General features: G+C 65.6%; 428 protein-coding genes, 5 tRNA genes, 3 rRNA genes, 1 other RNA gene and 6 pseudogenes (2 of these 443 only partly in view). 221 read left to right on the top strand and 222 right to left on the bottom strand.

What is annotated here, in order from left to right:
* Positions 1–1254, top strand: the 3' portion of a protein-coding gene (locus tag H8F26_RS06940; protein ID WP_197158511.1) for a nicotinate phosphoribosyltransferase. The gene continues 126 nt to the left of window position 1, outside the view; the window shows 1254 of its 1380 coding nt (coding positions 127–1380); its start codon lies beyond the left edge, outside the window; its stop codon occupies positions 1252–1254.
* Between the two features lie 62 nt (positions 1255–1316).
* Here the strand turns inward: H8F26_RS06940 and H8F26_RS06935 are convergent, their stop codons facing one another.
* A complete protein-coding gene (locus H8F26_RS06935) occupies positions 1317–1514 on the bottom strand; it encodes a hypothetical protein (protein WP_197158509.1) in 198 nt (65 codons plus the stop codon).
* A 185-nt stretch (positions 1515–1699) separates the two neighbouring features.
* Positions 1700–2461 (bottom strand): DUF4336 domain-containing protein, encoded by a 762-nt coding sequence (locus H8F26_RS06930; RefSeq protein ID WP_197158507.1) that lies wholly within the window; start codon positions 2459–2461, stop codon positions 1700–1702.
* A 123-nt stretch (positions 2462–2584) separates the two neighbouring features.
* On the opposite strand from H8F26_RS06930, the gene H8F26_RS06925 reads away from it, so the two are divergent.
* On the top strand, positions 2585–2860 hold the full coding sequence (locus tag H8F26_RS06925) for a hypothetical protein (RefSeq protein ID WP_197158505.1): 276 nt from the start codon (positions 2585–2587) through the stop codon (positions 2858–2860).
* 232 nt (positions 2861–3092) lie between these two features.
* Here the strand turns inward: H8F26_RS06925 and H8F26_RS06920 are convergent, their stop codons facing one another.
* Positions 3093–4391, bottom strand: a complete 1299-nt coding sequence (locus H8F26_RS06920) for an MSMEG_0569 family flavin-dependent oxidoreductase (protein WP_197158504.1) — start codon at positions 4389–4391, stop codon at positions 3093–3095.
* 186 nt (positions 4392–4577) lie between these two features.
* On the opposite strand from H8F26_RS06920, the gene H8F26_RS06915 reads away from it, so the two are divergent.
* The 9 genes from H8F26_RS06915 to H8F26_RS06875 all read left to right on the top strand — a co-directional run bounded on the left by H8F26_RS06915 (position 4578) and on the right by H8F26_RS06875 (position 11523).
* Positions 4578–5060, top strand: coding sequence for an MSMEG_0572/Sll0783 family nitrogen starvation response protein (locus H8F26_RS06915; protein WP_197158502.1), 483 nt, complete (start codon positions 4578–4580; stop codon positions 5058–5060).
* A gap of 32 nt (positions 5061–5092) precedes the next feature.
* Complete coding sequence (locus H8F26_RS06910; protein WP_197159037.1) at positions 5093–6103, top strand: Nit6803 family nitrilase; 1011 nt, start codon at positions 5093–5095, stop codon at positions 6101–6103.
* A complete protein-coding gene (locus H8F26_RS06905) occupies positions 6096–7220 on the top strand; it encodes an MSMEG_0568 family radical SAM protein (RefSeq protein WP_197158500.1) in 1125 nt (374 codons plus the stop codon). Before H8F26_RS06910 ends, H8F26_RS06905 begins: the two co-directional genes overlap by 8 nt.
* 15 nt (positions 7221–7235) lie before the next feature.
* Positions 7236–7868, top strand: coding sequence for an MSMEG_0567/Sll0786 family nitrogen starvation N-acetyltransferase (locus H8F26_RS06900; protein ID WP_197158498.1), 633 nt, complete (start codon positions 7236–7238; stop codon positions 7866–7868).
* Positions 7865–8872: a sll0787 family AIR synthase-like protein gene (locus H8F26_RS06895; RefSeq protein WP_197158496.1), complete on the top strand. Its 1008-nt coding sequence runs from the start codon at positions 7865–7867 to the stop codon at positions 8870–8872. Before H8F26_RS06900 ends, H8F26_RS06895 begins: the two co-directional genes overlap by 4 nt.
* Positions 8873–8936: 64 nt before the next feature.
* Complete coding sequence (locus H8F26_RS06890) at positions 8937–9215, top strand: MSMEG_0570 family nitrogen starvation response protein (RefSeq protein ID WP_197158494.1); 279 nt, start codon at positions 8937–8939, stop codon at positions 9213–9215.
* Between the two features lie 139 nt (positions 9216–9354).
* Entirely contained in the window at positions 9355–9762 is a 408-nt protein-coding gene (locus tag H8F26_RS06885) for a nuclear transport factor 2 family protein (protein WP_231605519.1), read from the top strand.
* Positions 9759–10610, top strand: a complete 852-nt coding sequence (locus tag H8F26_RS06880; RefSeq protein ID WP_197158491.1) for a DUF3050 domain-containing protein — start codon at positions 9759–9761, stop codon at positions 10608–10610. The genes H8F26_RS06885 and H8F26_RS06880 overlap by 4 nt, the downstream gene beginning before the upstream one ends.
* Positions 10611–10620: 10 nt before the next feature.
* Positions 10621–11523: a class I SAM-dependent methyltransferase gene (locus H8F26_RS06875; protein WP_197158489.1), complete on the top strand. Its 903-nt coding sequence runs from the start codon at positions 10621–10623 to the stop codon at positions 11521–11523.
* An 11-nt stretch (positions 11524–11534) separates the two neighbouring features.
* Here the strand turns inward: H8F26_RS06875 and H8F26_RS06870 are convergent, their stop codons facing one another.
* Genes H8F26_RS06870 through H8F26_RS06860 form a run of 3 tightly spaced genes read right to left on the bottom strand, consistent with a single transcriptional unit; the run spans position 11535 to position 13053 of the window.
* A complete protein-coding gene (locus tag H8F26_RS06870) occupies positions 11535–12299 on the bottom strand; it encodes a peptidase (protein WP_197158487.1) in 765 nt (254 codons plus the stop codon).
* Positions 12296–12547 carry a transglutaminase family protein gene (locus H8F26_RS06865; RefSeq protein ID WP_231598063.1) on the bottom strand — a complete coding sequence of 84 codons (252 nt, stop codon included), beginning with the start codon at positions 12545–12547 and terminating at the stop codon, positions 12296–12298. The genes H8F26_RS06870 and H8F26_RS06865 overlap by 4 nt, the downstream gene beginning before the upstream one ends.
* On the bottom strand, positions 12544–13053 hold the full coding sequence (locus tag H8F26_RS06860) for an N-formylglutamate amidohydrolase (protein WP_231598064.1): 510 nt from the start codon (positions 13051–13053) through the stop codon (positions 12544–12546). Before H8F26_RS06860 ends, H8F26_RS06865 begins: the two co-directional genes overlap by 4 nt.
* 117 nt (positions 13054–13170) lie before the next feature.
* Here H8F26_RS06860 and H8F26_RS06855 point away from each other — a divergent pair, with 117 nt between their 5' ends.
* From H8F26_RS06855 to H8F26_RS06845, 3 genes are all read left to right on the top strand, one after another.
* Entirely contained in the window at positions 13171–13326 is a 156-nt protein-coding gene (locus H8F26_RS06855; RefSeq protein ID WP_197159386.1) for a hypothetical protein, read from the top strand.
* A gap of 436 nt (positions 13327–13762) precedes the next feature.
* Positions 13763–14230: a hypothetical protein gene (locus H8F26_RS06850; RefSeq protein ID WP_197158483.1), complete on the top strand. Its 468-nt coding sequence runs from the start codon at positions 13763–13765 to the stop codon at positions 14228–14230.
* Between the two features lie 440 nt (positions 14231–14670).
* Entirely contained in the window at positions 14671–15348 is a 678-nt protein-coding gene (locus tag H8F26_RS06845; RefSeq protein ID WP_231605518.1) for an SIMPL domain-containing protein, read from the top strand.
* Positions 15349–15451: 103 nt separating this feature from the next.
* On the opposite strand, the gene H8F26_RS06840 is transcribed toward H8F26_RS06845, so the two are convergent.
* Entirely contained in the window at positions 15452–17170 is a 1719-nt protein-coding gene (locus H8F26_RS06840) for a ShlB/FhaC/HecB family hemolysin secretion/activation protein (protein WP_197158480.1), read from the bottom strand.
* Positions 17171–17923: 753 nt separating this feature from the next.
* On the opposite strand from H8F26_RS06840, the gene H8F26_RS06835 reads away from it, so the two are divergent.
* Positions 17924–29170, top strand: a complete 11247-nt coding sequence (locus H8F26_RS06835) for a YDG domain-containing protein (protein WP_197158478.1) — start codon at positions 17924–17926, stop codon at positions 29168–29170.
* 310 nt (positions 29171–29480) lie between these two features.
* On the opposite strand, the gene H8F26_RS06830 is transcribed toward H8F26_RS06835, so the two are convergent.
* The gene (locus H8F26_RS06830; protein ID WP_197158476.1) at positions 29481–30974 is read right to left on the bottom strand and encodes a mechanosensitive ion channel family protein; all 1494 of its coding nucleotides are present in this window, start codon (positions 30972–30974) and stop codon (positions 29481–29483) included.
* A gap of 44 nt (positions 30975–31018) precedes the next feature.
* Here H8F26_RS06830 and H8F26_RS06825 point away from each other — a divergent pair, with 44 nt between their 5' ends.
* Together H8F26_RS06825 and H8F26_RS06820 are read left to right on the top strand one after the other, a co-directional pair.
* Positions 31019–31393 carry a DUF3307 domain-containing protein gene (locus H8F26_RS06825; RefSeq protein WP_231605516.1) on the top strand — a complete coding sequence of 125 codons (375 nt, stop codon included), beginning with the start codon at positions 31019–31021 and terminating at the stop codon, positions 31391–31393.
* A 15-nt stretch (positions 31394–31408) separates the two neighbouring features.
* Entirely contained in the window at positions 31409–32092 is a 684-nt protein-coding gene (locus tag H8F26_RS06820; protein WP_197158475.1) for a hypothetical protein, read from the top strand.
* Here the strand turns inward: H8F26_RS06820 and H8F26_RS06815 are convergent.
* Together H8F26_RS06815 and speA are read right to left on the bottom strand one after the other, a co-directional pair.
* Positions 32049–33986 (bottom strand): adenylate/guanylate cyclase domain-containing protein, encoded by a 1938-nt coding sequence (locus tag H8F26_RS06815; protein WP_197158473.1) that lies wholly within the window; start codon positions 33984–33986, stop codon positions 32049–32051. The genes H8F26_RS06820 and H8F26_RS06815 overlap by 44 nt on opposite strands.
* 728 nt (positions 33987–34714) lie before the next feature.
* Positions 34715–36718: a biosynthetic arginine decarboxylase gene (gene speA, locus H8F26_RS06810; RefSeq protein ID WP_197159035.1), complete on the bottom strand. Its 2004-nt coding sequence runs from the start codon at positions 36716–36718 to the stop codon at positions 34715–34717.
* Positions 36719–36906: 188 nt separating this feature from the next.
* Between speA and ndk the strand changes: the two genes are divergently transcribed.
* Positions 36907–37365: a nucleoside-diphosphate kinase gene (ndk, locus tag H8F26_RS06805; RefSeq protein ID WP_197158471.1), complete on the top strand. Its 459-nt coding sequence runs from the start codon at positions 36907–36909 to the stop codon at positions 37363–37365.
* 396 nt (positions 37366–37761) lie between these two features.
* Here the strand turns inward: ndk and H8F26_RS06800 are convergent, their stop codons facing one another.
* Positions 37762–38931 carry an FAD-dependent oxidoreductase gene (locus tag H8F26_RS06800; protein WP_231598217.1) on the bottom strand — a complete coding sequence of 390 codons (1170 nt, stop codon included), beginning with the start codon at positions 38929–38931 and terminating at the stop codon, positions 37762–37764.
* A gap of 225 nt (positions 38932–39156) precedes the next feature.
* On the opposite strand from H8F26_RS06800, the gene gatB reads away from it, so the two are divergent.
* The 3 genes from gatB to H8F26_RS06785 all read left to right on the top strand — a co-directional run bounded on the left by gatB (position 39157) and on the right by H8F26_RS06785 (position 42349).
* Positions 39157–40650 carry an Asp-tRNA(Asn)/Glu-tRNA(Gln) amidotransferase subunit GatB gene (gatB, locus tag H8F26_RS06795; protein ID WP_197158467.1) on the top strand — a complete coding sequence of 498 codons (1494 nt, stop codon included), beginning with the start codon at positions 39157–39159 and terminating at the stop codon, positions 40648–40650.
* A gap of 157 nt (positions 40651–40807) precedes the next feature.
* On the top strand, positions 40808–41074 hold the full coding sequence (locus H8F26_RS06790; RefSeq protein WP_197158465.1) for a hypothetical protein: 267 nt from the start codon (positions 40808–40810) through the stop codon (positions 41072–41074).
* A gap of 288 nt (positions 41075–41362) precedes the next feature.
* Entirely contained in the window at positions 41363–42349 is a 987-nt protein-coding gene (locus H8F26_RS06785; RefSeq protein ID WP_197158463.1) for a 2OG-Fe(II) oxygenase, read from the top strand.
* On the opposite strand, the gene coaE is transcribed toward H8F26_RS06785, so the two are convergent.
* Genes coaE through H8F26_RS06770 form a run of 3 tightly spaced genes read right to left on the bottom strand, consistent with a single transcriptional unit; the run spans position 42300 to position 44838 of the window.
* Positions 42300–42989, bottom strand: coding sequence for a dephospho-CoA kinase (gene coaE, locus H8F26_RS06780; RefSeq protein WP_197158461.1), 690 nt, complete (start codon positions 42987–42989; stop codon positions 42300–42302). The two genes, H8F26_RS06785 and coaE, sit on opposite strands and share 50 nt — an antisense overlap.
* Positions 42990–42991: 2 nt before the next feature.
* A complete protein-coding gene (locus H8F26_RS06775) occupies positions 42992–43681 on the bottom strand; it encodes a zf-TFIIB domain-containing protein (RefSeq protein ID WP_197158460.1) in 690 nt (229 codons plus the stop codon).
* Positions 43678–44838 (bottom strand): SPFH domain-containing protein, encoded by a 1161-nt coding sequence (locus tag H8F26_RS06770; RefSeq protein ID WP_197158458.1) that lies wholly within the window; start codon positions 44836–44838, stop codon positions 43678–43680. The genes H8F26_RS06775 and H8F26_RS06770 overlap by 4 nt, the downstream gene beginning before the upstream one ends.
* 123 nt (positions 44839–44961) lie before the next feature.
* On the opposite strand from H8F26_RS06770, the gene argJ reads away from it, so the two are divergent.
* A complete protein-coding gene (argJ, locus tag H8F26_RS06765; RefSeq protein ID WP_197158456.1) occupies positions 44962–46221 on the top strand; it encodes a bifunctional glutamate N-acetyltransferase/amino-acid acetyltransferase ArgJ in 1260 nt (419 codons plus the stop codon).
* Here the strand turns inward: argJ and H8F26_RS06760 are convergent.
* A complete protein-coding gene (locus tag H8F26_RS06760) occupies positions 46218–46382 on the bottom strand; it encodes a DUF2256 domain-containing protein (RefSeq protein WP_197158454.1) in 165 nt (54 codons plus the stop codon). The two genes, argJ and H8F26_RS06760, sit on opposite strands and share 4 nt — an antisense overlap.
* 295 nt (positions 46383–46677) lie before the next feature.
* Positions 46678–48693 (bottom strand): acyltransferase family protein, encoded by a 2016-nt coding sequence (locus H8F26_RS06755; RefSeq protein ID WP_231605514.1) that lies wholly within the window; start codon positions 48691–48693, stop codon positions 46678–46680.
* A 49-nt stretch (positions 48694–48742) separates the two neighbouring features.
* Here H8F26_RS06755 and H8F26_RS06750 point away from each other — a divergent pair, with 49 nt between their 5' ends.
* From H8F26_RS06750 to H8F26_RS06735, 4 genes are all read left to right on the top strand, one after another.
* The gene (locus H8F26_RS06750) at positions 48743–49282 is read left to right on the top strand and encodes a hypothetical protein (RefSeq protein WP_197158450.1); all 540 of its coding nucleotides are present in this window, start codon (positions 48743–48745) and stop codon (positions 49280–49282) included.
* 62 nt (positions 49283–49344) lie between these two features.
* The gene (locus H8F26_RS06745; RefSeq protein ID WP_197158449.1) at positions 49345–49878 is read left to right on the top strand and encodes a hypothetical protein; all 534 of its coding nucleotides are present in this window, start codon (positions 49345–49347) and stop codon (positions 49876–49878) included.
* Positions 49879–49932: 54 nt separating this feature from the next.
* Complete coding sequence (locus H8F26_RS06740) at positions 49933–50319, top strand: hypothetical protein (RefSeq protein WP_197158447.1); 387 nt, start codon at positions 49933–49935, stop codon at positions 50317–50319.
* A 5-nt stretch (positions 50320–50324) separates the two neighbouring features.
* Positions 50325–52100 (top strand): AarF/ABC1/UbiB kinase family protein, encoded by a 1776-nt coding sequence (locus H8F26_RS06735; protein ID WP_197158445.1) that lies wholly within the window; start codon positions 50325–50327, stop codon positions 52098–52100.
* Here H8F26_RS06735 and eno read toward each other — a convergent pair whose 3' ends face one another.
* On the bottom strand, positions 52101–53396 hold the full coding sequence (gene eno / locus H8F26_RS06730) for a phosphopyruvate hydratase (protein ID WP_197158443.1): 1296 nt from the start codon (positions 53394–53396) through the stop codon (positions 52101–52103).
* A 190-nt stretch (positions 53397–53586) separates the two neighbouring features.
* On the opposite strand from eno, the gene gloA reads away from it, so the two are divergent.
* The 6 genes from gloA to rplA all read left to right on the top strand — a co-directional run bounded on the left by gloA (position 53587) and on the right by rplA (position 59685).
* On the top strand, positions 53587–53991 hold the full coding sequence (gloA, locus tag H8F26_RS06725; protein ID WP_197158441.1) for a lactoylglutathione lyase: 405 nt from the start codon (positions 53587–53589) through the stop codon (positions 53989–53991).
* Positions 53992–54017: 26 nt separating this feature from the next.
* Positions 54018–57032, top strand: coding sequence for an ATP-dependent Clp protease ATP-binding subunit (locus tag H8F26_RS06720; RefSeq protein ID WP_197158439.1), 3015 nt, complete (start codon positions 54018–54020; stop codon positions 57030–57032).
* A 101-nt stretch (positions 57033–57133) separates the two neighbouring features.
* Positions 57134–57421 carry a preprotein translocase subunit SecE gene (gene secE, locus H8F26_RS06715; RefSeq protein WP_197158437.1) on the top strand — a complete coding sequence of 96 codons (288 nt, stop codon included), beginning with the start codon at positions 57134–57136 and terminating at the stop codon, positions 57419–57421.
* A gap of 185 nt (positions 57422–57606) precedes the next feature.
* Positions 57607–58221 (top strand): transcription termination/antitermination protein NusG, encoded by a 615-nt coding sequence (nusG, locus tag H8F26_RS06710; protein WP_231598219.1) that lies wholly within the window; start codon positions 57607–57609, stop codon positions 58219–58221.
* Positions 58222–58387: 166 nt separating this feature from the next.
* Positions 58388–58813: a 50S ribosomal protein L11 gene (gene rplK / locus H8F26_RS06705; protein WP_197158435.1), complete on the top strand. Its 426-nt coding sequence runs from the start codon at positions 58388–58390 to the stop codon at positions 58811–58813.
* A gap of 164 nt (positions 58814–58977) precedes the next feature.
* Complete coding sequence (rplA, locus tag H8F26_RS06700; RefSeq protein ID WP_197158433.1) at positions 58978–59685, top strand: 50S ribosomal protein L1; 708 nt, start codon at positions 58978–58980, stop codon at positions 59683–59685.
* A 112-nt stretch (positions 59686–59797) separates the two neighbouring features.
* On the opposite strand, the gene H8F26_RS06695 is transcribed toward rplA, so the two are convergent.
* Positions 59798–61333 (bottom strand): ABC transporter permease subunit, encoded by a 1536-nt coding sequence (locus H8F26_RS06695; protein ID WP_231605512.1) that lies wholly within the window; start codon positions 61331–61333, stop codon positions 59798–59800.
* Positions 61334–61362: 29 nt separating this feature from the next.
* On the opposite strand from H8F26_RS06695, the gene H8F26_RS06690 reads away from it, so the two are divergent.
* The 3 genes from H8F26_RS06690 to rplL all read left to right on the top strand — a co-directional run bounded on the left by H8F26_RS06690 (position 61363) and on the right by rplL (position 63430).
* Positions 61363–62118, top strand: coding sequence for an amino acid ABC transporter ATP-binding protein (locus tag H8F26_RS06690; protein WP_197158431.1), 756 nt, complete (start codon positions 61363–61365; stop codon positions 62116–62118).
* Between the two features lie 326 nt (positions 62119–62444).
* The gene (gene rplJ, locus H8F26_RS06685) at positions 62445–62978 is read left to right on the top strand and encodes a 50S ribosomal protein L10 (protein WP_197158429.1); all 534 of its coding nucleotides are present in this window, start codon (positions 62445–62447) and stop codon (positions 62976–62978) included.
* A gap of 68 nt (positions 62979–63046) precedes the next feature.
* Positions 63047–63430 carry a 50S ribosomal protein L7/L12 gene (gene rplL / locus H8F26_RS06680; RefSeq protein ID WP_197158427.1) on the top strand — a complete coding sequence of 128 codons (384 nt, stop codon included), beginning with the start codon at positions 63047–63049 and terminating at the stop codon, positions 63428–63430.
* A gap of 327 nt (positions 63431–63757) precedes the next feature.
* Here the strand turns inward: rplL and H8F26_RS06675 are convergent, their stop codons facing one another.
* Positions 63758–64492: a DUF3747 domain-containing protein gene (locus tag H8F26_RS06675; protein WP_197158425.1), complete on the bottom strand. Its 735-nt coding sequence runs from the start codon at positions 64490–64492 to the stop codon at positions 63758–63760.
* A gap of 95 nt (positions 64493–64587) precedes the next feature.
* On the opposite strand from H8F26_RS06675, the gene H8F26_RS06670 reads away from it, so the two are divergent.
* The 6 genes from H8F26_RS06670 to H8F26_RS06645 are packed head-to-tail and all read left to right on the top strand — an operon-like array spanning position 64588 to position 71744.
* The gene (locus H8F26_RS06670; RefSeq protein WP_231605511.1) at positions 64588–65394 is read left to right on the top strand and encodes a ribonuclease H; all 807 of its coding nucleotides are present in this window, start codon (positions 64588–64590) and stop codon (positions 65392–65394) included.
* A complete protein-coding gene (locus H8F26_RS06665; protein ID WP_197158421.1) occupies positions 65394–66578 on the top strand; it encodes a quinone-dependent dihydroorotate dehydrogenase in 1185 nt (394 codons plus the stop codon). Before H8F26_RS06670 ends, H8F26_RS06665 begins: the two co-directional genes overlap by 1 nt.
* 39 nt (positions 66579–66617) lie before the next feature.
* On the top strand, positions 66618–67514 hold the full coding sequence (locus tag H8F26_RS06660; RefSeq protein WP_197158419.1) for a hypothetical protein: 897 nt from the start codon (positions 66618–66620) through the stop codon (positions 67512–67514).
* Positions 67511–68212, top strand: coding sequence for a PilN domain-containing protein (locus H8F26_RS06655; RefSeq protein WP_197158417.1), 702 nt, complete (start codon positions 67511–67513; stop codon positions 68210–68212). The genes H8F26_RS06660 and H8F26_RS06655 overlap by 4 nt, the downstream gene beginning before the upstream one ends.
* On the top strand, positions 68209–68973 hold the full coding sequence (locus tag H8F26_RS06650; RefSeq protein ID WP_197158415.1) for a hypothetical protein: 765 nt from the start codon (positions 68209–68211) through the stop codon (positions 68971–68973). Before H8F26_RS06655 ends, H8F26_RS06650 begins: the two co-directional genes overlap by 4 nt.
* A gap of 53 nt (positions 68974–69026) precedes the next feature.
* Positions 69027–71744 carry a secretin N-terminal domain-containing protein gene (locus H8F26_RS06645; protein WP_231605509.1) on the top strand — a complete coding sequence of 906 codons (2718 nt, stop codon included), beginning with the start codon at positions 69027–69029 and terminating at the stop codon, positions 71742–71744.
* A gap of 13 nt (positions 71745–71757) precedes the next feature.
* Here the strand turns inward: H8F26_RS06645 and H8F26_RS06640 are convergent, their stop codons facing one another.
* The 6 genes from H8F26_RS06640 to H8F26_RS06615 all read right to left on the bottom strand — a co-directional run bounded on the left by H8F26_RS06640 (position 71758) and on the right by H8F26_RS06615 (position 78206).
* Positions 71758–72573, bottom strand: a complete 816-nt coding sequence (locus H8F26_RS06640) for a pentapeptide repeat-containing protein (protein ID WP_197158413.1) — start codon at positions 72571–72573, stop codon at positions 71758–71760.
* Positions 72574–72625: 52 nt separating this feature from the next.
* On the bottom strand, positions 72626–72970 hold the full coding sequence (locus H8F26_RS06635; protein WP_197158411.1) for a hypothetical protein: 345 nt from the start codon (positions 72968–72970) through the stop codon (positions 72626–72628).
* 8 nt (positions 72971–72978) lie between these two features.
* Positions 72979–74187 carry a hypothetical protein gene (locus tag H8F26_RS06630; RefSeq protein ID WP_197158409.1) on the bottom strand — a complete coding sequence of 403 codons (1209 nt, stop codon included), beginning with the start codon at positions 74185–74187 and terminating at the stop codon, positions 72979–72981.
* 232 nt (positions 74188–74419) lie between these two features.
* On the bottom strand, positions 74420–76330 hold the full coding sequence (locus tag H8F26_RS06625) for a DUF3488 and transglutaminase-like domain-containing protein (RefSeq protein ID WP_197158407.1): 1911 nt from the start codon (positions 76328–76330) through the stop codon (positions 74420–74422).
* On the bottom strand, positions 76327–77286 hold the full coding sequence (locus tag H8F26_RS06620) for a hypothetical protein (RefSeq protein WP_231605507.1): 960 nt from the start codon (positions 77284–77286) through the stop codon (positions 76327–76329). The genes H8F26_RS06625 and H8F26_RS06620 overlap by 4 nt, the downstream gene beginning before the upstream one ends.
* Positions 77283–78206, bottom strand: a complete 924-nt coding sequence (locus H8F26_RS06615; protein ID WP_231605506.1) for a MoxR family ATPase — start codon at positions 78204–78206, stop codon at positions 77283–77285. The genes H8F26_RS06620 and H8F26_RS06615 overlap by 4 nt, the downstream gene beginning before the upstream one ends.
* A 100-nt stretch (positions 78207–78306) precedes the next feature.
* Here H8F26_RS06615 and H8F26_RS06610 point away from each other — a divergent pair, with 100 nt between their 5' ends.
* Entirely contained in the window at positions 78307–79473 is a 1167-nt protein-coding gene (locus H8F26_RS06610; protein ID WP_197158404.1) for a histidinol-phosphate transaminase, read from the top strand.
* Between the two features lie 40 nt (positions 79474–79513).
* Here H8F26_RS06610 and murG read toward each other — a convergent pair whose 3' ends face one another.
* The gene (murG, locus tag H8F26_RS06605; protein ID WP_197158402.1) at positions 79514–80623 is read right to left on the bottom strand and encodes an undecaprenyldiphospho-muramoylpentapeptide beta-N-acetylglucosaminyltransferase; all 1110 of its coding nucleotides are present in this window, start codon (positions 80621–80623) and stop codon (positions 79514–79516) included.
* A 143-nt stretch (positions 80624–80766) separates the two neighbouring features.
* On the opposite strand from murG, the gene H8F26_RS06600 reads away from it, so the two are divergent.
* Positions 80767–81498: a hypothetical protein gene (locus H8F26_RS06600; protein WP_370594691.1), complete on the top strand. Its 732-nt coding sequence runs from the start codon at positions 80767–80769 to the stop codon at positions 81496–81498.
* A 21-nt stretch (positions 81499–81519) separates the two neighbouring features.
* Here the strand turns inward: H8F26_RS06600 and H8F26_RS06595 are convergent, their stop codons facing one another.
* The 6 genes from H8F26_RS06595 to H8F26_RS06570 form a co-directional block, all read right to left on the bottom strand.
* On the bottom strand, positions 81520–82515 hold the full coding sequence (locus H8F26_RS06595; RefSeq protein WP_197158400.1) for a hypothetical protein: 996 nt from the start codon (positions 82513–82515) through the stop codon (positions 81520–81522).
* A gap of 97 nt (positions 82516–82612) precedes the next feature.
* Complete coding sequence (locus tag H8F26_RS06590) at positions 82613–83467, bottom strand: NAD(P)-dependent oxidoreductase (protein WP_370594690.1); 855 nt, start codon at positions 83465–83467, stop codon at positions 82613–82615.
* 96 nt (positions 83468–83563) lie between these two features.
* Positions 83564–84667 (bottom strand): type III polyketide synthase, encoded by a 1104-nt coding sequence (locus H8F26_RS06585; protein WP_197158396.1) that lies wholly within the window; start codon positions 84665–84667, stop codon positions 83564–83566.
* Positions 84658–85812 carry an NAD(P)/FAD-dependent oxidoreductase gene (locus H8F26_RS06580; RefSeq protein ID WP_231605504.1) on the bottom strand — a complete coding sequence of 385 codons (1155 nt, stop codon included), beginning with the start codon at positions 85810–85812 and terminating at the stop codon, positions 84658–84660. The genes H8F26_RS06585 and H8F26_RS06580 overlap by 10 nt, the downstream gene beginning before the upstream one ends.
* Positions 85812–86543 carry a methyltransferase domain-containing protein gene (locus H8F26_RS06575; protein WP_197158393.1) on the bottom strand — a complete coding sequence of 244 codons (732 nt, stop codon included), beginning with the start codon at positions 86541–86543 and terminating at the stop codon, positions 85812–85814. Before H8F26_RS06575 ends, H8F26_RS06580 begins: the two co-directional genes overlap by 1 nt.
* A gap of 131 nt (positions 86544–86674) precedes the next feature.
* Positions 86675–87196, bottom strand: a complete 522-nt coding sequence (locus H8F26_RS06570; protein ID WP_197158391.1) for an EF-hand domain-containing protein — start codon at positions 87194–87196, stop codon at positions 86675–86677.
* 177 nt (positions 87197–87373) lie between these two features.
* Between H8F26_RS06570 and H8F26_RS06565 the strand changes: the two genes are divergently transcribed.
* The 4 genes from H8F26_RS06565 to H8F26_RS06550 all read left to right on the top strand — a co-directional run bounded on the left by H8F26_RS06565 (position 87374) and on the right by H8F26_RS06550 (position 90765).
* Positions 87374–88099, top strand: a complete 726-nt coding sequence (locus H8F26_RS06565; protein ID WP_197158389.1) for a response regulator — start codon at positions 87374–87376, stop codon at positions 88097–88099.
* Positions 88077–89486, top strand: a complete 1410-nt coding sequence (locus H8F26_RS06560; RefSeq protein WP_197158387.1) for a HAMP domain-containing sensor histidine kinase — start codon at positions 88077–88079, stop codon at positions 89484–89486. Before H8F26_RS06565 ends, H8F26_RS06560 begins: the two co-directional genes overlap by 23 nt.
* 14 nt (positions 89487–89500) lie before the next feature.
* Positions 89501–90157 carry a hypothetical protein gene (locus H8F26_RS06555; protein WP_197158385.1) on the top strand — a complete coding sequence of 219 codons (657 nt, stop codon included), beginning with the start codon at positions 89501–89503 and terminating at the stop codon, positions 90155–90157.
* A gap of 104 nt (positions 90158–90261) precedes the next feature.
* Positions 90262–90765 (top strand): hypothetical protein, encoded by a 504-nt coding sequence (locus H8F26_RS06550; protein WP_197158383.1) that lies wholly within the window; start codon positions 90262–90264, stop codon positions 90763–90765.
* 21 nt (positions 90766–90786) lie between these two features.
* On the opposite strand, the gene pgk is transcribed toward H8F26_RS06550, so the two are convergent.
* Entirely contained in the window at positions 90787–91992 is a 1206-nt protein-coding gene (pgk, locus tag H8F26_RS06545) for a phosphoglycerate kinase (RefSeq protein ID WP_197158381.1), read from the bottom strand.
* A gap of 168 nt (positions 91993–92160) precedes the next feature.
* Here pgk and H8F26_RS06540 point away from each other — a divergent pair, with 168 nt between their 5' ends.
* The 3 genes from H8F26_RS06540 to H8F26_RS06530 are packed head-to-tail and all read left to right on the top strand — an operon-like array spanning position 92161 to position 94471.
* A complete protein-coding gene (locus tag H8F26_RS06540; RefSeq protein ID WP_197158379.1) occupies positions 92161–92544 on the top strand; it encodes a universal stress protein in 384 nt (127 codons plus the stop codon).
* Entirely contained in the window at positions 92544–93527 is a 984-nt protein-coding gene (gene ylqF, locus H8F26_RS06535) for a ribosome biogenesis GTPase YlqF (protein WP_197158377.1), read from the top strand. Before H8F26_RS06540 ends, ylqF begins: the two co-directional genes overlap by 1 nt.
* A complete protein-coding gene (locus tag H8F26_RS06530) occupies positions 93524–94471 on the top strand; it encodes an RluA family pseudouridine synthase (RefSeq protein WP_197158375.1) in 948 nt (315 codons plus the stop codon). Before ylqF ends, H8F26_RS06530 begins: the two co-directional genes overlap by 4 nt.
* Positions 94472–94477: 6 nt before the next feature.
* On the opposite strand, the gene H8F26_RS06525 is transcribed toward H8F26_RS06530, so the two are convergent.
* The 3 genes from H8F26_RS06525 to H8F26_RS06515 all read right to left on the bottom strand — a co-directional run bounded on the left by H8F26_RS06525 (position 94478) and on the right by H8F26_RS06515 (position 100129).
* On the bottom strand, positions 94478–97609 hold the full coding sequence (locus H8F26_RS06525; protein WP_197158373.1) for a glycoside hydrolase family 9 protein: 3132 nt from the start codon (positions 97607–97609) through the stop codon (positions 94478–94480).
* Positions 97610–97715: 106 nt separating this feature from the next.
* Positions 97716–98456 carry a response regulator transcription factor gene (locus tag H8F26_RS06520; protein WP_197158372.1) on the bottom strand — a complete coding sequence of 247 codons (741 nt, stop codon included), beginning with the start codon at positions 98454–98456 and terminating at the stop codon, positions 97716–97718.
* On the bottom strand, positions 98456–100129 hold the full coding sequence (locus H8F26_RS06515; protein ID WP_197158370.1) for an ABC transporter ATP-binding protein: 1674 nt from the start codon (positions 100127–100129) through the stop codon (positions 98456–98458). Before H8F26_RS06515 ends, H8F26_RS06520 begins: the two co-directional genes overlap by 1 nt.
* Before the next feature lie 92 nt (positions 100130–100221).
* Here H8F26_RS06515 and H8F26_RS06510 point away from each other — a divergent pair, with 92 nt between their 5' ends.
* From H8F26_RS06510 to H8F26_RS06500, 3 genes and pseudogenes are all read left to right on the top strand, one after another.
* Positions 100222–102624: a bifunctional (p)ppGpp synthetase/guanosine-3',5'-bis(diphosphate) 3'-pyrophosphohydrolase gene (locus tag H8F26_RS06510; RefSeq protein WP_231598073.1), complete on the top strand. Its 2403-nt coding sequence runs from the start codon at positions 100222–100224 to the stop codon at positions 102622–102624.
* Between the two features lie 40 nt (positions 102625–102664).
* A pseudogene (locus H8F26_RS06505) lies at positions 102665–103977 on the top strand (protein adenylyltransferase SelO family protein).
* Between the two features lie 132 nt (positions 103978–104109).
* Positions 104110–104298, top strand: a complete 189-nt coding sequence (locus tag H8F26_RS06500) for a hypothetical protein (protein WP_197158369.1) — start codon at positions 104110–104112, stop codon at positions 104296–104298.
* On the opposite strand, the gene H8F26_RS06495 is transcribed toward H8F26_RS06500, so the two are convergent.
* On the bottom strand, positions 104285–104785 hold the full coding sequence (locus H8F26_RS06495) for a DUF2062 domain-containing protein (protein ID WP_197158367.1): 501 nt from the start codon (positions 104783–104785) through the stop codon (positions 104285–104287). The two genes, H8F26_RS06500 and H8F26_RS06495, sit on opposite strands and share 14 nt — an antisense overlap.
* 6 nt (positions 104786–104791) lie before the next feature.
* Here H8F26_RS06495 and mnmE point away from each other — a divergent pair, with 6 nt between their 5' ends.
* From mnmE to grrM, 5 genes are all read left to right on the top strand, one after another.
* Positions 104792–106204 (top strand): tRNA uridine-5-carboxymethylaminomethyl(34) synthesis GTPase MnmE, encoded by a 1413-nt coding sequence (gene mnmE / locus H8F26_RS06490; protein ID WP_197159028.1) that lies wholly within the window; start codon positions 104792–104794, stop codon positions 106202–106204.
* Between the two features lie 71 nt (positions 106205–106275).
* Positions 106276–107160 (top strand): carboxylating nicotinate-nucleotide diphosphorylase, encoded by an 885-nt coding sequence (gene nadC / locus H8F26_RS06485; protein WP_197158366.1) that lies wholly within the window; start codon positions 106276–106278, stop codon positions 107158–107160.
* 136 nt (positions 107161–107296) lie between these two features.
* Positions 107297–108256 carry an extracellular substrate binding-like orphan protein GrrP gene (grrP, locus tag H8F26_RS06480; protein ID WP_231598076.1) on the top strand — a complete coding sequence of 320 codons (960 nt, stop codon included), beginning with the start codon at positions 107297–107299 and terminating at the stop codon, positions 108254–108256.
* Between the two features lie 83 nt (positions 108257–108339).
* The gene (grrA, locus tag H8F26_RS06475) at positions 108340–108768 is read left to right on the top strand and encodes a GrrA/OscA1 family cyclophane-containing rSAM-modified RiPP (protein WP_197158364.1); all 429 of its coding nucleotides are present in this window, start codon (positions 108340–108342) and stop codon (positions 108766–108768) included.
* 8 nt (positions 108769–108776) lie between these two features.
* Positions 108777–109934, top strand: a complete 1158-nt coding sequence (gene grrM, locus H8F26_RS06470; protein ID WP_197158363.1) for a cyclophane-forming radical SAM/SPASM peptide maturase GrrM/OscB — start codon at positions 108777–108779, stop codon at positions 109932–109934.
* Positions 109935–109990: 56 nt separating this feature from the next.
* Here the strand turns inward: grrM and H8F26_RS06465 are convergent, their stop codons facing one another.
* The gene (locus H8F26_RS06465; RefSeq protein WP_197158361.1) at positions 109991–110443 is read right to left on the bottom strand and encodes an Hsp20/alpha crystallin family protein; all 453 of its coding nucleotides are present in this window, start codon (positions 110441–110443) and stop codon (positions 109991–109993) included.
* A gap of 178 nt (positions 110444–110621) precedes the next feature.
* Between H8F26_RS06465 and H8F26_RS06460 the strand changes: the two genes are divergently transcribed.
* Positions 110622–111287: an SDR family oxidoreductase gene (locus H8F26_RS06460; protein ID WP_197158360.1), complete on the top strand. Its 666-nt coding sequence runs from the start codon at positions 110622–110624 to the stop codon at positions 111285–111287.
* Between the two features lie 18 nt (positions 111288–111305).
* Here H8F26_RS06460 and H8F26_RS06455 read toward each other — a convergent pair whose 3' ends face one another.
* A complete protein-coding gene (locus tag H8F26_RS06455; protein WP_197158358.1) occupies positions 111306–112715 on the bottom strand; it encodes an FAD-dependent oxidoreductase in 1410 nt (469 codons plus the stop codon).
* 63 nt (positions 112716–112778) lie between these two features.
* On the opposite strand from H8F26_RS06455, the gene H8F26_RS06450 reads away from it, so the two are divergent.
* Positions 112779–113327 (top strand): hypothetical protein, encoded by a 549-nt coding sequence (locus H8F26_RS06450; RefSeq protein ID WP_197158356.1) that lies wholly within the window; start codon positions 112779–112781, stop codon positions 113325–113327.
* Positions 113328–113847: 520 nt separating this feature from the next.
* Here H8F26_RS06450 and H8F26_RS06445 read toward each other — a convergent pair.
* The 3 genes from H8F26_RS06445 to H8F26_RS06435 all read right to left on the bottom strand — a co-directional run bounded on the left by H8F26_RS06445 (position 113848) and on the right by H8F26_RS06435 (position 116953).
* Complete coding sequence (locus H8F26_RS06445; protein ID WP_197158354.1) at positions 113848–114405, bottom strand: Crp/Fnr family transcriptional regulator; 558 nt, start codon at positions 114403–114405, stop codon at positions 113848–113850.
* Between the two features lie 329 nt (positions 114406–114734).
* Entirely contained in the window at positions 114735–115604 is an 870-nt protein-coding gene (locus H8F26_RS06440) for a DUF6671 family protein (protein WP_197158352.1), read from the bottom strand.
* 8 nt (positions 115605–115612) lie between these two features.
* Positions 115613–116953, bottom strand: a complete 1341-nt coding sequence (locus tag H8F26_RS06435) for a cation:proton antiporter (RefSeq protein ID WP_197158350.1) — start codon at positions 116951–116953, stop codon at positions 115613–115615.
* A 315-nt stretch (positions 116954–117268) separates the two neighbouring features.
* Here H8F26_RS06435 and H8F26_RS06430 point away from each other — a divergent pair, with 315 nt between their 5' ends.
* Entirely contained in the window at positions 117269–117691 is a 423-nt protein-coding gene (locus tag H8F26_RS06430) for a co-chaperone YbbN (RefSeq protein ID WP_197158348.1), read from the top strand.
* On the top strand, positions 117688–118509 hold the full coding sequence (locus H8F26_RS06425; protein ID WP_197158346.1) for a cytochrome c biogenesis protein CcdA: 822 nt from the start codon (positions 117688–117690) through the stop codon (positions 118507–118509). The genes H8F26_RS06430 and H8F26_RS06425 overlap by 4 nt, the downstream gene beginning before the upstream one ends.
* Positions 118510–118627: 118 nt before the next feature.
* Here H8F26_RS06425 and H8F26_RS06420 read toward each other — a convergent pair whose 3' ends face one another.
* The 5 genes from H8F26_RS06420 to H8F26_RS06405 form a co-directional block, all read right to left on the bottom strand.
* Entirely contained in the window at positions 118628–120118 is a 1491-nt protein-coding gene (locus H8F26_RS06420) for an IS66 family transposase (protein WP_197153750.1), read from the bottom strand.
* A 142-nt stretch (positions 120119–120260) separates the two neighbouring features.
* Positions 120261–121352, bottom strand: a complete 1092-nt coding sequence (locus H8F26_RS06415) for an AI-2E family transporter (protein ID WP_197158344.1) — start codon at positions 121350–121352, stop codon at positions 120261–120263.
* Positions 121353–121498: 146 nt separating this feature from the next.
* A complete protein-coding gene (locus tag H8F26_RS20110; RefSeq protein ID WP_370594676.1) occupies positions 121499–121843 on the bottom strand; it encodes a DM13 domain-containing protein in 345 nt (114 codons plus the stop codon).
* A 25-nt stretch (positions 121844–121868) separates the two neighbouring features.
* Positions 121869–122078: a hypothetical protein gene (locus tag H8F26_RS06410; protein WP_197158342.1), complete on the bottom strand. Its 210-nt coding sequence runs from the start codon at positions 122076–122078 to the stop codon at positions 121869–121871.
* A 530-nt stretch (positions 122079–122608) separates the two neighbouring features.
* On the bottom strand, positions 122609–124138 hold the full coding sequence (locus tag H8F26_RS06405) for an FAD-binding domain-containing protein (protein ID WP_197159026.1): 1530 nt from the start codon (positions 124136–124138) through the stop codon (positions 122609–122611).
* A 297-nt stretch (positions 124139–124435) separates the two neighbouring features.
* On the opposite strand from H8F26_RS06405, the gene H8F26_RS06400 reads away from it, so the two are divergent.
* The 3 genes from H8F26_RS06400 to H8F26_RS06390 all read left to right on the top strand — a co-directional run bounded on the left by H8F26_RS06400 (position 124436) and on the right by H8F26_RS06390 (position 125843).
* A complete protein-coding gene (locus H8F26_RS06400) occupies positions 124436–124687 on the top strand; it encodes a hypothetical protein (protein WP_197158340.1) in 252 nt (83 codons plus the stop codon).
* Between the two features lie 5 nt (positions 124688–124692).
* Complete coding sequence (locus tag H8F26_RS06395; protein ID WP_197158338.1) at positions 124693–125253, top strand: DUF924 family protein; 561 nt, start codon at positions 124693–124695, stop codon at positions 125251–125253.
* Between the two features lie 77 nt (positions 125254–125330).
* On the top strand, positions 125331–125843 hold the full coding sequence (locus tag H8F26_RS06390; RefSeq protein WP_197158337.1) for a BCAM0308 family protein: 513 nt from the start codon (positions 125331–125333) through the stop codon (positions 125841–125843).
* A gap of 124 nt (positions 125844–125967) precedes the next feature.
* Here the strand turns inward: H8F26_RS06390 and H8F26_RS06385 are convergent, their stop codons facing one another.
* Both H8F26_RS06385 and alaS read right to left on the bottom strand, forming a co-directional pair.
* Positions 125968–126351 (bottom strand): hypothetical protein, encoded by a 384-nt coding sequence (locus tag H8F26_RS06385; RefSeq protein WP_231605503.1) that lies wholly within the window; start codon positions 126349–126351, stop codon positions 125968–125970.
* 82 nt (positions 126352–126433) lie between these two features.
* Positions 126434–129145: an alanine--tRNA ligase gene (gene alaS, locus H8F26_RS06380; RefSeq protein ID WP_197158334.1), complete on the bottom strand. Its 2712-nt coding sequence runs from the start codon at positions 129143–129145 to the stop codon at positions 126434–126436.
* A gap of 68 nt (positions 129146–129213) precedes the next feature.
* On the opposite strand from alaS, the gene H8F26_RS06375 reads away from it, so the two are divergent.
* Both H8F26_RS06375 and H8F26_RS06370 read left to right on the top strand, forming a co-directional pair.
* Complete coding sequence (locus H8F26_RS06375; RefSeq protein WP_197159025.1) at positions 129214–129645, top strand: hypothetical protein; 432 nt, start codon at positions 129214–129216, stop codon at positions 129643–129645.
* Positions 129646–129672: 27 nt separating this feature from the next.
* Positions 129673–132774: a DEAD/DEAH box helicase gene (locus H8F26_RS06370; RefSeq protein WP_197158332.1), complete on the top strand. Its 3102-nt coding sequence runs from the start codon at positions 129673–129675 to the stop codon at positions 132772–132774.
* 10 nt (positions 132775–132784) lie between these two features.
* On the opposite strand, the gene H8F26_RS06365 is transcribed toward H8F26_RS06370, so the two are convergent.
* Positions 132785–133711, bottom strand: coding sequence for a class I SAM-dependent methyltransferase (locus H8F26_RS06365; RefSeq protein WP_197158331.1), 927 nt, complete (start codon positions 133709–133711; stop codon positions 132785–132787).
* Positions 133712–133865: 154 nt separating this feature from the next.
* On the opposite strand from H8F26_RS06365, the gene H8F26_RS06360 reads away from it, so the two are divergent.
* Positions 133866–134204 (top strand): hypothetical protein, encoded by a 339-nt coding sequence (locus tag H8F26_RS06360; RefSeq protein WP_197158329.1) that lies wholly within the window; start codon positions 133866–133868, stop codon positions 134202–134204.
* 6 nt (positions 134205–134210) lie between these two features.
* Here the strand turns inward: H8F26_RS06360 and H8F26_RS06355 are convergent, their stop codons facing one another.
* The 9 genes from H8F26_RS06355 to cax form a co-directional block, all read right to left on the bottom strand.
* On the bottom strand, positions 134211–134492 hold the full coding sequence (locus H8F26_RS06355) for a hypothetical protein (protein WP_197158327.1): 282 nt from the start codon (positions 134490–134492) through the stop codon (positions 134211–134213).
* Positions 134493–134706: 214 nt separating this feature from the next.
* Positions 134707–134823: ribosomal RNA gene (gene rrf / locus H8F26_RS06350) — 5S ribosomal RNA — on the bottom strand.
* 153 nt (positions 134824–134976) lie between these two features.
* Positions 134977–137858 (bottom strand): 23S ribosomal RNA (locus H8F26_RS06345).
* A 467-nt stretch (positions 137859–138325) separates the two neighbouring features.
* Positions 138326–138398, bottom strand: a tRNA-Ala gene (locus H8F26_RS06340).
* Positions 138399–138407: 9 nt separating this feature from the next.
* Positions 138408–138481: transfer RNA gene (locus tag H8F26_RS06335), tRNA-Ile, on the bottom strand.
* Between the two features lie 262 nt (positions 138482–138743).
* A 16S ribosomal RNA gene (locus H8F26_RS06330) occupies positions 138744–140229 on the bottom strand.
* The 16S, 23S and 5S rRNA genes sit together here with 2 tRNA genes alongside, the layout of an rRNA operon.
* An 810-nt stretch (positions 140230–141039) precedes the next feature.
* The gene (locus H8F26_RS06325) at positions 141040–141822 is read right to left on the bottom strand and encodes a GIDE domain-containing protein (RefSeq protein WP_197158325.1); all 783 of its coding nucleotides are present in this window, start codon (positions 141820–141822) and stop codon (positions 141040–141042) included.
* Positions 141822–143012: a pentapeptide repeat-containing protein gene (locus tag H8F26_RS06320; protein ID WP_197158323.1), complete on the bottom strand. Its 1191-nt coding sequence runs from the start codon at positions 143010–143012 to the stop codon at positions 141822–141824. Before H8F26_RS06320 ends, H8F26_RS06325 begins: the two co-directional genes overlap by 1 nt.
* Positions 143009–144118: a calcium/proton exchanger gene (gene cax / locus H8F26_RS06315; protein WP_197158321.1), complete on the bottom strand. Its 1110-nt coding sequence runs from the start codon at positions 144116–144118 to the stop codon at positions 143009–143011. The genes H8F26_RS06320 and cax overlap by 4 nt, the downstream gene beginning before the upstream one ends.
* Positions 144119–144219: 101 nt before the next feature.
* Here cax and H8F26_RS06310 point away from each other — a divergent pair, with 101 nt between their 5' ends.
* A complete protein-coding gene (locus H8F26_RS06310; RefSeq protein ID WP_197158319.1) occupies positions 144220–145368 on the top strand; it encodes a DUF819 family protein in 1149 nt (382 codons plus the stop codon).
* Positions 145369–145613: 245 nt separating this feature from the next.
* Here the strand turns inward: H8F26_RS06310 and H8F26_RS06305 are convergent, their stop codons facing one another.
* The 6 genes from H8F26_RS06305 to H8F26_RS06280 all read right to left on the bottom strand — a co-directional run bounded on the left by H8F26_RS06305 (position 145614) and on the right by H8F26_RS06280 (position 152272).
* The gene (locus H8F26_RS06305; protein WP_197158317.1) at positions 145614–145835 is read right to left on the bottom strand and encodes a hypothetical protein; all 222 of its coding nucleotides are present in this window, start codon (positions 145833–145835) and stop codon (positions 145614–145616) included.
* A 14-nt stretch (positions 145836–145849) separates the two neighbouring features.
* Positions 145850–148063: a response regulator gene (locus H8F26_RS06300; RefSeq protein WP_370594689.1), complete on the bottom strand. Its 2214-nt coding sequence runs from the start codon at positions 148061–148063 to the stop codon at positions 145850–145852.
* A 44-nt stretch (positions 148064–148107) separates the two neighbouring features.
* Positions 148108–148770, bottom strand: coding sequence for a GAF domain-containing protein (locus tag H8F26_RS06295; protein ID WP_197158313.1), 663 nt, complete (start codon positions 148768–148770; stop codon positions 148108–148110).
* Between the two features lie 113 nt (positions 148771–148883).
* Positions 148884–150377 carry an IS66 family transposase gene (locus tag H8F26_RS06290; RefSeq protein ID WP_197154297.1) on the bottom strand — a complete coding sequence of 498 codons (1494 nt, stop codon included), beginning with the start codon at positions 150375–150377 and terminating at the stop codon, positions 148884–148886.
* A 99-nt stretch (positions 150378–150476) separates the two neighbouring features.
* Entirely contained in the window at positions 150477–151229 is a 753-nt protein-coding gene (locus H8F26_RS06285; protein ID WP_197158311.1) for a hypothetical protein, read from the bottom strand.
* Positions 151226–152272 carry an ABC transporter substrate-binding protein gene (locus H8F26_RS06280; protein WP_231605500.1) on the bottom strand — a complete coding sequence of 349 codons (1047 nt, stop codon included), beginning with the start codon at positions 152270–152272 and terminating at the stop codon, positions 151226–151228. Before H8F26_RS06280 ends, H8F26_RS06285 begins: the two co-directional genes overlap by 4 nt.
* A 76-nt stretch (positions 152273–152348) precedes the next feature.
* Between H8F26_RS06280 and H8F26_RS06275 the strand changes: the two genes are divergently transcribed.
* On the top strand, positions 152349–153842 hold the full coding sequence (locus H8F26_RS06275) for an IS66 family transposase (RefSeq protein WP_197154297.1): 1494 nt from the start codon (positions 152349–152351) through the stop codon (positions 153840–153842).
* A 558-nt stretch (positions 153843–154400) separates the two neighbouring features.
* Here the strand turns inward: H8F26_RS06275 and H8F26_RS06270 are convergent.
* Positions 154401–154625, bottom strand: a complete 225-nt coding sequence (locus H8F26_RS06270) for a transposase (protein WP_231605498.1) — start codon at positions 154623–154625, stop codon at positions 154401–154403.
* Between the two features lie 14 nt (positions 154626–154639).
* Between H8F26_RS06270 and H8F26_RS06265 the strand changes: the two genes are divergently transcribed.
* Positions 154640–155776, top strand: a complete 1137-nt coding sequence (locus H8F26_RS06265) for an IS5 family transposase (RefSeq protein ID WP_197153730.1) — start codon at positions 154640–154642, stop codon at positions 155774–155776.
* Positions 155777–155810: 34 nt separating this feature from the next.
* On the opposite strand, the gene H8F26_RS06260 is transcribed toward H8F26_RS06265, so the two are convergent.
* Positions 155811–156962, bottom strand: coding sequence for an IS256 family transposase (locus H8F26_RS06260; protein ID WP_231605497.1), 1152 nt, complete (start codon positions 156960–156962; stop codon positions 155811–155813).
* Between the two features lie 604 nt (positions 156963–157566).
* Between H8F26_RS06260 and ltrA the strand changes: the two genes are divergently transcribed.
* Positions 157567–158817 carry a group II intron reverse transcriptase/maturase gene (gene ltrA / locus H8F26_RS06255; protein WP_231597922.1) on the top strand — a complete coding sequence of 417 codons (1251 nt, stop codon included), beginning with the start codon at positions 157567–157569 and terminating at the stop codon, positions 158815–158817.
* A 211-nt stretch (positions 158818–159028) separates the two neighbouring features.
* Here ltrA and H8F26_RS06250 read toward each other — a convergent pair whose 3' ends face one another.
* Entirely contained in the window at positions 159029–160189 is a 1161-nt protein-coding gene (locus H8F26_RS06250) for a two-component system response regulator (RefSeq protein WP_197158309.1), read from the bottom strand.
* A gap of 193 nt (positions 160190–160382) precedes the next feature.
* Between H8F26_RS06250 and H8F26_RS06245 the strand changes: the two genes are divergently transcribed.
* Entirely contained in the window at positions 160383–163142 is a 2760-nt protein-coding gene (locus H8F26_RS06245; RefSeq protein ID WP_197158307.1) for a response regulator, read from the top strand.
* Position 163143: 1 nt separating this feature from the next.
* Here the strand turns inward: H8F26_RS06245 and H8F26_RS06240 are convergent, their stop codons facing one another.
* Genes H8F26_RS06240 through H8F26_RS06230 form a run of 3 tightly spaced genes read right to left on the bottom strand, consistent with a single transcriptional unit; the run spans position 163144 to position 167737 of the window.
* Positions 163144–165321, bottom strand: coding sequence for an ATP-binding protein (locus H8F26_RS06240; RefSeq protein WP_197158306.1), 2178 nt, complete (start codon positions 165319–165321; stop codon positions 163144–163146).
* Positions 165318–166946: a GGDEF domain-containing protein gene (locus H8F26_RS06235; protein ID WP_197158304.1), complete on the bottom strand. Its 1629-nt coding sequence runs from the start codon at positions 166944–166946 to the stop codon at positions 165318–165320. The genes H8F26_RS06240 and H8F26_RS06235 overlap by 4 nt, the downstream gene beginning before the upstream one ends.
* 38 nt (positions 166947–166984) lie before the next feature.
* Positions 166985–167737 (bottom strand): phosphoribosyltransferase, encoded by a 753-nt coding sequence (locus H8F26_RS06230; RefSeq protein ID WP_197158302.1) that lies wholly within the window; start codon positions 167735–167737, stop codon positions 166985–166987.
* A gap of 93 nt (positions 167738–167830) precedes the next feature.
* Here H8F26_RS06230 and gap point away from each other — a divergent pair, with 93 nt between their 5' ends.
* A complete protein-coding gene (gene gap / locus H8F26_RS06225) occupies positions 167831–168829 on the top strand; it encodes a type I glyceraldehyde-3-phosphate dehydrogenase (protein ID WP_197158300.1) in 999 nt (332 codons plus the stop codon).
* A gap of 27 nt (positions 168830–168856) precedes the next feature.
* Here the strand turns inward: gap and H8F26_RS06220 are convergent, their stop codons facing one another.
* The gene (locus H8F26_RS06220) at positions 168857–169297 is read right to left on the bottom strand and encodes a hypothetical protein (protein ID WP_197158298.1); all 441 of its coding nucleotides are present in this window, start codon (positions 169295–169297) and stop codon (positions 168857–168859) included.
* A gap of 195 nt (positions 169298–169492) precedes the next feature.
* Between H8F26_RS06220 and H8F26_RS06215 the strand changes: the two genes are divergently transcribed.
* Together H8F26_RS06215 and H8F26_RS06210 are read left to right on the top strand one after the other, a co-directional pair.
* Positions 169493–169987, top strand: a complete 495-nt coding sequence (locus H8F26_RS06215; RefSeq protein ID WP_197158296.1) for a hypothetical protein — start codon at positions 169493–169495, stop codon at positions 169985–169987.
* 70 nt (positions 169988–170057) lie between these two features.
* The gene (locus H8F26_RS06210; protein WP_197158294.1) at positions 170058–171218 is read left to right on the top strand and encodes a glutaredoxin family protein; all 1161 of its coding nucleotides are present in this window, start codon (positions 170058–170060) and stop codon (positions 171216–171218) included.
* 70 nt (positions 171219–171288) lie between these two features.
* On the opposite strand, the gene H8F26_RS06205 is transcribed toward H8F26_RS06210, so the two are convergent.
* The 4 genes from H8F26_RS06205 to H8F26_RS06190 all read right to left on the bottom strand — a co-directional run bounded on the left by H8F26_RS06205 (position 171289) and on the right by H8F26_RS06190 (position 176303).
* Positions 171289–171567 (bottom strand): DUF427 domain-containing protein, encoded by a 279-nt coding sequence (locus H8F26_RS06205; protein ID WP_197158292.1) that lies wholly within the window; start codon positions 171565–171567, stop codon positions 171289–171291.
* A gap of 141 nt (positions 171568–171708) precedes the next feature.
* Positions 171709–173208 (bottom strand): IS66 family transposase, encoded by a 1500-nt coding sequence (locus H8F26_RS06200; RefSeq protein ID WP_197158290.1) that lies wholly within the window; start codon positions 173206–173208, stop codon positions 171709–171711.
* A gap of 121 nt (positions 173209–173329) precedes the next feature.
* On the bottom strand, positions 173330–174880 hold the full coding sequence (locus H8F26_RS06195) for an IS5 family transposase (protein ID WP_197158288.1): 1551 nt from the start codon (positions 174878–174880) through the stop codon (positions 173330–173332).
* 490 nt (positions 174881–175370) lie between these two features.
* Positions 175371–176303, bottom strand: coding sequence for a phytanoyl-CoA dioxygenase family protein (locus H8F26_RS06190; RefSeq protein ID WP_197158286.1), 933 nt, complete (start codon positions 176301–176303; stop codon positions 175371–175373).
* Between the two features lie 625 nt (positions 176304–176928).
* Here H8F26_RS06190 and H8F26_RS06185 point away from each other — a divergent pair.
* Complete coding sequence (locus tag H8F26_RS06185) at positions 176929–177696, top strand: class I SAM-dependent methyltransferase (RefSeq protein WP_197158285.1); 768 nt, start codon at positions 176929–176931, stop codon at positions 177694–177696.
* Between the two features lie 175 nt (positions 177697–177871).
* On the opposite strand, the pseudogene H8F26_RS06180 reads toward H8F26_RS06185, so the two are convergent.
* The 3 genes and pseudogenes from H8F26_RS06180 to H8F26_RS06170 all read right to left on the bottom strand — a co-directional run.
* Positions 177872–179048: pseudogene (locus tag H8F26_RS06180) on the bottom strand (IS5 family transposase); the annotation flags it as partial.
* Positions 179049–179124: 76 nt separating this feature from the next.
* Positions 179125–179379: a group II intron maturase-specific domain-containing protein gene (locus H8F26_RS06175; RefSeq protein WP_231605496.1), complete on the bottom strand. Its 255-nt coding sequence runs from the start codon at positions 179377–179379 to the stop codon at positions 179125–179127.
* Between the two features lie 502 nt (positions 179380–179881).
* Positions 179882–180604, bottom strand: a complete 723-nt coding sequence (locus H8F26_RS06170; protein WP_255518583.1) for a transposase — start codon at positions 180602–180604, stop codon at positions 179882–179884.
* On the opposite strand from H8F26_RS06170, the gene H8F26_RS19285 reads away from it, so the two are divergent.
* Both H8F26_RS19285 and H8F26_RS19280 read left to right on the top strand, forming a co-directional pair.
* Positions 180555–180842 (top strand): transposase, encoded by a 288-nt coding sequence (locus H8F26_RS19285; RefSeq protein ID WP_231597691.1) that lies wholly within the window; start codon positions 180555–180557, stop codon positions 180840–180842. The two genes, H8F26_RS06170 and H8F26_RS19285, sit on opposite strands and share 50 nt — an antisense overlap.
* A gap of 10 nt (positions 180843–180852) precedes the next feature.
* Positions 180853–181596 (top strand): annotated as a pseudogene (locus tag H8F26_RS19280) (IS3 family transposase); the annotation flags it as partial.
* Here the strand turns inward: H8F26_RS19280 and H8F26_RS06160 are convergent.
* Positions 181577–182404, bottom strand: coding sequence for a transposase (locus tag H8F26_RS06160; RefSeq protein ID WP_231605494.1), 828 nt, complete (start codon positions 182402–182404; stop codon positions 181577–181579). The pseudogene H8F26_RS19280 and the gene H8F26_RS06160 overlap by 20 nt on opposite strands.
* A gap of 142 nt (positions 182405–182546) precedes the next feature.
* A pseudogene (locus H8F26_RS06155) lies at positions 182547–182765 on the bottom strand (IS5/IS1182 family transposase); the annotation flags it as partial.
* 485 nt (positions 182766–183250) lie between these two features.
* On the opposite strand from H8F26_RS06155, the gene H8F26_RS06150 reads away from it, so the two are divergent.
* A complete protein-coding gene (locus tag H8F26_RS06150; protein ID WP_197154297.1) occupies positions 183251–184744 on the top strand; it encodes an IS66 family transposase in 1494 nt (497 codons plus the stop codon).
* Positions 184745–184843: 99 nt separating this feature from the next.
* Here the strand turns inward: H8F26_RS06150 and H8F26_RS06145 are convergent.
* The 13 genes and pseudogenes from H8F26_RS06145 to H8F26_RS06090 all read right to left on the bottom strand — a co-directional run.
* Positions 184844–185158 (bottom strand): annotated as a pseudogene (locus H8F26_RS06145) (transposase); the annotation flags it as partial.
* A 101-nt stretch (positions 185159–185259) separates the two neighbouring features.
* Positions 185260–186810, bottom strand: coding sequence for an IS5 family transposase (locus H8F26_RS06140; RefSeq protein WP_197158281.1), 1551 nt, complete (start codon positions 186808–186810; stop codon positions 185260–185262).
* A 750-nt stretch (positions 186811–187560) separates the two neighbouring features.
* Positions 187561–187966: pseudogene (locus tag H8F26_RS20105) on the bottom strand (transposase); the annotation flags it as partial.
* Positions 187967–189121: 1155 nt separating this feature from the next.
* Positions 189122–189781, bottom strand: a complete 660-nt coding sequence (locus H8F26_RS06130) for a GGDEF domain-containing protein (protein WP_197158279.1) — start codon at positions 189779–189781, stop codon at positions 189122–189124.
* Positions 189782–189808: 27 nt separating this feature from the next.
* A complete protein-coding gene (locus H8F26_RS06125; RefSeq protein WP_231598221.1) occupies positions 189809–190642 on the bottom strand; it encodes an IS3 family transposase in 834 nt (277 codons plus the stop codon).
* Between the two features lie 49 nt (positions 190643–190691).
* Entirely contained in the window at positions 190692–190979 is a 288-nt protein-coding gene (locus H8F26_RS19275; RefSeq protein WP_231597691.1) for a transposase, read from the bottom strand.
* A gap of 77 nt (positions 190980–191056) precedes the next feature.
* Entirely contained in the window at positions 191057–192025 is a 969-nt protein-coding gene (locus H8F26_RS06120) for a PAS domain-containing protein (protein WP_197158277.1), read from the bottom strand.
* Between the two features lie 185 nt (positions 192026–192210).
* Complete coding sequence (locus H8F26_RS06115; protein WP_231605493.1) at positions 192211–192393, bottom strand: hypothetical protein; 183 nt, start codon at positions 192391–192393, stop codon at positions 192211–192213.
* 1 nt (position 192394) lies between these two features.
* Positions 192395–193213: a phospholipase D-like domain-containing protein gene (locus tag H8F26_RS06110; protein WP_197158275.1), complete on the bottom strand. Its 819-nt coding sequence runs from the start codon at positions 193211–193213 to the stop codon at positions 192395–192397.
* Positions 193210–193593 carry a HEPN domain-containing protein gene (locus tag H8F26_RS06105; protein WP_197158274.1) on the bottom strand — a complete coding sequence of 128 codons (384 nt, stop codon included), beginning with the start codon at positions 193591–193593 and terminating at the stop codon, positions 193210–193212. The genes H8F26_RS06110 and H8F26_RS06105 overlap by 4 nt, the downstream gene beginning before the upstream one ends.
* The gene (locus H8F26_RS06100; protein WP_197158272.1) at positions 193580–193930 is read right to left on the bottom strand and encodes a nucleotidyltransferase domain-containing protein; all 351 of its coding nucleotides are present in this window, start codon (positions 193928–193930) and stop codon (positions 193580–193582) included. Before H8F26_RS06100 ends, H8F26_RS06105 begins: the two co-directional genes overlap by 14 nt.
* 17 nt (positions 193931–193947) lie before the next feature.
* Complete coding sequence (locus tag H8F26_RS06095) at positions 193948–194133, bottom strand: hypothetical protein (RefSeq protein WP_197158271.1); 186 nt, start codon at positions 194131–194133, stop codon at positions 193948–193950.
* Between the two features lie 1027 nt (positions 194134–195160).
* Positions 195161–195232, bottom strand: a tRNA-Val gene (locus tag H8F26_RS06090).
* A 76-nt stretch (positions 195233–195308) separates the two neighbouring features.
* On the opposite strand from H8F26_RS06090, the gene H8F26_RS06085 reads away from it, so the two are divergent.
* Genes H8F26_RS06085 through mazG form a run of 4 tightly spaced genes read left to right on the top strand, consistent with a single transcriptional unit; the run spans position 195309 to position 198154 of the window.
* Positions 195309–195566 (top strand): hypothetical protein, encoded by a 258-nt coding sequence (locus H8F26_RS06085; RefSeq protein WP_197158269.1) that lies wholly within the window; start codon positions 195309–195311, stop codon positions 195564–195566.
* Positions 195567–195626: 60 nt separating this feature from the next.
* Complete coding sequence (locus H8F26_RS06080; RefSeq protein WP_197158268.1) at positions 195627–196631, top strand: TerB family tellurite resistance protein; 1005 nt, start codon at positions 195627–195629, stop codon at positions 196629–196631.
* Positions 196632–196681: 50 nt separating this feature from the next.
* Positions 196682–197176 carry a metal-binding protein gene (locus H8F26_RS06075; RefSeq protein WP_197158266.1) on the top strand — a complete coding sequence of 165 codons (495 nt, stop codon included), beginning with the start codon at positions 196682–196684 and terminating at the stop codon, positions 197174–197176.
* 33 nt (positions 197177–197209) lie between these two features.
* Positions 197210–198154 (top strand): nucleoside triphosphate pyrophosphohydrolase, encoded by a 945-nt coding sequence (mazG, locus tag H8F26_RS06070; RefSeq protein WP_197159023.1) that lies wholly within the window; start codon positions 197210–197212, stop codon positions 198152–198154.
* 34 nt (positions 198155–198188) lie between these two features.
* On the opposite strand, the gene arfB is transcribed toward mazG, so the two are convergent.
* The gene (arfB, locus tag H8F26_RS06065; protein WP_197158264.1) at positions 198189–198635 is read right to left on the bottom strand and encodes an alternative ribosome rescue aminoacyl-tRNA hydrolase ArfB; all 447 of its coding nucleotides are present in this window, start codon (positions 198633–198635) and stop codon (positions 198189–198191) included.
* A gap of 94 nt (positions 198636–198729) precedes the next feature.
* Here arfB and speE point away from each other — a divergent pair, with 94 nt between their 5' ends.
* A complete protein-coding gene (speE, locus tag H8F26_RS06060; RefSeq protein ID WP_197158262.1) occupies positions 198730–199581 on the top strand; it encodes a polyamine aminopropyltransferase in 852 nt (283 codons plus the stop codon).
* The gene (gene speB / locus H8F26_RS06055; RefSeq protein WP_197158260.1) at positions 199578–200459 is read left to right on the top strand and encodes an agmatinase; all 882 of its coding nucleotides are present in this window, start codon (positions 199578–199580) and stop codon (positions 200457–200459) included. The genes speE and speB overlap by 4 nt, the downstream gene beginning before the upstream one ends.
* Before the next feature lie 16 nt (positions 200460–200475).
* On the opposite strand, the gene H8F26_RS06050 is transcribed toward speB, so the two are convergent.
* The gene (locus H8F26_RS06050; RefSeq protein ID WP_231598082.1) at positions 200476–200883 is read right to left on the bottom strand and encodes a Crp/Fnr family transcriptional regulator; all 408 of its coding nucleotides are present in this window, start codon (positions 200881–200883) and stop codon (positions 200476–200478) included.
* Positions 200884–201010: 127 nt separating this feature from the next.
* Positions 201011–201283 carry a hypothetical protein gene (locus tag H8F26_RS06045; protein WP_197159385.1) on the bottom strand — a complete coding sequence of 91 codons (273 nt, stop codon included), beginning with the start codon at positions 201281–201283 and terminating at the stop codon, positions 201011–201013.
* Positions 201284–201487: 204 nt separating this feature from the next.
* Here H8F26_RS06045 and gcvT point away from each other — a divergent pair, with 204 nt between their 5' ends.
* The 5 genes from gcvT to H8F26_RS06020 are packed head-to-tail and all read left to right on the top strand — an operon-like array spanning position 201488 to position 205940.
* Positions 201488–202636, top strand: a complete 1149-nt coding sequence (gcvT, locus tag H8F26_RS06040; RefSeq protein WP_197158258.1) for a glycine cleavage system aminomethyltransferase GcvT — start codon at positions 201488–201490, stop codon at positions 202634–202636.
* A 2-nt stretch (positions 202637–202638) separates the two neighbouring features.
* Positions 202639–203157 carry a 2-amino-4-hydroxy-6-hydroxymethyldihydropteridine diphosphokinase gene (gene folK / locus H8F26_RS06035; protein ID WP_197158257.1) on the top strand — a complete coding sequence of 173 codons (519 nt, stop codon included), beginning with the start codon at positions 202639–202641 and terminating at the stop codon, positions 203155–203157.
* Positions 203157–204419 (top strand): glycosyl transferase, encoded by a 1263-nt coding sequence (locus tag H8F26_RS06030; protein ID WP_197158255.1) that lies wholly within the window; start codon positions 203157–203159, stop codon positions 204417–204419. Before folK ends, H8F26_RS06030 begins: the two co-directional genes overlap by 1 nt.
* The gene (locus H8F26_RS06025; protein ID WP_197158253.1) at positions 204406–205209 is read left to right on the top strand and encodes a dihydropteroate synthase; all 804 of its coding nucleotides are present in this window, start codon (positions 204406–204408) and stop codon (positions 205207–205209) included. The genes H8F26_RS06030 and H8F26_RS06025 overlap by 14 nt, the downstream gene beginning before the upstream one ends.
* Complete coding sequence (locus H8F26_RS06020; protein WP_197158251.1) at positions 205206–205940, top strand: SDR family oxidoreductase; 735 nt, start codon at positions 205206–205208, stop codon at positions 205938–205940. Before H8F26_RS06025 ends, H8F26_RS06020 begins: the two co-directional genes overlap by 4 nt.
* Here the strand turns inward: H8F26_RS06020 and H8F26_RS06015 are convergent.
* Together H8F26_RS06015 and H8F26_RS06010 are read right to left on the bottom strand one after the other, a co-directional pair.
* Positions 205920–206426, bottom strand: a complete 507-nt coding sequence (locus H8F26_RS06015; protein ID WP_197158249.1) for an NUDIX domain-containing protein — start codon at positions 206424–206426, stop codon at positions 205920–205922. The two genes, H8F26_RS06020 and H8F26_RS06015, sit on opposite strands and share 21 nt — an antisense overlap.
* A gap of 74 nt (positions 206427–206500) precedes the next feature.
* Positions 206501–208078 carry an MFS transporter gene (locus H8F26_RS06010; RefSeq protein ID WP_197158247.1) on the bottom strand — a complete coding sequence of 526 codons (1578 nt, stop codon included), beginning with the start codon at positions 208076–208078 and terminating at the stop codon, positions 206501–206503.
* A 179-nt stretch (positions 208079–208257) separates the two neighbouring features.
* On the opposite strand from H8F26_RS06010, the gene aspS reads away from it, so the two are divergent.
* The 5 genes from aspS (at position 208258) to H8F26_RS05985 (ending at position 213560) form a co-directional block, all read left to right on the top strand.
* The gene (gene aspS / locus H8F26_RS06005) at positions 208258–210081 is read left to right on the top strand and encodes an aspartate--tRNA ligase (protein ID WP_197159021.1); all 1824 of its coding nucleotides are present in this window, start codon (positions 208258–208260) and stop codon (positions 210079–210081) included.
* Positions 210082–210177: 96 nt separating this feature from the next.
* Positions 210178–210393 carry a Nif11-like leader peptide family natural product precursor gene (locus tag H8F26_RS06000; RefSeq protein ID WP_197158245.1) on the top strand — a complete coding sequence of 72 codons (216 nt, stop codon included), beginning with the start codon at positions 210178–210180 and terminating at the stop codon, positions 210391–210393.
* A gap of 148 nt (positions 210394–210541) precedes the next feature.
* The gene (locus H8F26_RS05995; RefSeq protein ID WP_197158243.1) at positions 210542–211033 is read left to right on the top strand and encodes a Dps family protein; all 492 of its coding nucleotides are present in this window, start codon (positions 210542–210544) and stop codon (positions 211031–211033) included.
* Between the two features lie 83 nt (positions 211034–211116).
* The gene (locus tag H8F26_RS05990; protein WP_197158241.1) at positions 211117–212832 is read left to right on the top strand and encodes a CTP synthase; all 1716 of its coding nucleotides are present in this window, start codon (positions 211117–211119) and stop codon (positions 212830–212832) included.
* An 83-nt stretch (positions 212833–212915) separates the two neighbouring features.
* Complete coding sequence (locus tag H8F26_RS05985; RefSeq protein ID WP_197159020.1) at positions 212916–213560, top strand: 7-carboxy-7-deazaguanine synthase QueE; 645 nt, start codon at positions 212916–212918, stop codon at positions 213558–213560.
* Positions 213561–213581: 21 nt separating this feature from the next.
* Here H8F26_RS05985 and H8F26_RS05980 read toward each other — a convergent pair whose 3' ends face one another.
* Positions 213582–214136 carry an ecotin gene (locus H8F26_RS05980; RefSeq protein ID WP_231598086.1) on the bottom strand — a complete coding sequence of 185 codons (555 nt, stop codon included), beginning with the start codon at positions 214134–214136 and terminating at the stop codon, positions 213582–213584.
* A 212-nt stretch (positions 214137–214348) separates the two neighbouring features.
* Here H8F26_RS05980 and queC point away from each other — a divergent pair, with 212 nt between their 5' ends.
* The 4 genes from queC to H8F26_RS05960 all read left to right on the top strand — a co-directional run bounded on the left by queC (position 214349) and on the right by H8F26_RS05960 (position 219867).
* Positions 214349–215017 carry a 7-cyano-7-deazaguanine synthase QueC gene (queC, locus tag H8F26_RS05975; protein ID WP_197159017.1) on the top strand — a complete coding sequence of 223 codons (669 nt, stop codon included), beginning with the start codon at positions 214349–214351 and terminating at the stop codon, positions 215015–215017.
* On the top strand, positions 215014–216462 hold the full coding sequence (locus H8F26_RS05970; RefSeq protein WP_231605492.1) for an anthranilate synthase component I family protein: 1449 nt from the start codon (positions 215014–215016) through the stop codon (positions 216460–216462). The genes queC and H8F26_RS05970 overlap by 4 nt, the downstream gene beginning before the upstream one ends.
* Before the next feature lie 270 nt (positions 216463–216732).
* A complete protein-coding gene (locus tag H8F26_RS05965) occupies positions 216733–218703 on the top strand; it encodes a S9 family peptidase (protein WP_197158239.1) in 1971 nt (656 codons plus the stop codon).
* 315 nt (positions 218704–219018) lie between these two features.
* Complete coding sequence (locus H8F26_RS05960) at positions 219019–219867, top strand: aminotransferase class IV (RefSeq protein ID WP_197158237.1); 849 nt, start codon at positions 219019–219021, stop codon at positions 219865–219867.
* A 26-nt stretch (positions 219868–219893) separates the two neighbouring features.
* Here H8F26_RS05960 and urtE read toward each other — a convergent pair whose 3' ends face one another.
* The 8 genes from urtE to H8F26_RS05920 all read right to left on the bottom strand — a co-directional run bounded on the left by urtE (position 219894) and on the right by H8F26_RS05920 (position 227271).
* On the bottom strand, positions 219894–220649 hold the full coding sequence (gene urtE, locus H8F26_RS05955; protein WP_197158235.1) for an urea ABC transporter ATP-binding subunit UrtE: 756 nt from the start codon (positions 220647–220649) through the stop codon (positions 219894–219896).
* Positions 220650–220725: 76 nt separating this feature from the next.
* Positions 220726–221511 carry an urea ABC transporter ATP-binding protein UrtD gene (gene urtD, locus H8F26_RS05950; RefSeq protein ID WP_197158233.1) on the bottom strand — a complete coding sequence of 262 codons (786 nt, stop codon included), beginning with the start codon at positions 221509–221511 and terminating at the stop codon, positions 220726–220728.
* Complete coding sequence (gene urtC / locus H8F26_RS05945; RefSeq protein WP_197158231.1) at positions 221508–222701, bottom strand: urea ABC transporter permease subunit UrtC; 1194 nt, start codon at positions 222699–222701, stop codon at positions 221508–221510. Before urtC ends, urtD begins: the two co-directional genes overlap by 4 nt.
* A 3-nt stretch (positions 222702–222704) precedes the next feature.
* Positions 222705–223862, bottom strand: a complete 1158-nt coding sequence (locus H8F26_RS05940) for an urea ABC transporter permease subunit UrtB (RefSeq protein ID WP_197158229.1) — start codon at positions 223860–223862, stop codon at positions 222705–222707.
* Positions 223863–223979: 117 nt separating this feature from the next.
* A complete protein-coding gene (gene urtA / locus H8F26_RS05935; RefSeq protein ID WP_197158227.1) occupies positions 223980–225269 on the bottom strand; it encodes an urea ABC transporter substrate-binding protein in 1290 nt (429 codons plus the stop codon).
* A 160-nt stretch (positions 225270–225429) separates the two neighbouring features.
* Positions 225430–226038: an urease accessory protein UreG gene (ureG, locus tag H8F26_RS05930; protein ID WP_197159016.1), complete on the bottom strand. Its 609-nt coding sequence runs from the start codon at positions 226036–226038 to the stop codon at positions 225430–225432.
* A complete protein-coding gene (locus H8F26_RS05925; RefSeq protein WP_231605491.1) occupies positions 226035–226730 on the bottom strand; it encodes an urease accessory protein UreF in 696 nt (231 codons plus the stop codon). Before H8F26_RS05925 ends, ureG begins: the two co-directional genes overlap by 4 nt.
* Positions 226690–227271 (bottom strand): urease accessory protein UreE, encoded by a 582-nt coding sequence (locus tag H8F26_RS05920; RefSeq protein ID WP_197158225.1) that lies wholly within the window; start codon positions 227269–227271, stop codon positions 226690–226692. Before H8F26_RS05920 ends, H8F26_RS05925 begins: the two co-directional genes overlap by 41 nt.
* A gap of 68 nt (positions 227272–227339) precedes the next feature.
* On the opposite strand from H8F26_RS05920, the gene H8F26_RS05915 reads away from it, so the two are divergent.
* From H8F26_RS05915 to ureC, 4 genes are all read left to right on the top strand, one after another.
* A complete protein-coding gene (locus H8F26_RS05915) occupies positions 227340–228215 on the top strand; it encodes an urease accessory protein UreD (protein ID WP_231605490.1) in 876 nt (291 codons plus the stop codon).
* Positions 228216–228288: 73 nt separating this feature from the next.
* Positions 228289–228591 (top strand): urease subunit gamma, encoded by a 303-nt coding sequence (locus tag H8F26_RS05910; protein WP_197158223.1) that lies wholly within the window; start codon positions 228289–228291, stop codon positions 228589–228591.
* A 29-nt stretch (positions 228592–228620) separates the two neighbouring features.
* On the top strand, positions 228621–228938 hold the full coding sequence (locus H8F26_RS05905; protein WP_197158221.1) for an urease subunit beta: 318 nt from the start codon (positions 228621–228623) through the stop codon (positions 228936–228938).
* A 68-nt stretch (positions 228939–229006) separates the two neighbouring features.
* Positions 229007–230734: an urease subunit alpha gene (gene ureC, locus H8F26_RS05900; RefSeq protein ID WP_197158219.1), complete on the top strand. Its 1728-nt coding sequence runs from the start codon at positions 229007–229009 to the stop codon at positions 230732–230734.
* A gap of 50 nt (positions 230735–230784) precedes the next feature.
* Here ureC and H8F26_RS05895 read toward each other — a convergent pair whose 3' ends face one another.
* Positions 230785–231279, bottom strand: coding sequence for a PilZ domain-containing protein (locus H8F26_RS05895; protein WP_197158217.1), 495 nt, complete (start codon positions 231277–231279; stop codon positions 230785–230787).
* A 635-nt stretch (positions 231280–231914) separates the two neighbouring features.
* On the opposite strand from H8F26_RS05895, the gene H8F26_RS05890 reads away from it, so the two are divergent.
* The 5 genes from H8F26_RS05890 to H8F26_RS05870 all read left to right on the top strand — a co-directional run bounded on the left by H8F26_RS05890 (position 231915) and on the right by H8F26_RS05870 (position 240104).
* Positions 231915–233372: a circularly permuted type 2 ATP-grasp protein gene (locus H8F26_RS05890; RefSeq protein ID WP_197158215.1), complete on the top strand. Its 1458-nt coding sequence runs from the start codon at positions 231915–231917 to the stop codon at positions 233370–233372.
* Positions 233366–234346, top strand: a complete 981-nt coding sequence (locus H8F26_RS05885; RefSeq protein ID WP_197158214.1) for an alpha-E domain-containing protein — start codon at positions 233366–233368, stop codon at positions 234344–234346. Before H8F26_RS05890 ends, H8F26_RS05885 begins: the two co-directional genes overlap by 7 nt.
* 31 nt (positions 234347–234377) lie before the next feature.
* Positions 234378–235259, top strand: coding sequence for a transglutaminase family protein (locus tag H8F26_RS05880; protein WP_197158212.1), 882 nt, complete (start codon positions 234378–234380; stop codon positions 235257–235259).
* Positions 235260–235382: 123 nt separating this feature from the next.
* Positions 235383–237821, top strand: a complete 2439-nt coding sequence (locus H8F26_RS05875; RefSeq protein WP_197158210.1) for a glycogen/starch/alpha-glucan phosphorylase — start codon at positions 235383–235385, stop codon at positions 237819–237821.
* Between the two features lie 69 nt (positions 237822–237890).
* On the top strand, positions 237891–240104 hold the full coding sequence (locus H8F26_RS05870) for a transglutaminase family protein (protein ID WP_197158208.1): 2214 nt from the start codon (positions 237891–237893) through the stop codon (positions 240102–240104).
* Positions 240105–240141: 37 nt separating this feature from the next.
* Here H8F26_RS05870 and H8F26_RS05865 read toward each other — a convergent pair whose 3' ends face one another.
* Complete coding sequence (locus H8F26_RS05865) at positions 240142–240366, bottom strand: hypothetical protein (RefSeq protein WP_197158206.1); 225 nt, start codon at positions 240364–240366, stop codon at positions 240142–240144.
* Positions 240367–240462: 96 nt separating this feature from the next.
* Entirely contained in the window at positions 240463–241557 is a 1095-nt protein-coding gene (locus tag H8F26_RS05860; RefSeq protein WP_197158204.1) for an HD-GYP domain-containing protein, read from the bottom strand.
* Positions 241558–241765: 208 nt separating this feature from the next.
* Here H8F26_RS05860 and H8F26_RS05855 point away from each other — a divergent pair, with 208 nt between their 5' ends.
* The gene (locus H8F26_RS05855) at positions 241766–243931 is read left to right on the top strand and encodes a bifunctional diguanylate cyclase/phosphodiesterase (RefSeq protein WP_197158203.1); all 2166 of its coding nucleotides are present in this window, start codon (positions 241766–241768) and stop codon (positions 243929–243931) included.
* A gap of 163 nt (positions 243932–244094) precedes the next feature.
* The gene (locus H8F26_RS05850) at positions 244095–246290 is read left to right on the top strand and encodes a bifunctional diguanylate cyclase/phosphodiesterase (protein ID WP_197158201.1); all 2196 of its coding nucleotides are present in this window, start codon (positions 244095–244097) and stop codon (positions 246288–246290) included.
* Positions 246291–246328: 38 nt separating this feature from the next.
* Here H8F26_RS05850 and H8F26_RS05845 read toward each other — a convergent pair whose 3' ends face one another.
* Complete coding sequence (locus tag H8F26_RS05845) at positions 246329–246805, bottom strand: redox protein (protein ID WP_197159013.1); 477 nt, start codon at positions 246803–246805, stop codon at positions 246329–246331.
* Positions 246806–247163: 358 nt separating this feature from the next.
* Between H8F26_RS05845 and H8F26_RS05840 the strand changes: the two genes are divergently transcribed.
* Positions 247164–248024 (top strand): CsgG/HfaB family protein, encoded by an 861-nt coding sequence (locus tag H8F26_RS05840; protein WP_197158199.1) that lies wholly within the window; start codon positions 247164–247166, stop codon positions 248022–248024.
* Between the two features lie 90 nt (positions 248025–248114).
* Here H8F26_RS05840 and H8F26_RS05835 read toward each other — a convergent pair whose 3' ends face one another.
* The 6 genes from H8F26_RS05835 to H8F26_RS05810 all read right to left on the bottom strand — a co-directional run bounded on the left by H8F26_RS05835 (position 248115) and on the right by H8F26_RS05810 (position 255093).
* Positions 248115–248483: an AbrB family transcriptional regulator gene (locus H8F26_RS05835; RefSeq protein ID WP_197158197.1), complete on the bottom strand. Its 369-nt coding sequence runs from the start codon at positions 248481–248483 to the stop codon at positions 248115–248117.
* An 81-nt stretch (positions 248484–248564) separates the two neighbouring features.
* Positions 248565–251321, bottom strand: coding sequence for an HAD-IC family P-type ATPase (locus H8F26_RS05830; RefSeq protein ID WP_197158195.1), 2757 nt, complete (start codon positions 251319–251321; stop codon positions 248565–248567).
* A 24-nt stretch (positions 251322–251345) separates the two neighbouring features.
* Positions 251346–252605 (bottom strand): mechanosensitive ion channel family protein, encoded by a 1260-nt coding sequence (locus H8F26_RS05825; RefSeq protein ID WP_197158193.1) that lies wholly within the window; start codon positions 252603–252605, stop codon positions 251346–251348.
* Positions 252602–253996: an extracellular solute-binding protein gene (locus H8F26_RS05820; protein WP_197158191.1), complete on the bottom strand. Its 1395-nt coding sequence runs from the start codon at positions 253994–253996 to the stop codon at positions 252602–252604. The genes H8F26_RS05825 and H8F26_RS05820 overlap by 4 nt, the downstream gene beginning before the upstream one ends.
* 3 nt (positions 253997–253999) lie before the next feature.
* Positions 254000–254833, bottom strand: a complete 834-nt coding sequence (locus H8F26_RS05815; RefSeq protein ID WP_197158189.1) for a methyltransferase domain-containing protein — start codon at positions 254831–254833, stop codon at positions 254000–254002.
* 5 nt (positions 254834–254838) lie between these two features.
* Positions 254839–255093 (bottom strand): hypothetical protein, encoded by a 255-nt coding sequence (locus tag H8F26_RS05810; protein ID WP_197158187.1) that lies wholly within the window; start codon positions 255091–255093, stop codon positions 254839–254841.
* Positions 255094–255162: 69 nt separating this feature from the next.
* Between H8F26_RS05810 and H8F26_RS05805 the strand changes: the two genes are divergently transcribed.
* From H8F26_RS05805 to H8F26_RS05795, 3 genes are all read left to right on the top strand, one after another.
* Entirely contained in the window at positions 255163–255681 is a 519-nt protein-coding gene (locus H8F26_RS05805) for a protein phosphatase (protein WP_197158185.1), read from the top strand.
* Positions 255672–256346, top strand: a complete 675-nt coding sequence (locus H8F26_RS05800; RefSeq protein ID WP_197158183.1) for a 2OG-Fe(II) oxygenase — start codon at positions 255672–255674, stop codon at positions 256344–256346. Before H8F26_RS05805 ends, H8F26_RS05800 begins: the two co-directional genes overlap by 10 nt.
* 76 nt (positions 256347–256422) lie before the next feature.
* Complete coding sequence (locus H8F26_RS05795) at positions 256423–259359, top strand: valine--tRNA ligase (RefSeq protein WP_231605488.1); 2937 nt, start codon at positions 256423–256425, stop codon at positions 259357–259359.
* Positions 259360–259396: 37 nt separating this feature from the next.
* Here H8F26_RS05795 and H8F26_RS05790 read toward each other — a convergent pair whose 3' ends face one another.
* The 3 genes from H8F26_RS05790 to H8F26_RS05780 all read right to left on the bottom strand — a co-directional run bounded on the left by H8F26_RS05790 (position 259397) and on the right by H8F26_RS05780 (position 260947).
* A complete protein-coding gene (locus H8F26_RS05790) occupies positions 259397–260008 on the bottom strand; it encodes a GNAT family N-acetyltransferase (RefSeq protein WP_231598093.1) in 612 nt (203 codons plus the stop codon).
* Positions 260009–260045: 37 nt separating this feature from the next.
* A complete protein-coding gene (locus H8F26_RS05785; RefSeq protein ID WP_197158182.1) occupies positions 260046–260585 on the bottom strand; it encodes a hypothetical protein in 540 nt (179 codons plus the stop codon).
* Positions 260586–260767: 182 nt separating this feature from the next.
* Positions 260768–260947: a hypothetical protein gene (locus tag H8F26_RS05780; RefSeq protein ID WP_197158180.1), complete on the bottom strand. Its 180-nt coding sequence runs from the start codon at positions 260945–260947 to the stop codon at positions 260768–260770.
* Positions 260948–261022: 75 nt separating this feature from the next.
* Here H8F26_RS05780 and H8F26_RS05775 point away from each other — a divergent pair, with 75 nt between their 5' ends.
* Complete coding sequence (locus H8F26_RS05775) at positions 261023–261613, top strand: molybdopterin dinucleotide binding domain-containing protein (protein WP_231605487.1); 591 nt, start codon at positions 261023–261025, stop codon at positions 261611–261613.
* Here H8F26_RS05775 and H8F26_RS05770 read toward each other — a convergent pair.
* The 7 genes from H8F26_RS05770 to H8F26_RS05740 all read right to left on the bottom strand — a co-directional run bounded on the left by H8F26_RS05770 (position 261525) and on the right by H8F26_RS05740 (position 266161).
* Complete coding sequence (locus tag H8F26_RS05770) at positions 261525–262001, bottom strand: hypothetical protein (RefSeq protein WP_197158178.1); 477 nt, start codon at positions 261999–262001, stop codon at positions 261525–261527. The two genes, H8F26_RS05775 and H8F26_RS05770, sit on opposite strands and share 89 nt — an antisense overlap.
* 48 nt (positions 262002–262049) lie before the next feature.
* The gene (locus H8F26_RS05765; protein ID WP_197158176.1) at positions 262050–262490 is read right to left on the bottom strand and encodes a hypothetical protein; all 441 of its coding nucleotides are present in this window, start codon (positions 262488–262490) and stop codon (positions 262050–262052) included.
* A 318-nt stretch (positions 262491–262808) separates the two neighbouring features.
* Entirely contained in the window at positions 262809–263075 is a 267-nt protein-coding gene (locus H8F26_RS05760; RefSeq protein ID WP_197158174.1) for a hypothetical protein, read from the bottom strand.
* A 235-nt stretch (positions 263076–263310) separates the two neighbouring features.
* Complete coding sequence (locus tag H8F26_RS05755) at positions 263311–263790, bottom strand: hypothetical protein (protein WP_197158172.1); 480 nt, start codon at positions 263788–263790, stop codon at positions 263311–263313.
* 194 nt (positions 263791–263984) lie between these two features.
* Positions 263985–264365: a large conductance mechanosensitive channel protein MscL gene (gene mscL, locus H8F26_RS05750; protein ID WP_197158170.1), complete on the bottom strand. Its 381-nt coding sequence runs from the start codon at positions 264363–264365 to the stop codon at positions 263985–263987.
* A gap of 423 nt (positions 264366–264788) precedes the next feature.
* Complete coding sequence (locus H8F26_RS20100; protein ID WP_197158168.1) at positions 264789–265043, bottom strand: transposase; 255 nt, start codon at positions 265041–265043, stop codon at positions 264789–264791.
* 467 nt (positions 265044–265510) lie between these two features.
* Entirely contained in the window at positions 265511–266161 is a 651-nt protein-coding gene (locus H8F26_RS05740) for a DoxX family protein (protein WP_231605485.1), read from the bottom strand.
* Positions 266162–266329: 168 nt separating this feature from the next.
* Here H8F26_RS05740 and H8F26_RS05735 point away from each other — a divergent pair, with 168 nt between their 5' ends.
* The 8 genes from H8F26_RS05735 to H8F26_RS05700 all read left to right on the top strand — a co-directional run bounded on the left by H8F26_RS05735 (position 266330) and on the right by H8F26_RS05700 (position 269927).
* On the top strand, positions 266330–266593 hold the full coding sequence (locus H8F26_RS05735) for a hypothetical protein (RefSeq protein ID WP_197158166.1): 264 nt from the start codon (positions 266330–266332) through the stop codon (positions 266591–266593).
* A gap of 89 nt (positions 266594–266682) precedes the next feature.
* Positions 266683–267405 carry a lysophospholipid acyltransferase family protein gene (locus H8F26_RS05730; protein ID WP_197158164.1) on the top strand — a complete coding sequence of 241 codons (723 nt, stop codon included), beginning with the start codon at positions 266683–266685 and terminating at the stop codon, positions 267403–267405.
* 13 nt (positions 267406–267418) lie between these two features.
* Positions 267419–268261, top strand: coding sequence for an alpha/beta fold hydrolase (locus H8F26_RS05725; RefSeq protein ID WP_231605484.1), 843 nt, complete (start codon positions 267419–267421; stop codon positions 268259–268261).
* A 107-nt stretch (positions 268262–268368) separates the two neighbouring features.
* The gene (locus H8F26_RS05720; RefSeq protein WP_197158162.1) at positions 268369–268614 is read left to right on the top strand and encodes a hypothetical protein; all 246 of its coding nucleotides are present in this window, start codon (positions 268369–268371) and stop codon (positions 268612–268614) included.
* 41 nt (positions 268615–268655) lie between these two features.
* Positions 268656–268874: a hypothetical protein gene (locus H8F26_RS05715; RefSeq protein ID WP_197158160.1), complete on the top strand. Its 219-nt coding sequence runs from the start codon at positions 268656–268658 to the stop codon at positions 268872–268874.
* Positions 268875–268987: 113 nt separating this feature from the next.
* Positions 268988–269299, top strand: coding sequence for a hypothetical protein (locus H8F26_RS05710; RefSeq protein WP_197158158.1), 312 nt, complete (start codon positions 268988–268990; stop codon positions 269297–269299).
* A gap of 7 nt (positions 269300–269306) precedes the next feature.
* Positions 269307–269450 carry a chlorophyll a/b-binding protein gene (locus H8F26_RS05705; protein WP_197158156.1) on the top strand — a complete coding sequence of 48 codons (144 nt, stop codon included), beginning with the start codon at positions 269307–269309 and terminating at the stop codon, positions 269448–269450.
* A 240-nt stretch (positions 269451–269690) separates the two neighbouring features.
* Positions 269691–269927: a chlorophyll a/b-binding protein gene (locus H8F26_RS05700; RefSeq protein ID WP_197158154.1), complete on the top strand. Its 237-nt coding sequence runs from the start codon at positions 269691–269693 to the stop codon at positions 269925–269927.
* Positions 269928–270103: 176 nt separating this feature from the next.
* On the opposite strand, the gene H8F26_RS05695 is transcribed toward H8F26_RS05700, so the two are convergent.
* Together H8F26_RS05695 and H8F26_RS05690 are read right to left on the bottom strand one after the other, a co-directional pair.
* Positions 270104–270340 carry a hypothetical protein gene (locus tag H8F26_RS05695; protein WP_197158152.1) on the bottom strand — a complete coding sequence of 79 codons (237 nt, stop codon included), beginning with the start codon at positions 270338–270340 and terminating at the stop codon, positions 270104–270106.
* A gap of 22 nt (positions 270341–270362) precedes the next feature.
* Complete coding sequence (locus tag H8F26_RS05690) at positions 270363–270641, bottom strand: cupin domain-containing protein (RefSeq protein ID WP_197158150.1); 279 nt, start codon at positions 270639–270641, stop codon at positions 270363–270365.
* A 161-nt stretch (positions 270642–270802) separates the two neighbouring features.
* On the opposite strand from H8F26_RS05690, the gene H8F26_RS05685 reads away from it, so the two are divergent.
* Positions 270803–271036, top strand: a complete 234-nt coding sequence (locus H8F26_RS05685; protein ID WP_197158148.1) for a hypothetical protein — start codon at positions 270803–270805, stop codon at positions 271034–271036.
* A 144-nt stretch (positions 271037–271180) separates the two neighbouring features.
* Here the strand turns inward: H8F26_RS05685 and H8F26_RS05680 are convergent, their stop codons facing one another.
* Positions 271181–271567 carry a hypothetical protein gene (locus tag H8F26_RS05680; RefSeq protein WP_197158146.1) on the bottom strand — a complete coding sequence of 129 codons (387 nt, stop codon included), beginning with the start codon at positions 271565–271567 and terminating at the stop codon, positions 271181–271183.
* 412 nt (positions 271568–271979) lie between these two features.
* Positions 271980–272360 carry a large conductance mechanosensitive channel protein MscL gene (gene mscL, locus H8F26_RS05675; protein ID WP_197158144.1) on the bottom strand — a complete coding sequence of 127 codons (381 nt, stop codon included), beginning with the start codon at positions 272358–272360 and terminating at the stop codon, positions 271980–271982.
* A 170-nt stretch (positions 272361–272530) separates the two neighbouring features.
* Between mscL (H8F26_RS05675) and H8F26_RS05670 the strand changes: the two genes are divergently transcribed.
* From H8F26_RS05670 to H8F26_RS05660, 3 genes are all read left to right on the top strand, one after another.
* Entirely contained in the window at positions 272531–273145 is a 615-nt protein-coding gene (locus tag H8F26_RS05670) for a cytochrome b/b6 domain-containing protein (RefSeq protein ID WP_197158142.1), read from the top strand.
* A gap of 42 nt (positions 273146–273187) precedes the next feature.
* Positions 273188–273895, top strand: coding sequence for a molybdopterin-dependent oxidoreductase (locus H8F26_RS05665; protein WP_197158140.1), 708 nt, complete (start codon positions 273188–273190; stop codon positions 273893–273895).
* Between the two features lie 74 nt (positions 273896–273969).
* On the top strand, positions 273970–274584 hold the full coding sequence (locus tag H8F26_RS05660; RefSeq protein ID WP_197171123.1) for a TVP38/TMEM64 family protein: 615 nt from the start codon (positions 273970–273972) through the stop codon (positions 274582–274584).
* 30 nt (positions 274585–274614) lie between these two features.
* Here the strand turns inward: H8F26_RS05660 and H8F26_RS05655 are convergent, their stop codons facing one another.
* Positions 274615–274821, bottom strand: a complete 207-nt coding sequence (locus tag H8F26_RS05655) for a hypothetical protein (RefSeq protein WP_197158137.1) — start codon at positions 274819–274821, stop codon at positions 274615–274617.
* 580 nt (positions 274822–275401) lie between these two features.
* On the opposite strand from H8F26_RS05655, the gene H8F26_RS05650 reads away from it, so the two are divergent.
* Positions 275402–278398, top strand: a complete 2997-nt coding sequence (locus tag H8F26_RS05650; protein ID WP_197158135.1) for a choice-of-anchor I family protein — start codon at positions 275402–275404, stop codon at positions 278396–278398.
* A gap of 51 nt (positions 278399–278449) precedes the next feature.
* Here the strand turns inward: H8F26_RS05650 and ligA are convergent, their stop codons facing one another.
* On the bottom strand, positions 278450–280513 hold the full coding sequence (ligA, locus tag H8F26_RS05645; RefSeq protein ID WP_231605586.1) for an NAD-dependent DNA ligase LigA: 2064 nt from the start codon (positions 280511–280513) through the stop codon (positions 278450–278452).
* A 106-nt stretch (positions 280514–280619) separates the two neighbouring features.
* Complete coding sequence (locus tag H8F26_RS05640) at positions 280620–281042, bottom strand: hypothetical protein (RefSeq protein WP_197158131.1); 423 nt, start codon at positions 281040–281042, stop codon at positions 280620–280622.
* Positions 281043–281120: 78 nt separating this feature from the next.
* On the opposite strand from H8F26_RS05640, the gene H8F26_RS05635 reads away from it, so the two are divergent.
* The 3 genes from H8F26_RS05635 to H8F26_RS05625 all read left to right on the top strand — a co-directional run bounded on the left by H8F26_RS05635 (position 281121) and on the right by H8F26_RS05625 (position 283207).
* Positions 281121–281690 (top strand): SprT family zinc-dependent metalloprotease, encoded by a 570-nt coding sequence (locus H8F26_RS05635; RefSeq protein WP_197158129.1) that lies wholly within the window; start codon positions 281121–281123, stop codon positions 281688–281690.
* A gap of 127 nt (positions 281691–281817) precedes the next feature.
* Positions 281818–282627 (top strand): hypothetical protein, encoded by an 810-nt coding sequence (locus H8F26_RS20095; RefSeq protein WP_197158127.1) that lies wholly within the window; start codon positions 281818–281820, stop codon positions 282625–282627.
* A gap of 58 nt (positions 282628–282685) precedes the next feature.
* Positions 282686–283207, top strand: coding sequence for a DUF1269 domain-containing protein (locus H8F26_RS05625; RefSeq protein WP_197158125.1), 522 nt, complete (start codon positions 282686–282688; stop codon positions 283205–283207).
* Between the two features lie 66 nt (positions 283208–283273).
* Here H8F26_RS05625 and H8F26_RS05620 read toward each other — a convergent pair whose 3' ends face one another.
* The 6 genes from H8F26_RS05620 to H8F26_RS05595 all read right to left on the bottom strand — a co-directional run bounded on the left by H8F26_RS05620 (position 283274) and on the right by H8F26_RS05595 (position 289655).
* Positions 283274–283783 (bottom strand): hypothetical protein, encoded by a 510-nt coding sequence (locus H8F26_RS05620; RefSeq protein ID WP_197158123.1) that lies wholly within the window; start codon positions 283781–283783, stop codon positions 283274–283276.
* A 155-nt stretch (positions 283784–283938) separates the two neighbouring features.
* Positions 283939–284610 carry a chorismate lyase gene (locus H8F26_RS05615; RefSeq protein ID WP_197158121.1) on the bottom strand — a complete coding sequence of 224 codons (672 nt, stop codon included), beginning with the start codon at positions 284608–284610 and terminating at the stop codon, positions 283939–283941.
* A gap of 99 nt (positions 284611–284709) precedes the next feature.
* Positions 284710–285831 carry a hypothetical protein gene (locus tag H8F26_RS05610; protein WP_197158119.1) on the bottom strand — a complete coding sequence of 374 codons (1122 nt, stop codon included), beginning with the start codon at positions 285829–285831 and terminating at the stop codon, positions 284710–284712.
* Positions 285832–285840: 9 nt separating this feature from the next.
* Positions 285841–287862: a tRNA uridine-5-carboxymethylaminomethyl(34) synthesis enzyme MnmG gene (mnmG, locus tag H8F26_RS05605; protein ID WP_197158118.1), complete on the bottom strand. Its 2022-nt coding sequence runs from the start codon at positions 287860–287862 to the stop codon at positions 285841–285843.
* Positions 287863–287940: 78 nt separating this feature from the next.
* Complete coding sequence (gene fghA, locus H8F26_RS05600; RefSeq protein WP_197158116.1) at positions 287941–288807, bottom strand: S-formylglutathione hydrolase; 867 nt, start codon at positions 288805–288807, stop codon at positions 287941–287943.
* Between the two features lie 197 nt (positions 288808–289004).
* Entirely contained in the window at positions 289005–289655 is a 651-nt protein-coding gene (locus tag H8F26_RS05595) for a hypothetical protein (protein WP_197158114.1), read from the bottom strand.
* Between the two features lie 242 nt (positions 289656–289897).
* Between H8F26_RS05595 and H8F26_RS05590 the strand changes: the two genes are divergently transcribed.
* Positions 289898–291412: an IS66 family transposase gene (locus tag H8F26_RS05590; RefSeq protein WP_197154287.1), complete on the top strand. Its 1515-nt coding sequence runs from the start codon at positions 289898–289900 to the stop codon at positions 291410–291412.
* 259 nt (positions 291413–291671) lie between these two features.
* On the opposite strand, the gene H8F26_RS05585 is transcribed toward H8F26_RS05590, so the two are convergent.
* The 9 genes from H8F26_RS05585 to acpP form a co-directional block, all read right to left on the bottom strand.
* Positions 291672–292784, bottom strand: coding sequence for an S-(hydroxymethyl)glutathione dehydrogenase/class III alcohol dehydrogenase (locus tag H8F26_RS05585; RefSeq protein WP_370594675.1), 1113 nt, complete (start codon positions 292782–292784; stop codon positions 291672–291674).
* 158 nt (positions 292785–292942) lie between these two features.
* A complete protein-coding gene (locus tag H8F26_RS05580) occupies positions 292943–294232 on the bottom strand; it encodes a PQQ-dependent sugar dehydrogenase (protein ID WP_197158112.1) in 1290 nt (429 codons plus the stop codon).
* Positions 294233–294575: 343 nt separating this feature from the next.
* A complete protein-coding gene (locus H8F26_RS05575) occupies positions 294576–295439 on the bottom strand; it encodes a TauD/TfdA family dioxygenase (RefSeq protein WP_197158110.1) in 864 nt (287 codons plus the stop codon).
* Positions 295440–295487: 48 nt separating this feature from the next.
* Complete coding sequence (locus H8F26_RS05570) at positions 295488–296624, bottom strand: cytochrome P450 (protein WP_197158108.1); 1137 nt, start codon at positions 296622–296624, stop codon at positions 295488–295490.
* Between the two features lie 98 nt (positions 296625–296722).
* Entirely contained in the window at positions 296723–297217 is a 495-nt protein-coding gene (locus tag H8F26_RS05565) for a hypothetical protein (protein WP_197158106.1), read from the bottom strand.
* Positions 297201–298646, bottom strand: coding sequence for an acetate--CoA ligase family protein (locus tag H8F26_RS05560; RefSeq protein WP_197158104.1), 1446 nt, complete (start codon positions 298644–298646; stop codon positions 297201–297203). Before H8F26_RS05560 ends, H8F26_RS05565 begins: the two co-directional genes overlap by 17 nt.
* A gap of 566 nt (positions 298647–299212) precedes the next feature.
* A complete protein-coding gene (gene tkt / locus H8F26_RS05555; protein WP_197158102.1) occupies positions 299213–301219 on the bottom strand; it encodes a transketolase in 2007 nt (668 codons plus the stop codon).
* Positions 301220–301280: 61 nt separating this feature from the next.
* Entirely contained in the window at positions 301281–302528 is a 1248-nt protein-coding gene (gene fabF, locus H8F26_RS05550) for a beta-ketoacyl-ACP synthase II (protein ID WP_197158100.1), read from the bottom strand.
* Between the two features lie 8 nt (positions 302529–302536).
* Positions 302537–302779, bottom strand: coding sequence for an acyl carrier protein (gene acpP, locus H8F26_RS05545; protein WP_197158099.1), 243 nt, complete (start codon positions 302777–302779; stop codon positions 302537–302539).
* Positions 302780–302943: 164 nt separating this feature from the next.
* Between acpP and psaC the strand changes: the two genes are divergently transcribed.
* From psaC to H8F26_RS05530, 3 genes are all read left to right on the top strand, one after another.
* Positions 302944–303189 (top strand): photosystem I iron-sulfur center protein PsaC, encoded by a 246-nt coding sequence (psaC, locus tag H8F26_RS05540; RefSeq protein ID WP_007099573.1) that lies wholly within the window; start codon positions 302944–302946, stop codon positions 303187–303189.
* A 190-nt stretch (positions 303190–303379) separates the two neighbouring features.
* On the top strand, positions 303380–305395 hold the full coding sequence (glmS, locus tag H8F26_RS05535) for a glutamine--fructose-6-phosphate transaminase (isomerizing) (protein ID WP_197158097.1): 2016 nt from the start codon (positions 303380–303382) through the stop codon (positions 305393–305395).
* Between the two features lie 114 nt (positions 305396–305509).
* Positions 305510–306409, top strand: coding sequence for a hypothetical protein (locus H8F26_RS05530; protein WP_197158095.1), 900 nt, complete (start codon positions 305510–305512; stop codon positions 306407–306409).
* A 63-nt stretch (positions 306410–306472) separates the two neighbouring features.
* Here the strand turns inward: H8F26_RS05530 and H8F26_RS05525 are convergent, their stop codons facing one another.
* Together H8F26_RS05525 and rimM are read right to left on the bottom strand one after the other, a co-directional pair.
* Positions 306473–307951: a mannose-1-phosphate guanylyltransferase/mannose-6-phosphate isomerase gene (locus H8F26_RS05525; RefSeq protein WP_197158093.1), complete on the bottom strand. Its 1479-nt coding sequence runs from the start codon at positions 307949–307951 to the stop codon at positions 306473–306475.
* 103 nt (positions 307952–308054) lie between these two features.
* Positions 308055–308597: a ribosome maturation factor RimM gene (gene rimM, locus H8F26_RS05520; RefSeq protein WP_197158091.1), complete on the bottom strand. Its 543-nt coding sequence runs from the start codon at positions 308595–308597 to the stop codon at positions 308055–308057.
* A gap of 66 nt (positions 308598–308663) precedes the next feature.
* On the opposite strand from rimM, the gene H8F26_RS05515 reads away from it, so the two are divergent.
* Positions 308664–308843 (top strand): NAD(P)H dehydrogenase subunit NdhS, encoded by a 180-nt coding sequence (locus H8F26_RS05515; RefSeq protein WP_197158089.1) that lies wholly within the window; start codon positions 308664–308666, stop codon positions 308841–308843.
* A 72-nt stretch (positions 308844–308915) separates the two neighbouring features.
* On the opposite strand, the gene H8F26_RS05510 is transcribed toward H8F26_RS05515, so the two are convergent.
* Both H8F26_RS05510 and rnpB read right to left on the bottom strand, forming a co-directional pair.
* Positions 308916–309707, bottom strand: coding sequence for a ribonuclease III family protein (locus tag H8F26_RS05510; protein ID WP_197158087.1), 792 nt, complete (start codon positions 309705–309707; stop codon positions 308916–308918).
* Between the two features lie 37 nt (positions 309708–309744).
* Positions 309745–310161: RNase P RNA component class A (gene rnpB / locus H8F26_RS05505), an RNA gene on the bottom strand.
* 68 nt (positions 310162–310229) lie between these two features.
* Between rnpB and H8F26_RS05500 the strand changes: the two genes are divergently transcribed.
* The 3 genes from H8F26_RS05500 to H8F26_RS05490 all read left to right on the top strand — a co-directional run bounded on the left by H8F26_RS05500 (position 310230) and on the right by H8F26_RS05490 (position 312103).
* Positions 310230–310303: transfer RNA gene (locus H8F26_RS05500), tRNA-Arg, on the top strand.
* Between the two features lie 99 nt (positions 310304–310402).
* Positions 310403–311206 carry a prohibitin family protein gene (locus tag H8F26_RS05495; RefSeq protein WP_197158085.1) on the top strand — a complete coding sequence of 268 codons (804 nt, stop codon included), beginning with the start codon at positions 310403–310405 and terminating at the stop codon, positions 311204–311206.
* 204 nt (positions 311207–311410) lie between these two features.
* Positions 311411–312103, top strand: a complete 693-nt coding sequence (locus H8F26_RS05490) for a hypothetical protein (RefSeq protein ID WP_197158084.1) — start codon at positions 311411–311413, stop codon at positions 312101–312103.
* Here H8F26_RS05490 and H8F26_RS05485 read toward each other — a convergent pair.
* Complete coding sequence (locus H8F26_RS05485) at positions 312078–312281, bottom strand: hypothetical protein (RefSeq protein WP_197158083.1); 204 nt, start codon at positions 312279–312281, stop codon at positions 312078–312080. The genes H8F26_RS05490 and H8F26_RS05485 overlap by 26 nt on opposite strands.
* Before the next feature lie 114 nt (positions 312282–312395).
* Between H8F26_RS05485 and H8F26_RS05480 the strand changes: the two genes are divergently transcribed.
* The 3 genes from H8F26_RS05480 to fetB all read left to right on the top strand — a co-directional run bounded on the left by H8F26_RS05480 (position 312396) and on the right by fetB (position 314907).
* Positions 312396–313370 (top strand): hypothetical protein, encoded by a 975-nt coding sequence (locus H8F26_RS05480; protein WP_197158081.1) that lies wholly within the window; start codon positions 312396–312398, stop codon positions 313368–313370.
* 68 nt (positions 313371–313438) lie between these two features.
* A complete protein-coding gene (locus H8F26_RS05475) occupies positions 313439–314092 on the top strand; it encodes an ATP-binding cassette domain-containing protein (protein WP_197158079.1) in 654 nt (217 codons plus the stop codon).
* Positions 314089–314907 carry an iron export ABC transporter permease subunit FetB gene (gene fetB, locus H8F26_RS05470; RefSeq protein WP_197158077.1) on the top strand — a complete coding sequence of 273 codons (819 nt, stop codon included), beginning with the start codon at positions 314089–314091 and terminating at the stop codon, positions 314905–314907. Before H8F26_RS05475 ends, fetB begins: the two co-directional genes overlap by 4 nt.
* Positions 314908–315321: 414 nt before the next feature.
* Here fetB and H8F26_RS05465 read toward each other — a convergent pair whose 3' ends face one another.
* On the bottom strand, positions 315322–315804 hold the full coding sequence (locus H8F26_RS05465) for a hypothetical protein (RefSeq protein ID WP_231605483.1): 483 nt from the start codon (positions 315802–315804) through the stop codon (positions 315322–315324).
* Positions 315805–316048: 244 nt separating this feature from the next.
* Between H8F26_RS05465 and H8F26_RS05460 the strand changes: the two genes are divergently transcribed.
* Positions 316049–316387 (top strand): hypothetical protein, encoded by a 339-nt coding sequence (locus H8F26_RS05460; RefSeq protein WP_197158074.1) that lies wholly within the window; start codon positions 316049–316051, stop codon positions 316385–316387.
* Between the two features lie 76 nt (positions 316388–316463).
* Positions 316464–316928 carry a hypothetical protein gene (locus H8F26_RS05455; protein WP_197158072.1) on the top strand — a complete coding sequence of 155 codons (465 nt, stop codon included), beginning with the start codon at positions 316464–316466 and terminating at the stop codon, positions 316926–316928.
* A gap of 29 nt (positions 316929–316957) precedes the next feature.
* Here the strand turns inward: H8F26_RS05455 and H8F26_RS05450 are convergent, their stop codons facing one another.
* A complete protein-coding gene (locus H8F26_RS05450; RefSeq protein ID WP_197158070.1) occupies positions 316958–319480 on the bottom strand; it encodes a glycogen/starch/alpha-glucan phosphorylase in 2523 nt (840 codons plus the stop codon).
* A gap of 181 nt (positions 319481–319661) precedes the next feature.
* On the opposite strand from H8F26_RS05450, the gene H8F26_RS05445 reads away from it, so the two are divergent.
* Both H8F26_RS05445 and H8F26_RS05440 read left to right on the top strand, forming a co-directional pair.
* Positions 319662–320999: a cation:proton antiporter gene (locus H8F26_RS05445; RefSeq protein ID WP_197158068.1), complete on the top strand. Its 1338-nt coding sequence runs from the start codon at positions 319662–319664 to the stop codon at positions 320997–320999.
* A gap of 33 nt (positions 321000–321032) precedes the next feature.
* Positions 321033–321566, top strand: a complete 534-nt coding sequence (locus H8F26_RS05440) for an isoprenylcysteine carboxylmethyltransferase family protein (RefSeq protein ID WP_197158066.1) — start codon at positions 321033–321035, stop codon at positions 321564–321566.
* A gap of 20 nt (positions 321567–321586) precedes the next feature.
* Here H8F26_RS05440 and H8F26_RS05435 read toward each other — a convergent pair whose 3' ends face one another.
* Positions 321587–321940 (bottom strand): hypothetical protein, encoded by a 354-nt coding sequence (locus tag H8F26_RS05435; RefSeq protein WP_370594674.1) that lies wholly within the window; start codon positions 321938–321940, stop codon positions 321587–321589.
* Positions 321941–322043: 103 nt separating this feature from the next.
* On the opposite strand from H8F26_RS05435, the gene H8F26_RS05430 reads away from it, so the two are divergent.
* Positions 322044–322982, top strand: coding sequence for an alpha/beta fold hydrolase (locus tag H8F26_RS05430; protein ID WP_197159006.1), 939 nt, complete (start codon positions 322044–322046; stop codon positions 322980–322982).
* Complete coding sequence (locus H8F26_RS05425; RefSeq protein WP_197158064.1) at positions 322963–323859, top strand: galactose mutarotase; 897 nt, start codon at positions 322963–322965, stop codon at positions 323857–323859. The genes H8F26_RS05430 and H8F26_RS05425 overlap by 20 nt, the downstream gene beginning before the upstream one ends.
* On the opposite strand, the gene H8F26_RS05420 is transcribed toward H8F26_RS05425, so the two are convergent.
* A complete protein-coding gene (locus H8F26_RS05420) occupies positions 323856–325064 on the bottom strand; it encodes an FAD-binding oxidoreductase (RefSeq protein WP_231605482.1) in 1209 nt (402 codons plus the stop codon). The two genes, H8F26_RS05425 and H8F26_RS05420, sit on opposite strands and share 4 nt — an antisense overlap.
* On the opposite strand from H8F26_RS05420, the gene H8F26_RS05415 reads away from it, so the two are divergent.
* Entirely contained in the window at positions 325052–326530 is a 1479-nt protein-coding gene (locus H8F26_RS05415; RefSeq protein WP_197158062.1) for a four-carbon acid sugar kinase family protein, read from the top strand. The two genes, H8F26_RS05420 and H8F26_RS05415, sit on opposite strands and share 13 nt — an antisense overlap.
* Here H8F26_RS05415 and H8F26_RS05410 read toward each other — a convergent pair.
* The 3 genes from H8F26_RS05410 to H8F26_RS05400 are packed head-to-tail and all read right to left on the bottom strand — an operon-like array spanning position 326436 to position 330218.
* Positions 326436–327434 (bottom strand): glutathione S-transferase family protein, encoded by a 999-nt coding sequence (locus H8F26_RS05410; RefSeq protein WP_197158060.1) that lies wholly within the window; start codon positions 327432–327434, stop codon positions 326436–326438. The genes H8F26_RS05415 and H8F26_RS05410 overlap by 95 nt on opposite strands.
* A gap of 10 nt (positions 327435–327444) precedes the next feature.
* Positions 327445–328791: a (Fe-S)-binding protein gene (locus H8F26_RS05405; RefSeq protein ID WP_197158058.1), complete on the bottom strand. Its 1347-nt coding sequence runs from the start codon at positions 328789–328791 to the stop codon at positions 327445–327447.
* On the bottom strand, positions 328788–330218 hold the full coding sequence (locus H8F26_RS05400; RefSeq protein ID WP_197158056.1) for an NADP-dependent isocitrate dehydrogenase: 1431 nt from the start codon (positions 330216–330218) through the stop codon (positions 328788–328790). Before H8F26_RS05400 ends, H8F26_RS05405 begins: the two co-directional genes overlap by 4 nt.
* A gap of 138 nt (positions 330219–330356) precedes the next feature.
* Here H8F26_RS05400 and H8F26_RS05395 point away from each other — a divergent pair, with 138 nt between their 5' ends.
* The 13 genes from H8F26_RS05395 to H8F26_RS05335 all read left to right on the top strand — a co-directional run bounded on the left by H8F26_RS05395 (position 330357) and on the right by H8F26_RS05335 (position 346599).
* Positions 330357–330866 (top strand): hypothetical protein, encoded by a 510-nt coding sequence (locus tag H8F26_RS05395; protein ID WP_197158054.1) that lies wholly within the window; start codon positions 330357–330359, stop codon positions 330864–330866.
* Between the two features lie 132 nt (positions 330867–330998).
* A complete protein-coding gene (locus H8F26_RS05390; RefSeq protein ID WP_197158052.1) occupies positions 330999–331712 on the top strand; it encodes a heme oxygenase (biliverdin-producing) in 714 nt (237 codons plus the stop codon).
* A 76-nt stretch (positions 331713–331788) separates the two neighbouring features.
* Positions 331789–332883: a glycosyltransferase gene (locus H8F26_RS05385; protein WP_197158050.1), complete on the top strand. Its 1095-nt coding sequence runs from the start codon at positions 331789–331791 to the stop codon at positions 332881–332883.
* A gap of 62 nt (positions 332884–332945) precedes the next feature.
* On the top strand, positions 332946–334811 hold the full coding sequence (locus H8F26_RS05380; RefSeq protein WP_197158048.1) for an ABC transporter ATP-binding protein: 1866 nt from the start codon (positions 332946–332948) through the stop codon (positions 334809–334811).
* A complete protein-coding gene (locus H8F26_RS05375; protein WP_197158046.1) occupies positions 334808–335989 on the top strand; it encodes a glycosyltransferase in 1182 nt (393 codons plus the stop codon). The genes H8F26_RS05380 and H8F26_RS05375 overlap by 4 nt, the downstream gene beginning before the upstream one ends.
* Before the next feature lie 50 nt (positions 335990–336039).
* The gene (locus H8F26_RS05370; RefSeq protein ID WP_197158044.1) at positions 336040–336855 is read left to right on the top strand and encodes a hypothetical protein; all 816 of its coding nucleotides are present in this window, start codon (positions 336040–336042) and stop codon (positions 336853–336855) included.
* A 1-nt stretch (position 336856) separates the two neighbouring features.
* On the top strand, positions 336857–337885 hold the full coding sequence (locus H8F26_RS05365) for a hypothetical protein (protein WP_197158042.1): 1029 nt from the start codon (positions 336857–336859) through the stop codon (positions 337883–337885).
* Between the two features lie 14 nt (positions 337886–337899).
* On the top strand, positions 337900–338832 hold the full coding sequence (locus H8F26_RS05360; RefSeq protein WP_197158040.1) for a sulfotransferase: 933 nt from the start codon (positions 337900–337902) through the stop codon (positions 338830–338832).
* Entirely contained in the window at positions 338832–340004 is a 1173-nt protein-coding gene (locus H8F26_RS05355) for a glycosyltransferase (RefSeq protein WP_197158039.1), read from the top strand. The genes H8F26_RS05360 and H8F26_RS05355 overlap by 1 nt, the downstream gene beginning before the upstream one ends.
* A gap of 14 nt (positions 340005–340018) precedes the next feature.
* Entirely contained in the window at positions 340019–341350 is a 1332-nt protein-coding gene (locus H8F26_RS05350; RefSeq protein ID WP_197158037.1) for a glycosyltransferase, read from the top strand.
* Between the two features lies 1 nt (position 341351).
* Positions 341352–342542: a glycosyltransferase gene (locus H8F26_RS05345; protein ID WP_197158035.1), complete on the top strand. Its 1191-nt coding sequence runs from the start codon at positions 341352–341354 to the stop codon at positions 342540–342542.
* Positions 342539–344938, top strand: a complete 2400-nt coding sequence (locus H8F26_RS05340) for a UvrD-helicase domain-containing protein (protein ID WP_197158034.1) — start codon at positions 342539–342541, stop codon at positions 344936–344938. The genes H8F26_RS05345 and H8F26_RS05340 overlap by 4 nt, the downstream gene beginning before the upstream one ends.
* A gap of 23 nt (positions 344939–344961) precedes the next feature.
* On the top strand, positions 344962–346599 hold the full coding sequence (locus tag H8F26_RS05335; RefSeq protein WP_197158032.1) for a glycosyltransferase family 39 protein: 1638 nt from the start codon (positions 344962–344964) through the stop codon (positions 346597–346599).
* Here H8F26_RS05335 and kdsA read toward each other — a convergent pair.
* Positions 346581–347390 carry a 3-deoxy-8-phosphooctulonate synthase gene (gene kdsA, locus H8F26_RS05330; protein WP_197158030.1) on the bottom strand — a complete coding sequence of 270 codons (810 nt, stop codon included), beginning with the start codon at positions 347388–347390 and terminating at the stop codon, positions 346581–346583. The two genes, H8F26_RS05335 and kdsA, sit on opposite strands and share 19 nt — an antisense overlap.
* Positions 347391–347447: 57 nt before the next feature.
* Between kdsA and H8F26_RS05325 the strand changes: the two genes are divergently transcribed.
* Both H8F26_RS05325 and kdsB read left to right on the top strand, forming a co-directional pair.
* Positions 347448–348158, top strand: a complete 711-nt coding sequence (locus H8F26_RS05325) for a hypothetical protein (RefSeq protein WP_197158029.1) — start codon at positions 347448–347450, stop codon at positions 348156–348158.
* A 5-nt stretch (positions 348159–348163) separates the two neighbouring features.
* A complete protein-coding gene (gene kdsB / locus H8F26_RS05320; RefSeq protein WP_231598100.1) occupies positions 348164–349057 on the top strand; it encodes a 3-deoxy-manno-octulosonate cytidylyltransferase in 894 nt (297 codons plus the stop codon).
* Here kdsB and H8F26_RS05315 read toward each other — a convergent pair.
* Positions 349018–349593: an HAD family hydrolase gene (locus tag H8F26_RS05315; protein WP_231605481.1), complete on the bottom strand. Its 576-nt coding sequence runs from the start codon at positions 349591–349593 to the stop codon at positions 349018–349020. The genes kdsB and H8F26_RS05315 overlap by 40 nt on opposite strands.
* Positions 349590–350618, bottom strand: coding sequence for an SIS domain-containing protein (locus H8F26_RS05310; protein ID WP_231598102.1), 1029 nt, complete (start codon positions 350616–350618; stop codon positions 349590–349592). Before H8F26_RS05310 ends, H8F26_RS05315 begins: the two co-directional genes overlap by 4 nt.
* A gap of 64 nt (positions 350619–350682) precedes the next feature.
* Between H8F26_RS05310 and H8F26_RS05305 the strand changes: the two genes are divergently transcribed.
* Positions 350683–352143, top strand: a complete 1461-nt coding sequence (locus tag H8F26_RS05305) for a CCA tRNA nucleotidyltransferase (protein WP_197158026.1) — start codon at positions 350683–350685, stop codon at positions 352141–352143.
* A 1376-nt stretch (positions 352144–353519) separates the two neighbouring features.
* On the opposite strand, the gene H8F26_RS05300 is transcribed toward H8F26_RS05305, so the two are convergent.
* Positions 353520–355709: an AIR synthase-related protein gene (locus H8F26_RS05300; protein WP_197158024.1), complete on the bottom strand. Its 2190-nt coding sequence runs from the start codon at positions 355707–355709 to the stop codon at positions 353520–353522.
* The gene (gene galE / locus H8F26_RS05295; protein WP_197158022.1) at positions 355699–356799 is read right to left on the bottom strand and encodes a UDP-glucose 4-epimerase GalE; all 1101 of its coding nucleotides are present in this window, start codon (positions 356797–356799) and stop codon (positions 355699–355701) included. Before galE ends, H8F26_RS05300 begins: the two co-directional genes overlap by 11 nt.
* A 95-nt stretch (positions 356800–356894) precedes the next feature.
* On the opposite strand from galE, the gene hisS reads away from it, so the two are divergent.
* The 4 genes from hisS (at position 356895) to H8F26_RS05275 (ending at position 361856) form a co-directional block, all read left to right on the top strand.
* Entirely contained in the window at positions 356895–358208 is a 1314-nt protein-coding gene (hisS, locus tag H8F26_RS05290) for a histidine--tRNA ligase (RefSeq protein WP_197159002.1), read from the top strand.
* A gap of 49 nt (positions 358209–358257) precedes the next feature.
* Complete coding sequence (locus tag H8F26_RS05285; protein ID WP_197158020.1) at positions 358258–359706, top strand: nucleotide sugar dehydrogenase; 1449 nt, start codon at positions 358258–358260, stop codon at positions 359704–359706.
* A gap of 4 nt (positions 359707–359710) precedes the next feature.
* Positions 359711–360673 (top strand): UDP-glucuronic acid decarboxylase family protein, encoded by a 963-nt coding sequence (locus H8F26_RS05280; protein WP_197158018.1) that lies wholly within the window; start codon positions 359711–359713, stop codon positions 360671–360673.
* 154 nt (positions 360674–360827) lie between these two features.
* Complete coding sequence (locus H8F26_RS05275; RefSeq protein WP_197158016.1) at positions 360828–361856, top strand: NAD-dependent epimerase; 1029 nt, start codon at positions 360828–360830, stop codon at positions 361854–361856.
* Between the two features lie 132 nt (positions 361857–361988).
* Here H8F26_RS05275 and H8F26_RS05270 read toward each other — a convergent pair whose 3' ends face one another.
* From H8F26_RS05270 to H8F26_RS05245, 6 genes are all read right to left on the bottom strand, one after another.
* Positions 361989–362189 (bottom strand): photosystem II reaction center protein J, encoded by a 201-nt coding sequence (locus tag H8F26_RS05270; RefSeq protein ID WP_197158014.1) that lies wholly within the window; start codon positions 362187–362189, stop codon positions 361989–361991.
* A gap of 15 nt (positions 362190–362204) precedes the next feature.
* Complete coding sequence (locus tag H8F26_RS05265) at positions 362205–362324, bottom strand: photosystem II reaction center protein L (RefSeq protein WP_197158012.1); 120 nt, start codon at positions 362322–362324, stop codon at positions 362205–362207.
* A gap of 10 nt (positions 362325–362334) precedes the next feature.
* Positions 362335–362472: a cytochrome b559 subunit beta gene (gene psbF, locus H8F26_RS05260; RefSeq protein WP_197158010.1), complete on the bottom strand. Its 138-nt coding sequence runs from the start codon at positions 362470–362472 to the stop codon at positions 362335–362337.
* A gap of 3 nt (positions 362473–362475) precedes the next feature.
* Positions 362476–362724 carry a cytochrome b559 subunit alpha gene (gene psbE / locus H8F26_RS05255; protein ID WP_197158008.1) on the bottom strand — a complete coding sequence of 83 codons (249 nt, stop codon included), beginning with the start codon at positions 362722–362724 and terminating at the stop codon, positions 362476–362478.
* A 118-nt stretch (positions 362725–362842) separates the two neighbouring features.
* On the bottom strand, positions 362843–363856 hold the full coding sequence (locus tag H8F26_RS05250) for a photosynthesis system II assembly factor Ycf48 (protein WP_197158006.1): 1014 nt from the start codon (positions 363854–363856) through the stop codon (positions 362843–362845).
* A 38-nt stretch (positions 363857–363894) separates the two neighbouring features.
* Entirely contained in the window at positions 363895–364308 is a 414-nt protein-coding gene (locus tag H8F26_RS05245) for a rubredoxin (RefSeq protein WP_197158004.1), read from the bottom strand.
* A gap of 117 nt (positions 364309–364425) precedes the next feature.
* Between H8F26_RS05245 and H8F26_RS05240 the strand changes: the two genes are divergently transcribed.
* From H8F26_RS05240 to H8F26_RS05230, 3 genes are read left to right on the top strand one after another with little or no spacing between them, the layout of a single operon-like run.
* Positions 364426–364788 carry an NAD(P)H-quinone oxidoreductase subunit 3 gene (locus tag H8F26_RS05240; RefSeq protein ID WP_197158002.1) on the top strand — a complete coding sequence of 121 codons (363 nt, stop codon included), beginning with the start codon at positions 364426–364428 and terminating at the stop codon, positions 364786–364788.
* Between the two features lie 34 nt (positions 364789–364822).
* Complete coding sequence (gene nuoB, locus H8F26_RS05235; RefSeq protein ID WP_197158000.1) at positions 364823–365593, top strand: NADH-quinone oxidoreductase subunit NuoB; 771 nt, start codon at positions 364823–364825, stop codon at positions 365591–365593.
* 7 nt (positions 365594–365600) lie between these two features.
* Positions 365601–366161, top strand: a complete 561-nt coding sequence (locus H8F26_RS05230; RefSeq protein ID WP_197157998.1) for an NAD(P)H-quinone oxidoreductase subunit J — start codon at positions 365601–365603, stop codon at positions 366159–366161.
* Positions 366162–366289: 128 nt separating this feature from the next.
* Here the strand turns inward: H8F26_RS05230 and yvcK are convergent, their stop codons facing one another.
* The gene (gene yvcK / locus H8F26_RS05225; protein ID WP_197159001.1) at positions 366290–367645 is read right to left on the bottom strand and encodes a gluconeogenesis factor YvcK family protein; all 1356 of its coding nucleotides are present in this window, start codon (positions 367643–367645) and stop codon (positions 366290–366292) included.
* Positions 367646–368072: 427 nt separating this feature from the next.
* On the opposite strand from yvcK, the gene H8F26_RS05220 reads away from it, so the two are divergent.
* Entirely contained in the window at positions 368073–368816 is a 744-nt protein-coding gene (locus H8F26_RS05220; RefSeq protein ID WP_197159000.1) for an ABC transporter ATP-binding protein, read from the top strand.
* Positions 368817–368819: 3 nt separating this feature from the next.
* A complete protein-coding gene (locus H8F26_RS05215; RefSeq protein WP_197157996.1) occupies positions 368820–369860 on the top strand; it encodes an MlaD family protein in 1041 nt (346 codons plus the stop codon).
* A 42-nt stretch (positions 369861–369902) separates the two neighbouring features.
* Here H8F26_RS05215 and H8F26_RS05210 read toward each other — a convergent pair whose 3' ends face one another.
* Positions 369903–372038, bottom strand: a complete 2136-nt coding sequence (locus H8F26_RS05210) for a putative cobaltochelatase (RefSeq protein ID WP_197157994.1) — start codon at positions 372036–372038, stop codon at positions 369903–369905.
* 270 nt (positions 372039–372308) lie between these two features.
* On the opposite strand from H8F26_RS05210, the gene H8F26_RS05205 reads away from it, so the two are divergent.
* The 3 genes from H8F26_RS05205 to H8F26_RS05195 all read left to right on the top strand — a co-directional run bounded on the left by H8F26_RS05205 (position 372309) and on the right by H8F26_RS05195 (position 375623).
* Positions 372309–372869: an NUDIX domain-containing protein gene (locus H8F26_RS05205; protein WP_197157992.1), complete on the top strand. Its 561-nt coding sequence runs from the start codon at positions 372309–372311 to the stop codon at positions 372867–372869.
* Positions 372869–374440: an FAD-binding domain-containing protein gene (locus tag H8F26_RS05200; RefSeq protein ID WP_197157990.1), complete on the top strand. Its 1572-nt coding sequence runs from the start codon at positions 372869–372871 to the stop codon at positions 374438–374440. Before H8F26_RS05205 ends, H8F26_RS05200 begins: the two co-directional genes overlap by 1 nt.
* A 541-nt stretch (positions 374441–374981) precedes the next feature.
* A complete protein-coding gene (locus tag H8F26_RS05195; protein ID WP_197157988.1) occupies positions 374982–375623 on the top strand; it encodes a hypothetical protein in 642 nt (213 codons plus the stop codon).
* A 130-nt stretch (positions 375624–375753) separates the two neighbouring features.
* Here H8F26_RS05195 and H8F26_RS05190 read toward each other — a convergent pair whose 3' ends face one another.
* Positions 375754–376890 carry an IS5 family transposase gene (locus H8F26_RS05190; protein WP_197154839.1) on the bottom strand — a complete coding sequence of 379 codons (1137 nt, stop codon included), beginning with the start codon at positions 376888–376890 and terminating at the stop codon, positions 375754–375756.
* 94 nt (positions 376891–376984) lie between these two features.
* Between H8F26_RS05190 and H8F26_RS05185 the strand changes: the two genes are divergently transcribed.
* From H8F26_RS05185 to H8F26_RS05175, 3 genes are all read left to right on the top strand, one after another.
* Positions 376985–377440: a hypothetical protein gene (locus H8F26_RS05185; RefSeq protein WP_197157986.1), complete on the top strand. Its 456-nt coding sequence runs from the start codon at positions 376985–376987 to the stop codon at positions 377438–377440.
* A gap of 104 nt (positions 377441–377544) precedes the next feature.
* Positions 377545–379095 carry an IS5 family transposase gene (locus tag H8F26_RS05180; RefSeq protein ID WP_197157984.1) on the top strand — a complete coding sequence of 517 codons (1551 nt, stop codon included), beginning with the start codon at positions 377545–377547 and terminating at the stop codon, positions 379093–379095.
* A gap of 184 nt (positions 379096–379279) precedes the next feature.
* A complete protein-coding gene (locus tag H8F26_RS05175; protein ID WP_197157983.1) occupies positions 379280–380689 on the top strand; it encodes a Mur ligase family protein in 1410 nt (469 codons plus the stop codon).
* Positions 380690–380815: 126 nt separating this feature from the next.
* Here the strand turns inward: H8F26_RS05175 and H8F26_RS05170 are convergent, their stop codons facing one another.
* Both H8F26_RS05170 and H8F26_RS05165 read right to left on the bottom strand, forming a co-directional pair.
* A complete protein-coding gene (locus H8F26_RS05170; protein ID WP_197157981.1) occupies positions 380816–382027 on the bottom strand; it encodes a DegT/DnrJ/EryC1/StrS aminotransferase family protein in 1212 nt (403 codons plus the stop codon).
* A gap of 53 nt (positions 382028–382080) precedes the next feature.
* A complete protein-coding gene (locus tag H8F26_RS05165; RefSeq protein ID WP_197158999.1) occupies positions 382081–382680 on the bottom strand; it encodes a thioredoxin family protein in 600 nt (199 codons plus the stop codon).
* 82 nt (positions 382681–382762) lie between these two features.
* Between H8F26_RS05165 and H8F26_RS05160 the strand changes: the two genes are divergently transcribed.
* Positions 382763–383335, top strand: a complete 573-nt coding sequence (locus H8F26_RS05160; protein WP_197157979.1) for a hypothetical protein — start codon at positions 382763–382765, stop codon at positions 383333–383335.
* 41 nt (positions 383336–383376) lie between these two features.
* Here H8F26_RS05160 and H8F26_RS20090 read toward each other — a convergent pair whose 3' ends face one another.
* Entirely contained in the window at positions 383377–384834 is a 1458-nt protein-coding gene (locus H8F26_RS20090; RefSeq protein ID WP_197157977.1) for an FAD-binding domain-containing protein, read from the bottom strand.
* 134 nt (positions 384835–384968) lie between these two features.
* Between H8F26_RS20090 and fabI the strand changes: the two genes are divergently transcribed.
* Entirely contained in the window at positions 384969–385751 is a 783-nt protein-coding gene (gene fabI, locus H8F26_RS05150) for an enoyl-ACP reductase FabI (RefSeq protein ID WP_197157976.1), read from the top strand.
* On the opposite strand, the gene H8F26_RS05145 is transcribed toward fabI, so the two are convergent.
* A complete protein-coding gene (locus tag H8F26_RS05145) occupies positions 385730–386347 on the bottom strand; it encodes a carbonic anhydrase (RefSeq protein WP_197157974.1) in 618 nt (205 codons plus the stop codon). The genes fabI and H8F26_RS05145 overlap by 22 nt on opposite strands.
* Positions 386348–386457: 110 nt before the next feature.
* Here H8F26_RS05145 and hisB point away from each other — a divergent pair, with 110 nt between their 5' ends.
* Positions 386458–387099: an imidazoleglycerol-phosphate dehydratase HisB gene (gene hisB / locus H8F26_RS05140; protein ID WP_197157972.1), complete on the top strand. Its 642-nt coding sequence runs from the start codon at positions 386458–386460 to the stop codon at positions 387097–387099.
* Positions 387100–387142: 43 nt separating this feature from the next.
* On the opposite strand, the gene H8F26_RS05135 is transcribed toward hisB, so the two are convergent.
* Positions 387143–387763, bottom strand: coding sequence for a hypothetical protein (locus H8F26_RS05135; protein ID WP_197157970.1), 621 nt, complete (start codon positions 387761–387763; stop codon positions 387143–387145).
* 125 nt (positions 387764–387888) lie between these two features.
* Here H8F26_RS05135 and H8F26_RS05130 point away from each other — a divergent pair, with 125 nt between their 5' ends.
* Positions 387889–389457 carry a carotenoid oxygenase family protein gene (locus tag H8F26_RS05130; RefSeq protein WP_197157968.1) on the top strand — a complete coding sequence of 523 codons (1569 nt, stop codon included), beginning with the start codon at positions 387889–387891 and terminating at the stop codon, positions 389455–389457.
* 52 nt (positions 389458–389509) lie between these two features.
* Here H8F26_RS05130 and H8F26_RS05125 read toward each other — a convergent pair whose 3' ends face one another.
* The 6 genes from H8F26_RS05125 to H8F26_RS05095 all read right to left on the bottom strand — a co-directional run bounded on the left by H8F26_RS05125 (position 389510) and on the right by H8F26_RS05095 (position 393949).
* The gene (locus H8F26_RS05125) at positions 389510–390118 is read right to left on the bottom strand and encodes a hypothetical protein (protein ID WP_197157966.1); all 609 of its coding nucleotides are present in this window, start codon (positions 390116–390118) and stop codon (positions 389510–389512) included.
* A gap of 58 nt (positions 390119–390176) precedes the next feature.
* Positions 390177–390557, bottom strand: coding sequence for a hypothetical protein (locus tag H8F26_RS05120; RefSeq protein ID WP_197157964.1), 381 nt, complete (start codon positions 390555–390557; stop codon positions 390177–390179).
* A 106-nt stretch (positions 390558–390663) separates the two neighbouring features.
* Entirely contained in the window at positions 390664–391617 is a 954-nt protein-coding gene (locus tag H8F26_RS05115) for an IS1595 family transposase (protein WP_197157962.1), read from the bottom strand.
* 26 nt (positions 391618–391643) lie between these two features.
* Positions 391644–392333 carry a hypothetical protein gene (locus H8F26_RS05110; RefSeq protein ID WP_197157960.1) on the bottom strand — a complete coding sequence of 230 codons (690 nt, stop codon included), beginning with the start codon at positions 392331–392333 and terminating at the stop codon, positions 391644–391646.
* A gap of 303 nt (positions 392334–392636) precedes the next feature.
* The gene (locus H8F26_RS05100) at positions 392637–393368 is read right to left on the bottom strand and encodes an anti-sigma factor (RefSeq protein WP_197157956.1); all 732 of its coding nucleotides are present in this window, start codon (positions 393366–393368) and stop codon (positions 392637–392639) included.
* Positions 393365–393949 (bottom strand): sigma-70 family RNA polymerase sigma factor, encoded by a 585-nt coding sequence (locus H8F26_RS05095; RefSeq protein WP_231598106.1) that lies wholly within the window; start codon positions 393947–393949, stop codon positions 393365–393367. The genes H8F26_RS05100 and H8F26_RS05095 overlap by 4 nt, the downstream gene beginning before the upstream one ends.
* Positions 393950–394153: 204 nt before the next feature.
* On the opposite strand from H8F26_RS05095, the gene H8F26_RS05090 reads away from it, so the two are divergent.
* The gene (locus tag H8F26_RS05090; protein ID WP_231605480.1) at positions 394154–394657 is read left to right on the top strand and encodes a DM13 domain-containing protein; all 504 of its coding nucleotides are present in this window, start codon (positions 394154–394156) and stop codon (positions 394655–394657) included.
* A gap of 23 nt (positions 394658–394680) precedes the next feature.
* Here the strand turns inward: H8F26_RS05090 and rdgB are convergent, their stop codons facing one another.
* Together rdgB and H8F26_RS05080 are read right to left on the bottom strand one after the other, a co-directional pair.
* Entirely contained in the window at positions 394681–395295 is a 615-nt protein-coding gene (gene rdgB, locus H8F26_RS05085) for an RdgB/HAM1 family non-canonical purine NTP pyrophosphatase (protein WP_197157954.1), read from the bottom strand.
* 31 nt (positions 395296–395326) lie between these two features.
* Positions 395327–396793: a phosphoglucomutase/phosphomannomutase family protein gene (locus H8F26_RS05080; RefSeq protein WP_197157953.1), complete on the bottom strand. Its 1467-nt coding sequence runs from the start codon at positions 396791–396793 to the stop codon at positions 395327–395329.
* Between the two features lie 109 nt (positions 396794–396902).
* Here H8F26_RS05080 and H8F26_RS05075 point away from each other — a divergent pair, with 109 nt between their 5' ends.
* Positions 396903–398399 (top strand): TM0106 family RecB-like putative nuclease, encoded by a 1497-nt coding sequence (locus tag H8F26_RS05075; protein WP_197157951.1) that lies wholly within the window; start codon positions 396903–396905, stop codon positions 398397–398399.
* A gap of 66 nt (positions 398400–398465) precedes the next feature.
* On the opposite strand, the gene H8F26_RS05070 is transcribed toward H8F26_RS05075, so the two are convergent.
* On the bottom strand, positions 398466–399467 hold the full coding sequence (locus H8F26_RS05070; protein WP_197157949.1) for a folate-binding protein YgfZ: 1002 nt from the start codon (positions 399465–399467) through the stop codon (positions 398466–398468).
* Positions 399468–399553: 86 nt separating this feature from the next.
* On the bottom strand, positions 399554–400141 hold the full coding sequence (gene pyrE / locus H8F26_RS05065; RefSeq protein WP_197158996.1) for an orotate phosphoribosyltransferase: 588 nt from the start codon (positions 400139–400141) through the stop codon (positions 399554–399556).
* A gap of 233 nt (positions 400142–400374) precedes the next feature.
* On the opposite strand from pyrE, the gene H8F26_RS05060 reads away from it, so the two are divergent.
* The gene (locus tag H8F26_RS05060; RefSeq protein ID WP_197158995.1) at positions 400375–400866 is read left to right on the top strand and encodes an Occludin/ELL family protein; all 492 of its coding nucleotides are present in this window, start codon (positions 400375–400377) and stop codon (positions 400864–400866) included.
* Positions 400867–400955: 89 nt separating this feature from the next.
* A tRNA-Ile gene (locus tag H8F26_RS05055) sits at positions 400956–401028 on the top strand.
* Here the strand turns inward: H8F26_RS05055 and H8F26_RS05050 are convergent.
* Both H8F26_RS05050 and H8F26_RS20085 read right to left on the bottom strand, forming a co-directional pair.
* Entirely contained in the window at positions 401000–401275 is a 276-nt protein-coding gene (locus tag H8F26_RS05050; protein WP_197157947.1) for a hypothetical protein, read from the bottom strand. The two genes, H8F26_RS05055 and H8F26_RS05050, sit on opposite strands and share 29 nt — an antisense overlap.
* A gap of 132 nt (positions 401276–401407) precedes the next feature.
* Positions 401408–401545, bottom strand: a complete 138-nt coding sequence (locus tag H8F26_RS20085; RefSeq protein ID WP_370594688.1) for an SDR family oxidoreductase — start codon at positions 401543–401545, stop codon at positions 401408–401410.
* A gap of 87 nt (positions 401546–401632) precedes the next feature.
* Between H8F26_RS20085 and H8F26_RS19245 the strand changes: the two genes are divergently transcribed.
* The 3 genes from H8F26_RS19245 (at position 401633) to H8F26_RS05035 (ending at position 403875) form a co-directional block, all read left to right on the top strand.
* Positions 401633–401920, top strand: a complete 288-nt coding sequence (locus H8F26_RS19245; protein ID WP_231597691.1) for a transposase — start codon at positions 401633–401635, stop codon at positions 401918–401920.
* Between the two features lie 10 nt (positions 401921–401930).
* Positions 401931–402803: an IS3 family transposase gene (locus tag H8F26_RS05040; protein WP_231598222.1), complete on the top strand. Its 873-nt coding sequence runs from the start codon at positions 401931–401933 to the stop codon at positions 402801–402803.
* Positions 402804–403116: 313 nt separating this feature from the next.
* Complete coding sequence (locus H8F26_RS05035) at positions 403117–403875, top strand: TIGR04283 family arsenosugar biosynthesis glycosyltransferase (RefSeq protein ID WP_197157944.1); 759 nt, start codon at positions 403117–403119, stop codon at positions 403873–403875.
* A gap of 34 nt (positions 403876–403909) precedes the next feature.
* On the opposite strand, the gene H8F26_RS05030 is transcribed toward H8F26_RS05035, so the two are convergent.
* Positions 403910–404983 (bottom strand): methyltransferase domain-containing protein, encoded by a 1074-nt coding sequence (locus H8F26_RS05030; protein ID WP_197157942.1) that lies wholly within the window; start codon positions 404981–404983, stop codon positions 403910–403912.
* 151 nt (positions 404984–405134) lie between these two features.
* On the opposite strand from H8F26_RS05030, the gene H8F26_RS05025 reads away from it, so the two are divergent.
* Positions 405135–405842, top strand: coding sequence for a TIGR04282 family arsenosugar biosynthesis glycosyltransferase (locus H8F26_RS05025; protein WP_197157941.1), 708 nt, complete (start codon positions 405135–405137; stop codon positions 405840–405842).
* Between the two features lie 6 nt (positions 405843–405848).
* Here H8F26_RS05025 and arsS read toward each other — a convergent pair whose 3' ends face one another.
* Positions 405849–406817, bottom strand: a complete 969-nt coding sequence (gene arsS, locus H8F26_RS05020; protein ID WP_231598228.1) for an arsenosugar biosynthesis radical SAM (seleno)protein ArsS — start codon at positions 406815–406817, stop codon at positions 405849–405851.
* A 295-nt stretch (positions 406818–407112) separates the two neighbouring features.
* On the opposite strand from arsS, the gene H8F26_RS05015 reads away from it, so the two are divergent.
* A complete protein-coding gene (locus tag H8F26_RS05015; RefSeq protein WP_231605478.1) occupies positions 407113–407778 on the top strand; it encodes a DUF305 domain-containing protein in 666 nt (221 codons plus the stop codon).
* A gap of 21 nt (positions 407779–407799) precedes the next feature.
* Positions 407800–409323, top strand: a complete 1524-nt coding sequence (locus H8F26_RS05010) for a multicopper oxidase family protein (protein ID WP_197157936.1) — start codon at positions 407800–407802, stop codon at positions 409321–409323.
* Between the two features lie 33 nt (positions 409324–409356).
* On the opposite strand, the gene H8F26_RS05005 is transcribed toward H8F26_RS05010, so the two are convergent.
* On the bottom strand, positions 409357–409815 hold the full coding sequence (locus H8F26_RS05005; protein ID WP_197157934.1) for a cupredoxin domain-containing protein: 459 nt from the start codon (positions 409813–409815) through the stop codon (positions 409357–409359).
* A gap of 17 nt (positions 409816–409832) precedes the next feature.
* On the bottom strand, positions 409833–411866 hold the full coding sequence (locus tag H8F26_RS05000) for a copper-translocating P-type ATPase (RefSeq protein WP_231605585.1): 2034 nt from the start codon (positions 411864–411866) through the stop codon (positions 409833–409835).
* 393 nt (positions 411867–412259) lie between these two features.
* Here H8F26_RS05000 and H8F26_RS04995 point away from each other — a divergent pair, with 393 nt between their 5' ends.
* A complete protein-coding gene (locus H8F26_RS04995; protein ID WP_197157930.1) occupies positions 412260–412679 on the top strand; it encodes a heavy metal-responsive transcriptional regulator in 420 nt (139 codons plus the stop codon).
* 361 nt (positions 412680–413040) lie between these two features.
* The gene (locus H8F26_RS04990; protein WP_231605476.1) at positions 413041–413577 is read left to right on the top strand and encodes a DUF305 domain-containing protein; all 537 of its coding nucleotides are present in this window, start codon (positions 413041–413043) and stop codon (positions 413575–413577) included.
* An 81-nt stretch (positions 413578–413658) separates the two neighbouring features.
* On the opposite strand, the gene H8F26_RS04985 is transcribed toward H8F26_RS04990, so the two are convergent.
* The 4 genes from H8F26_RS04985 to H8F26_RS04970 all read right to left on the bottom strand — a co-directional run bounded on the left by H8F26_RS04985 (position 413659) and on the right by H8F26_RS04970 (position 415208).
* A complete protein-coding gene (locus tag H8F26_RS04985) occupies positions 413659–414177 on the bottom strand; it encodes an NADPH-dependent FMN reductase (protein ID WP_197157926.1) in 519 nt (172 codons plus the stop codon).
* A 58-nt stretch (positions 414178–414235) separates the two neighbouring features.
* Complete coding sequence (locus tag H8F26_RS04980) at positions 414236–414520, bottom strand: HupE/UreJ family protein (protein ID WP_197157925.1); 285 nt, start codon at positions 414518–414520, stop codon at positions 414236–414238.
* Positions 414521–414707: 187 nt separating this feature from the next.
* Positions 414708–414977: a hypothetical protein gene (locus H8F26_RS04975; RefSeq protein WP_197157923.1), complete on the bottom strand. Its 270-nt coding sequence runs from the start codon at positions 414975–414977 to the stop codon at positions 414708–414710.
* Positions 414978–414992: 15 nt separating this feature from the next.
* The gene (locus tag H8F26_RS04970) at positions 414993–415208 is read right to left on the bottom strand and encodes a hypothetical protein (protein WP_197157921.1); all 216 of its coding nucleotides are present in this window, start codon (positions 415206–415208) and stop codon (positions 414993–414995) included.
* 248 nt (positions 415209–415456) lie between these two features.
* Here H8F26_RS04970 and H8F26_RS04965 point away from each other — a divergent pair, with 248 nt between their 5' ends.
* Entirely contained in the window at positions 415457–415756 is a 300-nt protein-coding gene (locus H8F26_RS04965; protein WP_231598112.1) for a hypothetical protein, read from the top strand.
* A gap of 224 nt (positions 415757–415980) precedes the next feature.
* Here the strand turns inward: H8F26_RS04965 and H8F26_RS04960 are convergent, their stop codons facing one another.
* Positions 415981–416175 (bottom strand): hypothetical protein, encoded by a 195-nt coding sequence (locus tag H8F26_RS04960; protein ID WP_197157919.1) that lies wholly within the window; start codon positions 416173–416175, stop codon positions 415981–415983.
* Between the two features lie 26 nt (positions 416176–416201).
* Positions 416202–416435 carry a transposase gene (locus tag H8F26_RS20080; protein ID WP_197157917.1) on the bottom strand — a complete coding sequence of 78 codons (234 nt, stop codon included), beginning with the start codon at positions 416433–416435 and terminating at the stop codon, positions 416202–416204.
* Positions 416436–416521: 86 nt separating this feature from the next.
* On the opposite strand from H8F26_RS20080, the gene H8F26_RS19235 reads away from it, so the two are divergent.
* Both H8F26_RS19235 and H8F26_RS04950 read left to right on the top strand, forming a co-directional pair.
* Positions 416522–416809, top strand: a complete 288-nt coding sequence (locus tag H8F26_RS19235) for a transposase (RefSeq protein ID WP_231597691.1) — start codon at positions 416522–416524, stop codon at positions 416807–416809.
* Positions 416810–416819: 10 nt separating this feature from the next.
* Entirely contained in the window at positions 416820–417692 is an 873-nt protein-coding gene (locus H8F26_RS04950) for an IS3 family transposase (RefSeq protein ID WP_231598222.1), read from the top strand.
* 703 nt (positions 417693–418395) lie between these two features.
* Here the strand turns inward: H8F26_RS04950 and H8F26_RS04945 are convergent.
* Positions 418396–419361 (bottom strand): group II intron reverse transcriptase/maturase, encoded by a 966-nt coding sequence (locus H8F26_RS04945; protein WP_197157915.1) that lies wholly within the window; start codon positions 419359–419361, stop codon positions 418396–418398.
* Between the two features lie 76 nt (positions 419362–419437).
* Here H8F26_RS04945 and H8F26_RS04940 point away from each other — a divergent pair, with 76 nt between their 5' ends.
* Positions 419438–420931 (top strand): IS66 family transposase, encoded by a 1494-nt coding sequence (locus H8F26_RS04940; protein WP_197157913.1) that lies wholly within the window; start codon positions 419438–419440, stop codon positions 420929–420931.
* On the opposite strand, the gene H8F26_RS04935 is transcribed toward H8F26_RS04940, so the two are convergent.
* Positions 420822–421349, bottom strand: a complete 528-nt coding sequence (locus H8F26_RS04935) for a hypothetical protein (protein ID WP_197157911.1) — start codon at positions 421347–421349, stop codon at positions 420822–420824. The genes H8F26_RS04940 and H8F26_RS04935 overlap by 110 nt on opposite strands.
* Positions 421350–421929: 580 nt before the next feature.
* Here H8F26_RS04935 and H8F26_RS04930 point away from each other — a divergent pair.
* Complete coding sequence (locus tag H8F26_RS04930) at positions 421930–423141, top strand: IS256 family transposase (RefSeq protein ID WP_197158993.1); 1212 nt, start codon at positions 421930–421932, stop codon at positions 423139–423141.
* Positions 423142–423385: 244 nt separating this feature from the next.
* On the opposite strand, the gene H8F26_RS04925 is transcribed toward H8F26_RS04930, so the two are convergent.
* Positions 423386–424261, bottom strand: coding sequence for a hypothetical protein (locus tag H8F26_RS04925; protein ID WP_197157909.1), 876 nt, complete (start codon positions 424259–424261; stop codon positions 423386–423388).
* 366 nt (positions 424262–424627) lie between these two features.
* Between H8F26_RS04925 and H8F26_RS04920 the strand changes: the two genes are divergently transcribed.
* The 6 genes from H8F26_RS04920 to H8F26_RS04900 all read left to right on the top strand — a co-directional run bounded on the left by H8F26_RS04920 (position 424628) and on the right by H8F26_RS04900 (position 426455).
* The gene (locus tag H8F26_RS04920; protein WP_197159384.1) at positions 424628–424831 is read left to right on the top strand and encodes a hypothetical protein; all 204 of its coding nucleotides are present in this window, start codon (positions 424628–424630) and stop codon (positions 424829–424831) included.
* Positions 424818–425060, top strand: a complete 243-nt coding sequence (locus tag H8F26_RS04915) for a hypothetical protein (protein WP_197157907.1) — start codon at positions 424818–424820, stop codon at positions 425058–425060. Before H8F26_RS04920 ends, H8F26_RS04915 begins: the two co-directional genes overlap by 14 nt.
* Positions 425057–425185: a hypothetical protein gene (locus H8F26_RS19855; RefSeq protein WP_255518581.1), complete on the top strand. Its 129-nt coding sequence runs from the start codon at positions 425057–425059 to the stop codon at positions 425183–425185. Before H8F26_RS04915 ends, H8F26_RS19855 begins: the two co-directional genes overlap by 4 nt.
* 111 nt (positions 425186–425296) lie before the next feature.
* The gene (locus H8F26_RS04910) at positions 425297–425626 is read left to right on the top strand and encodes an ABC transporter permease (protein ID WP_197157905.1); all 330 of its coding nucleotides are present in this window, start codon (positions 425297–425299) and stop codon (positions 425624–425626) included.
* Positions 425623–425787, top strand: coding sequence for a hypothetical protein (locus H8F26_RS04905; protein ID WP_197157903.1), 165 nt, complete (start codon positions 425623–425625; stop codon positions 425785–425787). The genes H8F26_RS04910 and H8F26_RS04905 overlap by 4 nt, the downstream gene beginning before the upstream one ends.
* 152 nt (positions 425788–425939) lie before the next feature.
* On the top strand, positions 425940–426455 hold the full coding sequence (locus tag H8F26_RS04900; protein ID WP_197157901.1) for a cupin domain-containing protein: 516 nt from the start codon (positions 425940–425942) through the stop codon (positions 426453–426455).
* Positions 426456–426686: 231 nt separating this feature from the next.
* Here H8F26_RS04900 and H8F26_RS04895 read toward each other — a convergent pair whose 3' ends face one another.
* From H8F26_RS04895 to H8F26_RS04885, 3 genes are all read right to left on the bottom strand, one after another.
* Positions 426687–427922: an IS256 family transposase gene (locus H8F26_RS04895; protein WP_197154071.1), complete on the bottom strand. Its 1236-nt coding sequence runs from the start codon at positions 427920–427922 to the stop codon at positions 426687–426689.
* A 791-nt stretch (positions 427923–428713) separates the two neighbouring features.
* A complete protein-coding gene (locus H8F26_RS04890; RefSeq protein WP_197157899.1) occupies positions 428714–428887 on the bottom strand; it encodes a hypothetical protein in 174 nt (57 codons plus the stop codon).
* Between the two features lie 211 nt (positions 428888–429098).
* Entirely contained in the window at positions 429099–429422 is a 324-nt protein-coding gene (locus H8F26_RS04885) for an Hsp20/alpha crystallin family protein (RefSeq protein WP_370594673.1), read from the bottom strand.
* A 24-nt stretch (positions 429423–429446) separates the two neighbouring features.
* Between H8F26_RS04885 and H8F26_RS19230 the strand changes: the two genes are divergently transcribed.
* Complete coding sequence (locus tag H8F26_RS19230; RefSeq protein ID WP_231605697.1) at positions 429447–429785, top strand: hypothetical protein; 339 nt, start codon at positions 429447–429449, stop codon at positions 429783–429785.
* Here H8F26_RS19230 and H8F26_RS04880 read toward each other — a convergent pair.
* The 3 genes from H8F26_RS04880 to H8F26_RS04870 form a co-directional block, all read right to left on the bottom strand.
* The gene (locus H8F26_RS04880) at positions 429769–430026 is read right to left on the bottom strand and encodes a hypothetical protein (RefSeq protein ID WP_231605696.1); all 258 of its coding nucleotides are present in this window, start codon (positions 430024–430026) and stop codon (positions 429769–429771) included. The two genes, H8F26_RS19230 and H8F26_RS04880, sit on opposite strands and share 17 nt — an antisense overlap.
* A gap of 473 nt (positions 430027–430499) precedes the next feature.
* On the bottom strand, positions 430500–430754 hold the full coding sequence (locus H8F26_RS04875; RefSeq protein WP_197159382.1) for a hypothetical protein: 255 nt from the start codon (positions 430752–430754) through the stop codon (positions 430500–430502).
* Positions 430755–430821: 67 nt separating this feature from the next.
* Positions 430822–431082 (bottom strand): hypothetical protein, encoded by a 261-nt coding sequence (locus H8F26_RS04870; protein ID WP_197157895.1) that lies wholly within the window; start codon positions 431080–431082, stop codon positions 430822–430824.
* A gap of 110 nt (positions 431083–431192) precedes the next feature.
* On the opposite strand from H8F26_RS04870, the gene H8F26_RS04865 reads away from it, so the two are divergent.
* From H8F26_RS04865 to H8F26_RS04855, 3 genes are all read left to right on the top strand, one after another.
* Complete coding sequence (locus tag H8F26_RS04865) at positions 431193–431708, top strand: AbrB family transcriptional regulator (protein ID WP_197157893.1); 516 nt, start codon at positions 431193–431195, stop codon at positions 431706–431708.
* 71 nt (positions 431709–431779) lie between these two features.
* The gene (locus H8F26_RS04860) at positions 431780–432190 is read left to right on the top strand and encodes a DUF6554 family protein (RefSeq protein ID WP_231598113.1); all 411 of its coding nucleotides are present in this window, start codon (positions 431780–431782) and stop codon (positions 432188–432190) included.
* Positions 432168–432569, top strand: a complete 402-nt coding sequence (locus H8F26_RS04855; protein ID WP_197157891.1) for a hypothetical protein — start codon at positions 432168–432170, stop codon at positions 432567–432569. Before H8F26_RS04860 ends, H8F26_RS04855 begins: the two co-directional genes overlap by 23 nt.
* Positions 432570–432597: 28 nt before the next feature.
* Here H8F26_RS04855 and H8F26_RS04850 read toward each other — a convergent pair whose 3' ends face one another.
* Positions 432598–434229 carry a DEAD/DEAH box helicase gene (locus H8F26_RS04850; protein ID WP_197158991.1) on the bottom strand — a complete coding sequence of 544 codons (1632 nt, stop codon included), beginning with the start codon at positions 434227–434229 and terminating at the stop codon, positions 432598–432600.
* Between the two features lie 148 nt (positions 434230–434377).
* On the opposite strand from H8F26_RS04850, the gene H8F26_RS04845 reads away from it, so the two are divergent.
* Positions 434378–434812, top strand: coding sequence for an HNH endonuclease (locus tag H8F26_RS04845; RefSeq protein WP_197157889.1), 435 nt, complete (start codon positions 434378–434380; stop codon positions 434810–434812).
* Here the strand turns inward: H8F26_RS04845 and H8F26_RS04840 are convergent.
* On the bottom strand, positions 434758–434919 hold the full coding sequence (locus H8F26_RS04840; protein ID WP_197159381.1) for a hypothetical protein: 162 nt from the start codon (positions 434917–434919) through the stop codon (positions 434758–434760). The genes H8F26_RS04845 and H8F26_RS04840 overlap by 55 nt on opposite strands.
* Before the next feature lie 293 nt (positions 434920–435212).
* Here H8F26_RS04840 and H8F26_RS04835 point away from each other — a divergent pair, with 293 nt between their 5' ends.
* A complete protein-coding gene (locus H8F26_RS04835; protein WP_231605475.1) occupies positions 435213–436139 on the top strand; it encodes an SDR family oxidoreductase in 927 nt (308 codons plus the stop codon).
* Between the two features lie 24 nt (positions 436140–436163).
* Here H8F26_RS04835 and H8F26_RS04830 read toward each other — a convergent pair whose 3' ends face one another.
* Entirely contained in the window at positions 436164–436334 is a 171-nt protein-coding gene (locus H8F26_RS04830) for a hypothetical protein (protein WP_197157887.1), read from the bottom strand.
* On the opposite strand from H8F26_RS04830, the gene pdxA reads away from it, so the two are divergent.
* The gene (gene pdxA, locus H8F26_RS04825) at positions 436333–437361 is read left to right on the top strand and encodes a 4-hydroxythreonine-4-phosphate dehydrogenase PdxA (RefSeq protein WP_197157885.1); all 1029 of its coding nucleotides are present in this window, start codon (positions 436333–436335) and stop codon (positions 437359–437361) included. The two genes, H8F26_RS04830 and pdxA, sit on opposite strands and share 2 nt — an antisense overlap.
* Before the next feature lie 33 nt (positions 437362–437394).
* On the opposite strand, the gene accB is transcribed toward pdxA, so the two are convergent.
* Both accB and efp read right to left on the bottom strand, forming a co-directional pair.
* Positions 437395–437883 carry an acetyl-CoA carboxylase biotin carboxyl carrier protein gene (accB, locus tag H8F26_RS04820; protein ID WP_197157883.1) on the bottom strand — a complete coding sequence of 163 codons (489 nt, stop codon included), beginning with the start codon at positions 437881–437883 and terminating at the stop codon, positions 437395–437397.
* Positions 437884–437888: 5 nt separating this feature from the next.
* Positions 437889–438449 carry an elongation factor P gene (gene efp, locus H8F26_RS04815; RefSeq protein WP_197157881.1) on the bottom strand — a complete coding sequence of 187 codons (561 nt, stop codon included), beginning with the start codon at positions 438447–438449 and terminating at the stop codon, positions 437889–437891.
* A 231-nt stretch (positions 438450–438680) separates the two neighbouring features.
* Between efp and H8F26_RS04810 the strand changes: the two genes are divergently transcribed.
* Both H8F26_RS04810 and thiL read left to right on the top strand, forming a co-directional pair.
* Complete coding sequence (locus H8F26_RS04810; protein WP_197158989.1) at positions 438681–439724, top strand: peptidylprolyl isomerase; 1044 nt, start codon at positions 438681–438683, stop codon at positions 439722–439724.
* On the top strand, positions 439717–440808 hold the full coding sequence (gene thiL, locus H8F26_RS04805; RefSeq protein ID WP_197157879.1) for a thiamine-phosphate kinase: 1092 nt from the start codon (positions 439717–439719) through the stop codon (positions 440806–440808). The genes H8F26_RS04810 and thiL overlap by 8 nt, the downstream gene beginning before the upstream one ends.
* 126 nt (positions 440809–440934) lie before the next feature.
* On the opposite strand, the gene H8F26_RS04800 is transcribed toward thiL, so the two are convergent.
* Complete coding sequence (locus tag H8F26_RS04800; protein ID WP_197157877.1) at positions 440935–441957, bottom strand: type I glyceraldehyde-3-phosphate dehydrogenase; 1023 nt, start codon at positions 441955–441957, stop codon at positions 440935–440937.
* A 165-nt stretch (positions 441958–442122) separates the two neighbouring features.
* Between H8F26_RS04800 and murC the strand changes: the two genes are divergently transcribed.
* The 3 genes from murC to H8F26_RS04785 are packed head-to-tail and all read left to right on the top strand — an operon-like array spanning position 442123 to position 444851.
* A complete protein-coding gene (murC, locus tag H8F26_RS04795) occupies positions 442123–443580 on the top strand; it encodes a UDP-N-acetylmuramate--L-alanine ligase (RefSeq protein ID WP_370594672.1) in 1458 nt (485 codons plus the stop codon).
* A gap of 5 nt (positions 443581–443585) precedes the next feature.
* Positions 443586–444485 carry a UDP-N-acetylmuramate dehydrogenase gene (murB, locus tag H8F26_RS04790; RefSeq protein ID WP_197157875.1) on the top strand — a complete coding sequence of 300 codons (900 nt, stop codon included), beginning with the start codon at positions 443586–443588 and terminating at the stop codon, positions 444483–444485.
* Between the two features lie 24 nt (positions 444486–444509).
* A complete protein-coding gene (locus H8F26_RS04785) occupies positions 444510–444851 on the top strand; it encodes a YbaB/EbfC family nucleoid-associated protein (protein WP_197157873.1) in 342 nt (113 codons plus the stop codon).
* Positions 444852–444885: 34 nt separating this feature from the next.
* On the opposite strand, the gene rsgA is transcribed toward H8F26_RS04785, so the two are convergent.
* Genes rsgA through grpE form a run of 4 tightly spaced genes read right to left on the bottom strand, consistent with a single transcriptional unit; the run spans position 444886 to position 448028 of the window.
* On the bottom strand, positions 444886–445929 hold the full coding sequence (gene rsgA, locus H8F26_RS04780; RefSeq protein ID WP_197157871.1) for a ribosome small subunit-dependent GTPase A: 1044 nt from the start codon (positions 445927–445929) through the stop codon (positions 444886–444888).
* Positions 445919–446206: a sulfurtransferase TusA family protein gene (locus tag H8F26_RS04775; protein WP_370594671.1), complete on the bottom strand. Its 288-nt coding sequence runs from the start codon at positions 446204–446206 to the stop codon at positions 445919–445921. Before H8F26_RS04775 ends, rsgA begins: the two co-directional genes overlap by 11 nt.
* An 8-nt stretch (positions 446207–446214) precedes the next feature.
* Positions 446215–447336 (bottom strand): molecular chaperone DnaJ, encoded by a 1122-nt coding sequence (dnaJ, locus tag H8F26_RS04770; RefSeq protein ID WP_197157867.1) that lies wholly within the window; start codon positions 447334–447336, stop codon positions 446215–446217.
* The gene (gene grpE, locus H8F26_RS04765; RefSeq protein WP_231598115.1) at positions 447336–448028 is read right to left on the bottom strand and encodes a nucleotide exchange factor GrpE; all 693 of its coding nucleotides are present in this window, start codon (positions 448026–448028) and stop codon (positions 447336–447338) included. The genes dnaJ and grpE overlap by 1 nt, the downstream gene beginning before the upstream one ends.
* A 100-nt stretch (positions 448029–448128) precedes the next feature.
* On the opposite strand from grpE, the gene H8F26_RS04760 reads away from it, so the two are divergent.
* Positions 448129–449790, top strand: the 5' portion of a protein-coding gene (locus H8F26_RS04760) for a GspE/PulE family protein (protein WP_197157865.1). It continues 249 nt past the right edge of the window; the window shows 1662 of its 1911 coding nt (coding positions 1–1662); the start codon lies at positions 448129–448131; the stop codon falls past the right edge of the window.

Here is a 449790-nt window from a genome sequence, read left to right as displayed (position 1 = left end):
TTCTTCGGGCTGCAGATGCTGCTGCAGCAGTCCTTCACCACCCCGATCACCCTGGCGGATGTGGAGGAAGCGGAGGAGTTCTGGCAGAGCCACGGCCTCCCCTTCAATCGTCCGGGCTGGGAGCGTGTGGTGCAGGTGCACGGGGGCCGGCTGCCTCTGCTGATCCGCGCCGTACCCGAGGGCAGCCGGGTGCCCACTGGCCAGGTGCTGATGACGGTGGAATCCACCGATCTCCAACTGGCCTGGCTGGTCACCTGGGTGGAGACCCAGCTGCTGCGGATCTGGTACCCCACCACAGTCGCCACCCGCAGCTGGCAGCTGCGCACGATTCTAGCGGCCGCGCTGGAGCGCTCGGCGGATGATCCCGCCGTCGAGCTGGCCTTCCGCCTGCACGACTTCGGCTCGCGCGGGGTCTCCAGCCTCCAGAGCGCCGCGATCGGCGGTCTGGCGCACCTGATCGCCTTCCGCGGCAGTGACACCGGCGCCGCCCTGGTGGCCGGCCGCCGCTACTACGACTGCCCGATGGCCGGCTTCTCGATCCCCGCTGCCGAGCACTCCACGGTCCTGGCCTGGGGGCAGAAGCACGAAGCGCAGGCCTACCGGAACATGCTCGATCACTTCGCCCGCCCGGGAGCCGTCCTGGCGGTGGTGTCCGACTCCTACGACCTCTGGAACGCGGTGGATCACCTCTGGGGAGAGCAGCTGCGGCCGCAGGTGATCGAGGCGGGTGCCACGGTGGTGATCCGCCCAGACTCCGGCGATCCGATGCGGATCGTGTCGGAACTGCTCCGGCGCCTGGAGGCCCGCTTCGGCAGCCGGATGAACGGCAAGGGCTACCGCGTGCTCCAGCACGTGCGGGTGATCCAGGGGGACGGCATCACCGCCCAGACCCTGCCCCTGGTGCTGGAGGCCGTCCTGGCGGCGGGCTTCAGCGCCGAGAACGTGGCCTACGGCATGGGCGGCGGCCTGCTGCAGCAGCTGAACCGAGACACCCAGCGCTTTGTCTACAAGGCGTCCTGGGTGGAGCGTTCGGGCCAGATCCTGCCGGTGCACAAGCGCCCGATCACCGATCCGGCCAAGACCAGCAAGGCCGGCGTGCTCGATCTCATCCACACCGGTGGCACCTACCGCACGATTGTGCGCCCCTTGCCCGGGATCCATCCCGACTCCTGCCTGCAGACCGTGTACGAGAACGGCGAGCTGCTGAACCGCTGCAGCCTGGATCAGGTGCGTGAGCGGGCCGTCCTCGGCTGAGGGCGGCAGCAACAGGTCCATCCAGTTAGCCCTCTTGCCCTGGGGGAGAGACCTTCGCCTGCTCAGGGATCGCCGGCACGCGCGTCCCTCCCCTCGGTGCTGGAGTGCAACAACTCCGGTTGCGGTTCTTGCGCAGCAGAGCTGAACCGGGCATCGCGGCCATGCTGCAACGAGCTGAGCAGATGCGAACGAAGAACAGAAGATTCCGAATACTCTCGGATCGCGCCTGATCCCAGCACTGAACTGCTGTTCTTGCCCATGGGCCCACGCCCACCCCGGCTGGCAAGATGCGATATCTCTTCACCAAGTCCCACAGCCACAGACACCAATCCTGTCCCTGTCGCCGCCAATCGGAACCAACCAATCTGGCAGACGCATGCCATGCAAAAAACCGACGCGGGATTCAACACTCGAATCGCCGGGCCATTCCATCCCCTTGGCAATTTTATTGAAGCCAGCGAAAAGAGCGGCGCAACTGCTCCGCTCCATTTCGATCACACCAACGACCGTGTGCAAAGACGAGCTGTTCTGGATTCCAGTCCAGCAAACGCCTCAAGGAACGCCGGGCATCCTGTTTTCGAGGACAGAAGGCCAATCGCAGATCCAAAGGAGCCTGCCCATCCGGCTCAACACAGCCCCCCACCCGCAGCAGAAAACCGTACTGCCAGCTCACTTTGTTGAGCCTGGAAACCTCAAAATTTTCAATGAGGTCAGTCAGAATCAGAGTGGAACTTTTCCGATGGAAAAACACAACTTCATCCAGATATAGATTGCCAGCAAAAATCATCTGATCCAGATCCTGACCCCACTCAGGAGGAGGAGCATCCCGCAAGTCAGCAGAAAAAGCCACATCCATTTTCTGCTTGATCACCCGCTCACGCACACCTGGGGAGGCCCAGGCAATGGCTCCAGGATAAGTCTTGAGCCAAGCACCAATATGGACATAGTGGATCTTATTCGGAGATATCAAGTGCCGAACAGGCCCCAAAGAATCCACCTGTTCCTTAAGGGCAGGGCTGAACGCCGTTGGCGAATGGCACCACAGATCGCCATTGCCCAGGCGCACAATGGTCATTCGAGTCGGAAAGGGAACCCTCAGCCCGTACAGCAACATCTGCACGACTGGGCCGTCAACAATCCAAATATCCTCACCAATCTGCTTAAGAGTGTCGACGGGCTCGTACAAAAAGCTGGCAGCGCTTTGCATGGCAGACAACCCTGGTCACAGAGATTCCTGGAACCTTGGTAGCAATCCGCCTCCTGCCCCGCCAGGGATTGTGAAACCGCTTCATCCAAGCCCAACTTGTCTGTTGATGTGGGGGTTCGAACCATGCTTGTCCGACCGTTTCAACATGATCTCCACGGAAGTCGGGCAGGATTCGACGGGGGCGTCCCGCCGAGTGGTGTCAATCCTGAGGACCAGGCCAAGCCTTTCTACGATTCAGCCACCGGTGAGCTGGCGCCGCTGCCTGGCAGCGGCACCGCCGGTGAACGCATTCCTGCTCTGGTGCGCCAGGGTCTGCAGAAGGTCGATGGTGAATGGCACCTGATCGCTGCCACACACACCCTGTTCAAGTTGTTGCGCTTCAGGCGATCCCGGCAGTAGACGCTGGCAGGAGCGACGGGATGCAGGGCAACGGCCTTGGCAAGAGTGGCCAGGGGCTCGCTGCTCGATTGGCAACCAACTGCTAGGCAAGCAACGGCACCAAGGAGCGCGGAGCTTGCCACCAAATCCAGAGCATCCATCCAGATGGACCTGTGGAGCATGGCGTCCACGCCTTCAGCGCTCCCGGAGCCCCACTTGAGCCCATGCAAGGCTTCCAGGATTGACTGCAGGACTATGACCCCAGCAGAGCCGTGCACTCCTGACGCTCGTGGCGGGCATCCGTGAGCTGCATGCGCAGACGGATGGTCTCCGCGAGATGCTCGGCGTCGTCCGCAACGCCGCTGAAGCGGGCCGAACCCCAGGTCTGCAGCCAGGGAAGGCCGATGAAATACAACCCCGGACTGTGAGTCACTCCGCGATCATGGGCCGGATAGCCAGCGCCATTGAAGACCGGCAGATCGATCCAGCGAAAATCGGCCGCATATCCCGTGCACCAGATCACCGCAGCGAGGGGCTCCTGGTGGAGAGCCACGCTGTCTGCGCCTGCTGCTGGCGGGTGCCAGCAGGGCTGGTAGGGCGCTTCCTCAGGAGCCTCAATCCCTTCCCGTTGAATGTAGGCATCGATGCTGTCACGGATACGGCAATACACCGCATCAGCCTGATCCAGATTCGCAGCCAGATCGCTGGAAAAGTCGATCTGTCCGTCAGCGAAACCGAGCAGTCGACCATGCAGCACCATGCCATTGCGGGCATGACGTCGCAGGTCAATGTCCCGTCCCCCGTCTCGGCCAGTGAGGTAGTGATTGGTCTTGTGGCGCACCAGCCTGGGCTCGGGGTGCTGATCAATCGGCATGGCGTAATAGCCCATGCGATCCAGCCAGTCGACCACGTCCTTGCCGCGATAGCGGCGCGGTGAGCGCGGTGCTGAGCCCACACTCAGATGCACTCGGCGGCCGGCAAGAAACAGATCCTCAGCGATCTGACAGCCAGACTGGCCGCTGCCGACCACCAGCACGGGTCCGGCCGGCAGTTGGTCAGGATTGCGATAATCGCGAGCATCCAGCTGGACGACGGAGCTGGGCAGCCGCTCCGCCTGGGGATGGCGCTTTGGCTTGTGGTAGCCACCGGTGGCGACAATCACGTGCTCCACTTCGATCTCACCGGCATTGGTGGTGAGCGTGTAGGTGCCGTCACGCCAGCAGAGGCGCTGCACACTCACTCCCTCACGCACATCTGCAGCAATGGCTGCGGCAAATCGGCGCACGTAGGCCACGATGTCGTCACGCACCATGAAGCCTTCCGGATCCTTCCCGTCGTAGGGAAAGTCCGGCAGCCGGCACTGCCAGTTCGGGGTGACCAGGCAGAAGGAATCCCAACGCTGCCGTTCCCAGGCGTGGCCGACCTGGTGCTGTTCCAGCACCAGGGGCCGGATACCACGCCGCTGGAGGCAGGCTGCTGCCGACAGGCCGGACTGGCCGCCCCCGACCACCACGACGGGATGCCTGGGCGGCAGAGGAGCCGAGGGCTGCAAGGGTGACTAATCAAGAGGAGATCCCAGTTTCCCTGCTGGCGACCCAGGGGCCGGTAGCCATTGCAACCTCTGGACGGGCTCAGCCGGGTTGCGACCTCCAGGGATTCGGTCGCATCGGCCACATAAAACAAAACGAAACACGTGGCAGGGTTCGCCCTGGATTCCGCCACCAGACAACCTCACCCCATGCCCGAAGTCACCCGTCCCGCCAACCAGCCGGGCGATTTTCTCGTTGATTACGAAGAGAAAGTCTTTCCTGATGTCCAAGCGGAGCCCGGGGAAAAAGCCCTGGTGACCTTTCACACCGTCGCCTTCGAAGGTTCGATCGGCCTGGTCAATCTTCTTCAGGCCAGCCGGTTGATCACCAAGGGCTTCGAAACCTCGATTCTTCTGTATGGCCCGGGAGTCACGCTGGGGGTTCAACGGGGATTCCCCAAGCTGGGTGATGCGGCCTTTGATGGCCATCTCAACTTCAATGCCCGGATCCAGAAGTTCATGGGCCAGGGTGGCAAAGTCTACGCCTGCCGCTTTGCCCTCCAGGCTCTGTACGGCCACGGCGAAGGGGCGCTGATCCCAGGCATCACCCCCATCAACCCCCTTGATGTGCTTGACATTGTCTTGATGCACCGCAAGGAGGGGGCCTTCATCCTCGACACCTGGACCCTCTGAGATCTCTGTTTCAGACCTTTCGGATGTCTCCCATGGTCAGCACGATCACCGTTGCGGCGGCGCAGATTCGTCCGGTTCTGTTCAACCTTGAGGGGTCCGTGGCCCGGGTGCTCGCGGCCATGGAGCAGGCGGCTGCGGCAGGGGTTGAGTTGATCGTCTTTCCGGAGACATTTCTTCCCTATTACCCCTATTTCTCCTTCGTGGAGCCGGCCGTGCTGATGGGTGCTTCCCATCTGCGCCTTTATGAGCAGGCCGTGGTGATTCCCGGACCGGAGATCAGCCAGATCTGCTCAGCCGCCAGCCAGCACAACCTGCATGTGCTCCTGGGGGTGAACGAACGGGATGGCGGCAGCCTCTACAACACCCAACTGCTGATTGATGCCTCTGGCACGATTGTGCTGAAGCGCCGCAAGATCACCCCCACCTACCACGAACGCATGGTCTGGGGGCAGGGGGATGGCGCCGGGTTGCAGGTGGTGCCGACCGCCCTGGGCCGCATCGGTGCCCTGGCCTGCTGGGAGCACTACAACCCCCTGGCCCGCTTCGCCCTGATGACCCAGGGGGAGGAAATCCACTGCGCCCAGTTTCCCGGATCGCTCGTGGGTCCGATCTTCTCCGAGCAGACCGCCGTGACCCTGCGGCATCACGCCCTGGAGGCTGGTTGCTTCGTGGTGTCGTCCACCGCCTGGCTGGATCCGGCCGACCATGCCGTGATCACTCCCGATCCTTCCCTGCATCGTGCCTTCCAGGGGGGCTGCCACACCGCGGTGATCAGCCCGGAAGGCCGCTATCTGGCCGGCCCACTGCCGGAGGGTGAAGGGCTGGCGATCGCCACGCTCGACACCGCCCTGATCACCAAACGCAAACGCATGATGGACAGTGTGGGGCACTACAGCCGTCCCGATCTGCTGGGGCTGCGGATCAACGCAACGCCGGCCACCCAGGTGGACCCGATGCTGATCCCAGGAGCAGCTCAGGACAGCCACGCTCCGTCAGGCGCCACGGTGCAGGTCGCTTCCGCTGAGGCCCAGACCCATGGCTGATGCCTCCAAGCCGGCTCTGGCCAGCCAGAGCCTCGGGCGTTTCGTGACGGAGCTGCAGGTGCAGGGGCTGGTCGACCCCGCCGTGGCCGGCAACCAGGGGCGCCGCGGTGGAGCCGGTCCATCGGACCATCGCGCCCTGACGATCGCGGGCACCACCGTGATGGTTCCCGTCTACAACGCGGTGTCCCAGGACTCTCCGTTCCGGCTGGAGCAGGCTGCCGATGGAGCGGTTGCCGTGACCGACCGGCCCGGCACAAACCTGGCCGCCGTGGAGCCTCCGCCACAACCACGCTTCTACGGCCTCTCCACCACCGACGGCACCTCCTACAGCGCCATCGCCCTGCTGCATGGCCGCGATGTGCTGGCCACCACCCTGCTCCAGACCTGCATCCGCTTTCGGGATCGCAGTCAGTCGTGCCAGTTCTGTGCCATCGAGCAGTCGCTCGAGGACGGACGCACCCTGGTGCGCAAGACCCCTGAGCAGGTGGCGGAGGTGGCCGAGGCGGCGGTGCGGCTCGATGGTGTGCGCCAGCTGGTGATGACCACCGGCACTCCGAACAGTGACGATCGGGGGGCCCGGCTGATGGCGGAAACGGCGGCGGCGGTGAAGGCGCGGGTGGACCTGCCGATCCAGGGCCAATGCGAGCCCCCGGATGATCCGATCTGGTATCTCCGCATGAAGCAGGCGGGGATTGACAGCCTGGGGATGCACCTGGAAGTGGTGGACGAAGCGGTGCGGCGTCGTGTACTCCCGGGCAAATCGGAGCTCAGCCTGGAGCGCTATGTCGAGGCCTTCGAGCAGGCTGTGGCCGTGTTCGGCCGCGGGCAGGTGAGCACCTATCTGTTGGCGGGCCTGGGCGACAGTGCCCGCGCCCTGATCTCCTGCAGCGAACGGCTGATTGCGATCGGTGTCTATCCCTTCGTGGTGCCCTTCGTACCCATTTCCGGTACACCTCTGCAGCACCACCCGGCCCCGAGTGCCGACTTCATGGTCGAGATCTACGAAGCCGTGGGCAAGTTGCTGGCCGAGTCCGACATCCGTTCGGACCGCATGGCCGCCGGCTGCGCCAAATGCGGCGCCTGTTCGGCCCTCTCCCTGTTTGAAAACGCATCCTGAGCCATCCCCGGTTCCATGTTGTTCATTGATCCCAGCAGCCACGACATCGGCCGCAGCACCACCTCCGCTCCGGCCGCCTTCACCCCCTCGGTGCGCTGGGGCATGGCACTCGATGCCGAGGATTTCCAGCTCTCGCCGACGGCCAGCTCCGAGGTGTTTTCCTTCCACATGCTCGGATCGGGCTCCAGGATGCTGCCGAGCTACTGGGATCTGCGCAGCAGGATCTTCTGCGAGGAGCAGCACCTCTTCGAAGACTCGGATCGCGATGAGCTCGATGCCAGCGCCTACCCGATTGTGGCTGTGTCCCATAGCCATGCCCGCGCCGGTGAGGCCGTTGGTGTGGTGCGGATCGTGGAACTCAGCCCGCGGCTGTGGCAGGGCGGCCGGCTCGGGGTCGATGCCGATTTCCGCCGCCACAATCAGATCGGCAAGGGGTTGATCTGGAAGGCTGTCACCACCGCCCATGGCTGGGGTTGTGATCGCTTTCTCGCCACCGTGCAGCGTCAGAACGTTCCCTTCTTCCGGCGGCTGCACTGGCGCTCGCTCGAGCAACTCGACATCCGCGGCATCTCCCATCACCTGATGGAGGCCGATCTCTCCTATTACCGGCCCTCGCTGGAGCGGCGACCGATCGCCCAGGCGGCATGACCCCCGCCGACCTGCAGGCGCTGACGCTGCGGCTGCGTCAGCACCCAGGCCTGCTGGGAAAGGAGGAGATCCAGGCTCCGGCGCGCACCTTCCCGCCCCTACCCTTTCCCGAACTCGGACCAGCGGCGGCCCTCGGTGATGACGCCGCCCTGATCCCCGGCGTGAGCGGTCCCCTGCTGCTCGCCTCCGAAGGAATGGACCCCCAGCTGGTCGACGACGACCCCTGGTTCGCCGGATGGAGTGGAGTGCTGGTCAATCTCAGCGATATCGCGGCCATGGGCGGCAGCCCGCTCGCTGTGGTGAACAGCCTTTGGGCGACCGGTGAGCAGCATGCCGAGCGACTGCTGGCGGGGATGCGCTTCGCCTCCGACACATTCGCCGTTCCGATGGTGGGCGGTCACACCAATCTGCACAGCCCCTACAACGCGCTCTCGGTGGCTGTGCTCGGAACCACGCCAGGCCCGGTGCTCTCCGCTCGGGCCGCCCGCCCGGGGGATCGCTGCCATCTGCTGGTCAATATCAAGGGGCACTTTCATCGCCATTACCCCTTCTGGGATGCCGCGACTGAGGCGGAACCCGCCCGGCTGCGCCGCCATCTCGCTCTGCTGGTGGAGCTGGCCGGTGCCCGCATCGTGCACGGGGCCAAGGACATCAGCATGGGCGGCCTGGTGGGCACGGCTGTGATGTTCGCCGAGGCGGCACATTGCCGCCTGGAGCTGGATCTTGAGGCGCTTCAGCCGCCAGGCGGTGTGGAGCTCGAAGCCTGGCTCACCTGCTTCCCCAGCTATGGCTATCTCCTGGCAGTGGATCCGTCCCAGTCGGCAGCGCTGCGGCATGCCACCGGGATCGATCCCGATCTCCAGTGCGTGGAAATCGGCAGGTTTCAGAGCGGTGATGCCGAGCTGGTGCTGAGTGCCGCAGGGGCGTGCCAGCGGGTGTGGCACCAGCAGGACCCACTCACCGGTTTTGGCGCCCTGAACGATCTTGGCCAGGAGCATCTGTGACCATGGGCACGGCGATGCTCCTGGGGGGCTGGGAGCATGGCCGGAGCCCTTGCCCGATCGCCTGGTGCCAGAAGTTCACCTCACTCTGCAGTGGCCCGATGGCCTGAGCTCCCAGCTCTATTCACCCTCCACCGTGATCCTGGAGCACCTTCCCCCCGGCGAACAATTGTCCGTCGGCGACTTGCAGACCCGGGGGCTGGAGGGTCTGAAGCAGGCCTCTGAACGGGTGAGGGCACGCTATGGATTCGCCTGCACGCGCACCGATGAGGAGGCCCTGAAACTGCAACAGACCCTGGCGGACTACAGCGCCGACCAGATGGTGACGATCCAGTCGGGCGACTGAAGGGCCCACGACTCCCTTCACCACCCCCACTTTCACTGAACGACCTCGCTCTGATCTGCTCGCTGAGACTCCCCTCGTTGTGACATCGAAGCCACCCCTGCCCCCGTTTGACCGTGACAGCGCGACCCAGAAGGCCCGCATGGCCGAAAATGCCTGGAATTCCCGCGATCCCGCCAAGATCGCCCTGGCCTACAGCGAAGACAGCGTCTGGCGTAATCGATCGGAGTTCATCCAGGGGCGCCAGGAGATCGAGGCGTTTCTGAAACGCAAATGGGCCCGCGAACTCGACTATCGCCTGATCAAGGAAGTCTGGGCCTGGCACGACAACCGCATAGCCGTGCGTTTTCAGTACGAATTTCACGACGACTCCGGCAACTGGTTTCGAGCCCATGGCAATGAGAACTGGGAGTTCGATGACCAGGGCCTGATGCGTCGTCGTGAGGCCAGCATCAACGACGTTCCCATCCGCGAATCCGATCGCCTGTTCCTCTGGCCCCAGGGCCCACGCCCGGATGATCATCCCGGCCTGACCGACCTGGGACTGTGAACCCGGCGGATTCCGACCTGCAGGATCACCCCCTGGCCGGTGCCATCACGGATCTGCCGGCGCTACGGCTGTTCATGGAACACCATGTGTTCGCCGTGTGGGACTTCCTCCTGCTGGCGAAGGCGCTGCAGCGGCAGCTTGCCTTCAGGTCTCGCTTCGCTCCGTTGCCCGGCTCCGGCCCATCGCCCCGTTCAGATGCGGCGGTGGCGGTGATCGATCGGATCGTGGCGGAGGAGGAGTGTGATCAGGCGCCTGCCAATCCTTTAGGTGCCAGCCATCTCAGCCATCTGGAGATCTACCTGCTGGCGATGCGGGAGGTGGGGGCCTGTACGGCACCGATCGAGCAGTTGCTGAGCCGATTGCGGGGGGTTGAGGCCTGGACCTTGAGCCCTGCCGAGCTCGCTGCTGCCCTGGAGGGTCTACCGATCCCCCAGCCTTCACGGCGCTTCATGGCTTTCACCTTTGAGGTGATCGGCTGCGGTGAGGTGCTGCCGATGGCGGCGGCTTTCACCTATGGCCGTGAGCTGCTGGTGCCGTCGTTGTTCCAGGCCCTGTTGGAGCGGGCTCTGATTGCGCCGCAACGGGCTCCCTCCCTGCACTGGTATCTGATGCGGCACGTTGCCATGGATGGTGACGACCATGGCCCTACCGCCCTGGCGATGCTGAGTGAGCTCTGCGGCGGCTGCTCCTCCAGGCTTCAAGCCACCCAGGCGATGGCCCGACGTGCCGTGCTGGCCCGCAGGCAGTTCTGGGATGACATCCACCGGGCTCTGGCCCCGGTGCCGCTGCCCCTTGGATCGAGCCTGGCAACAGCACGACCAGCCATCCGTCGCGCCAATGCTGCCTGAGCGGCATGGCATGAAGCCAGAGGAACGGATCCATCAGGATTCCATGGCTTCAGGATTGGATCGTCATGGACGCGATTGTCGGTTCTTGAAATCTGCGTTGACCCATCACGCCTATGCTGGAATCCGGTTGGAGATGAAGATCACTGTGACCGAAGACCAAGCCCCGCTGGATTACGACCAGGATCAGGTTGCCCAGCAGTACCAGGAAGCCAAACAGCAGCTCTGGCGTTCACGAATCGAGGAGCCGTCACTGATGCGGCTGATCGGAGACTTACGGGGAAAGCGGGTGATCGATGCGGCCTGTGGCGAGGGGTATTTCACCCGTAGGTTGCGGCAGGCCGGAGCGGCAGAGGTGGTGGGCTTCGATATCTCCGAACGCATGATCGAACTGGCCCGCTCCCAGGAGGCCCATGACCCGCTTGGGATTGCTTACCGGGTGGAGGATGCACGCACCGTGGTGCCGCAGCAGTCCTTTGATCTCGTGGTTTCGGCCTGGCTGCTGGTCCATGCCCAGACGCGCGAGGAACTTCAGGAGTTTTGCGACGGAATTGCCTCTCGCTTGCGGCCGGGAGGGCGCTTCGTGACGCTCACAACCAACCCCGATGTTTATTTCTTCAGGCCCAGGCCGGATTACCGGAAGTATGGATTCGAGATGACCCTGGCAGAGCATGTGAAAGGCGGAGCCCCGATTCGCTTCACCATGCACCTCGAGAAGGCCGATCTGGAGATTGTGAATTACTACTTGCCGCTAACGGAGTATCAAGAAGCCTTCCGCAGGGCGGGGTTTCGTGATTTTCAGCTGCATCCACTGCACTTGGCGCCTGACCCCGCTGGTCGTGATGACAGGGCGGATTGGGAGGACTTCTTGAAGAACCCGATCATGATTCTCTTTGATTGTGTCAAGGCGGAGTGACCAGGAATCATTCACTCGGGTGCTGCAAAAGCCGAATGATTTTCCTCCTGCCAATTCACATCCTGCAAGTCGCGGAACACCTGGCGCACGCCCACACCCCAGGCGCTGCTCAGTTCCGCGAACTCGGCATCGCCATCGCCGAAGCGGCGGCGGTGGGTGATAGCCAGGCTGTCACGCTCATAGGCGATCAGATCGATCGGCATCCCCACCGAAAGATTGCTGCGCATGGTGGAATCGAACGACACCAGCACACATTTGGCCGCATCCGCCAGCGAGGTGTCGGCATGAATCACGCGGTCGATGATCGGCTTGCCGTATTTCGCCTCGCCGGTCTGGAGAAACGGCGTATCTGCGCTGGCTTCGATGAAATTTCCCTCGGCATACATCCGAAACAGCCGTGGCGCTTCGCCCTTGATCTGGCCGCCCACCAGAAACGACGCATTGAACCCACTACCTGAGGCTTCCAGGTAGGCGGCATCACGCTGCTGGACCTTGCGCACCACATCCGACACCAACAGCATCACATCAAACATCGTGCGCGCCGTCCACAGGGTGTCGCCCCCATTGCTGTCGTCGGCCCGCTGGCGCAACAGGCTGATCACCGCCTGGGTGCCGGCCAGACTGCCGGAGCTGAGCAGCACCAGCACCCGATCGCCGCTGCGCTCGAACACGGTCATCTTGCAGAAGGTGGCGAAATTATCCAGACCCGCATTGGTGCGTGAATCCGAGCCGAACACCATGCCGGCCTGCAGGAGAACGGCTACGCAATAGGTCATGTGGCCCACACCTGGAAAGATTCCAGTGTCGAGGAACCGAACGTGGTGGGGAAGGCCCCATCGGCCGCATCTCGGCCGCGGGCGATCAGGATGCGCCCGATTCGCGGAGGATTGCTACGTGGATCGAACACAGACCAGCCATCGTCGAGGTAGGCCTCGAACCAGGCTGAGAAGTCCATGGCCGAGTGGGGCGGCCGCACCGCGATGTCGCTCAGGTAACCGGTGCTGTAGCGAGCCGGAATGGTCATCCAGCGGCAGAAGGCAATGGCCAGCAGGCCTGCTGGCCCTTCGTCGTGGCGATCAGGTCTTGGCGGACCTCCAGTTCCACGTGGGGAATCCGCCGTTGCCCTCCATGCACCGGCGTGAAACTGTGCACGGCCACCAGCACGCCGGGCTGACCCTGCCGGGATCGCCCATCAAGCTCGGCGGCGATGCGGCGGTGGCAGGGCTCGAACAGCGCCTCAGGCCCTCGCCGACGCACGTCCGAAGAGAGGGTGCGATTGGAGGGGATCAGGGCATTTTCGCTGCGCACCACGATCGAATCAGGGGCCCAGGGCGGATGGTTCACGTCGATCACCAGCCGTGAGTAGTTGTGGAGGATCAGGACGGCATCCAGCCGAGCCGAGAGGCGCTCCGCCAGAGCCGCCACACCCAGATCCCAGGCCCCATGGGTCTCGAGCACCTCATCGCTGAGCTGAAGCTTGGCCAGAGAGCGGGGAATGGAGCGGCCGGCGTGGTCGGCGGTGAGCAGCACGGCGGAGCGACCGCCGGAGCCGACGATCCGGAAACGGCATGGCAGGCGGGTGCGGGGGCATGCAGCCAGATCTCGAGAATAAGATCTGGCTGTGGGACAGTGACCATCCATTCCCCCATGCTCGTGCCAAACGACAGCAAGTCCCTCAAGTCGGTGATCGCTGGCCTGCTGGTCCTGGTCGGCGCGATCGGAGGCCTGGCCCTGCTGGTCTGGTTCACGGTCGTGCTGCTCGACCTCAAACACCTGAACACCTCCGGTTTCACCCTGCCCTGAGGAGCGCCCTCACGCGGGCCGCGCAGGGAAACGGCTGCTGAATCCGAGCAGGTCGAAGCCCGTGACCAGAACACCGATGCCCATCAGGAGACCAATCACCGAGAGCAGAGCGGGCCTGCACGATGCCCTGTGATCGAGGGGAGGGGCGGCGCATGATCAGACACCGTCCTGGCTTGCCGAATTAACGTGCGAAAAAGCAAGAATCCTGCGTTGCTGCGGCATCCCTATCTCAGGTCAAAGCACGGGCTTCGCCTGCAGATTCACCTGGGCCCTTGCAGAGGACGCCGCGTGCGAAGGGTCCTTGACCGAGGGCAAGGCTGAAGGGGCCACGGCACAGCAGAGCAGCCTGCAGGTCGTACGGGATGAAGCTGCGACGGCAGGCAGCCGGGACCCATCGGCGCGATCCTGGTTGGAGCACAACGACACCACCTCTGCGATGGGCCTTCCCTCAGATCAGCCACTGAACCCCTCCTCAGGGGAGCCCCAGCGCCGCAGCGGGCGGTACCGCTACCACGGTGGCAAGCCTGCCGATCCCAACGAGGGTGTGCATCCTGAAATGGTCGACGCCGACGCATCCCAGCAACCGACTGCCGGCATCCCGGGCAGCCCCGATGAACTGATCGCCATGCAGGCCAGGTCCGAGCGTCTGGAGAAGCCCGAACAGGAGCCGAGTGCCAAGGTCCAGGAGGTGCTGGATCTGATCGAACAGCTCGATACCAGTGCCTCTGAAGATCAACAGATTGCTCTGACGCTGGTCCGTCAATTGGAGGGGTTCCACGATGAGGTGGTCGAGGAGATGAAGGACGACGCGCAGGCCAAGCACACTCAGATCATTGCCTGGGCAATCGATGCCGACCGGTTGATGCGCAGTCGGATCTTGCTGGAGTCCGTTGACCTGGAGTGAATCGATCCGGAGAAGATCGCGATCCGATCAGCTCCTGCAGCAGCATCCTTGGGAGCACCGGCTGATCCTGCGACCCAACGACCTGAGCAAGGCTTCTTTGATTGTCTGCGGTCAGACGTCGGTTCCGGGACACCGAATCCAGCCAATTCCATCCCTTCTGCCACCATTCAGATCGCTCGAACGCAGATCGAGTGAGCCAATGTCAGTGGATTCATGACAGGCTTGGCATCAGCCCGCCGCGGCGATCAGGGATCCAGGCCAGCGGCACGACCAACCCATTTTCACGCGCCTGGACTGGGCCAGTGGCTGATCGGCTGCTGGTCGAGGATGGATGCGTGCATCCATCCTTCTGGCGTGGGATGCAGCTCCTCATCACATCCTGGTGATCGGTCATGGCATCCGTTACCCGTTTCTGGTCCACCTGGGGGGCGACCCAGCTGATGCTGTCCCCTGCCCTGGTTCTGCTCACCCTGGCGAAACCTGTCCACGCCCAGGTGCAGGTGCTGTGTGAGGGCACCCTGCTGGAGGCTCAGGGCAGTGCTGAACGCAAACGCGCCACCCAGCGGCTGAGCATCTCCCTTGGGCTTGAGGCGGAGGCGGCCTCGGCCGATGCCGCCCTGGCAGAACTGCAGCGCCGTCTTGCCGCTGTGCGCTCAGCACTTCAGGATCTCGATGTCAACGATCTGCGGGTGAGCTCTCCGTCGACATGGCAGCGCTCAGCGGAATCGAATCGACCGGCCCGGATCACAGCACAACTGCAGGTGAGTGGCGATCTGGCACCAGAGCGTTTGCAGCGCTTGGTCCGTGACGTGGGTGCCTTGCCGGGTGTCCAGCTAGCGCCGGTTCGCCCTCAGGCGGATCCGATCGCCGATGTTGCCGTGCGGCGCGAGCTGTTGAGGCTCGCGTATCAGGATGCCTTGCGGCAGGGCCGCGAGCTCGCTGAAGCGATCGGGCTCAGTCATGTGCGGCCGCTGCAGGTTTCGGTGAATGGCGGATTCAGGCCAGTGCCGATGCTGGCCAGGGCCGCCGATGCGGCCGCGCCTCCACCCTTCGATCCGGCCGAACTGCCCAGTCCGATCGACAGGCTGCAGCTGCAGGCCCAGTTCTGCGCGCGCTGAGATTGGCGCCACGGCGATCGATCCGGGCAAGCTCAATCTTGTCGGGGCACGTCGCGGGGCTGTAACACCTTTCTCCCAGGCAGGTGTCCGGACGCCCCCCCGCTCAGAATCGGTACTTCACTTGGGCGTACAGGCCCTTGCCCAGGGCCCAGTCGGTCCATTCGCCCAGGTTGTCGTTGGTTTCGAACTGTTCCACCCAGCCCAGTTCCACCAGCCAGCTGTTGCCGGCCAACCAGCGCGCCAGGATCCCGCCGGAGCCCACCGTGTCGGAGAAGGTGACCCCCGCCAGGGTGGTCGTCACACCACCCATGCCGATGAACGGCACCAGCTGGAGGCTTTGGTTGTTCTTCTGCCAGAAGGTCCAGGCCACCTCGGCGGTGCCGAGCCAGCCGTTGTCGCCACTGAGGAACTGGCCGGGCAGGCCGCGGATGCCGGCATCGGAGCCCACGGTGAACTGCATCGAGTTGGTCAGGGGCTTGAAGGCCACCTGGCCGCCGGCCCGCAGGTTCAGTTGCCAGCTGGGGGCAAAGGCCCAGGCCGCTGAGATCAGGCCGCCGAGGGCGGTGGCTTCGCCGGGATAGAGATCCACCTGAGCCAGCTCCTTACGCTGCTGCTGGGGTGTGGCGGCGGCAATGCCCTGCAGCAGATAGACGTTGCCAGCCCAGCCCAGCGAGCCGCTGAGTCCATTGGCGGCCAGACCGACCCGCAGGTAGCCGTTGCTGGGGGAGCGCACGCTCTCCGGCACCAGGTCCGGCAGGGCCCTGCCGTCAAGGTAGGTAGTGCTGCGGTCGCCGCTGAATCCGGCGAACAGACTCCAGCGCTGGCTGAGGGTGTCCTTGAACACCCACTCGACCTGGCCCAGCCCCTGGAACTGGGTCGTGGAGATGCCGTTCGTGGGGGAGGGAAGCTCGATCAGGTTGCGGCGGCTGTAACCGAAGGCGCCGGTGAAGTTCCATTGATCGGCCAGGGGCACCGTGTAGCTCACCGACGTGATCACAGCCCCGAGTGAGGGCGTGTTGTCTGTGCCGAGCTCGCTGTAGATCAGCAGGGTGTCGCCGCGGGTGGCCAGGTTGGCCTTGGCGATGGTGCCGATGGCGCGTGCCTCACCGGAGCCGTTGGAGCCGTCGTTGCGGAGGGAGAATTCGCCTTGCCAGGGCTGGTCGCTGGGCTGGAAGCTCACCGTGAAGACCGCCTGGGAAGGGTCGCTGCCCAGGCGTGAAAGGTTGCCGCGCACGTTCGCCACACCCGGCAGGCGCTTCAGCAATTGCAGTTGCTGCTCCACGGTGGGCAAGTGCAGCACCGAGCCCTGCAGGGGAGCCAGCAGCCGCGACACCTTGCGGCTGAGGCGGCCGTCGTCGCTGTTGACGCGGAGTTCCACCACTCGCCCTTCGACCACCTCCAGGTAGCCAGGGGCTGGTGTGGCTTTGACATAGACACGGCTGTTGAGATAGCCATCGGCCACCAACCGGGCCGTGAGGACTGCAGCACAGGTCTGGAGCCGTTGGGCCGATGCCTCGCCGGCGCCGCACCCGGCCAGGATTGTTGAGAGATCAGAGGCGTCGTAGACGGTGAGCCCCTCCACCCGGGGCTCTGCACTGCTGCCGAAGTCGCCGGGTACGGCTGGTGGTTCGGTGCCGGGTTGATCCGGGGAATCGGGCGTCTGGGCCGGGGGCTCGCCATCGATCGGTTCCTGAATCTCCACCGGAACCGGTTGCTGCTCTCCCCGGGGGGCCGGACGCTGTTCCCCGGCATCGGGTCCGGGCAGCCGAATCGGACTGTTCTGCAGCGGCGGCGCAACCAGCTGGGCTAACAGGAGGAGCATCTGATGCCCACAGAACGCAATTCCAACCGGGAATTGTCAACGGAAGGATCGAGGGTGGTGAAGGCTGGTGTGCCGCTGTTTCGATCGACTGAACGACTTCAAAGCTGTGCGGCAGGGACTCTGCCCTTCAGGCGGTCGACGGCAATTGGACAGGCAGAGCCCGGCGGGGCATGGGTCATCCGCGATACCAGGGCTTCTGGCGCGGGCATTCCCGACAGCCATGGTAGCGATTGCTACTCAAGGGCAGACAATCGCAGAGCCTGCTGTTAGAAGAAGATGGATAGTTTCGGACGTGCTCAACGCGAGCGTGCTCTAAAATTGAGCTCATAAGTCAAGTTTTTCCATCCTATGCTGAACTCATTGGCGATAGGCCTGACGAGTCGCGGCAACCTCTACGGCCTCAGTGGGGGCTTTGGCGCCTCGCGGCATCAACGACAGCCACCTCCCCCCATGACGGCAAAGCCTCAATTCCGCCTGTGGGCGTTGGGCCTCGGGGCCGGCCTGGGCCTCACGGGGCTGCTCCTGGGCGCTGGTCGTGCGGCGGCGGAGGTGAAGGGAGCGGCAGGAGCGAGGAGCCTGGGCACGGTGGTGAATGGGGTCAGGGACGGCAGCTGTGAAGCCGGCCTGTGCGGCGTGAGTGGCGGAACGGGGGCAGGGCGCAATCTGTTTCATCGCTTCGGTGCGTTCGATACGCGCGGCGGCATCACGGGAGTGCGGATTGAGTCGGGTGGATATAGCAATGTCATGGTAGGGGTGATTAATTCTCTGGGCAGCTTTATTGATAAGCCGGTTTCACTGAGCAGCAAAGGAAATCTGTTCTGGCTGTCTCCTGGCGGGATCACGATCAGTGGCTCCGGCGGATTCCAGAATGTGCAGCATCTCAATCTCAGTACCGCCACGGCTCTGCGGATTGGATCTGGCCTGTTTGATGTGCTGGGAACAACGCCGGCCCAGGCGGCCCTGCTCAGTGGTGAACCGCTGCGGGGCCGCTCTGGCCTGGTGACGGACTCGGCCAGTCTGGCGGCGCTGGGGTTGAGTAGCAATGGCGATCTGAGCCTCGCTGGCGGCACGCTCACGGTGGATCAGAGCCTGCTGATGGATGCCCAGGGCGGCAATGTGATTCTGCAGGCGGCGCGTCTGCTGGTGAGTGGCGGCGAGATCGAGGTGGCCGGCCGTGATGTGAGCATCAGCTCCAGTGAGCTGAACGTGAGCAGCGCCGATGGCGTGGGCGGGCGGATTGCGGTGGAAGGAGAGGTGGTGAGTGTTCGCGATAGCCGCATCGATTCGAGCGGAGCCACCGGTGGCGGAACCGTGGTGCTGGCGGCGGTGGGAGATCTGACGCTGGAGAACACCGATGTGCTCGCCACTGGCGGCGACGGCGACGGCGGTGAAGTGGCGAGCGAGCCAGAGAGCGCTGGCGATGGTGCCGGAAACGATCCGGCCACGATTGTTGCGGCCGCAGAGGAGGAAGAGGCGTCGGCCAGTGAGGCCGGCAGCGATGGATCCGAGACCGGTGGAACAGAGACCGGTGGATCAGAGACCGGTGGATCCGAGGCCGCGGCGGATGGTGCCAGCGAGACAGGTCTCGAGACATCTGATGCGGATAGCACGGACGCCCCGGAAGCAGGACCAGATGTCGCCAGCGAGGGATCGGCAGCCTCAGCCTCGGAACCGTCATCCGAGGCGATGCCTGAGGCCAGCAGCGATGCAGCCTGGCCATCCGGTGCTGTAATCGTGGCTGAAGCCGGATCAGGCGACTCCGGACCAGCTGATGCGGGTTCGAGTGATCCAGCACCGTCCGCCCCGGTGGGTGTAGCCGCCGCCGCCTCGACACCGCCGCCAGCGGTAGCTGATGGGATCCCGGCTAAGGCGGTGCTGGCCGATGGGGGACGGATTGAGCTGAAGGGGCAGCGGGTCTTGATCAGCGGCGGCATGATCAATGCCTCCGGCAGTGGCTCTGCGGAAGGCAGCACCGATGGCGGTAGCGGCACGGTGGTGGAGAACAGCGGCACGAGCGGCAGCTGGAGCTTTGCGCCGCAGACCGGCACCACAGACCTGAACGCAGCGCTGGCGGAACCACCACCGGACGCCGTGACTGTGGTGGAAGCTCCGCTGCTGGAGGCTGCGGTGCTCGAGCCCCTGGCCAGTCAGGTCTCCGCTGAGGACATGTCCACGGTGCAAGCTCCCCTCGTGACGGAGGATGTGATCGCGTCCCTGAGCAATGACGTTTCTGCTCTGGATGTGACAGCCGTTACGGCTGAAGCACCGGCTGCCGCCCTCCTGGCCCCATCGACCCCGTTGGTGTCACCAACAACACCATCGACGACAGCTCAGGTTCCACCGGCCAGTGGCCGGGGGGGGCAGGTCACGATTGCCGGTGGCACGGTGCTTCAAAGTGGCGCCATTCGGGCCAGCGGCAGCAGCGGCGGCAGTGTGGTGCTGACTGCCGCTGAGACGTTGATGAGCTCGGCGGAAGTGCGTGCCACCGGTTCGGCGGGCAACGGTGGTGTGATCCAGCTGGAGGCGGGCGGCAACGTGATCCAGTCGGCTGCGTCCGTCTTGCAGGCCAGCGGCACGGAACTCGGAGGCAGCATCACGGTGTCAGCGGGAAGGAACCTGTTCAGCTCCGGCACCTATGAGGCGATCGGCACGGGCGAGCAGGCCCAGGGCGGCAGCATCGAGATCAGTGGGACCACAATCCAGCTGCAGGGCGCCAGTGCCGATGCCAGCGGTGACGGTGGCGGCGGTTCGATCCAGGTGGGGGGAGGATTCCGGGGAGCGGCGCTGCCGAGCGGAGCCGCGAATGCCCGATCCACCACGGTCACCTTCTCCACAACATTGAACGCAGATGCAACCGGCCAAGGTGATGGCGGAACGGTGATTGTCTGGTCGGATGATACGACGCGTTTCTATGGCTCCGTATCGGCCAAGGGCGGACTACAGGGCGGTGATGGCGGCCTGCTGGAGGTGTCCGGCAAGGAACTGCTGACCTTTGGTGGAACGGCCGATGCGTCAGCGCCAAAGGGTAAGGCAGGCACCCTGCTGCTAGACCCCAAAAATATCATCATTGATGCCTCCGCGACCCCAAAGGAGGGAAGCTATTTGGTCACAGATCTGGTGGATCCGAATCCAGTGGAGTATGGGGGATTTGGACGTGATGTACTGGTGCTGAGCGGTGGAAACATTCTGGCTTTCGACCCTGACGATGATGCAGTCGCTGCCGATGCAGGAGCGGTCTATCTCTTTAATGGCCAAACCGGGGCCTTGCTATCGACGCTGCATGGTTCTAATCCTGATGATCAGGTGGGAAATTATGGCGCCGTTGAGCTGAGCAATGGTAACTTTGTGGTGCTTAGTCCTGACTGGGATGCCCCATCAGATTCTGGACTAATCTCAGCGGCAGGGGCCGTGACCTGGGGGCATGGGACAACAGGCGTCAGTGGGGCGGTGAGTTCGACCAATTCCTTGGTGGGCTCGAATAGATTTGATTATGTCGGCGAGTATGGCGTGACGCCATTGAGCAATGGTAATTACGTGGTAAACAGTCCTTTCTGGGACGCTCCCTCCGATTCGGGTCTGATCTCAAATGCAGGGGCCGTGACCTGGGGGAATGGAGCAACAGGCATCAGTGGGGCGGTGAGTTCGACCAATTCCTTGGTGGGTTCGAATAGATTTGATTATGTCGGCATGTTTGGCGTGACGCCATTGAGCAATGGAAATTACGTGGTCAATAGTCCATACTGGGACGCTCCCTCCGATTCGGGTCTGATCTCAGATGCAGGGGCCGTGACCTGGGGGAATGGCAGTGTCACGGGAACGCGGACGGTGGGTGTGGTGAGCTCAGAAAATTCACTGGTGGGCTCGAATACGTTTGACTATGTAGGGATTGGTGGCGTGACAGCGTTGAGCAATGGCAACTATGTGGTGAACAGTTACTTTTGGGATGCCCCATCCGATTCTGGGCTGATCTCAGATGCGGGGGCCGTGACCTGGGGGAATGGGAGCGGTGGCACGGTGGGTGAGGTGAGTGCAGGGAATTCACTGGTGGGCTCGAATACGTTTGACTCTGTAGGGACTGGTGGCGTGACAGCATTGAGCAATGGCAACTATGTGGTGAGCAGTCCGAACTGGAACGCTCCCTCCCGTTCGGGTCTGATCTTCGATGCAGGGGCCGTGACCTGGGGGAATGGGGCAACAGGCATCAGTGGGGCGGTGAGTTCTACCAATTCCTTGGTGGGCTCGAATGAATTTGATTATGTCGGCGAGTTTGGCGTGACGCCATTGAGCAATGGTAATTACGTGGTAAATAGTCCATCCTGGAACGCTCCCTCCGATTCGGGTCTGATCTCAGATGCAGGGGCCGTGACCTGGGGGAATGGCAGTGTCACGGGAACGCGTACTGCGGGTGTGGTGAGCTCTGAAAATTCACTGGTGGGCTCTCTTGCTGGGGATCGAGTGGGCCTGGGTGGCGTGACAGCATTGAGCAATGGAAACTATGTGGTGGCTAGTCACGAATGGAATTCCCTCACTGCTTCTAATGTCGGGGCTGTGACATGGGGGAATGGAAGTGTCACAGGAACGCGTACAGCGGGTGTGGTGAGCTCAGGGAATTCACTGGTGGGCTCGAATACGTTTGACTATGTAGGGATTGGTGGCGTGACAGCATTGAGCAATGGCAACTATGTGGTGAACAGTTACTTTTGGGATGCCCCATCCGATTCTGGGCTGATCTCAGATGCGGGGGCCGTGACCTGGGGGAATGGGAGTGGTGGCACGGTGGGTGAGGTCAACGATACAAATTCATTGGTAGGCTCTACCACTAATGATCGGATTGGCAGTTTCGGCGTTGTAGAAGTCGGAACCGGTAATTATGTGTTAATAAGCCCAAGCTGGGATGACCCATTTGGTTCTAGCGGGTTGATTACAAATGCTGGTGCTGTGACATGGGGAAGTAGCAGTGGCAGCACGGTGGGCGCGGTGACTGCCGCCAATTCACTGGTGGGCTCTTTTTCATTCGATAGTGTGGGCCAGGGTGGCGTGACAGTCTTGAGCAATGGCAACTTTGTGGTGAGCAGCCCCTTCGTAGATGCCTCATCCACCTCTGGGCTGATCGAAAACGCGGGTGCCGTGACATGGGGGGATGGCAGTGTTGGCTTGTCTGGGCCTGCAACCAGCTTGAACTCGCTCCTCGGTACGCAACCGTACCAAGGCTATGGGACAGTTTGTGGTGAAGGCTGTGAATCACAGATTATTGGGCTTGATGGTGATCGATTTGTTGTTGGCTCACCATCCACAGATTCCGCCACTGCGTTCGGTGTTGGCCTGCTGCAGGTGGCGGAAGGCAACATCCCTTCTGACATGCTCGGCTCTGATCAGATTCTGACCCCAGCGCAGATTGAAGCGATCGCAAACAGCGGAACGGATGTGATCCTGCAAGCAAATAATGACATCACGCTGACTCCAGCATCCGACATCAACATCGACAATCCTGAAGGGATTGGTGGCTCCCTCTCTCTGCAGGCCGGGCGATCCATCGTTCTGAACTCCAGTATTACTACAGACGGCTCAGATGTAAGCTTACTCGCCAACGATCCATTGGCAAATTTTGAATTTCGAGATCCTGGAGAAGCAGAAGTTTGGATGGGCGAAGGCACAACGATCAACGCAGGCACTGGCAATATCGACATCAAACTTTCCCCCTCTAGATATGGAGAAGGTGAATCAGTAGATGCAGATGCGGGCAATGTCACGCTCCAAGCCTTATCCGGCTCAACTGTGCGGATTGACGCTCAAACCGATGCCGGCAACATAATCAGTCTCAACGAACAGATCAGCGCAAGTTTCACCAAGGATGATTATAGTGTCTTTGATTCTATTGTCTTGAACATTGGGGAAGGATCGTTGCTGAATAATGGTGGCGATTATGTTCTGAGCGTTGATGCGGAGTTCGGAGCTCGCTGGCTTGTCTATGCAGCCGAGCCCTCCGAAGAGGTGAATGCTCTTCCACGTGGCTTCAAGCAATACGGCAAGGTCGAAGGCGATAGGACACCGATTGCAGCGGCATCAGGAAATGGAGTGATTTATGGAAATTCACCAATTATCGAAATCAGCCTTGAAGGCTCAGTTTCGAAAACGTATGACGGCACACCTGACTCCACGCTGGAAGGAAGCTCTTATGTTGTGACAGGCATTCTAGATGGTGACAACGTCGACTTCTCGCTCCCTGGTTCGGGTCTGTTCGTGGACTTAGAGGGGCAGGGGGTTAAGAATGTAGGTACAGGGATAAATGTACAAGTCTCTGGACTGGCCATCGTCGACGAAGAGATAAACAAGGTTTTTGGGTATCAGCTCGCGAGTGAAACCATCACTGGTGCCATAGGTGAAATCACGCCAAAGGCTCTCACGGTGACGCTGAGTGCGCAGAGCAAGGAGTATGACGGCACCACAACAGCAGAGCTGGCCAGCGAGGATTACCAGCTGACCGGTTTTGTAGACGGGGAGGGAGGAGACCTGCAGTCCCTGCCGACAGAGGGTCAGTTCAATAGCAAGGATGTGTTGGCGGCAACCCGTGTGTCGGCGGAGTTGACAGCAGAGAACTATCAGGCGTCAGAGGGAACAAGTCTTGATAATTACAGCGTCGATACGAGTGCCGAGGGAGACGGAAGCATCACGCCAAAGGCTCTCACGGTGACGCTGAGTGCGCAGAGCAAGGAGTATGACGGCACCACAACAGCAGAGCTGGCCAGCGAGGATTACCAGCTGACCGGTTTTGTAGACGGGGAGGGAGGAGACCTGCAGTCCCTGCCGACAGAGGGTCAGTTCAATAGCAAGGATGTGTTGGCGGCAACCCGTGTGTCGGCGGAGTTGACAGCAGAGAACTATCAGGCGTCAGAGGGAACAAGTCTTGATAATTACAGCGTCGATACGAGTGCCGAGGGAGACGGAAGCATCACGCCAAAGGCTCTCACGGTGACGCTGAGTGCGCAGAGCAAGGAGTATGACGGCACCACAACAGCAGAGCTGGCCAGCGAGGATTACCAGCTGACCGGTTTTGTAGACGGGGAGGGAGGAGACCTGCAGTTCCTGCCGACAGAGGGTCAGTTCAATAGCAAGGATGTGTTGGCGGCAAGCCGTGTGTCGGCGGAGTTGACAGCAGAGAACTATCAGGCGTCAGAGGGAACAAGTCTTGATAATTACAGCGTCGATACGAGTGCCGATGGAGACGGAAGCATCACGCCAAAGGCTCTCACGGTGACGCTGAGTGCGCAGAGCAAGGAGTATGACGGCACCACAACAGCAGAGCTGGCCAGCGAGGATTACCAGCTGACCGGTTTTGTAGACGGGGAGGGAGGAGACCTGCAGTCCCTGCCGACAGAGGGTCAGTTCAATAGCAAGGATGTGTTGGCGGCAAGCCGTGTGTCGGCGGAGTTGACAGCAGAGAACTATCAGGCGTCAGAGGGAACAAGTCTTGATAATTACAGCGTCGATACCAGTGCCGATGGAGACGGAAGCATCACGCCAAAGGCTCTCACGGTGACGCTGAGTGCGCAGAGCAAGGAGTATGACGGCACCACAACAGCAGAGCTGGCCAGCGAGGATTACCAGCTGACCGGTTTTGTAGACGGGGAGGGAGGAAACCTGCAGTCCCTGCCGACAGAGGGTCAGTTCGATAGCAAGGATGTGTTGGCGGCAACCCGTGTGTCGGCGGAGTTGACAGCAGAGAACTATCAGGCGTCAAGGGGAACAAGTCTTGATAATTACAGCGTCGATACGAGTGCCGATGGAGACGGAAGCATCACGCCAAAGGCTCTCACGGTGACGCTGAGTGCGCAGAGCAAGGAGTATGACGGCACCACAACAGCAGAGCTGGCCAGCGAGGATTACCAGCTGACCGGTTTTGTAGACGGGGAGGGAGGAGATCTGCAGTTCCTGCCGACAGAGGGTCAGTTCAATAGCAAGGATGTGTTGGCGGCAACCCGTGTGTCGGCGGAGTTGACAGCAGAGAACTATCAGGCGTCAAGGGGAACAAGTCTTGATAATTACAGCGTCGATACGAGTGCCGATGGAGACGGAAGCATCACGCCAAAGGCTCTCACGGTGACGCTGAGTGCGCAGAGCAAGGAGTATGACGGCAGCACAACAGCAGAGCTGGCCAGCGAGGATTACCAGCTGACCGGTTTTGTAGACGGGGAGGGAGGAGACCTGCAGTCCCTGCCGACAGAGGGTCAGTTCAATAGCAAGGATGTGTTGGCGGCAAGCCGTGTGTCGGCGGAGTTGACAGCAGAGAACTATCAGGTGTCAAGGGGAACAAGTCTTGATAATTACAGCGTCGATACGAGTGCCGAGGGAGACGGAAGCATCACGCCAAAGGCTCTCACGGTGACGCTGAGTGCGCAGAGCAAGGAGTATGACGGCACCACAACAGCAGAGCTGGCCAGCGAGGATTACCAGCTGACCGGTTTTGTAGACGGGGAGGGAGGAGACCTGCAGTCCCTGCCGACAGAGGGTCAGTTCAATAGCAAGGATGTGTTGGTGGCAAGCCGTGTGTCGGCGGAGTTGACAGCAGGGAACTATCAGGCGTCAGAGGGAACAAGTCTTGATAATTACAGCGTCGATACGAGTGCCGAGGGAGACGGAAGCATCACGCCAAAGGCTCTCACGGTGACGCTGAGTGCGCAGAGCAAGGAGTATGACGGCACCACAACAGCAGAGCTGGCCAGCGAGGATTACCAGCTGACCGGTTTTGTAGACGGGGAGGGAGGAGACCTGCAGTCCCTGCCGACAGAGGGTCAGTTCAATAGCAAGGATGTGTTGGCGGCAACCCGTGTGTCGGCGGAGTTGACAGCAGAGAACTATCAGGCGTCAGAGGGAACAAGTCTTGATAATTACAGCGTCGATACGAGTGCCGAGGGAGACGGAAGCATCACAACTCGCCCACTATCGACTTGGCTTGGCAGCGGAGGTGGCCTTTGGAGTGAATCTACTAATTGGGATGCTCTTCCTACCTTAGGCAACGTAGATTCAGTGCTTATTGGAGAAGGCAGCGGATCGATTGTTTTTGATTCCAGCGCTGGCTTCGTGTCGTTGCAGTCTCTGGATATTGGAGGCGTACTCAGAGTGGAGGGTGGATCACTTGCCGTTTCCGGAGCCACAGAGATATCAGAAAGCGGCTCCTTTAACTTCCTGGGAGGAGCCTTCTCTACCGCTGAATTCCTGAATTCTGGCAGCGTGCGCCTGGCAGCGACTACCCCTGGAGCAATCAGCTTAATTACAAATACCGGGGGAGACATTGTTGCTGATTCTGGTCTTCAGGTTGCAACCTTGAATCTTCTCGGGGGATCAGTGAGTGGCTCTGGCTCCCTAAACGTGACAGATAGCTACTCACAATCAGGAGGTCTGATCAGCGGCTTTGACACTGTTGCCATTAACCAGGCCAGTGGCGAACTAAGCCTGTCCCAGGGTCAGATTCTGTCCCCAGGAGGGTCAATTGCTCTAAATAGCAATTCAGGCTCTTTGCTTTTGGAGAACACTTTACTGGATACCAGTGGCGCCGCCGATGGAGGCCTGACAAGCCTGGATGGCAGGACAATTGATATACTAAACAGCGACATAAATACTTCTGGAGAAAATAACGGAGGAGCGATTGACATTGGCTTACGCTCACTGCCAAGTAATGTGGTAGTTATTGGTTCCAACTTAATCGCTGATCCCCCCGCGATTGGCGGCTCCTTGCGGATCAATGGATCCAGTCTCGACATCAGAGGTGGCAGCCGCGGAACCATCCTCAACGTCGTTGGGCTTTCAGGTGGCCTGGTGCAAATCGGATCCTTGGACACGAACGCTCTCAATATTGATGGCGGCGTCACAATTCAGCTTGGTCCAACGGCTTCCAGCGCCTTCCTGACAGGCCCGCGACCTCCTGCCACCTTGTTCAACGACGCCACCATCCAGATCATCGGTGGCACACCGACTCCGACTCCGGGGCCTGGACCTACGCCAACCCCCATCCCAGCCCCGGGTCCTACGCCAACGCCCATCCCAGCCCCGGGTCCTACGCCGACCCCACTCCCCACGCCAACGCCACTTCCTGGGCCTGGACCTTCGCCAACGCCCATCCCAGCCCCGGGTCCTACGCCGACTCCGCTCCCCACGCCAACACCTGCGTCGAGCCAATCGCCCAACCCCAGTCCAGTGCCGGTCTCGTCGTCACTGCTGGACCAGGTCTTGAGCGTTCAGTCCCTGATTGAGCAGCCGCCCATCACCGATGAGGAGGTGATTCCCTCTCTGGAGGCATCAGCACCGTTGCCGCTGGGGGGAGGGGGTGATGTGACTGTGGAGCAACCGATTCGAATCACCCTGGAGACGAGTTCCTTCCTTTTCACTGACGAACTTGCGGAGATGCCGGGTGTGCTCAGCGATGCCTTGCTGGCAGAGTCGATCCTCGACCTCCGTCCTGACGATGGTCAGGCAAGCGGAGAGCCTGTCACTCAGGAATTGCTCGCGGCACTCCCCTTCGGCACCGTGTTTCAGGTGGATCTGGAGGCAGATCTCACGTCAATCGATCTAGAGGGCGATGACTGGCTGGCCCGGGCGGATCTGGAAACGGATGCGTTCAGCCGTTCGTTACTGGAGGCGCAGGCTCTCCGCTCCGCGGATGTAGTGACCTCCACTCTCGATCTGCTCAATGGACTGGGATCTCCCCTGCAACTGACGGTCTTGCCGATGACGAGTGCCGAGGCAATTCAGGCTTTCCAGATGGGGGAACAGCGCTCCTCCGATGACACTGCCGAGAAGCTCGCCCTAACGGGAGGGCGCCGTGTCACGCCCCTCACAACTGAGGAAGTGCAAAGTGTGCTTCAGCGGGTTCAGCGCGCCTCCAATTACGCGCCATACAAGTTGGGAGCGCTGCGGATGAGTTTCAGCAGCGACGCCGCAGCTGGAAGTCTCAACGGAGAAGGCTTTCTCGACATCACGCTCGTCCCGGCGGAGGGCGAAGTGGTGGGCCGCCGCGTCATGGTGGATACAGGGCAGTTTGGCGAGCGACTGCGGCAGTGGTACGGACAACTGGCCAAACAGAGTCCGATGGACCTAGCCAATCCCTTGGCGCCCGCGCGCCAGCTCTACGACGTTCTGATCCGACCAATGGAACAGGACATCAACTCTCTGGGGCTCACGACGCTTCTGTTATCGGCGGATGCCGGCTTGCAGGCGGTTCCATTTGCGGCCCTGCACGATGGCCAGCAATTTCTGGCGGAACGGATCGGCATTGCGCTGACGCCCTCGATCGGTTTGATGCCACTGGATGTACCGCCGGCGGGGGAGAAGAGTCAACTGCGCACCGGCGCGTCCCGTTTCGACGGGCTGGCACCGCTGCCGCTGGTGCCTCAGGAGCTGGATCAGCTTGCACTCGAGATCCCGGGACGCGCTTTCCTGGATGCAGCTTTCACGCCTGAGCTGTTGCTAGAGAAGGCGGGTGATCCGGCCTTCCAGCAGGTTCATGTGGCGACCCACGCCGAGTTCCTGCCTGGCGGGCCCGCCAAGGCACAGCTTTACTCTGGTGTTGGGCCGATGAGCCTGGCGGAATTCTCCAGCCTGCGCCAGCGGCGCGATGGACAGCCGCTCGACCTGTTCACCCTCAGTGCCTGCCGCACCGCCCTGGGAGACAAGGACAGTGAACTCGGCTTTGCCGGACTGGCCTTGCAGGCGGGCTCCCGCAGTGCGATCGGCACCCTCTGGTACGTGGACGATGTGGCCACATCAGCCCTCTTCGTGCAGTTTTATCGCTACCTCGATGCGGGGATGCCGAAGGCGGAGGCCCTGCAGGCGACCCGCAAGGCGTTCGCCAGCGGCGCGGTGCGACTTCAGGGGGATGCGGTGATCGGCACTGACGGACGGGCTCTGCTCAGCGGGCTGAGCCAAGCGCAACAGCGACGCGTGGAGAATGGCGTGACGCATCCCTACTTCTGGGGTGGAATGCAGTTGCTCGGCACTCCTTGGTGATCAGCCATGGCCCGCCTTTTCCCGTCTTCCCGCCCATGGGGGATCGCCCTGCTGCTGGCCTGCCCCGTCCTCGCACAGCTAGCCCCGGTGGATTCATGCGAGGGCCGAAGTGCGAGTGCTGTGGGAGGGGATCCTGCAGGTGATCGTGCGCTCGGCTCTGCAGGATATCGATGTGAATGATCTGAGGGTCAGTCGGCTGTCGCAGGTGCAACCCCAGATCGAGCCCTTGCAGGTGTGTGTGCAAGGTGGTTGCCGGCCGATGCCGAAGCAGGGCATCGCGGCCAATGACGCCGCACCGCCTGGCTCGCCATCAGCCCCGCAGAACGCCGAACAACTGCCGCATCCGTTGCAGCACACTCACTTCCGTGGGTCGGTTGCACTGCTGCATCAGCTGATCGAGGCCTGCCTGCCGCTCCTGCACCATCCGGGCGATGCGCTCCAGAAGCACCGAATCCTTCTCCAGCAGCGGTTGGAGGTCACGCCGTTCCACCTCCAGCAGCAGGGTTTCACTGGTGGTTCGCACCGAGGCGCTGCGGGGCGCATCGGTGAAGAGGGTCATCTCGCCGAACACATCGCCCGGCCCGAGCGTCGCCACCCGGTGGCAGGTGGTACTCCCATCCGACTTGAGCACCTCCACGGACCCGAAGACGATCTTAAAAAGAGTGTCGCCACGATCGCCTTCGCGCACCACGGTTTCCCCTGGGCCGAAGCGCAGGCAGTGGCTTTCCCGGGCCAGGTGCTCCCGTTGGTCCGCGTCCAGGCTGCTGAAGAGGGTGTGCTCAGTCAGCAGCGCCATCCGTGCTTCCGAATCCAGAGGTTCCGCCGGAGGGGTGCCCCGGTCGGGCCGCTTGGGCCGCAGTTCGCGGACCGGATAGGGAACGCTGTGGCCGGCGCGCTTCAGGGCATACCAGATCTGGGAGAGCAGGTCGCTGCGCACGTCGTACCGGCTGGCGTCGGTGGCGTCGAAGTGCCACACCATCAGGTCGTAAACGATGGCGCTGTCGCCGTATTCGGCCACCCAGATCCGTGGGGGAGGATCGGCCAGCACCCGGGGATGCTCCTGCAGCACCGCCAGCATCAGCTGCTGCGCCTGGGCCGGCGGCAGGCTGTAATCCAGCCCCAGGCTGAAGCCGTTCCCCACCGGATCCTTCTGCCTGTACCGGCGCAGCACGGCCTGCGACACCGTGTCGTTCGGAACGACGACGCAAGCCCGATCCAAACTCATCAGGTGGGTGTTCATCAGCGTGAGTCCCACCACCGTGCCCTTCGCCTCGCCCAGGTCGATCCAGTCGCCTTCGCGGAAGGGAGGATCCAGCTGCAGAGTGATGCCGGCGAACAGGTCCTTGAGGGTTTCCTGCGCCGCCAGCCCCACCACGGCGGTGAGCACGGCAGAGGTGGTGATCAGCCCCACCAGATTGACGCCGGCGTAGTCACGCAGCACCAGTACGGTGACGGCCGCTGCCGCCAGCAGCAGCAGCAGATCCCGCAGGATCTTCGGAACAGGCGGCCACCAGCCAAGGGCCGGCGGAACCTGCAGACAGCCCCAGAGCGCCAGGCGGATCAGGGCATAGAGCACCGCCAGCGCACCGCCCGTGTCCAGCCAGCGCGCCATATCCAGGCCCAGCAGATCGATCCCCTGCAGGGGTCCGCGCAGCAGACTGGCGACGGCCTGGATCCCGAGTGCAACCAGCGGGAGAGCCAGGGGAAGAGGGGGCATGTGTGGCCGCCGCCGCACCATGGCGGCAAGGGCGAAAAGACCCACTGCCAGCCCGATCGTGAGAATGAGGCGGTCGAGGGCGGGCATGGCCATTGGCGCAAACCGCGATCATTCTGGTGCGAATGTTCCCCATGTGCCGAGCGGTCGTGAATGATCCCGCAGTGACCTTCAACCTGTTTCTGATGCTCGCCATGGGGCATTTAGTGGGGGATTTCGCGCTGCAGAGCGATCGCATGGCGGTCGAGAAGTGCCCAGGCTGCGATGTGGTGCTCTCCTGGCGCTGGTGGCTCACCGCCCATGCCGCCATCCACGGCTTCCTGGTGGCCTGGATCACCGGCGTGCCACTGCTGGGTCTGGCGGAATGGGGAATCCACACGTTCATCGACCTGGGCAAGTGCCGCGGCCTGTACCGGCTCAACACCGATCAGTTTCTCCATATTCTCTGCAAAGCCCTGTGGGCGGGGCTGGCCACAATCCCTATGTTTGCTTCAGGGTGGAGGGGATGAGAGAGGCTCGAATCCATGGCAGGTCGCCCTGAAGGCAATCCATCCACCTCCAGGACTTTGATCCGGCAGCGCCACGCCCTTCTAACTGGCCTGCTGTTACTGGTGGCTGCCAGCCAGCTGCCGGAGGTATTGGCCCAGTCATCCCTGCGGTCCACGTTCCCAGGACGACGCGTCGGAGGAGGAACTCGCGGCGAGTGCAGTTCCAGGCTGGTGGCCAACCTGGTGCCCTCCACCAGCGTGTTCGCGCCGGGCTCGTCCCTCCAGATCGGTCTGCTGGAAGGGCCGACCGCCAACCCGCGTCCCGTGCGCCTCTCCTTCCGTCCGCTCAACAGCGATGCCGCCCACTCGTCGGGTGTCGAACGGCTGCTGCCGGCGTCTCCTGCGGGTGTCACCCTGCTCGCTGTGTCGGCACTGAAAGTCCCCACCGTTTGGGAATCGGCCTACAAATGCGAGGAAGGCAGTGCCACCGCAGCCAATAATCCCCTGGCCTTCGTCCAGTCGGAATCTCCGCCAGCGGTGAGCCTGCTGGTGGCTGATAACGACAGCACGCCGGAGGACAAGCCCCTGCAGACTGCCCTGCAGCAACTGCGCAGGTTCTGTGGCTCCACCGTGCCGCGGGCCCAGGTGGCCAAGTCCTTCGGGATGACGGATGTGGTCAATGGGGAGTGGCCGGCGGAGCTGCCGGTGCGCTGTCTCTGAGCGCTGCGCCGCGCAGCTCCCAGATGTCGAGTGGCTCCTGCCGGCCCTTCACCTGCAGCTCGCCCCAGTGCTCCCACTCCAGGGCCCAGTCTTCAGGCAGTAGCGCCCGGGTCGCCGATGACACCAGCACCCGGCAGATGTTGTCCTGGCGGGTTTTGTCGATGCTCTCCAGCCGGGAGGCGCAGTTCACGGTGTCGCCGATCACGGCATATTCCAGGCGTTCACTGCTGCCCATCGAACCGGCCAGCACTTCCCCGGAGTGGATGCCGATGCGCAGGTGCATCGCCGGGGCCCCTTCGCGGGCCAGCTCCTGGTTGATGGTGTCCAGGCCGTTCTGAATGTCCAGGGCGGTTTCGATCGCGGCACGGGCATCGGCCCTGGGGCTGTTGCTCACCGGTGCTCCGAACACGGCCAGGAAGCCGTCGCCGGTGAACTTGTTCACCATGCCGCCCCGTTTGGTGATCGCCGGAACGCAGTAGGCCATCCCCCGGTTCAGCCAGCTGAGCAGTTCAGCTGGCTGGAGCTGCTCGGACACGCTGGTGAAGCTGCAGGTATCGGAGAACAGAATCGTGACCGGCAGCTGGCGGCCCTCGAAGCGTCCGTCGCTCAGCAACTCCTCTCGCTGCTCCCAGAGCTGCTTGGCCACCGCCGGGGAGGTGGTCTGGCCCAGCAGCCGCTGAATCTGCTGGCGTTGCTGCTGGCTGGCGGCGCCGCGGCGCAACCAGCCGGCACCGGCCATCAGAGAGAGGCCGGCCAGGGGGGTGACGGCACCGATCCAGGCGTGCTGAAGCCAAAGCAGTGCCACCAGCCCCCCGGCCAGTCCCAGCCCCACCAGAGCCACCGCCACCACACTGCGCCGCAGGGTCCTGAAGGCCTCCCCGAGGCCGATCCCGAGCACCACGGCCAGCAGTTCCAGGGCCAGGTCCAGCTGGCCTGAAGAGGTCCAGACATGCAGCCGCAGATCGCCATTCTGTCGTTCCAGCAGGGCCGCCACCCGCAGGGCATGGATCTCCACGCCTGGCATCAGCAGCTGCTTGGCACCACTGGTGAAGCGGGTGTGGGGAATCTCGAACAGATCCCGCAGGGATGGCGCCGTGCTGCCGATCAGCACGATGTGACCCTGGATCTGCGTCGCCGGCACCTGGCCCGCCAGCAGGGCCTGCAGATTCCAGGTGGGAAAGCTGCCCGGTTGGCGGAACGGCAGCATCTGCTGGTAGCCCGCTGCATCGAGCCCGCGGTATCCGCCGGACTCGCTCTCCAGCCAGGGGCCAGGCGCCGAGCCCTGATCGAGAGTGCCGCGCAGGGTCTTGCTGCCGCTGGCAACCTCCGCCAGCCGCAGGGCCAGAGACACGGTGGCTTCATCCTGCCCGGCCACGTGGACCAGATCGCGGCGCATCACCCCATCGGCATCCACCACCAGATCGTTGAAGCTCTGCCGTTCGGGGGGAGCTCCGGGGATCGGCTCGATGCCCTCGGCCACATTGAAGATCGTGACCAGACGGGGCTCGCTCTGCACCAGCTGCCGCAGGCAGGCCTGGTTCGGCCCCATGCCTTTGTCGCGGTACAGATCCAGGCCGATCGCCACCGCCCCCTCCTGCCCCAGCCGCTCGATGGCCCGGCAGAGCAGGCCATCCTCGATCGGCCAGCCGTAGGCCTGGATGTCGGACTCATCCAGGCCGATCATGGTGATCGGCAGAGCCTTGCCAGCCGGCGCCGGGCGTTGACTGGTGACCAGGTCGTAGAGGAGGAGATCAAGGGTTTCGGCGATCCGGCTGCGCTGCAGGCCCAGCAGCAGCAGGGCCGCCATGCCGTAGGGGGCCATGCCCTTGAGCAGGGTCAGGATGCGGCTGCGGATCCGATCACGGCTCGGCAGGGCAAAGCTCCAGCGACCCATGCCGTCGATCTTTCAGAGGAGGAATGCCCCGATTCTGGCGCCTATGTCCGATGCTGCCGCCATCGGTAGGACTGGACAGGCTGGGCAATCCAGGAGATCGCCTGCCATTGGACAGTGGTGGAACGGTTCCTGCAGCTCCTGAAGAGCAGCCCATCAATATCCACCCAACCTTCAGCCATCGAACGGCTCGATGCTGTGCTGGCGGGCGGCGACTCCGCGGAGGATCTGTCGGTGCTATCGCGCTTCATGGCAATCGCCGATATCATAAAATCGCTGAAAACGGCTGATCGATCCCGTTGGCCATACCCGTGGCATAGGCCTGGCTCGGCTATTTCTTCCTCACCGGTCTGTCGAGCCTCGACTACCGCCTCACCGATGGCTGGGCTGGATCCCGAGGGGGAAATTGCCACTCACAAGGAGAGCGGACTGGAGCGTCTGTGCGGCTGACATAATCAGTTCGTCTTTCGTCCGTCGGAAGTGATGCCGGAAGTGATGCCGGAAGCCTCGCCTCGGCCAACGCTGTCAGGTGGGCGGATCATCTTCGGCTCACTGAATCATCTCCAGATGTTGAATCCTGCATGGTGGCGGTGTTGCGTCGCCTCTTGCTCCAGTGCAAGAGCTGCACGCTGCTGCGGTACAGACAGGTCACCGATCCCTGCTGGCGCGGCCGATGGGAAAAGCTACGCGGCTTGCGGGCCTGCCTGGGCCGTTGCTAGCGCTGGACACCGTCAGCTCTGCAGGTAGGTGGTCTGGCGCAGGCTGGTTTCGAGGTGATCCATCAGGCGGCGCACTTCGCTGATCCGCAGGTCGCCGCGGCCGATCGCCGCCTCGCTGGCCACCCGTAGCCGCTCCAGCAGCAGCTCCGGGTCGTGTTCCATCGCCTCGAGCACCTCGGCGTTGGTGTTGCCGCGCACCACATGGTCGACCCGGTAGCCGCCGCCGGCCCCGAGGCGGATGTGCACGGCATCGGTGCTGCCGAACAGGTTGTGCAGGTTCCCCATCACCTCCTGGTAGGCCCCCGCCAGGAACAGGCCGATCCAGTAGGGCTCACCGGGATTCAGATCGTGCAGTTCCAACAGGGGCTTCACCTGGCCGCGGTCGATGAAGCGGGCCAGCTTGCCGTCTGAATCACAGGTGAGGTCAGCGAAGCTGCCCAGCCGGTCGGGCCGTTCGTCGAGCCGGTGGATCGGCATCACCGGGAAGAGCTGATCAATCGCCCAGGTGTCGGGAGCGGAGCGGAACACCGAGAGATTGGCGTAGTAGGTGCTGGCCAGGGCCGCCCGCAGAGCGCGCAGATCCTCGGGGATCGGCCCGCTGGCCGGCAGCTGCCCGGCGATGGCCTCGGCGCAGGCCCAGCTGAGCTGTTCGGCCATGGCCCGCTCCGGCAGGCTGAGGTAGCCGAGCCGGAAGGCGGCCAGAGCGTCGTCGCGGAACTTGATCGCGTCGTTCCAGGCCTCCTGCAGCCGCTCCAGCGGGGGAACGTCCCCGGGTTCAGCAGTGGTTGCGGCGGTGGTGTCGAGGCCTGGGGCTTCAGCCTTGGCTTCGCTGTCCCTGCCCTGCACGATCCCCGTGATGCCGTCCAGGGTGTCGCGCAGGTTGCGAACGATCAGCGGTTCGTTCTCCTGCGGCGGCGGCACGGTTCCCGGCACGCCGCTGCGGCCGAGCACATCGAACACCAGCACCGAGAAATGGCTGGCGATGGCGCGGCCGCTCTCGCTCACCAGGGTGGGGAGCGGAATCCCGTGCGGTTCGCAACACTCCCGCACCGTGGCCACCACGTCGTTGGCGTAGTTCTGCAGGGAGTAGTTGGTGGAGGCGGCGGTGGCGGTGCGGCTGCCGTCGTAGTCGATGCCGAGGCCGCCGCCCACATCGAGGAACCCCATTGGTGCCCCCAGTCGGACCAGCTGCAGATAGATCTGCCCGGCTTCCTGCAGGGCGTCCTTGAGGACGGCGATGTCGTTGATCTGGCTGCCGACGTGGAAGTGCAGCAGCTTCAGATCCCCCAGCAGGTCGGCCTTGCGCAAGGCCTCCACCGTGGCCAGCACATCCGGGATCGACAGGCCGAACTTGGCCTTCTCCCCCACCGAACTGCCCCAGCGGCCGGTGCTGCGGGTGGAGAGCTTGGCCCGGATGCCCAGGAAGGGAGCAGCCCCCAGCTCCTGGCTGGCGCGAATGATCCGTTCCACTTCATCGGCCTGCTCGATCACCACCACCGGCTGGCGACCGAGACGCCGGGCCAGGATCGCCGTCTCGATATAGCGCTGGTCCTTGTAGCCGTTGCAGATCAGCAGGGCCTCGGGGTCGTCGAGCAGCGACAGGGCAATCAGCAGTTCGGCCTTGCTGCCGGCCTCCAGGCCGAAGTGCCAGCGCCGTCCGCTCTCCACCAGCTGCTCCACCACATGGCGTTGCTGGTTGCACTTCACCGGGAAGACGCCCTGGTAACGCCCGGCGTAGCCGTACTGGGCGATGGCGCGGGCGAAGGCGGCATGGAGGCGCTCCAGCCGGTCTTCGAGGATGTCGTCGAAGCGGATCAGCAGGGGCAGCGACAGGTTGCGGCCCTGCAGCCCCTGCACCAGCTCGACCAGATCCAGGGATCCGCCCCTCTCCCCCTGGGGCTGCACCAGCACATGGCCGCGGGCATTCACCGAAAAGTAGGGATCGCCCCAGCCGTCGAGGCCGTAAAGGGAGGCGCTGTCGGCGGGGGTCCAGGTGGGAGACCCGGACGCCGCCATGGCCAGCTCGCCGGCGAGGGAGGGTTGGGCGAGCACCATGGAAACGGAGACGGAGCAGCAGGCGAAATCTAGGCAGTGCGGACCTGAAGCCCTGAGCGGCGGCCGCGGGACCGGTTGGCTGAAGCGGTGTGCTTGCCAAGCGGCAGGGCCGGCGCGGACGATGGGCCCGATCCGATGTTTCCGACTTCATGGCTGCCGAACGCACCTTTGTTGCCATCAAGCCCGATGGCGTGCAGCGCGGCCTGGTGGGCGAGATCCTCGGCCGCTTCGAGCGCAAGGGTTTCAAGCTGGTGGGCCTCAAGCAGCTCACCCCCAGCCGTGAGCTGGCAGAGAACCACTACGGCGTGCACCGTGAGCGCCCGTTCTTCGCCGGCCTGGTGGAGTTCATCACCAGCGGCCCTGTGGTGGCGATGGTGTGGGAAGGCGATGGCGTGATCGCCAGCGCCCGCAAGCTGATTGGTGCCACCAAGCCCCTCGAGGCTGAGCCCGGCACCATCCGCGGTGACCTGGCGGTGAACATCGGCCGCAATGTGATCCATGGCTCCGATGCCCCGGAAACCGCTGAGTTTGAGATCGGCCTGTGGTTCCAGCCCTCGGAGCTGAGCGAGTGGACCCCTTCCGACCAGCCGTGGCGTACCGAAGGCTGAGGCTGCCGCCTCGTTACGCAAGGCGGTGAATGGGCCCTCTCCCCGTGCTGAGCACCCAGCACCCAGCACCCCGGACACCTGCAAGTGCAGCTGGCCAGTGGAGGCAGCCTCCGACTCCGTATCGCGGGGGAACTGGGCCTCAAGCCACGTCCATGGGAGAAGGCCCCGTTGGCGGCGGTCCAGCTGTAGGGCACCGGTCCACCACTGGTGAGTGTCAGTCGCGGCCGTCGGGTGGTGCTGTTCAACGGTCTGGTGGGCGTCGTGCCGCTGGGGCGGTCCGATGGTGAAGTGTTGGCCCGAGCCTGTAACGGTGTTCGGATTGCGGGCCTTCGCCATTGAGGGGGCATCGCCCCGCCCACCTGAGCAGGGGGCTGCGCGATGCAGGGATGGAGAGCTTCACCCTGGCGGCTGAACCGGAGCCGCGTTCACCGTGCCTGACTGCCGGGCGCTCTGGGGAGAGGCACCAGGAGGAGAGACCGAAGGCGCCATGAAGCGGTCCCAACGAAACGCCTCCAGCAGGCAGGACCTGATGCCTGCGGGCAGGTCCTGCTCGACTGACTGGCCCTCCGGATCCAGGGCAAAGCCCAGCAGTTCCGCCGTGATCGCTGCCAGCAGCACGCCATTGCGGTGGTGGCCGGTGGCGAGCCAGAGCCCCTCGATCGGACTCGGGCCCAGCAGCGGCGCCTGATCCGGGGTGCAGGGGCGAAACCCCCACCAACGCTCCATGGGGGGCCACTGGCTCGCCTGAGGCAGCAAGGCCGCGATGCCGTCCTGCAACTGGCGTTGCCCGAAGGGCGTCAGCCCGTCGGCGAAGCCCGCCTCCGGCTCGCTGGTGGCTCCCACCACCAGCAGCCCGTCGTGCCGCGGCACCAGGTAGGTGCCCGGGCCGAAGATCACCCGCTGCAGGGCCTGGCGCGGCCCCTGCAGCGACAGCATCTGCCCCTTGACCGGAAACACGGGCAGCTGGGGCAGCAGCCTGGCGCTCCAGGCCCCGCCCGTGAGCACGGCGCGGCGGGCCGGCAACTGGCGCTCGTCTCCTTCGGCCGTCCGCAGGCGCACTCCCGCCAGGGCGCCACGGCCGTTCTGCTGCAGCTCCAGCACCTCGCTGCCCTCCTGGAAGGCCACACCCAGGGCCACGCAGGCCCGCTCCAGGGCGCGCATCAGCCGGCGGCGGTTGTCGATCTGGCCGTCCTGCTCAAACAGCAGACCCGCCTGCCAGCGAGGGCCGATGCCGGGTGCTTCGCGCTCCAGGGCAGCGCGGTCGAGGGGTTGGCCCCAGGCAGCCGTGGGGTAGCGGTCCCGTTCGGCGATGGTGGGGAAGGGAACCACAATGCCGCAGGGCCGCAGGCCGCAGGAGCTGCCGCCGTCCGCTTCGATCTGGGCGACCCAGGCAGGGATCCGCTGCAGCGACTGCTGACCCAGCTCCAGCAGGCTGCCCTGCAATCCTTCGGCGTGGGGCGCCAGCATGCCGGCGGCCACGAAGCCGGCGGCTTCGCTGCGGCGCCGGCTGAGCACCAGCACCGCTGTGCCGCGGCGGGCGAGCTGATGGGCGATGGCCAGGCCCATCAGCCCACCACCCAGGATCAGCACGGGGTCGCGGTCGGCAGCCGCCTGGTCCACGGGAACGTCTGGAATCGGGCCCTCCAGTGTTCCAGCTGGGCCCCGCAGGGCGCGAGTCATGCACGCACCGCTCGGCGCATGCACCGCACAGCGCTGCGATCACGACCCGCCCGGAGGCTCCAGCGGCGCTCCCCATAGGATCAGCCCACGCATGGGATCTGGAGAACGGTGATGGCAGGGGCTGCTGCAAAGGCCACGGCTGAGGCTGCCTGGGAGGCGGTGATCGGCCTCGAGACCCACGTGCAGCTGGGCACCGACAGCAAGATCTTCACCTGCGCTTCCACCGCCTTCGGCGACGACCCCAACACCCATATCGATCCGGTGGTGTGCGGCTTGCCCGGCACCCTGCCGGTACTCAACCAGCGGGTGCTCGAGTATGCGGTGAAGGCCGCCATGGCCCTCAACCTCAGGATCGCCGAGCACAGCAAGTTCGATCGCAAGCAATATTTCTATCCCGATCTGCCGAAGAACTATCAGATATCCCAGTACGACGAACCCATCGCCGAAAATGGCTGGATCGAAGTGGAGGTGGCTGAGAAGGGTAAGGAAACCTACCTGAAAACAATCGGCATCGAGCGGCTTCACATGGAGGAAGATGCCGGCAAGCTCGTGCATGCCGGCAGTGATCGCCTGGCTGGCTCCACCCATTCACTGGTGGATTACAACCGCGCCGGGGTGGCATTGGCGGAAATCGTCAGCAAGCCTGATCTACGCACCGGCCGTGAGGCCGCTGAGTATGCCTCCGAGATTCGCAGGATCATGCGTTATCTGGGCGTCAGCGACGGCAACATGCAGGAGGGTTCCCTGCGCTGCGACGTGAACATCTCCGTGCGCCGCGGAGCCGATGCCCCCTTCGGCACAAAGGTGGAGATCAAGAACATGAACTCTTTCTCTGCCATTCAGAAGGCGATTGAGTATGAGATTCAGCGGCAGATCAAGGCCTATGAGGCCGGCGAGCCGGTGGTGCAGGAAACCCGCCTCTGGGACGAAGCCAAGCAGCTCACCAAGAGCATGCGCAGCAAGGAAGGTGCCAGCGACTACCGCTACTTTCCTGACCCCGATCTTGGACCGATCGAGGTGAGCGCGGAGCAGCGGGAATCCTGGCGCGCCGAGCTTCCCGAACTTCCAGCCGCGAAGCGCCATCGCTACGCCGATCAGCTCGGCCTTTCGATCTACGACGCCCGCGTGCTCACCGATGAGCGCGCCATGGCCGAATATTTTGAAGCCGCCGTGGCTGCCGGGGGAGATCCCAAAGCCGTGACCAACTGGGTGACCGGTGACATTGCCGCGTACGTGAATGCCAACCGACTCCTGATCACCGAACTGCCGTTTCAGGCTGCCCAGCTGGCCGAGATGGTTCAGATGATCGAATCCGGAGTCATCAGCGGCAAGATCGCCAAGGAGATTCTGCCCGAACTGCTCGAGAAAGGCGGCTCACCCAAGGCGATCGTGGCGGAGCGTGGCCTTGGCATGATCAGTGATCCAGCGGCGATCACCGCCATCGTGGAGGAGCTGCTGGCAGCCCATCCCACCGAAGTCGAAGCCTTCCGGGGCGGCAAGAACAAACTCCAGGGCTTTTTCGTGGGCCAGCTGATGAAGAAGACTGGCGGCAAAGCCGATCCAAAGCTGGCCAACCAGATCCTGCTGGAGAAGCTGAAGGGCTGAGGCTTCAGGGAATACCCTTGCTCAACGCCATCTCTGGACGATCATCAAGAGATTGATCGTCGCCCAGCGGTGTTAACGACCCATACGAGCATCAAAGGTGGCGGCTGATAGCGACCACAATGGCTGAAATCCATTCTGATTTCATAGCAACCCCACCATGAGCGAGCACACCGATCAGAAACCGACTTCGCGGGAAATGGTCCGTGCCCATGCAGGCATCGTTCTTCAGCTGATCACAACAGTCAGCGCCGTTGTCATGGCGGCATCCCTGGTGCCCCTTGCCCGGCAGGCGAAAATCTGGGATGCCTGCTATTCCACTTCAGTGCAGTGGCACTCGCAGAGTACGCCGGATGACAACAGGGAAGTGATCAAGGCCTGGGCGACACGCTTCTGCAATGGCGGCTCCCTGAGGCCCAGAGAGTGACGTCCAAATCCCAGTAGGTGGTGAGCCTCTCTGGATGGAGCATTGCGTTGCCATCGAGAGCTGGCCCGCATCCATGCAGACGCGGCGATCGCGTTCTCGGTCGAGCCCGTGGCCTGGTGGGGGTGGTTCATCGTTTCTGCAGCTACGACGTGATCGTGGCTTCCGGGGAGCTGGGCCCCGAGGCCTGCGTGACACGGATGATCTCCGCTCTGACGGAGAGCTGAGCCTGCGGGCGTGCAGACGGCCTGCCAGTCCAGCAACCTGGAACAGTGTCTTGCAGAGTGAGCCGTGGCAACGATTCCTCCAGAGTGGCAGGAGTGGTTCCGGCTCAACCGCGACCGCGGCTGCGACCGCCTCGGACTGATCGAGCGGGGACTGGCCCAGGGCTTCACGGCGGAAGCCATCACCGCCGTCCTGGAGGGAGAGGCTCCATCCAGGACATGCCTTCGCTTGCCAGGGGCGGTACCGGCGGAGCCATCTCCGGGAGCTCCTCAGGCATCCTGGCTTCACTGGTTCCAGGCCCGCCTCACCGATCCACGCCAGCGTCCCCGCGCCTGGCGTCTCGATACCCCGCTGGCACAGGTGTACGAGATCCCTGGGTTCCTCTCGGCGGAGGAGTGTGACGTGATCCGGGTGGCGATCGATGGATCCCTGCAACCATCCACCGTGACCCAGGGGCCGGCGGACTATCGAACCAGCCGCACCTGTCACCTGCGGGATGGTGATCGCGCTCTGGCTGCGGATCTCGATCGACGCCTGGCGGAGCTGCTGGGCGTGGATCCGGCCTTCTCGGAGGGGCTGCAGGGGCAGCGCTACGCAGTGGGGGAGTACTTCCGCGAGCACACCGACTGGTTCACCCCCGGCACCGAGGAATACCGGCACCACACCCGCCCGGGGGGGCAGCGCACCTGGACGGTGATGATCTACCTCAATGCCGTGGAGGCCGGCGGCGAAACCCGCTTCCGCCTGCTGGATCGCTCCTTCACGCCGGTGCCGGGGCTGGCCCTGGCCTGGAACAATCTGATGGCCGATGGATCCCCCAACCCCTACGTGCTCCATGAAGCTCTGCCGGTGCGGCAAGGCTGCAAGTACGTGATCACCAAGTGGTTTCGCGCTGAGCAGGGGCGTCATTGCGGAGGGCCCGACTCAGGGCGCTGGGACCGGGGAGATCCCGTGGTGGCGATCCCGGAACGCAGTCGCCTGCCTGGAACCGCACCATCCCGTTTCACTGACTCTGACCAGCCGCCGCGAGGGCCCGTTCCACCGCTTTGGTGAGCGCATCGCTTGTTCCCCGGTTGTCGATCAGACGGTCTGCCAGGGCACGCTTGCGCTCCAGGGGCCACTGGGCGTGGATGCGACGAAGGGCCTCCGCCTCCGCTAGCCCGTCGCGGTGGAGCAGGCGCTGCCTCTGCTCGGCTGCGTCGCAATCCACCAGCCATATCTCGCTGCAGAGGTTGTCGAGACCTGCTTCAAACAGCAGCGGGATCATCAGCACCACCACCGGTTCAGCCGCCAGCCGCTGCAGCTCCTGATCGAACCGGGTTCTGACCCGCGGATGCACCAGCTGCTCCAGCCAGAGGCGCTCGGCCGCATCAGCAAAGACGATCCTGCCGAGGGCGGCGCGATCGATCGCTGCGGTGCCGTTGCTGCTGGTTTTGGCCCTCACCACCGGGCCATAGCGCGCCAACACGGCCTCCGCCCCGACACTCCCAGCGGCCAGGGCCTCGCGGGCGTAGGTGTCGGCATCCAGCACCGGCAGTCCGAAGCTTTCAGCCAGGATCCGTCCCACCGTGCTCTTGCCGCTGGCGATACCGCCTGTGAGGCCGATCCGCCGCTGCCGGCCCCGCCACCGCTCCCCCCGCGACCGGTTGCCACTGCCACTGCTGCTTCCAGTGCCACGGTTGCTGCCAACCATCCTCAGCCCCCCAACAGGCGCTGCAACCCTCGGGTCAACAGGGTGGCGAGGTCGGCGTCCAGCCAGTCGGTCTGGCGGCCGCCGGACTCCAGGTTCTGCAGCTCCTGTTCGCCGGCACGACGTTCAACCTCGTCCTGCCGCCGGCGCCGCTCCTGGTCCCGTTGCTCCTCCTCCATGCGGGCGGCGTGGTGCAGCAGTCCGCCCGCATGGGCCCATTCCATCAACTGCCGCAGTTCGCCGGCATCGAGCCAGAGCCCGTGGTCGCGGCAGCGGTCCACGATCACGCCACTGCGCTTGCCGTAGAGGCTGCGGTTCATCAGGTCGTCGCAGACGGGGCAGTGGCGGTAGCGCAGCGGTGGGCTGCTGCCGGCTGCCTGCTCCACCAGGCTGTTCAGCCTGGGGCCGTCGATGTCGATCGATGGTCGTACCGCCTGGCTCAGCAGCTGCTCCAGCACGCCGTGGCCCAGGAACAGCCCCAGGCAGGTGTGGCAGCGGCCCACCACCAGCGGCGGATCGCCCCCCAGCCGCAGCTCCTCCAGGGACTGGCGGCAATCCGGGCAGCTGAGATCCTGCATCGGGCCGATCGATTCGGCCTGCACCCAGCTCTGCAGGTCCACGTCCTGGCGGCTGCCGCAGTAGGCGCAGACCACGGCCTGGGGGGGAAGGGGTGCGGCGCAGCAGGCGCACTTCATGGCTCTGGCACCGCTGGAGGAATGGGCGGAGGGGGTGGTGGCGCCTGCAGCAGCACCGCCAGCTCGGGCAGATCGGCGGCCCGTTGCCAGGTCTCCAGGCCCGGATGCCACAAAAGGCTGGCGGCTGTGAGCTGGCCCTGGTCCCGCAGCACCAGCAGCTGCTCGGCGGTGTAGGGCCCGAGCTGCTGCTGGCCTGCCAGCAGGTGGTAGTGGCGGGCAGGTGTGCCGGCCCCCGGCCATGCGCCTGCTCCTGGAGCTGCTGCCGGCGGCCCCGAGGCTGCCGCCGTTCCAGCCAGCCGTTGGGCCATCGCCAGGCCGATACCCATCCCCACCCCGGCCGCCGCCTCGCCGCCGGGATTGGCCGCCGCCTTTTCCATGGCGATGCCGGCCTGATAGGTGGTGAAGGCCTGCAGGTCGCCGCTGAGGGCGATCTGGTTGCGGCGATCGAGGGCCGCCTCCACTTCCGGCGGCAGCGACAGGTTCTCGATCAGCAGGCTGGTGAAGGCCAGTCCGTAGCCCTCCACCTCCTGCGCCAGTCGTTGGCCCAGCTCGCCAGCCAGTTCGTCGTAGTTGGCCGCCAGGTCCAGCACGGGGTGCTCGCTCTCGCCCAGCAGGTCGGCCAGGCGGGTCACGATCAGGTTGCGCAGCTGCTCGCTGATCCCCTCGATGTTGAAGTGCGGTTGGCTGCCGGTCACTTCGCGCATCAGCTGGGCCGGATCCCGCACCTGCAGGGCGTAGGTGCCGAATCCCCGCAGCCGCACCGGCCCCAGCTCCCGGTCGCGCACCAGCACCGGGTGGCGGGTGCCCCATTTGAGGGTGGTGAACTGGCGGGTGGCGACGAACACCACCTCCGCCTTGAACGGGCTCTCGAACCCGTAGGGCAGGGAGAGCAGGCTGGTAAGGAAGGGAAGGTTGCGGGTCTCCAGCACATAGCGGCCCGGCCCGAAACCATCGGCGATGCGCCCCTCGTTCACGAACACGGCCCACTGGCCTGGGCGCACCGTGAGCTGGGCGCCCATCTTGATGGCGTTGCCCTGGCGCGGAAACCGCCACACCAGGGTGGCTCCGGCATCGGCATCGGGGCCCTCAGACTCCCCCTGCTCGGGCCATTCGATGACGTCGATGAACTCGCTGCGCACCTTCTCCCAGATCGCCATCGGCGTCGTGCTGCGGCCTTGAACGCAGGCTAGGGGGGTTGCCAGCGTCCGTCAGGGCAGGATTGGCCCAGGCGTTTCCAAGCCGCGTGGTTGGCCGCCTGCCGTTTCCGCCGCCGCCGTTCCATGTCCGCCGGTTCCCTCTCCGCCCTCTGGCATCCGATCACCGGCGGCGTCACGGCGCCGGCCGGGTTCCTGGCCGCGGCGGTCACGGCCGGCCTGAAGCCCTCGGGCAACCCGGATCTTTGCCTGGTGCTGGCCCCGGAGGGGGCCATCTGCGCCGGCACCTTCACCACCTCGCTGGTGCGCGCCGCCTGCGTTGACCTCTGCGCCGAGCGGCTGGCGGCCAGCGGCGGCCGGGCCCGGGCGGTGCTCACCAACTCCGGCCAGGCCAATGCCTGCACCGGCGATCGCGGCCTGATCGACAGCCTGCGGGCCACCCAGGCGGTGGCCGATCGGCTGGGCCTGGCGGCCGAGGAGGTGCTGATCTGCTCCACCGGTGTGATCGGCGTGCCGATCCCGATGGACACCCTGGTGGCGGGCCTCGATCCGCTGGTGGCCGCGCTCAGCCCCGAGGGCGGCGCCGCTGCCGCCACGGCGATCCTCACCACGGATCTGATCGACAAACAACTGGCCCTGGAGGCGGATCTGGGCGGCCGGCGGGTGCGCCTCGGCGGCATGGCCAAGGGCTCGGGGATGATCCACCCCGACATGGCCACGATGCTGGGCACCCTCACCTGCGATGCCGGTGTGCCTGCCGAGCTGTGGCAGGCGATGGTGCGGCGGGCGGTGGATCGCTCCTTCAATGCGATCACGGTGGACGGCGACACCAGCACCAATGACACCTACCTGGCGTTTGCAGCCGGCGAGCCCTTGAGCCCCGAGCACTTCGACGCGCTGGAGGCCGGCCTGACGGCGGTGTCGCAACACCTGGCCCGCGCCATCGCCCGCGACGGCGAGGGCGCCACCTGCCTGATCGAGGTGCGGGTGGAGGGGGCAGCCGATGAGGCCGGCGCCCGCGCCATGGCCCGCACCATCTGCGGCTCGTCGCTGGTGAAGTGCGCCGTGCACGGCCGCGACCCCAACTGGGGCCGGATCGTGGCAGCGGCGGGCCGCGCCGGCGTGGCTTTCGATCCGGAGGCGGTGGCCCTCTGGCTGGGGGAGCACCAATTGATGGCGGCCGGCCAGCCCCTGGCCTTCGATCGCCCGGCCGCTTCGCAGTATCTGAAGGATCGCGCCGCCGGTAGTTATCTCGGCGGGCCTGGACCCGGCGGCGACACGGTGCTGATCCGCCTGGTGGTGGGCGAGGGTCCCGGCCAGGGCTGCGCCTGGGGCTGCGATCTCTCCGACCAGTACGTGCGCATCAACGCCGATTACACGACCTAGGCAGAGATCCGGGCTTGGTTTCTGCGGTCGTTGCGGGTCCTGCGGCAGCGATCCGAGCAGTAGCGAACCTCCTCCCAGACGTCCTTCCATTTCTTGCGCCACTGAAAGGGCCTGCCGCAGGCCTGGCAGACCTTGGTGGGTCGCTCTGCGTGATGGGGCATCAGGGAAGTGGGCGCCGAGCCACGGTCCGTTACAAAATGCAATATTATGACGTTGGTCATCGAGCGGGTCCTCTGGGTCCGCTTTTTTGTGGGCAGATGACTGGCTGGAATCGGGCGACTGCTCAGACTTTCACGGCGGCAGCTCAGGACGGGCCCAAAGCAGTCCCAGCTCGGATGCCCGCATGAACGAGGACCCGGCGGCCCAATGGCGTGAATGCCATCCTGAAATTCGGAGGAGGAATCGGCGAGGTTGATCGATCCCGTATCTGGCAATCACCAGAGCTCGCGACAAGCGTCATTGCGCCATGAGTGCCTTACGAATCGCATTGGCTGACAGCCGTGCTGCTTCCACCGATGGGTGGGAATGCTCGTCACGATAAAGAACCTCGCCATCTCGACCAAGGTAGGTGCATTCCTTACGCGAGCAGAAGATATCGAAAAGATCCACCACTGTGATCTTCCGAGTCCTTTCTTGCTCTCGTAAAATCATGTCCAACTTGGATCGCCTCACCAGAGATACTTCTTTATTGGGAATCGGGCAGTGATTCCCCGGCGGTCGGAACCACTGAGGGATGGCGTTCACGGGCTTGCAGTTCGCCTCGCGGGCAAACGGAAGGCCGTGAAGCACGGCAAGGTGAACCCCTTTGGAGGAGAGCTCCTGGGAGAGCTCCTCCAATCCTCGCTTAAATTGTTGACGCCGCCTTTGAGCTCTGCCCGTATCTGCTGCTGGCGTGAGATCTGATAAATCGTTGATCAGAAAGACCAAATCTCCTCTGCGCAGATCTTTCATCAATGAGGGCGCGACTTGCTCCCAGTAATACGTGTTTGCTTCTTTATACGCGCTGAAGTTATCCATCCCTTTGACGGGAGACGCCCCCCAGGATGACGTGATCGTAATGGCGTAGCCATCTCTCTTGACCAGCTTACTGAAGGCTTGCACAAATGCTGCAGAGAATGAATTACCCAGCACCAGCACCCGACGCTTTGCCTTGTCTGGGTCGCCCAATGTGCATCCGGCAGAGGTGATGATCTTGCCAGCCTCTGAGTTTTCAGTCAGCACGCATGGCCGCCCTTGCCACGCACGACCTGTTCCTGAAAGGGTAAACTTCTGCAGAAGGGATTCCACTCCCCTGGCGGCAAGTTCAAGCTGCTCTCCGGTATAAAGAGAAATCGGCAGCCTCTGCAGGCCGATCACCAAGCCAGCCGTGCCTGCGGATGCGCTGATCGCAAAGCCGATCGTTTTCCATCGCATTGCGGACCACTCCGCTCGACGCAAAGGTGTCTCGACATATCGATAGGAGAGAATTCCCAAGGCAAGCATCAGCGCCACTTGGACGGGGATCGACCACCAGCGAATCCCAATCGTCCATCGGCTGATCGAGAGAATTCCCCAATGCCAAAGATAGAGAGAGTATGAAATCAGGCCAATGTACGTTATCTTGTCATTAGTCAAAACAGCGTACATCAACGTCCCCTTTCTCAGGCATGCAATCATCACTGCCGTGGCGATAACGACGGCAAGCGTGCCGATGACAGCCAGCTCCAAAGGCAGCCATAGGATCGCCACCAGGCAGGCGGCAACGGCCAGGGGTGGCAGGGATTCTGTCCACCGCAGCAGTTGACTGGGATGCCTCAGGCCCAGAAACAGCAAGCTCCCCGCCCCGATTTCCCAGAACCGAGGCGGCATCAGAAAATAAGCTGCTGGCTGATTCACTTGATAGAGATAAAGGAATCCGATCAGTGATGCGACGGAGAGAAGCCCAGTCACCCAGAGCAGATTGGATTCACCCCTGACCGTGGCGCGGCCGAATCCTGAGAACCAAATCAAAAATGGATAAACAAGATAAAACTGCTCCTCGACCCCCAGAGACCAGGTGTGGGTAAATGGATTCAGCTCGGTTGAAGAGGCAAAATAGTCAGTTGCCGATCCGTAAAGGCTGAGATTGGAGATGCCAAACATCCCTTTCCATGCAAGCCCAAGTTCGTTGTACGGTTCGGGGTTGAAAAAGCAGATCAACAGACTGGTAATGACCGTGAAGAGAGCCAAGGCTGGGATCAGCCTTTTGAGGCGCCTGGCATAGAAGCCGAGGAAGAAGTCCTGGAGCGACTCACTGCGGTGATTGGCCAGAGACGAGGTGATGACAAAGCCAGACATCACGAAAAAGATGTCCACGCCGAGATAGCCACTGGGCATGGCGTTCTTGTTGATGTGATTCACGATAACGGCGATCACCGCCAGCGCCCTTAGACCATCAATCTCGGGCCTGTAGTTGGATTTTCTGACCTCTCCTTCTGCGACAATGCTTTTCAAGGCCTGGCTGTCCTGGTTTCCGAAGATTCTGCAGGGCCGATGGTTTGGCATGAACCCGCTGAGTTGCCACGGATTTCTTCCCCAGCAGAGCCTCGATGCCGCGATCGACTCCTCCATCGCCAGCCCCCCCTCTGCGCCAGGGGTGCCTGGGTTCTACCCGCAGCTTCGGTGGCTGCTCTGGCTGGTGCTCGCCCTGGCGCCCCAAGCGGGCCCTGCGGCTGACGCTGAGCGCTGCGGGGCCCTGCTCGATCGCCGCAATGCGCTGGCGGAGCAGGCCATGGCCGCGGAGATCCACCTGGCCAGCACCGTGCGCGACCGACTGTGCCCGGCGTTGAATCGCCGCGCCGATGGCGCCAATGCCAACCCGGAATCGGCGGGCGCGGCGGACCTGCAACAGGAGCCCTTCGATTTCGGCGGCTATGTGGAGTGCCGCCATCGGGCTGAGGCGGAGTTGGCACGCAGCCGCGCGGTGTTGTATCGCAATCAACTGGGCTTTCCCTTCTATACGCAGGCCGGTGCCGACCTGGGCCGTCAATCGGATCGGCTGGTGCAGGAGCGGATCCGGTCAGGCTGCCCCGGCCAGTCCTGAGAGCCGGGGGCCGTTCTCCTGATCCGGCAGGCAGGATGGCGGCACAGTTGCAAGGTTCTGTGATGGCCGCCGCGGCCCCGCCCACCTCCAGACCGCGGCCGAATCCCTGGCTCGGGCCCCTGCTGGTTGGCGTCTGTTTCGGGGTGGGATATGGCCTCACCCAGCGCCTGCTGACCCTCAACCTGCCAGGCCTGATTCACCTCGGCCAGGGTTTTTCCCTCAAGCCATTCCCCGGTACCGGCCTGGAGGCCCTGAGGCAGCGCTTCGGCCAGGAGGGTCAGCAGATCCGCGGTGATCTCGACCTGCTGGAACTGGAGGCCCAGTCCCGCCAACAGGAGCAGGAGATGCGCAAGCGGCAGGACGCTCTCGATGCCGAAGAGAGGCATCAGGCTGAGGCCCCCGACCCTCTGGCGATGCCGGAGCCTGAGCGACCGCAGGAGGGTGGTGGGGGGGGAGCCCAGGCGACACCCCCCGCTGGACCCTCGGCCTCGACTTCCGCGCGTCAAGCTGCTCCGGAGGCAGTGGCACCCCTGCCGAGCCAGACGACCTCCGACTTGGCCCCGCCGCCGCCACCCAGCCCCGCTCCGCTGCCGTGAGCCTTCACAGTGCCAACCCCCGGCTGCCACAGTGACGGCAGCACCAGTCCCGAGATGAGCGCGCCCCAGTCCCTCTTCCAGGCGGCCGTCAACCGCTTCACGGCCCGGCTGGGCAGTGGCCTGGCCGATGCCGCGGCAGGACTGGCCGCGCTCGCCCAGGAGGCCCCCGAACGGCTGCAGCAGGAATGGGAACTGTTCTGGCAGGAAGTGGAACTGGAAGCTGAACGCTTGGAGAGGAGCGCGGGCACCTCAGCCGGTGCGGCCGGCGCTTCTGTTTCGTCGTCTCCCTTTGAGGGGGATGGCACGCCCGGCGAGGCTTTCGCCCGTGATGCGGGTGCCTCTCGCTTCCCCCGGGAGACCCAGGCCCAGATCGATGCGCTACGGGCCCAGGTGGCCGCCATCGCGCGCCGCCTCGACGAACGGCCCGCGGTGCAGGACTGAACACCATGACGGTCAGCGGCGTCGCGGGCTCGGGTCACGCGGTCACAGCTCAGGCGGTCAGCGGTGTCGCGGCTGGTGCGCCAACCCGTGGCATCGGTTCGTGGCGCCGTGCACGGCTCGATGACGCCACTCGGATCTGGCGGCCGCTGCGGATCTGGGGCCTCACTCTGAAACTGTTGGCCAGCCTCTGGTGGGATGGCCGTCGCTGGAGTTATCCCGGTGGCTTCACGCCGGAGCGACTGGCGGCACGGCAGCGCCGCCGGGCCCGCTGGCTCACCCAACAATTCCTCTCGTTGGGCTCGGCCTTCATCAAGCTCGGCCAGCTGTTGTCAGCCCGTCCTGATGTGCTGCCCGCCGATGTGGTGGAGGAACTCTCCCATCTGCAGGACCGGGTGCCCGCCTTTCCGTTTTCCGTGGTGGAGGGTCTGCTGGAGCAGGAACTGGGCGAGCGTTGCGCCGAGATCCTCGATCTCGAGGAGGTGCCTCTCGGCTCGGCCAGCCTGGCCCAGGTGCACCGCGCCAGCCTGCGCAGCGGCCGCCAGGTGGTGTTCAAGGTGCAGCGCCCCGGCCTGGAGCGCCTTTTCCGCCTCGATCTGGAGGTGCTGCAGCAGGTGGCGGCGGCCGTGCAGCGCCACCCCCGCTGGGGCGAGGGGCGCGACTGGATCGGCATTGCCAAGGAATGCCGCCGCGTGCTGCTGCGGGAGCTTGATTTCCGCCTGGAGGCCGAGCATGCCGCCCGCTTTCGTCAGCAGTTCCTGGAGGATCCGGGCATCCGCATCCCGGCAGTGGTGTGGGAACTGAGCAGCCGCCGCGTGCTCTGCCTGGATTACGTGCCGGGCATCAAGATCACCGACCGGCCAGCCCTGGTGGCCGCGGGGATCGAGCCCGCCGCCGTGGCGGAGAAGGGCGCCGCCAGTTATCTGCAACAGCTGGTGCGCTTCGGCTTCTTCCATGCCGATCCCCACCCCGGCAACCTGGCCGTGGCAACCGATGGTGCCCTCATCTATTACGACTTCGGCATGATGGGGCAGATTTCGGAGCGGCTGCGCAGCCGCCTCGGCCGCATGGTGCGAGCCGCCGCGGCGCGGGATGCCACCACCTTGGTGGAGGAATTGCAGCAGGCCGGTGTGATCGCCGAGGGCGTTGATCTCGGACCGGTCCGGCGTCTGGTGCGGGTGATGCTCACCGAGGCGCTCACACCTCCGTTCAGCTCCAACGTGCTGCAGAAGCTGTCCGGAGATCTCTATGACCTCGTCTATGGCCAGCCATTCCGCCTGCCGCCGGAACTGATCTTCGTGATGCGGGCCCTCTCCACCTTCGAGGGGGTGGGCCGCAGCCTCGATCCCGGCTTTAGCCTGGTTTCCATTGCCCGCCCTTACCTGCTGCCCCTGATGACTGCCAGTGGGTCCGGCCCCAACGATCTGATCAACGAGCTGGGTCGCCAGGCGGCCGAAGTCGGCAGCCGCGCCCTGGGCATCCCCCGTCGCCTCGATGAGAGCCTGGCCCGCATCGAGCAGGGGGATCTGCAGGTGCAGATCCGTGCCGGTGAAACCGACCGGCTGCTGCGGCGCCTGGCCCTGGCGCAGCAGAGTGCCGGTCAGTCCTTCCTGCTGGGCGGCCTGGCCGTTGCAGCCGCTCTGCTGGCAGCCAGCGCCAGGCCTGCCCTGGTGGCGATTCCACTGGTTCTCGGTCTGCCGGTGGCAACGGGATGGCTGAAGCTGCAGTCGCGGCTGCAGCGGGATGGCCGGATCGATCAGCTGCAGGGTGGCGGCAAGGGCTGATCAGCCCTTGCCGCGGGGGCCGCGGTCCACGGCGCCGGCGTAGACGGCCTGGTTCCCCAGTTCGTCTTCGATGCGCAGCAGCTGGTTGTACTTGGCCACCCGCTCGGAGCGGCTCAGGGAGCCGGTCTTGATCTGGCCGGCCCGGGTGGCCACCGCCAGGTCGGCGATGGTCACGTCTTCGGTTTCGCCGCTGCGGTGGCTGATCACGCTGGTGTAGCCGGCCCGGCCGGCCAGGTCGATCGCCTGCAGGGTCTCGGTGAGGGAACCGATCTGGTTCACCTTGATCAGGATCGAGTTGGCCACGCCCCGGTCGATGCCCTGCTGCAGCCGCTCAGTGTTGGTCACGAACAGATCGTCGCCCACCAGCTGCACCGTGCCGCCCAGCTTCTGGGTGAGCAGATCCCAGCCATCCCAGTCGTCTTCCGCCAGGCCATCTTCGATCGACACGATCGGGAAACGGCTCACCAGGGCCGCCAGCTGATCCACCATCTCGGCGCTGGTGTAGTGGCTGCCGCCGAAGGCATAGCGACCGTCCTTGAAGAACTCGGTGCTGGCCACGTCGAGGGCCAGGGAGATCTGATCACCAGCGCGGTAGCCGGCCTTCTCGATCGCCTTGACCAGCAGCTCGCCGGCGGCATCGTTGCTGGCCAGATCCGGCGCGAAACCGCCCTCGTCGCCCACGGCGGTGGAGAGGCCCTGGTCGTGCAGCAGACCCTTGAGGGTGTGGAACACCTCGGCCCCCATGCGCAGGGCTTCGCGGAAGCTGTTGGCGCCGTGGGGCACCAGCATGAACTCCTGAAAATCAAGGTTGTTGGTGGCGTGGGCGCCGCCGTTGATCACGTTCATCAGGGGCACCGGCAGCAGATTCGCCATCGGACCGCCCAGGTAGCGGTAGAGGGGCAGATTGAGCCCCTTGGCGGCGGCCTGGGCCACCGCCAGACTCACGGCCAGGATGGCATTGGCGCCCAGCACGGATTTGTTGTCACTGCCGTCCAGTTCCGCCATGGCGTTGTCCACCGCCACCTGGTCGAGGGCGCTGAGGCCGCAGAGGGCCGGCGCGATCCGCTCTTCGATGTTGGTCACGGCCTGGGTCACGCCTTTGCCGAAGTAGGCCTTGCCGCCGTCGCGCAGTTCATGGGCCTCATGGGCACCGGTACTGGCGCCGCTGGGCACGATCGCCCGGGCGTTGGCGCCACCCTCGAGGTAGACCTCGGCTTCCACGGTGGGGGTGCCGCGGGAGTCGAGCACCTCGCGGGCAACGATGGAATCGATGACGAGGTCGAGGGAATCGATCACGTAGGCCGCTCTGGATTGCGGGAATCCTATGGGTGCCCCCCGCCCCCACTGGTGTGCCCATGCGTACCGCGAAGCGGCCGGACTTGCCCCTCACCATCGAGTCTCACAACGCCGTCTCGCCGCGCTTCCAGAGCCTGCGGCCAGAATGGCGGCAGACCGAACCGGCGCAGGGCGCCGCAGGAGCTCGCCGATGCGATTGCTGCACACCATGCTCCGGGTCGGAGATCTGGAACGCTCGCTCACCTTTTATACGGAGGTGCTGGGGATGCGGTTACTGCGCCGCAAGGACTACCCCTCCGGTCGCTTCACCCTGGCCTTCGTGGGCTATGGCGACGAGAGTGACACCACGGTGCTGGAACTCACCCATAACTGGGACACGGACACGTACACGGTGGGCAGCGGCTACGGCCACATCGCCATCGGTGTGGACGACATCCAGGCCACCTGTGCCGCCATCGGTGCCAAAGGGGGCCGGGTGGTGCGGGAGCCGGGGCCGATGAAGCACGGCAGCACCGTGATCGCTTTCCTGGAGGATCCCGATGGCTACAAGGTGGAGCTGATCCAGCGCTCCGCCCCGGCGGCGGCGTCCGCCTGATTGCCCGCCGCCCTGCCTCCTGCGTCATGGTCTCCTCCGTCTCCACCTCTCCGGCTCCCGGGAGCCTCACCAGCGATCCCGATCGCTTCAGCGAGGAGGCCTGGGAGCTGTTGCTTGCCTCCCAGGACACGGCCCGTCGCTGGCGCCATGGCGCCATGGATGTGGAGCACCTGCTGCAGGCGCTGCTGCAGGATCCCCGCTGGGCCCGGTTCGTGGACCCTCTGCCGCTGGATCTGGATCTGGCCCTCGATCGGATCGAGGCCTTCTGCGCCGAGCAGCCCCCGTCCCGCGGCGGCGAGCTCTACATCGGCGACGCCCTCGAGGATCTGCTGGAGGCAGCCGATCGGTGCCGGGCCGCCTGGGGATCGCAGCTGCTGGACGTCCCCCATCTGCTCCTGGCCCTGCTGGAGGAGCCCCGCCTCGGCGCCGAGCTGCTGGCAGAGCAGGGCCTCAGCGAAGACCTGCTCCGCCGCCAGCTGCGGCCCGGTGCCCCGGCAGTGGAACGCAACGTGGCTGAGGATCCGTGGCAGGTCGAGGCGGGCCGGGCTCCGACAGGGGCCCAGGTTGAGCCCCCAGCTGCCAGCACCGGTGCTGGCAGCTGGGTCGACGCAGAGGACCCCAGCCGGCCGCTCCCCGGCGCCCGGCGGTCTACGTCCCGCAGCTCTGCTTCCAGCCTCTCCTCCTCCAGCCCGGAGCCCTGGCGGCGGCGGCGGCCTTCGCCTGCGTCAGGCACCGCCGCCGCCATTGGATCGGCGGGCCTGTCCACGGGGCCGGCAACGGTGTCAGCCGCCGCCGGCGAGCCGGCCACGGACGATGACGGCCTGAGGCTGGAGCTGGAACCCCCGGCCCTGGACCGCTATGGCCGCGATCTCACGGCCGCCGCCCGCAACGGCGAACTCGATCCCGTGATCGGCCGCGATCTGGAGATCCGTCGCCTCATTCAGGTGCTGTCGCGCCGCAGCAAGAACAATCCGGTGCTGATCGGTGAACCCGGCGTCGGCAAGACGGCGGTGGCCGAACTGCTGGCTCAGCGGATCGAGGCCGGTGAGGTGCCGGAGGCGCTGAGCGGCCTGCGGCTGGTGGCCCTGGATCTCGGTGCCCTGATCGCCGGGGCCAAGTACCGCGGCCAGTTCGAGGAACGGCTGCGCAGTGTGCTCGAGGAGGTGCGCGAGGCCGATGCCGCGGCCGGGAGCGGGGGAGGTGCCGGCGTGGTGCTGTTCATCGATGAGCTCCACACCGTGGTGAGCAGCGACCGCTCCAGCGCCGATGCCGGCAGCATCCTCAAGCCGGCCCTGGCCCGCGGTGATCTGCGCTGCATCGGCGCCACCACCCCGGAGGATTACCGCCGCACGATCGAGAAGGACCCGGCCCTGGATCGGCGCTTCCAGCAGGTGGTGATCAAGGAGCCCGACTCCGAAACCTGCGTGGAGATCCTGCGGGGGCTGAAGGAGCGCTATGAGCTGCACCATGGCGTGGCGATCACCGACCCGGCCCTGGTGGCGGCGGCGCGACTGGCGGATCGCTACATCGCCGATCGCTGCCTGCCCGATTCGGCCATCGACCTGATCGACGAGGCCTCCGCCCAGCTGAAGATGGAGGTGACCTCCAAGCCCGAGCCGGTGGAGCAGGCCGAGGCCGAGCTGCGGCGGGTCGAACTGGCGCTGCTGTCGGCCGAGACCGCGCCCCTGCCGGAGCGGGTGCAGTTGCAGGAGCAGCGCCGCCAGGCCGCCGAACGGCTGCAGGCCCTGCAGCAGCGCTGGCGCCAGGAGCGGGAGCGGCTGGCGGAGCTGCGGGCCCTGCTGCAGGACGACGAAGACCTGCGCCATGCCATCGGTGAAGCCGAGCGCGACGGCGACTACGAGGAGGCGGCTCGCCTGCAGGTGGATCAGCTGCAGGGCGTGCAGCAGCGCCGTCAGGAGCTGGAGGAGGAACTGCAGCGGGAGCTGCTCGACAACCCGCCGCTGCTGCGGGAACAGGTGGAGGCCGATGACATCGCCGATGTGGTGGCCCGCTGGACCGGCATCCCCGTGCAGCGGCTGCTGGCGGGTGAACGCCAGAAGCTGCTGGAGCTCGAGCAGCGGCTGGGGGAGCGGGTGATCGGCCAGCCCGAGGCGGTGGCGGCGGTGGCGGCGGCGATCCGCCGGGCCCGGGCCGGCATGCAGTCGGCGCGGCGGCCGGTGGGTTCGTTCCTGTTCCTCGGGCCCACCGGCGTGGGCAAGACGGAACTGGCCAAGGCCCTGGCGGCGGCCCTGTTCGACGAGGAGGAGGCGCTGGTGCGACTCGACATGAGCGAATACATGGAGCGCAACGCCGTGGCCCGGCTGGTGGGAGCTCCGCCCGGCTACGTGGGCTACGAGGAGGGTGGTCAGCTCACCGAGGCCGTGCGGCGCCGGCCCTATGCGGTGCTGCTGCTCGATGAGGTGGAGAAGGCCCACCCGGAGGTGTTCAACCTGCTGCTGCAGGTGCTCGACGACGGCCGCCTCACCGATTCCCAGGGCCGCACCGTGGACTTCCGCCACACCGTGGTGATCATGACCAGCAACCTGGCCAGCCGGGCGATCCTCGAGCACGCCCGGGCCCGGCGGGCTGCCATGGCCAGTTGCGCCGCTGATCCCGAAACCGCCGCCGCCGAAGCCGAAGCCGCTCTGGAGCGCGCCGTGGATCAGGCTCTGGCCAGTCACTTCCGGCCGGAGTTCCTCAACCGCATTGATGAGGTGATCCGCTTCCGTCCGCTGGAGCCGGCCGATCTGCAGCGGATCGTGCGGCTGCAGCTGGCGGAGCTGGCCGGTCTGCTGCGCGAACAGCAGCTGGAGCTTCAGGTGGACGAGCCTGCGATCGAAGCCCTCGCCATCCAGGGCTACGAACCGGAATACGGCGCCCGGCCGATGCGGCGTCTGCTGCGCCGCCGCATCGAGAACCCCCTGGCCACCGAACTGCTGGAAGACCGCTTCCAGGGGGCCAGCGGCGTGCGGGTGAGCCTGGCCGACGACCCCGGCGCGCCGTTGCGCTTCCTGCGGCTGGTGGAGGGTGCGGAGGACTGAGCATCGCGGGCTGCAGGCCCAGGCCTGAAACAGCTGCTGGAACCCGTCCGGTAGGGTGATCGTTTGCCGGTACGCGCGGACGCACCGGTGCGCGAGCGCCAGTGGACTCCAACTCCGATCCAACCCTTCCCCAGACCCGGCCCACGACCGAAGGCGGCGGCTCCAATGCGGCCGTGGCCGAGGCCCCCGCTGCCACCAGCGAGGTGGCCGAGAGCGAAGGCAACGTTGTGGCTGCCACCATGGCCGAGCTGCGCAAGGTGGTCTGGCCGAGCCGCCAGCAGCTGTTCAGCGAGGCGGTGGCGGTGATCCTGATGGTGAGCCTCTCGGCCGCCGCCATCGCCGCCATCGACCGCCTCTATGGCTGGGCCGCCACCCAGGTGTTCCGCTGAGTTTCCGTCCCCCCGAGAGCCCCGTGTCCGAGATCGATCTGGAAGTGCCCGAACCCGTCAGCCTCGCGCCCGATGCCGAGGAGGCCTCTGAGACTCAGCGCGTCGTTGACGACGCTTCCGAGACCCTGGCCACCACACCGGAAGGCCCGGACGCTGACCCTGCGGCCCTGGCTGTGGCGGGAGTCATGGGTCCCGATGGGGTGCTGGAGCTTCCCGGTGCCGAGACCGTCAAGGCACCGGTGGCCCGCTGGTTTGCGGTGCAGGTGGCCTCCAGCTGCGAGAAGAAGGTGAAGGCCACCCTTGAGCAGCGGGCCGTCACCCTCGGGGTCGACAACCGCATCCTCGAGATCGAGATCCCCCAGACCCCCGGGGTGAAGATCAAGAAGGACGGCTCCCGCCAGTCGATCGAGGAAAAGGTGTTCCCCGGTTATGTGCTGGTGCGGATGGTGCTCGACGAGGACACGATGATGGCGGTGCGCAGCACCCCCAACGTGATCAATTTCGTGGGGCAGGAAGAGCGTCGCGCCACCGGTAAGGCCCGCGGCCACATCAAGCCCCGGCCCCTTAGCCGCACCGAGGTGGATCGGATCTTCAAACGTGCCGCCGAGAAGAAACCTGTTCTGAAGGTGGATCTGGCCGAGGGCGATCAGATCCTGGTCACCGCCGGTCCGTTCAAGGATTTCCAGGGCGAGGTCATCGAGGTCTCGGGCGAGCGCAGCAAGCTCAAGGCCCTGCTCTCGATCTTCGGCCGGGAAACGCCGGTGGAACTCGAGTTCTCCCAGATCAGCAAGCAGAGCTAGCCGATCGCTTTGTTGCGGCCGTCTCCCTGCGGAGGACGGCCCTTGGATGGCCATCGCTTCGGGCGATGGCCATCAGCCAGCCGCTCCCTGGAGCGGCCATCCGCACAGCTCCCTCTGGGAGTCCCGTCCACTCTCCCGTTAGGGAGTCAGATCCCTAGCCCCGCCGATGGCCAAAAAAGTTGTAGCCGTGATCAAGCTGGCCCTCCAGGCCGGCAAAGCCAACCCCGCACCGCCGGTGGGCCCTGCCCTCGGCCAGCACGGGGTCAACATCATGGCGTTCTGCAAGGAGTACAACGCCCGCACCCAGGAAAAAGCCGGGTACGTGATCCCGGTGGAGATCTCGGTCTTTGAAGACCGCAGCTTCACCTTCATCACCAAGACCCCGCCCGCCTCGGTGCTGATCTCCAAGGCGGCCGGCATCGACAAAGGTGCCGCCACCTCCGCCAAGGGATCCGTGGGTGCCATCTCCAGAGCTCAGCTCGAAGAGATCGCCAAGACCAAGCTGCCCGACCTCAACTGCACCAGCGTTGAGTCGGCCATGCGCATCATCGCAGGCACCGCCCGCAACATGGGCGTCGCCGTCAACGACTGAGTCGCTCGCAGTGCCTGCGCCTGCATCGCCTGCGCTTGCAACGCCTGCGCTTGCAACGACTCACTGATTCCGTTCCTGTTCCCTGATTCGGGGGAGACCCAGCCATCCGTCCGGTGCACCGTTGCGTCCGGGCCCTGGCGGTCGCCCGTACCCCAACCCCAGCCATGCCCAAAGTTTCCAAGCGTTTTTCCGCTCTGGCCGCCACGGTCGAAGAGCGCGCCTATGCGCCCCTCGAGGCGATCGATCTGGTGAAGGCCAACGCCAATGCCAAGTTCGACGAGACGATCGAAGCCCACGTGCGCCTCGGCATCGATCCCAAGTACACCGACCAGCAGCTGCGCACCACCGTGGCCCTGCCCCACGGCACCGGCCAGAGCATCCGCATCGCCGTGATCGCCCGCGGTGAGGCCGTGGCCGCCGCCAAGGCCGCCGGTGCCGATCTGGCCGGCGATGAGGAGCTGGTGGATGCGATCGCCGGTGGGGCGATGGACTTCGACCTGCTGATCGCCACCCCGGACATGATGCCCAAGGTGGCCAAGCTCGGTCGTGTGCTGGGCCCCCGCGGCCTGATGCCGAACCCCAAGGCCGGCACCGTGACCACCGATCTGGCCGGCGCGATCAGCGAGTTCAAGGCTGGCAAACTCGAGTTCCGCGCCGACCGCACCGGCATCGTGCACGTGCGCTTCGGCAAGGCCAGCTTCGATGCCGACAAGCTGCTCGACAACCTCAAGGCCCTGCAGGAAACCATCGACCGCCAGAAGCCCAGTGGAGCCAAGGGCCGCTACTGGCGCTCCCTGTTCGTGACCTCCACCATGGGTCCCTCGGTTGAAGTCGACTTCAGCGCCCTGCAGGACATCAAAAAGGACGCCTGATCAGACAGACGGACGCCTGATCAGCTCAGGACCCTGCTCACTGCACCCGGCTTTGCATCCGCAAGGCCGGGTTTTTTGATGCCGCAGCACGCAGCCCCCGAACGCCAGGCCCTCAGGTGGCCATGGCATGGCGCTGGGGATTGAGGCGGTGCTCCAGCCGCTTGAACAGCCAGGAGGTCACCGAGGTCATCACCAGATACACCAGGGCCACCGCCAGATACACCTCAAATGCCCGGTAGGTGGTGGCCACCACCAGCTGCCCCTCGCGGAACAGTTCGTCGAAGCCGATCACCGCCGCCAGGCTGGTGTCCTTGATCAGGGTGATGAATTCATTGGCCAGGGGCGGCAGCACGCGCCGCAGGGCCTGGGGGAGCACCACGAAGCGCATCCGCGCGATCGGGTTCATCGCCAGGGCATCGGCCGCTTCCCACTGGCCGGCATCGATTGATTCGATGCCGGCGCGCAGGGTTTCCGACAGATAGGCCGCCACGTTGAGGCTGAGGGCGATCACCGCGGCCACGAAGCGATCCAGGTTGAAGGGCAGCCCCAGCCCATTGAGCAGGGCCGGCAGCCCGAAATAGATCATGAACAGCTGCACCAGCATCGGGGTGCCGCGGAAGAGGTCGACGTAGACGCGGCACAGACCGCGCAGCACCGGTCCTCCGCCCATCAGCCCATAAGCCACCAGGCCGGCACCGATCAGCCCGAAGCTGAACGACACCAGGGTGAGCGACAGGGTGACGCCGGCGCCGCGCATCAGGTTGCGGAACAACTGGACTGGATTGAGGGCCGCCTCCCGGTGGGCCAGGGCCGGTGCCTGCTCCGGCAGCTCGGGTGGGCTCGTGCCGAACCAGCGCTGGTAGAGGCGGGCGTAGCTGCCGTCGGCCAGCATCCGCGCGATGCCCTGATTCACCGTCTCGCGCAGGGGGGAGTTGCGGGGGAAGGCAATCCCGTAGACCTCGTTGGTGAGGGGCGTGCCGGCGACGCGCAGGCCGCGCAGGCCGGCCGATTGGATGGCATACAGGCTGGCCGGCAGGTCGTTGACGTAGGCCTCGACGTTGCCGTTGATCAGTTCCTGCAGCGCCAAGGGTGCGGCGTCGAAGGTCGTGACCCGGGCTCCGGGGACCTCGGCCATGGCCTTGGCGCCGGTGGTGCCGATCTGCACCGCGATCGTGCGGCCCTCGAGATCCTTGAGGTTGTGGATGGTGGTGTTGCCCTCGCGCACCAGGATCCCCAGGCCGGCGACGAAGTAGGGCCGTGAGAAGTCCACCGCCTGGGCCCGTTCGGCCGTGATCGTCATGGCGCTGATCACCATGTCGACGCTGCCGCCCTGGAGTGCCGGGATCAGGCCGTCGAATGGCAGGGAGACGAAGCGGACCGGGTGGCCGCTGTTCTTCCCGATCGCCTGGATCAGATCAATGTCGAAGCCCTGCAGCTCATCGCGGGCCCCGGCCTTCATCTGGAACGGGGCGTAGGTGGGATCGGTGCCCACGGTCCAGGTCGGCTTGGCGGTCGCCGCGTCTGCTCCTCCATCTGGGCCCGCGGCTGCGGGGTGGAGCCCGACAGCGCCCAGCGCCAGGACCAGGCTGAGCACCACCAGGGCCAGCAGCCGACACCACATCCGGCGCTTCGGTTCAATACTGGTCACGGCCCTGTCCGCGCGCTGGAGTGCACTCCATGATCGCCAGCTCCGCAGATCCGCCTCTGCTGGCCTGTCACCAGCTGCACAAGAGTTACGGCACCCGAACGGTGCTGCGGGGGGTGAGCGCCACGTTCGAGGCCGGCGATGTGGTGTCGGTGATCGGCCCTTCAGGATGCGGCAAGAGCACCTTTCTGCGCTGCCTGAACCGGCTCGAGAGTTTTCAGGCGGGCAGGCTGGAGCTGATGGGTCACGACCTCTCGGCGCCGCGGCTGAGCTGGGATGCACAGACGCGCCTGCGCAGCCGGGTTGGCATGGTGTTCCAGCAGTTCAACCTGTTCCCGCACCTGAGCGTGCTGGACAACCTGATGCTGGCGCCCCGTCGCATCCTGGGGGTGCCGCTGGCCGAGTGCCGCGATCGGGCCCTGCATCACCTCACCACCGTGGGGCTGGCGGAACGGGCCCGGGCCTGGCCTGACCAGCTCTCCGGCGGCCAGAAGCAGCGGGTGGCGATTGCCCGGGCCCTCTGCATGAATCCGGCCCTGATGCTGTTCGACGAGCCCACCAGCGCCCTCGATCCCGAGCTGGTGGGCGAGGTGCTGGCCGTGATGCAGGGGCTCGCCGCCGATGGCATGACGATGGTGGTGGTGACCCACGAGATGCGCTTCGCCCGGGAGGTGTCGAATCGAGTGCTGTTCTTCAACGATGGGCTGATTGAGGAGCAGGGGAGTCCTGAACAGCTGTTCACCCAGCCCCGCAGCGACCGGTTGCAGACGTTTCTGCGCCGCCAGTAAGTCAGGGGCGGCTGCCGGTCTGCGCCATCAGCAGGTCTCTGGCATCAGCAGAGTGTCTTCTGTGAAGGGTTCAATCCCCCCTGTCCTGTAAGGTGTTGAGCTGGCTTCGGCCAGAAGGGCACGCGCCCTACCCAAGACAGCAGGTCGATTCAGGTGTCCGGTTCGCCGGTGATCCTGACCCGTAAATCCTGCCGAGGTGCACGCGACTGGTTTCTGCGCACCCGGATTCGTCCGGATCGTCTGAACAGGCCGCAGCCCTCGAGGTGCCTTTTGTGAGGCCCCTGGGGCTGCGTACCCGGCTTGTTCCCCCGATCCGTTCCTTTCCTATGGGCCGCACGCTGGAGAACAAGCAACAGATCGTCGAAGAGCTCAAGGGGCTCCTCGGTGAAGCCGAAATGGCGCTGGTCCTGGATTACCAGGGTCTGTCCATCAAGGAGATGTCTGATCTGCGGACCCGTCTGCAGGCCAGCAACGGCGTGTGCAAGGTGACCAAAAACACCTTGATGCGTCGGGCCATTGATGGCAACAGCGCCTGGTCGGAACTCGATTCCCTGCTCACCGGCACCAACGCCTTCGTCCTGGTCAAGGGCGATGTCGGTGGTGTGGTGAAGGCCTTGCAGTACTTCCAGAAGGACACGAAGAAGTCGGAGGTGAAGGGCGGCCTGTTCGAAGGCAAGCTCCTCTCCCAGAACGACATCAAGGCCATCGGGGATCTGCCCTCCAAGGAGGTGCTCATGGCCCAGATCGCCGGTGCGATCAATGCCGTGGCCACCAAGGTTGCGGTGGGTATCAACGAAGTTCCCTCCGGTCTCGCCCGGGCGCTCCAGCAGCACGCCGATGGCGAAGGCAACGCCGCCTGAGGCGTTGTTCCGCTGCGGAGCTCACCCGATCCGACTGTCTCCCACAGATCTGTTGCTGATTCCCAACCATGTCTACCGCTACTGACCAGATTCTCGAACAGCTGAAGACCCTCTCCCTGCTGGAAGCCTCTGAGCTTGTCAAGCAGATCGAAGAGGCCTTCGGTGTGTCCGCCGCCGCTTCCGCGGGCGTCGTGATGGCTGCGGCTCCCGCCGCCGCTGCCGAGGCCGTTGAAGAACAGACCGAGTTCGATGTCGTGCTCGAGAGCTTCGACGCCGCCTCCAAGATCAAGGTGCTCAAGGCCGTCCGCGAGGCCACCGGCCTCGGCCTCGGCGAAGCCAAAGCCCTTGTGGAAGCTGCCCCCAAGGCTGTCAAGGAAGGCATTTCCAAAGACGAAGCCGAGGCTCTCAAGAAGGCGATCGAAGAAGTTGGCGGCAAGGTCACCGTCAAGTGATCGCCATGGGGCGGGCTTCGGCTCACCCCGCATCACCTCAGCAGCCGGCTTCCTTCGGGGAGCCGGTTTTTTGTTGAGGGCTGCCTGGAAAGCAAGGCCAAGCCAAAAAGACCAAGCCAAACGACCAAACCAAACGACCAAGCCAAACGACCAAGCCAAAAAAAAGCCCCGCCAAAGGCAGGGCCAAGAGGTGGAACGTTTCCGGGAGTCTGTCCTCGTTTCGACCCTGAAAGTGGGTTCCGCACCCCTCACACGCCGTAACCATAACGACTCTATTCAGGGGTTGCCAGGGGAAGAGGGGCGGTGCGGCAACTGTCTGCGCTCAGCTCACTCCCGGAAAGGAATCACCGGCAGGCTCACGGTCTGGCCGGGGCGCAGTGAAGCCTGCAGAGAGTCATCAGAGTTGGAGGGATCGCTCAGCGCCCCAGGGCGCAGGCTGCCGGTGGCGAGAGCCAGGGAGGTGCCATCGGGTCGGGCCTTGCCTGATCCGGAGGCCTTGGCGATCAGCTCGGGCAACGGGGTGCTGTTGGCGAAATAGATATGGCTGAGGGTCTGCTCGCCGAAAGCGCGACGCTGCAGCTGCCAGCCCGGCTCCAGATCGATCGCCACAAAGGCATCGCGGTCACGCTGGGGCACGCTGGCCCTGCCCACCACCAGGACTGTGGGGTCATCGCCGGACATGGCCTGCAGTTGCAGCTCGCTGCCCTCCTGCTGAAGCCGCAGCCGGTACTGGCTCGCGAGATCCTGGTCGTCAACCCGCAGGGAATAGCCGTTGCTGTCCAGGTAGCGGCTGCAGATGCCGGTGAAGTCGAAGCGGTTCAGGGCGGGATCGATCAGCCCATTGCTCTGCTTCTCCCAGCAGAGAGGCTGGGGTTTGATCTGCTCAAGCACGAGCAGATTCCAGGAGTTGCTGCCGACTGGGCGACCCAGCACCGCGAACCGGGAAGCTTCCAGGGGTTGACTGCTGAACAGGCCAGCGGCTCGCGCCAGAGGGGGGACGACTGCCGGCAACGCCGAGCTCGCCAGGGCCAGCCCCGCCAGGGCCAGGTAGGTTCGCTTCATGGTGCAAACTCCGCTGCCCTGGCATGGCGCCAGGCTTGAACGTGCGTTTTACCGGACAATCGCCCCCGTGAACAGTGGCGGCTGAGACGGTCCGTGTGGTGGCTGCAGCCTGTGATGGGGCCTGCAGCGGCAATCCGGGACCCGGCGGCTGGGGGGCCCTGCTGCGGTTCTCGGATGGTTCGGTGCGGGAGATGGGCGGAGCCGATCGCGCCACCACCAACAACCGCATGGAACTCACGGCGGCCCTGGCCCTGCTTGAGGCCCTGGCGGACCTGCCCCATCAGGAGGGCATGGCGATCCGCACCGACAGCCGCTATCTGATCGACGGCCTCGACAAATGGATGGCCGGCTGGAAGCGCAAGGGCTGGCGCACCGCCGCCGGCAATCCCGTGCTCAACCGTGACCTGTGGGAAGCCCTGGATCGGGCGCGGCTGCCGGGGGTGCGGCTGGCCCATGTGCGCGGCCACAGCGGCGATCCCGACAACGACCGCTGCGATGCCATCGCCGTGGCCTTCTCCAAGGGCCGGACGCCGCCGCTGGCCGAGGGCGAGCAGGTGCAGAACCTCACGATCAGCGCCACGGTTCCTGCGGTCCAAGCCAAGGCTCAAGCCGGGGCAGGGGATGTCGCGGCTCCGGATCCTCTGGTGGATCCCGCCCCACCGGGCCTGCAGCAGCTGCTGAGCCGCCTGGAGCTGGCCGATCGGCTGGCGGCGGGCGGCTACGGCCTCAGCCTGGTGGAGCTGGCCCAGCTGGTGGAGATGCCGCTGTCGACGCTGCAGCGGCGGCAGCAGGCCTGGCAATGGCGCGACTGGCAGGTGCTGCCCCTGGCGGATGGGCGCTGGCGGCTGGAGCGTGGCGCGGCAGGATCGCAGCAGCGGGACGTGACGGTGGGGGAGAGCTGATGGCTGAAACCAATGGGGGCTCCGGCAGCGTGCCGGCAACGGGTGCCCTGTACAGCCGCTTCGTGGGCCCCCTGCTGCAGAGCGATGCGGGCGCCGATGCGGAACAGCTCAGCCGCCTCACCCTGCTGGCTCTGGGGCAGGCCGCTCTGCGGCGCCGCTGGCCACTGGTGAGCGGCAGCCTGGCCGGGCTGGCCGGTGAGCTGCAGCGCCGCGATGCGCGGCTGGAGCAGACCCTGTTCGGCTGCCGCTTCGCCAATCCGGTGGGTCTGGCGGCCGGCTTCGACAAGAACGGCGTGGCAGCGGCGATCTGGGATTGCTTCGGCTTCGGTTTCGTCGAGCTGGGCACCGTGACCTGGCACGGCCAGCCCGGCAATCCACGGCCGCGTCTGTTCCGGCTGGCGGCGGAGCGGGCGGCCCTGAATCGCATGGGCTTCAACAACGATGGCGCCCAGGCCCTGCGCCGCACCCTGGAGCGCCAGCAGCTGCAGCCGCCCGGCCAGCGGCCGGCCGTGCTGGGCATCAATCTCGGCAAGTCGAAGATCACACCCCTGGAACTGGCGCCGGACGACTACGCCTCCTCCCTGGAGCTGCTGGCCCCCCTGGCCGATTACGCGGTGATCAATGTGAGCTCGCCCAACACCCCAGGCCTGCGGGAACTCCAGGACGAGGTGCTCCTCCGCCGCCTGGTGGAGCGCCTGCGGCGTCTGCCCGCCTGCCCGCCGCTGCTGGTGAAGATCGCTCCAGACCTGGAGGACGATGCCATCGATGCCATCGCCCGGCTGGCCTACGAGGAGGGACTGGCCGGTGTGATCGCGGTGAACACCAGCATCGATCGGCTCGGTCTGGCCGGTCGGCTCCTGCCCCAGACCGGCCAGACCCTGGCGCAGGAGACGGGCGGTCTCAGCGGTCGCCCCCTGCGACGGCGAGCCCTGGAGGTGGTGCGCCGGTTGCGGGCCGCCGCCGGCCCTGCCCTGCCGCTGGTGGGCGTGGGGGGCATCGATTCCCCTGAGGCGGCCTGGGAGCGGATCAGCGCCGGAGCGTCGCTGGTGCAGCTCTACACCGGCTGGATCTACGAAGGGCCCCAGCTGGTGCCGGCGATCCTTGAGGGCCTGCTGCAGCAGCTGGACCGCCACGGTCTGCGGACTATCGGCGAAGCGGTGGGCTCAGGGCTGCCCTGGCGCTGAAGATTCGGTACCGTTCCGCCATCCACCACGGCTCGACCTTTGGTACTGGCGGGACTTCAGGAGCGCTGGCGCCCGTTTCAGGCACGTCTCTTCCCCCAGCAGGTCCTGCTGGAGATCACCGATGCCCTGATCCTGGGGCAGGGCATCAAAGGGGGTCGGCCGCTGCCCCTTTCGATCGAGGCCCCGATCCCGGCGGCCACCTGCCGGAAGGGGCGCCCCCTGCAGGTGTCGGCCCTGGGGGATTTCATCGGCGATCTGCTGTTGGAAAATGACTGGATCGATGCGCATGTCCTGGCGGTCCTGCCCCGTATCGCCTGCACATGGCGGGTACTGGAGTGGCCCGATGGCATCTGGCCGGACGATCCGGTGAGCACACTGCGCGGGATGAACCCCGACCTGGGCGTGCGGCTGCCCCTCGATGACTCCTATCTCGATCTGCAGCCGCTGCCAGGTCGCCCGGACCATGCCCTGATGGTGGCGGCACCGAAGGCCGTGGTGGATGGCTGGATCGAGGTGTTTTCGATTGCCGGTGTGGCCCTGGATCGCCTCGAACCCCAGCAGGCCTGCCTGCTGGAGGCCCTCGCCCCCCGGCTGCGTGAGGCCGAGCCTGAGGAGCTGATCGTGCTGCTGCAACCCGAGCCCCATCTGTGCACCCTGCTGCTGCTGCGCAATGGCGAACCGGTCTATGAACGAGACCTCGAGCCGAGGATGCCGGCCCTGCTTGAAACCCTGCAGAAATGCCTGGCTTACTACCGCCATCACGACCCGGCCGTGCGCTCGATTCGCCTGCTGCTCACCGGCCATCTGCCTGGGATCGAGCCTCTGGAGCAGGCGCTGGGGGTGCAGGCCGAGCAGATGCATGGTGGTGAGTTCGGATCCCTGGCTCTGAGCGGCTTGCTGCCGGCGCGGACCCCGCCAGCGAGGACGTTGACATGACCGTGCAGACCAGCCGCCCCCCCGATCTGCTGCGGGAACGCCGGCAGGAGCTCGGCATCCCCGAGCTGCCGGATCGGATCACTTCCATCGATCAGCTCCTGTTGCGCGGCGCCCTGATCGGCGGCGGCCTGGTGCTGCTGGTGGTGGCGACGGCGGGCTTCCTGTTCCTGCGCCAGCAACTGGTGCGCACTGAACTCGATCGTCTCACGGCGGTTCAAGCGGAGGTGGAGGTGCTGGAAGGGCAGGTCAAGGCCCGGCAGGCCGAGGTGGACAAGGTGACAGGCGTGAACCGCGAACTGGCCAAGGGGCTGGTGGGTGTGCGCTCCGGCTCCACCGTGCTGCGGGAACTGCAGCTGCGGACCCCCGATGGTGTTCAGATCAGCCAGATGCAGGTGGAGGGCGACACCCTCAGGCTCAAGGGCCAGGCACGGGATCCCCAGGCTTTTTCCCGCATCAATGTGCTGCAGCTGGAGCTGAAGCGGTCGCCCCTGTTCCAGCCTGAGGGGGTGGCCCTGAGCCGTGCCTTCCGAGAAGAGAAGGATCCCAGGTCAACGCTGCCCTCGGTGGTGAGCTTCGAGATGAGCGCCCCTTTCTCGGAGCTGCCGCCCAGCAGGGAAATGGTGCTGCTGAAGCGACTCGGTGCCGAGGGCATGGCGCGCCGATATCAACTGCTGCAGAAGGAGGGCCTGCTGCCATGACCAACCTTCAGGAGGGGTACCAACCGTTATCGCCGCATCTGCGCGAGCGTCTGTTGATCGGTCTGCCGCTCGCGGTGGGCGGAATCGTGGCCCTGATGCTGTTCCTGGCCCTGGTGCTGCCCCAGTGGCTGCGGTTGCGCGGTGATGAGGAGCGGGTCTCGAGCCTGGCGGGCCTGCAACAGCGCATTCCCCTGCTGCAAGGGCAGTTACGCCAACTCGACCTCAACGACGCCAAGGCCCAGAGACAGCAGCGCCAGGTGCTCAGCCTGATCGCCGGCAGCGGCGAGATCACCACCTTCATGGCCCAGGTGGATCAGGAGGCGGCGCGTCACAAGGTCCAGCTCGATGTGCTGGAGCCCGTGTCGGCCACCCCGGAGGCGACCAAGAGCACGGGCGGCCTGGAGGAAACCAAAGACGGCAAGAAAGCACCTCCGCCGAAGCCGGCGCTGGAATCCTCCGGCCTGGAAGCCACCCGACTGCTGCTCAACGCCAGGGGCCGCTATCCCGATCTGCTGGCCTTCCTGCGCAGCCTTGAGGGCCTGAGCCTGCTGGTGGTGCAGAGCGATCTCAACCTTGCACCGGGAACGCAGAACAAGCCCGCCGGCAACACGCCGACCGAGCTGCTCCTGGCCGCCCTTCAGACCCCCCCCACGGTGATGAAGCTGGCTGTGACCCTCTACAGCGGGGGCTCCAGCGACGGGCCCCGGAAGGCCAAACCAGCCGCGCAGACCGGGGAAGCCACCAGACCCGCCAGTCCCTGAGCGGCCAACCTCGGCCAAGATCCGAACAGGCCCCCCGGCGCTGGTCGCCACAGGTGGGGGCCGATACCATCGCGCCAGTTCCGGTCAGTCTTTTGTCGTTGCGGCGCCTCGGTGCGGTGGGTGGAGCCTGGCTGCTGGGCATGGGCCTCTTGGTCGATCCCGTGCTGATCAGCCGGCCGGCCCTGGCCCAGGCCCAGCTGAGCAGCGATGGGATCCAGCTGAAGATCCGTCGCCTGCCGGATGCGATCGAGCTGGTGCTCCAGGACGCCGGTATGGGCGGCGCGATGGAACAACGCCTGGATGGGGCGATCTGGGTGGGTGAGCTGCGCACCGATCGCACCCGCGGCCTCAAGGCCGGGCCGCAGTCGTTGGCGATGCCGGATGCGGGCATGGAGCGCATCACCTTCGACGGCACGGGGCGCCTGTTCCAGTTGAAGGTGACCCCCTCCCGGGACCAGACGATCAGCCCTCCGATCGTCAGCAGCGACGGCAAGGACCTGATCGTGCGCTTTCCGGCGCCGCAGCTGCCGGTGAGCCAGACCGTGAGCCCGAATCTGAGCCGTCCCACCGCAGTGCCCACACCCGCCTATGTGCCGCCGCTGCGGCCACGGGCCGTGGCCCCGCCCCTGGGCGACATGGCGGTGGGCTCGATGACGATCCGCAACCGCGGCTACGTGACCCTGAGTGGCCCCCCGGTGACCCTCACCACCCGCGGAGCCAACGCCCGCGATGTGCTGATGGTGCTGGCCCAGATGGGGGGGTATGGGTATGCCTACTCCGATCCCGCCACGGGGCCGCAGGGAACCAACGCCTCAGCCGCGCAGACGAACCCGGTGACCGTGGCGTTCCAGAACGAGGCCTACGAACGGGCTTTCAACTTCGTGCTGTTGAGCAGTGGCCTGCAGGCTCGCCGCGAAGGCAACACGATCATGGTGGGGCCGAACGTTCTCAGCAAGACGATCGGCCCCCAGCTCTCGAAGGTCTATCGCCTCAACCAGGTATCCGCCAATTCCGCCGCCGATTACCTCGCCAACCTCGGGGCCAGCGTCACCAAGGTGACCTCGATCACCACGGCCGTGTCCCAGGGCCTGAATCAGAACGAACAGGTGGCTGGTGCCAGTGCCACCAACCAGACCGTTACCTCCACCCAGCAGCAGGTGGAGGCCTTCGGGGCCTCCACCGGCCCCCTGGTGGGCCTGCAGGCCACCACCGACCCACGCCTGAGCACGATCACCCTGGTGGGCGAGGTGGCGCTGGTGGCGATCGCGGAGCAATACCTCAAGCAGCTGGATCTGCGCCAGCGGCAGGTGGCACTCTCGGTGAAGATTCTGGATGTGACCCTCAACAACGACACTGAGATCGACAACAGCTTTGCCTTCCGCTTCGGCAATAATTTCATTGTCAACGATGGCGGCCGCCTGCTGGCGGCCTTCGGGCGCAATCTGCCGGCCAATAGCGATGATTTCAGTGACTTCAACACAACCGAAGGCTTCAGCGAGAATTCGGGCAGCAATTCTTTCTCGAACCGGAATAATTCCCGTTCCCGCGACAGGAATTCCGGATCCGGCTCGAACTCGACCTCAGGCGACTCCTTCACCAACAGCCTCACGCTGAACTTCCAGGACAACACCCAGCTGAATCAGTCTCAAGTAGAAGAGATTAATGCCCAACTGTCTCGCCAGACGGGAACCGAGATTAGAGAATTTACCGTTGAACGCTTCATACCCAACCCAAACTTTGTCGAGGGAGGCGACGAACCCTTAGAAATCACAGTTGAATCCAAACAATTCAGGGTCGTGCCCAACGGCAGCGCCTCCCAATCCCTCAGCTCGGCCCTCACCTCCCGGGTGGAGAACATCATCGGCAACATCACCGGCCGGCAGGTGAACCTGAGCCGCAGCCAGACCGGCTCTAACGCCAATGATTCCACCAACCGCAACAGCCGATCCCGCAATTCCAACCGCTTCAATGATCGCAATCGCAGCAGCGATAGCTCCCAGAACTACTCCGGCACCCGCCGCCGCAACCCCGCCCTCAACTATCCCGATAACCAGTTCTTCGATTTCCTCCAGGCACAGATTGTCTCCAACAACACCAAGGTGCTGGCGGCTCCCACCCTGATTCTCAGTGAGAACCCTGAAGAGATCAGTGGGGGTGCCAATGCCTCTGGTGCAACTCAAAGTTCTACCGGTGGTTTCAACCTGCTGGGTCAGCAGACCATCGGTCGCTCCCGAGCCAATGAGTCATTCGTGACCGTTGGCACCCAGGTGATCACCGCCTTGAACGTGACCACGCAGGAAAACTCCACCAATGTGATCTGCGAGCCCGAGTTCGCCACGGCGGGGCTTGCTTTCGGAGCCAGAGTCTCGAAGATCGATGATAACGGGTTCGTGACTTTCTCGCTCACCCCTACTATTTCCGCGATTGTGGATTTTATTTCGGGTCCCACGGCCTGCTCTTCGGATCTGGCGATTCTGTCCCTGCGACGCCTCGATACCGGCAGTCTTCGCGTCCGTGACGGCCAGACTCTGATCCTCACCGGCGTGATTTCCGATGAAGATCAACAGGAGGTCTCCAAGTGGCCGATCCTTGGGGATTTGCCGATCGTGGGTCAGTTCTTCCGCCGCACGTCCGGCTCAAGGCGCCGCAATGAACTGGTGATCCTGGTGACGCCCCGCATCATCGACGATGAAAAAGGTGGCACTTATGGCTATGGCTACACCCCCGGCACCCAGGATGCACGCCGGCTCATGTACGGCGTCAACAACTAAGCCCGACCCAGACTCAGAAGCCCACAGCAGGGGCGAACATCTTGATCGCCAGGGGCGCCAGCTGCTGGAACACCCCGATCGCTCCCTGCAGCAGTCCGCTGCCGAAGCCGTTGCCGCTCTTGTTGGGATCCTTGGCCAGATCGGCAGCGCCCTTGCGGAGCTGGTCGGCCGTTTCCTTCTGGCCCTGCTGCTCAAAGAGCGTGGCGGCATAGTTGAAGTCCATCGCCGCCAGATCCCGTTTGGACTGCTCGGCGCGGCTGATGCCCCGGGCCAGCCAGGTGAGTGCGGCGTCGGGCTGTTTGAGCAACGCCTTGTTGAACAGGTCTTCCGCCTCCGGATAGCGCCCTTGCAGGGCTGCTTCCACGCCGGCGTTATGCATGGCGGCATAGCTGCTGGCCTCGGCGGTCACCCCTGTGGCCCCGCGCCAATGGCTTTTGGCCAGGGCGTCTGCATCGAGCTGGGCACCACTGAGATCGGCGTCCCGCAGATCGGTGCCTTCCAGCTTGGCGCCGCGTAGATCAGCCCCGCGCAGCGACGCGCCCATCAGGGAGGAGAAGCTCAGGTCGGCCTGGCGCAGGTCGGCCCCATCGAGCTGAGCCCGGCTGAGGTTGGCGCGCTGCAGCCGCGCCTGCTGCAGGTCCGCATCGCGCAGATCGGCATGCACCAGATCGGCATCCTGGAGTCGGCATGCGGGGCAGGTCTTGCGATCGAGCAGTTGCATCAGCTGCTCCTGGTCGGCCGCCCAGCTCGGTGCGGCCGCAGCCGTCAGAAGAAAGGCGCCGATCATCGGAGCAACGATTCGGCCGCTCCGTCGTTGGGTCCGGATCATCGCCGCCGATGGGAGCAGTGCCGATCCGTCATAGCGGAATCCTGTCCATTTCCTAGCGGGATGGGGCCGGATTGGCCGGCGGGCTGGCGCTGCTGCCTGCTTCGCCTGCAGCAGTGGTCCCACTGCGGGGGGGACGTTCCTCCAGGCACCAGATCTTGCCCTTGCGGATCCATTCGTAAGACGCCGGCCAGAGCTGTTGCCGGGCCATGGCGGAGCGCAGCTGATTCAGGCAGGCCTGGCCACTGGAACACTGCTGCACGTTGTTGTTGTTGTAGCGCTCCACCGGTGGTTTGAGACTCTGGAAATAGCGCTCCTCCGGCAGACAGAAGCTGCCGGCGCTGGCGGCCGCAGGCATGCCCAGGGCCACGATCAGACCCAGAACAATCCGGTAACGCATCGGCTGGCTCACAGCACAACCGGCTGGAAGCCGCCACCGGGCGATGACGCGGCAGAACCTTCGCCAAAGATGAAATCCTCAGCCGCAAGCTCGGTGAAATATGGAAGCAGAATCGATGAACTGCCATAGGTGATCAGCGTATCGCGCTCGCTCTCGAACACGAAAAATCTGTTGCCCTGATCGGCCAGGGTGAGGCCGTTCCGAAACACGATGCGATCGCCTTCCGCCGGATTGAAATCAAAGATCACGTCATTCCCTTCTGCAAAGGTGTTGAAAATGAAGCGGTCGGCACCTCCCTGCGGCGCTAACGGGTCGGCACTGCGATCAGGGATGACATAGATGAATTCATCGGGTCCGAACGTGGCAAGCAGAGCGTCGGCCGGTGCGTAGTCTATGTTGTATTGATTCGCCAGCACCTTGAGGCTTTCAAAGCTCACTTTCGTGCCATTGCCTTCGGGCGGCGCACCTCCTGTCGCCTGATCAAAATCTTGCTGCAGAAGCTCAAAGGTCACCGGTTCAAAGCTGAACGGCCTTGGCTGGGAAGGATTCGGAGCAAAGAATCCGAAACTGTCATAGATGTCGAAAACATAGGGGTCATTGGCCAGGTCTGCGCTGAAGGTGAATTCCCAGTCGCCATACATGAAATCGTCGCTCTGCCCGCTGATCAGGTCGTCATTGCCTCCCGTCACCGGCCCGTAAACAGCGGCGGCATCTCCATACATCAAGGTCCGCGTCAAAAACAGGGGCACACCGGTGAGAACGTCGTTGCCGCCGCGGCTGTAGGGCTGCATCGTTGCAGCATCGCCGATCATTTCGGTGTAGTTGCCGTAGGCCTGCAGCAGGTCCTTCCCACCAGTGCCGTAGAGCTCCGTGCTGTCGCCCACCATGCGATCCGTCGAGCCGAAGCCGCCGATCAGTTGATCGTCTCCGCCAAAAGCCCCAACCCCAATGAAGCCGGAGTCGCCGATGAGATTATTCTGATTTTGCTTACCATTACCGGCCGAAAGATAATCGTTACCAAGACCTCCCGACAGCTGATCCGATCCTTTCTGACCAAAGATGCGGTCATCGCCATCGGATCCAGCTCCCGTATCATTACCTCCCCTGAGATAAATCTTATAGCCGAGATTTGAGTTTACAACAACGTTATTCGGCTCGTTATCGAATTTGAATGTCGTTTTCCCCTTGGCATCCGGCCCTTTGATCTTGGTTTTCATGGCCTGAAGCGCCGCATTACGATGCATGGTAAGGGTCCCTGCAACACCCTGGCCGTCATCGGGGCATCAGAGCTTGGACCAGAGATGGCCACTGCAGGCAATGCCATGGAAGCAGTGTTGCCTGGCTGCTTGGTGACTGCTATCTGCGGGTCTGCTACCTGCGAGTCTGCTACCTGCAAGGCAGTGCCGATGGGTGGCCACGCCGCTCAATGTCTGCAGTCTGTGTTGTGTCTCAGCTGGTACGACCTGGAGACGAAGGATGTCCAGGAATCGAGGGCTTGGTGGAAAAACTGGAACAGATTCTGCGGATCTCCTGTCGACACTGTCTCAGGTGCTTCAGTGTCCGCTGCATTTCAGTCGGCGAGAGCCATTGGAAGCGGGCTCGTGTGTAGTGATGGCTGAGTTCCTGCAGGACGTTGGATAGGCGCGGCTCCCGTCTTCCAGCGCGTCTGCAGAACTGCTCCAAGGGCTCCGATCCGTGGGGTTTCAGACCTGCTGACTGCAGGGCCGCCAGGCATCGCTCCAGTTCCCGTCGGTGGCGATCGGTTTGCGGGCCACGGTCGCGTAACCGCTGGGTCCATCGCAGGGCGGCCAGGCTGAGGGTCAGCGCCAGGCCCAGGCCCGCCAGCAGCAGGACCCCAAGCCACTGCCGCTGACGCCCCAGCAAGGTGTCGAGCAGGGCCTCCTGGCCCTCCCGATCAAAGCCCAGCCACCAGCGGCTCCAGGCCAGGTCGATGCCCCACCACTGCCGCTGGCCCCAGCGCCACCACAGCGGTGCCTGCCCCTCCAGCGCCATCGCTGGCGCTGGAGGGGCATTGCGCTCCGGCGTCACCCAGCCGGTCGGATCCAGCCGCTGCCAGCCCTCGCCATCGAGCCACACCTCACTCCAGGCATGGGCTTCCGCCTGGCGGATGTCGAGGTAGGGCTCACCGCCGAAGGGCTGCACCCAGGTGCCGCCCTTGTATCCACTCACCACCCGGGCCGGCACGCCCGCAGCCCGCAGCAGGGCCGTGGCGGCGCTGGCGTAATGGCCGCAGAAGCCCTGCTGCCGCTCGAACAGGAAGGTGTCGAGACCAGCGCGCCGCGGCAGGGTGCCCGGGCTGCGGGTGTAGCGGAAGGGCTGGCTGCGGAACCAGGCCTCGGCGGCGGCCAGGCGCTGGCGGAGTTCCGGCAGTCGGGCCCACTGGTGCCCCAGGGCCTCGAGCCTCGGATTGGCCCCCTTCGGCAGGGCCAGGTCGATCAGGGAAGGGGGTCTCTGCTGCCAGGGGCTGTCCTGCTCCTCGCTGATCAGTTGGTAATGGCGCCGTTCCCGTGGCGGGCGCTTCAGCAGCAGTTCACCATCGAAGCGCAGGCGCAGGTCGTCGCTGCGGGGCTGGGCCCGCCCGTCCCAGGGCACCGCCTCAAACCGGCTCGGTTCCACCAGCCAGAGCTGGCGCGCCCTGGCGTCAGCCGGAGCGGCGCCCTTCTCCACCGGGGCCATCAAGGCTGGGGCCGTGCGCAGCTCACGCCGCTGCCAGCTCTGGCCATCGAACCAGTCATGCACCAGCACCCGCCAGTAACGCTCGCTCTCCGGCGGGACCCGGTTGTCGCTGAAGGCCACCCGTGCCGCCGGCGCCGCACTGCTGGCCAGGGAGGCGATGCCGCCCGGATCCAGCCTGTCGCTCAGGCCGGTCACGGCGGCGGCGCCCCAGCCTTGGGGCAGGGTCCAGAGCGGTCCGATCCGCGGCACCAGCAGGAACAGCACCAGGGCCATCGGCAGGGCCGCCGCCAGCACCTGGGCGCTGCGCCGCAGCAGTTGCCGCCAGCTGAGGCTGAGCTCCAGTTCCAGGCCCAGCAGGCCCGCCAGCGCCAGCAACGCGATCGCCAGCTGCAGGGCGCTGGGGAGCAGATCGGGCTGTTGGGCTCCCAGCAGCCCGGCCCCCACCAGCTGCAGCAGCGCCACCAGCCGTCGTTCAGCACGGCTGCGCGCCTCCCGCAGCTTCAAAGCGGCCATCACCACCAGAACGATCGTGGGCCAGCTCAGCGGCAGGCCCGGATCCAGGCCCGTGAGCCCGATCGCCAGCAGACCGGTCACCACCCATTGCAGGCGCTTGGGGGGCAACACCATCGCCGAGGTCGCTGCAGGGCTCAGGGGCTGGCTCATGGGCTGGTGGCCAGGGCCCGCAGGCAGGCATCCCGGTGGCTGGGGCCGCTGTCGGGCTCCAGGCGAAGGCCGGGCAGATCCAGCCCATAGATCGCCTCCTGATGGCCCAGCTGCCAGATCCGCTCGCTGAGGTGCTCCAGCGCCTGCTCACGGGGCAGGCCGGCCGCCGGCGCGAGGCAGAGGGGCTCGCCGGCCTCGGCCGAGAACTGCTTGGTCAGCTGGCCACGGCCCTGGGCGAAGGGCTTCCAGGCCAGGCGGCTGCTGCCATCCTCGGGGCGATGGGGCCGCAGGTCGCGCCACTGTTCGGTGCCTTCCCGTTCCCAGTGGCTGTGGCTGGTGGAGCCGCTCGCCGAGCGCAACACCGGCAGGCTGGCGACCGGGCCAGGCAGGCGGCGGGGGTAGATCAGCTGGGCCCGTGGTGGTTCCCAGCGGCTCCAGCAGCGGAACAGTCCCAGCGGTGCCGTGCTGACCAGCTTCAGGCGACCGGGCCGCTGCCAGCCGCGCCGGGGCGGGATCCAGGGCAGTGCCAGGGTCTGCTCCCCCGGTCGCAACGTGAGTACGAGGGGGGAAGTGGCCACACCATCGCCGCTGGCTGGTTGCCAGCTGATCTGCACGCCTTCGCGGCGATGGCGACTGCGGGCAATCAGGGGATAGGCCAGGGGAGTTCCGGCAAAGCCCGCCGCCGGTTCACCGCAGCGCAGCTCCAGGCCCTGCAGGTTGAAGTGGGTGAGGTGCAGGGCCAGCAGGATCAGCCCCAGCATCAGATAACTCAGCAGCAGCGGCCCGTTGCGCTGGGTCTGGATCGCCACGATCAGCAGCAGCCCTCCGCCGCTCAGCCACAGCCAGCCGAAGCGGGTCGGCACGATGTAGAGGTTGCGCAGCCCCAGCAGCAGCGGATCCCCCTGCTGGGGTGGCACCAGGCGCGTCACCAGCTCCTCCGGGGAAGGCAGCGTCATCGGATTGCATCCACATCCGCCAGGAGGCGGGCGCTGAAGCCACCACCCGCCGCGCCGCCGCCCCCACTCAGGGGTTGTCCCCCATCCAGCCGGTGTTCGCACACCGGTGCCAGCACGGCCTGCACATCGGAGGGGAGCACGTGGCCGCGCCCCTCCAGCAGCGACCAGGCCCGGGCGGCCGCCACCAGCCCAAGAGCCGCACGGGGGGAAAGGGGGGCTCCGGGGATGTCAGCACGGCGGCTGAGTTCCACCAGATCGAGCACGTAATCCAGCAGGGCCGGGGTGCAGGTCTGATGGGCGCTGCGCTCCTGCAGCTCCTGCAGCCGGGCTGGCGAGAGCACGGCGCCGATCGCCTCCGGCCGCCGCCCCTCGCCGGCCAGCAGGGCGCGCTCCGCCTGCCGCGGCGGGAAGCCGAGGCTGAGCCGCATCAGGAAGCGATCAAGCTGGGATTCGGGCAGGGGCGCGGTGCCCATCTGGTCGAGCCCGTTCTGGGTGGCGATCACAAAGAACGGCTCCGGCAGCGGATGGCTGGTGCCATCCACACTCACCCGCCCGGCCGCCATCGCCTCCAGCAGGGCGCTCTGGGTGCGGGAGCTGGCGCGGTTGATCTCATCGGCCAGCAGCACCTGGGTGAACACCGGGCCGGCCTGGAAACGGAAGCTGGCGGTGGCCGGATCAAACACATTGATGCCGGTGAGATCGGCCGGCAGCAGATCACTGGTGAAGCTCACCCGCTTGAAGGCCAACCCGAAGCAGCGGGCCAGGGTCTCGGCCAGGGTGGTCTTGCCCACGCCGGGCAGATCCTCGATCAGCAGATGGCCGCGGGCCAGCAGGCAGGCGAGAGCCAGGCGCACCTCCTGCTCCTTGCCCAGCAGCACCCGGTTCACGGCCTCGATCACCGGCTGCAGCGGGGCGGACACAAAGCCAGGGCGGAGGCCCCTGAATTGTGCCGTCGCCATCGGGCGCCTGCAGGGACACAGGCGGTTAGCGTCCAAGCCGCTTTCCGGCTGCTGCCGCGCCATGTCTTCGCCGGTGCCGCCTGAGATCCACGGGGGCAACCGGGTGGCCATCGCCGCTCGCCTCGGTTGCCGCCCCGCCGATCTGCTCGATCTCAGCGCCTCGCTGGTGCCCTTCGGGCCGCCCCTGAGATTGCGCCTGGCCGCTCTGGCTGCCATGGCCGGCCCGGCGCTGCGCGACTATCCCGATCGCGGCTACGGCGCCCTGCGCCAAGCGATCGCCGCCCTGCACGGTCTGCCTCCGGAGTGGGTGCTGCCCGGAAACGGCGCCGCCGAGCTGTTCACCTGGGCGGCGCGTGACGCGGCGGCCACCGGCGTCAGCGCGCTGCCGGCACCGGGCTTCGCCGATTACCGGCGGGCCCTGGCCACCTGGGGCGGCGCCAGCAGGCCACTCCCCCTGCGGCTCGACTGGCCGGCCGGCTTCCCCCAGCACTGGGGGGCGGCCTTTGCGGATGACCAGGCCGGCTCCGGCGATGACCAGCTCTCAGGCCATTCGCAGGCGCCGCCGGTGCTGTGGATCACCAATCCCCATAACCCCAGCGGCCAGCTCTGGAGCCGCGACTCCCTGGCGCCGCTGCTGGAGCGCCACCGGCTCGTGATCGTGGACGAGGCCTTCCTGCCCCTGGTTCCAGCCGGAGAAGCCCAATCCCTGGCGCCCCTGCTGCCGCACCATCCCAACCTGGTGGTGATCCGCAGCCTCACCAAGCTGCTGTCGATCGCGGGCCTGCGGCTGGGCTATGCCCTGGCCGCACCGGAACGCCTGCAGCGGTGGAGCTCCTGGCGGGATCCCTGGCCGGTGAATGGCCCGGCGGCGGCGATGGCGGCCGGCTGGCTCGCCGATGGGCCGCGGCGCGACCGCTGGACGGCAAGGGTGCAGCGCTGGGTGGCGGTGGAAGGTCCCTGGTTGGCGGCCCAGCTGGCGGCACTGCCGGGGCTGATGCCGATGCCTTCGGCCGCGAACTTCCTGCTGGTGCGCCACAGCGGCGGAGCGTCGCTGGAGCCGCTGCGGCTGGCCCTGGAGCAGCGCCACCGCATCCTGTTGCGTGGCTGCCGCTCCTTCGAGGGGCTGGGGGAGGGCTGGCTGCGCATCGGCCTCCAGGATCGGCGGCGTCATCGCCGCCTGCTCCAGGCCCTGGCCCTGGAGTGGGGGCGCTGCGGCCTGCAGGGCTGAGAGGGCGTTCTGCTGAGACGGCTTGCCGCTGAAACAGCTCTCAGGCCTGGGGCTGTTGTTCGGCGTCTGCCGCGCCGAGCTCCACCAGCAGCGCCGCCACCTGCCGGTCGGCATCGCGCACGGCCAGGCGCTCCATGCCCCGCCGCAGGCTCAGCAGGGGATCGGCATCGGGCTGGACCGGCTCTCCTTCCAATCGCGGGCCCAGCAGCCGCCAGAGGGTGCGCTCCAGGTCGGGATCGGAGGGGGGCTGTTGCGCCACGATCACCGCCGCTTCCACAGCGGCTGCGGCTGCCGCGTTGGCGTCCTGGTGGTGGTCGGCGGCCTGCGGGAAGGGCACCAGGATCGCCGGGGTGCCACACACCGCCAGTTCACTGAGGCTGCCGGCCCCGGCGCGGCTGATCGCCAGGTCGGCGTGCTGCAGCAGGCCCGCCATGGCCTCGCTGAAGGGCCGTTCCACCAGGCCGCTGAGGCTGGTCTGGCCGGCTTCAGGATCGTTGCTGCCGGTGAGATGCACCACCCGACAGCCGGCCGCCACCAGCTTCGGCAGCAGCGGTCGCACCATCCGGTTCAGGCCCAGGGCCCCCTGGCTGCCGCCCACCACCAGCAGCAGCGGGCCATCACCGGCCGGTACCCATTCCGGCAGGGGGGCCGGTTCCAGCAGTGCCTGGCGCACCGGTGTGCCGGTGACCAGCGGCCGGCAGCGGGGCAGCCGCTCGGCCGCCTGCGGCAACCCCACCGCCACCCGGCTGCAGAGGCGGCCCAGCAGGCGCGTCACCTTGCCGGGGATGGCATTGCTCTCGTGCAGCACCACCGGCACGCCGCACCAGCGGGCCGCCAGGATCGCCGGTGCGGCGATGTAGCCGCCGCTGCTGAACACCACCGTGATCTGCTCCCGCCGGATCAGGCGGCGCACGGCCCGGGTGGCGTTGAGCAGCTTCAGCAGATTCCAGAGCTTGCGCAGACCTCGCCCCTGCAATCCACCGGCCCGCACCGTGTGGAGCGGATAGCGGCTCGGCACCAGCTGGCGCTCCAGTCGATCAGGCACCCCCAGCCATTGCACGCTCCAGGCGGGCGGCAGAGCCTCCGCCACAGCCAGGGCCGGAAACAGATGGCCACCCGTACCACTGGCGGCGATCAGAAGCCTGGGCATGGGCGGGGCGTGCGGCCGCGCCTAACTTAAAAGCCATGCCCGGGCCGCTCCACCGCTTGACCTTCCTGTCGCTGTCCCCTTCTCTCACGTCCTCCTCATCCCGCCGTGCAGTGCGCGCCGGCTTCGGCTGGGTCCGGCGCGGCCTGGCCGCCGCTCTGGTGCTGGGTGGCCTGGCGGCCGGGGTGCCCGCAGCCTGGGCTGCGGCTCCCACGCCAGCCCTGCTGCAGGCCCTCGAGGCGGCACTCAACAGCTCTGGCAGCAGCGATCTGGCGGCCCTGCTCGAGGCTGGTCCAGGCTTCGATCCCAGTGAGCTGGAAGCGCGCTACAGAACCCTGCGCGAGCTGTTCCCCGATGCCCGCTGGCAGATCACACCGGCGGCTCCGCTGCGGGATGGCCGCGCCACCGTCACGGTCACGGTCACCGGCCATCGTCAGGACGGGGCCTACAACTACCAGCTGGAGGCCTCCCAGCAGCTTGCCCTCGAGAGCAGCGGCAGCCGGATCAACGGCCAGACCGTGATCCGCGAGCAGTCGATCCTGCGCAGTGGTGACGTCGACCTGCCCGTGAGCCTGCTGATCCCCGATGCCGTGCTCACCGGCCAGCGCTACGACGTGGACGTGCTGTTCGATGAACCCCTGAAAGGTGCCGTGGTGGCCGGTGGCATCGTGCCCCTGACAGCCGAGCAGTTGTCGGCGGTCGAGAGTCCCGACCTGCAGCTGGGTGCCCTGGGCGGCGGTGGCCTGTTCAAGGTCGTGCAGGCACCCACGACCCCCGGCTCCCAGACCTGGGCGATCCTGCTGGTGCATCCCGAGGGCATCGTGAGCGCCACCAAACGGGTGCGCGTGGTGACGGATCGGCAGGCTCTGCAACCCTGAAGGGCCCAGCCCGAGCACGGCTCAAGCCAGCAGGATGTCCGTTGGAGCCAGGGGCGTGAACGGGTCCAGCTCGGCCAGGAGGCCACCGCCATTGCCGAAGCCGGCGTCCTTGCCGTTGTCGTTGAGGAACAGCTGACCCCTGGGTTCCCAGTACACGAGGGAGGCCTTGGAGGCAAGGCCCTTCTTCAGCGCTTTGCGGTTGCCATCGATCAGTCGGAATCTGGCCGCCTGACCATCCAGGAGACCAGCTGCCACAACCAGTTGATCGATGCCGCTCTCGAAGCCGCTGATCGAGCGGCCCGTCACGCTGTCGATCACGAAGCGGTCGGGGCTTCCCGATGGGACCGTTGGAGCCGAGGGAACTGCTGAGGCGGCCCCCCAGATCTCCACCAGGGCCTGCAGATCAGTGCTCGAGAACCAGGTGGCCGGGGCATCGCCGCCGACCCGATAGGACATGATCGTGTCCAGGTCACTGAAGCTGGGATCATCGGGGTTGCCACCCGGATGATCAAGGCCGAGGGCATGGCCGATCTCGTGCACAAGCGTGCGCTGTTCCGCCGCACTCAGGCCGGGATCATTGTTGAGTTCGGCCTCGATCGTCACGCCCGATACGGCTGGGATCAAGGATCGCTGGCCCGAGGGCGCCACAACGAAACGGAATTCCGTGTAGGTGATCCCGGTGATCGTGTCGGCGAAGCCGCCGTGATCGCGAACCTCCTGCACCGACACCAGCTGCAGTGGACTGGCCAAGCTGTTCTCCTGGCTGGCCTGCAGGCGGATCACTCCGGCCAGGCGGGCAAACGTCTGCTCGATGAAGGCCTGCTCCTCCGGATTGATGGCGATCGCAAGCGGCGGAGTGCCGAGCCCGCCGGCCAGATTGCCGTTATCGAAGCCGACAGCCGTGAGGCCATAGCGCAGCTGATGACTGCCAGTGCTGTCTGCCGCGTAAAGCTGGCGCAGCAGATCAAGCACGGTCAGGTCGGCCTTGATCAGGCTGGTGGGCAGCGCAACGGTCATCAGGCCAGGGATTCCGGGATCCGAGCCGGCCGCCGGGCTGTCATTGGTCCTCCGTGGGGCGTTGCGTCCTGCAACCTAGGCAGGCTCAGTGCAGACGTCAGGCCTGGAACCAGCGCATCAGGCAGGACACGTCGTCGTCGCCATGGCCGGCGGCGATCAGCTCCTCTTCCAGATGGCTCACCCGCTCGCTCAACGGCAGGGACAACCCCACTGCCCTGGCGGCGGCCAGGGCGATCGTCAGATCCTTGCGGTGCAGGGAGAGCTTGAACCCCAGGGGATAGTCGCCCCGCAGCATGGTGGCGGCGCGGTGCTCCAGGGCCCAGGAGCCCGCGGCACCGCCGCAGAGGGCCTGCCTCACCATCTCCATGGGCAACCCCAGCCGCTGGCCCAGGGCCATGGCTTCCGCCACCGCCGCATAACTGCCGGCCACCAGCACCTGATTCACCGCCTTGACCTGCTGGCCTGCGCCGATCGGCCCGAAGTGCGTCACGGTCTTCCCGACGGTCTGCAACAGCGGCATGGCCCGATGGACCGAAGCCTCTGCGCCTCCGACCAGCACCGAGAGCGTTCCAGCCTTGGCACCCTCGGTCCCCCCCGTGACTGGGGCATCGACGAGATCGAGGCCAAGGGGCCTGAGGCGGTCATGGCATGCCTGCGCCTGCGAGGGATCGATCGTGGAGAAGTCGATCACCAATCCGCCCGCAGGAAGAGCAGCGGCGGCACCCTGGGGGCCGAACAGCACGTCTTCCACCGCAGCACCATCGGTGAGACAGAGGCAGAGAATCTCTGCTGTGGCTGCCGCATCCGCTGGTGAGCATGCCCGCGCAGCGCCGGCCGCAGCCAGGGGCTCCTCCGCCTTGCGGGTGCGGTTGTGAACTGTCAGGGGGAAGCCGGCGGCCAGGAGATTTGTCGCCATCGGCGTTCCGAGCTGACCCAGCCCAAGGAAGGCCACCGATGGGAGCGGTGAGTCAGAGCTCTGCACGACCGGCTCGATGCGGATCGCCAGAAGGCTGTCATAACGGCCCGGGCAGCTTTCCCCTGCAGCGCCTCAGGCCAGCAGGGCCACCTCGACACACAGGCCCGGGCCGAAGGCCATGGCCAGGCAGGGGCCGCGAGCGCCGCTGCGCCGCAGACGCTCGAGGATGAACAGCAGGGTCGGCGACGACATATTGCCGCAGTCCCTGAGCACCGATCGGGAGGGCTCGATCAGGAGGGGATCAAGCCCCAGGGCCTCGGTCACCGCTGAGAGGATGCGGGAGCCGCCGGGATGCACGGCCCACGAGCCGATGGCAGCGAGCGTCAGCTGATGGACAGCCAGCCAGCCGGTCAGCCAGGGCCGCAGATGCTCCGCGATCAGGTCTGGGACCCGTGGGGACAGGCCCATGGCGAAGCCGTGATCCTCAATCGCCCACGACATCGCCTCGGTGCTGTCGGGCACCAGCAGGGAGCCGCTGGCGATCAAGCGCCGCAGCCGAGGGGCTGAAGGCGACTCAGCCTCAGGCTCCTTTCCGCAGGCCACGAGGGCGGCGGCGCCGTCGGCGAACAGGGAATTGGCCACGATTCGCTCGGCCTCCCAGCCGTACTGCAGGTGGAGGCTGCAGAGCTCAACCGCGCAGAGCAGGACACAGGCTTCAGGATCAGCCCCGGTGAATCCGGCAGCTACCCGGAGACCGTTCAGGGCTCCATGGCAGCCCATGAACCCCACGTGGGTGCGGGCCACGTCGGTGGGCAGCGGCAGGGCGGTCATCAGGGCGAGATCGACGCCAGGCGCCTGGAAGCCGGTGCAGGAGACCGTGATCAGGTGGGTGATCCGTTCTGGGGGCAACTGCGCCTGGTCCAGGGCAGCGAGAACGGCCCGCAGAGCCAACGTTGGCGCTTCCTGGGCGTAGCGACGCATCCGTTCCGCGGTGCCAGGGCTGGTGGCTCCGAAGAAGGACTGCTGATGGCACGACTCCGTGCCCGTGGGCTCCAGCAGAACGCTGTGGCGTGTGGCCACCCCTGAGCGGCGATGAAGGGTAGCGAGGAGCCGGCGTTGGGACGCAGAGGGAACCTGGTTGGGCAGGGCCACCTCGGCGGCGATGGCGGCAGCGTCGCCCTGGGCGATGCGATGGGGGGGCAGGGCCGTCCCCAGGCCGTGGATTGTCAGGGACATGGCTCTGGGGTCAGACGTTCCAGGGTTGCACCACCCAGCTGCTGGAGGAGTGGCGCGGTCAGTGCCGGCCAGCGCTCGGCCGCCGCCAGCAGGGTGCGGCTCAGGCCGGGGCGCCGCAGGGCGAAGGCCAGGGCATGGCAGAAGCGCTGCCTCGATCCGATCAGACGGGCATGGCGGCGGGACCACTCCCTCTCGAGGCCCCGGCTCCAGCCCTCCTGCCCCTGCAGCACCAGGGGCACCGCCGCCAGAGCCCCGACCAGAGCCCAGCCCATGCCCTCGCCCGTGAAGGGTTCCACGTAGCCAGCGGCATCCCCCAGCAGCAGCAGCCGCTCGGCCGCCGGGGGTGTGCTCTGGCGGGTGAGGGCCGGGGTGGCCCGCCAGGAGGTCTCGCTGCCCTGGGGCACGGGATCGAAGCCGGCCTCGGCCAGCACCGTGGCAGCGCAGACGGCCGGACCTCCGGCAGCGATCAGGTGGGTGCGGTCGAAGGCCGCGGCCAGGTTGAGGCCCCCGTCTTCGTTGCGCACCAGCCCCACATAGCCGTGCTGGCCGATGGCCATGTGGATCGTGCCCTTGCCATAGCCGCTCACCTCGGCGTCCAGCCGGCAGCCGGCGCCGACCCTGGCGTGGGGGTTGATCCGCGTCTGGATCGGGATGTCCGGATCCAGCCCGGAACTGCCCAGCCCCGTGGCCAGCAGCACGACCCGGGCGCTGGTGCTCTGATGCTCGTCGCCGGAGCGCAGCAGCACCTGCCTGCCCCCCGGACAGGCACCGCCCACGCTGGCCTCGGTCTGCAGGCGCAACACGGCTCCGGCAGCCACGGCGGCCTCACTCAGGGCCAGGTCGAAGCGGCTCCTGGAGAGGGATCGGCCCACGGGCAGGGCGAGGTCCACCTGATGGCCTTGCAGGCCGAGGCGGAGCCGGGCGAGGGGAACAGCGCCCTGGTCGTCGACCAGGTGGCCCAGGCCCGCATCCTCCAGGGCCCTGAGGGCGACGCCGTTCAGGCAGCTGCCGCAGACCTTCCAGCGGGGAAAGGCCCGCTTCTCCACCAGCAGCACCCGCAACCGGCGACGGGCCAGTTGGTGGGCGGCGAGGGCGCCGGCGGGCCCGGCCCCGACCACGATCACATCCCAGTCCGGAGCGTTCATCAAGGCTGGGGCGGGCCGCCTGGCCGGCGCCAGCACAGCAGATAGCGCTCGGGCCAGCTGCGCCGGATCTTGGCGCCATCGAGACCCGCCCGGACCGCCAGGGAGCGCACTTCCTCCAGCTGGAAGGCGCCCTGCACCGAGACGGGGCCATCGAAATGGACGATCGGGGAGCGACTCAGCAGGCGGCAGCCCGCCCAGGCCAGCCCGTAGCCCAGGGGACTGCGGATCAGGTCATTGACCAACACCAGCTGGCGGCTGGCGCGACCCATCCGGCTGAGCAGACCCACCGCCGCCGCCTCGTCCAGATGGTGCAGGAAGAGGGTGCAGAGGATGACGTCGTAGTCGTCAGGCAGGGGATCCTTCAGGACGTCGGCCTGGAAGAAGACTCCGTCTAGATCCCGCTCCCTGGAGCTGCGTGAGGCCATGGCCACCGCCTGGGGGCTGAGGTCGCAGCCGTCGACACGCACGGCGAGCCCTTCGCGACGGGCCCGTTCCGCCAGGGCCCTGGTGTTGTCCCCGCCGCCGCAGGCCAGATCGAGAACCCGCAGGGCCTGTCCGTTGTGCTCCCGGGCCAGGGAACGGATCGGAGCGAGCAGGGAACCCACGGCACCACTGAGGGCGTTGATCCTCCGCAGGCCCTCCAGGGCCTCGGTGTGGGCGGCGGGATCGAGGCCAGGCTGGTCCATCCACTCGGGTTGCCGGTGCCGCTGGGCCAGTGGCTGGAAAAGCATCAACAGAGCACGCGGAGGCCTGGGCTGTCGGCGCGGGGGAAAGCTCGAGGCGGTGTTCCTCGCCGACCAACAAGCCCGAAGCCCCGATCTTGACCCAGCTCTGAAGGTTACGGGCTGTAGGCGGACCTGAATCACCAGGACGCGGATCCCGCCCGATGCCGCCGCAGCTCACCCAGTTCCTGCAGGCTGACGCCGCCATCCCCGTTGCGGTCGGCCTGGCTGAAGTTCTCCTGCAGCCATCGCAGGTCCTTGGCTTCGCCGCGCTCGATCCGGCCATTGCGGTTGTGATCGGCCCGCAGGAACATCGCCCGCAACCGTTCGCCCTGCCATGCAGCGCGGTGGGGCACGAAGTCGGCGGGGGTGAGATGGCCTCGGCCACTGCGATCCAACCGTTCGAAGTGCTTTTCGATGTAGGCATGTCCCCGCACTTCGCTCCGCTCGAGGCGTTGGTCGCCGTTGCGGTCCAGCCGCCGGAACAGGTTCTGCAGCCGCTGGCGGTAGGTCTCGAGATCCCGCTGCTGCTGGGCCAGCTGCATGGCGTGCAGCGGAGGGGATGGAGCAACGGCCGCGGCCAGAGCCACGGCCGTGCCGGCCATCAGGGCAGCCAGCCGCCGCTGCCGGCGCCCCGGCCGGAGCCGGAGGGCGGGAGGCAACAGTTGCGGCGGGCCGGAAGTCCCCATGGGCCAAGGTTATGAAGTGCGCTGCCCCTGGCTGTGACCAACCTCAGTGCCAGGTGTGACCAGATCCTTCCGCAGCGGTGGCGGGCCGCTTCGCTCCATACAGTCGGCCCAGGCCGTGCCGGCCGGTTCCCCTCCTCCCCCCCTGGCGCCATGGGCAAGACGCAACGGATCTGGGTGGTGGATGACGATCCCGAGCTGCGCCAGTTGCTCGGCACTTACCTCACCGATCAGGGCTATGACGTGCGCTGCCTGGCCGGTGGCGCCCAGCTGATGGCCCGGCTCGAGAACCAGCGCCCCGATCTGGTGGTGCTGGACGTGATGATGCCCGGTGACGATGGCCTCACCCTGCTGCGGCGGCTGCGCGACCGTGGCGACGATCTGCCGGTGGTGATGCTCACCGCCCGCGGTGATGCGGTGGACCGGATCATCGGACTGGAGCAGGGGGCCGACGATTACCTCGCCAAACCCTTCCTGCCGCGGGAGCTGAGCGCCCGCATCGAGGCCGTGCTGCGGCGACGGGTGGTTCTGCCGGCCGGCACGCCGATGGCGGAAGGGCAGGAGGTGTGTTTCGGTGACAACCAGCTCGATCTGGCCGCCCGCACCCTGCGGCGGGGACAGGAGACGATCGTGATCACCAGCGGGGAGTTCAGCCTGCTCAGCGCCTTCGTGCAGCATCCCCACCGGCCTCTGTCGCGCGAACGCCTGATCGAGCTGGCCCGCGGACCCGATTCCGAGACCGACAGCCGCAGCATGGATGTGCAGGTCTCACGGGTGCGCCGCCTGGTGGAACCGGACCCCTCCCGGCCTCGCTACATCCAGACGGTCTGGGGCTACGGCTACGTCTTCGTACCGGATGGACAACCGCGCAGTCGCTGAGTCACCCGGGGGATTTCGGCGCCACAGCCTGCTGATCCTGCTGCGCTTTCTGCTGGTGGCAGCCGCCGGCTTCGGACTCAGCGTTGTCCTGCTGCAACTGCTGCTGGCACGGCGTCTGGAGCGGGCCCAGATCGCCCAGCTCGGCCAGGAGGTGGCCTTCAATCTGCGTCTTGGGGAACTGGCCCTGGAGCGCCTGCCCCCATCGGCCGTGGCCCAGCTCACCGGCTTGCCCCTGCGGGTGGGTCCACAGCCCCTGCCCACGGGCGATCGGCGCCTCTATCGACAGGCCGGTCGCCTGCGGCTCGAGCTGTGCGAACGCCTCAACAGCTGCCCCACCGTGGTGCCGGCAGGGCTTGAGGCCCGGGGGGTCTGGGTGGAGCTCCTGTCTCCCCTGGAGCCGGTGTGGCTGTTCACGGCCCTGCCGCCGGCCTCGCGCTGGCCCCCCGACCCGCTCGTGCTCAGCCTCGCCCTGGTGTCGGGAGGAGGACTGGCGGGTCTGGCCTTTCTCTGGCTGGAGGTGCAACGCCCCCTGGCCCAGCTGGAGCAGGCGCTCGGCCGGGTGGGCCGCGAGGCCCAGCTGCCGCCCCTGGCGCCGCACGGCACCGGTGCCGTGCGGCGGCTGACCCTGCGCTTCAACGCCATGGTGCAGCGGCTGGAGCTCAGCGAGCGGGAGCGGGCCACCATGCTGGCCGGCATCGCCCACGACCTCAAGAGTCCGATCACGCGCCTGCGCCTGCGGCTCAGCTTCGCACCCCTCTCCGGGCCGGAACGGGACCGCTCCGAGGCCGATCTGGACGCACTCGAGCGCATCACCAGCCAGTTTCTGCTCTTTGCCGGTGGCGCCGATGCCGAAATCCCGGTGCGTCTGCCGCTCGATCAATTGCTGGCCGAGCTTTCCGCCGCCTTCGATCCGGCTGTACTGGAGCTGGACCTCGAACCGATGGAACGGGTGGTGCAGCCCACCGCCCTGTCCCGTGCCGTGGGCAACCTGATCGACAACGCCCTCAGCCACGGTGAACCACCGCTGCGGCTTGTGCTGCGCGCCACAGACCCTGACACAGCAGCCAACGATCCAGAGGAGTTCCGCATCGAGCTCTGGGATCGGGGCGCCGGCATCTCACCGGAACGCTGGGAGCAGGCGTTGATGCCGTTCCAGCGGCTGGATGAGGCCCGCGGCGGCCAGGGCCACTGTGGGCTCGGCCTGGCGATCGCGGCCCGGGTGGCGTCGATGCATGGCGGAGTGCTCTATTGCCGCCGCGGCGATGGACCGCAGGCGGGTGGTTTTGCCGTGGGTCTGCGGGGCCGCTCGATCCATTCCGATCCGGTCACACCTGGCCCCCTGACCGGACACAGTTCCGTCAGACCCTCTGCCGACCATGGGGCCTGACTGCACGGAACCCCATGACCAACCCGTCAACCGTCTCGCCCCGGCCGTTCCCGCACCCTTCGCACCCTGGCCGGAGCGCCACCCTGTTGCTCGGAGCCCTGCTGCTCGCCGGTGGTGCCGCCCAGGCCCAGTCCTGGCGTCCCTCGAGTGGCTCGCAGCAGGTCCAGCCGTCACAGCAGTTCCGGCCGCAGAAACCCCAGAGACCCCAGGCCGCTGAAGGCGAGTGGCAGGCCTGGCAGCGGGCGCAGGCCCAGGCCTTCGATCGCCTCAGCACGGGGCAACGGCGGAACTACTTCCAGGAGCGCCTTGCCCAGGAACGTCGTCAGTCGGGGCGGCGCCTCAGCCAGCTCAGCCAGACCGAGCGCTGCTTCCTGCAGGCTCGTGGCCTTCAGGCGATTGAGGCCTGTCAGCAGCGGGAGCAGCAGGCCCGCATGGATCAGCGCCGCCAGCAGATGAGTGAGCTGGCACAACTCCGCCAGCGCTATGGCCTGCCGGTGCCCGATCAAGGCGGCCGGGGGCGCTGGTCGCCAGGCTCGCGCTATCCCGGCTCGCCCCAGTCTTCCGGCAGGAGCTATCCCTATGGCGCCGCCCTGCCTGACTACGGCTCCCAGGCCTATGGCGCCGCTCCCTCCCGTGCCGACTCCTGGCTGGAACTGCTGTTCGGCCTCTGAGCGCCTGGCATCAGACCAGTTGGCCGGGGTGCCGTCAGGATGGCGGCAGTGCCGCGGCTCCTGGTCGTTTCCTCTGTCTTCCTACCCCTTCCCCGGACCTTTTCATGACCAGCAGAAGTCCTGAGACCTGCAACACCGACCGAACCCTCCCGTTGAACCCGGTCTCGACCCAACGCTCCCGGCTGGTGCTGTTCGGCCGCGCCCTGCCCGTGATCGCCGCCCTGTCGCTGCTGGCGCCGCCCGTGGTCCTGTCCCAGACCCTCGTGGCGGCCGAGACACGGCAGGGAGCCCCCCAGAGGGGAAATCCTGAGGAACGACTCAAGCTCTCCCCAGCCCAGGCCAAGGAACTGTTCACGGCCCGGCAGGCCATGGAGCGCCGTGGCATCCAGGTCCGTCAGGAGATCCTGCAGAAGACCCGGCCCTGCATTGATCAGGCGCAGAATCTGCAGGCTCTGGGAGCCTGTAAACGATCCCAGCGGCAGGCTTATGCCAGCTTGATGGAGAAGGAGCGCCAGGAGATGCGCGACCTGTTGCAGAAGATGGGGATCAGCGTGCCGGAACGACCCGCAGGCCCGGCACGCCGGCATCAGGGCAAGCCAGCGTCCTGATGCCCGCAGGCTGACCGCTGCTCAGGCGTCGTCGAGGGCAGCCACACCGGGCAGCACCTTGCCTTCCAGCAGCTCCAGGCTGGCACCACCGCCGGTGGAGATGTGGCTCATCTGGTCGGCCACGCCCACCTTCTCCACGGCGGCCACGGAATCACCGCCGCCGATGATCGTGCAGCAGCCCTTGGCGCTGAGGTCGGCGAGGGTGTGGGCGATGCCGTTGGTGCCGGCGGCGAACTTGTCGAACTCGAACACGCCCATCGGGCCGTTCCAGATCACGGTCTTGCAGTCCGCCAGGGCGGCCTGGAAGGCCTGGATCGAATCGGGGCCGATGTCGAGGCCCATCCAGCCGTCGGGAATCACATTCACCGACGTGGTCAGGGTCTTGGCGTCAGGGGAGAAGTTGTCGGCCAGCACCACATCGGTGGGGAGCAGCAGCTGCACGCCCTTGGCCTTCGCCTTGGCCTCCAGCTCCTTGGCCAGGCCCAGCTTGTCTTCCTCGACCAGGCTCTTGCCCACCGCCAGGCCACGGGCCTTGTAGAAGGTGAAGATCATGCCGCCGCCGATCAGCACCTTGTCGCACTTGTCGATCAGGGCCTCGAGCACGCCGATCTTGGAACTCACCTTGGAGCCGCCCACGATCGCGGCCAGCGGCCGCTTCGGCTCGTCGATCGCGCCCTGCAGATACTGCAGTTCCTTCTCCATCAGGTGGCCAGCCACGCTGGGGCTGAGGATCTTGGCCACGCCTTCGGTGGAGGCGTGGGCGCGGTGGGCGGCGCCGAAGGCGTCGTTCACGTAGACCTCGGCCAGGGCGGCCAGCTTGGCGGCGAACTCGGGATCGTTCTTCTCCTCCTCGGCGAAGAAGCGCACGTTCTCGAGCAGCACCACATCGCCATCGACCATGGCGGCCACCTTGGCCTCGGCGTCGGGGCCGATGCAGCTGTCGGTCTTCACCACCGGCTTGCCGAGCAGCTCGCTGAGGCGGGCCACCACCGGGGTGAGTCGCATGGCTTCATTCACCTGGCCCTTGGGACGGCCGAAGTGGGCCGCCAGGATCACCCGGGCGCCTTTGCCGGTCAGGTCGTTGATCGTGGGCAGGGCGGCGCGGATGCGGGTGTCGTCAGTGATGGCACCGGCGTCATCAAGCGGTACGTTGAAGTCGACCCGCACCAGGACACGCTTACCGCGGAGTTCGTCGGCGCTGAGGCTGGTGAGGGATCGCTTCGTCATCGAGATTCGCTTCGGTTTCGGCGGCGGCACCTTAGCGGGCCGCCGTTCGGCGATCTCACCAGTGCTCCGGTCGATTGACCGACCCGGCTGGGGCTAGGACAGGTTTCGGCCTCGTCCGACGCCTGTTCTTTCTCTCCCTCCCGTTCGTTCAGCCCTGCGCCCACTGCCATGTTCGACACCGTTCTGTTTCCGATCGATCAGAGCCGCCAGACCATGGAAACGGCCACCGTGGCCCTGCAGCTGGCCCAGCGCCATGGCAGCCGCCTGGTGGTGCTCTCGGTGGTTGAATCCGAGGAGGGTGTGATGCACGATTCGGAGGCGGTGCATGACCTGCTGGCCCAGGCGCGCAGCAGCTTTGAGCAGGCCGGCGTGGCCTGCGAAGTGATCGAGCGTGAAGGCAAGCCCGCCTTCGTGATCGGCGATGTGGCCGATGAAATCAATGCCGATCTGATCGTGATGGGCACCCGTGGCATCTCGCTTGACACCGACCACACCAGCACGGCCGCCCGGGTGATCCAGCTGGCGCCCTGTCCGGTGCTGGTGGTGCCCTGATGCAGGCGACCGACCTGCTCAGTGCTGCCGCCCCGGCGATTCAGTGGTACCCCGGCCATATCGCCAAGGCCGAAAAATCTCTGGCCGCCAGCCTCGAGAAGGTGGATCTGGTGATCGAGGTGCGGGATGCCCGCATCCCCCTGGCCACGGGTCATCCCCGCCTGCAGCGCTGGATCCGGGGTAAGCAGCACCTGCTCGTGCTCAACCGGGTGGACATGATCTCGCCCGAGGCGCGCCAGGCCTGGACCGCCTGGTTCCGCGCCCACGACCTTGTGGTCTGGTGGTGCGACGCCAAGGCCGGCACCGGTGTGAAGCAATTGCAACAGGCGGCGATCCGGGCCGGCGACGCCCTCAATGCCCGCCGTGCCGGTCGCGGCATGAAGCCCCGGCCCGTGCGGGCCCTGATGCTGGGCTTCCCCAATGTGGGCAAGTCGGCCCTGATCAACCGGCTGGTGCGTCAGAAGGTGGTGCAGAGCGCCCGCCGTGCCGGCGTCACCCGCAGCCTGCGCTGGGTGCGCCTCGGCCAGGATCTCGACCTGCTCGATGCGCCGGGGGTGCTGCCGCCCCGCCTCGATGACCAGCTGGCGGCCCTGCGGCTGGCCCTCTGTGACGACATCGGCCAGGCCGCCTACGACGGCGAAGCGGTGGCCCTGGCCTTCGTGACCCTGCTGGCTGGCCTGGAGCCCCAGGCGGCGGCAGGCGTGCCGGTGGGTCTGCTGGAGAAACGTTATGGCGTGCCCGTGCCGGCTCTGCCAACCGCGACCGCGGGGCCAGGCACGGCACCCGATGCCGCCGCCTGGCTGGCCGCCGCCGCCGCCCGTCACACCAGCGGTGATACAGCCCGCATGGCCCAGCGCCTCCTGGATGAGTTCCGCAAGGGTGTGCTGGGGGCCATCGCCCTGGAACTGCCGGTGGCCGGCACCGGTGCCACCAACGCCCGGCCTGCCGTTCCGCCGTCGTCTCCGCCCTTGCCCCATCCATGAGCGCGTTTGGTGAAGGCGAGGGGGAGTTGCTCACGCTCACCTACCCGAAGCCCCTGCCGATGCGGCTGGATCGCTGGCTGGTGGCTCAGCGGCCGGAGCAGAGCCGTGCCCGGATTCAGAAGTTCATCGACGCCGGCTACGTACGGGTCAATGGGGTCACCGGTCGCGCCAAGACCCCCCTGCGGCCCAACGACACGGTGCAGCTGTGGATGCCACCGCCCGAACTGCTGCCCTACCTGGTGGCTCAGGACATCCCGCTGGATGTGCTTTTCGAGGATGCCCACCTGATCGTGCTCAACAAGCCGGCCGGCCTCACCGTCCATCCGGCCCCCGGCAACCGGGACGGCACCCTGGTGAATGGCCTGCTCCATCACTGCCCCGATCTGCCCGGCATCGGCGGTGAGATGCGCCCCGGCATCGTCCATCGGCTCGACAAGGACACCACCGGCTGCATCGTGGTGGCCAAGAGTCAGGAGGCATTGGTGAAGCTGCAGGTGCAGATCCAGCAGCGCATCGCCTCGCGGGAGTATGTGGCGGTTGTGCATGGTGTGCCCCCGGCCGATCACGGCACCGTGATCGGCGCCATTGGTCGCCACCCGGCTGACCGCAAGAAGTACGCGGTGGTGCACGACGGCAGCGGCCGCCATGCCTGCACCCACTGGAGCCTGGTGGAACGGCTGGGCGATTACGCCCTGCTGCGCTTCAAGCTTGATACCGGCCGCACCCACCAGATCCGGGTGCATTGCGCCCACATCGGTCATCCGATCGTTGGCGACCCGGTCTATTCCCGTTGCCGCAAGCTGCCGCTGGACCTGCCCGGGCAGGCCCTGCATGCGGTGCAACTGGGGCTCGATCACCCGATCAGCCGTGAGCGGATGGTGTTTGAGGCGCCGCTGCCGCAGGTGTTCGACAAGCTGCTGGCGGTGCTGCGGCGGCGACGCTGAGACGGCTCAGGCCAGCTCAAGGCTGACGTTCTGGCCGATGGCAAAGGCCAAGGCACCGGTAAGACCGGCATTGTAATCAAGGGCCACTTCGTTGCTGATGTAGTCATCACGGCGGTCGGCATAGGCGAAATCACTCGCCTGGCTGGGCCCGCCCACGAGAGCCCCGACCAGAGTATGGGCATTGGGCTGGTCATTACGAAAATCATCCCAACTCACCCCGGATGCGGCACGGTGGTGTGGCTGCTGTGCATAGGCGTCGCCGTAGCCCACCATGTAGCTGAACTGGCGGGGATTATCGCCAAGAATATAATCAACCGTGTCCGTCGCCAGCTGTCCATAGCGCCCCTCCGGATCGATCACCGCATCGGCGTAAAATCCCGCCATCAGAGCAGTGTTGGCGGCATAGCGCAGGGAACCCCAAGGGCTGATGAAGCGCAGTCCGCCATCGGTGATCGTCACGCCGTTGCGACCATCCACCCAGCTGTCCAGCCAGTCCTCCACATCGCGGCGTACCTCGGCATTGCCGGTATCACCCGCCATCATCACGGCAGTGGCATAGGAAGCATCGTCCCAACTGTGCGTCCATCCATTGGAGAGGCCACCGATGGAGGAGCTATAAATGGCCAATGCCTGATTGCGATAGTCGCTGCCATCTCCGCCGGCCGCTTCCACAGCCCGGGCCAGCCAGGCGGCACTGTAGGCGAGTTCATCGTGGTATCCGCTCCAGGAATTGTAATAGCTGCGCACCTCCGTGATGGAGTCGGAATACTTGCCCTGGAAGCGATTCGCGAACGCATGAAGCGCCATCGCATGGTCGAGCAGTTGCAGTTCATCGGCATAGGCCGTTTCGCCGTTCTCACGAAATAACACCGAGGCCGAAGCCAATGCCGCAGCCGTAGCCCCGGCCACATCGGATCCCGGCTTGTCGGGGGTGATCGCCATGGCTGGCCGGGCAATGGTCTGGCGTTCCGGTGCGCTCCAGAGCGCGTGGTCCGCCTCTACATCGCCCACCTGGACCACCAGGTAGGTGGTCTGACCGGAGGCATCACGGCCATGGGCCTTGAGCAGATAGTCGGTACCCCAGCGCACCGCATCCATGAGCTCGTCAAGCTGGCCGGCAGCGGCGTAGCCCTCCTTGAACTGAATGCCGCTCCAGGCCAGAGTGGAGAGACTGGAGTCCAGTGGCAGGCCGAATTTGCCGTGATCTCCGGCATCGTGGTAGCCACCGCTCAGGTCGAGGCTGAGACCCGCCTGGAAGTTCTCGGGACGCCGATCACCGAACCAGACGCCGTCGCGACCATCGCGCAGACCGGAATCACCGCGCCAGGGCACCCGGTTGCTGGCCTCATCGAGGTCACCGGAGCGGTTGGCTTCATAGAAAAGAAACGAGAGCCCAAGGGCCGTGCCGTAGTCCTGCGCCGCATCGGCGCCGCCCGTCGTTCCGCCATCCACCCCACTGGTTGAGCCGTCCTCCGCAGGACTGCCTGGAGTCCCGTCACCCCCTGGTGTGGGATTGGGGGTTTCGCCGGATCCCGTCGTCGTGCCAGGCAGGATGCTGCCCTCGCTGAACAGGAGCGAGGCATCCAGCGTTCCGGAGTTGCCAATGGGTGTGCCCTGGGTGCCGTTGAATCCCACCGTCACGGATCCACCGGCAGGGATCGCCGCGGCCCAGTCGCGGCCGCTGACGGTGTAACGGGTCAGGCCGCCACCCAGATCAGTGGCTTCAATCTCAGCTCCCCAGGGATCGCCGGAGATCCGATGCACCGTCTCGAAGCTGAAGCTCCAGCTCGGCAGGGCCTGGCCGGAGGTGTTGGCCACGGTCAGCTCGGCCGTGAAGCCATTCCACCAGCGGCTGCCGCCGACGCTGACCGTGAATGGTTGGGTGGTTGTCCCGCTCCCTCCTGTCTGCGGGGGGCTGGGATCCATGGGATCCATCGGGTCCATGGGATCGGCGGGATCGTGGCTGTCGTGGTCGTGCGCCTGACCGTGCCCACCCGCGCTGCCGTTGAAGGCATCACCGCCGATCGGGGTCAGGCCTGTGCCCCTGCGGCTCTGCAGTCCGTCGGTGACCTGGCCGGCCGGCCCCTCCGGGGTCAGCAGCCCGGCGCGGCTCACCAGGCTCACCTGATCCACGCTCACCCCGAAGGCATCCTCCAGCCGGTCTTCCACCACCTGGTCGTTATGGAACTCGAGGTTGGCCGGGATCAGCTGGGCGCGGCGGATGCCGACCAGCAGGAGGCTCTGGCCGGTGGGTTCCACCGCGATCAGCAGACCCTCCGCTGTGTCGGACACCGTGAGCCGTTCCCGGGTGCCGAAATAAAGGAAGCTGAGCTTCATGGTGGCGGGGTCGAAGCCTTCGACCCGTTCCTGCACGCCGGTTTCATGGGAGCGCACGTAAACGGTGTCCGCGTCCCGCTCGCCCACACCCTTCTCCCAGGAGAGGGCTCCGCCGATGTCCTGGCGCAGGTGCTCGTTGGCGACGATGCCGAGATTGGCGGGGCTCAGGTCGGCGAGGCCCACGCCCCGGATCACCTGGTCCTCGGGTGTCCAGGCCCAGGGATTGATGATCGTCGCGTCTCCAGCGGCGGTCTTGCCCACGATCAGGTTGTGCACCGACACGTCACCGAAGTCGAGCCGGTCCCGGGAGGGATCAAAGCCTTCGATATCCGCCCCGGCCGGATCGGCCTGGAACACCCGTCCATCCCGCGGGGCCGGGTCCGGTTGCGTGGGTGAGGGTATGGGGTCTGGGGTGGGCGTGGGATCGGGCGGGCTGGCGCTGCCTGCCGCCAGCAGCAGGGAGCTGTTGAGGGCGCCGCTGTTGCCGATCGGCTGTCCCTGGGTGGCGTTGAATCCCACGCTGACGCTTCCTCCTGCCGGCAGGCGGGTGGCCCAGCCGGCGCCGGTGAGGGTGTAGCGCCAGAGCCCGTTGCCCAGGTCGATCCGTTCCGCCGTGGCTCCCCAGGGCGTGCCGCTCAGTTGGTGGGGGCTGTCGAACACCACGCTCCACGCCTCCAGCGCCACCGCGGAGGTGTTGGTCAGGGTCAGCTGAGCGGTGAGACCGTTCCACCACACGTCGCCGGAGATGGCGACGCTCACACCGGGCGTACTGCTGAGGAAAGGAGTGTCAGGCTGGGCCATGGGAGACACGGGAGATGGCTCCGATGTAGGTCTGGCGCTGGCAACTCCTCAATCCTTCAAATGACGGAAATCTGAGGACGTGGCCCGGCAAGGAGACCGCCGGGCATCACCGCAGATAGCCAAGCCGGAAGGCCTCCACAGCCGCGGCAGCCCGGTTGGTGACGCTCAGGCGCCGCAGGATGTTGCGCACGTGATCGCGGGCCGTGCTGGGGGCGATATGCAGACGGGCGCCGATTTCCTTGTTGCTCAGGCCTTGCGCCACCAGCGCCAGGATCGAGAGTTCGCGGGGTGACAGGGTGCAGCGCCCGCTTCCCGCATCGGGAGCGGGCGCTTCAGGGGACTCCTCGCCTGTCTCAAGACTGGCGCGGATCGCCGGGTCCACGAAGATTTCGCCACGGCAGAGGCGCTCGACGCCGTAGACGAATGCGCCCCCCTGCCCGATGCTGCCTTCCAGCACGATCACATCCGTGCCGGCCTCGATGGCGGCCTCGACCAGCGCCCTGCGGTTGTGGGTCAGGACCAGCAGACAGCGGTGCGCCAGGGTCTGGGCCTTTGCCAGCCGGATCAGATCCAGCCCAGGGCCATCGGCCAGCAGCTCCGTGACCAGGATCAGCTGGGGCCGATCGGCCTCTCGCACCAAGGCGTCGGCTTCTGCCAGGGAGGCGGTGATGCGCAGCCCCGGGGCGGCGGTCTGGGCGCGCAACCCACTTTGGATGGAGAGCATCAGCAGCCGCGGGTACATGCACACCAACACGGGATGGGGGCGCAGCAGCACCCGCAACAGATCTCCGCGGGCCTGAAGCAGCGCCAGGGATCGATCGCCCCCTTCGTGTTCCGGAGTGCCCATCACGCCGCCAGGGCAGGCAACCGGGGGCAGGCGTCCACCAGGATGCGGGTGATCGCCGCCTGGGGATGCCGCAGCAGCTGGGCTCCCGGCCCCTCCTCCACGATCCGTCCTCCGTCCAACACGATCACCCGGTGGCAGAAGCCGCTGGCCACGCTGAGATCGTGGGTCACGAACAGCAGGCCCAGGCCCAGCTCCGCCTGCAGGCGGCGCAGCAGGGCCAGCACGTCGGCCTGCACCTCGGCATCGAGCATGCTGACGCTCTCATCGCAGAGCAACACCTTCGGCTCCAGGATGAGGGCGCGAGCGATCGCCACCCGCTGCTGCTGACCGCCCGAGAGCTGGCGGGGGCGTCGATGCTCGAAGTCTTCGGCGGGCGTCAGCCCCACGGCCTCCATCAACTCCCGGGCCCGCTGGCGGGCTGCACTGCGGCTGGCCAGGCGGTGGATCAGCAGGGGATCCGCAATCGCCTCCCCAACCGGCATCTGGGGGTTAAGGCAGGCCAGCGGATCCTGGAACACCATCTGGATGCGCCGGCGGGCCCGCCGTAGCTCCCTGCCGCCCAGCTGGCGCAGATCCCGCCCCTGCAGGCGCACGGCGCCACCCCGCACCGGGGCCAGCCCCATCAATGCCCGGCAGAGGCTGCTCTTGCCGCAGCCCGAGGCCCCCACCACGCCGATGGTTTCGCCCTCCAGCAGGCGCAGACTCACCCCGTCCACCGCCTTGAGCCAGCGCTGCTGCCAGGGCAGTGACGGCAGGGGATGCCAGCTGCGCAGTTCCTCCAGCTCCAGCAGCAGCGGGGCGTCTACGGGGGCGCTGCTCCGCAGACCTTCGCGGGCGCGGGCCTTGCTCACCAGGCGGCGGGTCAGGGGAGAGGCCGGTGCCGTGAGCAGCTGATGGGAGGGGGCCTCCTCCACCAGCCGCCCCTGATCGAGCACCGCGATGCGATCACACCAGCGGCCCGCCATCGCCAGGTCGTGGCTGATCAGCAGCAGGGCGCTGCCGGCCTCCTGGCAGAGGCTGGTGAGTTCGGCCATCACCTGGGACGCCACCGCCACATCCAGGCTGGTGGTGGGTTCATCAGCCACCACCAGTTTCGGCGCCAGGGCAAGGGCAAGGGCGATGGCCAGGCGCTGTCGCATGCCGCCGCTGAATTCGTGGGGGTAACTGCCGTAGCGCTCCACGCCGATACCCACACGGGTCAGCAGCGCTTCGGCCCGTTGCCGCACGGCCCGGCGCCGCCGGGAGGCGCCCATCGGTGCCCCCGTGAGCCAGTGGGCACGGTGCGCCTCGAGAGTGTCGCTGAGGTGCTCGCCGATGGTGAGCAGGGGGTTCAGCCGGGTCATCGGGTCCTGGAACACCAGGCCGATCGCCTCACCCCGCAGCCGCCGCAGGGCAGGGCGCTTCAGCTGCCGCGGATCCACCCCGGCCACCTCCAGTTGGCCGCTGCAGAGACTGCCCTGGGGCAGCAACTGCTGCACGGCTCGGGCCACAGTGCTCTTGCCGCAGCCGGAGGGGCCCACCAGGGCGAGGCGGTCTCCCGGTGCCAGGCTCAGATCGAGGCCATCCAGGGTGGGGCGGTCGCTGAGGGGATAGCGCACCACCAGGTTCGCGATCCGCAACACCGGTTGGGCTGATGGCCCTGGTGCGGCAGGGGCAGAAGGCTCGTCGACCATGGCCTGTTTGTCCACCAGCTTGCTCGCTGATCCTGTCGGATCCTCTACGACCTGTCGCAGGCTGCATACCATGGAGTGGATTGCGGGGATGCATGCCCAAGGCCGCCTCCGAACCGATGTCTCCTGTAGGGACGGCAGCCCAGGCTGCAGCTGCGGGCACGAAGCGGTCCGGTGGGCCAGCTGCAGCGGAGGTTGGAGGGCTGGCACTGGACAGGACCGAGGCCGTGGAAGCCGCGGCGGCGCGACCGCGAATTCTCAGCCCGGCCGATTACGGCGTTCCCCTGCCCGAGTGGTTGCAACGCTGTATCGAGCACGTCCCCCCTGGTGCGGGCGACGTCTGTCCCAGGGACGCCGAGGCCTTGCTGGCCTCGGCGTTTGACTTTGCCTACCAGCTCCACGATGGCCAGTACCGGGCCAGCGGCGAGCCCTACATCATTCATCCGATCGCCGTCGCGGATCTGCTGCGCGACATCGGTGCCAGCGCCGGGGTGATCGCTGCGGGCTTCCTGCACGACGTGGTGGAGGACACCGACGTCACCCCCGAGGAGATCGAGGCCCACTTCGGCCCCGAGGTGCGGGCCCTGGTGGAGGGCGTCACCAAGCTGGGCGGCATCCACTTCACCAACCACACCCAGGCCCAGGCGGAAAACCTGCGGCGCATGTTTCTGGCCATGGCCAGCGATATCCGCGTGGTGCTGGTGAAACTGGCCGACCGGCTGCACAACATGCGCACCCTCGGGGCGCTCAAGCCCGAGAAACAGCAGCGCATCGCCCGCGAGACCCGCGAGATCTATGCCCCCCTGGCCAACCGCCTCGGCATCGGACGCTTCAAGTGGGAACTGGAGGATCTGGCCTTCAAGATGCTTGAGCCGGAGGCCTTCCGGGATGTGCAGCAGCAGGTGGCCACCAAGCGCAGCGAGCGGGAGCAGCGGCTGGCGGTCACGGTGCAGCTGTTGCGTGATCGTCTTGCCGCCGCCGGTCTGCAGGACTGCGAGGTGAGCGGCAGGCCGAAGCACCTTTACGGCATCTGGAGCAAAATGGAGCGTCAGCAGAAGGCGTTCCACGAGATCTACGACGTGGCAGCCCTGCGGATCCTCTGCCCCAGCCTGGAAGCCTGCTACCGGGCCCTGGCGGTGGTGCATGACACCTTCCGCCCCATCCCTGGACGCTTCAAGGATTACATCGGTCTGCCCAAGCCGAATGGCTATCAGTCTCTGCATACGGCGGTGATCGGTCGGCATCGGCCGATCGAAGTGCAGATTCGCACCAGTGATATGCACCAGGTGGCTGAATATGGAATCGCCGCCCATTGGAAGTACAAGGAAGGGGGGTCACCGGCCTCCACTGGAGGCGACACCGAACGCTTCAACTGGCTGCGCCAGCTGGTGGATTGGCAGAAGGAGGATGGGGGAGAGGACAGCAGCGATTATCTGGCTTCAATCAAGGAAGACCTCTTCGATGAGGAGGTGTTCGTGTTCACGCCCAAGGGTGATGTCGTGGGGTTGCGCAAAGGATCCACGGCGGTGGATTTCGCCTTTCGCATCCACTCGGAGGTGGGCAATCACTGCCAGGGTGTGCGGATCAATGACCGCCTCTGTCCGCTGGCCACGCCGCTGCAGAATGGCGACTTCGTGCAGGTGATCACGGCCAAGAACGCCCACCCCAGCCTCGACTGGCTCAATTTCGTCGCCACCCCCACGGCACGGAATCGCATTCGTCAGTGGTACAAGCGCAGCCACCGGGAAGACAACATCCAGCGCGGCACGGCCATGCTGGAGCGTGAGCTGGGCCGCGAAGGACTGGATGGCCTGCTCAATGGCGAGGCCATGGCCCGGGTGGCGCGGCGCTGCAATCTGGTCGGCACCGAAGACCTGCTGGCGGCCCTTGGCTTTGGTGGGGTCACCCTGCACCAGGTGCTCAACCGGCTGCGGGAGGAGATCCGGCTCGCGACCGAAGCGGCGGCCCCGGTGCTCAGCAATGAGCAGGTCGCTGCCGGGGTCGGGGCGCAGGCAACCGCTGTCCCCCTGGCGCCAGGCAGCGGCGCCGGCAGTCCGATCCTCGGGGTGGAGGGTCTGGAATACCGGCTGGGAGGCTGCTGCAGTCCACTGCCTGGCGAGCCGATCCTGGGCAGTGTGGCCCTGGGCAACCACGGCATCACCATTCACCGGCAGGACTGTTCCAACGTGGCCCAGGTGCCCCTGGAGCGGCGGTTGCCGGTGCGCTGGAACCCAGCTATCGATCAGGGCAAGCGCCGCTATCCCGTGCAGCTGCGTATCGAGGTGCTGGATCGGGTGGGCGTGCTCAAGGACATCCTCACCCGCCTCTCGGATCACCGCATCAACGTCAGCGACGCCCGGGTGCGCACCGCCTACGACAAGCCGGCCCGCATTGATCTGCGGGTTGAACTGATGAGCGCCAGCCAGTTACGCACCACCATGGATCAGATCCGCTCCATGGCCGATGTGCTTGACATCTGCCGCACCGGCATTGGCTGAACGGCCCGATTCAGCTCCGGCCGGCCAGGGCAATCCCCTGCTGAGCCTGCCCTTCGAGCCCTCCATCGAGGGGCTCAGCCCTGAGTACTGGGATGTGGTGGAGGCGGCCCGTTTCCCCCGCACGACACTGCGCTTCCGCAACGATGCCCTGCTCGAGCAGCTGGGCCTTGATCCCAGCGCTGTGGCTGATGCGGATCTTGAGGCGGCCTACGGAGGCTTCGAGGCCCGGCAGCCGTTGCTGGCCCTGCGCTACCACGGCTACCAGTCCGGCACTTACAACCCCTTCCTCGGCGATGGCCGCGGCTTTCTCTACGGCCAGCTGCGCGATCGCCACGGCCAGCTGCAGGACCTCGGCACAAAAGGCAGCGGATGGCGCGCACCCACCTCCGCTTCGGCACCTGCGAGCGATTGCTGCATCGGCGCCGTCCCGATCTGCTGGAGCGGTTGCTGCGCCATGTGGTGGCCGTCTATTACCCCGCCATCGCCGCTGCCCATCCGGTCGATTGCCGGCCCGGTGCCGCTGCGGATGCCGCTGCGAACAACACCGAACCCCAGGTGCTGGCGTTCTATGGCGAGCTGGTGGAACGGATGGCGCGGCTCGCTGCCGAATGGATGGCCGCCGGCTTCACCCACGGCGTGCTCAACACCGACAACATGTCTCTAGCCGGTGAGAGCTTCGACTACGGCCCCTTCGCTTTTCTCGACCGCTGGGATCCCGGCTTCACCGCCGCCTATTTCGACCACAGCGGTCTGTACGCCTTTGGCCAGCAGCCACTGATCTGCCATCACAACCTGCGCCTGCTGCAGGAGCCCCTGGCCATGCTGCTGCCGCGCGCCGAACTCGAGGCCCGGCTGGAGCGCTTTGCCCCCACCTACGACGCCCACTACCGCCACGGCCTGCTGCGCCGGCTCGGCCTGGCGACCGCAAGGGCAGAGCTGCCCGATCCGGTGCTCTCCACCTTGCAGTTGCTGGCGGCCTGGCCAGTGGGCTACGGCAGCTTCTTCGCCGCTCTGGCCGCCCATGTGGGCACCCATGGCTTGCCGGCGGGGCCTGAGGATCTGATTCCCTTCGTGCCGGAGGCTGTCGAGCCGCCGCGGTCTGAATGGCTCGCCTGGCGGGAGGCCTGGTGGAGCTGGAGCCACGGCGCTGACTCTGCCGGCTCGGATGCTGCCAGCGCAGGTGAGGCCGGCATGGGCGATGGCGACACTGTGGCGGCCCGGCTGCAGCGCTGGAACCTGCCGGTAACGCCGATCCGTCCGGTGATCGAGCAGATCTGGGAGGCGATCGATCAACACGACGACTGGCAGCCGTTCCACTCCTGGCTGGACGGCACGCAGTTGTCTCCCGACTGATCTCTGCTGCGTCTTGCTGGTGAGCATCCCCCCACAGCATTGGGGCCGGGTGTCTGCCGCTACAGCTGCATTGGGTTGGTTTCTCTACAAACGCACCACCAACGGGGTATTGGCCCCTCCGCAGTGTGCAACATGACCTCCGAACAGGCTGCCCAGCTGATCGATAACACCCTTGATCTGGTGCATCAGCGCCTCCAGGATCTGCAGGCTCAGTCGTTGCCCCAGGAACAGCGGGCCCTGGCCGCTGAATTCCGGGAATGGCGCCATCCCAATGGCGGCCACATCGATCTGATGGTGTTCCCCGGCCTCACGAACTTGTGAGGTCGTTCAGGTTTGCCGGGGCGTTGCCATGGCGCTGCAGCCAGCGCCAATAGGTCCAGCCGCAGAGACTGGCCGCCACCAGGCCCATCAGCAGCGAGCCCAGCAACATCCGGTTGACGAACGACCAGCCCAGCTGCCAGATGGCTTCGCTTCGCATCACCTCCAGCCCCGGCCATCCCTTGCCGGGTCCAAGCAGAAGTGAGCCGATTCTGTAGTTGATCCAATAGAGCGGCACATAGGTGAAGGGGTTGCTGATCCAGGTGCCGGCTGCGGCCAGCAGGTGGTTGCCGCGCATCACGCTGGCCAGAGCAATCCCCAGCAGGGTCTGCACACCAAAGAACGGGAAGCAGCCGCAGAACACCCCGGCCGCCAGGCCGCGGGCGCGTTGTCCTGGGCTGCCCTCCTGGTGCCAGAGCCAGACGCCGGCACGCTGGATCAGTCGCACCAGGGATCCGTGCGGTCGAAACTGGGAGAAGTGCGGCGCCATGAACAGGTGGACGGCGGGCAGGGGAACGGCAGTCAGGGTCATGGCGACGACACCATCGCGGCGGTGGCGACCGCGATCGCGGCGGGTCAGGGCAGCGTTGCGATCGTAAGAATGTCCGGACCCGAGGCGGAGCCGATCGGCCGGTCGCTGTTCCGGGCGCCTGGCCAGCAGACCTGGGACAGCCATCGGGTGCTCTACGGCCACGTGGTCGACCCGGCCAGTGGGGAGCGCGTCGACGAGGCCCTGCTGCTGCTGATGCGCGCTCCGCGCAGCTTCACCCGCGAAACCGTGGTGGAACTTCATTGCCACGGGGGCCTGATGGCGGTGCAGCGGGTGCTGGAGCTGGTGCTGGCGGCCGGGGCTCGGCGTGCCTTGCCAGGGGAATTCAGCCAGCGGGCCTTCCTCAACGGTCGGCTCGATCTCACCCGCGCCGAGGCTGTGAGCGAGATGATCACCGCCCGCAGTCGCCGGGCCGCCCAGCTGGCCATGGCCGGCCTGGACGGGGGACTGCAGTCCCGCATCGCAGGGCTGCGTGAGCAGCTGCTCGATCAGCTGGCCGAGCTGGAGGCCCGGGTGGACTTCGAGGAGGATCTGCCACCCCTGGATGCCGCCGCCGTGGTCGCCGCCCTGGCGGGGGTGGGCGAGCAGCTGGAGGCCCTGGTGCGGGAGGCGCGCCAGGGGGAGCTGCTGCGGGAGGGCCTGCGGGTGGCGATCGTGGGCTGCCCCAATGTGGGGAAATCCAGCCTGCTCAACCGGCTCAGCCAGCGGGAGCGGGCGATCGTGACCGATCTGCCGGGCACCACCCGCGATCTGCTCGAAAGCGAGCTGGTGCTCGGCGGCGTGCCCCTCACCCTGCTCGATACCGCCGGCATCCGCCCCACCCACGACCGGGTCGAGCAGCTCGGCATCGCCCGCAGCCGCGCCGCCCTGGCCGCGGCGGATGGGGTGCTGCTGCTGTTCGACCTTGAGGCCGGCTGGACCGCCGCTGATCAGGAGTTGCTGGAGCAGGTGCCCGAGGCGGTGCCGCTGCTGGTGGTGGGCAACAAGGCCGATGCGGCCGGCGTGAACGCCGGTGCGATCCCTCCTGGGAATTTGCCCACGACGGCGCCCGCCGATGTGGCGATCAGTGCCCTCAGTGGCGACGGCTGCGAGGCCCTGGCCCAGCTGCTGCTGCAGCGCTGTGGAGCCGGTGAGGCGCAGGGGCTGCAGGTGGCCCTCAATGCCCGCCAGCGGGATCTGGCGGCGGTGGCCGCCGCCAGCCTGGAGCGCAGCCTCGAGGCGGCGGGTCAGCAGCTGCCATGGGATTTCTGGACCATCGATCTGCGGGCGGCGGTGCGGGCCCTCGGTGAGATCACCGGTGAGGAGGTGAGCGAAGCGGTGCTCGATCGGGTGTTTGCGCGCTTCTGCATCGGCAAGTGAGGCGGCGGTGATCGTGCCCTGGGGTGATCGGCTCAGGCAGGCTTTGTCGATGCCGCCTCACCGCCTGCGCCATGCCGCACCTGCCTGTCACGCCGGAGCTCGAGGCCCAGCTGCGCGCCTGGCTGGCGGAGGACATCGGCCGCGGTGATCTCACCGCTCCAGCACTGCGGGGGCGCCAGGGGCATGCCCACTGGATCGCCAAACAGCCTGGGGTGCTCTGCGGAGCCGTGCTGGCGGAGGCCCTGTTCGGCCTGCTCGATCCCCAGATGCGGGTGCGGCGTCTGGTGGAAGAGGGGGAGGCGGTGCAGGCGGGTCAGCAGCTGCTGGAACTGGAGGGGGCGGCTGAAGCCCTGGTGGCCGGGGAGCGCACCGCCTTGAACCTGGCGATGCGACTTTCCGGCATCGCCACCGCCACCGCCGCCCTGGTGGCGACGCTGGCGGGCACAGGCGTGCGCCTGGCCGACACCCGCAAGACCACGCCTGGCCTGCGGCTGCTGGAGAAGTACGCCGTGCGCTGCGGTGGCGGTCTGAACCACCGCCTCGGCCTTGATGATGCCGCCATGCTCAAGGAGAACCATCTCGCCTGGGCCGGTGGTGTGACCCCCGCCGTGGCGGCGGTGCGCGCCCAGGCGCCCTGGCCGGCGGCGGTGATCGTGGAGGCCGAAACCGCCCGCGAAGCCGAAGCCGCCGTGGCCGCCGGTGCCGATGGGGTGCTGCTGGATGAATTCAGCCCCGATCAGCTGCATGAGCTGGTGCCCCGCCTGCGCGAACAGGCCCTGGCCGCCGCCGTCGCGGGGCACGGCAGGGGGCGGGTCGTGCTGGAGGCCTCCGGCATCGCCCCGGAGCAGTTGCGGGCCTATGCCGCCACCGGCATCGATCTGATCTCCACCAGTGCACCGATCACCCGCTCGGCCTGGCTGGACCTGAGCATGCGCTTCGATCCTGTCGTCGCCTGACGGAAAGTCAGCCGAAACGTCCGATCTGCTGCTTGTCTCAGGGGTTTGGTGAAGAATCGCCCCAACAGCCGCTGCCAACGTGGCCAGGTGGGCCATCCCTCTCCACATTGGGAAGCGGCCTCCGCTGCGCCTCCTCTTGCCGCGACCTCACCGTTCAGGCCGCCGCCGCTGGCTGGCCTCCACCGCTCTGACACTGCTCACGCTTGCCTGGACGCCGCTGGCCCGGGCCCAGACCAAGGCCCAGCCTGAGGGGGTCGTCGATCGGGTTGCTCGCACCGGAGAGCTGGTTCTGGTCGGCCCGTCGGATCTGGCGCCCCTGGTCTCCGTCGACGCCCAGGGCCAGCCGATCGGTTACGGCGTCGAGGTGGCGCGTCGCATTCAGGCCGAGCTGGCCTCCGCGGTGGGACGTCCGGTGAAACTGCGCTTCGAGGCGGTGACCAACCCAGGCGACCTGGGTCAACGCCTCGCCGAGGGCAAGGCTGATCTGGCCTGCGGGCTGCCGTTCAGCTGGGAGCGGGACATGTGGATCGATTACTCCCTGCCGATCGGGATTTCCGGCCTGCGGCTGCTGGCCCCCGCCGGGCGCCTGGATGGTTCGCCCGAATCGCTGGCGGGCCGCCGGATCGGCGTGGTGAGCGAATCCCTGGCCGCCACCGAACTGCAGGGCATTCAGCCTGAGGCCAAGGCGGTGGACTTCCCCTCCCTGGCCGCGGCGGTGGCTGCCTTGAAGGCCGGACAGGTGGATGGGGTGATCGGCGACACGGCCCTGCTGGCCAGCCTCGCCGGGGGTCCAGCGTCTCCTCCCCTGGTGCTGACGCCCGAGGTTCCTTACGAAAACTATGCGCTGGCCTGTGTTCTCCCCGAGAACGATTCGGCCTTCCGCAATCTGGTCAACCTGGCGATCGCCCGCTTCCTGCAGGGCTACCTCGATGGCCAGAATGATGCGGTCACGGCCGTCCATCGCTGGGTTGGCCCGGGCAGTGCCCTGAACCGATCCCCGGAGCAGATCCGCACCTACTACGAGTCGGTGTTGCTGGGTGTGGAGGCCATCAGGCCGCTGCCACCGGCCAAGTCGTCGGCACAGCCCACCCCCTGAATCAGCACGCTCCCAACCAGGCCGTCCCCTGAGGTCGGTTGCCTCCGGGCCGTCCCTCCGTTCCTTCGTCAGCCCCTGCTTCGATGGCGTTCCTTTCCCGTTCCCGTCTGTTCGGCCTCCTGCTGATCATGGCGTCGTTGCCCATGGATCCAGGGGCGGCCCTTGCCCTGGGGGCCGGCAGTCGTCAGGAGCCGCTGGACGATCCGCCGCCGCAGGGAAGCGTTGAGGCTCGCCTGCGTCGCATCGCCGCCGCCATGCGGGAACAGCAGGGAGAGGAGGTGATGGACTCCACCACCACGTCCATCCCCGAGGGGGCGATTTCGGCGATCTTCGTCAATGCTCCCGGGATTGGCTGGGCCAATGGCGGCGGCTTCCGCAACGGCGGTTTTTATAACGGCGGCTTCCGCAATGGCGGTTTCCGCAATGGGGGCTTCGGTAATGGCGGTTTCCGCAACGGCGGTTTCCGCAACGGGGGGGGATTCCGTAACGGGGGCTTCCGCAATCACTGGTGACTCAGCCCTTGCATGAGCCGTTGCCTGGGCGATTCGGCCCCGTGCGTCTGCTGGTGGTGCAGCCCACCCCGTTCTGCAACCTCGACTGCGACTACTGCTATCTGCCCAGCCGCAACGACCGCCGCCGGATCTCCCTGGACATCCTGGAGGCAGCGCTGGAGCGGGTGCTTGAGAGCCCCTATGTCGATGGTGGTTTCACCCTGCTCTGGCATGCGGGGGAGCCGCTCACCATGCCGATCGCGTTCTACGACGCGGCCACTGAATGTCTTGAACGTGTGCTGGCGCGCCATGGACTGCCGCCCGACACGATCCACCAATCGTTGCAGACCAACGCCACGGTGATCGACGATGCCTGGTGCGATTGCTTTGAACGCAACGGCATCCATGTGGGCGTGAGCATGGATGGTCCCGCTTTTCTGCACGACGCCCATCGCGTCACCCGCACCGGCAAGCCCACCCATGGCGCTGTGATGCGCGGGATCGCCCATCTGCAGCAGCGCGGCATTCCCTTCCAGGTGATCTGCGTGCTCACGGCCGATGCTCTCGACCACGCCGAGGCCATTTACCGCTTCTTCACCGATCACGGCATCGAGGACGTGGGCTTCAACATGGAGGAAACCGAGGGCGAAAACCTCCAGTCCACCCTGGAGCGCCCCGATGGAGAGCGCCGCTATCGCGTCTTCCTGGAGCATCTCTGGCAGCGGACCCGGGCCGAACCGGAGCGGCTGCGGGTGCGCGAGTTCGACGGTGTCACCAGCCTTGCCTGCGCCGACGCCCGGATGGAACAGACGGATATGAACACGCCCTTTGTGATCGTGAACGTGGATGCCAGGGGTAACTTCTCCACCTTTGATCCGGAGCTGTTGTCGGTCTCCACGGCGGAATACGGCGACTTTTCCTTCGGCAATGTGCTCACCGGCAGCCTCGAAGCGTCGGTCGCCACCGACAAGTTTCAGATGGTCCACCGGGAGATCGCCGCCGGTGTCGCGCGTTGCCGCCGGGACTGTGACTATTTCGGGCTGTGCGGCGGTGGCGCCGGCAGCAACAAGTACTGGGAGCACGGCAGCTTCGACTGCAGTGTCACGCAGGCCTGCCGCTACCGCATCCAGCTGGTGGCCGATGTGGTGCTGGCCGGCATGGAGGAGGAACTGGGCCTGAGTGTCTGAGGTTGGAAGCCCCATCCCGCAGAGCCGAATCGACCGCGCGCGATGGGGCTGATCGCTCACTGAACCGGAATCTGAACCGGTTCCTCACTGGGTGCAGACTCCCTGCGCGGCACGGTCACAGTGAGTTGTCCGTCCTTTGCCGCGGCCTGCATCGCTGTCGCATCGGCATCTTCCGGCAGGTGGAAACTGCGGCTGAAGCTTCCGTAGACACGCTCGACCCGATGCAGACGTTCGGAGTCCTCCTTCTTCTCCTGGTGGCGCTCCCCCTGGATGGTGAGGATCCCATCCTGGAGGGTCACCCGCAGGTCTTCCTTGCAGACTCCGGGGATGTCGGCTCGCACCTCGTAGCCACTGGCGGATTCGGAGATATCCACCCGGGGCTGCCAGTCGCTCAGGGCCATGGTCGAGAGACTGGAGCCACTCCGCCCGAAGGGCCATGGGAGCGACAGGGGGTAGCGATCGAACAGATCCTCAACGTCCTTGAGGGATTCTCGTTTCAAGAGAGCCATGGTGTGACCTCCTGGGATGCATGGGTAGGGGGAATGGGTCCGGAACTGGATCCACTGCGCAGCACAGACGGATTCACCGAAGCTGTAGCGATTGGATCCACAGGGCCCTTCCACTTCTGACTATTCATCCGCCGGCCCTGGGTGAGAAGGTGCGGGTGTCCGTCCAGCAGATCCGGCCATGGCCACCTACCTGATCACCGGCGCCAACCGCGGTATCGGTACCGAATACTGCCGCCAGCTCCAGGCGCGGGGCGACAGCGTGGTCGCGGTCTGCCGCACCCCATCGGAGGAGCTGGAGGCCCTTGGGGTGCGAATCGAAGCGGGGGTGGACATCACCTCCGACACAGCGATGGGCAGCCTGGTGGAGCGGCTCGGCGGCCTGCCGCTCGATGGCCTAATCCACAACGCCGGCATCCTTGAGCGCACCAACCTGCAGGATCTCGATCCGGAGAGCGTGCGGCGCCAGTTCGAGGTGAACGCCCTCGGCCCGCTGCGGCTCACCCGGGCCCTGCTGGACCAGCTGCACGCCGGCTCCAAGCTGATCCTGATGACCAGCCGCATGGGTTCGATCGCCGACAACAGTTCCGGCGGGTCCTATGGCTACCGGATGTCCAAGGTGGCGCTGTGCATGGCAGGCAAGTCGCTGGCGGTTGACCTGGCGCCCCGTGGCATCGCCGTGGCCATCCTTCACCCCGGGCTGGTGCGCACCCGCATGACGGGCTTCACCGAGCAGGGCATCACCACGGAGCAGGCAGTGCGCGGCCTGCTGGAGCGCATCGATGCCCTCACGCTCGAGACCTCCGGCACCTTCTGGCATGCCAATGGCCAGGTACTGCCCTGGTAGAGCCTGCGGCCGGAGGACTCAGCAGCCTGCGTCGAGCCGTTCCAGCACCGCCGCCGCCGCCTCTTCACCACTGCGCACCGCCCCTTCAAAAAAGCCCGGCCAGCGCTCGGCCACCTCGGTGCCGGCCCAGAACACCCGGCCATGGGGCCGGCGCATCGCCTCACCACAGCGGCTCCACAGTCCCGGTGGCATCCAACCGGCGAAGGCACCGCCCACGAAGGGCATGGCCGGCCAGTCCTTCTCCACGTAGGCCACGGGCTCAAGGGCCTGCGGGCCCAGATAGGCGGCCAGATCCGCCAGCACCGCCTGCCGCCGCTCCACCTCGGAAAGGGTTGCCCAGCGGTGATAGCGATGGCCCACCACGAAGGCGGCCAGCACACCCGCACCGCTCTCGGGATCGGAGCTGTCGGCGCAGAGCTCCACCGTGGGCTGATCGCCGATGGCGATCCCCGACAGCCCCTGCTCCCGCCACCAGGGCCTGGCATACACCACCAGCACCTTGGCGCAGGCGCCCATCACCATCTCCTGGTTGAGCTGCTGGCGGTCGGCGGGCAGCTCCGGCGAGAAGCGCAGGCGGGCCACCATCGCCGGCGGCATGGCCACGATCACCGCACGGCAGGGATATGCCGCCCGATCGGTGGACACGGTGAGCGCAACAGGCGAAGCGGCGCCGGGGTCTTCCAGCACCTCCAATGCCGGTTCTCCCAGCACCACCACCCCCTCGCCCAGCTCCGCCGCCAGCAGGGCCGGCAGCTGGCCGGCGCCGCCATGGAGCAGCTCCTGCTCGGGGTGTTCGCCCTGGGAGGCGGTGTGCTGGCCCCAGAGCACATGCAACAGCGACACCTGCTCCGGCTCGGCCGGGCCCAGGAATCCCACCGCCCGGCAGAAGTAGGCGAAATACCAGGCGGCGAAGGGGGTGTGGGTGTGGGCGTCGATCCAGTCCTGGAAGCTGAGGCGATCCAGTTCGGCGGCGGCGGGATGGTGGTGGGGGTGGCCGTCGGGGAACTGAGCCACCAGCGCCTGGAAGCGCTCCAGGGCGGCCATGGCATCGGCCCAGTCGGCGCTGGGCACCGCCGGGGGCTGCCCCTCAGGAAAGCCCTGGAAGAAGCCGGCGAAGGTACAGCGGCTGCCGCCGAACACCAGCACCGTGGCGCCGTCATGGGGGGATTCGAAGCGGCGGATGCCGTGGCGATCGAGCAGGGCGAGGAAGCGGGTCTGGGTGGGGCCGACCCACTGACCCCCCAGGTCGATCCAGGGTTCGCTGGGCAGCGGCAGCCGCTGGCCGGTCATACGGCCGCCCAGCTGCCCGGCCGCCTCGATCAGGCGCACCGAGCGGCCCGCCGCCTGCAGGGCCCGGGCCGCCACCAGGCCGGAGAGGCCGCCACCCACCACCACGACATCGACAGGTTCAACCGATGGAAGAGGCATGGATCCAGTGAAACGGCCGGGCGCGAGAGCAGCATTAGCCTCGCGCAAGCCGCTGCGGGGTCGATGGGCCTGCCCTCCATGCTTGCCATGGGCCTGGGGCTCCTGGCGCTGACTCCTGGCCATGTCACCAGGATGCAGGGACTCTGCTGGCGCACCGCCGAGCCCTTCTCAACGCCGGAACCGGTTGGCCTCGACGCCCTGGCCGTCGGGTTCCCCGCCGGCGTGCCCTTCGAGCGCCAGCGGTTCAGCATCACCGCTGTTCGCTTCGGCCCTGAGGCCAGCAGCACCAAGGCAGGCATGACGCCGGGCGAACTGCGCGCCTACGTGCGCTCCATCTTCCTGGCCGCGGGTCCAGGCGGTGGTCCGATCCGCCGCACGCTGCTGGGCAGCCCAGTGGACGGTGACAGCTTCACCACCTCCATCCCACGGCCACGGCTCGGGGAGATCTACGCACTGCCCCTGGCCAGCGGCGAGACCGTGGTGCTGGGTTTCTCGATGCCCGTCGAGGCTCGTGCCCAGGGCGAGGCGCTGCTGACGGAGGTGGTCACAACCCTGCGGGAAGCAGACAACGGGGACCCCAGCTGCGGCGGCAGCGCCCTCAGGCTCCGATGATGGGAATAGGAGCAATGCGTCTGGACTCAGTGAGGGCGCGTGGCGCTGATGCTGTGTTCAGAACTTGCGGAGCTCCCTGCGCATCTTGAGGGGCTGATGGCCGGATTGATGCTGGGTGTAGAGCAGGACCGGCAAGAACACCAGCACCAGGGCGATCGTGGCCACGACGCCCCAGGACAGTCCTGGCCTGCCTGCTGGTGGGGCATAACGTGGTCTGGTGGCGCTGCGGCGGCTACGCCGTGATGGCCTGTTGAACCTTCCCATCATTGGATGCTGCGGAGCTTTGGATGCTGCGGGTGGATGGTGCGGGCCCGACTTGCCGTTTCAGTCTGTCGGGGCCGGCGGCTGCCACCACTCTCGATTCAGCGATTCCGATCCGCTGATCCCAGGGCCCATCGATGCTGGGATCCTCTCAGGAGGCGGCCATCCTGGAGATACGGCAGAGCTTGCTCCGGAAACTCCAGCCACTTGATGGTGGATCCGGGCATGGTCCTCGTCGCCATGCCCCTGCCGTTCAGCTCTAATCCAGGAATTCAGAACAAGGAAGCCGCAGCAGGAGCGATCCGCCGGCCTGACAGGCAATCACACCAGCCTGGCGGAAGCTGGTGAGCGCCTTGGTCACCGTGACTCTGGTCATGCCGGCGATGTCTGCCAGCTGTTGATGCGTGAGAAGCTTCTCGCCAAACGTGAGCGTCACCCCCTGGCTGGTCATGGTGCCGAAGCGCGTGCCGAACCAATCCAGCAACTGCAGCAGCCGGGCTTCCGCAGGACGCACACGGCTGAGCATCAACAGGATGGCCGCCTGACGCAACTGTTCTTCGAGAAACTCGCGCTCCATCGCGCTGGAGGCCTCCTCCTCTTCGACCACAACCGGCGAGAGCGTGCGCAGTTCGAGGCCGGAAAGGCCGATCAGCGCCGGGATCACCACCTCGCCGGGGCCCCAGACCCCGAGGGTGAGAGGGTCAAGCCCCGCACTCCAGCGGGCCAACCAGACATGACCCTGCTCACTCCGCCAGCAAAGGTTGGCGGGCAACCTCTCCCCGGCCCGCAGGCTCAGGCGAAGACAACGACGTGACATGGAGAAGGCCATCACGGGATACGGCGAGGAGCAGAAGCAGCAAGCCTGAGGCAGTCAGCGCATCAAGAAGCGAAGATCGGCCGACAGAAGACAAAGGAGAGAGGGAGACATCGTTCCCTGAAAACATGTCGACTGCCGAAGATACTCACCATAGACACAGGGGAAATCACGGCTGAATTAGGTCCGCAAACCTTAAGTCTTGCCTTGGCAGATGTGTCGATTTAAACCCGCAGGATTCCAGATTGCATCCATAAGTCAGCGTGATCAACGCCTGGAGATTCCCGCCGCCTGAGGAGCAACCGCAACGGGCCAGCGGACCTGGTTGCGGGTCAGGGGTTACACCAGGGGCAATGCATCGGGTCAGCCTCCCGCCTGCCATCCCGGCGGGGCTTCAGCTCGCTGTGGCAACAGGCCGAACAGCCCCAGCGCTCCTGCGCCATCAGCGGCGTGGCAGTTCCGCAGCAACGGCACGGCAGGCCTGCCACAGCCTCGGTTCGTCCCCAGCCCGGTGATTCACAAGCCGGACACAGCTGACGGATCCGTCGCACCAGTTGGAAGCCCAGTCGGCGGATGCTTGCCATCCGGGTGGGATTGCAATGGGCTCGCATATCGGTTTCGAGCAGCACCTCGCCATTGGAGGACGTTGCAGCGCAGTGGGCCAACGCGACCTCCAGGTCAGCGATGGTGCGGATGGCCTTGATGCAGCGGCCGCTGGGGTCGTGCTGGGCTGGGCGAGCGATCAGGGCATGGCTGGGGAAACGCACCTGCTGCAACCAGGTGCTGAAGCCAGTGCTGTTGAGATCCGACGGCCCCACCGTGCGGCTGGAAAAGGTGGTGCGCATCTCCAGGCGCCGTTCCACCACGGTGAGCTGACGTTCCAGATCAACGAACACCAGCACCTCCTGGCCCACAGGCAGAAAAGGCACGGCGGGATGGGGCCCGAAGCTGCCCTCACTGGCCAAACCCAGTGGCAGCCCGGTGGCGGCCAGCCCGAGGTTGGCCTTGAGGCGACAGGTGCTTACCGGATCGGCCGGACGCTCGATCTCGCCGCTGAAGGTACCGAGCTGATCGGTGTCGCAGCCGCAGACCAGCAGTTCCGCCCCCAGCCCATGAAACACAGGCCTGGCCAGCACCCGCTCCTTGCCATGGAGCGTGGTGAGGCAGACCCTGCGCCCGGCATAGGGAGAGGCCGGCACCATCGTTGGTCTCAGGAAGGCTGGGGGGCAGGCACCGGCTTGGCACCGATCACCAGGCGCAGCAGGATCGGTGCCAGGAAGGTGGTGCCGATCACCATCAGCAGGATCGCAGCCTCCAGGGCTGGGGTGAGGATGCCGGCCTGGGTGCCGAGCCCCAGAAAGATCAGGCCAACTTCGCCACGGGGCATCATGCCGAGCCCCACCACCAGACGGTTGCTGGGTTCTTTGCTGATGTAGCTCCAGCCCGCCGCCACCTTGCCCACCACGGCCACCACCAGCAGAAAGACGGCCACGATCAGCCCTTCACGGTTGGCTGGGTCGAACGGATTCAGCACCGACAGATCCATACCGGTGCCGATCAGCACAAAGAACACGGTGGCAAACAGGGCCACCAGAGGTTTGACGGCCGCGTCGATGTCGTGGGTGTGCTTTGAGGCGCTGAGGATCAGACCCGCAGCAAAGGCTCCGAGGGCGGCTTCCAGGCCGATCGCCTGGGCGGCAAAGCAGCTGAGGGTGAGCACCACGAAGCTGGCCACGGCGACATCACCGGGAGCCTTGAGGCGATCCACGACCCAGTCGAAGACCGGCGCAGCGGTGCGGCTGAGGAAGAGGGCCGCCGCCACGAACACCAGGGCCGCAGCACAGAGCTTGAGAATCGGGCCGATGGTGAAGGCACCACCACCAGCCAGGGCCACCACCACCGCCAGGATCACGATGCCGAGGATGTCGTCCAGCACGGCCGCGCCGATGACGATCTGGCCCTCCTTGCGCTTGAGCCACTGCAACTCACCAAACACACTGGCTGTGATGCCGATCGAGGTGGCCGTCATGGCGGCTCCGGCAAACACCGCCGGGATCAGAGGCACATGGAAGAGGTAGTAGAGGCCCGCGGTACCGAGCGCAAAGGGCAACAGCACACCGGTGAGGGCCACCGTGCCGGCCTGCACCCCCACGGCCACCAGTTCATCGAGTTCGCTTTCAAGCCCCGTGAGAAACAAGAGGGCGTAGAGACCGATCTGAGACACAGCCTGCAGGCTGGGGAACGTCTCGCGATACACCGAGGTCACCGTTTCGGGGGACACATCGGCCAGGGAGCCGACCAGACCGAGCACCGCACCGCTGAGCTGGGCCTGCGTCTCCGGCGGGAGCACCAGATGCAGACCGGAGACACCGATCAACACGCCGGCAACCAGTTCGCCGAGGATGGTGGGGAGCTGCAGGCGCACCATCAGCTCGGCCATGGCGCGTGCCGCCACGAAAATCACGAGAAACCGACCAACCCCGATCAGGGTCTCGGCCACTTCAACCTGGTGGCTACCGACTTCCATCAGCAGCGCGGGCAAGGGATCCATCAAGTGTGGAAGAGGTGCCAGCTGTTTTAGGTGGGAATCGAACCATTCGGGTGGATGCAGTCGATCGGAACCCACAGGAGGCTGTGATCACCGCAATCAGCACAGGTGATCAATCGAGCCGGATCCACCGGTCATCGGTCGCCTGTTGCGATGGTGTAGATCAACAAGCCTCAGAACAGATCTGAGCGGCGTTGCCGGATCGAAGCAATCCAATTGGACGCTTGGCTTGTACTCCAACCATTCGCCCTTCCTGCCGCGATGCAAGTTTCCCTCGCCGCTCTCCTGCTCACGCTCGGGAGTGGGCAGACCATTCCCATGCCTGGATTCCTTCCAGTCGCACCGCCAGCCCAGGGTGCCAGCCCATGGGTCGCCCAGAAAACCGGTGCCGCCCTCGCCCCGTCCCTGCAGGGCAAACCCGTTGTGGTCGACATCTACGCCAGCTGGTGCCCCGCCTGTCGCACGATCGAACCGACCTTGCGTTCCCTGGAAAAGCAGAAGGCCGGCAAGGCCACCTTCGTGCGATTCGATGTGTCTGATGCCGCCAAGTTGAAGGCATCGCGCGAGCGAGCCCGTGCCCTTGGCCTTGGTCCCTTCCTGGAGGCCAACCGCAGCCAGACCTCCTTGGTGGCCGTGATCAACCCAGCCACCGGCGCCACGGTGCAGACCTTCCGAGCCAGCACGGACGCGAGCGCCTACAGCGCAGCGATCAAGAAAACTCAATCGCTGATCAAACCTTGAGCCGCTCGGCCGTGCGAAGAACAGGACTGGCCGTTCTGCTGCTCCTGGGAGTGGCCCCACTGGTGGTGCTGGCGATGGTGCACGGGCTCCCAGGGATCGGCACCCAGCTGGATCTGGCGATCCTGTCAGCGTCACAGACCTACACCGAGCGGTTCGAGGCCAGCCCCGCAGGCCCCACGGTTCTTCTTCCGTTCATCGCTTTTGGGGGTGGGCTGTTGGCGAGCGTGTCGCCCTGTGTGCTGGCGATGCTGCCGATGAACCTCAGTTACATCGGCACCCTCGGACCGCGCAGCCGGCTGCAGGCCATCGTCAGGGTTGGGGGGTTCGTGGCCGGCACCGTCGCGGTGTTGAGCCTGTTCGGACTGATCGCCTCCTTCGCTTCAGCCGTCGTGGTGGACCACCGCGGTCCGGTCCATCTGGGGGTGGGACTGATCATCCTGCTGATGGGCCTGAATCTGGGAGGGTGGCTGCCGCTGACCCTGCCCCGACTGCCCGAACTGCCCCCTGCCGGCGGCCCATTCCTGGTGGGCATGGGCTTTGGCCTGGTCAGTTCCCCCTGCGCCAGTCCAGTGCTGTTTTCAGTGCTCGCCGCGGCGGCGAGCACTGGCTCCACCCTGTTGTCGGTGATCACGATGATGAGCTATGCCCTGGGTTATACCGCTGTGATTGCCGTCACCAGCCTCTGGGTTGGGCTGATGACCGCCTCAAGGCGGCTGCTCAGCCATGGCGGAAGGCTCACCCGATTCAGCGCCTTGATCCTGTTGGCAGCTGGCACTTACTACATCGTCAAGGGTTGGAGCTGGACCTGGCAGAGCTGAGTCCAATCGACGCCGAAAAGGTATGCGTTCAGGGGTCGGGACGCCCCACCGCACGAATGCAAGCCTGATCGCTCACCGCTGAGCGATCAGAGACTCTTCCTTGTCCTTTCTTCTGCCTTCAGGGATCGCTCAGCAGTGACGGCATCACCCCATCGCGGTGATGGGCGATCCAGGCCTGCTCCAGGAACTCCCAGACATCCCGCCCCTGTTGCCTGAGGGTAGTGGTGACCGTGAGCAGGCGGCTCCGGCAGATCGCACCTTGGCGGGATTGGACTCCTTGACTGATCTTGCGCTGAATCACCGATTGGCGCAGGGCACGTTCTGCGGCGTTGTTGGTGGGCTCTATTCCCTCGTTCTCCAGGAAGGTCCACAACCCACCTGTCACCTTCTGGAGCTGCTGGCACGTGCGCACTGTGCTGGCCCAAGGCGTTCGCTCGCCGCGCTGGTAGCCGAGCTCTACTACCCGCTGCAGCGTGGTCTCAAAGGTCTGGCGGATCGGCCGGCAGCTTTGCTGCAAGGCGGGCCAGTCAATCTTTCCCTCCTTGTAGCGGTGCCAGTGGCCAAACAGCTGCTGCTGCAGGCCCAGCAGCTGGGCTCCGAATTCAGCGCTGGCGCCCGGGCGTTCGGCGATGGCCGTCAGGTCGCGGATCAGGTGCGCCCAGCACAGCTGGCGCTGCTTGGTGGGCAGGTGGTTGTAGGCCGAGAAGCGATCGCTCACCACAATCCCGCCAAAGGCGTTCCCCAGCAGCTCGATGGCAGCGGTCGTCGATCGACTCAGCCCTTGCACAAATACCGTCACCACGGCGGTGACCATGACCCACTGCCAGCCCCGCTTTCCAGTGGGATTGTTGCCGTCGGCATTGCCGGTGGGGGCGCCAGTTTCATCTACGTAGGCCACCGGCTGCACGCGGGCAAAAGCAAGGGCCTCCTGCATGGGCTGCTCCAGTGCTGCACTCAAGCGCTGGCGGACCCGTGCAATCGCGCCGCGGCTCATCTCCACTCCTACCAGCTGCTGGAGCAGGGCCTGGGTCTTGCTGAAACTCAACGGAAAGGCACTGCCCAGCAGGCCCACCAGTGCACTGAGCCTTGGGCCGTAGTGACTGGCCTCCACATCCGCCGGCAACGAGGCGCAGGTGCTGGTGGAACAGCAGGGGCAGACCAGGCGATGCAGCCGGTGCTCGATCACCAGCGGGGTAATCGGCGGGATCTCGATCACCTGATGGCGCAGGGGATCGAGATCCTCTCCCTGGAGCAAGGTGCCACAGCGGCGGCAGGCATCAGGGTGGTGATCCACCACCTGATCCACCCGCTCGATCGACAGCAGCTCTGGTCCGGATCCGGGATGGCCCTGCTGGCCGCCCCGCTTGCGGCCACTGCCCTTGCGCCGTTCTGGCGGCTTAAAACCCAGACCATCACTGGAGGGAGGTTTGGATGAGTTGCGAGAGCTGCGTCCGATCCGCTCACGCAGGTTTGCCAACTCGGTGGCCAAGGAGGTGAGTTGGCCGCGCAACAGCTCGATCTCCTGCTGCTGGGCGTTGATCAGCGCTCTGACGCTGGCGGGAGTTTCCAGCCAGTCGGCTTCTGGAATTCCAGCCGGATGTGCGGTCATCACAGGCGGGTCTCTACCTGAGATGCAACCGGAAATCAAGCTGTCGTCAAGGGTTCAGCAGGGCCGATGTTCGCCGCGAGCTGTCACGCCCCCTGAACGGATACCCGAAAAGAGGGGGCAGGTGAGCAATCATCACCTGGCTTCAGACTTCTTCCGTGGTGCAACCACCCGGCAGGGCGGCGGAGGCAGTAGCAGTGGCAGGGAGCGAGCTGGGAGCCAGAAACAAGGCCTTGATCGTGGCCGCGATGGGTACAGCCGTGATCACACCATAGAAATCCGCCAGGGTGGCACCCACCATCACCGAAAAGAGGATCACGATCGGATTGAGGCCGGTGAGCTTTCCCAGCAGCCGGGGCGGAAGGATGTTCTCAATCACCTGATCCAACAGAATCAGCACGGAGAACACTCTCACACCAAGCCAGAAGCTCTTGAACAGAAACAGGACGCTGACCAACAGAATGCCAAGGATGGCGCCAAACGGAATGAATCCCATCAGACCGATGACGCAACCCGAAAGGATGGGGAACGGTGCCTGCAGCACAACCAAAGCTGGCGTCAGCGCACAGACCAGCACCACGGCCAGAACCAGTTGGTTGAAGATATAGCTGTTGAAGTTACGCCGAAGCACGCTGAGAACCTGCAGGCCACGGTCACCCGGCAACCAGGAGACCAGGCAGTTCCGGACCAGCTCACCTCCATAGATCAGGAAGAAAATGGTCAGCACGAGCAGGAAAAACAGGCTGAAGAAGCTGCCAAGCGATCCGGAGACGAAGCCGGGAATTCCAAGCAGCACACTTTCGATCTGATCCTTCACGTTGGCGGCCACGCCTTCAATGATCACGCTGGCATCAAGCGGCAGGCCCGCCTCGTTGGCCCTGCCGCTCAGCAGCACCAACTTGCCGACGCTGGAATCGATCCACTCCGGTAACGCCTGGGTGAACCCGATGAAGCGGAGCAACAGCAAGGGGATCACGGTGGCGCTGGCCAGCACCGCGCCACCGATGAACAGCAGGAACACCGCACCAATCGCCCAGCCCCTCTGCAGGCCCAGGCGCCTTTGCAGCAACCGCACCGGGAGGTTGAGAATCAGGGCGATCACCCCCGCCAGGATGAAGGTGGAGGCAACTCCCTCGAAGGCGCGATACAGCGAGCTGAACACCCAGAGGTTCAGCACGACCACAGGAAAGCCGAGGCCCAGCACCAGCGAGCGAGGCAAGGGAGAAGGCAGGTTCATGGGGCCAGGCAGCTAGGCCAACCCTTGCATGGATGGTCGCGCTGTCCATGGGGCGGCTCTCGGGGTCAACGGATCATGTTGCATCCCTTCCACTTGGATCAGGGCTTCAGCGCAGCAGCGCCAAAGGTTGCATTGAAGCGACGACATCAGATCGCGACAGAGGCATCGCCATGGAGATTGATCGCGCCTGAGATGGCATCACTCTGTGCTCCGCTGTAGTGATTCAAAGGCGCCAGAACCGCGTTGTCTCGATCGTTGATCGGAAAAGCCGGGGGCCGGCTGGAACCAATCACATCCTGGGATCGGTGAAAAACCACGACCAGATCAGGACCCGAGATTGAGGTCGAAAAGACTGGATCCAATTCAAGGAAACGCCGTTGACCACGGCACGCCTGCAGTGCCCTGGGTCCGTCGTGGCGACAAGAGAATCGTTCCTGGAGATTCCGATCACCGGAGGGCCAACCGCAACGGGCTTCTTGATGCGACAGCAAGAGCCCCAGCAGGCCCGCAGGGCTCTCAGCCCCGGAGACGCCTGGCTCCCAGCAGGGTGAAACCGACCAGAGCGGCTGCCGCTCCCCAGAGCAGCAGAACGACGACGAGCGAGATGAGGCAGTCAAGCGGCGTCTTGACGCTGCAGTACAGGAGCGCCCACAACGTGGTGGATCCCAGGATCACAACAGTCGCCAGACCGCCCGCCACTACCACCCCGAAGAGCAGGATGCGCAAGACCCTGCGGCATGCCGCATAGTGATCACAACCCATCAACGCCGTGGAGCCTCCACTGAAGCGGAAACGAGCAGATATCAGCGCGCCGCGCTTACATCACTGCGCTGGCATCAACGACCGGAGCAGCACCCGGATCCAGCTGACCCGGCCCTTCCGTGACCGGGGCTCTCCCTGCTGCCAATCGGTTACTCCCTGCGCCTGCCCAGACTCCACTTCGGCTCTGTGGCATGGGCAGCACTGCTGGGCCCGCTGGCCTGGCCACGCAGCCACCTCGACGCTACAGGCGACGGCGTGGGGTCGTTGGCGATCCTTCCCCTGGTCCTCGCCGCATTCGCGGCGGCGGGCTCAATAGGGTCCTGTGTAGGTTGGCCCGAGCCTCGATTGTGTGCCGCCTGCTGCTGCTGCTGCTGCTCGCCTACCTGGGCGGCGGAATCGGCGTCAGCATTGCGCTGGCTCTGCTCCTGGGCTCCCTGGCTGATCTGGCGCTCACCAGCATCTCTCTGGTCATCGGAGCCATCGCCATCGCCCGATCAGCCGCAGCCTTCAGGATCCAGGTTCAGGCGCAGTTGCTGATCGGTGGATGGCTGGCGCGACGAGCCACCACCCCGCCGCCCGCCGCTGGCTGCCAGGCCGGAGCGGCGGGAGCCATGCCGATGCTGGACCGCATCGGCAAGTTCCGCAAAGCCCTGCTCCTGACGCAGGGCCCAGAGTCTCTCGCGAGCCTCACGGGCGGCGGCGGCGGGTTCAACGATCGGCAGCGGGTAATCCACGCCCAGCACACAGCCGACGCGCAGCTGGGTGGTGGCCGCCATCGTCCACGGCTGATGCCGATGCACCGGCGGCACCCGATCCAGTTCCGGTACCCACTGGCAGATGAAGTCGCCGTTGGGGTCATGGTCCTGACCCTGCTTGATCGGGTTGTAGATCCGGATCGTGTTGATGCCCGTGGTACCCGACTGCATCTGACACTGGCTCCAGTGAATGCCCGGTTCGTAGTCGACGAACAGGCGCGCCAGCCGCATCCCACTCTCGCGCCAGGGCAACCAGAGGTGATAACTGGCCACCGACATCAGCATCGCCCGCATGCGGAAGTTGATCCAGCCGGTGGCGATCAGGGCCCGCATGCAGGCATCCACGAACGGCAAGCCGGTACGACCTTCAGCCCAGGCCTCCAGGCGCTCGGGATCGCTGCTGCGCAGACCGGCGGTGAGCGGATGGAGCTCGCAGAACTCAAGATCCGGCTGGCTTTCCAGCTTCTGGATGAAGTGGCAGTGCCAGTGCAGCCGCTCCTCGAAGCCCCGCCGCCGGCCCGGGTATCGGCGGTTCGCCTGCACCACCTCCCGCAGCGACACAGTGCCCCAGGCCAGATGGGGGGAGAGCCGGGAGCAGCTGCGGAAGGCCGTGCGCGGGCTGGAGAGCTCGCGGTGATAGCAGGCGCCGCGCTCGCTCAGGAAGCTCTCGAGAACGACCAGCCCCTCCTGCCGGCCTCCAAGCTGCCGGCCTGGGCAGGGATCGGGTGCCAGTCCCAGATCGGAGGCCGAGGGAATCGGGCCGGGGTCGAGATCGCCCAGGGGCTGCAGTGCCTCCGGTGCAGGGCTGAGCAAGCAGGCCATGCGCTCCTCCCAGCGGCGCGCCCAGCCGTTGCGGCTGCGCAGGCGACGGATCACCCCGGTCTGGGGACTCTCGGTCCAGGTGATGCCATGGTGGCGCGCCCAGAGGGCCACCCGCCTGTCGCGGTCGTAGGTCCAGCCGTTGCCGGTTTCCTCATGGCTCCAGAGGCCCGCGACGCCGAAGTACCGCCGGGCTCGCTCCAGTACCGCCTCCACCCTGCCGGTCCGCACCACAAGCGGCTGGCCGAGCTCCGCCAGGGCCCGCCGAAGGTTCTCCAGGCTCTCGGAGCAGAAGGCCCACTGCCGAGCCGAAGCATCGGGCTGCTGCCACAGCTCGGGCTCCACCACCACCAGGGGCAGCACGGGCCCAAGCCGACTGGCCTGCAACAGCGGCTGGTGGTCCACCACCCGCAGGTCCCGCTTGAACCAGACGATCTGCACCGGGCCCATGGCCGCGACCCTAGAAGGCACGCGGCAGGGCGCGGCTGGCTCTGGCGCCCCGTAGACCGCCTGGAATCGCGACACATTCCGGCTGCTCTGGCCTGAAGTGATCTCCGCGCCGATCGAGGTACCGCTTCAGACGGATGGAAGGGGCCGGGTGAACGGCTTCGTCAATGACGGCTACGCCTTCCGGTGTGTGGGGTCTGGTTCACCCAGTGGCGCAGGACGGATCCCCGTATCGCCGGGCACCCGCAGAAAACGGTGATCGGTCCAAGGATGGAGTTGGAAAACAGAGATATCCCCGTCATGCGCGAGATCGTGTTTCGCGTGATCAGCGAGCGACCAGGCCACCTGGAGGCCAGGGCCGAACATCAGCCCATCACCATCACCGCCCCCTCCCTCGAAGAACTGCACCATGAGGCCCGCGAGGCCCTGATTGAGCACCTGGGCCCCATCCACGTGGCCTATCGCGCCCGCATCCGCCGCCCCGAGGCCGACCCCCAGGCCGTTCACCACGCCATCCGGGGCCTCGGCCATCGGCCTGTCCCCTGCTGCTGACCCCCTTGCCTGATGCCGCTCCCAAATCCAGCGACGACGTTCTGCACGTCTGGTTTGAGGAGACCGAGCCGCGCCAGTGGTTCAGCAAGGATCCTGCCTTCGATCGGCGGCTGCGGGATCGGTTCATCGTCCTGACCCGCCAGGCCGTCGCCGCTGAGCTGACCTCCTGGGGGGAGGCTCCCTCAAGCGGCCTGGCCCTGGCGCTGCTGCTGGATCAGTTCCCCCGTCAGATCTGGCGCGACACCGCCATGGCCTTCGCGGGGGATGCCCAGGCCCTCGCCCTCAGCCTGGCGGCGATGGAACGTGGCTGGATCGAAGCCGAAGCCGATCAGGCCCGACGCCAGTTCTGGCTGATGCCGCGGATGCACAGCGAAGACCTGGCCATCCAGGACGCGGCGATCCCCCTCTTCGAGCGGTTCACCGATCCCCGCACCACCGCCTTCGCCGCCCGCCACCGCGACGTGATCGCCCGCTTCGGTCGTTTCCCGCACCGCAATGCCATTCTCGGCCGGGTGTGCACCGCTGAGGAACTGGCCTTCCTGCAGACCCCCGGCTCAGGCTTCTGAGCCCTGCAGCCCTGCGGCACCACGTCCTGACAGTGTCGGTGCGTGTGGCTACAGCAGGAACAGTGAGGTCTGGATTCATGCACACGAACACCCCCAATGCACCATCCAGCCATGCGGCCCGCCATGACGGGATGGAGAGCGGGCACACCAGCGATCCCTACCTACAGCGCCACAAGCCGTCCGAACCCAGCACCTGTCCGGATTGCCAGGCCAGCTATCACGACGGTCGCTGGAGCTGGGACGCACCCCAGCCCGGTGCTGCCACCCACCGTTGCCCGGCCTGCGAGCGCATCAGGGATCAGGCGCCAGGAGGTGAACTCAGTCTCTCCGGCGGCTTCCTGGCGGCGCACGCCGAGGAGGTGATGCGGCTGGTCAACAACACCGAGCTGCACATCCGCCAGGAGCATCCGCTGGAGCGCCTGATCGACACCAGCGGCGATCCGGCCAGTGGTGAAGTGCTGCTGCGCTTCACCGGCATCCACGCCACCCATGGGGTGGCGGAGGCCCTGGTGCATGCCTTCTCGGGAGCACTGGACGCGCCCTACCCGGAGGCCGGCGCCCCGATGCGCGCCCGTTGGCAGCGCGATTGAGGGGTGCTCCACACAGCCAAGGCGGTCTGTTCGAGGGGTCACAGTGGTCTGCGGTGGCTCAGCATCCTCCGGATGCCCTTTCTCTGTGAGCCCCCAGGTCTGGAAGCCGTCCTGGCTTGAGGCTTTACAGCCCCTCAAAACGCACGTTGAGATTCAGCTTGCCCGGACCGATCGCGGTGGACTGCAGCACCAGAGCGGCTGCTTTGCCGTCGGGGGTTCCATCAACCTTGGTGCCGCTGGGCGGATCCATCACCAGGTTGAAGCCCCAGGCACCGCTCACGGTGTTGATCGTGCGTTCGGTGTAGCCCTGCTGGGTCAACGCGGCCTTCACTTTGGCCAGCAGCTGCTCAGGCGCCCCACCCAGCTGCGTGTTGAGGCTGGTCTGGCCGATCGCGTTGGCCGCGAACAGGGAAGGAGCTGGCTTGGGAAGCGGCAGCTTCAGTTCCTTGAGCAGGGCCGCTGCCGGTGCAGCCAAGGCGGCTGAGGCACTGATCATGAGCAGCGCCATGGTCGCCACGGGAGTCCAGACGAAACGCATCGGTGGGCACCACAGGGGAATCAGGAGGCTAGGTCCCCCCCTGAGTCAGCACTCACCCCTCCAGGGCACGGCCCAGTTCCTGCCTGGCTGCCGCCAAAGCCTCCTCCAGGGCCGATCCATCCCGACCGCCTGCCTGGGCCAGGTTCGGCCGGCCCCCGCCACCTCCGCCGCAGCGCCTGGCCACGCCACCGATGAACTTGCCGGCCTGCTGCCCCTGGGCGATCACCGCCGGGCCAAAAGCTGCCACCAGAACCACCTTGCCCAAATCGGACGGATCGGGCAGCCCCCCCAGCACAACGGCAGCACCCGGGCCCAGGTGATCCGCAAGCTGTTGGGCAGAGCTCTGCAGACCCCCTCCTTCCACGCCATCCAGGCGCGCCACCAGCAGCTGGAAGGGGTGGCCGTCGCGGGCCACCCCAACCGCCACCGCCTGCCCCGCCAGCGCCGCTGATTTCGCCAGGGCCAGCTCCTGGCGTGCAGCCGCCAGGGCCTTGGTCACGCCCTTCAGCTCCTCCTGCAGGGCACTGACCCGCTCGACGATCTCGCCGGGCTGGGCTTTGAAGCGATCCCCCAGGGCCTTCACCACCGCCTCCCGCTCCTGCAGGTAGGCCAGCACCGCCGGCCCCGCCACCGCCTCGATGCGGCGAATGCCGGCCGCCACCCCGGACTCGGCCACGATCTTGAACAGGCCGATCTCGGCGGTGTTGGCCACATGGGTGCCACCGCACAGCTCCATCGAAACGCCTGGCACATCCACCACCCGCACCACAGCGGCGTATTTCTCCCCGAACATCGCCACGGCACCGGCAGCCTTGGCCCTCTCGATGTCCATCTCCTGCACCTCGAGGGTGTGGGCATCGGCGATCCAGCCGTTGATCAGCGCCTCGATCTGCTCCAGCTCCGCGGAGGTCACCGCCCGCGGGCAGTGAAAATCGAAGCGCAGCCGATCGAAGTCGACCAGGGAACCGGCCTGGGCAATGCCGGGATCGACCACCTGTTTGAGGGCCGCCTGCAGCAGATGGGTGGCGGTGTGGTTCGCCTGGGCTCGGCGGCGGCAGGCGCGATCCACCTGGGCCGTCACCAGATCGCCGATCGCCAGGCTGCCCCGCTCGATGCGGCCCTGATGCACGAACACGCTGCGGTTGCGCGACACCCCATCGATCTGCACGATCAGGCCCGCCCCATCGGCACCGCCGCCCAGGAGCAGGCCGCGGTCGCCCACCTGGCCGCCGCCCTCGCCATAAAACGGCGTGGTGTCGAGCACCAGCTGCACGCTGTCGCCCGCCACGGCCCGCTCGGCCGGCTCGCCGTTCACCACCAGGGCCAGCACGCAGCTGGGGTGCTCCAGGGCCTCATAGCCCTGGAAGGCCGTGGCTTCCAGCTCCGCCGCCATCTGCTCAATGGCACCCTGCAGGGTGAGATCCAGGCTCACCGCCGCGGCCTTGGCCCGCTGGCGCTGCTGCTCCATCGCCGCCTCGAAGCCGGCCAGATCCACCGTGATCCCGTGCTCCTCGGCGATCTCCTCGGTGAGTTCCAGGGGGAAGCCGTAGGTGTCGTAGAGCTCGAAGGCCTGCTCGCCACTGATCTGCTTGGGCCTGGCGGCGAGCACCTCGGCCAGCAGCTTCTCGCCCCGCTCCAGGGTTTCCAGAAAGCGGGCCTCCTCGCGGGCCAGTTCAGCCAGGATCACCTGGCGCCGCTCCTGCAGCTGGGGGTAGGCCGTCTCCATCAGGGCGATCGACGCCTCCCCCATGCGGGCCAGAAACGGCTGATCGATGCCCACCAGCCGGCCATGGCGCACCACGCGGCGCAGCAACCGCCGCAGGATGTAGCCGCGGCCCAGGTTGCTGGCGGTGACGCCATCACCGATCAACTGGGTGATGGCACGGCTGTGGTCGCCGATCACCTTCAGGCTCGTCTGGCCCTTCGGATCGAGGGCGCGGTAATCGACCCCGGCCAGGCCGGCGGCCGTCTCGATCAAGGGATAGATGAGGTCGGTTTCGTAGTTATTGGCAACCCCCTGCAGGATCTGGGCCATGCGTTCCAGGCCCAGGCCGGTGTCGATGTTGCGGTTGGCCAGCGGCGTGAGGCTGCCCTCCGCGTCGCGGTTGTACTGCATGAATACCAGGTTGTAGAACTCGATGAAGCGGCTGTCGTCTTCGAGGTCGATGCCGTCGTCGCCCAGTTCAGGCTTGAAGTCGTAGTAGATCTCCGAGCAGGGGCCGCAGGGGCCGGTGGGGCCGGAGGCCCAGAAGTTGTCGGCCTCATCCATGCGGATGATCCGCTTCGGGTTCACCCCCACCACGTCGCGCCAGATCGCCTCCGCTTCGTCGTCGTCGCGGAAGACGCTCACCACCAGGTTCCGCGGCGAGAGACCGAACACCTGGGTGGAGAGCTCCCAGGCCCACTGGATCGCCTCCGGCTTGAAGTAATCGCCGAAGGAGAAGTTGCCCAGCATCTCGAAGAAGGTGTGGTGCCGCGCCGTGCGGCCCACGTTCTCGATGTCGTTGGTGCGGATGCACTTCTGGCTGCTGGTGGCCCGTGGAGCCGGCCGTTCCACCTGGCCGAGAAACACCGGCTTGAACGGCAGCATGCCGGCGATGGTGAGCAGCACCGTGGGATCGTCTGGAATCAGCGAGGCGCTGGCCGTGCGCTGATGCCCGCGCTGCTCGTAGAAGTCCAGAAAGGCCGCCCGGATCTCTGCGCCGCTGCGGGGCCGTCCGGTGGAGGATCCGCTGGCAGCGGAACGGTCGGAGGCGGCGGCCATAGCCCTGCGATGCGAAGGAACGCTGAACAAGGCATGATCGCCCAGCGCAGGTCATCGCTTCCTTGCCGTTGTCCCTGGCCACCTCTGGCAGTCGTTCACAGCTGCGGCTGCAGTCGCTCAGCTGGGCCCTGCTGGCGGCCGGCTGCGCCGCTGTGCTGGGGCTGCCGCTCGGCCTGGAGCCGGCCCTGCGATCGGCGGGCTGCGGCTTCTTCTATGGCCTGCTCGCCTTCCATCTGCAGCGGGTCGATCCCGACGACTCCCACCTGCAGGCCGGCCTGGTGGGGGCGGTGTGCGGCATCCGCAGCCTGGGCGCCGCCCTGCCGCTGAGCCATTCCCTGCCGGAAGCGATCGCAGCCGCCACTCAGGGGCAACTGGGGGCCGTACTGCCATCGATGATGATGGAGGTGATCCGTGGGTGGTTGCCGCTCTGGCTGCCACTGGTGGGCAGTGCCCTGCTGCTGCGCGGACTCCAACGTCTCCTGCCCGCCCTGCGGCCCTGATCTGCGGCACGGCCGTCTCTCCCTGCCATGAGCCTGCTGCACGCCACCTGGCTGTTTCCCCTGGAGGGATCACCCGTACCCGCGGGAGTTCCGACCCGGGGACGGCTGCTGCTCTGGGCCGATACCTGGCGCGTGGCCAAGGCTGTCCAACCCGCCGCTGAAGCCCCCGAACACCCGCTCACCCTCAACTGGGACGACCTGGCCACCTGGCTGCAGGACAACGACTTCTGGTCTGAGGCGGTCCGTCCGGCCAGCGCCACCCTCACCTTGCCGAGCCGGCGCCAGGCGGCCCGGGGCCGCCGCAAGAGCGAGGAGGAGGGCTGGAGCGGGCTGCCGCTGCAAGCCGGCGAACCGATTCCGAAGCAGGTGGAGTGGTGGCCCTGGCAGGTGGAGGGTCTGGCCCTCGATGCCACCGCCGCCGCCGAGTGGCTCAGTGCCCTGCCGCTGTCGGGCCAGCATCCCGAAATGGCCGATGAACTGCGCTGGTGGAGCCACCTGCAGCGCTGGTCGCTCAGCCTGATCGCCCGTGGCCGCTGGCTGCCCCAGGTGGAGGGCGACATGGCGCGCTGGCTGCCCCTGCTCAACCGCGAGGACGACCGGCGCCGCCTCGAGGAACTGGCCAGCCGTCTGCCGCAGGTGGCCACCTGTGCCATGGCGGACACGGCCCTGGCCTGTCGCCGGCCCGGCAGTGGGCGCCTGCGGGTGGCCAGCCTGCTGGAGGCCCTGCTCGATGGGCAGCTGCGCAGCGGCTTCACCCCCGCCAGCGACGGGCTGGATCCGCTGCTGCTGGCCTGGCAGAAGGCCCTGGGCCCGGGCAGCGGCGCCGTGGACCTCGACGGCGAAGCCATCGAGCGCCTCGAGGTGGCCACCCACCACTGGCGCGAAGCCGTGGCAGGCCAGGTGGCACCGGCCCGGGCCTGCCTGGAACTGTTCACCCCGGCGGAGGGAGAGGAGCTCTGGGAGCTGCGCTTCTCCCTGCAGGCGGAAGTGGACCCAAGCCTCCGCTTGCCGGCCGGCGCGGTCTGGGCCGCTGGCGACCGGCCCCTGCAGCTGGGCGAGATCCCGGTGCCACAACCCGGCGAGCTGCTGCTGGAGGGCCTGGGCCGCGCCCTGCAGGTGTTCGATCCGATCGAACGGGGTCTGGATGAGGCCACCCCCGAAGCGATGCAGCTCACCCCGGCGGAAGCCTTCGTGCTGGTGCGCACCGCCGCCGACCGCCTGCGGGACGTGGGGGTGGGGGTGGTGCTGCCGGCCAGCCTCAGCGGCGGCCTCGCCAGCCGGCTGGGTCTCTCGATCGAGGCGGAGCTGCCCGGCAAATCGCGGGGCTTCACCCTCGGCGAGGGGCTCGACTGGAAGTGGGAGCTGATGATCGGCGGTGTCACGCTCGGCCTGAGGGATCTGGAGCGCCTCACGGCCAAGCGCAGCCCGCTGGTGCAGCACAAGGGCGCCTGGATCGAACTGCGCCCCAGCGACCTCAGGAATGCCGAACGCTTCTGCGCCGCGGATCCGGCCCTCAGCCTCGACGACGCCCTGCGCCTCACCGCCACGGATGGCGACACGCTGATGCGGCTGCCGGTGCACCGCTTCGAGCCGGGCCCACGGCTGAAGGCGGTGCTGGAGCAGTACCACCAGCAGAAGGCGCCGGACCCGCTGCCGGCGCCGGAGGGCTTCGCCGGTCAGCTACGGCCGTACCAGGAACGGGGCCTGGGCTGGCTCGCCTTCCTGCATCGCTTCGATCAGGGCGCCTGCCTGGCGGACGACATGGGTCTGGGCAAGACCATCCAGCTGCTGGCCTTCCTGCAGCACCTCAAGGCGGAACAGGAGCTGAAGCGGCCCGTGCTGCTGGTGGCACCCACCTCGGTGCTGACCAACTGGAAACGGGAGGCCGCCGCCTTCACCCCGGAACTGGAGGTGCGGGAGCACTACGGCCCGCGCCGCCCCTCCAGCCCAGCGGCCCTGAAGAAGGCCCTGCAGGGCGTCGATCTGGTGCTCACCAGCTACGGGCTGCTGCAACGCGACAGCGAGCTGCTGGAGACCCTCGACTGGCAGGGCATGGTGATCGATGAGGCCCAGGCGATCAAGAATCCAAACGCCAAGCAGAGCCAGGCGGCCCGCGATCTGGCCCGTCCGGGCAAGATGGGTCGCTTCCGCATCGCCCTCACCGGCACTCCGGTGGAAAACCGCGTCAGCGAGCTCTGGGCCCTGATGGATTTTCTCAACCCCCTGGTGCTGGGGGAGGAGGCCTTCTTCCGCCAGCGCTACCGGCTGCCGATCGAGCGTTATGGCGACATGGCCTCCCTGCGGGACCTGAAGGCACGCGTGGGGCCATTCATCCTGCGGCGCCTCAAGACCGACAAGTCGATCATTTCGGACCTGCCGGAGAAGGTGGAGCTGAACGAATGGGTGGGGCTGAGCAGCGAGCAGGCGAAGCTTTACCGCAAAACGGTGGACGACAGCCTCGAGGCGATCGCCCGCGCCCCCCTGGGCCAGAAGCACGGCCAGGTGCTTGCCCTGCTCACCCGCTTGAAGCAGATCTGCAACCACCCCGCCCTGGCCCTCAAGGAAGAGGGGGTCGACGGGCAGTTCGCCAGCCGCAGCGGCAAGGTGCAACGGCTGGAGGAGATTCTCGAGGAGGTGATCGAAGCCGGCGACCGCGCTCTGCTGTTCACCCAGTTCGCCGAATGGGGTCATCTGCTGCAGGCCCATCTGGAGCGGAAGTGGCGCCAGGATGTGCCCTTCCTCTATGGCAACACCAGCAAGGCGGAGCGCCAGGCGATGGTGGATCGCTTCCAGGAGGATCCCCGCGGACCGCAGCTGTTCCTACTCTCCCTCAAGGCTGGCGGCGTGGGGCTCAACCTCACCCGCGCCAGCCACGTGTTTCATATTGATCGCTGGTGGAATCCCGCCGTGGAGAACCAGGCCACAGACCGCGCCTACCGCATCGGACAGCAGAATCGGGTGCTGGTGCACAAGTTCATCACCAGCGGCTCGGTGGAGGAAAAGATCGACCGCATGATCCGCGAGAAATCAAAAATGGCCGAGGAGATCGTGGGCTCCGGCGAAGACTGGCTCGGCGGCCTGGAGGTGGGACAGCTGCGCGAACTGGTGGCCCTGAGCGACGACGTCTGAGCCAGTACTCTCAACCGGCCACCCGCGCGATCATGGCCCGGTGGCGCGGCGAGCAGACGGAGCTGACGACCTCATCAAAACCAGCCTCACGCAGTTCCTGCTCCAGGTCGAGCGCGAAATAGGCGTCCATGTAGGGCTCGGTGCTCTTGAGCAAGGTCATCACGAAAGCCGGCATGGTCTGGTAAGCGCCGCTGGCGGGATTCATGTCCATCAGCGCGAAGCTGCCACCGGGCCCCAGCAGCCGGCGTACTTCCCGGAAGATTCGCCGCGTTGTGCCCTGCGGCATCTCGTGGAACAGCAGAAAGGCCGAGACCAGATCGGCGCTGCGATCCGCCAGCCCGGTGGCTTCCGGCAGGGCATGGATCCAGCGGGTCACCTTGGAGCCGCGTCGGGCGGCGTTGTAGGCGGCCAGGCTGAGGTAGTGGGGCGAGAAGTCGAGACCAGTCACCTCTGCCGCCGGAAACGCCTGCTCCAGAGCGAAGCTGCTCAGCCCCACGGTGGCATGCAGATCGAGGATGCGGGCCGGCGGCTGGGGGAGCTGGCTCAGCAGGACGGCGTGATAGCCCTCTCTCAGCGCCCGATCACTGGCGGGCCCGGCCTCTGGATAGAGGCTGGAGTGCACGGCATTGGAGGCCACCTCGAACTCGTAGGCCGCCTCCCAGCAGAGGTGGCCGGCGTCGTAGCCGTGAAACGAGGCGGTGTAGTTGGCGGGGTAGGCGAGATCGTCGCGCTGGATCGACTGCCACAGCGGCTGCCAGTCCTGCTGGCTCAACTCAGCCACGGTTTCCCGCCAGGGGATGCCGAGGCGCTCGGCCCGCTGGATCATCATCCGCCGCGCCTGCCCCTTGGCCAGAGCCCAGAGGGGCTTCACAGCCAGGGCCTGGCCCACCAGACGACTGGTGAGATCCGGCCTGCGGTCTTCGGTGGCGACACGCATGGGCAAGGGGATGGGCACGGATCCAGAACCTACCGCCCGCAATCAACCCTCCCACCAGTGGCCAGGCCAGCCAGCTCAGCGATCAGCAGGCCTGATCAACGCTTGGCAGGTGCGTCTGACCGAGCTAGCCAGTAGCAGGGAGCCAGGGGGAGTGATGGAGGAGAAACCAGTGACGCCCCACGCCGCCCCGATGCTCGACGAGGAGGGCCGTCTCACCTACATCGGCAACGACGGGCGGCGCTACGTGGTGCTCGGCTTTCCGCCCGACATTGACGATGCCACCACCGAACGGGTGATGGAATCCCTCCGGGGCAGCAGCGGCTTGTTCAACCGCATTGAACGACTGTGCCAATCCTGGCTGGCCCAGGTGAGCAGCCAGGATCTGCCAGAGCATGAAGCTCTGGTCCTGCTGCTCACCACGCTGGAAACCAGTCTGGAGGATGCCCTAGACGAGCCAGACGACGATCCTGACGGGTCTGCAAGCCCAGGTTGAGCCTGGTCAAGCCAGCGACAACACAGCAGCGTCCTCCAGGGTCGAACGCCCCCGCCGGCGGCCGAGGGGTTCGATCCAGTCTTCCCGGATGCTGTCGTGGTGCAGCTTGAACTGGGGCAGACGGCAGCCCAACTGAATGGTGCCGTCATCGAGCAGACGACCCAGTCGTAGAGCGGTGGCTTCCTCTACACGAGAGAAGGTGCTCTGCCGCGCGGTGACCCACGACAACTCTGACGGCGTGATCACGCCACTGGCGAGGGCCTCCAGGAACAGCTCCCCGAGAATCATGAGAGGAACGTAACAAGCTGGAAACATTCTGCCGCCTTCAGGGGCGCTCCGTGGCCCATCGTTGCCAGGAGAGAAACCGGAAAAACCAACCGCTGCCCTCGGGCAACCAAGGCAATCAAGCGTCCAGGCGGAGTCCACAACCCAGGCACACGAAAACGCCCCCGATCGCAGCCATCAGGCTGCCATCGGAGGCGTCGTCGTGGAGCAAAGTTTGACCTGGCATCGAGCTATTTTCGCAGGAGGCTACCCTCCAACTATCGTTGCCGCTGCTGCGTTTCACAACCGAGTTCGAGATGGATCGGAGTGGGTCCACAGCGCCATGAACACCAGGAAAGCAAACGGCCTCTTCAGGCCCCTTGCCGGTCTTTGCCCCCAGGTTGAACCCTGAGAACTGCATAGGAGCGGTTGACAAGCAACCGGTCTGGATCCAAAAGCTTTGAGCGCGTGATCCCTGTGTCATCCGGTCAGGATGGCAAGGGATGGAATGGTCAAGCCCTCGGTCTATTAGTACTCCTCCGCTTCACCGGTTACCCGGCTTCCACGTAGAGCCTATCAACGGGTGTTCTTCCCGTGACCTTACTGGCTTATGCCATGGGAACACTCATCTTGAGGTGGGCTTCCCACTTAGATGCTTTCAGCGGTTATCCACTCCGCACATGGCTACCCAGCGTTTACCGTTGGCACAATAACTGGCACACCAGAGGTGCGTTCCTCCCGGTCCTCTCGTACTAGGGAGAAATCCTCTCAATGTTCCTGCGCGTGCACCGGATATGGACCGAACTGTCTCACGACGTTCTGAACCCAGCTCGCGTACCGCTTTAATGGGCGAACAGCCCAACCCTTGGGACCGACTTCAGCCCCAGGTTGCGATGAGCCGACATCGAGGTGCCAAACCTCCCCGTCGATGTGAACTCTTGGGGGAGATCAGCCTGTTATCCCTAGAGTAACTTTTATCCGTTGAGCGACGGCCCTTCCACTCAGAACCGTCGGATCACTAAAGCCGACTTTCGTCCCTGTTCGACTTGTAGGTCTCACAGTCAAGCTTGCTTCTGCTTTTGCACTCGTCGGCTGATTTCCAACCAGCCTGAGCAAACCTTTGCGCGCCTCCGTTACCTTTTAGGAGGCGACCGCCCCAGTCAAACTGCCCACCTGATACTGTCCGGTCCCCGGATGACGGGTGACCGTTAGAACCCTAGCTCTGAAAGAGTGGTATCTCACCGTTGGCTCACCATGACCCGCAAGCCATGGATCAAAGCCTCCCACCTATCCTGCGCATTCAGAGCCCGGGCACAATACCAAGCTACAGTAAAGCTTCATAGGGTCTTTCTGTCCGGGTGCACGTAGTCCGCATCTTCACAGACAATTCTATTTCGCCGAGCCTCTCTCCGAGACAGCGCCCAGATCGTTACGCCTTTCGTGCGGGTCGGAACTTACCCGACAAGGAATTTCGCTACCTTAGGACCGTTATAGTTACGGCCGCCGTTCACCGGGGCTTCAGTCGCCAGCTTCGCTTGCGCTGACCAGCTTCCTTAACCTTCCGGCACTGGGCAGGCGTCAGCCCCCATACATCGTCTTGCGACTTAGCGGAGACCTGTGTTTTTGGTAAACAGTCGCCTGGGCCTCTTCACTGCGACCACCTTGCGGTGGCACCCCTTCTCCCGAAGTTACGGGGCCATTTTGCCGAGTTCCTTAGAGAGAGTTACCTCGCGCCCCTCGGTATTCTCTACCACCCCACCTGTGTCGGTTTCGGGTACAGGCCATCATGCCTTAACGGGTATAGGGCTTTTCTTGGAAGCTTGACGTCACCCACTTCGCGGCCGTAGCCGCTCGCACTCACGCCTCAGCTCAAGCTGTTTTCGCCAGCTCTCAACGCCTCGAACGCTTGGACCAGTAACCAACTTCTGGCTGGGCTAGCCTTCTCCGTCCCCCTTCCCAAAACATGACAGGTACAGGAATGTTGACCTGTTGTCCATCGACTACGCCTTTCGGCCTCGCCTTAGGTCCTGACTAACCCTCCGCGGACGAGCCTGCCGGAGGAACCCTTAGGGTTTCGGGGCATGGGATTCTCACCCATGTTTTCGCTACTCAAGCCGACATTCTCACTTCCATGCAGTCCACGCCCGCTTACGCTAACGCTTCACCCCACATGGAACGCTCCCCTACCATCGGAATCTTACGATTCAAATCCGCAGCTTCGGTACAATGCTTAGCCCCGTTCATTTTCGGCGCAGGATCGCTCGACCAGTGAGCTATTACGCACTCCTTTGAGGATGGCTGCTTCTAGGCAAACCTCCTGGTTGTCTGGGCAATCCCACCTCCTTTATCACTCAGCATTGATTTGGGGACCTTAGCTGGCGGTCTGGGCTGTTTCCCTTTCGACCATGGAGCTTATCCCCCACAGTCTGACTGCCTAGTTACACACAGGGTATTCAGAGTTCGTCTCGATTTGGTACCGCTCTCGCAGCCCGCACCGAAACGGTGGCTTTACCCCCCTGCTGGAGCACTAGACGCTACGCCTCAACGTATTTCGGGGAGAACCAGCTAGCTCCGGGTTCGATTGGCATTTCACCCCTAACCACAGCTCATCCGCTGATTTTTCAACATCAGTCGGTTCGGACCTCCACTTGGTATCACCCAAGCTTCATCCTGGCCATGGTTAGATCACCCGGGTTCGGGTCTATAAACACTGACGATCGCCCTATTCAGACTCGCTTTCGCTATGGCTCCACCATTCCCGGTTTAACCTGCCAGTGCCTATAAGTCGCCGGCTCATTCTTCAACAGGCACACGGTCATCCTATGAGTAGGACTCCCATTGCTTGTAAGCTCACGGTTTCATGTTCTATTTCACTCCCCTCCCGGGGTTCTTTTCACCTTTCCCTCGCGGTACTGTTGCGCTATCGGTCACACAGGAGTACTTAGCCTTACGAGGTGGTCCTCGCGGATTCACACGGAATTTCACGTGCTCCGTGCTACTCGGGATACAGCTAGGCCAGTTTCGCTTTCGAGTACGGGGCTTTCACCCTCTCTGGCGCGCCATTCAAACGCTTCCTCTAACGTCCCTGGTCCACGTTGCTGTCCCACAACCCCGATGGGCGAACCCATCGGTTTAGGCTCTTCCCCGTTCGCTCGCCGCTACTGAGGGAGTCGTTTTTACTTTCCTTTCCTCCAGCTACTAAGATGTTTCAGTTCGCTGGGTTGGCTCGCGCCGCCCTATGGATTCAGGCGGCCGTTCTAGGGGTTGCCCCATTCGGAAATTCCCGGATCAAAGCGTGTTTCCAGCTCCCCGAGACTTATCGCAGGTAACCACGTCCTTCATCGCCTCTGTGTGCCAAGGTATCCACCGTGAGCCCTTTGTAGCTTGACCATAATCACAACTCGCGTTTAGCTTGTTGAAGGCTATTCTTCTAGTGTCTAAGCTCTCAATCAAGAGATCTCAGACAGCCAGAATCAAACTCCTGCTTGGTGGCTTGTGGCCATGCCAGACAGAAGACACGAGCTGTACTCGGCTCTAACTCAAGAATCACTGGCTTTCCTGTTTCTCTCATATTGAGGCTTGCACCTCAATCTTCCCTTCGCTTTCGCTGGGATGCCGCAGCCGAGGCCACGACCAGAGAGAACCGGAAAGTCAGCGTCTATGAGATGCTTTCTTTTCCAGACTTTTCCTATGCAGTTGTCAAGGTTCTTGCTGAATGCCCATCCTTGCGGACAGGGAATCCAGCATGCTTTCAACCACTCAGGGAATGAAAACAGGCTGGAATCGTCACCAAGACGTCAGGATCACACCAAAGAAATCTCTCCTTTGCTTCCGTGAGGGCGCTCGTCAGTGTGGAATGGAGGTTAGCGGACTCGAACCGCTGACATCCTGCTTGCAAAGCAGGCGCTCTACCAACTGAGCTAAACCCCCAAACACGAATGGGCCATCCTGGACTTGAACCAGGGACCTCACCCTTATCAGGGGTGCGCTCTAACCACCTGAGCTAATGGCCCAGGAGTTCGACCTCGCGATCGCGTCAAAGTTGTGTCTCACCTGATTGATGATTCAGTATCGCTACCATTTCATCTCTCAAGTTTCAACACCGCCTCAACAAAAATCGTTGGGGTGTGACCTAGACAAAGTTTAGGAACTGAACCTGCTTGGACGGACATGTTGCCATTCCGCTTCCACAGTTGAGGTACCGATCGACCTAGAGTGACAGGATCATGGCCTGAAAATAAAGTATTCAGACATCACAATCAGTTTGTCTCCCTGTTAGGAGGTGATCCAGCCGCACCTTCCGGTACGGCTACCTTGTTACGACTTCACCCCAGTCATCAGCCCCACCTTCGGCATCCTCCTCCCTTACGGGTTGGAGTAACGACTTCGGGCGTGGCCAACTTCCATGGTGTGACGGGCGGTGTGTACAAGGCCCGGGAACGTATTCACCGCAGTATGCTGACCTGCGATTACTAGCGATTCCTCCTTCACGTAGGCGAGTTGCAGCCTACGATCTGAACTGAGCCACGGTTTATGGGATTTGCTAGCTCTCGCGAGTTTGCTGCCCTTTGTCCGTAGCATTGTAGTACGTGTGTAGCCCAGGATGTAAGGGGCATGATGACTTGACGTCATCCACACCTTCCTCCGGTTTATCACCGGCGGTCTCTCTAGAGTGCCCAACTCAATGCTGGCAACTAAAGACGTGGGTTGCGCTCGTTGCGGGACTTAACCCAACATCTCACGACACGAGCTGACGACAGCCATGCACCACCTGTCACTGCGCTCCCGAAGGCACTCCCTCGTTTCCAAGGGATTCGCAGGATGTCAAACCCTGGTAAGGTTCTTCGCGTTGCATCGAATTAAACCACATACTCCACCGCTTGTGCGGGCCCCCGTCAATTCCTTTGAGTTTCACACTTGCGTGCGTACTCCCCAGGCGGAACACTTAACGCGTTGGCTACGACACCGAGGGGGTCGATTCCCCCGACACCTAGTGTTCATCGTTTACGGCCAGGACTACAGGGGTATCTAATCCCTTTCGCTCCCCTGGCTTTCGTCCATGAGCGTCAGTTATGGCCCAGCAGAGCGCCTTCGCCACTGGTGTTCTTCCCGATATCTACGCATTTCACCGCTACACCGGGAATTCCCTCTGCCCCTACCACACTCTAGCCTTGTAGTTTCCACTGCTGAAATGGAGTTAAGCTCCACGCTTTAACAGCAGACTTTCAAGGCCGCCTGCGGACGCTTTACGCCCAATAATTCCGGATAACGCTTGCCACTCCCGTATTACCGCGGCTGCTGGCACGGAATTAGCCGTGGCTTATTCCTCAAGTACCGTCAGATCTTCTTCCTTGAGAAAAGAGGTTTACAGCCCAGAGGCCTTCATCCCTCACGCGGCGTTGCTCCGTCAGGCTTTCGCCCATTGCGGAAAATTCCCCACTGCTGCCTCCCGTAGGAGTCTGGGCCGTGTCTCAGTCCCAGTGTGGCTGATCATCCTCTCAGACCAGCTACTGATCGAAGCCTTGGTAGGCTCTTACCCCACCAACTAGCTAATCAGACGCGAGCTCATCCTCAGGCGAAATTCATTTCACCTCTCGGCATATGGGGTATTAGCGGCCGTTTCCAGCCGTTATCCCCCTCCTGAGGGCAGATTCTCACGCGTTACTCACCCGTCCGCCACTAACCCGAAGGTTCGTTCGACTTGCATGTGTTAAGCACGCCGCCAGCGTTCATCCTGAGCCAGGATCAAACTCTCCGTAGTAGTCTTCCCCCTTTAAACGTCAGCTCTAAACTTTCGCTTGAGCTTTCATCGCAGAGAAGTTTGTCGCTCACCCAAATCCTGCACTGGCGCACAGTCTTCAGTTGGGACCACCTTTCGACTGACCGAAAGGGTTCGAGAGTGCACACAACTGTTTCGCTTGCCGTCTAGACCTCTCTATCTGGATCTCTCCGAACAGATTCTTCCTGATGGTTCACGTCACAATCCCGTGACTTTCCCAGATCTCAGATCCGGTTCGCTTCAGTCACCCACAGCTGGTTTTCACCCAGTTCTGACCCAAGGCGTGAGACCTCAAGGCAGCACCACATCACTGCAGGTTCCCGTCGCTTAAAATGTTTGACGGGACCTCACACCTCTACCGCTCGTTTCGTCATCCTCGACACCGCATCCAACGGGCTTTGACTCCACACTGGCGCCAGCACAAGGCTGGTCCACTGCGAACTCAGAACCGTTCGATCCGATCAGAATGACGCGGTAGAAGCGTCAGTTCCTAAACTTTTCAATTGTCCAGGTGCTGCCTCCACTCCCTTGGCCTCTCGGCTCCGGGTCGTCTCGGCGCGTCGCCTCTCAGCGACTCAAGAAACCTACAACACCGGTGGCTCGCGCCTCCTTCGTCGTAAGCACGCACCCTTCACCCTTCCAGGCAAACGGCACTCGCCCTCAGTGCCTCGCAGCACCGAAGACTCTGCGTTTCCACCGGTGCTCTCGCTCCCGGTGTGCTGCGCAGTCCAAAACCATACCCCATACACCTTCAATCGGGCAAGCCGCCCACTGATGGAGCCGCGGGCAGCCTCAGCCCGCCAAGCTCAGCACCACCAGCACCACGGCCGTGACGACAAGCACGGCGCTGCCCACGGCCCACATCCGACGCTGACGCGACGTTCGTGACAGCAGCAGCTGCTCACCTTCGCGGCGGATCAGGAACAGGCCCTCCTGCTCCGGCTTGCGCAGGGCCAGGCTGCCGCTGGCATCGCTGACCTCGGCCACCACGAAGATCCGCCCACCTGAGCGGAACACCTCCTCATCGCGGCGCATCCCGAGGCTGCGGATCTGCTGACGCGCCAAAGCCTGACCCTTGCCGGAAGGCGCCGCCTCGTCGTCGGGTTCGAGGACGGAGAGCACCGATTCCCACTCCAGCTCGGCCTGCTCCGGTTCCACCGGCAGCTCCTGCCCGGCCTGCGCCAGGCGAAAGCAGCAGCGCCGCTCCAGCCGACTCACCTCCTGGGAGCGCTGCTCCCAGCGGCTTTTGGTGGTGGTGCGCCCTTCGGAATCGGTGGTCTGCTCCTCAACCCGCTCCTGATACAGGTGCGTGACCGTATCGACGAAGGCGACGCAGGCCTCGCCGCTCCAGGGGGCCTGCAGCGGCTCCTCGCAGACCAGCTCCCCCTCGAGCTTGACCAGTTCCCGGAAGGAGCCCCCGCCGATGCCATCCACCACGGTGGCGTGCAGATCCAGCAATTCGGCCACGCTGCTGCTGCGCGCCGCCCGCAGCAGGCGCAGGCGGCGCCCCTGATGCAGGGAGCTCCAGCCGCAGAACCCGGCGGCCAGGGCCGCGACCAGGGCGATCCAGCCCATCAGGCGCCCTCCTCGGCGCGGAGCGCCAGCCGATCCGGCAGCCCCTTGCAGCCGCCCGGCAGGGTCTGGCGGGAGCGCTTGCCGCTCCAGGCCGCCAGGTAGTGGCGGGCTTCCGGATCCAGCAGCCGCACCCCCGTGAGATTGATGTTCTCCACCAGGGCGCCGGTGCCCCGTCCACTCAGAAAATCAGGGCTGAGACCGATCTGGCGCGGCGTGGCGCTCTCCAGCGGGCCATAGAAGAAGCGGGTGCGCTCCAGCCGTGCCCCCTCCAGGCAGGCCCCGCCCAGATCGGCACCGGCCAGGTTGGCGTCGCTGAGGTCGGTGGCTTCGAGATTGGTGCCGCGCAGGTCGGCGCCATTGAAATCAATGCCGCGCAGATCGGTGCCGGCCAGGTCCTGACCCCGCAGGCTCTGATACAGCTGGATCACGGGCACGCCGGCCACCCGGTCTTCTTCGTAGCTTCCCTGGCCATCGAGGATGGCGCGGCCGAGCCGATGGTCGCGCCGCAGCGGTGTGAGCAGGCGCGCATGGGAGAGAAAGCGCAGGATGCGGGCCTTGCCGTCGGCATCGATGCTGCTGAGCACGGCCGCCAGCCGCCCCTCGGCCAGCATCCGCTCCAGCGGCCAGTCTTCCAGCAGGCCTTCGTCGTCGCTGATCAGCTCGGAGACGCCGTGGATGAAGCTGTCGATCGTCTGGGCCTGGGTGATGCGGTTCTGCTGGGTGGTGAGCCGCTGGTCGACCATCACCTGCCGCCAGGCGATCATCAGCGCCACCGAAGCCACCAGGATCTGCCCGAAGGCGCCGATCACCCCTTCGCCGATGGCGCCGATCGCCTCCCAGTCGGCGCGGCGGTAGATCCCCAGCAGGGGATCCCACCAGCCCAGCTGCAGGGTGATCACCACCAGGGCCAGCACCAGCGCCAGCACGGCCGCGATGCGGGCGGTGGGGGGATCGTCGATCCGCTGGCGCAGCAATTGCCAGAGCGGCGGCAGCAACTGATGCAGCGACAGCCCCACGGTGAGCAGGGCCGCCGCCGCCGCCACCCAGACCAGGCCAGCCAGGGAGGCCGCCAGGGTGAGCGCCACCGCCAGCAGCAACCGCAGCAGGGGCGACTGGCGCAGCAGGGCCCAGAGGGTGATCGGGCGGAAGGGGGCCGGAGCCGTGCGGCGCTCGTCGGACAGCTGACTCATGGCAGGGAACCGCCCTGGAAGTAGAAACCTGCGGCCAGAATCAGGTAGGTCGCCAGCAGCAGCACCCCCTCCAGCCAGTCGGAACGCCCATCGAGGCTGACGAGGTTGCTCACCACCACGGCGGCGATCACGGCGACCAGTTCATAGAGGTTGAAACTCAGATCGAGGGGGTGGCCCAGGGAGGGCCCCAGCAGCACCAGCAGGGGCACCACCAGCAGGGCCACCAGCAGGGTCGAGCCCAGGGCCACCGACACCGACAGATCCATCTTGTCCTTGCGGGCCATGCTCACCGCCGTGAGGTATTCGGCGGCGCCGCCCAGCAGCGGCAGCAACACCACGCCGGTGAACAGGGCCGTGAGCCCGAAGCCCTCGGTGACGCTCTCCACCACGCCGACAAACAGCTCGGATTCATAGGTGAGCGCCAGGGTGGCCAGCAGCAGCACCATCACCCAGGGGAGCACCTTGGGGCGCTCCCCGCCATGGGCGAGCTCCTCGCTGTCGGCTTCGGCCACGGCATAGAGGGTGCGGTGGGTGCGCAGCGAAAACAACAGGGTGAGGCCGTAGACCGCCAGCAGCACCCAGGCCACGAACAGGGAGAAGGATTCGCGGCCGGCCGCTGCCACGCCACCATCGCCGCCACCGGCCAGGTTGCCGCTGGCGAGGCTGCCGACACTGGGCAGCAGGATCGCCAGCACCGCCAGGGTCATGGCCGATCCATTCACCCGGGCCACCACCGGCTGAAAGCGCTGCTCACTGCGCCCGATGCCACCGACCAGCATCGAGAGCCCCAGAGCCAGCAGCAGGTTGGCCATCACCGTGCCGGTGATGCTGGCCTTGACGATCTCCACCAGACCGGCTTTCAGGGCGGTGAGGGCAATGATCAGCTCGGTGGCATTGCCGAACACGGCATTGAGCAGAGCCCCGATCGAGGGGCCGAAGCTGATGGCCAGCTCCTCGGTGGCCGTGCTCAGCCAGATCGTCAGGGGAATGATCGCCAGCGCCGAGGTGGCGAACACCGCCCCATCGCCCCAGTGCAGGGTTTCGGCCAAGGCCGACAGGGGCACCATCACCAGCAGGCCGAACGCGATGGCGTTCCGGGGGGTCATGCGCCGGGATCGGATCGGCGCATTCTGACGGCACCAGCCCGGCTCGGCTGGGGCGGCTGCAGCATGGGCGCCAGGTTCCGGGTGCCGACACGGCGACACAGATGAACGACACCCTGGCGGGCTGGGCGCTGGTGCTGGGCCTGACGGCGATGGGCTTCTGGCTGGGCGAGCGCCCCGGCTGGTTCGGGCGGCTCGGCCCCACGCTCTGGGTGCTGAGCCTCGGCCTGCTCGCCTCCAATGGTCTGGGGCTACGCCTGCCGGAATCGGTGGCGGAGGGCGTGAATGGGCCGCTCACTTCGGTGGCGATCGTGCTGCTGCTGCTGGCGGTGGATGGCCGGCGGGTGTGGGAGGAGGGCCGCAGCCTGATCGCCCCCTTCGCCGCCGCGGTGGTGGTGACCTGTCTGGCAGCCCTGCTCGGCGCCCTGCTGCTGGGCCCCGCGCTCGGGGCAGACACCCCGCCCCTGGCCGGTCTGTTCACGGCCACCTACACCGGCGGCAGCCTCAATTTCGTGTCAGTGGCGCGGGCCCTGGCGGTGCGGCCCGACCTGGTGACCCTGGCCACCGCCGCCGATCAGCTGGTCTTCACAGTGTGGTTTCTGCTCAGCCTGCTGCTGGGGCATCGACGCCAAAACAACCTCAACCTGGAGACGGAGGCCGGAGCGCTCGATCCCGGCGCGCGCTTCATTCCGCTGGTGTGGCGGCACTGGCGCCAGTGGGGTGGCCAGGCCCTGGCCTGCCTGGCGCTGGCCGTGCTCACCATGCTGGCCGCCACGGCGCTCACCGCCTGGCTGGAGCCCCTGCTGCCCCAGGTGCCGGGCCTCGGCATCGTGGTGCTCACCAGCCTGGCGCTGGTGGTGGCCCAGATTCCCGGCCTGCGCTGCAAGGCGCTGGCTTACCCCCTGGGCCTGCTGGCGATCCATCCCTTCTTTGCGGTGATCGGCCTGAGCGCGGCCGTGATGGCGCTGCTGGGGGAAGGGTTGAACGTGCTGATCTATGCCGCCCTGGTGGTGGCGGTGCAGGCGGTGGGGGTGCTGGCCCTGGCCCGCTGGCGCCGCTGGGGCCTGGTGGACACGCTCGTCTCCAGCCAGGCCGCCGTGGGCGGGCCCTCCACAGCTCTGGCCCTGGCCACCTCCTGCGGCCGCCAGGACCTGGCCGTGCCGGGGGTGGCCGTGGGGCTGATCGGTTACATGCTGGGCACCTACCTCGGGCTGCTGATGGCGGCGCTTGTGGCGGCGCCAATACCGACCTGAACCTGGCCGAATGTGAGGGTTCCTGCCGTTCTGCCGTTTTGTGGGTTACGTTGCTCTCATCTGGCAGAAGCCGGCGAGCCGCGTGCTCGCGCATGCCGGAACCAGCACCGAGCCGCCCCTGCGCTTCCTGGGGACGGCCCTTCAGGACCAAAGCCCTGGCGGTGATCCACCGCCACGTCTGTGCTGCCCGTGTGCGAGTCCCATCGGGGACCGTGGCAGCTGGCCGGTGCGTGATCCATATCCAGTCACAACGTCATGTCCATCACCCGCAACCGACCCATCACCAGAACCAACAAAGCTGGCGCCAACCGCAACACCGCCCCGTCGCGCAGCGCTCCATCCCGCAGCGCTGCGTGCAGCAGCGAGGGGCGCGGAACCAGCAGTACCCCGCAGGAGACACCCTCCTGGGAAGAGCTGCTGGGGCGCCGCTGATCACGGCAGCACAGATCAAGGCACGGCTGAACCAAGCGCCGCTGAAGACTCAGGCCGAACCAGCCGGAACGGTGTTCAGGGCGGCGAGTGCCGCATCGAAGTCAAAGCGGCGGGCGCAGTGCAGCGCCCGGCGCACCTGATCTCCCAGAGCGGAGGGACCGAGCTGCTCCGCCAGGTCCTCCAACGCCTCCCGCGCCTGCGCATCGCTGGCGGCCAGCAAGCTGCAGCAATGCTCCAGCCGTTTCTGCTGGAGAGCGAGAGCGGCAGGGTCCTGCTCCACCCGGGCCCTTGAGCGGTCCACGGAACCAGAGCCCTCGCACGACCCCTCGCCAGGTTCCAGGGCCTCCAGGCCCGCCAGCACAGGGCGAAGCTGGGCGAGCAACACCTGCAGTGCATCCTCAACCTGGGCGCTTTCAGCGTCTGCTTGCTCGGATTGCTCCGATTGCTCGGATAGCTCCGACTGCTCCGAACAGACCGCTTCCAGGGTCGCGGCCGCCTGCTGCACGCCGCGGGCGCCGATGGTGCCCGCCGTGCCCTTGAGCGTGTGCGCCAGACGGGTGGCCGTGCTGACATCGCCCCCCTGCCACGCCGCCCGGAACTGGGCCTCGAAGGTCTGCTGCTCGTCGGCAAAACGCCGCAGCAAGCGCCGGTACAGCTGGGCATTGCCCATGGTGCTGGTCATACCGGCACGCTGATCAAGGCCCGGCAGAAGCGGAAACTCCGGCGCCCGGGCGGCATCAGGTGGTGATGCTGCAGGAGGCTGAATCCAGCGCGCCAGGGTGCGGAACATCGCCTCCACATCCAGAGGCTTGACGATGTGATCCACCATGCCCACCGCCAGCACCTTCTCGAGATCCCCCTCCATGGCATTGGCCGTCATCGCGATCACAGGCATCGATGCCAGGGCTGAATCGGCCTTGATCGCGCGTGTGGCGGTGTAGCCATCCATCACCGGCATCTGGCAATCCATCAACACGCCGTCGAAGCGGCGATCGTGCGCCAGCAGATCGAGAGCCTCCTGGCCGTTGCAGGCCGTCTCCACCACCAGGCCGGCCTGGCTCAGCAGCTCGCAGGCCAGTTCCTGGTTCATGGCGTTGTCTTCCACCAGCAACACCCGGGCGCCGGTCAGCGCCGTGATCGGTTCCGCCGATTGCCGTTCCGCCTCAGAACGGGACGCCTGCGACTGGATCTGGAGATGATCCAGGGCTGCGGCGATGGCCTTCAGCAGGGAGTAGGGCGTGGTGGGCTTGGCGATCGCCCCGTGGAACACGAGCCCATCACGCTCGGCGTCCAGCCAGATATCATCGGCCCCGAAAGCCGTCAGCATCAACAGGCGCGGCTGCGCCTGCAAAGGCAGCGCCCTGATCTCCAGACCCGCCTCCACCCCGTTCATCAGCGGCATTCTCCAATCCATCAGCACGAGGGCATAGGGATGGCCTGCAGCATCGGCCTGCCGCACGGCCCGCACCGCCTGCTCACCATCGCTGGCTTTGTCGACCTCCATGCCGAAGCTGCGGGTCATGGCAACGGTGATCTCGCGGGCAGTGGAGTTGTCGTCCACCACCAGCACACGCACACCGCGCAACTCCTCCAAACACAACATCGGATTGGCAGCCCCATAGGGCAGGCCGAAACGAGCACTGAAATGGAACGTGGAGCCCACATTGGGGACACTGTCAACCCAGATCGAGCCGCCCATCATTTCCGCAATATTCCGGGAAATCGCCAGCCCCAATCCCGTGCCGCCATACTTGCGCGTCACCGAGCTGTCGGCCTGGCTGAACGGCTGGAACAAAAGGCCAATCTGTTCTTCTGACAGGCCGATGCCCGTATCCCGCACCAAGAAGTGCAGCATCACGGAATCAACGCCAACGTCCAGTATCTCCACCTTCACAACAACCTCGCCCTGATCAGAAAACTTCACTGCGTTGTCACAGAGATTAATCAACACCTGCGAAAGACGCAGCGGATCACCCAACAGGGAGTCAGGGGAATCAATCGAATGATCGAAGAGCAGTTCCAGGCCCTTTACTCCAGCCCTCATCCCGATCAAATCCCCTACATAACAAAGCACATTGTCGAGGGAGAAGTCGGTCGCTTCCATGATCAAACGGCCGGATTCGATCTTGGAAAAGTCAAGGATGTCGTTGATAATACCAAGCAAGTTTTCCGCAGATGTGCGCACCTTTGCAGCGTAATTGCCCTGCCTGCGATCGAGATCAGTCTGCTGCAGCAGCCGCGTCATCCCGATAATCACATTCATCGGCGTGCGGATCTCATGGCTCATGTTGGCCAGGAATTCATTCTTTAAGCGTGTCGCACGAGCCAATTCAGTGTTTGCCTGTACCATTTTTTGTTTGTCCGCACAAGGCTTGATTGGGCGCGCCTGGTGCGAGACAACTCTTGCTGAATTCGACTAAACAGATTAGACTGCTGCAGAGCGATACTAATTTGACGGGAGACGGAATCGACAGATTCGATATCCTCTTCGCTCCACACCCTCGCTGCCTTGCACTGATGCATGCAAAGAAGTCCCCACAACTGACCTGAATAAGCAAGGGGAAAAACAGCGTTGGAAACAATACCAAACCTCCCAAGAAGCTCGCGATAACAAGTAGATATATTTGCCGTCCGAACATCATCGACAAAATGGAATCCACCCGACAGGTAACGCTCAACAAGCTGGGGAGAAAAGCACTTGTCTTCGGCTTCTAAATGAAGGATTGAAGTCACACCAGGAGCTGCCGATGCGGCAACAAATCGGCCCCGCTTGTGGGCGGATCGAGGAAGAAACTGATAAATTGCAACTCTATCTGCTTTGAGATAATGAAGAATATCGCATGTGGCAGTCTCGAAAATCTGATCAAGCTCAAGGGACTGGTGAATTCGATGATTAATCTCGCGGAGAAGCCTTTCCTTGCTTGCCAGTTTCTCCAACCTGACCGAATTGGCTTGCATCTTGTCTGCCATGCTGTTAAAAGCAGCGTATCCGTTCAGGGGCCGTGACGCAGCCGCGCAGCATTCACCGCCCTTGATCGCTGATCACCAAGCGACCACAGACACCACGATCGATGACGGCCGGCTCAGGGATTCGGCAACAGCGATGGCATCTCACCGCCGCGATGATGGGCGATCAAGGCCTGCTCCAGGAACTGCCAGATATCACGGCCCTGTTGCCGCAGGCTGGTGGTGACCGTGAGCAACCTGCTGCGGCAGATTGCACCCTGGCGGGATTGGACGCCATGGCTGATCTTGCGCTGAATCACCGAATGGCGCAGGGCACGCTCGGCTGCGTTGTTGGTGGGCTCGATCCCTTCAATCTCCAGGAAGGTCCAGAGGCCATCGCTCACTTGCAGCAACTGATGGCAGGTACGCACCGTCTTGGCCCACGGCGTTCGCTCGCCGCGCTGGCAGCCCAGCTCCACAACCCGCTGCAGCGTGCCCACAAACGCCTGGCGGATCGGCCGACAGCCCTGCTGCAACGTGGACCAGTCGATCGTTCCGTCTTTGTAGCGGTGCCACTGGGCAAACAGCTGCTGCTGCAGGCCCAGCAGCTCCGCTCCAATCTCACCGCTGGCGCCCTGACGGTCAGCGATGGCGGTGAGATCGCGGATCACGTGCGCCCAGCACAGCTGGCGCTGCTCCAGCGGGAGATGGTTGTAGGCGGAGAAGCGATCGCTCACCACAATTCCGCCAAAGGCATTCCCGAGCAGGTCGATCGCGGCGGCAGCCGAGCGGCTCAGGCTCTGCAAGAACACTGTCACCCCCATGGCGGTCACCATGACCCACTCCCAGCCGCGCCGGCCATCGGGGTTGCCACCGTCAGCATTACCGGTGGGGGCACCGGTTTCATCGACGTAGACCACCGACTGCTGACGGGCAAACGCAAGGGCCTCCTGCATGGGCTGCTCCAGTGCTGCACTCAAGCGCTGGCGGATAGTGGCCATCGCTCCCCGGCTGATCTGTACCCCCAGCAGCTGATCCAGCAGCGCCTGGGTCTTGCTGAAACTCAACGGGAAGGCACTACCCAGCAGACCCACCAGAGCACTGAGCCGGGGACCGTAATGGCTTACTTCCACCTCCGCCGGTAACGAGGCACAGGTGCTGGTGGAACAGCAGGGGCAGACCAGGCGGTGCAGCCGGTGCTCGATCACCAGAGGCGTGATCGGTGGAATCTCGATCACCTGGTGCCTCAAGGGCTCGGGATCCTGACCCTGTAGCAACGTGCCGCAGCGGCGGCAGGCCTGGGGGTGGTGCTCGACCACCTCATCCACCCGCTCGATCGGCAGCAGCTCCGGCCCAGATCCGGGATGGCCCGGCTGGCCGCCGCGCTTGCGGCCACTGCCCTTGCGTCGTTCGGGCGGCCTAAACCCCTGGCCATCACTGGAGGGAGGCTTGGAAGAATTGCGGGAGCTGCGGCCGATCCGCTCGCGCAGATGGGCCAGTTCGGTCGCCAGGGCGGTGAGCTGGACGCGGAGCTGCACCATCTCCTCCTGTTGAGCCAGGATGAACTCCCTGGCACCAGCTGGCCACGACAACCAGTCCACCTCGGAAATGCCAGCAGGAGGGGCGCCCATCTCAAGCAGTCTCTGCCTGAGATGCAAACGGGAATCAGGACGCCGTCAAGGGTTCAGCAGAGACGATGTTCGCCGCGTGCTGTCCCGACCCCTGAATGCTTACAAAGCAGCAGAGACAGAAGCGAGCTCATCAGACCCTGTCAGAAAGCTGCGGGAATTGAGCCTACCTTCTCCAAAATTATTACTTGCAGCAACTAGCTTCTGGATTCGCTTGCTGAGAGTAGACTCGAAATACAGCCACAATAATAGACAGAAAATGACCAATATTATGCTAGAACCAATAGCCCGCTTGAAAGCATTGGCAAAAGCCTTCTGATTCAGACCGCTAAGATCATACTCAACGAACAGAATTGCTACCCTGGAAGGCTTAATTTCATATTTACCCGACTTTAGCAATACAGGATACAGCGCAATTAGCCGGTCACCATTATCTACTTTCAATATTACGCCAGCCAGCGCCTGTCTAATCTTAAGGAATTCAGATTGATACTTAAAAGCCTGTGTATCTCTCATTGCATTGCCTATTTGCCGGTAGTCATTAGACTGAATAACAGTATTATTCTCGCTGAAAATGATCGCACTTAAGTAGCCCCGGTACGAGCCCAGTCGGCTTACAAGTGCCTCAATCTGACTTTCACTATCACTTGATCGATACAGATATTCGATGACTTGGGATACTTGAGCTGTGACCCTCCTGAGATTTGCCTTGGCAGAATTCTCGGCCAAGCGATAAGTCGCATTAACCTCAAACAAGAATAATGCTAACCCAGCTAGACTGCCAAACAGCACAAGTGCCGCAGGAATCGCATAACGAAGTGGGGGGGGGGGGTATTTTCTCAGAATTCTTTTCATTGACTTGCCTGGGATGACGATGCCCTAACAAATTGATCATCAAGCAAGGCGGAAGGATCAACCCTATTATCAATCAACCTGTTCTTGATCATTAGATCTACAAGTTTATTGATGGATAGCGCCAGATTAGCATTCTTTTGACCGAGAAGAGCTTGATTTTCCTGAAGGGATGGCTGCTTCAGTTTTTGGAATGAGTCAAGCAGCTGTGCAGGCCTCACCTGGGTACGCTTAGCCATAAGCTTGGCAGCCAGCAGAGGGTTTCTCTCGAAGTAGCCAAGTGCTTTGAATCGGCCGTCAACAAGAGCCTGCACAGCTTTGGGATTGCGCGCAATTGCGTCGTCACTAACCACAAGAACGTCAATAATCTCTCCTGGAATCATGCTACTATCAAATATCTGTGTGGCTCCCTCTTCCAGGAGTCTTGAGCGCGCTGGCCCGAATGTGACAACTGCATCTATTTCTCGATTTCTAAACGCTTGCTCGTGATCAGCCAGTTCAAGGGACACGATCTGAACATCCTGAGGATGCAGACCATTCCTCTCCAGTGCTCTGGCAAGTAAAAAGGCTCCAAGAGCTGTTGATTCCACTCCGATGCGACGACCCATAAGTGCTTTAACATTTTTAATCTCAGGCTGCCCGAGAATAACGTCACCACCGCTGGAGAAGTCCATCACAGCAATGATTTTGATGTTTGCTTGGGTAGCGGCAAGGTCGAGAACCTGATCAATAGAGAGCCCTGCGCCATCGATCTCACTGTTTCGATAAGCCTTGACTTGTTCGGTTCCTGATGGATAGTCAAAAAGTCGAATCGGCTTATCTTTGTAATAGCCAAGCTCCCTAGCAAGGTAGAGAGTCTCATAGCCTGGCCAGAGGTTGGCGCCAATGCGAAGGGTCTGCTGAGGCACCACACCGCAACTAACCAGAAAAACCGGCAGGCCTAGAAGAAAGACTTTCAAGAAACATCCGTTCGACCGTTTTGCCAAGAGCGCGGCGCGACACTCGCGGAAAAAAAACTTGTAAGCATTCAGGGGTCGGGACAGCACGCGGCGAACATCGTCTCTGCTGAACCCTTGACGGCGTCCTGATTCCCGTTTGCATCTCAGGCAGAGACTGCTTGAGATGGGCGCCCCTCCTGCTGGCATTTCCGAGGTGGACTGGTTGTCGTGGCCAGCTGGTGCCAGGGAGTTCATCCTGGCTCAACAGGAGGAGATGGTGCAGCTCCGCGTCCAGCTCACCGCCCTGGCGACCGAACTGGCCCATCTGCGCGAGCGGATCGGCCGCAGCTCCCGCAATTCTTCCAAGCCTCCCTCCAGTGATGGCCAGGGGTTTAGGCCGCCCGAACGACGCAAGGGCAGTGGCCGCAAGCGCGGCGGCCAGCCGGGCCATCCCGGATCTGGGCCGGAGCTGCTGCCGATCGAGCGGGTGGATGAGGTGGTCGAGCACCACCCCCAGGCCTGCCGCCGCTGCGGCACGTTGCTACAGGGTCAGGATCCCGAGCCCTTGAGGCACCAGGTGATCGAGATTCCACCGATCACGCCTCTGGTGATCGAGCACCGGCTGCACCGCCTGGTCTGCCCCTGCTGTTCCACCAGCACCTGTGCCTCGTTACCGGCGGAGGTGGAAGTAAGCCATTACGGTCCCCGGCTCAGTGCTCTGGTGGGTCTGCTGGGTAGTGCCTTCCCGTTGAGTTTCAGCAAGACCCAGGCGCTGCTGGATCAGCTGCTGGGGGTACAGATCAGCCGGGGAGCGATGGCCACTATCCGCCAGCGCTTGAGTGCAGCACTGGAGCAGCCCATGCAGGAGGCCCTTGCGTTTGCCCGTCAGCAGTCGGTGGTCTATGTCGATGAAACCGGTGCCCCCACCGGTAATGCCGATGGGGGCAACCCCGATGGCCGGCGCGGCTGGGAGTGGGTCATGGTGACCGCCATGGGGGTGACAGTGTTCTTGCAGAGCCTGAGCCGCTCGGCTGCCGCCGCGATCGACCTGCTCGGGAATGCCTTTGGCGGAATTGTGGTGAGCGATCGCTTCTCCGCCTACAACCATCTCCCGCTGGAGCAGCGCCAGCTGTGCTGGGCGCACGTGATCCGCGATCTCACCGCCATCGCTGACCGTCAGGGCGCCAGCGGTGAGATTGGAGCGGAGCTGCTGGGCCTGCAGCAGCAGCTGTTTGCCCAGTGGCACCGCTACAAAGACGGAACGATCGACTGGTCCACGTTGCAGCAGGGCTGTCGGCCGATCCGCCAGGCGTTTGTGGGCACGCTGCAGCGGGTTGTGGAGCTGGGCTGCCAGCGCGGCGAGCGAACGCCGTGGGCCAAGACGGTGCGTACCTGCCATCAGTTGCTGCAAGTGAGCGATGGCCTCTGGACCTTCCTGGAGATTGAAGGGATCGAGCCCACCAACAACGCAGCCGAGCGTGCCCTGCGCCATTCGGTGATTCAGCGCAAGATCAGCCATGGCGTCCAATCCCGCCAGGGTGCGATCTGCCGCAGCAGGCTGCTCACGGTCACCACCAGCCTGCGGCAACAGGGCCGTGATATCTGGCAGTTCCTGGAGCAGGCCTTGATCGCCCATCATCGCGGCGGTGAGATGCCATCGCTGTTGCCGAATCCCTGAGCCGGCCGTCATCGATCGTGGTGTCTGTGGTCGCTTGGTGATCAGCGATCAAGGGCGGTGAATGCTGCGCGGCTGCGTCACGGCCCCTGAACGGATACAAAAACTTAAACAAAAGCGACCCCCTCCATGCAAAACAAAGAAAAGACGATGAAGCTTTGCCGCGGTGCCTTCGAAGCAGGTCGAGCAAACGAGAGCATCTGAATCCGCATAGTGCTCAGCCCAGCATGGGCGGCTCCCCCTGCATCATTCGGATCACACGCTCCTTCTCGAGAAGGTCTTGGTCGGTATCGGCCGCGTCCCTTTGCGTGGTGTAAAACCCGAGGCCCGAATGCCCTGACTCAGAGGGTGAACAGGGTGGAATGACGGGCTGTCATTCCTGAGGCGCAGATGCACCTCGTTTTTCCACGATGAAATGAGGCGATTGACTTGTCAAGTCTCTCGTCTGATCGCGGCTGTGTTGTGAGCGGCAGGGGTCTTCTATGCAGCCCAGGGGTTACAGCGCCGGCCCCCGGGCGGCGATTGAGGCCGCTGCGCCCTGTGGGGGCGCTGCCACCTCAATCACCTGGGGCCTGCGTCTTGCACCTCTGCGGCGGCGGCGCTGAGCAGGGCCGGCAGATCCTCCAGCTCCGGGATGGCGGCCATGCTCTCGGCTGAGAACATGCGGCGTCCCTCCAGCTGCCAGTGCTCGTGCTGCTCCAGCAATACCGCGCCCACCAGGCGGGTGATCGACGCGTCGTTAGGAGTTTGCTGAAAAACCCCGCCGCCTCTGCGAAAATAGGGCAACTGCCCCAGGTTTGATGCGAGGTCAGCAGGAGCGCAGCGGCTCCTTGTTCTCCTACGTCTCGATCGAGGAGCGGATCCCGACCAGCCATCCACTCAGGCGGATTCGCAAGCTGGCGGATCAGGCCCTCGATCGACTCAATCCCACCTTCTGCAGGTTGTATGCCTCAGAAGGGAGACCATCGGTGCCGCCAGAGCAGCTGCTGCTGGCCTCGTTGTTGCAGGCGTTCTACGGCATCCGCTCCGAGAGGCTGCTGCTGGAGCAGGTCCACTACAACCTGCTGTTCCGCTGGTTTGTGGGCTTGAGCCCTGACGATGCGATCTGGCATCCGACCACATTCACCAAGAATCGTGATCGGCTCCTCACTGACGACGTCATGGGGCTGTTCCTGGAGAAGCTGATGGGAGCACCCGAGGTCAAACCGCTGCTCAGTGACGAGCACTTTTCGGTGGACGGCACGTTGCTCCAGGCCTGGGCGTCACACGCTTCCTTGGAGCGGATCGATGGCCAGGAGGATCCTCCGCCTCCGCCCACAGGTCCTGGCGAAGGATTCGGTGCTCCCAAAGAGGGAAAGAAGCGCGCCAAAGGGGACTTTCGCGGCATCAAGCTCAGCAACGAGACCCACCGCTCCAGCACCGATCCTGAGGCACGGCTGGCCCGGAAATCGAATGCCCATCCAGCGCAGCTGAGCTATCGGGGCCATGTCCTCATGGACAACCGCCACGACCTGATCGTCGATTGCCGCGTCACCCAGGCCACGGGCACCGGTGAGCGGGATGCCGCCAAAGAGATGGCAGCAGACCTCACCGGTGCCCACCAGAAGACCGTCGGCGCCGACAAGAACTACGACACCAAAGGGTTTGTCGCTGAGATGCGGCGGATCGGTGTCACGCCCCACGTGGCCCAGAACACGGCCCGCAGCGGTGGCTCAGCCATTGATGGCCGCACCACCCGTCACGTGGGCTACTCCAAATCGATCAACGCCCGCCGGGGGATCGAAAAGGTGTTTGGTTGGATCAAGGCGTTCGGAGGGCTGCGCCAGTTCAAACTGCGCGGTACCGAGAAGGTCGGCGCCGTGTTTGGCCTGCATGTGATCGCCTACAACCTGATCCGCCTGGGCAACCTGCTCAAGCCCGCGATGGAGGCGGCATGAACAGCCCGTTGTCCAGAGGTGTGCCCAATAGGCCTCAACCAATGCCTTGCAGAGAGGCCAACGATGCCGAAATCGGGCTGTTTGCGGCTCTGATAGCCGCCGATCCGTCTTTTTGAGCCGGAAATCCACTGATGCCTGTGGAAAACTGGCTCGTGGGTTGGTTTTTCAGCAAACTCTTAGGGAAGATGCCGACCACCCTGGTGCGGCGCTTGATCTCCTCGTTGACCCGCTCCAGCAGGTTGGTGCTCCAGACCTTCTTCCAGTGAGGCTGCGGGAAGTGACGGAAGGCCAGCACGTCCTCTCTGGCCTCGTTCATGAGCTCGGTGGCCTTGGGGAAGCGCTCCGCCAGCGAGGCGGCCAGGTCATCCCAGCGGCTGAGGATCTCTCCGGCATCCTCCTGAGCGAACACCGAGCGCAGGGCGGCGGTGACCATGCCCTGGTGGGCTTTGGGGACGCGCTGGAGAAGGTTGCGGGCGAAGTGGACGCGGCAGCGCTGCCACACACAGCCCTGCAGCTGGCGCCTGATGGCCTTGGTGAGGCCCACGTGGGCGTCGGAGATCACCAGCTTGACGCCAGTCAGGCCGCGCTCTTTGAGCGAGGCGAGGAACTCACTCCAGAAGCCCTCGCTCTCGCTGTCGCCCACCTTGAGGCCCAGCAGCTCACGGCGACCATCGGCGTTGACCCCCATGGCGACGACGACGGCCCTTGAGCAGACCTGCAGGGCCTTGCCCAGCCGGCCGTGGAGGTAGGTGGCATCCAGGTAGACGTAGGCGTAGCCGGACTCCTGCAGGGGCCGGTTCAGAAACGCCTGAACCTGCTCGTCGATGTCCTGGCAGATGCGACTGACCTGGGATTTGGAGATACCGCTCTGGGATCCCAGGGCGGCGACCAGGGCATCCACCTTGCGGGTGGAGACCCCACAGATGTAGGCCTCCATGATCACGCCGTAGAGGGCCTGCTCCACCCGGCGACGGGGCTCGAGGATCGAGGGCAGGAAGCTGCCAGCCCGCAGTTTGGGGATCAGCAGGTCGATGTCGCCTACCTGGGTGGTCAGACTGCGGGGCCGGTAACCGTTGCGATAGCCGAGCCGCTCCTCGGTGCGCTCGTGGCGGTCGGCACCCAGCACGGCAGCGACCTCCAGCTCGATCAGCTGCTGCAGGCCGTAACGGGCCAGCTCGGGGATCAACTCACCGGCAGTGCTGCCATCCAGTAGCGGCGCGAGGTCGGGTGCGGCACAGTAAGTCTTGGGCGTGTGTCACGAGTCAGCAGGTGAAAGCCAAGGCTGATGAAACTGCATCGGGGATGGGAGTGTGGCCTCCCGGGATCGGCCTGCAGGGGCTGGTACCAAACCACCCCGTGCTGCTGCGTTCAAAAGACGTGGTGGTGAGCGACGGGGAAACGGCGGACTGGATCCGTCAGGTGTGCGACGAGAAGGTGAGCGCAAGCGAACCGTTGATGACGCGCCGATATCTATTTCAGACGCTGCCAAAACGGGAGGCGGCCCAAATCTCCTGGATCAGTGTGGACAGAGCCTGTCTATGGACCACACGGCAGCCGGCGTATAGACGGCACGAGCTCATCGCAGGCCCTGATGCGGAACGTGAGAACCTGCCATGGAATGCCAAGGGAACATCCCAAGTGGTCACCACCATGAGGGTCAATACCGATGTCTGTGGCAGGGGCGGAGCAACCCGTAGTAGCGATGATGGGTCTGTAACGGACTCGGAGCCAAGGGGTTGCATCATCCCGTTTGGAGTCTCCCATCAACTGCCTACGGCAGGAGGAATGGGATGACAACAGACAAGCCGCTACCGATTACCAAGGTGATGGTCTGGAAGGCCTATCAACAGGTGAAACGGAACGGACAGGCGGCCGGTGTGGATGGCCAAAGCCTGGACGACTTCAACAAGGATCTGGAGAATAATCTCTACAAACTCTGGAATCGGATGGCATCAGGAAGTTATCTTCCGCCACCAGTTCGGCGTGTGGAGATTCCCAAATCCGGTGGAGGCGTCAGGCCGCTGGGTATCCCGACGGTTGCTGATCGCATCGCACAGATGGTGGTCAAGCAGGTGCTGGAGCCAGAGCTGGAGCTGATCTTTGATCAGGATTCCTACGGCTACAGACCGGGCAAGTCAGCGCATCAGGCAGTAGAGGTCTGCCGTCAGCGCTGCTGGAGGTCCAACTGGGTTCTCGATCTCGACATCAAGGGGTTTTTCGATGCTATCGATCACGACCTGTTGATGCGCGCGATCAAGGCCCATACCTCCGAGCGCTGGGTGGTGCTCTACCTGCAACGATGGCTGCAGGCACCGGTTCTGTTGCCGGATGGCACGCTCCATCCCAGGGACCGGGGCACACCGCAAGGTGGTGTCATCAGTCCACTGCTGGCCAATCTGTTCCTGCACTATGCGTTTGATGTGTGGATGCGCCGGAGCCACCCGGCCATTGCCTTTGAGCGCTATGCAGATGATGTGATCTGTCATTGCCACAGCGAGAAGGAAGCTCGGCGGTTGCTGGAGGCATTGCAGGATCGCTTTGCGTCCTGTGGCCTCCAGCTTCATCCCCAGAAGACCCAGGTGGTCTACTGCAGGGATAGCAACCGCCGGGCACCGTTTGCTGATGTCACGTTCACGTTTCTTGGTTTCGCGTTTCGGCCACGTGTGTCTCGCAATTCTCGCGGAGTCATCTACACAGGCTTTTTGCCGGCAGTGAGTCCGCAGGCTCTCCAGCGTATGCGGGAGAGGATTAGGTCGATAGGGCTTCCATCGCTCGTGTATCTGTCGCTTGAGGAGATCGCTAAAGTGCTGAATCCAGTGATTCGTGGCTGGATTCAGTACTACGGTCGTTTCTATAGGACAGAACTGATCAGGAAGTTGTATCGCTACCTGGATGACAGAATTGCAGCCTGGTTACGGCAGAAGTACAAAAGGCTGCGGGGTCGTCGGCTCCAAAGCTGGCGAGTACTTGCCAGGATCAGGTCTGGACATCGTGATCTGTTCGCGCACTGGCGTCGAGTCAGTGAAGTGGCATGTGGATGATGGGAGCCGTATGACGCGAGAGTGTCACGTACGGTTCTGTGAGCACCTCGGGGGGAAGTTCCCCGGGGTGACTCGACATGGTTCGTCTGGTTGAGGTGGTTCTCGAACCAGGGAAACGGGCCTGCCCACCCCTTGCAACGCCAGCCGCTGGGCCAGCCACCTGAGGTGCGCGGCCCACCCCGGCTACGCCGGGGTGGGGGTGCCGGGGGATTTACACCAAGCCTTGGGACGCCAGCTCGGTATCGCTGTAGCGCCGCGCGATCTCCTGGAAATCCTCTTGAATCGCATCACAGGCGTCAACCACATCGGGATCGAAATGGCTACCGCGGCCTTCATGCAGGGCCTGCATGGCTTGCGCATGCGACATGGCCTGTTTGTAGACACGTCGACTGATCAGGGCGTCGTAGAAATCGGCCACAGCCATCAAACGAGCGGAGACTGGAATCGCATCCCCCGCCAATCCGAGGGGATAGCCCGTGCCATCCCACTTCTCGTGGTGGCTGTAGGCGATCTCCTTGGCATAAAGCAGGAAATCTACTTTGAGGTCGAGTTGATTTTCTGCCGATTCAATCGCAGCCAAGCCAAGGGTAGTATGGGATTTCATCACCTCAAACTCCTCCTGCGTCAGGCGACCCGGCTTGAGCAGGATGCGATCCGGAATTCCCACTTTGCCGATGTCATGTAGCGGTGCGCTGCGGTAGAGCAGATCAATCGTCAGGTCGTTGTCAAGCACGGCACGGAAGCGCTCATGGTGGCGCAGCCTGAGAGCTAGGGCGCGGATATAGTTTTGCGTGCGGCGGATGTGGTTGCCGGTTTCGTTGTCGCGCGTTTCAGCCAAGGAAGCCATAGCGTGGATGGTGACATCCTGAATCGCGGCCAGTTCATGGCTGCGCTTCTGCACCTCTCGCTCCAGATGATCATTCTGATCGCGCAGACGATCTGCAGCGGCCTTGAGTTGCATCTGGGTGGCCACACGAGCCAGCAGAATCGGCGGATTCACAGGCTTGGCGATGAAATCAGCCGCTCCGAGCAGCAAGCCACTTGCCTCATCGTCGACAGACGAGTTCGCCGTGAGAAAGATCACCGGAATGTCCCGCGTAAAAGCCTCATCCTTCAGCTTTTTACAGACTTGATAACCGGATAAGCCCGGCATCATGACGTCGAGCAGGATTAGATCGGGCGGCGTATTGGCGCCCGCAATCTCCAGGGCCTTGGCTCCACCCGTAGCCACCTTCACCTGGTAGAAAACCTGCAGAACGGCCGAGATCTGATCCAGGCTGCTGACGCTGTCGTCAACGACCAGAATCGTAGGTTTTTTTAATTTAGAAGCAGCATCGAATGCGTGGACAGTCTGTACCAAAGAAAAGTCCATGGAAGAATAACCTGGCTCTTAATCATTCGATTTTACCATTAAAATCAAAAGTCGATTTACTTTAGTCAATCGCGTCCACCCGATGTGGCGACATGGCTGGCCGTTCAGAGATGAGCACATCGAGCTGGCTTTGGGCCGAAGCTTTGCATAGCGACCAAGGGTTTACGGTTCACAAAGAAGTGCACTGGCGGGGATGTCCGGCCCTGAATCGAACGCTGGCGAGGCCAAGGCCGGTGCTGAGGCCAGGCCTGGTCGGGCCCGTTTCCTGCGCCACTTCCTGCCCGAGATCCTGCCGATCGTGCTGCTGATCACGGCCGCCGGCTGGCTGATCGCCGAGGGACTCGCCCGCGAAGAGCTCCTCAGCCTGACCGCGCGCCGGATGGAACGCCTGGAGCTGGCCCTGGCGGCCGTGAACGAAGCGACCCTGAGCGCCGTGGACCAGCTCTGGGCGGCCCAGGGGCTCCCCACCCTGGCGGCGGCGGTGGCCCAACCCAGTGCCACCAACCTGACGGCCCTGGCGGAGGGATTCAACGCCGTGGCCTCCACCGGACACTGCACCGATCAGCTCCGCTGGATCGATCGCAACGGCCAGGAGCGGGTGGCGATCAACAAAAGGGGGAGCCGCATGGTCTCCGTGCCCCCCCAGGAGCTGCAGAACAAGGCCGACCGGCCCTACGTGCGGGAGGGCCTGCGCCTGCTGCCAGGCCAGCTCTACGTCTCCGCCCTCGACCTGAATCAGGAGCACGGCCAGCCGGAACGGCCCTACCGGCCGACGTTCCGGTTGGCGCTGCCCCTGTTTGATCCCGGCGGCCAACGGCAGGGCCTGGTGGTGCTGAACAGTTCCGGCCGCTGCCTGCTGCGCACCTGGCTCCTGGAGATCCAGAACGACACCCGCCACCTGATGCTGGTGAACCGCGAGGGCATCCGGCTGGGCCGAGCCGAGCAGCTGCAGAACTGGGCCTTCCTGCTGCCAGGTGCCCGAGCCGATCAGCAGAGCATCAGCCTGGCCCACACAGACCCCGCCGCCTGGGCCGCGATGGCATCGGCACCCAAGGGATCGGCGAGCCTGCAGGACGGGGACTGGATCTGGAAGAGCATCGACACCCAGCAGGTCATCCGTGATCACGTGCTCATGCTCAGCCGCGGCCATGCCGGTGGCAGGCACCTGAGCGGCGGCAGCAGCAGCCTGGGGTTCGATCGGCTGGCCGTGATTCACCTGAGCGCCGCCGAGCGGGCCGCCATCGTGGGGCAGCACCGGCGCGAGGTGTTGCTGCCGACCAGCCTGCTGCTGGGCCTGTCGGTGCTGAACGGCCTGCGGCTGACGCGCTTTCGCCTGCGGCTGATGAGCGTCAATCGCCAGCTCGCCGCCCGGGCCGAGGAGGCCCGCAGCAACGCCGAGGCCAAATCCGCCTTCCTGGCGAACATGAGCCATGAGATCCGCACGCCGCTGCATGTGGTGCTGGGGCTGGCCCATCTGCTCGCCCAGGACACACTCACGGCCGGTCAGCGCAAGCTGGTGAGTCAGATCCAGGCGTCTGGACAGCTGCTGCGCAGCCTCACCAACGACATCCTCGATTTCACCAAGATCGATGCGGGCCAGCTCCAGCTGGAGGACGGCATCTTCACGCTGGACGCGGTGCTGGATCGCCTCGCCACCATCCTGGCCGTGGCGGCCGCCAACAAGCCGATCGACCTGCGGATCACCCCGCCGGCCTACCCCCTGGGCCGCCTGCGGGGTGATGCCACCCGGCTCGAGCAGGTGCTGGTGAACCTCACCACCAACGCCGCCAAGTTCACCGAACAGGGGCACATCAGCCTTCTGACCACCGTGCTGGAGCTGCAGCCGCGGCGGGTGGAGATTCGCTTCGAGGTGCGCGACTCGGGCATCGGCATCCCGCAGGAGCTGCAGGAGGCGATCTTCCGCCCCTACGTGCAGGAAGACGATTCGATCGCCCGGCTCTACGGCGGCTCCGGGCTGGGGCTGGCGATCAGCCACCGGCTGGTGGAGCTGATGGGCGGCCAGCTGGCGGTGGAGAGCACACCGGGCCAGGGCAGCTGTTTCCAGTTCACGGTGAGCTTCGAACGGCTGCCCACCGCCCTGGCCGCACCGGCCCGCTCGCCCCTGCGGGTGCTGGTGGTGGACGACGACCCCGCCAGCGGCGACGCCCTGCTGCTGCACTGCCGCGCCCTGGGCTGGCAGGCCAGCGCCGTGGCCGACGGCCCCGCGGCCCTGGCCCTGCTCCACCGCGATGACCCGCAGCAGCCGCCACCGCAGCTGGTGCTGCTGGATCGGGCGGCAGGGGCCGAGGAGATTCGCCAGGCCTGCGGAGAGCCGCCGCCGCGGATCCTGCTGATCGTGCGGGCTGGCCAGAGCCTGGCCCTGGATGCCTCCGGCCTGCCCGCCGGCGTGGATGGCGTGCTCGACCAGCCGATCACCGCCACGGCACTGGCGGCCGCCATGGCCGAAGATCGCCCGACGGCAGCGACCGAGACTGGAGCGGCCCCGACCGCAGCGACCAAGACAGCAGCAGCCCGGAAGCCCCTGGAGGGCCTGCATCTGCTGGTGGTGGATGACAACCGGCTCAACCGCCACCTGGCCGAGCGGATCTTCAGCAACGAGGGGGCCAGCGTCAGCCAGGCGGAGGGGGGCCAGCAGACCCTCGACTGGCTGGCGGCCCACCCCGGCAGCGCCGATCTGGTGCTGATGGATCTGCAGATGCCCGGCCTGGGTGGCTGCGCTGCCACCCGGCAGATCCGGGCCCAGGAGAGCCTGGCCCACCTGCCGGTGGTGGCCCTCAGCGCCGGGGCCACCACCGGGCAGCGACAGGCCGCCATGGAGGCGGGCATGGACGCCTTTCTGACCAAGCCGTTCGACGTGGCCGAGGCCATCGCCCTGATCCGCCGGCTCTGCGGCCACCCTGGCAGCAGCGTGGATTCATGCCCGTTGCCCTGATTCACAGGGGTGGCGTCCAGCGCCGCACCATCTCCAGCAGCGCCTCGAGCTGCACGGGCTTGGTGAGGACGTCGTTCATGCCGGCGCCGAGGCAATCGTGGCGGTCGGAGGCGGCGGCATTGGCGGTCACGGCAATGATCGGCACCGGCACCGGCACCAGCCCGCCGGCCAGCTCACGGCGGCGGATCTCCCGGGTGGCGGCGAAACCATCCATCTCGGGCATCTGGCAGTCCATCAGGATCAGATCCCAGGCCCCTTCCTCCCAGAGCGCAACGGCCTCGCGCCCGTTGGTCGCCTTGCCCAGCACCGCCGGGAATGGGGCCAATCCAGGGGTGGCGGCAGAGGCCAGCATGCGCTCGAGGATGCGCTGATTGAGCTGGTTGTCTTCCGCCATCAGCACCCGAACGGGGCGCGAAACCGCCTTCGCCGGCACCGCAGACGTTGACACCCCGGCCACCGACCGCTCAGCCGGCGGTTCGGCGGCGGGCAGGGGCAGCAGCACCCGCAGGGTGGTGCCCTGCCCCGCGACGCTCTCGAGCGTGATCGTGCCGCCCAGCAGCTCCACCAGGCGCCGGCTGATCACCAGCCCCAGGCCCGTGCCGCCAAAGCGGCGCCCGGTGGACGCATCACCCTGCTGAAACGGCTGGAACAGGCGCGCCTGGTGCTCGGCCGGGATGCCGATGCCGGTGTCGATCACCTCGAGCCGGTAGGCCCCAGCTGCGCCCTGCTGCCGCACCCGGATCTCCCCAGGGGCAGGGGTGAACTTGACGGCGTTGCCGATAAGGTTGGAGAGCACCTGCCGCAGGCGGGACGCATCACCCAGCAGCCAGGCCGGCAGTTCGGGGCCGTTCTCCAGCCGCAGCTCCACCCCCGCCGCCAGGCTGGGCCGATACAGATCCACCACCTGGGCGGCCAGGCGCCGCGGCTCGAAGGGAGCCGCCTGCAACGCCAGCTGGCCCGCCTCGATGCGGGAGAAGTCGAGCAGATCGTTGAGCAGCACCAGCAGCCCATCGCCACTGGCCTGGATCGCCTCCAGCAGCTCCCGCTGATCAGCCGAGAGCGGCGAGGAGGCGAGCAGCTGGGCTGCACCGAGCACCCCGTTGAGCGGGGTGCGGATCTCGTGACTCATATTGGCCAGAAACTCGGTCTTGGCACGGGAGCCCGCCTCGGCCCGTTCCTTCGCCTCAAGCAGTTGGCCGGCCTGCCGGTCGCGCTCCACCTCCACCCGCAGCTTCTGCTGCTCGATCGCCCCGAGCAGCATCGCCGTGAGCGATTCCACCCCCAGGAAGGCCTGCAGCGAAAGCATCCGGTCATTGAGGGTGGCGAAACCGGCGAAGGGGCCGAGGCCGCCCAGGGTGGGCAGGGTGGCCGCCAGGGCCAACAGCACCACCTGCAGCGCCACCACCCGGGAGGAGCAGCGCAGGGCCCCCCAGAGCAGGGGAAGAAAGCAGAAGTAGGTGCCACTCAGCTGCCGCGCCGCCGACTGCGACACCCCGCCGAAGATGACCAGGGCCACCACCACGGTGCTCAGCAGCACCATCGCCTTTTCCCAGGAGCCGGCCTTGAAGCGGGCGCCCCGCAGGCGCGGATCGGGGCGGGCCAGGAACAACGGTGCGACCAGAATCCCGCCGAGCCAGTCGCCCCGGGCCCAGGTGGTGGCCACATCCGGCCAGATCTCCCAGGGGATTGCCCCTGCCAGGGCCAGGGCCGTGGCCCCCGCCAGGGCCGCCACCGCAGCCTGGATCGCCGCCGCTGCCGCCAGGTTCAGATAGTCGAGGGGACGATCGATGCGGCTGCCGATCCCCCAACGGTGCAGATAGGCCAGCGCCAGCAGCAGACCCACCAGGGAGCCGGCGGCCGGCAGCAGGGCCAGCGCCAGCGGCACCTCGCTGCCGAGCACCTGGCCCCCCAGCAGCCAGGCCTTGAGCTGGGGGCCCTCGGCGAACACCAGGAACTGGCCGAAGAACACCCCCACAGCCACGGCGCCGAGCCTGGTGCCGCAGCGCAGCCCCAGACCGAGGGCGACCCCCGCCGCCAGCCAGAGGGGCGAGATCGTGGTGCCCTGAAACACCAGGTTCTGACCGAGCAGCCCGGTAGCCACATAGGCGAGAAAGGCGAACAGACCGGTGGCGGCCATGGGACTGATCCCCCCGAGGAAGCGGGCCCTGGAGGCGCTCATGGGGAGGTGCCAGACGCGAGAGAGGGGCCAGCAGCGGAGGAGCACACCACCCGGTTCCGCCCGGCCTGCTTGGCGCTGTAGAGCGCGGCATCGGCCCGCGCCAGAAACTCCTGGAGCGATTCCTCCGGCTGGATCAGCGCCACGCCGATGCTCAGGGAAATGCAGAGGTCGCCCTGCTCGAACGGAATCGGCTCGGCCACGTGCCGGCGAATCTTTTCGGCCAGGGCGAGCACCCCCGACTCGGGTGCCTCCCCCGTCTCCGTCCCCACACCCTCCAGCAGCACCACCAGCTCATCCCCACCGAAGCGCGCAGCCAGATCGGAGTGGCGGATGGAGCTGCGCAGGCGATGGGCCACCACCCGCAGCACCGCGTCACCGGCGGCATGGCCCTGCCCGTCGTTGATCGCCTTGAAGTGGTCGATGTCGCAGAACAGCGCGGCCAGCGGCAGATCGGAGCGGCGCCGGCCGTCCATGGCTGACAACCGCTCCTCCAGGCCGCGGCGGTTGAGCAATCCGGTGAGCAGATCGTGCCGGGACTCCTGCAGGAGGCTGGCCTCGGCTTCCACCTGTTCGGTCACATCGAGGATCTGGCCGATCACCTCCATCACGGTGCCGTCGTTGTTTCGGCGGCAGGAGACCGAGAGATCACCCCAGAGCACGCTGCCGTCGTGATGGAGGAAGCGCTTCCGCAGCCGGTAGGAGCTGCGGGTTCCATCCAGCAGCGCCGCCGCCAGGGCCTGATCCTTGGCGAGATCCTCGGGGTGGGTGAGGGACTGCCATGTGAGCCCGAGGAGCTCCCTCTCCGTGCGTCCGAAGAAGCGACACAACGCGGGATTCACCTGCAGGAACCTGCCCACGCCCGGCGCGCAGAGGCACATACCGATCGGAGCTGCAGAGATGATGCTGCGAAGGGCCTTCTCAGAGCTGGCCAGGGCCTGGCGCGCCAACTGCTCCGGGAGGTTGTCGCGCCAGCTGCCCACGATGCTCGTCACCCGACCAGACCCGGAACGCAAGCCCCGACCTGTCACAGCCACACTGCGGTAATCGCCCTGGCGGCAGCGGACACGCAGGTCGAAGTGGTGGGCTTCGCCGCGCCGAAAGAAGGCATCGGCTTCGCGCAGCCTGTCGATGTCATCGGGGTGAACGAACTGCCCGAAGGGCCTGCCGATCAGATCCCGGGGCCGCCAGCCGGTGAGGGCATGCACGGAACTCGACACCCACTCGGTCACCCCCTGCGGCGAGGCCGAGAACACCACATCGGAGGCGTACTCGGCCATCAGGCGATAGGAACGTTCCAGCTGCAGCCGTTCGCGGGTCAGGGCCAGGGCCAGCATCACGACCATGGCCATGGCCAGTATCCGCACCCAGTACATGGGAGTGGTGTGGAGGCCCTGGAGGGCACCAACGGCCAGAGCCATCAGCAGGGCCACTCCTGCCATGGCCAGGGTGTGCCGGAGAGAAAGCAGCCCAGCGGCCAGCAGGACCGGCACCAGGTAAAAACTGGCCAGCGGGATGTGGGGCGGCGTGGCCAGGTCCAGGAGACCGATCCCCAGCAGCAGCACCCAGAGGGTGACCGGTGTGCTGAACAACTGAGCCAAGGGGACACCGCGACGGCTCCCTGTCATTCGCACCCCCTTCTCCCCAGCCTCACTCTCCAGCTTGGTCAACGCTCACCCTCCAGGCCAGGGAGCCGCTGGAACGGTTGCAGCAGCTCCAGCACCTGCGGGTCCGTGAGCTGCTCGAACCGCTCGAACCACAGACCCACCGCCAGCAGGTCGTCCACCACCGCCAGGGCTTCAAAACGATCGAGCTGACGCTTCAGATCGATCGCCACGGCCCGGTCCACCACTGGAACCGCCAGGGTGAGGGAAGCCGGCTGCAGCTGGCGCAACGAACGCAGGGCCGCCTGCACGGTCATGCCGGTGGCGATGCCGTCGTCCACCACGATCAGGTGGCGGCCCCGCAACGCTCCGGGCTCCGGATCGCCGAACAGCCGCTGGCGCCGGGCCAGCTCCCGCTCCTGCTCCTGCAGCCAACCCAGCTGGCGGGCGGCGGCAGCCTGGCCGCTGGCCTCGACGCCATCGCGCCACACCACCACCCCAGCGGCTGCCATCCCACCGCCTGTCATCCCACGGCCTGTCATCCCACGGCCCGCCATCCCAGACGCAGCCACAGGGCCGGCCGCGACGGCGCCGATCGCCACCTCCGGATCGGCCGGATCCGCCACCTTGCGCACCGACCAGGTGCGGAGAGGCAACTGGAGCCGGTCCGCCATCGCCGCCGCCACGGGGACACCGCCGCGAGGCAATGCCAGCAGCAGGCTGGCTGGCTGGCAGGGCGATGCCAGGCCAAAACGCTCCGCCAACGCCAGCCCCGCCTGGCGGCGATCGAACCAGAGCGGTGGATCGAAAGACACGGTCGATCCAAGCAGGCAACGGAGGAGCAAGACAACCTCCCGGCCGCTGCATAGGGTGAAACGGCATGCATCCCAGGGAAGGGACGAACGCTCATGGCCATCAGGATCGGCATCAACGGCTTCGGCAGGATCGGGCGTCTGGTGTTTCGCCGCGCCTGCCAGCTCGATGACGTGGAGGTGGTGGCGATCAACGACCTGATCGATGTGAACTACATCGCCTACATGCTTCGTTACGACTCCACCCACGGCCGCTTCGGCGGATCGGTGGAGGTACAGAACGGCCAGCTGGTGGTGGATGGCAAGGCGATCCGCATCACCGCCGAGCGCGATCCCGCCAACCTGCGCTGGAGCGAGGTGGGTGCCGACTACGTGCTCGAATCCACCGGCTTCTTCCTCACCGATGAGGCCGCCCGCGCCCACCTACGCGCCGGCGCCAGGCGGGTGGTGCTGTCTGCCCCGTCGAAAGACGACACGCCGATGTTCGTGATGGGGGTGAACCACACCACCTACGCGGGCCAGGAGATCGTGTCGAACGCCTCCTGCACCACCAACTGCCTGGCGCCCCTGGCCAAGGTGATCCACGACAACTTCGGCATCGCCGCCGGGTTGATGACCACGGTGCACGCCACCACCGCCACCCAGAAAACGGTAGATGGCCCCTCGGTGAAGGACTGGCGGGGCGGCCGCGGCGCCGGCCAGAACATCATTCCCTCCTCCACCGGTGCCGCCAAGGCGGTGGGCCGGGTGATCCCGGCCTTGAACGGCAAGCTCACCGGCATGGCCTTCCGGGTGCCCACCCCGAACGTGTCGGTGGTGGACCTCACCGTGAACCTGGAGCGACCCGCCAGCTACGACAGCATCAAAGCGGCCGTGAAGGCCGCCTCGGAAGGGGAGCTGGCCGGCATCCTCGGCTACACGGAGGATGAGGTGGTGTCCACGGATTTCCTGGGGCAGTCGTGCACGTCGATCTTCGATGCCAAGGCCGGCATCCCCCTCACCGATACCTTCGTGAAGCTGGTGAGCTGGTACGACAACGAGTGGGGCTATTCCTGCAAGTGCCTCGACCTGATGCGCCACATGGCCACGGTGTGAGGGGGCCAGGCTCCTGACGGTGTGAAGTCAGGGCGGGTCGGTGAGGAACCACTGCTGCACCAGGCCCGGATCACCGCTGCTGGCATCCCCGCCGGCGGTGATCACGGCCAGGTAGTGCCCGGCGGCATTCACCCAGAGAAAGCGGCAGAAGCCCTGCCCCGTGCTGGAACAACCCCAGGCCTCGGGATGGTCGCGGCAGCGCCGGTCGTCCGGCAGGCAGCCCTCGGCCGCCGCCGGAGCCGGCACCCGCCGCCAACCCGCCGCCGCCAGCCGCTGGGCGGCGCCGGGGTAGGACTGGCCGGCCTGCAGGGGAAAGCTCAGGTCGCGGCCGGTGATCGGCGTTGACCACAGCGTCGCCAGCAGCAGCACCCCAACCAGGCTCGCGCCAAGCCGGATCAGGGAAACCCGGCTCCGCCCCAGGCGGCCTGCGAGCGGCCAGTTCTGTCGCGTCCTGCGGGAATGGGGCATCGCGAACGCAGTGGCAGGCCTCACGGGTTTCAACCATGCCAATGCCGGAAGCTCAGCACCGCTGCCGCCACTGTGCCCTGATCCCGCCGTAGCGTTCATCAAGGGTGGCACTGTCGGTGGCGATCCATTGCCCTTGATCCCTAACCCCTGATCTGTGGCCTGGGCCCTCCAGCCAATCCTGCGTGTGATCCAGCCATGTCCGCTCCCGATGCCCTCACCAGCAACCTGTTCAACTCCATCCTCTGGAGCTGGAATTATGTGGGCATCGACAGCGACACGGGCCGGACGATCCGGGCGAGCGGCCAGTTCCTGAGCGACATTGATCCCGACTCCCAAGACTTCTACGCCATCCAGCGGATCCAGGGCAGTCGCAACCGCGTCCGGATTGATGGACTGTGGCCGGCGGGGAAGGCCATTCCCGGCAACATCGATCCGATCACCGGCGAGCCCTACAACGGCGACAACCGGATCCGGCAGAACGATGACGACAGGGAGAGGGCGCAACTCACCAGTGCCGGATTTCAATTTTCTCTGCGTGATGGCACGTTCGCGAACGTGTTCTTCGCCGGCTTCCTGGAGCCGCCCATCACCCTGGAATTTTTCTCCGCACCGCCCTACCCGATCGGTCCGGTCGCTCCGAACAGCGAAGACCCCGTGATCTTCCGGGCCACGCCACTGTTCGGCTTCTGAGCGAAGAGCCCTGCGATGGCCTTTCGGCTGAGCATGGCCTATCACCAGACCATGGCCTTTCGTCTGAACCATGGCCCTGCGTCTGAAACGGCAACTGCAGCTCTGGCTGCTGGGGCTGCTCGGCCTGCTGCTGGCCATGGGCAGCCTCACGGGCCCTGCGTTGTCCCTGGACAGGAGCTCGGCACCTTCCAGCAATGGGAGCCCGGAACTGCAGGTCTTCGTTCGGCCCGGCTGCCCCCACTGCGCCCAGGCCAAGGCCTTTCTGCCGGCCCTGCAGCGGCAGCGCCCGGAGCTGGTGGTGCGGATCCGATCGATCGACACCGATCCGGCGGCGCTCGCCGATCTGACCCGGTACTCCCAGCAGGCGGGGGTCCAGACGCCGGGGGTTCCCACCTTTGTGATCGACGGCCAGGTGCTGGTGGGGTTCGACAGCCCGCAAGGCCGTGGCCAGGAGCTGCTGGCCCTGGTGAGCCGCGACCAGCCCAGGCTGGACCCCCTGCGGCTGGGCCCCTTCGGGGAGCTGGATGTGGGCCGGCTGGGGCTGCCGCTGTTCACCCTCGCCATGGGCCTGCTGGATGGCTTCAACCCCTGCGCCATGTGGGTGCTGCTGTTCCTGCTCTCACTGCTTGTGCACTGGCACGACCGGCGCCGCATGGCCCTGGTGGCCGGCACCTTCGTGCTGGTGAGCGGCGCGGTGTATTTCGCCTTCATGGCCGCCTGGCTGAATGTGTTCCTGCTGCTGGGCTGGAGTACCTGGCTGCGGCTGACGCTGGCGGGGCTGGCCTTGGTGGTGGGGATGGTGAACCTGCTGGAAATCCGGCGTGAGGGTCCGGAGTTCACCCTCTCGATTCCGGCCTCCGCCAAACCGGGGCTCTACGCCCGCATGCGCGGGGTGATTCAGAACCAGTCCCTGCTGCCGGCCCTGGCGGCGGTCGCGGCTCTGGCGGTGGTCGTGAATCTGGTGGAACTGCTCTGCACCGCCGGGCTTCCGGCGCTCTACACCGCCGTGCTCGCCCAGCAGAACCTTCCCGCCGCAGCCCACTACGGTTATCTGGGGCTCTACATCCTGGGCTACATCGCCGACGACAGCCTCATGGTGGGGCTGGCCGTCGTGGCCCTGAGCAGCAACAAACTCACCGAACGAACCGGCCGGCTGCTCAAGCTGATCAGCGGAGTTGTGATGGTGGCCCTGGCCCTGGTGTTGCTGCTGAGACCAGGCTGGCTGTTGTGACCAAGCACCAACTCGCCTGCCTCGCGATGCGGTGCTTCCCACGTGAAGGGATCTGGTGGCGCCGAGCTCCTCAGCTCACCGATACGCCCTTCCAGAACGCAACCCGGCCACGGATTTCAGCGGCGGCACTCTTGGGGTCGGGATAAAACCAGGCGGCGTTCGCATTCACCTGGTCGCCGACCACCACGTCGTAGTAATGCGCTTCTCCCTTCCACCCACAGATGCTGCGGTGCGACGAGGGACGGAAATGGACAGCATTCAGCGACTCAGCCGGGAAGTAGGCATTGCCCTCCAACTTGACGATGTCGTCACTACTGGCGATGACGGCATCATTCCAACGGGCTTCCATGGCGAGAGAGCAAGGGATCATCATCCTGCAGCTTAATCACCTCGTATCCGTTCAGGGGCCGTGACGCAGCAGCGCAGCATTCACCGCCCTTGATCGCTGATCAACGAGCAACCACAGACACCACGATCGATGACGGCCGGCTCAGGGATTCGGCAACAGCGATGGCATCTCACCGCCGCGATGATGGGCGATCAAGGCCTGCTCCAGGAACTGCCAGATATCACGGCCCTGTTGCCGCAGGCTGGTGGTGACCGTGAGCAACCTGCTGCGGCAGATTGCACCCTGGCGGGATTGGACGCCATGGCTGATCTTGCGCTGAATCACCGAATGGCGCAGGGCACGCTCGGCTGCGTTGTTGGTGGGCTCGATCCCTTCAATCTCCAGGAAGGTCCAGAGGCCATCGCTCACTTGCAGCAACTGATGGCAGGTACGCACCGTCTTGGCCCACGGCGTTCGCTCGCCGCGCTGGCAGCCCAGCTCCACAACCCGCTGCAGCGTGCCCACAAACGCCTGGCGGATCGGCCGACAGCCCTGCTGCAACGTGGACCAGTCGATCGTTCCGTCTTTGTAGCGGTGCCACTGGGCAAACAGCTGCTGCTGCAGGCCCAGCAGCTCCGCTCCAATCTCACCGCTGGCGCCCTGACGGTCAGCGATGGCGGTGAGATCGCGGATCACGTGCGCCCAGCACAGCTGGCGCTGCTCCAGCGGGAGATGGTTGTAGGCGGAGAAGCGATCGCTCACCACAATTCCGCCAAAGGCATTCCCGAGCAGGTCGATCGCGGCGGCAGCCGAGCGGCTCAGGCTCTGCAAGAACACTGTCACCCCCATGGCGGTCACCATGACCCACTCCCAGCCGCGCCGGCCATCGGGGTTGCCACCGTCAGCATTACCGGTGGGGGCACCGGTTTCATCGACGTAGACCACCGACTGCTGACGGGCAAACGCAAGGGCCTCCTGCATGGGCTGCTCCAGTGCTGCACTCAAGCGCTGGCGGATAGTGGCCATCGCTCCCCGGCTGATCTGTACCCCCAGCAGCTGATCCAGCAGCGCCTGGGTCTTGCTGAAACTCAACGGGAAGGCACTACCCAGCAGACCCACCAGAGCACTGAGCCGGGGACCGTAATGGCTTACTTCCACCTCCGCCGGTAACGAGGCACAGGTGCTGGTGGAACAGCAGGGGCAGACCAGGCGGTGCAGCCGGTGCTCGATCACCAGAGGCGTGATCGGTGGAATCTCGATCACCTGGTGCCTCAAGGGCTCGGGATCCTGACCCTGTAGCAACGTGCCGCAGCGGCGGCAGGCCTGGGGGTGGTGCTCGACCACCTCATCCACCCGCTCGATCGGCAGCAGCTCCGGCCCAGATCCGGGATGGCCCGGCTGGCCGCCGCGCTTGCGTCGTTCGGGCGGCCTAAACCCCTGGCCATCACTGGAGGGAGGCTTGGAAGAATTGCGGGAGCTGCGGCCGATCCGCTCGCGCAGATGGGCCAGTTCGGTCGCCAGGGCGGTGAGCTGGATGCGGAGCTGCTCGATCTCCTGTTGCTGCCTCTGGCACTGACTGACCAGCTCAAGAAATCCAGCCTTCACTCCCACCGGGGTGGCGGCCCAATCGGCTTCTGAAATCCCGGCCGGTGGGGTGGTCATCGCAAGGAGTCTCTTACTGAGGGACTCCTGAAAAAGATTCTCGGCCCATCGGCGCCGGATTCGTCCGTTTGCTTCGCGTTAATCAGGCTGGCAAGCGCGGTGACATCAAGTCGGCCAGATCTCAAAAGCATGGCTTGCAGATGCCCTCAGGCGCTCTGATCGCTGACCAGGCCATAAAAAAGCTGTAGATCCACCCAAAAAGAAGGACAAAAAAGAGGCGCAGCAGCCTCAAGACCTTTTCCGCGCACATCACGACAAAGGCCATCGAGATGGAGGATTCGGCACCAGCTGGTAGACGAGCCATGATCAGATCCAGGGAATACTTGCGCTTTCCAGAGCCAAAGACGCCTTCCACTTCATTGCGTCGAGCTTGATCAGATCGGAGCTGGTGCTTGTGTGCAGTGGTGACATCAGGATCCTTGGGCGGGCGACCCAATCGCTTGCCGGAGAGGCGAATACCGTTCCTCGTGCAGAAATGCCTATTCTTGGCCGTGATATAAATCCGGTCGGCGCAGATTCGCTCTGGGTAAGATCCTGTATCCAGCTTGTATTTTTCCGCCTGAGCGATAAGGTCTTCTCCTTCGTTGTAGGGGTTCCAGCTTATGCGGTGCAAGAACGGAAAGCCGTTTTGAACCGAAACACTGATTTTGGCTCCAAACTCCACCGCAGCACGTGCTTTGCCTCGCACCATTGGGCGGATATGGGTCTGCACAAGATTCACCAGGCGGTCTGAAATGCTGTTGGTCTGAGAGGCGAGCAGAAGGCCCTGTTGCCGCTCCAACTCGCTGCAGGCCAACAACTTCTGCCACCAATGCCTCTTAAGCTCGGAAAGCCTTGCCCCGCAGCCGATCAGAGCATCAATGGCCTTGAGATTCTGCCGCACATAGCCAAGCTGATGTTTAATGGCAGCCTTCACTTTGCGGCGACGTGGTCGTTTTTGCTTCGCCACTCTCAGGAAATGAGCACGAGCAAGGCCACGGTCGTAGCGAGGTCGATGTCTCCTGAATCCCGATGACTGACTGCACAGATCATCAATGACTCGCTCGGTCGTTGTGCGAGCCTCGTTGAGGAGCTTGAGGTCTCTGGGATAGGTGATGTCGGCTGGAGTGCAACTGGCATCAATCGTGAGAGTGCCCCAATTCTTTCCTTCTGGCCAGTCAGCAGGCTTGATCAACGCATCAAGTTCTAGCTGAGCGCCTCCTCCACTGGAATCACGATCATCATGGTCGTCATCGTCTGCTGCCTGAGCAAGTGCTTCCAGAAGGATCTCTTTGCCGCGCTGCACCACCAGCTCGTTGATACGGCGCAGATCCTCGTCAGAAAAACGCTTGCGAAAGTGCACCATCATCGAGGCATCAAACGGTGCCTTAGCTGTGTAGCCCGCAAAGCCGAGAAAGAACTGAATATAGGCGTTCTCTCTGATCTGATGGACTGTCTCTTCGTCGGTGAGCCCTAACTTCTGTTTGATGTAGAGAGCACCAAAGGCCATTCTCACTGATTTGGCTGGAGCGCCAATTGTGGCGCTGAATTGAGGGGCATAGGTTTCTTCCAGCTCATCCCATGGGATCAGCCCCTCCAGTTGAACCCAGCGATTCTCGGGATCAAGTGTGCCGCCAAATGGCAGGTGGAACTCCTTGATTGAGATCTGACCGTTATTGTGCCTCCGGTACATATTGAGCGATCAGGAGTAAAGGCAATCACGGATTGCCTGATTCACGGCTACTTTAGCGGTTTCTCATGCTTGAGACCAGCTGCGGCGCAATGGATCTGGATTTTTCAGGAGACCCTACTGAGATGCAACCAGGAATCAAGCCACCGTCAAGGGTTCAGCAAGCCCGATGTTCGTTGCGAGCTGTCCCGACTCCTGAACGGGTACATCACCTCAGCGTCCCCGATTCCAGGAAAAGACGCAGAACAAGCAGGCTGCGATCGCGTGCCCTGCCTTGATAACTGAAGCCTCCAGGAGGCTCACAGGCTCAGATCTCCAGAATCGGTCAGCCACGGCAAGCAGCCGCTCAAAAAAATACCGCATGCATCATGACCAGCAGTTCAGGATTGGATGCTTCAACCCAGGGGAGGCACAAGTGACGTGCCCGGCCCGCTTGAACCTGACGCTGTGCACTCCAGAGCTATGAATGCAAAGCCCGAAACCGGAAGGTCAACTACCATGGAAGCTTCAGGAAGGACCTCAAATCAAAGGCGGCCTTTCCCTTGGCGACTCCCGAGGCCAGCACTGCAGGATTGTTTTGCCGAAATTCGCCATCCAACGCATAGTCAGCATAAACCAAACCATGCCTTTCCTTGAATCTCAACGAAAAGTCTTCCCGCAGATTGCCAAAGCCGAAGCCATCCGGAACAAAGTGTGCTGCTATTGAACGCCTTCTAAGGCTGCGGTCTGGCCCCGGCGTTGATCCATGAATAATTCGCGAACCCCAAAAGAAAATATCTCCTTTCTTAAGAGGAGGGGCATAAATCTGTGGATCCCGCGACTCTAGGTAAGTGCGAATTTCAGCCAGAAAGCCATCGTACATGGCATGATGTTGCCGATCAAGATAGCCACTCCGAGGAGCCATAAGATGAGTACCCGGGTAGACATAAAATCTGATTCCTTCAAGGTGCGTATCCTCAAGCGCAACCCAAGCAGCTATCAGGTGACCGTTAGGCCGGGAATCAAGATAAATCCAGTCTTGATGAGGGGGAGTGGTAGCGTGATCAAAAAGCATAGTCTGAAAAAGCTTGAAAATATTGTTCTTGCCACTAATTTGAGACAATGATTTCTGAACGCTCGAAGAGCCCAGAAGAGAAAGAATTGCACTAGAAAGCATGCCATTATCACCCTCTTCATAACTGTGGCAATTCAACAGACAATTAGCAACTCCCCCAACTCCAGTCTTGGCATGCCGCTCCCAAAGGCCCGATTGCCGCAGGTAATTACTATCCGAATCAACCACAGTGTCATTATAGATGCTAAACACTTGATCAATTTTATCCAGATCAGTGGCTCCTCTGCAGATAATATAATTTTGCTCCTGAAAATATTCCAGCGGGTCATCAATATCATCTCCCAGGTGACCAAAATACTTGAGCTTACTCATTTGCTTTGGCCAGAGATCCTGATCAATACAGGATACTGTTATCAGTGCCCATACGTCAAAATCACCAGGTCTGCTTCAGAGTCGTTCGCTCAGGCCGGCTGGCGCCTGCCTGATCCAAGCCAGCGCATCGACAATGCAGAGAAGCCTCTGACGAAGCAGATGGAAGGTGGATATTCTGAGCGAACGCAATCATTGAAGGATGTGCGTACTTCAACCACTGAAAACTATCTCTGACACAGACTTTGCCACCAGACATCAAAACGCACATCAACATCACAGGGAGAACGTCTCCACCCTTCACCTTCAAGACATGGAGGGTCGCTGAATCAGCTGAAGAGCTGCCGTCAACAACCCAACGCCCTGTCAGCCTCGCTTCCTGCCACGGGGTTCTTCGTTTCAAGCAAGGCGCGAGGGGGTTGCGCCTCCTTTGATTCCTCAAACCCTTGAGCGAGTACTGACAACGATTCAGAGCCGTAGTGGCCGAGTTGATTCATCCGAGTTTGAAGCGTCAGGATGAGTTGTCCAATCAGTACGCCTGGAGACACGGGCGCCACGAAAAGAGCAAGGGTAAAAACCCATAAGTATGGCCTCCTGTCTCCGGTCCAATCAATCACAAGTTTCGACCATGCAAAGCCTCAAGGCCTTGCCTCCCCTGCATGATTCCTGTGAAATCGGAATCAGCCAAGAGATAGAATCTCAACAAGTTGCTTCCGTGACCGCCATGGAGCCCAGCTGCCATCCTGGCCTTAAGTTTACACCAAGGTGGAATGATCCTGAATTCCAGTGGAGAAAAGAAGCCAATCAATACTACAATGATCAATGGATCAATCGATACAATCTTCATCGAGACGAAAGAGACTTGGCAAGACTGAACATCGAGGGAATGGATGTCAGCGATTCGCAGCATTTTCAGATCGGATGGTTAAGAAATATCGACAGGCTGATAGACATGACACCACCTAAATTCAATCCCTTTTACTTCCGCCTTCTTGACGTTGGCTGCGGCAGCGGAATATCGACAATCTACTTCGCAGAAAACTACAGGTTCAAAACCTATAGCGGCTTTGATTTCTCGGAGGAACTCATCAGCACCTCAAGAAAGAATTTGCTGCAGTTTTCGACCCTGCGCCAGGAGCAGATTCCGATCACATTTTTCGTCGACGACGCGCGCAGTCATAAGCTGATCGCGCAGCCGTCATTCGTCTACATGTTTAATCCATTTGGATTCAGGACCGCCGATTTATTCATTCGCAACAATCTGCAGACCTTAAGATCCACAGGAAGCATCCTTGCGATTGCCGAGGACACGTGGATCACGGAATTATCTGCAGCAGGACTTCACAAAGGGATCATTAGAAAATCATCGTATAATTTGTCGCTGGTATTTTACTGAGAGTCTCCTGAGGAAGTAGGGCCTCCTAAGAAAGTAAGAACCAGCCCCAGGTCAGCAAAGTGGGGAGGCCCCGCCCTAACACTGAGTGTTGCTCAGGCTGCAGCCGGTTGATTGCTCAGGAGCCGCTCCTCGCCTCTTCGCATGGATTCAGTGCCGATCAGTAGCTGAAACAAGAAGGCAAAAAGAACCAAAAGAAGCCCCAGCAGCTTCTCGAGGTTCATTACCAGTACAGCCAATGCAATGGCTGATCCTTGGGTGGCAGCGAGCTTCTCACGAATCAAACCCAATCCAAATCGCCGCTTCCCCTGTCCGATTTTACCTTCTACCGCGTTACGTTGCCGTTGATCATCAAGACACTGTCTCTTCTCTTCTGCCACAAGCTCAGGATCGCTCTTGGGCCGACCAAGGCGAGGTCCACTCAGGCGTATCCCATGACGCTGACAGAAAGCGCGGTTCGCTCGAGTCCGATAGATCTGATCGGCACAGATCACTTCTGGATAATGACCATGACGACGGCGATAGGCTCTTGCTTGAGCCTTTAGATCTTCTCCTTCGTTGTAGGGGTCGTAGCTCAAGCGGTCTAGGTAGGTGAATCCATCACCCATAACTGAAATTGAGATCTTGGCTCCGAATTCGACATTACATCTGGCTTTGCCACGAACTATGGGCCTGATGTGAGCTTGGAAGAGGCTCACGATCCGATTGGGGATGCTTCTGCTGTCTGAGTGGTAGAGAATCTTCTGCTGGCGAACCAGCTCGCTGACCACCAAGAGTTTGTGATGCCAGTGTCTTCCTGCGGCCAAAAAGCAGGCACCGCAAGCGATCAGGGCATCAATACTGCCAAGATTCCGTTGAAGATGGCCGAGCTGCTGCTTGATCGCTCTTCGAATCTTGCTGATGCGAGGGCGCTTCTTCTTTGCCACTGCCAAAAACTGCTGACGGGCTTTCTTTCGATGCGAACGTGGCTTCTGGCCAAACGCCTCTCTGATCTGCGGATGCATCGCATCAATCAGCTTTTCTGTAACTTCTCTGGCTTCATTGAGCAGTGATAAATCAGTCGGATAGCGGATGTCAACCGGTGCGCATGTGGCGTCAATCAAGAGTGTGCCTTGGTTGGCCGATGGCATAGACGTGTGATCATTGCTGCCATGCCCCGTGGAAGAACCGCCACCTTTGTCTGCACCTTGATCATCGTCGGCATCTGCGGCCTGGATCACATTCAGCCCATGGCGCACGATCCGTTCGTTGCAGTCGTTGATCACTGACTCCGGCAGGCGCTTCCGGAAATAGACCATCATCGATGGATCGAACGGTGCTGAGAACTGGAACGCTTCTAATCCAATGAAGAATTGTCGAGTCGCCCACAGGAACTTCCCCCGCAGGCGCTCACAGAACCGGACGTGACACTCTCGCGTCATCCGGCTCTTGTCACCCAACCGTTGCGTGACCAAGAATCTGCCAATGAACAAACAACTGTGGATTCTGCTGAGCAGTTTTGTTCAGCAGCCGCAGGCTTCGTCCACGGTGACCGCACAGAGGCTTATGCTTCTGACGCAGCCAGGAGCCAAGCCGTTCGTCGAAATAACGGAACAACTTGTTCCACATCTCCGTCGGATAAAAGCGCCCAAAATACTGCCACCAGCCCCGCAGGACCGGATTCAGCATTCTGGCAACATCGTCCAATGGCAAATGAGAATGATGGCGAAGTCTCCATCCTCGAATACGATCCCTCATCTTTCTCAAGGATAAGGGGCTTACTGCTGGCGCAAAGGTTGTGAACAACTTGCCCCAGCGGTTCTTCGCACAGCGAGGACGGAAAGCAAAGCCTAAGAACTCAAACTGAATCTTCGCAAACGGGCCCTGTCTATTAGAGTCCCTGCAGTAGACCATTTGGGTCTTCTCAGGGTGCAGCGTTAGGCCGCGTCCCTTTGCGTGGTGTAAAACCCGAGGCCCGAATGCCCTGACTCAGAGGGTGAACAGGGTGGAATGACGGGCTGTCATTCCTGAGGCGCAGATGCACCTCGTTCTTCCACGATGAAATGAGGCGATTGACTTGTCAAGTCTCTCGTCTGATCGCGGCTGTGTTGTGAGCGGCAGGGGTCTTCTATGCAGCCCAGGGGTTACAGCGCCGGCCCCCGGGCGGCGATTGAGGCCGCTGCGCCCTGTGGGGGCGCTGCCACCTCAATCACCTGGGGCCTGCGTCTTGCACCTCTGCGGCGGCGGCGCTGAGCAGGGCCGGCAGATCCTCCAGCTCCGGGATGGCGGCCATGCTCTCGGCTGAGAACATGCGGCGTCCCTCCAGCTGCCAGTGCTCGTGCTGCTCCAGCAATACCGCGCCCACCAGGCGGGTGATCGACGCGTCGTTAGGGAAGATGCCGACCACCCTGGTGCGGCGCTTGATCTCCTCGTTGACCCGCTCCAGCAGGTTGGTGCTCCAGACCTTCTTCCAGTGAGGCTGCGGGAAGTGACGGAAGGCCAGCACGTCCTCTCTGGCCTCGTTCATGAGCTCGGTGGCCTTGGGGAAGCGCTCCGCCAGCGAGGCGGCCAGGTCATCCCAGCGGCTGAGGATCTCTCCGGCATCCTCCTGAGCGAACACCGAGCGCAGGGCGGCGGTGACCATGCCCTGGTGGGCTTTGGGGACGCGCTGGAGAAGGTTGCGGGCGAAGTGGACGCGGCAGCGCTGCCACACACAGCCCTGCAGCTGGCGCCTGATGGCCTTGGTGAGGCCCACGTGGGCGTCGCTGATCACCAGCTTGACGCCAGTGAGGCCGCGCTCCTTGAGGTGGTCTGGCTTTTCTGGACAGGCCCCATCGTTAACCTCTGAGGCGGGGTACCGCCCCTGAAAGGGGCTCCCACCGATGAGCAAGCGCCGCACCCACAGCCCCGAGTTCAAGGCCAGGGTCGCCATGGAGGCGATCAGTGGCCGCAAGACGATCCAGGAGATCGCCGCCGACCACGCCATCCACCCGATCCAGGTGAGCCAGTGGAAGCGGCAGCTCCTGGACGGTGCCAGCGAGCTCTTCACCCGAGGCAAGAAGACCAAGGACAAGGAGGAGGGGCAGGCCAAGGAGGCGGAGCTGTTCCAGCAGATCGGACGGCTGCAGATGGAGCTGGAGTGGCTCAAAAAAAAGTCTCAACTGCTCTGATGCCCGTGAACTGCGCAAGCTGGTCGATCACGACCACCCCGAGCTCAGCATCAGCAGGCAGTGTGCGCTGCTGGGGCTGCCTCGATCCACGCTGTACTACCGGCCGACACCGGTCCGTGTATCGACGCTGCGGATCATGGCCAGGATCGATGCTCTCTACCTGGAGGATCCCTGCAGCGGCAGCCGCCGGATGGTGGACTATCTGGCCCAAGATGGTATCCCGATCAGCCGAGATCGAGTGCGAAACCTCATGCGGCGCATGGGATTACGGGCGATCTACCAGAAGCCCCGGACGACGGTTCCAGGTGATCCGTCCGTGCGGTTCCCCTGCCTGGTGGACCTCACGCAGGTCACGTCGGTGGATCAGGTCTGGGCGACCGACATCACCTACATCCCTCTGCAGAAAGGGTTCCTCTATCTGGTGGCGATCATGGATCTCCATTCCAGGCATGTGCTCAGCTGGAGGCTCTCCAACAGCCTTGACACGAAGTTCTGTCTGGAGGCCCTGGAGATGGCCTTGGGAGGCGGCCGTAGGCCAGAGATCTTCCACTCCGATCAAGGCTGTCAGTTCACGTCCGCTGACTTTGTGGCCAGACTCAAAGGGGAGCGGATCCAGATCAGCTGGTCCGGCAGAAAGCGGTGCTACGACAACATCCTTGTTGAACGGCTGTGGAGGACTGTCAAGTACGAGGAGGTCTACCTACGGGCATACAGCGATGGCTGGGACGCTGAAATCAGCCTGGCCCGCTTCCTGTGGCGGTATTGCCATGTAAGACCTCACAGTTCCCTTGGAGGCAAAACTCCCCACGCGGTCTACACTGAGGCCGAACCATGTTCCACCCGTCCTGGGTTAACGATGTCAGGGGCCGGAACTGTCCAATAAAAGGCACCCACCTCACCTTGAGCGAGGCAATGAACTCGCTCCAGAAGCCCTCGGTTTCGCTGCCTGTCACCTTGAGACCCAGCAACTCCCGGCGGCCGTCCGCGTTCACCCCCATGGCGACGACGACAGCCCGTGAGCAGACCTGCAGGGCCTTGCCCAGCCTGCCCTTGAGGTAGGTGGCATCCAGGTAGACGTAGGCGTAGCCGGACTCCTGCAGGGGCCGGCTCAGGAACGCCTGCACCTGCTGGTCGATCTCCTGGCAGATGCGACTGACCTGGGATTTGGAGATACCGCTCTGGGATCCCAGGGCGGCGACCAGGGCATCCACCTTGCGGGTGGAGACCCCACAGATGTAGGCCTCCATGATCACGCCGTAGAGGGCCTGCTCCACCCGGCGACGGGGCTCGAGGATCGAGGGCAGGAAGCTGCCAGCCCGCAGTTTGGGGATCAGCAGGTCGATGTCGCCTACCTGGGTGGTCAGACTGCGGGGCCGGTAACCGTTGCGATAGCCGAGCCGCTCCTCGGTGCGCTCGTGGCGGTCGGCACCCAGCACGGCAGCGACCTCCAGCTCGATCAGCTGCTGCAGGCCGTAACGGGCCAGCTCGGGGATCAACTCACCGGCAGTGCTGCCATCCAGTAGCGGCGCCAGGTCAACTGCGGCACGATGGGTCTTGGGCATGGTTCGTCTGGTTGAGGTGGTTCTCGAACCAGGGAAACGGGCCTGCCCACCCCTTGCAACGCCAGGCGTCTGAGGTGTGCTCGCTCAGCCCCGGCTACGCCGGGGCTGAGGCCCAGGGGATTTACACCACTGCTGGGGACGCCAGCCGAGCTTTGATGATCAGGGCACCCAATGCCATTCGAAATGGCTTGGCAGGTGCCCCAAAGCCTTTGCAGAACTGCGACGCGTAGTCGTCCTCCAGCTTATCCCAGGGAATGAGCTCAGCAAGCTTGATCCAGCGATTGTCACCAGAGAGTTTGCCGCCAAACGGCAAGAAGAAATCCTCAAACGAGAGCTGATGACGATGCTCGCGCCGATACATGCGGAAAACTCTGGACTGCTTTTCGGCGATATCGAGCCGAATTGGGCACATTCTACAGTTGAAATCTGCTCGGATCCACTGCGGCGCAGCCGCTTTGCCCCTTCTCAGGAGGCCCGAAATAGGGCCTCCTGAGAAAGTAAGAACCAGCCCTAGGTCAGCAAAGTGGGGAGGCCCCGCCCTAACACTGAGTGTTGCTCAGGCTGCAGCCGGTTGATTGCTCAGGAGCCGCTCCTCGCCTCTTCGGATGGATTCAGTGCCGATCAGTAGCTGAAACAAGAAGGCAAAAAGGACCAAAAGAAGCCCCAGCAGCTTCTCGAGGTTCATCACCAGTACAGCCAATGCAATGGCTGATCCTTGGGTGGCAGCGAGCTTCTCACGAATCGTAAGCATTCAGGGGTCGGGACAGCACGCGGCGAACATCGTCTCTGCTGAACCCTTGACGGCGTCCTGATTCCCGTTTGCATCTCAGGCAGAGACTGCTTGAGATGGGCGCCCCTCCTGCTGGCATTTCCGAGGTGGACTGGTTGTCGTGGCCAGCTGGTGCCAGGGAGTTCATCCTGGCTCAACAGGAGGAGATGGTGCAGCTCCGCGTCCAGCTCACCGCCCTGGCGACCGAACTGGCCCATCTGCGCGAGCGGATCGGCCGCAGCTCCCGCAATTCTTCCAAGCCTCCCTCCAGTGATGGCCAGGGGTTTAGGCCGCCCGAACGACGCAAGGGCAGTGGCCGCAAGCGCGGCGGCCAGCCGGGCCATCCCGGATCTGGGCCGGAGCTGCTGCCGATCGAGCGGGTGGATGAGGTGGTCGAGCACCACCCCCAGGCCTGCCGCCGCTGCGGCACGTTGCTACAGGGTCAGGATCCCGAGCCCTTGAGGCACCAGGTGATCGAGATTCCACCGATCACGCCTCTGGTGATCGAGCACCGGCTGCACCGCCTGGTCTGCCCCTGCTGTTCCACCAGCACCTGTGCCTCGTTACCGGCGGAGGTGGAAGTAAGCCATTACGGTCCCCGGCTCAGTGCTCTGGTGGGTCTGCTGGGTAGTGCCTTCCCGTTGAGTTTCAGCAAGACCCAGGCGCTGCTGGATCAGCTGCTGGGGGTACAGATCAGCCGGGGAGCGATGGCCACTATCCGCCAGCGCTTGAGTGCAGCACTGGAGCAGCCCATGCAGGAGGCCCTTGCGTTTGCCCGTCAGCAGTCGGTGGTCTATGTCGATGAAACCGGTGCCCCCACCGGTAATGCCGATGGGGGCAACCCCGATGGCCGGCGCGGCTGGGAGTGGGTCATGGTGACCGCCATGGGGGTGACAGTGTTCTTGCAGAGCCTGAGCCGCTCGGCTGCCGCCGCGATCGACCTGCTCGGGAATGCCTTTGGCGGAATTGTGGTGAGCGATCGCTTCTCCGCCTACAACCATCTCCCGCTGGAGCAGCGCCAGCTGTGCTGGGCGCACGTGATCCGCGATCTCACCGCCATCGCTGACCGTCAGGGCGCCAGCGGTGAGATTGGAGCGGAGCTGCTGGGCCTGCAGCAGCAGCTGTTTGCCCAGTGGCACCGCTACAAAGACGGAACGATCGACTGGTCCACGTTGCAGCAGGGCTGTCGGCCGATCCGCCAGGCGTTTGTGGGCACGCTGCAGCGGGTTGTGGAGCTGGGCTGCCAGCGCGGCGAGCGAACGCCGTGGGCCAAGACGGTGCGTACCTGCCATCAGTTGCTGCAAGTGAGCGATGGCCTCTGGACCTTCCTGGAGATTGAAGGGATCGAGCCCACCAACAACGCAGCCGAGCGTGCCCTGCGCCATTCGGTGATTCAGCGCAAGATCAGCCATGGCGTCCAATCCCGCCAGGGTGCAATCTGCCGCAGCAGGTTGCTCACGGTCACCACCAGCCTGCGGCAACAGGGCCGTGATATCTGGCAGTTCCTGGAGCAGGCCTTGATCGCCCATCATCGCGGCGGTGAGATGCCATCGCTGTTGCCGAATCCCTGAGCCGGCCGTCATCGATCGTGGTGTCTGTGGTCGCTTGGTGATCAGCGATCAAGGGCGGTGAATGCTGCGCGGCTGCGTCACGGCCCCTGAACGGATACCACGAATCAAACCCAATCCAAATCGCCGCTTCCCCTGTCCGATTTTGCCTTCTACCGCGTTACGTTGCCGTTGATCATCAAGAAACTGTCTCTTCTCTTCTGCCACAAGCTCAGGATCGCTCTTGGGCCGACCAAGGCGAGGTCCACTCAGGCGAATCCCATGACGCTGACAGAAAGCGCGGTTCGCTCGAGTCCGATAGATCTGATCGGCACAGATCACTTCTGGATAATGACCATGACGACGGCGATAGGCTCTTGCTTGAGCCTTTAGATCTTCTCCTTCGTTGTAGGGGTCGTAGCTCAAGCGGTCTAGGTAGGGACTCCTGAAAAAGATTCTCGGCCCATCGGCGCCGGATTCGTCCGTTTGCTTCGCGTTAATCAGGCCGGCAAGCGCGGTGACATCAAGTGGGCCAGATCTCAAAAGGCTGGCTTGCAGATGCCCTCAGGCGCTCTGATCGCTGACCAGGCCATAAGAAAGCTGTAGATCCACCCAAAAAGAACGACAAAAAAGAGGCGCAGCAGCCTCAAGACCTTCTCCGCGCACATCACGACAAAGGCCATCGAGATGGAGGATTCGGCACCAGCTGGTAGACGAGCCTTGATCAGATCCAGCGAATACTTGCGCTTTCCAGAGCCAAAGACGCCTTCCACTTCATTGCGTCGTGCTTGATCAGATCGGAGCTGCTGCTTGTGTGTAGTAGTGACATCAGGATCCTTGGGCGGGCGGCCCAATCGCTTGCCGGAGAGGCGAATGCCGTTCCTCGTGCAGAAATGCCTATTCTTGGCCGTGATGTAAATCCGGTCGGCGCAGATGCGCTCTGGGTATGATCCTGTATCCAGCTTGTATTTTTCCGCCTGAGCGATCAGGTCTTCTCCTTCGTTGTAGGGGTTCCAGCTGATGCGGTGCAAGAACGGAAAGCCGTTTTGAACCGAAACGCTGATCTTGGCACCAAACTCCACCGCAGCACGTGCCTTGCCTCGCACCATTGGGCGGATATGGGTCTGCACAAGATTCACCAGGCGATCTGGAATGCTGTTGGTCCGAGAGTCGAGCAGAAGGCTCTGCTGCCGCTCCAGCTCGCTGCAGGCCAGTAACTTCTGCCACCAATGCCTCTTGAGCTCGGAAAGCATTGCCCCACAGTCGATCAGAGCGTCAATAGCCTTGAGATTCTGGCGCACATAGCCAAGCTGATGTTTAATGGAAGGCTTCACCTTGCGTCGGCGTGGCCGTTTCTGCTTCGCGACTCTGAGGAAATGAGCACGAGCAAGGCCACGGTCGTAGCGCGGTCGATGTCTCCTGAATCCCGATGACTGACTGCACAGATTATCAATGACTCGCTCGGTCGTTGTGCGAGCCTCGTTGAGGAGCTTGAGGTCTCTGGGATAGGTGATGTCGGCAGGAGTGCAACTGGCATCAATCGTGAGAGTGCCCCAATTCTTTCCTTCTGGCCAGTCAGCAGGCTTGATCAACGCATCAAGTTCTAGCTGAGCGCCTCCTCCACTGGAATCACGATCATCATGGTCGTCATCGTCTGCTGCCTGAGCAAGTGCTTCCAGAAGGATCTCTTTGCCGCGCTGCACCACCAGCTCGTTGATACGGCGCAGATCCTCGTCAGAAAAGCGTTTGCGAAAGTGCACCATCATCGAGGCATCAAACGGTGCCTTGGCTGTGTAGCCCGCAAAGCCGAGAAAGAACTGAATATAGGCGTTCTCTCTGATCTGATGGACAGTCTCTTCGTCGGTTAGCCCCAACTTCTGTTTGATGTAGAGAGCACCAAAGGCCATCCTCACTGATTTGGCTGGAGCGCCAATTGTGGAGCTGAATTGAGTGGCATAGGTTTCTTCCAGCTCATCCCATGGGATCAGCCCCTCCAGTTGAACCCAGCGGTTCTCGGGATCAAGTGTGCCGCCAAATGGCAGGTGGAACTCCTTGATTGAGATCTGACCGTTATTGTGCCTCCGGTACATATGGAACGATCAGGAGTAAAGGCAATCACGGATTGCCTGATTCACGGCCACTTTAGCGGTTTCTCATGCTTGAGACCAGCTGCGGCGCAATGGATCTGGATTTTTCAGGAGTCCCTAGGTAGGTGAATCCATCACCCGTAACTGAAATTGAGATCTTGGCTCCGAATTCGACATTACATCTGGCTTTGCCACGAACTATGGGCCTGATGTGAGCTTGGAAGAGGCTCACGATCCAATTGGGGATGCTTCTGCTGTCTGAGTGGTAGAGAATCTTCTACTGGCGAATCAGCTCGCTGACCACCAAGAGTTTGTGATACCAGTGTCTTCCTGCGGCCAAAAGGCAGGCACCGCAAGCGATCAGGGCATCAATACTGCCAAGATTCCGTTGAAGATGGCCGAGCTGCTGCTTAATCGCTCTTCGAATCTTGCTGATGCGAGGGCGCTTCTTCTTTGCCACTGCCAAAAACTGCTGACGGGCTTTCTTTCGATGCGTACGTGGCTTCTGGCCAAACGCCTCTCTGATCGGCGGATGCATCGCATCAATCAGTTTTTCTGTAACTTCTCTGGCTTCATTGAGCAGAGATAAATCAGTCGGATAGCGGATGTCAACCGGTGCGCATGTGGCGTCAATCAAGAGTGTGCCTTGGTTGGCCGATGGCATAGACGTGTGATCATTGCTGCCATGCCCCGTGGAAGAACCGCCACCTTTGTCTGCACCTTGATCATCGTCGGCATCTGCGGCCTGGATCACATTCAGCCCATGGCGCACGATCCGTTCGTTGCAGTCGTTGATCACTGACTCCGGCAGGCGCTTCCGGAAATAGACCATCATCGATGGATCGAACGGTGCTGAGAACTGGAACGCTTCTAATCCAATGAAGAATTGCAGGTACGGATTTTCCTTGAGTTGCTCAACCAGCTCCTCGTCTGTGATCGCCATGCGAGCTTTGATGATCAGGGCACCCAATGCCATTCGAAATGGCTTGGCAGGTGCCCCAAAGCCTTTGCAGAACTGCGACGCGTAGTCGTCCTCCAGCTCATCCCAGGGAATGAGCTCAGCAAGCTTGATCCAGCGATTGTCACCAGAGAGTTTGCCGCCAAACGGCAAGAAGAAATCCTCAAACGAGAGCTGATGACGATGCTCGCGCCGATACATGTGGAAAACTCTGGACTGCTTTTCGGCGATATCGAGCCGAATTGAGCACATTCTACAGTTGAAATCTGCTCGGATCCACTGCGGCGCAGCCGCTTTGCTCTTTCTCAGGAAGCCCTAATTATTCTAGACACATTTAGTCCAGGCCTCTCTGGAAAAGGGCGGATGGCAAACCGGCCAGTAGAGAGAACTTGAAGCGAAAGAAGCTTGATCCAATGCCCCACCAACCACGCCACTTACCTCAGGGTTATTCATTTCAACAAGGGTACGCCTGAGCACAAATCAACTGCGGGTGCAGCGCGCGTCCGAAAAACCTGATCAAGAGCGCAGTTCCTGCTACCTAATCCAGCTCCCGGATATGGATCAATCCCTGAGGCTCCTGAATGTCCGCGGGGCAGTTCGGTGCCTTCTGGCGCACGACTTCCTCCGCGACACGCTTCAGGATGTCACGGCGGCGATCGGCAGCCCAGGGGTGGCATGCGTGCCAGTGGTCAGCAGACTCCCCCCAAATCAGAGCGACGCTGTCGCTGCTGCCCAGCTCAGAGTAAAACGTCAGACTCCCTGTCGGCTCGTGATAGGCAATGGCACCGCAACGCCCTGTCTCACGAATCTCCACGCGCCAGGGTCGCAGCCAGTCAGACATCGGGATAACCCCGGTTCCAGGATGCGGTCGCTGTCAATCACCTGAGAAGAGGCCGATGATCCGATGCTCGGCGGGACTACCCGCTGTGCGAGGGAGGAAATCGGTGCGCAAGCAAGCCCAACGCGGAAACCGTTTGCAGGAAGGGCTTTGGAAGATTTTTCAAGCGGTGACTGAGATGCGCGATGCCGGGTTCGAACCAGCGACATCCTGCTTTTAAGGCAGGCGCTTTCTCTAGTTGCGGCAAGGGATCTGAGGCCATTTCTGGGCATCTGTGCGTAGATCTGTGCGTACAGCCTGTGCAGCGGGTGTCCTCCCGTGCGCACGGGCACCTGCGTCCCGTCTCCGTGGCTCGGCTCCGCGGTACTGAGGCTGGGCCCCAGGCGCATTCAGCGGAGGCCCACCGGCTGATCTCCGCGTCGGGTTCAGAGCCGGAGAGCAGACCGAGGTCTGCTGCCGTTCTCGCTGGCATGGCCTGATCAAGCGAAGGGCTGCGCGCTCACCTTGGCTCAGGCTCCTCAGGACTCTCGTCTCTGCTGCGGTGAGGCTGCAATCATCACCACCCGATCACGGCCCTGCTCCTTGGCCGCATACATGGCGGCGTCAGCGCGGGCGATCAAGGCATCGAGCGACTCATCCGGCTGCGCCACGGCCACACCCACGCTGATGCTCACCTGCAGGTCGCCCGCCTGCGTCGGTACGGGCACATGGGCTGCAAGCCGCAGCTTCTCGGCAATGGCCTTGGCATCCTCGGGGCCATGGAGGTCAGTGAGCACCACCATCAGCTCATCGCCGCCGATGCGGGCGGCAAGATCGGTGGATCGCAGACAGGAGCGCACCCGGATCCCGATCTCCTGCAGCACGGCATCGCCGGCCTGGTGGCCATGGATGTCGTTCACGTTCTTGAACCGGTCCAGGTCGCAGAAGAGCACTGCCAGCTTCTCGCCCCGGCGCTGGTGGCGAGCCATGAGGCGCTCAATCTGCCGGAACATCTCCTCCCGGTTGAACAGAGCGGTGAGGCTGTCGGTGCCGGCGCGGCGCAGCAACTCCTGTTCCTTGGCGACCTCCGTGTCGATGAGGCGGAAGGAGGCAATAAAGCCATCCATCCGACCCTTGGCGTCTCGGAAGGCACTGGCGTGGGTCTCGGCCCAGTGCCAGTGCCCATCCTTGGCACGCACACGATCGCGGGCTGAGGTGGGTGCCTTTTATTGGACAGTTCCGGCCCCTGACATCGTTAACCCAGGACGGGTGGAACATGGTTCGGCCTCAGTGTAGACCGCGTGGGGAGTTTTGCCTCCAAGGGAACTGTGAGGTCTTACATGGCAATACCGCCACAGGAAGCGGGCCAGGCTGATTTCAGCGTCCCAGCCATCGCTGTATGCCCGTAGGTAGACCTCCTCGTACTTGACAGTCCTCCACAGCCGTTCAACAAGGATGTTGTCGTAGCACCGCTTTCTGCCGGACCAGCTGATCTGGATCCGCTCCCCTTTGAGTCTGGCCACAAAGTCAGCGGACGTGAACTGACAGCCTTGATCGGAGTGGAAGATCTCTGGCCTACGGCCGCCTCCCAAGGCCATCTCCAGGGCCTCCAGACAGAACTTCGTGTCAAGGCTGTTGGAGAGCCTCCAGCTGAGCACATGCCTGGAATGGAGATCCATGATCGCCACCAGATAGAGGAACCCTTTCTGCAGAGGGATGTAGGTGATGTCGGTCGCCCAGACCTGATCCACCGACGTGACCTGCGTGAGGTCCACCAGGCAGGGGAACCGCACGGACGGATCACCTGGAACCGTCGTCCGGGGCTTCTGGTAGATCGCCCGTAATCCCATGCGCCGCATGAGGTTTCGCACTCGATCTCGGCTGATCGGGATACCATCTTGGGCCAGATAGTCCACCATCCGGCGGCTGCCGCTGCAGGGATCCTCCAGGTAGAGAGCATCGATCCTGGCCATGATCCGCAGCGTCGATACACGGACCGGTGTCGGCCGGTAGTACAGCGTGGATCGAGGCAGCCCCAGCAGCGCACACTGCCTGCTGATGCTGAGCTCGGGGTGGTCGTGATCGACCAGCTTGCGCAGTTCACGGGCATCAGAGCAGTTGAGACTTTTTTTTGAGCCACTCCAGCTCCATCTGCAGCCGTCCGATCTGCTGGAACAGCTCCGCCTCCTTGGCCTGCCCCTCCTCCTTGTCCTTGGTCTTCTTGCCTCGGGTGAAGAGCTCGCTGGCACCGTCCAGGAGCTGCCGCTTCCACTGGCTCACCTGGATCGGGTGGATGGCGTGGTCGGCGGCGATCTCCTGGATCGTCTTGCGGCCACTGATCGCCTCCATGGCGACCCTGGCCTTGAACTCGGGGCTGTGGGTGCGGCGCTTGCTCATCGGTGGGAGCCCCTTTCAGGGGCGGTACCCCGCCTCAGAGGTTAACGATGGGGCCTGTCCAGAAAAGCCAGACCACCTCAGGCCACGACCGTTTTTCCGGCCCGCAGACGCTCAAGATTCGCCTGGTACTGCTTCGCTGACCCGCGGTGTTCGAGGAAGTCGGTGCCGCGATGCCCGATCCACTCCTCGGGCCGCCAGCCCAGCACGGCGGTGAGTGAGGGCGACACCCAGCGCAGGGTGCCATTGGGGGCGATCTGGATCACCACGTCGGCGGCGTTCTCCGAAAGGAGACGGAACCGTTCCTCGGATCGCACCAGGTCCTGCTGGGCATGGATCTGATCGGTGATGTCGATGGCCTGGCCGATGAAGAAGTCCACCCGTCCATCGGGCCGGCGCACGCAGGACACGCTGACGTCCATCCAGCGGATGCTGACATCGCTGCGCAGGTAGCGCTTGCGGATCCGATAGCTGTCGCGCCGGTTGGCCTGGATCTCCTGCAGCAGCTGCTCCTCCCTGGCGATGTCATCGGAGTGGGTGACATCACGCCAGTGGATGGCGAGCGGGCGCTCTGGATCGAGGCCGAGCATCTCGCAGAGGGCTCTGTTCAGGCGGATCAGCCGACCATCGGCGTCCGAAAGGGCCACCCCAGCGGGGGCGGCATCAAAGGTGAGCCTGAGGATCTGCTCCTCGCGGTGGCGCTGCTCAAGCTCGCGGGTGCGCTGGTCGGAGAGCCACACCGCCGCGGCGGTGACGGCGCTGAGCCCCAGCAGCCGGGAGGCGAAATCGATGGAGAAGGGCTCTCCCCTCGTGTGGGCGGAGGCGATCGCCAGGACATAGGCCCCGACGATCAACGGGAGCATCTGGCGAGGCGCTGCGATGCTCGCCGAGAGCACCACCACGAAGAAATAGAACGTAAGCAGCGGAACGCTGCTCGGCAGCAGCAGATCCAGCAGAAAGATCCCGACCATCACCAGAGCCAGCCCCCAGAGCTTGGCGCGGCTCCCCGCGGCTTCTGGTGCGGCAGTGGTAGGGAGAAGGGCGATCACGAATCGCAGGAACTGGGGATGCGGCCGCCGGGTTGGTAGCAACGTACCGGTGGGGACGCTCGGACGATCACGATGTAACCGAGTCCCTGGGGCGGTGCGGCCTGTCCGTTCTGAAGGTCTGGTGGATGCAGCACACCGGATGGCGCCGTTGCAGATTTCCTCTGGGCATCGGGGGATGGTCTCAGCTAGAGCGCTACGAACAACCGATTGGCCACCAGGCGTCTGAAGTGGTCGCTGACCGTGCTGGCCCTCCACGGATCCCTCACGAGCCAGCCAGCCTCGAAGTTGTGGCGCTGGGCGGCCTCGCTGAATTTGGCGCTGGTCACCAGAGCGCTGGCTCGATCGGTGCCGCCATCGGCGGCAACCACCCTATCCAGCCAGTGCCCGCTCAAACCCTTGGCGGCTCAGATCCGTTCCTTCTTCCCCAAGACAGGCGGCCTCGGCCATGGCACGGGGGAACAAGGGTCTGTTGGCCAACTCGGGGAAGGCCTCAACACTGCTCCGGCAGAGGCTGGCCAGGTAAGAAAGGGTGGCGTCGTGATCCTTGTTCTGCCAGAGCCGCAGGAAGTGGCGCTCCTTGGCATCCACGCGGCGCTGGTCACCGCTCCAGCTGCAGAACACATCAAAGGTTTCGTAGTTGGTGCTCCAGCCATTCGGGGTCTCATTGATGCTGCCGGTGAAGGCCAGCCGATCCCCATGGCGATCTTCCACGACCCCTTCCTTGGCGTGGAAGATCGCCCCATCACTGCTGATCTGACCTTCCTGCGAGGGCAGGCCAACGCGAATCTCCAGATGCCCCTTCTGCACCAGCCAGGCGAGCAGCTCAGCGGCCAGATCGGTAACGCTGCCGTCGCCTGGGGTCACGCCCTTGAATGGGAACTGCTTGGTGAGCTGTTGCTCCAGCAGGTGGGAAGGGCTCAGGCCTGTGGCCAGGGCCTGAAGATCGGCCGAGCTCATGAAGAAGCCTGTGATCAGGCGCATCTGGCCACGGCCGCGGCCATCGGGGGAGGCCAGCACGAGTTGTTCCACTCCATCAAGGACCTGCAGCAGGGAGCGGCTGGAGAAGTAGCCGGTGATTCGCCAGTAGCGCACGGCCTCCTGCAGCACCGGGCGGTAGAACCCCTCCAGGAGGTTGTCCTGGGAGCTCGTGAAGCTGTCCTGCCAGCCGTGATCCTTCAGGCCGGTCATGGCGTGGAGCGAACGACCTCAGCCACATGGTCCACAAGCGCCACGGCTTGTTGGTGCCAGAGCTGGCGATCGAGTTCCATGGACTCGGGTTCGGCGTCGTAGCGGAACTGCACAGCGAAGGCCGTGAAGGCCTCCAGCGGCAGGAATCCCTCTACAGACTCACCTGCATCGGCAAGCCGACCGAACAGGGAGGTGAGGTTGTGGATGAAGGGCGGGTCATCTCCAAGGCTGAGAAGCCATGCCTTGAGCGCTTTCTCCACGGCCTGTTGGATCTGGAAGCCCCAGTTCGCTTCGGCAATGGAGGTGTCCTGAAGGACCTCAGCCGCCTTCAGATCGCGGCGGGCGATCCGCAGCATGGCCTCGGCGTCAGGGTTGGCCATGCAGCAGCCTTCCCTCGCGATAAGCGCGAGCGATCACATGGCTGAGCCATTGACGCCGCTCTTCCACCTGGCTCTGGGAATACAGCAACAGGTCCACGGGAATGCGGTGGTGACTGAGCTTGCGCCACAGCCTGCCCAGGGTGTCGAAGCGGTTGTGCTGAGCCAGCCAGCTGTCGCTGGCGGTGATCAACAGGTCCACATCGGAGTCGGAACCTGCATCACCCCGGGCGCGGGAGCCGAACAGCCGCACCTCTGCCCCCGGGATCTCCTGGCGGATCTCGGCAGCCATCTGCTGCAGCTGGGTTTCGCTGATGGCGTAGGTGGGGGCTGTGGTCATGGCTGTTCCTCCACAGTTCAGGGTGCTTCGGCCAGCTCAGCAAGCACCAGTTCCAGCTGCTTGGGCGCTGGCACCTGCTCAGCCAGTGCCAGGCGGCGCAGGTTCTCCAGGGCTTCGAAGTCTGACGCGGCAGGAGCCGCGGTCTTCACAGGATCGAAGCCTGTGTAGCGCGAGGAACTCGGCGCGGGGGCAACAGAGGTCATAGATGGTTGGCGGGGCCATGCCGATGTGCTGCCGAAACATGAGCAGGCCTAGAAAGCATGACGCAGACGGGAGAGGCGTGCAGAGGTCTGAGAAGGACTGCAGGATCTACCGAGTGCCTCTATGCGGTAGGTGCATAGGTTCAACCTCAATCTCGCCTCATCTGTCTCAACGCAGTCCCGCTTAGCTGTCTGAAGGGATCCGAATGCCGCCCGGTCCTTGGCGTCTCTGGACTCGATCTTGCCCAGGTTGAGCTCCAGCTCCAAGAGCTGTCGCAACTGACCGAACCATCGAGGCCCCAGGCTCCCCCTGCATCGCCTGATCCGCTTCTGGTGGTTAAGCGCCTGGCTCACCAGCTCCGAGCTGGCCGAGCTGCTGGGTGTCTCGCTCACCGCTCCAGATCCTGAGGACTGGGTAGAACGCTTCCCCCGTCCTGGCTTCCTGGTGGAGACAGCGAAGCCCATCGGCAGAGGTTCTGGAGGCTCTACCTCGATGGCCTCGCTGCCCCGGTCAGATCCCCGGGTGGCGTCCCCCTTCCTACAGACCCTTCAGTCGCTCCGCCTGCTTCTGCTCTTGCGTAAGCAGGCGAATGGCCTCTGCACGGCGGAGATCGCTCTCACCAGCAGCAGTCATCAGGTCGGCGCACTAGCCCGCCGAGCGGGCCGCCCAGCCCAGCATCGGCAGGCCGGCGGCGGCTCAGCGCTCTGGTCGGACGCCGCTCGAGTCTTGTGACGCACAAAGAGGCGTCCAGCATCGCGAAACTTGGCAAGCAAACGCCACTTTCTGGCCTGTAAGGCCACAGGGGGACCGTTATGGACCATTGGACACGAGCCATGGCTCTGCCCCTCGAAACCTGAACATCTCTTTCGGAGCGAAGGGCTCCTGGCTGCTCGCCATGAGTGCCTGCCTTCTGCGCCTTGCGCATGTGCGCACAGCCGTGCGCACAGAAGCTGTTTCAAGCAGTATCAAGCCCCATTAAGCGGATCGGGCCATTCCGGCTAATCCCTGTTCAGGACTGAAGAATTGAGATGCGCGATGCCGGGTTCGAACCAGCGACATCCTGCTTGTAAGGCAGGCGCTCTACCGCTGAGCTAATCGCGCGTCTCTCCATTGTGCCTGCTGCCGGTTCGCCTGCCGCCGGTGAGAGGATCGGCCTCTGGCCAGCCGGGCAGAGGATGTGAAGGGAGAGGACGCCAAGCGCAAGACCCGCATCCGTGCGCTGGAGAGGAAAGTCCGTCTCGAGCAGGCCTGGTTCACCTTCCGGCGGGCCAGTGTGGTGATCGGGTTCGCCGGCCTGCTGTTGCTCCTCTTCCTGGTCGGCTCCTGGCTCACCAGCGGACCGAGCGGCGAGGACCAGATCGATCGGGAGAGCGTCGACACCTGCGTGCAGCAGCAGCAGCAGCACAGCTCCGGCAATATTGATCTCTGCTATTGAGCGCTTGTCCACTGAGCCCTCGATCCGTGAACTCAGGCTGGCCCCCATGAAGACTCCGCCATGGTGATCGACGTTCAGGCCACCCTGCCGGACGACCAGCGTCAGGCGATCGGGAAGGCCGGGCTGGCCGCCCTGATGACCATGGCCCGCCTGCGCGGCACACCATCGGCCAAGGCCATGGCCGCGATCCGGGGCGTTCGCGATCACCTCCTGCACCTCGATCTGGCACTGGAGACCCTGCCGGACATCGATCCAGAAGCCCTGGCCGCCCGGGTGAATGGCGTGAATCCGGATCCCCAGTGGCGCGAGCGCATCCTGCGGGGCATGACCCTGGTGGCCCTGTTCGATGGCACGCCCACACAGCAGCAGCTGGACCTGCTGGAGCGCTCCGCCCAGTGTCTGAACGTGGATCCGGGCCCGGTACGCACCTTCCAGCAGGTGATGGAGCACCAGGCCTGGCTGGTGCGCCTCGATGTGGCCCGGCGCGGCTTCATCCCCCAGGCCTTCAAGGCCATGTGGCGCCAGGAGGGGCTATCCGCCGCCCTGGCCAGCGCCCGGGTGCTGCTCGGCCAGGAGGATCGGGCCATGGCCGAGCGCTACCGGCAGCTGCGGAGCTACCCGGAAGGCAGTTTCGGGCTGGCCTACGCCAACTTCATCGACCGCAACGGCTTCCAGTTCCCCGGTGAGCACGGCGGGCCACCACCGCCGGTGATGCACCACGACTGCTGCCACGTGCTGGGGGGCTATGGCACCACCCCCGCCGAGGAGGGCGCGGTGCTCGGCTTCCAGGCGGGCTTCGAGAAGGTGGACCCCTTCTATCTGCTGATGTTCGCCCTGGCGGAATTCGAGCTCGGCATCGGCGCCTCGCCCTTTGTGCCGGCCGGGCGCGGCCAGCTCGATGTGGATCGGATCTTCGCGGGCCTCGAGCACGGCTCCCACGTGAGCGTGGACCTGTTGGCCGGCATCGATCCCTGGGACCACTTCGCCGCCCCTCTCGAGCAGGTGCGCCAGCGGTTCAACGTGCTGCCGCGGGGCCGCGCCCCGGAAGAACTGTCCCAGGCCTGAACAGCCGGCACACTGAGCAACCGGCACACCGACGGGAACACGACCGGTTCATGGCCAGCGGCACCGACCACGACCGCACCACCTGCCTGCTGAGCCTGCCCTTCGGGTTGCTGTGGTGGCCGCTGCTGGGAATCATGGGTGTGGCAACGGCCAGCCTGGCGTTCCTGGTGGGCGGGCTGTGGCTGTCGCCGGATCTGGACACCCGCTCCAATGCCACCCGCCGCTGGGGCCTGCTGCGCTGGTTGTGGTGGCCCTACCGGCGGGGTCTGTCGCACCGTTCCCTGATCTCCCACAGCCCCCTGATCGGCACCGGCGGGCGGCTGCTCTACCTGGCGGCCTGGATCCTGCTGCTGAGCCTGCTGCTGCAGCCGCTCGGCAGTCCAGCGCCGGCCAGCCTGCTGCAGGCCTCTGCGCGGCTCTGGCACGACCAACGGCCCCTGCTGCTCACCGCCCTGATCGGCCTGGAGGCGAGCAGCTGGCTGCATCTTCTGCAGGACGGCGACCCGATCCCGCGCCTGCCACGGATCCTGCGCCGCAGGAGATGAGAGGGTTTGGGCGGACCTCCCCGCCCCCTCGTGATGCGCCCCGATCCCCTGTCGTGCCCGCCGGGCTCCGGCGCCGCCCCTGACCCGAGCGACAGCCTGGCCGCCCTGGCGGAGCTGATCGCGGTGGTGGATCAGCTGCGGGATCCGGAGCACGGCTGCCCCTGGGATCTGGAGCAGACCCACGCCTCCCTGGTGCCCTACGTGCTCGAAGAGGCCCATGAGGTGGCGGATGCCATCCGCCACGGCGACGACCGGCATCTGGAGGAGGAACTGGGGGATCTGCTGCTGCAGGTGGTGCTGCACGCCCGCATCGCCAGCGAAGCGGAGCGCTTTGATCTGGCGGGGATCGCCCGGGGCATCAGCGCCAAGCTGGTGCGCCGCCACCCCCACGTGTTCGAACCACCGGCCGACCCTGCCGCCGGCAACCGGGGATCAGGCGGCGACAGCGCCGCCGTGACGCGCACCTGGGAGGCGATCAAGGCCCAGGAAGCGGCCACCACCTCGGCCAGCCCCCTGAGTGATCGCCTGGCCGCCAAGGTGCGTGGCCTCCCCGCCCTGGCCGGCGCCATGACGATTTCGAAGAAGGCCGCCGTGGCCGGCTTCGAATGGGACGACCTGCACGGCGTCTGGACCAAAGTGCACGAAGAGCTTGACGAGCTCAAGGAGGCGGTGGAGGAGGCCCGCAACAGCGGCGATCGGACCCATGCCCAGGAAGAACTGGGAGACGTGCTGTTCACCCTGGTGAATGTGGCCCGCTGGTGCGGCATCGACCCGGAGGAAGGCCTGGCCGGCACCAACCACCGCTTCCTCGATCGCTTCTCCCGGGTGGAGGCAGCCCTGGGCGGTGATCTGCGGGGGCGGAGCCTGCAGGAGCTGGAGGGCCTATGGCGGCAGGCCAAGGCCGAGATCCGAGCTGAAGCCGCGGCAGACCTCACGGCCAACTCCGCTTCAGACTCCGATGCCGGCCGCCAAGGCTGAGGGGTGCGCTGCGGCCTCAGCTCCGGACTGCAGTTCACTCCTCCGGCAAGCGCTGCCGGCGTTGGCCCTTGAGGGCACCGCGCTGCTTCTTGGCGGCCAGGCGCCGCTCCACCGAGCCGCGGCTGGGCCGCGTGGCACGCCGCGGCGGCGGCGGCGGCGCCATGGCCTGCTGCAGCAGCTCCACCAGACGCTGCCGCGCCGCCACCCGGTTCTGCCACTGGGAACGGTGCTCAGAGGCCGTGATCACCACCGCCCCCTCCACCAGGCGCCCCTCCAGACGACGCAGGGCGCGGGCCTTCTGCAGAGGCGGCACGGCAGCGGACGTGGCCAGGGGGAACACCAGCTCCACGCGTGAATCGGTGGTATTCACGTTCTGACCACCGGGCCCGGAGGAGCGGGAGAAGCGCCAGCTCAGGTCCGCCGCCGGGATCAGCACCGCCGCCGTGACGCGCAGATCACCACTGGGCTGTTGGCCTGGCATGTGTTCAGGATGACAGGACACCTGCCAGAGACAGCGAGGTGAAACATGGATGCTGTGTAACCGTACGGAGATTCACTCCGGGCGGCCCCACCCCATGGCGAACCCCAAAACCTGGATCGACGAGATCTTTGATGGCGTGCGCTACGGCCTGGCCGGCCGTGTACTCGCAGAAGAGCAGTCGCCCTACCAGCTGGTGACGATCATCGAGAGCGAGCGCTATGGCAAGGGCCTGCTGCTGGATGGCTGCTGGATGACCGCCGAGCGGCAGGAGCGGCACTACCACGAGGCGATCGTGCATCCGGCCCTGTGCGGCGCCGCGTCGATCGAGCGGGTGCTGGTGATCGGCGGCGGCGATGGCGGCACCGCCCGCGAGTGCCTCCGCCACACCGGCGTGCAGCACCTCGACATGGTGGAAATCGACGGGCTGGTGGTGGAGTGGAGCCAGCAGTACCTGCCCTCGATCGGAGGCGGCTGCTGGAGCGACCCCCGCTTCCACCTCACCGTGGGCGATGGCATCGCCTGGGCCGCCAACGCGCCGCCGGCCAGCTACGACGTGGTGATCGTGGATGGCTCCGATCCCGCCGGCCCGGCCGAGGGCCTGTTCAATCGGGCCTTCTTCGAGCACTGCCGCCGCATCCTCAAACCCGGCGGCGTGTTCGCCACCCAGAGCGAATCCCCCGAGGCCTTCCGGCAGGTGCACCTCGACACCGTGGGCCTGCTTCGCGAGGTGTTCGGCCACGCCGATCCGATGTACGGCTGGGTGCCGATGTATCCGAGCGGCTGGTGGAGCTGGACCTTCGCCGCCCTCGATGGCCGCCGCTATCTGGAGTCGGATCCGGCGCGCGCCGCGGCCATCGGCGAGGGCTGTGAGATCTGGTCGCCCCGCTGGCAACGTGGGGCCTTCGACGCCATCCCCGCAGGCATCGAGCGCGCCCTGAACGCATGAAAAGCCTCTTTGTCACGGATTTGTTTGACACCGATGGCGCCATCTACATGGCCAGCCGCCGCGATCCCGCCGGCTGCCGCGTGGGGTTGTTCGGCGTGCCCTACGACGGCACCACCTCCTTCCGCCCCGGCACCCGTTTCGGGCCTGCGGCGATCCGCGAGGTGAGCAGCGGCCTCGAGACCTACTGCCCCCAGTTGGACCTGGATCTGGATGATCTGGCCTTCGCCGACTTCGGGGCCCTGGAGATCCCCTTCGGGGCCCCGGAACCGGTGGTGGCCGCGGTGCGGCGGGGTACGGAACACCTGCTGAGCCTCGGCCTGCGGCCCCTGATGCTGGGCGGCGAGCACTCGATCAGTTCCGGTGCCGTGGGCGCCGTGGCGGCCCACCAGCCGGATCTGGTGCTGGTGCAGCTCGATGCCCATGCCGATCTGCGCCACAGCTGGCTCGGCAGCCAGCACAGCCATGCCTGTGCCATGCGCCGCTGCCTGGAAGTGTTGCCCAGCCAGCAGCTGCTGCAGATCGCCATCCGCAGCGGCACCCGCGATGAATTCAGCGAGCTGCACCAGAGCGGCCGGCTGGTGGCGATCGAGCGGATGGCCGCAGCACTGCACCCGCTGCGCGGCCGCCCCCTCTATCTCACCGTGGATCTGGACTGGTTCGATCCCGCCGTGATGGCCGGTACCGGCACTCCCGAACCCGGCGGCTTCCTCTGGAGCGACTTCGCCGCCCTGGTGGACGAACTCCGCCACCACAACCTGGTGGCAGCGGATGTGGTGGAGCTGGCCCCCCAGCTCGATCCCAGCGGGGTGAGCAGCGTGCTGGCCGCCAAGGTGTGCCGCAGCCTGCTGTTGCTGCTGGGCCGGACAGCCGGCCACTGATCGCAGCCCGCTGGAGTCAGTAGCAACAGGTGCCGCTGGTGCGCTGCTCCCGCAGGCGATCGTGCTGCTGACCCAGGAGCATCACCGCCAGGGTGGGGTGGTTATGCAGCAGGTTGAGGAAGCGGAGCCGCTCCAGACGCAGCACTTCCACCGGGGTGCGCGCGATGGCATCGTTACGGAAGGCAATCTGTCGCCACATGATCTCCTGGTAACTGAACAGCTCACCAGGCCTGTAGCAGAGCCGATTCCCCTGCTCGTCCACCAGCTCCACGATGCCGCGGCGCACGGCATAAATCGCATCGGCCATCCGACCGCGCGTAAAGATGTGGGCCCCGGTGGGGAAGGTGAAGATCTCGCAATCGACCTGATCTGCCATCAGGGCGATCGGAGAGGGAGCAGCGGGTGTCGTGACCAATCTGGTCACCTCCTGGTTGAAAGGTTCTGATGATTACATTCCTACATCCGCAGGCGCCACAACGGCAGCGGAGAACACCAAGCAAAGATCTTGAACGGGCCGATCAGGGCTTTCGGAGGCTGCAGTCTGCCCAGCTTCAGGCTTCCAGCCTCTGGGACTCGTCAGGCTCCATGGACAGACAGAGCTGGCGGCTGGGGACATGGCTGAAGCGTGTCGCCATGCCGGACGAACCTGCGCCCTCAGGGCCCATGCCGGGCAACCGGGGTGGACGGGCTGTCCAGTGATGGCACCAGAGGTCTCCAGACAGATCGGGATGGATGGACAGGCGACGCAGCTTGCACCAGCCCATCTCATCGCCACGGGGAGGCGTGCAGTGGCGACAGCTGCGGCAGCTGGAACGCTGACCCATCGGAAACCCATCAAGGGGCCCAAGGTAAAGAGGTCACGGAAGGATCGCCAGGCAAACAGCCCGAATCCTCCACTTTCCTTCAGCAAGTCAACCCTGCAGGAGGTCGATCCGTACAGCATCGAAGCAGACATCTCCCTGGGGAAGACCGCGGCTGCTCTCCAGCAACTGCTCTCCATAGGATCCGGCCAACGCTGCACTCCCGCCATGGCCGCCCCCGCCACCGATCCGTTGCAACGCACGCCCCTGTTCGAAGCTGCCCGCGACGCCGGGGGGCGGATGGTGGCCTTCGCCGGCTGGGAGATGGCTGTGCAGTTCGGCGGACTGGTGCAGGAGCACACGGCCGTGCGCCAGCGCTGCGGCCTGTTCGACATCTCCCACATGGGGGTGCTCACCCTGCGGGGCGACGGGGTGAAAGACGCGCTCCAGACCCTGGTGCCGACCGATCTGTTTCGCATCGGCCCCGGCGAAGCCTGTTACACCGTGCTGCTCAACGAGGCGGGCGGCATCCTCGATGATCTGATCGCCTACGACTGCGGCCAGGTGGCCGGCGAGGGCGGCAGCAGGGGCGAGCTGGTGCTGGTGATCAATGCCGCCTGCATCGACGGCGACACCGCCTGGCTGCGCCGCCACCTCGAGCCGCAGGGGGTGACTCTCACCGACCGCAAGGGCGACGGGGTGCTGCTGGCCCTGCAGGGCCCGGAGGCACCGGCGCGGCTGGAGGCCCTCAGCGGCGCCGATCTCTCCGGCCTGCCCCGCTTCGGCCATCGGCAGATCCTGCTGTCCGGCGCCGCCACCGGAGCGGCCGCCGGCGCCCCCGTGTTCGTGGCCCGCACCGGCTACACCGGCGAAGACGGCTTCGAACTGCTGCTGGATCGCCAGGCCGGCCTCGCCCTCTGGCAACAGCTGCTGGCCGAGGGGGTGGAGCCCTGCGGCCTCGGGGCCCGCGACACCCTGCGCCTGGAGGCGGCCATGCACCTCTACGGCAACGACATGGATGCAACCACCACACCCCTGGAGGCCGGCCTCGGCTGGCTGGTGCACCTGGAGATGCCCAAGCCCTTCATCGGGCGGCAGGCCCTGGAGCGGCAGACAGCGGAAGGCGTTGGGCGGCGGCTGGTGGGCCTGGAGCTGCAGGGGCGTGCCATCGCCCGCCACGGCTACCCGGTGCTGTGTAACGGCGAGCCGGTGGGGGAGATCACCAGCGGCAGCTGGTCGCCCACGCTGGGCAAGGCGATCGCCCTGGCGTCGGTGCCGGTTGGCTCCGCCCGCCTCGGCACGGAGCTGGCGGTGGAGATCCGCGGGCGCGAGGAGCCAGCGCTGGTGGTACGGCGGCCTTTTCTGCGGCGGGGTTGAGGGTGGCCTGGACGGAGCGGGCCGATTCACCACGGCAGGCCGCCATCGCCCTGGGCAGCAACCTGGGCGACTGCCGCGCCACCCTGGAGGGCGCCCTGGTGGAGCTGGATGCCAGCCCCGGCATCCGCCTGCTGCGTCGCTCCGCCTGGTACCGCAGCGCACCGGTGGGGCCGCCGCAACCCGACTATCTCAACGGCTGCGCCGTACTGGAGGTGCTCCTGTCGCCGGAGGCGCTGCTCGATCGGCTGCTGGAAACGGAGACCCGATTCGGGCGGGTGCGGGCCGAGCGTTGGGGGCCGCGCACCCTCGACCTCGACCTGATCCTGCTCAGCGACCTGCGCCTGGATGGCGAGCGCCTGCAGCTCCCCCATCCGCGCATGCGGGAGAGAGCCTTCGTTCTGGTGCCGCTGGCGGAGATCGCGCCCGACTGGATCGATCCGCTGACGGGCCAGAGCGTGGCGGCCCTGGCCCGGCAGCTGCCGGACGACGGCGGCCTGGAGCGGCTGGCGCTGCAGAGCTGATGAGCGACTTCTTCCAGAACGGCATCGTCACCACCCTCCACGACCTGGGGGGACGCAGCGAGGCCTCTCTGGCGGCTGCGGTGGCGGAGCAGGCGCAGCGCCTGCCGCTCACCCTGGTGCTGCCCTGTCTGCACGCCGAGCTGCGGGGTCCGGCCCTGGAGCCGTTCGTGCGCCAGCTGGCCACCATTCCCTGGCTGAACGAGATCGTGATCGGCCTCGATCGGGCCGATGCCGCTGGATTCCGCGAGGCCCTCGCCCTGTTCAGCCAGCTGCCCCAGCCGCACCACCTGATCTGGAACGATGGCCCCCGGGTCACCGCACTGATCAAAGACCTGGGGCATCAGCAGCTGGCGCCGGCGGAACGGGGCAAGGGCCACAACATCTGGCTCTGCCTGGGCCTGGTCCAGGCCCTCGGGCGGGCCGAGGTGGTGGCCCTGCACGATTGCGATGTGGTGAGCTTCACGCCGCGGATGCTGGCCCGGCTCGTCTATCCGCTGCTGCATCCCGACAGCGGTTTCGTGTTCGCCAAGGCCTACTACCCGCGGATCAGCGCTGGGGTGATGTATGGGCGGGTCAGCCGCCTGTTCGTCACCCCCCTGCTGCGGGCCCTGCGGCGCTGCCTGCCCCCCAGCCGCTACCTGGAGTTTCTCGACAGCTTCCGCTACCCGCTCGCCGGCGAGTGCGCCATGCGGTGGAGCGCGGCACGGCGTCTGCATCTGCCCAGCGACTGGGGAATGGAAATCGGCGTGCTCACCGAGATGTTCCGCGATCACTCCACCCGCCAGCTCTGCCAGGTGGACATCGCCGAGGCCTACGACCACAAGCACCAGCCGTTTCCGCCCGAAACCGATCACAAGGCCGATCACGAGACCGATCACGGCGGTGGCGGCAGTGGCCTCGGGCGGATGGGCCGCGACATCGCCCTGGGGCTGTTCCGCGGGCTGGCGGCCCAGGGCCAGGTGCTCGATCTGGCGCTCGTGCGCAGTCTCGCGACCGCCTATCAGCGGATCGTGCTGGATCTGCTCGATTCCCACGCCGCCGACGCCGCCCTCAACGGCCTACGGCTCGATCGCGGCGAGGAGACCCGCGCCGTCTCCTTCTTCGCCGCCTGCCTGCTGGAGGCCGGGCGGAGTTTCGTGCAGGAGGATCAGCTCTCCCGGCTCACTCCCACCTGGGATGAGGTGAGCCAGCGCAGGCCCGAGGTCCTGTCGAGGCTGGCAGCGGCGGTGGCGGCCGACCGGGCCGACCATGCTGGCGCCTGAGCCCCCCAGCTTCGCCTTGATGAGCACGCCCCATCCCCGCACCCTGCTCGGCGTGATCAACCTCTCGCCGGAATCGATGGTGAGCGACTCGGTGGTGGCGGGCACGGAGCAGCTCCTGCAACGGGCCGCCTGGTTGCACAGCCAGGGCTGCGCCGTGCTCGATCTGGGTGCCCGCTCGATCACGCCGACGGCGGCGATGATCGACGACGCCGAAGAACAGCGGCGGCTGCTGCCCGCCCTGGGCCGGCTGCTGCAGGAGGGCTATCGGGTGTCGGTGGACACCTGGAGTTCGCAGACGGTGCGCGTCGCCCTGGAGGCCGGCGCCACCGCCATCAATTTCACCGGCGCAGACATCGAGCCCTCGGCCCTGGCGGCGGTGGCGGCAGCCGGCGCCTCATTGATGCTCACCTACATGCCCTATGGCGACGCCTACCGCATGCGCACTGCCACTCCGGTGCCCTACCGGTTGCAGGGGCTGCTCGATCACCTCGGCCCGCGGGTGGAGCAGGCCCGGGCCGCCGGCGTGGGTGAGGTGATCATCGATCCCAACCTCGGCATCATCCACCCCGCCACCGACGATGTCGGCAAGATCCAGCTGCAGAACAGCGTGCTCTGGAACCTGGATGTGCTGCGCAAGCTGGGCTGCCCGATCCTGCTCTACGCCGCCCGCAAGCCCGAGCGGCTGGCGCGCATCCTGTTCGCCTCGAATGTGCTCTTCGCCGGCGCCGACTGGATCCGCACCCACCATCCCGACATGATCCAGGCACTGCTGACGGCGGCGACGCCATGAGCGACCTGCCCCTGCACGGCCGGGTGGCCCTGGTCACCGGTGGCGGGCGCCGCACCGGCCGGGCGATCGCCCTGGCCCTGGCGGGCGCTGGCGCCGATGTGGTGGTCCATTACCGGCACAGCGAAGCCGAGGCCCGTGAGGCGGTGGAGCAGGTGGAGCGGCTGGGGCGGCGCGGCCTGGCCCTGGCGGCTGATCTGGCGGATGCTGAAGCCACCGCAACCGCCTTCGCCACAGCGGTGGAGCGGCTGGGGCGGCTCGACATCCTGGTGAACAACGCGGCCGGCATCGTCTGGAAGCCGCTGGGGGAGATGGATGTGGCCGACTGGCATCGCAGCATCGACGAGACCCTCCACATCACTTACCACGCCTGCCGTGCCGCCCTGCCATGGATGCGCCACCAGGGGTACGGCCGCATCGTCAACCTGATTGATGTCGACGCCGATGCGCTGATGGCGGTGCCGATGGTCACCCCCTACAAGATCGGCAAGACCGGCGTGCTGCAGCTCAGCCGCACACTGGCCGTCACAGAGGCTCCGTACGGCATCACGGTCAACGGCGTTTCACCCGGCACCCTGGAGAACTCGGAGCGCAAGCCGCCGCTCGAACGAATCCCGGCCGGCCGCTACGGCAGAACCGAGGAGGTGGCGCGGGCGGTGCTGTTCCTGGCCGATCCGGCCAGCGGCTACATCACCGGAAGCAACATCAAGGTCTCAGGCGGTTATCTGATCTGACGTGACCTGATCTGACACGAGCTGATCTGTCGTGACCTGATCCGACATGACCTGTTCAGCCATCACCGCGTAGTGATCAGACATGTCCGCGTCCAGATAGCTTTGGATTAATCGGCGCGTGAAGCTGTTGAGCGGATAATCGAGCGCCTGCTGTGGGGATACCCAGGCCCATTCGGCGATCTCGTGATTAGGGCTGACGGCGGTTGTGGCGCTGAAGGCGTAGTAGTTGATCAACATGAAGTGCACAGGACGGTGGAATTGTGCATCTTCCACGGCTTCCTGCAGCAGGGCGAACTGCACGGACGCCAGCTCCAGGCCAACCTCCTCCCGCAATTCACGCCGCAGTGCGCTGTCGAGGGTTTCACCCCATTCCACCTTTCCGCCGGGCACGCCCCAGCTTCCGCGCCACTTGAGCGTGCGCACAATCAGCACACGCAGGCATGGCCCTGTGACCAAGGCGCCGACGGTGGGAATGGGGTAAACCATGGTCCCCGCTGACACCGCGGCCACGCTACCGCCACTGCATCGCGGACAGGATCCCGTGGCAGGAACGCATCACCTCATGGGCGCAGCATCGGCACGGTGACCCGGCGTGATAAAGCGATCAGAACCGTGACCAGAACCAGCATCAGCAGGATCAGCCAGCCCATCCCATGCAGCACACTCATGATCGCCTCAATCGTGGGAGTGGCATTCCTGCCGATGACTGTCATCAGCAGCTGCCTGGAGATGCCGTACTGGCCCTCCAGCACCTCACGACCATGGCCGCTGGCCACAAGTCGGGAGATGGTTTGGATCACCGCGTCAGATAAGGGCAGGGTCTTGAGCTGCTGCTCAAGCGTGCTGCGGAAGGTGCCGAGCAGCACATTCACCGCCAGAGCTGAACCCAACGACCAGGCAGAGGTGGCCAGAACGTGACGCACCGCTTCCAGATTGGCCAGCAATGGCTTATCGGTCATGGCTGTGATCGTGGAGGCGAGCCCCACCCTCACGAACGTGAGAAAGAACGAGAAGGATGCCGTCGCTGAGGCAATCACCAGGATGGGCACCTGGGATGGAGCCATCACGAAGGTGATCGGCAAGATCAGACAGCCCAGCAGGCCCAGTCCAACGCTCCTGGCCATGCCGATCCGGGAACTGACAGCAGCGAACACAAAGGAGCTGGCAATTCCCGCCAGGCTGGCCAGGGTCATCCAGGCTGAGATACTGGCGAGATCAAGCTGATAGCGAATCGCCAGAAAGCGATCGGCGCAGTATCGGTAGTCAATTGAGAATAGTGCCGCCAGAGCCAGAAGCAGCAGACCAATTCTTGGGTTGATCAGAAATCTGAATCCGCCGGCGATCGAGCCTGATCGCCGCAGGGACATGGCCGTGAGCATCATCAGGGCGATGATCAGAGCCATGCCGGCAGGCACCCAGGTCGGCTGGAACGCGTGGATGATCGGCAGCGTGCTGATCAGGGACGCGCAGCCTCCTGCAGCCAGCAGGACGATCCAGTCACTGGCCTGGACCTGGGCGTGCTGGGCAGCCGCTTCGCGTCTGTCGGGGCGGACGAAAACCTGCAGCAGCAGCAGCGTCAGCAGGAACAGACCTCCCCACAGCCCGCCGATCACGACAGCACTGTTCTCGGTCCGCACCAGGATCCAGCTGTTGAGGATCGGCGAGGCCACAAAGGCCAGGCTGTTGGCCAGCGTGTTGGCCGCGACGAGCACAGAAATCTGCTGCGCATCAGCGGCGCCACCGCAGAGCATGGCGAAAGAAGAAACCCGCACGCAGCCGTCGGCACAGCCCATCAGAACCAGCCCGATGGCGAGCGTGACCAGGCCCGCATGGCCTGCCAGCAGCAAGCAGCCTGCAATCCAGAGGGCAAGGCCGGCAGCCAGGCAGCGTTTCGCGCCAAGCAAGCGGCAGAGCGTGCTGGCACAGAAGACGATCAGCAGGCCGCTGGCGATCGCTGTGCAACGCAGCAGGTTGACCTGAGCTGTGGTGATGCCGAGCTGCGGCTGCAGATCCAGCAGCACAAACAAGATGCCGATCACGGAAAAGGTGCTGACCAGCGTGGCCAGCAGGCTGACGCCGATCGGCGCCAGTTCTCCCGGGGGCAGCCATGGGTGGAGAGGTCCCGGCCGCTTGGCCATCGACAGGCTCGTGTCTGCGCCGATCATCCCAGCCGTTTTCCGGGATCGTCTGGAACCAGCACCACCGTCACTGATGGTGAGCCACGAGCTGATGCAGCGGCCTGATGTCCCGGCCTGATGCCCTGGTCAGCGGAGACCAGGCCCCATGGGAAAATCCCCGATTCCCCAGCGAATTCACCATGCGCAGCCACGGATGCGGCGACCTGCGCCCCGATGCCACCGGCCAGGCCGTGCAACTGTGCGGCTGGGTGGACCGCAGCCGTGATCACGGCGGTGTGATCTTCATCGACCTGCGCGACCGCAGCGGCACGGTGCAGATCACCGTGGACCCCGACAACGGCGCCGAGATGTTCGCCGTGGCGGAGCACCTGCGCAACGAAACGGTGATCCAGGTTGAGGGCAAGGTGCGCGAGCGCCCTGCCGATGCCATCAACGACAAGCTGGCCACCGGCCGTATTGAGGTGCTGGCCAGCGCCATCACCGTGCTCAACAGCGTGAAGGGCAACCTGCCCTTCGCCGTGTCGGTGCACGACGAGGAGAACACCCGCGAAGAGCTGCGGCTGCGCCACCGCTACCTCGACCTGCGCCGCGAGCGCATGAACAGCAATCTGCGCCTGCGGGCCCAAACCATCCAGGCGGCGCGCCGCTTCCTCGAAGACCAGGGCTTCATCGAGGTGGAGACCCCGGTGCTCACCCGCTCCACCCCCGAGGGCGCCCGCGACTACCTGGTGCCCTCCCGTGTCTGCGGCGGTGAATGGTTCGCCCTGCCCCAATCGCCCCAGCTGTTCAAGCAGCTGCTGATGGTGGGCGGCATCGAGCGCTACTACCAAGTGGCCCGCTGCTTCCGCGACGAAGACCTGCGCGCCGATCGCCAGCCGGAATTCACCCAGCTGGACATGGAAATGAGCTTCATGGACCAGGAGCAGATCCTCGAGCTCAACGAATCCCTGATCGCTTCCATCTGGAAAACCGTGAAGGGCGTGGAGCTGCCCCGCCCCTTCCCGCGCCTCACCTGGCACGAGGCCATGGAGCGCTACGGCACCGACCGCCCCGACACCCGCTACGGCATGGAGCTCACCGACGTGAGCGAGCTGGTGGCGGACATGGGCTTCAAGGTGTTCTCCGGCGCTGTGGCCGCCGGCGGCTCGGTGAAGTGCATCGCCGTGCCCGGCGGCAATGATGCCCTCTCCAACGTGCGCATCAAACCCGGGGGGGATGTGTTCAGCGAAGCCCAGGCGGCCGGCGGCGGCGGCCTGGCCTTCATCCGTGTGCGCGAGGGCGGCGAGATCGACACGATCGGCGCCATCAAGGACAACCTCACGGACGAGCGGAAGGCCGAGCTGCTCCGGCGCACCGGCGCGGTGCCCGGCACCCTGCTGCTGTTCGGTGCCGGCAACACCGCCACGGTGAACAAGGCCCTGGATCGGGTGCGCCAGTTCCTGGCCCGCGAGCTGGGGCTGGTGAAGCCCGACCGCGACAACGACAGCTGGAACTTCCTCTGGGTGGTGGATTTTCCGATGTTCGAGTTCAACGAGGGCGAGAACCGGCTCGAGGCGCTGCACCACCCCTTCTGCGCCCCCAACCCAGGCGACCTCGGCGGCGATCCGACCCAGTGGGCGGCAACCCTCCCCACGGCCCGCGCCCAGGCTTACGACCTGGTGCTCAACGGCCTTGAGCTGGGCGGCGGTTCGCTGCGCATCCACGACTCGGCCCTGCAGCGCCAGGTGCTGCAGACCATCGGCCTGCCGCTGGAGGAGGCCGAAGCCCAGTTCGGCTTCCTGATGGAGGCCCTCGACATGGGCGCCCCTCCCCACGGCGGCCTGGCCTTCGGTGTCGACCGGATCGTGATGCTGCTGGCCGGCGAGGAGTCGATCCGCGACACGATCGCCTTCCCCAAGACCCAGCAGGCCCGCTGCCTGATGACCCAGGCCCCCGCCGATGTGGCAGACGCGCAGCTCGAAGAGCTGCATGTGGCCAGCACCTGGAGCGAGGAGGAGAGCTGACGGCAGGGCCCGGCAAGCTCTGGAGGGGTCCAGCCGGGAGCCCCATGGGATCAGAATTCAGAGGCCCTGCTCGGGGCCACCGTTGGAGGTTGGGCCATGTCCCTCGATCAGCTGAAGGCCTTTCTCGGCAGGGTGCAGGACGATCCAGGTCTGCGGGCGGCGGTGCAGGCGGCCGCCACCGCCGATGACGTGGCCCAGATCGGCGCCGGCCTGGGGTATGTCTTCTCCGGCGATGAGCTGTTGCGGCTCTCCGGCAAAAAAGTGGGGCGGGTCACCGTGACCAAGCAGGACATCCCCGGCGAATACAACTGAACCGCTGCCCAGAGACACGACCGAGCCGTTCAACGACCGAGCGGCCGGCGGGTTGCGATCCGGCGCCGTGCGGCGTCCGTTCCTACAACGGGAGGGGCCCCGCCCCAGGCTTCCCCGGCCCCCTGCCAGACCTTCGCCTCCCTCGGCCATGACCACAGCTTCCAGCAACCCAGCGATCGACATCGGCATCCCTGAAGCCACGCGGCGGCAGATCGCCGACGAGCTCGGCCGCCTGCTGGCCGACAGCTACGTGCTCTACGGCAAGACCCATGGCTTCCACTGGAATGTGACCGGGCCGATGTTCAACACGCTCCACCTGATGTTCATGGACCAGTACACGGAGCTCTGGACCGCCCTGGACGTGATCGCCGAACGCATCCGCGCCCTCGGCTTCCCCGCCCCGTTCGGAGGCGCCACCTTCGCCAGCCTGGCCTCGATCGCCGAAACCGAGGGAGTGCCGCCGGCCCTGGCGATGGTGCGGGAGCTGGTGAGCGGCCATGAGGCCGTGGCCCGTACTGCCCGCAAGGTGTTTGCGGTGGCCGACGAGGCCAACGACCAGCCCACCGCAGACCTGCTCACCCAACGGCTGCAGATCCACGAGAAGACCGCCTGGATGCTGCGCAGCCTGCTGGAGGGCTGACCCCTCTTTTCTGAGCGAGGGTGGCCCTTGCGGCGGAAGGGGCGTGTCGTGAACCGATACATTGAAAAATCAGCCGTTCCACCATGTCCCAGGTCGCCAGCGCCAAGCCCCCCGCTCCGAGCCGGGCCACGCAGGCGAAATTCGTCTTCGTGACGGGGGGCGTGGTGTCGAGCATCGGCAAGGGGATCGTGGCCGCCAGCCTCGGGCGCCTGCTCAAGAGCCGCGGCTACAGCGTCTCGATCCTCAAGCTCGACCCCTACCTGAACGTGGACCCGGGCACGATGAGCCCGTTCCAGCACGGTGAGGTGTTCGTCACCCAGGACGGCGCCGAGACCGACCTCGACCTGGGCCACTACGAGCGCTTCACCGACACCGCCATGTCGCGCCTCAACAGCGTGACCACCGGCTCGATCTACCAGGCGGTGATCAACAAGGAGCGCCGCGGCGACTACCAGGGCGGCACCGTGCAGGTGATCCCCCACATCACCGGCGAGATCCGGGAGCGGATCCACCGGGTGGCCGCCAACAGCGGCGCCGATGTGGTGATCACCGAAATCGGCGGCACCGTGGGCGACATCGAGTCGCTGCCATTCCTGGAAGCCATCCGCGAGTTCCGCGGCGACGTGGGCCGCCAGGATCTGGCCTACGTGCACGTGACCCTGCTGCCCTACATCGGCACCTCGGGCGAACTCAAGACCAAACCCACCCAGCACTCGGTGAAGGAGCTGCGCTCGATCGGCATCCAGCCCGATGTGCTGGTGTGTCGCAGCGACCGGCCGTTCAGCGACGACCTCAAGGCCAAGATCGGCGGTTTCTGCGGTGTGCCCACCCGGGCCGTGATCCCCGCCCTCGATGCCGACAGCATCTACGCGGTGCCGCTGGCCATGGAGCATGAAGGCCTGTGCCGCGAGGTGCTCGATGTGCTCGGCCTCACCGACCACCCCAGCGACATGGAGCGCTGGCAGGAGCTGGTCACGAAACTGCGCAACCCGGGCCCTGCCGTGAAGGTGGCCCTGGTGGGCAAGTACGTGCAGCTCAACGACGCCTACCTCTCGGTGGTGGAGGCCCTGCGCCACGCCTGCATCGATCGCGACGCCTCCCTTGATCTGCACTGGATCTGCGCCGAACAGATCGAGGAACGCGGCGCGGAAGCCCTGCTGCGGGGCATGGATGCGGTGGTGGTACCGGGCGGCTTCGGCCATCGCGGCGTCGATGGCAAGGTGGCGGCGATCCGCTGGGCCCGGGAGCAGCAGGTGCCGTTCCTGGGGCTCTGCCTGGGCATGCAGTGCGCCGTGATCGAGTGGGCCCGCAACCAGGCTGGCCTGGTGGGGGCGACCAGCGCCGAACTCGATGGCGACACGGCCCATCCAGTGATCCATCTGCTGCCAGAGCAGCAGGACGTGGTCGACTTGGGCGGCACCATGCGCCTGGGGGTCTACCCCTGCCGGCTGACGCCGGGCAGCCTCGCCGCCGAGCTCTACGGCGACGCGGTGGTCTACGAGCGGCACCGCCACCGCTACGAGTTCAACAACGCCTACCGCAACCTCTTCGTCGAGTCGGGCTACACGATCAGCGGCACCTCCCCCGATGGCCGCCTGGTGGAACTGATCGAGCTGCGCGACCACCCCTTCTTCACGGCCTGCCAGTACCACCCCGAATTTCTGTCACGGCCCGGCAAGCCCCATCCCCTGTTCCGCGGCCTGATCGCCGCGGCCCAGCAGCGGCTGCCCCAGGTCGAGGCCCCACCGGCCACGACAACGACAACAACCGAGGCCGAGGCCACGCTCGTCGCCCCGTGACCTCGCCGCTCTCCGGTGTAGCGGCAGACCAGCCCACCGCCGTCGCAGCGGGGGCACGACCAGGAGCCGCCGCTGGTCTGCAGATCGCTGTCACAGCGGCGGCACTGCCGGTGGTGGAAACCTTTCATTCCCTCCAGGGGGAAGGAGTCCACAGTGGTCGCAGCGCCTTCTTCATCCGCCTGGCTGGCTGCACGGTGGGCTGCCCCTGGTGCGACACCAAGCACTCCTGGCCCGCCGCCGCCCATCCGCTCCACAGTCTGGATGCCCTGGCGAAGGAAGCGCAGCAGGCGGCGGCGGCCGGCGCCGGCTTCGTGGTGATCACTGGCGGAGAACCCCTGCATCACGATCTCGACGAGCTCACCGCTGCGCTGCACCAGCGCACGGCCTTGCCGCTGCACCTGGAAACCAGCGGGGTGGACCGTCTCAGCGGCCACTTCGACTGGATCACCCTCTCGCCGAAGCGGCATCGCCCTCCATCCGACGATCTGCTGCGCCACTGCCACGAACTCAAGGTCGTGGTGCACGAGACGGCCGACCTTGGCTTCGCGGAGGTGATGGCCAGCGCCGCCAGCCGGCTCCGGGCGGGGAATGGCTCGGATCCGCCGGTGCTGCTGCTGCAACCCGGCTGGCAGAGCACCGACGGCCAGAGCCTGGCCCTCGGTTATGTGCAGTCCCATCCGGACTGGCGGCTGAGCCTGCAGCTCCACAAGAACCTGGGGGTGCGCTGATCACACCCTGCAGACCGAGCCTCAGAGCACCTGAGCAGGCCGCTGACGCTTCTCTGCCTTCCAGAGGCGCCAGCGCACCTCCAGATCGGCGGGGGCATAGAGCACGATCGGCAGGCTGGCGTTGTAAGGCACCACAAAGGGCTTGCCGCCGCCCAGGGTCACGAAGGCCTGCTGCGGCTTCTCGTTGGGCGGGCAGGCCATCAGGGTCGAGGCCACCGGCCCGGGAGCCGTGACCCGATAGATGGTGTAGCCCCAGCCCTTCAGCGACTCGGCCTTGATCGAGCCGCCTAGGCGTCGATGGTTGCAGTCCACCTCCATCGTGCGCCCCACCATCAGCTCCACCCGCCAGTCGGCCGGGTGGGGGGAGAGGGCGGGATCGGGGGAGGGCTGCAGCAGGCCCGGCAGCTGGATCACCCAGCGGCGCTCACCGGCCGCAGCGGCAGGGAAGGGCTTGAGATCGAGGCGGGGGATGGCCCGTGCCGCGCCCTGCCCAGCCAGGAGAACCCCCAAGGCCAGGCCAGCGAAGGCCATCCGGGCGATCGGAGTTACCGGTACCGGAGCCTGGAAACCCGTCATCGACATCCATGAGGCGCTATCCCCATCCTGAAGGGCGCCGGCCCTTTGGGGCAGCTTCCGCCTTCGGACTGCCACCAACAGGCAGATAGATCCAGGCGTGCGGGCAAGCACCGGCGCGGCCGGATCCGCCAGGATTCCTGCACGCTCCTGCCTCCGCCGCCTTGCGCGCCGCCGCTTCCCCTGATTCCCCGCCTCACACGGATCCCCGGCCCCTGACCGTGGCTCTGCTGTCCGGCGGCCTCGATTCGGCCACCGCCACCGCCCTGGCCCTGGAAGCAGGCCACCGCGTGATCGGGCTGTCCTTCGACTACGGCCAGCGCCATCGCCGCGAACTCGAGGCCGCCAGCGCCGTGGCGCGCAGCCTCGGGCTGGAGGAGCACCACACGATCAGCGTCAACCTGGCGGCCTGGGGCGGCTCAGCCCTCACCGATCTGGCCATGGCCGTGCCCAGCGGCGGCGTGGAGGAGGGCGTGATCCCATCCACGTATGTGCCAGGCCGCAACACCGTGTTCATCGCCCTGGGGCTGAGCCTGGCCGAAGCCCGGGGTGCCCAGCGGCTGGCCCTGGGCGTGAACGCGGTCGACTATTCCGGCTATCCCGACTGCCGGCCCGACTACCTGGAGGCTTTCCAGCACCTGGCCGACCTGGCCAGCAAGGCGGGGCGCCAGGGCCGCGGCATCCAGCTCTGGGCGCCGCTGGTGCAATGGAGCAAGACGCGCATCGTGCAGGAAGCCCTGCGGCTCGGGGTGCCGATCGCGGCCACCTGGAGCTGCTACAGCGGCGGCAACGCCCCCTGCGGGATGTGCGACAGCTGCCGCATCCGCGATGCCGCCCTGATCGAGGCCGGCCGCCCCGACCTCGCCAGCCACCAGGCCCCGTGATCGAGCCTTTCACGGGCTGGCGGGCCAGCGGTGGGCTGCAGCGCCGCACCATTGCCTGGCGGGATCCGGCGGTGGTGGTTCAGGCGCTGGCGGAACAGCACGGCCAGGACGGCCTGGTCTGGCTCGATGGCGACGGCACCGCCCTGGGGCGCCGCAGTCTGGTGGGCCTGGCGCCGCTGGAGGTGGTGAGCTGCCGCGGCCTGCCGGGTGAGCCCGGCGCCCGGGATCCGTTCGCGGCGCTGGCGGCGATGGTGGACGGCGGCGGCCACTGGATGGGCTGGTTGTCGTACGAGGCCGGCGGCTGGGTGGAGACCGGCGAAGCCTGGCGATCTCCGGCCATGGCCCAACTCTGGGCCGCCCGCCACGATCCGGTGCTGGAGTTCGACGCGGCCGCAGGCTGTTTGCGGCTCGAGGGCCACGATGGCGCGCGGCTGGCGGCGATGACCGCAGCGATCGAGGCCCTGGCCCCAACACCCCCCCAGGCAAGCGCAACACAAGCACCAATCGCAGCCCCTGCAATACGCGCAGCCATGGCTCACCCGGCGCCACCGGAGCCCGGCCTGCGGCTGGAGAACTGGCGCTGGCACACCGATGGGCCGGCCTTTGCCGCCGGCGTGGAGCGCATCCGCGACTGGATCGCCGCCGGGGATCTGTTCCAGGCCAATCTCACCGCCTGCTGCGAGCAGGAGCTGACGGGCCGCGTCGATGTCCTGGCGCTCTACCAACGGCTGCGGCGGAGCTGCCCGGCGCCCTTCGGTGGGCTGGCGATTGCAGCGGGAACCGAGGGGAGCAACCCGGCCCAGACCCCTGTGGAGGCCATCCTCTCGGCCTCACCGGAGCGCTTCCTGCAGGTAAGCGCCAGCGGTCTGGTGGAAAGCCGGCCGATCAAGGGCACCCGGCCGCGGCACCACGACCCGGCGATCGACGCGGATGCCGCCGCTGATCTGGTCAGCAGCGCCAAGGACCGGGCCGAGAACGTGATGATCGTCGACCTGCTGCGCAACGACCTGGGCCGGGTGTGCGTGCCGGGCTCGATCCAGGTACCCCAGCTGGTGGGCCTGGAAAGCTACGCGCAGGTGCATCACCTCACCTCGGTGGTGCAGGGTCAGCTGCGCGCCGGGCTGGGAGTTGTGGACCTGCTCCGGGCCTGCTGGCCGGGCGGCTCGATCACAGGGGCACCGAAAGTGCGGGCCTGCCGGCGGCTGCATGGGCTCGAACCGGTGCCGCGCGGGCCCTACTGCGGCTCCCTGTTCCGCCTCGCCCACGACGGCAGCTTCGACAGCAGCATCCTGATCCGCTCCGCCTTCGTGCACCAGCGCACGATCCGGGTACAGGCGGGCTGCGGCATCGTGGCCGATTCCGAACCGGAGGCGGAGGCGGCGGAGCTGGGCTGGAAGCTGCAGCCTCTGCTGGAGGCCCTGAGCCCCTCATCACCGAGCCCCTGAACAGTACAGAACGGGAGAAATCGGCACGACACAGGGGGGAGCGAGGATGGCAATCGCATCAACGCTGCGGGCAGCCAACGCAGGGACAGTGCCGTGGGTTGGCACGACGAATCATTCGCCATTCCGTCAACAATCCGTGAAGCAATAACAAGCGTTGACGCCTAAATAAAACAGGATAAGATGAAGGAAAGTACGCTTGCAATGCCTCGATTAACTTCCCTGGCTCAACCAACAATGAGAAATCACCGGAGACATCGGGATGCAGGGGCCTTGCTGCGCTCAAGCAAGCTGATTGCGATTGCTGCATGCCAGCTTTTCGCGATCACAGTGCCGGCTCTTGCACAACAGGCGCGAAAGGCTCAGCCCATCGACTTTGCAGGCATTCGGCAGGCCAGTAAACCGCGGATCTCGCCACAGGGGAAGTTTGGCGCCTTTGTGCTGAACAGCCCCCTCGAAGTGAAATCTCCCACCTGGCTTTCGAGGCGAACAATCTGGATCAGGAGCCTCGACGAGGGACAGGAATGGAAACAACCATACAGCGATCTGGCAGAGAGCTGGTCTCCGATTTGGTCACCAGATGGGAAGCATCTTGCCTTCCTTGCAAGGCGTACAAATAGTGCCACAGAATCAGGGTCCACTGAAAACGCCCAGATCTTCATCGCTGATGCTGACGGCTCAAACCCCACGCCACTCACAGCAGCAAGGGGTGGGGTAGACGCGTTTCGCTGGGCACCCGACAGCAAAACAATTGCATTCACGACTCTAGCAATCCCCGAGGCAGAAGCAGAGGCAAACACCACAAAGACGCCGATGCTTTTCACGGTTGACGTGCACAGGAAAACGGCCAAAAAAGTACTCAGAAATGACGAAGACATTGCTGGCTTTTCATGGGGACCCAATTCTTCCACAATTGCCGTACTAAAGAGATCGGCAACAAATAAAAATGACTTCCTTCCGAATAAATCAGTGCTACTTGTCGATATCGCAACGCAAAGCCCAATCAAAGACATATCCCTCGACACCGGCTATTTCACACCATTTGAATGGTCGCCAAGCGGAAGATACATCTTTTTTTATGGCCCATCTGCGACAAGGGCATCTGTTGTGCCCATGCTTCTTGACCTCAAGCTAGGCAAGGCGAAGGCGCTGCCGATGAGGCAGAGCGGCAATATACTTGAAGCCGAATGGGCCCCCGATTCATCCCAGCTAAGAGCCAAGATTCTTGACAAGAACAGCGGGATTATCTCTGCTATTGACATGGAGTCAGGCGTCAGCACTTCACTGGTCACAGCCTCAGCAAGCTTGCTTTCCCTCACGCCAACAATGAGCTTCAGCAATCAAGGTGATTTTATCTATTTAAAGGAGACATCAACCTCGCCTGCAGATGTCTGGCTGAGCATTGCAGGGAGAAAGAAAAAGCTGACGGACTTAAATCCAGACACAAGAAATCTTAAGCTGTATCCAATCAAGGAGATCACATGGCACAACAAAGATGATAATAAGATCATTCACGGAATGCTCATCGCTCCGAGTGAAACGAGCTCTCGTGGCCCCTTCCCCCTGATTACCCTGGTGCACGGCGGACCGTATTGGGCCTGGTGGGATGGCTGGCAAGAAGGCTATATGGGCTGGGGGCAGTTTCTTGCATCGCACGGCTATGCCGTTTTCCTTCCCAATCCCAGGGGCTCCCAAGGAGTTGGTCCAGATTACGCTGACGCAATTGTTGGAGACGTAGGAGGAGTGGACTTCATCGATATCATGAGTGGCATTGACAGCTTGATTGCCAATGGCACGGCTGATCCCGCACGCCTTGGGATCGGCGGCTTTAGCTATGGAGGATTCATGACCTCCTGGGCCATCACCCAGACGAATCGGTTCAAGGCTGCCGTAGCCGGTGGAATCGTATCTAATTGGAAAAGCATGTATGAAACGACAGATTTACTGGGCTGGGCGCCCACCCTCTTGCAGGGCACACCCCAGCAGAATCCCAAGATTTATTACAAGCGATCGCCCGTTTACCAAGCAGCAAATGCGTCAACACCAACACTGATCTATCAAGGCGATGTAGATACAAGAACGCCACCCGGACAGGCCAAGGAATTATACGAGGCACTCCAAAGAAACAATGTCGAGACGAAGATCATTCTCTTCAAGGACGAGGGGCACTACTTCAATGATCTAAACAACACGGTAAGCCTGATGGAAAACGTTCTGCAGTGGTTCAATACATATTTGAAATAGCCACCAAAATCAACTCGCCCGGATGGTATTGCGCTAATTAATTTTGTTCATCATAAATTTTGGTCGTCATCGATTCTTGCGGTTGGCTTGCGGGTATCGAGCAGTCATCGATCCAATCATCGATCAAAGCGAACCTGCCGGATCAGGCAGTTGGGCCGAGCTTCACAAGCTTGGCTGCCTACACCGCGTGCCGAACAGTCACTACCCTTCCCATACGACCAATCGGGGCCGGTTCAAAGCCGCAGGCCGCTGTTCAGCACAGGCCGCGGTTGAGCAGCTGGGCTGAACGCTTCACCGGCTGCAGGAGTTCTTGGCATGAGCCCATCACCGCCACAGCAGCAGAGCCCCATCGCCTGGATCGATGGCCGCTGGGGGCGACCGGCGGAGCTCAGCGTGCCGCTGACAGACCGCGGCCTGCAGCTGGCCGATGGCCTGTTCGAAACTGTGCTGGTGGAAGCAGGGCGGCCGCAGCGTCTGGATGAACACCTGCAGCGCTGGCGCCAGGGCGCCGCCTTGCTTGCCATGGCCGAACCGCCGGATCAGGCCTGGCTCACCCCGCTGATTGAAGAGGCCATTGCCCGTGCAGGCCTGGCCCACTCAGGCAGCGGAGCCCTGCGGCTCGCCTGGACCCGCGGAGACAACCACAGCCGGGGCATCGAGCTGCCCGCCGATAGCAGCACCGCCAGCCCTCGCTTCTGGCTGCAGCTCACAGCGATCACGCCGGCTTTCGCCCCCTGCACAGCGATCGTGAGTCGCCACGAGCGGCGCAATGCCGACAGCCGCCTCAGCCGATGCAAAACCCTGGCCTACGCCCAGGCCATCCAAGCCCGGCATGAAGCCCGCCAGGCCGGCGTTGATGAGGCGCTGCTGCTCAGCACCGATGGGAGCCTGTGCTGCGGCAGCACCGCCAACCTGCTGGTGCACCGTCAAGGCCGCTGGCTGACGCCGGCCGTGGCCAGCGGCTGCCTGGCCGGGGTGATGCGCGGCCGTGCCCTAGAGCTAGGCCTGGCGGCGGAGGCCAGGCTGGAGGCCGATCCCCAACCGGAAGACCGCTGGCTGCTGATCAACAGCCTGGGCTGCAGGCCACTGAAGGCCCTCAACGGCGATGCCCAGCCGCATCTGAGCGCCAGCGAAGCGGAAGCGTTCTGGCGGCGCCTGCTCTGAAGCGCCGCTTGGGCCCGCAAGGCCGCTCAGACGCTGAGGAAGCGGTCGATCACCTCCTTGCTGAGGTCGGTGGTGGGGCCGCTCGCGACCACGCCCCCCTTCTGCATGGCGTAATACCAGTCGGCCTGGCGCACGAAGTGGAGGTGCTGCTCCACCAGCAGCACGCTGATGCCGGTGGTTTCGATGATCCGCCGCACGGCCCGCTCGATGTCGAGCACCACCGAAGGCTGGATGCCCTCGGTGGGCTCATCCAGCAGCAGCAGCTTGGGCTTGCCCAGCAGGGCGCGGGCGATCGCCAGCTGCTGCTGCTGGCCGCCGGAGAGGTCGCCGCCGCGGCGGGCGAGGAATTTCTCCAGCACGGGGAAGAGTTCGAACACCAGCGGATCGATGTGGCGATGGCGCCCCAGGCCGCCGGGACGGGCCTCGAGCCCCAGCAGCAGGTTCTCCCGCACCGTGAGCTGGGGGATGATCTCCCGCCCCTGGGGCACGTAGCCGATGCCGGCCCGGGCCCGTTGGTGGGGCGGCAGACGCGAGACCTCCCGATCCTCCAGCTCCACCGAGCCAGAACGCTGCCGCAACAGGCCCACCACGGTCTTGAGAAGAGTGGTCTTGCCGACACCATTGCGGCCGATCAGGCAGACCATCTGACCCGATCTGACGCTGAGATCAACATTGCGCAGGATGTGACTCTCGCCGTAGTACACATTCAGGCCCTGCACTTCCAGCAGGGGGCCGGAGGCGGTGGCCGAGGCGGCCGGCTGGGTGAGGGGGCTGGTGGTCATCAGGGGTAGGCGGAACGGCGTGACTGAACGGCGTGATCAAACAGCCGAAGAGGAATGAAGGAAGGGGAACTGGCGTTCAGGCGGCTTCGGTGTCGCTACCGAGGTACACCTCGATCACACGGGGATCGCTCTGCACCTCATCCATCGATCCCTCACAGAGCACATGACCTTCATGCAGCACCGTGACGGGGGCCTGCAGATCGCGGATGAACTCCATGTCATGCTCGATCACCAGCACGGTGTGGGCACCGGCCAGCTGGCGCAGGAGTGCGGCGGTGAGCTCGGTTTCCTCATCGGTGAGGCCGGCCACCGGCTCATCCACCAGCAAGACCTGGGGATCCTGGGCCACAAGCATGGCGATCTCGAGCCACTGCTTCTGACCGTGGGACAAGCCCCCGGCCTTCTGATGGGCGTAGGGATGCAGGCCCACCACCTCGAGCAGCTCCTGCACCCGATCACGGGCGGTGGCGTCGAGCCGCCCGAATAACAGATCAAAAGGTGAGGCGCGGCGGCTGACCGCGAGCTCGAGATTGCGACGGGGCGTGAGGTTCTGATACACCCGTGGCGTCTGGAACTTGCGGCCGATGCCGAGCCGGGCGATGCGATGTTCCGGCAGCCCGACCAGCGAACGGCCACGGAAGAACACATCCCCCTTGGTGGGACGCACCTTGCCGGTGATCACATCGAGAAAGGTGGTCTTTCCGGCACCGTTGGGGCCGATCACGGCCCGCAGATCACCAGGAGCCAGTGACAGATTGAGATCATTGAGGGCCCAGAAGCCGTCAAAACTGACGCTCACCTGGCGCAGTTCCAGCAGAGGCGTGGCTGAATCCAAAACAGGAGCGGAAGCGGCGGAACTCATGGGGAACCTCCGGGGGTTGGATCGGATTGGACAGCCTCGGCTTCAGCCTGAACAGCAGGATCGAAATCGATCTCGGGATAGGTGGGGGCCAGGGGGGCAATTCCCAGCATGGCCAGGATCCTGGCTGGGCCTCCCTGGGTCCACCAGCCCACCAGGCCATCCGGCAGGGCGGTGACCACCAGCAGGAACAGGCCCCCCTGGATGAACAGCCAGGTTTCCGGCAGCTGCTCGCTGATCAGGCTCTTGGCGTAGTTGATCAGCACCGCCCCGAGCACGGCGCCGATCAGGGTGCCGCGGCCGCCCACCGCCACCCAGATCACCATCTCGATCGAGAAGGGCACCGCCATGTACTGAGGGCTGATGATTCCAGACTGCACCGTGTACAAAGCACCGCTGACTCCGGCCATCGCACCGGCGATGGCGAACACCAGGGTTTTATAGGCCGTGGGGTTGTAGCCGGTGAAGCGCAAGCGCGGTTCATCGTCGCGGATGGCGATCAGGGCGTCACCGAAACGGCCGCGGGTGAGCCAGCGGCAGAGGAACCAACTGAGAACAACCAGCAGCAACGTGACCCAGAACAGATTGCGCTGCATCGCATCACTGCCCACCAGGGCCCCGAAGATGCGCGCGGTATCGGTTTTGAGTCCATTGGTGCCATTGATCAACTTCTGTTGACCGTTGAAGAAGTTGAAGAAAACCAGCAGGGCCGCCTGGGTGAGGATCGAGAAGTAGACCCCCTTGATCCGGTTGCGGAACACCAGAAAACCGAGCACTCCCGCCACCAGGGCCGGCAGGATCCAGAGGCAGAAAAAGGTGAAGACGGCTGAATTGAAGGGCTGCCAGAACGCCGGCAACTCCTTGACGCCGTAGAGCCCGAAGAATTCGGGCAGCTGGCCGGGCTGCAGCGATGTGAGCTGCAGATGCATACCCAGGGCATAACCGCCCAGAGCAAAGAAGATGCCCTGCCCAAGGCTGAGCATACCGGTGAAGCCCCAGATCAGATCGATGCCGAGGGCAACGATGCCCAGGGAGAGGAAGCGGCCTAAAAGGTTGAGCCGGAAGGGCGGAAGCACCGAAGGCAGAATCAGGGCCGCCGCAATCAGAAGGATCCAGGGCAGCCAGCGGCGCACGAAACCTGAGGGGCTGCCGCCGCCGGCAGATGACAAGGCTGAGGTGGAAGGACTTGCCATGGTTCAGGCCTCCACCAGGCGGCCCTTCGGTGGGAAGAGACCCGCCGGACGGAACTGGAGGAACACCACCACGAGGGCAAACACCATCACCTTGGCCATGGAGGTGGTGGCGAAGAAGGTGACCACCTCATTGAGACCTGCCGGCATCGCAGGCCAGACCAGCAGGAGGGAACCGGAGCCAATCACATAACTGAGCACGCCGATCCCCAGGGCCGCCACAACGGTGCCGAGCAACTTGCCCACACCACCAAGCACCACCACCATGAAACAGTCGACGATGTAATTACCGCCCAGGTTGGGACCCACCGAACCCAGCAGCGTGACAGCCACCCCGGCGACCCCAGCCAGACCGGATCCCACCAGAAAGGTGAGGGCATCCACCTTTTCGGTTGGAATGCCGAGGCAATCACTCATCGGCCGGTTCTGGGTCACGGCGCGGATCCGCAGACCCCAGACACTCTTCTGAAGAAACCAGGTGACACCGATCAGGGCCACGGCCGTGAGGGCCAGGATGAACAAGCGGGCGGTGGGCATGGTGACACCGCCGAAATCAAGGGAATCACGCAGCCAAAGTGGTGCCGTCACGTCGAGGTTGCGGGCGCTGAACCAGGGCTGATCCAGCTGGCGCACTTCCCCCAGCGCTGAGGCCAGCGCGATGCCAACGCCGCCGGCAATCAGCCAGCTGCCGGTTCCGAGCAGGGGAGTCCAGCGCTGCTTCCACCACACGGCCGGGGTGATCCGGGGAGCCAGCAGACCCAGGGCCACGGTCAGCAGCAGGCCCAGGAAGAAGGCGCTGGAGACCGAACGGACAAATTGCTGCAGGATCAGGCTCACCCCCCAGGTGGCCAGCAGGGTCTCGAGGGGCCGGCCGTAGAGGCGGCGGATCACCGTCTTCTCGAGCAACAGGCCCGCCAGACCACTCACCAGAAACGCCACGGGAATGGCGATCAGGATGTAGATCGGGAACAGCGCTTCGAGGGGACCATTCTTGCAAAGGTTCTGCACCACGAAGGTGCTGTAAGCGCCAAGCATCATCAACTCGCCATGGGCCATGTTGATGACGCCCATCAGACCGAAGACCACCGCCAGCCCGAGGGCGGCGAGCACCAGCACCGAGCCGATTGCCAGGCCGTTGAAGAGAGTGTCGTAGAGAAGTGTCATCGCCGGGTACAAAAAGAGGGGGAGCGCACTCCCCCTCGTGAAAGCAGCAACCGCGACGGAGTCCGGTGGCCGAATCCCGAACGAGGGATCCAGGCTTGCCGCCCGGATCCAGCTCGATCACATCTTGAACTTGCCGGGGTTCTCCACGTCGGTACGGGTCCAGTCGCAGGTGTAGCCCTTGGTTTCCGGCACGAACTGGTTCCAGGCCACGGGCTTGACGAAGCCCTTGTCCTCGAGGATCTTGAACATGCCGTCTTTCTGGACTTCACCGATCAGCACGCGCTTCTCGGTGTGGTGGTTGGGCTGCACCGTCACCGTTCCCTGAGGAGCATCAAAGCTGACGCCGATCAAGGCCTTACGGACTTCCTTGTTATCGACCGTGCCGGCCTTCTCGGCAGCCTTGGCCCAGAGGTAGACCATCATGTAAGCGGATTCAGCCGGGTCATTGGTGACCCGGTTGTCGCCGTACTTGGCCTTGAAGGCCTCGGTGAACTTCTTGGATCCAGGGGTATCGAGGCTCTGGAAGAAGTTCCAGGCGGCGTAGGTGCCCTCCAGATACTCAGGACCGATCGCTGCGACCTCCTCCTCGGCGATCGAGAAGCTCATGATCGAGTAGCCGTTGGCGGGGGTGATGCCTGCAGCCTTCATCTGCTTGAAGAAGGCCACGTTGCTGTCGCCGTTCAGGGTGTTGACGATCACACCGCCATTGGGCAGAGCCTGCTTGATCTTGGCGATGATCGGAGCCACCTCGGTGTTGCCCAGGGGCAGATAGTCTTCGCCCACCACATTGCCGCCCAGGGTCTTGAGCTGCTCCTTCATGATGGTGTTGGCCGTGCGCGGATAGACGTAATCCGAGCCCACCAGGAAGAAATCCTTGCCTTTGTTCTTCAGCAGCCACTCCACCGCAGGCTCGGCCTGCTGGTTGGGAGCTGCGCCGCTGTAGAAGATATTCGCGGAGCACTCCTGCCCTTCGTACTGAATCGGGTAGAAGAGGAAGTGGTCCTTGGCTTCGAAGACCGGCAACATCGCCTTGCGACTGGCGGAGGTCCAACCTCCGAACACCACGGCCACCTGATCCTGATCGATCAATTTCTTCGCCTTCTCGGCAAAGGTGGGCCAATCGGAGGCGCCATCTTCTTCGATCGGGACGATCTTGAGCCTCTTATCCCCAATCTTGACGCCGCCTTCCTTATTGATTTCGTCGATCGCCATCAACTCGGCTTCGGCCACCGTGTTCTCGGAAATGGCCATGGTGCCGGAACGGGAATGGAGGATCCCGACCTTCACTTCGCCATCAAAGTCGCCGGAGGCGGACTCACCGCCGCCGCCACCGCCGCAGGCTGCCAGGCTGAAGGCAGTGGCCAATGCGGTGGCGCCACCAATCAGACGCAGGGACGATTTCTGCATCGCGAATGGCTTCATAGAGAGCTCTCCGGAAAAATGCGCTTGTTGTTGTCCGCCTCGCAGCGGTTGTCGGACGGTAAGTAGGTGGGCATTCCAAACTTTGTAGCCGCCGCTACTGTTTGTTCAACCGCCCATCAAGCGCGCATCCACAGCCGGACGCAGCTCAAGCCAGGCCGGGCAACTGCTGCAGCAGAAATCCTTCGACCCGATCCACGCCCTCACCGCTGTGGAGGTTGGTGAAACACCAGGGCCTCTCCCCACGCATGCGCAACGTGTCGCGCTCCATCACCGCCAGACTGGCCCCCACATGGGGAGCCAGATCAATCTTGTTGATCACCAGCAGATCGGAGCGAGTGATGCCGGGTCCGCCCTTGCGCGGAATCTTGTCTCCAGCGGCCACATCGATCACATAGATGCACAGATCCACCAGTTCCGGGCTGAAACTGGCGGCCAGATTGTCGCCGCCGCTCTCCACCAGCACCAGATCGAGATCAGGAAAGCGCTGCTCCAGCTCCTGAACCGCCGCCCGGTTGATCGAACAGTCTTCCCGGATGGCGGTGTGGGGACAACCTCCCGTTTCGACACCCCGGATCCGTTCCGGCGGCAAGGCCCCCGCCTGGGTGAGGAACTGGGCATCCTCCTGGGTATAGATGTCGTTGGTCACCACCGCCAGTTCCAGCCGTTGGCGCAGGCGGCGGCAAAGCACCTCCACCAGCGCCGTCTTGCCCGATCCCACCGGGCCTGCCACTCCAACCCGCAGCTTGCTCATCAGCTCCGGAACAGCCTCGAGTAGAGCTCAGCATGGCGCAACTGGGCCAGAGCAGCGCCCACCCCGCCACTCCAGAGAGTCTGGGGGTCCGTTGCGGCCAGGCTGGCGGCCTCAGAGGCAATCAGGGGTGCCAGGGCCAGTTGCAGCCGCTGGGCATCGGTGGAGCCCAAAGGCACCAGCCGCACCGCGGCACTGAGCTGGTTGGCGACCCAGCCGTAGAGATAGGCCTCCGTGAGCTCCGCAGCTCCGATTTCCAGCACCCGACCGGCCTGGGCGAAGGCGGCGGGCCAGGCGAGATCCTCAGCGGGCACCACGAATTCAAGCGCCCGCAGCAGCTGCAGCAGCGACTGACCCATCTGGCGCTGCTGGGCCCGCATCTCGCGGGCTTCCCGCATCGCCAGCAGCCAGCCATCCAGCCGGAGCAGCGCAGCGGAGTCCTCCATCTGCATCAGGCTGGACAGAGCTGCCGCCTCCAGGCGCACCGTGCCGAAGCGCAGCTCGGCCTCCAGCCAGGTCCGCACGGCGGCGGCATCGGCCAGATTGCCCTGCTGTACCAGAACCTCCAGGCCTTCCGAGTAGCTGAAAGCGCCCACCGGCAAGGCCGGGCTGACCAACTGGTACAGCCGCAGGCGGGCCAGGGCAGCGGCGGCGGGATCAGCCGTCATGGCTGTGAGCAGCGGCATGGCTGTGGCCATGATCGTGGCTGTGCCCATGAGCATGGCCATGTCCATCAGCGTGGCTATGTGCATCAGCGTTGCTGTGTGCATCGGCGTGGCCGTAGGCCCCGCTCTCCGGCAGGAACGGCGCCACGATCGCCTGCAGCCACAGACCTCGGTGCTCCAGAAGATGGGCCAGCACCGGATCCTGCAGAAGCCGCAGTTCGCCGGGCTGGATCTCCAGTGCCACATGGCGGTTGCCGAGGTGATAAGCCGCCTGCAGCAGCGCCAGGGGGTCAGCAGCCCTCACCTGCAACAGCGGTTCCGGCGCCGCCTCCACCCGCACCAGCAGCTCGTCCCCCGAGGCGGGGGCCAGCAGCTCGCCGGGCTGCAGAGCCTCGCCGCGGGGGAGGTGCAACAGCAGGGGCCTGCCGCAGACACTGTGGCGCCGGCCCCGCAGGCACTGGCGCTCCTCAGCACTGAGGGCCAGCCGCAAGGCCGCGGGGTTGCCGCCGAAGAAGCGGCGGGTCAGCACCGGCGGTTGAGGCTCTGGCGACAGGGAGGCTGCGGCGGGGATCATGGCGGTGACTCGCTGGGCTGAGTATCTCCACCCCACCCGCCAGCGCAACGTGGCACGGCCAGGCCCGATTGCGCTTCAGCCTGGCCGCGGCAGACCCGGAACGTGGCTCGCTCCACCAGGGCTGGGCAACGGCACCGCTGAAGCTGCAGCGGGCCTTCCGCCAGAGCGATGGCCGCTGCGAACTGCCGCTGCTGCACACCGCCGGCGGCCTGGTGGGCGGCGACCGCCTCACGATCGAGGCCGACCTGGACGCCGGCAGCCGCGCCCTGCTCACCAGCGTGGCCGCCCAGAAGGTCTACGGCTCGGTGGGACGCTCCCGCCGCGCCCCCGCCGGCAGCTGGGCCCGGCAAGAGCTGCGCTTCGTGCTGGCCGCGGGGGCGGATCTGGAGTGGCTGCCCCAGGAACTGGTGCTCTACGGCGGTGGGCTGTTTGAGCAGGATCTGCGGGTGGAGCTGAGCGAAGGGGCCTCCTTCCTGGCGATGGAGGTGGTGCGCCTCGGCCTCACCGCCGCCGGCGAAGACCTGGGGCCAGGCCGCTGGCGTTCGGCGCTGGAGATCCGACGCCAGACACCGATCGGCCCCCGCTGGGAGCTGGTCGATCGCCTGGAGCTGGGTGGGGCCGCCCTCGACAGCGCCCATGGCATGGCCGGCCAGCCGGTGTTCGGCTCGCTGGTGTGGGCGTCACCTGCCCCCCTGGCTCCTGAGCAGCGCGACGGACTGCTGGAGGCCTGCCGCCAGGACCGGAGCGGCCTGGAGGGCGACATGGCCTGTGGCGCCCTGGATCAGGGCCTGGTGGCCCGCTACCGCGGCCCCTCCAGCCAGGCGGCCCGCTTCTGGTTCACCCGGATCTGGCAGCGCATCCGCCTCAGCCAGGGTCTGCCGCCGCCGGAACTGCCGCGGGTGTGGCCCTTCCAGGAGCAGCCATTGCTGTCCTGCGGGTCGTGAGGCGCCATTCGGTTCCAGCTGAACCGGTCGAGTCCACGGATCGCTGCCAGAGTGGAGCCGCCGTGCCGCCGCCATGCATCTCACCCCCCAGGAGAAAGACAAGCTCCTGATCGTGACCGCTGCGCTGCTGGCGGAGCGTCGCCTCAACCGAGGCCTGAAGCTGAACTATCCCGAGGCCGTGGCCTGGCTCAGTTTTCAGGTGCTCGAAGGAGCCCGGGACGGCCTCAGCGTGGCGGATCTGATGGCCACAGGCAGCACCTGGCTGAACCGCGAGCAGGTGATGGAAGGCGTGCCTGAACTGATCGACGAGGTGCAGATCGAGGCCGTGTTTCCTGATGGCACCAAGCTGGTCACCCTGCATGACCCGATCCGCTGATCCTGATCCCCCCTCCAACACTGCTCACCATGGCCCCCCTGATTCCCGGCGAACTGCTGAGCGAACCCGGCACGCTTGAACTCAACGCCGGGCGGCCGGTCACCACCCTGCTGGTGGCCAACAGCGGCGACCGGCCGATCCAGGTGGGGTCTCACTTCCATTTCCACGAGGCCAACAGTGCCCTCAGGTTCGACCGCGACGCCGCCCGGGGCCTGCGGCTCGACATCCCGGCCGGCACCGCCATCCGCTTCGAGCCGGGCGACAGCCGCGAGGTGCAGCTGGTGCCGTTCACCGGAGAGCGCCAGGTGTTCGGCTTCAACGGCCTGGTGAACGGTCCATTGGACTGATCCTCCGTTTCCAACTCCACCAGTCCTCCGCCTCCCGGCCCTGGCCGGTCTCCCCCCAAGCTCCGGCCATGCCCTACCGCATCGATCGCCGCTCCTACGCCCAGACCTACGGCCCCACCACCGGCGACCGCCTGCGGCTGGCGGATACCGAGCTGATCCTGGAGGTGGAGCGCGACTTCACCACCTATGGCGATGAGGTGAAGTTCGGCGGCGGCAAGGTCATCCGCGACGGCATGGGCCAGGCCCAGACCACCCGCGCCGCCGGGGCTGTGGACACGGTGATCACCAATGCCCTCATCCTCGACTGGTGGGGGATCGTCAAGGCCGACATCGGCCTGCGCGATGGCCGGATCGTGGCGATCGGCAAGGCGGGCAACCCCGACATCAGCGATGGCGTCGACATCGTGATCGGCCCGGGCACGGAAGCGATCGCCGGCGAGGGGCACATCCTGACCGCGGGCGCGATCGACACCCACATCCACTTCATCTGCCCGCAGCAGATCGAGACAGCCCTTGCCAGCGGGGTGACGACCCTGCTGGGCGGCGGCACCGGCCCGGCCACCGGCTCCAATGCCACCACCTGCACCCCCGGCGCCTTTCACCTGGCCCGCATGTTGCAGGCCGCCGAAGGCCTGCCGGTGAACCTGGGCTTCTTCGGCAAGGGCAACGCCAGCACGCCGGAAGCCCTGGAGGAGCAGGTCCGGGCCGGCGCCTGCGCCCTGAAGCTGCATGAAGACTGGGGCACCACCCCGGCCGCGATCGACTGCTGCCTCTCGGTGGCGGATCGGATGGATGTGCAGGTCTGCATCCACACCGACACCCTCAACGAAGCCGGCTTCGTGGAAGACACGATTCGCGCCATCGGCGGCCGCACCATCCACACCTTCCACACCGAGGGGGCCGGCGGCGGCCACGCGCCGGACATCATCCGCATCTGCGGCGAAGCCAACGTGCTGCCCAGCTCCACCAATCCAACCCGCCCCTACACGCGCAACACCCTGGAGGAGCACCTCGACATGCTGATGGTGTGCCACCACCTTGATCCGCGCATCCCGGAAGACGTGGCCTTCGCCGAGTCGCGCATCCGCCGCGAGACGATCGCCGCCGAAGACATCCTCCACGATCTCGGCGCCTTCAGCATCATCGCCAGCGACTCCCAGGCCATGGGGCGGGTGGGGGAGGTGATCATCCGCACCTTCCAGACCGCCCACAAGATGAAAGTCCAGCGCGGCTCCCTGCCGGACGATGCGGCGGGCCCCGGCGGCGGCCGCAACGACAACTGCCGACTGAAGCGCTATATCGCCAAGGTGACGATCAACCCGGCCATCGCCCACGGCCTCGACAGCCAGATCGGTTCGGTGGAGGTGGGCAAGCTGGCCGATCTGGTGCTGTGGAAACCGGGCTTCTTCGGCGTCAAGCCGGAACTGGTGATCAAGGGCGGCTCGATCGTCTGGGCCCAGATGGGCGATGCCAACGCCTCCATCCCCACCCCGGGCCCGGTGCACGGCAGGCCGATGTTCGCCGCCTACGGCAGGGCCCTGGCCCCCAGCTGCCTCACCTTCGTGAGCCAGGCCGCCCTGGACGACGACCTGCCGCGGCGCCTGGGGCTGAGCCGGCCCTGCGTTCCCGTGGTGAACACCCGCGGCGGCATCGACAAGGGGGCAATGCGCAACAACACGGCCCTACCCAAAATGGAGGTCGACCCCCAGACCTACGAGGTCTACGCCGACGGCGAGCTGCTCACCTGCGAGCCCGCCGAGGTGCTGCCGATGGCGCAGCGCTACTTCTTACTGTGATGTTTGCCGGGTAAGGAGCCTGCACAAGCTGGTCAACCTGCACAAGCTGGTCAAGCAGTGATTTGACGCTTGGTGGACCGGCGGCAGGGCAGCAGAAGGGGCAGCGAGTCGAGGGGCTTCTCAAAGCCCACGCCGAGGGTGACCACAAAGCCGGAGCGTACGAACCAGCGCAGCACGGCCGGCATCACGTCCACGCCGAAGGAGGGATGGGGCCGCACATCCAGTCGTATCCGCAGGCGCTGGGCCAGGGGCATGGGCTGGTCTTCCGTGATCAGCAGACAGAAGCCGCCCACGCTCACATCAAGGATGTCGGCGAGATACCAGGCAGAGGCAGGTTGGCCGAGATCATCCAGCACCTGCACGGCAATCGGGCGGCAGGCCTCCACTGGATTGCGCAGATGTCGGCGGGAGTCCTGATCGTCGCTGGGGCCAATGGACGGCTGCAGGGTCGTGCCGGCAAAGAAACTGCCCGGATACTCCAGCCCTTCAGTGGCCAGGCCGGGATCGGAATCACTGAAGGGGAGGTAATGGCCCTGGGAGGTCATGGAAAGGGGGCACGGAACGAGCTGGGCCAGGTTGCGCGGCAAGGTCTCGGGTCGGAGCGGCGTTGCCAGGCAGGCAACCGCCTCTCAGCGGATGCATCGACTGGACAACCCGGTCAGTGCAGGCTTATCCCCTGCAGAAAGTCAACTCTCATATCCCAATCTCAACTACCACACTAGGCGCGGATTCTCGGAACAACCTGTCACCGTCACAACGGATCCGGCTGCCTGCGCCACGACTCCGTGCAACCAGCCCCAGAACGCTTCAGGCCAAAGCATCCCCACCTGCCAGCTCAGGCCTTACCAGCACGGGCTTCCCCCGCAGCACCGTCTTCGGACACGGTCCCAGCAGTCACCGATCAACCCGCCAGAGATGACATCCGAGCCCCGTCGCCGTCGTGCACGCCTGCCGACACACAGAGCTGCTCAGCCAAGACCGGCACCCACAGAACGGAGCCGACCTCCGGCGCGATTAGGCTGATTGAGGCATCTGCGCTGTTCGGCACGGACCCCTGGCCAGGAAAGCAGCGGAAGAGGACTTGAAGCTCCTGACGCCAAGCAGCCATTCCGTAGCTATTCATACCCAGAGGTGCCCCCGACGCTCAGCATGATCCGCCAAGGTCAGCCGGAGCCGGGACATGTTTACCGCGTACAAACCCAACCGCGGCTACGACGAGTACTTCAGTTCCACCGATGAACCCCGGGCGGCCCTGCGGCCCCTGCTCTCCTCGCTCGGCAATCTGGGGCTGGAGGAACTCAACCGCAACCATGCCGCCGCCGGCATGCTGCTCAAACGTCTCGGGGCGACCTTCCGCCTCAATGATTCCGGCAACCGTGGCGTCGAGCGGATCCTGCCCTTCGATCCGCTGCCACGGCTGATCGCTGTCGGGGAATGGCAGCGGCTGGAACTCGGACTGATCCAGCGCCTCGAAGCGATCGACCACTTCCTGGCCGATGTCTACGGCGATCAGAACATCCTCAACGACGGCGTCATCCCCCGCTCCGACGTCGAGAGCTCCCAGGGCTGGCGCCCCCAGATGCAGGGATTCCAGCTGCCGCTGGGCCGCTGGTGCCACATTTCCGGCCTGGATCTGGTGCGCGATGGCAAAGGCACCTGGCGCGTGCTGGAGGACAACCTCCGCTGCCCCTCCGGGGTGGCCTACTTCCTGGAGAACCGGCGCGTGATGAAACGCATGTTCCCCAGCCTCTTCCAGGGCCGCACCGTCCAGCCGATCGACGATTACCCCTCTCACCTGCTGCAGACCCTGCGGGAACTCGCTCCCTGGACCGAAACGCCGAAGGTGGTGCTGCTGACACCGGGTGTGTTCAACAGTGCCTATTTCGAGCACAGCTATCTCGCCCAGCAGATGGGCATTCAGCTGGTCGAGGGGCGCGATCTGATCTGCCAGGACGATCGGGTCTGGATGCGCAGCACCAGCGGCCTCGAGGCGGTGGATGTGATCTATCGCCGCATTGACGACGACTTCCTCGATCCGGCGGTGTTCCGCAGCGACTCCATGCTGGGGGTACGCGGCCTGATGGCCGCGTACCGCGCCGGCCGCGTCGCGATCGCCAACGCCCCCGGCACCGGCGTGGCCGACGACAAGCTGATCTATGCCTATGTGCCGGAGATGATCCGCTACTACCTCCACGAGGAGCCGATCATCGAGAACGTGCCCACCTATCTCTGCTCCCGCGACGAGGATCAGGCCTACGTGCTGGAACATCTCGGCGAACTGGTGGTCAAGGCCGTGGCCGAGGCCGGTGGTTACGGCATGCTGATCGGCCCCCACGCCAGCGCCGCTGAAATCAGCGAGTTCGCCGACAAGATCAAGGCCAATCCCCGCAATTACATTGCCCAGCCCACCCTGGACCTCTCCACCGTTCCCTCCCTCAGCGATGGTGAACTCTTCCCCTGCCATGTCGACCTGCGGCCCTACGTGCTGCGCGGCAAGGGGGCCTGGGTCAGCCCGGGAGGGCTGACCCGCGTGGCCCTGCGGCGGGGTTCCCTGGTGGTGAACTCCTCCCAGGGGGGCGGCTGCAAGGACACCTGGATCGTGGACGAACGCCAGGCCGAGGAGGTGGGCGCATGCTGAGCCGCGTCGCTGAATCGCTCTACTGGATCAACCGCTATGTGGAGCGGGCCGAAAACATCTCCCGTTTCGTGGAGGTGAGTGAAGCCATGGCGCTCGACTGCCCGCCCGGCAGCGCTGAACCCTGGCTGCCCCTGATCGACGCCAGTGGGGATCGCGAGCTGTTCGACAAGCTCTGCCCAGCGGGTTCGCCCACCGACGTGGTGCAGTTTCTGGTGCATGAGGTCGAGAACCCCAACAGCATCGTCAATTGCCTCGCCATCGCCCGTGAGAACGCTCGCCAGATCCGCGAGGTGATCACCACGGAGATGTGGGAGCACATCAACGATCTCTACTGGACCCTGCAGGAGAATGAGGCGTTCTGGCGCAAGCCTCCCCAGGAGCAGCTCCATGAGATCCGGCGGGGCTGCCAGTTGTTCTATGGCATCACCGATGCCACCCTCAGCCGCGACCTCTCCTGGCAGTTCAGCCGACTGGGTCGCCTGATCGAGCGGGCCGATAAGACCACCCGCATCCTTGATGTGAAGTACTTCCTGCTGTTGCCAAGCCCGGCGGAAGTGGGTGGTGTGCTCGACGAACTGCAGTGGATCTCCCTGCTGCGTTCGGCCGGGGCCTATCAGATGTTTCGTCAGTCGAGCCAGCGGGCGATCGAACCCAAGGCCGTGGCCGCCTTTCTGTTGCTGGATCCGGTGTTTCCCCGTTCGGTGCGTTACTGCCTGGAGCGCATTCACGACACCCTGAGAATCGTGCAGGGCCGCTCCGTACCCGGCGCTCCCGATGCACTCGAATGCCTCAGCGGCCTCACCCTGGCCCGCTGGAGTTACACCCGCATCGACGATCTGATCGCCACTGGTCTTCACGAGGCGATCGATGCCTTTCAGAGCGATCTCAACGCCATCCACGATCTGATCGAGGCCCGTTACTTCGAGGTGGCCATCCCCACCAGCTCGGACAGCAGCGACAGCTCCGACGCCTGATCTCCCCATCCAGCGGCTCCACTCCACCGGCATGCGCGCCCGCGTCACCCACACCCTCACGTACCGCTACAGCGCACCGGTGCTGCTCGGTCCCCATCGTTTCTGTCTCAGGCCCCGCGGCCACGGCTTTCAGCACCTCCGCTCCTTCGAGCTGAGCATCACCCCCGATCCCAGCCGCCTCTACCCCCTGATCGCCGCCAGCGGCGATGAGATCCTGCGGGCCCGCTTTCTCGATGCCACGGAGGTGTTTGAGGTGAAGGCCACCAGTGTGGTGGACACCCTGGTGCCGGCAGCCCTGGCCGTTTGCCTTGAGGAGAACGAGCCGCTGCTCCCCTATCCGATGGGCCATCTCAATTGCGATCTGCTGGGAAGTCTCCAGGGTTGGCTACCGAATGGCCAGCACGATCCGGCGGCGGTGGACCTGGCCCAGGAGGCGCTGATGGGCTCCGACCAGCGGGCGCTGATGTTTCTGACGCAGCTGGTGGAGATCATCCAGGACCGGGTGAAATACACCCAGCGCCACATCGGCCCGGCCTGGCCGGCCGGCCGCACGCTCAAGGAGCGGGTGGGATCGTGCCGCGACCTGGCGATGCTGATGATCGAGACCTGCCGCTGCGTGGGCCTGCCGGCCCGCTTCGTGAGCGGCTATCACCTGGTGGAGCCGAGGCCGAAACGCTATGACCTGCATGCCTGGGCGGAGGTGTACCTGCCGGGGGCCGGCTGGCGGGCCTTTGATCCCAGCGGCATGGGCGCCATCGACGATCGCTACATCCCGGTGGCCACCTCCTCGAAGCCGGAACTGACCGCCGCCGTGACCGGCAGCTTCTCCGGCCCCCCCAAGGTGACCAGTGAGCTGGAGTGGAGCATCGAAGCCGAAGAACTGGCCATGACAGAAGCGCTGGCGGCCGTCTGACGAAGCCGAAGAGATGCCGAAACCCCCATCATCGGTAGCGATTGGTGCAGCATCGCCACCCCAGCGGGGAGCATGAAGGGACCACCCTTTGATCCAGATGCGGCACTGTGCCGCGCCCTTTCCATGGTTCTTTCCCCCCAGTCCTCGGGCACGGCGTCCAGCCATGGCCTTGCCGAGGCGATGCGCCGGCATCTCTTCTACAGCCAGGCGAAGGCCCCGTCGCTGGCCACCAGCCACGACCACTACCGCAGCCTGGCCCTGGCGGTGCGCGACCGGCTGCTGCAGAGCTGGGTGGACACGGCCGAGTCCTACACCGAGCAGGGGGTGCGCACGGCCATCTACCTCTCGGCCGAGTATCTGCTGGGCCCCCACTTGGAGAACAACCTGGTCAACCTGGGGATTCGGGATGACGCCGAGGCCGCCTGTGAGGAACTGGGCCTGGATCTTGAGGACCTGATCGCCGAGGAGCCGGAACCGGGCCTGGGCAACGGCGGCCTCGGAAGGCTGGCGGCCTGCTTCCAGGAGTCGATGGCCAGCCTGGAGCTGCCGGCGATCGGCTACGGCATCCGCTACGAGTTCGGCATCTTCCGCCAGGGAATCGGCCCCACGGGCCAGGTGGAGAGCACCGACCCCTGGCTGAGCCGCGGCAACCCCTGGGAGGTGATCCGGCCGGAGTGGAGCTACCCGGTGGAGATCGGCGGTCAGATCGTGCTGGGCGTGGCCTACGACACGCCGATCCTGGGCTACGGCGTGCACACCGCCAACACCCTGCGGCTGTGGTCGGCCCAGGCGCCCGACGACTTCGACTTCGCCTCCTTCAACGCCGGCGATTACCCCAAGGCGGTGCTGCGCAAGACCCAGTCGGAGACCCTCTCGAAGGTGCTCTATCCCAACGACGAGATGGAGCAGGGCAAGCGCCTGCGGCTCAGCCAGCAGATCTTCTTCGTGAGCTGCTCCCTGCAGGACATGTTCCGCATCCTGCAGGGGCAGGGCCTGGCGGTGACCGATTTCCACAAGAAGTTCGCCGTTCAGCTCAACGACACCCATCCGGCGATCGCGGTGGCGGAGCTGATGCGCCTGTTGATCGATGAGCACGGCGTCGACTGGGACACCGCCTGGACGATCACCACCGCCTCGATCAGTTACACGAACCACACGCTGTTGCCGGAGGCCCTGGAAACCTGGGGAGTGGAGCTGTTCGAGCAGTTGCTGCCAAGGCAGCTGGAGATCATCTATGAGATCAACTCCCGCTTCCTGCGCATGGTGCGGCTGCGCCATCCCGGCCAGCCCCATCTGCTGGAGCGGCTCTCCCTGATCGAGGAGGGCGAGCATCGCCGGGTGCGCATGGCCCACCTGGCCGTGGTGGGCAGCCAGCACGTCAATGGGGTGGCGGAGCTGCACAGCAAGCTGGTGAAGGAGCAGCTCTTCCACGACTTCGCCGCCCTCTGGCCGGAGAGGTTCTGCAACATCACCAATGGCGTCACACCGCGGCGCTGGCTGGCGGTGTCGAACCGGCCGCTGGCGGCCCTGCTCGATGAGGCGATCGGCTCGGGCTGGCGACGGGATCTCGATCAGCTGGAGCGGCTCGAGCCCCTGGCCAGCGACGCCGCCTTCCTGGAGCGCTGGCAGGGGGTGCGTGAGCAGGCGAAGCAGCGCCTGGCCCAGGCGATCCGTCAGGAGGCCGGGGTGCTGGTGGACACCACCTCCCTGTTCGACGTGCAGGTGAAGCGCATCCACGAATACAAGCGCCAGCACCTGGCCGCCCTGCAGATCGTGGAGCGCTATCTGCGCATCCGCAATGGCGAGCAGCTGCCGCCCCGCACCTTCATCTTCGGGGGCAAGGCGGCGCCGGGCTACGCCATGGCCAAGCTGATCATCCGCCTGATCGTGGGCATCGCCGAGATCGTCAACATCGATCCGGCCATGGATGGGCGCCTGCGGGTGGTGTTCCTACCCAACTTCAACGTCAAGCTGGCGCAGCGCATCTACCCGGCGGTGGATCTCTCCGAACAGATCTCCACCGCCGGCAAGGAGGCCTCGGGCACCGGCAACATGAAGATGGCTCTCAATGGCGCTCTCACCATCGGCACCCTCGATGGCGCCAACATCGAGATCCGCGAGCGGGTGGGCGAAGACAACTTCTTCCTGTTCGGCCACACGGCCGAGGAACTGGCCGTGATCAACCGGAACGGCTACCACCCGATGCCGTGGCTCGAGAACGACCCCGTGACCCGCGAAGCGATCGACCTGATCGGTTCGGGCCATTTCAGCGAGGGAGACCGCGACCTGTTCCATCCCCTGCTGGCTAATCTCTGCAGCAGCGACCCCTTCCGGGTGATGGCGGACATCGGCGATTACCGCCGTGCCCACAATGCCGTCGACGCGGCCTGGAGTGATCCGAGCCGCTGGGGCACCATGTCGGTTCTGAACACGGCCCGCTGCGGATTCTTCAGCAGCGACCGCTCCATCCGCGAATACGCCGAGCGGATCTGGCAGGTGGAGCCGGCACCGGTGCGAGCCTGCAATGTGGTGGGGGGTTCCGGCGACGGGCGCCATTCCTGAGGCCGTCCGGCAACGGTCGGTCGCTGTCCGCCCTACCCCCCTGGGTTCCGTCCTTCTTCAGCGCCACCGTTGTCCCAGCCTCCGGTCCACCACCACTCCTCGGTTCACGCCCCCACCGCTGACAACCAGCCGGAACGAGCGTCGGCAGCCGCCGCGGCCGAGGCCCGGCTGAGGGCCGCCGGCATCCACCTCACCCTCGGCGGCGAGCCCACCTACGTGCCGTTCGAGCCGGAGGGTGCCGAATGGAGCGTCTGCGCCGATGGCCCCACCAAGCTGCCGATCGCCCAGCGCCTGGCGCGGGAGCTGCAGCAGCAGGTGTGGCCGGGCAGCACCCTGCTGTATTGCCCCGGCAAGCGCTACGAGGGAGAGGTGAATCCCCGCTGGGCGCTACGGCTGATCACCGGCCTTGAGGGCAGTCCACCGCCGGTGCGCTGGCCCGAACCCTGTCAGCCCGGTGATCTGGGCAAGCCTCTCACTGCCGCCGAGGCGACCGCCTGGCTGGCGGACCTGGGGGCGCGGCTGGGGGTGGAGCTGCATCCGGTCGAACTCAGCGACCCGCTGGATCCTCACCGGCGGGTGTGGGCCGTGCCACTCACCATCGACGATGCAACCCCACCGGAGGGCCGCGATCCCGAACACCCCGCCTGGCTGGCGGTGCCCTGGCCCCTGGCGAAGGCGCACCGCCAGCTCAGCGGTGCGCCCGGACCAGCCGGCCTGCGCCTGCCGCTTGAGCACTTCCCCGACCACGCCCCCCGCCAGGTGCTCACCCTGGAGGTGATCGAGTCTGATGGGGCGGTGGCTGCCGGCAGCTGGGATCTGTTTCTTCCCCCCCTGCTGAGCGAGCCCCTGGAGCTGCTGCTGCAGGCGGTGGCCGATGGCCTGGCGGATGCGGTGCCGGGCGCCCCCCTGGCGGCCCCGGCCCTGAGCGGCGTGCTGCCGAGCGATGGACCAGGGCGCTGGCAGGTGCTCGGCCTCACCGCCGATCCGGGCGTGCTGGAGGTGAACCTGCCCGTGTGCCACAGCTGGGCTGAGTACGACGGCTGGTTGCGGCGGCTGGAAATGGCCTGCACCACGGTGGGCCTGCGCAGCTGGAAGAGCGCCGGGGGCGGACGCCAGGAGAGCACCGGCGGCGGCAACCATCTGCTCTGGGGAGGCGCCAGCCTGGAGCAGAATCCCTTCTTCGGTCGACCGGCCTGGTTGAGCGGCATCCTGCGTTTTTGGCAGCACCATCCCAGCCTGGGCTACCTGTTCAGCGGCGCCTGCGTGGGGCCGGCCTCCCAGGCACCACGGCCGGATGAAGCGATCGGCTCCCTGTTTGACCTGGAACTGGCCTACAGCTGCATCGAGCAGGCGGATGCGGGCAACCCCGATGGTCCGCCCGACGCCGGCGCCGATCGCCGCAGCCTGATCGGCGAAACCCTGCGCCACCTCCATGCCGATCGCAGCGGCAACAACCACCGCAGCGAGATCAGCTTCGACAAGTTCTGGAATCCGGGGGCGCCGGCGGGCTGCCTGGGGCTGATCGAATTCAGGGCCCTGGAATCCCTGCCGCGGGTGGAGTGGAGCAGCGCCATCGCCCTGCTCTGGAGCTCCCTGGCGGCCCACCTGCTCGATCCTCGCCACCGGCCGGAGCAGCTGCGCCCCTGGGGCACTGAACTGCACGACCGCATGCTGCTGCCCAGCCAGCTGTGGGCCGATCTCGACACTGTGCTGGCGGCCCTGGCGGAGGATGGCCTTGGGCTCGATCCCACCCCCTTCCAGCAGCTATGGGACTGGCGCTTCCCGCCCCTGCTCGACTGGCAGGACGGCGCCGCCTGGCTGGAGATCCGCCCCGCCCTGGAACCCTGGCCCCTGATCTGCGACACCCCGGTGGAGGGGGGCTTCACCAGCCGCTTCGTGGATGCCTCGCTGCGCCGCCTGGAGATCCGAGCGAGCGGCAGCTTCCGCGATCACCACCACCTCCGTCTCAATGGCCGCCTGCTGCCGCTGGCGCCGCTGGCAGCGGGGGGTGAGGAACCACCGCTGGCGGTGCGCTACCGCCACCACAGGCTCTACCCCTGCATGCATCCGGCCATCGAGCCCCACATGCCGCTGGAGCTGAGCATCGAGCAGCACAGCCCCAACCCTGAGGGCAACCTGAACACGGTGGCCCGCTTCTGCCTCGACGACGACGGCACCACATTCCAACCGATCATCCGGAGTGGCTGGGTCGGCGAAGGCGATGCCCCTCCCTGGACCCTGCCCGCTGAAGGCCTCTGCACGGTGGACCTACGGCTGGCCTGAACCTGGAGTCGTCCGCCTCGGCACAACGGCAAGCGGGTCATGACTCGGGCGGAACGGGCGGCACCGGTCCCACCAAGGGATCGGGCGGCCCCCAGTCCCAGCATCCGCACCAGAAGTTCTCGGGCACGATCCGCCAGTTGTGGTCCCTGCTCGGCTGGGGTGGCAGATAGCGGCAGGAGAGCAGGCCATCGGCATCGAACGCCGCCGAGCGCCGCGCAAAACGGCAGTTGGCACAGGTCTGCTGAGAGAGCTGCAGGGACATGGCGGGGAGGCAAGGCGCTGCGGCAGACGCCAGAAGACCGCTGGCGGAAGTCCGCAGGCGGTTGAAGGAGGCCCAACCGTAGTGGCAGTTCGCCGATTAGGGATCCCGATAGGCAGCCGCGATGGCATGGCGCTGTTGCCTGGCCCCAAGCAGGGCATCGACACAGGCGCGGTCGAGCTTGCCGTCAGTCGCCATCTGAAGCAAGGTCGCCTCGGCCGCCTCCGCGGGAAGGGCGTCGTAGATGTCCGCCACCGCCACGATGCGGGCCTCCAGGGCAATGGCCCCGTTCTCCAGGCCGAAGGGATAGCCGCTGCCATCCAGCAGCTCGTGGCGGCCCGCCAGCATGCGATGCAGCATCTGCGCCTTGGGGCTGGCCACCAGGCGCAGCCCCGCGATCAGGGCGTCGACCAGCTCCACGCCACGCAGCACCTCAGCGTCCATGGCACGGCGCTCCTCCACGCTGAGGCGGCCGGGCTTGCTGGCCAGGGCGACGGTGGTGAGCTGCCGGCCCACATCGGCAAGGGAGGCGAAGCCATAGAGATCGGCGGCAAAGTCTGGGGGAAGTGGTCGACGGTGCCCCAGTTCCATGGCGATCAGACGGCTGTAGAGCGCCACACGCTCCACATGATCGGCACTGCCGCCCTCGGGAAGATCCGCCAGGTGCAGGGCCAGCTGCACCGCCTGCCGCAGCGCATGGACCAAGCCCATCTCCTGCAGGATCAGGCTGGCGCTGAGTTCCACCCAGGGTTGGAGCCGTTGCAACAGATCGGCCGTGAACAGACCCGGCTCAATCGCATTGAGAAAGAGAAAACCGAGCAGCTCACCGCCGCAATGGAGCGGCACGGTGTAGGAGCTGCGCCAGCCCTGCTGGAGCAGCCAGCGGGTGTGGAGCGAGATCGGGGGCAGCTCCGCCAGCATGTCGTCGATCACCCGACACTGGCGTGACGCGGCCAGCTGAGACAGGCTGGGGATGGTGGCGAGCTGATGGTCGTAGAAGGTGAGGTTGGGGGTGATGCAGCTGTGGCTCGCATAGGTGCTGAGCAGATCATTGCGGGGCTCATAGAGCGCGAAGGCCAGCCGCTCCACAGCCGGCACCTGCCTGCGAATCTGCCCGTGCAACTCAGCCAGACGCCTGTCCAGGGGCTGGCGGATGTCCAGGCTGGTGTAAGGCTGAGGAAACAGGGTGGCCATGCAGCTGACGGACCGAACCGGAAGAAGAACAACCTGTCCGGCAGATTCGTTGCCGGAACTGGAGCAGGGGACAGGGAACCCAGCTTCACTGTGTTCACCCCAGCCGGGGCGGGCCGGAACGCTCAATAAAGCGTTCCACTCCAACCATTAGATTCAAACCATCCAGGCCAGGCAGCAGCTCAGAACCCAGGCCCAGCAAGACGTGTCGATGCCCTCATCAACGCCGAAAACCAAGGGCGGTGATTCAGAGGAAGGACGCATCCTGGCCAGCCTCAATGACCTGGCTGCGGCCAGCCTGGAGCTGGTTCACGACGCCATCCTGCTGATCGAGGCGACCAGCGGTGCGTTGATCGAGGCCAATCCAGCCGCCCGCCGGTTGCTTGGCAGCGGTTCGGGTGGACCAGGCGCCGCCAGCTCCAATCCCGCCGCCCCGGCGGATCCTGCGGTGCTGTCCGCTCTGCTGGCTCAGCTGCCGCCGCTGAGCCAGCTGCGGCAGCAACCCATGGGCCGCGCCGTGGCCCTGTGGACGGCAGCGGATCCAGGTCTGCCTGTGGAGCTGACCTATCGGCTGCAGGGCCTGGAGAGCGACAGCGGCTCTCTGGACGTGCTGCTGCTTGTGCTGCATCAGCCCCAGCCGCCGCTGGGGTCTCCGCCGGCCGTGCAGCTGCAGCACCTGAACGATCTGCTGAACGAAGCCGAACGGCAATCCCACATCGGCAGCTGGGAGCATGTGCACGCCACCGATGCGCTGGTCTGCTCCAGGGAGGCCCGCCGGATCTGGGGACTGGAGGACAGCGGCGATGAACCCTTGCGCTTCGCCAGCCTGCTGGCCCGGCTCGACCCCGACGATCAGACCAGGCTGCTGCACGCCTATGAACGAGCCATCCAGATCGGCGATCCGTTCCAGGTGGATTACCACCTGCAGCTGCCCCATGGCCCTCGCAGGACCCTGCGGCAGCAGGGCGAGACCGACTACGCCGCGAACGGCGAGCCGCTGCACACGGTCGGCACGCTGCAGGACATCACTGAGATCAACGCCCTGCAGGACCAGCTCGAGCAGGCCGCCTATACCGATCCGCTCACCGGACTGCCGAACAAGGCCGCCAGCCTGCGCCATCTCGAGCAGCTGCTGAAGGGGCGGCCCTACAACCAGTGCATCGGCCTGATCAACCTCGATCTCGACAGCTTCCAGTCGATCAACGACAGCTTTGGACCGGAGGCCGGCAACCACCTGCTCTCCGCCATGGCGATGTGGCTGCGCAACCGGCTGGAGCCCGACGACTGGATCGCTCGACTGGGCAGCGATGAATTCCTGGTGATCCGCGGCAACGGAACCAACTCCCTGGGAGATGCGGTGGCCCTGGCCAAGGAACTGCAGCAGTCGTTGATCCAGACGGCCCAGCTGGCCCCGCTGCTGCCGGTGCAACCCAGCGCCTGCTTCGGCGTGAGCACCTGCCCCGAACACGGCATCGACCCCCATCTGCTGCTGCAGGCCGCCAACACCGCCCTGATGGAGGCCAAGCGCAGGGGCAGGAACCAGCTGCACCCCTATTCGGCCAGCCTCAGCACCCGCATCCGCGAACAACTGGATCTGGAGATGCAGCTCAGCCATGCCGTGGAGCGCCAGCAGCTGCGGCTGGTGTATCAGCCCCAGGTGGATGGGGAGGGGCGGCTGATCGGCGCCGAAGCCCTGGTGCGCTGGTTCAAGACGCCCGCGACCTGCGTACCCCCGGATCAGTTCATCCCCCTGGCGGAGCGCTCGGGCCAGATCCACGCAATCGGCGCCTGGGTGGTGGAGGAAGCCTGCCGGCAGCTGCGGCAGTGGGACCTGCAGGGCCTGAGGCTGCCGCTGCTGGCCGTGAATGTGTCCGGCGTGCAACTGGAGCCGCAGGACCCACCCCTGGAGGCGGCCCTGGCAGCGGCCCTGGCACGGCATGCCATTCCCCCGCAGCGGATCGAGCTGGAGATCACGGAAACCGCCCTGATCAGCAATCCCCAGCAAGCGCGCCAGCAGCTGCAGCAACTGGCCCATCAGGGATTTCGCCTGGCCATCGACGACTTCGGCACCGGCTTCTCCTCCCTGGAGACCCTGCACGCCCTTGCGCTCAACAAGCTCAAGATCGATCGCTGTTTCATCAACGCCCTCGAGACCGACCTCACCGATCAGGTGATCGTGCGCGCCACGCTGTCGATGGCGCGGGAGCTGGGGCTGGAGACCCTGGCCGAAGGCGTGGAGACGGCTCAGCAGTGGCAGCTGCTCAAGCAGCTGGGCTGCACCAGCTTCCAGGGGTATTTCTTCGATCGCCCCCTGACGGCAGAGGCCTTTGCACAACGGCTGCTCGAGCCCCTCACCCCCTCCGCGCAGACCGCTTGAGCCCGGCGCAGACCGCCGGCTCGACCTGGATCGCTGGCAACCTTGCGAAGAAATGCTCCAGGACGTACCAAGCTGTGTCCCTCGTCAAACTCGCCGTAGCTGAAAGCCTTGGCCTGACTACAGTGGATGGATTCGGCACCGGGGAGGCTGGCTCGGGGTGACCATGGTCGGGCCTCAAGCGTCGTCGAATCCGCACGATCCCCTGCGAACCAAGGTCCCTCTGGTCCTCAGGGCCAGCGGCCCAGCGACCGAGAACCCTACCGACGAGCCGGCGGATCCATTCATCCCCCGCGCCCTCAGCCTCGCTGATGTGTTCCGCTACGCCCCGGAGGTCAGTGGCGACGACTACGTGCTGTTCGATCCCATAGCGCTCCGCTTCCTCGACTGCAACCGTTCCGCCCACGAACGGCTTCAGTACAGCCGGGAGGAATTTCTCGCCCTCGACCCCGCCGAGATCCAGGCCAACCACAACGAGGGCTGCGTCTGGCTCGCCAAACTGGCGGCCCGGATGCTGCAGGAAGGGCATGGCAGCTTTGCCTCCCTTCACCGCAGCAAAACAGGGCTGATCCGCAACGTGACCGTACGGTTTCTGCGGGTGCAGGTGGATCAGCAACCGATCATCCTGCAGGCCTTTCTGGATCAGACCGAGCAGGGGGAGATCAGCTGGAAGCTCGCCCAGATGAACCGGCAGCTGAACGAAGCCGAAGAGATCAGCCACATCGGCAGCTGGGAGCTGATTCATGCCAGCGGTCATCTGAGCTGGTCAGATGAGACCTTCCGGATCTTCGAAGTCGATCCCAACGCCCCGCCCAACACCTACAAAAACTTCCTGACGCTGGTCCATCCTGACGATCGCAGGGCCGTGGACGCCGCCTATCAGAAGGCCCTCCTGAGCGGCAATGCCTATCGCATCCAGCATCGCCTGCTCTTCCCGGATGGACGCGAGAAACACGTGCTCGAGCGGGGCAAAACCACCTACGACAACCGGGGATGGCCGCTGACCACGATCGGCACCGTACAGGACGTGACCACCATGCACGAACTCGAGCGCCAGCTCGAGGATGCCGCCTACCGTGATTCACTCACCGATCTGCCCAACAAAGCCGCGACGCTGCGCCATCTGGAAGGGCTTCTGCAAAGCAAGACTTACAACGAATCCATCGCCCTGATCAATCTGGATCTCGATCAGTTCGATTCGGTCAACGAGACCTTCGGGCCCGAGGTCGGCAACCGGGTGCTCTGCTCCACCGCTCTGACGCTACGCGATTTGCTGCAGCCGGACGATTGGGTGGCCAGGCTGGGCAGCGACGAATTCCTGGTGATCCGCCATCGCGGCATCACCTCGCTGGGGGCGGCGGTCGAACTGGGGCACGCACTGCAGAGCAAGCTTGCGTCAGGCAGGCTCGTGGGCCAGACCCTGCCGGTGCAGCCCACCGCCTGCGTCGGCGTGAGCAGCTGCCCGGAGCATGGGAGTGATGCCCACACGTTGCTTCAGTGCGCCAATTCAGCCCTGATCGAAGCCAAGCGCCGTGGCCGCAACCAGATGCAGGCCTATTCCACAACTGTGAGCCAGCGACTGCGGGCCAGGCTGGAGATGGAAACCCAGCTGGAGCATGCCGTGGAACGGGGGCAGCTGCGCCTGCTCTACCAACCCCAGGTGGATGGGGAGGGGGTGATCGTGGGCGCCGAAGCCCTGGTGCGCTGGACCAATCACCAGGGGGTGACCATTCCTCCCGACACATTCATTCCACTCGCGGAGCAGACCGGCCAGATCCATGCGATCGGGGCCTGGGTGATCGAAGCAGCCTTCGCCCAGATCCTCAGCTGGCAGAACCAGGGACTGATCGTGCCGCCGATCGCCGTGAACGTCTCAGCCGTGCAACTCGAACCCCGCCTTCCCTCCCTGCCGGACACCGTGCGCTCAGCCATGCAGCGGCATGGCCTGGCAGCCAGGCAGGTGGAACTGGAAATCACCGAAACGGCCCTGATGGCCTATCCCAAGGAAGCGGCGGAACAGCTGAACGCTTTGACAGCAATGGGCTTCAAGCTGGCCATCGATGATTTCGGTACCGGCTACTCCTCTCTGGCCACGCTGCATTCGCTGCATCTGAGCAAACTCAAGATCGATCGCTGCTTCGTGGACCGCCTTGAGCAGACGATCACCGATCGCGTGATCTTGCGCGCCACCATCAGCATGGCGCGCGAACTGGGCCTGCGCACCCTGGCCGAAGGCGTGGAAACCGAGCAGCAGTGGAACCTGCTTCAGGAGCTGGGCTGCGATCTGTTCCAGGGGTACCTGTTCGATCGGCCCCTGCCCCCGGAGCAGTTCGCCAGCAAGTTGCAGGGCACCGCCGGTTGAACGACGGTGCCGAGCAGGCCTGCACGCACCAAGGCCCCTTACCAGCGGACGCCGTGGAGCTTCGGCAGGGGAGCGGTGCGGGAGGTGGTGGCGAACAGCCGGGGGATGTCATGGCTGTTGTAGACACGGAACTCCCGGACCACGCTGGCCCCCTCGTCGCGAACGGCCTGGTTGATCACCACTGAGCCATTGGGGTCCGAGACGGAACGGTGGAAGGTACCGGGGGGAATGCGGAGAATGTCGCCTCCGGTCTGCAAGCGCACGATGTGGAACGGATAGTTCCAGCCCAGGTTGACCAGATAGAAGGTGCGGCCGCCGTGCAGGGCGAGCAGGTTGTCCTCCTGGTGGGGATGCAGATAGAACTGCCAGGCGCCGGTCTCAGGATCATCCGGTGGGCTGATCGCCGGGCCGCTGTGAACCACCAGATCGCGGGCATTGGAGGTGGGCACGGTGATGTCGTAAAAGCGCACCGCCGGCGTATCGCGGAAGCGCTCGTAGGGAATCATTTCGAACATCGGCGCCGGCCTCGGCGCTGATCGTTCACGCTCCTGCTGCAGGGGCAGAGGGGAGGGATGGGCTGCCGCGGAGAGGGGGGTGGCGGTCATGGCAGGAGATCCGTATCGGACGGATCAAGGGCTGAGTGACTCCAGTGAACCGAACCGTTGGCCCCCTGGAACGTGGGCGTCACTACGGAATGCCGCCCAGCCTCGTCCAGTTCGGGCATTGACACCAGCCTGGCAACTGACGCTCCAACCAAGGCAAGCGGGGGAGAAGGACTCGCAGAATGCGGAGTGGTCGTCGGGGGACACCAGCCATGCAGCGCAGAGTCCCTGAGGGCCAGAACGACAACATTCCGCAGAGTTGAACCCGCAGATGACCACACAACCCATGGCGGCGCCCTGGATCCGGCTGTCCCTCGCCCTGCCCCTGCTGACTCTGCTGCTGGGCTCGCCCGCCGCGAATGCCCAGCAGGCGATCCGTGGCGGCAAACCCACCGTTTCGGTGCCGAACTTCAAGAACACCGTGACACAGCCAGCCTGGTGGTGGCAGGGCCCTGTGGCGACGGATCTGGCCGCGGCACTGGCCAACGAATTGCAGGCCACCGGCACCCTGCAGGTGGTGGAGCGGCAGCAACTGCAGGAGGTGCTGTCAGAGCAGGAACTGACTGAGCTTGGCATTGTGCGCCAGGGCACGAATGCGGCACAGAAAGGGCGAATGACCGGGGCGCGCTACATCGTGCTTGGCACCGTGACCTCCTACGACTCAACGGTGGATAGCAAGAGCTCGGGCAGCAACTTCGGCCTGCTGGGCTTCGGCACTCGCAAACAGCAGCTCGAAACCAAGGACTACGTGGCGATCGATGTGCGAGTGGTCGACAGCACCAGCGGCGAGGTGGTGGGCCGTCGCACCGTTGAAGGACGGGCGAGCAATGTGAGCGAGGCGCGCGAATCAGGGGGGAGTCTCCTGCCGGCGGCCGGACTGGCTCTCTATCTGGCACCGAACATGGGGCGGACAGGCCAGGCACTCACCGGCGCCGCAGGCACATTGAATTTCGGCAACAACAGCAGCGAAACACAACGCACACCGGCGGCGAAAGCGATCCGTGCGGCACTTGTGGAAGCCTCGGATTACGTGAGTTGCCTGCTGGTGCCTCAGGGAGACTGCATGGCCCGCTATGAGTCTCAGGACTTCGAGCGACGCCAGCGCACCCGGGGCACGCTGCAGCTGGAGTGATTGCCGGACAAGCAAGGCATACGGGCAGGCGGGAAGCAGGACAGGCGCCACTGCAACCCGCCGCCCTTCGGGGTCAAGCCGATTGGCGGCTCAATCCTCGTCGTCCGTGCTGCCGACCGGCACCAGGCGGATCTGCTTGCGGCCAAGCTTGATCTCAAATTCGTCGCCAGGCTGGAGATCGAGCATGGCGGTGTAGGCCTTGCCCACCAGGAGGTTGCCGTTGAACTGCACCTTGGTGATGTAGCTCAGCTTGCGGCCGCCTTTGCCCACGCCTTTGCTGCCACCGTCGCCGAGGCTGACGCCCTTGGCTTCCAGCAGAGCTTCGTAGAAAGCGGTGAAGTTCAGCCGCTCGCTGCCGTCTTTCTTGGTGCTGACGTAGCCGCAGCTGCGGACCAGTTCGGATTTGGAGACATCGCCCAGTTCCTTGACCTTGGCGAGTAGATCGGATCCCGTGAGCATTGGGTCGATGTGATGAACTCACCAAACATAGCGGGTCATCGTCATTCAGGCCGCCACGGAGGCCCTACACGATGCGACCGACTACCTGGCGGGGCGTTCATGCCGACCCGTGGTGGGATCGAGCCACTCCGCCAGAACGGCCAGCGGAATCATCGGCAGCATCGGCAATGCACAGATCCACCACTCCGTCATGCCCAACGGTGCCGTTCCGAAGAAGGCGTTCATCCAGCCGAGCTGACTGAACACCACCTGGAACAGCAAAGCCAGACCCAGGCCCAGCATCAACACCGGTGACAGGGTGAACTGTTGCCAGCCATGACGGATCCAGCGCATCGGTTGCTTGCCGATCTGGGAGATGCTCAGCAGATACACCACCTGCGACAGCACCAATCCCTGGATCGCCATGGTGCGCGACAGCGCCAGAGAGCCGCCCTGCGCCTGTCCCCAGGAGAAGAGCGAGAAGATCAGCGCCCAGTTGAACAGGGAGATCAGCAGCACCCGCTGGATCAGGGCGGCGGTGAGCATCGGCTGGCCCGGTGGCCGGGGGGGCTGCTGCATCAGCAGGGGCGCCTTGGGCTCGAAGGCCAGCGGCACCGACATCAGCAGGGCGTTGATCATGTTCAGCCAGAGCACCTGCAGCGCCGTGACCGGTAGCTCCAGGCCGAACAGGGCCGCAAACAGGATCGTCATCGAGGCGCCTCCATTCACGGGCAGCACGAAGGCCAGGGTCTTGCGCAGATTGAGCGCGATCGCGCGCCCCTCCTCCACCGCCGCTTCAATCGAGGCGAAGTTGTCGTCGGTGAGCAGCATGTCGGCGGCTTCGCGGGCCACCTCGGTGCCGCCGCGGCCCATGGCGATACCGATATCGGCCTGTTTGAGGGCAGGGGCATCGTTGACGCCATCGCCCGTCATCGCCACCACGGCACCACCGGCCTGCAGGGCCCGCACCAGGGCCAGCTTCTGGATCGGAGCCACGCGGGCGAAGACATCGGTGTCGCCCACACAGGCCGCCAGTTGCTCGGGGCTCATCGCCTCCAGCTCTCGCCCCTCCAGGGCCCGCACCTCAGACCCCTGCCCCTCGGCTGCGGGCCGGCCCAGGCCGATCTGACGGGCGATCGAACGGGCGGTTTCGAGGTGATCCCCCGTGATCATCTTCACGGTGATGCCGGCGGCCTGACAGGCCGCCACCGCCTGGATCGCCTCCGGACGGGGCGGATCGAGCATGCCCTGCATCCCCAGGAACACCAGATCGGCAGCCACGTCGTGGGGTTCGAGCCGCGTCTGGCGCGGTTCGGCCCGCCCCACCGCAAAGGCCAGCACCCGCTGACCGCGGCCGGCCATGGCCGAGACCACCGCCTCGATCGTGGGCGCCACGAGCGGTTGCTCGCGGCCATCGGCCCCCAGCTGGTGGCTGCAGCGGGCCAGCACGGTTTCCACCGATCCCTTCACCAGGATCCGCTGATTGCCGTGCAGGGTGGCCATGAACTGCTGCTCCGCCGCAAAGGGAATGGCATCGCGGCGCGGATGGCGATCGAGGGAGCGGTCCCGATCCAATCCGGCGACCTGGGCCGCCACCAGCAGAGCGGTCTCGGTGGGATCCCCCAGCAGAGTCTGATCGTGGCTGGGGCGGGCGTCGTTACAGAGAAGACCCGCCAGCAGGGTTTCGCGCAGGGCCACGTTGGCGGCGAGGGGATCGGCCGCATCAGGCTCGGGGGCTTCGGGCCAGAGCTCCTCCAGCCGCAGCACCACCCCTCCGGCGTACACCTCCCGCACCGTCATCCGGTTCTGGGTGAGGGTGCCGGTCTTGTCGGAGCAGATCACCGTGGTGCTGCCCAGGGCTTCCACCGCCGGCAGCTTGCGGATGATCGCGTTGCGGCGGGCCATCCGGTTCACCCCGATCGCCAGGGTGATGGTCACGATCGCCGGCAGTTCCTCCGGAATCGCCCCCACCGCCAGGGCCACCGCGCCGTCGAACATCTCGGCCGGAGCACGGCCCCGCAGCAGTCCCACCAGGAAGGTGAGCAGGGCCAGCACCAGGATGAACCGCAGGATCGTGGTGCTGAAGCGGGCGAACTGCCGCGTCAGCGGCGTGCTCAGGTTCACCTGCTCCTGCAGCGAGGTGGAGATGCGTCCCACCTCGGTGGCATCGGCCGTGGCCACCACCAGGCCCTCGCCCTGGCCAGCGGTGATGAAACTGCCAGCATAGATCATGCCGCTGCGCTCCGCCAGGGGGGTGTCCAGGGGCGCGGCGGCCGTGCCCTTGACCACGGGCCGGGATTCGCCGGTGAGGGCGGATTCATCGACCCGCAACGCACGGGACTGCAGCAGGCGCAGGTCGGCCGGCACCTTGTCGCCGGCCTCGAGCTGCACCAGGTCACCGGTCACCAGCTGCTCGGAGGGCAGACGCCGGGGCTGGCCGCCGCGGATCACGGTCACCTCTGTACGCACCGCGCGCGCCAGGGCGGCGATGGCGGTTTCGGCCCGGCTCTCCTGCACGTAGCCGATCACGGCATTGATCAGGGTGACGCTCCAGATCACCAGGGCTTCGCGCGGATCACCGATCAGCGCCTTGATCGCCCCCACCGCCAGCAGGGTGTAGAGCAGCGGATCGTGGAACTGGCCCAGGAAGCGCAACCAGGCCGGCTGACCGCCGCGGCTGGTGAGCGTGTTGGGTCCCTGGCGCCGCAGCCGCGCCTCCGCCTCATGGGCCGTGAGGCCAGCGGTGGGATCACTGTCGAGGCTGGCCAGCAGCTCCGGGCCGGCGCGGGCATGGGAATCGGCCAGGGCATCGGCCGGGTGGGCCTGGCGTCCCGAAAGAGCGGACGGCAGCGTGCTCATCGGGATCAGGCAGGTGCCCGAACCCTATCGATCAGGCGCTGCGGGAGGAACGGACACGGGACTGGGCGCCTCGATGGTCTTGACGACCCTCTGGGGGAAGGGAATCTCGATGCCCGCCGCGTCAAAAGCCTTCCAGACCGCCATATTCACCTCGCTGCAGATCGACACGTTGTCCATCGGATTGGCGATCCAGAAACGCAGGGCATAATCGATCGACGATTCGCCATAAGCCAGCACCAGCGCCTTGGGCGGCGGCGAGGGCAACACACGCGCCTGGGCACGGGCCGTGGCCTCCAGCAGCGCCACCACCTGCTCGGGATCATGGCGATAGGCCGCTCCCACACTGACCTGGGAGCGCCGCATCCGATCGCTGCCGGTGTAGGTCGTGGTGGTACTGGTGAAGAAGGTCTGGTTGGGGATGACCAGCTCGGCGTTGTCGCGGTCGCGCCAGAGCACCGCCGCCCGCAGACCGAGGCTACGCACCTCGCAGGGATCCCCATCGATGAACAGCACTGCACCGGGCCGCACCGACCCCTCGAACAGCAGCCAGAGGCCGCTGACGAAATTGGAGAACACCTCCTTGATGCCGAAGCCCAGCCCCACCGAGAGCCCGCCGGCGATCGCCAGGATCGCCGTGGCGTTGAGCCCGAGATGGCTGCAGACCCAGACCACGCCGATCGCCACCACGAGGTAGCGGAACAGCAACTGCACGGCACGGCGACTGCCCTCATCGATCTCGAGCACCTTCTTGACCAACAGGGCCAGGGCCGCAGCCAGAGGGCCTGAGCCCACCACCACCAGATAGAGGATCACCAGCGCCAGAAACAGCCTGCTCAGATCCAGCGGTACTCCGAACCAGGTGCCGACTGAGATCAGCGCCAGGTCGTCGAGGGTGTCGAGTTGGTCGATCAGGGCTATCCCCGCCAGCAGCAGAAAAGCCGGACGAATCAGACGACTCTGCAGCTGATGCAGGAGTCCGGAGGGGAGCACCTTCGTCAGCAGGAGCTGCAGCAGATCCAGGCCGAACCAGGCTGCACGCAGCTGCAGCAGAAGCAGGGCCAACCCGTAGGGCTGACCAGCCCAGGCCAGCAGGCCAGTTCCCAGACCGATCAGAGCCAGGGTGAGGGGCAGAAGCAGAGGAACCAGAGGAGAGCGGCGGCGCAACCGCCTTCGCAACAGATGCAGCCCCACCAGGGGCAGGAGCACCAGCAACATCTGGCCCAGCACGGAGGGCCGCTCGAGATAACCGAACCAGCCGAAGAAATCCTGCAGCAACTGCATCATCGGCTGGCCTGGAGGGAAGGCAGAGGCCGGAGATCGCGGATCAGGGCCTCGGTGGCCGCCTCAGGGCTGAGGGCACCGAACACCAGCTGCACCAGGGTCTGGGCCAGCGCCTCCAGACGGGGATCGCCTGCATGGAGCAGATCCAGCAGCGGCTCTGTGGCATTCGATTGGCGCTGGGATTCCACCAGCGCCTCCAGGGTCGAGGAGCTGCTCACCGGTGGCGGCACGAACCGGTTCACCGGCAGCAGGGAAAAGGTGCCGATCGTCATGCTGCGCTGAATCAGGGGATTGATCGCAAAGCTCGCCATCGCCTTGGCAATCCGGCGCTGATCCGGGCTGGAGCCCTTGCCGAGCACCATCACCCGCTCCCGCGAAATCGGGGTGGGCTCACCGCCGAGGCCGGATGGCATGGTCGCGACCCCCAGCCGCGGACCCAGCTGGCGCTGGAGGGTCGAGAAGTTGGTGCTGCTGCAGCTGATCCAGTCGAGCCGGTCGTGGAGGAAGTCGTCCAGCACCTGCCCCTGATCGGCATAGAAGGTGACCCGCTGCTGCAGGCTGGCGGACTGCAACCAGCGCAGCCAGCCCAGCAGCCGCTGGCGCAGCTCCGGCTGGAGTGGTTTGCCCCGCATCACCGTCACGAGAGCCTGATTGGCACCGAGGGCACCGGCCGTCCAATAGATGTTGATCGGATTGGTGGCCAGCCCCACCCGCAGGCCCTCTGCACTGGCCTGCAGCAGCTCCTCGAGAGTGGCTGGACTGGTCTTCACCTTGCTGCGGTTGAAGCAGATCACCTCTGGGAAATACAAGAGAGGCACGCCGCTCAGCCGCCCATTCGGCAGTCGCAGGCGAGCAAGGGATGCCGGATGGAACTGCTGCTGTTCCTGCGTCGTCAGCTGCACAGAGTCGGAGAGGCCCATCGCATGCAGATCACCGGCGATCAGTCCACTGGCCACCAGCAGGTCAGGACCGAGACCGCTGCGCACCCTGGCTTTCAGTTTCGGGATGACGCTGTCACTGCGGAACAACTGCACCTGCACCGTCACGCCGGGATGAACGGTGCGGAATGCATTGGTGAGACTTTGTACCCGTTTGTTCAGATCCCCATAGGCCTCAGGGTTGAGGATGCGGTCCGGGTCGATCACGATTCCCATGTAGAGGGTGCCCCTCAGCGGCGGACCGGACACCGACTCCAGGCTCTCCAGGGCCATGCCCTGCAGCTTCGAGCGCAGCGCAGGGCTGGCGGAATCGGCATCCCTGCCGAGCCACTGCACCGCGCTCTTCAGCGACCAGCCCCCGATCACCAGCAGCAACAACGCCAGGGGCAGGGCCACAGGGGAATGGTGCCGGAGCCACAGCTGCAAGCGTCGCTTCTGCCAAGGCCGCTCAGCCATCCGTCAGGTGCCCACCCGCGTGGCCCGCAGTTCGAGCACCGTGGGCCCGACCCAGTAGCTACCGGGATCGGAGCGTGCCGCCGCCATTTCCGCCACCGCCTCCTCGGCATCGGCCTCACTCCAGCGGCCCTGGCGGATCAGCTCCTCGCCGTAGAGGCTCACGAACCGCTCCATCCATTGAGACCAGCCATCGCCGCCACGTCCCAGCACCGGCAGGGGCCGCAGATCGTCGATGCGGAAGCCACGGCTCACCAACAGGGCCGGCAGGCGCCGGTTGACATCCTCATCGCCACCGGCCTCGCGGAAGCTGGCCCGCACGGCCCTGCCGAAGCGGTCCACGGCCTCGCCATAGGGATGAAGGGCGAACGTGTCCCAGTGCATGTATTCATGGGCCACGAAGCGGCCGCCCGGCCTCAGCCCCTCCCCGACCAGGGCCAGAAAGGGTTCCAGCCGGGGGAGGAACATGGCCAGCCAGCGGCTCCAGGCCAGATCGAAGCTGCCGGCCTCCCGCCCCCAGTCGAACGGGCCATCGCCGGCGAGATCGTGGCGGCGCACCTCCAGCTGCGCGAGGTTGGCGGCAGCCGCCGCCGCACGGGCGTGGTCCACGTAGGTGTCGCTGTGCTCCAGCGCCAGCACCCGCCCTTTCGCCCCCACCGCCCGGGCAAGCTCCACACTGCAGAAGCCCGGTCCTGCCCCCAGATCGAGCACCCGTTGACCCGGTGCCAGCTGGGCCCTCTCCCAGGCCGCCTGGGCCAGGGGCAACCAGACCTCATGCTGCAGGCGCAGCCGCTCCCGCTCGGGTGGCTCGGTTCCGAGCACGTAGGCGTCGGCGGCCACGCGGGTCAGTCCTCGGGGTAGAGCAGCGAGGCCAGTTCGTCGGGATCGACGTCGTAGACGCGGGCGAGGGTGGTTTCGATGGCGCTGGTCACCACATCGGGCAGGAAGCGCATCGCATTCAGGGCATCGTCGGCGATGTCCTCGGTGAGCAGGGGCTCACCACCGAGCTTCTCGTCGTTGATGACGGCCATCACCCAGCTCTGGTAGGCGGTCACCAGATCGGCGAACTCGAGCTCCGGGTCGTTGAGATCCAGGGGCATCAGGCGTCTCCAGGGACGTTGCCTCTGCAGTTTGCCCGCTGGCGGCGACCTTGGCGGGAGGATGGGCCGATGGCTTCCGATTCCCAGGCCTCAGCTGCGGCGCTGCAGGCCACCCTGTTCGACTTCGCCATCGCCGAACTGGTGCGTCAGCACCGCCAGAGCTTTGCGCCCCTGTGGACCCGCGACAGCTGGGCGAAGCTGCTGATCTGGCTGGCGCTCAACTGCGGCTCCGGCCGCGAGCGCGATGACCTGGAGGCCTTCGCTGCCGCCCTGGGGCCGGTGCTCACCCGCCGGATGCGGCGCCTGTTCTTCGAGCGGGAGCTGGAGGATCTCGGTCTGCAGGTGATGGCGGATCCGGCCGAGCAGCAGGTGCTGGTGCTGCCCCTGACGGGCGAGGGGCCGGTGGATCAGCAGCTGGCGGCAGCGGCCCTGAAGCAGCTGGGCCTGAGAGAGCGGGTGGTGGAGCCGGAGCGCTGGCAGGCCCTGGAGGCCGTGCTGGCGGTGCCCTGGGCCCAGAATGGGAACGGACACGCCGCCGGCAGCGCGGCCGGCACGGACGGCACGGCTGGAGAAGGCCCATGCGCCTGATCGCCTCTTACCGGAATGCCGGATACGAAGCCCTCGCCGATGGGGTGATCGCCTTCTTCGATCGCCGCCCCGACCTGCACCGCCGCGGTGTGGCCTTCTCCTCAGGTGGCGCAGAGGGTCGGAGCGCAGAAGGGCAGGGCGCGGCAGCGGCCGGCGGCGACCAGGAGCCCGACAAGATCTCCACCGACATCAGCCTGGTGGCCATCGACCGCAGCGATCCGGAGGCCTTTGCCCTCGCGGAGGTGATCGTGCGCGGCGTGACCGCCGGTCTGAACCAGTACCTGAAAGAGCGTCCCTTGCTGCGCCAGTGCTGCCCGGAGCAGGCCCTGTTCGTCAACCCGATCTTCAACCTGCAGCGCTACGCCCCCGGGGAAGGCTTCAGGAGCTGGCACTGCGACTGGACCTTGAGCGAGGAGGCCACCGAGCCGAATCGCCGCGTGCTCGCCTGGATCCTCTATGGCAACAGCCTGCCGGAGGGGGGCACCGAGTTCCACTGGCAGGAGCACCACGAGGAGGCCGAGCGGGGCAAGCTCGTGATCTTTCCGGCCGGGCTCTCCCACATTCACCGGGGGCGGGTGAGTCACACCCATACCAAAACGATCGCCACCGGCTGGATCAATGCGGGTCGGCTCGAGGATTACCTGGCGAGGCTCGCGACAGGCTGAGCTGGGGCGCCGCCGAAGCAAGCGCAGGGACAGGGTCGCTTTGAGACCATGGGACCACCGCCGGTGCACCGTTTCCATGGCCGAGGCCACCCCTGATTCCGCCTCCCAGGCCGTGACCGTCGCCGGCCCTGCGGCTGCTGACGCGGCCCTGCCCAAGACCTACGACCCGGCCGGCACCGAAGCCCGCTGGCAGGCGGCCTGGGAAGCGGCCGGTGCCTTCCACCCCGATCCGAACGCACCGGGTGAGCCCTTCTCGGTAGTCATTCCGCCGCCGAACGTGACCGGCAGCCTGCACATGGGCCACGGCTTCGAGACGGCCCTGATCGACACGATCGTGCGTTTCCAGCGCCTGCGCGGCAAGAACGTGTTGTGTCTGCCCGGCACCGACCACGCTTCGATCGCGGTGCAGTCGATCCTGGAGAAGCAGATCAAGGCCGAGGGCGGCAGCAAGGATGACCTGGGCCGCGACGCCTTCCTCGAGCGCGCCTGGAGCTGGAAGGCCGAGAGCGGCGGCACGATCGTGGGGCAGCTGCGGCGGCTGGGCTATTCGGTGGACTGGAAGCGGGAGCGCTTCACCCTCGATCCCGGTCTCAACAAAGCCGTGGTGGAGGCCTTCGTGCGCCTGCACGAGCAGGGGCTGATCTACCGGGGTGAGTACCTGGTGAACTGGTGCCCGGCCTCGGGATCGGCGGTGAGCGATCTGGAGGTGGAGATGAAGGAGCTCGACGGGCACCTCTGGCACTTCCGCTATCCGCTCACGGCTGGCGCCAAGGGTTCAGCCGCCCATGGCAGCGAGAACGGTGCCGACAGCGTCGATCACCTGGTGGTCGCCACCACCCGCCCCGAAACCCTGCTGGGCGACACCGGCGTGGCGGTGCACCCCACCGACCCCCGCTACGCCGCCCTGGTGGGCCAGACGATCACCCTGCCGCTGGTGGGCCGAGAGATTCCGATCGTGGCCGATGAGCACGTCGATCCCGCCTTCGGCACCGGCTGCGTCAAGGTGACCCCCGCCCACGACCCCAACGACTTCGCCATCGGCTGCCGCCATGGCCTGCCGCTGATCACGGTGATGGCGAAGGACGGCACCATGAACGCCGCGGCCGGCCGCTTCGCAGGGCTGGATCGCTTCGAGGCACGCCAGGCGGTGGTGGCCGCCATGGAGGCCGAAGGCTTCCTGGTCAAGGTGGAACCCCACCGCCACAGCGTGCCGTTCTCGGATCGGGGCAAGGTGCCGGTGGAGCCGCTGCTCTCCACCCAGTGGTTCGCACGAGCCGAGCCGCTGGCGGCCCGCTGCCGCGAGGCCCTTGATCGCGGTGAGCCCCGCTTCGTGCCCCAGCGCTGGGAGAAGGTCTACCGCGACTGGCTCACCGACATCCGCGACTGGTGCATCAGCCGCCAGCTCTGGTGGGGCCACCGCATCCCCGCCTGGTTCGTGGTGAGCGAGACCGGCGGCGTGATCACCGACGCCACCCCCTACGTGGTGGCGCGCGATGCGGCCGAAGCCCAGGCCAAAGCGGAGACCCAGTTCGGTGAAGCCAGCCGGGCGGCCGGGCGGGAGCTGCAGCTGGAGCAGGACCCCGACGTGCTCGACACCTGGTTCTCCAGCGGCCTCTGGCCCTTCTCCACCCTGGGCTGGCCCGACGAGAACGCCGCCGATCTGGCCACCTGGTATCCCACCAGCGTGCTGGTGACCGGCTTCGACATCATCTTTTTCTGGGTGGCGCGGATGACGATGCTCTCCGGCGCCTTTCTGCAGGAGGGCGAGGTACCGGTCGGCGGCCGCGACACCTGGATCCCCTTCCGTGACGTGATGATTCACGGCCTGGTGCGGGACGAGAACAACCGCAAGATGAGCAAGTCAGCGGGCAACGGCATCGACCCCCTGCCCCTGATCGAGCGTTACGGCGCCGACGCTCTGCGCTTCGCCCTGGTGCGCGAAGTGGCCGGCGCCGGCCAGGACATCCGCCTCGACTACGACCGCAAGGACGGCAGCTCCGCCACGGTGGAGGCGGCCCGCAACTTCGCCAACAAGCTCTGGAACGCCACCCGCTTCGCCCTGATGAATCTCGGGGGGGAGACCCCCGCCAGCCTCGGCAATCCCGATCCGGCTGCGCTGACCCTGGCGGACCGCTGGATCCTCTCGCGCCTGGCGCGGGTGAACCGCGAAACGGCCGAGCGCTACAGCAGCTACGGCCTCGGGGAAGCCGCCAAGGGGCTCTACGAGTTCGCCTGGAATGAGGTGTGCGACTGGACGATCGAGCTGCTCAAGCGGCGGCTCAATCCCCGCCCTGCCAGCGAGGCCTGCACCCCGGGCGAGCCGCTCAGCGCGGCAGCCCTGGCCGATCAGCGCGTCGCCCGCCAGGTGCTCGCCAAGGTGCTGGCGGAGCTGCTGGTGCTGCTGCATCCGCTGATGCCCCACCTCAGCGAGGAGCTCTGGCACGGGCTCACCGGCGCACCCGAGGGCACCTTCCTGGCCCTGCAGCCCTGGCCCGCCGTGGACGAGGCCGCCCTTGACGCCCCCCTGGAAGCCCAGTTCGCCGAACTGATCGAGGCGATCCGGGTGGTGCGCAACCTGCGGGCCGTGGCCGGCCTCAAGCCCTCCCAACCGGCGCCGGTGGTGTTCGTCACCGGACGGCCGGAGCTGGCGGCGGTGCTGAACGCAGCCAGCGGCGACATCACCGCCCTCACCCGCGCCGCCTCCGTGGAGGTGCGCGATCCAGCTGCCTCAACCCAGGCTGCGGCGAGCGAACGCTGCCTCGCCGCCGTGAGCGGCGAACTGCAGGTGCTGCTGCCGATCGAGGGCCTGGTGGATCTCGATGCCCTGCGCGGCCGCCTCGAGAAGGACATCGCCAAGGCCGAGAAGGAGATCAAGGGCCTGGCCAGCCGCCTCGCCAATCCCAACTTCGCCGGCAAGGCTCCCCCGGAGGTGGTGGCGGAGTGCCGCGCCAACCTGGCCGAAGCCGAAGCTCAGGCGACGCTGGCCCGGGGGCGACTGGAAGGGCTGGGCTGAGCCCGGCCGCCTCTGGACACCGCCTGGGGGCAGGGCATCACCAGTACACCGGATCCCGGAAGGGCTCCACGCAGGTGGGGCGCTCCGGGATGGCGGGAATGGCCTCTGCCGTGAGCGAACGGCCGAGCCATCCCTCCGGCCGCGAGAGCTGCAGCGGCGGCTGGATCACCTCCTGCGCCAGAGGCCTGAATCCCGCTTGTCCATAGAAGGCGGGGTCGCCGTAGGTGAGCACCGCCGCCAGCGAGCGGCGCCTGAGCTCCTGCAGACCGTGATGGATCAGCCCCAGGCCGATGCCTTGGCGCTGATGGGCCGTGCTCACCGCCAACGGAGCGAGCAGGTCGATACGAATCTGATGCTGCGCAAAGTGCAGGCGGGTGAAGAAGAGGCAGCCCAGCAGGCAGGCTCCCTGCTGGGCCCCGAAGGCGATCACCTCCTGATCGTCGATCAGGGCGGACAGTGCAGAGGCAAGCCGGCCCACCAGCAAGCCTTCCTGCGCACCTTCGGAGGCTGTGAACACCTCGGTGAAGAGCTGGCTCACCACTTCCCGGCAGTCTCTGCCGAGAAGGCTGACCTCCCATTCCTGCATGGCGCGCTGGGCGCCTCGAGGAGGCCGCGGCTGCTCAGGGTCCGGCAGGGAGGCGGATTGCATTCCATGCGGCGGCATGCAAGAACCAGGGCCAGCGTCTTCAGTTGCCGAGCACGCTCAGGTCCTGCACCTTGCCGGAATTCGACACCAGGCAGCGCCACTTCTCATTGGTGGAGCCGCCGCGCACGCCGATCGCGTTGATGATCACCTCCGAGTTGGCCTGGGCGAACTCGCTGCGCACCACCTTGAGGTTGCGCACCTTGCCAGCGTATTGCGTGTTGATCGCCGTCATGCAGGCTGATTTGGCCGCTTCGCTCACCGAGCTGGAACTGCTGCTGCGCGGGGCGGAGGGAACCACGGAGAGATCTTCCACCTTGCCGCTGTTCGACACCAGGCACCTCCAGGTTTCGTTCTCGCTGGTACCCCGCACGCCGATGGCTTTCACCATCACTTCGGAATTGGCCTGGGAGAACTCGCTGCGCACCACCTTGAGGTTGCGCACCTTGCCAGCGTATTGCGTGTTGATCGCCGTCATGCAGGCTGATTGCGAAGCGCTGGACACGTCCGCCGACCAGCCTTGAGGCGCGGAGAGGGCAAGGCCCAGCCCGGCAAGGAGGGCAACGCGGAGACCGACGTTCATGCCGACAACGACAGAAAAGGTTCAACGTACCCGGAGGGAGGAGGACCAGAGGCCCTCTGAATCCGTTGATTCATGGTTTCCTCGGAATCCTCCAGCGGGCGTGCTGACCGATCACAACCCTGCCGGCATAGCCACTGCACCCCCCGGCCACACCCGAACATGGCAGCCGATCCAACCGCAGCTCAGCCGGCCGCCGCCCCTCCGGAGCCCGGCTCTGGCAGACCCTCACCCACAAAAGCGCCTGCCTGTCGTGCGCCTGGGGCACCGGCGGCCAGAACGGCGGCTTCCGCGATGAACTGGGGGAACCGCTGCAGCGCTGCCTCAAGCTCAAGAGCGTGGAGGCGATCGGCGCCGAACTGCAACCGGCGGTGCCCCGCGAGGTGGCGGCCAGCTGATCAGCGAGGTGGAGTTCCTGGCGGAGCTGGCCCACCGCCGGAATGGCAGCGCTCCGATCGAATGGCGCCGCCAGCCGGCGCGAGTTCGAGGTGGCCGGCCGGGTGTTCCACGAGCCGCGCTTCCCCACCGCCAGCGGCCGCGCCCAGCTCGCCGTCACGCCCCTGCCCGACCTCACCCTGCCGGGCCCGGAGCACTTCGGCGGCCTGGTGGAAGGCGAAAGGGGCCTGGTGCTCAGCCTGATCACCGCCCGCAGCTACGGCCAGCACAACACCGTGGTGTACAAGACCGGCGACCAGTACCGCGGCATGCCGCACCACCACACTCTGCTGATCAATCTCGAGGATCTGGCCGCCAGCGGTCTGCGGGCCCATGAACGCGTCTTGGTGCAGGGCGAGGCCGGCGCCCTGGAGGGGATCGAGCTGATCCCCGGCTCGATCCGCCGCGGCGCGGGGCTGATGTTCTACCCCGAGGCCAATGTGCTGATGCGGCCGCACAAGGATCCCGAGAGCGGCACACCTGCCTTCAAGCGGGTGCCGGTGCTGGTTAAAGGTTGCGCTGCTTCACCCCCCAGCCCCCGAAGTACAGAACAGCCCTGTAGTAGAGCCAGGCCAGAGGAAAGCGCCGCTCCTTGAGCATGTCGTAGAACTGGCGATCGATCTCCCGCTTCGGAACCGGAACATCTTCGAGATACTGATAAAAAGCGTCGTGAACCAGGGAGGCGTGATAGGTGAGCGACTTCCCGGTCTCGATATCGATGTGACCATCTGGCGTGCCCAGGATGAAGAGGCCGAGCACACTGAACTTGGGCGTGCAGCCATCCCAGGCATAGCCGGTGGCATTGGCCTTGATCGTAACTGTTCCATCCGGCTCCAGCCGCAGCCATTCGGCGTGAAACGTTTTACCCCGATGGATGCTCTGGAATACGAAATCTTCCCGGATCTTGTAGATCCAGGGATAGAGCCTCTCGCGGCCCGGGAATCGATCACGTGGGACCGGACAGCCGAGAGCGGATGGTTCCATCGTGGTCTGGGGAGCAGGCCTCCCTCCAGGGCGGGGCAGTGATGCTCTTTACCCTAGGGGGAACTGAGAAGATTCACCAAGGATCGAGATATCTGGATCTTCCTCAAAGATCATTCGAAGCCTTTCCTGCAGCCGGGCGATCTCGGAAGAAGATTCCTGCGCCCGAGCGCCAAACCAGGGCCATCGACTGGCGAGGGGCGTAAGCACGGTGACACAGAGATCAAGATCGTCCGAATCATCGATGGTTCTGCCGTAGATCCCAATCCCACAGACCCTTCCCAGGCCCAGGATCTCCACCCACCATCCCCAGTCTTCGCAGGTGAAGAACGGAACCGCATACCCCCGAGCCGTGAGCTGCGCCTGCAGATAGAGGGCACAGGCCTTGCCGTAGGTGCCTTCATTCACCAGCTCCTGATCCTCACCGGGGAGCATCCGCAGCCCGGCTGATCGGATGTGCAGGAAGGGCTGGGCATCCGTGCGTGGTTGCATTGCGCGAGTTCTCAGGTGCCGCACGGCAGAGATGGCCAGCCGGCCGGGGTGGACTGCCCTGCAAACCCAGCTCCCTCTGTGCCCGGCTGGCGACGAGGAGGGGCACCCTCGACAGGGCCTCAGGATTATCAAATACCTTAGCAATGATACTCATCGGAAGGCATTGAAACCTTGGTGCAGTCTGCCGGTGATGTGACCCGCTTCGGTGAGGTACGTTCAGGCCAAACGGACCCCATCACCCGAGCCCTGCGCATCCTGGGCCTGGCCGCAACGGTCGGGCCGATCGGCGAACACGCCCCTGGTATTGCCAACGAAAGATCAAAAACCAACGGCGCCACGGTGCTGACGCTCACCGCGAAGACCATTCGACGCCGAAACGCGCGGCATCAGAACGTCGGAAAGGAATCGATCGGCAGACTCCTTGGAATCCCAGATCGTCACGATCAGAACACCATCATCGGATTGACCGGCAAAATGATGGAGCTGCCCTTCCGGCAAGCCCTCACCGGGATGAACTGCGGCAATCTCGTCCCTGTACTCTTGCTCGCTGGCGCCAGGGAAGAAGTCAGACAGGATATAGGTCATCAAGACTCCGATTCTTGCTTGCATCGTCTTGCCTTTGGCTTGATTTGTCAAGCCAGGTGGCGCTTCTCCCGCTTCCGTTTACATCGGCCGGTGAAAGTTTCCTGTTGGCAGCCTTGCCCAGATTGACGCTTGACAAGAGGGCCTTGATCACAGTGATCTGTTCTGGCAGGCCAGGCCTGTGGATCGAGTACGGGTTGATCTGAATCTGAGCCTTTGGGCGGCGTCGGGTGCCGCCCTACAGCAACGACCCCTGATAGTCCATCGGCTCCAGCTGCGCTGGCTCGGCCCGCTCCTCCGCTTCACCCGCCTTCACATCCAGGGCCTGCTCGATCACCCGGTCGGTGAGGGCATCGAAGTAGGCCGAGAGGGTCTGCTGCAGCTCCTGGAATTCCGGCCAGAGCGTCTCATTCACGAAGGGGCGGCTCAACCGCGCCATCACCGTGGTGCGCCGCTGGCCGCGATACCGGTAAGGCTGGATGCCGTAGCGCCGCAGCAGGGCCACGAACAGGTGCCGCGACCACTGGTCGGCCAGGGAAAATCGGAACTCCACCGGGGGCTCCTCGGCCGCCAGTTCCCGCAGACGGCCCTGGATGCGCTCGCGGGCCCGCTCGGCCGCCACCCGCTCGCCGTCTGTGCCAGGCCTGGAGAACAGGGCCTCGATCCGCCGCAGTTTTTGCACCAGCTGCTCTTCCGGACCGCCTGGTGGCGCGCTCACGGTTCGTGGACCGGAGGCAAAGCCTCGGCTGGCTCCTGAGGTGGTGGATCGCTCGCGGCGGCCGATGGTGGTCGACTCCCAGATTCAGCTCAGTCACCGTAGGTGCATCCGAGGTGCGGTCGGCCCAGCTGAGCTCGCCTACGCGCGCAGTGATCTCGAGCTGGAGATCGAGCGGGTGGTTCTTGCGGCCGCCCCTACAGGCCCTTCCTGTCCAAGGCATCGGCCAACCGGGTCACCGCTGAAGCCAGCTGGGCCTGAGTATCGGGAGGTGCCACCGCCTCCTCCTTGCGTTTGGTGGCCTCGATCGCCCGCACGATCAGGAACACCACGAAGGCGATCACCAGGAAGTTGATCAGCGCCACGATCACGGCGCCGGCCGGCCAGGCGTTGATCGAGTCGACCTGGGCAGCCTTGAGCGCGGGCTCCAGCAGGCTGGTCATCACCAGGCTCACAACTGCGTCGACCACCTTGCCGAAGGCGCCGCCGATCACCACCGCTACAGCAAGGTCAACCACATTGCCCTTGTTGATGAAGGCCTTGAAATCGGCAAGGAAACTGGAGCGACGCGGGGCCATCAGCCGAACATCCGGAGGACTCGCGACAACCTACCGGTCGGATGAACGGACAACCCTCTAGGGGGAACTCAGATGATTCACCATGAATTGTGACTTTCTGAATCGTCCTCAATGATCATTCGAACCAGTTCCTGCAGCCGTGCAATTTCGGGCGAAGAGTCCTGCGCCTGAGTGCCAAATCAGGCCCATCGACTGGCGCTGGGCGTGAGTACGGTGACACAGAGATCAAGATCTTCGGAATCATCGAGGGTCCTGTCGTAGATCCCAATCCCGCAGATCCTTCCAAGGCCCTGGATCTCCACCCACCAACCCCAGTCTTCGCAGGTGCAGAATGGAACCGTATACCCCCGAGCCGTGAGCTGCGCCTGCAGATAGAGGGCACAGGCCTTGCCTTAGGTGCCTTCGTTCACCAGCTCCTGATCCTCACCGGGGAGAATCCGCAGCCCGGCTGATCGAACGTGCAGGAAGGGCTGGGCATCCATGCGTGGTTTGGATTGCTCGAGTTCTCTGGTGCCCCACGGCAGAGATGGCCAGTCGGCCAGGGATCTGAATGAACAGGCCTTTGAGGGCATCAAGGTTGCGGCGCCGGACTTCACTGATGCGGCTGTGATCAGGTTGCTGATTACCGGTCAACACGCGAAACGCCAGATCCTCGTAGCAGGCGTAAAGCAGCCGCATCGTCAACCGCTGCGCGCAAGCCTGCGGCTACATCCGCGGATCAAAGCCCTTCTCCCCGCGGGGATCCTTGGCCAGAGTGGGGATCAAGACCTGTGAGAGCGCCAGCGCATCGACCAGATCCAGCCGGAACTACACCCGGTGGTCATCCGGGAGCCAGTCACTCGGTGATGGCGGCAGCAAGGTGGTCTGCTCCGGCTGCCAGGGACGGAAGGACCTGGGCTGCTGCACGGCGTATTCTCTCGCCCGAATCCATTGCAGTCACTGGGATCTGGGCAGATTTCGGGGCGTCTGTGAAGAGGCTGAGTGCGATCGTTCTCCAGCCGCTGTGGCGGCCTTGTTCCCCGATGAGGTGGCCATCGATGGGACGCAGGCCCAGGTCGGGATGGGCAGCGCCCCGACTGAAGCTCCGCAGAGCGACACCGTTGCTTGGCCCTGCAGCCTGGCGCCGCCTCATCAGGCAAGGGCACTCAACCCCGGGGGCTGTGGGTCACGGGCACGGGAATCGCGAGCAGGTCGCCAACGTCGCCAGACGACACAGTCGAGTCGGAGGCAGCGACAACGCTCATGTCATCGAGCACGGCCGGGATGATGCCGGCATCAAAGGAGAAGCGGCCAGGGCCGTTGAACAGCAGCGCAAGGCTGCCGCCCAGGTACAGCAGCACCAGCTCGAGCACGTAGATGTTGAAGCCGGCGGTGGAGATGTGCTGGTAGGCGGCCACGGTCATCGTGCCGCTCAGGGCCAGGGCGCCGAGGGGTGTGAGCAGGCCGAGGATCACCAGCCAGCTGCCGATCAGCTCGGAGAAACCGGCGGCATAGGCGAAAAACAGCGGGAAGGGCAGGTGCAGCGAGGCCACATAGGTGTTGGCGAATTGCTGGGGATCGGCGAGCTTCTCCTGGCCGTGGTGAATCATCAGGGCGCCGATGGTGAGCCGCAGCAGCAGCAGACCGAAGGACGCCATGGGGCCGGGCCTCAGATAGGCCTTCACCGCGGGAGCCAGCGCCGTGAGCCGAGCCGGAGGGGCAAAGCTGGTGACGGGCTTGCCGAGGGCGACGAACCAGAGGGCGAAGCAGGCGGCCATGAAGGCCACGAAGAGCTCGAGCAGGGTGGACGTGGACACTGGGAGGAAACGTTTGCAAAAATCATGGCAAGCCTTATGAAGGAACGTGAAGCGCCTGTTGCGCGGCCGAGCGCAGTCGCAGCGGTCCATCCGAGCAACAGATCGGTGGCGGAGACCTCGCGGAGCCCCCGCCGAATCGCCAGGATGTAACAGATTCGTTACAAGCCGATGACCGCTGGCGAGCTGTTCCTCGAGAGCCTCAGTTCCGGGGTGATCACCCAGGCCGAGATCGACTGGCTGGTCAGCCAGCAGGGTCGCTTTTCGAGGTCCGAACAAGCGGCGATGCAGCGGCTGGGACGGCTGCAGGATCATGGGCAGATCCAACTGGGGTGCCGAATTGCACCGCACTGGCAAGGGAAACGGCAGGTGCTGCGCGAGTGGTTCGAGCCGCTGGGCCTGCGGCGCAGATCCTCCCTGCTCCGAACCACCTGACGGCAAGGCCAGCATCAGGTGGCGTCCTTCCAGCCAGGTGGAACCAGCCGCTTGCCCTTCACGTTGCTGAGACTGGAAAGATCGCAAGCATGCAACACCCCATCCCCTTGCAACTGTCACGCAGCCTGCTGGGTGCCGCAGGGATTTCAACGTCATTGCACAATCTTGAGAGAATTCCCACCAGGAATCGATTACTCATTGTCAGCAACCACCGCAGTCTTTTTGATGCTCCCCTGCTGATGACGGCGATCAGTCGGCCGGTGCGGTTCGTCTATCACTATTACATGAGTCAAGTGCCGCTACTGCAGCAGGCAATGATGCTGATGGGTGCCTTCCCGCTCGAGACTGGTCAAGGAAGGCAGTCGTCATTCTTTCTGAAGTCAGCAAGGTTTTTGCAAGACAATCAGGTGGTAGGCGTGTTTCCCGAAGGCGCGGATCCGATGGTGAAGGTCAACGCCCCCCATCAGCTGAGCCCGTTCCACAGGGGTTTTGCCCATCTTGCCCTGAGGGTGCCGGTGGATGACCTGGCGATTCTGCCAGTTGCCATCGCTTCAAGGGATGAAAAGCAGGGAAAGCTTGCACCGCTTGAATGGTTTCGGCGTTTCGATCCATCGGAAGCACTGTTTCAAGGTGATGGCTGGCATTCTGCGGTCGTCTATCGACATGTTGATGTTTTCTTTGGCTATCCTCTGCTGATCGATAAGGGTTTGAGATCCCGCTATCGAGGCAGCAGCGGAGCCACTGTTGTCAGAGAAATCACCCAGGTCTGCTGGAGCCAGATTGCTGAATTCTTGGCTCACAGACGCTGCTGAGGCTTCCAGATTCATGATCACCACCTCCAAGATTATACGGCTGATCCCTTGCACGCCTGCAACACCATCTCGGCCGTTGTTTGTCTTTTTGCCGGGCATGGACGGCAGCGGCACCTTGCTGCAATCCCAGGTTGCCGGACTCAGCCCGCACTTTGATATCCGCAGTCTGTCCATTCCCCCAGACGACCGCACAGGATGGGGCGAACTGACCGAGCGGGTGGCCACTCTGATCAGGATGGAGCAGCAACGGCATCCTGGCCACACGACCACAGTTTGTGGCGAATCGTTTGGAGGTTGTTTGGCGTTGAGCCTGATCTCGCACTTTCCAGACCTGTGTGACCAGTTGATTCTGGTCAATCCCGCTTCATCAGCCGGGCGACAACCATGGATCAGTGCCTGCAGTTCGTTGACTCAGCTGTTGCCGGCACCGCTCTACCACCTCTCCACCCTCAGTCTCTGCAATCTTTTGATTGCATCCCACCGGGTCAGCAGGCCACGACGGCAGCGGCTGCTGGCTGCCATGCAGGCAGTCAGCCCCCAGAGTGCCGCCTGGCGATTGGCATTGCTCCGGCAGTTTCGTCTGGAGGATCTTGCAATCGATCGCGTTCGTCAGCCTGTTCTGATCCTGGCCTCAGGAGCGGATCGCCTCCTCCCTTCCCGGCGCGAGGCGTGGCGATTGGAACGCTGTCTTCCGAGGGCAACAACCCTGCTGCTTCCCGATAGCGGGCATGCCTGCCTGATAGAGAGTCAGGTCAATTTATCTGCCATTCTCAAGTCGCAGGCTCAGTGGTCTGATCGGGTGTCACTCACCCGGGCGATGGGCGCGCCAGTCCAGCCTGCCGCAGTTCTCCGGTAGCCCCAGCGGCCCTGGCGATGCCTGCAACGACGTTGCCGAGCTCAGGCGCATCGCCAAAACCCTGCTAACGACCTGGCACCTGCAGTCCGATATGACGAGATGTTGCGGTGGGTCTGCTGGCGCTGAGTGACCCGGTGGGTCTGCTCAGCGTGGCAGGCCAGGGCGGTGCCGGAAGCGGGCCCCGACTACGGCGCCTCAGTCGTTCAGCGGTGCTCACCTATGGGACTGTTCTGCTCGTGACCTGCTGGTGGGGGCCGGGGCTGCTCGGCTTGTTCGGCATCAGCCTTGTGATCTGCACAATGGCGATGGGACTCTTCCTTTTCCTGCTGCTTACGCCGCGGCTGCGGCAATGACTTGGAATGAACCCTGCCTTCCAGCGGTGATCCGGAGTGCCATGGCTGCCGAAGTGGTGATCGGGAGGAAAACGCTGCGATTGGCAAGGCCCAGCGATGTGGCTGTCGCGCAGCGCGTGGCGGCCCATCTGCAACGCCGCATCGCTGAAGACGACTGGCGTCCCTACCGGAGCAGAGAGGATGCGGTGCGAGCCTGGAGCCGACTGAGCGGCATCCGTCTCCAAGTGATGCAGGCCCTGGGCCTGCTGCACGAGGCCTGAACCTCTGGTGCAGCTCAGCTGCCAACCAGTTCCAGTTCCGCTCGCGCTGGTGGTGCTGCAGCAGAGCGAGGCCTACGTCACCGCTGAGGGCGGTCACCGCTGAGGGCGAGACCTTGAGCAGCGTGGCGGCCAAGCCGAATCTCAGCCTGAGCCTGCTGTGGCAATTCAAGCCGGAGCTGGCCAGCTGGCCCAGCGAGGAACCGATGCCGGCTGGCACCACCCTGCTGCTGCCCGTTTACCGCTCCACCACGCCGATCCCGGCCGGCCTGCAGCTGCTGGTGCCGGGATTCAAGCTCTCCAGCCCGCTGCCGGCGGGGGAATGGATCACCCTGCCGGCCCGGCGCTCCCACCATTCAGGCACCCATGCGGGAATCCGCCATGTCCCAACCGCTTCACATGGCGTTACAGTTGTCGTAACGAACTGAAACACTCATGACTGATCCCGCTCCCCGCTTCGGGTTTGTCGCCTTCGCCGAGACCTGGAACGGCCGCCTGGCCATGCTGGGCTTCGTGATCGGCCTTGCCACCGAGCTGCTCACCGGCCAGGGCATCCTTCAGCAGATCGGGCTCGGTTGATCGCCATGAGCACCGACTACTCCGCCGCCATCACCGCCGTCGTCGCCCTGGTGGTGCTGCTCACCGGCATGACCGCATTCGTTCTGACCCGCCCCAGCGATCTCGCCCCCACCCCCCAGCGATGACCGGCACTCTTGCTCTCCTGCTGATCGGCGCCTGGATCACAGGTGCCCTGCTCCAGCCCCGACCGGCCGACTGAGCCGTTCGTCCAAGACCACCATCCACCGCACCGGAGCTCCCATGACCAACACCCCTGCCAACGACAAATGGTTCGAGAACCGAGCCGAGCAGCTGATTCACATGGAGCAGCTCAAGCGCGCTGAACTGTTCAACGGCCGCGCCGCCATGCTCGGGATCGTGATCGGCATCGTGGTGGAAGGCCTCACCGGTTCTGGAATCGCCCATCAGATCGGCCTCGGCGCCCTGGTGGATGGCTACGCCGCCTGCCGCACCCAGTTCCTGCCCTTCTGCTTCTGAGCTCCTGCTCCGCTCAAGCTTCCCACCACCCCCGGCAACCCCGGGGGTTTTTGATGGCCACCACTCCCCTCTCACTCCTATGACGGGCAACCTCCAGGCCATCGGCTTCCTGTTCACCTGGGTGCTGGGCTGGGGCGGCGGCGGGGTCTGGTTCTACCGGCGCTGGACGCGGCCCGTCACCCCGAACCGTTGATCCGCTGGGGCCTTTTGGCCGACTCGATCAGCAGGTTGCGCAGCAGCTCCGTGGTGCTGATCAGCAGGTGGGCCATCCAGGTGCCGGTCAGCTTGGGTTCCGCGATGAGATCGCCGCGGCAGCGACCGATGGCCTGTTCGATCTCCGCCAGCTCCCGGCCGATGTTGCGCACCATCGCCTCGGTGGTCTCACGGGGCGCGGGGCGGCGTGGTGTCTGCATCTGTCCCACTCTGCGGCAGTGCTCAGCCAAAGCGGTAGTGCTTACGCACCGGGGCGTGCACCTCCCAGGTGCAGCTCAGCCCGGCGTCAAACACCACCAGATCACCGACCCCAAAGCGCACCGGCTTACCGCCATCGGGGGTGACCGTCACATCCCCCTCCAGCAGCAGGCAGGTCTCCTGCTCGTCGTAGGTCCAGGGAAAGGTGCTGACCTCACATCCCCAGGTCGGCCAGCTCGTCACGCCCAGGCTGGCCAGCTGAGCCGGATCTGGATTGGACGTAACCGTGATGCCGGAGGCCATGGCTGTCTGCTTGAGAACCAGAGGCCATTGTCTGCTTCCAGCCTGACACTCCTCTGGACTGTCAAGCCCCGCCTCACCTCCGTCATCGGCTGGTGGTTGCCCGGTACTTGAGGGGTACGACAGCTGAGCCAGGATCGAACCGATAACGCCTTGCCCATTCTGTGGAGCCGATCACCACATCGAACCTGCTTCTACTCTTGGAGACTATCGATCGGGTACGAAACGACGTGGATGCCCCGCGTTTGCCGCTTGAGGAATTGACCGAGACCACGTTCACTCTGGTGGCCGAGCATAGGGCGCTGACGCAGATCATCGATGCTGCAGAAGGCCTGATCGAGCTGGCTTCCCATCCCAGCAGGCTAAAAAAAGCGCCACCGATGCCGACGCCGTGTTAGTACGCGATCCCAGCGGCACCCCTGAGCTGCAAGAGATCGGGATCCTGGAGCTTCTGCAGCGCCATCCCTGTCGCGGCAGCGAAGCCCGGATGATCTCCGTGGTCTGCTGATGCCACCGCAGCGGGCAGGGAAGAAGGCCTCCGATTACATCCGCTCCTGATTATCGCCGGCTGCCAAGACAAGGGTGGCGGAGATCTCCACACCCACCCCGTCGGTGTTGCACAGCTCCGGGCAGTGCTGCATCGTCAGTCGATCCAGCTGCTGGATGCGGCGGGCGAGGTTGCGCAGGGCCATCTTGACGGCGGCCAGCGGTGTGCTGATCTCTCCAGAACGCAGACCGCTGAAGCATTCCACCAGCTCCTTGCCCTTGAGCTGCTGCAGGTGTTCCCGCAACGCTGCCGGTGCAGTCACCACGATGGCGTGCAACTGATGGAGGGCCGCGGTGCGGTAGTCGGTGGCTGAATCCTTGACCACCTTGAGCATGCGGATCATCTCCACCAGGTCATGTCCTGCCTTGGGAATGACGATCAATTGGCCGTCAATGAAGCAGCGCGCAGCAGAGACCGGCGCCGTGGCAACCGGTACCCTCCAAGGAACACCGGGCGACTCCCAAACTCAGCAGCCCAACCCATCCGCTCCCGGTAGCCGCTGCGTTTGGCAACCAGCTTGAGGCTGCTCAGCCGGCCGCCATTGGCTCTGCGCTCATGGCGGCTGGGAACGGGAGGGGGTGCAACCAGCCGGGCAGACGGACAGGCCATTGACGGGACGGGAACGTCGGACTGCTATGGGGTCACGGGACTCCCCAGTTGGTTGCCCCACCGCACGGACCGACAGGTGCGCTGGGCGGCGTGCGAGCCGATTTGTGGACCCTTCAAGACCTCTGCATCGAGAACTGGGGGCCTGCCTGACAACCCCCATCTGCAGCGGCTCCTGCGGCCTTCTCCTACAGCCCCTTGCGGTCGAGCGCCTCGGCGAGCCTTGTCACCGCCGAAGCCAGCTGGGCCTGAGTATCGGGAGGTGCCACCGCCTCCTCCTTGCGTTTGGTGGCCTCGATCGCCCGCACGATCAGGAACACCACGAAGGCGATCACCAGGAAGTTGATCAGCGCCACGATCACGGCGCCGGCCGGCCAGGCGTTGATCGAGTCGACCTGGGCAGCCTTGAGCGCGGGCTCCAGCAGGCTGGTCATCACCAGGCTCACAACTGCGTCGACCACCTTGCCGAAGGCGCCGCCGATCACCACCGCTACAGCAAGGTCAACCACATTGCCCTTGTTGATGAAGGCCTTGAAATCGGCAAGGAAACTGGAGCGACGCGGGGCCATCAGCCGAACATCCGGAGGACTCGCGACAACCTACCGGTCGGATGAACGGACAACCCTCACGGCAGCATCGGTGGCAATGGCGTGTCAGCGATGGCGCCAAGATCAGTGGAACCCTTCCAACAATCCATCCGCCAGGCTCACCGGTATCCCCTTCAGGCTCGCCTTCACCCATGCCCGAGGCTCCGGTCCAGTCCGCCCGCATCCGGCACGCCCCCTGGTGGACCCGGGCCTTCCATGGCTTCAACCTGCTGGTGCTGGTGGTGATGGCGGCCAGTGGCCTGCAGATCTACAACGCCAATCCCGTGTTCGGCGGCCGCGAAGGCGCCACCATTCCGGATCTGTTGACGCTGGGGGGCTGGCTGGCGGGGGGGCGCGACTGGCACTTCGGGTTCATGGGGCTCTACGCCCTCAACCTCGGCGTCTGGATCGCCCTGCTGCTGGCCCGGCGGCGGCGGCGGCTGGCCCAGGCCGGTGATCTGAGCACCCTCAAGGGCAGCGGCAACGCTGGCAAGCGCCAGCTGGCCAGCCACCGGCTGGTGTACAGCCTGATGCTGATCCTGCTGGGCTTCAGCCTGATCACCGGCCTGGCGATGTACAAGCCGGCCCAGTTCTGGTGGCTTTCGGGCCTGTTTTCCTTCGGGGAGTCCTTCGGTGTCACCGCCTGGCAGACCCTGCGGGTCTGCCATTTCGCCACGATCCCTGCCATCGCTCTGTTGCTGATCGCCCACGTGCTGTTGTCGTGGCGGATCGGTGGGATGCGGCTGCTGCGCTCGATGCTCGCTTGAGTGCAGGCCCGTCTGAATCTCCATGCCCGCCTGAGCCCTGCCATGCCCAGCACACCCGTTCTCAGCCGCCGCCAGCTCCTGGGCCTGGGCATCTCCGGTGGCTCCTCGCTGCTGCTGGGCGGTTGTGCGCTCAATGACCTCAGTTCCTCGGTGGGCGACGCCACCCAACCCCTGAACGAACGTCTCGAAGCCCTGCTGCAGGGTCGGGGGCCGGTGCCGCTGTTCCGGCCCGATCAGGTGGATCCGGCTGCCCTGCTGATCAACAGCTTCAATGGAGTGCCCAGGCTTGATCCCAACAGCTACCGCCTGCGGGTCGATGGCCTGGTGAGCCGTCCCCAGAGCCTGGGTCTGGCGGCTCTGGCGGCCCTGCCCCAACACACGTTGGTCATGCGCCACGTCTGCGTGGAGGGCTGGTCGGCGATCGTGGCCTGGTCGGGCGTGCGCCTGGCCGATGTGCTAAGCCTGGCGGGGATCTCGCCCCTGGGGGGCTACGTGGAGATCAGCTCGGCCGATCAGTATTTCTCCAGCTGGGACCGGGCCTCGGCCCTCCACCCCCAGACCCTGCTGGCCACGGGCATGAACGGCGCGCCCCTGCCGGCGGCGAACGGGGCCCCGGTGCGGATCGCCACCCCGATCAAACTGGGCTACAAGCTCAGCAAGTGGGTCACGGGCCTGCGGGTGGCCTCCAGCCTGGGCGAGCGCCGCGGCACCTGGGAAGACCAGGGCTACGAGTGGTTTGCGGGGCTCTGAGGTCCGCCGCCTGATCAGTGCGTGGCGGAGGGGTTGTCCATGTCCCCAGAATGCTGCGTTCCCGGGCTCGTGCCATGGATGCCTCCGGCCTGCTCGAGCAGATCCTTCCCGCCCTGCGCTCCCCCGCCGGCGCCGTGGCCTTCGTGCCGCTGTATGCCCTCTGGGTCACGCTGCTGCTGCCCGGCGTGTGGGCCTCGATGCTGGCGGGCGCCCTCTACGGCACCTGGTGGGGCAGCGTGGTGGTGTTCGTGGGCGCCAGCCTCGGGGCGGTGGCCGCCTTCCTGCTGGGCCGCCACTGGCTGCGCGACTGGGCCCGCCGGCGGCTGGCGACGGTGCCGAAGCTGCAGGCGATCGAGGTGGCCGTGAGCCGCGAGGGGCTGCGCCTGGTGCTGCTCACCCGCCTGTCGCCGGCATTTCCCTTCAGCCTGCTGAACCTGGCCTACGGGCTCAGCGAGGTGAGCCTGCGCGACTACTGCATCGGCCTGATCGGCATCCTCCCTGGCACCGTGCTCTTCTGTGCCCTCGGTGCCCTGGCCGGCGACGTGGCCCGCTTCGGGGACGTGCTGCACGGCCAGGCCGATGCCGGCACCTGGGCCCTGCGGATCCTGGGCGTGATCGCCACGGTGGGCTCGGTGTGGGTGGTAGGCAGGGCGGCCCGGCGGGCGCTGGAGCAGCAGGAATCCAGCTGAAGCACCTCGCGCCAGGATCCTTGCTCGGGTTCAGGGCCCGGCCTGCGCGTCCGGATCGGGCAGGGGCCAGTCGCGGATCGCTGCGATCAGCACGAACCAGGTCAGCCGCAGCCTGGCCGGCAAGCCGGGGCGCGAGGCGAGCTCCAGGTAGCTGGCCCGGCCGCACTCGGTCTTGATCCAGCGGAAAACGGCCGGAGGGACAGGCGGGGGCGCAGAGGAGGCAGGAGGTCTGGGCATCGGACAAAGAGACGGTCAAATCAGAAGCGGCAAGGACCGCATGCGCCAGGTTGGCCTAAGAGTTCGCTGAAAAACCATGTCCTGTCTGCGACATGGGTCAACCGCTCAGTCGTGATCAGAGCTCAACAGGAGCTCAGCAGCTCTCTGTCCTCCCTCCTGGATTCTGCGGGTGGGCCCACCGGCACGCCTCTGGCCCTGGAATCGCTCTGATCCAGCTCAGCACAGGGCTCAGTGCATCAAGGAACACAAGCCGACATGTCAGCAAACACCTTTGCCAGAATAATTTCAGGCTCTTAAACAGTTGTTAGTGATCACAAGGCGGGGCCTCTGAGAGATTCAAGAGCCTAGGATTTCATCCATGGTCGCTTCATCAAACGGCTTCTTCGGTCTGAATCAAGCGCTGCATGGTGGACGTGGACGCCGGAGGTCATTCTCCTTCGATCGATTTGAGGACAAGCTTTCCAGGTTTGCTCGCAGGTTCCATTTCAATGCGGACCCTGCCGATCCCTTACTTGGCAGTCTCGATCTTTCGCCAGACGGCACCACTGGCGAACAGCTCCAGACCGAGATCTCTGCCTATGTGCGACTCGGCAAGAAGCTGTTTCTGCTCTCCTCGGGGGGAGGTCAAACGCTTCAGATCACCGATGCAACCAATCCGGCCTCGCCGCAACTGGTGGAGCGCCGGAGCTACGGCGGTGCCTACAACAGCACCTCGGTGGCGGCCTACGGAAACCTGGTGGCTGTGGCCCTCACGCCGGCGGACTACGACGACATCCCCTCCAAGGGCCTGGTGCGCTTTTTCCGGATGGGGAGGAACGGCCGACTCACCCAGTTGCGCGATGTGGAAGTCGGCTATCTGCCTGACGGCATCGCCTTCAGCAAGGATGGACGCCAACTGGTAATCGCCAATGAGGCCCAGCCCAGCGGTGACTACGGCATCGATCCTGCGGGCTCGATTGGCATTATCGACATCAAGGGCTCCAGACTCAACCCTCGCTTCAACTATACGGATCTCAGCTTTGACGGCCTGGATCTACCCACTGGCCTGCGCATCTCCGGTCCCGACGGCACCACCGCATCCCAGGACATCGAGCCAGAGTACATCAGCATTCTCGGTGACAAAGCCTACGTCACCCTTCAGGAAAACAACGGCGTGGCCATAGTTGATCTGAGGACCCGCCGCATCGTGGCGATTCACGAACTGGGCTCAGTCGATTACAGCCAGTTGGCCGTAGATCTCTCCGACAGAGATGGCAGCAACGGTGGCGAGGACTTCCTGCCCCAACTGGGACAGGATTTTGTCGGCTTACGCATGCCCGATGGTATCAGCGCCTTCCAAGTGGAAGGCAAGACCTACTACATCACCGCCAATGAAGGGGATGCCCGGGAATACGGAGACTATGAAGATATAGCCCGCAATCCCGCTGCCGCCAATGGCCGACTGGACACCATCCTGGCCTCTGATGGCACGCCCACCAACGTCTCCCTTGGTAGTCGCTCGGTGAGCATCTTTGATGCCCAGACCGGCGAGCTTGTCTGGGACAGCGGGAACAGCCTTCAGACAATCGCCTTCGCAGCGGGCACGTATGACGACGGCCGCAGTGATGCCAAGGGTGTGGAGCCCGAGACGGTGACGACCATCCAGGAAGACGGCCGCACTTACGCCATCGTGGGGATGGAGCGTGGCCTCAAGACCACCCTGGTCATCTTCGACATCAGTGAGCCGACGAATGGCCAGTACGTCAGCCACAGCGTGATTGAGGGCAGTCTCTCCCCCGAGGGCCTGCTGGTGATTCCCGCCAAGGACAGCCCCACCCGCCGCAGCCAGTTGGTGATCTCCAATGAGGTCAGCAACACCCTGGACATCCTCGACCTGAGTGCTCTGATCAACACCCCTGGCCCAGGCAGTGCGGGCGTCTTCGAGCAGACGATGCTCAAGGATGTGGCCGGAGGGCCCGAGCTGCAGATCAGCAGTCTGATCACCAATGGTGAGTTCACCAACGGCCTGGAGCCCGGCGCCAGTGTCTACACACCCACCGGCATCTTCGATGGCCTTGGCGCCTACGACAACGGAGATGGCACCTACACCGTGCTGGCCAACAGCGAGCTCAACAACGGCACCGGCACCCCCTATGTAGTGGGCGGTGTGGCCCTCAACGGCGCCCGCATCCACAAGCTGATCGTTGACAAGGACGTCGATGATGACGCCAGCAACGGCTACCAGTCGGCAGTGATCGCTGGAGGGATCGCTTACACAACCATCGTGGATGCCAACGGCAATCTGGTCCCCGATGCCGCCCAGCTGAACGGAGGTTTCAATCGCTTCTGTTCTGGCAGTTTCGAGATAGCCGACCGTTTCGGGGCCGGCCATGGCTTTGTGGATTCCATCTACCTCACCGGTGAGGAGACGGATGAGGGTCTCTTCTATGCCCTCGACACCGCCACCGAAACCCTCTACGCCCTGCCGGGGCTGGGCCGCGGTGGCTGGGAAACCGCCGTGCAGGTGGACACGGGCAGCGCGAACACCGTGGCTGTGATCCTGATGGATGACAACACCTCCCCCCTCTATCTGTGGGTGGGCAGCAAGTCGGTGGATCCGGCGGCCTCTTTCCTGGAACGCAACGGCCTGGCGGCGAGCCAGGGCAATGTCTACACCTGGGTTCCGACGGGTGGCAGCATTGGCACGGATGCTGGCCTGGTCGAGCAGGACTACACGGATGATGATGTCGACAATCCGGTGGCTGTACCCGATTCCGCTGACCTCAATGACCTGGCCCTGGGCACCGCCGCCGCCGGCAGCTGGGAGCTGGTGGGCGACGGCTCCACAGTGGCCAGCTGGGATGAGGCCACCCTGCGAGCCAACGCCAACGCCCTCGGGGCGCTCCAGCTCAGCCGCCTGGAGGACGCCAGCATCAATCCCACCAATGGCCAGCACGTGGTGTTCGCCACCACCGGCAATTCGGCCTTTGCTGGGGCCGACAGCTTCGGCAACCTGATCACCCTGGATCTCAGCGGTGCTTTCAATCCTGATGGAGAGATTGTTGCGGGAAACAACAGCACCAATCTGACCGTAATTTATGACGGCGATCGGGAAATTTCTGATTGGGAGACTACCAACGGGAGTGCGATCGATACGCCCGAAGAACAGGCCGCCTTCGGTGCCACGATCATCCGCAGCCCCGACAACCTCACCTGGTCGGCTGATGGGTCAATCTATGTGCAGGAAGATCGCTCGGTGCCTGCGCCTTACTTCGCCCAGGAAGAGGCCTCGATCTGGAAGGTGAGCCCCACCGAGACAGATTCCATCACGGGCCAGGCCTCCACTGAACGCTGGGCCCAGATCGATCGGACCGCAGTCCCTACCGACTACGGCCAGACCGACCCCAGCGCTACCGATCCGGGCAACTGGGAATCCTCCGGGATTCTTGATGTCTCCACCCTCTACAACCAGCCCCCCGGCACCAGTTTCCTGGCCGACGTACAGGCCCACAGCCTGCGCGACGGCAACATCGGCGAGAACGGCAACCTTGTGCAGGGTGGCCAGCTCAACCTGATCCAGGACACCGGCGTGCTCTGAGCCTTCGGGTGACACGCCGATGATGTTGAGGGCCCCCAGCTGGGCCCTTTTTCATGCTTCGGCCAGCAGGGCCAGCAGAGCCGCTTCATCCAGCACCGCCACTCCGAGGCTTTCCGCCTTGGCCAGCTTGCTGCCGGCCTCCTCGCCGGCCACCACGTAGCTGGTCTTCTTGCTCACCGAGCCGGTGACCTTGCCGCCGGCGGCCTCGATCCGCTCCTGGGCCTGGCGGCGGCTGAGGCTGGGCAGGGTGCCGGTGAGCACGAAGGTGGAGCCAGCCAGGGGCGCCGCCAGGGCCGCGGCCCCCTCGCTGGGACCGGCCATGGCCTGCTGCTCGGCCGCACTGAAGGCCAGGGAGAAGCCGAGCTGCTCCAGCTCCGCCAGCAGGGCATGGTTGGCCGGGGTGCCGAACCACTGCTGCAGGCTCTGGGCGATCTCCCCGCCGATGCCGAACACGGCGATGATCCGCTCCGGGCTGTCGGCGGCGGCGGCGGCCAGATCAGTTGCACTGGGGAAGGCGCGGGCCAGGGCCTTGGCATTCACCTCCCCCACGTGATGGATGCCGAGCCCGTAGAGCTGCCGCGGCCAGGGCTGGGTTCTGGAGGCCGCCAGGGCCGCCACCAGATTGGCGGCACTCTTCTCGCCCATCCGCTCCAGGCTGGCCAGCAGGGCCGCATCGAGCCGGTAGAGATCGGCGATCGAGGCCACCAGGCCCCGATCCACCAGCTGCTCGATCAGCTTGCCGCCGAGGCCGTCCACATCCAGGGCCCCCTTGCTGACCCAGTGGCGCAGGGCGCCCCGCAGGATCGCCGGGCAGCTGCTGTTGACGCAGCGGGTGGCCGCCTCGCCCTCCTCCCGCACCAGCTCCGAGCCACATTCCGGGCAGGTCTGGGGCAAGGCCAGCCGCGGAGCCGCCGCAGGCCGCAGCTCCGGCAGCACCCGCACCACCTCCGGAATGATCTCGCCGGCCTTTCGCACCACGATCGTGTCGCCGGCATGGAGATCCAGCTCCGCCAGGCGGTCGGCGTTGTGAAGGGTGGCGCGGCTCACCGTGGTGCCGGCCAGGGGGACCGGCTCGAACTCGGCCACGGGCGTCACCACGCCGGTGCGTCCCACCTGGCAGGCCAGCCGCAGCAGCTTGCTGGGGGCCTCCTCGGCGGCGTACTTGAGCGCGATCGCCCAGCGGGGTGCCTTCTGGGTGAAGCCGGCATCGGCCTGCAGGCGCAGATCGTTGAGCTTCACCACCACGCCGTCGGTGGCATAAGGCAGCTGCCGGCGCCCCTCCTCCCACTGGGCGAAGAAGGCCTCCACCGCCGCCAGATCGTTCAGAAGCGAGGCATTGGGATTCACCCGGAACCCGGCCCTCTGCAGCCACTGCAGCGCCTGCCACTGGCCGGTGGGGCGCTGGGGATCAGTGGCGGCGGGCTGCCAGTCGTCCGGCAGATGCAGGGTGTAAGCGAAGAAATCGAGCCGGCGGGCGGCCACCACCCGCGGATCCAGCTGGCGCAGGGTGCCGGCGCAGGCGTTGCGGGGATTGGCGAACAGGGCCTCGCCCCGGGCCTGCCGCTCGGCATTGATCGCGGCAAAGGTCGCGTCGGGGATCAGGGCCTCGCCGCGCACCTCCACCCACTCCGGCGGGCGCTCGAGCTGGAGCCGCAGCGGCACGCTCTGGATCGTGCGCACGTTGGCGGTGATCTCCTCGCCCCGCTCGCCGTCGCCACGGGTGGCGGCCCGCACCAGCAGGCCGTGCTCGTAGCTGAGGGCGAGGGCGTTGCCGTCGATCTTGAGCTCGCCCACCATCGCCAGGGCCGGCAGGGGAGCGCCGGGCTGGGGCTGGCGATCCAGCACCTTGAGCAGCCGTCCGTACCAGGCCTCCAGCTCCTCGAGGGAGAAGGCGTTATCGAGGCTGAGCAGGCCGATGCGGTGGGCCACACTCACGAACCCCTCGGCCGGGGCCCCACCGACGCGCTGGGTCGGGCTGTCCGGCGTGATCAGCTCAGGATGGGTCCCCTCGAGCTCCAGCAGCTCCCGGTAGAGCCGGTCGTAGACCGGATCCTCCATCTCGGGGGCGTCGAGCACGTAATAGGCATGGGCGGCGCGGCTGAGCAGCCGCCGCAGCTCCTCGGCCCGCTGCCGCGCGGCCCCCGGGGCTGGGCCGCCACCGCCGTTGGGGGCGCCGCCCCTCGGGTCCGTCGTGCTCACGGCGGCCATCCTGCGCTGGCGATCACGCCGCGGCCAGCCGCTGGATGCGGTCCACCCGCCAGGCCTCGTCGACCTTGGCGAAGGTGAAGTCGAGCGGCAGTTCCTCGTTGCCTTCGGATTTGAGCTTCACCGTGAGGATGACCTGGCCGTCCTGAATGCGGGGGCGGCCGCTCTTGAGGTTGCGGTACTTGTTGAGCTGCAGGCCGGCCAGGAAGCGGATGAACTGCTGGCGGTTCACGTGGGAGCGGTAGTTCTTGGTGGTGAGCAGGTAGGCCCCATCCACCTGGCCGCTGGCCACCTGGGTGAAGAACTGCTTGATCAGCGGGTTGATCCCCCTGGCGCTGATCACCAGCCGCACGGCACTGATGGTCCAGTACAGAAGCAGGGCGCCGGCTCCGGCCAGCAGGGCCTTGCTACCGATCGTGCGGGCCAATCCCCAGTCCATGTGCGCGCGGCTGCAGTTCAGAGCACCGGAGTCTGACGGACGGGCCGGTCAGACTGTCGCCGCGGGACCACCAACCCCATGACCCTGGAGCCCCTGCTGCCCCTGTTCCACCGCCTCGACCGGGAGCATTTCGACGGCAGCCTGGCGCCCGGCGGGCAGCCGCTGGTGACCCTGCGCTGGAGCGATGGCCGCCTGTCGCGTACCGCCGGCCTCTACCGCCGTGGCCGCCGCGCCGATGGCAGCGACCTCTGCGAGATCGTGCTGTCGCGCCCGCTGCTGGAACCGCTGCCGCGCCAGGCCACCCTGAGCACGCTCTGCCACGAGATGATCCACGCCTGGGTGGACCGGATCCTCGACCTGCGGGAAGTGCATGGCCCCCACTTCCGCGCCCGCATGGCATCGATCAACGCCCGCCAGCACGACTTCGTGGTGAGCCTGCGCCACAGCTTCCCGGTCCCCACCACCGCGACCCGCTGGATCGCCCACTGTCCCCGCTGCGGCCTGCAGGCCCGCTACCAGCGCCGCCGCCGCAACCTGGCCTGCCGCCAGTGCTGCGAGCGCTGGCACAACGGGCTCTGGCACGCCAGCTGCGTGCTGGTGTTCAGGCCGGCCCAGGAGCCTGTCGGGGCCGCTCGGCAAGGCCTCTAGGGTCGCGCCATGGACAGCTTTCTCTGGGCCCTGCAGTTCGGCGGTCTCACCATCGCGCTGGTGGGCCTGCGCCGGGAGCGGTGGCTGGCGGGGCGGCGTCGATAGGCTGAACCGAGCAGGTGGCCCGATGAGCGACGAACCCCGTTGGAACTCCCGGCCGGGCAGTGGGCGGCGCGGCGATGACCCGCTGGAGCAGCGGCTGGATCGTTGGGTGAGCGCGGGACGGCAACTGGTGGATGGGGTGTCCGGGGCTCGCCCTGGCTCGCGTCCGTCAGGGCGTGGAGCCACCCCCCGAGCCGGTTCACGGCCACGCCTCGACGACCTGGGCCGCTGGATGGGCGACAAGCTCGACTGGCTGCTCGATGACAACGACGACGACTGGCGCGAACCCTGGCAGCAGAACGACCCGACCCCCCGCCGGCCTGAACCCGAGCCGCCGGCGACGCGCTCCCGTGATGACGGGTGCGGTGATGGGCGATTTCCTGACGAGCGTTCGACCCGTTGGCGTTCCGGCTCCGGAGCATCCAGCGGCGGATCGTTCAACGCCGAACCGTTCACCACCGAACCGTCCGGGGTTGGACGTTCCAACCGGGGAGCGTCCCGTGCTGGACAGGGCACCGGTGGTCGGCGCCCCCTCGAGGCCATCTCCCGGCGCCAACGGGCTGGTGGATCCGCCGGCACCAACCCGCGGATCGCCAGCTCCGGCCCACGCGCCTCGCAGCCGGTCGACTCCCGTTCAGACCAGGCCAGGCCAGCCGAAACCAGGCCGCCCAGGAGCGAACCAGACACCCAGGAAGAGTGGCCTGATCAGGCCGACTTCAGCCTGCCCCGCTGGCAGCGTCCCAGCCCCGGCACGACTCCAACGGCGCCCACGACGCCCATCGAGCGGGAAGCGGGCGGGCGGCCCCTGCCCCGATCCAGCCGTCGCCGGCCCTAGAGCTGACCAGCGGTACCCATCCCCCTGCTTAGCCTGAACCTGCATTGGCGCAGAGATCATGAGCAGTCTGGTGGTGGTGAGCTTCCCGAAGGTGGAGGAGGCCGAGCAGGTCCGCCGGGAGCTGGTGGACATCCAGCGGGAGCAGCTGATTTCCCTGGAGGATGCCGTGGTGGTGGAGCACGACGCTGAGGGCCAGGTGCACCTGCGCCAGGCGATCAACCTGGCCGCCGCCGGTGCCCTGGGCGGCGGCTTCTGGGGCACCCTGGTGGGCCTGCTCTTCCTCAATCCCCTGCTCGGCGCCGCCGTGGGTGCCGGGGTGGGCGCCGCCTCCGGGTCCCTGTCGGATCTGGGCATCAACGACGCCTTCATGCGCGAGCTGGGCGAAACCCTGCCCAAGGGCAGTGCCGCCCTGTGCCTGCTGGTGCGGGAGGCCACGCCGGATCGGGTGATCGAGCGGCTGCGCACCCACGCCCCCCACGCCAAGCTGCTGCGCACCAACCTCAGCCACACCGACGAAGACCATCTGCGCGAGCTGCTTGACAAGGCGAGCAAGCAGGCCCAGGCCCTGCGGCTGGCCTGAGTTTCGCGGCACCCCTGGCCCTGGCGTGGGCAGGATCATGCCAGGGGTCTGGAAAGGCCTTCCCCGCTACCTGAGGCTCTCGCGCCGGCCACCTTTGGGCTGAGCCATGCCGCTGCGTTTCGGTGGCTGGACCCGAAAGCTGGAGCCGAGCTGACCCAGGGCCAGGTTCACGGGCCGCACCAGCTCCTGGGGCAACTCGCTGGCCATCTCCTCGGCCGAGGTGCTGATTCCAGGCGCTCCCAGTTGGAGGGCGCTGAGCAGGTCGGCCCAGAGCGAAACCAGGGAGCGCTGGGCCATGGGCATCAGACCATCACCCTCCAGCACCGAGGCACAACCCTGGCGGCTCCAGAGGGCGCTGTGGTGGTGGTGGCGAGGCGGCCCCATCACGGCCAGGCCGAGTCGCAAGGCCTCCGCGGTCGGCTCGCCGCTGCGTTCCCGCAGGCCAGCCGCCACCAGGATGCGCCCCGTCTGCACGGCCGAAACGCCATAAAGGCGACCGAGGTCGGTGAGGCTCAGCCATTCCACAGCCGGGCCGGGAGAGGGCGGGCCAGTGCGCCGAGAGTGAGAGTTGGCCATGGCGGCATCGATTCAGACGTCCACATGCTCCGGCGGCCACGAAGGTCGTCAATCTGTCAACAACAAACAGTGACAACGCGTTACCAACTTCATAAAGCGTTGTTCAGAAGGGTGCCAATGGACATCAGGTCGATCGACATCAGAAGCGGCCGCCGTTAGAGGCTGTGGGCCAGCCTGGGGGCAACCGAGGCATGGCTGGGTATCGCTGCGGAGGATCCAACTGCCGGGGTCCCAGCGGGCCCTAGCCAGTGCTCCAGCAAGGGAGAGAACACTTCGCGGATCACAGTCAGTTCCTGACCTCCGCGAAAGAAGCGGTAATGGCGGCTCCAGAACGGTCCCGCCACCCCGAAGCCCCGCTCCAGCCAGGGAGCCTCCACACGGGCCAGGCCATCCACCTCCCGGAACAGCTCCGCACGGTTAGTGGTGAGGCTGCGCCAGATGGGCAGGCGCCGATCCTGGAGATGGGCTTCCGCCTCCGCCTGATTCCACCAGCTCTCGGCCCAGGCCAGGGTATGGGCGCCGCAACGCAGCCACACCTGGCGGCGCAACAGGGGAGGGGCCAGTTCAGCCACCTCAGCCGGGGGATGGGCGCCAGCTGGCTGTTCGGGCTCGGCTGCCATGGCAATCAGCTCCACCTGCACGGGCGTACCCGTAAGCAACTTCAGATGGCGGGTCGGGCTGCCATCGCCGAGCAACAGCAACTTCCAGGGCCCGGTGAGCGGCTGGGTGGCGGCAGCATCCAGGCCCGCCGTTGCCTCCACCACGTCCTGATACGGGGCCTGCCAGAGAATCCGAGGCGAGGGCAGCAACGGAGCGGACCCAGTCATGCACAGCCTCAGGCCCGGAGATTCACCCTAGGCAGAGGCTTCGATCGACCGCGCCGGACAAGGAACTGAGGATCCAACCGGGATGGCGGAACCCTGGCCTCAGAAACCGCTGCTGATGCTGATGCGGCGTTGCTGGCCACCACGCTCGATCACGGCGCTGTCGCCGGTGGCTGAGCGCAGTCGCCAGCCACTGCCACCGATCGACTCGCCCACTCCGGCCGTGGTGGAGGTGCCGCCCATCTGGAAGATGGCCGAACCTCCCCGGCCGGGGATCTGCACCACACCCACGAGCTGAGGAGCATCGCCACCGCCGCCGCCTCCCTCAGAGCCATCTGCACTGGCGCTTGAAGCCTGAGCAGAGCCCCCACCGCCTCCGCTGGAGGCCGGGGCAGGTGTGGCGATCGAGGAACTCACGGGCACCCTCAGGGGCGCGGCCGTGGGGGCACCGCCCTGGGGCAACGTGGCCAGCTCCTCCATCCAGGGCTCATCGGGCGGCGGCGGCGGCAGCGATGCACTGACTCCCTCCTCGGGGGGAGCGCCACGCTTGCCTTCGGCAGGGTCGGTGTTGCCGGCCGGCGTGGTTGTGGCGGCAGGGCCCAGTGCCCGCAGCCGCTCCACCAGCAGCAGATTTCTCTCCTGACGCAGGGCCTGCTGGGTGGCGTTCCAGTGGCTGAGCAGGAGCAACGAGCTGGCTCCCATGGCCAGGCAGGTGCCACCAAAACCAGCGAGCGCCAGGCCGGGACGCTCACTGACCCACTCGCCGAGCCGGCGGTGCCAGGGAATCCGGGTGATCTGGACTGCATTCGGCACCATGCCACGCCGACCGCTCGCGGCCAGGGGATCAGCGACGAGCTGATGGTGCGGCAAAGGGGCATCCGGGGGCTCTGGCGGGGCTCCAGCCATCGGGGCGGCAGCCGCCGCCGGCGCTGTGGCTGCCGCCATGGGTTCGACAACAGCCATCGGCGCCGGGACAGAGCCTGGAGATGTTGAAGTCTGCAGTCCGGCTTCCACAGCCTGCATCGCAGGGGCGACGGCCTGTTCTGCAGGCATCGGGGTCGCCGCCGCAGACACCCCGGCGGCGCTGAACAGCGAGCCGGCCACAGGCGTGTCGCACAACTCCACCTCGATCGTGGGGGCCGGATCGAAGACCCGGTTGAGGAGTTGATCGGCCTTGAGCTCCCAGTAGGCCCGGGAGGTGGGAATGCCTCGACGGGGCGACACGCGTGCGTCTCAGGAAGAGCGTCTCAACGTACCGACCTTGTCCAGGGTTGACGAGGTCGAAGGGGACGGTGCTGCGGCCGCCTCACGACGCTTTCGCAGCTCCAGCCAGAGCAGCAACGCGGTCACATCCGCCGGACTCACCCCCGGAATGCGGGCCGCCTGGCCGAGGCTGAGAGGCTGAATCGCCGCCAGCTTCTCGCGAGCCTCCCTGGAGAGGGTGGCGATGGCGGCGTAGTCCAGGTCGGCGGGGATCGGGCGATGCTCCTGCCGTTGCACCTGGTCGATCTGCTGCTGCTGGCGGGCCAGATAGCCGCTGTACTTGATGTCGATCTCGGCGGCTTCCCGCACCACGGCCGGCAGCTCCGGATCGGCCAGCCCATGGCGCACCAGGGCAGTGGCATGGAATCCGGGGCGGCGCAGCAGATCGGCCAGCAGGATCGATCCCTTGATCGGCGCGCCGGTTTCGGCCTCCACCGCCGCGGCCGCAGGATCGCTCCCCTTGAGACGCACGGTTTCGAGCCGGCGTTTCTCGGCCGCGATCGCCTCCTGCTTGCGCTCATAGATCGCCCAGCGGCGGTCATCGATCAGGCCCAGCTCGCGGCCCAGGGGAGTGAGGCGGCGATCGGCGTTGTCGCCGCGCAGCATCAGGCGGTATTCACTGCGGCTGGTGAGCACCCGGTAGGGCTCGCGCAGATCCTTGGTCACCAGGTCGTCGATCAGGGTGCCGATGTAGCTGCCTTGGCGGGGGACCTGCACGGGCGCCTGGCCGCGCAGCCGCCGAGCCGCATTGAGGCCAGCCACCAGGCCCTGGGCCGCGGCCTCCTCATAGCCGGTGGTGCCGTTGAGCTGGCCGGCGCTGAACAGCCCCGCGATCCGCTTGGTCTCCAGCGAAGGCTTCAGCTGCGTGGCCGGGAGGTAGTCGTAGTCGACGGCGTAGGCGGGCCGCAGCATCACGCACTGCTCCAGCCCCGGCAGGGTGCGCAGCAACTGCAGCTGCAGACGCTCGGGAAGCCCGGTGGAGAAGCCCTGGATGTAGAGCTCCGGGGTGTCGCGTCCCTCCGGCTCCAGAAAGATCTGGTGGCTGTCCTTATCGGCGAAGCGCACGATCTTGTCCTCGATCGAGGGGCAGTAACGCGGGCCGGCGCTGTCGAGGAAGCCGCCGTAGATGGGGGTGAGGTGAAGGTTGTCGCGGATCAGCTGATGGGTGGCAGCCGTGGTGCGGGTGAGGTGGCAGCTCATCGGCTCGCCGCTCACCCAGCTGGCCGGATCGAAGGAGAAGAAGCGGTCGTGGGCATCGCTCGGCTGCTCCTCCAGCTGATCGAGGGCCACGCTGCGGCGATCGACCCGGGCCGGGGTGCCGGTCTTGAGGCGATCGGTGCGGAATCCGAGGGCCTGCAGGGCTTCGGTGAGCCCCTCGGCGGCCTGCTCGCCGGCGCGACCGGCCGGCATCGACTGATTTCCCACCCAGATCTGGCCCCCCAGAAAGGTGCCGGTGGTGAGCACCACGGCACCGGCTTCGTAGGTGCTGCCGAAATAGGTGCGCACCCCCAGGATGCGGCCAATGGGGCCGCTGATCGGGCCACTGCCCTGGGAAGCGGCTGGCGGCAGGGGCTCACCACTCTCCAGCTCCACCTCCAGCCCCGTGACCATCGCCTCGCGCAGGTGCAGGTTGGGGGTGTGCTGCAACAGCTGCAGCATCTGGCGGGCGTACTGGCGCTTGTCGGTCTGGGCGCGCAGGGCCCACACCGCCGGACCGCGGCTGGCATTGAGCACCCGTTTCTGCAGGGCCGTGGCATCGGCCAGGCGACCGATCACGCCGCCGAGGGCATCGACCTCGTGCACCAGCTGGCTCTTGGCGGGCCCGCCCACCGCCGGGTTGCAGGGCTGCCAGGCGATCCGATCGAGGTTGAGGCTGAACAGCGCCGTGGACAGCCCCAGCCGCGCCGCCGTGATCGCCGCCTCGCAGCCGGCATGGCCACCGCCCACCACGATCACGTCGAAGGATTCGGTGGGGGGTGCGGAGAAAGCCATGAGGGAAATGTATGGCGTGTGCCGCCACGGCGGGCGCTGGCGAGGTGCGAGCACCTGAGCAGCTGAGCAGCTGAAGCTTCAGCCGATCAACGCGCGGGCGTGGTGTCGCAGATGGTCGTCGATGAAGCTGGCGATGAAGAAATAGCTGTGGTCGTAGCCTTGCTGAAGGCGCAGCTCCAGCGGCTGGCCCGCAGCCCTGCAGGCGGTTTCGAGGTCGTGGGGCCGCAGCTGCTCGGCCAGGAAGGGATCGGCCGTGCCCTGATCCACCAACAGCGACAGGAGATCTCCGGCGGGTCCCCGCAGGGTGGCGCCGCCCTCCAGCAGGCCACAGGCATCCCAGGCAGCCCAGCTCAGAGGATCGGGACCGAGCAGGTGATCGAACGCCTTGCGGCCCCAGGGGCACAAGCTGGGATGGGCGATCGGTGCGAAGGCCGACACGGAGGCGTAGCGACCCGGGTGGCGCAGGCCGGACACCAGGGCCCCATGGCCCCCCATCGAATGACCGGCGATGCCGCGCCGATCGGAGCGAATCGGCAGCTCCGCCTCGACCAGGGCCGGCAGCTCCTCGACCACATAGCTGTGCATGCGGTAGTGGCGACGCCAGGGCTCGGCGCAGGAGTCCACGTAAAAGCCGGCGCCATGGCCGAAATCCCAGCCGCCATCCGGATCGCCCGGCACCTCGTGCCCGCGCGGGCTGGTATCGGGCAACACCAGGGCCAGGCCCAGTTCCGCCGCCAGCCGCTGGGCACCGGCCTTCTGGCCGAAGTTCTCATCGGTACAGGTGAGGCCCGACAGCCAGTGAAGGGCCGGAACAGACCCGCCGGCGAGGGCCTGGGGGGGCAGAAACACACCGAACACCATCTCGCAGGCCAGCTGCCGGGAGCGGTGCCGGTAGCGGCGATGGAGACCACCGAAGCTGCGACTCTCGGAGAGCAGGGTGAGCATCCCAGGGGACCCGCAGTGATTCGGCCTATCTTATCTGTCCTGGAAAGATGTTCCAAGAACGGATGGATGCTTGATCAGGATGCAGAGCTGGGTGCGGACATGCTGAATTGAAGCCACTGCATCAACCCCTCGGAAGACAGCCGGGGCCACCCAAGACGACCCACCGCCAACCGTAGCGCGGCCAACAAGAGATAACTTTAAGGCGGAATCTCTATATCCAGACGCCTGTGGTCTTCGAAGACACATGTCGTGTTCATTTTGAATCCCTGCTCAGGAAACCATGCGAGATAGCGCCGATCACCTTTCTTCTCGTTCTCTGAAAGGTTTTTCTCGAACTTCTCTTCTGGCGTGTCGGCAAGAAACAGGTAAAGGCGATCATTGCGAATGATCCATGCGTTCAGGCTTACGGCTGGACCCAGGCAGTCACGTGCCCATACAAACTCCGGCTCAAATTCATTGGAGATTCCCCAGGAGCAGAAACCGCCATTCCTGGGGATGAAACGGCTTGGCGACTCAGCGAAACGCCTCATGTTTTCGCTGTTATGAAAATAGTATGTATAGCCAAGATGCACGTGCCTATAGGCCGGCTTGCCCCGCGCGGGAGGAGTGCCATCCGCACGGCTGAAAAAGGAAACGACATCGGCGCCACCAAGAACCGGATACGCCTTATTGGTGCAGTTGACGAGCGTTGGTATATGCGGACATTTGGGAATTTGAGATGCCGCGTAGAAGTTCGCCAGAAGAAATAGAAAGGTGGCCATGCCCGCCAAGCCTGCCAGCGCCTTGGCGAGACTATTGAAGGACTTTCGAGTCCCTGCGGGATGGCTCGCAGCAGCTGGAAGAGGCATGGATGGGTGTTCAGTTGGTTGTCGGCTAGATGGCCATCCATCGATTCACCGGATCAGGCGTCGAATCTGTCGACAGCAATTCCGTGAGATCCCACTTTCAATCGATCCCCTTGTCTCCGCCTCGGCTGTCTTGCCGAAGGTACCCGTTCAGGAGTCGGGACAGCTCGCAACGAACATCGGGCTTGCTGAACCCTTGACGGTGGCTTGATTCCTGGTTGCATCTCAGTAAGAGACTCCTTGCGATGACCACCCCACCGGCCGGGATTTCAGAAGCCGATTGGGCCGCCACCCCGGTGGGAGTGAAGGCTGGATTTCTTGAGCTGGTCAGTCAGTGCCAGAGGCAGCAACAGGAGATCGAGCAGCTCCGCATCCAGCTCACCGCCCTGGCGACCGAACTGGCCCATCTGCGCGAGCGGATCGGCCGCAGCTCCCGCAATTCTTCCAAGCCTCCCTCCAGTGATGGCCAGGGGTTTAGGCCGCCCGAACGACGCAAGGGCAGTGGCCGCAAGCGCGGCGGCCAGCCGGGCCATCCCGGATCTGGGCCGGAGCTGCTGCCGATCGAGCGGGTGGATGAGGTGGTCGAGCACCACCCCCAGGCCTGCCGCCGCTGCGGCACGTTGCTACAGGGTCAGGATCCCGAGCCCTTGAGGCACCAGGTGATCGAGATTCCACCGATCACGCCTCTGGTGATCGAGCACCGGCTGCACCGCCTGGTCTGCCCCTGCTGTTCCACCAGCACCTGTGCCTCGTTACCGGCGGAGGTGGAAGTAAGCCATTACGGTCCCCGGCTCAGTGCTCTGGTGGGTCTGCTGGGTAGTGCCTTCCCGTTGAGTTTCAGCAAGACCCAGGCGCTGCTGGATCAGCTGCTGGGGGTACAGATCAGCCGGGGAGCGATGGCCACTATCCGCCAGCGCTTGAGTGCAGCACTGGAGCAGCCCATGCAGGAGGCCCTTGCGTTTGCCCGTCAGCAGTCGGTGGTCTATGTCGATGAAACCGGTGCCCCCACCGGTAATGCCGATGGGGGCAACCCCGATGGCCGGCGCGGCTGGGAGTGGGTCATGGTGACCGCCATGGGGGTGACAGTGTTCTTGCAGAGCCTGAGCCGCTCGGCTGCCGCCGCGATCGACCTGCTCGGGAATGCCTTTGGCGGAATTGTGGTGAGCGATCGCTTCTCCGCCTACAACCATCTCCCGCTGGAGCAGCGCCAGCTGTGCTGGGCGCACGTGATCCGCGATCTCACCGCCATCGCTGACCGTCAGGGCGCCAGCGGTGAGATTGGAGCGGAGCTGCTGGGCCTGCAGCAGCAGCTGTTTGCCCAGTGGCACCGCTACAAAGACGGAACGATCGACTGGTCCACGTTGCAGCAGGGCTGTCGGCCGATCCGCCAGGCGTTTGTGGGCACGCTGCAGCGGGTTGTGGAGCTGGGCTGCCAGCGCGGCGAGCGAACGCCGTGGGCCAAGACGGTGCGTACCTGCCATCAGTTGCTGCAAGTGAGCGATGGCCTCTGGACCTTCCTGGAGATTGAAGGGATCGAGCCCACCAACAACGCAGCCGAGCGTGCCCTGCGCCATTCGGTGATTCAGCGCAAGATCAGCCATGGCGTCCAATCCCGCCAGGGTGCAATCTGCCGCAGCAGGTTGCTCACGGTCACCACCAGCCTGCGGCAACAGGGCCGTGATATCTGGCAGTTCCTGGAGCAGGCCTTGATCGCCCATCATCGCGGCGGTGAGATGCCATCGCTGTTGCCGAATCCCTGAGCCGGCCGTCATCGATCGTGGTGTCTGTGGTTGCTCGTTGATCAGCGATCAAGGGTGGAATGCTGCGCTGCTGCGTAACGGCCCCTGAACGGATACTGCCGAAGAATCATCAGCATTAGGATTTTTCACATCATTCAATTTACCCTGCAATGGTTTTGCCTGCCTGAAGAGGACCCATCATTCGCCTGCCAGAACGATGACCCTTCGGGTGAATACCCTTGGAGAGGCAATCGCCGGTCTGACGTCATGGTGCAGCCGATCAGAAGTGAATCACCGAGCGGATGCTCTGGCCCGCATGCATCAGCTCGAAAGCGCGGTTGATCTCATCCAGCCCCATCGTGTGGGTGATGAACGTATCGAGGGGGATCTCTCCCTTCTGGAATCGTTCCACGTAACCGGGCAACTCGGTGCGGCCTCGTACACCACCGAAGGCCGAGCCACGCCAGACCCGGCCGGTCACAAGCTGGAAGGGACGGGTGCTGATCTCCTGGCCGGCACCCGCCACCCCGATGATCGTGGATTCACCCCAGCCCTTGTGACAGGACTCCAGGGCGGCACGCATCACATCGACGTTGCCGATGCACTCGAAGGAATAATCCACACCCCCATCAGTGCGGTCGATCAGCACCTGCTGAATCGGGGCAGCGTAATCATGCGGGTTGAGGCATTCAGTGGCGCCAAGTTGTTGGGCAATCGTGAACTTCTCCGGGTTCAGATCAATGCCGATGATCCGCGAGGCCTTGGCCATCACCGCGCCGATCACCACCGCCAGGCCGATACCACCCAGACCGAACACGGCCACCGTGCTGCCGGGCTCCACCTTGGCCGTGTTGAGCACAGCACCGATGCCAGTTGTCACCCCGCAGCCAAGCAGACAAACCTTGTCGAGCGGTGCCTGCTTGCTGATTTTCGCCACAGCGATCTCCGGAAGTACGGTGTATTCGGAGAACGTAGAAGTACCCATATAATGATGAATCATCCGCCCCTGCTTCGAGAAGCGGCTGCTGCCGTCGGGCATCAATCCCTGGCCCTGTGTGGTGCGAATCGCCTGGCAGAGATTGGTCTTGCCGGAGAGACAGAATTTGCATCGTCGACATTCCGGCGTGTAAAGCGGAATCACGTGATCGCCCACCGCCACCGAGGTCACCCCAGCGCCCACCTCCTCCACGATCGCGCCACCTTCATGGCCCAGGATCGCAGGGAACAGGCCCTCGGGATCAGCGCCTGAAAGGGTGTAGGCATCGGTGTGGCACACGCCCGAGGCCACCACCCGCAGCAAGACCTCACCCTCCCGAGGCGGAGCCACGTCCACTTCGGTGACCTCCAGGGGCTGGCCTTGGGCCCAGGCCACGGCGGCGCGGGAGCGGATCATCGGCTGTGTGCTTCGGGTTCTCATCCTCTCCTGTCGCCGGGGCCAGGCCGACCCAACGGCGGCGGCCAGACGCATGGTGCAAGCCCCCCTGGCCCACCGCCTCAGGTTGCCGTGTTGAGCCAGCACGAGTAACTCCTGCCACTCGCCCTGCCGCAGGGCTACGTCCCAGCGGGGCGTAACCGCAACAGCCGGCCCTGCGGAGCATCGGTGAGCACATAGAGATCACCATCGGGGCCCTGACGCACATCACGCACCCGCTCGCCGATGGGAATGATCGATTCAGCGATCACATCGCCTGATTCATTCAACTGCAACCGGCGCACGCTTCGGGCCACCAGACCACCCGCGAAGAGGTTGCCGCGCCACTGGGGAACCCGATCTCCCTGCCTCACGGCCAGGCCGGATGGAGCGATGGTGGCCATCCACACCCGACGCGGATCGGCGAATCCCGGCGAAGAGCTGGTGGGTGCCACGGAACGACCACTGTCGTATTCCCTGCTATGGGACACGATCGGCCATCCATAGTTGATGCCGGGGCTCAGCAGGTTGAGTTCATCCCCGCCGCGCGAACCGTGCTCCGTGGCCCACACGCTGCGGCGCACCGCGTCATAGGTCATGCCCTGGATGTTGCGGTGGCCGAGACTCCACACCGCCGCATTGGCTCCCTTACGGCCTACGAAGGGGTTGTCTGGAGGAATGGAGCCGTCCTCGCGGAGGCGGATCACCTTACCCAGGTGACTGGCCGGATTCTGGGCCTGAAGGCGGATCCAGGCGCCGTCCAGGCTCACCGGAGGATTGCCGCCATCACCGATCGACACCAGCAGGGTGTCATCGGGCAACCACACGAGACGGGATCCGAAGTGCTGGCCACCGGCCTTGGTCCGGTTCACCTCAAAGATCACCTGCCAGCCTCGCAGGGTCCGTCCATCGAAGCGAGCCCGGGCGACCCTGGTGCCGTTGGCCTGCTGATCGCCATGGGCATAGCTGAAATACACCCAACCGTTGTCGGCGAAGCCGGGATGCACCGCGACGTCGAGCAGCCCCCCCTGGCTTGAGGCGAACAGCTGCTCGGCCACCACATCCGCGGCGACCGGGGCCACACCAGCCACCGGAACAGGATCAAGCGTCCCCGCCCGAACGATCCGCAGGCGTCCCGGCCGCTCGGTGATCAGCAGATCGCCGTTGGGCAGCCAGTCCATGCCCCAGGGGTGCTCCAGCCCTTGCACCACCGGGGTCAGCGTCACCGGCTCCACGGGCAAGCCCTCTGGATCCGGACTCAACAGGGTGGCCGGGCGGGCGGCACCGGAAGCGGCAGTTTGAGCAGAGCCACCAGTTTGCGCGGCACACTGCGACAGTCCAAGCCCAAATGCCGCAACGACGGCACAACCGATCCCCAGGGTGATCCAGGGGGCCGAGTGGCTGCGAAACCGCTTAAGGGAGGAGAGCATGCCTTCTGGGCTGAGGGTTCCAGTCTGCTGGGATCACCGCATGTGGTGGAACCGTCGATCAGCTCAGGGCAGGCGCGATACCCGTTGGGGCCGTTGCAGGAGTGCTGCTGAGTGGCAGATGCTTGTCCGCCGCGGTGTCAGTCGACAGATTGACGTCCCAGGCCTGGAGTAGTTCAGCGCGTAGCGTCCGCTCGAACTCGCCGGCTTCAGCCGGGTACTGGCTGCGATGCGCGATCAGGGTGGTACTCAATTCAGCCCAACGGCGGGGTGTCAAGATGTCAGGCAGAAGGGGTTGCCCAGCCCAAGGACTGCGAGGGAACAAGGTCGCGAAAGATTCAAAACCTCAGCACCATCTTGATCGTTCAGCTGGAGCTGGCTTGGTCAGCCTGCCAAATCTACAAACCAGTTCATCGCCTACAGCAACAGCGGAAGCTTTTCGACCATGCATGACCCTTGTATTGTCAATCACAACCATTTCTTTAGGGGCCAGAGTCAAGATATGCATGCATCGCTGATGCGCCTTGATGATCTCCACCAATTCTCTATCAGCAAATGGCCCTCCCCCACCCCAGGAAATGCCATTGCTTGCATGGCAATAGATTTTGCCAGCATTATCGACACCAGCCGGTAATGATGCAAGATGGGCGAGCATGCCATTGGCAAAAGCTTCACGGCCTGAAGACCAGGAGCGACGCAGCGGGGATTGACGCCAAAGAAGACTCAGAATTTCCCCTTTCCATTGATAGGACAGTTGAGGGCAAGTGCTCAATAACATCTCAAGATCATCTCGATGATCAAGCCCGAATTCAGATTGCCACCGCTCCTTTCCCCACTCCATCTCGTAGACAACTCCCTCACGTCGCAGTCGCATCTCCAGGCTGCTCGGCAAATGCCAAAGCATGCTTTCTCCATCAACCAATGTGAGTTGGCCACCAAGGTGGACTGGTATGGATCGGAGTGCAGCAAAGATACAGAGATCAGGCATGGGCAGAATTGGACGATATGCACGCTCAGAATGTCCAAGCACTTCCTTTTGCCCGCAGGGAGCATGATGCAGAGTGCCCCCTGGAAAGGGAGCCTGATAAACTTGCCTGCCGATACTGGGAAGCACCTCAAGGGAAAGCTGTTCCGAAAGTTTTCGAAGTCCAGTAATGCCCCCATGGGGAGCAGGCACCAATGCCCATCCGCGCTCTTGCAACGACTCCATCACAAAGCGAGTCAGTCTCTGACTATTAAAAACAGACGGATTCACAGCTCACGCACCAACCAGCACAGGCAAGGACTGCAGAGATCGGATAAAGCTATTCCGGGACCAGACAACTTCCCCTGAAATGCGAGCTCTAGGGAAGTGCTGGAGAAAAGCCTGCACAGCAACCTCGGCTTCCATGACAGCAAGATGTCTCCCAAGACAATGGTAGCTGCCGCGACCAAACGCAAGATGCGGATTAGGGAATCGATCAATCTGGAATGTGTCGGCATCAGTGAATATCTTTTCGTCTCGATTTGCGGAGCCAAGGATGACCGAGACTTGATCACCGGATACGAAGCGATGCGCTCCGATGGCTACCTCATCGATAGCCATGCGGAAGGTCGAGCGCTGAAGGGGAGCTTCAAAACGCAGAGTCTCATCAACTGCTCCCTTGATAAGACCAGGGTTGGCATGGAGCAAGCCAAGTTGATCTGGATTGCTCAACAATAAGTTCAGACAACTACCAATTAAAGCAATTGTGGTTTCATGCCCAGCAAACATCAGCAGCATCAACATTGCAGCTGCCTCGTTGCCAGCAAGAAGATGAGCCTCTTGAGCATCTAGCAATGCCTCTAGCAAGGAATCCTCACGCGGTCGCCATGCGCCCTTGAGCCCCGCTTGAAACAATTGCTGAAGTTGGCGGAAAGCCAAAGCTTTGGCCGCGAGTGAACTATCGTTGACGGCAAGATCATCAGAGGCGGCTGTAATCCTACGCGAAAGGTCTCGAAGGAGTGGTATTTCTTCCTGTGGCAGCCCAATGAGACGAGCAATAACAGAGAGAGGCAGCAGCTCCGCATAAGCTGGAACAAGATCGATCACGGAATTGAGTTCCATAACCTCTAGCAGCTCAATGGAGCTACACCTCACAACTTCTGCATAGGCAGAAACGGATTTCCTTCGGAAGAAGCCCTCGACCAAATGGCGCAATCGCTTGTGATCAGGATCATCCTGAAACAACATGCTGTCATCAAATCCTGCCTCAGCTTCCTCATCCTTTGCATCTGCACTGCGTTTGCTGAAGTGAACAGTATCCGCAAGCACCGCCTGAGCTTGAGCATAAGTACTGAGCAGCCATTTCCCTTGAGCTCGATTAGCCTCACCAGGATGATGGGGGATAAAGAGCGGCTGGTCAAGCCTTCTCATCTCTGCATACACAGCATATGGGTCATTCACCAAAGCACTCAATAGAGAGTGCGAAGACCAGGATCTCTGCATGTTGCTTTCCAAGCCTAGATTGAATTCTAACAACGGAATCCTCCTCGCTGCTCCAACAAGAAGAGACCGTCGCCAGAATCGCGAACCGTAAATCGTGCATGGATATAGGCCATGCCACCGATAACCCGAAACGACTTGCACTTCATGTCGACACGGATGTTCTGCCGTGAGCGGATCGGCCTGCGTAGAGAGCATCTGCACTCGCGCATCCATGCTTCCTGGGCCTTGCAAGGCAATTCAAGTTTTTTGAACAACCAGAAAAGACTGAGCTCTGCGCAGAACTCCTGCGAACTGAACACTGAAAGATGAAAGCCTCCTGGATCTGTTGACGAGGAGAAAGGATTGAGAATATCCACCATGGCTTGAAGGATCTCGCCATCAATGCTCACTTGCTGAATACACCATTGCTCCTTAGCTTTACCGCCATGCAGATAAGCCGACTGATACGGCTCCAAGTCATTCGGATAGAATTGCTTGGCTGCTGAGCTAGTTTCTATCATCTTCCTATTCTCGGCCACCATTTACAAAATTTTCAAGCAGGGCTTCAAGTGTATCAGTGCGATGACAGGAATGGCACATCTGCTTCAGCGTTGACCACAGCTTCCCTTCCGGTTGGAGGGATTGGCTCTGCCCATTGCATAGATTGTCAGCACTCGTGCAAACAATGAGTTTGTCGAAGCGATCAATGGGCAACCCATCCACGGCCAAAGAGTCATGCCAAGGCGCCAAGATTAGATGTCGTAGATGCTGGCAGCCAAGCAGCATAGATGTTGCCAGAAACTGATCCTCAGGCGGCCCACTCAAGCACTCATCATCAAGGAAGACGCCATCCTGGCCCACCAAGCCAATACCACCAGAATCACCCTGCCGGCGACGTCGCTCAAGGCTGTCCTTCAAAGGCAACACACTCTCAAGTCCTAGCACAACATCAATGGGGATACGTCCATCCCCTCCGAGTAATTTATTTAGGAGTACATCGTGTCCAGTTGCTATTTGAGGCTGAGCATTCACCTCGCAGATGATGCCACCTGTCTGCAACCATGATTCACTGATATCAGGGAGCAGAAGATCTACACCCGCAAGGTCAAGATGTAAGGCCTCTGCTGCTCGAATTGCGAGGCGGAGATTATCGGGATGAGCACTGTCAAGAGCAGGAACAATCTCACCTCCGCGGGAGATGTTTGCAGCCCCACGAAGATAAACAGTATCCCCATCAGTTGGGATGCTCGCCGGGGTGAGCCCCTGATAGGCCAACATCCGCTTGGCCTCCAGATCAAGCTCAATCGGCATGCGTTGTCCACCCTGACTGCCAACGACTTTCGCAATCTCGAGATTCTTAAGACTTAAGAGCTCAAGAATGGTACTTTTACCATCACCCCTGACAAATCCAGGGCGACGCTCAACCACTCTGAATATTGAGCCTTGATGAACATGAACCCGATAGTCACGACTTGAATAGTATCTTTCAACCAAGACTTGATGACTGCGCGCAAAAATCGCATTAGCGGCTTCTCTGACTTCTTCCTCACTGGATAACCTCACGTGGACTTCCAGGCCCCCATCAGCATTTCGGGGCTTGAGGACAACAGGCAAACCAAACTGACTCGCGAGTTGCCAGGCATGGTCCACTGATCTGGCCACTTCGCCCTCAACGACTGGCAGGCCAGCGTCACGGAGAATATTTTTTGTAAAGAGCTTGTCTTTCGAGGCATTGCAGCCGATGGCGCTGTCAAATTGCGTTACAGAACTATCCATAAGAATTGAAGTGAAGCCCCATCCATATCTGTGCAATCTGCCGGTGATTCGTTTTGTCGGAATGTTCATCGCTTGAGCTGCCGCAAGCAAGCGCAAGGAGTTGACTCCTTGCGGGAGGCTCTCCTGCATATCTTTTTTGCATTTGAACAATCTTGCAGGGATTTGAGCTGTTTCCTGGCGATCCTCCTGGTTCAAAGATAAAATAGTGCATAATCGCAACAATTCCAAGGCTGGCCTCCACGTGTATTCACTTGCGGGAAGTATTAGCAAATAGGAATCGACACCTCGAAGCTCTCGGCCCCTTGGAATAGCCCTTGAGGGCAGGCCTATGTTCCGCTGGGTTGCGTCAGCTATTGCCAGGAATACTCTTCCGGCTGGATCGCAAGTTTCGACAGAAATATTGCGAAGGCTATTTTCGTATTCAGAGCTCGTGATCTGAAGTGTGGACAGGCACAGATCCTTTACTGTTGCCAGCCTGTTCATTCCTATCTTAAAGTACCTTGCCAGCTCCCACTTAATCCATAGAGAATAAGGCTCAATACCCGGTAGAAACCCGCGCTGAACGCGCAAGAGCTTGAGACAGTGTGCAGCTTTGACCATAAACTTCAATCGCAATCAAGCCTACACAAAAGCATCTCTTGCGAAGATATAAAGAGGCTAGCATGCAATATTGATGAATAATTTGCCCAGAACAAGCCCCGCATGTCTGGCAGGGCCTGCTCTGGGACAGGGTGGCGTCTCAGTATGTGCTTCTCAACGGATCAGCCCAGAGCCTTGGCCTTGGCCACCACGTTGTCCACGGTGAAACCGAACTTCTCCAGACACACAGGACCAGGAGCCGAGGCACCGAAGCGGTCGATCGAGACAGTGTCGCCATCGAGGCCCACGACTTTGTGCCAGCCGAAGGAGCTGGAGGCTTCCACCACCAGACGTTTGCGGACGGACGCGGGCAGCACGCTGTCGCGATAGGCAGCGTCCTGCTCCTCAAACAGTTCCACGCAGGGCATCGATACGACGCGCACATTCTTGCCGTCGGCACGCAGCTGGGCAGCGGCCTTGGTGCAGAGCTCAAGCTCGGTGCCGGAGCCGATCAGGATCAGCTCGGGGGTGCCGTTGCTGTCTTCCAGGATGTATCCACCCCTAGCCACAGCGGCGGCGCTGGAGTTGGCCTGGTTGGCCATGGCCTGCCGGCTGAGGGCCAGCACGGTGGGGCGCTTGCGGTTGGTCACCGCCACCTGATAAGCGCCGCTGGTTTCATTGCCATCACCAGGGCGGATCACCAGCAGGTTGGGGATCGAGCGCAGGCTGGCCAGGGTCTCCACGGGCTGGTGGGTGGGGCCGTCTTCGCCGAGGCCGATCGAATCGTGGGTCAGCACGTAGATCACACCCAGTTCACTGAGGGCCGAAAGGCGCATGGCGCCCACCATGTACCCCGCAAACACCAGGAAGGTGCCGCCATAGGGGATCAGGCCACTGCCGTGATAGGCGATGCCATTGAGGATCGCAGCCATGGCGTGCTCGCGCACACCGAAGTGGAGGTAGCGATTAGCTTCGCCGCCCTTCTGAAAGCTGGCCTCACCCTTGATGTCGGTGAGGTTGGAGTGGGTCAGGTCGGCGGAACCGCCGATCAGCTCGGGCAGGGCAGGGCCGATGGCGTTGAGGCAGTTGTAGGAGTGCTGCCGGGTGGCCAGACCCTTGTCCGTCGCGGCGTAGGCGGGCAGCTTGGCGTCCCAGCCCTGGGGCAGTTCACCGCGCAGCATCCGCTCGAACTCGGCGGCTTCAGCCGGGTACTGGCTGCGATAGGCGCTCAGGTTGGCGGTCCACTTGGCTTCGGCGGCTTCACCGCGGCTGATCGCCTGGCGCCAGTGGTCGTAGGCCTCCTGAGGCACTTCGAAAGCGCCGTAGCTCCAGTCAAGAGCCTTGCGGGTCAGCTCGGCCTCGTCGGCGCCGAGGGCTGCGCCGTGAACCCCGGCGGTGTTGGCCTTGTTGGGAGAGCCGTAGCCGATCGTGGTGGTCACCTTGATCATCGACGGCTTGTCGGTGACCGCCTTGGCCTCTTCGATGGCCCTGGCGATGGCAGCCACATCCGTGTTGCCGTCGGGCACATGAATCACATGCCAGCCATAGGCTTCATAGCGCTTCAGCACATCCTCGGTGAACGACACCGCAGTGTTGCCATCGATGGTGATGTGATTGTCGTCGTAGAGAGCAATCAGCTTGCCCAGGCCCAGGTGGCCGGCCAGGGAGGCGGCTTCGCTGCTGACGCCCTCCTGATGGCAGCCATCACCCATGATCACGTAGGTGGTGTGATCAACGAGCGTGCAGCCGGGCTTGTTGAACTTGGCGGCCATGTGAGCTTCGGCGATCGCCAGGCCCACCGCATTGGAAATGCCCTGACCCAGGGGTCCGGTGGTGACTTCAACCCCGGGGGTCTCGAAGGTTTCAGGGTGGCCCGGAGTCTTGGAGCCCCATTGGCGAAACTGCTTGATGTCGTCGAGGCTCACTGAGTCGTAGCCGGTGAGGTGCAGCAGCGCGTACAGCAGCATGCAGCCGTGGCCGGCCGACAGCACGAAGCGATCCCGGTTGAACCATTTCGGATTCCGGGGGTTGTGCTTCAGGACCTTGTCCCACAGGGCGAAGGCCATCGGCGCGCAGCCCATGGGCAGGCCGGGGTGGCCCGAGTTGGACTTGTTGATCGCGTCGACCGCAAGGAAGCGGATGCTGTTGATGCAGAGACTTTCGACCGACGTGGGGGTGGCGACGACCATGGGTGGCAGCAAAGGGGTAAGGGGTAGAGGAGTCCGTGGGCCGGGCCCGGGAGAGCCGGGATCAGCGCATCCGACGGAAGGCGAGACAGACGTTGTGACCACCGAAACCGAAGGAATTGGAGAGCACCACGTTCAGCTTCTGTTCCCTGGCCTGATTGGGAACGACATCCAGATCACAGGCCGGATCCGGATTTTGGTAGTTGATCGTAGGGGGTACGAGGTCGTGGCCAATCGCCAGCACCGCCGCCACGGCCTCGATGCCGCCGCTGCCGCCGAGAAGGTGGCCGGTCATCGACTTGGTGGAGCTCACCGGAATCCGGTAGGCATGATCACCGAGGGCCGCCTTGATGGCCGATGTCTCGTTGCTGTCGTTGGCCTGGGTGCTGGTGCCGTGGGCGTTGACGTAGTCGACCTGCTCGGGTTCGAGGCCCGCATCGCGCAGGGCCAGCCGCATCGCCTCAGCGCCTCCAACGCCTCCCGGAGATGGGGAGGTGATGTGATGGGCATCGCAGGTCATGCCGTACCCCACAACCTCGGCCAGGATTTCGGCATCGCGGGCCCTGGCGTGTTCCAGGCTCTCCAGGACCAGAATTCCCGATCCTTCTCCGATCACGAAACCGTTGCGCTCGGCGTCGAAGGGGCGACTGGCAGTAGCGGGATCATCGTTGCGGAACGAAAGCGCCTTGGCGCTGGCAAAGCCAGCCACACCCAGGGGCGTGATCGCCGATTCGGCACCACCGCAGATCATCACGTCCGCCAGACCCATCTGGATCAGGCGGTAGGCATCGCCGATGGCGTTGGAGCCGGCGGCGCAGGCCGTGGCCACGGCGGTGCTCGGTCCCTTGGCGCCGAGGGCGATCGCCGCGAGGCCGGTGGCCATGTTGGGGATCATCATCGGCACGCAGAAGGGACTGACCCGATCCGGCCCGCGATCCTTGAGCACGTGCGCCTGGGTCTCCATCATCAGCAGGCCGCCCACGCCGGAGCCGATCGCAACGCCGACGCGGTGCTGATTGCTCTCGTCGACCACGAGGCCGGCATGGCCGACGGCCTGTTTGGCCGCCACAACACCGAACTGGCAGAACCGGTCCCAGCGCTTGGCTTCCTTGGGCTCCAGCCAACCCTTGGAATCGAAGTTCTTGACTTCCGCAGCAAAGCGGCAGGCATGGCGCGCCGCATCGAACAGGGTGATCGGTGCCACCCCATTACGTGCAGCGCTCAACCCTTCCCAGTATTGGGAAACGTCATTTCCGATCGGTGTGACCGCGCCGAGACCTGTGACGACGACGCGGTGGAATCCCTCCACCATCAATCGCCTCAGGCTTGCTTGTCCAGGATGTACTTGACGGCATCGCCGACCGTGGTGATGCCTTCGGCAGCCTCGTCGGGAATCTCGATGTCAAAGGCCTCTTCCAGGGCCATGACCAGCTCGACAGTATCGAGCGAGTCGGCGCCCAGATCGTTCTGGAAGTTGGATTCGGGCTTCACCTCGCCGGCGTCGACGCTGAGCTGCTCGGCAACGATCGAACGGACTTTCTCGAAGATCGCTTCCTGGGACATGGCCGCTGGGGAGGGAGGCCGCATCCTACGGGTCGCCCTGAACCGCCCCCCTCGGACTTATGAACAAGGGTGACGGCCTCCCGCCCCGCCGACCTGCTCTCCGGCCGGTGTGGGTACGTTCGTGGCCACGCCGTTCGTTACCGGCCACCTCCGCACCGAGGCACATGTCCCACGCCGTCAAGATCTACGACACCTGCATCGGCTGCACCCAGTGTGTGCGCGCCTGCCCCCTCGACGTGCTCGAGATGGTGCCCTGGGATGGCTGCAAGGCCGGCCAGATCGCGTCCTCTCCCCGCACCGAGGATTGTGTCGGCTGCAAGCGCTGTGAAACCGCTTGCCCCACGGACTTCCTCTCAATCCGCGTTTACCTGGGCGATGAGACCAGCCGCTCCATGGGCCTGGCCTACTGAATTGGAGCTGAACAGCCAGCTTCAGCTCAGCGACCAATCAGTTTGTCGCAGTGCGGCAGAGAGAGGGCCTTCCTGCGGGAATGCGTTCTCCACGCTACTGCCGCAAGCCATCTGAAAGAATCGGCTCCCAATAGGCTCAGCTCGGCCCACCGCCGGGCTTTTTTTTGCCCTTCCCGCTGCAGACGCCCCTATGTGCGGCATCGTTGCCCTGATCGGATCGCGGGAGGTGGCTCCCCAGCTGCTGGAAGGGCTGCGACAGCTGGAATACCGCGGCTATGACTCGGCCGGCATCGCCACTGTGGAGGCGCTCTCCGTAGACGCGGCCGCGGTGAATGCCGGCTGCGTGGATGGCGCCACATCCTCGGATGTGCCCAGCACGAAAGGCCTGCTGCACTGCCTCCGGGCTGAGGGGAAGCTGGTCAATCTCACAGCCCGTTACGAGGCCGATGGGGCCCCGGGCCACTGCGGCATCGGCCACACCCGCTGGGCCACCCATGGCAAGCCGGAGGAGCGCAACGCCCATCCCCATCTCGATGGCAGCGGCCGTCTGGCGGTGGTCCAGAACGGCATCATCGAGAACCATCGCAGCCTCCGGGAGGAGCTTCAAGCTGGCGGCGTTGTGTTCCGTTCCGACACCGACACCGAGGTGATTCCCCACCTTGTGGCGAGGCGACTGGCGGAACTCCGCCAGCAGGGCCGCCGCATCGGTGGGCGGCTGTTGCTCGAGGCGGTGCAGGACGTGCTGCCGCTGCTGCAGGGCGCCTATGCCCTTGCCCTGGTCTGGGCCGAGGCTCCTGGGGCCCTGGTGGTGGCCCGGCGGGCCGCGCCGCTGCTGATCGGCCTGGGCGAGGGGGAATTCCTCTGCGCCAGCGACACCCCAGCCCTGGCCGGATTCACCCGCACGATCCTGCCGCTTGAGGATGGCGAGGTGGCGCTGCTGACACCCCTGGGCATTGAGCTCTACGACGCCCAGGGGGAGCGGGTGGAACGCACCCCATCGCTGCTGAGCGGCACCGAGCACGTGGCCGACAAGCGCAGCTTCCGCCACTTCATGCTCAAGGAGATCCATGAACAACCGGAAACAGCGGCCCTGTGGGTGGCCCGGCACCTGCCGCACCCCAGGCCAGAGTCTCAGGGCGATGGCGGCGGGGCGGGGCCCGGTGCCGATGGGCTGGCCCTTGTGGCCCTACCGCTGGATGAGGTGGTCTATGAGGAGGTGGAGCGGATCCAGATCCTGGCCTGCGGCACCAGCCGCCATGCCGCCCAGGTGGGAGCCCACCTGCTGGAGCAGCTGGCCGGCATCCCCACCAGCGTCTATTACGCCAGCGAATTTCGGTATGCACCGCCGCCGTTGGTCCCCCACACGCTCACGATCGGGGTGACCCAGTCCGGCGAGACGGCGGACACCCTGGCGGCCCTGGCGATGGAGCGGGACCGGCGCCGGCTGGTGGCCGATCCGGCCTATGCCCCGAAGCTGCTGGGCATCACCAACCGTCCGGAGAGCTCCTTGGGCCGTCTGGTGCCCCACATCCTCGACATTGGCGCCGGCATCGAAGTGGGGGTGGCGGCCACCAAGACCTTCCTCGGCCAGCTGCTGGCCTTCTATGGGCTGGCGCTGGCCTTCGCGGAGCGCCGTGGCGGCGGTCGGGCCGGCTGCCCCCCGGAACGGCTGCGGTCCCTGGCGAAAGACCTGCGCCAGATCCCGGCCCTGCTCCAGGACCTCGTGAACGACCACGACCGCCGCTGTGAGGAGCTGGCCCACCTGTTCGCCGACACCCAGGACGTGATCTTCCTGGGCCGGGGCATCAACTACCCGATCGCGCTGGAGGGTGCCCTGAAACTCAAGGAGATCAGCTACATCCATGCCGAGGGCTATCCGGCCGGCGAGATGAAGCATGGCCCGATTGCCCTGCTCGATGCCCGGGTGCCTGTGGTGTCGATCGCCATGCCCGGCCCGGTGTTCGAGAAGGTGCTCAGCAATGCCCAGGAGGCCAAGGCCCGCGATGCCCAGTTGATCGGCGTGGCTCCTGAAGGCCCGGACACCACCCTGTTCGACCAGTTGCTGCCCATGCCAGAGGTGGAGGAGATGCTCAGCCCCCTGCTCACCGTGATCCCGATGCAGCTGCTCAGTTATCACATCGCTGCCCACCGGGGCCTGGACGTGGATCAGCCGCGCAATCTGGCCAAGAGCGTCACGGTGGAATAACCTGGCTGGCAATCAATACGTTCACCTGACAGGCGCAAGCCCCAGCGAGCGTCGATGCAGATTCTGACGCAATCGCCATCCTTTATGGTGGCGTGATGCAATGCGAGGGAGGTCGTGGCTCAAATCACCCTGCACATTGGCGCCCCCAGAACCGGCACCACTGTTCTCCAGAAATATATTTTCCCGCACATTCAAAACTCTTCTTATTGCGGGAAAAGACCCCATCACAGCGCACTGATTCATTCGTGGGGCCTTCGTGATGCCGGGCAATTCTTTGCGGGGCAGCCCGCAGGTGGCATGACCCAGGAGCTTCGAGAGCAGGCACTCCGATACATCCTGACCATGTCTTTCCACCTTGCCCTGGAGTCGCCCCCGCGGGAGGATGCGGTCAGGGCTTTTCTTTCGGAGGCGATCAGTCGCCTTGTGCGTGTTGCGGTTGGCGGCAGCGTTCTGTTGTCGACTGAGCGCCTGCTGGATACGGCTGCATCCCTGAATGGATCGCATCTGGTAGGTCCGGGTCGCGACGTGGTCTTTCCTGTTCACCCCCTGGCCAAGGCTTGCACAGCGGCGGGGATCACGCCTCGGATTGTGGTTTGCCTGCGAGAGCCCGTTTCTTACTTGGCTTCAAAATATAGTCGTACATCCTTCCAAAGAACTGCAGGCGGCCTCCCTGCACAGACCCCCCGCGAATACATTCAGTCACAGTCAGAGCTTGAGAGCACTCTTCCAGGAAGCTCCGTTCTTTCGGTGGCTGAACACACGCCATTCCTGAAAGCAATGCACGCACTGGGATTCGTCAAGGCTGTCGGCTTCAAAGAGCTGATCGGCTCTGACGATGTCCTGGGAATGCTAGGCCTGGAAAACGAGGGAAAATATTCTTTTCAACAGTTCCCAGTGGAAAATGATCTTGGCGTAAACGCCGCGAAAAAAGCTCTGATCATGGAGAAAATCCACTCGTCCCTGGATCAGTGCGGCTGGCTGGCAAGGGTCAAGAATGCCCAAATGTATGACTGACATCTTCAACCGATGCCTATTCAAGCCTGCTCTTGCGACCGCCTGCTTCCTGGGACATAGACTTCAGGCCAGTGTTCCCAGTCTTCTTTCGCTGCGGCCGTAGCGATCCTCGAAGCGGACGATGTCGTCTTCGCCCAGGTAGGGGCCGCTCTGCACCTCGATCAGCTCCACAGGAATCTTGCCCGGGTTGCTCAGCCGGTGCTTGGCCCCCAGCGGGATGTAGGTGCTCTGGTTCTCCCCCACCAGCTCCTCCACACCGTCCTTCTCCACCATCGCCGTGCCCTTCACCACCACCCAGTGCTCGGCCCGGTGGTGGTGCATCTGCAGCGACAGGCTGGCACCGGGCTTCACCTGGATCTTCTTCACCTGCCAGCGCTCCCCTTCGGTGACGCCGTCGTAATGGCCCCATGGCCGGTAGATGCGCCGGTGCGCCTTGCTTTCCGGCGCACCGGCGCGCTCCAGCAACCCCACCACCCCTTTGACGTCCTGGGCCCGGTCCCGATGGGCCACCAGCACCACATCGTCCGTTTCCACCACCACAAGGTCGTCCACCCCCAGCCCCACCACCAGCCGGTGTTCGCTGCGCAGATAACAGTTGCGGCTGTCCTGGCTGATCACCCGGCCCCGCAGCACGTTGCCCGCCTCGTCCTGGTCGGCCGTTTCCCACAGGGCGCTCCAGCTGCCGACATCGCTCCAGCCCGCCGCCAACGGCAGCACGGCTCCCAGCTTCGTCTTCTCCATCACCGCCACATCGATCGCCACGTTCGGGCAGCCGGCGAAGGCCTCACGCTCCAGCCGCAGGAATTCCAGGTCGCTGCTGTCGTGATCCAGGGCCGCCCGGCAGGCACTCACCACCTCCGGGGCCAGCCGGTCCAGTTCCGCCAGAATCGCACTGGCACGGAACAGAAACATGCCGCTGTTCCAGGTGAAGTGGCCGCTGGCCAGGAACTGCTCAGCGGTGGCCCGATCCGGCTTCTCGACAAATCGTCTGATCGGCAGCGGGGCCGCAATCTCACCGGCCGCCATCGGCTCCTGGGCCTCGGCTTCGATGTAGCCGTAGCCGGTTTCCGGAGCGCTCGGCACGATCCCGAAAGTGACCAGCTGGCCTGCCGCCGCCGCCGGGATGCCCGCCAGCACCGTGGCTCGGAAGCGGGTCAGATCGCGAATCACGTGATCGGCCGCCAGCACCAGCAGCAGGGGGTCCTCACCACGGCTGGTGGCCTGCAGCGCCGCCACCGCCACCGCCGGAGCCGTGTTGCGCGCCACCGGCTCCAGCAGAATCGCCGCCGGTTCCACGCCGATCTGACGCATCTGCTCAGCAACGATGAAGCGGTGATCTTCGTTGCAGATCAACAGCGGCGCTGCCAGCCCAGGCAGACCCGCCAGCCGCTGCTGGGTCTGCTGCAGCAACGTTTCCTCGGCATCACCCGCCAGGGCCCAGTACTGCTTGGGGTAGCTCGCCCTCGACAGCGGCCACAGCCTGGTGCCGGTGCCACCACAGAGGATCACCGGCACCAGGGGGGCGGAGGAGGAGGGCGCCATGGAATGTCCCGGTGCGGATGTGGGGGATTCCCATTCAATCGGAACCGCTGTCGCTCCAGGCCACCGGGGAGGCATCAACCCTGAAGCCTCATGAGGTGTCGCCTCAGAGATCGAGCAGGCCGGGGGGCGGGGTCAGGCCGATCCAGCCTTCGGTGAGGTTCACCTCCGGAACGATCGCCTCCACAAACGGAATCAGGAGGGAGCGGGACGCCGAGTCTCCGCCAGCGGTGCGTTCCACCTCCAGCAGGTCATTGCCGGCATGGATCAGGTCGCGCACGGTGCCGATCACCTCCCCGTCCGGCAGCAGCCGCACCTCCAGCCCCACCAGATCGAGCACATGGAACTCACCATCGGCCAGCGGCGGGCGGTCGCTGGCGGGCACCAGCATCTCGTCGCCCACCAGCGCCTCAGCCGCCTCGCGGCTGTTGATGCCCTCAAAGCACAACACAAACAGCTCCTTGCCCGGCAGCTGCCGGCCCCGCTGCAGCACCAGTTGCCGCGGTGGGCCCTGGCGACCCTTCATCCAGCGGGCACCGGGGCGGGTGAACCGCTCCGGGAAATCGCTCAGGGGCAGCACCCGCACCTCCCCCTGCAGGCCCTGGGCGGCCACCACCCGGCCCACCACGAGCAGCTCGGTTTCGCTCATCGCCTGTGTCCTGCCCCCGAACCCCCGATAATGACGCCACGCGCCGGCCCGCTCCGGGCTTCTTCCATGGCTGACCTTCCGATCCTGCCCGGCTCCACTGTGGTGGTGAACGACGCCCGCTCGATCTACAACGGTTACCGAGGCTTTGTGCAGCGGATCAGCGGCAGCCGGGCGGCGGTGCTGTTTGAAGGCGGCAACTGGGACAAGCTCGTGACCATGCCGCTGACTGCCCTGGCCCAGGAGTGACGTTTCCATTTTGCCTGTGCCTCCCTTGCTGACGCTGCGCGTCGTGCACTGACTGTCCTGCGGGCAGTGCTTTCAGCACTGTTGCCTGCGAATGTGCTGCAGAGCGGCCCTGGCGGCCTGTTGCTCAGCTTCACGACGGGAGCCCCCCCAGCCTTCACCCAGGGATTTCTCCGCCCCATTGGTGGCGGTGGAGCCAGCGAGGCTGACGCGGCACACAAACCGCCGTGGGTCTGCGTGGCGGCGGCTGCGCTCCTGGCACTGGTAGACGGGCAAGCCCAGGGACTGGCCCTGGCTCCATTCCTGCAGGGCCGATTTCCAGTTGTGCTGATCCGGATCAGCAAGCAGCGCAGCGGTGGTGTGCCGCCAGTGGGAATCCAGCCAGAGATGCACAGGCTCAAGACTCCCTCCCCAGCTTTCGTAGAGGCCACCGATCAGGGCCTCGCAGGTTTCGGCCAGGACGGTGCGGCGGCCGGCGAGGTCGCCCTCGGCCATGGCGCCGATCTGCACCACATCCGCCAGGCCGCAGCTCTCCCCCAGCTCCGCCAGCCAGCGGTCGCTCACCAGCTGGGCGCGCAAGGCTGAGCACTGACCCACGCTCAGATCGGGATGCTCCCGCTGCAGATATTCCGCCGCCGCCAGTCGCAGCACTGCATCACCGAGAAACTCCAGCCGCTCGTGGTGATACGCCAGACCGGCGGAGGTGTGGGTCAGGGCTTCATCGATCGGGGCCAGCGTGGCGGCATCGTCTCCGGGTCCACCGGGAGCGGTGGGGTCGAGCTCGAGCTGACGCAGGAAGGCGAGAAGCTGCTTCTGGCGGTGCAGCGGGAGCGACGGCGGGGCAGGCGGCCGGGGCTTCGCAGGCATGCGTGGCGCTCAGGACCTGGAGGAAAGTGTTGAAAAGGGCAGAAAGCAGGACATAAGCCGGGTTCTGTTCTCCACCGCCCGGGGGCGAGGAGGGTGATCATCTGTCTGGGACCGCCGTTACCGGCGGCCTCGAGCGGCGCATTGGGGGCGGGACGGGTGCCATGGCCAACCGTTGTCCCTGGGCCTTGCTCCCAGCCGGGGTTTACCAAGCCAGCACCTCTCGATGCTGCTGGTGCGCTCTTACCGCACCTTTGCACCCTTACCTGTGCACGGGTCGGGTTGCCCCGGTGACCGGCCATCGGCGGTGTGTTTCTGTGGCACTCTCCTCACGGTCACCCGCACTGGGCGTTACCCAGCAAGCCTGGCCATTGGGGAGCCCGGACTTTCCTCAACCGGACGCCACCGCACCCCGAAAGGCACAGCGTCTCCGATCGCGACCACCTCGCCTGCTTTCTTCAGCGACTGTAGGCACAGCCATGTCAGGGGGCGATGTCGATAATGGAGCTCCCAGGTCACCCCCCTGGGGCTGTAGCTCAGCCGGATAGAGCGACGGTTTCCTAAACCGTAGGTCGTGGGTTCGAGTCCCGCCAGCCCCGTCCAGGACCTGGCCCGCCGTGATTGTGGGCTGCCGCCATGCCGGGACCGCCCTCTCCGGCTGCCTAGGGTTTGCGTTCACCCAGGCAATCAAGGTCTTCATGCAAGGTTCCATGCGACCGGCCGGTGGTGATGGGTTCGGCACAGCACTTCAGCTGGTCGTGGCGGGGATTGTGGCCCTGCTGATCCTGCTGAGCCAGACGATTTTCATCGTTCCCGCCGGCAACGTGGCCGTGGTGACGACTCTGGGCCGGGTGACCGGCGGGGAGCGACGACCCGGCCCCAACCTGAAGATTCCCCTGATTCAGGCCACGTCGTTCTTTGATGTGCGCACCCAGGTGAGACCGGAGCAGTTCTCCACCCTGACCAAAGACCTGCAGGTGATCGAGGCCACGGCCACGATGAAGTACGCGATCCGACCCAGCGAAGCGGGCCGGGTGTTCGAAACGATCGCCACCGACAACCAGCAGATCTACCCGCGGGTGATTCAGCCCTCGCTGCTGAAGGCGCTCAAGTCGGTGTTCTCCCAGTACGAGCTGGTCACGATCGCCACCGAGTGGAACAGCATCTCCGAACTGGTACAGGACAAGGTGGCGGAGGAACTGAAGAAGTTCGATTACGTGACGGTGCAGGGCCTGGATCTCACCGGCCTGCAGATCGCCGAGGAATACCGCGCCGCCATCGAGCAGAAGCAGATCGCGGATCAGCGGCTGCTGCGCTCCCAGACCGAGGTGAAGATCGCCGAGCAGGAGGCCCTCCGCTACGAGATCCTCAACAAGAGCCTGGATGACCAGGTGCTCTACAAGCTCTTCCTCGACAAGTGGGACGGGCAGACCTCCGTGGTGCCGGCCCTGCCCGGTGCCTCAGGCGGCACCCCGCCAGTGATCGTGCAGGGCCGCCGGTGATGCTGCCGGCGGCGGGGCTGGCCTCGTTGCTGGGGGCGATTGCGGCCCTGATCCAGCTCCAGGGCCCTGCGCTGAAGCCCGGAATCCTGGCAGGCTCGGTGGCCCAGCACCCCCATCCCACCAGCCGACTTCGGCCTTGCCGGTGCCGGCAAGGGTTGCGACACTCTGAGGCCGCGGCGCACGTCCCTGCCGCCGCTGAACCTGTTGACGCAGACTCTCAAGGCAGGGGGACTTCTCAGCCTCAGCGGCGTCGAGGCTCTGGTGCTGCCGGTCGGGGGCCTGCCGCCGGACGTGGACGGCGTGCTGGGGGCTCCGCAGCTGCGCCAGTTGCCGCTCTGGATCGATCCCCTCGGCGGCGTCATGGCCTTCGGCCGCCGTGCCCTGCAAGCCGCGGACCGGGCCTCAGATGATCAGGCGTCGCCAAGGAGTTCCGGGGCCGAAGGCGAGGCAACGATCCCCCTCCGCTGGCACCGGGGCGTGCCGCTGCTGTCCCTGGCCACCGGCAGTCGCGCCGGCATGGTGGAGGCCCTGGCCGACACCGGCGCCGAAGGGTTGTTCGTTTCGCCGGAGCTGGCAGCGGTGCTGCCGGCCCTCGGACCCAGTCAGCCTCTGCGTGTAGCGGGCTTCTGCGGCGAGCAACCGGCCAGCATGACGCGGGTTCAGGGGCCCAGCCTCACCGGCCGGAGGCCAGCCGCACCGGTGCAGGTCATCCTCACGACCAACCCGGTGTTCCAGTCCCTGGGGGTGAAGGCCATCGTGGGACAGGAGCTGCTCCGCCCCCATCGCCAGCTCTGGCGCCTTGAATCCACCCCACCGACCCTGCACCTCCAGTCAGCGCCTGCGCCGGGGATCCATGAGGCCGGCGACGGTGTCAGCTTCGGCAGCGCCGGCGTTTGATCGGCGTCCTGGAGGTCCGATCCACCAGGATCTGGCCGTCAGACCCTGGCTCCAGCTGAAAGCGCAGCACATCCAACCAGGTTTCTCCTTCCCCGCTGAGCTCCACGATCAGGGCAAGCGTCTGGTTGCCCTGCACCGCCGCCGCCAGCAGCAAGCCGGAACTTTCATAGAAGCTCACATGCCGGGATTCGATGTGCCGCCATGACCGCCGCCACCCCATCCCAGCTGGTCAGGACGATGGCGGTGAGGCTACCGAGAAGTCGGTTGCTGGCTGCTGCCACCGGCACGATGCTTGGGGCTGCTTGTGGACCGCATCGCCATGGTGGCACTGCTGGCCTATGTCGTGCTGAAGGGTCTCGAGAGCACCATCGTGCGGGCGCTGCAGATCCAAGGCGCCCGCCATCCGGTGGATGGCCTCAACACGATCAGTGCCTGCAACCTGTTCTTCTTCGCCCTGGTGGTGGTGGGCACCAGTCTGGTGGTGGCCGACCACCAGACTCTCCGCCAGCAGTTGCCCCGGCTGGAGCGGCGCCAGTGGCAGCTTCTCGGTCTCGACATGCTGGCTGGGAGCCTGCTGGGGCCCCTCGGCAGCTACATGGCCATCGAGGCCCTGGCGGTGATCGAGAAGACCCTGGTGTTCACTTTGGTGCTGCCGGCTTCGGCGCTGCTGTCGGTGCTGTGGCTGGGCGAGCCGCTGCCCCGCCGCTTCTGGCTTACCACCGGAGTGATCGCCCTTGGGCTGGTCCTGGCCTCCCTGGACAGCGGGGCAGCGATGGCGATGGGCCGGGTGTCGGGCCTGGCCTGGGGGATTGTGGGTGTGGGAGGCTTCTCCTGCAGTGCTGTCACGGCCAGGCAGCTGGGCCGGGAAGGCCTCGGCATCGGCCTCACCACCGGTCTGCCGTCGTTGCTGGCGGCGTCGATCTTTCTGGGAATCGGTCTGGTGCTCTACGGCCCGGAGCACTTCATGCATCTGCAGCTGTGGTGGGTGGCGGGGGTGATCGGGCTGTATGCCCTCACGGTGGTGCTGGGCAGTGAGTGGAGCCTGCGCCTCTGCTACCAACGCTTCAGCGTGGCCACCGTGGCCATCGTCGGATCCCTGACCATTGCCGTTTCAGTCGTCAGTGCGGCGGTGGTGCTGGCGGAACCGCTGGGCCCGCCGGTACTGCTGGGCACGGGGCTGGTCCTGCTGGGCGTGATGCTGGCGGTTCGCGCGGCCCCGATCGTGGCCTGCTCCAGCGGGGCTGCAACCCTGCGGACGGACGGGTGACCCACCCATCCTCAGGCGCGAGCATCGAGGGGTTGCGGCCGGCGCATCACCACCCAGCAGGACGGGGCATGGGAACGGACGACACCCTGCTCCTGCGGGCAGAGGGGCTGTTCCACCAGCTGGGCTCACGCTGGCTCTGGCGGGATCTGGAGCTGGAGCTGCAGCCCGGTGATCGCCTGGCCCTGGTGGCGCCTTCCGGTGCCGGCAAGACCCTGCTGCTGCGCAGCCTGGCCCTGCTGGATCCGCTGCAGCAGGGCAGGCTCTGGCTGCGGGGCCGCACTCCTGTTGCCTGGGGCCTGCCCGTGTGGCGATCTTGCCTGATCTATCTGGCCCAGCGGCCGGTGCTGTTCCCTGGCACGGTTCGAGACAACCTCCAGGCCGTGTTTCAGCTGGCCGTCCATCAGCAACGCCGCTGGCGGCCCGACATCCTCGAGGGCTGGTTGGAGACCCTGGGACGTGACAGGGCCTTTCTCGACCTGGACGCCGAGCGGCTCTCCGGAGGTGAAGGACAGTTGCTCAATCTGCTGCGTGCCTTGCAGCTCGAGCCCGACATCCTTCTGCTCGATGAGCCCACCGCCTCCCTGGATCCGGCCTCCACGGAGGCGGTGGAGAGCCTGCTGGCCGGCTGGCTGGAGGGGGGCGATCGGGCCTGCGTGATCACCAGTCACGACGGCGACCAGCTGCGCCGCTTCGGGAATCGCCGCCTGGATCTGACCGTATGACGCCGATCACCACCGGAGCCCTCAGCATCAGCGACGGCCGCCTCGCCCTGGCGACCCTGCTGATCCTGGTCAATGTGGCCCTGTCCGCCTTTCTACGGCTGGGCCTGGGCCGCACGCTGCTGATCGCCTCCACCCGCATGGTGGTTCAGCTGCTCCTGGTGGGATCGGTGCTGGAGTGGCTGTTCCACCAGGACAATGCGCCGGCCATCCTGTTGCTGGCTCTGGTCATGGCCCTGATCGCCGGCATCTCGGCTGTGCAGCGCACACGGCGGCGCTTCGCCGGGATCTATCGCAACAGCCTGGTTTCTGTGATGGGCTCCTCGGCCCTGGTCACCGGTCTGGCGATCGTGGCGATCATCCAGCCTGAGCCCTGGTTCACGCCCCAGTACCTGATTCCTCTGCTGGGCATGGTGCTGGGCAATACCCTCAACGGCATCTCCCTCGGCCTGGATCGCCTCATGGAGGGGCTGCTGAGCCAGCGGGAACAGGTGGAGGCCTGGCTGGCCCTGGGTGGCACCCGCTGGGAGGCCTGCAACGCGGTGGTGAGGGATGCGATTCGCATCGCCATGATCCCCACGATCAATTCAATGATGGTGATGGGCCTGGTCAGCCTGCCCGGCATGATGACAGGTCAGATCCTGGAAGGTGCGGCCCCTGCGGCCGCCGTTCGCTACCAGATCGTCATCCTGTTCATGATCTCCGCCGCCACTGCGCTCGGGGTGTTCGGGGTGGTCTTGCTGGGCTACCGCAGCCTCACCAGCCAGGACCATCAACTGCGTCTGGATCGCCTCTCATCCCTGCGCCCTCGCACCTGATCAGCGTGGCGGTGGGCATTCCGAGTGGCGGTGGGCATGAAGAAATGACCCGCCTGTGCCAGCTCCTGGTTTGTCGGTCCGATTGTAGACAAAAAGGTTGTGATCGCCATGGCTCGCAACACGACGAACCAGAGCGGAGCGGAGGGATCTAGCTGCGGTTTTCTGGTGGCGATGTACGAACGCTGCTCGATTGTTCGGAACGAACAGGGGGGCTATCTTGTGCATCACGATGCCTTCCCAGAGGGTCAATGGGCCGCCGCCAATCTTCCGGCTGCCCATGCTCTCTGTTCTTCCCTGGGTCGGCGGGCGGAGCCTGATGGGTGAGTGTCAGCACAGGCCGGCCTGGCGCAGAGTCATCGAACAGCTTGATCAGGCCATTGGACAGGCAATGCAATGGTGCAGAGATCTTCCGTTTTAAGGCCTGAAGGGGCTCTCAGAGGTCCGAGCGACATGCGCCAGGGCGTTCTGAAGACGCAGGCGATTGAACCGCTGCAACCAGATGCAGGGAAGGTTGAACGCGGTAGCGAACAGCAGATTGATCAGGACCCCCCAGGGCGGCATCCAGCCCAGCGTGGCCAGCCAGAAGGGCCACACGCTCAGGTGCACCAGTTCGGCACGGCGGGTTTCGGCGATCAGGCGCTCCAGCCGAAGCGGATCGCGGCTCACCAGGCTGGCCTTGCGAACCCCCCCCGGAAACGCGTTGCCCGCATCAGGCAGCCAGCCTTTCCAGTGCCGAATTCCCAGCCGCTTCTCGTACGTTCCAGCCATTTCCCCCCAGGGGCGGGGCCGGGTCAGAAGATTGTCTTGGCGCAGCAGCGACAGGGGCAGGCGGTGCCCGATCCACCCGATCACCACACTCCACCCCAGCCAGCCGAGGGCACAGGCCAGGGCCGCCATCAGGGGGCGGGAAAGCTCTGGCCCGGTCATTCACGCGTATCCCAAGTCCAGCTTCAGGATCGCCAGGACGGCCAGCGTTCGGAAGCGGGTCCACCCCTTGGCGCAGCGCATCGAGAGGAACTCAGTTCGAGGCAGTGGCGCCGCCACCAGCGCTGCCTGCATCAGTCGTAGCAACCACTACAGGTAGCGCACTGGATGTTTCCTGGCACCGGGGCTAGCGTGTTCTGAGTCGTGCGTCGCACCCATGACCCAGCTCCACGACCTGCGCCTGCGCCTTCTCGTACAGCAGGAAAGCGAAAGGATCGCCGCTTCCCAACCCGACGAGCTGGATCTCTCGATCGTGCAGGCTCGCTGCCTCTGCTGGCTGGCGTTACTGGCCGAGGCCCATGAAGACCAGGCCACTGATGCCGAGCGCCGCGGTGATGTGGAGCAGGCGATGGGTTGGTTCGCTGATTCAATGCGGCTGCGCGACGTGATCCACGTGGTGTCGTCGATCGAGATTCCGCTGCCCGGTATGGCCGATCTCGAGATCGACGACGGCCCCCTGGGGGACTGGGGTGCTGGGGAACTGCCCTCGGCCTGAGCCTGCTTCCAGGCTGGACTCGTCCGCTTTGGCGGTGCAGTGCCATGATGGGCGTTGATGAGACCTGGGGAGTGCGGTGCCGGACGAGCCCTGCCAATGCCCTGATTGCCAGCGTTTCTATCGGGAACACGACCGATTGATCCGCGAGAATCCAACCCTGCGCCAGCAGCAGGAGCTGAACTGGGCGGCCCTGCAGTCGTTCCGCACCCTGGCGGGCCGGGTGCTCGAAGACCTTCAGAAGCAATACGGCGATCTGGAGCCCCCTGTGGCCCCGGCCGTTGAGGCTGGTGGTGGCACAGCACCAGTGGCCGAAAACGAAGCCATCCAGCAGGCCATGGCTGATCTGGAGAACATCAATGCCCATCTGTTCTCGATTGAGGCCCTCATGGAGCGCATCTTTGATGTGCGCGTACCTGAGGAGGTGGAGCGCAAGTTCCGCGAACTGGCCGGTGAGCTGGCTCCAGACCCGCTCAATGCCGATCGGCTGCGGCTGAATCGTTTGCTTCATCAGACCCCCGACCTGCCCGACCACCGGGGCTGAGCGACAGGATTCTGCTTGGCTCCAGGCGTTCAGTCCAGTTCACAGCTGATTCTGACTGGAAAAGGCTGCGCTTTCCAGATCTTTTCGGCATATTCATCAACAGAGCGATCCGAAGAGAAATAGCCGCTACGGGCCACATTGAGCAGGGCCATGCGGTTCCAGCCGCCTGGATCAGACCAAGCCTGGCTCACCGCAGCCTGGGCCTTGAGGTAAGCGTCAAAGTCAGCGAGCACGAAGAAAGGATCGCGACCGGTGAGATTCTGCAGCAAGGGGCGGAACAGGTCGGTGTCACCGCTGCTGAAGTGCCCCTGCTCCACGAGACGCAGAACTTCAGGCAGTTCGGCAATGTCGTTCACCAGCTCCCAGGGGCGGTAGCCACGTTCATGAAGATCGGCCAGGTCCTCGGTGGTCTTGCCGAAAAGGAAGAAGTTTGCAGCCCCAACACGCTCGCGAATTTCCACATTGGCGCCATCCAAGGTGCCGATCGTCAGGGCACCATTCATGGCGAATTTCATATTGCCAGTACCAGAAGCTTCCTTGCCAGCGGTGGAGATCTGCTCGGAAAGATCAGCGGCTGGATAGACCTTTTCGCCAAGCTTAACATTGTAATTGGGCAGGAAGATCACCCGCAGACGTCCCTGCATGTCGGGATCGGCATTCACAGTCTCAGCAATGGCGCTGAGGAAGCGGATGATCAGCTTTGCCATGTAGTAGCCCGGCGCCGCCTTGCCACCGAAGATGACAGTGCGCGGAGCCTCGCCCCCAGCGGTGCCGTTCTTGATGCGCAGATACAGAGCAATCACCTGCAGAGCATTGAGATGCTGGCGCTTGTACTCATGAATTCGCTTCACCTGCACGTCGAACATAGAGGCTGGATCCACCAGCACTCCTGTGTGGCGGTGAATATAATTAGCCAGGTGATGTTTCACCGCCAGCTTGGTTGCACCCCAGCGCTCCAGGAAGCCGGCGTCGCCCGAAAAGGCCTCGAGCTCCTGGATACGGCTGAAGTCACGGATCCAGCCTTCGCCAATCGCCTCGGTGATCAGACCCGAGAGCAGGGGATTGGAGAGCGCCACCCAGCGTCGTGGGGTGACGCCATTGGTGACATTGGTGAACTTCTCGGGCCAGAGGGCAGCGAAATCCGGGAACAGCTGGGTCTTCACCAGACTGCTGTGCAACTTTGCCACGCCATTGACGTGGTGGGAGGCCACCGTGGCGAGATGGGCCATGCGCACGGCCTTGGGACCATCCTCGTCGATGATCGAAACTCGGCGAAGGATTTCATTGTCGCCGGGATAGCGCAGGCGCACCTGCTGAATGAAGCGGCGGTTGATCTCGTAGATCAGTTGAAGGTGGCGGGGCAGAAGCGAACCAAACAGTTCAATGCCCCATTTCTCCAGGGCCTCCGGCAAGAGGGTGTGGTTGGTATAGGACAACGACTGGCTGGTGATGCGCCAGGCCTCTTCCCACTCGAGATGCTTCTCATCCAGCAGCAGGCGCATCAGCTCCGCCACGGCGATGGCGGGATGGGTGTCATTGAGCTGCACGGCCCAGTGGGAGGGAAACTCCTTGATAGGAATGGCGCGGACCTCAAGGGAGCGCAGCATGTCCTGCAGGGAGCAGCTGACAAAGAAGTGCTGCTGTTTCAAGCGAAGACGGCGGCCCTCGTCGGTGCCGTCGTTGGGATAGAGCACCTTGGAGAGATTCTCTGAACCGACCTTCTCCTCCACGGCCCCGTAATAGTCGCCGATGTTGAAAGCGTAGAAATCGAAGGTCTCAGTGGCTTCGGCGCGCCAGAGACGCAGGCGATCGCAGGTGTTGACGCGATAACCCAGAACGGGAACATCGTGGGGGACGCCGATCGCGGTTTCCTCGGGCACCCAGCGGACCCGGAGGCAGCCGTTGGTGTCGCGGTAGTTCTCGGTGTGGCCACCGAAACCGACGAAGCAGGCCTGATCGGGATGGGGAATCTCCCAGGGCCAGCCGCCCTTGAGCCATTTGTCGGTGATTTCGACCTGCCAGCCATCTCGGATGAGCTGGTCGAAGATGCCGAATTCGTAGCGAATGCCGTAGCCGGTGGCGGGAATCTCCAGGGAGGCGAGCGATTCGAGGAAGCAGGCCGCCAGGCGGCCGAGGCCACCGTTGCCGAGGCCTGGCTCCTCCTCCACCTCCAGGATGTCTTCGAAGTCGTTGATGCCGAAGCGACGCAGGGCCTCGGCGGCTTCCTCCCGGATGCCGAGCATCAGCAGGTTGTTGCCGAGCTGGGGGCCCACCAGGAACTCGGCGGAGAGATAGGCCACCACCCGGGCGGGACTGGCGACGATCGCCTCGATGCCGGCCAGATAGCGGGTCATCAGCCGGTCGCGCACCGCGTAGCTCAGGGCCATGTAGAGGTCATGGCGGCTGGCCGAGGGGGCGAGCTTGCCGAGCGTGTAGAAGAGGTGCTCGGTCATGCCGTCGAACACGTCGTCAGCGGTGAGGCCGCTGCGATCGGGATCGGCGTAACAGCCCGGGGTCGGCAGGCGCAGAGTGAGGGGCTGGTGCTCGGTCATGGGGGGCTGCCGGGGAAGGACGACCGGGTGGCGGGCATGGCCGAGGTCCACAGGACCTGACACAGGTCAGCCGGTTCGACGGTAGCGATGACTGCCATAGCCAGCCCTGATGGTCCGGTAGAGATCCGCAAACCCACATCCCTCGGTATTCGACTTAACGTCGCGCCACTTCAGTCCTTCCATGCCTTTCCCACCGCTGCTGATCGAGATCGGCAACCACCAGATGGAGGTGGCGGAAACCTTGATCGCCGTCGGCCGTTTCCTGGTGATCTTTGTGGCCGCCAGAGCCCTGGCCGAGCTGATGGTGCGGCTGCAATTGCCCACGATTCTTGGCGAGCTGGTTGCCGGTGTGCTGATCGGTGTGTCGGGTCTGCACCTGATCGTGCCTCCCGAAACCCACGCGCAGCTGGGGAATTTCGGCGTGAACCTGCTCAGCTCTCTGGCTGAGGTGAGCCCCGAGCAGGTGCGGGAGATCTACGCGGAGACCTTCCCCAATCTCGCGGCCGTCTCCCAGATCGGTCTCTATGCCCTGCTCTTCCTCACCGGCCTGGAAAGCGAGCTTGATGAACTCGTGGCTGTGGGGATGCAGGCCACCACGGTGGCTGTGACCGGCGTTGTGTTGCCTTTCGCCCTCGGCACTGCTGGCCTGCTCTACTTCTTCCATGTCCCGTTGATCCCGGCGGTCTTCGCCGGCGCGGCCATGACCGCCACCAGCATCGGCATCACCGCCAGTGTGTTCGGCGAACTCAAGTACCTCAAGACCCGCGAGGGGCAGACGGTGATCGGCGCCGCCGTCCTGGACGACATCCTCGGCATCGTCATCCTGGCGGTGGTGGTGGCCGTGGCCGGTGGCGGCACCCTCTCGATCGGCCCGATCCTCAAGCTTGTGGTGGCCGCTGGTGTGTTCGTGGCAGCGGCCCTGTTCCTCAGCCGCACCGCTGCTCCGCTGTTCGACTGGGTGCTGGATCAGCTCAAGGCCCCTGGAGAAGTGGTGGTGGCCTCCTTTGTGGTGCTCTCCCTCTCGTGCTTCGCGGCCCAGGCGATCGGCCTGGAAGCAGCTCTTGGAGCGTTCGCGGCCGGCCTGATCCTGAGCAGCTCCAAGCACACCCATGCCATCCAGGAAACGGTGAAGCCGTTGGTGGCCCTGTTCGCCACCATCTTCTTTGTGCTGATCGGCACGGGCATGGATCTTTCTGTGCTCAACCCGATGAATCCTGAAAATCGCGAGGGCCTGATCGTGGCAGCTTTCCTGCTCACGGTGGCGATCATTGGCAAGTTGGCCTCCGGCTGGAGCTACTTCAGCAAGGAGAAGACCAATCGCCTGGTGGTGGGCATCGGCATGATGCCCCGTGGAGAGGTCGGTCTGATCTTCCTGGGACTCGGTACTCAGGCCGGTTTGCTCACTCCCGCCCTCGATGCAGCCATCCTGTTGATGGTGATCGGCACCACCTTCCTGGCTCCGATCCTGCTGCGCTTTGTGCTCGCCGGGAAACCAGAACCGGCTGAGCAGCCAGCCTGAATCCCAAGCGAGCAGAAGCTCGGTCCTGGTCCCATGGTTGAGAAGCAGCCGGTCGTGCGGAACTGGGGCCTCAGTTGGGGCGGCTGGCTCGATAACCGCCGCGGTGAGTGGTGGCTGGTGGCTCAGCTGATCCTGATAGCCGCCCATGCTCTCCCGGCCTGGCCCCCGCTGGCACGTTTCGGATGGGTCTGGCCCTGGCCCGTGGAACTGCTGGGCTGGGCCCTGTTCGTGCTGGGCCTGGCTCTGGCGGCCCAGGCCTTCTGGTGGCTGGGATCCAGCCTCAGCCCCCTGCCTGATCCCATCCCCGGCGCCGCCCTGATGATCAGCGGCGCCTACGCCCGCTGCCGCCATCCGATGTATCAGGCCGTGCTGCTCTGTTCCCTCGGCGTGACCGTGGCCCTGGGCAGCCTGTTACATCTGGCCCTGCTGCTTGGCCTCGTCGCCGTGCTGGGCGGCAAGGCCCGCCGAGAGGAGCGTCAGCTTCTCGGCATCCATCCGGATTACGCCGCTTACCGCACCTCGACCGCAGCGATCGTGCCGCATCTGGCCTGGCTGGACTGGCGCTGATCCCGGCCTTCGCCCTCAGCTCAGGATCTGGGTTCATCGCGACGGCTGGCCAGGGTCCAGAACAGGCCGGCGAGCACGCCCATCAGACCGAGGCTCGTGGCCCAGCTGGGTCCCAGTGCCCAGCCCAGCCCCAGTTCCGTGAGCAGGCCCACCGCCAGGGCCAGGAGCAGGCTGCTGAGGGCGAGCACAACCTGTTGCGCCATCTCGCCCAATGGACCCTCCGCCAGGGCCTGCTCCAACCGGGCCAGGGGCCGGCTGAGCGGAAGATAGAGGGCCAGGGCCCAGAGGGCGATGCCGGGCAGCAGGCCACCCCAGTCGAGTCCTGGGCTGAACACCGCGGCGGCGAGGGGGATCGGCGCAAGGAAGGAGTGCAACGGGCAGGCAATCCGGGGAGAGACAGGCAGAGCGTGAGCCCGTCGGTGCTGCCTAGCATCGACCACCCAACGCCTTGCCGTGGTGTTCTCTCCGGCCGAACCCATGCGGTCCTGCCCGCCGCCCTGGTCGTTCCGCGGCCATGCGATCCACTGCCTGCGCCGCTCTCCAGCCAGGCCGCTGGGGCCGGCGATCCTGCTGGTGCATGGCTTCGGGGCTTCCACCGATCACTGGCGCCACAACATCCCGGTGCTGGCGGAGCACCACGAGGTGCATGCCATCGATCTGCTGGGCTTCGGCCGCAGTGCCAAACCGGCCGGGCCGGAGTATGGCGGCGCCCTCTGGCGCGACCAGCTCTGCGCCTACGTGCAGGAGCGCATCGGACGCCCCACCGTGCTGGTGGGAAACTCCCTGGGTGGATTCGCGGCCTTGGCGGCCGGAGCGGCCTTGGGGGATCAGGCCGCTGGCGTGGTGCTCCTGAATGCGGCCGGGCCCTTCAGCGACGAGCAGATTCCGCCCGCCGGCTGGGGGGCAATCGCCCGCCGCACCATCGGCGGCGCCCTGCTGCGCAGCCCGGTGCTGCAGCGCCTGCTGTTCGAGAATCTGCGGCGACCCTCCACGATCCGCCGCACCCTGCGGCAGGTGTATGTGGATCGCACCAACGTCGATGAGGAGCTGGTCGAAGCGATCCGGCGCCCGTCGCTCGATCCCGGTGCCTTCGGGGTGTTCCGCACCGTGTTCGACATCCCCCGCGGTCAGCCGCTGGACGAGCTGTTCGCCCAGCTGGAGGCACCGCTGCTGCTGCTCTGGGGCATCCGCGATCCCTGGATCAACGCCGCCGGTCGCCGCGCCGCCTTCCAGCGCCACGCGCCGGCGGCCACCAGTGAGGTGGTGCTGGAGGCCGGCCATTGCCCCCACGATGAGGTGCCCGATCAAGTGAACCGGGCTCTGCTCGCGTGGCTGGCCGCGCTGCCGGCAGCGCAGACTCCGCCTACGGTCGGGATGCCCGCGGATCCCCGGCCGGATGCTGCGCCCGTGCTCTGAGCCCTATCCCCACTGGCTCCTCACCGACCCGATCAGCGGCGATGCCCTGCGCCTGGTACCCGAACGGGGCGGCCTGCTGACCGGCTGGCTCTGCCATGGGCCCTGGGGCGGCCGCGAGATCCTCTACTTCGACGCGGAACGGTTCGCCGATCCCGCCCTGTCGGTGCGGGGAGGGATGCCGGTGCTGTTTCCCATCTGCGGCAATCTGGCCAGCAACGAACTGGTGCTGCCCCAGGGGCGCTATCCGCTCTCCCAGCATGGCTTTGCCCGCGATCTGCCCTGGGGCCTCGATCCTCTGCCGGATGGCTGCGGTGTTCGCCTCACCCTGGAGGATGGACCCAGCACCACCCGAGCCCACTATCCCTTCTCCTTCCGGCTGGCGTTGGAGCTGCGGTTGCAACCGGGAGCCCTGGCGATCGAGGCCACGGTCACCCACACGGGTGGGCCCCTGGATCCGCCCATGCCCTTCGCCTTCGGGTTGCACCCCTACCTGGCGGTGCCGGTCCTTTCGCAGGCGAGCCTCACGGGCCTGCCGCCCCGTTGCCGCGACCAGGCGGCCGGCGCCGAGGCCAGCACCGAGGCCCTGCTCGACCGGCTGGCGGCCGGGGTGGATCTGTTGGCCCATCCCGCCGGGCCGGTGACGCTCCACCCCGGCGGCGGCGCGCCGGAGGTGCTGCTGGAGACCGAGCCGCCTTTCGATCTGGCGGTGGTGTGGAGCGATCCGCCGCGAGCGATGGTCTGCCTGGAGCCCTGGACGGCGGAGCGCGGTGCCCTGGAGCCCGGCCATCCGGCCTCCCAGCGGCGGCTGGAGCTGGAGCCCGGCACATCCCAGACGCTGCGCTGCCGCTACGTGGTGCAGCCGCCGGCCCGTTCCTAAGTCAGGGGCCTCACCCCCGGCAGACGGCCGCGGGCCAGCAGCTGTCTGGGGTCGAACTGGCGCTTCACCGCTTCGATCAGGGGGCGGGAGGGGGCGTCTTCCCAGGCGGCCAGGCCGGCGCCGGTTGGTTGCAGCAGCACCGTGAGGTAGCCGCCCAGCTCCTTGCAGAGGCGGCGCAGCTCCTCGACCCGATAGGCGGGCAGGCACGCGTCTGGTGCGGCCCAGGCCAGGCCGAGTCCGCTGCCGGCGCCCAGCACCAGGGGCAGCTGCCGCAGGCAGGGGGCAGCCAGGAGCTGCTCGGCCTGTCCGGGCTTCACACCCAGCCGCAGCAGCCAGGCCGGTTCGGCGGTGGTCTGGCCCTGTCCGATCGCCTGCAGGGCCTCGAGCCGTTCGCCATCGAGGGGCTGGCAGTGCAGCGGGCCGGCCTGCAGGGCCTGCTCGCCCAGGCAGGCGATCTGTTCCTCCAGGGTCTGGGGGCTGACGCTGGCCAGGCTGAGCAGCAGCAGCGGTTGATCCGCCAGGCCGGCCTGGGCGGCCAGGGGGCCGCTCCACCAGTCGACCCGCTCGGGGGTGAGGCTGGAGCGCAGCAGCCAGCGGCTCAGCCGCCCCAGGGCTGCCAGATCACCCTGGATCCAGAGCCCGCGGCGCTGGGGCGGCAGGGGCAGGGTGCGCAGGGTGAGTTCGGTGATCAGGCCGAGGGAGCCCCAGCTGCCGCAGAACAACCGCATCAGGTCGTAGCCGGCCACGTTCTTCACGACCTTGCCGCCGGCCCTGGCTGCTACCCCATCGGCCCGTAGCAGGCCGATGCCGATCAATTGGTCGCGGATGCCGAGGTAGCGGTGGCGGAAGCCACCAGCCAGGCCGCGGGCCACCAGGCCCCCGATCGAGCCGGACGAGCCTCGGCCCCAGGGGGAGTCGACGGCCAGCCACTGCCGGTGGTGGTTGAGTGCCTCCTGCACCTCCACCAGTGGTGTGCCGGCCTGCACGGTGATGGTGAAATCGCCGGGGTTGTGCTCCAGCACCCGGTTCAGCCGCCGGCAGCTCAGCACCGTGCTGCCCGGCTCCACCGCTGGCCCCCAGGTCAGCCGGCTGGCCTGGCCCGCCGGCAGCCACGGCAAGGCCCGCTGATGCAGATCCCGCACCAGATCGGGCAGCTCGTGGGGCTCAGGACTGATCACGGCACGATGGTGCCATGGCGGACGCACCCCTGAAGATCGTTGTGCTCGACGACGATCCCACCGGATCCCAGACGGTGCACAGCTGCCCCCTGCTGCTGCGCTGGGACGCCGGGACCCTGCGGGCCGCGCTGGCCCATCCCGCGCCGCTGCTGTTTCTGCTGGCCAACACCCGCGCCCTTGATCCCGAGGCGGCGCGGCAGCGGGTGCGGCAGCTCTGCCGCTGCCTGCGGCCGCTGCTGGAGGAGGCGGTGGCTGCCGGCCGGATCGGTGCCTGGCTGATCGTGAGCCGCGGCGATTCCACCCTGCGCAGCCATTTCCCCCTGGAGGTGGAGGTGATCGCGGCGGAACTGGGTCCCTTCGATGCCACGGTTCTGGCACCCGCCTTCCTGCCGGGGGGACGCACCACGGTGGATGGGGTGCATCTCCTGCATGGGGAACCGGTGCACCGCACGGCCTTCGCCCGCGATGGCCTGTTCGGCTACGGCACCAGCGACCTGCCGGCCTGGGTGGAGGAGAAGAGCGCCGGGCGGATCCGCGCCGATCAGGTGGAGCGCATCGGCTGGCGGGAGCTGGAGGCGGCGGCGGATGGTGCTGGACATGGAGGAGACCAGGCCCTGCTGCGGAAGCTGGCGGCGTTCCAGGGGAATCCGGTGGTGGTGGTGGATGCGGAGCGGCCGCAGCACCTGCTGGCCCTGGGAGCCGCGCTGCGGCAGCTCACGGCTCCAGCCGCCGCAGAGCGATGGGGCCGGCCGCGGCGGTTCCTGTTCCAGTCCGCCGCCAGCCTGCTGAATGGCCTGGCGGAGCTGCCGCCGCCGCCACTGGATGCCGGCGGCCTGGCGGCCCTGCGCCGCTGTGATCGCGCCGGCACGCCGCTGCCGGGGCTGGTGCTGGTGGGCTCCCACGTTCCCCTGGCCGATGCCCAGCTGGAGCGGTTGCTCGCCGATCCGGCCTGCGCCGGCGTGGAGGTGGAGGTGCGCCGCCTGGCCCGTGTGCTGGAGGGGCCGCTGCCGGCGCCGCTGCTGGCCTCGCTCGAGCAGGACTGGCGGCAGGCCTTGCGGCGGATCCTTACCAGCGGCCGCACGCCGGTGCTGTTCAGCAGCCGCGGGGAGCTGCTCTGCCGGGGTGCCACCGAGCGCCGCGCCTTCGGGCTGGCACTGGCGGCCCTGATGGCCCGGCTGGCAGCCAGCCTGGCGCCGGATCTCGGCTATCTGATCAGCAAGGGCGGTATCACCACCCACACCCTGCTGGCCGATGGACTGGATCTGGCGGCGGTGGATCTGCGCGGCCAGCTGCTGCCGGGGTTGTCACTGGTGCAGCCAGCGGGTGCCTGTGGTCCGCTGGCGGGCCTGCCGCTGCTCACCTTCCCGGGCAATCTCGGCGACGCAGACACCTTGCACCTCAGCTGGCTGTGGATGGAGGGGCGAGCCGCTCCCGCCCATGGGGCGCTTGGAAATCGATGGATGGACCCAGGGGCACCACGCCGGAGGGGTTGATCGTGGGGTGGCTCTGGTAGTAGTGCCGCTTGATGTGATCGAAGTCCACCGTGGCGGCGATGCCGGGCATCTGATACAGCTCGCGCACATAGGCGAAGAGGTGGGGATACTCGACCAGGCGGCGACGGTTGCACTTGAAGTGCCCCACGTAGACCGGATCGAAGCGCACCAGGGTGGTGAACAGGCGCCAGTCGGCTTCGGTGCGTTGGGTTCCGAGCAGATAGCGGTGCTGGCTGAGGTGCTGCTCCAGCCAGTCGAGCGTGGCGAACAGGGGCTCGAATGCCTCCTCATAGGCGGCCTGGCTGGTGGCGAAGCCGCACTTGTAGACGCCGTTGTTCAGCGTGTCGTAGATCCGGGCATTGAGCCGGTCGATCGCGGGGCGCAGGGGCTCGGGGTAGTAGTCGCCCGGCCGGGCCCCGAGCTGGTCGAAGGCGGAGTTGAGCATCCGGATGATCTCGGACGACTCATTGCTGACGATCGTGCCCCGCTGCCGGTCCCACAGCAGCGGCACCGTGACGCGGCCGCTGCAGTGAGGATCGGCCTGGGTGTAGAGCTGATGCAGGAAGCGCGCCTGGCACACGGGGTCAGGGATGACGCCGGGGCCTGGATCGAAGGTCCAGCCGTGCTCGCCCATGAACCAGTGCACCACCGAGATCGGCAGCAGATCCTCAAGGCCCTTCAACGCCCGGACGATCAGGGTGCGGTGCGCCCAGGGGCAGGCCAGCGATACGTACAAGTGGTAGCGGCCTGCTTCGGCGGGGAAGCCGCCCTCACCGCTCGGGCCGGCGGAACCGTCCGGTGTGATCCAGTTGCGAAAACGGGCGCTGTCCCGCACGAAGCGACCGCCGCTGGCACTGGTGTCGTACCAGCGATCCTGCCAGGCCCCATCCACCAGAACGCCCACGTGTTTCTCCTCAGGTAGCGCTGGCGCGGAAGCTGCGCTCCAGCAGCTGCACCGGATGGACCACCGGCAGCGGGGCCGCCCCACCGGGTGTGTCGTCCAGGTGGCGGCGGATCTGGAGGCTGCAGCCGATGTTGGCGCTCACCACCAGATCGGCTCCGGTGCCGCGCAGGTCGTCGGCCTTGATCCATCCGAGGGCGGCGGCCTCCTCCGGTTGCACCAGGTTGTAGATGCCGGCGCTGCCGCAGCACACCCCCGCCTCCACCGCCTCACGGATCTCCACATGGGGAATGGCACGCAGCAGGGCCCGGGGCTGCTCACGGATGCCCTGGCCATGGAGCATGTGACAGGCATCGTGATAGGCCAGTCGCAGGGGGCGATCGGCGCTGGCCCGGCTGCCATCGGCATGGTCCAGGGGCTGCAGGCCTTGCCGGAACGCGTCGCTCAGGCCCACCCGCTCCAGGAACTCCTGCAGGTCGGCCACACCGGCGGCGAAGGCGGAGCCACGGGCGGCCCAGGCCGGTTCGCTGGCCAGCAGCGCGTCGTAGTGCTTGAGGGTGTGGCCGCAGCCGGAGGCCGCCACCAGCACCGCATCGAGCGGCTCGGCTCCGGCGGGCCGCCCTGGGCCCACCACCGCCGCGAAGCTGTCGATCAGGGCCGTGGCGTGGCTGCGGGTCAACGCTTCTTCGCCCTGGTGGTGGGTCATGGCGCCGCAGCAGCCCTGGGCCGGGGGGATCACCACCTCGATGCCGTTGGCACGCAGCACCCGCACCGCCGCGGCATTCACCGCCGGATCAAAGAGGCGTTGCACACAGCCGAGCACCAGCCCCACCCGGTAGCGGCGCTGACCGATCGCCGGAACCACCAGCGGGAAGCCGTCCGCGAAGCTCTCGGCGGGCAGGGGCGGCAGCAGCCGCTCCATCGCCTCGATCTGGGGGCCGAGCAGGCGGAGCAGGCCACTGCGGCGCGCCAAGGCCTGCAGGGGGGTGCCGGCATAGGCCCGCAGGGGCGTGAGCAGGGCCCGCAACCGTTGGGGGTAGGGCAGCAGGGCGAACAGCAGGCGGCGGAAGCTGCGTTGGACCGGGGTGCGCAGCTCCGGAGCGTTGAGCTGGGGCCGGGTCGCCTCGATCAGCTCGTCGTAGCGCACGCCGGAGGGACAGGCGCTGACGCAGGCGAAGCAGCCGAGGCAGCTGTCGAAATGGCCCGCCACCGTGGCATCGAGCTCCAGCTCGCCGGCCGCGATCGCCTTGAGGGCGTGGATGCGACCCCGCGGCGAATCCATCTCCGTGCCCAGCACCCGGTAGCTGGCACAGGTGGGCAGGCAGAAGCCGCAGTGCACGCAGGGGTCGGTGGCGTTCATCCCCCGAAGTGCCGCACCACTGCTTCGGCGAAGCCCGAGCAGCTCACCGGCTCCACCCGCGGTTCCATCAGCCGGGCCAGGTCGTAGGTGACCTCCCCATTGGCGATCGCGGCACTGATCCCCGCGGTGATCAGGTCGGCGGCTTCCTGCCAGCCCATGTATTCGAGCATCATCACGCCGCTCAGGATCACCGAGCCGGGGTTGATCCGGTCGAGGCCGGCGTGCTTGGGCGCCGTGCCGTGGGTCGCCTCGAAGATGGCGGCGTTGTCGCCGATGTTGGCGCCCGGCGCCATGCCGAGGCCACCCACCACGGCGGCGGCGGCATCGGAGATGTAGTCGCCGTTGAGGTTGAGGGTGCAGAGCACCGAATACTCCTGGGGCCGCGTCTGGATCTGCTGGAAGATGCTGTCGGCGATGCGGTCGTCCACCAGCACCATGCTCTTCCATTTGCCGTAGCCGTGGCTCTCGCCGATCGCGTCGAGCACCTGCTTCACCTCCGCATCCACTGCTGCCTTCTTCTCCGGCGTGAGGCTGTCGTAGCCGGGTTCGATCAGGCGGGCGTTGTCCTGAATCGTGAGGCCGTGGTTACGGGCGAGGTTGTCGAGGATCCAGCTTTCCCGCTCGGTCACGCAGACGTCGCGGAACTCGGTGGTGGCCAGCTCGTAGCCCCAGTCGCGGAAGGCCCCCTCGGTGAACTTCATGATGTTGCCCTTGTGCACCAGGGTCACATGGCGCTTCGAGCCCTCCAGGCCCAGGGCGTGCTGGATCGCCTTGCGGACGTGCCGCTGGGTGCCGTCCTTGCTCACCGGCTTGATGCCGATGCCCGAGCCGGCAGGGATGCGGCGCTTGCCGAGCTTGCCATTGGCGGGAATCACCGTGTCATTGAGGTGCTCGATCAGCTCGATGCAGACTGGATCGGTGGCCTCCCACTCGATCCCCATGTAGATGTCTTCGGTGTTCTCCCGATAGACGATCACATCCAGGTCCTGGGGCCGCTTGTGGGGACTGGGGGTGCCGTTGTAGTAGCGGCAGGGACGAACGCAGCAGTAAAGATCGAAGATCTGGCGCAGGGCCACGTTGAGGGAGCGGATGCCGCCGCCGATCGGCGTTGTGAGGGGCCCCTTGATCGCCACGCCGTAGTCCTCGATCGCGGTGAGCGTGTCCTGGGGCAGGTACTGGTAGGTGCCGTAGAGGTCGCAGGCCTCGTCGCCGGCCAACACCTTGAACCACTCGATGCGACGCTCACCGCCGTAGGCCTTGGCCACCGCCGCATCCAGCACCCGCTGGGTGGCGGGCCAGATGTCGACGCCGGTGCCGTCGCCGCGGATGAAGGGAATGATCGGGTCGCTGGGCACCACCGGCTGACCGTTCTCGAAGCGGATGGCGGTGCCGCTGCTGGGGGCGGTGAGCTTCTCGTAGGTGGCCATGCGCGAGGGAGTGAAGGGACCGGGGTTGATGGGGATCAGCCCACCATGGCTGGCGCGACCGGCCGGGGCGCCGCAGCATGGACCGACCGGCTGAGCCTAGGTTTTGGCCATGATCTGGTTCTGCTCCCGGGGAACGGCATGAACGCCGCCGATCAGGCACGATCGCTGGAACTGGCTCAGGCGATCGCCTCGGTGGTCACCCTGGTGCGGGGCCATTTCCCCGCGGCCCGCGCCAACCTCACCCCCTGGCGGGACGATCCCCTCACCCGTGCCTTCAACGAGCGGGAATCGCTGGATCTCTCCTTCCATTTCCCCGGCTGGAGCCCTCGCACCCAATGCCGCTCGCTGCTGCTGCAGCTGCGGCTGGAGCGGGCGCCGGAGGCGGCGGTCGCCCGCAGCCGGCCGCGGTTGCTGGGGGTTCTGATCCGCGGCCTCACCTATGAATCGGAGCGCTGGCGACTGGCCACGCTGGGGGAGTGGCAACCCTCCGGCAGCCACCTGCCCAGTCCTGAGGTGGTCCAGACCCTGCAGCTGCTCTGCCGCGAACTGTTCGATCTGTTCGGTGCTGGCGCCCAGTCCCTCGGCAGCAGCGACTCCGATGCCGACGGCGGCCCCCCGGAAGCCGGTGACGATCGGCGAGCCGCCTGATCCCCGTTGGGTTTGGGGCTGCGGCGCAGGGCTGGGGCAGGCGCTGCCCACGTAATCCTTCGCAACCTTGTCGCCGCCGCTGGGAAGGCTGCGCCTAACTTGCTTGGACTGGCTATGCAGCTTTCCGGATTGATGTCTGTCGCGCTTGCTTCTCAGTTGCGTGAGGGAACCAAGAAGTCCCACACCATGGCCGAGAACACCGGTTTTGTGAGCTGCTTCCTCAAGGGGGTGGTGGACAAGATGAGCTATCGCCGGCTCGTCGCCAACCTCTACGTCCTCTACAGCGCCATGGAGGAGGAGATCGGCCGCCTCAAGGACCATCCGGTGGTGGGCCCGATCGCCTTCGACGCCCTCAACCGCAAGGCGGTGCTGGAGCAGGACATGGCCTTCTACTTCGGCTCCGACTGGCGCCAGCAGCTGCAGCCCACCCCCGGTGCCGTGGAGTACGTCAACCGGGTGCGTCAGGTGGCCCGTGAGACCCCCGAGCTGTTGGTGGGCCATCACTACACCCGCTACATCGGCGATCTCTCCGGTGGGCAGATCCTCAAGAACATCGCCCAGAAGGCGATGAACCTGGGCGAGCACGACGGCCTCCGCTTCTACGAGTTCGACGCCATCGACGACGAGAAGGCCTTCAAGGTCAACTACCGCGCCACCCTGGACCATCTGCCGATCGATCAGGCCATGGCCGATCGCATCGTCGAGGAGGCCAACCATGCCTTCCACCTCAACATGGTGATGTTCCAGGAACTGGAGGGCAACCTCATCGCCGCCATCGGCAAGGTGCTGTTCGGCTTCCTCACCCGTCGCCAACGCACCGGCAGCACTGAAGTGGTGGCGGCCTGAGGCCCGGCTGAGATCAGGCCCTGCCGTTGGACGGGGCCTGGATGCGACACACTCGCCCTTGCTGGAGCCCGTGCGCTTGCGTCCCCTGAGATTCCTGCTGCCCGGCACCACTGGCCGGTTCCGCTGTGGCGGCTTGCTTGTGGAGCTGCAGACCCTGCGCCTGCTGCAGGAGATCGTGCCGGCGGAGGTGGTGACCTACCGCAAGCGGGAGGAGGGCCTGGCCTTCCTCGATGATCTGCTGGCGTCGGAGGAGCCGCCCGGCGAGGCCCTCTGGATTGTGAGCTGGGGGTTTGAGGTGCCAAGCCAGTTGCGCCGCCTGCGCGGACGCCCAGTGGCCTATCACGCCCACAGCAGTGGCTATGGCTTCTCCCTGCCTCCCGCCGTGCCGGTGTTGGCGGTAAGCCGCAACACGCTCGGCTACTGGGGGGATGCGGCGCCCCGCCAGCCCCTGTTTCTGGTGCCGAACGCCCTCGAACGCGACTGGATGGAGCGCGGCCTCCGGCCGGGCGGCCCTGCCGCCGGCGGCGATGGGACCGGTTCTGACGGGAGCGATGGCGATGGGCTGGAGGGCCGCCGCCCGATTGATGTGCTGGTGCAGCAGCGCAAGAGCAGTGCCTACGTGCTCACGCAACTAGTGCCGGCCCTGCGGCGCCAGGGACTGCGGGTGGAGGTGCAGAGCGGCTGGGTGGACGATCTGGTGGATCTGTTCAACCGGGCCACGGTGGTGCTCTACGACTCGGCCGACTACTGGCGGGGGCGGGGGTTGACGGAGGGGTTCGGACTGCCGCCGCTCGAAGCTCTCGCCTGCGGCTGCGTTGTGTTCAGCAGCCTCAACCACGCCCTGGCCGACAGCCTTGATCCCGGGTCGATTGCCCATCAGATCGGCGCCGGCAGCCTGGCCGCAGATCTGGAGCGGATCACTGCCGCCGTCAGGGATCCCAGCGCCTGGCGCGCTGACCCGGATCGTCTCCAGCCCCTGCTGGAGGCCTGCAGCGAGCCGGAGCTGCGGCGGCGCTGGCGCCATGCCCTGGAGGAGATCAACCACCACTGGGACAGGCTCAGCGCCGGCGAGCCGCCGCTGCTGGCCCCACCCCGCTGGCAGCTGCGCTGGCGGCAGCGGGCGGATCGCTTGCGGCGCCTGCTTTCCCGCCAGCTTGGGTCGATCGGTTAAGTGGCTGGCCCGTTGCCTGGCGGCGTGGCAGGGGAGCCCCCATAAGCTGGGGGAGATCACAGGTGTTCTCCGTGCGGCTGCCGAAAAGCCAGACACTCGATCAGCTTCGGCAACTCATTCTGACCCTCCCGAAATCACTCAGGCGGCAGTTCTATTGGCTGCTGCCCTTGGCAGTGCTGCCTGGTGTTCTTGATATCCTGTCAGTGGGCATTCTGGCCCAGCTGATGTCCTCGCTGTTGATGTCGAAGGCGAAGCGCCAGATCATTCCGATTCATATTCCCGGCTCAGATCGCTTTGAGTTTGTCCTCTTCCTGATCGGTGCCTTCATCCTGATCTCGTGGCTCCGCTCGCTGGCGCGCCTCTGGCTGGTGATTTCGCAGGAGCAGTACATCGAGCGCATGTGGCTCTATCTGACCGATCATCTCTATCGCGGCATTCTCTATCTTCCCTACGAGTTTCATCTTGCCCAGGACGACTCCAAGCTGGCGACGCAGCTGCTCACCAACGTCACCAAGGTGACACGCGGCATTCTGCGGCCTTGTCTGCCGTTGTTTTCGTCGTTCTTTTCGGTGGTGTTGCTCACTGGTGGCATTCTCTATGTGGGGCGCTGGTATGCGCTCGGTTTGTTCGCTGGTCTCACGCTCGCCTACGGCCTCTTTTCGGTGTTCATGACGCCCTATCTGCGCCATGCAGAGCGACAGAAGCTCTATCTGGCCTCGCAGATGAAGCAGACCTTCATCGACTCGATGACGATGATCCGCGAGATCCAGCTCTACGCCGCCGAGGATTTCTATGCCGATTCCTTCCGCGACAAGGCCCAAGAGGCCAAGAAGTTCGAGTTTCTCAATACGCTCCTGCCCTGGTTCCCCAAGCTCACGATCGAGCCGCTTGGCATCACGCTGATTTTCTCCTTTGCCATCTTTCCGGCGGTGCTCGGTGGCGGTTTCTCCGATGTGAAGCAGGTCATCCCCTTTCTCGCCACCCTGGCCCTGGCCTCGCTGCGCCTCACCCCAGCCCTGCAGGAAACCTTCGCGTCGATCACCAAGCTCCGCTCCGGTCTACCCAACATCTCCAGCCTGCTCAAGCTGATGCAGATTGCCGATGAAGGTAGTGAGATCCCCACGGCTGTTCTGGGGCCGGGAGGCACTCCCATGAGCCCGCAGGCCTTCATTCCGCGCCGCACGATCCGGCTGGATCGGATCACCTATGCCTATCCCACCACCAACCACTCCACGATCACCGATCTCAGCCTCACCATCCCGGTAGGGTCCCGTGTCGCCTTCGTGGGGTCCACCGGCAGCGGCAAGACCACCACGGGCCTGCTGTTGCTCGCACTGCTCACCCCCCAGAAAGGACAACTTCTGATTGATGGCACGCCCCTGGATTCGCAGGATCGCCGGGCCTGGCAGTCCTGCTGCTCCTATGTGCCCCAGATCGTGAGCTTCACCCGCGGCAGCGTTCTGGAAAACATCGCCTTCGGCGAAGACCCCGATCAGGTGGATCTGAACCTGGTCTGGGAGTCGCTGGAATCGGCCCAGCTCGCCGAGGTAGTGGCCGAACTTCCCTATGGCCTGTACACCCCGATCGGTCGCGATGGCCTGCGGCTCTCCGGTGGCCAGCGCCAGCGGCTTGCACTGGCGCGGGCCTTCTACCGGCGCACCGAGGTGTTGCTGCTCGATGAGGCGACCAGCGCCCTCGACAACAAGACGGAATCGGAGGTGATCGAGGCGCTCGAGATCATCGGCCGACGGTGCACCACGATCGTGATCGCCCACCGCCTCTCCACGATCGTGCGCTGCGACCGCATCTACGAATTCGAGGCGGGCCGGATCAAGGCAGCCGGCAATTTCGAGCAGCTGCGGGCTGCTTCCTCCAGCTTTGAGGAACTGGTGGCCACCCTGGAGCGCAGCCTCGCGGCCGCCTCGTGAGCCCCGGCCTCGACATCACCCTGCTGGCCACGGCCGACTGGGATCATCCCTTCTGGACCAACAAACAGCACGTGGCTGTGAGCCTGGCGGAGCTGGGTCATCGGGTGCTTTACGTGGATTCCCTCGGCCTGCGACCCCCCACCCTGGGGCAGCGGGATCGGGGCCGGTTGTGGCGCCGCCTGCGGTTGTCCTTCCCCAGGCCGCGGCCTGTGCGCCCTGGAATCTGGGTGATCTCGCCGCTGCAGTTGCCCCTGCCAGCAGGGCCGTGGGTGGACCGCCTCAATGGCCTCGTGCTGCGTACCACTCTGGCCCTGGCCCGGCTCCAGCTGGGCCTGCGCCGCGATCTGCTCTGGACCTACAACCCCCGCACGGCGGCCTTGCTGCCGGTGCACGCCTACCGGCGTTCGCTTTATCACTGTGTCGATGCCATCGATACGCAGCCGGGGATGGATGGGCCCCGAATCCGGCGCGACGAACAGCAGCTCTGCCACCAGGTGGATGGAGTCGTCACCACCACCCCGGTGTTGCAGGAACGCTGCCGGCCGCTGGCTCGGCGCTGCACCCTGCTGCCCAATGCGGTGGACGTGGAGCATTTCCGCCAGGCACTGGATCCCGCCTTGCCCCTGCCGGCCGATCTGGGGTGCATCCCGGCACCGCGGCTCCTGTTCGTGGGAGCGATCGCGACCTACAAGATGAACATGGAGCTGCTGGCTGCCGTGGCCCGTCGCCATCCGGACTGGTCGATCGTGCTGATCGGGGCGGTGGGTGAGGGGGATCCCGCCACGCTGATCACCGCCCTGGCGGATTGCCCCAACATCCACCGCCTCGGCCCACGGCCCTATGGGACCTTGCCGGCCTATCTCAAGGGGGCGGCGGTGGGGTTGATTCCGGCGCGGATCAATGCCTATACCCGCGCCATGTTCCCGATGAAGTTCTTCGAGTACCTGGCCGCTGGCCTGCCGGTGGTGGCCACGCCACTGCCGGCGCTGGAGCCCTATGCCTCCGTGGTGGCCCTTGCCCCAGACGCCGAGAGCTTTGCCGCCGCCGTGGCGGAGGCTCTGGTGCCGGACCCTGCCGCCGCCGCCGAGCGCCTGCGGCTTGCCGGTTCCGTCACCTACAGCGAGCGCAGTCGCCGCATGCTGGCGTTTCTGGAGAGCGAGCCTCAGGGGCACTGCTAGCCTCCACTGCTACCGATTTTCTGTTCATTCGTTCTGTTACTGACGCGTCGATGCCCCCGTTGAAGCTGATCTACATCACCAGCAATAGCCATAGCGGTTCCACCTTGCTGGATATGTTGATCGGCTCCCATTCTGCCTGCCTGACCCTGGGTGAAATCCATAAACTCACCGCTAAATCGGAAGGGGAATGTGCCTGCGGGGCATCCAGTTTTGCCACCTGCCTGTTCTGGCAGGACGTGTCCAGCCGGCTTGAGGCCTCCGGCTCACCGCCCCTGGCCGAGCTGCAGATCCACGCCACCGAACCGGCAGCGTTTCGGGACGCCAATCGCCGCCTGCTGACGGTGCTGCAGCAGAAGACAGGCTGCGCGGTGTTCGTCGATTCCTCCAAGAAACTCTCCCGCCTGAAGCTGTTGCTGCAGGACCCCGATCTGCAGGTGCTGCCGGTGCACATCGTGCGGCGGCCGGAAGGCGTGGTGTGCTCCAACATCGCCAAGGGACGCCCCTGGCGTGAGGAGCTGGAGATCTACCACCGCAATCTCTGGCCCCGCTACGACCTGCTCCGCCATCATCCCCATCTGCTCGTGTCCTACGAGAGCCTCTGTCGCCAGCCGGAGCAGGTGCTGGGGCGGATCATGCAGGCGGCCGGACTCGCCTTTGAGCCCGACCAGCTGGACTGGACCCGGCACGAGCATCACAACGTCAACGGCAACAAGCGCACGCGCACCAGCCGCGCCTCCACGATCCGCCTCGACGAACGCTGGCGGCGTCAGCTCTCCCGCCGGCAGCGGCTGGCGATCCGGCTGGCGCAGGCGCGCTTCCGCCTGCGGTTGCTGCTGCGGTTCGGGCTCTGGCCGCGGCCCCTCTGAGATGGGTGTGAGGCCCACCGGCATGCGGCGCCTGGCCCCCTGGAGCTGGGCTTTGGCCCGGTTGCGGCTGGCTGTGGTGATCATCTGCGAGCGGCTGGATCAGCCGCGCCGGGGCCGGCGTTGGCTGGAGCGCTGGTGCCGCGCTCCCGGCGCTGCCCCCCTGTTGCTCGAAGCCCTCGCCTTGCGCTGTTGCGCCGATGGCGACGTCGCAGCGGCCCTGGAACTGTTCATCCGCCTCTGGTCCGACTGGGGCAGCAGCGAGCTGTTGTATCGCCTGTTGTTCCGCCGCCGCTTCCGCTCCGCCCACGCCCGCGACCATGCCCTGCTGCTGCAGAGGATCGCGGCGGCTGAGCCGCTGCCGGCCCACTTCCGTGCCTATGGCGCCATCGCCTGGGCCTACCGCACCCTGGAAGACCAGGATCCCGAGTCGATGGCGGCGGCAGTGGCGCCGATCGCCCGGCTGGCCGAAGAGCTGGAGGCGGATCCCGGAACGCCCAGCTGTGGGCGGGAGGATCGGGAGAACAGGGCCAAGCTGCTGATCTCCTGTTACACCGTGCTGGGGCGCCTGCACTTCTCCCTGGAGGATTTTCCGGCCTTCTCCGCTGTGGCGCGGCGTTCTGCCCAGTTGGCCGAGCAGCTTGATCTCGATCGGATCGACGCCGATGTGAGCTATCGCCTGCTCAGTAATCTGCTGCGTTGCCTCGGCTGCTCCTGGCTGGAGGCCTGGTCGCGCCAGGATGCTGCCGCCCTGGCTCAGGTGACGACCCGCATCGAGGCGGTGGTGCGGGAGGCCCAGTCGCCGCGGCACCAGGCCTCCCAGGCCCGCGAAGACCATGCCGGCTTTGCGCGCCAGGTGGCGGCTGCCCTGGAGGGGCTCAGCCTGGAGGACCGACGGCTGGAGCCCCTCTATCCCCTGGTGGCGCTGCTGTTCAAGAAAAAGGTCGATGGTCACGGCTTTCGCACCCGGATCGCACCGGCGCTGCAGCGCTACCGCGATGCCGCCCTGCCCGGGTTGCCCCCTTCATCCTGATGACGGTTGCGTTGATGCCGCCTTCGCCTGAGTCCCGGCACCTGCTGCCGCCCCTGCGGGTGCTCTACATCACCAGTCGCGGCCACAGCGGTTCCACCCTGCTGGATCTGTTGCTCAGCGGTCATTCCGGTCTCACCAGTGTGGGTGAGATCAAGATGCTTTCCGCCACCGATCGCAGCCGCAAACGCTGCAGCTGCCATGGCCTCGATCCTCTCGAGTGTCCCTACTGGAGGTCCGTGCAGGACCAACTGCAGGCCAGTACGGGCCTGAGCTTTGACGCCCTGCGGCTCGACAGCGTCGATCCCTGGGTGAACCATGGCCACAACCTGGCGCTCTACGAGAGTGTGGCGGCGGTGAGCGGTTGCCGAACGATCGTGGATTCCTCCAAGAGTCTGCCGCGGTTGCGTGATCTTCTCCAGGGCCAGGAGCTCTACGGCGGCTATGACCTGCTGCCGATTCATCTGCTGCGCGGCCCCCTGGGACTGGTGCACAGCTATGTCAAGAAGGGCGCTGATCTTCGTGAGGTTTGTTACAACTACGCCAATGGTTATTTCCGTGCTGATGACCTGCTCCATCGCCGCCGCCATCTGTTGGTGCACTACGAGCGCCTCGCCGGCCAACCGCGCCGTGAACTGCAGCGGCTGATGACGGCGATCGGTCTGCCCTTCGAGGAGGCCCAGATGGACTGGGGCCACGGACCGCGCCGCAACATCCATGGCAACGACATGCGCTTCAAGGCGGGCGGACCGATCCGGCTCGATCGGTCCTGGAGGCGTGGACTCACCCCTCTGCAGATCCTGCAGGTGCTGTGGTTCACCCTGCCGGTGCGCCTGCGGCAGCGACGGCTCACCAGTCGGCGGCTGATGCGGTTGTGGCGGCTGCGTTACAAGCCTGCCGCCATGGCTTCAGGGAGCCGGGGCAGGGCCTCGCGGAGCCGGCGGGATTGATGGGGGATCCCCTGTTGCCGCCGTCGCCCGGGCCGGTGCTGCTCTACATCGATGCGCTCAAGGCCGGCGGCGCCGAGCGCATCACCCTGCAGTGGGCCCAGTGGTTGCAGCAGGCCGGCCTGCCGGTGCTGCTGCTCACCCGCCACGGGCCGGAGCGCGATTTCTACCCCCTGCCCGCCGGTCTGGATCGCCGCGTCGAGCTGCCCGAGCCCCGCTGGCTCAAGGCCCTTGGCTGGTGGGGCTTCCCGTGGCGGTTGCTGCGGCTGCGCAGGCTGCTGCGCCAGCTGAGCCCCTGCCTGGCGCTGGGGATCACGACCCTGCCGGCGATCAAGCTGCTGCTGGTCAGCGCCGGTCTGCCCTGGGCCGTGGTGGTGTCGGAGCGCAACTATCCGCCCGCCAAGCCGCCCGCCCTGCCCTGGCGCTGGCTGCGCCGGCTCACCTATCCGCGCGCAGCGGCCCATCTCGTGCAGACCCGCCGCACCCTGGCCTGGCTGGTCTCCACCCAGGCGGTGCCGGAGTCGCGCTGCCATCTGGTGCCCAACCCGATCGGCTGGCCCCTGGCCGATTTCCCGCCACGGATCGCTCCCGCCGCTCTGATCCCCGCCGGCGCCTCGCTGATGCTGGCGGTGGGCACCAAGCCCCACCAGAAGGGATTCGACCGGCTGCTGGCGGCCTTTGCCCGCCTGGCACCGCGCCATCCCAGCTGGCATCTGGTGATCCTGGGCCTCGATCCGGCCAGCGGCAGCCATCGCCGGGCTGTGGCGGATCTGGTGGCGCAATGGAAGGCCGACCCGCTGCTGCGCCAGCGGGTGCATCTGCCGGGCCCGGTGGGCAACGTGGCCGATTGGTACGGAGCCTGCGACCTGTTTGTGCTCAGCTCCCGCTACGAGGGGTTTCCGAACGTGTTGCTTGAGGCCATGGTGAGCGGCTGCGCCTGCCTGGCCTGCGCCTGCCCCACCGGTCCGGAGGAGATCGTGCGCCATGGCCAGGATGGCTGGCTGGTGCCGGCCGAGGCCGATGCGGCGCTGCTGGAGCGTGAACTGGAGCGGCTGATCGATGATCCCCCTCTGCGGCGGCGCCTTGGCAGCGAGGCCCGCGCCGTTCGCCAGCGCTACGGCGAAGCCACGGTGCGGGAGCAGTTCCTCGCAGCCCTCAAGCCCCTGATGCCCTGAGCCGCGCCTCCGCCATGTCCGCGCCCCTTTCCAACACTGTGCCCCCGTCGTTGCCGGGGGATGATCTCTGGATCGTGCTGCCCCATCTGGGTCCCGGTGGTGCCCAGAAGGTGGCGGTGCTGGCGGCGGGGCACTTCGCGGCCCGTGGTCTGCGGGTGCGGCTGATCACCCTGTTACCCGATCAGCCGGCCGTGCTGGAGCCTCCGCCCGGGGTGGAGCACATCGATCTGGGCCCGCTGGTGGCCAGCGACCGGCAGCGGCTGGGCCCCGAGGTTGATGTCTCGGATCGCTCGCCGCTGGCGATCGCTGGGCGGGTGGCGGCCCTCTGGATCGGCCGGATCCGGCGCCGTCTCTCGCCGCTGGGGCTGCGCCTGCTGCTCGGGCTGCAGCTGCCCCTCTGGCCGCCGGCGACGGGTTGGCGTGGCGGCCTGCAGCGCCTGTTGCTGCGGCTGACCCGCAACGTGGCTGGCCCCCAGGGGGCTCGTCTGCGCCAGCTGGTGCAGCGGCAGCGGCCCCAGCGGCTGCTCGCCCTGCTCAGCCGCACCAACATGCTGTCCGCTCTGGCGGTCTGGGATCTGCCGATCCATCTGGTGGTGTCGGAGCGGAACGATCCCCGCCTGCAGCACCTGCCCTTCCCCTGGAACCGGCTGCGGCCCCTGCTCTACGGCCGCGCCGATGTGGTGACCGCCAACACCAGCGGAGTGCTGGCGGTGCTGCGCCAGTTCCCGCAGCCGTTCCGGCGGCTGGACCTGCTGGCCAATCCCCTGCCCCAGACCCAGCGCTCCGGTGAGCGGCTGCCCCTGGCGGAGCGCGCGCGCGAGTTCCTCACGGTCTGCCGGCTGGTGCCCCAGAAGGGGGTGGACGTGCTGCTGGAGGCCTTTGCCCTGCTGCCGCTGCCGATCCGCCAGACATGGCGGCTGCGGATCGTGGGTGATGGCCCCGAGCGCGCCTCCCTGGAACGGCAGGCCCGCCAGCTGGGGATTGCCGCGCAGGTGAGCTTCGAGGGCTTCTGCAGTGATCCGCCCCGCTTCTTTCGCCAGGCGCCGATCTTCGTGCTGCCTTCCCGCTTCGAAGGCATGCCCAATGCTCTGCTGGAGGCGATGGGCTTCGGCTTGGCGTCGGTGGTCACCGATGCCTCGCCCGGGCCCCTGGAGCTGGTGGAGCCGGGGGTCACCGGGCTGGTGGTGCGCACCGGCGACGCGGCGGCTCTGGCGGCAGCCCTGCAGCAGCTGGTGGAGGATCCCGATCTGCAGCGGCGCTGCGGCGCGGCGGCGGCGGCGCTGCTGCGCCGCCACGACTGGCCGGTGCTCGAGCCGGTCTGGCGCGACCTGCTCAACCTCGCCTGAGGTGGCGCTTCCCAAGCCCCTGCGCCTGCTGGTGTTCGCCCCCTCGCGGCGGGCGCCCTCGGAGACCTTCATCCGCGCCAACCTGGCCGGCCTCGCCTGCGACACGGTGGCCTACTGCGGCGACGAGCGGCCCTGGGGCGGCCCGCCCCTGCGGCTCGCCTACGGCCTGGCGATCCTGGTCAGCAAGGCCTGCTACCGCCTGGCCGCCCTGGTACCGCTGGAGGCGCTGCAGCGCTTTGGCACCTGGCTGCCCTCCCAGGTGGCGATCCGCATCTGCCGCCAGGAGAGGCCCGATCTGGTGCTGGCGGAATTCGGCTTCCACGCGGTGCGGGTGATGGAGCTGGTGCCCGCCACCGGCCTGCCGCTGATCGTTCATTTCCGCGGTTCCGATGCCTCCTCCCGCCGCTACCTGGCCACGCTGCGGCCCCGCTATCGCCGCCTGCTGCAGCTGGTGGCGGCGGTGGTGGTCAAGTCGGAGCCGATGCGCGCCACCCTGCTGGCCCTGGCGACGCAGCGCCAGCGGCCCCTGCCGGTGCTGATCAGTCCCTCGGGGGCCGATCCCGCCCGCTTCGCCGGTGCCGATCCGGCCGCCGCTCCGCCCCGCTTCCTGGCGGTGGGCCGCTTCGTGGCCAAGAAGGGGCCGCTGCTCAGCCTCGAGGCCTTCGCCCGCGCCAGCGCCGGCCATCCCGACTGGCGGCTGGAGATGGTGGGGGAGGGGCCCCTGCTGGCCCGGGCCCGTCAGCGGGCCAGCGACCTCGGCCTCGACGATCGGGTGATCTTCGCCGGCCTGCTGCAGCCGCCGGCCATCGCCGAGCGGCTGCGGGGGGCGCGGGCCTTCCTGCAGCATTCGCTCACCGCACCGGATGGGGATCAGGAGGGATCGCCGGTGGCGGTGCTGGAGGCCCAGCTGAGTGGCCTGCCGGTGGTGGCCACCCGCCACGCCGGCATCCCCGAGGTGGTGCAGCACGGGGTGACGGGCCTGCTGGTGGAGGAGGGTGACGTGGCGGCCATGGCGGAGGCCATCCGCCGTCTGGGGGAGGACCCGGCCCTGGCCGGCCGGCTGGGGGCGGCGGGACGGCGCCGCTGCCAGGAGCACTTCACGGTGCAGCACCACCTGCAGGCCCTGCAGGGCCTGATCGAACAGGTGGCGGCCACGCCGGCGCCTCTGCCCGGCGATAGCCTCAGCCCGTGAGCTTTCTTGCCGGCCTCAACGACGCCCAGCGCCGGGCGGTGGACCACCACACCGGTCCCCTGCTGGTGGTGGCGGGGGCGGGCAGCGGCAAGACCCGCGCCCTCACCCATCGCATCGCCCACCTGATCGGCCACCACGGCGTCGATCCGGCCGATCTGCTGGCGGTGACCTTCACCAACAAGGCCGCCCGGGAGATGAAGGAGCGGCTGGAGCTGTTGCTGGCCCAGAAGCTGGCCCAGAGCCAGTTCGGCCAGCCCTGGAGCACCCTGCCGCTGGTGCAGCAGAAGCAGCTGCGCAGCCGCATCTACCGCGAGGTGATCAAGGAGCTGTGGATCGGCACCTTTCACGCCCTGTTCGCGCGGCTGCTGCGCTTCGATATCGACAAGTTCCACGACCCCGAAGGCCTGCGCTGGACGCGGCAGTTCTCGATCTACGACGAGAGCGACGCCCAGACCCTGGTGAAGGAGATCGTGACCCAGGAGCTGGGTCTGGATCCGAAGCGGTTCGAGCCCAAGAAGGTGCGCTGGGCGATCAGCAATGCCAAGAACCAGGGCTGGCTGCCGGAGCAGCTGGAGGCCAGGGCGGAGGGGGTGCGGGGCCGCAAGGAGGCCGAGGCCTACCGCCTTTATCGCCGCGCCCTGGCCGCCAACAACGCCCTCGATTTCGATGATCTGCTGCTGCTCCCGGTGCAGCTGCTGCGCCAGAACGAGCAGGTGCGGAACTACTGGCATCGTCGCTTTCGCCATGTGCTGGTGGACGAATACCAGGACACCAACCGCACCCAGTACGACCTGATCAAGCTGCTGGTCACCGATGGGCGCGACCCCGCCGCCTTTGAGGAGTGGGCGGGGCGCTCGGTGTTCGTGGTGGGCGACGCCGACCAGAGCATCTACAGCTTCCGTGCCGCCGACTTCACGATCCTGATGGGGTTTCAGGACGATTTCGGCGACGGCGCTGCCGATGAGTCCACCAGCACCATGGTGAAGCTGGAGGAGAACTACCGCTCCACCGCCACGATCCTGGAGGCGGCCAACGCCCTGATCGCCCACAACAGCGAGCGGATCGACAAGATCCTCCGCCCCACCCGCGGCGAGGGGGAGCTGATCACCCTCACCCGCTGTGACGACGAGATCGCCGAGGCCGAGGCGGTGGTGCACCGCATGCGCATGCTCGAGGCCGCCCATCCCGATCTGCGCTGGGGTGACATGGCGGTGCTGTATCGCACCAATGCCCAGAGCCGGGCCATGGAGGAGGCCCTGGTGCGCTGGGGGATCCCTTACATCGTGGTGGGCGGTCTGCGCTTCTACGACCGGCGCGAGATCAAGGATGTGCTCGCCTATCTGCGGCTGCTGGTCAATCCGGCCGACACGGTGAGCCTGCTGCGGGTGCTGAATGTGCCTCGCCGCGGCATCGGCAAGACCACGATCGAGCGGTTGACCGATGCCTCCAATCAGCTGGGGATTCCGTTGTGGGAGGTGGTGAGCGATGCCGAGGCGGTGCGCTCCCTCGGCGGCCGTTCGGCCAAGGGGCTGCTGCAGTTCCATGAACTGATCACGGATCTGCAGCGCCGCATCCAGGACGCTCCTCCCTCTGAGCTGGTGCAGCGGGTGCTGGAGCAGAGCGGCTACCTGGCCGAGCTGATCGCCGCCGGCACCGATGAAGCCGAAGACCGGCGCCGCAACCTCAACGAACTGGTCAATGCCGGTTTGCAGTATCAGGAGGAGAACGAGGAGGGGGATCTGGAGGGGTTCCTGGCCTCGGCTGCCCTGGCCAGCGACGCCGACAGCAAGGACACCGACCAGGACCGCGTCACCCTGATGACCCTGCATGCCAGCAAGGGGCTGGAGTTTCCGGTGGTGTTTCTGGTGGGGATGGAGCAGGGCCTCTTCCCCAGCTACCGCTCCCTGGAGGATCCCGCCGCCCTGGAGGAGGAGCGCCGCCTCTGCTACGTCGGCATCACCCGCGCCAAGGAGCGTCTGTTTCTCTCCCATGCCAGCGAGCGGCGCCTCTGGGGCGGCATGCGCGAGCCGGCGGTGCCCTCGGTGTTTCTCTCGGAACTGCCCGAGGAGCTGGTGCAGGGCGACATCCCGCGCTCCGGCGGTGCGGCCCTGCGCCGGGAGCAGCGGCTTGATCGGCTCACCCGTGTCGATCGGGAGGAGTCCCGCCGCGTGGCTGATGGTGGGGAGGCCGGCGCCGCCACCAATGCGGTGCGGCGCCGCGCCGGTGCGGCCCGAAGCTGGGTGGTGGGTGACCGGTTGCGCCATGCCGCCTTCGGGGATGGCCATGTGACCCATCTGTTCGGCAGTGGCGAGAAGATCTCGATCGCCGTGAAATTTGAAGGCATGGGCCCGAAGATCCTCGATCCGCGCCTGGCGCCGATCGAGCCGCTGGCCTGAGCGGCGATCCCTGGGATCCGACCATGCACTCTGATCCGACTCTGCCTGACACCGCCCTGCAGGAGACGTCCACCAACCGCCCCAGCGCAGGACCGGGGCTGCGCTGGCTCGTCTGGCTGAGCCTTGGGGTGGCGGTGCTGTTTGCCGGGCGGGCCCTGGCCCTGGTGGATGCCACCAGCCTCTGGGGCGATGAGCTCAGCACGGCCCGCAAGTCGTTTCAGCCCTCACTGGCCTATCTGTTCACCTATCTCACCACCGACACCCACCCGCCCCTCTATTACGGCCTGCTCTGGCTCTGGGGGCAGCTGGTGCCCGACACGGCCGTGTTCCTGCGGCTGTTTTCCTGGGGGTCCTATCTGCTGGGTGGGGGGGTGATCGTGGCCCAGGTGGCTCAGATGGCCAGGCCCCTGGCACCCCCACGGCGCCATCTGGCTGTGGCGCTGGCCGTGATCCTGGCCTTCTGCAGCCCCTTCCCGATTCGCTTCTCGATCGAGGCCAAGGGGTATGCGCTGTTGGTGCTCTGGATCGCCCTGGCCCTTCTCTGCCGCCGGCGCTGGTACCAGGGCGGTAAGCCCGCCGATGGCATCGGCTACGGCCTGGCCCTGGCCGCCGCCAGCCTCACCCACTACTACGGCCTCTTCTACGGGGTGGCCCTGGCGATCACCGATCTCACGGTGCCCTGGCGGCCGCTGCGGCTGCGGCTGGAGAGCGCCGCGGTTTGCCTCGTGGCCGCCTTGCCGAGCCTCGCCTGGATCTGGCACAGCCGCCGCTATCTGCTGGAGGGATCGGAGGCCGGCGAGTGGATCGGCAGGCCCGATGGCGGCATGGCCGAGGAGGTACTGGCGCGGGCCCTGGGACCCTGGCCGCTGCCGAAGCTGGCCCTGCTTCTGGCGATGGGAGCGCTTTATCTGGTGCTGTGCCGCCGGCGTGTCACGGCAGAGGCTGGCCTTGGCGTTGGTATCCAACGCCCCTGGCTGGCCTGGCTGGACGGGTCTGGTCTGCTCTCCGGCGGCCTGCTGGTGCTGCTGGTGGTGGGGGTGTCGTTCGTGAAGCCCATCGCCTACCCCCGCTACTTCGTGGTTCTGCTGCCTGCGGCGGTTCCCGTGGTGGCGCTGGCCTTTGCGTCTCTACCGGCTCCGGCCAGCCGCCTGCTGCGGCTGCTGCCGCTGGCCCTGGCCACGGCCCTGGTGCTCACCTTCTGGGTGGATTCCTTCCGCCCCCTGCAACCGGGAGGCGTGTTTCAGGGATCCCGCGAGATGAACGACTTCCGCCTGCTGGTGTTGGTCAGTCAGGACACACCCGTGCGGATCAGTCCACGGGCCCATCATTTCCGCACGGCCGAGCGGCTGCTGCGTCAGGCCGGTACGGTGAATCCAGCTCCGGTGTCACCAGGCCCCGTACCGCCCCGTGCTGCCCCGCCGGGCCTGGATTCCTGGGGCGATCTGCGCGATCTGCGCCGTCTGCTGCGCCGCCAGCAGCCCCCCGATCGGTTGGTGCTGGCCGAGACCGGTGGCCCGGACTCCGTGCAGCGCCGCATCGATCCGGCCCTGGCCCGGGTCGAGGAGCTGGGCTATGCCTGCCGCCGTGACCTGCCCGGCCGGCCCCACCTGCGCCTCTATCGCTGCCGCTGGCCTGTCACCGCTCATAGGCTGGAGGGCTGAAAGCCTGCCGCTACGGCCGCACGGATCGCCAACAGCTGCTCCAGCAGCGGCTCGAGGCGGTGCAGCGGCACCATGTTGGGCCCGTCGCTGAGGGCTTGATCGGGGTCGGGGTGCACCTCCATGAACAGCCCATCCACGCCCACGGCCACCGCCGCCCGGGCCAGGGGCGCCACGAACTCCCGCTGGCCGCCGGTGCTGCTGCCCCGGCCGCCGGGCTGCTGCACCGAATGGGTGGCATCGAAGATCACCGGGCAGCCCAGGTCGTGGAGCTGGGGCAGGCTGCGGTAATCCACCACCAGCGTGTTGTAGCCGAAGCTGGTGCCGCGCTCGGTGAGCCAGAGGTTCTCCACACCGGCCTCCCGCAGCTTTCGCACCACCTGGGCCATGTCCCAGGGGGCGAGGAACTGCCCCTTCTTGACGTTGATCGTCTTGTCTGTGCCCTGCACCGCGGCGGCGGCGGCCAGCAGCAGGTCGGTCTGGCGGCAAAGAAAAGCGGGGATCTGCAGCACGTCCACCACCGCGGCCACGGGTGCGGCCTGGTGGCTCTCGTGGATGTCGGTGAGCAGCGGCAGCCCGAAGCGTTGCTTCACCTCGGCCAGCACCTCCAGGCCATCGCCCACGCCGGGGCCGCGGAAGGAGCCGCCGGAACTGCGGTTGGCCTTGTCGAAACTGGCCTTGAAGACGTAGCGGATGCCCAGCCGGTCGGTGATGGCCTTCACCTGTGCGGCGATCTCCAGAGCCAGCTCGCGGCTCTCGATCACACAGGGGCCGGCGATCAGGGTGAAGGTCATGGCGGCAGGGTCAGGCCTCGGGTCGGGCCAGGTGCAGGATCGCCCTAGCCTCGCCCCATGACCCAGCCCATCCCGATCTTCATCGGCGTGGATCCGCGGGAGCGGGCCGCCGTGACGGTGCTGATCGACAGCCTCTATCAGCACAGCTCGGCGCCTCTGGCGATCACGCCGCTGGTCACGCCGCAGCTGGAGGCCCAGGGGCTTTACTGGCGCGCCCGGGATCCCAAGCAGAGCACCGCCTTCTCCTTCAGCCGCTTCCTGGTGCCACACCTGATGGATTACCGCGGCTGGGGGATCTTCATGGACTGCGACATGCTCTGCCGCGGCGATATCGCCGAACTCTGGGCGCTGCGCGACGAGCGCTATGCCGTGCTCTGTGTGCAGCACGAGCATGTGCCGGCCGAAACCCGCAAGTTCCAGGGGGAAGTGCAGAGCGCCTACCCGAAGAAAAACTGGAGTTCGCTGATCCTGTTCCAGGCCGGCCGCTGCACCGCCCTCACGCCCGACTACGTGAACACGGCCACCGGCCTCGATCTGCACCGCTTCCACTGGCTGGCTGGTGACCACGAGATCGGTGCCCTTCCCGATCGCTGGAACCATCTGGTGGCCGTGCAGCCTCCGCCGCAGCGATCGGCCGTCGAGGGGGGACCCGTACTGCTGCACTGGACCCTGGGCGGCCCCTGGTTCCGGGAGCAACGCACCATGGGGGAGGCGCTGGCGGCGGAGTGGTTCGCGGCCCGCGATGCCGCCTCCCGTCTGTGGGAGTGATCCGCGTGCCTCGTTCCGTCAGTCCTGATGCCGCCTCGCCGCTGCCCACGATCGTGGCGGTACCGGCCCGGCTCGCCTCCAGCCGTCTGCCCGGCAAGGTGATGGCCGACATCGGCGGCCAGCCGATGCTGCGGCGGGTGCTGGAGCGCTGCGCCGCCGCCGAGACCCCCGCCGCCGTGGTGCTCTGTACCGACAGCCCGGAGCTGGTGGACGCCGCGGCCGGCTGGGGCTTCCCGGCCCTGCTCACCGGCGCCGACTGCCCCTCCGGCAGTGACCGGATCGCCTCGGTGGTGCAGACCCTGTTGACCATGGCCGACACCGGGACGGCGCCCCTGAGTGCCGAGACCACCCTGGTGATCAATGTGCAGGGGGATCAACCCTTTCTCGATCCCGCCGTGATCGATGCCATGGCCGCTGAATTCGGGCGGCGCCGGCCGTTGCCGGAGGTGCTCACGCCCGTCTATCGCCTCAGCGCCGCCAAGGTCCACAACCCCAATGTGGTCAAGACCCTGCTGGCCGCCGATGGCCGCGCCCTCTACTTCTCCCGCTCGGCGATCCCGCACGTGCGCGATGTGGAGCCGGCCGACTGGCCCGACCACGCCCCCTACTGGGGGCATGTGGGCCTCTATGGCTACCGCGCCGATGTGCTGGCCGGTTGGGCCGCGCTGCCCCATTCGCCCCTGGAGCAGGTCGAGAAGCTGGAACAGCTGCGGCTGATCGAGGCGGGCATCGGCATCGGCACCTTCCCGGTGGAGGGCGACTCCCTGTCGGTGGATACGGCGGAACAGCTCGAACAGGCCAGGGGGATCGCGGCCCAGATGAACGCCGCAGGAGGCCCCGTGGCTCAGGACATCGCCGTTCAGTCGTTGCGGTCGCGCCATCCCTCGGCACAGAGCTGACGCCAATGCGGCCGGCGCCCCAGGATCCGCTCCACCAGCTCCCGCACGGCCCCGTCGCCGCCGTTGCGCTCGAGCACAGCATCGGCCTGCCGCCGCAGGGGTGGGGCCGCATCGGCCGGGGCCAGCAGCAGCCCCACGCAGGGGCGCACCGCCAGGTCGTTGAAGTCGTCGCCCACAAAGGCGGTGCTGGCTGGCTCCAGGTCGAGTTGCTCCAGCAGCCGCGCCAGGGCGGCGGGTTTGTCCTTCACTCCCACCAGGCAATGGCGGATGCCGAGATGGCGGGCCCGGGCCTCGGTGGCACCGCCCATGCCGCCGCTGAGCAGGGCCACCTCCAGCCCGGCCTGTTGCAGCAGGCGGATCCCCAGTCCGTCCCGCACATCGAAGCGCTTGAACAGCTCGCCGTTGGGGCCGTACCAGAGACCGCCGTCGGTGAGCACCCCGTCCACATCGAGCACCACCAGGCGCAGCTGATCCAGGCGAGGCCCGAGCTGTCGCCAGCGCCGCCGTTGTCGCATCCATTCCAGGGCGCCGATCATGGCTGCGGGCTCCGCCCGCTGGTGAGGCCGGCCTGCACCAGATCGTGCAGCCGCAGCAGCCCCAGCAGGTGCCTGTCCTGATCGGCGCTGCCGCCGGCGTTGGCCAGCACCGGCAGGATCGAGATCGGCTTGCGGCGGTTCCGCTCCATCCGCTCCAGCGCCTCCACCGCCAGCAGGCCAGGCCCCACCGTGATCGGATCGGCGGTCATCAGGTCGCGGGCCGTGAGCGTGGCCCAGGTGCCGGGGCCATGGGCCTGCAGGGCGCGGCGCAGGTCACCATCGGTGATCAGCCCCGCCAGCCGTTCGGGCTCGTCAGGGGGTGCCACCCAGCAGGCGCCGATGGCATCGCGCGTCAGCTGGGCAATCACCGCCGGCAGATCCGCCGACGGAGCCAGGGGGTGGAGACGGTCGGCCGGCACCATCAGGTCGCCGACGCGCAGGGTGAGCTGGCGGCCGAGGCTGCCGGCCGGATGGTTGAGGGCGAAGTCCTGGGGGGAGATGCCGCGCCGCTCCATCCACACCGCCGCCAGGGCATCGCCGATCGCCATCGCCACCGCGGTGCTGGCGGTGGGGGCGAGGTTGAGCGGACAGGCCTCCCGGTCCACCGAGCCATCCAGAACCGCATCGCAGCCCCTGGCCAGGCTGGAGTCCAGCCGGCCCACCAGGGCGATGCGGGCACTGCCGCGGCGTTGCAGATGGGGCAGGATCTCCAGCAGCTCCTGGGTTTCACCGCTGTTGGAGAGCAGCAGGGCCACGTCCTGCGGCGCCACCACCCCCAGGTCGCCGTGCAGGGCATCGAGGGGGCTGAGGTAGATCGCCATCAGCCCGATCGAGGAGAAGGTGGCCGCGATCTTGCGGGCCACGATGCCGCTCTTGCCCACGCCGGTGATCACCAGCTTGGCCCGATCCTCGGCGCAGCGATCGAGCAGCGCGAGGGCCGCCTCCACCTGGCCGGCATCGAGGCGACCGGCCGCGGCGGCGATCGCCCCGGCCTCCTCCTCCAGACAGCGCGTCAGGGCCGACACCGGCGCAGTTCCTTCATGATGCGCCCATTCTCCCCATCTCCGGTCTGGACGGGGCTTGCGCGTCATGGAGATCCCGGGCCTGCCGCCCCAGTTGCTGCCCCTGCTGCGCCAGGCCGCCGTGCACCATCGCCTCGCCCTGGTGGGCGGTGCCGTGCGCGATCTGCTGCTGCACCGGGTGCACCACGATCCCTGGCGGGGGCTGCCCGACCTGGATCTGGTGGTGGAAGAGGCCAGTCTGGGCGGGGTCAGCTGGCCCGCAGCCAGCCCCGAGGCCGCTATTGCCATCGAGGGGAGCTGGCAGCCAGCTCCCGAAGACTCCCAGCCGGAGCGGGTCAGTGCGCTGGAACGGCCGCCGGCGGCCCATCGGCTCGCCCGCCGGTTACGGCAGCAGTTGGGGCCCCAGCTGGTGCCCTTTCTCCAGGAGCACGGTGCCTACGGCACGGTGGAGCTGGAGCTGGATCTCGGCGCCTGTCACGGTGAGGCCCTCCAGGCGGGCGACCAGCCGCTGCTGCTTGATCTGGCCAGTGCGCGCCAAGAGAGCTACCCGGTGCCTGGCGAGAACCCCCGGGTGCGCTACGGCAGCCTCGATGACGATCTGGCCCGGCGGGACTTCACCATCAACGCGATGGCCCTGTTGCTGGTGCCCTGCCGTGGTGATCCCGCCTCCCCACCGGATGCCAGCTGCCTGCTGGATCCCCACGGCGGCCAACGGGATCTGGTCCGGCGCCAGCTCCGCTTTCTCCACGCCGCCAGCGTCCGCGATGACCCCACCCGGGTGCTGCGAGGTGCCCGCTACGTCGCCCGCCTCGGTTTCACGCTGGCCCCGGAGAGCCTGGAACAACTGCAGAGCACCCTGGCCACCTGGCCCTGGGGGTGGCGGCCGGGCGATCCGCCGGGGCAGGCTCCCTCGGCCCTGGGCACCCGGCTGCGCATGGAACTGGAGCTACTGCTGGAAAGGGAGGCCTGGCGCCGGGCTCTGACGGCACTGCAGGGGTGGGGGGCGCTGCAGCTGCTTGATCAACGGATCCAGGCGGATCGAACCTGGCCGCGGCGGCTGGCGTGGGCCCAGCGCTTCGGGTTGCCCCTGCCGGCGGCCCTGGTGGCGGCTGCCGCCGATCCCCTCGCCCTGGCCGAGCGGCTGCAGTTGCCCCATCGCCAGCACAAGTTGCTCAGTCAGTGGCTGCTGCTGCTGCAGCGGCTGGCGGAGGCGGCTTCCGCTCCGGCCGATGGGCCAGCGGAGCCCTCCCAGTGGACCCAGCTGCTGGAGAGTCCGGGGCTTTCAGCCGAGGCGGTCGCCCTGGCCCTCGCCTGCGGCAGTGGCAGTACCCGGCGGCGGCCCCTGCTGCGCTGGTGGCTGCTCTGGCGCCATGTCAGGTCGCCGTTGTCTGCGAAGGATCTGCTGGCTCAGGGTGTGACGCCTGGTCCCCAGCTGGGGATGCGGTTGCGCCAGGCCCGGCTGGAAGCCATCGATCAGCTAGAGGAGGCTCGGGTACTGCGGCGTCCGGCAGCCCCCACAAGGCGGTGACGGCCAGATAGCCGATCAGGCACTGGCTGGCGGGATTGATCAGGAACACCGTGGTGGCCAGGGCGTTGAACAGCAGCAGCAGATCCAGGGCGATCGCCGCTTCCGTGAGGGTGGTGCCGTCGCGTCCCCAGGCCAGTCGCAACGGTGTGTGCCGCAGGCGCCACCTGATCGCCATCACCAGGATCACCAGCAGCAGCACCAGTGCCAGCAGGCCGAGACTGCCGGTTTCGCCCAGGATCTGGGCGACGCTGTTGTGGGCATGGCCCATCGGCCGCCAGCCGTCACCGCGCGCCTGGGCGGTGGCCTCAGCGCAGAACTCCCGCGCCCGCGTGCCGAAGCCGATGCCGTACAGAAAGCGGTTCTGACCGGAAAAGGCGATGCCTCCGTAGCACTCCGCCGCCTTGAGGCGGCCCAGGTCGGAGAGGAGATTGCGGCCGCTGCTGGGGGCCAGCACGAACCACCACAGGCTCATCACGGCGGCCAGGGCCGCGGAGCCGCCCAGGGCCAGCAGCGCTGCCTGGCCGGCCTTCACCCGTCCCCGGGCCCGGCTGATCAGATACGCCATCGCCATAGCCAGCACCGGTGCCAGCAGGGCCAGGCGTGATCCCGTGCGCAGGCAGAGCCCGTAGCCCAGCAGCGCCGTGGCCAGCAGGGCCAGGCGCTTCCAGGCTGTCTTTTCCAGCAGCCCGCCATAGGCGGCGCAGACACTGAACAGCATCGCCAGGGTGGCGAGGCGATTCAGACCGCCGATCCCCACTTTCTTCTCCTGGATCACGACTTCCAGGGGGGTGCTGAAGTCGAGGCTGCCGGGCCAGTGCAGGGCCAGCAGCACCACCACAGGCAGGGTGGCCAGGCCGATCCACTGCAGTGAGGCCCGCCAGGAGGCTGGCCGCCGACCGGCACCGGCGGCCAGGCCGAGCACCACCATCAGCATGTCGCTGGGGCCGGAGGGACTGCTCTCCTCGCCGAACAGCACCACCCGCACGTTCACCAGCAGCAGCCCGAGCATCAGGGCAGCCCAGGGGGTCCCGGCCGGTCTCTGCCGCACCTGCCGCACCGCCTGACTGACCAGCCGCAGGGCCAGCCAGATCAGCAGCAGACCGGTGGCGAGCAGCTCCTGGGAGCGGAACAGCTGCAGGGCAAAGATCAGCGGCAGCAGGGCATCCAGCCAATCCGTCGCCCCCTCGCCCGGCCAGCCCCACCGGCGTGGACTCCTGCCGTGCGGAGCTGTGTCTTCGGACGCGATCACGGCATGAAGTCGTGGCCATAGGCAGGGCTGCGCGGAGATCAGGTCTGGCCGCAACGTTGTCGGGGGGGATTCCAGCACAGGCCCCCATAGCCGCAGCGGTCACCGCTGTTCGGGCGCTTGGCCTCGATCAGGCTTCGACCACTTCACCGATCACGCTGGCCTGTTCAAACCCGGTTGCTGCCAGGGCCTCCAGGGCATCGGCGACCTGGGCCGCCGGCAGAGCGGCCAGGAGGGGGCCACAGGTCTGCGGATCGATCAGCAGCCCCAACCGGGAGCCTGGGGCTGGCTGGTCCAGTCGGATCGGGCCGTCCAGCGTGGCCAGGGCTGCCGCATTGTCGGGGGCGAGGCTGCTGGCGAAGCCCTCCTCCAGCAGCTCCAGAGCACCGGCCAGGGCGGGTACCGCAGCGGCGCGCAGCCGCACGGCCAAGGGAGGGGGTCCTTCGCCGCGACCGATCCCGAGCATCTCGCCCAGGTGTCCCAGCAACCCGAAGCCGGTGATGTCGGTGCAGGCCCGGCAGCCGTGACGCGCCAGCAGCGGCACCAGATCCGCCTGGCTGCGCTGCATCTCGGCCAGGGCCGCGGCGATCCACTCCGGCCGGGCCGCGCCGGCCATGGCGGCGGCAAACAGCACGCCACTGCCGATCGGCTTCATGATCAGCAGCTGATCCCCGGGGCTCAGGCCGCCCTTGGGCCACAGCTGCTCTGGCGGGGCAACGCCGTTCACTGTGAGCACCAGGGTGATCCGTTGGCCGGGTGGCTCAGCAGCGGCCTGCCTCTGTGCCGCTGCACCCACCCCGTCAGACAGCTCCTGGCGCTCCTCGAGGGTGTGGCCGCCGATCAGAGAGGCTCCCATCGGCTCCAGCACCGAGCGGATCCCGGCCAGGGTCTGGACCAGCAGCTCCTCCTGCAGGCTGGGCCCCACAGCCGGCAGGGTCACGGCCGCCTGAACGCTGTGCACCGAGGCACCGCAGGCCCAGAGATCGCTGCAGGCATGCAGGGTTGTGAGCCGGGCATTCAGCCAGGGGTCACTCAGCAGGGCTGGGAACCCATCCACGCTCTGCAGCCAATGCTCACCGTTGGCGCCGCGGCCCAGTTCCACCGCATCCTCCGGCGCCGGTGGATGGCTGCTGCCACTGACGCGGGCCAGGGCGGCGGTCAGGGGCGCCGCGGCCAGCTTGGCGGCGCAGCCGCGACAGGCCATCGGCTCGCCATCGGCGGTCTGCATCGGCCGCAGGGCCGTGAACAGCTCCAGAAAACTCCGGTCGATCTGCTCCTTCCAGCGCCAGAGCCACCCCGCCGGCCCAATCGCCAAGGGGCCCCACAGCGCCACCGCCTGGCGGGGAGGCCCCGGTAGGCCCAGCAGTTGCAGGGCCCGCCGCTGGGGCCGCCAGGGCCGCAGGGGGCGCCCGATCAGGCTGCGCTCCAGGTTGGTGGCCAGCACCGGCGCAGACCGCACAGCCCAGACCCCCGAGGCCGCACGCGGATCTATTCCAATCAGGCCGCAATCTCCGCTGGCAAAGATCGTCGCCTCACCGATCACCCGCAGGCTCGAATCGGTGATCACCCGGCCCGAGGTCGGCTCCACCGGCAGACCCGCGGCGGCCAGCCAGGCCGGGGCCCGGCTGCCGGTGCAGGCCAGATCAGCCGGGGCATTCTCCGGCTGGTGGCGCTGCACGCCGATGCCGGCGGCCGCCAGCAGCCGTTCGCCCAGACGGTTGGCGGCGGCCGAGCCGAGATGGAGCTCCGCTCCGCGCAGCAGCAGAGCGCAGGCGATCCCCCGCCCTCGCAGGGCCAGGGCCAGCTCCACGGCGGCGGCGCCACCGCCGCGGATCCGCAGGCTGCCTCCGGCGCTGGGGGTCAGGCCGTCGCAGTAGTCCAGAAAGGGCTCCAACGGCTTCACCGGCACGGGAGCCTCTGGCACCCCTCCATCGCCAGCCTCCACTCCTGCTGCCGGTGCGGTCACAGCTCCCACATCGAGGCTGAGCCGGTCCCAGCGCAGCGCCGGCCGGCCGGCCAGGTGCACCTCCCTCTTCCGGAGATCCAGCCCGGTGATCTCCGCCTCCACGAAGGCCGCCCCCGCCAGATGGCAGAGGCGCCGCAGGTCGATGGCACAGGCGTGGCGGTCGTACCAGCCGGCCACCAGCCCCGGCACCATGCCCGAATAGAAGGCCGTGCCGGAGCGGCTCACCAGGGTGACCAGGGCGGCCGGCCGCCGCTCGGGCCGCATCGCCCAGCTCCGCAGCACCAGGGCATGGCTGTGGCCGCCGCCGGCCAGCACCAGGTGCTGCTGCGGGAGCCTGCGGCTCTCAGGGGCCATAGCCGCGGGGGTTGGCGCTCTGCCAGGCCCAGCCATCCCGGCAGATGTCCGCCAGGCTGCGCCGGGTGCGCCAGCCCAGCCGCTTGCTGGCCAGGCTGGGATCGGCCACCGTGGTGGCGGCGTCCCCCGGTCGGCGATCGACCAGCTCATAGGGCAGGCGATGGCCGCAGGCCGCCTCGAAGGCGCGCACCACGTCCAGCACCGAATGGCCCTGGCCGCTGCCCAGATTCACGGTGAGCAGCTGGGGCTCTTCCCGCAGCAGCGTGTCGAGGGCGGCCCGGTGCCCATCGGCCAGATCCATGACGTGGATGTAGTCGCGCACGCCGGTGCCGTCCGGGGTGGGCCAGTCGCTGCCGAAGATCTGCAGCGTCTGGCGCCGGCCCACCGCCACCTGGCTGAGGTAGGGGAAGAGGTTGTTGGGGATCCCCTCGGGGTCTTCACCGATGCGGCCGCTGGGGTGGGATCCCACCGGGTTGAAGTAGCGCAGCCGGGCGATGCGCCAGCCGGACTCGCTCGCTGCCACATCAGCCAGCACCTGCTCCACCGCCGCCTTGGAGTGGCCGTAGGGGTTGATCGGCTGAATCGGGGCCGTCTCCGGAATCGGCACCGCCTCCGGATAACCGTAGAGGGTGGCGCTGCTGCTGAACACGATCGTGCGGCAGCCATGGCGGCGCATCGCCTCCAGCAGCCGCAGGCTGCCGCCCAGGTTCGTGTCCCAGTAGCGCAGCGGTTCCGCCACCGATTCCCCCACAGCCTTGAGGCCGACGCAGTGCACCACCGCCGCGATGCCGGGCGGGGTGATGTCGCCGGGGGTGGCGCCGTCCGGGGTGGGAGTGAAGGCCGTGTCCAGATCGTCGGCACAGCGCACATCCCCTTCCACCAGACGTAACCGCACCGCGCCGTCGCCATCGCGCCAGGGCCCGCCTGCCTCTCCCTCCAGGCCGCCCAGCTCCGCCACCCGCCGCAGCGCCTCCGGCGAGCTGTTGTCGAAGTTGTCGAGTACCACCAGCGCATGCCCCGCCTCAAGCAGCGCCACGCAGCAGTGGCTGCCGATGAAGCCGGCGCCGCCAGTGATCAGCAGAAGGGCCATGGCGGGCAGGGGAAGCGGGCCTGGCTTCAGGGTACGGACAGCCTGCGATCCCGCAGACTGTCTGCAATGACGGGGCGGGCCGGCACGGGGCGATGGTGGAGAAGCTGCAGAGTCTGCGGGGCATGGTTGATCTGCTGCCCGCCTCCATCGGCCTGTGGCAGCACGTGGAGGCCACGGCCCGCGACCATTTCCGCCGGGCCCGCATCGCCGAGATCCGCACCCCCCTGCTGGAGGTGACGGAGCTGTTCGCCCGCGGCATCGGTGAGGCCACCGATGTGGTGGGGAAGGAGATGTACACCTTTCTCGACCGGGGCGAGCGCAGCTGCACCCTGCGGCCGGAGGGCACCGCCTCGGTGGTGCGCGCGGCGATTCAGCACGGCCTGCTCAGCCAGGGGCCGCAACGGCTCTGGTATGGCGGGCCGATGTTCCGCTACGAGCGCCCTCAGGCGGGCCGGCAGCGCCAGTTCCATCAGATCGGCGTCGAGCTGCTCGGCTTCCCCGATGCCCGCAGCGATGTGGAGGCGATCGCCATCGCCTGGGATCTGCTCGCCGATCTGGGGGTGGGCGGTCTGGCCCTCGAGCTCAACACCCTCGGAGCTCCCGAGGACCGGATCCGTTACCGCACCGAGCTCCTGGCCTGGCTGGAGGCCCATCGGCAGCAGCTCGATCCCGACTCCCAGGCCCGCATCCAGACGAACCCCCTGCGGGTGCTCGATTCCAAGCACCCTGGAACCCAGGAACTGCTGGCGGGTGCGCCGGCCCTGGCCGACGCCCTCAGCGGCGAGAGCCATGAGCGCTTCACCCAGGTGCGCCAGGGGCTCGAGGCCCTCGGCATTCCCTTCACGCTCAATCCGCGGCTGGTGCGCGGCCTCGACTACTACAGCCACACCGCCTTCGAGATCACCAGCGATCAGCTGGGCGCCCAGGCCACCGTGTGTGGCGGCGGCCGCTACGACGGCCTGGTGCAGCAGCTGGGTGGGGCGGCGACGCCGGCGATCGGCTGGGCCCTCGGCATGGAGCGGCTGGTGTTGTTGCTGCAGCAATCGGAGGCCCAGCCCTGGATGGCGGCCGCAGCGCCGCAGGTGTATCTGGTGAACCGGGGCGACCGAGCCGAGGCCGTGGCGCTGCAGCTGTGCCGTGATCTGCGCCGCACGGGAATCGCCGTGGAGCTCGATGCCAGTGGCGCCGCCTTTGGCAAGCAGCTGCGGCGGGCGGATCGCCAGGGCGCCGCCTGGGCGGTGGTGATCGGCGACGAGGAGGCAGTCGCCGGCGAGGCCCTGCTCAAGGACCTGCGGCGCTGCGAAGCGCCCGGAGTCGAGGCTGAAACCGTGGCGGATCGGACGAGTCCGGGCCGGAGGCTGGCGTTGGTTGAGATACCAGCGCAACTGGCGCATCTGCTGGCTTGCTGAGCCCGGGGCCTCAGCTCCCCTTAACCTCGCCCCACCGCGAACCGCTACGATGACTGCCGCTTCAGGGATCCGCACCATCTGCTGCATCGGTGCGGGCTACGTGGGCGGCCCGACCATGGCGGTGATCGCCGATCGCTGCCCCCACCTGCAGGTGACGGTGGTGGATCTCAACGCTGCCCGCATCGCCGCCTGGAACGATGCCGATCTCAGCCGCCTGCCGGTCTATGAACCGGGTCTGGATGCGGTGGTGGGCCGCGCCCGGGGCCGGAACCTGCACTTCAGCACCGAGGTGGACGCGGCGATCGCGGCGGCCGACATGGTGTTCCTCTCGGTCAACACTCCCACCAAGACCCGCGGGCTGGGGGCTGGTCAGGCCAGTGATCTGCGCTGGATCGAGGCCTCGGCCCGCCAGGTGGCCCGCTGCGCCCGGGGCCACACGATCGTCGTGGAGAAAAGCACCCTGCCGGTGCGCACCGCCGAAGCGGTGAAGGCGATCCTGGAGGCGGCTCAGGGGGAGGCCGAGGCCCGAGAAGATGCCGGTGGACCGGCCGCCAAAAGTTTTGCGGTGCTCTCCAATCCCGAATTCCTGGCGGAAGGCACGGCGATCGGCGATCTGGAGCAACCCGATCGGGTGTTGATCGGCGGCGAGGATCCGGCCGCGATCGAGGCCCTGGCCGCGATCTACGGCCACTGGGTGGCGCCGGAGAAGATCCTGCGCACCAACCTCTGGAGCAGTGAACTGTCCAAGCTCACCGCCAATGCGTTTCTGGCGCAGCGGATCAGCTCGATCAACAGCATCGCCGCCATCTGTGAAGCCACCGGAGCGGATGTGCAGGAGGTGGCTCGGGCGATCGGCACGGACAACCGCATTGGTGCCCGCTTCCTGGCGGCGGGCCCCGGCTTCGGTGGCAGCTGTTTCCAGAAGGACATCCTCAACCTGGTGTACCTCTGCCACCACTACGGCCTGCCGGAGGTGGCGACGTACTGGGAGCAGGTGGTGCGGCTCAACAGCTGGCAACAGCACCGCATCAGCCGGTTGGTGGTGCAGAAACTGTTCGGCACCGTCACCGGCAAGCGCCTGGCGGTGCTGGGCTTCGCCTTCAAGGCCGACACCAACGACACCCGCGAAGCGCCGGCAATCCGCATCTGCCACGATCTGCTCGAGGAGGGGGCGCAGCTGAGCCTCCATGATCCCAAGGTGAGCACGCAACAGATCGAACGGGACCTGGCCCAGGCGGCGGTGGCCCCCGCAGCCGCGGCTCAGGCGGCTCAGGCGGGGGAGGGGAGCTGGCGACGTGCAGCCACCGTCGATGAAGCCGTGCAGGGCGCCGATGCGGTCCTGCTGCTCACCGAATGGAGCGACTACCGCCATCTCGACTGGTCGGCCCTGATGGCTCGGATGCGCCAGCCGGCCTGGTTGTTCGACGCCCGCGGCGTTGCCGATGCGGTGGCGGCTCGGGCCGCTGGCCTGCGGGTCTGGCGGGTAGGGGAGGGCTGAAGCGATGATCCCGACCCCATCACTGCGCTCTGGCCCCCTGCGCAATCTGGTGACCGGTGGCGCCGGTTTCGTGGGCTCCCATCTGGTCGATCGGCTGATGCAGGCCGGCGAGGAGGTGCTCTGCCTCGACAACTACTTCACCGGCCGCAAGGCCAACATCGCCCAGTGGATCGGCCATCCCCGCTTCGAGCTGATCCGTCACGATGTGACCGAGCCGATCCAGTTGGAGGTGGACCGGATCTGGCACCTGGCCTGTCCCGCATCGCCAGTGCACTACCAGTTCAATCCGATCAAGACTGCCAAAACAAGTTTTCTCGGCACCTACAACATGCTCGGTCTGGCCCGGCGGGTAAGGGCAAGGCTGCTGCTGGCCAGCACCAGCGAGATCTATGGCGATCCGGAGGTCCATCCCCAGCCCGAGAGTTACAGGGGGTGCGTCAACACAATCGGCATTCGCTCCTGCTATGACGAGGGCAAGCGGGTGGCTGAAACACTCTGTTTCGACTACCGGCGCATGCACGGAACCGAAGTGCGGGTGGCGCGCATCTTCAATACCTATGGGCCCCGCATGCTTCCGGATGACGGCCGGGTGGTGAGCAACTTCATCGTGCAGGCGCTGCAGGGTCAACCCCTGACGCTGTATGGCGATGGCCAGCAGACGCGATCGTTCTGCTATGTGGATGACCTGGTGGAGGGACTGATCCGCCTGATGAACGGCGCCCATACCGGCCCGATCAACCTGGGCAATCCTGGCGAGTTCACCATCCGGGAGTTGGCCGAACTGGTGCGTACTCGCATCAATCCTGGCCTCGAACTCGTGCTGCAGCCCCTCCCCCAGGATGATCCCCGCCAGCGGCAACCGATCATCGAGCTGGCCCAGCGAGAACTGGGCTGGGAGCCCACGATCCCCCTGGAGCAGGGCCTCGAGCCCACCATCGCTGATTTCCGCCGCCAGCTGGGCCTCTGAGAACGGGATTTCTGATCACGGGTTCCCCTGGGTGAGCACGGGTTGTCCTGGGAAGGATGTCTCGATCGGGCTTCTCCCTGGGGTGGCAGGCTGAGGGGTGGCCGTCGCCGGAGCCCTGACCGGAGATGCGCCCGTTCCCCTGCCCTGTCTGCCCATGACCCCCGCGCAGCGTCCCACCCTCGTGACCGGTGCCGCCGGCTTCATCGGCGCCGAGGTGGTGTTGCGACTGCTGGAACGGGGCGAGCCTGTGGTGGGGCTCGACAACCTCAACACCTACTACGACCCGGCCCTCAAGCAGGCTCGCCTGGAGCGGCTGCAGCACCATCCCGCCGCCGCCTTTCACTTCGTGCGGATGGATCTGGAGGATCGGGCCGCTATGGAGGGCCTGTTCGCCGAGCAGCGACCGCGGCGGGTGGTGCACCTCGCCGCCCAGGCAGGGGTGCGCTATTCCCTGGAGAATCCGGCCGCCTATATCCAGAGCAATCTGGTGGGTTTCGGTCACATTCTTGAGGGTTGCCGCCATCACGGCGTTGAGCATCTGGTCTATGCCTCCAGCAGCTCGGTGTATGGCGGCAACCGCGAGATGCCCTTCTCGGAGCAGCACGCCGTCAATCATCCGGTGAGCCTCTATGCGGCCACCAAGAAGGCGAATGAACTGATGGCTCACACCTACAGCCATCTCTACGGCCTGCCGGCCACCGGTCTGCGCTTCTTCACCGTGTATGGCCCCTGGGGCCGGCCGGACATGGCCCCGATGCTGTTTGCGCGCGCGATCCTGGCGGGTGAGCCGATCCGGGTGTTCAACCACGGCCGCATGCAGCGCGACTTCACCTACATCGATGACATTGTCGAGGGGGTGATCCGCTGCAGCGACAAGCCGGCCACAGCGGATCCTCACTTCGATCCCCTTCATCCGAACCCGGCCACCGCGGCGGTGCCGCACCGGGTGTTCAACATCGGCAATTCCCAGCCCACCGAGCTGCTGCGTTTCATCGCCGTGCTGGAGCAGGCCCTCGGGCGCCAGGCGATCCAGGACCTGCAGCCGATGCAGCCGGGCGATGTGCCCGCCACCGCCGCCGATACCCAGGCCCTGGAGGCCTGGGTGGGGTTCCAGCCCGCCACCCCGATCGAGGTGGGGGTGGAGCGGTTTGCTCAGTGGTATCGGGAGTACCACGGACTCTGACCCTGCCCAGGCCAGCAGCCTGGTGGTGCTTGGCAGTCAGAAAGTCATTTCATCAAAAAAGGGGCCTTCAGGCCCCTTGCTGCTCCATCGGCCAAAAGGGCCGTGCGAGATGAATCGAATGCTCAGGTCCGCTCAGGCGGAACCGACACCCACGTAGGAGCCGTAGAAGAACAGGCCCACCACAAAGATCACAGCCATGCCGCCGGCAGTGGCGACCAGCCAGAGGGGAAGGGTTCCCTCTGTCCAGCGGGAACGCCAGGCCACAGCGGGGCGCCCATCGGGCAGACGATCGGGAATCCGACCGTCGGGCATGGACATTTTCTTGCCGCTCATCGTGAATCCTCCCGATCAGTTGAAGAAGTAGCTGCTGAACAGCACACCGGTGACGAACACGAACAGCAGCCCCAGATAGAGGCTGGTGCGGTTCAGTTCGACCGGAAGGTTGTTCGGATTGGGATTGCGTTGCATGGGGACGACCTCAGCGGCGGACAAACTGCATGGCAGCCAGGGCGCCCAGGAAAAACACCGTGGGGATGCCGAGGGCGTGAACCGAAAGCCAGCGCACCGTGAAGATCGGGTAATTGCGTGGCGTGGTGGGGGCGGGAGTCTGGGTCATGACTTACTGCAGGCGCAGGTCGAGTTGGCTCTTGCCCTCGTAGCGCTGGCTCACAACAGGAGCCTTGCTTTCCTGGGCCTGGAAATAGGCATCCGGACGAGGCGTGCCGAAGGCGTCATAGGCCAGGCCCGTGGACACGAACATGAAGCCGGCCAGGAAGATGGCAGGCAGGGTCACCGCGTGGATGACCCAGTAACGGATGCTCGTGATGATTTCGAAGAACGGGCGTTCTCCTGTAGAGCCGGCAGCCATGGCGACAAGCGTTCAGCTCGGCGATCCTAGGGGGGTGGCGGCAGGGGACGGGAGCCCCTGCCTGGCTTGGTTACAAAGGTTGGCGGGGCTCAGCCTGGCGCGGCTCGGCCCAGCCCGATCAGCCCACCCAGCGCAGCAGCGATCCCCGCTCGCCCAGCACGAAGCCCTTGCCATCCGGCAGGAAGGCGATCCGGCTGAAGTTGGTGGGCTGGGCGGCACCCACCGGATCCTTCTGCCAGGTCTTGCCACCGTCGGGGCTGGTGAGCAGGGTGCCGCTGCCGCCGCCGGTCCAGATGGCGCCGCTCGGATCCCAGGCCATGTCGAGATAGCCATAGCCGTTCGTGATCGGGATCACCGGCTTGCTCCAGTCGTCGACGTTGGCGGCATCGGAGTTGAAGCGCAGCTGGGCGCCGCGGGTCACCATCCAGAGGTTGCCGTTGGGCTGGAAGCCGAGGGATTGCACCCGTTGGCTGCTCACCCGCTGGTGGGGCTGCCAGGTGGGCTGACCCGGATCCCAGGTGGCGAAGAAGTTGCCGAGGCTGCTGACGCTCACATAGCGGCCGTCGGGGCTGCGGCGCAGATCACGCACGGCACCGGCGGCGTCACTCACCTCGGCCTGCCAGCTCTGGCCGCCATCGCGAGTGCGATAAACAGCGCCCACGTTGGTGGCCAGTTCAGCCTCTCCCTTGCCCAGGGCGGTGATCAGGTACGGCTCACCGGGCAGCTTGGTGTCGAGGAAGAGGCGGCTCCAGCTCTGGCCGGCGTCGGTGCTGTGCAGCAGCAGGCCGGGCTGGCCGGCGATCCAGCCCTCTTTGCCGTTGAAGTCGATGCTGAGCAGGCGGAAGTTCTCCTCCTCCGGCAGATCGAGGGCGCGCTGGGCCCAGCTGGCACCTCCGTCGTTGGTTTCGAGGATCAGCCGGTTGCTGCCCACCAGGAAGCCGTGGCTCTGATCGCTGAAGGCCAGATCGAGGGGGTTGGAGCTGGTGTCGAGGGGCACGGGCTGCCAGGGGCTGGCACTGGCGATCGGCAGGCCCGTTGTGACGCAACCGGAGAGCCCGAAGCCGAGGCCCACGAGCAGGACCAGGCTCAGCAGGGGACTGAACAGGCGTCGGGTCAGACGATGCAGGTGCATGGCAGGGGGGAGAACGGAGGAAGGGAAGCGAAGCCGATTCAGCGCAGCGAATACAGGGAGAGGAAAAAGGCGATCGCCAGGGCGAAGCTGCCGAAGATCAGCACATTCTTCTGACCGGGCGTCAGCCGGTTGACCCCCAGACCGAAGTTGAGGTTCTCCTCAAAACCGCTCGGCTTGTTGCGGGGGCCGATGTCCTTGAAGGCCCCCACCTTGCTGCGGCAGACCGGACAGCGAAAGCTGGCGGGGTCCAGGGCTGTGAAGGGGGTGCCCGCTTCGATGCCCACCTTGCGCACGCCCTCGGCGGGGTCGTAGACGAAGCCGCAGCTACGGCACTCGAAGCGATGGGTGTCGGGGTCGGAAACCGCAGGCGGCTCCGTCGTGGGTAGGGATTCGGCCGTGGCGCCCGCCCCTGGGGCGGCGATGGTGTCGCTGCTCTCGATCTCCGGACTCATCACCTGCCAGCCGACGGTGTCAAAACTCTATCGACCACGTTCCAACGCCGATTCCGCCGGAACTCGTCAGCGCCGGGAGGTGGATGCCAGACTGCCGCCCAGGTTGGTCCAGCCCGCATGTTCGTGCTTTCCGGCTACGACGCTTTTCTGGGGTTTCTGCTGATTTCAGCAGCCGTTCCCGTGCTGGCGCTCGTGGCCAACAAGGTGCTGTCTCCTCGGAGCCGGCAGGGCGAGCGTGAGCTCACCTACGAATCCGGCATGGAGCCGATGGGTGGCGCCTGGATTCAGTTCAATATCCGCTACTACATGTTCGCGCTCGTCTTCGTCGTCTTCGACGTCGAGACCGTGTTCCTCTACCCCTGGGCCGTGGCGTTCCATCGCCTCGGACTGCTCGCCTTCATCGAGGCCCTCGTCTTCATCGCCATCCTGGTGGTGGCCCTGGCCTACGCCTGGCGCAAGGGTGCCCTCGAGTGGAGCTGATTCGTCGTTACGGCCCCGGCGCCGACGTGTTGCCATGACCCTCACGCCTTCCTCCCCGTCCAGCGGTGAGCTCCCCTCGATCGGGGCTCTGCGCGATCTGCGCGCCGCCAGCTGCAGCCCCACGGGTGCCCCCACGATCACCTCGGATCTGTCCGAGAACGTGATTCTCACCAGCCTCGATGACCTGCACAACTGGGCCCGCCTGAGCAGTCTCTGGCCCCTGCTCTACGGCACTGCCTGCTGCTTCATTGAGTTCGCGGCCCTGATCGGCTCCCGCTTTGATTTCGACCGCTTCGGTCTGGTGCCACGCTCCAGCCCCCGTCAGGCGGACCTGCTGATCGTGGCCGGCACCGTGACCATGAAGATGGGCCCGGCCCTGGTGCGGCTCTACGAGCAGATGCCCGAGCCCAAGTACGTGATTGCCATGGGGGCCTGCACGATCACCGGCGGCATGTTCTCGGCTGACTCGACCACCGCCGTGCGCGGCGTCGACAAGCTGATCCCCGTGGACCTCTACCTGCCGGGCTGCCCGCCGCGGCCGGAGGCGATCTTTGATGCCGTGATCAAGCTGCGCAAGAAGGTGGGCAACGAAGCCCTGGCTGAGCGCGGCAACCTGCGTCCCACGCACCGTTATTGCACGATTCCGCATCAGCTCAAGGCGGTGGCGCCGATCGTGGATGGCCGCTACCTGCAGGCCGAGACCCAGAAGGCCGCCCTCGCCGCCGCCGCCGGTCTGCCGCTGGGGGCTCCTGTTTCCGATCCAGCGGCAGTCATCGCCGCCACCACCAGCCAGGCCGACGCCTGAGGACACCATGCCCGAGGACACCACCAGTTCCACCCCGGCCATCACCACTCCTGTGGCCGGTCCGATCAGCCAGTGGCTGAGCAGCCAGGGTTTTGAGCATGCCGTGCTGGAGGCCGACCATCTCGGTGTGGAGGTGCTCGGCGTGGAGCCCGACTTCCTGCCCGTGATCGTGGCGGCTCTCAAGGCGACAGGTTTTGACTACCTCCAATGCCAGGGCGGCTATGACGAAGGCCCAGGCGGTCGTCTGGTGAGCTTCTATCACCTGATCAAGCTGGCGGAGCTGGCTGATCCCACGGCGGTGGATCGCGTGCTCGCTGCCGAGGTGAAGCCCGAGGAGATTCGTCTCAAGGTGTTCCTGGCCCGCGATGGCGATCTCACCATCCCCACGCTCTACGGCCTGTTCCGGGGCGCCGACTGGCAGGAACGCGAGACCTTCGATATGTACGGCATTCGTTATGCCGGCCATCCCCATCCCAAGCGTCTGCTGATGCCGGAAGACTGGAAAGGCTACCCGCTGCGCAAAGACTATGTGCAGCCCGATTTCTACGAACTCCAGGACGCTTACTGATCCCCGTTGGATTGAGAGAGGGGCCTTGAAAACAGGCTTTCACCAGAATTGAGTGCACAAAACTGGTCTGACGAGGCAACCAGTAGAGGCGTCATCACGACTCGCCTGAAGATTCCGTGATTGCATCATCAGCTCACCCGCCGATGATGCTGCCGGTAGAAGCGCATCACCGCCAGCGCCACGCTCTTGGAATCGTGGCGCAGTGTGGCCCCCGGACGGCTTCCCTGCATCGGCGCCAGCATCACCTCATAGCCCTGGCTGGTCAGGCGGTGGGTATCGCACTCCACCGGCTCGGCACCGCGGCGGCGATAGGCCTCCACCAACGGCGAGGGACTGAGCTTCTCCTGAGCCAGCACCGCATCGAACAGCCTCTGGTCCACCCCCAGAGTGGCGAGCTGGGCCTCGATCGCCCGGAGATGGCCTTCGACATCGAGCCCGTCGGTCTCCCCGGGCTGGGTCATCAGGTTGCAGATGTAAAGGCGCGGAGCACGGCTCTGGCGAATCGCCGCCACCAGTTCCGGCACCAGCAGGTTCGGCAGCAGGGAGGTGTAGAGGCTGCCGGGACCCAGCACGATCAGATCGGCATGGGCGATCGCCTCGATGGCTCGGGGCAGGGCGGGCGGCCGTTCCGGGATGCAGCCGAGCCGCACGATCGGGCTGGAGGCATGGCCGATCGCCGATTCCCCCTCGATCCGATCGCCGTTCTCCAGCTCGGCCCAGAGGCGAACGTCGGCGTTGGTGGCCGGCACCACCTGGCCCTGGACCGCCAGCACCCGGCTGCTGGCGATGATCGCCGATTCGAGGCTGCCGGTGATGGCCGTGAGGGCCGACAGGAAGAGGTTGCCGAAACTGTGGCCTTCGAGACCACTGCCCGCCTGGAAGCGGTATTGGAACAGGCGGGTGAGCAGAGGCTCCTCACGGGCCAGGGCTGCCAGGCAGTTGCGGATGTCGCCCGGCGGCTGGACGCCCAGCTCTCGCCGCAGCACGCCGCTGCTGCCGCCGTCGTCGGCCACCGTGACGATCGCGGTGATGTTGCCGCTGTAGCGCTTCAGGCCGGAGAGCAGGGTGGAGAGCCCGGTGCCGCCGCCGATCGCCACGATGTTCGGGCCGCGGTTGAGCCGGCGCTGGGCCACGAGGGCATCCACCAGCACCGTGCCCTTCTCAGGAGCCAGGGCCCGCTGGATCGACCCGAAACTGCGGCTCTGGCCCCAGATCACCAGGGCCGCCCCCAGGAGCAGCACCAGCGGCCCGGTGATGCCCCGCGGCAGCACCTGGGTGACCTGAGCCAGCAGCCAGGTGAGCGTTTCGATCGTCCAGTAGATCGGTTTGAAATCCGCCCAGACCGCCGCTCCGAGCAGGGCGATCATCAGACCCAGGCCGGAGGTGAGCACCCAGCGCTTCACCACCAGGCCGGGCTGCAGCCAGCGGGCGGCCCGGCGGGAGCGGCTGACCAGATCACGGCGGCGCATGTCACCCCGACCCATCCAGCCGGGTCGTCGGGGTGGGCGTGGGGCGTGCCGGGTGCTCATCGCCCGTGGCCTCCCCTGTCGCCTCTGCGGCCGTCTGCCTGGCCCGTGCGGCTCCGCCAGGGCTCCCCGCAGACGAGGAGGCAAGGCAAGGGCTGGGAGCAGGACGCCATCGGCAAACCGGGCTGATCGAACTGTACGGATGAAACGGCGGGAGGGTGAAACCTCGGCTGGTTGCAGGCAGGATGGGAGCCTTGCGCTGTGGTCCGTGCCGGATGCTGTTCCTCTGCCGGCATCCCGACGCACCCAGTCCCACGGGGGTGTGGCGATGAAGGTCGCTGGGGCGGCGGAGCCTGGGTCGCTGGCTGATGGCTCGGCTGTTGCAGGGTCTGCTGTTGATGGGCCTGGGGGAAAGGTGCCCGTGGCCCAAATGCAGGGGGTGTCGATGCGCTGGGGTGAGAGCCTCGTGCTCGACGACATCAACCTGGTGGTGCATCCGGGCGAGCGCCTGGTGGTGGTGGGGCCCTCCGGATCGGGCAAATCAACGATCCTGCGGCTGCTGGCCGGCCTGCTGCTGCCCAGCGCCGGCAGCCTGCGGATCCACGGGCTGGAGCAGCGCTACCTGCGCCTGGATCAGCGCCAGCCACCGGATGTGCGCCTGGTGTTTCAGAACCCTGCCCTGCTGGCCTCGCTCACGGTGGGTGAAAACGTCGGCTTTCTGCTCTATCGCTACGGGCGGCTGGGCGAGGCCGAGATTCGCCGCCGGGTGGGCGACGCGCTTGCGGCCGTCGGACTGGCCGGCATCGAGGGAAAGATGCCCGGCGAACTCAGCGGTGGCATGCAGAAGCGGGTCAGCTTCGCCCGCGCCATCATCCAGGACCCCTCCCGGGCCGATGTCCAGGAGCCGCTGCTGTTGTTCGATGAGCCCACCGCCGGGCTCGATCCGGTGGCCTGTACCCGCATCGAGGATCTGATTGTCACCACCACCGACATGGCCCAGGCCTCCTCGGTGGTGGTGAGCCACGTGATGAGCACGATCGAGCGCTCCGGTGAGCGGCTCGTGCTCCTCTACGACGGCCGCTTTCGTTGGCAGGGCACCGTGGAGGAGTTCCGCAGCACCGATAATCCCTACGTCGAGCAGTTCCGGAGCGGCAGCTTGCGCGGACCCATGCAGCCCAAGGAAGTCTGAACGATGCGCCGCAGTGTCCGTGAAGCCCTGGTGGGCTTTTCCCTTCTCGCCGCCATCGTGGGTGGTGGCGCGCTCTGGCTCTGGCTGAAGGGCATCTCCCTGCGCCGCGACACCTGGACGGTGCAGGCCAGCTTCCAGGATGCCGCCGGCCTGGCGGATCGCTCGCCGGTCTCCTTCCGGGGTGTGCTGGTGGGCAATGTGCGCCGGGTGCGGGTCACCCCGGAGGCGGTGCTGGCTGATCTGGAGATCACCGATCCTGATCTCCGTCTGGCCCGCCCCACCCAGGCCCTGGTGGGCACCGGCTCGTTGCTGGGGGGAGATGCCGTGGTGGCGCTGGTGAGCAGCGGCAAACCCCTGCCGGCCAGCACGCCCGGGCCGCGCAGTCCGGGCTGCAACACCAAGCTGATGCTCTGCAACGGCAGCCGCATCGAGGGCGGCGCCCAGGCGAGTCTCGGCACCGTCACCGAGACGATGCAGCGGATCCTGGCCGAGAGCGAGCGCCAGAAGCTGGTGGACAAGCTGGTGGGAACCACCGTGAGTTTCGATCGCACCTCCAACGAGGCGGATCGCTTCCTGCGCGAGGCGCAGAAACTGGTGCAGGAGCTCAACACGGCCGTGAAGAAGGCCGATCCGATCCTGGACAATCTCAACACCGCCACCGTCGAGGCGGCCCAGGCCGGCCGGCATGTGCGCAACCTCACCGCCGCCCTGGACAACCCCCAGACCGTGAGCGAGCTCAAAGGCACTGTGACCAATGCCGAGAAGCTCACGGCCCGCTGGGAGGCGGTGGGCGGTGACGTGAACAAGCTCACGGGCGACCCCCAGTTCGTCGATGGGATCCGCAGCCTGGCCATCGGCCTGGGCAAGTTCTTCGAAGAGCTCTACCCCGCCCAGACCGGCCAGGCGCGTGACAAGGCGGCCCGGGAGAAGGCGGAACGCGAAAAGCGCGACCAGGCGGACCGGGAACAGGCGGATCGTGAAAAAGCTGGCAGCCCGTCGGTCTCGCGTGCCCGAACCAACCAGCCTCGCGCCGTGAGCCAGTGAAGAGGTGAAACGGTGAAAGCCTGAGGCCGGGACCGTTGCAGCTCAGACGCCGTTGATCGCTTCCAGGGCAATGGCGGCGATCGCCTGATCGCTGGCCTTGGGCAACTGCACGTACTTGCCGCCGGCGGCCTCGGCCAGTTCCTTGCCCATGCCGCTGCCGATGAACTTGCGCTCGGTGTCGATCACCAGCAGCTTCAGCCCCAGGGCGCGGTAACGGCCGGCCACCTGCTTCACCTCCTCCTTGAGGTCCACCGGTTCCTCGCCCTCCAGCTCGGGTTGGCCGAGGGAGCGGCTCAGGGGCACGTTGCCGCGGCCGTCGGTGATCGCCACCACCACCACCTGGCCCAGATCGCCGGTGGCGAGGGCATTGGCGCCCACCCGTGCCGCCTGGGAAAGACCATGGGCCAGGGGCGAACCGCCGCCGCAGGGCATCGATTCCAGCCGGCGCCGGGCCGCGGTGATCGATCGGGTGGGGGGCAGAAGCACCTCGGCCTGCTCACCGCGGAAGGGGATCAAGGCGACTTCGTCGCGGTTTTCGTAGGCCTCGGTGAGCAGCCGGATCACGGCACCCTTGGCGCTCTGCATGCGGTTGAGCGCCATCGAACCGCTGGCATCCACCAGGAAGATCACCAGGGCGCCGGCCTTGCGTTGCAGTTGCTTGGCCCGCAGGTCGCCATCCTCCACGATCACCGTTCGGTGCGGCTCCCGCTCCCGGCGGGCTTTCTGATACGGGGCGGCGGCCCGCAGGGTGGCATCCACGGCGATGCGCGTCACCGGGCCGCGGGGCAGCATCGGTTTCACGTAGCGACCGCGGGAATCGCTGAGCACCACGCTGCGCTTGCCGCTGCCGCCGCTGCGGGCCTTGGCAGCGTTGAACAGCAGCAGGTCGGGGTCGATGGCGATGGCTTCGGGGTCGAGCAGGAATTCCTCCGGCACCTGGGGAGGCGGCTGGTCGTCCGGGGTGTCGTCTTCGTCCTGGTCGTCGTCCTGGTCGTCGTCCTGGTTGTCCTCGTTCTGGTCGGGTTCATCGGGTTGCTCCGGCTCCTCCGGCGGTTGCTCCCCCTGGGGCGGTGGCGGCGGCGGCTCCATCGGCTGCTCGGGATCCGGGGGCGGCAGCTGCAGGGCCCGCGGCGCGATCACCAGGCGCACGGCCACCTGCAGGTCGTCGGCTTCCACCCGGTCGCGGCCGCTCAGGGCGGCGTGGGCGCGGGCCACCCGCACCGCATAGAGCTCGGAGCGGTGCCCTTCGACGCCGCCGCGCAGGGCCTCGGTCACCAGGTAGGTGATCTGCTCGCGGCTGATGCTCACGTCCGGCAACCACTGGCGGGCCAGCAGCAGCTGGGTGGCGAGGGCGTCGGTCTCCTCCTGCCACCGCTGCCGGAAGCTGTCGCTGGATTCGCCATGGGCCAGGGCGGAGCGGGTGATCTCGACGCGCTGATCCAGATCCAGCGACTGGTTGGCGCTCAGGGCGATGGCGAAGCGATCCAGCAGGTGGTCCCGCACCGCCCCCTCCTCGGGGTTGTAGGTGGCGATCAGCAGGCAGCGGCAGGGGTGGCTGAGGCTGAGCCCCTCCCGCTCGATCCGGTTCTCGCCGCTGCCCACCGCCGCCAGCAGGAGGTTGGTGATGCCGTCGTCCAGCAGATTGAGCTCGTCGACATAGAGCACGCCGCGGTGGGCTTCCGCCAGCAGGCCCGGCTGAAACACGGCCTGGCCGCTGGCCAGCGAGGCGGTCACGTCGACCGAGCCCACGAGCCGGTCTTCGGTGACACCCAGCGGCACCTGCACGAAGGGTGCCGGCACCACCCGGGTGGGCAGCAGGGCGCTGGGGTCGGCGCCGCTGGCATCGCCCCCCAGTTCGGTGATGCGACGGCGGGTCGCCTCGTCCCAGTCTTCCGGTCGGGTCGGATCGGCATTGAGGCTGTCCACGATCACATCGATCGGTGGCAGCAGCGCATGCAGACCCCGGGCCAGCACCGATTTGCCGGTGCCGCGTCCGCCGGCGATCACCACTCCGCCCAGGCCCGGATCCACCGCCGCCAGCAGCAGGGCCAGCTTCAGGGTGCCGTGGCCCGTGATCGCGGCCAGGGGGAAGGAGCGGGCGGCCTGGTCGGCGCTGGCCGTGGCCGGGGCCGTGGCGGCGGTGGGGGGACCGGAGGGGCTGGTGGCGCTGGCAACCATGGGGGAGGAGGAGGGCCCGCGCGGGGACGTTGTCTGACGTCCAGTCTCGCTGACCGATTGCGCCGCGGCTCTGCGGCCAGACGTCGCCGAGGCAACTCCTCGCTCTCCCGGCCAACCTGCTGGATCGGCTCCTGCCGAGCCTTGGCGCCCTGCTGCAAGACCGTGCTGCCGGCCGCCCGAGCTGCTGCCGCCTGGCTCCGGCCGCCCGAACTGCTGCCTCCTGGCTCTAGCTGGCCGGTTTAGCGTCCGCCCCAGCCGTTGATCCCCGCCATGGCGCCCCTGCCGCCCCCTGAGCCCGCGCGCCATCTCGAGACCCTCGAAGCCCTCGATGCCCGCAAGATCCGCTTCGAGATCAACCGGGTGGAGCTGCCGATGGGGGTGGAGGGCAGCTTCGGGATCATCCGCCATCCCGGCGCTTCGCTGGCGGTGCCCGTGCTCGATGACGGCCGCGTGGTGGTGCTGCGCCAGTACCGCTTCGCGGTGGCGGCCCGCATCCTCGAATTCCCCGCCGGCACCCTGGATCCCGGCGAGGAGCCCCTGGCCACGATGGAGCGGGAGTTGCAGGAGGAGGCGGGCTACAGCGCCTGCCGCTGGGATCCGCTTGGCCTGATGCTGCCCTGCCCCGGCTATTCCGATGAGGTGATCCACCTGTTCCTGGCCCGGGGGCTCACCCCCCTGGAGGCGCCGCCGGCCGGCGACGACGACGAGGACCTGGAGGTGCTGCTGATGGAACCCGCCGCACTCGATGCGGCCCTCGCCAGTGGCGACGAGGCCCTCGATGGCAAGAGCGTGACCGCCTGGTTCCGGGCCAAGCAGCTGCTGGGGCTCTGATGGCTTCCCCTGAGGCCGCCCGCCGCTGGCTGTTCTGGCATCGCCGCGATCTGCGGCTGGCCGACAACCTCGGCCTGGCGGCGGCGGCGGCGGCGACCCCAGCCCTGACGGGTGTGTTTGTGCTCGACCCGGCAATCCTGGCCGACCCGGCGATGGCACCGGCCCGCCGCTGGTTCCTGCTCGAAAGCCTGCGGGAGCTGGCCGCCTCCTGGCGGGCCTGTGGATCGCGGCTGGTGCTGCTGGAGGGAGACCCGCTGGTGCTGCTGCCACGGCTGGCTGCCGCCCTCGGTGCCGAGGTGGTGGCCTGGAACCGCGATGTGGAGCCCAGCGGGCGAGCTCGCGACCGGGCCGTGGCCGCCGCCCTGCAGACCGATGGCCGCCGCGTGCTGGTGGACTGGGATCAGCTGCTGGTCGCCCCGGAGGCGCTGCGCACCGGTGCCGGTGATCCCTATCGCGTCTACGGCCCCTTCCTACGCAACTGGCGCGGCCAGGTGGAGCGCAAGCAGGTTCTCGCGGCTCCTGGCACCGCCGGGGGGATCGAGCCGCTGGTGGCACCAACCGGCCTGCTGGATCTGGACCCGGCGATGCTGCCCCGGCCTGATCTGTGGGAGGCCCTGCCGCGCCTGGAGGCGGTGCCGCCGGCCACACGCTTCGGAGCGGCCTTCTCCGGCGCCGACCTCTGCCCCTGCCGTCCCGGCGAGGCGGCGGCCCTGGCCCAGCTTGAGGCCTTCTGTGAGGGGCCTGCCAGTGGCCGCGGCCAGCGAGCTGCGCTCCTGGCCTATGAGCCCCAGCGCAACCTGCCGGGCATCGCCGGCACCTCAGGCCTCAGTGCCGCGCTCGCCTTCGGCACCCTCAGCCCGCGCCAGGCCTGGGCGACGGCCCGCGCTGCCCGCGACCTCACCCGCAGCGAGGAGGAGCGCACGGCGATCAGCGTCTGGGAGCAGGAACTGGCCTGGCGCGAGTTCTACCAGCAGGCGCTGTTCCATTTCCCGGAGCTGGCGGAGGGGCCCTACCGGCCCCAGTGGCGTCACTTCCCCTGGGAGAACGACCCCGAGCGCCTCGAGGCCTGGCGGCAGGGGCTCACCGGGGTGCCGATCGTCGATGCGGCGATGCGGCAGCTCAACGCCAGCGGCTGGATGCACAACCGTTGCCGCATGATCGTGGCCTCCTTCCTGGTCAAAGACCTGATCTGCGACTGGCGCCTGGGGGAGCGTGCCTTCATGGAACGCCTGGTGGATGGCGATCTGGCGGCCAACAACGGCGGCTGGCAGTGGAGCGCCAGCAGTGGCATGGATCCGAAGCCCCTGCGCATCTTCAATCCCGCCAGCCAGGCCGCCAAGTTCGACCCGGAGGCCATTTACATCCGCACCTGGCTGCCGGAGCTACGCCACGTGGCCACGGCCGATCTGATCCGCGGCGAGATCGCTCCCCTGGAGCGCTGCGGCTATCCTGCGCCAATCGTGAGCCATCAGCGGCAGCAGGCCCACTTCAAGGCTCAGTACTCGGCCTTGCCACGAAATGGAGCGGAGGCGGTCCCGGGCTCAGTGGACAGGTCGACAAGACTTGCGTGAAGACCACTCCCAGCGGTTGCATTCATCCGGTTCAGCGCCTTCATCGCCGCGCAATGATCAATCGAAAGCAGCCGTTGCCGAGAGAGGGCAGGCTCTGTATTGGATTCCTGGGCAAAGCGAGCATCGCTTACTGGCGTGGCATATTGTCACTGGATTGAATGCCAAGAAAGTCACCTTCTTTGTTGCTTAGCGGTGCATAGCGGCTGCCCATGACTGCAGCAAACTGCCATCTGGAGAGAAGTGCGCGGTTATGAGCTGGGGCTTGATTTTCAGACCCATCTCAGCTTGCCAAGGGACTGATCCGAAGGCTTCCGAATCCTCCCTAGCGAATGCACCACCAGGACCTGCTATCCGATCGACAGGCAGACGACTGGAGTGTCGATTTGCACGTGCCGACCTCGTGCCCACGAATGGACAGATGACATCTCGCAGAGATCGCACTCTCCCAGAGGTCATCGGGCGTTACCGAAAATCCAGGAATTCATGCGATGGTGAGTTGACCATAATTTAGCCTTCCCTGAGCGCTATTCAGCCATCAATCATGAAAGTTGCTCGGCTCCGCTTTCTGCGCAAGGGCAACATGCAAGCCCCCTGCAGCGGGGCTGTCATCGAATTCACCGGGGTCGACCCTGCTGAAGAGCTGGACGCAGAGAGGCTGGCCCGTTGGCTCACGGCGCTTCCCACCAGCCTGAGGCTCTCACCGGCTGATTGCCAGGGTCCGTTGGTCGCTGTGCTGCCAAGGCTGCTTCTGGCCTGCAGCGAACACGCCCGGCTGGAGCAGGCACCAGTTCGGCTGCTGCATCAGGGGCCAACAACCCTCTGCCTCTGGCTGCCTGTCGATGACCCCAAGGCCGCCAAGGCGGTCGCAGCCCTCAGCATTCATATCGTTGAGGCAGTGAGGCGGGGCAACCTGCCTGATGCGACCACAACCAACCACTGGAACGCACTGCGCTCCCGCTTCTGGAACCAGACCCACGCCCACCTGGCCCGGGCGGCCAATCAGCTGGGAATTCCGTTTGCTCTGGTGGACAAGGATTGGCAGCGGTTTCTCCAGTTGGGACAGGGCTGCCACTTGCGTCTCTTCCATGAGACCCTCACCGATCGCACCCCACTCTTTGCCCGCTCAGCCACCAATAAGAGTTTGCTGAAAAACCAGCTGAGACGTCGCGTTTTCCCCTCCTGAGAGCTGTTGCAGCTCATTTCGGTCTGGTTTTCAGGGTTTCAGCGGTTCAGAGCACGCGTTTCGGTGTGTTTGGCCCCTCTGGGGCACCCTGATCACTGCCGTCTGGGCACACTTCTCGGCAACCACCTGTTCACGCCGCCGCCATCGCCGGTTTGAGCAGGTTGCCCAGGCGGATCAGGTTGTAGGCGATCACATTCAGGCCGAACACCGCACTCACCTTCTCGGTGCCGCGCAGCTTGAACTGGCGCAGACCTCCCCACTGTTTGATCCAGCCAAACACCTTCTCGATGCCGCGGCGGGCATGGATCGACTTGGCGTAGCCCACGTGGCGGGTGGTGCGGCCATCGATGGCGGAACCACCAGGGCGGCTGGTGTTCTGAGCGACATGCGGTGTCACGGCGATGCGGCGCATCTCGGCGACAAAGCCCTTGGTGTCGTAGTGCTTGTCGGCGCCGATGGTCTTCTGGTGGGCACCGGGGACGGCAGCCGCCATCGCTTTGGCGGCATCCCTCTCCCCGGTGCCCGTCGCTTGTGTGACGCGGCATTCGACGATCAGGGCATGGCGGTTGTCCATGAGCACGTGCCCCCGGTAGCTGGGGAGTGCGGGGTGGGCCTTGGACTTCCGGCACAGCAGCGCGTCTGGATCGACGCTGGAGCGATGGGTCTTGTTGCTGAGCTTGATGCCGCGGAAATCCCCTTTCGCTCGCTTCTTGCCGAGCTTTGGAGCGCCAAAACCCTCGCCAGGGCCTGACGGCGGTGGCGGCGGATCGTCCTGCCCATCGATCCGCTCCAGCGAGGCATGGGAGGCCCAGGCCTGCAGCAAGGTGCCATCCACCGAGAAGTGCTCGTCACTGAGCAGCGGCTTGACCTCCGGAGCACCCATCAGCTTCTCCAGGAACTTCCCCATCACCTGCTCGTTCAGCAGCCGCTCCCGGTTTTTTGTGAATGTGGTGGGATGCCAGATCGGATCATCCGGGCTCAGCCCCACAAACCAGCGGAACAGCAGGTTGTAGTGGAGCTGCTCGAGCAGCAACCGCTCCGAGCGGATGCCGTAGAACGCCTGCAGCAACGAGGCCAGCAGCAGTTGCTCCGGCGGCACTGATGGCCGGCCTTCTGCGGCGTACAGATCACAGAAGGTGGGATTGAGGCGATCGAGGGCCTGATCGGCCAGCTTGCGGATCCGCCGCAGCGGATGGCCGGCCGGGATCCGATCCTCAATCGACACGTAGGAGAACAGGGAGCCGCTGCGCTCCCGTTGACCTCGCATCTGGGCTGGGCAACTGGCCCATTTTCGCAGAGATGGCCGGGTTTTTCAGCGAACTCATAAGGAAGCTCTCCACAACCTGCTGAAACATCGCGGTGTGCCTCTGCCGGCCCAGGAAACAGTCGAGACACTCGAGAATGCGCTGGCCGCCGCTGAACGGATTGGCTGGCCAGTGGTGCTCAAGCCCGCTTCCGGTGGCAAAGGCCGAGGCGTATGGGTCGGGCTGAGCGACCCGATGGAACTGCGACAGGCCTGGCAGAGCCAGGAGCAGAGCGGCGAGGGGCGGCAGCTGTTGCAGCAGAACCTGACGGGGGCAGACCATCGCCTGCTGGTGGTGATGGGCAAGTTGCTGGCGGTGGCGCAGCGCCAACCGGCAACGCTCATCAGCGATGGCCTGCTACCCCTGCACAGGCAGATCGCAGTCCTCAACGCTGATCCGGAGAGGGGCGTGGGCTATGAACGCCTGAAGAATCGCGTCCCGGTGGACGGCCGGCTCGATCTGATCCTGGGCGAGCAGGGCTTCACGCTGGCATCTGTACCTCGGGTCTCCTGAAAAATCCAGATCCATTGCGCCGCAGCTGGTCTCAAGCATGAGAAACCGCTAAAGTAGCCGTGAATCAGGCAATCCGTGATTGCCTTTACTCCTGATCGCTCAATATGTACCGGAGGCACAATAACGGTCAGATCTCAATCAAGGAGTTCCACCTGCCATTTGGCGGCACACTTGATCCCGAGAATCGCTGGGTTCAACTGGAGGGGCTGATCCCATGGGATGAGCTGGAAGAAACCTATGCCCCTCAATTCAGCGCCACAATTGGCGCTCCAGCCAAATCAGTGAGAATGGCCTTTGGTGCTCTCTACATCAAACAGAAGTTAGGGCTCACCGACGAAGAGACAGTCCATCAGATCAGAGAGAACGCCTATATTCAGTTCTTTCTCGGCTTTGCGGGCTACACAGCTAAGGCACCGTTTGATGCCTCGATGATGGTGCACTTTCGCAAGCGTTTTTCTGACGAGGATCTGCGCCTTATCAACGAGCTGGTGGTGCAGCGCGGCAAAGAGATCCTTCTGGAAGCACTTGCTCAGGCAGCAGACGATGACGACCATGATGATCGTGATTCCAGTGGAGGAGGCGCTCAGCTAGAACTTGATGCGTTGATCAAGCCTGCTGACTGGCCAGAAGGAAAGAATTGGGGCACTCTCACGATTGATGCCAGTTGCACTCCAGCCGACATCACCTATCCCAGAGACCTCAAGCTCCTCAACGAGGCTCGCACAACGACCGAGCGAGTCATTGATGATCTGTGCAGTCAGTCATCGGGATTCAGGAGACATCGACCTCGCTACGACCGTGGCCTTGCTCGTGCTCATTTCCTGAGAGTGGCGAAGCAAAAACGGCCACGCCGCCGAAAAGTGAAGGCTGCCATTAAACATCAGCTTGGATATGTGCGGCAGAATCTCAAAGCCATTGATGCTCTGATCGGCCGTGGGGCAAGGCTTTCTGAGCTCAAGAGGCATTGGTGGCAGAAGTTGTTGGCCTGCAGCGAGTTGGAGCGGCAGCAGGGCCTTCTGCTCGCCTCTCAGACCAACAGCATTCCAGACCGCCTGGTGAACCTTGTGCAGACCCATATCCGCCCAATGGTGCGAGGCAAAGCACGTGCTGCGGTGGAGTTTGGTGCCAAAATCAGTGTTTCGGTTCAAAACGGCTTTCCGTTCTTGCACCGCATAAGCTGGAACCCCTACAACGAAGGAGAAGACCTTATCGCTCAGGCGGAAAAATACAAGCTGGATACAGGATCTTACCCAGAGCGAATCTGCGCCGACCGGATTTATATCACGGCCAAGAATAGGCATTTCTGCACGAGGAACGGTATTCGCCTCTCCGGCAAGCGATTGGGTCGCCCGCCCAAGGATCCTGATGTCACCACTGCACACAAGCACCAGCTCCGATCTGATCAAGCTCGACGCAATGAAGTGGAAGGCGTCTTTGGCTCTGGAAAGCGCAAGTATTCCCTGGATCTGATCATGGCTCGTCTACCAGCTGGTGCCGAATCCTCCATCTCGATGGCCTTTGTCGTGATGTGCGCGGAAAAGGTCTTGAGGCTGCTGCGCCTCTTTTTTGTCCTTCTTTTTGGGTGGATCTACAGCTTTTTTATGGCCTGGTCAGCGATCAGAGCGCCTGAGGGCATCTGCAAGCCATGCTTTTGAGATCTGGCCGACTTGATGTCACCGCGCTTGCCAGCCTGATTAACGCGAAGCAAACGGACGAATCCGGCGCCGATGGGCCGAGAATCTTTTTCAGGAGTCCCTACCTCCGGCCGGCACGCGGGTTCAGCTCTCCCGCACGGCCAACATCTCCCAGGGCGGCACGGCAATCGATTGCAGCGCCCGGGTGCATCCCGACAACCGCCGCCTCGCTGAGGACATTGCCCAACTGATCGGTACCGACGTGGTGGGCCTCGACCTGATCAGTCGTGACATCGGCGTGAGCTGGCGTGAAGGCGGCACCTGGCTGCTGGAGGCCAACCTCTCCGCTGGCCTGCGGCCCCATCTCCTGGCCGATCCTGATACCGATCTGTGCCAGCGGATTGTTCGCCTCTGGATGGGTGAGCATCCACAGGCGGGCCGGATCCCCATCGCGCTGATCACCGGCAGCGTCGGCAAGACCACCACAAGCCGCATGCTCGCCCATTTGCTCCTCGATGCCGGGAAGCGGGTGGGCCTCTGCTCCAGCACGGGTGTGGAGCTGGACGGGCAGCTGATCAAGGCCGGTGATCTGGCGGGAGGCGGACCGGCGCAGTGGCTGCTGCAAGACCGCCGGATCGAAGCCCTGGTGGCGGAAGTCGCCCGGGGTGGCATCCTCATGGCCGGCCTGGGGATCGAGAGCGCTGATGTGACCGCCGTGCTCAATGTGCTGGATAACCACGTCGGAATGGACGGTATTCGCTCGCGCGAAGATCTGGCCCGGATCAAGGCGGTCGTGGCCCAGGCTGCCGAAAAGCTGTTGGTGGTGAATGCAGATGATCCTCTGACACTGGGCATGGCCCAGAACCGAGACCCCGCCACTGTCGCCCTGGTGAGCGAGGATCCGGGGTGCAGCGCCTGGCACGCCCACCGCAGAGCAGGACACCTGGTGGCGAGCTACAGCAGAGAGCGGCAGGGGAACATCAAGTTGCACCATCAGGATCAGCAGCTCCTCTCTATCGCTTTGCGCGAGATTCCCGCCTCAGACGATGGGGCCGTCGGCACGATTGCCACAGCTGCAGCATTCTCCGCGGCACAAGCCATTGGGCTTGGCCTCAAGGCAGACCAGATCATCCAGGGGCTGCGAAATTATGGGCTCAAGGCGAGCCATCGCCGCGGGCGGTTTGAAATTCTGATGCGCGAGCCCTGGCAAGTCGTGCTCACCTGGGCCGATGGCCCTGAAGCGATGGCCTCCCTCTCCAGCTACGCCCTGGCCGCCACCGAGGCGGAGCCATGCCGCAGAATGTTGCTCTGCTCAGCCCCGGACACCCGTCCGGATGCTTTTCTGCAGAAGGTTGGTCAGGCCACCTGGGGCTTCGATCTTGTGGTCTGTGCCGCATGGAGTGAACGGAGGAACAGAACTCCAGACATGGTGCCTGCTCTTCTGGCCAAGGGAGTGCGCAGTCTCGGCCCCGACGGGCCAGCGGTATTGGAGTCAGGACTGGAATCCGAAGCAGTGGCCTTGCTGGCCGAGCAGATCCGGCCAGGGGATTTTTGTGTGGTCTCCACCTTTGAGAGTGAAATCATGAGGGAAAAATTGCTCGCAGCCTTGAGCTGATCGAACCCCGGTTGATGGTCGACCCTGGGTATGCCCTGTGAGGCTTGCCACCCACAACTAACCAATCAGGAGGGGACGAAGTGTTTCGATTCGCTGCTGCATGGTTCCGTAGCTGAGCGGCACCGATCAGGCCGGCACAGACACCTTCAGGGCCGACTGAATCACACTCTTGAGAACCTCAATCACCTGCTGCTGCTGCTCCGCACGCAGCTCCGGGAAGATCGGCAGGCTCAGCACCTCGGCGCAGAGGCGCTCGGTGACCGGCAGGCTGCCGGGTCCGTAGCCCAGGGCGGCGTAGGCGGGCTGGCGATGAATCGGGATGGGGTAGTAGATGATCGTGGTCACGCCGGCTTCCTGGAGCTGCTGCTTGAGCCAGTCGCGGCAGCAGGCCTCCGGCAGGCCGAAGTCGGCGCTGTCGGAGGCGGGGGTGCATTGGCCGCCGCAGGCGGCCTGGCCACCGGGGCAGCTGGGGACCCGCACCACGAACTGGTTCCAGCTGTGCCCCGCCGGCCCGGCCAGTGGCAGCTGGATACCCTTCAGATCGGCCAGGGCCCCGTCGTAGGTGGCGGCGACCCCGCGACGGCGCTCGATCCAGCGCTCCAGGTGGGGCAGCTTGACGTTCAGCACCGCCGCCTGCATGGCATCGAGACGGCTGTTGTAGCCGAGGGTCGTGTGCAGATAGCGGCGCGGCATGCCATGCACCGCCAGCTCCCGCACCGCCTGGGCCACGGCGGCATCGCGGCAGGTCACGGCGCCACCGTCGCCGGCGGCGCCGAGGTTCTTGGTGGGGAAGAAGCTGAAGCAGCCCGCATCCCCCCAGCTGCCCACCGGTTGCCCGGCCCACTGGGCACCGGTGGCCTGGGCGCAATCCTCGATCACACGCAGGCCGTGGCGACTGGCGATGGCGCAGACCCGCTCCATGTCCACCGGGCGGCCGAACAGATGCACCGGCATCAGGGCACGGGTGGCGGGTGTGATCGCCGCCTCGATCTGATCCAGATCGATCAGATAGGTGTCCGGGTCGACGTCCACGAACACGGGTGTGGCGCCCACGGCACTGATCGCCTCGGCGGTGGCGAAGAAGCTGAAGGAGCAGGTGATCACCTCGTCGCCGGGGCCGATGCCCAGGGCCCTCAACGCCAGGATCAGGGCATCGGTACCGCTGTTGCAGCCCATTGCGTGGGGCACGCCGCAGGCCCTGGCGAAGGCCTCCTCGAAGCGGGCGATGCCGGCGCCACCGATGTATTGGCCACTGCGCAGAACCTGCAGTACGGCAGCGTCGAGTTCCTCCCCGAGGTCCTGGAGCTGCTCGCTGAGACTGAAGGGAGGCACTTGCATGGCGGACACCTTAAGGCCAGTTCCAGCCTGCAGGAACCGCGATTGCGGGGCCTTCAGCGGGCCCAGGCCGGCTCCTGGCCTGGAGGCCATTTGATGTTGCAGCCGATCGAGGCGGTCTGTTCCGGTGCGACGGGCCGGCCGGCCAGCAGTGCCTCGATGGCGGCCCGCAGATCCCGCCCGTCCAGGGGAACGGCGTTGCCGGGGCGGCTGCCGTCCAGCTGGCCGCGGTAGGCGAGGCGCAGATCGGCATCGAACAGGAACGGATCCGGCGTGCAGGCGGCCCGCAAGGAGTGCGCCAGTTGCTGCTCCTGGTCGAGCAGGTAGGGGAAGGTCCATCCGTTGCGCTGCGCCTGGGCCTGGAGTCCTGCCGGGCCGTCCTGCGGATGGGTGAGGGTGCTGTTGCTCGAGATCCCGATCAGCTGCAGCCGCCCGCCGTAGTCGGCCTGGAGCCGGCTCAGCTCCGGTTCGATGTGCTTCACAAAGGGGCAGTGGGCGCAGAGAAACAGCACCAGCAGCGGCTGGCCGCCCAGGGCCGCAGGCTCCAGTGGGGCACCGGCCACCAGCTCGATGCTGCCGCTGGTCAGGGCCTCGGCCAGTTCCGTCAGGGGCAGGGGGGTCCCCAGCGGCAGCATCGTCGAGGGGGTGAGGGCCATGACCGGGGCGGCGTTCTGACGCCGATGCTGCAGCAGCAGCCCGCCGTTCGGGGAGGATCGACCCACTTGAGATCGGCCTGGCTTGACGGATGACCTGCCGCCCCAGCGTTCCCGCCTGGCGGCTCTGCTCTGCCTGGGGGGGCTGGTGGCCCTGATCGGCGGCTGTGTTCCCGCCCATCGCCATCCCAGCTGGGCCCTCTATCCCCTGCAGCGCCGGGTGCCCCACGACGGCCTGGCGGTGGTGAGCCAGCCCGATGGCTACGGCCTCCATCTCTGGCTGGACACCGACACCCGCCAGGAGGGGGTCTGCAAGCCGCGCTGGAATCCCAATCCGGCTCGGCTGTTCAACGGCAATGGCACGGCGCCGTTCAGCTCCGGGCTGGCAACCCAGCAGGAGTTCTTCGCGGCGGTGGCCCGCCCCGATGTGCAGCGCCTGCTGCGGCGCGAGCTCGAGGCCCTCTGTGCGGCCCGGGCCCCGCGCAGCAGCTTCACCTGGGTGGAACCGCCCCGCCGCCCCCAGGACATCAAGCCCGAGGCCTTCCCGCAGCTGGAGGAAGCCGACCTGCTCAGCGATCCGGAAGCGGTGCTGCAGCAGGAACGCAAGCTGCTCGGCGAGGATCCGCCGATGGGGCCTCCGCCAGCGGGTGTGCCCTGATGCAGCCGCCTCGGGGTTCGGCCTGCGCAAGGGCCTGGGGGTCAGGGCCTTCCGCGGCCAGCGGCGGCCCAGACCCTCGCCTCGGCGCGGCGCCAGTAGCGGCTGAAGCGCCCCAGATCCACCGCCTGCTCGAGTACAACGAAAGGCTCGGGCGGCAGCACCGTGAGAGGCAAAGCGCCGGCGAGCTGGGCCTGGATCGCCGCGAGGCGCGGGTCCACGGCGGCGCTGGTGACGATCCCATCGGCGCCGTGACGTTGCGCGAACGCCAGCAGCTCGGCCGCTGGGTCGCCGTGGCGGATCGTGACCGGCAGCTCCACCAGGCACTCCGCCAGAAAGCCAAGCCGCTTCAGGCTGGGGGGCGGGCCGCTGGTTGTGGTGCCGGTCAGCCAGGCGCTGTCGAAGACGAACAGGGCCGGCCGGCCCGGGTAGGCCCGCAGGGCGGGGTTGGCGGGGCCGAGGGCTTCGCCGTGGATCCAGAGGACCGGTCGCTGGGGTGGATCCGGATTGGGGCGGCTGGTGCCCGTGGGCGCCAGCGGTCCAGCTGAAACGGCGAGGCCGAAGGCAGAGGCAGTGGAAGGCTCTGGCGCCGGGGGTGGAGGGCTGGGAGTTTGCGGAGCCGGAGCTGAAGCCGGCGGCGCCTCAGTGGCCCATGGGAACAACTGCTGCTGCAGCTGCTCGTAGTCGGCGTCGAAGGGACAGCCTCCGGGGGCGTCGGGGCCGCCGCGGCGGGCGGCAGGACAGCGGGCGCAGAGGCTCTGGCCGCCGTAGCGCTCCAGGTTGGCCCGGTTGAAGATGTAGGGCTTGGTGCTGAAGCTGCTGGCCACCCACTGCCAGCTGAGGGCGTTACTGGCGGGGTCGCCATCCAGCAGGTGCTGCAGGAACCACTGGGCACCGGCCTGCCAGCGCACCCGCCGCCAGTGCACCACATAGGAGGCCAGCCAGAGGCGGGCGTGGTTGTGCAGCCAGCCGCTGCCGATCAGCTCGGCCGCAAAGGCATCGATGCAGGTCAGGCCGGTGCTGCCGTCTTGGATGTCGGCTGGCAGCACGGCGGCGTAGCTGGGGGCGGGGTGGCCGGTCTTGAGCGGTTCGCGGTCGTGCCAGATGCCGTCGCCCAGCTGGTGCCAGAGGCGTTGCCAGTAGTCGCGCCAGCCCAGCTCGGCGATCAGCTTGGCGGCGGCGGCGCGGGGGGCACCGCTGGTCTCCAGCCAGGCGAACACCGCGTCGCGCACCTCGGCCAGGGTGAGCACGCCGTGGCGGATGTAGGGCGACAGGCGCGTGACGGCGCCATCGAGGGCATTGCGGCTGCGGCCATAGGCCCCTGGATCGATCGCCGCCAGGCGCCGCTCGGCCGCGGCTCGGCCGCCACGGATTGGGCTCAGGCCACTGGCGGGGCTGAGGAGCAGGGGCCGCAGCGCCTGTACCAGGGCGGCCCTGGAGGCGAACTTGCGGGGCAGGTCGCCGTGTGCGATGGCGGTGGCATGGGGCGCGCGCGCGTCCAAGGCGGCAGGGCGGGGTTGGCTCCGATCCTGGGTGCGATGGTCATGGCCTTGCCTTGACCGGGCGCTGGCCTGGGCCGGGCCGAGCTGGGAGCGGGTGGGGGAGAATCCCCCGATCGCCCCCGACCCGTTTCCGCATGCTCCTCGATCTGCGCGGCAAGAAGGCCCTTGTCACCGGCATCGCCAACAACCGCTCGATCGCCTGGGGCATCGCCCAGCAGCTGGCGGCGGCCGGGGCCGAGCTGGGCGTCACCTACCTGCCGGATGAGAAGGGCCGCTTCGAGGCCAAGGTGCGCGAGCTCACCGCGCCCCTGGCTCCCACCCTGTTCGAACCGCTCAACGTGCAGGACCCCGTCCAGATCGAGGCGGTGTTCGAGCAGGTGAAGCAGAAATGGGGCTCGATTGATGTGCTGGTGCACTGCCTCGCCTTCGCCGGCAAGGACGAACTGATCGGCGACTACTCCGACATCAGCCCCGAGGGCTTCGGCCGGGCCCTGGAGGTGAGCGCCTATTCCCTGGCGCCCCTGTGCCGCTGGGCCAAGCCCCTGTTCAACCCGGGCGCCAGCGTGATCACGCTCAGCTATCTCGGCGCCGAGCGCGCCATCCCCAACTACAACGTGATGGGCGTGGCCAAGGCGGCGCTTGAGGCCTCGGTGCGCTATCTGGCCGCCGAGCTGGGCCCCGACAAGCAGGTGCGGGTGAATGCCATCAGCGCCGGCCCGATCCGCACCCTGGCCAGCTCCGCCATCGGCGGCATCCTCGACATGATCCACAACGTGGAGGAGAAGGCCCCCCTGCGCCGCACCGTGACGCAGGACGAAGTCGGCGCCACCGCCGCCTTCCTGGCCAGCCCCCTGGCCAGCGGTATCACCGGCCAGGTGCTCTACGTGGATGCGGGCTACTGCATCACCGGGATGTGAGGCCGCATCGGCATCACCGATCCCATCCAGTCGATCGTGGTGGAGTGGAGGTTGTAGAAGGCCGCCTCCACCTGCAGGCGGCCGCTGCGCATCCGATCGGTGAGCAGCACGCTGGAATCCACCAGGTTGCGGGCCGCGTTGAGGGTGTGGTGGCGGGAGGCCTGCTCCAGATCCTCGCGGGCTCCCAGGTGGAACAACTCCATCCGCAGTTGTCCCACCACCTGGGCCAGGCTCGGGGTGAGCGGCAGGCCCGGGTTCAGGGCCGCTTCCACTGCCCCGCAGCGTTCGTGGCCCAGCACCACGATCACGGGCACGTCCAGGTGGGCCACCGCGTATTCCAGCGAGGCGATCGCCGCGGTGGTGGAGAGGGTGCCGGCGTTGCGCACCACGAACAGATCGCCGAAGCCGGTGTCGAAGAGCAGCTCCACCGGCACGCGGGAATCGGCGCAGCCGAGCACGGCCGCAATCGGGTGCTGCCCCGTTTCCACCTCCAGCATCCGTTCCCGGCTGCTGTGGGGATGCAGCGACTCCCCGCTGAGAAAGCGCTGGTGCCCGCCGCGAAGGTCCGCGAGCACCGCTTCGGGGCAGTTGTTCATGGGGCGGGGGGCATATCGGCGAGGACATGCCGGTGCGGATCTCACGGCGATTGTGCGCTGATCGGCGCCCCCGGTTTCGGCATGATTGCCACACTCCTGTGCGCTTCCCTTTGTCTGCCCACCTGGACCCTGATCACGTCGCCGCCGCTGGCCGCAGCGGCAGCGTCCATCGCGTCACCGGCGAGACCGACGTTCACGTCAGCCTCAACCTCGACGGCAGCGGGCGCTGCAAGGCCGCCACGGGGGTGCCGTTTCTGGATCACATGCTCCATCAGATCGCCAGCCACGGCCTGGTGGACCTGGAGATCCATGCCGTGGGCGACACCCACATCGACGACCACCACACCAACGAAGACGTGGGCATCGCCGTGGGTCAGGCCCTGGCCCAGGCCCTGGGCGACCGGCGCGGCATCCACCGCTTCGGCCACTTCGTGGCGCCCCTGGATGAGGCCCTGGTGCAGGTGGCGCTGGATTGCTCCGGCCGGCCGCACCTCAGCTACAGCCTGCAGATTCCAGCCCAGAAGATCGGCAGCTACGACACCGAACTGGTGAAGGAGTTCTTTGTGGCCGTGGTCAACAACTCCGGCCTGACTCTGCACATCCGCCAGCTGGATGGCGCCAATTCCCACCACATCGTTGAGGCCTGCTTCAAGGCCTTCGCCCGCGCCCTGCGGCTGGCGGTGGAGGTCGACCCACGCCGCGCCGGGGCGGTGCCCAGCAGCAAGGGCGTGCTGGAGCGCGCCGGCGCCTGAGCGGCTGGTTGGGCCGCGGAGTCGCCGGCGGCTTGGGCGCCGTTCAGCTCCCGGAGTCGACCGTGGTCTGGGCGGCCAGATAGGGGCGGATCCAACGCTGGCCCCGCTCCAGCCAGAAGCGCTCGAACAGGGGCTCGAAGGCCGTGGCGATCTGCTCCATGGCGGCCTCCATGCGGGGCTTGCCGTAGACGAGGAACTGGGCGGTGGAGGCGGCGAAATAGCGGCGCCGGGCCTCGGCATCGTTGCGTTTGAAGGCTTCGCGGTAGAGGGCCTGGCCCTCGCCGATCATCCGGATCACGGCCGGCGAAAAGCTGACGCGGCCGCCATCCGGCAGGATGATGCTGCGATCGTTGATGAAGCCGATCACGGTCCGCATGCAGTCGCGGGTGCGGTCGGCGGACAGGGCTTCGGCGTCGCCGCGGCGGAAGCCCCACTGCAGGCAGCCATTGGTCACCTCCAGCACCCGCAGCAGTGCCAGCTTATCGAGCTGCTCCGCTGGGAGGGCGGTGATGGTGGCCATCTCGGCGCGGATGGCCGCCTGGAACCCTTCTGCGTCGGCGGAGAAGTACTCCTCCAGTTCCCGGATCCGGCCGAGGGCGGCCCAGTCGATCACCGCTCCGGGGGATGAATCCGCTGCGGCAGGGGACTCGCTGCTCTGCTGCATGGCGCCGATGCCGTTGCGGGAATCATGGCCGCGACCGATCGTCTGGCGCGGCCTCGCGTTGTCACACTCCGTTACGGGATGATGGCGGCAGTCTGTTCCATGCCCCAGCGCCTCCCCGCCTCCCCATGACCCTCGCCCCCAGTCGTGATTCCGGATCCCCCACAGGATCGGCAGCAGCCGGATCCGCCTCCGGCCGATCGGGAGCTGCCTACGACCGAGCCGACTGGGCCAGTGCATTCCGCAATGTGCTCGGCGAACTGGATCGGGTGCCGCTGAACGCCGTGCGCGGCACGATTCCGCCGGACCTGGCCGGCACCCTCTACCGCAACGGGCCGGGCCGGCTGGAGCGGGGCGGCCACTGGCTGCACCATCCCTTCGATGGCGACGGCATGATCACCGCCCTGCGCTTCGAGGCGGGCCAGGCCGTGCTCACCAACCGCTTTGTGCGCACCGAGGGCTGGCTGGAGGAGGAGGCCGCGGGCCGCTTTCTCTATCGCGGCGTCTTCGGCAGCCAGAAGCCCGGTGGCCTGCTGGCCAATGCCTTCGATCTGCGCATGAAGAACATCGCCAACACCCATGTGGTGCGGCTCGGCGATCAGCTGCTGGCCCTGTGGGAGGCCAGCTCCCCCCACGCCCTCGATCCGGACACACTCGAGACCCGAGGCCTCACGCTGCTGGATGGGGTGCTGGGCAAGGGTGAGGCCTTCAGTGCCCATCCCCGCTTCGATCCCGGGCACCACGGGGAGCCCCGCATGGTCACCTTCGGGGTCAAGGCCGGCCCGCGCAGCACGATCCGCTTGATGGAGTTCGCCGCCAGCGGCCCGCGCGCCGGCCAGCTGCTGGCTGACCGTCACGACAGCGTGGCCGGCTTCGCTTTCCTGCACGACTTCGCGATCACGCCGCGCTACGCCGTGTTCCTCCAGAACGCCGTGGCCTTCAACCCCCTCCCCTTCGTGGCGGGTCTCAAGGGGGCGGCCCAGTGCCTGGCCTCCAAGCCCGGCGAGCAGGGCCACTTCCTGATCGTGCCGCGCCCTGGCGCCACGGCCGCTGGCGACTCCGCCGCCGAACCCACGGCGCCGATCGTGGTGCCAGCGCCAGAGGGCTTCGTGTTCCACCACCTCAACGCCTTCGAGGATGCCGCCACAGGCGAGCTGGTGGTGGATTCGATCTTCTACGACGACTTCCCGTCGATTGATCCGGGCGTGGATTTCCGCGCCGTGGACTTCGACACCCTCCCCGCTGGCCGCCTGGTGCGCACCCGCATCGATCTGGAGCACCGCACCGCCGCCAGCACCGTGCTGGAGGAGCGCTGCTGCGAGTTCGCCATGGTGAACCCCGAGCGCCAGGGCCTCGATGCCCGCTACGGCTGGACGGCGGTGGCCGAATGTGAGCGGGGCAACGCTCCGCTGCAGGCGATCGAGAAGCTTGATCTGCACACCGGCGAGCGCCGGGTCTGGAGTGCGGCGCCGCGGGGCTTCGTCAGTGAGCCGGTGATGGTGCCGCGGCCTGCGACCGCGACCAGCGCCCCCCGCGCAGAAGACGACGGCTGGGTACTGAACCTGGTCTGGAACGGGGCCCGCTGTGCCAGCGATCTGGTGATCCTCCATGCCGCCGACCTGAGCGAGCAGGCCGTGCTGGAACTGCCGCTGGCGATTCCCTACGGATTGCACGGCAGCTGGGCACCCCTGGGTTAGGTCCAGGCCCCGAGGCTCAAACCATGTGGCTCAACGAATTCCGTGATCCCATTCAGGTGTCTTCGTGCAGTGGGGGGCGTTGGAAGGCATCGACCAGCTCCCGGGTCAATCGGGTGCGGTGGTACCGCATGTGACAGAGCTGTTCCTTGTAGATGCCGCCGTAGAACAGCAAGAGCCCGGCCGCGAACCCCATCAGCCCCACCTGCACCAAAGCCAGGTTGGGTTCTGGTCCAAAGGCGTAGACGATCACGAGCAGGAAGAGCAGCGCCAGCACGACGCCGCCCACGTACACCAGCACACTCGACCAGGTCTCGGCTAAACGGATGCGATCCATCACCGTTTTGTCGCACCAGCGGGTCAGGGCGGGATCGGGGGTGGCCTCCGGTTGCAGCAAGGGCTCGTCACTCCTGTTCCAGCTGCGGAAGTCGCTACCCCCAAGCACCACGATCCGCTTCAGCCAGGCAGGGAGCCGCCCAGCTGTCTGCCGCCCTGGCAGGAGCACATCACGCCGCCAGCGGCCAGGATCCACCGGCTGGCAGGAGGCGTCACAGTCGACCAGATAGGCATGCCAACGCTCCAGGTGATTCCGGCAGAGCGGCACTCCCGGCGTTGCCTCCGGCTCACCACAGACCACACAGCCAGGGGATCGGTCCGCAGTCATCAGGGTGTAGCCGCAGTGTGCTCATACTGCTCCGCCATGGCGGAATCAAACCGAGCCTTCAGGGTTTGGGACAGGGGGCGGGAAAGAGATCGGACTCGCAGGGAGCTGCGGTGACCAGGGCAGCGACGCCAGGATCAAGCGACGCTGGCTTCGGACATTTCACGAAAATGCCACTCGCCCCCTTGCTTTCGTCGCTGAAATTGCAGCCCTCGGGTGCGGTGATCTCATTGCCATCAAGCGATAGAACTCCTTTGTCATCCAATGTGAGATTGCCGTCAGAGCGGCGCAGCTGAATCTGCAGCCGTTCGGCGAAAGCATCGGCGGCGGTCTGACCGGTGAGATCGGTATTGCTGCGCAGTGGCGTCGAGAGCAGCTGCACCATGAAGGGAGCTCCGATACCGAGCAGGGTGGCGGCGATCAGAAGGGCGACAATATTCATGTCCAGGCCTCAATCATCGAACTCCAGCTCAAGGTCTTCATCGCAGTCAATCTTCTTGCCCGGGCTTGGATCCTGATCGACGACTTTGTTCCTTTTTGTTTCTTGATTACCCATAAGCCTCCGCAAGCCTGAGATCCCGCTCCGTGCAAGGCATGCAGCAGCAGACTGCATTGGCGATGCGCTCGGTCATCTCAGCCATGGCAAAGCGCCGATTGAAGCGGAAGCAGAAGCCGCCCAGGTAGCGCTTGGCGTACTTGTCAAAGTTGAAGGCATGGAAGGTGCCGTTGAAGCTGGTCTTTAGGTTGCCCAGCAGGGTGTTGATCCAGCGGAACTGCGGCAGGTCGCTGGGGTGCTTGCCGGTGGTGACATTCGCCTTGTGGTGGCAGTTGGCCGTTGTCACGGCGCGGAAGCAGGCCAGGCCATCGGAGAGTACATCGCTACCGGGAGTCAGATTATTCAAGGACCAGTTAGCGATCGCCTCTGAACTGAAGCTATTCACCGGCGCGATCTTTGCGTGGATCGGATGGCCGGACTCGTTCAACGAGACGGCTGCCACGATCGGAATCTTGTTTTCTGATCCGCGACCCACCTTGCCGCCAGTGCGTTCTCCGCCGAGGTAGGCATCATCTATCTGAATCTTTCCCCGCAGCAGATACTCCTCCTCCCGTTCGCTCATCGCCCGCAGGATCTTGTTGTGAAGCAGCCAGGCGGTGTCGTAGTTGACGCCCAGGTGACGACTCAATTCCAGCGAGGAGATCCCGTTCTTGGCCTGGCCGATCAGATAAAAGGCCAGGAACCAGTTTGTCAGAGGGAGCTTGGTGGCCTGCAGGATCGTGCCGGCCGTGAGTGTTGTCTGATGGCTGCAGTTGCGGCATTGGTAGCGCTTGAGTCGTCGGCCGTAAACCAGGCCATGCTCATGCCCATTGCAGCGAGGGCACCGGAACCCATCCGGCCAGCGAGCCTTCTCCAGAGCAGCCTCACATTGCTCCTCTGTGCCGTAGAGCCGCTGGAACTCAGGCAGAGACAGGCCCTTCTGGAACTGGATGCCGTTGCGCGCCATGGCCAGAACAGTATCTGTGTACCACTCTAGTCGGGACAAATGGCCTGCACGGAGCGAGCTGGGTAATCAAGTTTTGTTTTGTGGTAGCCATCAGTATCAAATTTGCCTTTGCCGGTTTCGTTCCATTTAGATTTATCGGGACTTCTTTCACTGAATGTCTTACCCACATAATTTGGCACCGTACATTCCTTGGAATCGGATTCGCCGTCCTCACCTCCGGAGCTGATCTGGGGCGGCTTGACCGAGGCATCTACTTTGGAGCAATCTTCATCGCTGATGTCGTGAACCCGCACATAAAGCTCGGCACTGCTAGAAAACGATTTCCCCGGGGGAGACTTGGTCGCCAATGCAATTTGTCCGACCTCTGAGGCTGAGCCTCGGAATACGTTCTGGCCGTCGTATTCAAGTCGCTTTTTTTCATTATCACTTTGCCAATCACCATTTTTATCGTAAAGGCTATAGCAGATATCAGCTTCTCCCTCGGTTTCGTCCTCGGTTTCGTCCTCGGTTCCGTCGTCGCCACCAGCGCCAAGTTCGCTACTCAGATACAAGGGCTGCCAGGCCACTGCAAAGAATTTGTCCCCCTCCTCACCTATCTTACATTCCACGAAGTTATCCACGACGGTGTTATGGCCGGTGGGAATAGCATTGTCGTCCGGCCAGAACTGTTCGCAGATCTCAGGAATGGTCAGACCTTTTAAGTCGACCCGGCCCACCTCTGCAGCCTGCTTTCAAACGGCAATCGCGTTGGATTCAGCCAGGGAGAAATTGCTCTTCTGTCGAGACGTCTCGACAGGCAACAGGGCCAGCCGCATCATGGGCGGCGCCACTAGACCCATGATCGCGGTCGCGACTAAAATTGCTGCCAGCTGGCCCAAGGGCTTCCCCTTTGCGCTCTGCCTGATCTTTTACAGTAACCAGCCTATCGGCCTTCCTCTCCAATGAGAGATGAAAACGCGATGAATAGGGGATGAGGAGTTTCAGGAAGGCGCCGCAAGGCTGATTGCCGCGATGGCGGCTCAGATCGTGCTGGTCAGCACCCGCGGGCCGGTGGGTGCCGCGCCGAGGGGGTCGGCTTCCACGCTGACGCTGAGGCTGCTGGCCTGGCTGGTGGGAAAGGGCGGGATCAGCATGGCCACATGGCCCTGGGCGGTGGGTTTGAAGGCGACGCAGCCCACCTGCCGGCCGTTCACGTTGGCCCAGAGCCGATAGACATGGTGGGGCGGCGGCGGCGGCAGATCATTGAGCATCAGGATGTTGTTGGTGGGGCTGCCGGTCACGAGCACCTCGCCGAACGCCTGGTCGCGGCCCTCCATCGCCCGCAGAGGCAGGCGCCGGCTGGCCGGCATGAGGGTGGCCGAAGGCGGCACCGTCAGCTGGAGCTGCGCCAGCTGCTGACGGGTCTGGTGCAGCTCCATGCCGAGGAACAGCAGCCCCAGGGAGAGCAGGCCAGGCACCAGCCACGACGGAGCGGCCACACGGCGGCTGACCTGGGGTTGCGGCGCCGGGCTCAGCAAGCGGCGACGCACGCCCTCTGGTGCCGGCTGCGTCGCCGGCAGAGCCAGGGGCAGCAGCTCGAGGGTGGTGCGGAAGTCCTCCAGCCGCTGGTGCAGCTCCGGTCGTTGCAGCAGCAACAGCGTCAGCTGCTCCCGTTCCTCTTCGTCCAGATCCCCCAGGGCATGGCCGGCCAGCAGGGCATCGACGGCGGCGTCCGGGTTGGTGGCCTCTGGGTTGGCGTCGTGCGGTGTCATGGTGTGCTCCGGAAATCAATCAGCAACTCCCGCAGGCGGATCAGGCCCTGGCGGGAACGGGTCTTGACGGTGCCCAGGGGCAGGTTCAGCCGCTGCCCGATCGCCGACTGGCTCAGGCCTTCGTAATACGCCAGCTCCAGCACCTGCCGTTGATTGGCGGGGATCGTCGCGAGGGCACGGCGCACCCGCTGGCTGAGGTCATCCGCCTCGGCGGACTCCTGGGGGCTGCGCACGGCCTGCGGGAACAGCTGCTCCGACCAGCGTTGCACCAGCTGCCAGCGATTGCTCCGCTGATTGAGGCGGTTGATCGCCATCGAGCGGGTGAGCAGCAGCAGGTAGGCCAGCACCGGCCCGCGGGAGGGCTCGTAGCGGTCCTGCCTCCAGTAACGCAGGAAGACATCGTGGCAGAGGTCTTCCGCCTCCTGGTTCGAGCGGCACAACCGCAGCGCCAGGCGGAAGACGGGCCCGCCGTAGGCGTCGTAGAGCGCGCCGAGATCGGTGGGGCTCGGCGGATCGGACGCGAGCCCCTGCACCAGGGGCCTGGCGGCAGCGACATTCGGTTGTTGAGGAGGGAATTCCACTGGGAAGTGGCCGATCAGGCTCTGTCAGCAGGCGCCATCAACAGGCACCGTCTGATGGGGATACCGCTGAGCAGCCTGATCGGTTTGGCGGAACGGGCAGCGGCTGCAGCACTGCCGTGGGAGGGAATGGTGGCGTCCCAATCAGAAACCTCATCCCACCGGTACCTCCTCTGCCCACCCTCACACCCCCAGTCCTCGTTCGTCATGACCTTGTTCTCTTCACCCGTGGCCCGCTCCTCTGCCCTGGCCCTGGTCGGCGCCACCCTGCTCTGGGGTGCGGCGCTCCATGCCGAATCCATGTCCAAACCGATGACCAAACCCATGCAGAAAGAGGCCGCCGGGATGACGGCCTCTGCCATGGCCAAGGGGAATTTCCGGATGGGGGAGAAACCTGTGAGCGGTGGTTTCTCGATCCACAGCGAAGGCGGCAAGCAGGTGCTCAAGCTCAGCAAGGACTTCAAGACCAGCGACACGGCCCCCGATCTGAAGATCGTCTTCAGCCCGTCCCCCACCCCCCTGGCCAGCAGCAAGGCCCCCACTTACCCGCTCAAGCCCGGCAGCTACACGATCCTGGCGCCCCTGAAAACGAGCCAAGGGGGGCAGAGCTACACCATCCCCGCCTCGATCGATCTCAGCAAGCAGGGCTCGGTGCTGATCTGGTGCCAGAAGTTCAACGCCACCATGGCCTGGGCACCGCTGAAGTCCTGACGCACCGAACCTCGCCAGATGGATCAGCCCAGCAGAGCGCGCAGCTGGGGTTCCAGCAGGGTGAAGGCTCTTCCGCGGTGGCCGAGGCGGGCTTTCTCCGTCTTGGCCATCTCCGCGAAGGTCAGCCCGGCTTCCTCCACGAAAAAGACCGGGTCGTAACCGAAGCCACCGGATCCGCGCGGCGTCGCGAGGATCGTGCCCGGACAGATCCCCTCCACCTCCAGACGGATGGTGCCGCCGGGATCCGCCACCGCCAGGGCAGCGATGAACTCGGCCGCACGGCTGGCGACCGGGTCAGCCTTCTGGGCGGTGGCCAGCTCCTTCAGCAGGCGGTCGATCCGGGCGGAGTCTGTGGCGGCGTAGCGGGCCGAGTGCACGCCCGGAGCTCCGCCGAGGGCCTCCACGGCCAGGCCCGAATCGTCGGCGAGGGCCCAGGCGCCTGTGGCGCGGGCCACGGCGGTGGCTTTGAGGCGGGCGTTCTCAGCGAAGCTGCTGCCAGTTTCCTCCACCTCCAGGCCCTGCGGCTGGGGCCGGATCTCCAGGCCCAGCCCGGCGAGCAGATGGCTGAACTCACGGACCTTGCCGGCATTGCCGCTGGCGATCACCAGCACGGATGTTGGGGAGGAAGAGGCGGCCATCGGTGGTGCAGCGGTTGGAGAGCGACCCGGCTTAGATCCCCTCGGCGAGCTGCCGCGCCCAGTGCAGCACGGCGTCTACCCGGTCCTGGCTCGGGGCTTCGCAGTAGAGGCGCAGCAGCGGTTCGGTGCCCGAAAACCGCAGCATCAGCCAGTGGCTGGGGCCGAGGCGCAGCTTGACGCCATCGGTGGTGATCACCTCCTGCACCGCGGCGCCGGCCACCTCCGCCGGCGGGGTGTCCGCCAGGAAGGCCTCCAGACGGCTGCGAGTCGCCATGTCCGGCAGGCGCAGATCAAGGCGGTCGTAGGCCGCGGCGCCGCCGCAGCGCTGCTGCAGGGCGTCGATGCGGGCCCCCAGAGGAAGGCCGCCCTCCACCAGGGCCTCGATCAGCAACAGGGCCGCGAACAGGGCATCCCGCTCCGGCAGGTGCATGCCAAATCCCACTCCACCCGATTCCTCACCGCCCACAAGCACCCTGCCGCTGAGCATCTCGGCGGCGATGTACTTGAAGCCCACGGCCTTCTCCATCACGGGGCGGCCCAGGTCTTCGGCCACCTGCTGCATCAGGTCCGAGCCGCTCACGGTCTTGATCACCGTGCCCGGCAACTGGCGGGCACGGGCCAGGTGGTCGATGAACAGGGGCATCAGCAGCTGGGTGCTGCAGAAGCGGCCGTGTTCATCGACTGCGGCGATGCGGTCGCCGTCACCGTCGAAGACGATGCCCACCGCCGGCCGGCCCGCCAGGGTGGAGGCGCGCACCTCGGCGACCAGCTCGCCCAGATAGGGGGCCAACGGCTCGGGTGGGTTGCCGCCGAACAGGGGATCCCGATGCGAGCGGATCTCGCGGAGGTGGTCTGCAGCGGCAGCTTCCGGCAGCAGGCGGGGCAGGCCTCCGGCCGCTGAGCCGTGCATCGGGTCGACGATCACCTGCAGCCCCAGCCGCTCCAGGCCGGCGCTCAGCTCAGCCGTGTCCACCTTCGCCCGCAGGCCCGCCAGGTAGCTCCCCATGGCATCGAAGCGCAGGGTGGCCCCGGGGATCGGCACGGTGATGCCGCCCGCCGCCAGCCGCTGCTCCACCCGCTTGGTGAAGCTGCCTTCCACTGATCCGCCGAAGGGGCCCTTGATCTTCAGACCCAGCCATTCGGGCGGATTGTGGCTGGCGGTGATCACCAGGGCCCCGAGGGCGCCGCGCTCCACCACGGCCCAGCTGGCGGCGGGGGTGGGGATGGCGCTGTCCGCCAGCACCGGCACCAGGTCGGCGCCGCGCACCGCCGCTGCGATCGCCTCGGCCAGTTCGGGGGCCAGGAAACGGCGGTCGTAGCCGATCACCACCTCGCGGCTGCTGAGGCCTTCGGGCGCGGCATGCTCCAGTTCGCGCGCCGCGGCGGCCGCCACCGGCAGCAGGCGCTCCACGGTGATGTCCACCCCGAGGATGCCGCGCCAGCCATCGGTGCCGAAGACGATCGGGCTGGCCTCCAGGGGCAGGGGGGCAGAGGCCATGGGGGCGAAATCAAGGCGGCGCTGCCCTGGTCGTAGCAGCCCACCCGCCCGCCGGTGCCTTTCCGGGTGCCGGCCGGTGGGCAGGCCACCGCCTCCCTAGCCTGCGGCGATGGCCCAGCCGACTGGATCCGCTCCGATCACTGACGCTCCCCTCACTGACCGATTGCTGCGGGGCTGGCTGCGCTGCCGGCGGCGGGCCTGGCTCGATCGCCATGGCCCGCCGCAAGAGCGCCTCTGGAGCGCCCATCGGGCCCTGGCCCTGCAGGACCAGCTGCGCAGTTTCCAGAGCCTGCTGCCCAGCCGGCCCGGCCACGGTGAGGCGGCCTGTGCCCGAGGGGAGGCCGGCGTTGTGGGCGTGCGCCTGCGGGGACGGACCCGCGGCGGCCAGGCCGTTGAAGCCCACCCCAGCCTGCTGCAGCGGCTGGAGGGCGACAGCCGCTGGGGCGCCTTCCGCTACCGGCCGGTGCTGGCCCGACAGGGGCGCCGGGTGACGCGTGAGCACCGGCTGCTGCTCGCCCTCTGGGGCCGGCTGCTGGCCGAGCACCAGCAGGCTCCGGTGCCCGAGGGGCTGGTGGTGGCGGGCGAGGGGCGGCGTCTGGAGAGGGAGCGGCTGGCCCTCAGCAGTGGTTTGATGCGCCAACTGGACGACAGCCTCGAGCGCCTCGGCCAGGAGCTGAACCACGACCAGCCGCCGCCGCTGGTGAACGACCGCAAGAAATGCACCCTCTGCTGCTGGCGGGGGCACTGCGACCGGGAAGCTGCCCGGGAGGGCCATCTCAGTGAGGTGAGCGGCATCGGCGGCAAACGCCGCGAGCTGCTGCTGGGACTCGGCATCGCCCGCCTCACCGACCTGGCGGCCGCCGACCCTGAGCAGCTGGCCGATCAGCTCGAGGCCCATGGCGAGCAGCACCGCGAGATCGCGGCCACCCTGGTGGCTCAGGCGCAGGTGCAGGCCAGCGGCATCCCCGAGCGGCTCGATCCCGCACCCGCCCTACCGGAGCTGGCCCGGGCCCCGGGGGTGCTGCTCTACGACATCGAATCCGATCCCGACGCCCGCGACGATTTCCTGCACGGCTTCCTGGTGCTGCCCCGTGGCGCTGATGGGTGCTGGCCGGTGGGAACCGGCGCAGACCGTACAGGCCGCTATCTGGCGGTGCTGGCCCTGCAGGAACACGGTGAGCCCCGGCTCTGGGCCCGACTGCGGCGCCTGCTGGCGCGCTACCCCGACTGGCCCCTGCTCCACTACGGCGAAACCGAGTCGCTGGCCCTCCTGCGCCTGGCCCAGCGCCAGGGCGCCAGCGAAGCGGAGGTGCTGCGTCTGCGCAGCCGCCTGGTGGACGTGCATGCGCGGCTGCGGCGCCACTGGCGCCTGCCGGTGAACGGCTATGGCCTCAAGCCGGTGGCGGGCTGGCTCGGGTTCCACTGGAGCCAGCCCGGCGTCGATGGAGCCCGCTGCCTGCTGTGGTGGCGGCAGTGGCGCCACTGGCATCAGGATCGGGTCCGTGGCCGCCACAGCCCCGGGCGGCTGCAGCGGATCTTCCAATACAATCGCGACGACAGCCTCGCCACCTGGGCGGTGGCCCGCTGGCTCCTGGATCGGGACTGACGCCCGCCCGCCACTGGCCTGAACGCCACTGGATCGCCCGTCTCGGCCCCTCCCGCTGCGTTCCGCTCAGAGCCTGGCGGCAGAGCCGGCTCCCACCGGCGGTGGCGCGAAGGCCTCAGGGCAGGACAGCGTCACCATCACTCCAGACTCAGGCTCCCCCTGGCCGAGGGCCCGCAGTTCCACCGCATCCAGGTGGCGGCGGCGGACCAGGGCCAGGCCGATCCGCCCCTGGCCATCGGGAAGCTCCAGGGCGGAGGTGATCAGCCCGGCGCGGCTGCCGTCGGCGCTCTGCAATTCGCTGCCGGGTTCGGTGCAGGCCGCCGCCGCCGTGGCATCCGCCAGGTGCCAGCGCCGCAGCTGCTGCTTGACGCCGTCGTAGGTGGCCAGCTTGGCCAGGGTCTCCTGGCCCACGTAGCAGCCCTTGCTGAGGCTGACCCGCTCGGCCAGGCCCAGCTCAAAGGGGTTGGTGTCGTCGTTCAGTTCGTTGGGAGCGGCCGGCAGGCCCCGCTGGATCCTCCAGTGCTCGCTGGCGCTGAGCGGGGCGCCGCTGGAGAAGGCTGCGGGCAGATCCGCCACCAGGCCGGCCGGCAGAGGGTCGTCGCCTTGCACCAGCAGCCGCTCCTCTCCGAGCAGCCAGGCCTGCGGTTCAGCCTGCGGCTCGCCAACGGCCCTCCAGGTTCCCCCCGCCGGCTCCGGCCGTTCCGCCGGGGTGCCGGGGCTGAGCGGCGTGATCAACCAGCCCGTCTGCAGCGTGCCCAGCTGGACCTGATCCGCCGGGAAGAGCACCCGATCGAAGGCGGTCCGCACCGCGCCACCATCGCCGGCGGTGATCGCCAGCCAGGCGCCGGACGCGTCCACCAGCACCTCCGCCAGGGCCCGCATCCGGCCGGTGGGGCTGATGCAGCAGGTGCGCAGCCACTGGCCAGGAGCGGCCTGGGCCACCGCCTGGCTGGTCTGGCCATGCAGGAAGGAACGCGTGTCGGGACCGTCCAGCCGCAGCAGGCTCACGGGCTGGACGAGGCAGCCGCTGTGGCGGGGCTGGTCCCAGGGGCTGATGGCGTTGCTCATGGGAGGGGATGGCAGGCCGGCGTCGCAGCCATGGTGGATGAACGGGTCACCAGGTGTTGAACCTGCGATAGGCCCAGAGCTGCAACTCAGCCGCCTGTGGCGCTTGCAGCGGCGGCGGCCACCTCTTCCAGCAGGAACAGGCTGCGGAGATCCAGGCCGGCGGCGGTCATCGCTTCGAGGCCCCCCTCCTGCCGGTCCACGATTGTCACCACCCGTTCCACCACGTAGCCGGCTTCGCGCAGCTGGGTCACGGCCTTGCGTGACGAGCCGCCGGTGGTGACCACGTCTTCCAGCACCGTGATGCGGCTGCCCGCGGCCGGCAGCGGGCCCTCCAGCCAGGCGCCGGTGCCGTGGCCCTTGGCTTCCTTGCGCACGATCAGGGCATCGAGCTCGCGGCCATCCAGGGCCGCGCGCATCGCCACCGCACTCACGAGCGGATCGGCCCCCAGGGTGAGGCCCGCCACCGCCACCGCTTCCGGTTCCACCTGGTCGAGCAGCAGGGCACCGAGCAGGGCCAGCCCCGGGCCGGCCAGGCTCACCGGTTTGCAGTTCACGTAGTGGTCGCTGCTGCGGCCGGAGGCCAGGGTGAACGTGCCGTGCCGGTAGGCCCTGGAGGCCAACAGGGGCAGCAGGGCGGCCCGCTGCTCCGCCAGGGTTCCGGCGATCGCGCCCATGGCGGTGGCGGCGGCGGGATGGGACGGAAGGGGCATCGGTCGCGCAGGTGGCTGACGGGGGCTGGTGGAGGAGCCCGGGCCTGCCTAGTTTGAGGGCGAAACGGGTATCCCCGGTACAGGCCGGTAGAGCGATGCAACGCAGGCGAGCCCCCCGTCCGGGAGCCATCGGAACCTCAGGTTGGTCAGGGCGCTTCGGGCGGCGAGCGGTTGGCTTGAGTGCCGCCGCAACGCTGATGCTGCCGCTCATGCCGGCGCAGGCCCAGACCGGTCCGGTGGTGTGCACCACCACTCTGGAAGCACCGCTGGCGGGCAGTGGCCCTGCCGGAATGAACGCCGCCGGGCCAGTGGAAGTGACTCGGTGCGCTGTGGTGCAGACCACCGCCGAGTTGGTGGAGAACCGCTTCTTCACCTACACACCCACCTTTGCCCGCAGCATTGACATCACCCACCAGATCACCGATCTGTTCGGCATTGCCATGGGTGGCAACGGCGGCACCAAGGTGATGGGTCTGGGCTTCCCGGATCAGAGGATCGTCTGGGATGCCTCGGCCTTGCACAACACCGCCACCGAACTCCTGGGCCAGCAGAGCAGCCCGCTCTACTGGCGGACCGAAGACGTGCCCAACGGCTTTTCCTCCAGCATCGGCAGCGGCGGTGCGGCGGTGGTTCCGGTGGACAGGCCGCAGCGTCAGTGGTCCCCGCCTCCGATTCGGGGTCTCTGGTAAACGTGCGTCTGTCCACCTCGACTGGGGGAGGACAGGTGCTGGCCCTGGGCCGCGTCAGGCCCAAGCCAGCTAGCTGTGGCCAGATCCCTGGGGGTCTAGCAATCTGGTGAATGCAGCGGACTCATAATCCGCCTTAGGCGAGTTCGATCCTCGCGACCCCCATGCAGTCCAAGCTGAGCCTCAACTCAAGCCCAGGTCTCTCCTGTGACTTGGTCATGTTCACAGCTTTCAGCTCCGATAAAGCGATCGCGCTGTGTCGATGAGACATCATCAGAAAAGCACTCTGCAACATGATTTCTGGCCGCTGGCTTGGCAATGAAAAAAATGAAAGGCCACCGCTCGGCACGCCGGTCAGCAGAATCTGCGCTCCTGGCAGATTGAAGGCATTATCCATATCTCCCTGAAGCATATCGAAACCTCAGCACATCGAACAGGAATGCATAGTCCTGTCGACAGAGGTGAGGAGCGCGTTCAGCTCGGACCCATTCACCTGATCCCGCCAGATTTGTCGTTGCATCTCCACAAATCAAGCCTGCCACGATCAACCGAGAACGAATCCACCATCCACCACCAGAGTCGCACCCGTGATGTGTGCAGCCTTCTGGGAGCAAAGAAACAGGACACTGTCGGCAATGTCCTGGGGCGAGAGAATCCCACCGAGCGGCAAACCGGATGCCAGGTTCTCTTGAGGTGGTCTGGCTTTTCTGGACAGGCCCCATCGTTAACCTCTGAGGCGGGGTACCGCCCCTGAAAGGGGCTCCCACCGATGAGCAAGCGCCGCACCCACAGCCCCGAGTTCAAGGCCAGGGTCGCCATGGAGGCGATCAGTGGCCGCAAGACGATCCAGGAGATCGCCGCCGACCACGCCATCCACCCGATCCAGGTGAGCCAGTGGAAGCGGCAGCTCCTGGACGGTGCCAGCGAGCTCTTCACCCGAGGCAAGAAGACCAAGGACAAGGAGGAGGGGCAGGCCAAGGAGGCGGAGCTGTTCCAGCAGATCGGACGGCTGCAGATGGAGCTGGAGTGGCTCAAAAAAAAGTCTCAACTGCTCTGATGCCTGTGAACTGCGCAAGCTGGTCGATCACGACCACCCCGAGCTCAGCATCAGCAGGCAGTGTGCGCTGCTGGGGCTGCCTCGATCCACGCTGTACTACCGGCCGACACCGGTCCGTGTATCGACGCTGCGGATCATGGCCAGGATCGATGCTCTCTACCTGGAGGATCCCTGCAGCGGCAGCCGCCGGATGGTGGACTATCTGGCCCAAGATGGTATCCCGATCAGCCGAGATCGAGTGCGAAACCTCATGCGGCGCATGGGATTACGGGCGATCTACCAGAAGCCCCGGACGACGGTTCCAGGTGATCCGTCCGTGCGGTTCCCCTGCCTGGTGGACCTCACGCAGGTCACGTCGGTGGATCAGGTCTGGGCGACCGACATCACCTACATCCCTCTGCAGAAAGGGTTCCTCTATCTGGTGGCGATCATGGATCTCCATTCCAGGCATGTGCTCAGCTGGAGGCTCTCCAACAGCCTTGACACGAAGTTCTGTCTGGAGGCCCTGGAGATGGCCTTGGGAGGCGGCCGTAGGCCAGAGATCTTCCACTCCGATCAAGGCTGTCAGTTCACGTCCGCTGACTTTGTGGCCAGACTCAAAGGGGAGCGGATCCAGATCAGCTGGTCCGGCAGAAAGCGGTGCTACGACAACATCCTTGTTGAACGGCTGTGGAGGACTGTCAAGTACGAGGAGGTCTACCTACGGGCATACAGCGATGGCTGGGACGCTGAAATCAGCCTGGCCCGCTTCCTGTGGCGGTATTGCCATGTAAGACCTCACAGTTCCCTTGGAGGCAAAACTCCCCACGCGGTCTACACTGAGGCCGAACCATGTTCCACCCGTCCTGGGTTAACGATGTCAGGGGCCGGAACTGTCCAATAAAAGGCACCCACCTCACTTCCCTGACCTTATGAATCGTGCAGGGATAGGCCGGCAGCCGATTGTCGAGTTCACCCCAACCATCGATCACCGCACGCCCGTAAAAAAAGCACGGTCTGTTTGCTGTTGTCGGCATGCAACGCATCCATGGTGCCCACAACTCCGCTGAACATATCCCTATCGTCGTTGTTGACATCTCCACCACCTTGTCGCCGGCGGCAAAGCGCCAGCAGCAGGTCGAACTCCAGCAGCCGCTTCGGTGCCCGCTCGCCATGGTGGGTTCGATGCTCGTCGATCCCCCCGGCGCCGAATCAAAGTGCCCGGACTTGAAGCCGTCCCCCTCGGCAGCGTGACGATCAGCAGCCGCCTCGACAACGGTCCGGTCCAGGATCCGCGGCTCAAGCCGAGCCTCAGTGTGATCATCCCACTGCTGAATGAGGCCCGTGCTGCCCGGCAGTTCGGCGCGGCGTGGCAAGCGATGGCAGCCAGCGGCGCTGAGGTGCTGCTGGTCGATGGCGGCAGCGAAGACGGCACACTCGTGCTGATTCAGCAGCTCGGCCTCCAGGTCGTTGCGGCAGAGCGGGGCCGGGGCCGGCAGCTGCAGGCGGGAGCCGAGCGCTCCAGCGGCGAGATCCTGCTCTTCCTGCACGCCGATACGCAGCTGCCCGCCGATGGCCTGGAGCTGGTGCGCCGCAGCCTGCAAGGCCCCCGCTGCTGGGGCCGGTTCGATGTGCGCATCGACGGGCAGCAACGGATGCTGGCGGTGGTGGCCTGGGCCATGAACCTGCGCTCCCGCCTCAGTGGCATCGCCACCGGCGATCAGGCCATGTTCATGACCCGCGAGGCTTACCGGCAGAGCGGCGGGTTCAGGCCGCAGCCGCTGATGGAAGACGTGGATCTCTCAGCCCGGCTGAAGGTCCTCGCCCCACCCGTCTGCCTCAAAGCCCGGGTGACGACCTCAGGCCGGCGCTGGGAGCGGAACGGCGTCGTTCGCACGATCCTGCTGATGTGGAGCCTGCGGCTGGCCTATCGGGTTGGGGTGCCGGCCTCGACCCTGGCCCGGCTGTATCGCTGAGGATTGATCTCAGGCCCGGGCTCGACGCCTCGGTTCAGCAACAGGCGCTGCCCGTTGAGGCAGAGGTGAAGGGCAGGGCTCCGCCGCAGCCGGGAAACAGGCCGTAATGGTGGCTGAAGTCGCCGATGAAGCTGAAATGGGGCGCCAGGCGACTCTCGGCAAGCATGCGGTAAGTGTTGCCACACACCGGAAACACCCGGCCCGTCTCGATGGCGTGGTGCTGATCGAAGCGCAGCAGATGGGGGTAGGCCGGAATCGTGCCGCGATAGATCACCGCCTGGCCGTGATCTTCACAGGCATCCTCCAAGCCATCGATCCGGAACAGGCGATAGGTAGCGGAGAAAAAGCGGATCTCTCCGGTCTTGGCGGCCAGGTCAGGGTCGGTGATCGCCAGGGGACGATCCGCCACCAGCCGTGGATCCAGGAAGCCGGCCTGTTGAGCCAGCCGCCGGAAATCGTTCCAGTAGAGGGCGCCGCTGAGGCACTCGCCGTAGAGCACCGGATCCTGGCGCAGGGCCTCAGGGATGCGCCGGTCTGCATACACATCGGCGAAGTAGAACTCCCCGCCAGGCTTGAGCAGCTGCCGCACCCCCTGCAACACCGCCAGCTTGTCGGTGGAGAGATTCACCACACAGTTGGAGATGACCAGATCGAAACTGGCGGGCTCCAGATGGAGCTGATCCAGCTGCTCGATGATGCCGGCGACAAAGCGCACATTCGCGTAGCCGAACTGCTCGGCGTGGTACTCGCGGTGCCGGTTGGCGACGGCCAGCTGCTCGGGCGTCATGTCGACGCCCACCACCTCACCGCTGGGGCCCACCAGCTGGGCGAGAAGGTAGGCATCCCGGCCGCTGCCGCAGCCCAGGTCCAGCACCCGGGCCCCCTCCAGCAGGGGTGGCGCCACCAGGCCGCAGCCGTAGTAGCGCGACAGCACCTCGGGGTGGAGGCGCGCCAGCAGGGGCCTGAGCTCCGGCGGCACGGCGGTGGCATCACAGCAGGCCGTGGTGCGCAGGTCGTCGCTGCTGGTGAGGGTGGAGCCGTAGTACTGCCGCACCACGCTGGTGAGTTCAGCGGCGCCACTGGAGCAGGTGGAGGGATCGGCGGTCATGGGGTCTCAGGGGAGCGGCGCAGGGCGCACAGGGGTCAGGCCTGTTGCAGGCGCTGACCACCGGCGGAAGGACTTCACTCTGGATCAGGGGTTCGACGACTGTGGCGCCACTCCGGAACCGCTCGCCCACTGCCATCTCCCACTGCCAGGGTTGGCGGCAGCCCGCCGGGTCCCCCCGCCGATCACCGCCGTGAGCGAAACCTGCCGCACGATCCTCTTCGCCAAGGCGCCGGTGCCCGGCCAGGTCAAGACCCGGCTGATCCCCGCCCTCGGAGCCCGGGGGGCGGCGGCCCTGGCTGCCGCGATGCTGGAGCGCACGGCGGCCAGTGCGAGCGAGGCCGCCCTCGGCCCGGTGGAGCTCTGCGTGGCGCCCTCGCGGCAGTTGCCCCTCTGGCAGGAACTGAACCTGCCGCCGGATCTGGCCTGGAGTGAGCAGGGGGAGGGGGATCTGGGGGCGCGAATGGCGCGGGCGGCGCGGCGCGCCCTGGCGATGGGTGAACCGGTGCTGCTGATCGGCATGGATTGCCCCGCTCTGGGCACCCGCCAGTTGCGCAGCGCTGCCGCCCAGCTGCGGGATCACGATGCAACGCTGCTACCCAGCCAGGATGGGGGCTACGTGCTGCTGGGCCTGCGGCGGTTTGAGATCAGCCTGTTCGAGGCCATGCCCTGGAGCACCCCAGTGGTGCTGGAGCAGACGCGGCGGCGTCTAACAGCGGCAGGCTGGTCCTGGCAGGAGCAACCGCCACTGGTCGACATCGACACCCCCGCAGACCTGGCCAGCCTGGATCCGCACCTTCTGGAGCTGGCGCGGCGCTGGGCCCCGGACCTCATTGCCTACCAGACCTCACCGCCGGAATGAGGAGGCTCACTCCAGCGCGCCGCCGCAGCTGGAGCCGCTGCCGGCCGTGCAGCCGAAGCAGTGGTTTGCCACCGCGATCGGCTCAGAGGCTGGATCCCAGTGCAGCAGATCCTGCAGGTGAGCGCGGCGACCCTCGGCCCCCGAGGTGGCACCGAGGGGAAGCCGCAGCTGCTGGTTGAAATCACAGTCGTAGAGGGTTCCCTGCCAATCGACACTGATCAGCGAGCGACACATCACCTGGGCCAGATTCGTCTCACGGTGGCTGCTGCGAAGCCGCTGCTGATAAGCCTCCAGCTCACCACTGGACTGCAGCACGGCCGCATAGCGCTCGATCGGCATGTTGGCCAGGGCAAACAGCTGGTTGAACACGATGCCGAAGTCGGCCGCGAGCACCCGTTTGTAGTCGGCCTCGAGGCTGGCCTGGGGCGGCGGCAGCACTGGGCCCTGGGGGTTGTAAACGAGGTGAAGCTCAAGGCCGGACCCGGGCCGGCCGTAGCCGAGGGCGTTGAGCTGGCGCAGACCGGCGATGCTGCGCACGAACACACCATCGCCACGCTGCCGGTCGACATTGCTGGCCGAATAGCAGGGCAGCGACGCCACCACGGTGACGCCCTGCTCGGCAAGAAAGACCGCCAGATCCTCCTGGCCCGGTTCACTCAGGATCGTGAGATTGCAGCGGTCGATCACCGTCACCCCCAGCTGCCTGGCGGCCACCACCAGCTCGCGGAAGCGGGGGTGAAGCTCCGGCGCGCCGCCCGTGAGGTCGAGGGTGTGGATCCGGCGGGCCAGCAGCACCTGGGGGATCAACGCCAGGGAGGCGTCGTCCATCATCTCGGTGCGGCTGGGACCGGCATTCACATGGCAGTGGCTGCAGGCCTGATTGCAGCGGTAGCCGAGGTTGACCTGCAGGGTGGTGAGGGCACCGCGGCGGATGGCCGGGAAGGTGATGGTGGGTGTGAGTGCTGCGTCCTCCAGCGGCACGGCTGATCTCTGTTGGCCAGCCGTTCTCTGGTGCACGGCCGTTCTCTGGTGCTCTGACAAGGCCATCTCAGATGCTGGGGAGGATGCGGAGACCCTTGGGTTGTGCGTCTGATCTTGGCCAACCCTGCTGCTCGCTGTGCCAGCAAGGCGAGAGACCACCGACGCCAACCTTGACTCTCCAGTGAAGAGGAGCCCATACGGTGGCCTCATTCGCCTTGTTGTGATGCCAGCAGGCACGCTTCGGATCAGCTTCATGGCCCTGGCTGCAGCTGCGCTGTTGTCGTCCACGATGTCTTCCACGGCCTTCGCCCAGGTGGATCCCCACGAGGGTCATCGCGGCATGGACGGCATGCCAGGCATGGCGACCCCAACCAGAGAGGACCATGCCCATGCCGGTCATGCCCATGACGTGGGCCCGGCAGGCGCCACCTACGACCTGCGCTTCATCGACGGCATGGTGCAGCACCACACCGGTGCCCTGCGCATGAGCGAATTCGTCTTCGACATCGGCCAACCCGGTGTCGGGGCCCTGGGCAAGACGATCTGGCGGGATCAGGCCAATGAGATCCGCGCCATGGGCCTCTGGCGCAAGGCCTGGTACCCGCAGGCGCCCGTCTATCCGGTGGCGCTGGCAGCCGGCGGCGATCCCAACAGCCTGTCTGGTCTGACTCGCATGAGCCAGGCCCAGATCGACGGCATGCGGATGATGGGCGACGGACCCACCAGGGAGAACCGGGTGGTGTGGTTCCTCGAGGGAATGCTCGACCACCACGGCGGCGCGCTGATCATGGCCCACGACGCCCTGGCCAAGAGCACCAACCCCACGATCCGGCGCTTTGCCCGGGCCGTGATCGTGGCCCAGCGGGCCGAGATTCGGGAGCTGCGCAGGATGCTGGCGGTGGAGGGATTGCGCAAGCCCGGTTACCACAAATACGACGCCCTCTTCGCTCTCTGAGCTCCCCTCTGGTCGTGAACCATGGCCCGGCACATTTCCCGTAGATCCTTTCTCGCTCTGGCGGCCGCCGGAGCCGGTGGCCTGGTACTGGGGCGCGGCGCCCTGTGCCGAGCCCAACCATCCGCCGTGATGGCTGGCCCTGCCGTGATCCGCTCCAGCGGGGGCCTGCTGGATCTCGATCTGGTGGCTGGCGCCACGCCGGGCTGGCTGCCGCAAGGCCCGTCATGGATCCTCACCTACAACGGCCGCTCGCCGGGACCCCGTCTGGAGGTGAGGCCTGGGGACGCGGTGCGACTGCGGTTTCGCAACACCCTGGAGCAGCCCAGCAATCTCCACTACCACGGCCTGCACGTCTCCCCCGGCGGATCGGCCGACAACGTGTTCCTCTCGATTCCCGGCGGCGAATCCTTCGCCTATGCGTTCGAGATTCCTGCAGATCACCCAGCCGGGTTGTTCTATTACCACCCCCATCGCCACGGCACCGTCTCCGATCAGGTATTCGGCGGGCTGGGGGGAATGCTGGTGGTGCGAGGGGAATTGGATGAGCTTCCCGAGGTGCGGGCCGCCCGGGAGGAGTTCCTGTTTCTGAAGGATTTCCCCGCCGCCACGGAGGGCAGTACCCGGGGCTACGGCTTTTCGCCGATGCAGCGGATCTGGGGCCGCCAGGGGGAGCTCCTCACGGTGAATGGACAGATCCAGCCCAATCTGCAGGTGAGCTCCGGTGGTCTGCTGCGGCTGCGGCTGGTGAATGCGTCAAACGCCCGCTTCTACCGGCTGGCCCTCGAGGGTCATCCCTTCCACCTGATCGCCACCGATGGCGGGGCGATCCCTGCGCCGATCGAGCTCCAGGAGCTGCTGCTAGCTCCCGGTGAGCGGGCCGACGTGCTGGTCCAAGGCAACCGCAGCCCGGGGCGCTACCGCCTGCAGGCCCTTCCCTATGACCGGCTCGCCGGTGGCATGGGCATGGGCAGAGGGGGGATGGACATGGGCTGGAGAGGTGGCAGAGGCAGAGGTGGGATGGGTAGGGGAGAAATCGGAATGGGCCGCCCGCCTGGATTCCTCAGCCAGACGGCTTCGGTGACCCTCGCCACCGTCAGCTATGTGGGCGAAGGCCCACCGATGCCGCTGCCGCGGCAACTGATCGCAGTTCCAGCGTTACCTGAGCCCACCCGCACGCGCAGCTTCAGCCTCTCCCACGCCATGGGCCCCGGCATGGGCATGGCGTTTCTGATCAACAACAACGTCTACGAACACGCCCGTATGGACACCACCGTGCGGCTGAATGAAACGGAAGAATGGATTCTCCTGAATTCAGGAATGATGGATCATCCCTTTCATGTGCACGTGAATCCCTTCCAGGTGATCAGCCGTAACGGCCAACCTGAACCCATTCGCGCCTGGAAAGACACGGTGGTGGTGCGTCCGGGAGAAGAGGTGAGAATCCGCACAGTCTTCCGCAATTTTCCCGGCCGCACGGTGTACCACTGCCACATCCTCGATCATGAGGAGCTCGGAATGATGGGCACCCTCGAGATCAGCGCCTGAACGGACGCGAACAAGCTGGATCGCGCTCGTCCCTCACTCCACTTCCATCACTCCGCGCACCATGTTCATGCCGCAGTGGAAGGGATAGACGCCAGCCTCCGTGGGAGGCAATTCCAGGGTTGTGGTGGCATCAAGGGGCAGATCAAGGGTTTTGTGGAAATCGGGGAAGATCACCTGGGCCACACAGCCGCTCGGATCGATCCTGTGAAAAGCCAGCCGCAGCGGCCGGCCGGCCTTCACTCTGATTCTTGAGGGCGCATAGCCGCCATCCACGGTGATGGTGATCTCCTGCAGGCCGTGCTCCCCTTCGCGGGCCACCACCCCACCGCCATGGCGTCCCAGGAACCACCACAGTTCCCAGGCGATCAGCACCACACCAACGCCGGCGACCAGGGCCTTCAGCACCATGGGCTGATCGATGGTGCGCCAGAGGGGCTCGGCGGTGGAGGCGCTAGTGGCAGCGGTGGCGGCGAGGGCAGGCAGGAGTGACATCAAGGCTGGGAGTGTCATCAGGCAGCCTTCGGCAGGGGTGCCGGCTGGAAGCGGCGCAGCCGCAGGGCGTTGCTCACCACCGACACCGAGCTGAAGGCCATGGCGGCCCCGGCGATCACCGGACTCAGCAGCCAGCCGGTGAAGGGAAACAGCAGGCCGGCGGCGATCGGGATGCCGGCCACGTTGTAAGCGAAGGCGAAGAACAGGTTCTGGCGGATGTTGGCCATGGCGGCGCGGCTGAGCTCGATCGCCGCCGGCACGCCGGCCAGGTTGCCGGAGATCAAGGTGATGTCGCTGGCGGCGATCGCCACATCGGTGCCGGTGCCCATGGCGATACCCACGTCGGCCTGGGCCAGGGCGGGCGCGTCGTTGATGCCGTCGCCCACCATCGCCACGGGGCCCTCCCCCTGCTCCTGCAGCTTGCGAATCACCGAGGACTTGTCGGCGGGGCGCACTTCGGCGATCACCCGCTCGATCCCCACCTGGGCGGCCACCACCTCGGCGGTGCGGCGGGCATCGCCGCTGAGCATCACCACCTGCAGACCCAGGCGCCGCAGGGCGGCCACGGCGGCTTCTGAACTGGATTTGAGGGGATCGGCCACGCCGAAGCAGGCCTCGATCCTCCCGTCCACCATCACGGTCGCCACACTGCAGGCGGCGGCCTCGAGACGGTCCACCAGGGGCTTGAGGGCGGCGGTGTCGATGCCGAGCTCCTCGAACCAGCGGGGAGTGCCGACCCGCACCTGCTGGCCGGCGACCACCCCCTGCACGCCGCGGCCGGCCACGGCCTCGAAGCCCTCCACCGCAGGCATTGAGCCGTCCTTCAATTGGCTGCGGGCATAGGTGACGATCGCTTCAGCCAGGGGATGCTCCGAGCGGGATTCCAGCGCGGCGGTGAGGGCCAGCAGGGCATCGGCCGGCAATGCACCACCATTCAGCCGCTCGAAATCGGTCACTTCCGGCTGGCCGCGGGTGAGGGTGCCGGTCTTGTCGAGCACGATGGTGCGCACAGTGCCGGCGGTTTCCAGGGCCTCGGCGCTGCGGAAGATCAGTCCGTTCTCGGCCCCCTTACCCGAGGCCACCATGATCGAAGTGGGGGTAGTCAGGCCCAGGGCGCAGGGGCAGGCAATCACCAGCACGCTCACCAGGAACACCATTGCCAGCACCGGGTTGCCGCTCACCAGGAACCAGGCCACAAAAGCCGCGATGGCGATGGCGATCACCACCGGCACGAACCAGCCCACCACCTGATCGGCGAGCCTCTGCACCCTGGTGCGGGAGCTCTGGGCCTGGCGCACCAGCTCGACGATCTGAGCCAACACCGTGTCGCCCCCCACCCGGCTCGCCCGAAACGTGAAACTGCCGCTGCGGTTCATCGAGGCGCCGATCACCTCATCGCCGGGAGCCTTGGCCACGGGGGTGGGTTCACCCGTGAGCATCGATTCCTCCACCCAGGAGCTGCCCTCCTCCACCACCCCATCCACGGGCACCTTCTCGCCGGGCCGCACCTGTACGTGGTCACCCACCACCACCAGCGAAACCGGAATCTCGACGGGCACGCCGTCCCGGATCACCCGGGCGCTGGGGGGCTGGAGCTGCAGGAGGTGCCGGATCGCCTCGGAGGTCTGACCGCGGGCCCGAGCCTCCAGGAGACGGCCCAGCAGGATCAGGCTGAGGATCACCGCCGCAGTTTCGTAATACACATCGGCCGGTAATCCCTGCTTCCTCAGCAGATCGGGGGCAACGGTGGTGAGAATCGAGCTGAGGTAGGCAATGCCGGTACCGGTCGCCACCAGGGTGTTCATGTCAGCGGAGTGCTGCCGGAACGCCGACCAGGCCCCGCTGAAAAATTCCCGGCCACACCAGAACAACACCGGGGTGGTGAGCACCAGCTGGCTCCAGGGGCTGGTGAACCAGGCCGGCAGAAACGGCAAGGAATGCCGGCCCAGCATGTGGGGCAGGCTGGAAAGCATGACCAGGGCCGTGAGCAGCGCCGCCACGCTCAGCTTGCGGCGTAACGCGGTGAGCTCCTGGGCCAGCTCCCGCTCCATGTCCGTGGTCGACGGGGTTTCGGTTGCGCCGTGGCAACAGGCCTGACCCATCGTTGGGGTGGTCATCGGAACGCTCATTCAGTTGGCTGCGTGGTCATGGAGCGACCACCGAGCCGCAGCGCAGCGGCCGGAAGCAGCGCGTGATGGAGGTGTTGATGCAAGTGTCGATGCAGGTGTCGCTGACCCATGGAGTTGGTGTCCTGCGGTGTTGGCGATGTTCTGAGGCGCTCCTGGCAGCTCGAGCCCGTGCCCTTGAGCGTCAGGACGCCGGTCTCGGCAGCCGCCCTGGCAAAGACAGCAAGAGCTGAGACAGGGAACAGCATCAGAGCACCAACAACCGGGAACGCCCTGTCAGCCTAAAGTCTCCCTAACAGTGGAGAGTCAAGCCGATCCATGGGCGTCACGTCTCCGGTGCAAGGCATCAAGATCGGTGCGTTGGCGGCCCGCAGTGGCCTACCGGTAAAGACGCTGCGCTACTACGAAGGCCTCGGTCTTCTCCCGGCCGTGAACCGAAGCCCGGGGGGATACCGGTTGTTCCATGAGGAGAAGAGCCTGCAACGGCTGGCCTTCATCCGCCGGCTCAAGGCCCTGGGTCTGACCCTCGAAGAGATTCAGGCCTGCCTGGCACCCCACGATGCCGGGCTGCTGCCTTGCCACGACATCCAGCGGCAACTCAACCGCCAGATCGAACGCATTGACGAACGCATCGATGAACTGGGCCTGCTTCGCGAGGAGATTCAGATCCTGCTGGGCAGCTGGCAGACCGCGCCCCGCCAGGATGATGCAGTGATCTGTCCCAATCTGCAGGTCTGAGGGAGAAAACAAGCCACGGTCAGGCCACTGCTGACTGACTGATGCACTCACCCAGTGCCTGGCATGGCTGGCCCACAGGCCCCATAGAACAAACTGCTGTCAATCCAGAGCAGTGGATGAAGCTTCAGCCGGGTGTTGCCCAGATCGGAGCGGCGTGACCATCCTGAAGACAGGTGTTCCAGGCGTGAGGCGGCGACTCGCTGTCAATGAGTTGTTGCCAATTCACGATCCGATGAGAAGGCGCTCAGAGCGAACCAGATCCTGGAACAGGGCTTTGCTGGGTCTTGCCAGTGCGGGGGTCTGCATGGCGTCCCTGTGGGCTGCGTTGCCATCCAGATCCCAGGGCTGGGGAGGCTATGGAATGCCTGACCATGATGAAGACATCGAGAGGGTCGGCCGCCCGGGGATGGGCCTGCCCTCAGACCAGCCGTTCATCGTGATGATGATTCCCCACCACGACGGAGCGATCGCCATGGCCGATCTTGCGCTCAGCCGTGCCCGGCGGCCCGAGATCAAGGCCCTGGCGAAGCGGATCCAGGCCAGTCAGACGAAAGAAAACGCCCAGATGAGGGCCTGGTACCAGCAGTGGTTTGGCCAAAGCGTGCCCACCTGGGGACCAGGGGCGGGCTGGGGCGGGCAGGGCCGGATGGGAGGGATGGGAATGGGAATGGGGGGTGGGCCCATGGGGTCGAGCACAAACCTGATCGCCCTGAGCCAGGCTCCCGACTTCGATCGAGCCTTCATCGAACAGATGATTCCCCACCATCAGATGGGCGTGATGATGGCCTCCATGGCCCAGATCAACGCCCAACACCCTGAGCTGCGCAAGCTGGAGCACGCCATGGTGCGGGTACAGAGCGAGGAGATTGAACAGATGGAGCAGTGGTACCGAAAGTGATACGAAGCTCAGGGGGCACAACGCTGAGAGCCTGCGTCCGGATCAATCCATTCGGCTGTTGATCGATCCGTTGTTGATCCATCAGTGATTGATCGCTGCCAGTCTCTGCAGACGTACCACCAGATCATCGATCGAGTCGTCCTTGGCCGGGTTGAAGCGATTGCTCACCAGCTGCCGGCCGACCAGATTGGCACCGAGATGGGCCAACTGCAGCCGAAGCGCGGTGAGCACCGTGTAGCCACCACCGCCAGAGTGGGTGGCAATCGCGATTGGCCGATGGTTGAACAACCTGCGGAAATCATCCCCCTGCACTGAGAGCCAGGCGACGGCACTGGTGAACAGCGGCGGAATCGAGCCGTTGTACTCCGGTGTGCAGATCACCCAGCGGGGAGACGCATCCAGCCATGCATTGAGCTCGGCAACCCCAGCGGGGATGCCGCTCTCCGCCAGAGTCAGAGGATTGAACAGAGGCAGTGAGAGGCCCGTCAGGCTGAGCACCTCCGCGGACAAATCGTGCCCGCGTGCCGCTGCCGCAAAGCGCTCAGCGAGGCGGAGATTCTCGCCGGCACTGACGGAGATCACGAGGACATCGGCGGCCATGAACAATCAGATGAAGGGCAAGGGGTGGGCGAAAAGCCGGAATCAGAACACCAAGGGATCAGCGCACCAGCAGCCCGATCGGCTCCAGGGCGATCACGCCCCCACAGAGGGCAAGCAGCAGGAAGCCACCGCCATTCACCAGCAGCGAGGCGCCGAAGGCGCCCAGCCACCAGAGCGCGGCGGAGCCGTCCGCCGGAGCCGCGGCCGCCCCCACACCGATCAGCAGCAACAGGTGATCGGCACCGGTGGGCGGATTCAGGAAGCAGGCGGCGATGCTGCCCTGGGCGATGCCGTGGGCCTGGGCCGGTTGATCCAGCAGCAGCATCGCCAGGCAGGCAGGCATCACCGGCGATGGGGGCCAGGGAGCGGAAGGAGGAGGAGGGTGTCATCGAACGAGCCGGCCCGCGCCGGTGATGGTGGGTGAACACGGCGAGCGTTCTGACTGAGAAAGCCGGACGGCCTCCATCACGGCTGCGAGACAGTGCCGTGATCGGTTCAGGGCGATCCTGCACCCCACCGGACTTTCCTCCTTACCCCCAGGGAGTGACCCGCTGGAACCGTTCGCGCCATTCTGCTGCCAATGCCAGCCGAGCAGCAGCAGGCCGATGGCCAGCCTGGGCCGCCAGCAGCACCAGACCAACGATCAACAGAAGATCGCTGGGTTCCAGCAGGAGCCGGGCGATGCCGTCGCCCCAGGGACCCAGCCCCAGAAGAGTTACCCCACCACCAGTCGTTCGCATGAAGGAGCGCCCCTGGTGGAGGCCCTCCAGTTCTTCAAGCCTCGGGGCGATCTCGGCCATGGTGCCGGCCTCACCTCAGGTGATCGAGACACTGCCGGCATGAAGCACCTTGGAATCCTCCATGGCTGCGAGAATGGGGCGCAGTATCCCCAGGGCAGAGTGCCGAGCAGCGATGTAGCCATCCTCGGCGTTGCGCATGGGTTGGCCAGCCTGCGGCGGTCCTGGCAGTGAAGAGTCGGAGACAGCAGGGAGGTCAGTGTCCAGGGCGGAGCAGATGTCGTCGTCGTTCATCTGACCGGGGGCGCATGTCTGAACCCAGCGTGCAGGCGAGGGCAGGCTGCCAGGCAACTCTTCCTGCGAAAGACAGAGTGGGACTTGGACTGCCGTTGCGCTCACTCCCGTTAGACAGAAACGAATGCCCGGTGCAACCGTCCTGGCCCAGAGGCAGGAAGTACCAGCTCAACAGGATCGTTCCGACAGAAGCAGCCATTCCCATGACGATGCGCCACTAGCCTCCACCCAGGCAGCAGCCAATCGTTTTGAAGGAACTGACCAACCACCAGCTCGACCTTGCACGGATTCCTGATCCCGAGGGAGACCTGCACGGCTGGGAGCACTTCGCCCACACGATCAATGGTTACGAAGCGGCCGGGTCATTCGAGGCCTGCGCCGATCTGGCCAACCACAACTGTGCAACCACGCTCACGGAGCTGCGCTGCGCCCTGTTCTTCGTGGCCAGGAGCGATCGCCACGGTGGGATGTTCGACGACTGCAGCCCCCAGGTACGGGAGCTGCTGAAGAAGATTCGGACGCGGGTGGAAGCCGGAGATCTGAAGTGAGTCTTCAACGACAGCCAGCACACTGACGATCAGAACATGATCGTAGGCTTACGACACCTCGTTGAGAAAGAGTGAGCACATTGGGGTTCCCCCGATTACGTGGACACCGATCAAGGGTTCACGGGAGTGAGTGCAGGGGCAACGATGCATCGCTGCTCATCGTCGATCGGACTGATGTAACCGATCGTTGAATGGCGGCGCTCGCGGTTGTAATACCCCTCAATTCAGAACGCAAGATCGCGCTGCAGCTGTTGGGGTGAGATCAAGACTTCTCGGCGGTGGTGCTCATGGAACACCGCCTGGATCTCAGCGGTGATCACGGCGTTCTCGGCCGCCCGCTGTCCCGGCGCCTCCTGCCGGTGTCGCCAGGCGTAGTCGCCGCTACGGGCCACTCCCAGCTGCCGGCACAGCCAGGCCACCGAGGGACGTGTGGCCAGCTGGTCGATCAGGCGAAACCCTTCGGCGGCAGCTGCTCTTTGGCAACGTGCGCTGCCGCCAGCCTGAAAAAATCCTTCTCCCTCCTGAGCTCTCGCACCTCCTTGCGGAGCCGGTTGAGCTCGGTGCGCTCCTCACTGGTGAGCAGGCCTTGGTCACGGGTGCCAGCCTGGCCCCGATCAATGCGGGCCTGCCGCACCCAGCGAGCCAGGCTGCTGGTGGGAAGGCCGAGACGCTCGGCCACGGTGTTTGAGGTGGTCTGGCTTTTCTGGACAGGCCCCATCGTTAACCTCTGAGGCGGGGTACCGCCCCTGAAAGGGGCTCCCACCGATGAGCAAGCGCCGCACCCACAGCCCCGAGTTCAAGGCCAGGGTCGCCATGGAGGCGATCAGTGGCCGCAAGACGATCCAGGAGATCGCCGCCGACCACGCCATCCACCCGATCCAGGTGAGCCAGTGGAAGCGGCAGCTCCTGGACGGTGCCAGCGAGCTCTTCACCCGAGGCAAGAAGACCAAGGACAAGGAGGAGGGGCAGGCCAAGGAGGCGGAGCTGTTCCAGCAGATCGGACGGCTGCAGATGGAGCTGGAGTGGCTCAAAAAAAAGTCTCAACTGCTCTGATGCCCGTGAACTGCGCAAGCTGGTCGATCACGACCACCCCGAGCTCAGCATCAGCAGGCAGTGTGCGCTGCTGGGGCTGCCTCGATCCACGCTGTACTACCGGCCGACACCGGTCCGTGTATCGACGCTGCGGATCATGGCCAGGATCGATGCTCTCTACCTGGAGGATCCCTGCAGCGGCAGCCGCCGGATGGTGGACTATCTGGCCCAAGATGGTATCCCGATCAGCCGAGATCGAGTGCGAAACCTCATGCGGCGCATGGGATTACGGGCGATCTACCAGAAGCCCCGGACGACGGTTCCAGGTGATCCGTCCGTGCGGTTCCCCTGCCTGGTGGACCTCACGCAGGTCACGTCGGTGGATCAGGTCTGGGCGACCGACATCACCTACATCCCTCTGCAGAAAGGGTTCCTCTATCTGGTGGCGATCATGGATCTCCATTCCAGGCATGTGCTCAGCTGGAGGCTCTCCAACAGCCTTGACACGAAGTTCTGTCTGGAGGCCCTGGAGATGGCCTTGGGAGGCGGCCGTAGGCCAGAGATCTTCCACTCCGATCAAGGCTGTCAGTTCACGTCCGCTGACTTTGTGGCCAGACTCAAAGGGGAGCGGATCCAGATCAGCTGGTCCGGCAGAAAGCGGTGCTACGACAACATCCTTGTTGAACGGCTGTGGAGGACTGTCAAGTACGAGGAGGTCTACCTACGGGCATACAGCGATGGCTGGGACGCTGAAATCAGCCTGGCCCGCTTCCTGTGGCGGTATTGCCATGTAAGACCTCACAGTTCCCTTGGAGGCAAAACTCCCCACGCGGTCTACACTGAGGCCGAACCATGTTCCACCCGTCCTGGGTTAACGATGTCAGGGGCCGGAACTGTCCAATAAAAGGCACCCACCTCAGTTGCAGGAAAGGCTCTCTTGGAGGCAAAGCTCCACGGCCTCAGCCTTCTGTAGCGCCGTAAACCGACATCTGGTTGTGGATGGATTGGTCATCGATGGACAGTCTGATGGTCATGGCGTGATCATTAGCGACTTGTCCTTGAAACCGGGGGAACCCCACAGCCATTGCATTGGCTGTACTGGTAATGAACCTCAAGAACCTGCTGGAGCTTCTTTTTGTCCTTTTTGCCTTCTTGTTTCAGCTAATGATCGGCACTGAATCCATCCGAAGAGGCGAGGAGCGACTCCTGAGCAATCAACCGGCTGCAGCCTGAGCAACACTCAGTGTTAGGCCGGACCTCCTCACTTTGTTATCCTGGGGGCTGCTTCTTGCTTTCTCAGGAGGCCCTAAATATTCTCAGAGGCATCGCTATCCTTGCCGAGATTGCAGAAACGAGACGATAGCAAGAATAGCTGGCGTCCCAAGGCTTGGTGTAAATCCCCCGGCACCCCCACCCCGGCGTAGCCGGGGTGGGCCGCGCACCTCAGGTGGCTGGCCCAGCGGCTGGCGTTGCAAGGGGTGGGCAGGCCCGTTTCCCTGGTTCGAGAACCACCTCAACCAGACGAACCATGTCGAGTCACCCCGGGGAACTTCCCCCCGAGGTGCTCACAGAACCGTACGTGACACTCTCGCGTCATACGGCTCCCATCATCCACATGCCACTTCACTGACTCGACGCCAGTGCGCGAACAGATCACGATGTCCAGACCTGATCCTGGCAAGTACTCGCCAGCTTTGGAGCCGACGACCCCGCAGCCTTTTGTACTTCTGCCGTAACCAGGCTGCAATTCTGTCATCCAGGTAGCGATACAACTTCCTGATCAGTTCTGTCCTATAGAAACGACCGTAGTACTGAATCCAGCCACGAATCACTGGATTCAGCACTTTAGCGATCTCCTCAAGCGACAGATACACGAGCGATGGAAGCCCTATCGACCTAATCCTCTCCCGCATACGCTGGAGAGCCTGCGGACTCACTGCCGGCAAAAAGCCTGTGTAGATGACTCCGCGAGAATTGCGAGACACACGTGGCCGAAACGCGAAACCAAGAAACGTGAACGTGACATCAGCAAACGGTGCCCGGCGGTTGCTATCCCTGCAGTAGACCACCTGGGTCTTCTGGGGATGAAGCTGGAGGCCACAGGACGCAAAGCGATCCTGCAATGCCTCCAGCAACCGCCGAGCTTCCTTCTCGCTGTGGCAATGACAGATCACATCATCTGCATAGCGCTCAAAGGCAATGGCCGGGTGGCTCCGGCGCATCCACACATCAAACGCATAGTGCAGGAACAGATTGGCCAGCAGTGGACTGATGACACCACCTTGCGATGTGCCCCGGTCCCTGGGATGGAGCGTGCCATCCGGCAACAGAACCGGTGCCTGCAGCCATCGTTGCAGGTAGAGCACCACCCAGCGCTCGGAGGTATGGGCCTTGATCGCGCGCATCAACAGGTCGTGATCGATAGCATCGAAAAACCCCTTGATGTCGAGATCGAGAACCCAGTTGGACCTCCAGCAGCGCTGACGGCAGACCTCTACTGCCTGATGCGCTGACTTGCCCGGTCTGTAGCCGTAGGAATCCTGATCGTAAGCATTCAGGGGTCGGGACAGCACGCGGCGAACATCGTCTCTGCTGAACCCTTGACGGCGTCCTGATTCCCGTTTGCATCTCAGGCAGAGACTGCTTGAGATGGGCGCCCCTCCTGCTGGCATTTCCGAGGTGGACTGGTTGTCGTGGCCAGCTGGTGCCAGGGAGTTCATCCTGGCTCAACAGGAGGAGATGGTGCAGCTCCGCGTCCAGCTCACCGCCCTGGCGACCGAACTGGCCCATCTGCGCGAGCGGATCGGCCGCAGCTCCCGCAATTCTTCCAAGCCTCCCTCCAGTGATGGCCAGGGGTTTAAGCCGCCCGAACGACGCAAGGGCAGTGGCCGCAAGCGCGGCGGCCAGCCGGGCCATCCCGGATCTGGGCCGGAGCTGCTGCCGATCGAGCGGGTGGATGAGGTGGTCGAGCACCACCCCCAGGCCTGCCGCCGCTGCGGCACGTTGCTACAGGGTCAGGATCCCGAGCCCTTGAGGCACCAGGTGATCGAGATTCCACCGATCACGCCTCTGGTGATCGAGCACCGGCTGCACCGCCTGGTCTGCCCCTGCTGTTCCACCAGCACCTGTGCCTCGTTACCGGCGGAGGTGGAAGTAAGCCATTACGGTCCCCGGCTCAGTGCTCTGGTGGGTCTGCTGGGTAGTGCCTTCCCGTTGAGTTTCAGCAAGACCCAGGCGCTGCTGGATCAGCTGCTGGGGGTACAGATCAGCCGGGGAGCGATGGCCACTATCCGCCAGCGCTTGAGTGCAGCACTGGAGCAGCCCATGCAGGAGGCCCTTGCGTTTGCCCGTCAGCAGTCGGTGGTCTATGTCGATGAAACCGGTGCCCCCACCGGTAATGCCGATGGGGGCAACCCCGATGGCCGGCGCGGCTGGGAGTGGGTCATGGTGACCGCCATGGGGGTGACAGTGTTCTTGCAGAGCCTGAGCCGCTCGGCTGCCGCCGCGATCGACCTGCTCGGGAATGCCTTTGGCGGAATTGTGGTGAGCGATCGCTTCTCCGCCTACAACCATCTCCCGCTGGAGCAGCGCCAGCTGTGCTGGGCGCACGTGATCCGCGATCTCACCGCCATCGCTGACCGTCAGGGCGCCAGCGGTGAGATTGGAGCGGAGCTGCTGGGCCTGCAGCAGCAGCTGTTTGCCCAGTGGCACCGCTACAAAGACGGAACGATCGACTGGTCCACGTTGCAGCAGGGCTGTCGGCCGATCCGCCAGGCGTTTGTGGGCACGCTGCAGCGGGTTGTGGAGCTGGGCTGCCAGCGCGGCGAGCGAACGCCGTGGGCCAAGACGGTGCGTACCTGCCATCAGTTGCTGCAAGTGAGCGATGGCCTCTGGACCTTCCTGGAGATTGAAGGGATCGAGCCCACCAACAACGCAGCCGAGCGTGCCCTGCGCCATTCGGTGATTCAGCGCAAGATCAGCCATGGCGTCCAATCCCGCCAGGGTGCGATCTGCCGCAGCAGGCTGCTCACGGTCACCACCAGCCTGCGGCAACAGGGCCGTGATATCTGGCAGTTCCTGGAGCAGGCCTTGATCGCCCATCATCGCGGCGGTGAGATGCCATCGCTGTTGCCGAATCCCTGAGCCGGCCGTCATCGATCGTGGTGTCTGTGGTCGCTTGGTGATCAGCGATCAAGGGCGGTGAATGCTGCGCGGCTGCGTCACGGCCCCTGAACGGATACTCCTGATCAAAGATCAGCTCCAGCTCTGGCTCCAGCACCTGCTTGACCACCATCTGTGCGATGCGATCAGCAACCGTCGGGATACCCAGCGGCCTGACGCCTCCACCGGATTTGGGAATCTCCACACGCCGAACTGGTGGCGGAAGATAACTTCCTGATGCCATCCGATTCCAGAGTTTGTAGAGATTATTCTCCAGATCCTTGTTGAAGTCGTCCAGGCTTTGGCCATCCACACCGGCCGCCTGTCCGTTCCGTTTCACCTGTTGATAGGCCTTCCAGACCATCACCTTGGTAATCGGTAGCGGCTTGTCTGTTGTCATCCCATTCCTCCTGCCGTAGGCAGTTGATGGGAGACTCCAAACGGGATGATGCAACCCCTTGGCTCCGAGTCCGTTACAGACCCATCATCGCTACTACGGGTTGCTCCGCCCCTGCCACAGACATCGGTATTGACCCTCATGGTGGTGACCACTTGGGATGTTCCCTTGGCATTCCATGGCAGGTTCTCACGTTCCGCATCAGGGCCTGCGATGAGCTCGTGCCGTCTATACGCCGGCTGCCGTGTGGTCCATAGACAGGCTCTGTCCACACTGATCCAGGAGATTTGGGCCGCCTCCCGTTTTGGCAGCGTCTGAAATAGATATCGGCGCGTCATCAACGGTTCGCTTGCGCTCACCTTCTCGTCGCACACCTGACGGATCCAGTCCGCCGTTTCCCCGTCGCTCACCACCACGTCTTTTGAACGCAGCAGCACGGGGTGGTTTGGTACCAGCCCCTGCAGGCCGATCCCGGGAGGCCACACTCCCATCCCCGATGCAGTTTCATCAGCCTTGGCTTTCACCTGCTGACTCGTGACACACGCCCAAGACTTACTGTGCCGCACCCGACCTCGCGCCGCTACTGGATGGCAGCACTGCCGGTGAGTTGATCCCCGAGCTGGCCCGTTACGGCCTGCAGCAGCTGATCGAGCTGGAGGTCGCTGCCGTGCTGGGTGCCGACCGCCACGAGCGCACCGAGGAGCGGCTCGGCTATCGCAACGGTTACCGGCCCCGCAGTCTGACCACCCAGGTAGGCGACATCGACCTGCTGATCCCCAAACTGCGGGCTGGCAGCTTCCTGCCCTCGATCCTCGAGCCCCGTCGCCGGGTGGAGCAGGCCCTCTACGGCGTGATCATGGAGGCCTACATCTGTGGGGTCTCCACCCGCAAGGTGGATGCCCTGGTCGCCGCCCTGGGATCCCAGAGCGGTATCTCCAAATCCCAGGTCAGTCGCATCTGCCAGGACATCGACCAGCAGGTGCAGGCGTTTCTGAACCGGCCCCTGCAGGAGTCCGGCTACGCCTACGTCTACCTGGATGCCACCTACCTCCACGGCCGGCTGGGCAAGGCCCTGCAGGTCTGCTCAAGGGCCGTCGTCGTCGCCATGGGGGTCAACGCCGATGGTCGCCGTGAGCTGCTGGGCCTCAAGGTGGGCGACAGCGAGAGCGAGGGCTTCTGGAGTGAGTTCCTCGCCTCGCTCAAAGAGCGCGGCCTGACTGGCGTCAAGCTGGTGATCTCCGACGCCCACGTGGGCCTCACCAAGGCCATCAGGCGCCAGCTGCAGGGCTGTGTGTGGCAGCGCTGCCGCGTCCACTTCGCCCGCAACCTTCTCCAGCGCGTCCCCAAAGCCCACCAGGGCATGGTCACCGCCGCCCTGCGCTCGGTGTTCGCTCAGGAGGATGCCGGAGAGATCCTCAGCCGCTGGGATGACCTGGCCGCCTCGCTGGCGGAGCGCTTCCCCAAGGCCACCGAGCTCATGAACGAGGCCAGAGAGGACGTGCTGGCCTTCCGTCACTTCCCGCAGCCTCACTGGAAGAAGGTCTGGAGCACCAACCTGCTGGAGCGGGTCAACGAGGAGATCAAGCGCCGCACCCGCGTCGTCGGCATCTTCCCCAACGACGCGTCGATCACCCGCCTGGTGGGCGCGGTGCTGCTGGAGCAGCACGAGCATTGGCAGCTGGAAGGCCGCCGCATGTTCTCCGCCGAAAGCATGGCTGCCATCCCGGAGCTGGAGGATCTGCCGGCCCTGCTCAGCGCCGCCGCCGCAGAGGTGCAAGACGCAGGCCCCAGGTGATTGAGGTGGCAGCGCCCCCACAGGGCGCAGCGGCCTCGATCGCCGCCCGGGGGCCGGCGCTGTAACCCCTGGGCTGCATAGAAGACTCCTGCCGCTCACAACACAGCCGCGATCAGACGAGAGACTTGACAAGTCAATCGTCTCGTTTCATCGTGGAAGAACGAGGTGCATCTGCACCTCAGGAATGACAGCCCGTCATTCCACCCTGTTCACCCTCTGAGTCAGGGCATTCGGGCCTCGGGTTTTACACCACGCAAAGGGACGCGGCCGCAAGAATACGGTGTTTCTCACTGGCATTAAGAACTCTTTCTTCTTGTCCATCTATCTTTTGGATCCAGCGGGCATAAGTTCTCCCATATCGTTGCTCTTCGTTGCCTCTATTGAAAAAAGCCCTCTGAATCTTCATTTCATAATCACGATATCTTTCATAAACGGCATCTAGTTCATCCTTGGTAATACTTGGTCCACATTCATCTCTAATTTGAAGTATCAGGTCCCTTGCGCGTACTCTTACATGTCGGTTGCTTGTTATCGACAATACATAATAGATTTTCTCTGCTTGCTTTAATGTAGGGGAAATATTCTGGACTTCGACAGATTGAAAAAGCGTAGCGTCAACGTTTAAAATATCGAAGAAATCATTATCGATTTTCTTTTCGCGAAATTGAGAGAAGTTAAATGGGCGGACGATAACATCCTCATTCGGTAATACCTTCGCAAGTTTCGTTAATAAGTCGTAAGTTGCAATGTATGCCTTTTGGCGATCAAGATATTCGACAAAGTTGCGAAAGGCGGGACTTGAGTCGCGGTTACATAGCCAGATCGCTGCAAAACTATAAAAAGAAATGCAATAGGAAACAACTTCCCTTATGTAGCAAACAATCTTGATATTGAACTCATTGCTGTAATTGCAAACTAGAGTGTAAAAAATATCGTTCCTATTGTGGCATAAATCTTCGTCAGAAACAACCAAGCGATCAGAGGTTGAGTTGGCTCTAAAGGTTTTCAATCTCTCGTAAAAATCCTGAGCTATTGTATCGCCAGGAGCGTCTTTTGCAAATGTACATTTCCCATAATACTCGATTCTTTGCTCTGAAAGCCTTTTTTTGTTGGCACTCATTAAGTGTTGCAAATATGTGGTAGCCGTTTTATGAGTCCCGATGTGAAAACATAGTTCCTTCTTCTTCGATATATCTGTCATAATGTGCTTCGTTTGCTCTTTTTGAATCCATGCTCCATCCGTTTGAGGCGGGTTAGCTTATTTTGACATAACACTTATTGGGCTGATCCGCATTAAAGCCCGGCCAGCCTGATTCTGTCCGCATAAGATCCCATTCTCACTACGACTTGTAGCAGCGGTCTTTTGGTATGCGATGGAACTGGAACAGGGCGATGTCCCAGTTTGAATCTTCAGCGGCCCCGGATAAGAAGCCAAAGTTTTCTATTCAGTCTGCGTGCCTCACTTGGCTGGCAGTCAGGGCAATCAATGCAGATCCTGCATAACCCCACCCTTCCCGTATCGCGGACCCTGGCAAGAGCTGGAACCCCACCAGGGTCCAATGCCCACCACCACTCGCCCCAGACGCACTTCCGCTGCAAGGAGAACCCCACCCTGAGCGGCCTGCGGGGCCGGCTGCCACTGGTCTACGACTGCTGGAACCTGCTGGAACTCCCCGATGGCAACAGCTAGTGCCAGCATCCTGCTGAGCCTGTTCCCCGCCGCCGGCGATGTGGTGCATCCACTGTTCCTGGGTGGGCCCAACGAACGGATGATCGCCAACACGATCGACAACCTGCTGCTGGTGCAACTGCAGGCACCGCGGGCAGCAGCCCTGAAGCTGGTGCTGATGGCGCTGATCACGCTGGCGGCACTGCTGCAGCTGCGCGGCCGTGGCATGGAGGAGCTGCTGTTGCCATGAACCGGCTGGGAGCCTTAGCGCTGGGAGTGCGGAGTGCGTTGGCCTACGGATTGCTCTATGCGCCGGTGGTGGTCACGGTGCTGTTCAGCTTCAACCCGCCCCGCGGGCGCTTCAACCTGGTGTAGAAGGGTTTCACTCTGGAGAACCGGCGCCATCCGCTGCGCGATGCCGCGCTCCTCGAGGCGTTCTTCACCAGCCTCGGCCTGGCCCTGGCGGCGGCGCTGCTGGGGGGCCTGATGGCACTGGCGCTGGGCCGTGCCAGTGTGCGAGGCAGTCGTTGGATTGAGCTGCTGCTGGCCCTGCCGCTCACCAACCCGGAGATCGTGCTGGCCACAGCGCTGCTGAACCTGTTCGTGGGCATCGATCTACCGCGTGGACCCCTAACCCTGCTGCTGTCCCACAGCCTGTTCTGCCTCAGCTACGCAGCGCTGATCCTCAAGGCCCGGCTGGCAGGATTCGACCCAACCCTGGAACTGGCATCCAGGATCTGGGGGCACCACCGCTGGAGGCCTTCCGCCGGGTCACCCTGCTCTGCTTCTCCCTGTCATTCGACGACTATGTCGTGAGCAGCTTCACAACCGTTGAAACGATGACCTTGCCGCTCTATCTGGCCGGTGCTTTCCAGCGTCAGATCCCTCCTCAGATCCAGGTCCTGTCCACCGTGGTGCTGCTGGTGAGCGCGGCGCTACTGGTGCTGGCGACGCCATCGCGGCAGGGCCGGTCGTGATGGGGGCGGCGAGACTGCCCAGGTCAGCACCCGGTTGATGACCTGGCCAGAGTCAGGACAACCCAGGCGATCGATACGACACCTCCTCGGGAGTGACGGGCTGGCAATCCTGCGCCGAATCCCCCAGACTTCTGCTTGACCGCAGGCGACTCATGTCCGTCCGTGCAGCAACCAGGCACCAGACGAGGCTCAAGACTCGGCGGTGCTGGCTGGCCCTGCTGCTGATCGGTGGCGGGCTGCTGCTGGCAGGCCCAAGGACACTGGCGGATGGGGAACCCGCCGAGGTCAAGGTCCAGACGCTGGTCCGCTCAGGCCAGGCCTGGAACGGAACACAGCTGCCCGCCTATCCCAGCGGCGAGCCGGAAGTCACCGTGCTGCACATCACGATTCCGCCGGGGGTGAGGCTGCCCATGCACATCCACCCAGTGATCAACGCCGGCATGCTGATTCGCGGCCAGCTACTGGTGATCAGCGAGGCGGGAGCCAAAGTGCAGCTGAAGGCGGGGGACGGGCTGATCGAGATGGTGAATCAACCCCACTACGGCACGAACAACGGCAATGAAGCTGCCGAGATCGTGGTGGTTTACGCGGGGGTGAAGGGAAAGCCGATCACCGGGCCGCGTCCCTTGGCGTGGTGTAAATCCCGAGGCCCGATTGCCCTGGACTGAGGGAGAACAGGGGTGAATGACGGGCTGTCATTCTCGAGGCGCATGTGCACCTCGTTATTTCACGATGAATCCAGACGATTGACTTGTCAAGTCTTTCGTCTGGATTGCCGATCGGTTGTGGGCTACACCTGCAATCTTGGTCGTGACGTCTGCGGTGCCGGCCCCCGGGCGGTGATCGCCGCCGCTGCGCCCTGTGGGGGCGCTACGGCGCGATCTCCTGGGGCCTGAGGCTCAGGCCGCTGCTTCTTGCAAGGAAGGCTGCGTGGGCAGCTCCGCCAGTGAGGGGATGGCGGCCATGCTCTCGGCGGAGAACATGCGCCGGCCCTCCAGCTGCCAGTGCTCGTCCTGCTCCAGCAGCACAGCCCCCACCAAGCGGGTGATCGAGGCGTCATTCGGGAAGATGCCAACCACCCGAGTGCGGCGTTTGATCTCCTCATTGAGGCGCTCGAGCAGGTTGGTGCTCCAAGTCTTTTTCCAGTGTTGAGGCGGGAAGTGACGGAAGGCGAGCACGTCTTCCCGGGCGTGCAGCATGAGCTCAGCAGCCTTGGGGAAGCGATCCACCAGTGAGCTGGCCAGATCGTCCCAGCGGGCCTCGATTTCGTCCGTTTTCTCCTGGGCGAACACTGAGCGCAAGGCAGCGGTGACCATGCCTTGGTGGGCCTTGGGCACCCGTTGGAGCAGGTTTCTGGCGAAATGGACCCTGCAGCGCTGCCAGCAGCTGCCCTGCAGCATCCGCCGGATCGCCTTGGTGAGGCCCACGTGCGCGTCGCTGATCACGAGCTTGACCCCAGTGAGGCCGCGCTCCTTGAGCGAGCCAATGAACTCGCTCCAGAAGCTCTCGGTTTCGCTGTCGCCCACCTTGATGCCGAGCAGCTCGCGGCGACCATCGGCATTGACGCCCATGGCCACCACCACAGCCCTGGAGCAGACCTGCATCGCCTTGCCGAGACGCCCGTGGAGATAGGTGGCATCGAGGTACAGGTAGGCGTAGCCGGTGGCCTCAAGGGGGCGGTTCAGGAAGGCCTGCACCTGGATGTCGATGTCAGCGCAGATGCGGCTCACCTGAGATTTGGAGATGCCGCTCTGGACTCCCAGGGCGGCCACCAGGGCGTCGACCTTGCGCGTTGAGATGCCGCCGACATAGGCCTCCATCACCACGCCGTAGAGGGCCTGGTCCACACGGCGGCGCGGCTCCAGGATCGAGGGCAGGTGGCTGCCGGAGCGCAGTTTGGGGATGCGGAGATCGATGTCCCCCACCTGGGTGGCCAGGGTGCGCGGCCGGTAGCCGTTGCGGTAGCCGAGCCGCTCCTCGCTGCGCTCATGGCGCTCTGCGCCGAGCACGGCAGCGACCTCCAGCTCGATCAGCTGCTGCAGGCCGTGGCGCACCAGCTCGGGGATCAGCTCACCGGCGCTGCTGCCATCCAGTAGCGGCGCCAGCTCAATTGCGGCACCATTGGACGTGGGCATGGTTCGTCTGGTTGAGGTAGTGCTCAAACCAGGGTCACGGGCCTGCCCACCCCTTGCAACGCTGGCCGCTGAGCGGAACGTCTGAGGTGCGCGCTCAACCCCGGCTACGCCGGGGTTGAGGTCCCCAGGGATTTACACCAACACAGGGGACGCAAGCGATCACCGTGCTTGAACCCGCTGCCAAAGCAAGTCCAAAGCCGCGTCTGACAGCACCTTGATGCGATGCAGCACGAGGGCACTGCTGAATCCGTTCTAGATGGTGGGATGGACGAATCGCACGAATCAGCCAGATCATCGCAAATAGGAGATAGACCATGAAAAAAGAACAGCTACAGAGGAGATGCTGAGCATGACTGGTGATCCAGTTGAGAGTTTAATGCAGTTGGCCGCTGGCCATTATTTGCCTCGGTGTCTCCATGCCGTCGCCAATCCTGGAGTCGCCGACGCCCTGAACAACTCGCCCCAGCCCGTTGCCGCGCTTGCCGAGGCGACCGACGCAGACCCAGCAGATGGCAGGGCTTAGAGTTGATCCAAGAGCCCTTGTCCTAGAAGGACGATTAATCGAGGCAATCAAGACCACTCGCGAGCAAACAGGAATCAGCCTCAATGAAGCCAAAGACGCCGTTGACGCCTTTCTTGTCAATCCTCAATCAACATCACGGACGAGCAGACCAGTCTCAAGGCATCAATCCGGAGACATTCCCCTTCAAGCAATCCTATTTTGGGAAGAGGGGAGTTTGCTCAACGCGATCAAAACAACCCGAGAAGCATTCCATATTGAACCCAGAAATTCACGGCAGATTCAAATCCGCATCGGCCAGGCTGCGCAAACGCTTGATCACCAAACTGGCGATGAACATGATCATCATGGGCAGCATTCTGCTGATCGTCCTCCACTTGCTCGGAAAGAAGTGACGCCGCGGCTTGACCAGGCAGAGTTGGATGATTGGCAGGAAGAAGTCCACAACGCAGGGATGATGATCCGATCGCTTCCGCCTTCGAAGCTTCTGACATGCCAGCATCCCAAGCTGAACAGGTGGCACTTGTCCGTGTCAGAGCGGCTGGGTTCAGTGAGCTCACCTCGATGGCGCAGGACAGAAAAGGCCCCCGACAGGAAGCCAGGGGCGCATGGTTCATGGGAACGTGTGAGCCACCCCGAGGGGCAGGACTATGGTGTTAGCCAGCCACCTTCACCGTGACAGTGCTGACTTTGTTAGCCTTGGGGGCAGTCACGGTGAGCAGACCATCGCGATAAGTGGCTTCCAGCTGATCGCGCTCAATGGCGACAGGGAAACGGAAGCTACGACTCCAGGTGCCGTAGCGGAATTCGCTCAGAAGTGGGGCAGGGTCAGGCTTGGTTTCGGGCAAAGTTTGACCCTCTGATACGCCTTCAGCGGCCAGAGACTCTCGGCCGGATCGACGCTCGGCACTGATCACCAGGCTTCGATCGGTGGCCTTGACATCAATGGCGGACTTGTCGACCCCTGGCAGTTCGAGCACAACGGTGTAAGCCGTTTCAGTCTGATGAACCTCGGCTGCCGGCACGTGCTCAGTGTTCTGCGGCAGCTGGTTCAGCTGTTGGTTCAGTTGCTGCTCAAGACGATCGATCAGACCGTAGGGAGAGGAGGTGCGCAGGCTCAGCATGATCTGGTGGCGAAGGATGATTGGCGGGGCTTCATCGCCCTCGTGATGCCAATGTCGTCGGAATTGATCGATCCCTCTGTCGTAGAAACCCACCGGATCGATTCGGTCCTCACGACCCCGTTCGGCGAACCGGCTCACATGGTCGCGAAAACCGAAACAGCGGCGGCCTTTGTCACCGCAGGGTGTGCAGCACTCACCAGGCTCAGGAACGCGGCTTGATCAGCTGCAGCACCTGTGGACCGGATTGACCGGCACGACGTTCGCAATCGAGCAGCTCCAGGATGGAGCGGGCGGAGGCCGTCACATCGCCCTGCTCTGCAGCGAGGCGGGCTTCAGAGTCGAGACGGGTGATCCGTTGGTTCAAGGCCAGACGGTCATCCGCAGCGGAAGCAGCCGCCGAGGAGCGCAGCGGATTGAGCACAGCCGTGGGAGTCCGCAACGATTTCACCCTGGCCTGCATGGAAGAAAGCACTTGACGACAAAAACGGAAGAGGGAGCCAGAAGCATGGACAGTCCAGAGTGGCCGCAATCCCGACATCCACTGAAGGCATCAAGGACAACGATTCAGGAGAAGGCCATCGAGATGGAAGCAGCGCTCACGGGGAACATTGCTCGCTCGAAAGCAGTGCTCACGGAAGGGTCGATCGACTCCTGGCACAAAGCGAAGGAGAGGCATTAGAGATCGATGTGACCACAAACTGATCCTTCGTAAGCTGATGATAGCAATCTTGCGGCAAGCTCTGCCAGAAGGTCAGCGTCAGGCAACCGATTGTCATCGCGCGGCACATCCAGCACCGGATGGTTGTGCTGCCGGCCAAACCCTACGCCCACCCGAGGACTGATCCCAGCCAGGACACAGGCATGGAGTCAACCAGCCTTGAAGCCAGCGCCTCCTGGCCAAGCAGGTCGCCAGGAGGACATTGGCGGAAGCGATCAGGTTCCTGGTTCTTCGCTGTTGCCCCCCAACTCGAGGATGCGTTGCCGCAGGACCGCCGCACGCTGCTCGTCTCCCTTGGTGAGAGCAACGGCCAGAGCGAACTCAAGCTTCTCCAGCTGATGATCACCCTCGGAAGGCTGCAAGAGCCGGTGGGGGGGCGCTCCAGAGGGCTGAGAAGCGCTGCCGAAGCTGGTAGCGGAGCGTTGGGTCAACCCCTGAAGGGGGGTACCGGAAAGGGAGGGAAAGGCCATGGCTGGCTTTCTTTCCATTTTGTCACCGGTTTCGGAGTTTCGGGAGCTTGCCGCAAGGTTTGTGTGCTTAGGCAGCCGCATCAGTGGCCATGGCGATCACATCACCCTCGGAGACCTCAAGCAACTGGCGGCAATCCCGCAGCAGCCGCTCAACATTCTCCAGGCTGTCGAGTTCTGCCGGATCGGACTGATCGACGCTGGACAGCTGCCGTTCGACCACCACCAGCCGCTGCTCCAGCTTCAGAAGCCGCTGCGAGAGGGTGTGAATGGTTTCCGCCAGGGTCTCCGTATGGCGCGTAATGCGAAAGGACACCGATTCGGACGTCATCGAGACAGGGCAGATCGAGGTCGATCACAACACACCCGCCGGCTCCGCTCAAGCCTGAAGACAGCCTCCCACCCGCCAGACTGGCAGGCATTGTTCGATCCCCTCGCCGGATGGCCTCCTTCTGGCCCCTGGTTTTCTATGGGTTGGCAGGTCTGACGGGTGGCCTGCTCGCCCTGCGTACCGGCATTCCAGCCGCCCCACTGGCCGGCGCGCTGCTCGGGGCCGGCATCCTGAGCATGAGTGGACGGCTGGAACTGGCCCAGTGGCCCAGCGGCAGCCGCACGGTGCTGGAGATCGCCATCGGCACAGTGATCGGCACCGGGCTCACGGCCAACGCCCTGACCGAGCTGCGTCTGCTGTGGCGGCCGGCGGTGCTGATCACCCTCACCCTGGTGCTCACGGGCGTGGTGGTGGGTCTGTGGTGCAGCCGACTGCTGGGCATTGATCCGGTGGTGGCCCTGCTGGGAGCGGCTCCAGGAGGGATCAGCGGCATGAGCCTGGTGGGGGCCGAGTTCGGCGTCGGCGCCGCTGTCGCAGCCCTGCACGCCGTGCGTCTGATCACCGTGCTGCTGGTGCTGCCCCTGGTGGTGAAGCTGGTGCTCCCATTGTCCAGCCCGCCCCCTTGAACAGCCGCCTCGACACCGAAGGCAGGACCGATACGGTGGCGCCTGATCGCCCGTCCGTCTGACCCGGCACCATGGATCTCCGCCTGCCACGTGTCTTCCTGCACGGCCTCCTGCCCGTCGCCGTGCTGTTCGGCGGCGCGGCAACCCTGCCGTCACGGGCTCAAGGGAGCAGCGATGCCGGCAGCAAAGGGGCGCAGGTGTATTGCTTCATGCGAGGCGCAGGTAACAATCATCAGGTGAGCTGGGATGCGGCCTACGCCTTGATCAAGCGTCAGAGCGCCAGCCTGTTCAAGACCTCACCGGAACACGGCGCCGTCATGATCACCGAGGCAGTGGTTCAGAACCCCGGGACCTATCCCGATTGCGGCCGCTTCCTGGGAGACCTCTACGCCAAGCCCCAGGCTGACGCCGGCTCCGCGACTTCGCCAGACAGCCCCCGACCAAGCAGCGGCATGACCCGTGAACAGCGCTACAGCTACTGACCACGTCCGCAGCCGCAGCCAGGCCCCTGGCCGATCTCTACTGCCCCTGCTTCTGCTTCTGGCCGGACTGGCCGGCTGCAGCGAAGAATCCTTACCGGAGCGAAGCATCCAGCCAGACGACTGCCTGCGCGACGTGCAGATCAAGAAGCTGGGGGAGGCCATCCGTCGCTGCGATGCTGTGGTGGCTGCCTTCCCCAAGGATCCGGTTCCTCTGAACGAACGCTTCCTGCTCCAGAGCCTGCGCGGCAATGGGGCCGCAGCCTGCCAGGACATCACCAAAGCCACGGCCCTGGCCAGCCGAATGGATCCCAAGACCTTGGACCCGCTGCTGCAGGAAGATCTGAAATTGCGCGCCGCCAGCTGCCGCAGCGGGTCCTGATCAGGCAGCGCCGTCACCGGCGGCCGGCTCAGGACCAACCATCGATCAGCTCCCGCACCATCGCCGGCAGAGCCTGGCGACGCAGCTGACGCTGGCGGTTCTCCAGCAGCAGAGCAATGCGCTCGGCCTTGCTGTCGATCAGGCCATCGACGAGCTGATCGGCCACCCCCAGCTGCAGCCAATGGCAGGTCAGCGGTGCGGTCATGCCGATCCGATGACAGCGGTCTTCCGCCTGCTCGGCATCTCCGGGGGTCCAGGGACGCTCGATCAGCACCACATGGCGCGCCCGATGCAGGGTGAAACCCAGTCCGCCCGTGCCGTAGGTGGCGATCAGCAACGGCGAGCGGCCAGCCTGAAAGGCTTCCACCCGCTCCTGACGCCACCCCACCGGCACGCGCCCGGTGAGCAGTACCGCCCCCGCCGCTTCCCCGGGTGCCCCGTCAGCCAGAGCCCCCTCGCCCAGGCCCCCCTGCAGCTGGGCCGCCAGCAGAGTCGCCGTAGCCACAAACCCGGTGAACACCACCACCGGTTCGCCCTCCGCCAGACAGGCGGTGACGAGGCGATGGGCCAGGGACAGCTTGTAGTCCGAACCGATCCGCCGCAGGGCCGTGAGCACAGCCAGGGCCTCAGCGTCGCGGCGGACCCGGCCCTGGGCGGCCCGCCGACGGTAATCGTCGATCACGCCCTGAAGACGATGCCGAAAGCCGCGGGCCTCCGAGGGCGTGAGCTCCGCGGCAACGAGGCGGCGATGCTTGGGCGGGAGATCGAGGCAATCCTGCTTGCGGCGGTGCAACAGCAGGGGGCGGGTCAGCCGCCGGAGTTCCTCCAGCCGGCTCGCCCCCTGGGCCTGCCAGATACGCCGCCCACCCTGCTCACGCCAGTGGCCCTGGCAGAACAACTCCTCATAGCGGCGCTGATCCTCAGCCAGGGGATGGCCGATCGCCGCCAGCAGGGGGAACAGCTGGGCCGGTCGACCGTTCTTCATCGGAGTGCCGGTGAGCAGCCAGATCGCCCTCAGGCGGGGATGACGGGCCAGCCGAAGAAACGCCTGGGTCCGTCTGGCCGCCAGGGACTGGGCATAGTGGGCTTCATCGGCCAGCAACACGGTGCCCGCCGGCGGCAGGGCAGCGGGCAGCCTGGACCAGCTGTGCACCTCCAGATGAAGCTGCAGCGCGGCCGCCTCCCGGCGCCAGTGCGCATGCAGCCCCACCGGCGCCAGCACCACGATGCGGCAATCCGACAGGCGCGCCAGGGTGCGTGCCGCCATCAGGGCCGTCAGGGTCTTGCCGAGGCCCATGGCATCGGCCAGCACGGCGCCGCGGCGGGCCAGGAGCCAGCGCACGGCGGCCCGCTGATGGGCAAACAGGCGGCGCCCATCCGGAAGGGGCTCGGTGGTGGCGGCAGCCTCCACCAGGACCTGATGGGGAGGCAGGGGCGGAAGGGGCTGCTGCAGCCAGGCCAGCCACTGCTCCAGTTCCGGATCCAGAGCAAAGCGGCGCCCCAGGCAAGCCTGCAGCGCACCGGCCGCACGGAGCGGAAACTCCCAGCACCGTTTTCGGCCCAGCCAGCGTCCCGGCGGACGCACCGCCCGGAGCTGGGCCTGGGTCACGGCGTCGTAGGGGCTGACCACCTCAATCAGGCCCGACTCCCCCAGCCGCATCAGACAACGCTGGCGTGGCTCGGACTGCGAGGCCTGTGGCGAGGATGGCTCAGGCAAGCGAAGACGAATCTGTCTCTGGAACTGCCATCCACGACACATTGCCACGCCGGACGATGGGGTCAAACTGCCGCCGAACCGAGGCGCGCACATGCAGGCCAGGGATGCGGTCTTCCTGGAAGATCTCTGCCCAAAGTTGCGTGCCAGACGCTGGCGACGGTCGATCCATCAGGTGACCGACAGCCACTGCCTCTACTGCGGACGACCTTCTGAATCCATTGATCATGTGCTGCCCCGCAGCCGCGGCGGGATGAGCGTCACTGAGAACTGTGTACCGGCCTGCCTGGCCTGTAACGGCGCCAAAGGGGATACCGAGGCCTTCGACTGGTACCGCCGTCAGTCGTTCTACGACCCGCGTCGCGCCATGGCTCTGCGCGCCTGGATGGACGGCGATCTGCGCCTGGCCCTACGGCTGCTGCAGTGGAGTCTTCCGGCCCAGGCCGGGCCAGGCGCTGCGGGCGCTGACCCGGCTCACCAGACGCGGCAGGCGACAACACCGTTGTATCGCTGGCAGATGGCCTCCTGATCGGCCGGTCGCTCTGGAGCCACCAGAAGCGCCATCACCACCAGCAGCACGCCCAGCAGTGCTGTGATCGCCACGGAGTCGACCGGCTCCGCGGAGCGATCCGGCACGCACGTCAACGGCCGCTGCCTGGATCCCGCAGGGGCGACAACCGTCCGGGCCCGAGCGGTGCCGCGCCGGAAGCGGGGTGGTCGCGGGCGGGCGACGAGAAGCGGCAGCACAGGCAGAGAGGATGGGGAGGAACAGGGCACGGCAACACCTGGAATGATCGGCTAATACATCTGTACTGTTTCTCGATCTGGCTGTCAAGGCCCTCGCCGTACCCCTTCGCCTGCCTTCAGCCGCACTGCAGGCGCCCGCACTACAGGCCCCCGTGCTGCCCTCACCCACGCCGTCCTCGACCGTGCCGCCCTCGTCTGCTCCGCTCCCGCTCCTCCTGCCTGCAGCACTGCGCCCCCGGCGGGTATTGGTGGTGGGCGGCGGCTACAGCGGCAACCGCTTCGCGGCGGCGCTGAGCGCCCAGGCGGTGCCGGTGATCACAACCCACCGCCGGCCGGCCGATGCCAACGCACCACTGACCTGGCTGCCGTTCGACAGCGAAGCCGGCATAGTGCCCGGCCGCACCGATCTGGAGGGCTTCAGCCATGTGCTCACCACCGTGCCGCCGGGCCGCGATGGCCGCGATCCGGTGCTCGATCTGCTCGGACCGTTGCTGCGCAGCCTGCCCCTGCAATGGCTGGGCGTTCTCTCCACCACCGGCGTCTATGGCGACACGGCCGGTGCCTGGGTTGACGAGACAGCCCCGCTGCAACCCTCGCTGGAGCGCAGCCGCGCCCGGGTCGCCAGCGAAGCCGGTTGGCGAGCTCTGGGACTGCCCCTGCAGATCTTTCGTCTACCGGCGATCTATGGCCCCGGCCGCAGCCCCTTCGCCAGCCTGCGCAGCGGCCGCAGCCGGCTGATCCACAAGCCTGGCCAGGTGTTCAGCCGCATCCACGTCGACGACATCGTCGGGGCGCTGTTGCATAACCTCGCCCTGCCGGCGGAACAACGGCCACCCGTGCTCAACGTCTCGGATAACAGACCCTGCCCCTCGAGCGAAACCCTGGGCTACGCCGCCCACCTGATCGGCCATCCCCTGCCGCCGGTGGCGTCGTACGACGCCATCGCCGACACGATGAGCCCGATGGCCCGCAGCTTCTGGAGCGAGAACCGGCGCGTCGGCAACCTGCTTCTCTGCCAGAAGCTGGAGTATCGCCTGCGGTACCCCAGCTACCGCGAGGGCTACCGCGCCTGCCTGCAGGAAGAAAACGGGACACCTGAACCCGACTGAACAGCACGGGCGAGGACGCGCCCCTCAGGGGGAGCTGTCCGAGGCACAGACCGGTGTGGCCTTCTCCTGCAGATCCTGCATGGTGGGAATGTTCAGGTCCCTCAGCATCCGGCAGGAATCCAGCACGATCCAGCCACGGCTCAGTCCCGTGGCCACCCCCAGCAGCAACAGACCACCCAGCAACCAGCGAATCATGGTGTCAGCAGGTCCAGGTACTCCCTACCTTGACGCTAGGAGAGCCCGGCGGCAGGCCATCGCCCTCGGCGACCCCGCCGGCATCGGTATCGAAGTGACCCTCAAGGCGCTGGCCAGGCCGCTCCCCGGCGACCTGGTCCCAGTGCTGGTGGGGTGTCGGCGTTGGCTGGAACGCAGCTACGAAGCCCTGCGCGTCCACAGTCGTGAGGCCCTGGCCGATCCGGCAGATTTCGAGGTGGTCGACCTGCCGCTGCTGGAACCAGCCGCATGGGGGCAAAGCACACCCGCCTGCGGCGACGCCTGCTTCCACTGGCTCACGGCGGCCACCGAACAGGTGCTGCAGGGCGATTGCGACGCCCTTGTGACAGCCCCGATCGCCAAGGCAAGCTGGGCGGCCGCCGGGCATCCGTACCCGGGCCAGACGGAACGGCTGTCCGAACTGGCCGGAGGGGCACCGACCTCGATGCTGTTCACGGCCCGCTCACCGCGAGGAAACTGGCGACTCAACACCCTGCTGGCCACCACCCACATCCCCCTCGCAGCAGTGCCGGCAGCCCTGGGACCGGAGCTGGTGCAGACCAAGCTGGACGTGCTGCTGAGCTTCTGCCAACGCTTCAGCCCACGGCCGCGGCTTGTGGTGGCCGGACTCAATCCCCACGCCGGCGAAGCGGGCCAGCTCGGCCGCGAGGAGCTCGAGTGGCTGAACGCCTGTCTGGAGGACTGGCGCAAATACCATCCCAACGTGACCCTGCAGGGCCCACTGCCACCGGATACCTGCTGGCTGGACGCCGGCAGCGCCTGGCACGGCCATGGCCCAGGTGCCGATGGCTATCTGGCCCTGTACCACGATCAGGGCTTGATCCCCGTGAAGCTGCTGGCCTTTGACGCCGCCGTGAACACCAGTCTGGGGCTGCCCTTTCTGCGCACCTCTCCCGACCATGGCACCGGCTTTGACATCGCCGGCCAGGGAGTGGCACGACCCGACAGCATGGCAGCGGCGATCACGACGGCCTGGGAATTCGGCTGACACTGCCCATCGAGCCGGCAGCTCCAGGGCCGTTCAGACCGATTTGACGCGCATCAACACCTGGCCGAACTCAACCGGCGTGCCGTTCTCCACAAGGATCTCGACGAGCTCCCCACTCACTTCTGCCTCGAGCTCATTCATCAGCTTCATGGCCTCAAGAATGCAGATCGGCTGACCGGCACTGATCCGATCACCCAGCTCCACAAAGGAAGGCTCCCCAGGGGCGGGAGACCGATAGAACGTGCCCACCATCGGTGCCGTGATATCGATCAGATCACTACGCGCAGCGGCGGCGGCAGGTGGCGGCGCCGAAGGAGCGGATGGTGCGGCCGGGGTCGTGGGCATCGGTGTCTCAAGGCCAGGGCTGGCCACCGGCGCCTGGACCAGGGTGACCGGGGCCGTGCTGGGGAGGTTGCGACGCACCTCCAGGCGGAAGTCATCACCCTCGAGCCTGAGCTCCTGGATGTCGCTCTCACCAAGCAGGGCCAGGAGTCGGTGAAGTTGGTCGTGATCGAGCTGCATGGTGATCAGGTCTCCCGGCCGAGGTAGCTGTCGGTGCGGGTATCGATCTTGATCTTCTCGCCGATCGACAGGAACAGGGGGACCATCACCTGGGCGCCGGTCTCGACGATGGCGGGCTTCGTTCCACCGGTGGCCGTGTCACCCTTCACGCCGGGATCGGTCTGGGTGATCTCCAGCACCACCGAATTGGGCAACTCCACCTCGAGGGGCTTGCCGTTCCAGGACACCACGTTCACCTCCATCCCCTCCTTGAGGTACTTACGGCTGTCGCCGATCTGCTTGGCCGTGAGGCGGGTCTCCTCATAGGAGCTCATGTCCATGAACACATAGTCCTCGCCCTCCATGTAGGTGTGCTGGAGGGTGCTCTTCTCAAGGATGGCCTGGGGGAGCATTTCCCCGGCACGGAAGGTCTTCTCGACCACGTTGCCGCTCTGGACGGCCTTCAGCTTCGTACGCACGAAGGCCGAGCCCTTGCCGGGTTTCACATGGAGGAATTCAACGACCCGCCAGACCTGCCCATCCAGCTCAATCGAGGTCCCGGTACGAAAGTCGTTGCTGGAGATCATTCCGGCGGTTCGGATGGGGCGGATTGTACGGCTGGCTACCGGAGCGTCCTTGCGAAGGCTTGCGCAGCAGGCGCGGTCGGCTCCGTAACCCTGTGCCAGATTCCTGATAAAGGCAGCAGGAGCGGGGCCATGGTGGTGGGTCTGGGGCAAGTCGTTCCGGCAGAGGAGAGACAACGGTTCGGGCGCACGGACCGGGCGGGTGGCTCCCTGTGGCGGCAGGCCCTTGGCCTGATGCTGCTGGCCCTGCTGCTGCTGGCTCCGGCCTCCGGGCCGGCCCTGGCAGCCCTGCCCCCAGGCAACGCCATCAGCGATCCCACGGCCCTGCTGCGCAATGCCCTGCCGATCCAGGCCTCCGATCTGCAGGATCTGCAGCATCGCCTCGAGGCCACCAGCGACGACCTGCGGGCCAAGCGCTGGAACGCCCTGCTCGGGGCCGTGCGCCGCAGCCAATCGCTGCTCGCCTCCCGCCAGGAGGCGATGGTGAACAACTTCCCGGACACCGATCGCGACGCCGCAGGCACCCTCCTGAGCAAGCTGGGCGACCAGTTGGAGACGCTGGCCGGCACCGCCGAACAACAGAACCGCGATGCCTTCCTGGCGGCACGCCGGCAGGCCCTGGCCACGATCGGCGCGGCCGAGGCGATGCTGGTCGGGCCCTTCCCCTATGCCATCCCCGAGAGCTTCGCCGACCTGCCACGGCTGCTGGGGCGCGCCACGGTGCAGCTGACCACCACCAAGGGTGATCTCACTGCGGTGGTGGATGGCTACAACGCGCCGCTCACCGCCGGAGCCTTCGTGGACCTGGCCCAGCGCGGCTTCTACGACGGCCTGCCCTTCATCCGCGCCGAAGACTTCTACGTGCTCCAGACCGGCGATCCCAGTGGTCCGGCCGATGGCTTCATCGATCCCACCACGAAGCTGGAGCGGCATGTGCCCCTGGAAATCCGCGTTCCCGGCGAGAAGGCCCCCTTCTACAACCAGACCTTTGAAGATCTGGGGATGTTCAAGGCGGAGCCGGTGCTGCCCTTCTCCAGCAAAGGCACCCTGGGATGGGCCCACTCCGATGAGGCCCTCGACGACGGCTCCTCCCAGTTCTTCCTGTTCCTGTTCGAGCCCGAACTGACGCCCGCGGGCCTCAACCTGATCGACGGCCGTTATGCCGCGTTCGGTTATGTGGTCGACGGCTTCGACGTTCTCGAGGAACTCACCGCCGATGACGGCATCGTCAGGATCCGGGTGCTGGAAGGCGCAGAGAATCTTCAGGCCCATGGCTGAACCGGCCCCTCCGGCTTCGGCCGGAGACCGTGGATCACTGGCCTCCCCAACCACCCTGTCCGATCTGGGTGAATGGGAGCTGATCCGGCGCCTGGGGGCCTTCGCCCCCACTGACCAGTTCAGCGACGATGCCGCCCTCGTGCCCGGAGGCAGCGGCAGCATCGTGATCAACACCGATGTACTGGTGGAGGGCCTTCACTTCAGTGAGGCCACCACCGGAGCCGCCGATGTGGGCTGGCGCGCCGCCGTGGCGAATCTCTCGGACCTGGCGGCCATGGGCTGCCAGGAAGTAGTGGGGCTGACGGTGGGGCTGGTGGCTCCACCCACCACGGCCTGGGCCTGGGTGGAGGAGGTCTATCAGGGCCTGTCTGCGGCCCTGCGTCGCTATGGAGGCACCCTGCTGGGGGGGGACTGCAGCGCTGGCAACCAGCGCCTGCTGGCGATCACGGCCCTGGGCCGGCTGGCGGCGGCTTCCCAGCAGACCGCCGCTGCACAGGGAAGGACCCATGGCATGATCCGCCGCGGCGGCGGACGGGCCGGCGATCTGCTGGTGAGCACGGGCCACCATGGCCTCAGCCGCCTGGGGCTGGCGTTGCTGCAGGGGGATTCAGGCCTCGACGTCGCGGCGATCGATCCGTCGCTGCGGCAGCGGGCCATCGAGGCCCACCGACGGCCGCGGCCCCGTTTCGATGCGGTGGAAGCTCTGCACCGCAGCCAGCCGGCTGGGGAGCCCTGGCGGGTTGGGGGCACCGACAGCAGTGATGGGCTGGTGGCCGCAGCCCAGGCGATCGGCGCCGCCAGTGGTTGCGATGTACTGCTGCAGAGCACCACCTTGCCGATGGATCCGGCCATGGGCCTCCTGCCGCAGGGGCGGTGCTGGTGCCTGGGGGGCGGAGAGGATTTCGAACTGGTGCTGGCCCTGCCGCGGGCCTGGGCGCAGGCCCTGGCCGAGGAGCTGGAGGAGGGTCAGCTGATCGGCGCCCTGGTGGCTGGGAACGGCGTGGTGCGCTGGGCGGAGAACCGCGAGCCCCTGGCAGCAGATAATGCCGGCTTCAGCCACTTCCGCGCAGCTTCGACTGATTGAGACCCTGCGCCTGCACAGGCCTGAAACCAAAAAACCGCCCCCAGGAGGAGGCGGCTCGACTCTCGGCAGAACCAGGCTGTGATCACAGGCTGGGTGATCACAGACCGGGTGTTCACACAACAGTGATCACTTCCAGTTGCTGGCCACCACTTCAGCAAGATCGACGACGCGCTGGCTGTAGCCCCACTCGTTGTCGTACCAGGAGATCACTTTCACCATATTGCCGTCCATCACCATGGTGAGGTCGGAATCCACGATGGTGGACTCATTGGTACCGGCATGGTCGGTGGAGACCAGGGGCAGATCCGAGTACTTGATGATGCCCTTCATCTCGTTCTGCGAGGCGGCCTTGAAAATGGCATTCACTTCCTCCTTGGTGGTGGAGCGGCTCACCTCCAACACCATGTCAACCACCGAAACATTGGGGGTGGGCACCCGCATGGCAATGCCGTTGAGCTTCCCCTTCATCGGCGGATACACCAGGGCCACAGCCGTGGCAGCACCGGTGGAGGTGGGCACGATGTTCACGGCGGCGGCACGGGCTCGGCGCAGATCTCGGTGGCTGGCATCGAGAATGCGCTGGTCACCGGTGTAGCTGTGCGTGGTAGTCATCATGCCCTTGATGATCCCCAGGGACTGATCAAGTACCTTCACCAGCGGCGCCATGCAATTGGTGGTGCAGCTGGCGTTGCTGATGATGTTCCAATCATCGTGGCGGTACTCGTGAGCATTCACGCCCACCACAAAGGTACCGACGCCTTCCCCTTTACCTGGTGCCGTGATCAGAACTTTGCTGGCACCAGCCTCAATGTGCTTGCCCGCACCCTTCTGGTCGATGAAGACGCCGGTGGCCTCAATCACCAGATCAACGCCCCACTCCTTCCAGGGAAGGTTGAGTGGATTTCGATCCGAGAAACACTTGATCGACTTGCCATTCACGATGATGGAGTCATCGGTGTAGCTCACCTCCGCATCACGGATGTGGCCCAGCATCGTGTCGTACTCCAGCAAGTGTGCGTTGGTACGCGGATCCGAGGTGTCATTCAGGCCCACCACCTCGATACCGGTGTTGGCACCCCGGCTCAGCCAGCAGCGCATGAAGTTGCGACCGATCCGGCCAAATCCATTGATCGCAACACGCAGGGTCATGGCAGAAAACGGCGAAAACCGCTAGCAAAGGTGATTTTGGCTATGAATCATACAGAAATCATTGGCGCACCTCCTTTGCTGTGAGCTGGCCGCTTGACTGCCACACCGAGAAGCGACGCATCTCGTAAAGGTTCAGGGCCCTTTCACGGCTTAACTTCTACGAGCATGGAGACCCCTTTGGCCCTGTCGCTCAACCGCCAGCAACCGATTCACTTCATCGGTGTCGGCGGCATCGGCATGTCGGCCCTCGCTGGGATTCTGGCGGAGCGGGGCTTCAGCGTCAGCGGCTCCGACCCCCGCGACAGCGCCGTGCTGCAGGCACTGAGGCATCGCGGTGTCCGGGTGTTCCGCGAGCAGAGCGCCAGCACGATCTCCGCCATCCGCAGCGGCACCTCCCATCAACCCCTGGTGGTGATCAGCACCGCCGTGCCAGCCAGCAATGCCGAGCTGAAGGAGGCTGAGCGGGCCGGTCTGCACATCTGCCACCGCTCCGACGTACTGGCGGCTCTGATCAACGGCCAGCCCTCGATCGCCGTGGCCGGCAGTCACGGCAAGACCACCACCAGCACGCTGATCGCCACCCTGCTGGAGGCCACCCACCACGACCCCACCGCGGTGATCGGCGGCATCGTGCCCGCCTTCGGCAGCAATGGCCGCAACGGAGCGGGCAAACTGCTTGTGGCAGAAGCGGACGAGTCGGACGGATCCCTGGTGAAGTTTCGCGCCCAACTGGGGGTGCTCACCAACCTGGAACTGGACCACACCGACCACTACGCCGACCTCGAAGCCCTGATCGGTACCGTTCGCCGCTTCGCCGCCAGTTCCAGTGAGGTTCTGGCCAATCGCGACTGTCCGATCCTGCGGGCGCACTTCAACGCCGACCACTGGTGGTCGATCGAGACGGCCGAGGGGGTGGCCTTCGCGGCTCTGCCGCTGGAGGAACGCGGCGACGGCACCACGGTGCGCTTCTTCGAAGGGGGGAGCCCCAGCGGCGAATTCCATCTGCCCCTGCCAGGCCGCCACAACCTCAGCAACGCCGCCGCCGCGATCGCCGCCTGCAGGCTGCAGGGGGTGTCCTTCGCCGAGCTACGCCAGGCCGTGGAACGGTTGCAGACCCCTGGACGGCGGTTTGACTATCGCGGCAGCTGGAACGGTCGCCTGATCGTGGATGACTATGCCCACCATCCCAGCGAGGTGAGTGCCACCCTCACCATGGCGCAGCTGATGGTGAGCAGTGGTCGCAGCCCCCTCCCTGCAGACCCCCGGCGGGTGGTGGCCGTGTTTCAGCCCCACCGCTTCAGCCGAACGGCCCAGTTCCTTGAGGGCTTCGCCGAGGCCCTCAGCTGTGCGGATGCGGTGCTGCTGGCTCCGCTGTACGCCGCCGGCGAGGCGCCGCTGCCCGGGATTGACAGCACCGCGATCGCCGTTCTGCTGCAGCGGATTGCCCCTGCGTTGCCGGTCCAGGTGGCTGCCTCGCTCGACCAGCTGGCCGAGCTGGTGACGACATCCACCGAACGTGGCGATCTGGTGCTGGCCATGGGCGCCGGGGATGTGAACGGTCTGTGGGACCGCCTGCAGAACCTGGGCGAGACTGACCTCCCCGTCACCGCGGTGGCGGCCTGAACGTGATGCAGACCACTGTGGGGCCACCCGCTGGGCTCCGCCAGGACGTTCGGCTCGGTGATTACACCACCTGGAAGGTGGGCGGTCCGGCGTCCTGGTTTGCCGAGCCTGCCAGTCAGCTGGAACTGCTGGCCCTGGTGAGCTGGGCGATCAGCGAGGGCCTGCCGCTGCAGTGCATCGGGGCCGGCTCCAACCTGCTGATCTCGGATGCCGGGCTCGACGGCCTGACCCTCTGCCATCGGCGCCTGCAGGGCAGCCGTCTCGACCCCCACGAGGGCCTGGTGGTGGCCGAAGCGGGAGAGCCGATCCCCACCCTGGCGCGGCGGGCCGCCCGGGCCGGACTGAGCGGTCTGGAATGGGCGGTGGGCATCCCCGGCACCGTCGGAGGTGCCGCCGTGATGAACGCCGGCGCCCAGGGGGGCTGTACGGCGGAGTGGCTGGAGTCGGTGCGGGTGGTGGATCCGCAACGGCCGCAACACCCTTTCGACCTGCGCGCCAGCGAGCTCGACTTCGCCTACCGCCACAGCCGGCTCCAACAGGAGCGACTGATCGTGCTCTCCGCCCGCTTCCGACTGAGCCCCGGCCACGACCCCGCGGCAGTGACCGCCCGCACCAGCAGCAATCTGCACAGCCGCACCAGCACCCAGCCCTATCAGCAACCAAGCTGCGGCAGCGTCTTCCGCAACCCCGAACCCCAGAAGGCCGGGCGGTTGATCGAAGACCTGGGTCTCAAGGGTCTCAGCATCGGCGGCGCCCAGGTGTCACCCCTGCACGCCAATTTCATCGTCAACACCGGTGCGGCCCGCGCCGCCGACATCGATGCCCTGATCCAGGCAGTTCAGGCGCGGGTACGGCAACACCATGGCATTGAGCTCCATCCAGAGGTGAAACGACTCGGGCCCTAACCTGAGCGGAGTTTCCCAACCGTGATGGCTGGCTTCGGTCTTCCCAATTTCGGTCAACTCACCGAAGCCTTTCGCAAAGCTCAGCAGATCCAGCAGGACGCCCAGAAACTGCAGGACGAGCTTGATGCCATGGAGATCGAGGGCAGCAGTGCCGATGGACGAGCCAGCGTCTGGCTCACCGGCAACCAGCAGCCCCTGAAGGTACGCCTCAGTGCCGAACTGGTGGCAGACGGCGCTGAGGCCACCGAAACGGCCACCCTGGAGGCGCTCAAGGCCGCCTACGACCTCTCCACCAGCACCATGAAGGAGCGGATGGAAGAACTGACCGGCGGCCTCAATCTCAACCTGCCCGGCATGGGGGGCTGAGCTGGAAGGGCCCGGAGGCTGAGGCCAACCGGGATCAGTCCTGTTCCAGATCCTGGCTGGCCTGCTGCCGTTGTCGCCGCCGCGACAGCTGGCGCAGGGGAGCGGCCAGACGCAACGCCTCGCCATCGCCGCGCTGGCGATCACTGACCTTGATCGGGACCGCCGCCGCCGTGGCCTCCACCTCGGCCAGGCACTGGCCATACAGGGTGTAGCGATCCCAGTCAGAACCAAGGCTGCATCCCGGATCCTGCTGATGGCGGCAGTTGCGGAAGCGGCAGGGCTGCTCGGCCAGACGCCGCCGTATCTCGGGGAACAGCTGTGCCAGTGCCTCCGGCTGGGCTGGCAACACGGGGCGGTTGAATCCCGGCGTATCGGCCAGCAGCACCCCCTCCGTCAACGGAAACAGCTCCACGTGGCGGGTGGTGTGGCGGCCCCGCTGCAATCGCCCCGACACCGCCGCCACCCGCAGGTCCAGATCGGGCCGCAGGGCGTTGAGCAGGCTGCTCTTGCCCACTCCGGAGGGTCCACAGAAGACGGTGATGCCAGGAGTGCGAAGGCGGGCACGCAGGGCCTCCAGGCCGGCGCCCGAGGCAGACGAGACCGGCAGGGGGTCGTAGCCCCACTGGCGCAGCCGGTCGCACCAGCGGTGCTGCAGGGCGGCCTCGGTGAGATCGGCCTTGGCCACCACCAGCTCGACCCGGCAGCCAGTGGCTTCGGCGGTGAGCAGGAAACGGGTCAGCTGCAGGGGGTCGACGGCCGGTTGCTGCAGGGCCACCACCACCACAATCCGCTCCACGTTCGCCACCGCCGGCCGTTCCAGCAGATTGCGGCGCGGCCGCACCCGCTCGATCGCCGCCCGGCCACTGGTCCAGTCGACCCCGCCCAGTTCGACATAATCCCCCACAGCGACCTGCTGGCCGCTCTTGTCGAGCCGGGTGCGGCGGGTGCAGAGCAGGCGCTCACAGCCATCTGGACCGGGCCGATCGAGCCGCACCCAGCAGAAGTTGGCGAGCAGGGCGACCACCTGGCCGGCACAGATCCTCTCGCTGTTGATCTGATCAGGGCGCTCAGGCGCCATGGCGACGAATCCAGAGGCGCACGCTGCCGTCGTTCCGTGCCGCTTGGCGCAGGCCATGGCCGTCGGCCGCGATGCCCTGGCTCACCATCGTCAGCGGCTCGCCGGGATCCAGGTCGACCTGCAGCCAGGCCCCGTCAGGGATCCTCTCGAGGGCCAGGCGGGTGCGGATGAAGTTGAGCGGACAGGGGGTGCCGACCAGATCGAGACAAGCGGCGATCGCGATCTGTTCAGGAGCCTCTTCAGGGGTCTGGTCTCCCCCGCCGGACGCTGCAGGCACGGCGGCATTCATCCGCCGAAGAGCCCTCCGAACAGGCCGCTCTTGTGATGGTGCCGATGGCCCTTGCTGGTGTGGTGGCCAGCCAGTTCCTCCAGCAGCTCCCGCTCCTCACCGGAGAGCTTGGTGGGCAACTGCACCTTGACGGTGAACAGGTGGTTGCCACGGGCGACGGGATTGCCGAGCTTCGGCACCCCCTTGCCCTGGAGGGTGAGCACGGCGCCGGGCTGGGTGCCCGCCGGGATCTCCAGCTCGGTGGTGCCGTCCACGGTCTCCACCTCGATGGTGTCGCCGAGGATCGCCTGCAGATAACTGAGCGTCACCTGGGACTGGATGTTGAGCCCTTCGCGGCGCAGCTGGGGATGGGGCTGAACCGTGAGGAACACGTAGAGATCCCCGGCCGGACCGCCGCGCTGGCCGGCATTGCCTTCGCCCGCCACCCGCAGCCGGGTGCCCGAATCGACCCCGGCGGGAATGTTGATCCGCAACTTCTTGCGCACCTGCTGCAGCCCCTGACCGCCACAGGCGTTGCACGGATCAGCGATCACCTGGCCACTGCCTTCGCAGTTGGGGCAGGGGGCCACCTGGGTGAAGCTGCCGAAAGGCGTGCGGGTGGCGCGGCGAACCTGACCGGCACCTCCGCAGGTGCCGCAGGTGGTGGGGCCGCTGCCGGCCTTGGCGCCTGAGCCACTGCAGGTGCTGCAGGTTTCGAGATGGCGGATCTGCACATCCTTCTCCAGGCCAGCGATGGCCTCGGCAAAGCTGATCGTCAGATCCAGGCGAAGATCATCGCCTTGGCGGGGCCCACGGCGCCGGGCCCCACCAGAGGCGGCCGCGCCGCCGAAACCGCTGAAGAAAGTTTCAAAAAGATCGGCGAAACCGCCCATGTCGCCCACGTCGGGCATGCCGGACGATCCCCCCAGACCGGCTTCACCGAACTGGTCGTAGCGGGCGCGGGTCTGGGGATCGCTCAGCACCTCATAGGCACGGCCGATCTCCTTGAATTTGTCCTCAGCACCGGGATCCTTGTTGATGTCCGGGTGGTACTGACGCGCCAGCCGGCGGTAGGCCCGCTTCAGAGTCTCTGCATCGGAGTCGCGACCGACGCCCAGCAGCTCGTAGTAATCGGCCATCAGCCGCCCTGCTCCTCACGCGGTTCAGAATCACTGCTCGGGCCAGGTCCCATCGACACCTTGACCAAGGCGTGACGCAGCACACGACCATTGAGGTGGTAGCCCCGCTGAAGCTCCGCGACCACCACATCCTCGGGGTGCTCATCGCTGGGTTCCCGCATCACCGCTTCATGGAGGCTGGGATCAAACGGCTCACCTTCGACCCGCATCGGCGAGACACCCAGCTGTTTGAACACATCCACGAGCTGCTTGTAGAGACCCTGGTAGCTGCGGTGCAGGGTCTGGGCCTCCTCGCTCTGGGGGTTGAGCTGCTGGCGGGCGCGATCGAAGTTGTCCACCACCGGCAGGATTTCACTGAGGGTGGAGCAGGTGATCTGCAGGCGCAGATCCTCCTGATCACGACTCTGGCGTTTGCGGAAGTTATCGAAGTCAGCGGCGATGCGCATGTACTGGCTGCGCAGGGTGTCGTTTTCGGCTTGCAGTGTTGCCAGACGCTGCTCCAGAGCTGGTGTGGACTCGTCAGCCTCGGCGTCAGCCCGGGCGTCGCCAGCTGCGTCCTCGCCCATGGAGGGGAGAGTCTCCCCCACGGAGGGGGAGCCGGTGTCCTCGACGGCAGACCCCTCGGCGGAGACGCCCTCACCATTGGCAGGCACGGAACTGGCCTCGGTCATCGGATGGGTGTCACCACTCATGCTGACTGGAGCGCAAATCGGATCTAGACATGTTGGAACTCAGGGCCCTCCTCCCACAAGCGGCGGAAGCCCGCACCTTTGAGCCCAGCGGTTCCGGCCCATGACTCTGACCCCCATCCGCCCGGTTGCCGACGCCCTATTCCCCGAACAGCAACGGCTGGAAGTGGAGCTGCTGCTCGGCGAGCCGGTGCTGCGGCCCCAGGATCTGGAACGGGCCGATCACCGCCTGATGGCCGACGACCAACCGATTCGCGTCGAACGCTGGAGAGAACTGGGCTGTCTGCCCCTGCAGCAAAACGGCCAGGCCCTGCAGGTGGCCATTCCCACGCACTGGGGCCCGGCAAGCCAGCAGAGCCTGGCGGAGGAACTGACAGACGCGGGCCTGACCGCCTCCTTCAACCTCGCCCTGGCCAGTGACCTGAGCGAGCGACTGGAGAACCTCGAAACCACTCCGGTCCCTGGGGACGCCCCCTCGGCCACCGCTGTCTCCAGCGTCCGTGGGATCGACGACAGTGACACCGACGACTTCCATCTCGACGACGACAACGAGGAAGACAACGAGGGCAACGGTCATGAAGACCACGTCGCTTACACGATCCAGCCACGATCCCTGATCGAGGATCTGGCGATCTCAACAGGTGGAAGCGAACTGAGAGAGGTCACCGACGACCTCCAGGAGCTGGAGATCAGCAGCGAGAGCGCCAACGCCTCACCAATCGTGAGCCTGGTGGATCGGATCCTGATTGAGGCGTTGAGTGCCGGAGCCAGCGACATTCACATCGAACCCCAGGAACATGCCCTTGAAGTTCGCTTCCGTCAGGACGGTGTTCTGCAGAAACACTTCGAGGATCTGCCCAAGAGCCTGATCCCCGCGGTCACCTCCCGCTTCAAGATCATGGCGGATCTGGATATCGCCGAGCGGCGAATGCCTCAGGACGGCCGTATCCGCCGCACCTTCCGTGGCCGGAAGATGGATTGCCGTGTCAGCACCCTGCCGACCCGGCTGGGCGAGAAAGTGGTGCTCCGTCTGCTCGACAGCGGCGCCACCCAACTGGGTCTCGATACCTTGATCACGGATCCACAGGCGCGCGAGGTCGTACGCAACCTCGGCTCCAAGCCATTCGGCATGATCCTGGTCACCGGACCCACCGGATCCGGTAAGTCAACGACCCTTTACTCGTTGCTGGCGGAACGGAACAACCCCACAATCAATATCTCCACGGTCGAGGATCCGATTGAATACACCCTCAAGGGGATCACCCAGACCCAGGTCAACCGCGACAAGGGGCTTGATTTCAGCGTGGCCCTCAGGGCCTTCATGCGGCAGGACCCCGACGTGCTCCTGGTGGGGGAAACACGTGACCTGGAGACGGCCAAGACCGCGATCGAAGCAGCACTCACCGGCCACCTGGTCCTCACCACCCTCCACTGCAACGACGCCCCCAGCGCCATTGCCCGACTTGACGAGATGGGAGTCGAACCCTTCCTGGTGAGCGCCTCGCTTCTGGGCATCGTGTCCCAGCGGCTGCTACGCCGTGTCTGCGTGCACTGCCGACAGAGCTACCGGCCCACCCCCGAGGAGCTTGGCCGGTTCGGACTACTGGCAGGACGGGAAACCAACGTGACCTTCTTCCGGGCCAACAAGCAGCCCCCCGGAGGCCCCCACGCCTGCCCGATCTGCCAGGGCAGTGGTTACAAGGGCAGGGTGGGGGTTTACGAAGTGCTGCGAATCAACGAAGAGATCGCCGCTGCCATCGCCAAG

The organism is Synechococcus sp. CBW1006 (assembly GCF_015840525.1).
Lineage (GTDB): Bacteria > Cyanobacteriota > Cyanobacteriia > PCC-6307 > Cyanobiaceae > CBW1002.
The sequence above is the reverse complement of the archived record's forward strand: the minus strand, read 5'-3'. Positions and strand labels throughout refer to the sequence as shown.

What these genes read in the sequence shown, in the direction of transcription:
- H8F26_RS04870 (WP_197157895.1), bottom strand. Translation starts at nt 431,082, where the DNA reads ATGACGTCCGAATCGGTGTCCTTTCGCATTACGCGCCATACGGAGACC.
- H8F26_RS05145 (WP_197157974.1), bottom strand. Translation starts at nt 386,347, where the DNA reads ATGAACAACTGCCCCGAAGCGGTGCTCGCGGACCTTCGCGGCGGGCAC.
- H8F26_RS05660 (WP_197171123.1), top strand. Translation starts at nt 273,970, where the DNA reads ATGGATGCCTCCGGCCTGCTCGAGCAGATCCTTCCCGCCCTGCGCTCC.
- H8F26_RS06690 (WP_197158431.1), top strand. Translation starts at nt 61,363, where the DNA reads ATGATCGCCAGCTCCGCAGATCCGCCTCTGCTGGCCTGTCACCAGCTG.
- H8F26_RS05770 (WP_197158178.1), bottom strand. Translation starts at nt 262,001, where the DNA reads ATGGAACCATCCGCTCTCGGCTGTCCGGTCCCACGTGATCGATTCCCG.
- H8F26_RS05920 (WP_197158225.1), bottom strand. Translation starts at nt 227,271, where the DNA reads ATGATCCCCGCCGCAGCCTCCCTGTCGCCAGAGCCTCAACCGCCGGTG.
- H8F26_RS04990 (WP_231605476.1), top strand. Translation starts at nt 413,041, where the DNA reads ATGCCTGACCATGATGAAGACATCGAGAGGGTCGGCCGCCCGGGGATG.
- aspS (WP_197159021.1), top strand. Translation starts at nt 208,258, where the DNA reads ATGCGCAGCCACGGATGCGGCGACCTGCGCCCCGATGCCACCGGCCAG.
- H8F26_RS05565 (WP_197158106.1), bottom strand. Translation starts at nt 297,217, where the DNA reads ATGGTGGCCGAGAATAGGAAGATGATAGAAACTAGCTCAGCAGCCAAG.
- H8F26_RS06415 (WP_197158344.1), bottom strand. Translation starts at nt 121,352, where the DNA reads ATGAACCTGCCTTCTCCCTTGCCTCGCTCGCTGGTGCTGGGCCTCGGC.
- H8F26_RS05765 (WP_197158176.1), bottom strand. Translation starts at nt 262,490, where the DNA reads ATGCAACCACGCACGGATGCCCAGCCCTTCCTGCACATCCGATCAGCC.
- H8F26_RS05440 (WP_197158066.1), top strand. Translation starts at nt 321,033, where the DNA reads ATGGTTGAGAAGCAGCCGGTCGTGCGGAACTGGGGCCTCAGTTGGGGC.
- H8F26_RS05820 (WP_197158191.1), bottom strand. Translation starts at nt 253,996, where the DNA reads ATGGCTGAGCGGCCTTGGCAGAAGCGACGCTTGCAGCTGTGGCTCCGG.
- H8F26_RS05090 (WP_231605480.1), top strand. Translation starts at nt 394,154, where the DNA reads ATGACCTTGTTCTCTTCACCCGTGGCCCGCTCCTCTGCCCTGGCCCTG.
- H8F26_RS06875 (WP_197158489.1), top strand. Translation starts at nt 10,621, where the DNA reads ATGAAGCCAGAGGAACGGATCCATCAGGATTCCATGGCTTCAGGATTG.
- H8F26_RS04970 (WP_197157921.1), bottom strand. Translation starts at nt 415,208, where the DNA reads ATGAACGACGACGACATCTGCTCCGCCCTGGACACTGACCTCCCTGCT.
- H8F26_RS05655 (WP_197158137.1), bottom strand. Translation starts at nt 274,821, where the DNA reads ATGCCCAGACCTCCTGCCTCCTCTGCGCCCCCGCCTGTCCCTCCGGCC.
- H8F26_RS05475 (WP_197158079.1), top strand. Translation starts at nt 313,439, where the DNA reads ATGGGAACGGACGACACCCTGCTCCTGCGGGCAGAGGGGCTGTTCCAC.
- H8F26_RS05010 (WP_197157936.1), top strand. Translation starts at nt 407,800, where the DNA reads ATGGCCCGGCACATTTCCCGTAGATCCTTTCTCGCTCTGGCGGCCGCC.
- H8F26_RS06530 (WP_197158375.1), top strand. Translation starts at nt 93,524, where the DNA reads ATGAGCGCGTTTGGTGAAGGCGAGGGGGAGTTGCTCACGCTCACCTAC.
- speB (WP_197158260.1), top strand. Translation starts at nt 199,578, where the DNA reads ATGAAAAGCCTCTTTGTCACGGATTTGTTTGACACCGATGGCGCCATC.
- pyrE (WP_197158996.1), bottom strand. Translation starts at nt 400,141, where the DNA reads ATGGGCGCGATCGCCGGAACCCTGGCGGAGCAGCGGGCCGCCCTGCTG.
- H8F26_RS05365 (WP_197158042.1), top strand. Translation starts at nt 336,857, where the DNA reads ATGGGTGTGAGGCCCACCGGCATGCGGCGCCTGGCCCCCTGGAGCTGG.
- H8F26_RS05100 (WP_197157956.1), bottom strand. Translation starts at nt 393,368, where the DNA reads ATGACACCGCACGACGCCAACCCAGAGGCCACCAACCCGGACGCCGCC.
- H8F26_RS05210 (WP_197157994.1), bottom strand. Translation starts at nt 372,038, where the DNA reads ATGGTTGCCAGCGCCACCAGCCCCTCCGGTCCCCCCACCGCCGCCACG.
- H8F26_RS06300 (WP_370594689.1), bottom strand. Translation starts at nt 148,063, where the DNA reads ATGAATGTGATTATCGGGATGACGCGGCTGCTGCAGCAGACTGATCTC.
- H8F26_RS04940 (WP_197157913.1), top strand. Translation starts at nt 419,438, where the DNA reads ATGGGCGCCCCTCCTGCTGGCATTTCCGAGGTGGACTGGTTGTCGTGG.
- murC (WP_370594672.1), top strand. Translation starts at nt 442,123, where the DNA reads ATGGAGACCCCTTTGGCCCTGTCGCTCAACCGCCAGCAACCGATTCAC.
- psbE (WP_197158008.1), bottom strand. Translation starts at nt 362,724, where the DNA reads ATGGCTGCCGGCTCTACAGGAGAACGCCCGTTCTTCGAAATCATCACG.
- H8F26_RS05800 (WP_197158183.1), top strand. Translation starts at nt 255,672, where the DNA reads ATGCGCCTGATCGCCTCTTACCGGAATGCCGGATACGAAGCCCTCGCC.
- H8F26_RS06030 (WP_197158255.1), top strand. Translation starts at nt 203,157, where the DNA reads ATGAGCGACTTCTTCCAGAACGGCATCGTCACCACCCTCCACGACCTG.
- H8F26_RS06445 (WP_197158354.1), bottom strand. Translation starts at nt 114,405, where the DNA reads ATGTCACGTCGTTGTCTTCGCCTGAGCCTGCGGGCCGGGGAGAGGTTG.
- H8F26_RS06750 (WP_197158450.1), top strand. Translation starts at nt 48,743, where the DNA reads ATGAACCCGCTGAGTTGCCACGGATTTCTTCCCCAGCAGAGCCTCGAT.
- H8F26_RS06285 (WP_197158311.1), bottom strand. Translation starts at nt 151,229, where the DNA reads ATGAAAAGAATTCTGAGAAAATACCCCCCCCCCCCACTTCGTTATGCG.
- H8F26_RS05165 (WP_197158999.1), bottom strand. Translation starts at nt 382,680, where the DNA reads ATGGCCCTCACCCCCTCGACGATGCTGCCGCTGGGGACCCCCCTGCCC.
- galE (WP_197158022.1), bottom strand. Translation starts at nt 356,799, where the DNA reads ATGGCCCTTCTGCTGATCACTGGCGGCGCCGGCTTCATCGGCAGCCAC.
- urtD (WP_197158233.1), bottom strand. Translation starts at nt 221,511, where the DNA reads ATGAGTTCCGCCGCTTCCGCTCCTGTTTTGGATTCAGCCACGCCTCTG.
- H8F26_RS06495 (WP_197158367.1), bottom strand. Translation starts at nt 104,785, where the DNA reads ATGGCGCCGCACTTCTCCCAGTTTCGACCGCACGGATCCCTGGTGCGA.
- H8F26_RS05120 (WP_197157964.1), bottom strand. Translation starts at nt 390,557, where the DNA reads ATGAATATTGTCGCCCTTCTGATCGCCGCCACCCTGCTCGGTATCGGA.
- H8F26_RS06550 (WP_197158383.1), top strand. Translation starts at nt 90,262, where the DNA reads ATGACCAGCAGAAGTCCTGAGACCTGCAACACCGACCGAACCCTCCCG.
- gcvT (WP_197158258.1), top strand. Translation starts at nt 201,488, where the DNA reads ATGGCCGCCCCCGCCACCGATCCGTTGCAACGCACGCCCCTGTTCGAA.
- H8F26_RS06185 (WP_197158285.1), top strand. Translation starts at nt 176,929, where the DNA reads ATGCAAAGCCTCAAGGCCTTGCCTCCCCTGCATGATTCCTGTGAAATC.
- H8F26_RS06655 (WP_197158417.1), top strand. Translation starts at nt 67,511, where the DNA reads ATGACCGTGCAGACCAGCCGCCCCCCCGATCTGCTGCGGGAACGCCGG.
- H8F26_RS06080 (WP_197158268.1), top strand. Translation starts at nt 195,627, where the DNA reads ATGGTGATCGACGTTCAGGCCACCCTGCCGGACGACCAGCGTCAGGCG.
- H8F26_RS06635 (WP_197158411.1), bottom strand. Translation starts at nt 72,970, where the DNA reads ATGCGTTACCGGATTGTTCTGGGTCTGATCGTGGCCCTGGGCATGCCT.
- H8F26_RS05370 (WP_197158044.1), top strand. Translation starts at nt 336,040, where the DNA reads ATGCCCCCGTTGAAGCTGATCTACATCACCAGCAATAGCCATAGCGGT.
- H8F26_RS06020 (WP_197158251.1), top strand. Translation starts at nt 205,206, where the DNA reads ATGAGCGACCTGCCCCTGCACGGCCGGGTGGCCCTGGTCACCGGTGGC.
- H8F26_RS05830 (WP_197158195.1), bottom strand. Translation starts at nt 251,321, where the DNA reads ATGAGCACGCTGCCGTCCGCTCTTTCGGGACGCCAGGCCCACCCGGCC.
- H8F26_RS05860 (WP_197158204.1), bottom strand. Translation starts at nt 241,557, where the DNA reads ATGGCCACCCTGTTTCCTCAGCCTTACACCAGCCTGGACATCCGCCAG.
- H8F26_RS06460 (WP_197158360.1), top strand. Translation starts at nt 110,622, where the DNA reads ATGGCCACCTACCTGATCACCGGCGCCAACCGCGGTATCGGTACCGAA.
- gloA (WP_197158441.1), top strand. Translation starts at nt 53,587, where the DNA reads ATGCGATTGCTGCACACCATGCTCCGGGTCGGAGATCTGGAACGCTCG.
- accB (WP_197157883.1), bottom strand. Translation starts at nt 437,883, where the DNA reads ATGCAGCTCGATCACGACCAACTTCACCGACTCCTGGCCCTGCTTGGT.
- H8F26_RS06370 (WP_197158332.1), top strand. Translation starts at nt 129,673, where the DNA reads ATGAGCCTGCTGCACGCCACCTGGCTGTTTCCCCTGGAGGGATCACCC.
- kdsA (WP_197158030.1), bottom strand. Translation starts at nt 347,390, where the DNA reads ATGACCTTCACCCTGATCGCCGGCCCCTGTGTGATCGAGAGCCGCGAG.
- H8F26_RS06290 (WP_197154297.1), bottom strand. Translation starts at nt 150,377, where the DNA reads ATGGGCGCCCCTCCTGCTGGCATTTCCGAGGTGGACTGGTTGTCGTGG.
- H8F26_RS06855 (WP_197159386.1), top strand. Translation starts at nt 13,171, where the DNA reads ATGCTCGTGCCAAACGACAGCAAGTCCCTCAAGTCGGTGATCGCTGGC.
- H8F26_RS06205 (WP_197158292.1), bottom strand. Translation starts at nt 171,567, where the DNA reads ATGGAAGCCCGTTGGAATGATGCCGTCATCGCCAGTAGTGACGACATC.
- H8F26_RS06595 (WP_197158400.1), bottom strand. Translation starts at nt 82,515, where the DNA reads ATGACCGTTGCGCTGCCCACCAGCCTGATCAAGGCCGACCTGACCGTG.
- H8F26_RS04915 (WP_197157907.1), top strand. Translation starts at nt 424,818, where the DNA reads ATGGCAACAGCTAGTGCCAGCATCCTGCTGAGCCTGTTCCCCGCCGCC.
- H8F26_RS06510 (WP_231598073.1), top strand. Translation starts at nt 100,222, where the DNA reads ATGCCCAAGGCCGCCTCCGAACCGATGTCTCCTGTAGGGACGGCAGCC.
- H8F26_RS06000 (WP_197158245.1), top strand. Translation starts at nt 210,178, where the DNA reads ATGTCCCTCGATCAGCTGAAGGCCTTTCTCGGCAGGGTGCAGGACGAT.
- H8F26_RS05495 (WP_197158085.1), top strand. Translation starts at nt 310,403, where the DNA reads ATGCAAGGTTCCATGCGACCGGCCGGTGGTGATGGGTTCGGCACAGCA.
- H8F26_RS06610 (WP_197158404.1), top strand. Translation starts at nt 78,307, where the DNA reads ATGTCTTCGCCGGTGCCGCCTGAGATCCACGGGGGCAACCGGGTGGCC.
- H8F26_RS06275 (WP_197154297.1), top strand. Translation starts at nt 152,349, where the DNA reads ATGGGCGCCCCTCCTGCTGGCATTTCCGAGGTGGACTGGTTGTCGTGG.
- urtE (WP_197158235.1), bottom strand. Translation starts at nt 220,649, where the DNA reads ATGACCACCAGCCCCCTCACCCAGCCGGCCGCCTCGGCCACCGCCTCC.
- H8F26_RS06250 (WP_197158309.1), bottom strand. Translation starts at nt 160,189, where the DNA reads ATGGACTTTTCTTTGGTACAGACTGTCCACGCATTCGATGCTGCTTCT.
- H8F26_RS06845 (WP_231605518.1), top strand. Translation starts at nt 14,671, where the DNA reads ATGCTGTCCCCTGCCCTGGTTCTGCTCACCCTGGCGAAACCTGTCCAC.
- H8F26_RS05270 (WP_197158014.1), bottom strand. Translation starts at nt 362,189, where the DNA reads ATGAGCGGCAAGAAAATGTCCATGCCCGACGGTCGGATTCCCGATCGT.
- efp (WP_197157881.1), bottom strand. Translation starts at nt 438,449, where the DNA reads ATGATCTCCAGCAACGACTTTCGTACCGGGACCTCGATTGAGCTGGAT.
- H8F26_RS05075 (WP_197157951.1), top strand. Translation starts at nt 396,903, where the DNA reads ATGGCCCAGCCGACTGGATCCGCTCCGATCACTGACGCTCCCCTCACT.
- H8F26_RS06295 (WP_197158313.1), bottom strand. Translation starts at nt 148,770, where the DNA reads ATGGCAGACAAGATGCAAGCCAATTCGGTCAGGTTGGAGAAACTGGCA.
- dnaJ (WP_197157867.1), bottom strand. Translation starts at nt 447,336, where the DNA reads ATGGCCGATTACTACGAGCTGCTGGGCGTCGGTCGCGACTCCGATGCA.
- H8F26_RS06365 (WP_197158331.1), bottom strand. Translation starts at nt 133,711, where the DNA reads ATGCGTGTCGCCACCGAAGACCGCAGGCCGGATCTCACCAGTCGTCTG.
- H8F26_RS05905 (WP_197158221.1), top strand. Translation starts at nt 228,621, where the DNA reads ATGGCCCCCCTGATTCCCGGCGAACTGCTGAGCGAACCCGGCACGCTT.
- H8F26_RS05510 (WP_197158087.1), bottom strand. Translation starts at nt 309,707, where the DNA reads ATGCCTGCGAAGCCCCGGCCGCCTGCCCCGCCGTCGCTCCCGCTGCAC.
- H8F26_RS06790 (WP_197158465.1), top strand. Translation starts at nt 40,808, where the DNA reads ATGAGCGAGCACACCGATCAGAAACCGACTTCGCGGGAAATGGTCCGT.
- H8F26_RS06520 (WP_197158372.1), bottom strand. Translation starts at nt 98,456, where the DNA reads ATGGGCACTCCGGAACACGAAGGGGGCGATCGATCCCTGGCGCTGCTT.
- H8F26_RS05230 (WP_197157998.1), top strand. Translation starts at nt 365,601, where the DNA reads ATGCCCGAGGACACCACCAGTTCCACCCCGGCCATCACCACTCCTGTG.
- H8F26_RS04845 (WP_197157889.1), top strand. Translation starts at nt 434,378, where the DNA reads ATGCAGGCCAGGGATGCGGTCTTCCTGGAAGATCTCTGCCCAAAGTTG.
- H8F26_RS05760 (WP_197158174.1), bottom strand. Translation starts at nt 263,075, where the DNA reads ATGACCTATATCCTGTCTGACTTCTTCCCTGGCGCCAGCGAGCAAGAG.
- H8F26_RS06915 (WP_197158502.1), top strand. Translation starts at nt 4,578, where the DNA reads ATGCCCGAAGTCACCCGTCCCGCCAACCAGCCGGGCGATTTTCTCGTT.
- H8F26_RS04925 (WP_197157909.1), bottom strand. Translation starts at nt 424,261, where the DNA reads ATGAGTGCCAACAAAAAAAGGCTTTCAGAGCAAAGAATCGAGTATTAT.
- H8F26_RS06900 (WP_197158498.1), top strand. Translation starts at nt 7,236, where the DNA reads ATGTTGTTCATTGATCCCAGCAGCCACGACATCGGCCGCAGCACCACC.
- alaS (WP_197158334.1), bottom strand. Translation starts at nt 129,145, where the DNA reads ATGGCCGCCGCCTCCGACCGTTCCGCTGCCAGCGGATCCTCCACCGGA.
- H8F26_RS05430 (WP_197159006.1), top strand. Translation starts at nt 322,044, where the DNA reads ATGCGGTCCTGCCCGCCGCCCTGGTCGTTCCGCGGCCATGCGATCCAC.
- H8F26_RS05325 (WP_197158029.1), top strand. Translation starts at nt 347,448, where the DNA reads ATGACCCAGCCCATCCCGATCTTCATCGGCGTGGATCCGCGGGAGCGG.
- H8F26_RS06455 (WP_197158358.1), bottom strand. Translation starts at nt 112,715, where the DNA reads ATGCCTCTTCCATCGGTTGAACCTGTCGATGTCGTGGTGGTGGGTGGC.
- H8F26_RS05275 (WP_197158016.1), top strand. Translation starts at nt 360,828, where the DNA reads ATGACCCCCGCGCAGCGTCCCACCCTCGTGACCGGTGCCGCCGGCTTC.
- nadC (WP_197158366.1), top strand. Translation starts at nt 106,276, where the DNA reads ATGCCGCACCTGCCTGTCACGCCGGAGCTCGAGGCCCAGCTGCGCGCC.
- H8F26_RS04980 (WP_197157925.1), bottom strand. Translation starts at nt 414,520, where the DNA reads ATGCCTGCCTGCCTGGCGATGCTGCTGCTGGATCAACCGGCCCAGGCC.
- H8F26_RS04975 (WP_197157923.1), bottom strand. Translation starts at nt 414,977, where the DNA reads ATGGCCGAGATCGCCCCGAGGCTTGAAGAACTGGAGGGCCTCCACCAG.
- H8F26_RS05190 (WP_197154839.1), bottom strand. Translation starts at nt 376,890, where the DNA reads ATGCGAGGTCAACGGGAGCGCAGCGGCTCCCTGTTCTCCTACGTGTCG.
- H8F26_RS06420 (WP_197153750.1), bottom strand. Translation starts at nt 120,118, where the DNA reads ATGACCGCACATCCGGCTGGAATTCCAGAAGCCGACTGGCTGGAAACT.
- H8F26_RS04895 (WP_197154071.1), bottom strand. Translation starts at nt 427,922, where the DNA reads ATGCCCACGTCCAATGGTGCCGCAATTGAGCTGGCGCCGCTACTGGAT.
- H8F26_RS05805 (WP_197158185.1), top strand. Translation starts at nt 255,163, where the DNA reads ATGGCTTCCGATTCCCAGGCCTCAGCTGCGGCGCTGCAGGCCACCCTG.
- H8F26_RS05030 (WP_197157942.1), bottom strand. Translation starts at nt 404,983, where the DNA reads ATGACCGCCGATCCCTCCACCTGCTCCAGTGGCGCCGCTGAACTCACC.
- H8F26_RS05850 (WP_197158201.1), top strand. Translation starts at nt 244,095, where the DNA reads ATGGTCGGGCCTCAAGCGTCGTCGAATCCGCACGATCCCCTGCGAACC.
- H8F26_RS05810 (WP_197158187.1), bottom strand. Translation starts at nt 255,093, where the DNA reads ATGCCCCTGGATCTCAACGACCCGGAGCTCGAGTTCGCCGATCTGGTG.
- H8F26_RS06170 (WP_255518583.1), bottom strand. Translation starts at nt 180,604, where the DNA reads ATGGCGACCCTGGCCTTGAACTCGGGGCTGTGGGTGCGGCGCTTGCTC.
- H8F26_RS06075 (WP_197158266.1), top strand. Translation starts at nt 196,682, where the DNA reads ATGGCCAGCGGCACCGACCACGACCGCACCACCTGCCTGCTGAGCCTG.
- yvcK (WP_197159001.1), bottom strand. Translation starts at nt 367,645, where the DNA reads ATGGGTCGGGGTGACATGCGCCGCCGTGATCTGGTCAGCCGCTCCCGC.
- H8F26_RS06195 (WP_197158288.1), bottom strand. Translation starts at nt 174,880, where the DNA reads ATGTACCGGAGGCACAATAACGGTCAGATCTCAATCAAGGAGTTCCAC.
- H8F26_RS06910 (WP_197159037.1), top strand. Translation starts at nt 5,093, where the DNA reads ATGGTCAGCACGATCACCGTTGCGGCGGCGCAGATTCGTCCGGTTCTG.
- H8F26_RS06760 (WP_197158454.1), bottom strand. Translation starts at nt 46,382, where the DNA reads ATGCCCCATCACGCAGAGCGACCCACCAAGGTCTGCCAGGCCTGCGGC.
- H8F26_RS05070 (WP_197157949.1), bottom strand. Translation starts at nt 399,467, where the DNA reads ATGAGCAACGCCATCAGCCCCTGGGACCAGCCCCGCCACAGCGGCTGC.
- H8F26_RS04800 (WP_197157877.1), bottom strand. Translation starts at nt 441,957, where the DNA reads ATGACCCTGCGTGTTGCGATCAATGGATTTGGCCGGATCGGTCGCAAC.
- H8F26_RS06390 (WP_197158337.1), top strand. Translation starts at nt 125,331, where the DNA reads ATGCACACGAACACCCCCAATGCACCATCCAGCCATGCGGCCCGCCAT.
- H8F26_RS06210 (WP_197158294.1), top strand. Translation starts at nt 170,058, where the DNA reads ATGGCCCTGCGTCTGAAACGGCAACTGCAGCTCTGGCTGCTGGGGCTG.
- H8F26_RS06560 (WP_197158387.1), top strand. Translation starts at nt 88,077, where the DNA reads ATGGACAACCGCGCAGTCGCTGAGTCACCCGGGGGATTTCGGCGCCAC.
- H8F26_RS04865 (WP_197157893.1), top strand. Translation starts at nt 431,193, where the DNA reads ATGGCCTCCTTCTGGCCCCTGGTTTTCTATGGGTTGGCAGGTCTGACG.
- H8F26_RS06720 (WP_197158439.1), top strand. Translation starts at nt 54,018, where the DNA reads ATGGTCTCCTCCGTCTCCACCTCTCCGGCTCCCGGGAGCCTCACCAGC.
- H8F26_RS05875 (WP_197158210.1), top strand. Translation starts at nt 235,383, where the DNA reads ATGGTTCTTTCCCCCCAGTCCTCGGGCACGGCGTCCAGCCATGGCCTT.
- H8F26_RS05170 (WP_197157981.1), bottom strand. Translation starts at nt 382,027, where the DNA reads ATGCAAGTGCCTCCCTTCAGTCTCAGCGAGCAGCTCCAGGACCTCGGG.
- H8F26_RS05245 (WP_197158004.1), bottom strand. Translation starts at nt 364,308, where the DNA reads ATGAGTCCGGAGATCGAGAGCAGCGACACCATCGCCGCCCCAGGGGCG.
- H8F26_RS06310 (WP_197158319.1), top strand. Translation starts at nt 144,220, where the DNA reads ATGAACGACACCCTGGCGGGCTGGGCGCTGGTGCTGGGCCTGACGGCG.
- H8F26_RS06745 (WP_197158449.1), top strand. Translation starts at nt 49,345, where the DNA reads ATGGCCGCCGCGGCCCCGCCCACCTCCAGACCGCGGCCGAATCCCTGG.
- H8F26_RS04850 (WP_197158991.1), bottom strand. Translation starts at nt 434,229, where the DNA reads ATGCGGCTGGGGGAGTCGGGCCTGATTGAGGTGGTCAGCCCCTACGAC.
- coaE (WP_197158461.1), bottom strand. Translation starts at nt 42,989, where the DNA reads ATGGTTGGCAGCAACCGTGGCACTGGAAGCAGCAGTGGCAGTGGCAAC.
- H8F26_RS05445 (WP_197158068.1), top strand. Translation starts at nt 319,662, where the DNA reads ATGCCTTTCCCACCGCTGCTGATCGAGATCGGCAACCACCAGATGGAG.
- H8F26_RS05335 (WP_197158032.1), top strand. Translation starts at nt 344,962, where the DNA reads ATGCACTCTGATCCGACTCTGCCTGACACCGCCCTGCAGGAGACGTCC.
- pdxA (WP_197157885.1), top strand. Translation starts at nt 436,333, where the DNA reads ATGGTGTCAGCAGGTCCAGGTACTCCCTACCTTGACGCTAGGAGAGCC.
- psbF (WP_197158010.1), bottom strand. Translation starts at nt 362,472, where the DNA reads ATGACCCAGACTCCCGCCCCCACCACGCCACGCAATTACCCGATCTTC.
- H8F26_RS05670 (WP_197158142.1), top strand. Translation starts at nt 272,531, where the DNA reads ATGCCCGAGGCTCCGGTCCAGTCCGCCCGCATCCGGCACGCCCCCTGG.
- H8F26_RS04875 (WP_197159382.1), bottom strand. Translation starts at nt 430,754, where the DNA reads ATGGCCTTTCCCTCCCTTTCCGGTACCCCCCTTCAGGGGTTGACCCAA.
- H8F26_RS20095 (WP_197158127.1), top strand. Translation starts at nt 281,818, where the DNA reads ATGAGCGACGAACCCCGTTGGAACTCCCGGCCGGGCAGTGGGCGGCGC.
- H8F26_RS06110 (WP_197158275.1), bottom strand. Translation starts at nt 193,213, where the DNA reads ATGACCGGCCTGAAGGATCACGGCTGGCAGGACAGCTTCACGAGCTCC.
- H8F26_RS20100 (WP_197158168.1), bottom strand. Translation starts at nt 265,043, where the DNA reads ATGCGGCTGCTTTACGCCTGCTACGAGGATCTGGCGTTTCGCGTGTTG.
- H8F26_RS06630 (WP_197158409.1), bottom strand. Translation starts at nt 74,187, where the DNA reads ATGAAAACCAAGATCAAAGGGCCGGATGCCAAGGGGAAAACGACATTC.
- H8F26_RS06435 (WP_197158350.1), bottom strand. Translation starts at nt 116,953, where the DNA reads ATGGATCCCTTGCCCGCGCTGCTGATGGAAGTCGGTAGCCACCAGGTT.
- H8F26_RS06320 (WP_197158323.1), bottom strand. Translation starts at nt 143,012, where the DNA reads ATGAGTCAGCTGTCCGACGAGCGCCGCACGGCTCCGGCCCCCTTCCGC.
- H8F26_RS06355 (WP_197158327.1), bottom strand. Translation starts at nt 134,492, where the DNA reads ATGATTCTCGGGGAGCTGTTCCTGGAGGCCCTCGCCAGTGGCGTGATC.
- H8F26_RS04860 (WP_231598113.1), top strand. Translation starts at nt 431,780, where the DNA reads ATGGATCTCCGCCTGCCACGTGTCTTCCTGCACGGCCTCCTGCCCGTC.
- H8F26_RS05425 (WP_197158064.1), top strand. Translation starts at nt 322,963, where the DNA reads ATGCTGCGCCCGTGCTCTGAGCCCTATCCCCACTGGCTCCTCACCGAC.
- H8F26_RS05580 (WP_197158112.1), bottom strand. Translation starts at nt 294,232, where the DNA reads ATGCTCTCCTCCCTTAAGCGGTTTCGCAGCCACTCGGCCCCCTGGATC.
- mnmG (WP_197158118.1), bottom strand. Translation starts at nt 287,862, where the DNA reads ATGGCTTTCTCCGCACCCCCCACCGAATCCTTCGACGTGATCGTGGTG.
- H8F26_RS06840 (WP_197158480.1), bottom strand. Translation starts at nt 17,170, where the DNA reads ATGCTCCTCCTGTTAGCCCAGCTGGTTGCGCCGCCGCTGCAGAACAGT.
- H8F26_RS06815 (WP_197158473.1), bottom strand. Translation starts at nt 33,986, where the DNA reads ATGGGTCGCTGGAGCTTTGCCCTGCCGAGCCGTGATCGGATCCGCAGC.
- H8F26_RS06095 (WP_197158271.1), bottom strand. Translation starts at nt 194,133, where the DNA reads ATGACCTCTGTTGCCCCCGCGCCGAGTTCCTCGCGCTACACAGGCTTC.
- H8F26_RS05585 (WP_370594675.1), bottom strand. Translation starts at nt 292,784, where the DNA reads ATGATCCGCTCCCGCGCCGCCGTGGCCTGGGCCCAAGGCCAGCCCCTG.
- H8F26_RS04900 (WP_197157901.1), top strand. Translation starts at nt 425,940, where the DNA reads ATGTCCGTCCGTGCAGCAACCAGGCACCAGACGAGGCTCAAGACTCGG.
- H8F26_RS05885 (WP_197158214.1), top strand. Translation starts at nt 233,366, where the DNA reads ATGCTGAGCCGCGTCGCTGAATCGCTCTACTGGATCAACCGCTATGTG.
- mazG (WP_197159023.1), top strand. Translation starts at nt 197,210, where the DNA reads ATGCGCCCCGATCCCCTGTCGTGCCCGCCGGGCTCCGGCGCCGCCCCT.
- H8F26_RS06140 (WP_197158281.1), bottom strand. Translation starts at nt 186,810, where the DNA reads ATGTACCGGAGGCACAATAACGGTCAGATCTCAATCAAGGAGTTCCAC.
- H8F26_RS06220 (WP_197158298.1), bottom strand. Translation starts at nt 169,297, where the DNA reads ATGCCCCATTCCCGCAGGACGCGACAGAACTGGCCGCTCGCAGGCCGC.
- H8F26_RS05265 (WP_197158012.1), bottom strand. Translation starts at nt 362,324, where the DNA reads ATGCAACGCAATCCCAATCCGAACAACCTTCCGGTCGAACTGAACCGC.
- H8F26_RS06240 (WP_197158306.1), bottom strand. Translation starts at nt 165,321, where the DNA reads ATGAGCGCCTCCAGGGCCCGCTTCCTCGGGGGGATCAGTCCCATGGCC.
- H8F26_RS06400 (WP_197158340.1), top strand. Translation starts at nt 124,436, where the DNA reads ATGCGCGAGATCGTGTTTCGCGTGATCAGCGAGCGACCAGGCCACCTG.
- H8F26_RS05775 (WP_231605487.1), top strand. Translation starts at nt 261,023, where the DNA reads ATGGCAGCGCTCCGATCGAATGGCGCCGCCAGCCGGCGCGAGTTCGAG.
- fabF (WP_197158100.1), bottom strand. Translation starts at nt 302,528, where the DNA reads ATGGTGGAGGGATTCCACCGCGTCGTCGTCACAGGTCTCGGCGCGGTC.
- H8F26_RS05300 (WP_197158024.1), bottom strand. Translation starts at nt 355,709, where the DNA reads ATGGCCCCTGAGAGCCGCAGGCTCCCGCAGCAGCACCTGGTGCTGGCC.
- H8F26_RS05305 (WP_197158026.1), top strand. Translation starts at nt 350,683, where the DNA reads ATGGAGATCCCGGGCCTGCCGCCCCAGTTGCTGCCCCTGCTGCGCCAG.
- H8F26_RS06360 (WP_197158329.1), top strand. Translation starts at nt 133,866, where the DNA reads ATGGAGGAGAAACCAGTGACGCCCCACGCCGCCCCGATGCTCGACGAG.
- ltrA (WP_231597922.1), top strand. Translation starts at nt 157,567, where the DNA reads ATGACAACAGACAAGCCGCTACCGATTACCAAGGTGATGGTCTGGAAG.
- H8F26_RS05795 (WP_231605488.1), top strand. Translation starts at nt 256,423, where the DNA reads ATGGCCGAGGCCACCCCTGATTCCGCCTCCCAGGCCGTGACCGTCGCC.
- H8F26_RS06200 (WP_197158290.1), bottom strand. Translation starts at nt 173,208, where the DNA reads ATGACCACCCCACCGGCCGGGATTTCAGAAGCCGATTGGGCCGCCACC.
- H8F26_RS05005 (WP_197157934.1), bottom strand. Translation starts at nt 409,815, where the DNA reads ATGTCACTCCTGCCTGCCCTCGCCGCCACCGCTGCCACTAGCGCCTCC.
- H8F26_RS05200 (WP_197157990.1), top strand. Translation starts at nt 372,869, where the DNA reads ATGGCTTCCCCTGAGGCCGCCCGCCGCTGGCTGTTCTGGCATCGCCGC.
- H8F26_RS06160 (WP_231605494.1), bottom strand. Translation starts at nt 182,404, where the DNA reads ATGCCCAAGACCCATCGTGCCGCAGTTGACCTGGCGCCGCTACTGGAT.
- H8F26_RS06105 (WP_197158274.1), bottom strand. Translation starts at nt 193,593, where the DNA reads ATGGCCAACCCTGACGCCGAGGCCATGCTGCGGATCGCCCGCCGCGAT.
- H8F26_RS05705 (WP_197158156.1), top strand. Translation starts at nt 269,307, where the DNA reads ATGACTGATCCCGCTCCCCGCTTCGGGTTTGTCGCCTTCGCCGAGACC.
- H8F26_RS06450 (WP_197158356.1), top strand. Translation starts at nt 112,779, where the DNA reads ATGGGCCTGCCCTCCATGCTTGCCATGGGCCTGGGGCTCCTGGCGCTG.
- H8F26_RS19285 (WP_231597691.1), top strand. Translation starts at nt 180,555, where the DNA reads ATGAGCAAGCGCCGCACCCACAGCCCCGAGTTCAAGGCCAGGGTCGCC.
- H8F26_RS06045 (WP_197159385.1), bottom strand. Translation starts at nt 201,283, where the DNA reads ATGGGTCAGCGTTCCAGCTGCCGCAGCTGTCGCCACTGCACGCCTCCC.
- H8F26_RS05220 (WP_197159000.1), top strand. Translation starts at nt 368,073, where the DNA reads ATGCGCTGGGGTGAGAGCCTCGTGCTCGACGACATCAACCTGGTGGTG.
- H8F26_RS05315 (WP_231605481.1), bottom strand. Translation starts at nt 349,593, where the DNA reads ATGATCGGCGCCCTGGAATGGATGCGACAACGGCGGCGCTGGCGACAG.
- H8F26_RS05125 (WP_197157966.1), bottom strand. Translation starts at nt 390,118, where the DNA reads ATGACTGCGGACCGATCCCCTGGCTGTGTGGTCTGTGGTGAGCCGGAG.
- H8F26_RS05415 (WP_197158062.1), top strand. Translation starts at nt 325,052, where the DNA reads ATGGCGGACGCACCCCTGAAGATCGTTGTGCTCGACGACGATCCCACC.
- H8F26_RS05450 (WP_197158070.1), bottom strand. Translation starts at nt 319,480, where the DNA reads ATGACCGAGCACCAGCCCCTCACTCTGCGCCTGCCGACCCCGGGCTGT.
- grpE (WP_231598115.1), bottom strand. Translation starts at nt 448,028, where the DNA reads ATGAGTGGTGACACCCATCCGATGACCGAGGCCAGTTCCGTGCCTGCC.
- gatB (WP_197158467.1), top strand. Translation starts at nt 39,157, where the DNA reads ATGGCAGGGGCTGCTGCAAAGGCCACGGCTGAGGCTGCCTGGGAGGCG.
- H8F26_RS06825 (WP_231605516.1), top strand. Translation starts at nt 31,019, where the DNA reads ATGTGCCGAGCGGTCGTGAATGATCCCGCAGTGACCTTCAACCTGTTT.
- H8F26_RS06465 (WP_197158361.1), bottom strand. Translation starts at nt 110,443, where the DNA reads ATGGCTCTCTTGAAACGAGAATCCCTCAAGGACGTTGAGGATCTGTTC.
- H8F26_RS05700 (WP_197158154.1), top strand. Translation starts at nt 269,691, where the DNA reads ATGACCAACACCCCTGCCAACGACAAATGGTTCGAGAACCGAGCCGAG.
- H8F26_RS06850 (WP_197158483.1), top strand. Translation starts at nt 13,763, where the DNA reads ATGGGCCTTCCCTCAGATCAGCCACTGAACCCCTCCTCAGGGGAGCCC.
- rdgB (WP_197157954.1), bottom strand. Translation starts at nt 395,295, where the DNA reads ATGGCCGCCTCTTCCTCCCCAACATCCGTGCTGGTGATCGCCAGCGGC.
- H8F26_RS05460 (WP_197158074.1), top strand. Translation starts at nt 316,049, where the DNA reads ATGACCCAGCTCCACGACCTGCGCCTGCGCCTTCTCGTACAGCAGGAA.
- H8F26_RS05395 (WP_197158054.1), top strand. Translation starts at nt 330,357, where the DNA reads ATGAACGCCGCCGATCAGGCACGATCGCTGGAACTGGCTCAGGCGATC.
- rsgA (WP_197157871.1), bottom strand. Translation starts at nt 445,929, where the DNA reads ATGGCGCCTGAGCGCCCTGATCAGATCAACAGCGAGAGGATCTGTGCC.
- mscL (WP_197158170.1), bottom strand. Translation starts at nt 264,365, where the DNA reads ATGGCCCCGCGTCGCTCCAGTTTCCTTGCCGATTTCAAGGCCTTCATC.
- speA (WP_197159035.1), bottom strand. Translation starts at nt 36,718, where the DNA reads ATGGCGGCGTCCGGGTCTCCCACCTGGACCCCCGCCGACAGCGCCTCC.
- H8F26_RS06540 (WP_197158379.1), top strand. Translation starts at nt 92,161, where the DNA reads ATGTTCGACACCGTTCTGTTTCCGATCGATCAGAGCCGCCAGACCATG.
- H8F26_RS05620 (WP_197158123.1), bottom strand. Translation starts at nt 283,783, where the DNA reads ATGGCCAACTCTCACTCTCGGCGCACTGGCCCGCCCTCTCCCGGCCCG.
- H8F26_RS05130 (WP_197157968.1), top strand. Translation starts at nt 387,889, where the DNA reads ATGACCCTCGCCCCCAGTCGTGATTCCGGATCCCCCACAGGATCGGCA.
- H8F26_RS06555 (WP_197158385.1), top strand. Translation starts at nt 89,501, where the DNA reads ATGACCAACCCGTCAACCGTCTCGCCCCGGCCGTTCCCGCACCCTTCG.
- fabI (WP_197157976.1), top strand. Translation starts at nt 384,969, where the DNA reads ATGCTCCTCGATCTGCGCGGCAAGAAGGCCCTTGTCACCGGCATCGCC.
- H8F26_RS05925 (WP_231605491.1), bottom strand. Translation starts at nt 226,730, where the DNA reads ATGGCCACAGCCATGCCGCTGCTCACAGCCATGACGGCTGATCCCGCC.
- H8F26_RS19855 (WP_255518581.1), top strand. Translation starts at nt 425,057, where the DNA reads ATGAACCGGCTGGGAGCCTTAGCGCTGGGAGTGCGGAGTGCGTTGGCC.
- H8F26_RS04920 (WP_197159384.1), top strand. Translation starts at nt 424,628, where the DNA reads ATGCAGATCCTGCATAACCCCACCCTTCCCGTATCGCGGACCCTGGCA.
- H8F26_RS05515 (WP_197158089.1), top strand. Translation starts at nt 308,664, where the DNA reads ATGGCTGACCTTCCGATCCTGCCCGGCTCCACTGTGGTGGTGAACGAC.
- H8F26_RS06885 (WP_231605519.1), top strand. Translation starts at nt 9,355, where the DNA reads ATGGCCGAAAATGCCTGGAATTCCCGCGATCCCGCCAAGATCGCCCTG.
- H8F26_RS05725 (WP_231605484.1), top strand. Translation starts at nt 267,419, where the DNA reads ATGATCACCACCTCCAAGATTATACGGCTGATCCCTTGCACGCCTGCA.
- H8F26_RS05135 (WP_197157970.1), bottom strand. Translation starts at nt 387,763, where the DNA reads ATGCAGCAGAGCAGCGAGTCCCCTGCCGCAGCGGATTCATCCCCCGGA.
- nuoB (WP_197158000.1), top strand. Translation starts at nt 364,823, where the DNA reads ATGACCCTCACGCCTTCCTCCCCGTCCAGCGGTGAGCTCCCCTCGATC.
- H8F26_RS06325 (WP_197158325.1), bottom strand. Translation starts at nt 141,822, where the DNA reads ATGGGCTGGATCGCCCTGGTCGCGGCCCTGGCCGCCGGGTTCTGCGGC.
- H8F26_RS04985 (WP_197157926.1), bottom strand. Translation starts at nt 414,177, where the DNA reads ATGGCCGCCGATGTCCTCGTGATCTCCGTCAGTGCCGGCGAGAATCTC.
- H8F26_RS06800 (WP_231598217.1), bottom strand. Translation starts at nt 38,931, where the DNA reads ATGGGCCTGGCCATCGCCCATCAGCTCGCCCGCCGCGGCACAGCGGTG.
- H8F26_RS05280 (WP_197158018.1), top strand. Translation starts at nt 359,711, where the DNA reads ATGATCCCGACCCCATCACTGCGCTCTGGCCCCCTGCGCAATCTGGTG.
- thiL (WP_197157879.1), top strand. Translation starts at nt 439,717, where the DNA reads ATGGCTGAACCGGCCCCTCCGGCTTCGGCCGGAGACCGTGGATCACTG.
- H8F26_RS06930 (WP_197158507.1), bottom strand. Translation starts at nt 2,461, where the DNA reads ATGCAAAGCGCTGCCAGCTTTTTGTACGAGCCCGTCGACACTCTTAAG.
- H8F26_RS06405 (WP_197159026.1), bottom strand. Translation starts at nt 124,138, where the DNA reads ATGGGCCCGGTGCAGATCGTCTGGTTCAAGCGGGACCTGCGGGTGGTG.
- urtC (WP_197158231.1), bottom strand. Translation starts at nt 222,701, where the DNA reads ATGGCAAGTCCTTCCACCTCAGCCTTGTCATCTGCCGGCGGCGGCAGC.
- rplK (WP_197158435.1), top strand. Translation starts at nt 58,388, where the DNA reads ATGGCCAAAAAAGTTGTAGCCGTGATCAAGCTGGCCCTCCAGGCCGGC.
- H8F26_RS05350 (WP_197158037.1), top strand. Translation starts at nt 340,019, where the DNA reads ATGTCCGCGCCCCTTTCCAACACTGTGCCCCCGTCGTTGCCGGGGGAT.
- H8F26_RS06650 (WP_197158415.1), top strand. Translation starts at nt 68,209, where the DNA reads ATGACCAACCTTCAGGAGGGGTACCAACCGTTATCGCCGCATCTGCGC.
- H8F26_RS05465 (WP_231605483.1), bottom strand. Translation starts at nt 315,804, where the DNA reads ATGGCGGCCCTGGCCTGTGCCCTCGGCTGGCTGGGGTGGAGTGTGGTG.
- nusG (WP_231598219.1), top strand. Translation starts at nt 57,607, where the DNA reads ATGGGTCCCGATGGGGTGCTGGAGCTTCCCGGTGCCGAGACCGTCAAG.
- murG (WP_197158402.1), bottom strand. Translation starts at nt 80,623, where the DNA reads ATGCCCAGGCTTCTGATCGCCGCCAGTGGTACGGGTGGCCATCTGTTT.
- H8F26_RS05790 (WP_231598093.1), bottom strand. Translation starts at nt 260,008, where the DNA reads ATGCAATCCGCCTCCCTGCCGGACCCTGAGCAGCCGCGGCCTCCTCGA.
- H8F26_RS05575 (WP_197158110.1), bottom strand. Translation starts at nt 295,439, where the DNA reads ATGGAGTCGTTGCAAGAGCGCGGATGGGCATTGGTGCCTGCTCCCCAT.
- H8F26_RS06190 (WP_197158286.1), bottom strand. Translation starts at nt 176,303, where the DNA reads ATGAGTAAGCTCAAGTATTTTGGTCACCTGGGAGATGATATTGATGAC.
- H8F26_RS05640 (WP_197158131.1), bottom strand. Translation starts at nt 281,042, where the DNA reads ATGGACTGGGGATTGGCCCGCACGATCGGTAGCAAGGCCCTGCTGGCC.
- H8F26_RS05405 (WP_197158058.1), bottom strand. Translation starts at nt 328,791, where the DNA reads ATGAACGCCACCGACCCCTGCGTGCACTGCGGCTTCTGCCTGCCCACC.
- ndk (WP_197158471.1), top strand. Translation starts at nt 36,907, where the DNA reads ATGGCTGCCGAACGCACCTTTGTTGCCATCAAGCCCGATGGCGTGCAG.
- H8F26_RS06640 (WP_197158413.1), bottom strand. Translation starts at nt 72,573, where the DNA reads ATGATCCGGACCCAACGACGGAGCGGCCGAATCGTTGCTCCGATGATC.
- H8F26_RS06430 (WP_197158348.1), top strand. Translation starts at nt 117,269, where the DNA reads ATGCCTGGATTCCTTCCAGTCGCACCGCCAGCCCAGGGTGCCAGCCCA.
- acpP (WP_197158099.1), bottom strand. Translation starts at nt 302,779, where the DNA reads ATGTCCCAGGAAGCGATCTTCGAGAAAGTCCGTTCGATCGTTGCCGAG.
- urtA (WP_197158227.1), bottom strand. Translation starts at nt 225,269, where the DNA reads ATGCAGAAATCGTCCCTGCGTCTGATTGGTGGCGCCACCGCATTGGCC.
- H8F26_RS06245 (WP_197158307.1), top strand. Translation starts at nt 160,383, where the DNA reads ATGTCCGGCCCTGAATCGAACGCTGGCGAGGCCAAGGCCGGTGCTGAG.
- H8F26_RS19230 (WP_231605697.1), top strand. Translation starts at nt 429,447, where the DNA reads ATGAACCTCGGCTGCCGGCACGTGCTCAGTGTTCTGCGGCAGCTGGTT.
- H8F26_RS05285 (WP_197158020.1), top strand. Translation starts at nt 358,258, where the DNA reads ATGACTGCCGCTTCAGGGATCCGCACCATCTGCTGCATCGGTGCGGGC.
- H8F26_RS06740 (WP_197158447.1), top strand. Translation starts at nt 49,933, where the DNA reads ATGAGCGCGCCCCAGTCCCTCTTCCAGGCGGCCGTCAACCGCTTCACG.
- tkt (WP_197158102.1), bottom strand. Translation starts at nt 301,219, where the DNA reads ATGGTCGTCGCCACCCCCACGTCGGTCGAAAGTCTCTGCATCAACAGC.
- H8F26_RS05890 (WP_197158215.1), top strand. Translation starts at nt 231,915, where the DNA reads ATGTTTACCGCGTACAAACCCAACCGCGGCTACGACGAGTACTTCAGT.
- fghA (WP_197158116.1), bottom strand. Translation starts at nt 288,807, where the DNA reads ATGCTCACCCTGCTCTCCGAGAGTCGCAGCTTCGGTGGTCTCCATCGC.
- H8F26_RS05570 (WP_197158108.1), bottom strand. Translation starts at nt 296,624, where the DNA reads ATGAGAAGGCTTGACCAGCCGCTCTTTATCCCCCATCATCCTGGTGAG.
- H8F26_RS05715 (WP_197158160.1), top strand. Translation starts at nt 268,656, where the DNA reads ATGGCTGCCGAAGTGGTGATCGGGAGGAAAACGCTGCGATTGGCAAGG.
- H8F26_RS06010 (WP_197158247.1), bottom strand. Translation starts at nt 208,078, where the DNA reads ATGGCCAAGCGGCCGGGACCTCTCCACCCATGGCTGCCCCCGGGAGAA.
- H8F26_RS05785 (WP_197158182.1), bottom strand. Translation starts at nt 260,585, where the DNA reads ATGAACGTCGGTCTCCGCGTTGCCCTCCTTGCCGGGCTGGGCCTTGCC.
- H8F26_RS06870 (WP_197158487.1), bottom strand. Translation starts at nt 12,299, where the DNA reads ATGACCTATTGCGTAGCCGTTCTCCTGCAGGCCGGCATGGTGTTCGGC.
- H8F26_RS06235 (WP_197158304.1), bottom strand. Translation starts at nt 166,946, where the DNA reads ATGACAGGGAGCCGTCGCGGTGTCCCCTTGGCTCAGTTGTTCAGCACA.
- H8F26_RS06515 (WP_197158370.1), bottom strand. Translation starts at nt 100,129, where the DNA reads ATGGTCGACGAGCCTTCTGCCCCTGCCGCACCAGGGCCATCAGCCCAA.
- H8F26_RS05590 (WP_197154287.1), top strand. Translation starts at nt 289,898, where the DNA reads ATGACCACCCCACCGGCCGGGATTTCAGAAGCCGATTGGGCCGCCACC.
- H8F26_RS06935 (WP_197158509.1), bottom strand. Translation starts at nt 1,514, where the DNA reads ATGGGCAAGAACAGCAGTTCAGTGCTGGGATCAGGCGCGATCCGAGAG.
- H8F26_RS06500 (WP_197158369.1), top strand. Translation starts at nt 104,110, where the DNA reads ATGACCTCCGAACAGGCTGCCCAGCTGATCGATAACACCCTTGATCTG.
- H8F26_RS05525 (WP_197158093.1), bottom strand. Translation starts at nt 307,951, where the DNA reads ATGGCGCCCTCCTCCTCCGCCCCCCTGGTGCCGGTGATCCTCTGTGGT.
- H8F26_RS06585 (WP_197158396.1), bottom strand. Translation starts at nt 84,667, where the DNA reads ATGTCCCTGACAATCCACGGCCTGGGGACGGCCCTGCCCCCCCATCGC.
- glmS (WP_197158097.1), top strand. Translation starts at nt 303,380, where the DNA reads ATGTGCGGCATCGTTGCCCTGATCGGATCGCGGGAGGTGGCTCCCCAG.
- H8F26_RS05990 (WP_197158241.1), top strand. Translation starts at nt 211,117, where the DNA reads ATGTCCCAGGTCGCCAGCGCCAAGCCCCCCGCTCCGAGCCGGGCCACG.
- H8F26_RS04830 (WP_197157887.1), bottom strand. Translation starts at nt 436,334, where the DNA reads ATGATTCGCTGGTTGCTGGGTGGTCTGTTGCTGCTGGGGGTGGCCACG.
- H8F26_RS04995 (WP_197157930.1), top strand. Translation starts at nt 412,260, where the DNA reads ATGGGCGTCACGTCTCCGGTGCAAGGCATCAAGATCGGTGCGTTGGCG.
- H8F26_RS04785 (WP_197157873.1), top strand. Translation starts at nt 444,510, where the DNA reads ATGGCTGGCTTCGGTCTTCCCAATTTCGGTCAACTCACCGAAGCCTTT.
- H8F26_RS06925 (WP_197158505.1), top strand. Translation starts at nt 2,585, where the DNA reads ATGCTTGTCCGACCGTTTCAACATGATCTCCACGGAAGTCGGGCAGGA.
- rplL (WP_197158427.1), top strand. Translation starts at nt 63,047, where the DNA reads ATGTCTACCGCTACTGACCAGATTCTCGAACAGCTGAAGACCCTCTCC.
- H8F26_RS19235 (WP_231597691.1), top strand. Translation starts at nt 416,522, where the DNA reads ATGAGCAAGCGCCGCACCCACAGCCCCGAGTTCAAGGCCAGGGTCGCC.
- H8F26_RS05205 (WP_197157992.1), top strand. Translation starts at nt 372,309, where the DNA reads ATGGCGCCCCTGCCGCCCCCTGAGCCCGCGCGCCATCTCGAGACCCTC.
- H8F26_RS05000 (WP_231605585.1), bottom strand. Translation starts at nt 411,866, where the DNA reads ATGGAGCGGGAGCTGGCCCAGGAGCTCACCGCGTTACGCCGCAAGCTG.
- H8F26_RS04810 (WP_197158989.1), top strand. Translation starts at nt 438,681, where the DNA reads ATGCTGCTGGCCCTGCTGCTGCTGGCTCCGGCCTCCGGGCCGGCCCTG.
- H8F26_RS05825 (WP_197158193.1), bottom strand. Translation starts at nt 252,605, where the DNA reads ATGATGCAGTTGCTGCAGGATTTCTTCGGCTGGTTCGGTTATCTCGAG.
- H8F26_RS05665 (WP_197158140.1), top strand. Translation starts at nt 273,188, where the DNA reads ATGCCCAGCACACCCGTTCTCAGCCGCCGCCAGCTCCTGGGCCTGGGC.
- H8F26_RS05390 (WP_197158052.1), top strand. Translation starts at nt 330,999, where the DNA reads ATGTCTGTCGCGCTTGCTTCTCAGTTGCGTGAGGGAACCAAGAAGTCC.
- rplA (WP_197158433.1), top strand. Translation starts at nt 58,978, where the DNA reads ATGCCCAAAGTTTCCAAGCGTTTTTCCGCTCTGGCCGCCACGGTCGAA.
- pgk (WP_197158381.1), bottom strand. Translation starts at nt 91,992, where the DNA reads ATGACGAAGCGATCCCTCACCAGCCTCAGCGCCGACGAACTCCGCGGT.
- H8F26_RS06265 (WP_197153730.1), top strand. Translation starts at nt 154,640, where the DNA reads ATGCGAGGTCAGCAGGAGCGCAGCGGCTCCTTGTTCTCCTACGTCTCG.
- H8F26_RS05910 (WP_197158223.1), top strand. Translation starts at nt 228,289, where the DNA reads ATGCATCTCACCCCCCAGGAGAAAGACAAGCTCCTGATCGTGACCGCT.
- H8F26_RS06665 (WP_197158421.1), top strand. Translation starts at nt 65,394, where the DNA reads ATGGCTGAAACCAATGGGGGCTCCGGCAGCGTGCCGGCAACGGGTGCC.
- H8F26_RS06025 (WP_197158253.1), top strand. Translation starts at nt 204,406, where the DNA reads ATGCTGGCGCCTGAGCCCCCCAGCTTCGCCTTGATGAGCACGCCCCAT.
- H8F26_RS05355 (WP_197158039.1), top strand. Translation starts at nt 338,832, where the DNA reads ATGGGGGATCCCCTGTTGCCGCCGTCGCCCGGGCCGGTGCTGCTCTAC.
- H8F26_RS19245 (WP_231597691.1), top strand. Translation starts at nt 401,633, where the DNA reads ATGAGCAAGCGCCGCACCCACAGCCCCGAGTTCAAGGCCAGGGTCGCC.
- ureC (WP_197158219.1), top strand. Translation starts at nt 229,007, where the DNA reads ATGCCCTACCGCATCGATCGCCGCTCCTACGCCCAGACCTACGGCCCC.
- H8F26_RS06625 (WP_197158407.1), bottom strand. Translation starts at nt 76,330, where the DNA reads ATGAGCCAGCCCCTGAGCCCTGCAGCGACCTCGGCGATGGTGTTGCCC.
- H8F26_RS05735 (WP_197158166.1), top strand. Translation starts at nt 266,330, where the DNA reads ATGACCGCTGGCGAGCTGTTCCTCGAGAGCCTCAGTTCCGGGGTGATC.
- murB (WP_197157875.1), top strand. Translation starts at nt 443,586, where the DNA reads ATGCAGACCACTGTGGGGCCACCCGCTGGGCTCCGCCAGGACGTTCGG.
- cax (WP_197158321.1), bottom strand. Translation starts at nt 144,118, where the DNA reads ATGACCCCCCGGAACGCCATCGCGTTCGGCCTGCTGGTGATGGTGCCC.
- H8F26_RS05855 (WP_197158203.1), top strand. Translation starts at nt 241,766, where the DNA reads ATGCCCTCATCAACGCCGAAAACCAAGGGCGGTGATTCAGAGGAAGGA.
- H8F26_RS05595 (WP_197158114.1), bottom strand. Translation starts at nt 289,655, where the DNA reads ATGCCTCTTCCAGCTGCTGCGAGCCATCCCGCAGGGACTCGAAAGTCC.
- H8F26_RS06580 (WP_231605504.1), bottom strand. Translation starts at nt 85,812, where the DNA reads ATGAACGCTCCGGACTGGGATGTGATCGTGGTCGGGGCCGGGCCCGCC.
- H8F26_RS06215 (WP_197158296.1), top strand. Translation starts at nt 169,493, where the DNA reads ATGTCCGCTCCCGATGCCCTCACCAGCAACCTGTTCAACTCCATCCTC.
- H8F26_RS05980 (WP_231598086.1), bottom strand. Translation starts at nt 214,136, where the DNA reads ATGACGGGTTTCCAGGCTCCGGTACCGGTAACTCCGATCGCCCGGATG.
- H8F26_RS05730 (WP_197158164.1), top strand. Translation starts at nt 266,683, where the DNA reads ATGCAACACCCCATCCCCTTGCAACTGTCACGCAGCCTGCTGGGTGCC.
- H8F26_RS06865 (WP_231598063.1), bottom strand. Translation starts at nt 12,547, where the DNA reads ATGACCATTCCGGCTCGCTACAGCACCGGTTACCTGAGCGACATCGCG.
- ylqF (WP_197158377.1), top strand. Translation starts at nt 92,544, where the DNA reads ATGCAGGCGACCGACCTGCTCAGTGCTGCCGCCCCGGCGATTCAGTGG.
- H8F26_RS06440 (WP_197158352.1), bottom strand. Translation starts at nt 115,604, where the DNA reads ATGGTGCCGGCCTCTCCCTATGCCGGGCGCAGGGTCTGCCTCACCACG.
- H8F26_RS05940 (WP_197158229.1), bottom strand. Translation starts at nt 223,862, where the DNA reads ATGACACTTCTCTACGACACTCTCTTCAACGGCCTGGCAATCGGCTCG.
- H8F26_RS05845 (WP_197159013.1), bottom strand. Translation starts at nt 246,805, where the DNA reads ATGTTCGAAATGATTCCCTACGAGCGCTTCCGCGATACGCCGGCGGTG.
- H8F26_RS05050 (WP_197157947.1), bottom strand. Translation starts at nt 401,275, where the DNA reads ATGCTTCAGGGAGATATGGATAATGCCTTCAATCTGCCAGGAGCGCAG.
- H8F26_RS05690 (WP_197158150.1), bottom strand. Translation starts at nt 270,641, where the DNA reads ATGGCCTCCGGCATCACGGTTACGTCCAATCCAGATCCGGCTCAGCTG.
- H8F26_RS06575 (WP_197158393.1), bottom strand. Translation starts at nt 86,543, where the DNA reads ATGCTTTTCCAGCCACTGGCCCAGCGGCACCGGCAACCCGAGTGGATG.
- H8F26_RS05360 (WP_197158040.1), top strand. Translation starts at nt 337,900, where the DNA reads ATGCCGCCTTCGCCTGAGTCCCGGCACCTGCTGCCGCCCCTGCGGGTG.
- H8F26_RS06775 (WP_197158460.1), bottom strand. Translation starts at nt 43,681, where the DNA reads ATGAAGTGCGCCTGCTGCGCCGCACCCCTTCCCCCCCAGGCCGTGGTC.
- H8F26_RS05695 (WP_197158152.1), bottom strand. Translation starts at nt 270,340, where the DNA reads ATGCAGACACCACGCCGCCCCGCGCCCCGTGAGACCACCGAGGCGATG.
- H8F26_RS05625 (WP_197158125.1), top strand. Translation starts at nt 282,686, where the DNA reads ATGAGCAGTCTGGTGGTGGTGAGCTTCCCGAAGGTGGAGGAGGCCGAG.
- H8F26_RS05215 (WP_197157996.1), top strand. Translation starts at nt 368,820, where the DNA reads ATGCGCCGCAGTGTCCGTGAAGCCCTGGTGGGCTTTTCCCTTCTCGCC.
- H8F26_RS06100 (WP_197158272.1), bottom strand. Translation starts at nt 193,930, where the DNA reads ATGACCACAGCCCCCACCTACGCCATCAGCGAAACCCAGCTGCAGCAG.
- H8F26_RS06820 (WP_197158475.1), top strand. Translation starts at nt 31,409, where the DNA reads ATGGCAGGTCGCCCTGAAGGCAATCCATCCACCTCCAGGACTTTGATC.
- speE (WP_197158262.1), top strand. Translation starts at nt 198,730, where the DNA reads ATGGCGAACCCCAAAACCTGGATCGACGAGATCTTTGATGGCGTGCGC.
- H8F26_RS05635 (WP_197158129.1), top strand. Translation starts at nt 281,121, where the DNA reads ATGACCCTGGAGCCCCTGCTGCCCCTGTTCCACCGCCTCGACCGGGAG.
- H8F26_RS06565 (WP_197158389.1), top strand. Translation starts at nt 87,374, where the DNA reads ATGGGCAAGACGCAACGGATCTGGGTGGTGGATGACGATCCCGAGCTG.
- H8F26_RS06770 (WP_197158458.1), bottom strand. Translation starts at nt 44,838, where the DNA reads ATGGCGATCTGGGAGAAGGTGCGCAGCGAGTTCATCGACGTCATCGAA.
- H8F26_RS05865 (WP_197158206.1), bottom strand. Translation starts at nt 240,366, where the DNA reads ATGTCCCTGCAGCTCTCTCAGCAGACCTGTGCCAACTGCCGTTTTGCG.
- H8F26_RS05240 (WP_197158002.1), top strand. Translation starts at nt 364,426, where the DNA reads ATGTTCGTGCTTTCCGGCTACGACGCTTTTCTGGGGTTTCTGCTGATT.
- gap (WP_197158300.1), top strand. Translation starts at nt 167,831, where the DNA reads ATGGCCATCAGGATCGGCATCAACGGCTTCGGCAGGATCGGGCGTCTG.
- H8F26_RS05115 (WP_197157962.1), bottom strand. Translation starts at nt 391,617, where the DNA reads ATGGCGCGCAACGGCATCCAGTTCCAGAAGGGCCTGTCTCTGCCTGAG.
- psaC (WP_007099573.1), top strand. Translation starts at nt 302,944, where the DNA reads ATGTCCCACGCCGTCAAGATCTACGACACCTGCATCGGCTGCACCCAG.
- rplJ (WP_197158429.1), top strand. Translation starts at nt 62,445, where the DNA reads ATGGGCCGCACGCTGGAGAACAAGCAACAGATCGTCGAAGAGCTCAAG.
- H8F26_RS06015 (WP_197158249.1), bottom strand. Translation starts at nt 206,426, where the DNA reads ATGGTTTACCCCATTCCCACCGTCGGCGCCTTGGTCACAGGGCCATGC.
- rimM (WP_197158091.1), bottom strand. Translation starts at nt 308,597, where the DNA reads ATGAGCGAAACCGAGCTGCTCGTGGTGGGCCGGGTGGTGGCCGCCCAG.
- mscL (WP_197158144.1), bottom strand. Translation starts at nt 272,360, where the DNA reads ATGGCCCCGCGTCGCTCCAGTTTCCTTGCCGATTTCAAGGCCTTCATC.
- H8F26_RS06620 (WP_231605507.1), bottom strand. Translation starts at nt 77,286, where the DNA reads ATGACGCTGCCTTCCCCGGAGGAGCTGGTGACGCGCCTGGTGCCACCC.
- H8F26_RS19275 (WP_231597691.1), bottom strand. Translation starts at nt 190,979, where the DNA reads ATGAGCAAGCGCCGCACCCACAGCCCCGAGTTCAAGGCCAGGGTCGCC.
- grrA (WP_197158364.1), top strand. Translation starts at nt 108,340, where the DNA reads ATGGCGTTCCTTTCCCGTTCCCGTCTGTTCGGCCTCCTGCTGATCATG.
- H8F26_RS06150 (WP_197154297.1), top strand. Translation starts at nt 183,251, where the DNA reads ATGGGCGCCCCTCCTGCTGGCATTTCCGAGGTGGACTGGTTGTCGTGG.
- H8F26_RS05250 (WP_197158006.1), bottom strand. Translation starts at nt 363,856, where the DNA reads ATGCACCTGCATCGTCTGACCCGACGCCTGTTCAGTCCCCTGCTGAGC.
- fetB (WP_197158077.1), top strand. Translation starts at nt 314,089, where the DNA reads ATGACGCCGATCACCACCGGAGCCCTCAGCATCAGCGACGGCCGCCTC.
- H8F26_RS05840 (WP_197158199.1), top strand. Translation starts at nt 247,164, where the DNA reads ATGACCACACAACCCATGGCGGCGCCCTGGATCCGGCTGTCCCTCGCC.
- H8F26_RS05995 (WP_197158243.1), top strand. Translation starts at nt 210,542, where the DNA reads ATGACCACAGCTTCCAGCAACCCAGCGATCGACATCGGCATCCCTGAA.
- H8F26_RS06525 (WP_197158373.1), bottom strand. Translation starts at nt 97,609, where the DNA reads ATGGCCCAGCCTGACACTCCTTTCCTCAGCAGTACGCCCGGTGTGAGC.
- H8F26_RS05895 (WP_197158217.1), bottom strand. Translation starts at nt 231,279, where the DNA reads ATGACCTCCCAGGGCCATTACCTCCCCTTCAGTGATTCCGATCCCGGC.
- H8F26_RS04880 (WP_231605696.1), bottom strand. Translation starts at nt 430,026, where the DNA reads ATGCAGGCCAGGGTGAAATCGTTGCGGACTCCCACGGCTGTGCTCAAT.
- H8F26_RS05880 (WP_197158212.1), top strand. Translation starts at nt 234,378, where the DNA reads ATGCGCGCCCGCGTCACCCACACCCTCACGTACCGCTACAGCGCACCG.
- H8F26_RS05060 (WP_197158995.1), top strand. Translation starts at nt 400,375, where the DNA reads ATGCTGCCGCTCATGCCGGCGCAGGCCCAGACCGGTCCGGTGGTGTGC.
- H8F26_RS05195 (WP_197157988.1), top strand. Translation starts at nt 374,982, where the DNA reads ATGAAAGTTGCTCGGCTCCGCTTTCTGCGCAAGGGCAACATGCAAGCC.
- H8F26_RS05080 (WP_197157953.1), bottom strand. Translation starts at nt 396,793, where the DNA reads ATGGCCTCTGCCCCCCTGCCCCTGGAGGCCAGCCCGATCGTCTTCGGC.
- H8F26_RS05400 (WP_197158056.1), bottom strand. Translation starts at nt 330,218, where the DNA reads ATGGCCACCTACGAGAAGCTCACCGCCCCCAGCAGCGGCACCGCCATC.
- argJ (WP_197158456.1), top strand. Translation starts at nt 44,962, where the DNA reads ATGTCCGCCGGTTCCCTCTCCGCCCTCTGGCATCCGATCACCGGCGGC.
- H8F26_RS06385 (WP_231605503.1), bottom strand. Translation starts at nt 126,351, where the DNA reads ATGGCGCTGCTCATGATCAGTGCCTCAGCCGCCTTGGCTGCACCGGCA.
- H8F26_RS05180 (WP_197157984.1), top strand. Translation starts at nt 377,545, where the DNA reads ATGTACCGGAGGCACAATAACGGTCAGATCTCAATCAAGGAGTTCCAC.
- H8F26_RS06830 (WP_197158476.1), bottom strand. Translation starts at nt 30,974, where the DNA reads ATGCCCGCCCTCGACCGCCTCATTCTCACGATCGGGCTGGCAGTGGGT.
- arfB (WP_197158264.1), bottom strand. Translation starts at nt 198,635, where the DNA reads ATGCCAGGCCAACAGCCCAGTGGTGATCTGCGCGTCACGGCGGCGGTG.
- H8F26_RS06895 (WP_197158496.1), top strand. Translation starts at nt 7,865, where the DNA reads ATGACCCCCGCCGACCTGCAGGCGCTGACGCTGCGGCTGCGTCAGCAC.
- H8F26_RS06735 (WP_197158445.1), top strand. Translation starts at nt 50,325, where the DNA reads ATGACGGTCAGCGGCGTCGCGGGCTCGGGTCACGCGGTCACAGCTCAG.
- H8F26_RS06675 (WP_197158425.1), bottom strand. Translation starts at nt 64,492, where the DNA reads ATGAAGCGAACCTACCTGGCCCTGGCGGGGCTGGCCCTGGCGAGCTCG.
- H8F26_RS05960 (WP_197158237.1), top strand. Translation starts at nt 219,019, where the DNA reads ATGAGCCCATCACCGCCACAGCAGCAGAGCCCCATCGCCTGGATCGAT.
- H8F26_RS05015 (WP_231605478.1), top strand. Translation starts at nt 407,113, where the DNA reads ATGTCTTCCACGGCCTTCGCCCAGGTGGATCCCCACGAGGGTCATCGC.
- H8F26_RS05835 (WP_197158197.1), bottom strand. Translation starts at nt 248,483, where the DNA reads ATGCTCACGGGATCCGATCTACTCGCCAAGGTCAAGGAACTGGGCGAT.
- H8F26_RS06905 (WP_197158500.1), top strand. Translation starts at nt 6,096, where the DNA reads ATGGCTGATGCCTCCAAGCCGGCTCTGGCCAGCCAGAGCCTCGGGCGT.
- H8F26_RS05615 (WP_197158121.1), bottom strand. Translation starts at nt 284,610, where the DNA reads ATGACTGGGTCCGCTCCGTTGCTGCCCTCGCCTCGGATTCTCTGGCAG.
- H8F26_RS04935 (WP_197157911.1), bottom strand. Translation starts at nt 421,349, where the DNA reads ATGACAACAGACAAGCCGCTACCGATTACCAAGGTGATGGTCTGGAAG.
- H8F26_RS04910 (WP_197157905.1), top strand. Translation starts at nt 425,297, where the DNA reads ATGGCACTGGCGCTGGGCCGTGCCAGTGTGCGAGGCAGTCGTTGGATT.